The following is a 461,373-nucleotide window of genomic DNA, read 5'->3' as shown; positions in this document are numbered from 1 at the left end:
TAATGGTCAGGAGATTAAAAATTATAGTAAAATAAGAGCGAGCAAGTTGGATAGATGGTGGCTAATCTCATTATAAATGGGGTGATGCCTATGAAATATGGTTTGACTCCTAGAAAGGAGTAACATTGACTGATTATGAAATGTTAATGATTGTCATGACAATCATTGGCCTAGTATTAGTTAGTAAAAATGACCATAAAAAATAACCATCTCTAGCTTTGGCGAGTTGTAGATGGTTACTAAATAACTATCAAAGCCACCGTCTTTTTAACGGGCTCAGTTGGGCGATACACGTATGGTGTGTTGCCCTTTTTCTATCTATAAATTACCACAATATAAAAATATTATCAAATTCTATAGGTCGACAAAAGTAATAGTATGTAGAAAAATATAGTGAAATAAGAGCGAGTAAGTTGGATAGATGGTGGCTAACCTCAGTATAAAGTAAAGTGATGCTTATGAAAGTACCGCTAACAACTTTAGAAAGGAGACGCCTTTTGTGGTTTCAATTGTAGAAGCGCTACACTCAATGTTAGGTTTCGGTACGTTCATCGTTACCTTGTTAGGTTTCGGTACGTTCATCGTTACCTTGTTAGGTTTAGTTATTACAATTGTTAAATTAAGCCATAAAAAATAACCATCTCTAACTTTGACCGAGTTTGATGGTTATTTAATCATTTATTAAACGAGGTCACCGTCTTTTTAAGGGGCTCAGTTGGGCGATACACGTATGGTGTGTTGCCCTTTTTCTATCTATAAATAACCACAATATAAATATATTATCTAATTTTTATAAGTCGTCTCATTGTATTGGCTATTTATTATATATAACTAAATAAATCTAAAACATTTGTGTATATGGTATATTAAATATACGGATAATACAATATAATTAAAAAGTTAAGAAAAAACATTTTTCATAGTTTTTTAAAATAAAATGGGGCGATGTAAATAAAGAGGGGATCATTTTACAGATATGTTTTACCTGGAATCATTCTGATTATTATAGTGTCTATAATAATATTCATACCAAAAGTTAAATGGTATGAAGGAACTGAAAAAAACCGTTAATAATTGCCCATAGAGGTGCTAGTGGTTATGAACCTGAACATAGTTTCCCAGCGTATGATAAAGCAATTCATGAAATGAATATTGACTATTTGGAATTGGACCTACAAATAACTAAGGACGATAATTTAGTGGTTATGCATGATGAATCAATAGATAGGACTACAAATGGAAAAGGCAAGGTGGAAGACTATACAATTGAAGAACTAAAAAAAATGAAGTTAAAAGATAAGAAAGAGCGAAGTTTGGAGATTCCAACTTTTGATGAGGTTTTAGATCAATATGGTAACAATGTTAAATACTATATTGAGTTAAAAAATGCTAAAGATAATCCTAATATGGCACATATTACGGTAGAAAAATTAAAGAATAAAAGGTTGTTTAATTCTAAATACATAGTTATACAATCCTTCGATGATAGAGCTTTAAAAACAATTAAAAATGAGGATGAAAACATACCATTGGTTAAATTGATTTATGATAATGAATTAAACAAATTAGACGATAATATGTTAGAAAGTATAAGCAGTTATAGTTATGCAGTTGGAATTTCGCATAAAAAAATAGATCGTGAACTTATAGGAAGTATTGAAAATAATGCTATGCAAGTACACGCATTTACTGTGAACAATGAGAATGACTATAGATTTTTGAAACAAATAGGAGTGAAAGGATTTTTTACAAATTATGGAGATGATATTGTAAAGTAATAAATAATAATAGACGCTTTAATATGAGAGAAAGATATATTCCAATTATAATTTTCACTAAATTTAATACTTGAATGATTAGTATTTTAAAATAATTCCATTTAAAGTGTTGTGTATTACCATTTTATGTTATTTTGAGGTAGTAGTTTTTAAAATATTAATGAATACATAACAAACGATTTTTATACATATTTAAAAAATTAATGAATTATAAAAATAAGTAGGGATTATTTTTTATAAAAAATACTTTAGTAATCATTTATATTATATAATGAATACTAAATAATCTAAAAAGGGAATTAGGAATTGGAAAAATTGCTGTCTATCATTGTACCAGTGTACAACAAGGAATTATTTCTTAATGAATGTATAGAATCAATTGGGGCATTAAATATTGATGAAGATAAAATTGAAGCGATATTTATAGACGATTGTTCTAGCGATAACTCATTAAAAATAATTGAAGGATATAAAAATAAATACAGTTTTTTAAAACTCATTAAATTAGAAGAAAACACGGGTAGTCCTGCTGAACCTAGAAACGTGGGTATTAAAAATGCGAATGGGAAATACATAACTTTTCTTGATGCCGATGATTGGTTAGATTCAATTGGTTTGCCGATGTTGTTAAACCAAGCTGAAGAGAACAATGCCGATGTTGCGTTTGGACATAGTATTAAACATACGGATAAAGCGATTAGCAAATTAGGAAGATTCACTTCGTATAAAGTTGCAAATGATTTAGTGCCATATGAAATTAATAAGATATTTAGAGCAGTTGGGCCACCAGGGAAAGTTATTAAAAGAGATATCATTGTTGAGAATAAAATAGAGTTCAAGCATATGAAATTTGGTGAAGATAAATTGTTCTTTATCAATGCTATTTCTAAATGTAAAACAGCTTCTATGAATTCAACGCCTGTTTATCATGTGAATAGATATTCGTATAATCAATCACTTGTAGGTGAAACAAATATTATAGAAAAAACACATTTTAATTTATTGGTACTACAAGAAGTGTTGAAATTGGATATACCTAAGTCTGCAGAATTTCAATCATTGAGTCGACTTGTAGAGGTAGATTTCATTTCTAGATTATTTAATAATAGCAGATTTCTAAAAAGTGAAAATAAAGCCGTATTCTATAATCTATTTCAACAAATGATAGACACTTTAAATGAGCATGATAAAAATGTTGAAGATTATATCATTGGAGATAAATATAAAAACATTTATCAAATGCTTATAAATAAAGAATATGAAAAACTTTTTGACTTTATCGGCATGCTATTAAAAGGTGGAAAGGCAGATAGATATGTGAAAGATAATCAAATTCACTTTTTAATGCCGGAAACTATAAAAGATTATTTACCAATGAAAGAAGAGTTATTTGCTGTTTATGAAGGCACGCATCTTATTGGTAATGAATTAAGAGAAGTTATAAGAGTTTATAAAGCCCCAGAGACTACAATTGATCAAGTGTTACTTACTGAAATTAATTATGAGCTCAATGCAATCGAAGTTGAATTCTCTGGAGATGAGCATCGATTATACGTAAAAACTGAGGATTTAAGTAAGTGCGACTTTGACTTTAACATTAATTTAATTCACGATAAATATAAGAAGTATACGATTAACATGAATTTACCTAATGCAACGCAGACGCTCAAACTTAATAGACAAAATTTCAAGTCTGAATTTATTGTGAATGAAAAAAATCTAGAAAGACAGAAGCGCCTAATAAATATTTCACTTATAATCCAATAACGATTGGCATAGCGAAAAAGGTCAATTTATATAAAGATGTGGAGTTTGAAGAGCGCGCAGATGCTAATGTTGAAATAGGTGAGATAATAGAAATTAAAAACATTGGCTATACTAAAAAGAATACGCCAAGACTCATCACAGTTGATGGATTAGTACTAACAGCTAATCAAAAGTTTATTTATCGTGTTGCTACTAGTAACTCTAATCGATATATTTATGAGAAACCTGAAATAGTGATTATTACAAAAGAATGTAAGGAATATCAAAATAGGGACTTTAGTGGTGAAGCTTTGAAAGAGCTTAAGGTAAATGAAAAAGTAGCTATTCAGAAAGTAGTAGCTTCTTCAAAGGGTACGCCACGACTTAAAACAATGCACGGCACATTTATTACCGCAAATAGAAATTTTGTTAAAGAGGTTTAATTAAAAAAGAACTGTGACTTTATAGATATTGCAAGGAGATTCCAATTTTGGAGTCTCCTTTTTAATTTTTAACTTTATCGATGAAAATTACTTTGAAATTCGTTGCGTAAGATACTCATATATAAGTCTGTTTCATAATTTCCATTTATATAAGAACCTTCACGATCACTACCCTCAATTATAAAACCTGCATTTTTATAAGACTTTATAGCTCTATAATTATATGATAGGACTCTTAAGTAAACTTTATGCACTTCTAAGTGATTAAAGGCATATTCTAAAATTTGATGTGTTACTTGAGTGCCAATTCCTTTATTCCAAAAATTCGGGTTAAATATGCCTATTGCAAATTTTGCTTTATTATTTGTTTTATCTAAAGATAAACGAGCTTGTCCTATAAATAAAGCGTCATAGTCAATTACCCATTCATATGGGTTATTAATAATCCTCGAAATTAGTAATCTAGCACCAGATTTTTGCTTTTCTGTTTCTACATTCATATCAGAGCCATACATTCTCAAAAGCTCTTCATTAAAAGGGACTGAGAGATAATCTTCAATATCACTTGTTTGAGCATCCCTAAGATGTATATGGTTATTAATTTTAAGCACTGCTTTCATAATATTCCTCCCAATCTATTAAGATAGTCTGTTGAATTTATTAATATAAGCATACTACAAAGTAATTCTACTTATACATTAATCTTTAAAGTTTCTGATAAGATTAATGGTTTTCTAACATGGAATTAATAATACATTAATGTTATAAAGTGTTATTTAATTGTACAAAATACAATTGAGAATTCATAACTGTTTTAAACTAGCAATTAAATAACAGATAAAGCAATTTTATGATTAAGTAAGGAATATTAAACAATATAATTAAAGATTATCTTATATTATATATAACAAGCGATACACAAACTAAATGTTTTTATTAAGTATCGTTTTCAACATAATTTTCAGTCAGAGAAATCTTATTTTATAAGGAGTGTTTATAATGGAAGGTTTATTTGAAGCAATTAAAAATACAGTACAAGCTGGTATTGCAGGAGATGGCATCAAAATTGGAAGTGGCGTTTTAGACATCATTTCTAATGGAGCAGCATTAATTTCTCAAGCATTAGGGTTTTAATCTAAGTAGATTTCAAAAAAAAATACTTTAAAGGAGATAATCGATATGTCAGATTTATTTAACGCAATAAAAGAAACGGTACAAGCTGGTATTGCAGGAGACGGAGCTAAATTAGGGACAAGCATTGTAGATATCGTATCAAGCAGTGTAGGTCTATTAGGACAATTATTCGGATTCTAGTAAAAATAAATTATAAAACTTATAAACTGAGGAGAGATTTTTTATGACTAAATTAGCAGAAGCTATTGCAAATACTATACAAGCAGCACAATCAGGTAATGGTGTGGAATTAGGGACAAGCATTGTAGATATCGTATCAAGCGGCGCTGGATTATTAGGACAATTGTTTGGATTCTAATTATTAAAATAGAAAGCAGTGGTCAGGGTAACAACCTTGGCCATTTTTTTGTGTGTTCAAAATGTGTATACTGTTATTGTGTGAATATAAACAATAAGTGCATCCAATTATAATAATAAATATGTATAAAAAGAGGAGAAATAAAAATGAATTCTAAAAGCCTGCTCATAGATTTTGATGATACAATTGTAGATTTTCATGATGCAGAATCACATGCATTTTTCAAAATGACAGAAAGATATAAATTAATCGCTAATCATGACGATTTAAAAACATTTATGAAAGTGAATCAAGCGCATTGGGAAGCTTTTCAAATTAATAAATTAACGAAAGAAGAAGTTTTAAGCAAACGATTTGAAGTATATTTTGATTTACATGAAATGACTGTGGATGGTAAAGAAGCGGATCACATATTTAGAGATGAATTAGCGAAAGCACCAATAAAATTCTTTCCTGACACAGTTGAAACATTAAAGTATTTAAAACAAAATCATGATTTATATATTGTGACGAATGGTGTGTTAGAAACGCAAGAGCGCCGTATTGAGAAGGCTCAGTTTGGTCAATTATTTAAAGGTGTTTTTGTTTCAGAACAAACAGGTTACCAAAAACCAATGCCTGAATTTTTTGATTATGTATTTAAGGAAATCGGTGAAGACAAACGAGATAATGCCATAATTGTCGGAGATTCTATGACGTCAGATATATTAGGCGGCAAAAATGCCCAAATTGACACGTGTTGGTTTAATCCTAGAAATAAAATAAATGAAACTGATATCAAACCAGATTTTACAATAACATCACTCAATGAATTACTAATTTATATGGAATAAAAAAGGGAAAGAATACGAAATCAAATTGTATTTCAGATTTCTGCCCATACTCGGCTGACTAAAGAGGATTCCAAGAGTTGGAATGATCGTAAAAAAACTACGCGTATACATTAATGTATACGCGTAGTTTTTTTAAAGTTGAAAACAAATACATTGAGTGTCGGACTGCTGATGAAAATAAATAACTAAGACATATGTTTATCTTTCGTATTCTTGTTTATGGTGTCCAAACTAGAACATCATGTCCATCTTTGTTTACTGCATTTACGTCTTTGAATCCTTGTTTAATAAAGAATGCTTTAGATTGATTACGAGCGATTACTTTAATAGGAAGTCCTTGTTTTTTCGCGAAATTTAATAATTCTTTACCGTAACCGCGATTTTGAAAGTCGTTTAATACTTCTAATTTCCACAAAACGTTGTAATCGTCGAAATCAGGGAAGTAGACTTCTTCAACATCCCCTTTACGATACAATGCCATTCTTGCACCTAATCTATCACCAATTTGAATACCATAAAAAGGTGAATCTGAACTCGCATCTATCATTTCTCCACGTAATTCATCAACCATATACAAGTCTTTGTTGCCGAAGTTTCTAAAATCTTCGAATAATTCGTCTGTTTTATAATTTATATCGAGACGTTTCACGTTACTCATAGCGTCTTCCCCCTTTGTACTATTATATTTTATTATACCTTATTTCTAATGATATTTCACAAAAATGACGACGCGAAACATACTATTAAAGTGGTCTGTATACGATACTTATTTCAAATACATAAACACACTTTTTTTAAATTTTTCAAAAATCGTTTATTATAGTATATACATTGAATTAAAGAAGTAAAAAATACAGGTTATTTTAAGCCGTTAAATTGTCAATATAGTACATAAACTTTATACTGATTAGGAATAGAGTAACATAAGGAGAATTACGAATGGATTGTATGACTACGAAACTTAACGAAAAAGATCAATTTATTTCAAAAATTAAACAAAGTGATTCAACACTAGCTCAGTTCTATCATTTAGATGCAATGGATGAGAAGAACTATAAACACAGACTTCTTAGTGAAAATAATGGAAGAGAAGTTGCATTAGCAAAAGTGATTGAAAACTATATGAGTGATTTATCTTTGACTGAAGAACAAGAAAGTAATATTAAATTATTAAGTAATGGCGCAAAAGTAATTGTTGGTGGACAACAAGCAGGTTTATTTGGTGGACCTTTGTATACATTCCATAAAATATTTTCTATTATTACGCTAAGCCAAAAACTATCTAAAGATTATAATAAACATATTGTACCTGTGTTTTGGATTGCAGGGGAAGACCATGATTTTGACGAAGTAAATCATACTTATGCATACAATAATCAAGATGCTAAGTTACATAAAATCAAATATCATACAATGGAGCCACCTGAAGCAAGCGTCTCACATTATAATCCTGATAAAGCTCAACTCAAAGAAACTTTGAATCAATTTTTCCAACAACTGAATGAAACTGAACATTCACGACCTTTAATTGAAATGTGCCGTAATATTATTGATGCACATGATAGTTGGTCCGATATGTTTAAAGCATTACTACATGAAGTGTTTAAAACATATGGTTTATTAATGATAGATGCTAATGATCCTGAACTACGTCGGTTAGAGCAACCGTTGATTAGAAAGATTGTGGAAAATCATCTTGATGTTGATGCAGCCTTTAGGAAAACACAAACACAAACAACAAATAGTGGTTTAGAGCAAATGATTCAAACAGATACAAATGTGCATTTGTTTTTACACGAAGACAATATGAGACAATTACTAACATTCAAAGAGGGACAATTCTATTTGAATAAATCAGATAAGACAATGACGCCCCAAGAGGTTTTAAGTATAGTAGATTCTGAACCAGAAAGATTTTCAAATAATGTGGTAACAAGACCTGTAATGGAAGAATGGTTATTTAATACTGTTGCTTTTATTGGCGGACCAAGTGAAATAAAGTATTGGACTGAATTGAGTGATGTGTTTAGAACGTTGGATGTTTCAATGCCAATCGTCCTACCACGCTTGCGAATTACTTATATTAATCACAGAATTGAAAAATTATTAGCACAATATCAACTGGGTAAAAACCAAATTATCGAAAATGGAATTGAAGATGCAAAACAAAAATTTGTTAGAGCACAAGCATCTCAAGCATTTATTGATCAAATCGAATCAATGAAAGCACAACAAGAAACACTATATCAATCGTTAAAATCAGAAGTAAAAGGCAACAACGATAATACATTGTTATTAGAAAAAAACAATTCAATTCATCAAAAGCAATACGATTATTTGATAAATAGATATTTATTAAATATAGAACGAGAAAATGAAATTAGTATGAAACATTTCAAAGAATTAAGTGGCACACTTCATCCAATGGAAGGATTGCAAGAACGAATATGGAACCCTTTACAAATTATGAATGATTTTGGGATAAATGTGTTCAGTCCCTCCACTTATCCACCACTTTCTTACACTTTTGATCATATTATAATAAAACCTTAGAGGCAGTAAGGGTGCACCCGATTCATCATTATGATGAATCGGGTGTTTTTTTACGTTGAATAAGAAATTGTGGTGAAAATTGTATAATTAGTGGAGGATAGTGGTGAGATGTGGTAAATTATATATATAAGAAGGTGAGGTGATTATAAATGTTCATGGGAGAATACGAGCATCAGTTGGATACAAAGGGACGTATGATAGTGCCTTCCAAGTTTCGCTATGACTTAAATGAGCGTTTTATAATCACTCGAGGCCTTGACAAATGTTTGTTTGGCTATACTTTGGAAGAATGGCAAATTATCGAAGAGAAGATGAAGACATTACCAATGACTAAAAAGGACGCTCGTAAATTTATGCGTATGTTCTTCTCTGGAGCCGTAGAAGTAGAATTAGATAAACAAGGGCGTATTAACATTCCGCAAAATTTGCGACAATACGCCAACTTAAGTAAGGAATGTACAGTAATAGGTGTCTCAAATCGTATTGAAATTTGGGATAGAGGAACTTGGAACAGTTTCTATGAAGAATCTGAAGATAGTTTCGAAGATATTGCTGAAGACCTGATTGATTTTGATTTTTAATAGGAGGAGTTAAATTTGTTTCATCATGTCAGCGTTATGCTTAAAGAAACCATTGATTATTTAAATATTAAAGAAGATGGTGTCTATGTCGACTGTACATTAGGTGGCGCAGGGCATGCCCTCTATTTATTAAATCAATTGGGTGACGAAGGTAGGCTTATAGCAATCGACCAAGATAGAACAGCGATTGAAAATGCTAAAGAAGTTTTGAAAGAACACTTACATAAAGTGACCTTTGTCCATAGCAACTTTAGAAAATTAACTGAAATTTTAAATGATTTGAATATTGAAAAAGTAGATGGCATCTACTACGACTTAGGTGTGTCCAGTCCACAATTGGATGTACCTGAACGTGGGTTTAGTTATCATAACGATGCCAAATTAGACATGCGAATGGATCAAACACAATCGTTATCAGCTTATGAAGTTGTAAATGATTGGCAATTTGAAAAATTAGTCAGAATCTTTCATAGATATGGCGAAGAAAAATTTTCAAAACAAATTGCCCGACGTATAGAACAGAACAGAGAACAAAAGCCAATCGAAACAACGTTAGAACTCGTTGATGTAATAAAAGAAGGTATACCTGCAAAAGCTAGACGAAAAGGTGGTCATCCTGCAAAAAGGATTTTCCAAGCAATTAGAATCGCAGTGAATGATGAATTATCTTCATTCGAAGATTCGCTAGAACAAGCGATAGGTGCAGTGAAAATTGATGGTAGAATTTCAGTCATAACTTTCCATTCATTGGAAGATCGATTATGCAAACAAATGTTTCAAGAATATGAAAAAGGTCCAGATGTTCCACGGGGATTGCCAGTCATACCTGAAGCGTACACGCCTAAATTGAAACGCGTTAACCGTAAACCCATTACCGCTGCTGAAGAAGATCTAGATAATAATAACCGTGCGCGTAGTGCGAAGTTACGTGTTGCAGAAATATTGAAATAAGGAGTGAATGATGAGTGGCAGTAGAGAAGATTTATCAACCTTATAATGGATCAGAACAACAGGTTCCCGAATCACAGCCGAGGAAACAACCTAAAACGCAACCTAAAACCAAAACCGTAAAACGCAAAGTAGTAGTTCAACTTACAAAGTTTGAGAAAATGTTATACATAGGACTTATAACAGTAATTGCTTTAATAAGTATTTATATGCTATCTTTAAAAATGGATGCGTATGATACTCGAGGAAAAATTGCAGATTTAGATACTAAAATCGAACAACAATCAAGTGAAAACAGCGCAATAGAATCTGAAATTAAAAAGAACTCTTCATATGAACGCATTTACGATAAGGCAAAAGACGAAGGAATGAGCCTTAAGAACGACAATGTAAAGGTAGTGCGTAATAATGGCGAAGCGAAAAATTAGATTTAAAAAACCGAACTTTTTAATTAAACAAAGTAAAATAGGGGCAGTCCTACTCGTTCTCGGATTTGGACTGCTCTTTTTTACGTTGGTTTTAAGATACTCATATATTATGTTGACAGGTCACTCTTCCGGTGAAGATTTAATAATGAAGGCAAACGAAAAATATTTAGTCCAAAGCCAAGAGCAGCCTGAACGTGGAAAAATATATGACCGTAATGGAAAAGTACTAGCAGAAGACGTAGAAAGATATAAAGTCGTTGCCATTGTTGATAAAAAAGCGAGTGAAGGTAGCGAGAAACCGAAACATGTTAAAGACAAAAAAGAAACTGCAAAAAAATTAGCGACAGTGATAGACATGTCTGAAGAAGATATTGAAAAAAGATTGGATAACAAGAAAGCATTTCAAGTTGAATTTGGACAAAAAGGTTCTGATTTAACCTATCAAGAAAAAGAAAAGATAGAGAAAATGAACTTACCTGGAGTCACGCTTTATCCAGAAACTGAACGTTTCTATCCTAATGGTAACTTTGCATCACACCTTATTGGAATAGCACAAAAAGATGCTGATACGGGTGAATTAAATGGTGCTATGGGTGTTGAAAAGATATTCGATAGTTATTTATCAGGACAAAAAGGTGCATTATCTTATATTCATGATATTTGGGGCTATATTGCGCCGAATACTAAAAAAGAGAAAATACCACAACGCGGTGATGATGTCCATTTAACGATAGATTCCAATATTCAAGTCTTTGTTGAAGAAGCACTAGATGGAATGGTTGAGCATTATAAACCGAAAGATTTATTTGCTGTAGTCATGGATGCAGATACAGGCGAAATTCTCGCTTACAGTCAACGACCTACGTTCAATCCAGAAACTGGTGAAGATTTTGGTAAAAAGTGGGCGAATGATTTGTATCAAAATACGTATGAACCAGGTTCCACATTTAAAAACTTTGGTTTAGCAGCAGCAATTGAAGAAGGAGAATTTAAGCCAGATAAAAAATATACAGCAGAACCTAAAGAAGTCATGGGCTCAAAAATTTCCGACTGGAACAAAGTAGGTTGGGGAGAAATACCAATGTCACTTGGGTTCACATATTCTTCAAACACCTTAATGATGCATTTACAAGATTTAGTTGGTTCAGATAAGATGAAAGAATGGTATGAAAAATTTGGATTCGGTGAATCAACGAACGGCATGTTTGATGGTGAAGCTACTGGTGATATCGCATGGGATAATGAAGCACAGCAAAAAACATCTGCATTTGGTCAATCAACGACTGTAACACCAGTACAAATGTTACAAGCGCAATCAGCGTTCTATAATGAAGGTAATATGTTGAAACCATGGTTTATAGATAGTGTATCTAATCCTGTAAGTAATGATACTTTCTATAAAGGTGAAAAAGAAATCGCTGGTAAACCAATCAAAAAAGATACTGCTAAAAAAGTACGTACTGAAATGGATAAGGTTGTTAACAGCGAAAAGAGTAATGCTAAAAACTATAGAATCGATGGTTATGAAATAGAAGGTAAAACCGGTACAGCACAAGTAGCGGATCCAGATAATGGTGGATACGTAGAGGGTGAAAATCCATATTTCGTAAGCTTTATCGGTGATGCACCAAAAGATGACCCAGAAGTTGTCGTTTATGCTGGTATGAGTTTAGCTCAGAAAAATGACCAAGAAGCTTATGAAAGTGGTGTAAGTAAGGCTTTTAAACCAATTATGGAGAACACGTTGAAATATCTGAACGTCGGCGATAAAAATTCGAAAGACAAATCAGATGTGAAATACAGCAAAGTGCCTGACGTTGAAGGCCAAGAAACACAAAAAGCACAAGACAAAGTGAATAGTAAGTCTCTAGAACCTATCGTTATAGGTGACGGTGAGAAAATTACAAAACAATCTGTTACTGCAGATAAAGAAGTATTACCTAATAGTAGAGTGTTATTATTGACTGATGGCGATGTTACGATGCCAAACATGTCCGGCTGGACTAAAGAAGAAGTCGTTGCATTTGAAAAGCTTACGAATACAAAAGTAACTACTAAAGGTAGTGGATTTGTTTCTGAGCAATCGATAACAGAAGGTCAAAAGATAAGTAAAAAAGATAAGATAGAAGTAACGTTGTCTTCTGAAGAAATTAATGGAGAAACAGCTGATGACGAATCAAAATCTAAAGACAATGAAGAAAATAAAGAAGATAAAGAATAAATTTAATTAGCACAACTTCTGAATTCAATTTTAAATCATGTTAGAATATTTGTTTCATGATTATGAGGTGTTCACAAATAGTGGCTTGTCAGTATTTAGTAGCGTATGACGTTAATTAAATAACTGATAAAGCTACTTACCTCTATACATACTGTAGCCACTTAGCACTTAGAAATAATCCAATTAAATATATAAAGGAGCATAATATGGTTTATTTACTCGCAATTATCGCACTTTTAGTCACTTTTATATTAGTCCCAGTATTGATACCAACATTAAAAAGAATGAAATTTGGGCAAAGTATTAGGGAAGAGGGTCCGCAAAGTCATATGAAAAAAACAGGCACACCTACAATGGGTGGACTTACTTTCCTGATTAGTATCATTGTAACTTCGATACTCGCAACTATTTTTATGGAAAATCCAAATCCAATTATTTTACTATTATTTGTAACAATAGGGTTTGGTTTAATCGGATTCATAGATGATTACATCATTGTTGTGAAAAAGAACAATGAAGGGTTAACAAGTAAACAAAAATTCTTAGCACAGATTGCTATCGCAGTCATCTTCTTCATTTTGAGCCAAGCGTTTAATTTAACTGATTTTTCTACAGGAATACATATTCCATTTACGAATACAGAAATACCACTATCTATTGCATATGTAATATTCATTGTGTTTTGGCAAGTAGGTTTCTCAAATGCAGTGAATTTAACAGATGGTTTAGATGGATTAGCAACTGGTTTGTCTATAATTGGATTTGTTATGTATGCAATTATGGCTTATTTCCAAGGTGCTACCTCTATCAGCCTGTTCTGTATTATTATGATTTTTGCTTTAGTTGGGTTCTTACCATTCAATTTAAACCCAGCCAAAGTATTTATGGGAGATACAGGTAGCTTGGCGTTAGGTGGTATATTTGCCACAATTTCAATTATGTTAAATCAAGAATTATCACTCATTTTTATTGGTTTCGTGTTTGTTGCAGAAACTTTATCAGTAATTATTCAGGTTACATCTTTCAAATTAACAGGAAAACGAATTTTCAAAATGTCACCATTACATCATCATTTCGAATTAGTTGGTTGGAATGAGAAGAAAGTTGTTACGGTATTTTGGACAGTAGGCTTGATTTCAGGACTAATTGGCCTATGGATTGGAGTGAATTAAATTGCTGAAATATACAGGATTAGAAAATAAAAATGTATTAGTAATTGGATTAGCGAAAAGTGGTTATGAAGCAGCGAAGTTGTTAAGTAAGTTGGGCGCGAATGTCATAGTTAATGATGGCAAAGATTTAAGCCAAGATTCACATGCCAAAGATTTAGAAAATAGAGGGGTTAAAGTCATTGGTGGAGAACATCCATTGTCTTTACTTGATAGTAATCCTATTATAGTTAAAAATCCTGGAATACCCTACACTGTACCTTTACTTGAAGCAGCAGTAGAAAAAGGCTTGAAAATCTTAACAGAAGTTGAATTGAGTTATTTGATATCAGAAGCACCTATTATTGGTGTCACAGGTACCAATGGTAAAACTACAGTAACGTCATTAATTGGAGATATGTTTCAAAAAAGCAGAGTAACAGGTAAAGTATCAGGGAATATTGGATATGTTGCTTCTAAAGTAGCTCAAGAGGTTACAGCAAATGATTATTTAGTTACGGAACTATCTTCATTCCAACTACTTGGTATAGATCGATACAAGCCACATATTGCTATTATTACAAATATATATTCGGCACATCTTGATTACCATGAATCGTTAGAGAACTATCAAAATGCTAAAAAAGAAATTTATAAAAATCAAACAGAGGACGATTATTTAATTTGTAATTATCACCAACGTCATTTAATTGAATCGGAATCATTAAGTGCCAAAACCTATTATTTTTCTACACAACAAGAAGTTGATGGTATTTATGTAAAAGATGGTTTTATTGTGTTTCAAGGATTTAGAATTATTCATAAAGATGATTTAGTATTACCAGGTGAACATAATTTAGAAAATATACTTGCAGCGACGTTAGCTGCACTTTTAGCTGGTATATCAGTAAGAGCAATCATCGATAGTCTTACTACATTTTCTGGTATTGAACATAGATTACAATATGTGGGTTCAAATAAAACGAATAAATATTACAATGATTCAAAAGCAACCAATACACTTGCAACACAATTTGCACTAAATTCATTTGATCAATCAATTATTTGGTTATGTGGTGGTTTAGATCGTGGTAACGATTTTGATGAACTTATTCCTTATATGAAAAACGTCAAGGTGATGGTCGCATTTGGAGAAACACAAAGTAAATTTGTGAAACTAGGTGAAAGTCAGGGCAAATACGTAATAACAGCGACTGATGTACAAGACGCAGTCGATAAAATACAAGACGCTATAGAGCCAAATGACGTTGTACTTTTATCTCCAGCCTGTGCAAGTTGGGATCAATACAATACTTTTGAAGAGCGTGGAAATAAATTTATAAAAAGTTTCCAAGCGCACTTACCTTCTTTTTAAAGGGTGTGAAAATGAATGACTAATAAAGTAAGTGAATTTGACTCTGAATACTTAAAAGAAAAACGAGCAAAACGTCGAAAAAGACAAAAGCAAATTCAATATTCAGTATTTGGTGTATTGTTATTTATTATCATTTTGATTCTTATATATATGTTCACGCCTTTAAGTAAGATAAGTAGTGTGGAAATAAAAGGCAATGATAATGTTTCCAAAAGTGCAATCAATAAAGCAATTGACGTTAAAGACAACTCTAGAATGTACACATATAGCACTTCAAAAGCGACGGATAAATTAAAAGAAAACAAATTGATAAAAAGCGCGAAAATCACGAAACAAATGCCTAACAAATTAATGGTTGAGATCTCTGAAAATCAAATTGTTGGAATGACGAAAAAGAAAGATAATTACGTGCCTATTCTAGAAAATGGTACAGAATTGAAAAACTATGATGGTAATGCAACGGATGATGGACCCATTTTAGTAGGATTTGAAAAAGAGGAGAAAGAAAAAATTATTAATGAACTTGCAAAAATGCCAGCAAATGTAAGAGGTATGATTGCAGAAATTAAATATGATCCTCAAGAAAATTTACAAAATCAAATCAAATTATTCACATCTGATGATATCCAAATTCTTGGTAATCTCAATACGATTGCTAATAAAATGAAATATTATCCGCAAATGTCTCAATCGCTAGAACGTGATGAATCAGGCGAATTGAAAAAGTCAGGATATATTGATTTATCAGTAGGTGCATCATTTATTCCTTATAGTGGTGGTAACGAAACAAAATCAGCAAGTGACAAAAATGTAGACGAACAAACAACAGAAACAGATGCAGCAAAAGATGAGTTACAAAGTGCATTAAACAAAATAAATAAAGAATCAGATAAAAATAATTAAAAAATTTCGACAAATACATGTGTTTATAGTTCACAAGCATCAAAACGTATTGTAAACTGTTAATAGTGTGAACTTGAATAAGTTATTGTCAGGAGGTGCCTATCTATGGAAGAGCATTATTATGTAAGTATAGATATTGGTTCATCAAGCGTTAAAACGATAGTGGGCGAAAAATTTCACAATGGTATAAATGTGATAGGTACAGGACAGACCTACACAAGTGGGATTAAAAATGGTCTTATTGATGATTTCGATATCGCTAAACAAGCGGTAAAAGATACAATCAAAAAAGCCTCTATTGCTTCAGGTGTAGATATTAAAGAAGTGTTTTTAAAACTTCCAATAGTCGGAACTGAAGTATTTGATGAAGTAAATGAAATAGAATTTTATGAAGATACAGAATTGAATGGTACACATATTGAAAGTGTGCTTGAAGGTATTCGTGAAAAAAATGATGTGCCAGAAACTGAAATTATAAATGCATTCCCGATTAAATTTATTGTTGATGGGGAAAATGAAGTTTCAGATCCAAAAGAATTAATTGCTAGACATGGTTTGAAAGTAGAAGCTGGTGTTATTGCAATTCAAAAATCAATTTTAATCAATATGATTAAATGTGTTGAATCTTGTGGCGTAGATGTATTAGATGTGTATTCAGATGCGTATAACTATGGTTCAGTGCTATCAGCTACTGAAAAAGAGCTAGGTACATGTATCATCGATATCGGTGAAGATATTACACAACTTGCATTTTATGAACGTGGCGAGCTTGTTGATGCTGAGGCAATTGAGATGGCTGGTCGAGATATCACAGAAGATATTTCGCATGGCTTAAACACATCTTATGAAACAGCAGAAAAGATTAAACATCAATATGGTCACGCTTTCTTTGAATCTGCTTCTGATCATGACGTATTTAGTGTAGACCAAGTGGATAGTGAAGAAGAAGCTCAATTTACTCAAAAAGATTTAGCAGATATTATTGAAGCACGTGTTGAAGATATCTTCTTTAATGTTTTTGATATATTACAAGAGCTAGGACTTACTAAAGTTAACGGCGGTTTCGTTGTTACTGGTGGTTCGGCAAACCTATTAGGTGTTAAAGAATTACTACAAGATATGGTAAGTGAAAAAGTAAGAATTCATACACCGTCACAAATGGGCATTAGAAAACCTGAATTTTCTTCAGCAATTTCAACAATTTCTAGTAGCATTACTTTCGACGAATTGCTAGATTATGTTACAATTAGTAATCATGACCGTGAAGAATTCGAAGAAGAAGTCATCGAATCTGATGAAAGAGAACATAGCACAAAATCAAGCGGATTTGACTGGTTCAAGAAAAAATCAAACAAACAAGAAGAGCCACAAACGTCAGCTTCTGAAATGGAAGAACCAGAAGCACCTGAGGAATACGACGAAAAAGTAGACGTCAACCAAGATGAAGAACGTAAACCTCAGGACAAAGAAGAAGGTAAATTCAAAAAACTTATGAAATCTCTATTCGATTGATTGGCCATTAAAACTAGGAGGAAATATAAATGTTAGAATTTGAACAAGGATTTAATCATTTAGCGACGTTGAAAGTCATCGGTGTAGGGGGCGGCGGTAACAACGCTGTAAACCGTATGATTGACCATGGTATGAATAATGTTGAATTTATTTCAATCAATACGGATGGACAAGCTTTAAACCTGTCTAAAGCTGAAGCTAAAATCCAAATTGGTGAAAAATTAACACGTGGTTTAGGCGCTGGAGCTAACCCGGACATTGGTAAAAAAGCTGCAGAAGAGTCTCGTGAACAGATTGAAGATGCTATCCAAGGCGCAGATATGGTATTCGTAACTGCTGGTATGGGTGGCGGTACTGGTACTGGTGCTGCTCCAGTCGTAGCAAAAATTGCTAAAGAAATGGGAGCATTAACAGTAGGTGTCGTTACACGTCCATTTGGTTTTGAAGGTCGTAAGCGTCAAACACAAGCAGCAGCTGGTGTAGAATCAATGAAAGCAGCTGTAGATACATTAATCGTTATTCCTAATGACAGATTATTAGATATCGTTGATAAATCAACACCTATGATGGAAGCATTTAAAGAAGCCGACAACGTATTACGTCAAGGTGTTCAAGGTATTTCTGATTTAATCGCAGTATCAGGTGAAGTAAACCTTGACTTTGCAGATGTGAAAACAATCATGTCTAACCAAGGTTCAGCATTAATGGGAATTGGTGTTTCTTCTGGCGAAAACCGCGCAGTAGAAGCAGCTAAAAAGGCGATTTCGTCACCATTATTAGAAACTTCAATCGTTGGTGCACAGGGTGTACTTATGAATATCACTGGTGGAGAGTCACTATCACTTTTCGAAGCACAAGAATCAGCTGACATCGTACAAGATGCAGCAGACGAAGATGTAAATATGATTTTCGGTACTGTAATTAATCCAGAATTACAAGACGAAATTGTAGTTACAGTTATCGCTACTGGATTTGAAGATAAACCTTCATCACAAGCACGTAAAGCTTCAAATACTGGTTTCGGTACAAGCGCAACAAGTAGTAACAGTTCAAAAGAAGATTCATTTGCATCAAATACAGCAAATACTTCTCAACCATCAGAAAGTGCTAGTGAAGGCAGAAGTCATACTACAAATGAAGATGACATTCCAAGCTTTATCAGAAATAGAGAAGAAAGACGTTCAAGAAGAACTAGACGTTAATTTTCGAACTAGCTCGCCTTGTATACATAGGGCTTAAAGCTTAAAGTAGTCAATAATAAATACAATGATGTCATCAGGTCCAAAGATCTGATGACTTTTTTGAATTTTATTGCTATTTGTGAATATAACTTAATCATATATCTGTCTAAAATTTTAGAATAAATTATTGTCGCGGGTCTCCTATATGAAGTCATAGCGAGGAATTACAGTTTTAATTAATGGAGGGTCATAGTATGCATGATAAATTTATTAAAGATAATCATATATTGAAATATGAGGATAGCCATTTAAACAATGTAAAATTGGGTATAACAACAAGAGAAGAAGGTTTGAGTCCCTATCCTAAATCAGCTTTTAACATGGCTAGATATATTAATGATAATCCACAACACGTTACACAACATCAAGAAGAGCTTGCAGCTGTAATTCAATACCCGAGAGAACAATGGGTATTTCCTATACAAACGCATGAAAATAAAGTTGTAGAGGTGACAGCTAAAGATAAAGGCACGAATATTGATATTTTAACGGATGCTCTACATGGTGTAGATGCATTATATACGTATGAATCTGATATTCTGCTTACAATGTGCTACGCGGACTGTGTACCTATATATTTTTATAGTGAAAAACATCATTACATCGGTTTAGCACATGCTGGTTGGAGAGGAACTGTCGGTCAAATTGTGAATGAAGTCATTCGCCATATCAATTTTAATTTAAATGATTTGAATATCGTAATTGGACCTGCAACATCTACAACTTATGAAATTAATGATGATATTAAATCAAAATTTGAATCATTACCGATAGACATGAATGAATATATTGAGACAAGAGACAATGACAGACATGGCATTGATTTAAAACGCGCGAATGCTTTATTAATTGAAAATGCAGGTGTTCCTAAAGACAATATTTATATTACTAACTATGCGACATCTGACGATTTATCCTTATTTTTCTCATATAGAGTAGAGAAAGGGAATACTGGCCGCATGTTAGCATTTATCGGTCAATAATGAAGAGGTGTAGAGATTTGAACGTACAATATAATTTAGAACAAATTGAAAAACAATTAAAAACACACTGCGAAAAAGGTAATATTTCAACGTTGCCAAACGTGATTGCAGTGACAAAGTATGTTACAATAGACCGAGCTAATGATGCTTATCATGCGGGGATTAGACATTTTGGTGAGAATCGTTTAGAAGGATTTCAACTAAAAAAAGAAGCTTTACCTGACGACATAGTAATGCATTTTATTGGTTCATTGCAGACTAGAAAGGTAAAAGAAGTGATTAATGAAATTGATTACTTTCATGCATTAGATCGTCTTAAATTAGCAAAAGAAATTAACAAAAGGGCAGAACACAAAATAAAGTGTTTTGTTCAAGTAAATGTTTCAGGTGAAAAATCTAAACAAGGTGTTGCGTTGGAAGATGTGAATACTTTTATTGAAACATTGGAACAATATGAAAATTTAGAAGTAGTTGGTCTTATGACTATGGCTCCATTAACTGATGACGAGTCATATATAAAAAGCTTATTTCAATCATTAAGGAATAAAAGAGATGAGATTAAAGCGCTCAATTTAAATTATGCACCATGTACTGAGTTATCGATGGGAATGAGTAATGATTTCCACTTAGCTGCTGAAGAAGGTGCGTCATTTGTGAGAATTGGGACTAAACTTGTAGGAAAAGAGGAGTGAGCCCCGTGGCTTTAAAAGATTTATTTAGTGGATTTTTCGTGGTTGAAGAAGAAGATGACGAATTAGAAGCACCAGAAGAAGAACAAGGTAGACAACAAAACAAGCAACAAGCGCAGTCTCAAACGAATTTCAATGAATATAAAAATAATGAAAATACAGAGCGACAAAGATCCATACAATCCGTTCCCAAAAAGCAGTCATCAAGATTACAGCAATCCTCAGGTGAAAGGAAGTATCAAATGAATAACACTTCATCAAAAAATAATGCAAGGAACGTTGTGAATATGAATAATCAAGAACAAGATCAATTCGGTTTTACAGAAGAAAGTTCTAAAATGTGTTTATTTGAACCACGTGTTTTTTCAGATACTCAAGATATCGCAGACGAACTCAAAAATCGTCGCGCAACTTTAGTTAATTTACAGCGTATTGATAAAGTTTCTGCTAAACGTATTATCGACTTTTTAAGCGGTACAGTTTATGCAATCGGTGGAGACATTCAACGCGTAGGGTCAGATATATTCTTATGTACTCCAGATAATATTGAAGTCGCTGGTAGTATTACAGATCACATAGAAAATATGGAATACCAAGGTGAATAGAGGTAATAATAAATGGATATAGGTTTATTAGGAAGTATATTTAGTTTTATTTTATTCTTGGTTCAAATTTATTATTACGGAATGATTGTTTATTTCTTTATGTCATGGATACCTAATGCACGAGAAAATAAATTTGGTCAATTTTTAGCTAAAATTTATGAACCATTTTTAGAACAGTTCCGTAAAATTATTCCTCCAATTGGTATGATTGATATATCATCAATTGTAGCAATAATTGTACTTGTCTTATTCCGACAAGGTTTAGCAAGTATTTTTAATCTAATTTTGAGTAATTTAGCTTAAATAAATTTACGTTGAATAGAATTGAAGTTTACTTATAACTAATGTATAAAATAAATGAGAAGCACCTAACGTTGTATGACGCGAGGTGCTTTCTCTTGTATGTGGAGTGATTAACATCGATATTTACCAGCATTTTAGAAAAGAAGAACATGAATTAATAGATCAACTTATGGATAAGTGTAACCGTGCGAATGAGCAGTATGCGCCTATATTAACACCTTTTCTAGACCCACGTGGACAATATATTATGAGTGTTATAGTGGGTAGTTACGATGATTTAGAAGTCACATTCTTTGGTGGGCCATATGCAGAACGCAAAAGGGCTATTGTTGCACCTGATTATCTTATGCCAGAAGAAGAACTGTTTGAAATTGTATTGGTTGAAATAGACTATCCTCAAAAGTTTGTAACGCTACAACATCAACATATATTAGGAACAATTATGTCTTTAGGGATAGAAAGAGAGCAATTAGGAGATATTATTGTAGATGATTCAATTCAATTTACTTTGACAAAACAATTGGAATCTTATATTATGTTAGAACTAAATAGGATTAAGGGTGCTACAGTTAAACTTAATTCTATTCCTATAAAAGATATGATACAATCAAAAGAGCATTGGCAAACATATGAAGCTACTGTGAGTGGTTTGCGTTTAGATGTCATCTTAAAAGAAATGATTCGCAAATCCCGTACAATTGCTAAACAATTAATTGATAAAAAGCGTGTCAAGGTCAATCATACAATGATCGACGCTACAGATTTTCAACTTGATAGTGGTGACTTATTGTCAATCCAAGGTTATGGTAGAGCAATGATTACTGATATTGGTGGTAAAACAAAAAAAGATAAAGTAAGAATTTCGTACAAAACTTTATTCAAATAATGTTATACTTATATAACGTATAAACAAGTTAAATTAGATTTCTATCAATAAGAATGCATACAAATGATTATAAAAAAATAGAAAATATAGACATAAATCACTATTTCAGATATTTAAAGCAGTGCTAAAATAGTGTATTATAGAAGGAGGATAACGCATGCCTTTTACACCAAATGAAATAAAAAACAAAGACTTTACACGCGTAAAAACTGGTTTTGAACCAACTGAGGTTGAAAGCTATTTAGAACAACTAAGTAACGAAATTGAACGTTTAAAAGAAGATAAAAAGCAATTAGAGAAAGTCATTGAAGATAAAGATACAAATATACAGTCATATAAAGATGTTCATCAATCTGTAAGTGATGCTTTAATTCATGCGAAACAAGCTGGGGAAGAAACGAAATTAGCTGCAACTAAAGATGCTGAAGCAACAGTTTCTAAAGCACAAAGTGAGGCTAATAAAATTGTTAATGATGCGGTTGAAAAAGCACGTCGTCTCTCATTCCAAACTGAAGACATGAAACGACAATCAAAAATATTTAGATCACGTTTTCGCATGTTAGTTGAGGCTCAACTTGATTTACTAAAAAGTGAAGATTGGGATTATTTATTAAATTATGATCTTGATTCTGAACAAGTAACTCAAGAAAATATTAATCATTTACATGAAAATGATTTGACTGAAGAAGAAAAAGCGATGAAAGCGAAAGCAGAGGCAGATAGTACTGCAAAAGCAGATGCTCAGGCTACAAATACTGAAACAGATAAAAAATAGTAATTAATATAAATAACAGACGCGTAAACATCTTTTTGCATATCAAAGCGAGTTAGGGACAGTGAGAGCCTTTCATATGTAAGATGTTTATATCACTGTAATTTTAAAAAAATATATGAACAATGAGAGAACTCTAAGTTGAGTTAATCAGGGTGGTAACGCGGTATTAATCGTCCCTGTTAATTGAACTTAGGGTTCTTTTTATTGTACGGATGAATTGAATTTATTATGAAAATCGGAACAAGGAGTGTATAAAATGGATTATAAAGAAACGTTATTAATGCCAAAGACAGATTTCCCAATGCGCGGAGGGTTACCAAATAAAGAACCTAAGATCCAAGAAGAATGGGAAGCACAAAACATTTATCAAAAAGTGTTAGATAAAAATGAAGGGAATCCATCATACATTTTGCATGATGGCCCACCATACGCTAATGGTAATTTGCATATGGGACATGCACTGAATAAAATCTTAAAAGACATGATGATTAGATATAAATCAATGCGTGGGTTTTATGCACCTTACGTCCCAGGTTGGGATACGCATGGTTTACCTATTGAACAAGCACTAACTAAAAAAGGTGTTAAACGTAAAGAATTATCTATTGCTGAATTCAGAAAAAAATGTGAAGCATTTGCTTTAGAACAAATTGAAAATCAGAAAAAAGATTTTAAACGTTTAGGTGTTAAAGGTGATTTTGATAATCCATATATCACGTTAAAACCAGAATATGAAGCAGCACAAATTCGTTTATTTGGCGAAATGGCAGATAAAGGGTTAATTTACAAAGGCAAAAAACCTGTATATTGGTCACCATCAAGTGAATCTTCACTTGCAGAAGCAGAAATTGAATATCAAGATAAACGTTCAGCTTCTATCTATGTAGCGTTTGATGTTAAAGATGGTAAAGGCGTTGTAGATTCAGATGCGAAATTCATCATTTGGACAACAACACCATGGACATTACCTTCTAACGTGGCGATTACAGTACATCCTGATTTAACTTATGGTCAATATAATGTGAACGGTAAAAAATACATTATCGGTAAAGACTTAGCGAGTGATGTTGTTGAAGCATTAGGCTGGGATGAAAATACGCTTGAATTAGAAAAAGAATTTAAAGGTAGCGAATTAGAGTATGTGGAGACACAACATCCATTTGTTGACCGAGTTTCATTGGTTATCAATGGCTTACATGTTACTACTGATGCTGGTACAGGTTGTGTGCATACAGCACCTGGTCATGGTGAAGATGACTATGTCGTTGGTCAGAAGTACAAATTACCAGTAATTAGCCCAGTTGATGATAAAGGTGTCTTTACAGAAGAAGCTGGTCAATTTGAAGGTATGTTCTATGACAAAGCCAATAAAGCAATTACGGATGTGTTAAAAGAAAAAGATGCTTTATTAAATTTAGAGTTTATCACACATAGTTATCCTCATGATTGGCGTACGAAAAAACCTGTTATCTTCAGAGCAACGCCACAATGGTTTGCATCTATTGATAAAGTTCGTCAAGACATCTTAGATGCAATTGAAGTAACTGATTTTAAAGTAGATTGGGGTAAAACACGTATTTTCAATATGATCCGTGACCGTGGTGAATGGGTTATTTCACGTCAACGTGTCTGGGGTGTTCCTCTACCAGTATTTTATGCTGAAAATGGTGACATCATCATGACAAACGAAACTGTTAATCATGTTGCAGATTTATTTGAAGAATTTGGTTCTAATGTTTGGTTTGAACGTGATGCAAAAGACTTACTACCAGAAGGATTTACACATCCAAGTAGTCCAAACGGTGAATTTACTAAAGAAACAGATATTATGGATGTTTGGTTTGATTCTGGTTCATCTCACAGAGGCGTTTTAGAAGGGCGTCCTGAATTATCTTATCCAGCAGATTTATACATTGAAGGTAGTGACCAATACCGTGGTTGGTTTAACTCATCAATTACAACTTCTGTTGCGACAAGAGGTAAATCACCATATAAAATGCTCTTATCTCACGGCTTTGTTATGGACGGCTCAGGTAAAAAAATGAGTAAATCATTAGGTAACGTTATTGTGCCAGATCAAATTGTTAAACAAAAAGGTGCAGATATTGCACGACTTTGGGTAAGTAGTGTTGATTACTTAGCTGACGTTCGTATCTCAGATGAAATCTTAAAACAAACTTCTGATGTGTATCGTAAAATCAGAAATACATTAAGATTTATGTTAGGTAACGTGAATGATTATAATCCTGCTACTGATGCATTAGCTGAAGCAGATTTATTAGAAGTAGATAAATATTTATTAAATAGACTACGTGAATTTACAGCAAATACTTTAGATCATTATGATAACTATGATTACTTAGATATCTATCAAGAAGTTCAAAACTTTATTAACGTAGAATTAAGTAATTTCTATTTAGATTATGGTAAAGATATTTTATATATTGAAGAACGTGATTCTCATAAACGTCGTAGTATGCAAACAGTGTTATACCAAATTGTAGTGGATATGACGAAATTATTAGCACCAATCTTAGTGCATACTGCTGAAGAAGTTTGGTCTCATATTCCGCATGTTGAAGAAGAAAGTATTCACTTAACTCGTATGCCAGAACGCGCTGAAGTAGACCGTGAATTTTTAGATAGATGGAATACATTTATGGATTTACGTGATGATGTTAACCGTGCATTAGAAGTAGCACGTGGTGAAAAAGTAATTGGTAAATCATTAGAAGCAAAAGTTGTAATCGGTAGCAATGACAACTTTGATGCAACATCATTTTTACAACAATTCTCTGATTTACAGCAGTTATTTATTACTTCTCAAGCAGAAGTAGTGGAATCAGTTGAAAATGGTGTGGCTTATCAATATGGTGATATCCGTATTGAACACGCGCATGGTGAAAAATGTCAACGTTGTTGGAATTATAGTGAAGAACTAGGCTCAGTTGGCGAACTTGAAGACTTATGCCCACGTTGCCAAGAAGTCGTTAAAACACTCGTATAAAACGTAGTGTGATTAATTAGAAATAAAAATGAAATAATTAAATTAGGTTATATGTTTTGCCTCGCGCAAAGCATATAGCCTTTTTCATGTTTGAACTATTAAGATAATTATGAAGAAATGGATAAAAATAATACTATTGAATGAGCTTTTTTAATGTATAAAAATGGATTTCAAGTATACTGAATTTATTAGAGTTTTAGAAAGGTGTTATACATGTTCCATAGTCAAAGCGCGCATTTTGTAAATGGCATTACATTAAATGTTAGAGATAAAGATGAAATAAAACAATTTTATGAAAACATCATAGGTATGAATGTGGTAAATGAATCTTATTCAACAATCCAATATGAGATTGGTAATTTAAATCATTTTATGACTTTTAACCAGGTTATACAGGGCAGAGAGCCGTTACCTTCAGAAGCAGGATTATTTCACTTGGCAATCAAGTTACCTGCTAAGACAGACCTTGCAGATTTGCTCGTACAAATAAATGAGTCTGGTATTCCAGTACACGGTGGGGAGCATGATGTGACAACCTCATTATATTTAGAAGACCCTGAAGGTAATGGTTTAGAATTTTATGTTGATAATCCAATTGAAGACTGGTTATTTGAAGATGAAAAAGTAGTGCTTGAAACGCAACCGATTAACGTGCCTAATCTATTAGCGTATACATCAAATGAAAAATGGCAAGGTATACCTGATGAAAGTGTTATTGGTTATTTGAATTTAAAATCAATTGATTTAAGCAAAGTTAAGCAGTACTATAATAATTATTTCGGACTTGAAACATCATCATTAGAAACAGATGGCGCATTTTACTTATCCTCTAATGGTTATCATCAACATTTAGTGGTTAATAATTGGTTATCTAGCATTAAACGAATTGAAAATAATAGAACATATGGTTTAGCAATTATTGATTTTCATTACCCTGAGACTACGCACAAATTATTAACAGGACCAGATGGTATACAATTTCGATTTAATTATAATAAGGTCGTGTGATTAAATGAAAAAAAGACTTGGTACGATGTTTGCGATAAGTGCTATTATTACTGTTACTGCTGCATATGAAGGATTAGATAACCAAGATATGACTGAGCCAACAAATCATTTCTGGTCATTAGATCCAATGAAATATAATACGTATACTAAAGGACAATGCACGCACTACGTCTTTGAAAAAGTAAGAGAAGATGGAATGAAAATAGGGAAGAAATGGAACGACGCAAAGTATTGGGCATCGTATGCACAAAAAAGTGACTATAAAGTCAATCAATCACCCAAGGTAGGGAGCATTTTACAGACTACTGAAGGTGAGTATGGTCATGTAGCTTATATTGAACAACGAAATGACAATGGTTCATTAGAAGTTAGTGAAATGAATTATAACAAGCCTTTTGAAATATCAAACCGAATTATAACGAAAGACGAAGTTAAAGATTATAAATATATCCATCCAAAGAAAAACGCTAGTGTTTAAAACTAGTATTTACAGGTAGTACTTGTGCATGCTTTCCGCGGGCACAGCCTCAGCCTGTAGTCTTCGGCTAGTGCATTTCCCGCAGGAGTCAGCACAAGTCGTTACCTTGATTTAATATTAAAATAATATGAAATATGCTTTCAATAACTCATGTCTATGTTTTAATAGGAAGATTTATTTAATATATATTCATATAGTTTTTTATTTTGTGGCAGTTCTTTTGCATGCTTTCCGCGGCCACGGCCTTTAGTATTCAACTCATGTTGAACTATTCGACTAGGTGTCAACGTTTCAATACAATATTGTCACTACTTGAACATAAAATATTTCATCTACATTAACTATTAAAAATAGGCAACATGGTGCGCCATTTTATTGTTAACTGTAGATGATTTTTTAAATTACCTTATTGTATATGTGAATATTATTAGTGATTTAGTATTAATAATGTAACTTTTTTATCAGATATTCAAACTGTAACTTTTTTTATAAGTTTGATTAGGATATAATGAAAGATGTTGTAAAAGCGACTGAGATTAGAATAGGAGGTACAGACATGAAACGTCCGTACTATATTGGTATTTCTTTATTCATAACAATCGTTATATTAATATTAGATCAAATCACAAAATTTATTGTTGCTAGTTCAATGAAGGTTGGAGAAACATTTGAAGTTATTCCCAACTTTTTAAATATAACTTCTCACAGAAATGATGGTGCCGCTTGGGGTATTATGAGCGGGAAAATGGGCTTTTTCTATATTATTACAGTTATTATACTCGTAGTGCTCATTGTATTTTATATTAAAGAAGCAAAACACAGTTTGTTAATGCAAATCGCTATTAGTTTATTATTTGCAGGTGCTTTAGGTAACTTTATTGATCGCGTATTACACGGTGAAGTTGTTGACTTTATTGACACATATATATTTGGTTATAACTTTCCAATATTTAATGTAGCTGACTCTAGTTTGACGATAGGCGTTTTGTTAATTATTATCGCTTTGTTAACAGATATGAAGAACGAAGAATAGGAGAGATTTTGCATGACAATACATGAGTATAAGATAGAAAATAAAGATGACGCAGGCCAGCGTATCGACAAAGTATTACCTGAATTCAATTCAGATTGGTCACGTACACAGATTCAAGATTGGATAAAATTATCACTTGTAAAAGTAAATGATAAGCTAATTAAACCAAATTATAAGACGAAGTTAAACGACCATATTGTAGTAACTGAAAAAGAAATTGTAGAAGCAGACATCAATCCAGAAAATTTAAACTTAGATATATATTATGAAGACGATGATGTAGCAATCGTTTATAAACCTAAAGGTATTGTGGTGCATCCTTCAGCTGGGCATTCAACAGGGACACTTGTAAATGGTTTAATGTATCAAATGAAAAATTTATCTGGCATTAATGGTGAAGTACGTCCAGGTATTGTACATCGTATTGATAAAGATACATCTGGTCTATTAATGGTAGCCAAAAATGATATTGCACATCGTAGTTTAGTGAATCAATTAGTTAAGAAAACTGTGACACGTAAATACGTAGCGCTTGTTCATGGCAATATACCGCATGATTACGGTACGATAGAGGCACCAATTGGTAGAAATAAAAATGATCGTCAATCAATGGCCGTTGTTGATGATGGTAAAGAAGCAGTTACACATTTTAATGTATTAGAGCATTTTAATAATTATACTTTAGTAGAATGTGAATTAGAAACAGGGCGTACACACCAAATACGTGTACATATGAAGTATATTGGATTCCCGCTTGTAGGCGATCCGAAATATGGACCGAAGAAAACCTTGAATATTGGCGGGCAAGCGCTACATGCCGGTATCATTGGTTTTGAACACCCAGTGACGCAAGAATATATTGAAAAGTCTACACCACTTCCTGAGGATTTTGAACAATTATTAGCAGATATTCGTAAAAGTGACAGTTAACTAATAAAAGTAAATTTGAAATATAAAGTTTTGAAGGCTTAAATTTAATAAATAAGAACGAGCTACTAGAATTCTATATTAGAACCTAGTAGCTTTTTTATGAGGTTTGGACAAAATACATGTCATGTCCCGCTCCCAATCTATCATATGAGTGACGGGAAATAGCGTCAAATGATTATTTTGAATTTTATTTGACCGCTTGCAAGTGAATTATATTCATGGTAATATAGTGACAGTTTAATAGAGCGTCATATCGTCTTTAAATGAAAGTCCAGAGAGGCTTCGAAGACATGGATTTAATATAAGGTACATAAACATATTGTATGTTTGTGAAGACAAATGAACACTGTTGTAGCTGAAGTTTATCGCGCAATGGGAAACATAGTGGTTAACTCCCTGTGAAGAGAAAACATCTAAGTTAAGTGAAGATAAATCTCTTGTTTGTTTATGATACTTTATAACTAAACCTCATGTCTAAAAAGACATGAGGTTTTCTTTATATTAAATAAGATAAATATTTATCAAATTAAGGAAGGTGCCTAAAATGTCAGAACGAGTTATTATGGATGAAGCAGCGATTCAAAGAACGGTGACACGTATTGCACATGAAATTTTAGAATATAACAAAGGTACTGATAATTTAATATTGTTAGGTATTAAAACGCGCGGTGCATTTTTAGCACGACGTATTCAACAAAAAATTGAGCGCATAGAAGAGAAGCTTGTGCCAACTGGAACAATTGATATCACTCAATTTAGAGATGATTTAGAACAGACAATAAACGAAGCTGAAGAAAGCGCATATGAAATTGATGTTAATATTACAAATCAAGTTGTAATTATCATTGATGATGTTTTATATACAGGACGAACAGTCAGGGCCTCCTTAGACGCAGTGTTACAGTACGCTAGACCTAAGAAAATAGGTTTAGCTACACTAGTAGATCGAGGACATCGAGAATTACCGATACGTGCAGACTTTGTTGGTAAAAACATACCAACAGCAAGGGAAGAAGCTGTGGCAGTTTTTCTTGAAGAAATTGATGATAGAAATGCAGTAGTAATTGAATAGCACCTTTTAATTCAGTACGAGAGACTGAAAAAGGGAAGAGGATTTAAATTTTCAGCTACGATCTAACCATTAGATACGTAAGCAATTCATTTATAGTTGTCAAATGCACGATGTTGATAACATTCCTCTTCACATATACTTTGTTTTATTGCGAGTTATCTATAGTCATTAAATGTAAATGGCTATAATTCAACATAGCAATAATCAAGATATATACTTTTTAGTCTCTTTACATGAATTTAATGTAAAGAGATTTTTTATGAGAGGAAGCATAAAACATGGAAAATGAAACAATGTTTGAACGGACAGTTAAGCCAGTATTAGATGTGCAAGATAGACCTAAATTAGGACAATGGGCATTTCTAAGTACACAACATTTATTTGCGATGTTTGGCTCAACTGTACTCGTACCATTTTTAACAGGATTACCTATATCTTCAGCGTTATTAGCTTCTGGTGTTGGGACATTGTTATACATACTAATTACCAAAGCAAAGATACCAGCATACTTAGGATCGAGCTTTGCATTTATTACACCCATTATTACAGGACTTAATTCACATAGCTTAGGTGACATGTTGATGGCGTTATTCATGAGCGGTGTAATGTATGTACTCATCGGTTTAGCAATTAGATTAACTGGAACAGCATGGCTGATGTATTTATTGCCGCCGGTTGTTGTAGGACCAGTCATTATGGTTATAGGATTAAGTTTGGCACCTACAGCAGTTAATATGGCAATGTTTGAGAATTCCTCAGAGATGCAAGGCTATAATCTGAGTTATTTAGCAGTAGCAATGACCACGTTGATAGTAACAATCGTAGTGCAAGGGTACTTCAAAGGATTCTTATCCTTGATACCTGTATTAATTGGTATCGTCACAGGTTACATCCTTTCAGCATTTATGGGACTTGTCAATTTTGCTCCAATAGCGAAAGCAAAATGGTTACAATTTCCAGACGTGTACTTGCCATTTAAAGACTACACGCCATCCATTCACATGGGACTAATCATTGTCCTGATACCTATTGTCTTTGTGACTGTAAGTGAACACATCGGTCACCAAATGGTCATTAACAAAATTGTAGGACGTAACTTTTTTAAGGATCCAGGTTTAGATCGTTCGATTATTGGTGACGGTGTTTCTACCATGTTTGCAAGTTTGATTGGCGGGCCACCGAGCACAACTTATGGTGAAAATATTGGTGTTTTAGCCATCACAAAAATTTATAGTGTATACGTCATCGGTGGCGCAGCAGTTATCGCTATTATTTTAGGATTTGTTGGTAAATTTACAGCACTCGTCTCATCTATACCTACCCCAGTAATGGGTGGTGTATCTATACTACTTTTCGGTATTATCGCAGCAAGTGGTCTAAGAATGCTAGTCGAAAGTGAAGTTGATTTTGCAAGTAACCGTAACCTTGTTATTGCATCAGTTATCCTTGTAATTGGTATTGGTAATCTCGTCTTTAACTTAAATGGCGTCGGTATCAATATGCAAATAGAAGGCATGGCATTAGCAGCTTTAGCAGGCATTATACTCAATCTTATCTTACCTAAGGAAACACCAGCGAATAAATAAGCATTGATCATTATGAGGAGGCTAAAAAATTGGATAACTTATTGTCGATGGAACATCTAACTACAAATGAAATATATGAATTAGTCAAACGTGCGAGTGCAATAAAAAAAGGTGAACTAGAACCTCGACGTTATGAAGATAAATTTGTAGCAAATTTATTTTTTGAAAACTCAACACGTACGAAAAGTAGTTTCTTAGTAGCAGAACAAAAATTAGGACTGAAATTAATTGATTTTGAAACAAATACATCTTCTGTTCAAAAAGGGGAAACATTATATGACACGTGTAAAACTTTAGAACAAGTAGGTGCAGATGTTCTGGTAATAAGACATTCACAAACCACTTATTATGATGAATTAAAATCGCTTAACGTACCAATTATTAATGCAGGAGATGGCAGTGGGCAACACCCGACACAAAGCTTACTAGACATCATGACAATCTATGAAGAATATCAAACTTTTGAGGGCTTAAATATTTTGATTTGTGGTGATATTAAAAACTCTCGTGTCGCTCGAAGTAATTTTCAAAGTTTAACAGCACTGGGTGCTAACGTCATGTTTTCTAGCCCAGATGCTTGGAAAGATGATTCCTTAGATGCGCCGTATAAAGATATTGATACTGTAATAGATGAGGTAGATATAGTAATGTTATTAAGAGTACAACACGAAAGACATACAGACGAGAACACAACACAATTTGAAGTAAGTAACTATCATAATCAATACGGGTTAACGCAAGCGAGATATAATAGGCTAAAATCACAAGCAATCGTGATGCATCCAGCACCAGTAAATAGAGGTGTGGAAATAGAAGCTTCACTTGTAGAAGCATCAAAATCACGTATTTTCAAACAAATGGAAAATGGCATGTACTTACGCATGGCAGTTATAGATTATATTTTACAATCGAAAGGGGCAGAAACAAATGAAATTATTAACGAATGCTAAAATCTTAAAAAACGGTGAATTTGAAACGGTGTCTATCTTAGTTGAAGGACAACATATTAAACAAATAGCTACGCAAATTGAGGTAGATACAAATACTGAGATAATTGATGTTAAAGGACAGTTTGTTTCTCCAGGTTTAGTAGATGTGCATGTGCACTTACGTGAACCAGGTGGGGAGCATAAAGAAACAATAGCAACGGGTACGAAAGCAGCTGCTAGAGGTGGATTTACAACCGTCTGTCCAATGCCAAATACGCGTCCAGTGCCTGATTCAAAAGAAAATCTAAATCATTTAAATCAATTAATAGAAGATAATGCTGAAGTAAGAGTATTACCTTACGCAGCTATTACAGTGAGACAAGCTGGTAAAGAACATGTCGATTTTGAAACACTTGCTAACAACGGTGCATTTGCATTTACAGATGATGGTGTAGGTGTTCAACAAGCTAATATGATGTATGAGGCGATGCAAGCAGCAGCAAAAGTGAATAAAGCAGTCGTAGCACACTGTGAAGATAACAGTTTAATTTATGGTGGCGCAATGCATGAAGGACAACGCAGTAAAGCTTTAGGCATTCCTGGTATTCCAAATATTTGTGAAGCAGTACAAATTGCACGTGATGTGCTATTAGCAGAAGCGGCTGGCGCACATTATCATGTATGTCATGTATCTACGAAAGAGAGTGTCAGAGCAATTCGTGATGCTAAAAAAGCAGGGATACATGTGACAGCAGAAGTTACACCACATCATTTATTATTAACTGAAGATGATGTTCCAGGTGATGATGCGATTTATAAAATGAATCCTCCATTAAGAAGCAAAGAAGATAGAGAAGCACTGATTGAAGGCCTATTAGATGGTACGATAGACTGTATTGCAACAGACCATGCGCCACACGCTACAGAAGAAAAAGCACAGCCTATGACAAAAGCGCCATTTGGTATTGTTGGAAGCGAAACAGCTTTCCCATTATTGTATACGCATTTTGTAAAAAATGGTGATTGGTCGTTACAACAGTTAGTAGATTATTTAACGATTAAACCAGCTCAGACTTTCGAGTTACCTTATGGTACATTAGAAGAAGGCGGATTAGCAGATTTAACAATTATTAACCTAGATGAGGAAAGTGAAATAAAAGCAGAGGATTTTGCATCTAAAGGAAGTAATACGCCATTTATAGGTTATAAAGTATATGGTACGCCAGTATTAACAATGGTTGAAGGTGAAGTTAAATTTAAGGAGGAACAATAATGTTGAAGAAACGCTATCTAGTTTTAGAAGACGGTTCATATTACGAAGGCTATCCCCTTGGTTCTGACCAATTAACAGTAGGAGAAATTGTTTTTAATACTGCAATGACGGGTTATCAAGAAACAATATCGGACCCGTCATACACGGGTCAAATTATTACATTTACATATCCACTTATCGGAAATTATGGTATAAATCGAGATGACTTTGAATCACTTGTACCTACCCTAAATGGTGTAGTTGTTAAAGAAGCAAGTGATCATCCAAGCAATTTCAGAAAACAAAAGACATTACATGACGTATTAGTAGAATATGATATTCCAGGTATTTCAGGTGTTGATACGCGTAGTATTACCAGAAAAATCAGAAATTTCGGCGTGTTAAAAGCAGCTTATACTGATAATAAAGCTGAAATTGAATCATTAGTAGAACAGTTAAAAACGACTGAATTACCTAAAAATGAGGTGACAGAAGTATCAACGAAAACACCTTACGTTTCAACTGGTTATGATTTGAGTGTCGTATTAGTCGATTTTGGTAAAAAACAGAATATCGTTAGAGAATTGAATTTGCGTGGTTGTAATGTAACCGTCGTACCATATGATACTTCAGCTGAGGCAATTATGAGAATGACTCCAGATGGGGTAATGCTTTCTAACGGACCAGGAGACCCTGAAGAAGTAAAAATCGCAGTTGAAATGATTAAAGATATACTAGGACACGTTCCGTTCTTTGGTATATGTTTAGGACATCAACTTTTCGCCTTATCTCAAGGTGCCACATCATTCAAAATGAAATTTGGTCATAGAGGTGCCAATCATCCTGTAAAAGATCTCAAAACAGGAAAAATTGCAATAACGAGTCAAAACCACGGTTACGCAATCGATAAAGACTCATTAATTGATAGTGACTTAGAAATTACACATATTGCAATCAATGATGGAACGGTAGAAGGTTTAAAACATAAGTCATTACCAGCATTTTCAGTTCAATATCACCCTGAAGCATGTCCAGGACCATCTGATTCAAATTACTTATTTGATGAGTTTATCGATATGATGAATGATTTTAAAGCGAAGGAGCGAATGTCAAATGCCTAAACGTACAGATATAGAAACGATTTTAGTTATTGGATCCGGACCAATTATCATTGGTCAAGCTGCAGAATTTGATTATGCAGGAACACAAGCTTGTCTAGCATTAAAGGAAGAGGGCTACCGTGTAATATTAGTAAACTCTAATCCAGCAACAATTATGACTGACAAAGAAATTGCAGATAAAGTATATATTGAACCATTAACACATGATTTCATAGCTCGCATTATTCGTAAAGAACAGCCGGACGCATTATTACCTACATTAGGTGGACAAACAGGATTGAACATGGCCATTCAATTACATGATAGCGGTGAACTTGAAGCAAACAATGTACAACTTTTAGGCACTAAATTAGAATCTATTCAACAGGCAGAAGACAGAGAATTATTTAGATCATTAATGAATGAACTTGAGGTGCCTGTGCCTGAAAGTGATATTGTAAACACTGTAGAACAAGCGTTTATGTTTAAAGAAAAAGTTGGCTATCCACTCATCGTAAGACCAGCATTTACAATGGGAGGTACTGGCGGCGGTATTTGTCATAATGATGATGAATTCAAAGAAATTGTAGCGAATGGATTACATTATAGTCCAGCAACACAATGTTTAATTGAAAAATCAATTGCTGGTTTCAAGGAAATTGAATATGAAGTAATGCGTGACAAAAACGATAACGCTATCGTTGTGTGTAACATGGAAAATATTGATCCAGTTGGTATACATACAGGCGATTCGATTGTTGTGGCGCCGAGTCAAACATTGTCAGACATTGAATATCAGATGCTACGTGATGTGTCATTAAAAGTAATCCGTGCTTTAGGTATAGAAGGCGGCTGTAACGTGCAGTTAGCTTTAGATCCACACTCTATGGATTATTATATTATTGAAGTAAATCCACGTGTATCTCGTTCGTCGGCATTAGCCTCTAAAGCAACAGGTTATCCAATTGCTAAATTAGCAGCTAAAATCGCAGTTGGCTTATCGTTAGACGAAATGTTAAATCCAATTACAGGTACATCTTATGCTGCATTTGAGCCAACTTTAGATTATGTTATTTCGAAAATTCCACGTTTCCCATTTGATAAATTTGAAAAAGGTGAACGTGTTTTAGGAACTCAAATGAAAGCAACTGGCGAGGTTATGGCAATTGGTAGAACTTACGAAGAGTCATTACTGAAAGCAATTCGTTCCTTAGAGTATGGTGTACATCACCTTGGTTTACCAAACGGAGATTCTTATGATTTAGATTACATTAAAGCTCGTATCAATGATCAAGATGATGAACGTTTATTCTTTATAGGTGAAGCGATACGCCGTGGAACAACATTAGAAGAAATTCATGATATGACACAAATTGATTACTTCTTCTTAAATAAATTCCAACATATCATCAACATTGAGCATGATTTGAAGGCCAATAAAGGTGATATCGAATATCTGAAATTTGCCAAAGATTATGGCTTTAGTGATCGTGTCATTGCACACCGTTTTGATATGACCGAAGAAGAAGTTCATGATTTAAGAATAAAAAATGGTATAACGCCAGTTTATAAAATGGTAGACACTTGTGCGGCAGAATTCGAATCAGCAACGCCATATTATTATGGTACGTATGAATATGAAAACGAATCTATTGTTACAGACAAAGAAAAAATTCTTGTGCTCGGTTCAGGGCCAATTCGTATAGGACAAGGCGTAGAATTTGATTATGCAACAGTGCATGCGGTGTGGGCAATACAACGTGCAGGTTATGAAGCAATTATCATTAATAACAATCCAGAAACCGTATCAACAGACTTTTCAATTTCTGATAAATTATACTTTGAGCCATTAACAGAAGAAGACGTTATGAATATTATTGATTTAGAGCAGCCTAAAGGTGTAGTTGTACAATTTGGTGGCCAAACAGCAATCAACTTAGCAGATAAACTTGCTAAGCATGACGTTCAAATTTTAGGAACATCTTTAGAAAATCTAAATCGTGCTGAAGACCGTAAAGAATTTGAATCATTATTACACACGATTGATGTACCTCAGCCTCAAGGTAAAACAGCGACGTCTCCAAAAGAAGCATTAGAAAATGCGAGAAATATAGGTTATCCAGTTGTTGTAAGGCCTTCATATGTATTAGGTGGACGCGCGATGGAAATTGTGAATAGTGATGCAGAACTAGAAGATTACATGAACCAAGCGGTTAAAGCGAGTCCTGATCATCCAGTACTAGTAGATAGTTATTTGACAGGTAAAGAAATTGAAGTGGATGCGATATCTGATGGGGAAACTGTTATAATCCCTGGTATTATGGAGCATATCGAAAGAGCTGGTGTTCACTCAGGAGACTCTATAGCAGTCTATCCACCACAGACATTAACGCAAGAAGAAATGGTTACGTTAGAGGACTATACGATTAGGTTAGCTAAAGGATTAAATATTAAAGGATTAATTAATATCCAATTTGTTATTGCTCGTGATGGTGTCTTCGTCTTAGAAGTGAATCCACGTTCGAGCCGTACAGTACCATTTTTAAGTAAAATTACGAACATCCAAATGGCTCAGCTAGCGATGCGTGCGATTATGGGTGAAAAACTTGCAGATTTAGGTTATAAAGCAGGTATTCAGCCATATACTGAAGGTGTCTTTGTCAAAGCGCCAGTGTTTAGCTTTAATAAGTTGAAAAATGTTGATATTACGCTCGGACCTGAAATGAAATCAACAGGAGAAGTTATGGGTAAAGATACAACAATGGAAAAAGCCCTATTCAAAGGATTAACAGCCAGCGGTATGGAAGTAAAAGATCATGGTACTGTATTGATGACAGTGAGTGATAAAGATAAAGAAGAAGTAGTCAGTATCGCACATCGTTTAAATGAAGTAGGCTATAAAATTTTAGCAACAGAAGGTACTGCCAATAAATTAGCTGAGCATAATATACCAACAGAAATTGTCGGTAAAATTGGTAAAGAAAATGATTTATTAACGCGTATTCAACAAAGCGAAGTACAAATTGTAGTGAATACGATGACTAAAGGTAAGGAATTCGAACGTGATGGCTTCCAAATCAGACGTACATCAGTTGAGAATGGCGTGCCTTGTCTCACTTCATTAGACACAGCTGATGCACTAACGTCAGTGATTGAAAGCATGACATTTACCATGAAAAATATGTAATAGTTAAGTTTGCTATCAACTAAGATAAAATAATAGCGTGATTGCGCAACAATTTTTTTATCTTAGTTCATATAGTAGAAGTTTTTAAAATACGAGGTGTAGAACATATTATGAATAATTTACCAATTATTGCACTAGACTTTGATTCATCAGAAGCGGTGGATACATTCTTAGACCAATTTGATGAGCCACTTTTTGTAAAGGTAGGTATGGAACTTTTTTATCAAACTGGACCACAATTAATAGCGTCTATTAAAGCACGCGGACACGATATTTTTTTGGATTTAAAATTACATGATATCCCTAATACTGTGGGTAAGGCAATGGAAGGATTAAGTAAATTAAACGTTGATTTAGTCAACGTACATGCTGCTGGCGGAACTGAAATGATGACGCGCGCATTAGAAGGCTTAAAAAAACATAACCAAAATATTAAAATTGTGGCAGTTACGCAACTTACTTCAACTACAGAAACCATGTTAAGAAATGAACAAAATATTCAAAGTTCTATAGAAGATGCAGTGCTTAATTATGCGCATCTAGCCAAAACATCTGGTTTAGATGGTGTCGTATGTTCACCACTTGAATCGGCATTACTCACAGGGGAACTCGGCAAAAACTTTTTAAAAGTAACACCTGGTATTAGGCCAGCGAATACGCATTTGGACGATCAAAAAAGAATTACTACACCGGAAGAAGCAAAACAATTAGGCTCGACACATATTGTAGTAGGACGACCAATTACAAAAAGTAATAATCCGGTTGCAAGTTATCATAAAATTAAAGAAAGTTGGTTAAGTTAAAATGGCTAAAGCAATAGCAAAAGCACTATTAGATATTAAAGCAGTTTCACTTTCGCCAAACGACCCGTTTACATGGAGTTCAGGTATTAAATCACCTATATATTGCGATAACCGAGTGACATTAGGTCATCCTTCTGTTCGACGTAATATTAGAGATGGTTTAATTACATTAATTAAAAATAATTTTGCGGATGTCGAAATCGTTTCGGGCACTGCAACAGCTGGTATTCCACATGCTGCCTATGTTTCTGAAGCGCTAGATTTACCGATGAATTATGTGCGTTCTAAAAGTAAGAGCCATGGTAAACAAAACCAAATTGAAGGTGCATTGAGCAAAGGTAAAAAAGTGGTTGTCATTGAAGACTTAATTTCAACAGGAGGTTCTTCTATAACTGCTGTGGAGGCGTTAAAAGAGGCAGGAGCTGATGTTCTAGGCGTAGTAGCTATATTTACGTACGGTCTAAAAAAAGCGGATGAACAATTTAAAGCAGCCCAAATACCTTTCTTTACTTTAAGTAATTATAATGAATTAATTGAGGTAGCTAAAGAAAAGGGAGAAATTTCTGACATTGATATTGATACATTAGTTGAATGGAGAGACAACTTGTCTTAAAATATGAGTTGGAGGGGATATTATGACAGAAGACCCGAAAAAAGCATATAATCACTTTGCACATCTAAATGATTTTTTAAAAAAAGAAGACGATTATAGACATCCATCTCATTCAGACGATAAAAACGAATGGCTAGCTAACACATCTGAAGCAAATATATACAAGAAATCAAAGTCTAGTATTAAACAAAAAGGACACATTAAGTAAATCATAACATGTAATATGTATAGACGTATTTAAGACCATAATAAAGAGGAAGATCAAAATGAATTCCATTTTGACCTTCCTCTTTATATTAAATCATTTTGATATAGTAAACTTTTTGTTGGAATTTGTTAAATTAAAGTCATTTTTTACCGATAAAGACTATCAATATAGTACTTATTATATGTGCTGACCGTATTAAAACTAAATTGTGTAATTGTGTAGTATAGTTATTAGCGGATCATAAGTTTAATAATAATATAACCTACTAATAATACTAATGCTGCGATAAGTAATGGAATAATATAAAAAGACATGAAATACCTCCAATTAGATTTATATTTATTTTAACTGTAAATATGAAAAAGTAAAAGAAATAAAGATGATACAGTCATTCAATTAAAAAAAGAGTTGAATGTTATACATTTTTTGAAAGTAATGGGCTAAAAGCTTTACAAAAATTACAAAGTGGTGTGACTACTATTGTTGTGGTACATTTGCATTTATAATACGATGTATAACTTAGAATTACAATAATATATTTTCATGAGGCTGGGACATAAATATATGTCTTAGCCTCAATAGTTATATTGATTTTAGCTGACTGAATTGAAAAGACTACTCGTAATTGTTTGCCAAAGAGGTATAATTTTTGAAAATTTAAGGGGTGCTTAAATGAAAATGATGAAACAATTATTCCGTGATCATACTAAAAATGTCATTGTTTGTTTAATTGGCGCATTTGTCAGTGCAATTGCAGTAAATTGCTTTATCTTAGAATCTAATCTAGGGGATGGAGGCACAGTTGGTATATCTTTAGCGCTCAAATATGCTTTTGGTTGGTCGCCAGCTTTAACTTCTTTAATTATTAATACAATCGTTATTATTGTAGGTTGGAAATTTTTAAGTACCAGAACTGCTGTATATACTTTTATTGCAAATACGGCAATTTCTCTATTTTTAGATTTAACTGAAAATTTTAGTACAGGTATAGATAACTTTGTAATCAACGCTGCTTTTGGTGGTGTGTTTGTAGGCGTGGGCATCGGCTTGGTTATTGCAGCAGGTGGTGTCATTGGAGGAACTTCAGTTGTAGCTAAAATGCTGAATAAGTACTTTGATATAAAAACTTCACAAGGTATATTCTTATTAGATGGTTTAGTTGTCCTATCGTTCTTGTTTGTCTTACCGTTAGAAAATGTGTTGTTTACGATTATTATGATATTCATTACCGAACGTGCAACTGCATTTATAATTGAAGGATTTAATCCTAAAAAAGCTGTTACAATTATTTCAGATAAAAATGAAAATATTAGTGATAAAATTAACAGTTTTACAGGCAGAGGCTCAACCTTACTTAAAGGGAAAGGCGGTTTCGGTAAAAAAGAAACAAGTATGTTATATGTTGTAGTGCCACAATCCCAAGTCACGCGAGTCAAAAAATTGGTGAATGAAGAAGATGACAAAGCTTTCTTAGTTATACATGATGTACGTGACGTGCTAGGCAGTGGATTTATTAATTTAACATAAGCCAATATTTTAAACGATTGCAAATAAGAATTTGTAAATATTTTACAATTTATCATAGCGTTGTATATTCGATTTTTTACAATTTATCATTTATTCTAGTATTAAGAAGAATTAAGGAGGTTGGATAATGGCTATACCAAAAATAACTACATTTCTAATGTTCAATGGAGATGCAGAAGAAGCAATTAATTTATATGTTAATACATTTGAAGATGCTGAAATATTGGCATTGGTAAGATATAGTGAAAGTGATAAAGAACCAACAGGTGCTGTTCAACACGCTATTTTCAGGTTGAAAGATCAAGTGTTTATGGCAATTGATAACATGAATGGTGTCGATATAGAAATGAATCCAGCCGTATCATTATATGTCACTGTAGACAGTGCGTTAGAAATGGAACGCTTATTCAGTAATCTGAAAAGTGGTGGGGCTATTTTAATGCCTAAAACTCAGATGCCACCATTTAGAGAATTTGCTTGGATACAAGATAAATTTGGTGTTAATTTTCAATTAGCATTGCCAGAATAAACTTAAATTATAAAATGAAAAAAGCTAGGATATAATCGTTTTTGAAAAAGCAAACGACTTTATCCTAGCTTTTTTATTATGCGCTTTGATAATCCTAACGCTTATAATAAAAATTATTTTACTTTCATTTTTTGAATGTGATCATAATCTGGTGTAGCAAAAAGCGTTTTCTGATTATCATATGTTACAAAACCTGGTTTGGCACCTGAAGGTTTGTGTACATGCCTAATTTCTGTGTAATCTACTGGAATTTGTCCGGAATTACCAGCTTTGGAGAAATAACCAGATAACATGGCCGCTTCTTTAATCGTGTCTTCACTTGGTGCATCACTAAGTATCACAACATGTGAGCCTGGTATATCTTTCGTGTGGAACCAAAGATGATTTTTTGCCGCTTTTTTATTCGTTAAATAATCATTTTGTTTATTGTTTTTACCTACAAGAATTGTATCACCATCAGTTGAAACATATTCTTGTAATTGAATGGTTTGTTTCTTTTTCTTCTTATTTTGTTTGCGTTGTTTCATAAAGCCCTGTTCTGCAAGCTCATCACGGATATCATCAATCTCATCAATAGAGATATGTGCGAGTTGTTGTTCAATACTTTCAAAATAAGCAATATTCTCTTGAGTTAATTCAATTTGACGTAGTAACTCGTGTGCTCTTGTTTTTAACTTGTTATATTTTTTATAATAATTCTGCGCATTAACAGCAGGGGCTTTAGTTGGGTTAAGAGGAATCGTAATTTCTTCACCAGTATAATAATTAAGCGTTGTAATTTCTTTATCGCCTTGCTTAATTTGATAAATATTGGCTGTTATTAACTCACCATACAGTTGCTGTAATTCTTTTTCTTTTGTACCTTCTTGCTCATCAATTAGTTTACTTAATTTATTTTGATATTTATGAAGTTGTTGTTGTACAAATTTAACTAAATCATTCGCACGTTGTTTGACGCGTTCTCTCTCTCCACGTGCATCATAATAGCGATCAAGTAAATCATGCAGTGAATCATATTCTACAACATCATCATAAAATTGATTTAATTTCATAAAGTAAAAATCTTCTTTACCTGTTTCATGATTTTTATGGAAAACAGGTGTGGGCTCCCCCTTAGTTTCTTCAATTACTATATCAAATGCTTCAGGCAATGTTTGAGCAGTCATAAATTGTTTTCTGCTAACAATTTCATTAGTGATTAATGGACTAAAACCTTCTAAATGATCTAGTAATTGTCGTGCTATTTTTCCACTATTAAAATCTATATATTTTAATACAGTTTCTCCAGATATATCATATGGATTAATTTTGTTTTGCGCAGGTGGTGCTTCATATTGAAAACCAGGCATTACAGTACGATACTGATTTGTATTTGGTGTTAAATGCTTAAAGCCTTCAATAATCTTGCGCTGTTCATTTACTAAAATTAAATTACTGTGTTTACCCATAATTTCCAATATAATTGTACGATGTATTGTATCGCCAATTTCATCTTTGCTCTGTACATCTATTTCTACGCGTCTATCATTACCAATTTGTCTTACTGCTTTTATAAAGCCACCTTCAATATGTTTACGAAACACACGTGCAAACATAGGAGGATCAAATGGATTATCATATTTTTTATTAGTTAAATGCATTCTAGTAAAACTTGGATGGATAGAAAGTAGAAGTTGATGATTTTTACGATTTTGACGCACGACGACAAGAAGTGTGTCGTTTTCTGGTTGATTTATTTTGTGGATTCTACCACCTACAAGAAATTGTAGAGATTCCACCATTTTTTTAGTGAATAAACCATCATATGCCATTACTATCAGCCACCTTATTTTTAGTCATTCAACATATTGTAACATGGCGCAAAGATTAGGTCATGAGCAAAGTTTGTGTTGTGGGACGCTATACAATTGAATGTTTCTTATGGTATCATATGTTAATAATAGAAGATTAGCTTAGAGAGGTAGTAAGTCATGGATAATGAGAAAGGTTTATTGATTGTACTATCTGGACCTTCTGGTGTAGGAAAAGGGACAGTTAGAAAAAAAATATTTGATGATCCAGCCACATCTTATAAATATTCTATTTCAATGACCACACGTAGTAAACGTGAAGGTGAAGTAGATGGTGTTGATTATTTTTTCAAAGCAAAAGCAGAATTTGAGGAATTAATTAAACAAGATGAATTTATAGAATATGCTGAATACGTAGGAAATTACTATGGGACGCCTGTTCAATATGTTAAAGATACGATGGAGCAAGGCCATGACGTATTTTTAGAAATTGAAGTAGAAGGTGCGAAACAAGTGCGTAAGAAATTCCCAGATGCATTGTTTGTTTTTCTTGCCCCGCCAAGTTTAGATCATTTACGTGAACGATTAGTCGGTCGTGGTACGGAATCTGATGAAAAAATTCAAAGTCGTGTGAATGAAGCACGTAAAGAAGTCGAAATGATGAACTTGTATGACTATGTTGTAGTTAATGATGAAGTAGAGTTAGCTAAACAACGTATTCAATCTATTGTAGAAGCTGAGCATTTGAAGAGAGAACGTATTGAAGCGAAATATAGAAAAATGATATTGGAGGCAAAAAAATAATGTTATACCCACCATTAAACGAATTAACAGCAAAAGTTAATTCAAAATATTTAATTGCAACTACTGCTGCAAAACGTGCTCGTGAAATAGATGAAAATCCAGAATCAGCATTGTTAAGTAAATATGATGCAAAAAAACCTGTAGGTAAAGCGCTAGAAGAAATCGCTGGCGGAGATGTTTATCCGGACGGACTATATAAAATACCATCTAAGTAATTAAAAGTTAATCTTGAAACATATAAATAATAACTAGCACGCTGCTAGTTTAAAGTTTTTCAAAATGAGTCTGGGACATAAATGCGTGTCTCAGACTCATTTGTTAGATTGAACAGTAGTTGTTTGATATCTCATTGTACTTGTTTCAAGCTTTTAAAGTGCTATATCTTCATTTATGAAGAGAAAGTAGTGCGGATATAAGCGCTTCAGCTCTTGTGTTCTTTTTTAATAAGGCTTGCGGAGCGGGAATACGAAATCAAATTTTTGATTTCTATCCTGCTCCCTTTTTTTATTTAATTTAAAATTTTGTGTATAATGGTGATTAATCATTTATTTAAAGCATTCAATAACAAATTAACCTTTGTTTTATTTAAAAATATAAAGTTATAGTCCATTAAGAGGTCATATTTAAATTATTTGGAGGAGATTTGCAATGAAACGAATATTACTTGCTGTTACAGGTGGCATTGCTGCGTATAAAGCAATTGATTTAACAAGTAAATTAACGCAAGCAGACTATGACGTTAGAGTCATGCTTACAGATCATGCACAAGAGTTTGTGACTCCATTAGCTTTTCAAGCAATTGGTAGAAATCCAGTTTATACAAGTACTTTTTTAGAACAAAATCCGGAAGAAATTCAACATATCGCATTAGGTGATTGGGCAGACGCAATCGTAGTGGCACCAGCGACAGCAAATATCATTGCTAAACTTGCAAATGGTATTGCAGATGATATGGTAACGTCGACATTGCTCGCTACTGAAACTGCTAAATTTATTGCGCCAGCGATGAATGTGCATATGTATGAAAATAAGCGAACACAACACAATCTCGCTACACTGAGTTCAGATGGTTATTATTTTCTTGAACCTGGTGAGGGCTTTTTAGCATGTGGCTATGTAGCAAAAGGCCGTATGGAAGAACCTTTGCAAATTGTTGAAAGGTTAAACCAGTTTTTTAAACACAATGACCAAGCATCTTATTCGATAGACAGTCGATTTGAAGGTATGAATGCACTAATCACTGCTGGACCGACTGTCGAAGAGTTAGACCCAGTACGTTATTTATCTAACCGATCATCAGGAAAAATTGGTTATGCATTGGCAGAATCACTAACTAAGCGTGGGGCTAACGTCACACTCGTATCTGGACCTACACATCTAACACCTCCAGAAAATGTGAATGTTATTCAAATTCAGAGTGCTGAGGAAATGTTTGAAGCGGTGAAAACACACTTTGATGAACAAGATATCGTATTTAAAGCTGCAGCAGTATCAGATTATGCGCCTGCTGAAATGTTAGAGCACAAACTAAAAAAACAAGACGGTACATTATCTGTGACTTTTAAACGTACACCAGATATTTTGAAATATCTAGGTGAACACAAAACAAAGCAATTCTTAGTAGGCTTTGCAGCAGAAACACAAAATATTGAAACATATGCGCAGAAAAAACTGCAACATAAAAATGCAGATGTGATTATTGCTAATAACGTAGGAGATCGTTCAATAGGGTTTAGTTCAGATGATAATGACTATACGATGTACTTTAAAAATGGAAATCCTATGAGTTTAGGAAAACACAAAAAAGTCATATTAGCGGAGCATATCTTAGATAGTTTAGAAACAAGGTGGGAATAAAATGATAGCAAAAGTAATTGTTGATATACCTTCTAAAAGTGTGGACTTTACGTTCGATTATATAATTCCTACAAGACTACAATCTATGATACAAGTTGGTATGCGTGTCATTGTGCCTTTTGGACCAAGGACAATTCAAGGCTATATTATGGAAATAACAGAACAACCCGATGCAAATATAGATATAGCTAAGCTTAAAGAGATAAAAGAAATTCAAGATATTAAACCAGAATTAACTGAAGAACTTATTAAGTTAACAGATTGGTATAATAATTACTTTGTGACGAAGCGTATTTCTATGTTAGAAGTGATGTTACCAAGTGCAATTAAAGCTAAATATACAAAAGTTTTTTCAATTGAAAATGATGAAGCGATTCCGGAACAGTTACGTCTCCGTTTTGATAGTGAAGGTCATTATGCGTATAAAGAAGCTCAATATAATGATGATCTATCCGCCATCTCTCCTTTATTAAAGCAAGGTGATATTAGTGAAGTGACATTGCTTTCTCAAAGTCTCAGCAAAAAGAAACAACGTGCTGTGAGAGTGGTAGAAGGTTTTGAATATGATGCTGTATTGGGTTCTTTAGAAAAGTCTCAAAAGCAATATGATTTATATGCTTATTTAATTGATGAACGTCATCATACTGTACTACTGAAACAATTAGAAGCAATGAACTTTTCAAAATCAAGTATTGATACACTGATGCGCAAAGGCTTTGTGGAAAAATACGATGCAATCGTGGAACGTGATCCCTTTGAAACGCGTGTATTTGAACAAGATGAAAAGCAACAACTCACAGCTGATCAACAACAAGCGTTTGAAGCAATACTTAAAAATATTAAGGCACATGAACAGAGAACTTTTTTACTCCATGGTGTGACTGGTTCAGGAAAGACTGAAGTTTATTTGCAAACAATTGAGGAAGTGTTGCATTTAGATAGACAAGCTATGATGCTAGTGCCAGAAATTGCATTAACCCCACAAATGGTTTTAAGGTTTAAGCAACGATTTGGTGACGAAGTTGCCGTGCTCCACTCAGGTTTGTCGAAAGGTGAACGCTATGATGAATGGCAAAAAATCAGAGATGGTAAAGCTCGGGTAAGTGTTGGTGCACGGTCAAGCGTGTTTGCGCCATTTAAAAATTTAGGCATGATCATTATTGATGAAGAACATGAATCATCTTATAAACAAGAGGATTATCCTAGATATCATGCACGTGATATCGCAGAGTGGCGCAGTCAATATCATCAGTGCCCATTGATATTAGGGAGTGCCACACCAAGTTTAGAAACATACGCGCGCGCAGATAAGGGCGTTTATGAACTGTTATCTTTACCAAACAGAGTCAATCAACAGGCGTTGCCAGAAATTGAAATCGTTGATATGAGAGCTGAATTAAGTTCAGGTAATCGGTCTATGTTTTCCGAACAATTACGTGAAGCCATTCAAACTCGTTTAGATAAACAAGAACAGATTGTATTGTTTTTAAACCGTCGAGGCTATGCATCATTTATGTTATGCAGAGATTGTGGTCATGTACCACAATGTCCTAATTGTGATATCTCATTAACTTATCACAAGTCTTCGGATCAATTGAAGTGTCATTATTGTGGTCATCAAGAAACACCACCGAGCAAATGTCCTAATTGTGAAAGTGAACATATCAGACAAGTTGGTACTGGAACACAAAGAGTTGAGGAGTTATTACAAGAAGTGTTCCAGGAAGCACGCATTATACGAATGGATGTTGATACTACATCTCGTAAAGGTGCTCATGAAAAATTATTAAATGATTTTGGCTCAGGTAAAGGAGATATTTTATTAGGTACTCAAATGATTGCGAAAGGGTTAGATTTTCCTAACATCACACTCGTAGGTGTACTCAACGCGGATACAATGTTGAACCTTCCTGACTTCAGAGCAAGTGAACGTACTTACCAATTATTAACGCAAGTATCAGGTCGTGCAGGACGTCACGAAAAAGAAGGTCAAGTAATCATTCAAACTTATAACCCAGAACATTATGCGATTAAAGATGTTCAAGAAAATGATTATCCGGCTTTCTTTAACAAAGAGATGAATTATAGGAAAATAGGTAAATATCCTCCTTACTTCTTTTTAATTAATTTCACTATCTTACACAAAGATATGAAGAAAGTCATGGAAGCATCGAAACATATTCATAAAATTTTATTACAGCATTTATCGGATAAAGCATTAGTGTTAGGACCATCACCAGCAGCATTATCAAGGATAAATAATGAATATCGCTTTCAAATCTTAATTAAATATAAAAGTGAACCAGCGCTCCACGAAGCGCTTAAGTATTTAGATGATTATTATCATGACCAATATTTAAAAGACAAGCTATCGTTAAAAATTGATATTAATCCCCAAATGATGATGTAAGCAACTTAGTTAAATGTATTGTCTACAGTTGATCCAAAGTTTACAGAGATTTGTATAATTAAATAAACTACAAAAAAGGACAAATAGTTTAATTTGAGACGTTTTTAAAGTCTTAGTTAACTGTTTGTCCTTTTTACTGTTATATATTTGAATGATTGCTAACAATGTTGGTCAATATATTTGGCATTCGTCGATTTGCATCCTTGAAATATTATATTAGAGGAGTTTTGTGAGGAAAAAAGAGATTATTAATATTGCTAATGATTATAAATAGCATCTATGAAGGGGAATAAATACGCTAAAAACATAAGTATTACTAGAATAGCTATAAACCAGTTTTCTTTATCCAAACTTATTCATCCTTTGTAAAAGTATATAGTAACCATATTATAAAAGAATAACTAAAATCAATAACATAGGGTGAATGTAATTAAATCTTTAAGTTAAATTAACAATGTTATTAAAAGTGAATAGTGAGCTACTATTTATTATAAAGGTCTTTTTAACTTTTTGTTTTTAAAACTTTAAATGTCTATAACAATTATTATGTATGCAAATTCAATATATATAAAACATATCAAATTTAAAATTTGCATTTAATGATTTGTACAGTTATATTGAATAGTAACGAGTCCAATATAAATTGAAATCGAACTTATTTAAAATAAAGGTCTGAGATTTTAAAATCAACAATAAAATACATTGCTGAGTATTTTTCATCATCTAAATACAATATCTAAGGAGTTTTGTCTATGAGTTTAATGAATAAGAGAGAAGCTACAAGATTAAGCATAGTTGAATTATCAAATCGCATCGCATCTTTATATAATACGAAATTAAGTCCTGAATTAATTGAACGCATAGAAAGTAAGCAAACGAAATTAAAAAATGAAGACGCACAAATATTGGCTGAATTTTTTAATACAACCTCTGAAGATTTAATGTGAATCAAGCAGACTTCAAAAATTCATCCAAATAAGTGTGTAACAATAAAGTGTGCGCATCATCGCACCTGTTAAATATTGAGCTTAGCGTTATAAATTAAGATTTAAAATAAATAGACAAAATTTAAAATATTAGTGTATAGTGAGCCTATAAATCTCGGCATAGTACGAGTGAATAAAGGGGCGATGTTGCAATGGTATATAATGAATACAATCAACCAATTGGTGATATAATAAATGATTTTGAAACGCCTGGTTTTCCTGAAACAAAGTCATTAAAAGGACAATATAGTCGCTTGGAAAAATTGTCAACACAACATATCGATGATTTATTCAACCATTTTAGTGTAGAAGCAGATGCGCCGAATTGGACATATCTACCTGATGAACAAACTCAAGATTTCAATCAATTTAAAGCCTACATAAATAATAAAATTAAATCAAAAGATCCTTATTTCTTTTCAATTATTGACAACAAAACGGAAGAAGCGGTTGGTATTTTATCATTGTTAAGAATAAATCAAAAAAATGCATCTATTGAAGTGGGCCATATTCATTATTCAAATGTTTTAAAACAATCACGTATTGCAACTGAGGTTCAATATTTATTAGCAAAGTATGTATTTGAAACATTAGGTTATAGAAGATATGAATGGAAATGTGATGCTTTGAATCAACCTTCTATTAAGGCAGCCAAACGACTTGGATTTAAATATGAAGGCATTTTTAGAAATCATACAATTTATAAAAATAGAAGTCGAGATACATGTTGGTTATCTATGATAGATAGCGAATGGCATGAAAATAAAATAGAATTTGAAAAGTGGCTGAATCCTTATAATTTTGATGAGTTTGGCATACAGCTTACTAGTTTATCTATGAATTAAAAAAGAGAATTAATATTTATATAATTGAATTACATGTAAAACGAAGGAAATATTTTATTGTAAACTGATAAAATATTTCCTTTTTTTTGTTTGGAATTGTTAAGCTGTATGTAGTAATTAAAATGGATGAAATATATTTTCAAATTAAAGTATAAACGGCTAGTACGGTTATTTAAATTAGCTGTTACACAATGCATGATGCATTTTTGGTCAAAATAAGTTATAATGATATGATGAATTTTTGTGAGGAGAATTATGATGACAATTAAACAGCTTGTTACGAGTCAACACCCAATTCTAAAAAGATCAATACCTGATGTCACTTTATTTGACGCTCAATTAGCGGAGTTGTTACTCGATTTAGAAGATACAATGTATGATGTAGGTGCATCCGCTATATGTGCACCACAAATTGGTATATCGCAAAAAGTAGCGATTATAGATATGGAAGTAGATGGCTTGTTACAACTGATTAATCCTCAATTAATAAGCGAATCTAATGAGAAAGTTACAGATTTAGAAGGCTCTATTAGCATACCTAATGTATATGGTGAAGTGACAAGAAGCAAAATGATTGTTGTTAAAAGTAATGATAAAAATGGTAATGAGGTTGAAATGACCGCATATGATGATATTGCACGTATGATATTACATATGATTGACCATTTTGAAGGTAAGCTATTTACTGAGCGCGTAAGTAAAGTTTTAAGTGAAGCTGAAATGGAGGCGTATTTTGACAATGAGTAAAATTATATTTATGGGGACACCTGATTTTTCAACTAAAGTTTTAGAAATGCTAATTGCTGAACATGATGTAATTGCAGTTGTAACGCAACCAGATAGACCAGTTGGTAGAAAACGTACACTCACACCACCACCTGTAAAGAAAGTGGCAGTAGAACATGACATTGCGGTCTACCAGCCAGAAAAATTAGCGCAATCAGAAGATTTAAAAGTACTTATTGATTTAAATGCAGACCTAATCGTCACAGCAGCTTTTGGACAAATATTACCAGAATCATTATTAGCATCACCTAAACTGGGTGCGATTAATGTCCACGCATCATTGTTACCTAAATATAGAGGTGGCGCTCCAATTCATCAAGCAATTATTGATGGTGAAAAGGAAACAGGTATATCTATCATGTATATGGTTAAAAAATTAGATGCGGGTGATATTATATCTCAACGCGCTATCGAGATAGAACAGCAAGATGATGTAGGTACGATGCACGAGAAATTGAGTTTTTTAGGTGCAAACTTACTGAAAGAAACGTTGCCCTCTATAATAAATGGCACCAATGACAGTGTTGTTCAAAATGAAAGTGAAGCGACATTTGCCTCTAATATTAATCGTGAAGACGAGAAAATTGATTGGACACTATCAGCAGAACAGATATATAACCATATTCGCGGCTTGTCACCATGGCCTGTTGCTTATACGGTGATGGATGACGGAAATTTAAAAATATATGCATCTAGAATTGAAAAAGATAAAACGGGAGAACCAGGTACGATTATAGAAACAACTAAAAAAGCAATCATCGTCGCAACGGGCTCTAAAGATGCTATTGCTTTAACAGACATACAAGTTGCAGGTAAAAAACGAATGCTTGCTGCAAATTACTTAAGTGGAGTGCAAACGTCACTCGTTGGGAAGGTATTATTATGACAATAGACACGAATGTACGACAGTTAGCGTTTGAAACTTTACAAGACATCATTAATGACAAGGCTTATAGCAATATCATCATTAATGATGTTTTATCTAATAATGAATTAAATCGTGCAGATAAAGGATTATTTACTGAACTCGTTTATGGCACATTAAAAAGAAAATTTTCACTGGATTACCTACTAAAACCTTTCGTTCAAACAAAGCTCAAAGGTTGGGTAAGACAATTACTATGGATGAGTATTTATCAATATGTTTATTTAGACAAGGTTCCTGAACATGCGATTATTAACGAAGCAGTAGAAATTGCTAAACGTAAGGGTGGACCGCATAACGGTAACGTAGTGAATGGTATATTACGTAATATTATGCGCAGTGACTTGCCAGACTTCACTGAAATCACTGATGATAAAAAAAGAATCGCTATCGAATACAGTTTGCCAAAATGGTTAGTAGATCATTGGTCGACACACTTTGGTATTGAAAAAACTGAAGCAATCGCGGAATCATTTTTAACAAAAGTAGCGACAACTGTACGTGTGAATTTAACAAGGATTTCAATTGAAGATGTAATTAGAAGATTAGTTGAAGATGATTATATCGTAGAACAAGATAACGAAATTGATACGTGTTTGCACATCAGTGGCAAACCGATTATCGAATCACGTATGTTCAAAGATGGTTTAGTTTCTATCCAAGATAAAAGTTCTATGTTCGTTGCTGAATTAATGGGATTAAATGAGGGCGACGAAGTATTAGATGCATGTAGTGCGCCAGGTGGAAAAGCGTGCCATATTGCAGAAGTATTAAATGGCACAGGTCATATTGATGCAACTGATATCTATGAACATAAGATAGATTTGATAGATTTCAATATTAAAAAATTACGATTGTCTAACATTTCTGCTTTTGAACACGACGCTACTGAAAAATATGGTAAAGTGTATGATAAGATTTTAGTTGATGCACCATGTAGTGGCTTAGGTGTCCTAAGACACAAACCTGAAATTAAATATGAACAATCGCAACAATCGATTCAATCATTAGTCGAAATTCAATTGGAAATTTTAAATAATGTGAAAGATAATTTAAAACCAGGTGGCACGTTAATTTATTCTACATGCACAATTGAACAATTAGAAAATGAGAATGTAGTATATACATTTTTAAAAGATAATAAAGATTTTGAGTTTGACACATTTGAACACCCGATTACTGGAGAAAAAGTGAAAACGATGCAAGTACTACCTCAAGATTTCAACTCTGATGGCTTTTTCATTACTAGGATTAGAAGAAAGGAAAATTAAATTATGATTACTGAAGAAAAGAAGAAAAAGAATAAGTTTCTTCCCAATTTTGAAAAGCAGTCCATTTATTCAATTAGATATGACGAGATGCAAGATTGGTTGATACAAAATGGTCAGCAAAAATTCAGAGCGAAACAAATTTTTGAGTGGCTTTATGAAAAACGTGTAGATAGCATCGACGAAATGTTGAATTTATCTAAGGAACTTAGAGAAGTTTTAAAAGAAAGTTTTACAATGACAACTATGATGACAGTCGTTAAACAAGAGAGCCGAGACGGTACAATCAAATTTTTATTTGAACTACAAGATGGCTATACAATTGAAACAGTTCTTATGAGACATGAATATGGGAATTCAGTATGTGTTACGACACAAGTAGGTTGTCGTATTGGTTGTACGTTCTGTGCATCTACATTAGGTGGGTTGAAACGTAATCTAGAAGCGGGTGAAATAGTATCGCAAGTACTTACTGTTCAAAAAGCACTAGATGAATCAGAAGAACGCGTATCACAAATTGTTATCATGGGTATTGGTGAACCGTTTGAGAACTATGATGAAATGATGGATTTCTTAAAAATTGTCAATAACGATAATGGGTTGAATATTGGTGCCCGTCACATTACGGTATCAACTTCAGGTATTATTCCACGTATATATGATTTCGCAGATGAAGACATTCAAATTAATTTTGCTGTGAGTTTACACGGTGCAAATGATGAAATACGTTCTAGATTAATGCCTATTAACAGAGCATACAACGTTGAAAAATTAATGGAAGCTATTAATTATTATCAAGAAACAACAAATAGACGTATTACGTTTGAGTATGGATTGTTTGGTGGCGTTAATGATCAACTTGAACATGCTAGAGAATTAGCTCATTTAATTCAAAACTTAAATTGTCATGTTAATTTAATTCCTGTTAACCACGTACCAGAACGAAATTACGTTAAGACGCCTAAAGAAGACATATTTAAATTTGAAAAAGAATTAAAACGTTTAGGTATTAATGCAACAATTAGACGAGAACAAGGTGCAGATATAGATGCTGCGTGTGGTCAATTAAGAGCGAAGGAACGAAAAGTAGAAACGAGGTAGAGACATGCTAAAAGCACAATTTTTTACTGACACGGGTCAATATCGTGATAAGAATGAAGATGCAGGTGGCGTATTTTATAATCAAACAGAGCAACAGTTATTGGTGCTTTGTGATGGTATGGGTGGACATCTTGCAGGTGAAGTCGCGAGCCAATTTGTAACCAATGAACTGCAAAGTCGATTTGAAGAAGAAAATCTCATCGAGGCAGATCAAGCTGAAGATTGGTTGAGAACAACACTAAAAGCGATTAACCGTGAATTATATCAATTGTCAGTAGAAAATCCAAAATACCAAGGTATGGGTACGACTTGTGTTTGTGCATTAGTATTTGATAATTATGTAGTTGTTGCAAATATTGGAGATTCACGTGCGTATTTAGTGAATAGTAGAGATATTGAACAAATTACCAACGACCACTCATTCGTGAATCATCTTATGATGATCGGCCAAATTAGCGCTGAAGAAGCATTTACGCACCCACAACGCAATATTATTACGAAAGTGATGGGTACGGATAAATTAGTTACGCCAGATATTTTTGTGAAAAAAACGAATTTTTATGATTTTTTAATGTTGAATTCTGATGGTCTAACTGATTTTGTTCGTAATCATATGATTCAAGAAGTATTAATTCAAGATAATGAATTAGAAACACATGGACAAAATTTAATTAAACTTGCATTATCGCAAGATACGAATGATAATGTAAGTTTAATTTTGGCTGAGATTGAAGGTGATAAAGTATGATAGGCAAATTAATAAATGAACGCTATGAAGTGATTAAAAAACTTGGTGGCGGTGGTATGAGTACTGTCTATCTTGCTGAAGACTCGATACTCAACCGACAAGTTGCAATTAAAGCAATTAGAATTCCCTCGGGTGAAAAAGAAGAAACAATTAAACGTTTCGAGCGCGAAGTACATAACTTAACTCAACTTTCACACGACAATATTGTTAGTGTATTTGATGTCACAGAAAATGAAGAGAACTTCTTTTTAGTGATGGAATACATAAAAGGTCCAACATTATCAGAATACATTCAAGAAAATCGTCCATTAGATATTGAAACTGTGTTGAATTTCACTAGACAAATTATCGATGGTATCAAGCATGCGCATGATACTAAAATTGTTCACCGTGATATCAAACCTCAAAATATTTTGGTGGAAAAGGATAAAACTTTAAAAATATTAGATTTTGGTATAGCTAAAGCGTTAAGTGAAACAACAATGACCGAAACGAATCATGTGTTAGGTACAGTACAGTATCTATCCCCAGAACAAGCACGAGGAAAGTCTACAGATAATGGAACTGATATCTATTCCATCGGTGTAGTATTGTATGAAATGCTTGTTGGCAAGCCTCCATTTTCAGGAGAAACCGCAGTAAGTATTGCAATTAAGCATATACAAGACCCGATGCCCAATGTTACGGAGCATCGATCAGATGTGCCACAAGCTATAAGTAATGTTGTGCTAAAAGCAACTGAAAAAGATAGATCTGAACGTTATGAAACTGTTAAAGATATGCAAGAAGATCTTGATAGTGCATTGTCAAAAAGTAGAGAGTATGAAGCAAAATATCTGTCAGATGATGCGAACACTAAAACAGTGCCTATAAATAAAGAAGAAATTGCTAATCAAACACAATCAGAAAATCAACATAAAAATATTAAAGAAACGATGCAAATACCTATTGTGAATCAACAAAAATTCCAATCTAGTGAAGAGCATATATATGCAGTGCCAACGAAACAACGTTCAAAGAAAAAGAAGTTTTTCTACGCTATTGTAATTATTCTTTTATTATTTGGCTTATTTGGTTTTATGGCTATGGGAATGTTTGGGAGTAAGTATTTAGAGACGCCTGACTTATCTGGTAAAACTGAAAAAGAAGCAGAAACGATATTAAAAGATAATAAATTAGAACTTGGTGATATTTCTCGTGAGTATAGTGATAAATACTCTGAAAATAAAATCATTAAAACAACACCTAAAAAAAGTGAGCGTTTAGAACAGAATAGTAAGGTGGATATCGTTTTATCTAAAGGGCCTAAATTAGCAGAAATGCCTAGTCTTTATGGTATCCCTAAAGCAGAAGCGATGGATAAGTTGAAAGACTTAGGCATTAAAGACGCTAAAGTAAAACAAGCGTATACGAACCAAAATGTAGCTAAAGGATTAATCGAAGGACAAAATGTATCACCTGGCGATAAAGTTGAAGTGAATGATAGTAATATCGAATTAACTGAATCATTAGGTACAAAACAAGTTTATGTCGAAGATTATGAAAACAAATCCTTTAAAACAGCTAAATCAGAGTTAGAAGCTAAAGGCTTTAAAGTTGTGGTTAATGAAGAACAAGACGACGACAAAGTTAAGAAAGATCACGTTATCAACCAATCACCAAAAGGTAAAGAAGTTGATGAAGGTTCAACTATTGGATTCACAGTTTCTAAAGGAGCACCTGAGGAAAAAGATGAAGACAAAGACAAGGATAAAGAAGATTCGGATAAAGAAGATGAAGATAAGTCTAAAGATGATGAACTAGACAAAACGTATACAGAGACATATCAAGTACAGTATACGGGTGATGATGATGAGAGCCAAGAAGTCAAAGTTTATGTAAGAGATAAAGATGACGAAGGCGATTCACCTTCACAGACGTACAAGATAAAAGAAAATAAAACAGTAAAAATCCCAATGACAATTCAAAAAGGTGAGACAGCAGGATATACCATTCGAGTTGATGATAAGATTGTTGCTGATAAAGATATCCCCTATGATTTTTAGCAACACTTAACGAACAAAGAGAGTTTAGTGTTGCTTATGCAAGCCAAAGCTTGCGATCCGAACTGGCACTTAACGAACAAAGAGAGTTTAGTGTTGCTTATGCAAGCCAAAGCTTGCGATCCGAACTGGCACTTAACGAACAAAGAGAGTTTAGTGTTGCTTATGCAAGCCAAAGCTTGCGATCCGAACTGGCACTTAACGAATGAAGAGAGTTTAGTGTTGCTAATTTATCTTAGAGTCAAATAAACATAAGTGAACACCATTTCAACTGATATAAAGTCTGTTGAAATGGTGTTTTATTTTATAGGTTTTATTGTTTATATAAGAATAGTAAGATGGTTTATGCTGATTTTTATACGAAATAGTCTTAAATCATATTTAAATTAAAAAGGCTTTGCTATAATATATAAGATAATAGTTTTTAAAGAGAGGTGTCTAAGTGAAGACAGGACGCATTATAAAATCATTAAGTGGCGTTTATCGTGTAGATGTAGAAGGTGAAATGTACGATACGAAACCACGCGGTTTATTCAGAAAAAATAAATTTTCACCAATCGTTGGTGATGTAGTTGATTTCGAAGTTGAGAATATAACAGAAGGATATATTCAATACGTTCATGATAGAAAAAATGAATTAAAAAGGCCACTTGTTAGTAACGTGGATCATCTTATATTAGTAATGAGTGCAGTAGAACCTGATTTTTCAACGCAATTACTAGATAGGTTTTTAGTCATTGCGCATTCGTATCATATGCGCCCGCGTATTCTCATAACTAAAAGAGATTTAGCCTCAGTTGAAACGCAGCAAAAAGTTACACAATTGTTAAATATTTATGAAAATATGGGCTATAAAACACAATTCATTAGTATCGATGATGATATTGAACCTGTTTTTGCTGCTTGGGGGGAAGGACTTGTTGTATTAAGCGGCCAATCTGGTGTCGGTAAATCAACACTATTAAATAAATATTTTCCAGAACTGAATATTGAAACGCAACATATTTCAAAAGCACTTAACCGCGGTCGTCATACTACAACACATATAGAGCTTTTTGAACGAAGCCATGGTTATATAGCAGATACGCCTGGGTTTAGTGCGTTAGATTTTACACATATCCAAAAAGACGAATTAAAAAATTACTTTATGGAGATTAATGAATACGGCGAAAAGTGTAAATTTAGAGATTGTAATCATATTAATGAACCAAAATGTAATGTGAAAAATGAGTTGGAAAATGGAAACATTGCACAATTCAGATATGACCATTACTTACAACTCTTTAATGAAATTGCAAATAGAAAGGAAAGATATTAAATGGCAAAACTTTATCCATCATTATTATCAACTGATTTTTTAAAATTACAAGAAGAATTAACAGCATTAGAAGAAGCAGGTGTAGACGGTGTACACTTTGATGTTATGGATGGTCAATTCGTGCCAAATATTTCGATTGGTTTACCAATACTTGAAGCAGTGCGTAAAGGTACGCGACTGCCAATTGATGTTCATTTAATGATTGAAAAACCAGAAAAATATGTCGAATTATTTGCCGACTACGGGGCTGATATGATCTCAGTGCACGTAGAAGCAACACCACATATTCATAGAGTAATAGAACAAATAAAGAATAAAAATGTAAAAGCAGGTGTTGTAATCAATCCTGGCACACCCGTGGATGCAATCTTACCAGTGATAAAAATGGTGGATTTTGTATTAGTGATGACAGTGAATCCTGGTTTTGGGGGTCAATCATTTATTAGTGATACTGTTGTAAAATTAGATCAACTATCGAAAATCAAAGATGAATTGAACTTAGAATTTGAAATCGAAGTAGATGGTGGTATTAACAATGAGACTGTTGAAACTGTTATAAACCATGGTGCTACAATGTTAGTTGCGGGGTCATATTTCTTTAAACATGATGATTACAAAGAAGTAACGAAAACATTGAAAGGCTGAAGCTAATGAAAGTGAATTTATTGTGTGGCAATAGAAATTTGCCTGAAGGTTTATTAAAGACAGAAACAGATGCGCATTGGATTGGGGTTGATCGAGGAGCGTTACTTTTGATAGAAGCAGGGATAATACCTCGATTTGCTGTAGGTGATTTTGACTCAATTACAAGTGAGGAAAAAGCATTTGTTGAAAAACGAATTGACATTAATCCATTTAATTCGGAAAAAAATGATACAGACCTAGCTTTAGGTATTGATCAAGCAGTGACCAATGGTTATAAAGAGATTTGTGTTTATGGTGCTACAGGTGGTCGATTAGATCATTTTATGGGCGCGTTACAAATTTTAGAAAAACCAGAATATACAGAGCAAAATATTGTCATTAAACTTATTGATGTGAATAATGAAATTCAATTTTTAAAAACAGGGTCATATACGATTCAGAAAAACGACAACTACCGTTATATCTCATTTATTCCAGTCACTTATCCTACGGTCATCTCGTTAAATAATTTTAAATATAATCTTGAAGAGGAACAACTTAAACTAGGATCTACGCTTACGATTTCCAACGAGCTCAACCAAACAGAAGGTGATGTGAATATTACTGAAGGCAACGTATTAATGGTGAGAAGTAAAGACTAAAATCCAATAACATAATAACGCTTATGTTTATGAGTTAATTTAAATGAGCGCATAAAAAAAGACCATTCCTCCACATAAGGACTGGTCTTTTCGTGCATTATATTTATTAAACTCTAGTTACTTTACCAGATTTTAAAGCACGTGCAGAAACCCAAACTCTTTTTGGTTTTCCGTCTACAAGAATTCTAACTTTTTGAAGGTTAGCATTCCATCTTCTTTTAGAAGAATTTAAAGCGTGAGAACGATTGTTTCCAGTTGAAGCTTTACGACCTGTTACGAAACATTGTTTGCCCATGAAAGTACCTCCTTTAATAAATATAAATACACGCATCTACTACATACTTGAATAATGTACCACAAATAAAATTAGATGTAAATAAGAAGAATGAATTTTTCTATTTACATAGATTCTACTTTTGTTAAAATCAAATTATGGTATAATTATAAACTGTGGATAAATGTAAAAATTTGCTTAATTAGATAAATTATATTATTTGTTAATTTTATAGTTAATTAAACAACCATAAACTAGGAGGCCCAATTTAAATGACATTAGAAATCACAAATGATTATGGTAGTATAGACATTTCAAACGAAGTAATAGCTTCAGTTGTGGGTAGCAAAGCAGTAGAATGTTATGGGATTGTAGGAATGGCTTCTAGACAACAAGTAAGAGATGGAATTGCTGAAATATTAGGGCATGAAAATTATTCTAAAGGTATTGTTGTAAGAGAAGACAATGGCGTTATAGATGTTGATATGTATATCATTGTAAGTTATGGTACTAAGATATCTGAAGTAGCAAGCAATTTACAGTCAACAATAAAATATACATTAGAGCAAACATTAAAAGTAAAAGTAAATTCAATAAATATATTTGTACAAGGTGTTCGAGTTAATAATGGCACTAAGAACTAGGAGGACAATACGGAATGGTTAGCAAAATTAATGGTAAATTATTTGCCGAAATGATTATACAAGGGGCACAAAATTTATCAAATCATGCAGACTTGGTTGATTCATTAAATGTGTATCCAGTACCAGATGGAGATACAGGGACAAACATGAATTTAACGATGACATCTGGAAGAGAATCAGTAGAAGAAAACTTGTCGCAGCATATCGGTGAACTAGGAAAAACATATTCAAAAGGTTTGTTAATGGGCGCTAGAGGGAATTCTGGGGTCATCTTATCACAACTATTTAGAGGATTCAGTAAAAATTTAGAAGCGTATGATGAAATCAATGCACAACAATTAGCAGAAAGTTTCAAAGCTGGCGTAGAAACTGCATATAAAGCAATTATGAAGCCTGTGGAAGGTACGATATTAACCGTAGCTAGAGATGCTGCAGATGCTGCTATGCGCAAAGTAGAAGAAACTGAAGATTGTATCGAATTGATGACATATATTTTAGAAGAAGCAGAAATCTCACTAGAAAATACACCTAATTTATTGCCTGTATTAAAAGAAGTGGGCGTAGTAGATAGCGGTGGTAAAGGTTTAGTTGTCGTTTATGCTGGCTTCCTTAAAGCGTTAAAAGGTGAAACGGTAAGTGCTGAAACAGCCAAATTAGATAAAGATTCTTTAGTTAATGAAGAACATGATTTTCATGGTGTAATTAATACTGAAGATATCGTTTACGGTTATTGTACAGAAATGATGGTTCGTTTCGGTAAAAATAAAAAAGTATTTGACGAACAAACGTTTAGAGAAGATATGAGTACATATGGTGACTCATTATTAGTCATAAACGATGACGAAATCGTTAAAGTGCATGTACATAGTGAAAAACCAGGTGATGTGTTTAATTATGGTCAACAGTATGGAGAACTTATTAAATTAAAAGTAGAAAACATGCGTGAACAACACCGAGAAGTTGTAAAAAAAGAACAAGTAAGTCAAAGTGATGCTCAAACACCTGAAACAGTTGAAACAGCAGTTATTGCTATTTCAATGGGAGATGGTATATCTGAATTGTTCAAATCAATGGGTGCAACACATATGATTAGCGGTGGTCAAACAATGAATCCATCAACTGAAGATATTGTTAAAGTAATTGAGCAGTCACAATGTAAACGCGCAATTATTTTACCAAATAATAAAAATATTATGATGGCTAGCGAACAGGCTGCAGATATCGTAGGTGCTGAAGCTGTAGTTATCCCAACTAAATCAATACCACAAGGCATTGCTGCACTCTTTAATTATGATGAATCAGATGCTCTTGAAGTTAACAAAACACGTATGGTTGAATCACTTGAAGCAGTGACGTCAGGTTCAGTGACATATGCTGTAAGAGATACAAAAATTGATGGCGTTGAAATTAAAAAAGACGCATTTATGGGCTTAGTTGAAGATAAAATCGTTACGAGTAACGAAAATGAATTTGAAACTGTTAAAGGTTTATTGTCTGAAATGATTCAAGATGATAGTGAAATCATTACGATGATTGTCGGTGAAGATGCAAATGCATCATTGACTTCGGATATTGAAACTTGGCTTGAAACATCTTATCCAGAAATTGAATTAGATCAACATGATGGCCAACAACCTGTATATCAGTATCTTTTCTCTGTAGAATAAATATATTTATTGAACACTTGTATATAAGGATAGCTTCCATTTTAGGAAGCTATTTTAAGTTGTCGACAAGGTCTAAAAGCTTTGTTGGCAATTTTTTTATGCACGCTTTACGTTGATATAACTACACCTTCATTTTAAATTTCATCCTCGCTTGTCTAGGGCATGACCTCAGTTTATAGTCATTGACTCATACTGGATAATTCGCATTATGACAGGCTTCTTAGATGAAAAATTCAGAAATTAAAAAATATAGAGTTAGTCTACTAAGGATAAAATTTTTGATAGCAATTATTTTATCGTATGCAAAGATTTGTATAATTAAATTAAATGGAAACATTTTTATTTATTTAAACCTTCTACAACAATATTCTTGTTTTAAATAAGGATAATACAACCAGTATTGGTTTATAATGTCTAGCTTAATTGTTATAATGAGTTGCATGCATATAAATGTAAGCGCATTACATTAGAAACATTAAAAATAAGAGTGGGGTATAATTATGAAATATAAAACAGTTTTCGATATTATAGGACCTACAATGGTGGGGCCGTCTTCATCTCATACTGCTGGTGCAGTAAGAATTGGATTAGTAGCAAAAGATTTGTTTAATCAATTGCCAAAACAAGCTGATATCTATCTTTACGGTTCGTTTATGGAAACATACAAAGGACATGGTACAGATGTAGCACTTGTTGGTGGTTTACTAGGTTATGATACAGATGATGACCGTATACAAACAAGCTTAGAAACGGCTGAGCAAATGGGAATGAAAGTGAATTTTATAGAAATGGCTGAAGAAAGATCACATCCTAACACTGCTATTATTAATATGAGAGATGCTGATAAAGAAATTTCTGTTGAAGGTGTTTCTATAGGTGGCGGCAAAATAGAGGTAGTTGCGATTAATGGATTTAATATTGCGATTAGCGGTAATTATCCAGCACTGCTTGTTTTTCATAAAGATACTTTCGGCACAATTGGTCGTGTAGCAAATATTTTAGGTGATTCTAGTATTAATGTTGGTAGTATGCAAGTTTCTAGAAAAGAAAAGGGCGACCAAGCATTAATGACTTGTGAGTTAGATGAATCTGTGACAGATGAGATTATAGATAAAATTAAAAACGTCGAAGGTGTAGTGACAGTTTCACTCATGGGCGACGCCTAATGGAGGGTAACGCATGTTTAAAAGTGTGAAAGAACTAGTAGAAAAATGCGAAACAGAAAATAAAAAAATTCATGAAATCATGCTCGAGCAAGAAATGGAAGTTACTGGCTTATCTGAAGCTGATATTTATGCCGGTATGGATAAAAACTTACAAACGATGGAAAATGCACTTGATGAAGGTTTAGAAGGGGTAACTTCAACTACCGGATTAACTGGTGGAGATGCTGTGTTAATCAAAAATTATTTGAAGACAGGTAAATCATTATCTGGCCCAACTTTATTGGATGCAGTGAGTAAAGCAGTTGCGACAAACGAAGTCAACGCAGCAATGGGTAAAATTTGTGCAACTCCTACTGCCGGATCTGCAGGTGTAGTACCAGGCGTATTATTTGGACTCAAACCACGCCTTGAACCTACTAGAAAAGATATGCTGAACTTTTTACTTACCTCAGGAGCATTTGGTTTTGTAGTTGCCAACAATGCATCAATTTCAGGTGCGGCAGGCGGTTGTCAGGCAGAAGTTGGTTCTGCTGCAGCGATGGCAGCAGGTGCAACCGTGGAACTTGCTGGCGGAACACCACAACAATCGGCTGAAGCTTTTGCAATTTGTTTAAAGAATATGCTAGGTTTAGTATGTGACCCAGTAGCTGGCTTAGTCGAAGTGCCTTGCGTGAAGAGAAATGCTGCAGGCGCATCAAACGCAATTGTCTCTGCTGATATGGCTTTAGCAGGTGTAACTTCAAGAATCCCTACAGATGAAGTGATTGAGGCAATGTACAAGATCGGCCAAACAATGCCATCAGCATTGCGTGAAACTGGTCGTGGAGGTTTAGCTGGTACACCAACAGGTCAGCGTCTAAAACAAGAAATATTTGGTGATTAAAAATGTCAAAAGTCAATTTAATAGATAGTCCTTTTCCTTTATCACAGATAAAAGGACTGGGACCAAAAAGGTTGTCCGTATTAAATGAATTAAATATCCATACTGTTGAGGATTTAATTTTATATTTACCAACCCGTTACGAAGATAATACAGTAATTGACTTGAATACGGCCGAAGATCAAGCGATAGTGACAGTGGTAGGAGAAGTATATTCGACACCTACTGTCGCTTTTTTTGGTCGTAATAAATCTAAGTTAACCGTACATATCATGGTCAATAATATTGCTGTAAAATGCACTTTTTTCAACCAACCTTATTTAAAAAAGAAAATTGAATTGCATGGTACGGTTACGGTAAAAGGTAAATGGAATAGAAGTAAGCAAGAGATAAATGGCAATAGGATGTTCTTCAATCAACAAGAGTCTCAAAACTCACAATTTGAACCTGTTTATCGTGTTAAAGAAGGCATTAAACAAAAACCATTGAGAGATATGATTCGACAATCATTGGGAGAAGTCACAATACATGAATGGCTCTCTGATGAATTGAGACAAAAATATAAATTAGAGTCATTAGAGAATACGATTAAGGCGTTGCATTTTGCGACAGATAAGTCATCTTTGTTAAAAGCACGTAGAACGTATGCTTTTACAGAATTATTTATGTTTGAATTACGAATGCAATGGTTAAACCGCTTAGAAAAAACATCAGATGAAGCGATTGAAGTAGATTATGATATCAATTTAGTGAAATATTTCATTGATAGTCTTCCTTTTGAACTCACTGATGCGCAAAAACATAGTGTAAATGAAATATTCAGAGACTTGAAAGCACCAATAAGAATGCATCGTCTCTTACAAGGTGACGTAGGTTCAGGTAAAACTGTCGTAGCAGCAATCTGTATGTATGCACTGAAAACTGCGGGATTTCAATCAGCATTGATGGTGCCTACTGAAATATTAGCGGAACAGCATGCAGAAAGTTTAGTTGAAATTTTCGGTGAAAGGATGAATGTGGCGTTACTTACAGGTTCAGTGAAAGGTAAAAAGAGAAAGCTGTTGTTAGAACAACTACAAAATAATGAAATTGATTGTATTATCGGCACACACGCCTTAATACAAGATGATGTAGTATTTAATAATGTTGGTTTAGTGATTACAGATGAGCAACATCGTTTTGGTGTGAATCAACGTCAATTGTTGAGAGAAAAAGGTGCGATGACTAACGTCCTCTTCATGACTGCTACACCCATTCCACGAACATTAGCTATATCCGTTTTTGGAGAAATGGATGTGTCATCCATTAAACAATTACCAAAAGGCAGAAAGCCGATTATTACTTCATGGTCCAAACATGAAGCCTATGAAAGTGTACTCAATCAAATGACTTCGGAATTAAAAAAAGGTAGGCAGGCATATGTAATTTGTCCTCTAATTGAAAGTTCTGAACATTTAGAAGACGTACAGAACGTAATTGAGTTATATGAATCGCTACAGATATATTATGGTTCTGAAAAAGTAGGACTACTACATGGTAAGTTGCATTCAGAAGAAAAAGATAGAGTAATGCAGCAATTTAGTAATCACGAAATAGACGTTTTAGTATCAACTACCGTTGTAGAAGTAGGGGTTAACGTACCTAATGCAACGTTCATGATGATTTATGATGCTGATCGTTTCGGTTTATCTACATTACACCAATTAAGAGGGCGTGTAGGTAGAAGTGAAGAGCAAAGTTATTGTGTACTCATTGCTTCACCGAAAACAGAAACGGGTATTGAACGAATGAATATTATGACGCAAACGACAGATGGTTTTGAATTAAGTGAACGTGATTTAGAAATGAGGGGTCCAGGTGATTTCTTTGGTGTGAAACAAAGTGGTTTGCCTGACTTCTTAGTCGCAAATGTTGTTGAAGATTATAAAATGTTAGAAGTAGCAAGAGATGAAGCGGCTGAATTAATTCAGTCTGGTGTCTTTTTCGAATCACAATATCAAATGTTGAGAACATTTGTAGAAGAAAACTTATTATATATGAGTTTTGATTAATAAAGAAGGCACAAAATAATAAAACAAGTGCTATTATGAACTAATCCCAAATTGTGGGAATAAAATAAAAACACTTTCGTTGAATTCATACTAAAATGAATTTATACGAAAGTGTTTTATTTTGGTTATAGACTTTTAATGGTTGGTGAGTAAAGTAAATAATCTCTCAGCATTTATTGTTATATTGGCGGTAGATGACTGAACTGAAAATGCCTTTATACTAATTTTTTAAAGCACTACTACTTCATTTATGAAGATAAGAAGTGCTTATGCAACAGCTTCAGCTCTTGTATTCCATTTTCTAGGGGTCTTTGCTGGGCTGGTTCATACGATGAAACCTTGTTAGAAAAATTAGATTTCTGTCCGAGTCCGATACCCTAGGAAGGCACGCGCTTTTAAATCGGAAGATTTTAAATAGAAAAGCACTAATCCATTATAAACTAATAGATTAGTGCTATAAATTTGAGAATGGGATATTTATGTCCCAGCTCCCGCTGAAACGAGAATGTATAATGTTTGCTGGTGTTTTAATTAACACCTACGTCAGTCCAAGCTTTTTCAATTGCTTTAGATGTTTCGCTATTCGTACCATAAAGGTGGTTAGAAGCTTCTTTTAATGATGCTTTTGCATCAGAAAATTGGGCGTTTGGTGTTAAGTATTGTGTGAGTGCTAAATAATAAATTTGTTCAGCTTTTTCTTGGCCAATTGCATTAATTGTTAGGTATGCAGCTTTGTTAGGAATGCCACTATTGGTATGAACACCACCACTATCTTGGCTACCTTGTAAATATTGATCCATATGGGCAGGTTGGTTATACTGTTCTGGATTTTTTAAACTTCTTAATGCATCGCCATCTTTATTTGGTGTATATACATCTTCACCTAGTAACCAATCGTCTGAATCAACAAAATAACCAAAAACGTCAGAGAAAGATTCGTTTAATGCACCCGACTGATGACTATACTCTAAACCAGCAGTTCGTTCTGTTACTGCATGCGTGAGCTCATGGGCGACGATATCATTCGCACCTGACAATGCTTTAAACGTCTGGCCGTCTCCGTCACCATAAATCATATACTGACCGGTCCAAGCAGCGTTATTAAAGCTTTTGTCATAATGGACTACCGAATCAATGTCACCGCCGTTATTATCATAACTGTTTCTATCATGTTTATTTAGGAAATAGTTATAGACTTCTTTTGCGTAGTAATGAGCGTCTACACCAGCGCGCTGATCTTCTTTATTGAAATTATTGCTGTCATTTGTAATAGGTGAATAGGCATTTGTGGTCTCATTTGCAGTTTTAGTTTCTATAACTGCATCTTGAGAAGTATCGAGTAATGAATATGAACCATTTGCTTTTGTAACGCTTAAAGGTTGTTTTTCATCTCCATTAACGCCTGTTCCTTTACCTTCAGTTGTTGCATTTTTGATAACGTTTTGTTTTGTTAATATTTCACCAGTAGTAGCGTCAACTTGAATTTTCCAATGTGCTACTTTAGGGGAAATATAATTAAGTTCGATATCATAAACAAGTCTTTGTTTATCACTATTTATATCAAGGTTATTTTTACTGACTACAGGATAGCTTTTTATATTTTTTACATCAGACTTTGCTTTACCTATAGCTTCAAAAGCTTTATTTTCAGCGTTAGCAGAAGATAATTTAGCTTCATTCTCTACCTTTATGTATGGTTTATCTACATTACCATTTATTAATGTTATATTACCTTTATTATTGACATGTACTTTAATTGTTGTGCCTTCTGATGTAACGTCGTTTACCTTTGGTTTCAATGCGTAATGCGTGACACCAGTTTTATCTTGTTGCTTATCTATTACGTTGTATTGTTTGAAAGCTTCTTTATTTATAGTTTCTTGCTTGGTCTTGGATGATTGATTAACAAGAGATTGTGCATTATTTTGTAAAAATTGTTCTACATCTGCATTATTATTAATCGTAGGGGTATTTGATGATTCTAAACTTTCAGGTTTAATACTATTACTTTCTTGCGCATGAGCATAGCTTGTAGTAAAGGCTAATAATGAACATGACAGTAATGTAGTTGATAATACTTTTTTCATTAGATCCTCCTAAATAAATTATCCAATTAATGGAATAATTTTTGAAAAATAAATATAATACACCTTTAAAACAATTCAAATTATACATTTCAATTTTATTTAATTCAATATCTTAATAAATATTTATATAGAATGATTAGTGTTTGTATTTATTTTGATAATTAACCCCCTTGGAAATCGTTTTAAACGTTATAATATTTCTTATATTGATTATCTGACGTGAAAAACATCTAAGGAAGTATGTTTTTTGTTGAGCTAATGAAATAGAAAGTGTTATGATGTGTTAGGAATGTTTAAGACTTGGTACTAAAAATTAGGTGATTTAGGTGGTTAGAATAAAATGAAGTTAAAAAAACAAGAACGACGCGAAGCAATTAAAAAAGAAATTGAAAAAAACCCCTTTATTACAGATTTGGATTTGAGTACACTTTTTTCAGTGAGTATTCAAACTATTAGGTTAGATCGTACGTACTTAGATATTCCAGAACTAAGAAAACGAATTAAATCCGTAGCAAGAAAAAATTATGAAAGTATTCGATCCATTGATGGTAGTGAAATCATAGGCGATGTAATAAATGTTCAGCCTGATCAACTCGCAACTTCAATTATAGATATTGATGAAGATTCTGTATTTACTAGAAATAAAATTGCCAGAGGACATGTACTTTTTGCACAAGCGAATTCACTGTGTGTAGCGCTTATACATAAACCTGTTGTGTTAACTCAGGAAAGTAATGTAGCATTTTTAAAAACAGTGAAATTAAATGATACAGTACGAGCTGACGCACAAACGATTGAAATTACAAGTAAATATTATATGATAAAAGTAAATTCGTATGTCAAAGATACTTTGGTATTTAGAGGTACATTCAAAATGTATTATACAAGTGAGGATGAACAAGATGGTTAAAATAGCGATTGATATGATGGGTGGAGACGATGCACCTGAAATCGTTTTAGAAGCTGTTGAAAAAGCTGTGAATGATTTTAAAGATTTAGAAATAATTTTATTTGGTGATCAAACTAAATGCACACTCAAACATGGTCGTGTAGAAGTACGTCATTGTACAGAAGAAATTACGATGGACGATGAACCAGTTAGAGCGATTAAACGTAAAAAAGATAGTTCAATGGCACGTATGGCTGAAGCAGTTAAAGCTGGTGAAGCAGATGGTTGTGTATCTGCAGGAAATACAGGTGCATTGATGTCTGCTGGTTTGTTTATAGTAGGACGTATTAAGGGTGTTGAACGTCCCGCATTAGTCCTCACTTTGCCAACAATTTCTGGAAAAGGGTTTGTGTTTATGGATGTAGGTGCTAATGCAGACGCCAAGCCGGAACACTTATTACAATACGCCCAATTAGGCAATATTTATGCCCAAAAAATCAGGGGCGTTGAACAGCCTTCAGTAGGTTTGTTGAATATTGGTACAGAGGCAGCTAAAGGTAATACATTAACTAAAAAAGCATTTAGTTTGATGGACGAACAAAATGTCTTCAATTTCACAGGAAATGTAGAAGCAAAAGGCTTAATGGACGACGCAGCTGATGTTGTAGTTACAGACGGATATACTGGTAATATGATTCTTAAAAATTTAGAAGGTGTTGCAAAAGCGATGGGTAAAATGCTTAAAACAACGCTTCTAAGTAGTTTCAAGAATAAAATTGCCGCATTTGTATTACGTAAAGACTTAAATGGTTTAATGTCAAAAATGGATTATGCAGAATATGGTGGCTCGGTATTATTAGGATTGAATGGCATTGTAGTAAAAGCACATGGTAGTTCTAGTGCGAAAGCTTTTTATTCAGCAATCCGTCAAGCTAAAATAGCGGGAGAACAAAATATTGTGGAAACTATGAGAGAAACGGTGGGTAAAGTAAATGAGTAAAACTGCGATTATCTTCCCAGGCCAAGGATCACAAAAAGTCGGGATGGCAAATGATTTATTTAATCAAAATGATGCTGCAACAACGATTCTTAATCAAGCACAAGCACAAATGGATTTTGATATTTTAGAAACAATGTTTTCAGATGAAGAAAACAAATTAGGTCAAACAGAAAATACACAACCGGCGTTGCTCACACATAGCTCAGCTTTATTACAAGCACTTAATAATCTAAATGCTGATTATACAATGGGCCATAGTTTAGGTGAATATGTGAGTCTAGTAGCGAGTGGTGTATTGAAATTTGATGATGCAGTTCAAATTGTTCGTAAGCGTGGACAACTGATGGCCGTTGCTTTTCCTGATGGTGTTGGAAGTATGGCAGCAGTATTAGGTTTGGATTTTGATGATGTTAATGCAATATGTCAAAAACTTTCAACAGATGAAGAAATTATTGAACCAGCAAATATTAATTCTCCTGGACAAATCGTTGTCTCTGGACACAAAACATTAATAGATAAATTAGTGGCAGAAGGCAAATCATTAGGTGCGAAACGTGTCCTACCACTTGCTGTATCTGGCCCATTTCATTCATCTATGATGCAGGTGATCAAAGACGATTTTGCTGAGTATGTTGAACAATTTGACTGGAATGATGCACAATTCCCTGTAGTTCAAAATGTGCATGCAAAAGGTGAAACAGATGCCAATGTAATTAAGGATAATATGATTAAACAATTATATTCACCAGTACAATTCATTGATTCAACACAATGGTTAATTGATCAAGGTGTAGATCACTTTATTGAAATTGGTCCTGGTAAAGTACTTTCAGGTTTAATTAAAAAGATAAATAGAGATGTGAAAATAACTTCGATTCAAACTTTAGAAGATATGAAAGCGTGGAATGAAAATGACTAAAAGTGCATTAGTAACTGGTGCTTCGAGAGGTATAGGACGTAGTATAGCGATACAATTGGCAGAAGAAGGATACAATGTTGCTGTGAATTTTTCGGGAAACAAAGAAAAAGCGGATGCTGTTGTTGAAGAAATTAAAGCGATAGGCGTTGAAAGTTTTGCTATTCAAGCAAATGTTGCAAATGGTGATGAAGTAAAAGCAATGATTAAAGCGGTTGTTAGCGAATTTGGTTCTGTTGATGTCCTTGTTAATAACGCAGGTATTACGCGTGATAATTTACTTATGCGTATGAAAGAGCAAGAATGGGATGACGTAATTGATACAAACTTAAAAGGCGTTTTCAACTGTATTCAAAAAGTGACACCACAAATGCTAAGACAAAAGAGTGGTGCAATTATTAATTTATCAAGTGTTGTTGGAGCTATGGGTAACCCAGGGCAAGCAAACTATGTTGCGACTAAAGCTGGTGTAATTGGTTTAACGAAATCATCAGCACGTGAACTGGCTTCAAGAAACATCACAGTAAATGCTGTTGCACCAGGTTTTATTGTTTCTGATATGACTGATGCTTTAAGTGATGAGCTTAAAGCAAAAATGTTAGAACAAATCCCATTAGCTAAATTCGGGAAAGACCAAGATATTTCTCATACTGTAGCATTTTTAGCTTCAGACAAAGCGAAGTATATTACGGGTCAAACAATACATGTCAATGGTGGTATGTATATGTAAGTAAGTGCTACACAACATGACAAATCTTGTTTTATAAAACTTCTGAACTCATATAAGAGATTATGATATGGTATAAAGTATAGATTTAAAATGATTGTGTCACAACTTCATTACTACACTTTATTGTATAAGATCCATTTATATAATGTTTATACAGTACAATCAATTGAAATACTACTTGTATTTCAATTGATAAAGTGGGAAAATATATAAGTCTATAATAAGATTTTTTAAAGGAGGTGAATCGACGTGGAAAACTTCGACAAAGTAAAAGATATCATCGTTGACCGTTTAGGTGTTGACGCTGAAAAAGTAACTAAAGAGGCATCTTTCAAAGATGATTTAGGCGCTGACTCACTTGATATTGCTGAATTAGTTATGGAATTAGAAGACGAATTTGGTACTGAAATTCCTGATGAAGAAGCTGAAAAAATCAACACTGTTGGTGACGCAGTAAACTTTATTAATAGTATCGAAAAATAATAAAAAAAATATCTGAGTCGTTGAGATGACGGCTCAGATTTTTTATTGATTTTAAACAGAATTTATATTGTAAGATAATAGTGCTATAACGATTATCACTAGATATATAGATGGTAAATACAGTAGACAGTTTTTTCTTTAGTTTTATTGTATTTTCACGTAAAATATAAAGGTATTAGTACTTTATCATTAAATCTGAGGAGGGAATAGATTGACCAATTATAAAAAAATAGAAATGGTTAAAGCATTTGAAAAAAAATTTGCGCAGAAGATGCAAGAATTAGACTTGAATTTTAAACAAATAGAATTATATCAGCAAGCATTTTCGCATTCGAGTTTTATAAATGATTTTAATATGAATCGTTTAGAGCATAATGAACGATTAGAATTTTTAGGAGATGCGGTATTAGAATTGACGGTTTCACGTTATTTATTTGATAAATATCCAGAATTGCCAGAGGGTAATTTAACAAAAATGCGTGCAACAATTGTTTGTGAGCCTTCACTTGTAATATTTGCGAAAAAAATTCAAATCAATGAACTTATCTTGTTAGGTAAAGGCGAAGAGAAAACAGGTGGCAGAACTCGTCCTTCACTCGTATCAGATGCATTTGAAGCATTTGTAGGTGCGTTATATTTAGACCAAGGCTTAGAATCTGTGTGGAAATTTGCAGAACAAATTATTTTTCCGTATGTCGAAGATGAAGAACTTGATGGTGTTGTAGACTTTAAAACCCAATTTCAAGAATTTGTCCATAGACAAAATAAAGGTGACGTCACTTATCGTTTAATCAATGAAGAAGGACCAGCGCATCATCGTCTATTTACTTCTGAAGTGATATTAGAAAATGCTGCAGTAGCAGAAGGTAAAGGGAAGACTAAAAAAGAATCCGAACAAAAAGCAGCAGAAAGTGCATATAAATCAATGAAAAACAAAGCAAAATAACTTTGTTATAAAACAATATGATAAAAAATAAAGCATATATTGTTAAGACCTTCGCAATAGCAATGTAGTTAATAAAGAAATATATTAGCCTTCAGGTTAATGCATGAGTATTTCTAAACTGTGAAGCAGCAAGGAACACTTTAAAGGAGAATAGCATGGTATATTTGAAATCAATAGATGCCTTTGGGTTTAAATCGTTTGCGGAGCACACAAATGTACAATTTGATGAAGGTGTAACAGCAATTGTAGGCCCTAATGGCAGTGGGAAAAGTAACATAACAGATGCAATAAAATGGGTGTTAGGTGAACAATCAGCTAAATCACTACGTGGCGCTAAAATGGAAGATATTATTTTTTCAGGCGCAGAACATCGAAAAGCTCAAAATTATGCAGAAGTTAAATTGAAATTAGATAATAGCTCCGGCAAGTTACAATTAGACGCGACAGAAATCGTTGTAACACGTCGATTATACAGAAGTGGTGAAAGTGAGTATTATCTTAATAATGACCGTGCAAGATTAAAAGATATTATTGATTTGTTTCTAGACTCAGGTTTAGGAAAAGAAGCGTTTAGTATTATTTCGCAAGGTCGTGTAGATGAAATACTAAATGCTAAACCAGTGGATAGAAGACAAATACTAGAAGAATCTGCAGGAGTTTTAAAATATAAAAAACGCAAAGCTGCTTCTGTACAAAAGCTCGATCAAACAGAAGATAACCTTTCAAGAATACAAGATATTCTATATGATTTAGAAGGGCGAGTTGAACCATTAAGAGAAGAAGCGGCTATTGCTAAAGAATATAAACATCTTTCCAAAGAAATGGAAAGAAGTGATGTACTTGTAACGGTTTATGATATTGAACAATATAGTAAGAATATTCATGAACTTGATGATAATTTAAATAATTTAAAGAGTCATCAAGCTACAAAAGATGCAGAGAAAGTACAATATACACAAGCATTAAATAAATATAAATCTGAAAGACAACAACTAGATGAACATATTGAATCATTAAATTTTCAACTTGTTAAAGCGACAGAAGAAGTTGAAAAGTATGCAGGACAACTTAACGTGTTAGAAGAACGTAAGAAAAATCAATCACAAACAAACGCTCGTTTTGAAGAAGAACAAGAAAGTCTTAAAATACAAACAGAAACCTTAAAACAAGAAAAGATAGATGCACAAAATCAAATAGATAAATTAAAAAACCAACAAAAAGAGTTGAATGAAAAAATTCAATACTTTGAATCACAACTCTATGTCAGTGATGAACAACATGACGAAAAATTAGAAACAATCAAAGATGAATATTATCAACTCATGTCTGAACAATCTGATGTAAATAATGACATTCGCTTTTTAGAACATACCATCCAAGAAAATGAAACGAAACAATCACGTTTAGATAGTAGATTACTTGAAGCCTTTGAACAACTGAAGAAAATTCAAAGCGACATCAATGAAGCTGAAAAACAAACTGCGACGGCTCAAAAAGAATTGAAAAAATCTGAGCAACAGCTCAATAATTATGAAAAGAAATTAACACAACTTAAACAACAACAATCTGAGTACGAAGAAAAATTGCATCAAGCGTATAGATTTAACGATAAATTAAAATCCCGTATCGATAGTTTGGCCACGCAACAGGAAGAATATAGCTATTTCTTTAATGGTGTAAAACATATACTTAAGGCTAAAGACAATAAACTTTCAGGGATACGTGGAGCAGTTGCTGAAGTAATTCAAGTGCCATCCGATTTAACTAAAGCAATCGAAACTGCACTTGGTGCATCACTACAACATGTGATTGTAGATTCAGAAAAAGATGGTAGACAGGCAATTCAATATCTAAAACAAAACGGTTTGGGTAGAGCGACGTTTTTACCACTAAATGTAATTCAACCTCGCCAAATTGGTAATGAAATTATGAAAACTGCACAAAATAGTGAGGGTTTTATTAATATTGCTGCACAAGCAATTGAAGTAGATTCAGATTATCAAAATGTAGTTCAAAATTTACTTGGTAATACAATAATTGTAGATGAATTGAAAAATGCCAACGACTTAGCACGTAAAATCCGTTATCGTACGCGTATTGTGACTTTAGAAGGCGATATCGTGAACCCTGGTGGTTCAATGACGGGTGGCGGAGATCGTAAATCTAAAAGTATTTTAGCTCAAAAAGATGAACTGACAACGATGCGTGCCCAACTCGAAGATTATCAACAGCAAACATTAGCATTTGAAAAACAATTTCAAAATATTAAAAATGAGTCAGATCAACTGAGCGAAAAATATTTTGATACAAGTCAACATTATAATGCTATTAAACAAAGTGTTCATAATTATGAATTAGAACTAGACAGATTACGTAAAAGTGAAGCGCATTTAAAAGGCGAGCATGAAGAATTTGAATTTGAAAAAAATGATGGTTACCAAAGTGAAACAAGTAAACAAACACTTGATGATAAAAAGCAAAGATTATCTAAAATCAAAACACAGCTACAAAAATTAGAAGATGATATCAATCTTTATACAAAACTTTCTAAAGAAGGTAAAGAAAGTACAACGCAAATCCAGCAACAATTACATCAAAAGCAATCCGATTTGGCAGTTGTAAAAGAACGATTAAATACTCAGAAACAAACTGAGTCAAAAATAGCAAAACAACTCAATGATGTTATTGTGCAACATCAAAAATTAGAAGAACAAATTAAACTCTTTAATTCAGATGAAATGACAGGCGAAAAAGCATTTGAAACGATTCAATATAATATGGAACAAAGTAAAGCCGAGAAAGCAAAATTATCTCAAAACATAGAAGACGTTAAATCGCGTAGACTCGAATTGAATGATACAATTGAAGTGACAGATCAAAAACTTCAAGAAGCAAATCAAGATATTCTTTCTATAGAAAATCGTTATCAAGATATTAAATCCGAGCAGTCACGTTTAGATGTATTAATTAATTATGCGATTGATCATTTGAGCGAAGATTATCACATAACATATGAACGTGCGAGTGAATTATATGATTTAGATGAAGATATAGACGTTTTACGCAAAAAAGTAAAATTAACTAAAATGTCTATTGAAGAGTTAGGACCAGTTAATTTAAATGCGATTGAACAATTTGAAGAAATTAATACGCGTTTTACATTTTTAGATGAACAACGTGCTGACTTGAGAGCAGCGAAAACAACTTTAGAACAACTTATCGAAGAAATGGATCAAGAAGTGAAAGATCGTTTTAAAGAAACATTTCATGCCGTTCAAGGATATTTTTCAGATGTGTTTAAATCATTGTTTGGTGGGGGTCAAGCAGAACTACGCTTAACAGATGATGACTATCTATCTGCAGGTGTAGATATCATTGTGCAACCACCTGGTAAGAAGTTACAACATTTGTCACTACTTAGTGGTGGAGAACGTGCCTTGAGTGCTATAGCATTATTATTTGCGATTTTAAAAGTTCGCTCAGCGCCATTTGTTATCTTAGATGAAGTTGAAGCGGCACTTGATGAAGCAAACGTGATACGTTATGCACAATACTTAAAAAATCTATCAGACCAAACTCAATTTATTGTGATTACACACCGTAAAGGTACAATGGAATTCTCAGATCGCTTATATGGTGTAACAATGCAAGAATCTGGAGTTTCCAAACTAGTAAGTGTTAATTTAAATACGATTGATGAAGTGATTAAGGAGGAACAAACATGAGCTTTTTCAAACGATTAAAAGATAAATTTTCAGCACCTTCAGAAGAACAAAAGCAACAACTTGAAGAATTAGAACAACAAGACGCAGAACAACAAGGTGAAGCATCACAAGATAGAGAAACCGAAACTCAAGATAAACCAGCGAAAAAAGTTAAAAAATTAAAAGAAGCTGACTTTGATGATGATGGATTAATCTCTATTGAAGATTTTGAAGAAATTGAAGCGCAACAGCTCGGTGCCAAATTTAGAGCTGGTTTAGAAAAATCGCGTGAGAATTTCCAAGCACAACTTAATAATTTACTCGCACGTTATCGTAAAGTTGATGAAGAGTTCTTCGAAGCATTAGAAGAAATGTTAATTACTGCAGATGTTGGATTTAATACTGTGATGCAACTTGTAGAAGAATTACGTGAAGAAGCGCAACGTCGCAATATTACTGAAACAGAGGATTTACGTGAAGTTATTGTTGAGAAAATTGTAGAAATCTATCACCAAGATGATGATAACTCAGAAGTGATGAATATAGAAAATGAAGGATTAAATGTAATCCTTATGGTCGGAGTGAATGGTGTTGGTAAGACAACAACAATTGGTAAATTAGCGCATCGTTACCAAGCTGAAGGCAAAAAAGTAATGCTTGCTGCTGGAGATACATTCAGAGCTGGTGCAATTGAACAACTTAAAGTATGGGGCGAACGCGTTGGTGTTGAAGTGTTGAGCCAAAGAGAAGGTTCAGACCCAGCTGCAGTAATGTATGATGCAATTAACGCAGCTAAAAGTAAAGACGTAGATATTTTAATATGTGATACTGCTGGCCGTTTACAAAACAAATCCAATTTAATGAATGAATTAGAGAAAGTTAAACGAGTTATTGGACGTGCTGTACCAGAGGCACCTCATGAAGTTTTACTTTGTCTTGATGCAACGACAGGTCAAAATGCATTGTCACAAGCAAAATCATTTAAAGAGGTTACAAACGTTACAGGTATTGTATTAACAAAATTAGATGGTACTGCTAAAGGTGGTATCGTATTAGCGATTCGTAATGAACTTCATATCCCAGTTAAATACGTAGGTTTAGGTGAAAAATTAGATGATCTCCAACCATTCAATCCTGAGAGCTATGTGTATGGATTATTCGCTGATATGATTGAACAAAATGTCGAAGAAGCACCTGAGTCAAATCAGAGTGAAGCAGAAATTGAAGGTAATTCAGATGAGTCAAAATGATTTAATTAAAACGATACGTATGAATTATCTGTTTGACTTTTACCAATCATTACTAACAAATAAGCAAAGAAACTATTTAGAATTATTTTATTTACAAGATTATTCTTTAAGTGAGATTGCTGATACGTTTGATGTGAGTCGCCAAGCAGTGTATGATAATATAAGAAGAACTGGCGATTTAGTGGAAGATTATGAAGAAAAATTAGGATTATACCGGAATTTTGAACAAAGACAAAAATTATATGAACATATAAAACAGCACATAAATGATCCAGAAAAAATAAAACAATACATTCAAGCACTTGAAGATTTAGAATAAAAGTATATAAAGGAGGGTATTTGATATGGCATTTGAAGGATTATCCGATCGTCTACAAGGAACGATGCAAAAAATCCGAGGCAAAGGTAAAGTTACTGAAGCAGATATTAAATTGATGATGCGCGAAGTAAGATTAGCATTATTAGAAGCCGATGTTAACTTTAAAGTGGTAAAGGAATTTGTCAAAACTGTATCAGATAGAGCTTTAGGTTCAGATGTTATGAAGTCATTAACACCTGGACAACAAGTCATCAAAATTGTGCAAGAAGAACTTACCCAACTTATGGGAGGGGAAAATGCTACGATTAAAATGGCTAACAAGCCGCCAACTGTAGTGATGATGGTTGGTTTACAAGGTGCTGGTAAGACTACCACTGCTGGTAAATTAGCATTATTAATGCGTAAAAAATATAATAAAAAGCCATTATTGGTAGCGGCAGATATTTATCGTCCTGCGGCAATTGATCAATTACAAACAGTAGGTAAACAAATCGACATTCCAGTTTATAGTGAAGGCGATCAAGTTAAGCCACAACAAATCGTTGAAAATGCAATCGCACATGCAAAAGAAGCGCATTTAGATTTTGTTATTATTGATACTGCTGGTCGTTTACACGTTGATGAAGCATTAATGCAAGAATTAAGCGATGTAAAAGAAATTACGAAACCAGATGAAATTATGTTAGTTGTTGATGCGATGACAGGTCAAGATGCTGTGAATGTTGCAGAATCTTTTGATTCTCAATTAGAATTATCTGGCGTAACATTAACAAAATTAGACGGTGATACACGTGGTGGTGCTGCACTTTCAATCAGATCAGTTACTCAAAAACCGATTAAATTTGTAGGTATGAGTGAGAAACTAGATGGCTTAGAAGCATTCCATCCTGAACGTATGGCATCTCGTATATTAGGCATGGGAGATGTATTGAGTTTAATTGAAAAAGCACAAACAGATGTGGATGAAGATAAAGCAAAAGACTTAGAAAAGAAAATGCGTACATCTTCGTTTACATTGGAAGATTTCTTAGAACAATTAGACCAAGTTAAAAGTTTAGGACCTCTTGATGACATTATGAAAATGATTCCTGGCATGAACAAAATGAAAGGCATTGAAAATATGAATATGGACGATAAGCAAATTGATCATATTAAAGCCATCATTCAATCCATGACGCCTAATGAGCGTAACAAACCTGAAACTTTAAATGTTTCTCGTAAAAAACGTATTGCTAAAGGTTCAGGACGTTCAGTGCAAGAAATCAATAGATTAATGAAGCAATTCACTGATATGAAAAAAATGATGAAACAATTTTCCGGTGGCGGTAAAGGCAAAAAAGGCAAACGCAAACAAATGGAAAATATGATGAATGGCATGAACTTACCATTCTAAAATCATAAATTTTGTATAACTATAAATAATAAAAACCAAAACAACGATGCTTAGAGAAATCGTTGCATAGTGTCGACAAAGTCTATGACTTTGTTGGCATTTTTTTGTGCTTTCTTTCCTTAGTTAATAGTATCAGCCTGTATTCTTCGATTAATGCTTTTCCACAGGAGTCCGACTAACTCACTGCCACATTTCAAATAAAATGAATTTAATAAATCATTTATCGTTATTTATTAATGCAACTCATATAAAGGTAAAAGTAAATAAAAAACAAATATATAATAGAATTAGTGAAAATTGTGGTCTCAAACAATTGAAAGAAGATTTGAAGATACTAAAGATATGATATGAGAAAGTGTAGAAGAATAAAAAATCTATAAATACGACGCTGATTTGTCTTGCCATAAATCTTAAAAAGTAAGACTTATTAAAAAACCAAATGATGTAAGGTCATTTGGTTTGTCTTCGTTCTGTAATGATTCTTTGAAAAATTACCGTTCTGGTTTCTCGTCAATTATATTATTTGAAGAATGATTAAATTTTTTCTAATCCCAAATGATCACGGAAAGTATGACCATCATAAGTTGTTCTGTATAAATTTCTTTTTTGTAATTCTGGCACAATCAATGCTACGAAATCCTCTAAACTATTTGGAAAGACAGGCGGCATCAAATTAAAACCATCGGCTACACCACTTAGTAACCAGTACTCCATTTGATCTACGATATCTTCAGGAGTACCAATCAAGGTGAAATGCCCGCCACCAGCATTTAAGTAACCGAGTAGTTCTCTCACAGTTGGATGAGTATCACGAATGATTTCCAATATTGTTTCGTAACGGCCAACTGGTCCTGTAAAATCTTCTACAGGAAGCAAGGGTGGCACGGGTTCATCTAACTCCCAGTTTTGACAATCTTGTTGAATAAAGAAACTTAATTGTTTTAATGCGGTTTCCACCGGTAAGGCTTTGTCTAACTTTTCTTTCTTAGCATAGGCTTTTTCATAAGTTTCAGCGACATATGTAACTAGACCGGGAAAAATTTTGATATATCTACTATTGTTTTTTGATAATTGTAATTGTTGATCGAGCTTTTCTCGAAAAGCTTGTGCTTGTTTAAAGTTCCAGGATACTGAATACACTGCATCTGCATATTGAGTTGCTAAAGCAATACCTTGTGAAGATGCACCAGCTTGCATAGCTACTGGACGACCTTGTGGACTACTTGGCGTTGTTGATGGCCCTTTAACTTTGAAATGTTTACCATGATGATTAATAGCATTAATGTCATCATCATTAATAATTTTTTTATTCTTTCGATCATGTAAAAAATGTTTTTTATCCCAAGATGTGAATAACCGATTCATCACTTTTGCAAATTCAGCAGCAATTTCATAGCGTTCATTATGATCAGGGAGCATTTCCATACTGTGATTTAAAGCTTCTAAATCTGTCATAGAGGTGACAAGATTCCAACCTATACGTCCATTTGAAAGATGATCTAGACTGAGCAACTGTCTAGATGCGGTAAAAGGATTTGAGAATGTACTTGAAATTGTTGCGACAAGTCCAATATGTGTTGTCACATGAGCAATAGCCGATAAACTGACGATAGGATCGAACCAAAATGCCGGCATATCAGTAGAAGATTTCGCAGGAAAAGATTGATTGTCCGCGAAAAATACTGCGTCGAATAGTCCCTTTTCAGCAAGTTGAGCTAATTCCTGATAATAAGTAATTTCACCGATACGTGACACACTAGAGTTCGGCATTAACCACGCAGCTTGGTGATGACCACAAGCATATAATAAAACGCCAATATTAAGTTGTTTTTGATTTTTATCAGACATAGAAAGCACCTCCTAATTTTAATTTGTTAATTCATTGTTAAGCCACCATCAACTGTGAAATTTTGTCCTGTTATACCATTAGCTTGTTCAGAAGCTAAGTATGCAACCATGTTTGCAATGTCTTGTGGCGAAGTCACACGTTTAAGCGGTGTTGTTTGTGCAATCATGTCAAATACTTCACTCGTGGTTGTAGCACTTGCGTCAGTTGTTTTTAACAGGCCTCCTGACACGACATTAGCTCTAATACCAAATTTACCAAGCTCGGCAGCAATATTACGAGTAAAGCCAATTAATCCTGCTTTTGCAGTTGTATATTCATGATAAGGTACAACGGGATTTTGATATAAATTTGTTCCGATAGAAATAATAATTCCTTGCTGTCTTTCCAAGAATTGGGGCATGACACTTTGTGTTACATTGAAGGCAGCTTTTAAAGTGCCATCTATCTGTTGTTGATAATCATCCCATGCTAAATCTGTAAATGATTTTTGCTGTGTAGGATCAAACTTAAAACCTACTAATGCATTGTTAATCACGACATCAATTTTCCCGAAATATTGGGTAGCTTGTTCAATTAAGTGGTCAATATCATTTCTATTTGTGACATCAGCTTGAATGGCAATTGCATGGTCAGAGCCGATGTCAGAAACAAGATCTTCTGCTAACGATTTATTTTTGTAATAATTGATTATAATATTGTACCCTTGTTGCGATAATGTTTTTGCAATCGTTGCACCTAAGCCTCTACTACTACCAGTTACTAAAATAGTTTTATTCATAACTTTCACTCCTAAAATTTTAAAAAGTAAAATTAAAAAAATACACAACCCTCACTATAGAAAGTTGTGTATTAGAAATGATAGAATAGTAATATTGCAAAAAGGCAAGATTGCCCCTTGAATATAGGATATAAAATCTTTCACACTTTCCTCCGCTAGTTTCAGCTAGATCAGGTTCAAAGGGTTTGAGTTGTACTCATCTCAGTTAAAAACACCCCTAGTGCATGTGCTTATTTAATTTAATCTCAATGTATAGCTTTTAAATATAGATGTCAAGAGACTTAAAATAAGACAAGGCATATCATAGTGATGTAAAGTGCGTGAAAAGAGGAAATTGACAAAAGCGCGTTATTTAAAAGGTAATTGATGAGAAAAAATGATTTTTTAAAATTGGTAAAGGATAACCTCTTTACAAATATTAGAAGAACTGGTATCATTATTTCTTGTAGAAAATAAATACTTATGAAATTAAAAGGAGAGAATATAAATGGCAGTTAAAATTCGTTTAACACGTTTAGGCTCAAAAAGAAATCCATTCTATCGTATCGTAGTTGCAGATGCGCGTGCACCACGTGACGGGCGTATTATCGAACAAATCGGTACTTACAACCCTAACAATGTAAATGCAGCAGAAGTTAAAATCGACGAAGAATCAGCACTTAAATGGTTAAAAGACGGTGCTAAACCGACTGATACAGTTCACAATATCTTATCAAGAGAAGGTATTTTGAAAAAATTCGACGATCAAAAATAAGTTTTAAACTTATTAAACAAATATAGTGTTTGTAAGAGTACCGTTTTAGGTGCTCTTTTTTTAATGGAAAATATTATAATCAGTGCTTTAACATAGTTGAGAATAAGAAAATTTTCTATTGAGGAATGTATTACTATGTTAGATTTATACATGTTATAATAATTAAATAATACATAAAAATTACACAACACTTATAAGATACATTTATCGGAGGCACATATATGAAAGTTGAAGTTGGAAAAATTGTTAATACACATGGCATTAAAGGTGAAGTGAAAATAAAGTCTAATTCTGATTTTACAGATAAACGTTTTCAACCAGGAGGAATAGTTGAAATAGCACGTAAAGATAAAGCGCCACTTGAATTTAAAATTGCTTCATATCGTATGCATAAAGGACTGCATATGCTTACGTTTGAAGGTATCAATAACATTAATGATATCGAGTACCTAAAAGGTGAAACACTTTTACAAGAACGTGATCATGAAGAAATAGAACTTGGAGAACATGAATTTTATTATTCAGATATCATTGGCTGTACCGTTTTTAATGAAGATACTCCAATTGGTCGTGTGATTGAGATATTTGAAACAGGTGCAAACGATGTGTGGGTAGTCAAAGGCGACAAAGAATACCTCATTCCTTATATCGCGGATGTGGTCAAAGAGATTGATGTAGAAGGTAGACGTATTCAAATCACGCCTATGGAAGGATTATTAGATTAATGAGAATCGACTATTTAACATTATTTCCTGGCATGTTTGAAGGTGTTTTAAACCAATCTATTTTAAAACGAGCCCAAGAAAAAGATTTGCTACAAGTAAATACAGTGGATTTTAGACACTTTGCTGAAAACAAACATAATCAAGTGGATGACTACCCATTTGGAGGCGGTCAGGGAATGGTGTTAAAGCCGGAACCGATATTCAATGCAATGGATAGTATTGAGCGAACAGAAGACACAAGGGTCATTTTAATGTGTCCTCAAGGTCGTCCCTTTACTCAAGCAATTGCTAATGAACTCAGTCAGGCAGAGCACTTAGTATTTATTTGCGGGCATTATGAAGGCTACGATGAAAGAATCCGTGAACATTTAGTCACTGATGAAATTTCAATGGGGGACTATGTATTGACTGGTGGTGAGCTACCGGCGATGGTAATGACAGATGCGGTAGTTAGACTTTTACCTGGTGTTTTAGGTAATCAACAATCTCACATGGATGATTCCTTTCAAGATGGTTTATTAGAGTTTCCACAATATACACGACCACGTATATACAAAGATTTGAATGTACCAGACGTTTTATTATCAGGTAACCATGCCCACATTGATAACTGGCGTTATGAACAGAAAATTTTAAGAACATGGGAAAAACGTCCGGATTTATTAGAACAGTATCCGTTGACTAAAAAAGACCAAGAAATTATAGAAAGATATAAAAAGCAATTGAAAAAAGATTAGTAGTATGCTAATATATTTTAAGTGTGCGACACACGAAAATCACTATGGTCCGCTGCTATATTTTGTCTAGGCAAGAACATAGGTTGAAGGAGAGAAAAATAATGAGTAATCACAAATTAATCGAAGCAGTAACTCAATCGCAATTACGCACAGATATACCTTCATTCCGTCCAGGTGACACTTTAAAAGTTCACGTACGTATTGTTGAAGGTACTCGCGAACGTATCCAATTATTCGAAGGTGTAGTTATTAAACGCCGTGGTGGAGGAGTTTCAGAATCTTTCACTGTACGTAAAATATCTTCAGGTGTTGGTGTGGAACGTACATTCCCATTACACACTCCAAAAATCGAAAAAATTGAAGTTAAACGCCGTGGTAAAGTACGTCGTGCTAAATTATACTACCTACGTGAATTACGTGGTAAAGCTGCTAGAATTAAAGAAATTCGTTAATCAGCAAATTAGACATAAAAAAGCGATTCCCCAATGGGAGTCGCTTTTTTTGATGCATATATATATAATATAAGCTACATTAGGTTGTCTTGCTAGAAAAACAATTTTAGTCGAAGTTTCTAGCAAACCTAAGTAGCTCATTAAAGAGGTTGAGATAAAATACATGTTCTCAGCCTCAATTATTATATTGGCAGTGGCTGACTGAACTGAAAATGCGTTTATATCAAGCTTTTAAAGCACTACTACTTCATTTATGAAGACAAGTAGTTCTTATGCAAGAGCTAAAGCGCTTGTATTTCATTTTCTAGTCAGCTTTGCCGGGGTGAGACGACGAAATCTTGTTAGAAAAATTAGATTTCTGTCTTACTACCTTTAGCGTATAAGAAAATAACAGATTTAGCACTTTAATATTATGCTTAATTTTTTGGTTTAATCCATTTCGTGAATCCAATACTCAATATAATACCTAGAACACTTAAAACTACCAAGATAGTTGTATGTGGTGGCGTATACTTGAGTTCTATTTTTTCTTGCCCCTTTTCAACGGGGATTACGGTCATTATGCCATTGCCTTGTTTTACAGGGAGTGTTTTATCATTGGCATACGCCTTCATACCATCACGATATGCCATTGGTAAGACAAGATAGCCTTCGTCATTTTTGTCTTTTTTAATTGTATAACCAGAACGTTGCTCAGACACTTGTACATTATCTAACGCTTTAGATGCTTTATTTAAAGTTTCATAGTTTTCACCGTAAATGCCTTTAATATTAAAGCGATATTTACCTTGTGACAATTTAACTTGTAGTTTTTCATCTGCTTTTACACGCATTGTAACAGGCGTGACAAACCGACGATATTTATAAGTCAATTCATTACGACTTTGATTGTATTCGTTCACACCGACGTCATGTTGCTTGTCAGGGCTTAATAGTTCAACATCCATTTCTATATACATATCTTTGTATTTATTTGCAATGGAGGATGGTAGGGTGTAAGTTATGCCACCTTTGTCTTTTGTCACTGTAAGCTTTCCGTCTTTATCTCTATGCGCATTATTTAATGAGGTAGAGGTTTTGTCTAATAAATTTTCATTAGACTTAATTTGGCTGTTTGGTTTAGCATCTTTATCGTTGAACACGACACCTTGTAACATTGCTTGTTCTTTATCAAGCGGTGATTTAAGATCTTTCGAATCATACACCTTGTTGGTTATATGAGCACTTGGATATTTAATTTCGTTTGTTGAATGAATAAATGACTCTTTTTTTGAATGATGAATCGTATCTTTAGGTTCAAAACCGAAAGACATATTCGAATCATCTGGTCGACGTATACGATCATTAACGTTCCACAATGCCATTAAATTCGCTCTATTTGATAATAATCGATAAGTACTATTTTTATCAGTATGCATATTAATTTGTAATGTCTGATCATAATATTTTAATATGTCACCATCAAAAATACTTGAATATAAAGCAATACCATTAAAATGATAAATCATTGGTGAATTAAGACCATATTGCGACATATAATCAATTCTACTCAGTGGATCATCATTATGCCGTTGATTAATCTCGTCTATTTTCTTAGATAAAGCAGGACTTTTATATTTTGAAGCATGCATAGCTGATTTGGTTGATTCATAATTCCTTACATTATTGTAGTGATGATTAGAAAGAATCATACTTTGTTGAACAATAAATAATACTAATAATACTGCTAAAGGCCAACGTTTTTTTAGTAGAGACCTTTTAAATAAAAGTATCCCGATAAAAATCATAATAATGAGACAAGCGAGCATCCATGTCATTTTTTCTTTTTCAACTATAATTGTCATGATTGACATGAACAGCAAGGCGGGGGCACATGCTAAGATATATGGCTTGAGTTTTAATTCTGAAATGTGTTGAATAAACAATGCAATTAATCCTGCTGTGGCGAAAGCAAATATGTAAACCCATCTGCGTTCGGGTGTCGAAAAGCCATTAAACATACTATCAAAATAGGGTGTCAATGAACCAACCAACATAATCCAAATCATAATTGCAAAAAATCTATAATAATAATGTTTATATAACTTAAATGATAGCAATGCTACTATAGCGATAATCGAAACAGTGATATAAAACCCATTACTAAAAAAGTGTTTTTGTCGTGCAAAATCTGTAAACATATTTATTTTAAAATGTGGATTGCTTACTCGATCATTGTTGAAAAACGAAGTAACCCCGGTATAGAATCCCCAAATACTGACTAGTGTACTTAATACTATTGCTACAGGAATAATCCATAATTTTTGCTTGCGAGTGACGATATCACTCGGGTGGGGGAATACTAATCTATAAAAGTAATATGCAAATAGTACAAGCGATTCATAATAACTAAAATAGAAATTTGAAAATAAAGTTAGAGCTACAGCAAAAATAAATAACCCTATTTTCTTTTCTCTATAAAATCGTTCAATAGCCAATAAGGAGAGTGGAAGAAAAATAAGCAAGTCTCCGTAATATGACCAAGTAAAATTAAAATAAATTACTACTGTTGAGGCACCATATAACATAGAAGCCAAAAAAACAGCATGGCTATTAAATTTTATATATCTAAAATAGTAAAAGGCTAGTACGAACGTTACTACACCTTTTACAAAAGCAACAATCAGTTGGTTACTTGCCCAATACGTGATGTTACTTGGATTACTATTAAATAACACTTCTGATAGCCAGACAAAAATAAAATTAATCAAAGTAAATGGCGAAGTAGCATAATAATAAGCTAAATCTTTTACATAATCGCCACCTAACCCAAATGAATGATCATAAAAACTTTTGAATTGGCTAAAATGTTCATACAAATACATTTGAAATGGCATCATTTGTCTATAGCCATCACCACTCCCGCTAAAAACGAGCCCTTCAGTTAAATAACGAAAGATATATGGTGTGAATGTTAGTAAAGCAACGCCTATACCTAGCGCAACAATACAAATAAATCTTGTAACTTTGTGGGCCCAAAGTTTACGAAACATCGTCATACCTCATCTCTGACAAACTCCTTTTAAATATTAATTTAAATTGCGCTGTGTTTTTTTATTTATGTGAATGCACCAAGCTACACTCAAGATGATACTTATGACTGAAAGTGCGATCATAGTATACCAATATTGTGGTTTGTATTTAATTGTAATTTCACTGCTATCTTTATTTACAGGCACACCTGTCATCATATAATTTACTTTTAATGGTCTTACTTTTTTACCATCTACGTATGCAGTCATACCTTTTCTATAAGGAATATTAATAGAAGCAATACCTTTCTTATGGGGACCTAATATTACTTTAACGCCATTTTTGATATCTTGATAATGCCCCACATTGTTCTGTGTGCTATGTGCGGTTTCAAGCTTTTTATAATTTTCTCCATGTAAACTTTGTAATTCAAATTCATAATTACCACTAGGGCTAAGTGCAATGTTTATATCACCATTTTTATCTGGTTGTGTTCTATAAAGTTGTGTATCAACCCCAGTACGATAAGTAGAATTGTTGAATAACCGATTGTTCGAATAACCGTTTATATTTACAGAAAAATTACTATCAGGTTTGCCTCTTTTAACTTTTAGCGTCACGTAAAAATCTTTATATTGTGATCTAATGTTTTTTGGAACATGGATTTGTACTTGTCCCTGTTTATTATTGTTAGGAATATATATTTTTTTATCTGTTTTATGATTCATATTTTGATAGGTGATTTTGGTTTGATTTAATAAGTTTTCAGCTTTATCTGTGTATGTTTTACCCTCATTATTTAAAATTATTCCATCAATCATTGCATGTTCTCTATCTATAGGTTCTTTAAGTTCTTGTGCATCAAAGACTTGATCTGAAACACGCACGGATGGCAAGTTTAAAGTATTTTCATAGATTTGGTATTGTCCATCTTTTTTAACTTTTTTGAAATGTGCAGGCACGCTATTTTGGTAATCTTTTAACATTAAATAACGAACAGATAATAAACTATTAATGTTTTGTCTACCATTCGTTGATTGGTATCTACTTACAGATTCTTCTTTCATATTAATTTTCAAATCATCGTAATAATAATCAAGTATATTGTGGTCAAAAATACTTGAATAAAGACTCATTCCCTTAAAATGCTGATACATCGGTGTATTATCTTGCTCATTAACGCGCCAATCAATCCGCTCATCTTCAGATTTTTCTTTTTTCATATTAGTAACTAACTGCTGCTGAAGCGGTGTGTTAAAGAGACTGGCATTAACATAATAACTATTTGCGCGTTGAACATGATCATCAAAATAAATTTGATTGCGTATAAATACGATAGACACTAAAACAGAAAGTATCATAATAGACAATATAAAGAGATGCGTTAATTTCGTTCTTATTTTAGGTTCTTTAACGAAAAGTATGAGTAAACCAATCACACTAACTATAGGCATATACCATAGCCACGAAACAAACTTGTCATATTGCCAAGCACTTGCAAAGATAAACCCTAGAGCGACTATAGAGGATAATATATACGTTTTTAAAGGTAATGTTCGGAAATATTTTACATAAAATCCTATTAAAATGGCCGAATTAAAAGCAATGAGATAGTGCCAGCGTTTTTGTGGTGCTGAAAAGCCATTAAATAACTGATCTACAAAAGGTAGAAAGCTAGCACAAATTGAAATCAAAGTAAAAATTGCGAATAATTTGAAATAAAAATGCTTATATAATTTGAATGATAGCAATGCTTGAATCGTTAAGAAAAGTATGACGATTAAATAATTGTCATAAAATATATTTGTATTTTGGTTAAAAGGTTCAAATAAGTCTACATCTCCATCAAAAGGGATACGTCTATTATTAAAGTAACTTTGTATTGCTGGAAAAAAGAAAAACAAACTGCAACCTAGTGCAAATAATGCTGAAATGCATAATGTCATTAATGCGTTGAATCTAGTTACGAGATCATTCTTATGTTTGAAAACCATCCTAGACATAAAATATAAAAGACCTGTTATTAATTGATAATAAGCAAAATAAAAATTATTAATTAATGAAATGGTTACGATAATTATAAAGAAACCTGGTTTACCACTTTTTAAGAAGCGTTCGATTGACCATAGTAGTAACGGTAACCATATAAAATCGTCGCTAAAAAATGGCCAATAAACTGTGAACCTAAAATAAAGTGGTGACATTACAAAAATAAATGCTGATAATACGGCTATTTTGCGATTGTGTGAAACATATTGAACATAGATAAATGTTGCTATCATTGCTATAGAAGATTTAATTATAGAAACGACTAAGGCATTTGTCATCCAAAACATCACATCAGAGGTATCCATCGGTATGATTACTTTAAGTAAGACAATGATAATGACGTTCAAAATAAATATAATATTTGTCGAAAAGTAATAACTTAAGTCAGTAAAAAAGTCTCCGCCTAGACCAAAGTCAGAAGCATAAAACCAATTGCCATGACTCCAATTATCAAACAAATACATTTGAATTGGCACCATTTGTTCCATACCATCATTAGGCCCTGTAAATAAAACGCCATCATGGATAAATCTATAAATAACATAACTGTGTCCAATAACAGCTAGTAATAAGAATAAACATGTGTACAAAAATTTACGCTTCATAAACGACTCCTGTATATGTAATAAATATAATTCCATTGTAACGATATTTTATGAATTAAGATAAAAATAACTATTATTTATTTAGAAAAATATAATTCATTAAGTCTTAAGCGTTTTAAAAGTTAAAGAGGATAAATAAAAAATAAACGAATTTTAATCGTTTTTAGAGATCTAAACGTGGTGTCTAAAATAAATTGAAGTATATTACTAAATAATGTTGTAAAATTAAAGTTAATGAGATAATAATGACATTATTTTATTTATATCGTTATAGGTGACGTGTTATGATTTTAAAGTCAAAGAACAGAAGATGAAATTAAAGCACAAGTGTAAAATTAAAACTTTTAATTAAATAGAACGTAAATAGAGAAAGGTGATATATATATGGTAATTCAATGGTATCCAGGCCACATGGCTAAAGCAAAAAGAGAAGTATCCGAAGAGTTAAAGAAAGTAGATGTAGTGTTTGAACTTGTAGATGCACGTATCCCTTACAGTTCAAGAAATCCAATGATAGATGAAGTAATACAACAAAAACCACGTGTAGTCATTTTAAATAAAAAAGATATGGCAAATTTAAAAGAGCTAGTAAAATGGGAAAACTATTTTAAAGGGAAAGGTTTTTATCCTGTAGCTATTGATGCAAAACACGGCAAGGGTTTAAAACTCGTAGAGCAAGCAGCAATAAAAGCAACAACAGAGAAATTCGAAAAAGAAAAGCAAAAAGGATTAAAACCACGTGCTATTAGAGCGATGATTGTTGGTATTCCTAACGTTGGAAAATCAACATTAATTAATAAATTAGCAAATAAATCTGTCACTAAAACAGGTAATACGCCAGGCGTAACAAAACAACAACAATGGATTAAAGTAGGAAAATCATTACAATTGTTAGATACGCCAGGTATTTTATGGCCTAAATTTGAAGACCAATTAGTTGGAAAGAAATTAAGTATCACTGGAGCTATCAAAGATAGTATTGTGCATTTAGATGAAGTAGCAATTTATGGTTTAGAATTTATGAAAGCACACGACTACGAAGGGTTAAAAGAACATTACAAAGTCGATGTGCCAATCGATGCAGAGAACCTAGAGTGGTTTGATGCTATAGGGCGCCGTCGTGGATTATTAAGACGTGGTAATGAAGTTGATTATGAAGCGGTTATTGATCTAGTTATACATGAAGTGAGAAATGCCAGAATCGGCACTTACACTTTTGATATCGCTAGTGAAATGGACGTGTAAATATATTATGAGTCAAACCATTCAACAAATTAAATTATTGTTACAAGATATTCATTCGTTAGAAATTTTAAAAAATCATTCTGTTAATGACGATGATCGTAAAGGTGTACAAAACGCAATTGTTTCTAGAAGAAAACAATTGGAAAAAGTTCAAAAATTACTAGAAAATTATAAAGAGATGTCTCATTATGAAAATGAAATACTATCTGATGATGACAAAGCGTTAGTTTGTGGCATAGATGAGGTGGGAAGAGGGCCATTAGCTGGTCCTGTTGTTACTTGCGCAGTTATTTTAAATAAAGATCACCATTTCACAGGTTTAAATGACTCAAAACAACTCTCTGCAAAGAAAAGAAATATTTTGGAAGAACAATTGCTATCAAAAGTATATGCATATGCGTATGGTGTGGCAACAGTTGAGGAAATAGATCAAATTAATATTTATGAAGCAACTAAATTGGCAATGATAAGAGCAGTTGAGGCTTTATCTATTAAGCCTACACATTTACTGATAGATGCGATGACACTAGATGTAGATATTCCTCAAACATCCTTAGTTAAAGGAGATGCTAAAAGCGTATCTATAGCAGCAGCAAGTGTATTAGCCAAAGAACATAGAGATAGATATATGCGTGAACTTGCAGTTAAACACCCAGGTTACGGTTTCGAAAAAAATGTTGGGTATGGTACTCAACAACATTTAGATGGTATTAAGCAACACGGCATAATAAATGAACACAGAAAAACTTTTGAACCAATTAAATCACTTTCAAATTAATGGTAAAAAACAAAAGATTTAAATAACTGGGCTAAATGAGTTTACAACAGCGCTTACATTTCATATAATTAGTTATGAACTTAACCTAAGAAACAGGAGGATGGAGAATGAATATCCACGAGTATCAAGGTAAAGCATTATTTCGTACTATGGGCGTTGCTGTCCCAGAAGGACGCGTAGCGTTCACTGCTGACGAAGCGGTAGAAAAAGCAAAAGAATTAAATTCAAAAGTATATGTGGTAAAAGCACAGATTCACGCTGGGGGTAGAGGTAAAGCAGGTGGAGTTAAAATTGCTAAATCACTATCTGAAGTTGAAACTTACGCTAAAGAATTATTAGGTAAGACGCTTGTAACACATCAAACTGGTCCTGAAGGTAAAGAAATTAAACGCCTTTACATAGAAGAGGGCTGCGATATTCAAAAAGAATATTATGTTGGATTTGTAATTGATCGTGCGACTGACAGTGTTACTTTGATGGCATCAGAAGAAGGCGGAACTGAAATTGAAGAAGTTGCTGCTGAATCACCTGAAAAAATATTCAAAGAAACTATTGATCCTATTGTTGGTTTAGCACCATATCAAGCTAGAAGAATCGCTTTTAATATTAATATTCCAAAAGAATCAATTAATAAAGCAGCTAAATTTTTAGTTTCACTTTATAATGTTTTCATCGAAAAAGACTGTTCTATTGTAGAAATTAACCCATTAGTAACAACTAATGATGGTGATGTTTTAGCATTAGATGCAAAAGTTAACTTTGATGATAATGCATTATTTAAACATAAAGATATCCAAGAATTACGCGATTTAGAAGAAGAAGATCCAAAAGAAATCGAAGCTTCTAAGTACGATTTATCATATATTGCATTAGATGGAGATATCGGTTGTATGGTAAATGGTGCTGGTTTAGCTATGGCAACTATGGATACAATTAACCACTTTGGCGGCAACCCGGCAAACTTCCTAGATGTAGGGGGCGGTGCAACTAAAGAAAAAGTTACTGAAGCATTTAAAATCATTTTAGGTGATGACAACGTAAAAGGTATTTTTGTTAATATCTTTGGTGGAATCATGAAATGTGACATTATTGCTGAAGGTATCGTTGCTGCAGTTAAAGAAGTAGAACTTACTTTACCGCTTGTTGTACGTTTAGAAGGTACAAATGTTGAAAAAGGTAAAGAAATTCTTGAAGATTCTGGCTTAGCAATTGAATCAGCTGCAACTATGGCAGAAGGCGCACAAAAAATCGTAAAACTTGTTAAAGAAGCGTAGGAAAGGATGGGAGCACTAAGATGAGCGTATTTATTGATAAAAATACAAAAGTAATTGTACAAGGTATCACAGGGTCAACTGCCCTTTTCCATACAAAACAGATGCTTGAATATGGTACACAAATTGTTGCTGGGGTGACACCAGGTAAAGGCGGACAAGTAGTAGAAGGTGTACCAGTATTCAACACAGTTGAAGAAGCACAAAAAGAAACAGGTGCTACAGTATCTGTTATCTATGTACCTGCGCCATTCGCAGCAGATGCAATTTTAGAATGTATAGATGCAGAATTAGATTTAGCTATCTGTATTACAGAACATATTCCAGTAATTGATATGGTTAAAGTTAAACGTTACTCAGAAGGTAAAGAAACACGTGTTATTGGACCTAACTGTCCGGGTGTTATTACTGCTGATGAATCTAAAATTGGTATCATGCCAGGCTATATTCATAAAAAAGGTCACGTAGGTGTAGTATCTCGTTCAGGTACTTTAACTTATGAAGCTGTACACCAATTAACTGAAGAAGGTATTGGTCAAACAACAGCTGTAGGTATCGGTGGCGATCCAGTCAATGGTACAAACTTTATTGATGTGCTAAAAGCATTTAATGAAGATGATGAAACAAAAGCAGTAGTTATGATTGGTGAAATCGGTGGAACAGCAGAAGAAGAAGCTGCTGAATGGATTAAAGATAACATGACTAAACCTGTAGTAGGTTTCGTCGGAGGACAAACAGCCCCTCCAGGTAAACGTATGGGCCATGCCGGTGCGATTATTTCAGGTGGTAAAGGTACTGCTGAAGAAAAAGTTAAAACACTTAATAATTGTGGTGTTAAAACTGCAGATACACCATCAGAAATTGGTACAACATTAATTGATGCCGCTAAAGAAGCAGGCATCTATGAGCAATTATTAACTGTAAAACAATAATTGTATTGTAACAACCCAGCACAAATTCCGAAAATATGTCGGAGTTTGTGCTATTTTAAGTATTCAAACATTTTAGATAAAATAATACTTGCGGTTGATAGGGATAGATGTTCTTTTCTTATCAACCGTTTTTTGTTGTATAAAATTTTTATGATTTATAAAACTGAAAGATTCAATTTGTAGAAGAGATGTTTTATGTTGAATAATCTTAATTTTATAACACTTGTTATATCTACTTTTATAATAGAAGAAAAACGATTGGAAATTTGTAGAGCTTAGCTAAAAGTAATACGTGCATAAATTTTATTTTAGTCATTAAAATATAAGAAAATTCTAGTTTGAAGTGAATTTAAAATAGAGAATTACTCCTTAAAATCTTGTTACTTTTCACTAGAAAAAGATGTGGTTTTGTAATCTAAACCATTGCTGTTTTCCATTATAATTGAGGTGAAAAGGAGAATCATTATGAGAGAACACCAATATTTAAAACTACGTTTTTCAGGTTTAACGACCCACCAAATACATCAACTGTTAAGGTATAATTCTAATTTTTTAGACTATAATCAAGTGGAACAAAATCAACTACTCAAACAATTTTTAAGTACATTAAAAACAAAGAGAAAAATAGAAATTTATGAGCAATATCTAAATATAGAAGTTAAAAACATATTAACAATGTTACGACAAAGGAATTTAAAGTACATTTCAATAGAGCAGTCTTCATATCCCATATTACTTCGTGAAATCTATGAACCACCACTCATCCTTTTCTATAAAGGAAAGATATCTTTAATGCAATCTCCTCAAACTCTTGCTATTATAGGGTCAAGGCATGCGACAGAATATAGTCAAAAAGCGTTGAACCTTCTTTTTCCTTCATTAAAAAAAGAAAACTTAACTATAATCTCTGGCTTAGCTAAAGGCGCAGATAAAATGGCACACGAACTCGCTCTATCAATGAACATGTCTGCAATTGCAGTACTAGGTTTTGGCCATTTACAACATTATCCAAAAGAAACATTTGAAATTAGAAAACGATTAGAAATCGAAGGACTTGTAGTAAGTGAATACCTTCCTTTTCAGAGACCGCAAAAGCATCATTTTCCTGAGCGTAATAGAATAATAAGTGGATTGTCAAAAGGTATATTGATTACAGAATCTAAAGCAAATAGTGGAACATGTATTACAACAAATTTTGCCTTAGAACAAAATAGAGAAGTATACATACTACCAGGTTCTATCTTTAATCCGATGACTGAAGGGAATTTATTAAGTGCTCAAGAAGGAGCAAAAATTGTATTAAAAGCAAGTGATATATTAATAGATTATAATTGAAATTTATTTGAATCTAATGGACATTAAATGGAAGTTTATTAATGAAAGAAAAGGCATTTTATAATTATGAAATTACGATGACATTTGTTTTGTTTTTTTAGTCAATATTCTGAGAAATCCAGGTAACTTAAAATTAAAAACATTGACAAAAACAAAATAGACCGTTTATCATTTATCTTTGTAATTAGAAATGCAAGGGGGTAACTACTTTGACAGAAAATTTAGTCATAGTTGAATCGCCTGCAAAAGCTAAAACCATTGAAAAATATTTAGGTAAAAAATATAAAGTTATCGCATCTATGGGGCATGTTAGAGACTTGCCACGTAGCCAAATGGGCGTAGATGATGAAAATGATTTTGAGCCAAAATATATTACGATACGCGGCAAAGGTCCAGTTGTTAAAGAACTTAAAAAACATGCTAAGAAAGCAAAAAAAATATTCTTAGCGAGTGACCCTGACCGTGAAGGTGAGGCAATTGCTTGGCATTTGGCGAACATATTAAATTTAGAAGAATCAGTAGAAAATAGAGTAGTATTTAATGAAATAACAAAAGATGCCGTGAAAGATAGCTTTAAACATCCTAGAGGCATAGAAATGAATCTTGTTGACGCTCAGCAAGCGAGACGTATATTAGACCGTTTAGTTGGTTATAATATTTCACCAGTACTGTGGAAAAAAGTTAAAAAAGGTTTGTCGGCTGGACGTGTCCAATCTGTAGCACTTAGATTAGTTATTGATCGTGAAAATGAAATCAGAAACTTTAAACCTGAAGAATATTGGAAAATTGATGGTGAATTTAGATACAAGAAATCCAAATTCAATGCCAAATTCCTTCATTTAAAAAACAAGCCATTTAAGTTAACGAATAAAGATGATGTAGAAAAAATTACAGCACAGCTAGATGGAGATCAGTTTGAGGTAACGAAAGTAACGAAAAAAGAAAAAACACGTTATCCAGCTAATCCATTTACAACATCAACATTGCAACAAGAAGCTGCGCGTAAATTGAACTTCAAAGCCCGAAAAACAATGATGCTAGCGCAACAATTGTATGAAGGTATTGATTTGAAACGACAAGGTACAGTCGGTTTAATCACATATATGCGTACAGATTCAACAAGAGTATCTGATCAAGCTAAATCTGAAGCGAAAAGTTATATTGAAGAAACATATGGTAATAACTATTTGTCAAATCGTAAAGCTAAAGGACAACAAGGCGATCAAGATGCCCATGAAGCAATCAGACCATCTGGAACATTGCGTACACCAAATGAAATGAAAAATTATTTAACACGTGATCAACACAGATTATACAAATTAATTTGGGAACGTTTTGTAGCAAGTCAAATGGCCCCTGCGATTCTAGATACTGTTGCTATGGATTTAACACAAAATGATTTGAAATTCCGTGCGAACGGACAAACGATTAAGTTTAAAGGGTTCATGACATTATACATTGAAACTACAGACGACGATGAAGGCGGTAAAGAAAATAAATTACCTAAAATTGAAGAAGGCGAAATGGTTACAGCAACTAATATTGAACCTTCTCAACATTACACACAACCACCACCGCGTTATACTGAAGCGCGTTTAGTAAAAACAATGGAAGAATTGAAAATTGGACGACCATCTACGTATGCACCGACAATAGATACAATACAAAAGAGAAATTATGTAAAAAATGAAAGTAAGCGATTTGTTCCAACTGAACTAGGTGAAATCGTTCATGAACAAGTGAAGGATTATTTCCCTGAAATCATTGATGTCGACTTTACTGTAAACATGGAGACATTATTGGATAAAGTAGCTGATGGCGAAATTCCTTGGAAAAAAGTAATTCGTGATTTTTATAGTAGCTTTAGCCAAGATGTTGAACGTGCAGAAGAAGAAATGGAAAAAATTGAAATTAAAGATGAACCAGCTGGAGAAGATTGCGAACTATGTGGATCACCAATGGTAATTAAAATGGGACGCTATGGTAAATTCATGGCATGTTCTAACTTCCCAGACTGTCGTAACACGAAAGCAATTATCAAAACGATTGGCGTGACTTGTCCTAAATGTAAAGAGGGCGATGTCGTTGAACGCAAATCTAAAAAGAACCGTATTTTCTTCGGCTGTTCAAAATATCCTGAGTGTGACTTTGTTACATGGGATAAACCTGTAGGTCGTGATTGTCCTAAATGTGAACAATATCTTGTTGAGAAAAAACAAGGACGTAAAAGTCAGGTTATTTGTTCAAACTGTGATTATAAAGAAGAACTGCAAAAATAAACAATCATATCATTTATTAATTACTGCGTAATTCAAACGTACATTACGAATATTGTTAATAATTCTATAAGCAACTAACGACACATATTTATAATGTAGACGCATATATCTATAATTATGATATGATGTCGTAGTTGCTATTTTTAATGTATTGGAGGAAATTAAATGACTCAAACTGTCAATGTTATAGGGGCTGGTCTAGCCGGTTCAGAAGCAGCATATCAATTAGCTCAAAGAGGGATAAAAGTTAATTTAATAGAGATGAGGCCAGTGAAGCAAACACCAGCACATCATACTGATCAATTTGCAGAGTTAGTTTGTTCAAACTCATTACGTGGCAATGCATTAACAAATGCAGTTGGTGTTCTTAAGGAAGAGATGAGACGCCTTGATTCACTTATTATTAGTGCAGCAGATAAAGCAAGAGTACCTGCTGGTGGTGCCTTAGCAGTAGATCGACATGATTTTGCTGGTTACGTTACAGAAACTTTGAAAAATCATCCCAATGTAACAGTGTTAAATGAAGAAATTAACAGCATACCTGATGGTTACACTATCATTGCTACAGGTCCATTAACTACAGAAAAATTGGCTGCTGAAATTGTTGAAGCTACTGGTGAAGATCAATTGTATTTTTATGATGCCGCAGCTCCAATAATTGAAAAAGAAAGTATAGATATGAATAAGGTATATTTGAAATCTCGTTATGACAAAGGTGAAGCAGCATATCTGAACTGCCCAATGACTGAAGAAGAATTCAATATATTTTATGATGCATTAATGGAAGCAGAAGTTGCACCAGTAAATGAATTTGAGAAAGAAAAATACTTTGAAGGGTGTATGCCCTTTGAAGTTATGGCAGAACGTGGGCGTAAAACTTTATTGTTTGGACCTATGAAACCAGTAGGGCTAGAAGATCCTAAAACAGGTGAACGTCCATATGCAGTTGTACAATTGAGACAAGATGATGCTGCAGGTACATTATATAATCTTGTAGGTTTCCAAACACATTTAAAATGGGGGGCACAAAAAGACGTTATACGTTTAATCCCTGGTTTAGAAAATGTAGAAATCGTAAGATATGGTGTGATGCATCGAAATACATTTATTAACTCGCCAGATGTGTTGACAGAAAAGTATGAGTTGATAGGTAGAGAAGAAGTTCATTTTGCTGGTCAAATGACTGGCGTTGAAGGTTATGTTGAAAGTGCAGCAAGTGGTTTAGTAGCAGGCATCAACGTAGCTCATAAAATTAAAGATAGAGGCGGCGTAGTATTTCCAAGAGAAACAATGATTGGAAGTATGGCTTATTATATTTCTCATGCTAAAAACGAGAAAAATTTCCAACCAATGAATGCGAATTTTGGTTTACTGCCAACTTTAGAAAAACGTGTTAAAGATAAAAAATTACGTTACGAAAAACTTGCAGACCGCGCATTATCATATTTAGATAATTATAAGCAAACTTTATAAAATATTCGTGGATATAACCATTTTCTAAAAATTTTGTAAGTTTGACTCAATTTAATAGTTATTTTTCGCAGTCCCCTTCATCAATATGCTACAATTCATATTGATGGAGGGGTTTTTATTGGAAGAAATCCAACAGGCATATTTATTTATGTTAAAAGTTGAACGACAGTTTTCAGAGCATACTTTAAAGTCATACCACGATGATTTAGAACAGTTCAATGTATTTTTAAAACAAGAATATTTAGAACTATCTGCATTCGAATATAAAGATGCAAGAAACTATCTAAGTTATTTATATTCGAAAAACTTGAAAAGAACCTCAGTTTCTCGTAAAATTTCTACGCTGAGAAGTTTTTACGAATATTGGATGACACAAGATGAAAAAGTTATAAATCCATTTATTCAATTAGTGCATCCCAAGAAAGAACAATATTTACCACACTTTTTTTATGAAGAAGAAATGGAAGCTTTATTTGACACTGTTGAAAAAGACCCGAAAAAAGGTTTGAGAGATAGAGTGATTTTGGAACTTCTTTATGCAACAGGCATAAGGGTTTCGGAGTTAGTCCATATAAAAGAGTCTGATTTAGATATGAATTTACCTGGTGTGAAGGTGTTAGGTAAAGGTGGTAAAGAACGCTTTATTCCATTTGGAGAATTTTGCAAGCAAAGTATAGAACGATATTTAGAATTATTTAAACCTAAAATTAAAAATGATCATAATTATTTATTAGTAAATATGAACGGTGCGCCTATCACAGAGCGTGGCGTTCGTTATGTGTTAAACGATGTTGTAAAACGTACAGCTGGCGTAACGGATATTCACCCACATAAATTAAGACATACATTTGCAACACACATGCTTAATCAGGGTGCTGATTTACGTACCGTTCAATCATTGTTAGGTCATGTGAATTTATCAACTACAGGTCGTTACACACATGTTACAAATGAACAATTAAGAAAAGTATATTTAAACGCACATCCTCGTGCAAAAAAGGAGAATTAGATTATGAGTACATCTATTCACGCGACAACGATTTTTGCAGTGCAACATAACGGCCATTCAGCAATGGCAGGTGATGGACAAGTAACACTTGGTGAACAAGTGATTATGAAACAAACAGCACGAAAGGTTAGACGCTTATACAATGATAAAGTTTTAGCCGGATTTGCAGGAAGCGTTGCAGATGCATTTACATTATTCGAAAAATTCGAAACTAAATTACAACAATTCGGTGGTAATTTAGAAAGAGCCGCAGTTGAATTAGCTCAGGAATGGAGAGGTGACAAACAACTGCGTCAACTAGAAGCAATGCTAATCGTTATGGATGAGGATTCAATCCTTGTAGTAAGTGGTACAGGAGAAGTAATCGCACCAGACGATGCTTTAATAGCAATTGGTTCAGGAGGCAATTACGCATTGAGTGCAGGAAGAGCCTTGAAACGTCATGCCACAAATTTAACTGCAGAAGAAATGGCTTATGAAAGTTTAAAAGTTGCGTCTGATATTTGTGTATTTACAAATGATCAAATCGTAGTTGAAAAATTATAAAAATTGAAACTAAAAAAGCACAATGAAAAATAAAAATGTATAATCGTAAAAATTTAGGATATAGTAATAATAAATAAATTTACAAATAATTTTTAGAATAATTGAAATCAAAATTACGGAGGTAATTTATCTTATGGAAACGACTGGCATTAAATTAACACCAAAAGATATCGTTTCAAAATTGAATGAATACATTGTTGGGCAAGATGATGCAAAGCGCAAAGTAGCAATTGCATTAAGAAATAGATATAGACGAAGTCTTTTAGCTGAAGAAGCTAAACAAGAGATTGCACCCAAAAATATTTTGATGATCGGACCAACAGGTGTAGGTAAGACGGAAATAGCAAGAAGAATGGCTAAAGTTGTAGGTGCACCTTTTATAAAGGTCGAAGCAACTAAATTTACAGAAGTAGGCTACGTAGGTCGAGATGTTGAGAGCATGGTAAGAGATTTAGTTGACGTAGCTATTAGACTAGTTAAAGAACAAAAGAAAGCTTTAGTTGAAGAAGAAGCGAAACAAAAAGCAAATGAAAAATTAGTAAAACTTTTAGTACCTAGCATGAAGCAAAAAGCGAATAATACGAATAACGGTGGGAATAACCCTCTAGAATCACTATTTGGTGGTTCGATGCCAAACTTTGGTCAGAATAATGATGAAGAAGAGGATACACCTACAGAAGAAATCAAGACAAAGCGTTCTGAAATTAAACAACAATTGTTGAATGGTGAACTAGAAGAAGAAAAAGTAAGATTAAAAGTAGAACAAGACCCAGGTGCTATGGGCATGTTAGGCACAAATCAAAATGAACAAATGCAAGATATGATGAAACAACTCATGCCTAAGAAAAAAGTTGAACGAGAAGTTCCTGTACAAACAGCGCGTAAAATATTAACTGACCAATTTGCCGACGAACTGATTGATCAAGAATCAGCAAATCAACAAGCAATTGAACTTGCCGAGCAAATGGGTATTATATTTATTGATGAAATCGATAAAGTTGCAACAAATAATCAAAATTCAGGTCAAGATGTGTCTCGACAAGGCGTTCAGAGAGATATTTTACCAATACTTGAAGGTAGCATGGTACAAACGAAATATGGTACTGTTAACACTGAACATATGCTATTTATTGGTGCTGGAGCATTCCACGTTGCTAAACCAAGTGATTTAATTCCTGAGTTGCAAGGTCGTTTCCCAATTCGTGTTGAATTAGAAAGTCTTTCAGTAGAAGATTTTGTACGAATCTTGACTGAACCGAAATTATCACTTATCAAACAATATGAAGCGCTACTTCAAACAGAAGAAGTGACAGTCAACTTTACCGATGACTCGATTAAACGTCTGGCAGAAATTGCGTTCCAGGTAAACCAAGATACTGATAACATTGGCGCACGTCGTTTGCATACTATACTTGAAAAAATGCTTGAAGATTTATCATTTGAAGCACCAAGTATGCCCAATGCGGTTGTAGACATCACACCACAATATGTTGATGATAAGTTGAAATCAATTTCAACAAACAAAGATTTAAGTGCATTTATTTTATAATATAAATAAAAAGGAGAAGGAATATGAGCTTATTATCGAAAACTAGAGAATTAAATACACTTTTGCAAAAGCACAAAGGTATTGCCGTTGATTTTAAGGATGTAGCACAAACAATAAGTAGTGTAACAGTAACAAATGTATTTATTGTGTCTAGAAAAGGAAAGATTTTAGGGTCAAGCTTAAACGAATTGTTGAAAAATGATCGTATTATACAAATGCTTGAAAATAGACATATCCCTAAAGAATATACGGATAAACTAATGGATGTTAGAGAAACACAATCTAATATTGATATAGAAAACGTATTATCTGTGTTCCCACCAGAAAATAAAGATTTATTCAAAATTAGCCGAACTACAATTTTTCCAATTTTAGGTGGCGGTGAAAGATTAGGTACTTTAGTACTTGGACGTGTTCAAGAAGATTTCTCTGAGAATGATTTAGTTCTTGGTGAATATGCTGCCACAGTTATTGGTATGGAAATATTACGTGAAAAACATAGTGAAGTTGAACAAGAAGCAAGAGACAAAGCTTCTATTAGCATGGCAATTAATTCTTTATCATATTCTGAAAGTGAAGCAATCGAGCATATCTTTGAAGAATTAGGCGGTAAAGAAGGATTACTTATTGCATCAAAAGTTGCTGATAGAGTAGGTATCACACGTTCAGTTATTGTTAACGCTTTGCGTAAACTTGAAAGTGCTGGTGTTATTGAATCACGTTCTTTAGGAATGAAAGGTACATTTATTAAAGTGAAAAAAGAAAAATTCTTAGATGAGCTAGAAAGAATTAAATAATCGATACGTAAATTAATTTAAAAATATATCATCAAAAAGAGCGTCTAAATCATAAGACTTTTAGATGTTCTTTTAATGTGTGAAATAGTAATGTGAAAGTATTGCTTTATAAATACAAATATGATATATTTATTCACGGCTATGAAGCCAATACGCACACAAAAAGTGCAAGTATAAAGGGTGCGATATTTAGTTATCGTGTTTATATGAGCTTTTTGTGGAGGTAATAAACCAATAGGAGGATTTTAATTATGGCAGTAATTTCAATGAAACAATTACTAGAAGCAGGCGTTCACTTTGGTCACCAAACACGTCGTTGGAACCCAAAAATGAAAAGATACATTTTCACTGAAAGAAACGGTATTTACATTATCGATTTACAAAAAACAGTGAAAAAAGTAGAAGAAGCTTATAACTTCATTAAACAAGTATCAGAAGATGGCGGAAAAGTTTTATTCGTTGGTACGAAAAAACAAGCGCAAGACTCAGTGAAAGCTGAAGCAGAACGTGCGGGTCAATTCTATGTAAACCAAAGATGGTTAGGTGGAATCTTAACTAACTATAAAACAATTTCTAAACGTATCAAACGCATCTCTGAGATTGAAAAAATGGAAGAAGATGGCTTATTCGAAGTATTACCTAAAAAAGAAGTTGTAGAACTTAAAAAAGAATACGACCGTTTAATCAAATTCTTAGGCGGAATTCGTGATATGAAATCAATGCCTCAAGCATTATTTGTAGTTGACCCTCGTAAAGAGCGCAACGCAATTGCTGAAGCACGCAAATTACACATCCCTATCGTTGGTATTGTGGATACTAACTGTGATCCAGATGAAATTGATTACGTTATCCCAGCAAACGACGATGCTATTCGTGCCGTTAAATTATTAACTGGTAAAATGGCAGATGCGATCTTAGAAGGTCAACAAGGTGTATCTAATGAAGAAGTAGCAGCAGAACAAAATATTGATTTAAAAGAATCAAAAGAAGCTACTGAAGCAGGAACAACTGAAGAAAACACTTCTGTTGAATCAAACTAAGAATAATGTAAAATGGGTGATAAGATATTCAAGCTTATCACCCTTTTTTAAAAACAAATATATTAAAATTCATTAAATAATGGAGGAATATGAAATGGCAATTTCAGCTAAACTTGTAAAAGAATTACGTGAAAAAACTGGTGCAGGTATGATGGACTGTAAAAAAGCTTTAACAGAAACTGATGGTGACATCGACAAAGCTATTGATTACTTACGTGAAAACGGTATTGCAAAAGCTGCTAAAAAATCTGACCGTATTGCGGCAGAAGGTTTAGTTCATGTTGAAGAAAAAGGCAATGAAGCAGCAATTGTAGAAATTAATTCAGAAACTGACTTCGTAGCTCGTAACGAAGGTTTCCAAGAATTAGTGAAAGAAATTGCTAATCAAGTATTAGAAACAAAGGCTGAAACAGTAGAAGCCTTATTAGAAACTACATTAGCTGATGGTAAATCAGTAGACCAACGTGTTAAAGAATCTATCTCAACTATCGGAGAAAAATTAAGTATCCGTCGTTTTGCTATTAGAACAAAATCAGACAATGATGCTTTTGGTTCTTATTTACACATGGGCGGACGTATCGGTGTGTTAACTGTAGTTGAAGGTTCAACTGATGTCCAAGCAGCTAAAGACGTAGCTATGCACATTGCTGCAATCAACCCTAAATATGTTTCATCTGAACAAGTAAGCGAAGATGAAATCAATCACGAAAGAGAAGTTTTAAAACAACAAGCACTAAACGAAGGCAAACCAGAGAAAATTGTAGAAAAAATGGTTGAAGGTCGTTTACGTAAATATTTACAAGAAATTTGTGCAGTTGACCAAAACTTTGTAAAAGATCCTGATCAAACAGTTGAAGCTTTCTTGAAATCAAAAGGTGGAAAACTTGTTGACTTCTTACGTTATGAAGTAGGCGAAGGCATGGAGAAACGCGAAGAAAACTTTGCTGACGAAGTAAAAGGACAAATGAAATAATTTTTCATAGTTAAAACAAGAAAGAAGACACCTTTGTGCTCCGTATGAAAGATTTACTTTTGTATTGGAAGACCTATTGTGTCTTCTTTACTTGTATCAATTACATATTTTTACAATAGAGAGGATAAGACAATGGCTCAAACTTCTAAATACGATCGTGTTGTTTTAAAATTAAGTGGCGAAGCACTAGCAGGTAACGATGGATTTGGAATTAATCCAATTACGATTAAAAGTGTGGCTGAACAAGTAGCCGAAGTTGCAAAGATGGATTGCGAAATTGCAGTTATCGTTGGCGGAGGTAATATTTGGAGAGGTAAAACGGGTAGTGACCTAGGCATGGATCGTGGTACTGCTGATTATATGGGTATGTTAGCTACGGTAATGAATGCTTTAGCGCTACAAGATAGCCTTGAACAATTAGAATGTGACACACGCGTTTTAACTTCAATTGAAATGAAACAAGTTGCAGAACCATACATTCGTCGTCGTGCAATTAGACACTTAGAGAAAAAACGTGTAGTTATTTTTGCAGCGGGTATTGGTAATCCATACTTCTCAACTGATACTACAGCAGCTCTACGTGCGGCTGAAGTTGAAGCCGATGTTATCTTAATGGGTAAAAATAATGTGGATGGCGTTTACTCTGCTGATCCAAAAGTAGACGCTAATGCTATTAAGTATGAACATCTTACTCATATTCAAATGTTACAAGATGGTTTACAAGTAATGGATTCAACAGCATCTTCATTCTGTATGGATAATAACATTCCGTTGAATGTATTCTCAATTACTGAAGAAGGTAATATTAAACGTGCAGTAATGGGTGAAAAAATAGGAACAATAATAACAAAATAATTAGAGGTGTATGAGAATGAGCGACATTATTAATGATACGAAATCAAAAATGCAAAAATCTGTTGATAATCTTTCAAGAGAATTAGCTAATATTAGTGCCGGAAGAGCCAACTCCAATTTATTAAATGGCGTAAATGTTGATTACTATGGTGCTCCAACACCAGTTCAACAACTTGCTAGTATCAATGTGCCAGAAGCACGTTTATTAGTAATTGCACCATATGATAAATCATCTGTCGGTAATATTGAAAAAGCTATCAATGCTGCTAACTTAGGTGTGAATCCTTCAAGTGACGGAGAAGTTATACGTATTGTTATTCCAGCATTAACTGAAGATCGCCGTAAAGAGCTTGTAAAAGAAGTTAAGAAAATTGGCGAAGATGCGAAAGTAGCAGTTAGAAATGTTCGTCGTGATTCAAATGATGTACTTAAAAAACAAGAAAAAAATGGCGATATCACTGAAGATGATTTAAGATCACAAACAGATGATGTACAAAAATTAACTGACAACTCAATTAAAGAAATTGATAAATTATTAGAAGAAAAAGAAAAAGATATAATGTCAGTATAAACATGGTAATGATGATTATACTTCTATTCACTCATTAAGGTATATAATTACTTATAGTTAGAGCTTGAAGAAGAAGTATATCATTTATTTATCTGAACTGTATCAAATCAGACTTTGGTACAGTTTTTTTATTTGTTTATTCAATGCACCTATCTATTATGATAAAATGGTAGATAATTGCATCTAGAATCTAATTATAATAAACAGAGATGATCAAGCTCGGAGGAAATACCATGTTTAAAAAGTTAAAAAAGAAGAAAGAAAATCAGTATAAGCAATCCGATATAGATTTGGAAGTACATAATATACCCGAACATGTTGCTATAATTATGGATGGTAATGGTCGTTGGGCTAAACAAAGAAAATTGCCTAGAATAAAAGGTCACTACCAAGGTATGCAAACTGTTAAAAAAATTACTAAAGCAGCTAGTGATTTAGGAATTAAATATTTAACATTGTATACTTTCTCTACAGAAAATTGGACAAGACCTAAAAATGAAGTGAATTACATCATGAACTTGCCAGTTAACTTTTTAAGAACATTTCTACCAGAGTTGATAGAAAATAATGTTAAAGTAGAGACGATTGGTTTTATTGAGCATTTACCAACATCTACACTTAAAGCGATAGATAAAGCAAAAGAAGAAACAAAAAATAATACGGGCTTAAAATTGGTCTTTGCTATAAATTATGGCGGACGAGCCGAAATTGTCCACAGTGTGAAATCAATTTACGACAAATTGACTGCTGAAGGTTTAACAAGTGAAGCAATCACTGAAGAAATGATTAATGAGCATTTAATGACTCATTGCTACCCTGACCCAGATCTTTTGATTAGAACATCAGGAGAGCAACGTATTAGTAATTTCCTAATCTGGCAAGTATCTTACAGTGAATTTTTATTTAATGAAAAATTATGGCCAGATTTTGATAAAGAAGAATTAATAAACTGTATTAAAATTTATCAATCTCGTCAAAGGCGTTTTGGGGGATTATAAGTAGTTAGGAGAATAGTATGAAAGTTAGAACTTTGACGGCAATCATAGGACTTATCATTTTCCTCCCGGTCTTACTAAAGGGCGGAGTTATATTAATGCTGTTTTCGTATTTATTAGCGTTCATAGCATTGAAAGAATTGCTGAATATGAATATGATTAAGTTTTTATCGGTGCCAGGTATCATAAGTGCGTTAGGAATTTTAATTATTATGTTACCTCAAGGCGCGGGTAACTGGGTTAATGATTTACAATTAAAGTCATTAATAGCAATGAGTTTTATTTTATTAAGTTATACAGTGCTTTCTAAAAATAGATTTAGTTTTATGGACGCTGCATTTTGTCTAATGACGATTGCGTATGTTGGTATTGGTTTCATGTATCTTTATGAAACACGATCTGAAGGCTTACACTACATACTATTTGCATTTCTAATCGTATGGTCAACAGATACAGGGGCTTATATTTTTGGTCGCTTAATGGGCAAACATAAATTATGGCCTGTGATTAGTCCTAATAAAACAATAGAAGGTTTTGTTGGCGGATTGATTTGTAGTTTAATTATTCCACTTGTTATGATTATGTTTGTAGACTTTAATATTGCAACGTGGATATTATTAATTGTTACGATCATTTTAAGTATGTTTGGACAGCTTGGTGACCTTGTTGAATCAGGTTTCAAACGCCATTTTGGTGTGAAAGACTCTGGTCGTATTTTGCCTGGTCATGGTGGCATTTTAGATCGCTTTGACAGTTTTATGTTTGTATTGCCACTATTAAACATCTTGTTAATACAAGCTTAACTACAGATTCATAGTGATACTATACAATTATATAAACAAAAATAAGGAGTTAATGAGATAAAATAACTGAGTGCTTCAATGCAGTTATTTTATTTATTAACTCCTTTTCACAAGCAAAAATACTTTGTGTAATTACGACTGTACAATGATAAGAATAATGTAAGCGAGTGACTAGAAGACATATTAAAGTTACGTGTGTCACTCAGCATTGTTGTGTTATACTTTTATAATCTAAAGTAAGCAGTTAGTCATAAGAAAATGAATCATATGAATTAATATATGAAGTATGAGCAAGCAATTTATTTCGAAAATATGAGGTGTAGCAAAGTGAGTTTTCTAGTAACAATTATTTCATTTATAATCGTTTTTGGTGTCCTTGTCACAGTTCATGAGTACGGACATATGTTTTTTGCAAAACGCGCAGGCATTATGTGTCCGGAATTTGCAATTGGTATGGGGCCTAAAATATTTAGTTTCAGAAAAAATGAGACATTATATACGATTCGATTATTACCTGTCGGAGGTTACGTACGCATGGCTGGTGATGGTTTAGAAGAACCACCAGTTCAACCAGGTATGCATGTAAAAATAAAATTAAATGACAAAGATGAAATTACGCACATCATTTTAGATGATCAACACAAATTTCAACAAATTGAAGCAATAGAAGTAAAACAATGTGATTTTAAAGATGGCTTATTCATTGAAGGGGTAACATCATATAATCAAGAAAGACAACGCTATGCAATAGCTAAAACGTCTTACTTTGTAGAGAATGGTAGTTTAATTCAAATTGCACCTAGAGATCGTCAATTCACGTATAAAAAACCTTATCAAAAATTCTTGACTTTATTCGCAGGACCATTGTTTAATTTCTTACTTACATTAGTATTATTTATTGGTCTAGCATATTATCAAGGTACAGCAACAAATTCAGTTGATGAAGTTGTTAAAGATTCACCTGCTGAACAAGCAGGTCTTAAATCTGGGGACACGATTGTTAAAGTAGGAAACCATAATATTGATGGTAAAGATGATATTGATAAAGCAGTAAAAGAAATTAAAGATAACGAGACAAAATTAGTCGTCGAACGTGATGGCAACAAACAAACATTTGATATTAAACCTAAAAAGATTGAACAAAAAGTAACGAAAACACACTCAGAAACAAAATATTTATTAGGTTATAGTGCAACGACTGAACACACTATTTTCAAACCAATTGCAGCGGGTGTGGAACAAACACTTAGTGCAGGTAAAATTATTTTCACTGCAATTGTAAGTATGATTGCAAGCATTTTCACTGGAGAATTCTCATTTGATATGTTGAATGGTCCAGTAGGTATATATCATACTGTCGACTCTGTCGTTAAAACTGGTATAATTAACTTGATTTCATGGACTGCTTTGCTAAGCGTTAACTTAGGATTAATGAATTTACTACCAGTACCAGCGTTAGATGGTGGACGAATTTTATTTGTAATTTATGAAGCAATCTTTAGAAAACCAGTAAATAAAAAAGCAGAAACTACAATTATCGCCATTGGTGCCGTATTTGTATTAATCGTTATGGTATTAGTGACTTGGAACGATATTCAGCGTTATTTCTTATAAGAGGGAGAGAAGCATTTAAATGAAACAATCAAAAGTATTTATACCAACTATGAAAGAAGTGCCAGCTGGTGCTGAGGCATTAAGCCATCGACTATTATTAAAAGCAGGCTTAATCAAACAAAGTACAAGTGGAATTTACAGTTACTTACCAATTGCAGCGAGAGTATTAAATAATATTGAAGCTATCGTACGCGAAGAGATGGAGCGTATTGATGCGGTTGAAATATTAATGCCAGCATTGCAACCATCAGAATTATGGGAAGAATCAGGACGTTGGAGTGCATATGGTCCAGAACTTATGCGTTTACAAGATCGTAATGGCCGTCAATTTGCGCTTGGACCAACACATGAAGAAGTTGTGACTTCAATTGTTCGTGATGAATTGAAATCATATAAACAACTGCCAATGACACTTTTCCAAATACAATCTAAATTTAGAGATGAAAAGCGTCCACGTTTCGGTCTGTTACGTGGTAGAGAATTTATAATGAAAGATGCTTATTCTTTTCATGCTGATGAAGCGTCACTAGATGAAGCATATGAAGATATGTACCATGCATATGGTCGCATCTTTAATCGTGTAGGTATTAACGCGAGACCTGTTGTTGCTGATTCAGGTGCAATTGGTGGTAGTCATACACATGAATTTATGGCGTTAAGCGAAATCGGTGAAGACACGATTGTGTACAGTGAGCAAAGTGATTACGCTGCAAATATTGAAAAAGCTGAAGTGGTTTACCATCCTAATAAAAAACATGAAGATGTACAACCGTTAAAAAAAATTGAAACGCCAAATGTGCATACAGCACAAGATCTTGCGACATTTTTAAATAAACCATTAGACGAAATTACTAAATCTATGATATTTAATGTCGATGGTGAATTTATATTAGTATTAGTTCGAGGTCACCATGAAATTAATGATATTAAATTAAAAGCTTATTTTGGTACTGACAATGTGGAGCTAGCAACTGAAGATGAAATTATTAATATTTTAGGTGCAAAACCAGGTTCACTGGGTCCAGTTTTCGATAAAGACATTAAAATTTATGCAGATAATTTCATTCAAGATTTGAATAATATCGTCGTTGGTGCGAATGAAGATGGATATCACTTGTTAAACGCAAATGTCGATCGTGACTTTGAAGTAGAAGCCTATGGAGATTTTAGATTCATTTTAGAAGGTGAATTATTAGCAGATAGCTCAGACAAAGCGCACTTTGCAGAAGGTATTGAAGTAGGCCAAGTCTTTAAACTTGGAACAAAATACTCTGAATCAATGAACGCTACGTTCTTAAATGACCAAGGTAGAGCACAACCATTATTAATGGGATGTTATGGCATTGGTATTTCAAGAACATTAAGTGCAATTGTTGAACAAAATAACGATGAAAATGGTATTATTTGGCCAAAATCAGTCACACCATTTGAATTACATTTAATCACAATCAATCCTAAAAAAGATGACCAACGTGAATTAGCGGATCAATTATATACGCAATTAAAAGAAAATTATGATGTACTTTATGATGACCGTAAAGAACGTGCTGGTGTGAAATTTAATGATGCTGATTTAATCGGTTTACCAATACGTATTGTCGTAGGCAAAAATGCTGCAGAAGGCATTGTAGAAGTTAAACGTCGCGATACTGGTGACAGTGAAGATGTGCATATCGATAATTTAATCAATTATGTAAATGAATTATACACAAATTTATAATCTATAAGGGAATTGCTAGATGTTACTTATATAAAATCATAAGGCTGGCGCATAAATTCAACAATCTATATTTGTGAGTGTAAATTAAAAAATATACACTAGCTGTCTCATTTTTAGATATGTTTGACTCAAACTTTTAAAGAGGGGGCGGGAATACGAAATCAAATTTTAAAGTTTGATTTCTGTTCCGCTCCCATTTATTATTCACAAAAATATGAATTTAATTTATTAAGTTTAACTATTAGAATTTCACACATATCCGTTATAATATAGAGAATGGAATAATAATACATACACCGTCATTTAATGTAAGTAATTATATACAAGTAAAGCAGTGTAATTAATAGTAAGGTGGTTATCGTCATGGCAATGACAAATCAGGAAAAATTTAAAATCCTAGCTGACCAAATTAAAATAACAAACCATTTGGAACCAGAAATTTTGGAACAAAGTGAACTAACGCGTGTGGATGTTAAGACAACAGATCGTACATGGGTGTTTCAAATCACATTACCACACTTTCTATCAATAGAAGATTATTTGCTTTTTACAGGTGCAATTACAGAAGAGTTTAAATCAATTGCAAATGTAGAATGTAATATTACGATAAATAATAAATCAAATCAAGATGAATATGCGATAAAGTATTTTAATCATTGTATTGATCAAACACAACTTTCACCTAAAGTAAAAGGACAATTAAAGCAAAAACGCTTAATTATGTCGGGAGATGTTCTAAAAGTAACTTGTCAAAATGATGTCGAGAGAGATCATTTTGATAAAGCCTGTAATGGTAGCTTAGTTAAAGCTTTTCAACAGTGTGGATTCGATATTAGTAAGATAGTTTTTGAAACGGATAGCGTTGGAAACGAAGATGATTTAGCATCATTAGAAGCACATATTCAAGAAGAAGATGAAAAGAGTGCACGTGAAGCTACTGAAAAATTAGAAAAAATGAAAGCCGAGAAGGCAAAACAACAAGATAATAATGAAAGTTCGGTAACTAAGTGTCAAATTGGTAAACCAATCCCAATTGATAATATTAAACCTATAGATTCTATTATTGAAGAAGAATTCAAAGTAGCAGTTGAAGGTGTTATTTTTGATATTAACTTAAAAGAGTTGAAGAGCGGGCGACACATTGTAGAGTTGAAAGTAACTGACTATACAGATTCGCTCGTATTAAAAATGTTCACTCGTAAAAACAAAGATGATTTAGATAACTTTAAGGCATTGAGCGTCGGTAAATGGGTTCGCGCACAAGGACGCATAGAAGAAGATTCATTTGTTCGTGATTTAGTGATGATGATGTCAGATATTGAAGAAATTAAAAAAGCTACGAAACAAGATAAATCTGAAGAAAAACGAGTAGAATTCCATTTGCATACGGCAATGAGTCAAATGGATGGCATACCTAATATTTCAGCGTACGTAGATCAAGCAGCAAAGTGGGGTCATAAAGCTATTGCAGTGACTGACCATAATGGTGTACAAGCCTTTCCAGACGCACATGCGGCAGCTGAAAAAAATGGTATTAAAATGATTTACGGAATGGAAGGTATGTTAGTTGACGATGGTGTACCTATTGCATACAAACCTATGGACCGTGATTTGAAAACCGCAACATATGTTGTATTCGACGTTGAAACGACCGGTTTATCCAATCAATACGATAAAATTATCGAGCTCGCTGCAGTCAAAGTTAAAGACGGGGAAATCATTGATAAGTTTGAACGTTTTAGTAATCCACATGAACGTTTATCCGATGTTATTATTAATTTGACACATATTACGGATGATATGTTAGTTGATGCACCAGAGATAGAAGAAGTCCTTACAGAGTTTAAAGCATGGGTAGGGGACGCTATTTTCGTTGCTCATAACGCATCCTTTGATATGGGCTTTATAGATACTGGATATGAACATGTCGGTATTGGTGCGTCTACAAACGCTGTAATAGATACACTTGAATTATCAAGAACAATCAATACTGAATACGGTAAACATGGATTGAACTTCTTAGCCAAAAAATACGGCGTAGAGTTAACACAACACCATAGAGCAATTTATGATACGGAAGCAACGGCTTATATGTTTATTAAAATGCTTAAACAATTAGAAGAACTTGACGTTCATAATCACCAAGATATTAATACATCGTTATCAAATGAAGATGCATACAAACGTGCACGTCCGAACCACGTCACACTTATTGTTCAAAATCAACAAGGTCTTAAAAACTTATTCAAGATTGTAAGTGCGTCCTTAGTCCAATATTATTATAGAACACCTAGAATTCCACGTTCATTATTAGATGAATATCGTGAAGGTATTCTCGTTGGTTCTGCATGTGACGAAGGAGAAGTATTTACTGCAGTAATGCAAAAAGATCAGTCTCAAGTTGAACGTATAGCTCAATACTATGATTTCATAGAAATTCAACCGCCTGCTTTATACCAAGGCTTAATTGATAGAGAACTGATACGTGATAATGAAACATTATATGAAATATATAATCGTTTAATTCGTGCGGGTGAAGTCAACGATATTCCTGTTATAGCTACAGGAAATGCACACTATTTGAATGAACATGATTCGATTGCGCGTAAAATATTGATTGCTGCACAACCTGGTAATCCATTAAACCGTTCTACATTGCCAAAGGCGCATTTTAGAACTACAGACGAAATGTTAGACGAATTGCACTTCTTGGGTGAAGAAAAAGCCTATGAACTTGTCATTAAGAATACTAATGAGCTAGCAGATCGTATAGAGCGTGTTGTTCCAATTAAAGATGAGCTATATACACCAAGAATGGAAGGCGCAAATGAAGAAATTCGAGAAATGAGCTATTCTAATGCAAAAGACCTCTACGGTGATGATTTACCACAAGTTGTAATTGATCGTCTTGAAAAAGAATTAGAGAGTATTATAGGTAATGGCTTCTCTGTTATATACCTCATTTCACAACGACTTGTTAAAAAATCTTTAAATGACGGATATCTCGTTGGTTCACGTGGTTCTGTAGGATCAAGTTTTGTAGCAACTATGACAGAAATCACAGAAGTTAATCCATTGCCACCACATTACATTTGTCCAAAATGTAAAACGAGTGAATTCTTTGATGATGGCTCTGTTGGCTCTGGTTTTGATTTAGCAGATAAAAAATGTGAAACTTGTGGTAGCGACCTTATTAAAGAAGGTCAAGATATTCCTTTCGAAACATTCTTAGGCTTTAAAGGCGATAAGGTACCAGATATTGACTTGAACTTTAGTGGAGAATATCAACCGAATGCACATAATTATACAAAAGAATTATTTGGTGATGATAAAGTATTCCGTGCTGGAACAATTGGTACAGTCGCAGAGAAAACAGCTTTTGGTTATGTGAAGGGTTATTTAAATGACCAAGGTATCCATAAACGTGGCGCAGAAGTAGATAGACTTGTTAAAGGTTGTACAGGCGTTAAACGTACATCTGGACAACATCCAGGTGGTATTATTGTAGTACCTGATTATATGGATATATATGATTTCACACCTGTACAGTTCCCAGCGGACGATCAGTCTTCATCTTGGATGACAACGCATTTTGATTTCCACTCCATACATGATAACGTTCTAAAGTTAGATATACTTGGACACGATGATCCAACAATGATTCGTATGTTACAAGACTTATCAGGAATAGATCCCAAAACAATTCCAGTGGATGATAAAGAAACGATGGGCATCTTTAGTTCGCCTGAACCTTTAGGTGTTACACAAGAGGAAATTTTATGTAAAACTGGCACGTTTGGTGTACCAGAATTTGGTACTGGCTTTGTTAGACAAATGTTAGAAGACACAAAACCAACAACATTTTCAGAACTTGTTAGGATATCAGGATTATCACATGGTACAGATGTATGGTTAGGGAACGCTCAAGATTTAATACGTTCAGGTAAATGTGATTTAGCGAGTGTAATATGTTGTCGTGATGATATTATGGTTTATTTAATGTATAATGGTTTAGAGCCGTCACTTGCCTTTAAGACAATGGAATTTGTGCGTAAAGGTAAAGGGTTGACTGACGATATGGTCGAAGCAATGGTAGACAATGAAGTACCTGATTGGTATTTAGATTCATGTAGAAAAATAAAATACATGTTCCCTAAAGCCCATGCCGCAGCTTATGTGTTAATGGCGGTAAGAATTGCTTACTTTAAAGTACATTATCCACTATATTATTATGCAAGTTATTTCACAGTACGCGCATCTGACTTTGATTTAATTACAATGATTAAAGATAAAGAAAGTATTCGTAATACTGTTAATGATATGTACTCACGTTATATGGATTTAGCTAAAAAAGAAAAAGATACTTTAACAGTGCTTGAAATAATGAATGAAATGGCACAACGTGGTTTCCGTATGCAGCCAATCAGTTTAGAAAAAAGTAAATCATTTGAATTTATTATTGAAGGCGATACTTTGATTCCACCATTTATATCTGTTCCAGGTTTAGGTGAAAACGTTGCACAAAGAATTGTAGAAGCTCGTGAAGAAGGTCCATTTTTATCTAAAGAAGATTTAAATAAAAAAGCTGGTTTATCACAAAAAGTAATAGAATACTTAGATGAATTAGGTTCTTTACCTAATTTACCTGATAAAGCGCAATTATCAATTTTTGATATGTAATGAACAAAAAGCATGAATTAACTTGTCATTATAGGCTTTTTACAAATATAGTTATTTGTCTACCAAATAAACATATGATATAATAATAGTGCTTAAAAAATTAGACTCAGGCAGAAAGAGTGGGCATAATACCCGCTCTTTTCTATTTGCCAAAACAGGAGGTCAGCATGAGTAAAATAACTGAGCAAGTTGAAGCAATAATTCAACCTGTCCTTGACGACTTAAATTTTGAATTAGTAGAAGTTGAGTTTACAAAAGAAGGAAACGATCATTTTTTAAGAGTATCTATCGATAAAGAAGGTGGCGTAGATTTAAATGATTGTGCGCTTGCTTCTGAAAAAATAAGTGAAGTAATGGATTCAGAAGATCCTATCGAACAGATGTATTATTTAGATGTTGCCTCACCTGGTGCTGAAAGACCAATTAAAAAAGAAAAAGAATATCGCAACGCTGTGACTAAACCAGTATTTGTTTCTTTATATGCTCCAATCGAAGGCGCAAAAGAATGGTTAGGTATATTGCAATCAGTTGATGATGAAACAATAGTTATGGAAGTTAAAGAGAAATCAAGAACAAAACAAGTTGAAATACCAAGAAGTAAAATCGCTAAAGCACGTCATGCAGTAATTATATAACGTGACGAGGAGGATGATAAATCGTGTCAAGTAATGAATTATTATTAGCTACTGAGTACTTAGAAAAAGAAAAGAAAATTCCTAGAGAAGTATTAATTGATGCTATCGAAGCGGCATTAATTACTGCTTATAAAAAGAACTATGAAAGTGCAAGAAACGTTCGTGTTGAATTAAATATGGACGAAGGTACATTTAATGTTATCGCACGTAAAGAAGTGGTTGAAGAATCATTTGATAACAGAGAAGAAATCGACTTAAGTACGGCACTAGTAAAAAACCCTGCTTATGAAATTGGTGATATCTATGAAGAAGACGTAACACCAAGTGATTTCGGACGCGTAGGGGCGCAAGCAGCTAAACAAGCTGTTATGCAACGTTTACGTGATGCTGAACGTGAAATACTATATGATGAATTCATCGACAAAGAAGATGATATTGTTACTGGTCTTATTGACAGAGTAGATCATCGTTATGTATATGTGAATTTAGGGCGTACTGAAGCTGTATTGTCCGAAGCAGAAAGAAGCCCAAATGAAAGCTATATTCCAAATGAAAGAATAAGAGTGTATGTGAACAAAGTTGAACAAACTACAAAAGGACCACAAATATACGTTTCAAGAAGCCATCCAGGTCTATTAAAACGTTTATTTGAACAAGAAGTACCAGAAATCTTTGACGGTACAGTAGTAGTTAAATCTGTAGCTCGCGAAGCTGGCGATCGCTCAAAAATCAGTGTACACTCAGACAACCTTGACATCGATGCAGTAGGTGCTTGTGTAGGTTCTAAAGGTAGTCGTGTTGAAGCTGTTGTTGAAGAACTTGGCGGTGAGAAAATTGATATTGTGCAATGGGATGAAGATCCTAAAGTGTTTGTAAAAAATGCTTTAAGCCCGTCACAAGTATTACAAGTTATTGTTGATGAAGAAAATCAATCAACTGTAGTTGTAGTGCCAGATTATCAATTATCATTAGCTATAGGTAAACGCGGACAAAACGCCCGTTTAGCTGCTAAATTAACTGGTTGGAAAATTGATATTAAATCAGAAACAGATGCTAGAGAAGCAGGTGTCTACCCGACAGATGTTGAAGGCACAGAAGATCAACTTAATGATGTTGTTGACGAAGAGAATGTTGATTTGGAAGACACAGTCAATGAAGACTCTGAAACAGTAACTGAAGAAGAAGACGCTGAAAAATAACTTGGGGTGATAACTTTATGAAAAAGAAAAAAATTCCAATGCGTAAATGTATACTTTCAAATGAAATGTACCCTAAGAATGACATGATTAGAGTTGTAATTAATAAAGACGGACAAATTTTTGCTGATGCAACTGGCAAACAACAAGGCCGTGGCGCTTATGTATCTAAAAATGTTAAATTAGTAGAAGAAGCGCAACAAAAAGAAACATTAGAAAGATATTTCAAATCTGATGCTGAAACGTTAGAGCCTGTTTATAAAGAGATTATACGTCTTATTTATCGTGAAGAGATACCTAAATGACAAAAGAAAAAATCGTGAATTTTTTAGGTTTAGCAATGCGTGCAGGAAAAGTTAAAACAGGCGAATCAGTCATTATAAATGATTTGAAGAATAATAAATTAAAGCTCGTAATCATTGCAACAGATGCTTCTGACAACACAATGAAAGTGATGCAGAACAAATGTGAAAGTTACCATATATCATTACGTATATTTGGAACAAGAGCTGAATTAGGACAAGCTTTAGGTAAAGCAGAACGTGTAAACATTGGAATCACTGATCAAGGCTTTGCTAAAAAGTTATTGTCAATGATTGATGAATATCGTAAGGAGTGACTATATGAGTAAACAAAGAATTTACGAATACGCTAAAGATTTAAAATTAAAGAGTAGAGATATTATCGACGAATTGCAGAAGATGGACGTTGAGGTAACAAGTCATATGCAAACGTTAGAAGATAATCAAATTCACGCATTAGATAAAATTTACAAACCTGAAAAAGCAAAAGAAGCAGAGAAAAAACAACAAAAAACTGCTCAAAACAAGCAACAATCATCAAATAATAAAGGTAACCAAAACAACAAGAATAATCAAAATAATAAAGGTAACCAAAATAATAAATCAAACAACAATAAACCGAATAACAAAAAGAATAATAAAAAATCAAAACAAATCAAACAAGAAGAACCTAAAGAAATTCCAGAAAGAATCACTTATCAAGAAGGTATTACAGTAGGTGAACTTGCGGAGAAATTAAACGTAGAGTCTTCAGGTATTGTTAAAAAACTATTCTTACTTGGTATTATGGCTAATATTAATCAATCATTAGATGAAGAAACACTAGAGTTAATCGTTGATGATTACGGTGTTGAAGCTGAAAAAGAAATTGTTATTGATGAAGAAGATTTATCAATTTACTTCGATGATGAAACTGAAGATGAAGATGCTGTTGAACGTCCAGCAGTTGTTACAATCATGGGACACGTTGACCATGGTAAAACAACGTTACTAGATTCTATTCGTCATACAAAAGTAACAGCTGGAGAAGCTGGTGGTATTACACAACATATTGGTGCTTACCAAATTGAAAATGATGGTAAAAAAATTACATTCCTAGATACTCCAGGTCACGCAGCATTTACAACAATGCGCGCGCGTGGTGCACAAGTAACGGATATAACTATTTTAGTTGTAGCAGCTGATGATGGTGTTATGCCTCAAACAATTGAAGCAATCAATCATGCTAAAGAAGCAAATGTACCTACAATTGTTGCTGTTAACAAGATTGATAAACCGACATCAAATCCAGATCGTGTAATGCAAGAATTAACTGAATATGGTTTAGTACCTGAGGATTGGGGCGGCGATACAATCTTTGTTCCACTCTCAGCATTAAGTGGAGATGGCATTGATGATTTAATAGAAATGATTGTACTTACTTCTGAAGTACAAGAATTAAAAGCTAATCCAAGCAAAAAAGCTGTTGGTACAGTAATCGAAGCTGAATTAGATAAATCACGTGGACCATCAGCCTCATTATTAGTACAAAACGGTACACTTAACGTTGGTGACTCTTTAGTAGTTGGAAATACGTATGGTAGAATTCGTGCTATGGTCAATGACTTAGGTCAACGTATAAAAACTGCAGGACCATCTACACCAGTTGAAATTACTGGTATTCATGATGTGCCAAAAGCAGGCGATCGATTTGTTGTTTTCAAAGATGAAAAACAAGCAAGACGTATTGGTGAATCTCGCCATGAAGCGAACGTAATTCAACAACGTCATGAAAGTAAGAGTGTTTCATTAGATAACTTGTTTGAACAAATGAAACAAGGTGAAATGAAAGATTTAAATGTTATTATTAAAGGCGATGTGCAAGGTTCAGTAGAAGCGCTTGCTGCATCTCTAATGAAGATAGACGTTGAAGGCGTAAATGTACGTATCATTCACACTGCTGTGGGTGCAATCAACGAGTCTGACGTTACACTAGCTAACGCTTCAAATGGTATCATTATTGGCTTTAACGTTCGTCCTGATACAGGTGCGAAACGTGCTGCTGAAACTGAAGGCGTTGATATGCGTCTACACCGCGTTATTTATAGTGTTATAGAAGAAATTGAATTCGCAATGAAAGGTATGCTAGATCCAGAATTCGAAGAACAAATTATTGGACAAGCAGAAGTTCGTCAAACGTTCAAAGTTTCTAAAGTTGGTACAATCGCAGGTAGTTATGTTATTGATGGTAAAATCACGCGTAATGCTGGCGTTCGTGTCATTAGAGACAATATTGTACAATTTGAAGGTGAATTAGATACACTAAAACGTTTTAAAGATGATGCTAAAGAAGTTGCTAAAGGTTACGAATGTGGTATCACAGTTGAGAAATACAATGACTTAAAAGAAGGCGACATTATCGAAGCTTTCGAAATGGTTGAAATAAAAAGATAAGTAATTGGAGATTAATCCAATTTAATGACAAGAAAGCCTCCAATAATTTGGAGGCTTTTTATATTGACTTCAGATTTGTATATATGGCAGATAATTACTTCAATTTATAATTTTATGTTGAAAATATGAGTGGATTTTTTAATGTAATTATTAGAATTAAAGTGCTATCCAAAAGTGAAATATATAAGTATAATGATATTATTACATAAAAATCTAACAATTTAGTTTATGGATTAAAATATAACATGACTCAACTATACAACTTCAACTAGAAATAGAAATTTTAACACCTCGTAATAATGTAGCTTACTTTAAATATCAAATTAAAAAACGCCTTAACGAAACAATTTTCACAACAATTAAATCTTATATTAAAAGGGTAACATATGTTTTTCAACATCATATGTACTTGTTTGGTTGCGAATAAGTAAAAATATTGTAGTAAAATTTGGGGATAACTATTTTATTGACACTAGTTGTCTATGTACTTAATTACAATTAAATGAAATAGGAGGTTATAAATGATGAGTGAATATTTAAGGGAAATCAATGAATTTTGGCAAGAATATTTAAAGCAATATAACTCTATTTATGATCAAAATACTTTAGAACAAATTATAAAAAATGATGATACAACAGCATTTTTACATCCACAGGATTTAGCGTATTTTAAAGAACATTTTGGGAATAACTTTACTGAAATACCTAGATTTAAAAAAATGATAGACTTTGCAAATGGAAAAGTAATTATTGATAAAAATAGACAAAGAATTTTATTTGAAAATGCAGAAATAAACCCTGCTATAGCTAGACCATATTTTGGAAACCCTGATTTAGCAGATATTGTTATATTAAAAAAACAGCCCGAAAATGATTTTAAAATGTATGAACCCGATATACCAGAATCTGTAGTGATAGATTATCGCCAAAGAATATTATTGGATATACAAGGTAGATTAACATTTAATGGAGAGAAATTGTTTTTACCCTATATCGATAAACATAGATGGTTTATGAAATATTTATATAACGCTTCTTCGACTTTAAAACGTTTTAATATTGATCCAAACAGAGTTATGGTACTTAACTTTTTCCCTTATCAATCGGGTCATACTGCAGGAATACCAAAAGATTTTTTAACATTTAAACATGGCTTACCTTCTCAGCGAATGAGTTTTGATTTGTTGTTGAAACTTTTAAACGATGATAAGCATCGTATATATCTTGTTAGTGAGGAAGAACTATATATTTCGATTTTAAAGAACTTTGCTCATAGTTCTTTATGTGACTATCTAATTGATCATTTATTCGTACTTGCTTCAAAACAAAATCGGCATGTTACTTTATGCAATGTGCTAAGTTACCAAGAACACAAAATGCATTTAAGAAAAAAACAAGAATTGAGTAAAATAGAATACTACAATTGGAATAAAGAACAAAGAGAAAAACGAGAAAAAGGTAATTCAGATTTTTATAGAAAAATTAGCACAATGCAAAAAGATGTAGAACATCAACACTAAAATATAAATTATAAAAAAGCCTATATTCAGCATAGAAGATATCTAAGGCGAGTATAGGCTAATTTTAAATGTCATAGTTTTTAAATATAGTCTGGATATGTGTTTTGAATTCATCTACATAATATTGAGGTTCTATGATTGTAATATACTGTGGATATTCATATGCAATTTGTAGGCTTTCTTTTTTTGAAATAATAATATTAGCGATAGTTCCATAATCACTTTTACTTGTGTCAATAATAATGAACTGTCTTTGTATTTCGGACCAAAGAGGATCTTTAATAAGTATTTTTACAGCCTGAATATCTGAAAAAATAGCTTTATCAAACACTTCGTCAAGTTGATCGATATTTATAATTGATGACAAATTTAATATTTGTATCTTTCCTTGATACAAATAAGTAAACCAATATTTGTTTGAAAAATATCTAGTATATATAGGTATTACTTTTATAGTCAAATCATGACTTATATGTATTGCAACAAAGTTATTATTTTCAATTGCTAGTTGGAGTCTAAAAATTAACGTGGTTTTGCTCATCTCACGAGTCACTTTGAACTGACTTAAGAGTTTGTTAGACAATATTTTTTCAGCAAGATTAGAGTTTGCATTCAGCCCTCTAATGAGATTATAAGTATCTTCATGTATTATCGGTGTGAAATTTTTCAATCTAAAGAGCAAGTTAAGTAATCTATTATTTTTAAATTTATATCTGTCGATTCTTAAACAATGTTTTTCAAAGTTATTATCATATATTATTTCACCATCAAGGCCATGCCATTCATTATCTTCGTATAAAAAATTATTAATATCACTAAAATCTCGCTGTATGGAACGAACATTGACATTTAGTCGCTGGGCGAGTTCTTCTTTATTGAGTTTCTTTCCGTTTAAAAAGCGGGTATAAATATATAAAAGTCTTTCTGGTTTTTCCAATCATTTACAACTCCTAAAATAAATAAAATTAATTATTAAGTTGTCTTATAGTATAACATTATAGTTTATATAATGTGTGAAACTATATAAAAAATATTTATAGATAAAGGAAATGCATTTGTACGTCAGAAATTCCACTTAAAATAACAGTTGGGCATAATATTAAACACTTGAGAAATTTAAAATAGATTTATTGACTATTAATGAAAAAATGTTTCATAACATAACAGTTAGGAATTAAAATAATGCCTATGTGTCATAAAATGTTTATTTTTTGTTAATAATGTACAATATAAAGTGTACAGGACTCGAACAAAACTTTTGAAAATAGTAGTTACTGAAATAATAAATTTGTTTGACGTTATGAAATGAACTGTCATATAATCTTTAAGTAAGGAAACATTTCCCGGACAAATAAATCGTGTGAGGTGAATATAATGAATATGAGAGCTGAACGTGTTGGCGAACAGATGAAGCAAGAAATTATGGATATCGCTAATAACAAAGTCAAAGACCCAAGAATCGGATTTTTAACGATTACAGATGTGCAATTAACAAATGATTTATCAATTGCAACAATCTATTTAACAGTATTAGGTAATGAAAAACAAAAAGAAGATACTTTTAAAGGGTTAGAAAAGGCAAAAGGTTTTATTAAATCTGAACTAGGTTCAAGAATGAGATTACGAATTATTCCTGAATTGAATTTTGAATATGATGAATCAATTGATTACGGAAATAAAATTGAAAGAATGATTCAAGATTTACACAAAAAAGATTAATTATTATAACAAGCTGGAACAAAATCTTTTTAGATTTTATGTTTCAGCTTTTTTACATAACACAAAGTAAGCTGAGTCATGTTAATATGTAAGTAATGTAAAAAAAGAGCATTAAAGGTGGCGTGGAAATGTATAATGGTATTTTGCCTGTGTATAAAGAACGTGGTTTAACAAGCCACGATGTAGTATTTAAATTGAGGAAAATTTTAAAAACAAAAAAAGTTGGACATACTGGTACTTTAGACCCGGAAGTATCAGGCGTTTTACCTATATGTATTGGTGGTGCAACAAAAGTTAGTGATTACATCATGGATATGGGGAAATCTTATAAAGCGACTGTTACACTTGGAAGCAGTACAACTACTGAAGATCAAACTGGTGAAATCCTTGAGCAAACAACTATTGCTCAAGATGAAATTATAGCTCAGGACATTGATCAAATATTGAATCAATTTGAAGGAACGATTACTCAAATACCACCGATGTACTCATCAGTAAAAGTGAATGGGAAAAAATTATACGAATATGCAAGGAATAATGAAGAAGTAGAAAGACCAGAGCGACAAGTTAATATTATACAAATTAAACGCACATCAGAACTTCGCTTTGAAGACGAAAGTTGCCATTTCGATATTTTAGTTGAATGTGGCAAAGGAACATACATCAGAACTTTAGCGACAGATATTGGAAAAGCCTTAGCATTTCCAGCCCATATGTCAAAATTAACTAGAATCCAAAGTGGTGGGTTTGATTTAGAGGAGAGTCTCACACTCAATGACGTTGCAGAATTACATGAGCATGACACGTTACAAGAAAAGCTATTTCCTATAGAATATGGGTTAAAAGGTTTAAAACAAATTTTGATTTCAGATGAAATAGTAAAAAGCAAAATTTTAAACGGCCAAAAATTTTATAAAAAAGAATTCACAGAAGCAATAGATACGATAGTGGCATTAGTAGATGTTACAGACAATAAAGTCTTAGCAATTTATGCACCACATCCTGAAAAAAATGACGAAATTAAGCCTAAGAAGGTATTTAACTAAAGGAGAAATACGCATGAAAGTGATAGAAGTAGCTCATCCAATTCAAGAAGATCAATATATAACGGAAGACGTTGCCATGGCTTTTGGTTTTTTTGATGGCATGCATAAGGGACATGCGAAAGTATTTGATACTCTAGAGCAAAAAGCAAAATCATCCAATTTAAAAAAAGCTGTGATGACGTTTGATCCTCATCCTTCGGTAGTTCTAAATCCTGAACGGAAACGTACTGATTATTTAACACCAATACAAGATAAAGTTGAAATATTAGAGTCTTATGGCATAGATTATTGTATTGTTATTAACTTTTCTTCAAAATTTGCCAATGTACCCGCTGAAACTTTTATAGAAGAATATATTATAAAAAATAATGTAAAAGAAGTAATAGCTGGTTTTGATTTTACATTTGGTAAATTTGGAAAAGGTAATATGATGATATTAAATGAAATGACTGAATTTAATACGACAGTTGTAAGTAAACAAGAAATAGAATCCGAAAAAATTTCCACTACTGAAATTAGAAAATCGCTTAAAACAGGCGACTTGCAAAAGGCTAATGAAGAATTAGACTATCTCTACCGCATTAAAGGAACAGTAGTACAAGGTGAAAAACGTGGCAGAACAATTGGATTTCCAACAGCAAACGTTCAACCTAGTGGTGATTATGTATTGCCTAAAAATGGTGTTTACGCAGTCAGTATGGAAATCGGGGCAAATAAAAAAGTTTATAGAGGCGTGGCCAATGTGGGTGTAAAACCTACATTTCATGATCCTTCTAAAGCACAAGTAGTTATAGAAGTGAATTTATTTGATTTTAACGAAAATATTTACGGCGAGCGTGTCACTGTATTTTGGCATCATTATTTAAGACCAGAAATTAAATTTGATGGGATAGATCCTTTAGTAGAACAAATGAATAAAGATAAAGAAAAAGCAAAATACTTATTATCGGTTGATTTTGGGGACGAAATATCATATAATATTTAAGTCGAATGTGTTTTACACATTTAAGGCACCTTTATCTTGGCAGTCCGAGTCTCCAACGGTTCGCTCGGTTAAAGGCGCATAAAAATAAAAGGAGGAAATTGACTATGGCAATTTCACAAGAACGTAAAAATGAACTAATTAAAGAATATCGTACACACGAAGCGGATACTGGGTCACCAGAAGTACAAATCGCTGTGTTAACTGAAGAAATCACTACATTAAACGAACATTTACGTCAACACAAGAAAGATCACCATTCACGTCGTGGACTATTAAAAATGGTAGGTCGTCGTAGACATTTACTTAACTATTTACGTGACAAAGATGTACAACGTTACCGCGAATTAATTAAATCATTAGGTATCCGTCGTTAATTTTAATATGGATATTGATAGGGAAAGAACCTTTAGGGTCCTTTCCCTTTTTTATAATCTAGAAAGCATATTATTTAAAAAGTAATATACTAATATAAAATTTTTCTGAGAAATGATATGATATAACTAATAGATATATGAGAGGAGATTCGTAATGTCTCAAGAGAAAAAAGTTTTTAAAACTGAATGGGCAAATAGATCATTAACGATTGAAACAGGGCAACTTGCTAAACAAGCTAACGGTGCTGTGTTAGTTCGTTATGGTGATACAGTAGTATTATCTACTGCAGTAGCTTCAAAAGAACCACGCGATGTTGACTTTTTCCCATTAATGGTAAATTATGAAGAAAAAATGTATGCAGCAGGTAAAATTCCTGGTGGGTTTAAAAAACGTGAGGGACGTCCAAGTGACGAAGCAACATTAACTGCGCGCTTAATCGACAGACCAATTCGTCCACTTTTCCCTAAAGGATATAAGCATGATGTACAAATCATGAATACCGTATTAAGTGCTGATCCTGACTGTTCTCCAGAAATGGCAGCAATGATAGGTTCATCTATGGCACTTAGTGTCTCGGACATTCCATTCCAAGGGCCAATTGCTGGTGTAAACGTAGGTTATGTTGATGGTGAATACGTGATTAACCCAACTGTTGCACAGAAAGAAGTGTCGCGTCTTGACTTAGAAGTAGCTGGACACAAAGATGCTGTAAACATGGTTGAAGCAGGGGCAAGTGAAATTACTGAAAGTGAAATGCTTGAGGGAATCTTCTTTGGTCATAATGAAATACAACGTTTAGTTAATTTCCAGCAAGAAATTGTTGATCACATCCAACCAGTGAAAAAACCATTCACACCCGTTGAACAAGACGAAAAGCTTGAAGACAAAGTGAAACAGCTTACTGAAGCCAATGGTTTAAAAGAAGCTGTATTAACGTTTGACAAACAACAACGTGATATCAATCTTGACACATTAAAAGAAAAAGTCGTTGCAGAATTTATTGATGAAGAAGATGCTAATAATGCTGAACTAATTAAAGATGTTCATGGCATTTTAAATAGTTTAGTAAAAGAAGAAGTAAGAAGATTAATCGCTGAAGAAAAAATCAGACCTGATGGCCGTAAATCAAATGAAATTCGTCCACTAGAATCAGAAGTTGGCGTCTTGCCACGAGTACATGGTTCTGGTTTGTTTACACGAGGTCAAACACAAGCACTATCTGTGTTAACATTAGGTTCAATGAGTGAATATCAAATTCTTGATGGTCTTGGTGAGGAACAACAAAAACGTTTCATGCACCATTACAATTTCCCTAATTATTCAGTTGGTGAGACAGGTCCAGTTCGTTCACCAGGACGTCGTGAAATTGGACACGGTGCTTTAGGTGAACGTGCATTGAGTCATGTGATTCCAGATACTAAAGATTTCCCTTATACTGTAAGAATTGTGAGTGAAGTATTAGAATCAAATGGTTCATCTTCACAAGCGTCAATTTGTGGTTCTACGTTAGCTCTAATGGATGCAGGTGTTCCTATTAAAGCTCCAGTAGCAGGTATTGCTATGGGATTAGTAACACGTGATGATAGTTATACTATTTTAACGGATATTCAAGGTATGGAAGATGCTTTAGGTGACATGGACTTTAAAGTAGCAGGTACGCCTGAAGGCATCACTGCAATACAAATGGATATTAAAATTGATGGTCTAACAAAAGAGATTATTAGAGAAGCTTTAGATCAAGCACGAGAAGGTCGTTTAGCTATTTTAGATCATATGTTACAAACAATTGATACAACACGCAGTGAGTTAAGTGCATTTGCACCTAAAGTCGTTACGATGACAATCAAACCTGAAAAAATCAGAGATGTTATTGGTCCTGGTGGTAAGAAAATCAATGAAATCATTGATCAAACAGGTGTGAAACTTGATATTGAACAAGATGGTACAATCTTTATAGGTGCTGTTGATAAAGATGCAATCGCCGAAGCGCGTAGTATCATAGAAGACATTACACGTGAAGCTGAAGTTGGCCAAGTATATGAAGGCAAAGTAAAACGTATCGAAAAATACGGTGCATTTGTTGAATTATTCCCTGGTAAAGATGCTTTAGTTCATATTTCACAAATTGCAAATGAACGTATTGATAAAGTAGAAGATGTATTGAAAATTGGAGATACATTTAAAATAAAAGTAACAGAAATTGATAAACAAGGTCGCGTGAATGCGTCTCATAAAGTACTTTTATCAAATTAATATAAAATAAAAAATCGAATTTTATTAGAAACTAGTAAATGATATGAATCGCGTTACGATAGAATGTTTCCTGTTCTATTTTAATCGGTTTTCATATTAGAGTATACTGGTTTCTTTTTTTATTTAATTCCAATGCAAATAGTAGTTAGAATCATTCCATGAATAATGGAATACATAAGTTTATAAGACTAAAGTTTAATTTTTGGTAAATTCATAGTGTCTATTGTAGTAAAAGCGTGAATATGAAAATATTGAAGATTTATAAGTAATTGTTTATTTATTGATATCAATCCCGAACTATTTATAGTAATTACTTTAATAGTGTACATAAAGCCTATTTTAACTTATAATATACTATGAGTTTATATATGGACGGGAATTTAAATAGGAGGTAACATTTTGAGTTTAATAAAGAAAAAAAATAAAAATATTCGTATAATTCCACTTGGCGGAGTTGGAGAAATTGCGAAAAATATGTATGTCGTTGAAGTAGACGATGAAATGTTTATGTTAGATGCAGGACTGATGTTCCCAGAAGATGAAATGCTAGGTGTTGACATTGTAATTCCTGACATTCAATATGTGATTGAGAATAAAGATAAATTAAAAGGTATATTTTTAACGCACGGGCACGAACACGCTATCGGAGCTGTCACATATGTATTAGAACAAGTAGATGCGCCTGTGTATGGTTCTAAACTGACAATTGCGTTAATTAAAGAAAATATGAAAGCACGTAATGTTAATAAAAAAGTAAGATATTATACAGTGAATAATGAATCAGTTATGCGTTTTAAAGGAGTAAACATTACATTTTTCAATACAACGCATAGTATTCCAGACAGTTTAGGCGTATGTATTCATACATCATATGGTGCTATCGTTTATACAGGCGAATTTAAATTTGATCAAAGTCTACAAGGTCATTACGCACCAGACTTGAAAAAAATGACTGAAATAGGTGAAGCGGGTGTGTTTGCGCTTATCAGTGATTCGACTGAGGCAGAAAAAACAGGTTATAATACACCAGAAAATGTAATTGAATCACATATGTATGATGCATTTACTAAAGTAAAAGGCAGATTGATTGTTTCTTGTTACGCATCGAACTTTATCCGCATTCAGCAAGTATTGAATTTGGCTCAGAGGTTGAATAGAAAAGTTTCTTTCCTAGGCCGTTCATTAGAGAGTTCATTTAATATTGCTAGAAAGATGGGCTATTTTGATATTTCTAAGGACTTATTAATTCCAATTAATGAAGTTGAAAATTATCCTAAAAATGAAGTTATTATTATTGCAACTGGTATGCAAGGTGAACCAGTAGAAGCATTAAGTCAAATGGCTCAAAAGAAACATAAAATAATGAATATTGAACAAGGGGATTCTGTTTTCCTAGCAATTACTGCTTCTGCAAGTATGGAAGTTATCGTTGGTAACACGCTAAATGAATTAGCGCGTGCTGGTGCAGAAATCTTACCTAGTAGTAAAAAAATACACACTTCAAGTCATGGTTGCATGGAAGAATTGAAGATGATGATTAATATTATGAAACCAGAATACTTTATACCAGTAAATGGTGAGTTTAAAATGCAAATTGCTCATGCAAAATTAGCGAATGAATCAGGTGTACAACCTGAGAAAATCTTCCTTGTGGAAAAAGGTGATGTCGTTAACTATGATGGTGACGAAATGATTTTAAATGAAAAAGTAAATTTTGGTAATGTACTTATCGATGGTATAGGTGTTGGAGACGTAGGAAATATCGTTCTGAGAGATCGTCATTTATTAGCAGAAGATGGTATCTTTATTGCGGTCGTAACACTTGATCCGAAAAATAGACGAATTGCAGCCGGACCAGAAATTCAATCTAGAGGTTTCGTTTATGTTAGAGAAAGTGAAGCTTTATTAAATGAAGCTGAAGAAAAAGTACGTGAAATCGTTGAACTAGGACTACAAGAGAAACGAATTGAATGGTCTGAAATCAAACAAAGTATGCGTGATCAAATTAGCAAATTATTATTTGAAAACACGAAACGTCGTCCAATGATCATTCCAGTTATTTCTGAAATTTAATAGTTTCCATACTAAACAAAGAGGTTAAGACAAACGCTTAGGTAAACATATTTAAAAGTAGATTGCAGTTGATTGTTATATCTTAAATATGACATGCAAGCAACCTTTAAATCCACTCAAAGCGAATATTGTCTTACCTCTTTTGTGTTATTATAGAATACAAATAAACTTTTATTATACAATCATACTTATATAATAAAAGCTAAATACATATTATTTACGATAAATAAAAGTGATTCACATAAGAATCAATGGGTATATAATTAAAATGAAATTGAAATCAGAGCTAGAAAAGTAGGTGTGGAACGTGGCACAAACAAAAAAGAGAACTACAACTAAGAGAAAACCAACAAATACAAGAAAGAAAACAACAAATAAAAAGAAAAAACAAAGCGACAGTCCTATAAGATATGTTTTTGCTATTATCATCTTTGTATTAATTGTACTAGGCGCGTTTCAGCTTGGTATTATTGGAACAATGATAGATAGTTTCTTGAATTATTTATTTGGTAATAGCCGTTACTTAACTTATATATTACTATTTATAGGTACAATATTTATTACTTATTATAAAGCTTTACCAAAGACAAGACGTACAGTTGGTGCTTTTATATTACAATTAGCACTACTATTGGTGACGCAAATCTTTTTTTACTTTACTAATAATGCACAAGCTCAACGGGAACCAGTATTGTCATTTGTCTATAAGGCTTATGAACAGACAAACTTTCCTGATTTTGGTGGAGGATTAATAGGATATTACTTATTAACTTTATTCACGCCTTTAATTTCTATTATTGGTATTATTATTGTGACAATTTTATTGATGGCTTCAAGTGCAATTTTACTTTTAAAACAAAGTCATCGTGATGTGTCGAAAATCGTATTTGAAAAGATGAAAGTTAAAGGTCAAGATGCTTCAGTAAACTTAAAAGAAAAAAGAAAACAAAATAGAATTAAGAAAGATGCTAAAGCGCGTGTGAAAGCAGAGAAAAAAGCTGAATTACAAGCACAACAAGCTGCTACTCAGGATAAAGCCAATAATGAAGTTAAAGATGTAAGTGATTTACCTGAAGTTTCAAATTTAACTGCAGAACAGCAACAATCCATACCTATATATGGACATGGTGATAACGATGATGATAGCGCTCAACTTACAGAAAATAAAAAATATAAACGTAGCCAACGTAATCTAAATCAAGAAGACGCCAATGGACAAATATCATCACAACAAAGTTCTAAAGAGGAGCAAGCTTCATTAGATCAGTTGATAGATGAATCTGAACAACCATTAGATGAAGATGGTGCAAATTCCATATCTGAAGCAGGTGAAGTTGAAAACGAAGCATATACAATACCGCCGCTTTCTTTGCTTAATCAACCTGCCAAGCAAAAAGCTACATCTAAGACAGAAGTACAAAAAAAGGGACAGTTACTAGAAACAACACTCAAAAACTTTGGTGTGAATGCAAGGGTGACTCAAATAAAAATTGGTCCAGCAGTCACGCAATATGAAATACAACCTGCGCAAGGTGTGAAAGTAAGTAAAATCGTTAATTTACATAATGATATTGCTTTAGCACTTGCTGCGAAAGATATCCGTATAGAAGCGCCAATACCTGGACGTTCAGCTGTCGGTATAGAAGTGCCGAATGACAAGGTCTCGCTTGTTTCATTAAAAGAAGTATTAGATGAGAAGTTTCCTGCTAAAAACAAATTAGAAGTTGGATTAGGTAGAGACATTTCGGGTGATCCAATTACAGTTGAATTAAATAAAATGCCTCACTTACTCGTAGCAGGTTCAACTGGTAGTGGTAAGTCAGTTTGTATTAACGGTATTATTACAAGTATTTTACTTAATGCTAAGCCACATGAAGTAAAACTTATGTTAATTGATCCAAAAATGGTAGAGTTGAATGTATATAATGGTATACCTCATTTGCTTATACCTGTTGTGACAAATCCACATAAAGCATCACAAGCACTAGAAAAAGTAGTTGCTGAAATGGAAAGACGTTACGATCTATTCCAACATTCTTCAACTAGAAACATTGAAGGCTACAACGAAGCAATTAAACGACAAAATAAGGAACTAGAAGAGAAAAAATCTGAGTTACCGTATATAGTGGTGATTGTTGATGAATTAGCAGATCTAATGATGGTTGCAGGTAAAGATGTGGAAAATGCAATCCAACGTATTACTCAAATGGCACGTGCAGCAGGTATTCATTTAATTATTGCAACGCAACGCCCATCTGTAGATGTTATAACTGGTATAATCAAAAATAATATTCCATCAAGAATCGCTTTCGCTGTGAGTTCACAAATTGACTCTAGAACGATTATAGATAGTGGCGGTGCAGACAAGTTACTAGGTAAAGGTGATATGTTATATGTTGCAAATGGTGGTTCTACGAGAACACGTGTGCAAGGTGCATTTTTAAGCGATCAAGAGGTACAAGATATTGTTAATTATGTTGTTGAACAACAAAAAGCGAACTATGTTAAAGAAATGGAACCAGATGCACCAGTTGAAAAATCAGAAATGAAGAGTGAAGATTCACTTTATGATGAAGCATATATATTTATAATTGAACAACAAAAAGCAAGTACATCCTTGTTACAAAGACAGTTTAGAATTGGCTATAATCGAGCTTCAAGATTGATGGATGATTTAGAACGGAATCAAGTTATTGGACCACAAAAAGGTAGCAAACCTAGACAGATACTTGTGGATTTAGATAGTGATGAGGTGTAAATATGGAACTTACTTCTGTGTATAAAGTTAAAGAGTGGATGATTCAACAAATTAAAGAAGGTAAATTGAGTCCTGGAGAGTCATTGCCAAGTAATTTAGCAGTGGCTAGAACACTAAATGTTAAAACAGATGACGTTTACGATGCTGTGGATGAATTGATTACAGAGCAAGTATTATCTAATAATTTAGAGGAAGGTGCGAGTGTTAAATCACTGCACCCATTCTTCTATCCTTTAGGTGAACTTGTAAGTATTAGTCAAATGATAGAGCAACAAGGCTTTAACGCTAGAACAGAATTTATAAGCTTAGATGAAAAACCGGCTACTTCATTGGATGCATTAAGATTAAATATTCCTAATAAAGCTTCTGTGACCATTATAGAGCGTGTGAGACTGGCAGATCGACAACCAGTAGTATATTGTTTAGATAAAGTGCCTGCTGATGATTTAACGTGTGCCCAGTATCAAAACAGTGATGAATCTTTATTAAATGCGATTGAAGCTTATGCTAATAAAAAAGTTGCCTATGCAAATACAGAAATTGAGGCCATAAGTTATGAACCTCATATCTCGGATGTGCTAGATGCATCACCGCATGAAGGGCTCATGCTTTTGAAATTAATACATTATGATAATGATGATAATCCAATACTTTATTCTTTTAATTATTTCAAAAGTAGTTTAGTAAAATTTAAAACGGTTAGAAATAGAATATAAAAACAAAATTATGAAAGCGAGGCATGACAATTTGAAAATAGATAAACAGCAAAATGACTTGCATATAAAAGTAATGCCAACAACAAAATTTAAAACAACCACAATCACATTGAAATTTATGGCGCCATTAGATAGCGAAACAATGACAGCACGTTCACTATTGAGCAAAGTACTCATTCGTGCGACAAAACAATGGCCAACGGATAAAGCATTTAACCAACACTTATCACAATTATATGGTGCATACGTTAACAGTTTTATTTCGAAATTCAAAGACAAGCATGTAATTACAATATCTTTAGAAATCGTAAATGAACGTTATTTAAAAGATCAAACACCATTATTTGAAAAGGGTTTGGATCTACTAAAAGAAATGATTTGGAACCCGTTAATTACAGATGGTGAATTTGATGAAACTTTTGTTGCACAAGAAAAATCGTTATTAACAAAAAAATTAGATGCTATAGTTGATAATAAATCACAAATTGCATTTTTAAACTTACTGAAAAATATGTTTGGAGACCAACCTTATCGCCATATAGCGTCAGGGCAAGTAGAATACATATCAGGCATAACACCTAAAAATTTATATCATACATATCAATCTATGCTAAAAGATGACTACTGCGCGGTTTATGTAGTAGGTAACGTAGATGAGCAAGCAGTGAAATCACAAATTCAATCATATTTTGATCTTAAACCTTTTCAATTTGAATTATCACATGCAGTGCCGAAGCCAAAATCACATCATTTACCACAAGAAATTATTGAAACAGATATAGTGGATCAAGCCAAACTAAATATGGGATATAAATTCCCAGCACAATATGGAGATTCACAATACTTTGCTATGGTCGTGTTAAATGTCATGTTTGGTGGAGATCCTTCCTCTGTATTATTTAATGAAGTACGTGAGAAGCAAAGTTTAGCTTATTCGATACACTCTCAAATGGATGCTAAAAATGGTTTTATGTTTGTACTTAGTGGCGTTTCAGCAGATAAATATGAAATAGCTAAAGATACAATAATAGCTGAATTTGAAAAATTTCAACATGGTGAGTTTGATGACGATAAATTAGAGCTAGCGAAAAAAGTGATTATTTCACAACGTCAAGAATCTCATGATAGACCGAAAAGTATTATTGAAATATTAAATAATAATATATTACTTGAAGAAGATATGTCAGAAACTAGTTTTATTGAAGGTATACAAAATGTATCTAGAACAGATATTCAGCAATTAGCACAAGAAACAATATTAGATACGATTTACATTTTGACGAAAGGAGGTAATGACTGATGAATGAAAAATATTATAAACAAATAGACGAAAAAGTTTATGAAGCGGAGTTAAATAATGGTCTCAAGTTATTTATTATTCCGAAAAAAGGATTTCAAAAAACCTTCGTAACTTATACAACACAATTTGGTTCATTAGATAATAAATTTAAACCACATGGTAGTGATACATATGTCACAGTTCCAGATGGCGTGGCACACTTTTTAGAACATAAATTATTTGAAAATGAAGAAGAAGACTTATTTACTGCTTTTGCAGAAGACAATGCTCAAGTTAACGCATTTACGAGCTTTGATCGAACAAGCTATCTATTCAGTGCTACTGACAATGTAGACCGCAATATCAAACGCTTATTAACAATGGTAGAAACGCCTTATTTTACTAAAGAGACGGTTGATAAAGAAAAAGGAATCATTGAAGAAGAAATTAAAATGTATCAAGAACAACCTGGTTATAAATTAATGTTCAATACATTAAAGGCTATGTATGAAATACATCCGATTCGTGTAGATATTGCAGGCAGTGTTGAAAGCATTTATGAAATAACTAAAGATGACTTATATCTATGTTACGAAACATTCTATCATCCATCGAACATGGTGTTATTTGTTGTAGGTGATGTAGATGCAGAGCACATTTATGAAGTCATTGCTGAGCACGAAGATAAAAGAGATAAAGTGAATCAACCACAAATTGTCAGAGATGCTTTAAATGAAAAAAGTGAAGTTAATGAATTCAATGTAACAGAATCTATGAAACTTCAATCCCCAAGGTTAATGCTTGGTTTTAAAAACGAAACTTTAAAAAATGAACCTAACGAAGCCTATGTTAAACGTGATTTAGAAATGACACTATTTTATGAAATGGTGTTTGGTGAAGAGACAGATTTTTATCAAACGTTGCTCAATCAAGATTTAATAGATGAAACATTTGGTTATCAATTTGTTTTAGAACCAACCTATAGCTTTTCAGTTATCACGAGTGCAACGCAATATCCTGATAAATTGAAAGCACTATTATTAGAGGAATTAGAAAACACACAAGGTAAACTAAGTGATGCAGAGGCCTTTAACTTATTAAAAAAACAATTTATTGGAGAATTTATCTCAGGTTTAAATTCACCAGAGTATATTGCTAACCAATACACAAAACTTTATTTTGAAGGCGTAAGTTTATTCGACTTATTAGACATTGTTGAGAGTATCACTTTAGATAGCGTGAACGAAACAGCAAATACATGTTTAAATCTAACGCAAGTTGTAGATAGTCGTTTGGAGATGAAATAAAATGAAAGCTTTGGTCATGGGTGGATCTGGTACAATAGGTTCTGCAATTGTCGATCGTTTATTAACGGATGGGTATGAAGTCATCGTACACTATAATAAATCAAACATAGAAACTCTAACAAAACACTATGAACAGAAGTCAGTACAATTTGTAAAATGTGATTTAACTCAGTGTAATGAATTAGACAAAGCTTTTGCTTTCATAAAAAATTTGGATTGTTTAATTTATGCTAGTGGTTCAGCTTTATATGGACAACTACAGGATATGACAGACGAAATGATCGATTCGAGTTATCAAATACATGTGCGTCAATTTATAAGAACAAGTAGATATTTTGCAGATCAATTAAGACAAAGTACAAATGGTAGAATCATCGTTATCTCATCTATATGGGGTGAAACTGGCGCCAGTATGGAGACTGTTTATTCAGCTATGAAAGGTGCTCAAATTAGTTTTGTTAAAGCGCTTAGCCAAGAGTTAGCTATGACGAATGTCACGGTTAATGCTATCGCACCCGGGTTTGTCAGTGGAAACATGACTCAAGTTTGGACAGCAGATGAACTTAGCGAGATAACAAAAGAACTGCCACAACAAAGATTGATTGCACCTGAAGAGGTTGCACATACGTGTAGTTATTTATGCCACCCATTAGCTAAGAGTATTACTGGAACGATACAAAAAGTAAACGGAGCATGGTATTTATAAATTTTAATATTGTGTAAAAAAATAAGCCAACTATGAAACATTCAATGATATAATAACAATACAATAAATCACAGGATTTAAAAAAGTGATGTTAATAGATGTTTCTTGAGCACCAATCTATTATAAAATAACCGTTGTTTTTAAACTAAGGGGTGTTTATTTCATGACAGTAGCTACTAAAAAAGAATGGTATTTAGAATATGAGATAACGTTGAACAGATCAGGTTTATTGGGCGATGTATCTAGTTTGTTAGGTATGATGGGCATCAATATTGTAACAATCAATGGTGTTGATGAAGGTCGTAGAGGTTTACTCATTAAGTCTGATAACTTAGAAAAAGTAAGTAGATTTGAAAATATTGTCACTGAAATTGATGATATTTCTATTACTAAATTACGTAAACCTGAACTTCGTGATCGATTGGCAGTGAGACATGGCAGGTACATAGAGCAAGATGCCGATGATAAAAAGACATTTCGTTTTGAAAGAGAAGACTTAGGTTTGCTCGTTGATTTTATGGCAGAATTATTTAAAGAAGAAGGTCATAAGCTAATAGGAATTAGGGGTATGCCTAGGGTAGGAAAGACAGAATCTATTGTTGCTGGCAGTGTCTGTGCGCATAAACGTTGGTTGTTCATCAGTTCTACATTAATCAAACAAACAGTGCGTAGCTCATTAATTAAAGGTGAGTACGATACTAATCATGTTTATATCATTGACGGAGCAGTAACAGCAAGAGAATCTAATGTAAAACACCAAGAATTAGTAGAAGAAGTTATGAGTTTGCCTTCAATCAAGGTGGTTGAACATCCTGACTTGTTTGTTGAAACAAGTGACTATGAGATGAGCGATTTCGATTATATTATTGAATTAAGAGAAAATAAGAACCAAGAAATTCATTACGAAGAAATGAAGAAACAAACTGTTAAAAGTAAAAACAACTTAGATTTTGGTAACGATGAATTTGGTGGCGGTTTTGGTTTCTTTGAATAAAAAAATGAGTAGTTATCAAGGAGGACTAACATCGTGAACACAGTTGGTCAAACTTTAAAGGGACGTCGAGAACGTTTAGGTATGACTTTAAATGAATTAGAAACACGCACACAGATAAAACGTCAAACTTTGACTTTGATAGAAAATAACGATTTTGAATCATTAAATAAGGTTGATTATGCAGAAGGTTTTATTAAAAAATATGCAAAAGCCGTTAATATTGATTCTGTACAGTTAATTAAAGCACATAGAGACGAAATTCCAAATAATGACGAAAGCATGCAAGAGACGATTGAAGCTTTTTCTAAAGAAAATAAGCCGACATATCGTAGTAAGAATAAAGAGCCGCTGCAAGTAGCTGTTATAGTAAGTGTTGTTATTATCATTTCAGCACTATTATGGATTTTAGCTGTTTTAGTATTATAATCGGTTAATATATAGCAACGATTAAGTTATAAAAAAGAAAAGAGGACTTTTTATGAATATACCGAATTGGATAACTGTTTTTAGAGTTATACTAATTCCAATATTTCTTCTATTTGCACTGATAGATTTTGGATTTGGCAACATTTCATTTATCGGTGGTAATGAAATTAGAATTGAATTATTAATTAGTGGTGTTATTTTTATTATCGCGTCGTTAAGTGATTTTGTTGATGGCTATTTAGCAAGAAAATGGGAGCTTGTAACAAATATGGGGAAATTCTTGGACCCATTAGCTGATAAATTACTCGTTTCAAGTGCTTTAATCGCACTTGTGCAAATTGATTTAACAAATTCAATCGTTGCGATTATTATCATTGCACGTGAGTTCGCTGTAACAGGATTACGTTTATTACAAATTGAGCAAGGTTTTGTAAGTGCTGCAGGGCAATTAGGTAAGATTAAAACTGCTGTTACGATGGTTGCTATTGTTTGGATTCTCCTAGGTGATCCTTTAGCAACTTGGATTGGTTTTGAATTAGGACAAGTGCTGTTATACATCGGTGTATTCTTCACAGTGTTATCTGGAATTGAATACTTCTATAAAGGTAGAGATGTATTTAAAGCAAAATAATTGAGGTTAGTTCCAATACATTTACTACTCCCATACTTATCAATAAAATTAAGTACTATGATATAGCAAAACAGTCCAAAGCGATAAAATTTGGGCTGTTTTTATGTTATTTTATCAAATAACATAAAAATTGATTTGTTAAGATTTACGAAGTTTTTAAAAAGACATAAAAATCTAATCTTTAGTTTTTTAAGGAATTAAGATTTATAATTAAGTTTATCGTAAAACATTTTTTCGCTCGCTTTTAAGTGAGTAAAAAGTATAGACTAAAGTAAATTATGTAACTTAGTGTTGAGGAGGAGAAGTTGTGAAGATATCTATCATTGCGGTGGGCTCAGAATTATTGTTGGGGCAAATAGCTAATACCAATGGTCAATATTTATCAAAATTGCTAAATGGTGTAGGTCACAGTGTGGTAGAGCATACTGTAATCGGTGATAATCCAGAACGATTAGAAAGAGTCATAAAAGCATCATTTAATCATTATGATACTGTTATACTAACAGGTGGTTTAGGTCCAACTAAAGATGACTTAACGAAACATACGGTTGCTAAGGTATTAGGTCGAGAATTAGTAATTGATAAACATGCTTTGAATTACATTGAACAATTCTTCGAAGAACAGAATATTGAAATGACTCCAAATAACCGCCAACAAGCGTTAGTTATAGAAGGTTCACATGTATTAGAAAATAAAGTCGGCATGGCGCCAGGTATGTTAGTAAATCAAGATGAAAGACGTATTGTATTGTTACCAGGGCCACCAAGAGAAATGCAACCTATGGCTAAAAACGAACTTTTGCCATTCTTTTTCAATGATGAAAGTACTATATTCTCAGAATTATTGCGTTTTGCAGGCATCGGCGAATCTAAAGTAGAAACAGTATTAATGGATTTAATAGATGGACAAACAAATCCTACGATTGCGCCATTGGCTGGAACGCACGAAGTTAATATTAGATTAACGGCAAATGGAGATACGCAACGTGAATGCGAGCAACTTATCGCTCCTATTAAAGCAGAAATTTTATCACGTATTGGTGAATATTATTATGGTTCTGATGATATATTACTGGAACAATCTTTGATGGGTCAAATACGCCAATCATTTGCTATATATGATGCTGTTACAGATGGAGAATTATATTCCAGACTGCAGAATTTTAATACATCACAATTGCTTCAAGGAATGTTACCACATCATACACAATTTATAGATGAACGTGATACAATTGAAACTCAACTTTCTGTCTCTGCCAATATCGTTAAAGATTTGTATCAAACAGAAGTTGGTATTTCAATAATGAAGCATAAGGATACAATTTATTTAGGCATTTTAGAAAATGAGAGACTTGGAATTCAGTCCTTTAAAATGACGCAAAGAAGAAATTCAATAAAAAGCAGAACTCAAAATTTTGTACTAATACGATTACTAAATTGGTTTAAATAAGCATTTAAAGTCTACAAAAATTTAAAAACATAGTACGTGTGTTCTGTTTTTGTTGTAACTTCCCTCTATATAAGCGAACAAATATTCGCAAAACGCTTGCAGAATTATTTAAATCAAGGTATAGTAGGATTAAGATATTTTACAGAGATTAATCTCAATTAGGAGGTCCAACATTGGATAACGATCGTCAAAAAGCTTTAGATACAGTAATTAAAAATATGGAAAAATCATTTGGTAAAGGCGCAGTTATGAAATTAGGCGATAATAAAGCCCAAAGAGTGTCTAGCGTTTCAAGTGGTTCAGTTACTTTGGATAATGCTTTAGGTGTAGGTGGCTACCCTAAAGGAAGAATTATAGAAATATATGGACCAGAAAGTTCTGGTAAAACTACAGTAGCATTACATGCTATTGCAGAAGTACAAAAAACTGGTGGGATTGCGGCGTTTATTGATGCTGAACATGCGTTAGATCCTGTCTATGCAGAAGCTTTAGGTGTAGATATTCAAAATCTATATTTATCTCAACCTGACCATGGGGAACAAGGATTGGAAATTGCCGAAGCATTCGTTAGAAGTGGTGCTGTTGACATCGTAGTTGTTGACTCCGTTGCTGCGTTAACTCCAAAAGCTGAAATTGAAGGTGAAATGGGAGATACACATGTTGGTTTACAAGCGCGTTTAATGTCACAAGCATTGCGTAAACTTTCAGGCGCTATTTCTAAATCAAAAACAACAGCAGTATTTATTAACCAAATTCGCGAAAAAGTAGGCGTGATGTTCGGTAATCCTGAAGTAACACCGGGTGGACGTGCATTGAAATTCTATAGTTCTGTACGTTTAGAAGTACGTCGTGCTGAACAATTAAAACAAGGCCAAGATATTGTTGGTAATAGAACGAAAATTAAAGTTGTTAAAAATAAAGTAGCACCGCCATTCAGAGTTGCAGAAGTGGATATGATGTATGGTAAAGGTATCTCTAAAGAAGGAGAACTTATTGACTTAGGTGTTGAAAATGAAATTGTAGATAAATCAGGTGCTTGGTATTCATACAATGGAGATCGTATGGGACAAGGTAAAGAAAATGTTAAATTATATCTGAAAGAAAACCCTGAAATCAAAGAAGATATTAATCGTAGATTGCGTGAAGCTCTAGGCATTATCGATGGTGATGTTAAAGAAGACGAAAGTGAAAAACAAACTACGCTTCTTGAAGATGAATAGTGTTATCTAAAATTAATTAAATATTTACTATAAAATAAGCGTATATGTAAAAATATGCGCTTATTTTTTTACATTAATATATGAATTTTAAAATATAATATGACAAATATTTTGCTATATAAGCTTTATAATATAAGTGACAACAATAATTATAGTGGAAATAGTGTAAAAGAGGAGACTCAAATATTGAATTAATGTGTCAGAAACCTTGACACTTCTTAGTTTAAAACCGTACAATTACATTGTATGATTCTTATATAACTTGATATAATCATATTGAAATTGATATACAGAGCAAAATCCTAGATAAAAAGGGGGTGTTTGTGTGAGTTTATTAGACCTCCTACTCATTTTGCTAGGTATTATTCTCGGAGTTGTTGTAGGGTACATTGTAGCCCGTAATCTATTGCATCAAAAGCAATTACAAGCAAGACAAACTGCAGAAGATATTATTGAACAAGGTAATAAAGAAGCAGAGAATACTAAGAAGGAAAAGCTCCTAGAAGCTAAAGAAGAAAACCAAATCTTAAAAGAACAAAGTGAAAACGAACTGCGTGAAAGACGCGGTGATCTTCAAAAGCAAGAAGCTCGACTTCTGCAAAAAGAAGAAAACTTAGAGCGAAAATCTGATTTATTAGAAAAAAAAGATGAGATTTTAGAGCAAAAAGAGTCTAAACTTGAAGAACGACAACAACAAGTAGATGCAAAAGAGAGTAGTGTTCAAACATTAATAAATAAGCATGAACAAGAATTAGAACGCATCTCTGGTCTCTCTCAAGAAGAAGCAGCACAAGAGCAACTTCAAAGAGTTGAAGATGAATTGTCACAAGATATTGCAATACTTGTTAAGGAAAAAGAGAAAGAAGCAAAAGAAGCAGTCGATAAAAATGCAAAAGAATTGTTAGCAACTACTGTTCAAAGATTAGCAGCAGAACATACTTCTGAATCTACAGTATCAGTTGTTAATTTACCAAACGACGAAATGAAAGGTCGAATCATTGGTAGAGAAGGAAGAAATATCCGTACATTAGAAACATTAACGGGTATTGACTTAATTATAGATGATACGCCAGAAGCGGTTATCCTCTCTGGTTTTGACCCAATCAGACGTGAAATTGCAAGAACTGCATTAGTAAATCTTGTTTCAGATGGACGCATCCATCCTGGACGAATAGAAGATATGGTAGACAAAGCTCGTAAAGAAGTAGACGATATTATTCGAGATGCAGGGGAACAAGCTACATTTGAAATAAATGTGCATAATATGCATCCAGATTTAGTTAAAATCTTAGGTCGTTTACAATATCGTACAAGCTATGGACAAAATGTATTGAAACATTCTATCGAAGTTGCACACTTAAGTGGTATGTTAGCGGCTGAATTAGGTGAAGATGTTACATTAGCTAAACGTGCTGGTCTACTTCATGATGTTGGTAAAGCAATCGATCATGAAGTTGAAGGTAGCCATGTTGAAATAGGTGTAGAATTAGCAAAAAAATATGCTGAAAATGAAACAGTAATTAACGCAATTCATTCCCACCATGGTGATGTTGAACCAACTTCAATTATTTCTATATTGGTAGCAGCAGCAGATGCATTATCAGCTGCGAGACCAGGTGCTCGTAAAGAGACTTTAGAAAATTATATTAGAAGATTGGAAAGATTAGAAACACTATCTGAAAATTATGATGGTGTCGAAAAGGCGTTTGCAATTCAAGCAGGTAGAGAAATTCGAGTTATTGTATCACCAGATACTATCGACGACTTAAAATCACATCGCTTAGCAAGAGATATAAAAAGCCAAATTGAAGACGAACTTCAATATCCTGGTCATATAAAAGTGACAGTTGTTCGTGAGACTAGAGCAATTGAATATGCAAAATAAATGTTAGTCATTGAATGTCTAACTAGAGACTGCCAACAAAGTCATAGGACTTGTTGGCAGTTTTTTGATGATTCGTATCATTTACTGTTTTATGATGTTATTTAAATAGTAAAAGAACTTCAAAGTCTCAAATAACAAAAAAGAGCCTTTAACTATAAAGTTAAAAGACTCTTTATCGATATATTGAAGTAAACTTCATTATACTAAGCAATTTATATGTTTATTTGTTTAATTCCAAATCTGCAACTTTAACTTCTTTGATAATTTCAGCTGTGTCATAGCAATTTGTAGCGATATTTGCATATCTTTCTGCTAAACGGTAAGCATTGATATATAGCTCTAGACTATCTTTTGCTATATCTTCTGCATCTTCACTTTTTGATGGGTTTGCTGTAACAACTAGATCAGCAAAATGTTGTGGATCGATATTAATTGACATGTATTACTTCCAACTCCTATATTGTGGATTAAAATAATTACTATAATGAGTTATACCCCCATTACAAAATATAAAACTTAAAAATTAAAGGAATATTTACTAAAGAGCCTTTTCAATGTAAATCATTTACATTAAACTAACATTAAGAGAGGATGAACAAGTAAATGAGAATATTATTTATTGGAGATATCGTAGGTAAAGTAGGTAGAGAAGCAATTAACACGTACTTGCCTAAGCTTAAACAAACGCATCGTCCTACAGTTACAATCGTAAATGCGGAAAATGCCGCACATGGTAAAGGATTAACTGAAAAGATATATAAAGAATTATTAAGAGAAGGCGTAGATTTCATGACTATGGGGAACCATACTTACGGACAACGTCAAATTTATGATTTTATAGAAAGTGCTAAGCGTATGGTTCGACCAGCAAATTTTCCAGATGAAGCGCCAGGTGTAGGTATGCGCATTATTCAAATTAACGATCTTAAATTGGCGATTATCAACCTACAAGGTCGTGCATTTATGCAAGACATAGATGATCCATTCAAAAAAGCAGATGAATTAATTGCTGAAGCACAAAAAGAGACAGATTATATATTTGTAGATTTTCATGCGGAAACAACTTCTGAAAAAAATGCAATGGGTTGGTATTTAGATAATAGAGTGAGTGCTGTAGTAGGTACACATACACATATTCAAACTTCTGATGAAAGAATATTGCCAGGTGGTACAGGTTATATTACAGATGTAGGTATGACTGGATTTTACGATGGTATACTTGGAATCAATAGAGGAGAAGTTATCACACGCTTTATTACTAGCTTACCACAAAGACATGTAGTGCCGGATGAAGGACGTAGTGTCTTGTCTGGTGTTATAATAGATATTAATAAAGATGGTAAAGCAACGCATATTGAACGCGTACTTATCAACGATGATCATCCATTTTAATTATCGTCCGTTAGTATGAATTTTAAAATAAACCACTCTTTACATAGTAATAGGGTGGTTTATTTTGATATGATTGATTATGAATTATTATAACCATTAGGAGGCAAGATGGTATGAAATCACAAGTATCATGGAAAGTTGGCGGCCAGCAAGGTGAAGGTATTGAATCAACGGGGGAAATCTTTGCTACTGCGATGAACCGTAAAGGATACTATTTATATGGATATCGTCATTTTTCAAGTAGAATAATGGGCGGACATACGAATAATAAAATAAGAGTCTCAACATCACCTGTACATGCGATAAGTGATGATTTAGATATATTAATCGCTTTTGATCAAGAAACAATAGAAGTTAACCATCATGAAATGAGAACAGATAGTATTATTATTGCAGACAGCAAGGCAAAACCAGAAAAACCTGAAGGTTGTCGTGCGCAACTCATAGTTTTACCATTTACGGCAACAGCAAAAGAATTAGGCACTGCCTTAATGAAAAATATGGTTGCTATTGGTGCTACATGTGCAGTAATGAAATTAGATATTTCAGCTTTTGAAACGCTTATTACTAATATGTTTACTAGAAAAGGCGAGAAAGTTGTCGAAATGAATATAGAGGCATTAAATGAAGGTTATCGTTTAATGATGGAGCAACTTAATGATGTTGAAGGTGACTTTGTTTTAGAAGAAACAGATGGAACACCACATCTATATATGATTGGTAATGATGCAATCGGCTTAGGCGCTTTATCAGCTGGATCAAGATTTATGGCAGCATATCCTATTACGCCTGCTTCAGAAATTATGGAGTATATGATTGATAATCTACCAAAAGTAGGCGGCACAGTTGTACAAACTGAAGATGAAATTGCTGCGGCAAACATGGCTATTGGATCAAATTATGCTGGCGTACGTGCTTTTACAGCTAGTGCTGGACCTGGACTTTCATTAATGATGGAAGCGATTGGTCTATCCGGTATGACAGAAACACCATTTGTAGTGATTAATACTCAACGTGGCGGGCCTTCTACAGGATTGCCTACCAAGCAAGAACAATCTGATTTAATGCAGATGATTTACGGTACACATGGGGATATCCCTAAAATCGTAGTTGCACCTACAGATGCAGCAGATGCATTTTATCTAACAATTGAAGCATTTAATTTAGCAGAAATGTATCAGTGTCCAGTGATTATTTTAAGTGATTTACAATTGTCATTAGGCAAACAAACTGTTGAAAAATTAGATTATAACAAAATAGAAATTAACCGTGGCGAAACAATCCAATCTGATATAGAACGAGAAGAAGATGACAAAGCGTATTTCAAACGTTATGCATTGACTGAGAGTGGCGTATCACCTAGACCTATTCCAGGTGTTAAAGGCGGTATACACCATGTAACAGGTGTAGAGCATAACGAAGAAGGTAAGACGAGTGAAGCGGCAGATAATAGACAACAACAAATGGATAAACGTATGCGTAAAACTGAGCATTTACTGATTAAAGACCCAGTAGAGGCAGATGAACAACATGATGAAGCAGACATCTTATATTTAGGTTTCATTTCTACTAAAGGCGCAATTCAAGAAGGTAAAGATAGACTAGAAGCGCAAGGCTTAAAAGTAAATCATTTACAAATTAGACAATTGCATCCTTTTCCTAAAGAAACACTTCAAAAAGCCATTGATAAAGCATCAAAAGTTGTAGTAGTAGAACACAATTACCAAGGACAACTTGCAAGCATCTTGAAAATGAATGTTACATTAGGTGATAAATTAGTGAACCAAACAAAATACGATGGTACGCCATTCTTGCCACATGAAATTGAAACAAAAGGACTTGAGATTGCCAAAGATTTAAAGGAGCTGGTATAAATGGCAACGTTTAAAGATTTTAGAAATAATGTTAAGCCCAATTGGTGCCCAGGTTGTGGAGATTTTTCAGTCCAAGCAGCGATTCAAAAAGCAGCAGCCAATATTGGTTTGGAACCTGAAGAAGTAGCAATCATTACTGGTATCGGCTGTTCAGGTCGTTTATCTGGCTATGTGAATTCTTATGGTGTACATGGTATACATGGTCGTTCATTGCCATTAGCACAAGGCGTGAAAATGGCGAACAAAGACTTGACTGTTATTGCTTCCGGAGGAGATGGTGACGGTTATGCAATAGGTATGGGCCATACCGTTCATGCATTGCGTAGGAATATGAACATGACATATATTGTAATGGATAACCAAATATATGGACTGACTAAAGGTCAAACATCACCTTCATCAGCGCCAGGTTTTGTTACAAAATCAACACCAAAAGGAAATATCGAGCAAAATGTTAAACCATTAGAGCTCGCGTTATCTTCTGGGGCAACATTTGTAGCACAAGGTTTCTCAAGTGATATAAAAGGACTTACAAAAATGCTTGAAGATGCTATTAACCACGATGGTTTTTCATTTGTGAACGTCTTTTCACCATGTGTCACATATAATAAAGTGAATACTTATGATTGGTTTAAAGAAAACCTTACAAGCATTGATGATATAGAAGGTTTTGATGTTACAGATAAAAGTAAAGCAACACAAAAAGTTTTAGAGTATGATTCGCTAATTAAAGGCATTGTTTATCAAGATACTGAAACACCTTCATATGAATCTCAAATTGAAGAAATGGAAGATACGCCATTAGCTGAAAGAGATATTCATATTGATGAAACGCAATTCAATGAATTAACAAAACAATTTGTTTAAATTGAAAGTATAGATAATACTAATATAGTAAAAATAATTAAATGATAGCATATAAGCTGATTACATACGGAGATGGATTGAGACACATTCAACACCGTATAGTATCAGCTTTTTTAGTAAATGAAGGAATAACATATTCTGATTTATAGTATTATAGAAACTAAATAGGGCTTTATACTTTGGAGGGAATACGATGATAGACCAATTTAATTCAATGACTGAACTTATGTTACATACAAGTGAAGGAGAAGATTGGGAAATTCATACGCGGCAAACAGCTCAGCCAATGATTATTACGGCAGTCCATGGTGGGGCGATTGAACGTGGAACAACTGAACTTGCTCAATCTATAAGCGAACGCGGTAACTATGATTTTTATACTTTTAAAGGGGTACGCCACAATAAAAATCACGAACTACATGTGACATCAAGACATTTCGATGAGCCCAAACTTTTACAAATGATCAATGACAATAGACATGCGATTTCTGTTCACGGTTGTATGGGTGATAAACCAGAAGTATATATTGGTGGAAGAGATCAAGCACTGATAAATTATATTAAACAATATTTATCTGAAATTAATATCATCGTTAAAGATGCGCCAACTCATATTTCTGGACTTCACGATGATAATTTTGTTAATTGTTGTCAACACAAAGCTGGCGTTCAGCTAGAATTAACTGCGCGTCTAAGAAAAAATTTCTTTATTAACAAAAGATATAATCTTTATGATAGGGAAAATCGAGATAATTGGTCTCCATTAATGACTAATTTTACGCAAGCAATTATTGACGCTGTAAACCATTATCAACATGAGCCCAATTAACCATTTATGATGTCATTCTGACCAACATTATAATTAATATTTGCAAAACAAAACATAATGAGATATTATAGATATATGATATCGATAATAGGAAGTTGATAAACAAATGAAATGTTCTAAGGCAACAGATTATGCATTACACGCTTTATTATTTATGATAAAAAGTAACGGTGATTCAAAAAAAATACCTGTACAAGACTTAGCAGCTGCATTGAAAGTTTCTACTACTTATTTATCTAAAATTTTAACACGACTTGTAAAAGCTGGGATAATTTCAGCAAATAGTGGTGCTAAAGGTGGCTATCAATTAAAAAATGGATGGCAAGAGGTTTCAATATATGAAATTATTGTAACTATTGATGGCAAACAAAGCTTACTAGAAGATAGTTTTAACCATGGTGAAGGTTGTTCTATTAAACAAATCATGGATGAAGCGGAACGTAGTTTAATAAATAATTTAGAACAAAAAAAATTAAAGGACTTAGCTTAATACTAAGTCCTTATATTATTCAATCAATTATAGATATTAAGAGTCTTTAAAAGATGTAAAGGAGTGGAGTAAATGGATTATGAAATCATAGTTATTGGTGGCGGTCCTGCTGGTTTAAGCGCAGCATTGAATTTTGGAAGAGGCATGATGCATACATTGGTTATTGATGAGGATAAACCACGAAATCGAGTGACATCAGAATCACATGGTTATTTAACGCAAGATGGTATTTCACCAACTGAATTCAAACAAAAAGCAAAACAAGATATTGCTAAATACAAAGATGTATCATTTTTAGCAGAACGTGTTTTAGATATTAAGCAAAACGATGACGGATTTGAAGTTTTTACCCCAGGACAATCATTTACAGCAAGACAAGTGTTACTCGCAACAGGTTTAAGAGAACGAGGACCAGATATACCTAGTTTCAATGAATTTTATGGACAATCAATATTTTATTGTCCATGGTGTGATGGCTATGAAATGCGTCACCGTAAATTGGCTATCATTTATACAGTTGAGATGATGGCACATATGGTTAAATTATTAAGTAACTTTTCAAAAGATCTTATCGTTTTTACAAATGGTGAAAGTGTTACAACCGAAGATAAAGCATGGCTTAAAGCTAAAAACATTGATATATATACCGATTTCATTGCTGATTTAAATGGTGAAAATGGTCAATTGACTCATATTACATTAGCAAATGATGAAAAAGTTGAAGTTGAAGGTGGATTTAGCCAAATGCAATGGGATACTCATTTTGATTTCTTGAAAAATTTGAGTTTAGAGCGTGATGAAAATGAAAAATTTGAAGTCAATGCATTTGGTGAAACTTCAATTAAGCATTTTTATATTGCAGGAGAAACGAAAGATAATTTCGCTGGCCAAATTATAGATGCAGCGGCCAATGGCGGTATGGTTGCTAAAATGATAATGATGACACAAATCAATGAAGATTTTTAAAATATATCTTATGAGATAAATGATTAACGCTTTATATCTATGCCTTGAACATCTTATTTGATAAACTAAAAGATAAATAAAACATATAAGGGGCTGAAGTGATATGCATGATACGTTAATGAGTGTCCAAATTATTCCGAAAACTGCTAATGGTGAAGATGTTATACCTTATGTTGATGAAGCAATAAAAATAATTGATGATTCTGGTTTGGCTTATAGAGTTGGACCACTAGAAACGACAGTACAAGGTGAGATGAATGAATGTTTGATCTTGATTCAAAAGTTAAATGAGCGTATGGTCGAATTGGAGATACCGAGTACGATTAGTCAGGTTAAGTTTTATCATGTTCCTGAAGGTATTACAATCGAGACACTTACTGGAAAATATGACGAAATTTAAAAAATATAGAATAAAGAAAAGCGATTCAACATATCAAGATGTTGAATCGTTTTTGCTTATTGGGAAAGACTTTTGCACTTTGGGGCTAAATTTAATATAATGAAGTAATGATTATGGATAAAGTTATAGAACTTTGAACGACTAGGTTGAAATACCAAAAAATAAAACATATTTTAAAACATGTGTTCATAGTTTATATGATATAGAAAGGATTTTGTAGAGTGAATGAAGAGCAAAGAAAAAGTACTTCTATAGATATTTTAGCCGAACGAGATAAGAAGACTAAAGATTATAGCAAGTATTTTGAGCATGTCTATCAACCACCAAGTTTAAAGGAAGCACGTAAACGTGGTAAAGAAGAAGTGAACTATAACCGTGATTTCCACATAGATGAAAAATTCCGCAATATGGGTCAAGGGAAGACCTTCTTAATTAAAACATATGGTTGTCAAATGAACGCGCATGATACAGAAGTCATGGCTGGTATTTTAGGCGCTTTAGGTTATACTGCTACAGAAGATATTAATCATGCTGATGTGATTTTAATTAACACATGTGCAATACGTGAAAATGCAGAGAGTAAAGTGTTTAGTGAAATTGGTAATTTAAAACACTTAAAACGAGAAAAGCCAGAAACAGTTATCGGTGTATGTGGTTGTATGTCACAAGAAGAATCAGTTGTTAACAAAATTCTTAAATCATACCAGAACGTTGATATTATTTTCGGAACACATAATATTCATCGTTTACCAGAAATTTTAGAAGAAGCTTATTTATCTAAAGCGATGGTAGTAGAAGTATGGTCAAAAGAAGGAGACGTTATTGAAAACCTTCCTAAAGTAAGAAAAGGTAATATTAAAGCTTGGGTAAATATTATGTATGGCTGTGATAAATTCTGTACATATTGTATTGTGCCTTTTACAAGAGGTAAAGAGCGTAGTAGACGTCCAGAAGATATCATTGCTGAAGTGAGAGATTTAGCACGCCAAGGTTATCAAGAAATTACGTTGCTGGGTCAAAACGTTAATGCTTATGGTAAAGATATAGAGGGCTTAGAATATGGTTTGGGTGATTTATTAGAAGATATTACACAAATTGATATACCAAGAGTGAGATTTACTACAAGTCATCCTTGGGACTTTACGGATCGTATGATTGAAGTTATTGCAAACGGGGGCAATATTGTACCGCACGTACATTTACCAGTTCAATCAGGTAACAACGCAGTATTAAAAATTATGGGGCGTAAATATACACGTGAAAGCTATTTAGATTTAGTAAATAGAATTAAAACGAAGATACCTAACGTGGCATTGACTACAGATATTATTGTAGGTTATCCAAATGAAACTGAAGCACAATTTGAAGAAACTTTAACATTGTATGACGAAGTTGAATTTGAACATGCATATACTTATATTTATTCACAAAGAGATGGTACACCAGCAGCGAAGATGAAAGATAATGTGCCTTTAGAAGTGAAGAAAGATAGATTACAACAATTAAATAAAAAAGTGGCTTATTATTCAGAACAAGCTATGAAGCAATATGAAGGCAAAGTAATCCAAGTATTGTGTGAAGGTGCCAGTAAGAAGGATAATGCTGTGTTAGCGGGTTATACTTCTAAAAATAAACTTGTTAACTTCAAAGCGCCTAAAGAAATGATAGGCAGAATTGTTGATGTACAAGTTGACGAAGCGAAGCAATTTTCATTAAACGGTACATTTTTACGTGCGAGTGAAAAAGCAGTGGTGACTCAATAATGTATGAAAAAGATGACATATTAGCTGAAGCAAATCGCATTAGTGAACGAATCAAATCATTGGATACAGTTAAAGATTATCACACTGTTGAACAACAAATTCATTACAATAAAAATATTGAACAACGCATGAAAGATTTAAAAAAAACACAAAAGCAATCCGTAAATTTACAAAATTACGGCAAAACAGAAGCTTTAAAACAATCTGAAGGTAAAATACAAGGTATTGAACAAGATATTAATGTGCTACCTATAGTGGAAGAATTCAGAGAATCGCAAACTGAAGCTAACGATTTATTACAAATGATGATAAGTACAATGTCTGATCGTTTGAATCAACATGAGCAAAATGAGGACTAGCAAGTAATGTACTTTCAGGAAAGGAATGAACCGAATGAAGTCAATTAAGACGAAAAGGTTAACATTAACCGCAATATTCATCGCTATCAATGTCGTGTTGAGTAGTATTATTGTCATTCCGTTAGGCCCGATTAAAGCAGCACCTATTCAACATTTAATTAATGTACTATGTGCCGTGTTTGTTGGCCCTTGGTTTGGACTAGCTCAAGCATTTATTTCTTCTGTATTACGTATGATTTTTGGTACTGGTAGCTTCTTCGCCTTTCCTGGAAGTATGGTAGGTGTACTACTCGCAAGTGGTTTTTACCATTACCGTAAGCATATCTTTATGGCTGCGGTAGGGGAAGTGATAGGGACAGGTATTATTGGTAGTATAGTTTGTATTCCATTAGCCTGGATACTTGGCTTTTCTAACTTTGCTATTAAACCGCTAATGTTAGCATTTATCGTTTCAAGCATTATTGGTGCTATCATCAGTTATATATTATTAATGATATTGAAAAGAAAAGGTATATTAAAACGCTTCTTATAAGCTATATAAGATTTACGATACGAGATTAAGACTCAAATAATTAATCATGAAGTTTTTGGATGGATAACGAAACAAGTTATGACATGCTAATATTCTTGATTACTTATAGAGACTTGGTCTCGTTTTTATGAATAAAGACTTATGACTACTTTACTTTTACAATCTTGATAACATTAAAGGTATTTTATGTTTTATAATTTTTTAAGCGGTATTGTTTTGGAGTTAGTCCAATAGAACGTTTAAAAACTTTAATAAAGTAGCTTTGATCTGAAAAGCTGAGCTGATGAGCTATTTCAGAAATGGATAAACTTGAGTTATCTAGCCATAATTTAGCTTCTTCTAGTTTTTTCTCTGTAATATAGGCACTTATCGTAATACCAACTTCTTTCTTGAATAAATGAGATAAATATTTTGAACTTAAATTTACATGCTTTGCTAATATATCTAAAGTTAAAAGTTGATATAAATGGTTATAAATATATTGTTGCACTAAATTAATGGGCTGTGAATATTTATCACTGTTTAATTTTTTTACTTGATTAGCAAATTCTATAAATATATTCTACTGATTTTAATAAGTCAATTTCCTTTTCTACCTCTATCTTTTGGATGAGTATATCACTCATTGAGTAAGCTACTTCATAGTGTAATCCACCTTCGATTGCTGATCTACTCGCTATGGCTACTGCAGAAATAGCTAAATTTTTATCATTACGAGTAAGATTATCAGGCATAACTACCCCAACTTTTTCTAAATCAATTGTATTTTTAAAAATATTTTTTATAATATCAATATTTCCTTGTTTTATATATTCATTAAATTTATTTTCTAATAAAATATCATGATGTAATTGTTCATTAAGACGTTTAATTGAAAGCTCGAAATCAATATCATTTTCTAAGATTAACGTATTAAGTGATTGTTCTTTAATAGCTAATGGAGATAGTTGTTTGTTAAATAACAGAAAATAAACCAGTTGCCCCATATTAATGAGGTCATTTTTTTTATAGATAGGGATGGAGTTAAAATAAATTCTTAAATTCTTTTTTAAATAAAGTGTCACTTTATAACGCTTTATATAATCATAAAAAAGACTGTTAGTCACTTCTTCTAACACACAAGGCCCTATAGTTAAGTCAAAGTATGTTGTTCGTAAACATAAAAAACATTCTATATCATTAAGTGATTTGATGAAGGGTATTTCAAAAATAGATTCATTTTCAGTAAATAGTTCTTGATAAAGTCCATCTGTGGGAAGAAAAGGGTTTTCCCGATTTACAAACTTAAATTCTTTAATAGTGATATTTGCCTTGCTTATTGAAATATTCATACCAGTATTTTCTTGTATCATTTTACAAATATAATCAAGTTCATCTTTTTTTTCATATTTCATAAAGCTTCCTCCCTTATTGATAGAAAATATACTATTTTTATGGAAAAAGTGCAATTAAATCTTTTGGGAAAAGAATAGAATAAGAGATATAAGAAAAGATTTATTTATTACGCTGTTTGTAAATAAAAGGAGTGACGCTACTGTGGATATAGTAAGAAAAAAATTAAGTGAAGATAAAAAAGAAAATGCTATAAATAGTATGAAGTTATTAACTAAACTTCCTGGGCCTGTATTAGAATATTTGATTAGATTCAATCTTAAAACTTTTAGAAAAGCTATGGAAAATCAAGATCAAAAACTATTAAATTACAGTCAACCAATTTATAAAGAAACGTATAAAATTTACGGTTGGAAAAATTTAATTTCATTAAATATATATCGAAATGATAGCAACGCGGATGGCAAGAAACCGCTACTTTATTTTATTCATGGTGGTGCATTTATTGGTGGTTCTTCCTATGTAAATGATAATTTCATGAGAGCACTTGCTGATAGAACAGGTTACGTTATTGCGAGTGTAGATTATACTTTATCACCTGAAGCTAAATATCCAGAAGGGTTAAACGATTGCTATAAGGGCTTAAACTATTTATTGAAATACGCGAGTGATTTTGATATTGATACAACTCAAATTAGCATAGCGGGGGATAGTGCAGGCGGTAATTTAGCAGCGGCATTAATATTAAAATTAGCAAAAGAACAGATTAAAATCCAAAACCAAATTTTATATTATCCTTTGACAGATTTAGTTTCTTTAGACAAACCCAGCTATAAACAACAAGGTGCAGCTTTTCAAGGCATGAAAAAACTAATTTTCGTATGTCAACGTTTATATTTAAAGAACAAAAAGGACAAACACTTACCTTATGTATCACCATTAAGAGCAAATATACCACCTGAAATGCCTAATACTTTAATTATGGTAGCTGAAAATGATGGGCTAAAAAGTGATGGTATAGAATACGCTGAGTTATTAGAAAAATCTGGGCATAAAGTATCATGCCTATTATATGAAAATGCTTATCACGCATTCATAAATAATCTTGGATATTCACCTGAAGCTGATGATGCACTTGAAGAAACAATTCATTTTGTGACAAACTAAACAAGAAAATTTTGACAAGTAAACAATTTATTTGGAGCGACGCAAATTTCGTAATACTTATTTTAAGGGAGAAATGTCTTATGAAAAACAATGAAATAATTAAAAATTTATCGTTAGTAGAAAAAATTAAAATTGTAACTGGTCATGCATTTTGGTATACGCATGACCTAGAAGATAAAGGATTAAATGCACTACTACTAACTGATGGTCCTTCTGGGGTAAGAAAGCAAGAAGAGGGAGCTGATGCTTTAGGCTTAAATCAAAGCATAAAAACTATTAGTTTTCCAAGTTTAGCACTAATTGCTAGTTCATTTGATAAAAATTTGCTACGTCAATATGGTGAATATTTAGGACAAATCGCAAAAAGTGAAAAAGTTAATGTGTTGTTAGGTCCTGGTATAAATATTAAAAGAAACCCTTTGGCTGGTAGGAATTTTGAATACATGTCTGAAGATCCTTTAGTAGCTGGTAAGCTTGCAACAGCTTATATTAATGGTTTACAGTCTCAGGGTATTGGGTCAAGTGTAAAACACTTTGCCGCTAATAATAGAGAGAATCAACGATTTACCAATTCTTCTAATATAGATGAACGAACACTGAGAGAAATTTATCTTAGTGCATTTGAAACAGTTGTAAAATATGCTCAACCAGCTACGATTATGAGTTCTTATAATGCTATTAACCATGTTCCCGTTTCTGAGAATAAATGGCTACTTACAGATGTGCTGAGAAATGAATGGGGATATCAAGGTGTCGTTGTCTCTGACTGGTCGGCGGTGAAACATCGTTCCAATTCATTAAAAGCAGGGCTGAATTTAGAAATGCCTGGTAAGGGACAAAGCACATTGACTGAAGTAACAAATGCTGTAAAAAATGGCGAATTGGACGAGCATATACTAGATATCTCAGTGGATCGTGTTTTAACGTTAATTAAACAACATCAAATCAAAGATGAAGCGCAGTCTTATGACAAAGCGAGTTACCATGATTTCTCAAGAGTACTAGCAAGTAAAAGTATTATTTTATTAAAAAATGAAAACAATAACCTACCAATAAATTCATCATCTTTAGGCTTGATTGGTGAACTTGCAGCTAAACCAAGAATTCAAGGTGGCGGTTCTTCTAAAGTTAATCCATATAACATTGTAACACCGTTGGAAGCTTTTAATAAACATCAAGTTGAATATGCTCAGGGTTATTACATTAGTAATCATGAAGTAAATCAAAAGCTTCAACAAGAAGCAGTAAAAGTAGCGCAACAAAACGACCAAGTAATATTATTTTTAGGCTATCCTGAAAGTTATGAAACTGAAGGATTCGATAAAAATGCTTTAGCATTACCAGACAATCAATTAACATTATTAGATGCAGTAACGAGAGAGAATCAAAATGTAACTGTTGTTTTACAAAATGGTGGGACAGTACTTATGCCTTGGGCACATAAAGTGAAATCTATTGTAGAAACCTATTTATCAGGTGAAGCAGTAGGAGAAGCAATCAAAGATGTCTTAACTGGTAAACAAAATCCAGCAGGTAAATTAACAGAAACTGTTCCAAAACGACTTGAAGACGTTCCCTCGTATTTAATATTTAATCAAAGTAAAGCAGAAGAAGATTACAGAGAAGGCATATATGTAGGTTATAGATATTACGATACAAAACATATCAAAACGCAATTTCCATTTGGCCATGGTTTAAGTTATACAACCTTTGAGTATTCTAATATCAAAATTGCTCCTCAAGAAAAGAGCTTGAAAATTAATCTGGATATCAAAAATACTGGGAAAATATTTGGGGAAGAAGTTATACAAGTTTATATTGGAAATCGTGCAAGTGATATAGATATGCCACTCAAAGAACTTAGAGATTTTGAACGTATTGCTTTAGATGCAAACGAAGCAAAAATAATTACATTTGATATACCTTATAAAGCTTTGCGCTGGTTTAATAATAATACAAGACAGTGGCAAATAGATGATGGAGAGTACGTAGTATATGTAGGTTCTTCAATTGAAGATATCAGATTAGAGCAATCAATTACTTTAGATATAACTAATCAAACAAAATCGTATTGGATTCATGAAGATACTTATGTATATGAATTAGTGTTAAAAAAAAATGAAATCAAACAATCACTGAAACAATATCAATTAGATGAACTCATAGGTAAGGTGACAGAAGATCCAGAACTTGCGCCACTTTTTGAAAATTTACCATTACGTTCACTTATAATGCTCGATATGGATATAGCGACAGTACATGACTTTATCAATGCCGCAAATGAAGAATTAAAGCATAAATAATTATATGTAAATTGATTGTTATAAAATGCAGCGCAATTTAATTTATTTAGTATTTTTATACTATACGATGTTGCAATATGATTATTAGGATTTGTAGTATAAATACAAAACCCCTCACTGTGCCAGTAGTGAGGGGTTTTGTTCGTGTGGCTTTATCATTACATTTGCATAGACAATATACATATAACATATACGCATCAATATAGTTTGAATACTTAAAATTAAGTTTTTTCTAAAAACGCTTATAAAAGCGTTTGATAATAATTAAGCTTTAAAGCTATGATTGAATAAATAGGCGTAATATCTAAAGTTATGTTAAAATTTAAGAGTTAAATTAACTAATTAAGTTAAAGAAAATTAAATGGATAGCGATAACATAAATGCTAATTTTTACTAAATAGATAAATGTAAAAACATTGATATAATGCAACTTACATATTCAAAATTAAGTATAATCCAAATTGATAATTTAAAAGTAAGAAACTAATAGAAGGATTGTGAAATATCAAAATGACTAACCAAACTCCTATGATGCAACAGTATTTAAAAATAAAATCACAATATCAAGATTGTCTATTATTTTTTAGATTGGGCGATTTTTATGAAATGTTTTTTGATGATGCGAAAGAGGCGTCAAGAGTATTAGAAATCACTTTGACGAAAAGGGATGCAAAAAAAACGAACCCAATACCGATGTGTGGTGTACCTTATCATGCAGCAGATGGCTATATTGAAACATTGATTAGCAATGGATATAAAGTAGCTATATGTGAACAAATGGAAGATCCAAGACAGACTAAAGGTATGGTTCGTCGTGAAGTTGTTAGAATTGTTACTCCTGGAACGGTAATGGATAAAGGTGGCGTTGATGAAAAACAAAACAACTATATATTGAGTTTTGTGAAAGATAGTGCCGCTTATGCATTAAGTTATTGTGATGTTTCAACTGGAGAGTTGAAAGTTACACATTTCGAAGATGAAGCGACGCTAATGAATGAAATTACAACTATTAATCCTAATGAAATCGTCGTAAACGAGAATATTGGTGATGATTTAAAACGACAAATCAGTTTAACAACTGAAACGATAACGGTATTATCGGAAATTTCAGATGCACAATATAATGTAAATACTATGAAAGAACACAACTTGTTTAATGCGACACAATTGTTGTTAGATTATATATATCACACACAGAAAAGAGATTTATCCCATATTGAAGCAGTTGTTAAATATGAAGCGGTAGACTTTATGAAAATGGATTTTTACGCTAAACGAAATTTAGAATTAACAGAAAGCATTCGTTTAAAAACTAAAAAAGGAACATTGCTCTGGTTAATGGATGAGACTAAGACGCCAATGGGTGCCAGACGATTAAAACAGTGGATTGATAGACCACTTATCCATAAAGCACATATAGAATCTCGTTTAGATACAGTAGAACAGTTTCTTAATCATTTCATCGAAAGAGATACATTAAGAAATCATTTGAATCAAGTTTATGATATTGAACGCTTAGTAGGCCGTGTAAGTTATGGTAACGTCAATGCACGTGATTTAATTCAGTTGAAACATTCTATTTCAGAAATCCCAAATATTAAAAATCTACTTAATGATTTTGATGAACAGATGACTGCACAATTTAAAGCGCTAGAGCCTTTAGAAGAATTACTTGGCTTACTAGAAGAAAGTTTAAAAGAAGAACCACCAATCTCTGTAAAAGAAGGTGGCCTTTTTAAAACTGGTTTTAATAGTGAGTTAGACGAGTATTTAGAGGCATCTAAAAATGGAAAGTCATGGCTAGCTGAATTACAGGCAAAAGAACGCCAACGTACTGGCATTAAATCGTTAAAGATTAGTTTTAATAAAGTGTTTGGTTACTTTATTGAAATTACTAGAGCGAACTTACAAGGTTTCGACCCAACAGCATTTGGATATCATCGTAAGCAAACATTATCTAATGCAGAACGTTTTATCACAGATGAATTGAAAGAAAAAGAAGACATTATTCTTGGTGCTGAAGATAAAGCAATCGAATTAGAATATCAATTGTTTGTTCAACTAAGAGAAAAAATTAAAACCTATACAGAACGTTTACAAAAACAAGCAAAAGTTATATCAGAACTTGATTGTTTACAAAGTTTTGCAGAAATTGCACAAAAATATAACTATGCACGTCCAACTTTTAGCGAAGACAAAACACTACAATTAACCAATTCGCGTCATCCGGTTGTCGAACGCGTGATGGACCATAATGATTATGTGCCAAATGATTGTGAATTAGATCAAGATACATTTGTCTATTTAATAACTGGGCCTAATATGTCTGGTAAATCCACATATATGCGCCAAGTAGCCATAATTAGTATCATGGCTCAAATGGGAGCATACGTCCCTTGTGAATCGGCAACGCTCCCAGTCTTTGACCAGATATTTACAAGAATAGGCGCCGCAGATGATCTTGTATCAGGTAAAAGTACATTTATGGTTGAAATGTTAGAAGCGCAAAAAGCACTCGCACATGCGACAGAAAATAGTTTGATTATTTTTGATGAAATTGGGAGAGGTACTTCGACCTACGATGGATTAGCACTTGCACAATCAATGATAGAATACGTTGCGAATACGTCTCATGCTAAGACACTATTTTCTACCCATTATCATGAGTTAACAACTTTAGATCAGTCTTTATCTTGTTTGAAAAATGTGCATGTAGCAGCAAACGAATACAAAGGTGAACTTATCTTCTTGCATAAGGTTAAAGATGGTGCAGTAGATGATAGTTATGGTATTCAAGTAGCTAAATTAGCACATCTACCTGACGAAGTAATTTCACGTGCGCAAGTCATATTAGATGCGTTTGAACAGACTGACAAACAAGAAAACCAAGTCGTAGTTAACAAACTTGAAGTAGACTCAAGTATTCAAGATGCACAATACTCAAATGTAGTAGAACCAGTTGCAACATATCCTGAGCAATCGGAATATGCAAAACAGGATGATAAAAAAAATCAATTTGAACAAACAGCATTTGAACTATTTGATGCGCCGGTCGAGCAATCTGAAATAGAAAATGAAATTAAGACGTTGAATTTATCTAATATGACACCGATAGAAGCATTAATTAAATTAAGTGAATTACAAAAACAATTGAAATAGAGGTGAAGTCAAATGGGTAAGATTAAAGAGTTGCAAACATCATTAGCGAATAAGATTGCTGCTGGGGAAGTTGTTGAACGTCCAGGTTCAGTAGTCAAAGAGTTATTAGAAAATGCCATTGACGCCCAAGCGACTGAAATCAATATCGAAGTTGAACAATCTGGCGTAGCATCTATTCGTGTCGTTGACAATGGTACGGGTATTCATATAGAAGATTTAGGTCTCGTCTTTCATCGACATGCAACAAGTAAACTAGATGCAGACGATGACTTGTTTCATATTCGCACACTTGGATTCCGTGGAGAAGCGTTAGCAAGTATCTCTTCTGTGTCCAAAGTGACACTGAAAACATGTACAGATAATCAAGAAGGCCAAGAGATTTATGTGGAAAATGGTGAAATTCTTAATCAAAAACCTGCAAAAGCGAAACAAGGTACTGATATATTAGTTGAATCGTTATTTTATAATACACCAGCGCGCTTAAAATATATTAAAAGTTTATATACTGAATTAGGTAAAATTACAGATATCGTAAATCGTATGGCGATGAGTCATCCAGATATCCGTATTTCACTTATTTCGGATGGTAGAACGATTCTAAAAACAAATGGTTCAGGACGTACAAATGAAGTTATGGCAGAAATATATGGGATGAAAGTGGCTAAAGATTTAGTACACATTACGGGTGAAACAAGCGACTATCGCTTAGAAGGCTATGTTGCTAAACCAGAACATTCCCGAAGTAATAAACATTATATATCTATTTTCATTAATGGTAGATATATCAAAAACTTTTTAATAAACAAAGCAATTTTAGAAGGCTATCATACACTGTTAATGGTTGGCAGATTTCCAATTTGTTATATTAATATTGAAATGGATCCGATACTGGTCGACGTCAATGTGCATCCAACTAAATTAGAGGTACGTTTATCTAAAGAAGATCAGTTGTTTGAACTGATCGTAGAAAAAATACGAGAAGCTTTTAAAGATCGTATTTTAATACCACAAAATGATATGAATAAATTGACGCAGAAAAATAAAGTGCTGGATAAATTTGAACAACAGAAAATTGATTTTGAGAAACGCAAACAGCAAAGAGATGCTACACATTCAACGAATTTGAATTTTGACCTTGATGATAATCAGCCCAATGAAACAAAACAATCTAATCAATCCTTAGATAATACACTCTCAAGTCCGAATACCACTCCAGACGATTCCTATTCAGTGCAAGAATCGAATTATGATTATGCTAAGACGCAAAGAGATGTGTTGAATGATATGGAAGAACAAGATATTACTGATACATTAGCACCTTCTGAAGATGTAGCAGAAGCATCAGATATTAAAGGAAGTATCAGTAGCAATCCTTCACAGCGTATACCTTATATGGAAGTCGTAGGTCAAGTGCATGGCACATATATTATTGCGCAAAATGAGAACGGTATGTTTATGATTGATCAACATGCTGCACAGGAACGAATTAAATACGAATATTTTAGAGAAAAAATAGGCGATGTCTCTAATGAAATACAAAATTTATTAATTCCTTTAACTTTTCACTTCTCAAAAGACGAGTTGATGATTATCAATCAGCACGTAGAAGAATTAGATAAAGTAGGCGTGCATTTAGAACCGTTTGGTGGTAATGATTATATTGTTGATAGTTATCCAGTGTGGTTTCCTGCTGCTGAAGCGGAAGAAATTATTAAAGATATGATTGAGTATGTCTTAGAGCATAAAAAAGTGAATGTTAAAAAAATACGTGAAGAAGCTGCTATTATGATGAGTTGTAAGAAATCAATTAAAGCAAATCACTATTTAAAAAATAATGAAATGGCAGATTTAGTAAATCAATTGAGAGAAACAGAAGATCCGTTTACATGTCCACATGGCAGACCGATAATCATTAATTTTTCAAATTATGAATTAGAACGCTTATTTAAGCGTATTATATAGGAGGTTAGTGGATGAAGCCATATATTTTACCGGCTATTCGCTCAATGAAAGATTTAGAAAAACTGATACAAACAGATTATAAAGAATGTGTGTTATTAGATACGCATATAGGTCATATCAAAAGCATTATGGAATTGATGAAGAAGAATAATATAGAAGTGTATATGCATATCGATTTAATTAGAGGTATGAGTCACGATGAATTTGCTTGTGAATTTATCATTCAAAACTATCATCCCAAAGGTATCGTATCAACAAAAACGAAAGTTATAAACAAAGCCAAAGCGTTGAATACGACTACTGTTTTTCGTGTGTTTATTCTAGATAGTCATGCACTAACTAGAAGTATTGAGCTTATAAAACGTGTTGAACCTGACTTTGTTGAAGTGTTGCCTGGTATAGCTACAAAGGCAATAAAAATCATTAATGAAGAGACAAATACGTCTGTGATTGCTGGTGGTTTGATTAATGATGTTGAGGAAGTTGATGTTGCGGTGGAAAATGGTGCGAAATATATCACTACAAGCGATAGGGATTTATGGTAATACAACTAAAGCAGTTAAATTAACAGTCGTTCTAATAAAGAATAAAGATTAAATGGCATTGACTATAATGTAATTGTCTTACTAGAATTAGCTATTTTAGAAACGCATTAAATCATTTTATTAATGTATAATCATTTCTAAAGCTTATAGCTAATTCTTTTTTTATACCATTTTTTAATGAATAGTATTAATTTATATAAATTAAAATCTTGGGGAGAGATTTAATGATAAAACCAAGAAAATTATTAAGAGACGACACTGTTGCAATTGTATCTTTATCTTCTGGTTTAGCCGGAGAAGATTCGATTTTATGGCGAACTAAACAAGGAATCGAACGACTGGAATCCGTATTTGGTTTGCATGTGAAAGTCATGCCCAATGCACTCAAAGGTATTAAATATGTACGTGAACACCCTGAACTGCGTGCTTCTGATTTAAATGAAGCATTACAAGATAGTGATGTAAAAGCGATTATAAGTTGTATTGGTGGTGAAGATGCCATTAGAATATTACCTTATGTAGATTTTCAAGCAATTTACGATAACCCAAAAATTTTCTCGGGTTACTCTGATTCAACGACTGTCCACATGATGTTTTATAAAATGGGTATTGTTAGTTTTTATGGACAAGCCTTATTAACAGATTTTGCGGAGAATATAGCAATGGATAGCTATACAATTAAAGATATTGAAAAATGTTGGTTCAATAGTTCAGCGATTGGCGAACGATTGCCTACGCCTTATACAAGACCAACAGGATTAGAATGGAAAGTAGAAAATAAAAATATTGCTAGGACTAAACGAGATAACCAAAGTTATGAAGTTATAAATGGAGCCGATATTGTGAGTGGCCATTTAATCGGAGGTAATTTAGAAACGTTTGTGAGTTTGATAGATACTTCCATATTTCCGGAATTAGAGCAATTTAATCATGCGATACTTTTTTTGGAAACTTCAGAAGATACACCATCTCCTTTAGAATTTTCAAAAATGTTTAACCAATTATTACAAATAGGTGTGTTAGATAAAGTTGAAGGCATTGTTTTTGGTAAACCATTTAATCAAATATATTATGAAGCGTATAAAAATGAAATATTAAAAATTATTAAAAAAAGTAAAAATCCAAACGTTCCAATTTTATATAATTTGTCATTTGGACACAATGAGCCCAAGCACAGCATGCCTTATGGCTTATCAGCAAAAATAAATTGTTATACTCAGCAATTCGAAATTAAAGAAAGCGCTGTTATTGATTTTTAAATTGTGGCAATTTTTTTACAAAAAGGATTGACAACGCTTTCAATAGAGGTGTAAGATAAACACAAGTTAATAATTAGAACAGAGATGGGAGATTTCTACAGTCATTAAACCAGTGTATTAACGCTGGACATAATTGTAGGAATCTCTTTGTCTTTTTTTAGGAGGAGTCTCTATGAGTGTATATTTTGCTGAATTATTGGGAACAGCAATATTAGTATTATTTGGGGGTGGCGTTGTTGCCAACGTTAATTTAAAACGAAGCAATGGTAACGGTGCTGATTGGATTGTAATTGCCACAGGTTGGGGACTTGCTGTAACTATGGGTGTTTATGCTACAGGTGAAATATCTGGTGCGCATTTAAATCCGGCCGTTACATTAGCGTTCGCAATGGACGGTGCATTAAGCTGGGGTATGGTTCCAGGATACATCATTTGTCAAATACTTGGTGGTATCATCGGTGGTACTTTAGTTTGGTTAATGTACTTAGCGCAATGGAAAGCAACTGAAGACAAAGATACAAAATTAGCTGTGTTTTCTACAGCACCAGCAATAAAAAATTACTTTGCCAACTTCTTAAGTGAAATTATTGGTACTGCTGCTTTAACAATGGGCTTGTTATTCATTGGGATGAATAAAATTGCTGATGGTTTAAATCCACTAATTGTTGGTAGTTTAATCGTTGCTATCGGCTTAAGTTTAGGTGGTCCAACTGGATATGCCATTAATCCTGCTCGTGATTTAGGTCCACGTATTGCACATGCTATTTTACCAATTGCTGGAAAAGGTAACTCAAATTGGGGTTATGCAATTGTTCCAGTTTTAGGACCTATTACAGGTGGTATGATGGGTGCGGTTATTTATAGATTATTCTATAAAGGTGCTTTTGATATGATGTCTGTTGTATCAATAGTGTTGCTAATCGTAACAATTGCGCTTGGAATCGCTTTAAATAAAGCAAAAAGTGCAAAAGGTATCGAATCAATTTATTAAATAAGTTTTAACTGTCCTGTTTATACGTTAAAATATAAACAGGTCTTATATTATAAAAAAATAAATAATATGAATATGTTTGTTGGATTATTAAAATAGAATGTATATAAATATGTTGTTGGGAATTATTCATTTTACATACATTATTGTTCATCCTACAAACATAATATAAGGGAGATTATCATTATGAAAAAATATATTTTGTCAATTGACCAAGGTACAACAAGTTCAAGAGCAATTCTTTTTGATCAAGATGGAAAAATCCAAGGTGTAGCACAACGTGAATTCAAACAATATTTTCCTAAATCAGGTTGGGTAGAGCATGATGCAAATGAAATTTGGACATCTGTTTTAGCAGTTATTGCTGAAGTGTTAAATGAAGAGAATATTGGCGCAGATCAAATCGCGAGTATCGGTATTACAAATCAACGTGAAACAGCAGTAGTATGGGATAAACATACGTCTCGCCCAGTATATCATGCAATTGTATGGCAATCTCGTCAAACACAAAGTATTTGTCAGAACTTAAAAGACCAAGGCTTAGAAAGTAAATTCCGTGAAAAAACAGGTCTTTTATTAGATCCTTATTTTGCAGGTACAAAAGTAAAATGGATACTTGATAATGTAGAAGGTACTAGAGAAAAAGCTGAAAATGGCGATTTATTATTCGGAACAATAGATTCATGGTTAGTATGGAAATTATCAGGTGGAAAAGCACATATCACAGATTATACAAATGCAAGTCGTACATTAATTTACAATATTCATGATTTGGAATGGGATCAAGAATTATTAGATATTTTAGAAATTCCAAATTCAATGCTCCCTGAAGTAAAATCTTCAAGTGAGGTTTATGCTAATACTGTAGATTATCATTTCTTCGGCAAAGAAGTGCCGATTTCTGGTATCGCTGGTGACCAACAAGCAGCATTATTCGGTCAAGCATGTTTCGAACGTGGTGATGCGAAAAACACTTATGGTACTGGCGGATTTATGTTAATGAATACAGGAGAAGAGGCAGTTACTTCTAAAAGTGGTTTATTAACGACTATTGCATATGGTATCGATGGTAAAGTCAACTATGCACTTGAAGGATCTATCTTTGTTTCAGGCTCTGCAATTCAATGGTTAAGAGATGGATTAAGAATGATTAATTCAGCACCACAATCAGAAAATTATGCAGAACGTGTTGAATCAACAGAAGGTGTTTATGTTGTGCCAGCATTTGTTGGTCTTGGTACACCGTACTGGGATGCAGAAGCACGAGGTGCTATTTTCGGACTTACACGCGGTACTGAAAAAGAACATTTCATCCGAGCTACTTTAGAATCATTATGTTATCAAACACGTGACGTATTAGAAGCTATGGAAAAAGATTCAGGTATCAAAGTAAATAATTTACGTGTTGATGGTGGCGCAGTTAAAAATAATTTCATCATGCAATTCCAATCTGATATCTTAAATATTGGTGTTGAACGTCCAGAAATTAGTGAAACAACAGCATTAGGTGCAGCATACTTAGCTGGACTTGCAGTTGGATTCTGGGATAGTAAAGATGAAATTGCTAACCGTTGGAAGTTAGATAAGCAATTCAATCCAGATATGGTAGAACAAGAAAGAGAAAAACATTACAAAGGCTGGAAGAAAGCTGTAGAAGCTACTCAAGTCTTTAAATTAGACGATGAGTAAAAAAATTAGACTTAAAAGTGTTATCTATGCTACAATACGGGTAAGTTAATAATATCGAGATGAGAAATGAGAGATTCAATTCGTACAATTATATATGTATGGGATGAGTCTCTCTTTTTTTAATACTTTAGGAGGCGCTGGATTTTATGAGTTTATCAACTTTAAAAAGAGAACAGATTAAGAAAGAATTGAAAAATGACGCTTATGACGTTGTGATTATCGGTGGCGGAATTACCGGAGCTGGGATTGCTTTAGATGCTAGTAACAGAGGTATGAAAGTCGCTTTAGTAGAGATGCAAGACTTTGCACAAGGTACAAGCTCACGTTCTACTAAATTAGTACATGGTGGCTTACGTTATTTAAAACAATTACAAGTAGGCGTGGTTGCAGAAACTGGTCGCGAACGTGCGATTGTTTATGAAAATGGTCCACATGTAACGACACCAGAACGTATGCTGTTACCATTGCATAAAGGTGGATCTATGGGTAAATTCACTACATCGATTGGTTTAGGCGTTTATGATAGATTAGCAGGTGTTAAAAAAGCTGAACGTAAAACAATGTTAAATGCAAAAGAAACACTTGCAAAAGAACCACTTGTTAAGAAAGCTGGTCTTAAAGCTGGTGGCTCTTATGTTGAATACCGTACAGATGATGCACGATTAACTATTGAAGTAATGAAACGTGCTGAAGAAAAAGGCGCTACTATCATTAACCATACAAAATCTGTTCATTTCACATATGACTCAAATGAAACAGTTAATGGTATTCAAGTAGAAGACCAAATTAGCAATGAAACTTACCCAATTAAAGCTAAAAAAGTTATCAATGCAAGTGGTCCATGGGTAGATGAAGTACGTAGTGGCGATTATGCACGTAATAATAAAGAATTACGTTTAACAAAAGGTGTCCATGTTGTAATTGATCAATCTAAATTCCCACTAGGTCAAGCTGTATACTTTGATACAGAAAACGATGGCCGTATGATTTTTGCTATTCCACGTGAAGGTAAAGCATATGTTGGTACTACAGATACATTTTATGACAATGTTAAGACATCACCATTAGTTAACCAAGAAGATAGAGATTATTTAATTGAAGCAATTAACTATATGTTCCCTGATGTTAATGTATCTGATGAAGATATCGAATCATCATGGGCTGGTGTAAGACCACTTATTTTAGAAGAAGGTAAAGATCCTTCAGAAATTTCTCGTAAAGACGAAGTTTGGGAAGGTAAATCTGGTTTATTAACAATTGCAGGTGGTAAATTAACTGGTTACCGTCATATGGCAGTAGAAATTGTTGATTTATTAGCAAAACGCTTAAAATCAGAATATAAACTTACTTTTGATAAAGCGGCAACAAAACACTTAACAATCTCTGGTGGCGATGTAGGCGGCAGTAAAAACTTTGATAAATATATTGAACAAAAAGTTGAAGATGCAAAAGCTTATCAAATCGACGAAGCGACTGCACGTCACTTTGTATCTAAATATGGTTCAAACGCTGAAGAGTTATTCAAAATTGCACAAACTGCGCAATATCAAGAAACTGGTTTACCGTTAGATATCTACACAGAATTAATTTATTCAATTCAAAATGAAATGGTTCACCGTCCAACTGATTTCTTTATCCGTCGTACAGGTAAATTATATTTCAAAATTGATGATGTATTAAATTATAAAGAACAAGTAATCGATGTAATGGCTGAATTATTAGGCTATACAAATATTCAAAAAGAATTATATACAAAAGAATTAGAAACTGCGATTAAAGAAGCACAAACAGGTAATAACCAACCAGCAGTTAAAGCGTAAATATTAAAACTGGCGACAAGGTCTTAGGACTTTGTCGCCAGTTTCAGAGTGTCGACAAAGTCTCCGACTTTGTTGGCACTTTTTTGTGCACGCTTTCCGCGGGTACAGCCTCAGCCTGTAGTCTTCGGCTAGTGCTTTTCCCGCAGGAGTCGGCACAAATTACTGCCATTTTTTAAACAAAAATAATATAATATATTCAAATTAAATAATGGTGGTGTTTGTAATGTTGAATAAATCAACCGATAAAAGAGATCAATATGAAATGATTTCAATATCGGAATTAGTTCCTAGTAATCACTTATTACGTAGAGTAGATAATATATTGGATTTAAATTTCATTTATGAACTTGTCGAAGACAAATATTGTCTTGATAATGGAAGACCATCAATTGACCTTGTAATTTTAGTGAAGATATTACTTATTCAAAGATTAATTGGAATAAAATCAATGAGACAAAAGATAAAAGAAATAGAAACGAACGTAGCTTACCGTTGGTATTTAGGTTATAGCTTTTTAGATAAAGTACTTCATTTCGGTACATTTAGTAAAAACTATACACGTCGTTTTCATGATACAGATTTATATGAACAAATATTTGAAAGAATTCTTAAAATCGCAATAAAAAATAATTTAATAGATCATTCATCTTTATTCATTGATTCAACCCACATAAAAGCAAAAGCAAATAAAAATAAATATATAACTGAATTAGTGAAAAAAGAAAGATTCTCTTCATTTCCAAGAAGAATTAGATAATGAAATTAATGAACAAAGATTATCTCAAGGAAAAAAGCCTATAAAAAAGAAAAAGAAGGAGGAATACAAAAGTAAAAAAAGTAAGTACGCCTGAGCCGGACTCTGGTTACTATGATAATTATATTTGTCCTAACGATGAAACATTAATATTTAAACGAACAATGCCAACAGGTCACAGATTGTATATATCCAATCCTAACAAATGTCGTCATTGTCCTTTGTTAAATCAATGTACAGAGAGTAAAGATGCGACCAAACAAATAAGACGACACGTATGGCAAAATGATTTAGATATAATTGAAGATTTGAGATTTGTTGATACTATAAAAACTCAATATAAATTGCGAAGCCAAACAATTGAAAGAAGATTTGGAGATGCAAAAGAGCAGCATGGTATGAGATGGACACGATATAGAGGTATCAAAAAAGTTTCCATGGATACCACGCTGATTAGTGCTGACATGAATCTTAAGAAAATGGCAATGTGGCTTATAAAACGGCCAGAAATGGTCTCAAAGACCACTTTTTGTTTTTAAAATTAAGTTATATTTATAAAAAAATAAACCAAATGCCTTTACAGCAAATGGTTTGTCTACCTCAATATATCTTCGTGTTACTTTATCTCATAATATGTACAGATATCTTTTTCATTGAAGGTGGTAGATAAATCTAAAAAGTAAGGGCTTTGCCACTTTTGTGTTTTTAGCGCAGTCTTATTCAAATTGGATTCCCAATTCGGATAAACACGCATTGCCATTTTTCCTTTGTGTTTAGTAGATGTTATTATGCCGTTTGCTAACAAGATATCTTTCGGGAAAATAAATTGTCCTGTACGGGCACCATCAATAATATTAATAATCAAGTAATCTTTAGAATTCTCGCAATTAAAAGGGATATTTTTAGCTATTTCATTTTTTTGCCACATTGCAACGAAATAACCAGTTTTTTTAGGTGTCTTCTTAGCTAAACGACTTTTAAAAGTGTGATGAGTTAAGCTAAAATTAAAACCTTCATACTCACGATTCCATTTTTCAATTTCAAAATTAACTGGGAAAAGTCATTTACCATTTCATCTATTTTATTTATTAACTTTTTAGAAGCATATTCTTCAAACATAATAATAAACCAACCTTTGCTAAATTATATTTGTGTTTTTGTTTTCAGAAGCAAATTATACAAAAAGCCAATTACTGTGTTGAGAGCATTAATATACCTAAGATAACTATAAAAATATAAATCCATTTTTCAAAATGATTATGGTGTGTCTTTTTCGATAAATACTTACCTAATAAAACTGCAACAACCAATATAGGTAAAGTAGCTAAGAATAATCGAATAGTTTGGCCCGTCCAAATACCGCCTAATAATTGACCCACGACAACAAAGATAGCTGTTAATAGAAAATGAGCTTGAATTGTACTTTTAAAGTCTTTAATATGCCATTGACTTAGCGTTCCGAAAATAACAATTGGTACACCATGAGAATTATAAACACTGCCTAACACACCTGAAACAAGTCCTGCCAAACCCTCCCATAGAGAAGATTTAAGTTTGATTTTAGAATGGTGGGTGAGAAAAACGGTTTTGATAAAAGCATAAATACCATAAAGAATTAGAAAAATAGCTAATAGTAATTGGATTTTCCCAGTATCAAAATGATGGAGTATCCATATGCCTACAGGTATGCCGATTAAACTGCCTGACATCATGACTGCCAAAGTTCTATATTTAATGTGCTTCATTTCAGAAAAAATATTAAATAAAGCTACAGTTAGACCAGCGATACCAACTAAAGATATTGCTGTTTTTATGTCTAAACCTATTAAAGCTAATAAAGGCATGCTTATTAAAGCTTCTCCAAAGCCAAAGTATGTACGTACTAAAGCACCTAAGAATATAGCTAATAAAATAAAAATAAAAATTGTTATATCCATTAGATGTCCTCCTCGATGAATTGTTGTCTGTGTTACATTTTATGTTGAGTACAAATAACTCGATACTTATTACTTACTGATTCAAAATGTAGCTAAACCAATTGCTATAAGAGCATTTGATATTAAAAAATATTTTTCTTTGAGCCAAACTGTGTTCATTAATTGCTTTATTTAATAATTATTAGAAATGAAGAAAAAGGTTTGTATGCATTTGTCTCCATATAGTTTAACTAATAAACTATCAACAAAGTTATTGATATAGTCGACAACCTGACTTAATACTTGATATTGAGTATAACATTTTTAAAATAGAATTATATTAGTGTTTCGAATAATAATCACGTTTTTATTAAGTAAAACATTTTCTTGAGTTTTTATAAAATCAATGTTTTTTAATATATCGTTGTCTAGTGGTTAACGTTTTGCATTCTATTTGATAACATTGAATTTTGAGGGTATATTGTATAGTATAAGAAGTTTGAAATGATGCATGATTTGGGGGCTATCACATGAGTCAAAAGGAATTTAAGATTACTGTTGAAGATGGCACAATGTTAGAAGTGAAATTAGATAAAGCCAAGCATGAAACAATTGGTGTTGTACATTTGCTTCATGGTATGGCAGAACATATGGGAAGATATGATGAACTTGTTGAATCGTTTAATCAACAAGGATATGATGTATTACGCCATAACCATAGAGGTCATGGGAAAGAAATAAAGGAAAAAGAACGTGGACATATAGATGATATATCGCAAGTTGCGGATGATACATATGAAATTGCGCAGACAATGTGTACACACTACACGAACATCCCATATATTATGATAGGTCATTCTATGGGTTCTATTATAGCCCGTATATTTGCTCAAAAATATCCTGATGCAGCGCAAGGTTTAATTCTTAGTGGCACAGCCCAATATCCAAAGTATTTAGGTCTACCTATTGCTGTGTTAATGAAAATCATTACTTTAATATTAGGAAAGCGACGTCGATTGAAGTGGGTTAATCGATTAATGTATAAATCATTTAATAAAGATATTAAAAATCAAAAAACTTCAAGCGATTGGTTATCTAGCGATGCTCGAGAAGTTGCTAAATTTATCAAAGATCCAAATACTGGTTTTTTAGTTTCCAATCAACTCATATGCCAAACAATAAAACACGTGTTAGGCACAAGCCGTGTAAAAAACATCGAAAAAATGAACACAGAACTTCCTGTATTGCTCATATCAGGGAAAGATGATCCGTTAAGTGGCAAAGGTAAAGGTATTAGAAAACTAGGGAAATTATATAAACGCTGTGGCGTGAAACATGTAACCGTACATTTATACAAAAATAAACGTCATGAAGTTTTATTCGATACAGATTCTGATATTACATGGAATAACATGTATGAATGGATTGAAAAGCAAATTTTAAAAAAGATAAATAACAATAGTAAATAAAGAGAGTTGATATACACGTGCATAACGATAAACCTTTTTTAATCGTACTTGTAGGTCCGACTGCTGTAGGAAAGACAGAATTCAGCATTGAATTAGCGAAAAAATTTAATGGTGAAATTATCAGTGGCGATTCAATGCAAGTATATAAACATATGGATATAGGTACAGCAAAGATAACGCCAGATGAAATGTCAGGTGTGCCACATCATATGATAGATATATTAGAGCCAGATGAAACATTTTCTGCGTTTGATTTTAAAAATAGAGCGCAGCAATTAATAACTGAGATTACTGATAGAGGATGTGTGCCTATAATTGCTGGAGGCACGGGCTTATATATCCAGTCTTTGATACACGATTATGCGTTTGAAGATGAAACAATCACAGACGAAGAAAGTGAAGTAGTAGACAAAAAGTTAGCAGAATTAGATCAGCTATCAAATGCAGCGTTACATCAGTATTTATCATCATTTGATAGTGAGTCTGCAGAAGATATTCATCCCAATAATAGAAAAAGAGTGCGCAGAGCAATTCAATATTATTTAAAAACAAAAAAACTTTTAAGTTCTCGAAAGAAAGTTCAACAATATACAGAAAATTATGATACATTATTATTAGGGATAGAAATGTCGCGTGACATATTATATCAAAGGATAAATAAACGCGTAGATATAATGTTGGAACGTGGTTTACTTGATGAAGTGAAACAACTCGTAGATGCGGGATATGAATCATGTCAAAGTATGCAGGCTATAGGCTATAAAGAAATGTTGCCTGTAGTGAAGTGCGGTACAAATAAAAATGACGCAATAGATAAATTAAAGCAACATTCTCGAAACTATGCAAAGCGACAGATGACTTGGTTCAAAAATAAGCTAGACGTAGTATGGTTAGATAAAGAGAAAATGTCACTTTCATCGATGTTAGATGAAGTTTCAGTCCAAATAAAGAAAAGGAGTATAGAACATGAAGACAACAGAAAACATCCAAGATAAATTCCTAGGACAATTTAAGACTGATCAAACAAAAGTGATTGTGTTTTTAATGAATGGTTTTCAAATGAAAGGTGTTATTGAGGATTATGATAAGTATGTAGTATGCTTATTATCTCAAGGTAAACAGCATTTTATTTATAAACATGCTATTAGTACTTTCACAATTGATGATGCACCTCAAACATCATAATTAGAAAATATATAATTAAAAGTTAAAAACTAAATAAGCTACACTAGATTAATTGATATCTAGTGTAGCTTATATTTGTTTATAGATATTGTAATGTTTAATATTGTTTCAGAAAATCATAGAATTTTCAAATTATAATAATGCTTCAATTTCTGATTCGATTTGATTAGGTTTTTTCTGTGGAGAAAAGCGTTTTACAACTTTACCATCTTTATCTACTAGGAATTTAGTGAAGTTCCATTTGATTTTTTCATTGAAGACACCATTTTGTTCTTTAGTTAAAAATTCAAATAGTGGGTGTTGATTTTCACCTTTGACATCAACTTTTTCATGCATTGGGAAGGTAACACCGTAGTTAATTTTACAGTTTTGTGTAGCTTCTTCACCAGTGCCAGGCTCTTGACCTCCAAATTGATTACAAGGGAAACCTAATACTATAAAATTTTGATCTTTATATTTATCATATAAACTTTGAAGTCCTTCGAACTGTGGTGTGAAACCACATTCACTAGCCGTGTTAACAATTAACATGGGTTGTCCTTGGTACGTATCTAATTTGTACGATTCTCCATTTGGTTTCTGAACTTCTATGTCATATATAGTCATTTTAATTCACCTCTTATAAGTAATCTAACATAAATTGGCGCTGTAGTCTTTATATATACACTATGATAGAATAGCTAAGAAAAGAGGTGCATGTTATGACCCAACAACAAACTTATAATACAAAAAAAGAATTAGAAACAGCTATTTTAGTTGGAGTACATGCTCAAAATGATGACGAATTTGATTTTGAGTCGACAATGGAAGAATTAGCATCATTGTCAGAAACGTGTCAACTAAACGTTCAAGAACAGTTTACTCAAAACAGAACACATTTTGATAGAAAATATTATGTTGGTAAAGGGAAATTAGAAGATATTCGAGCGTATATTGAATATCATGATATCGATGTCGTTGTTGCTAATGATGAATTAACAACAGCACAATCAAAAGCGCTAAATGGAAATTTAAATGTGAAAATTATCGACAGAACGCAATTAATATTAGAGATTTTTGCATTAAGAGCAAGCAGTAAAGATGGTAAATTACAAGTTGAATTAGCGCAACTTGATTATTTAATGCCTAGATTGCAAGGACATGGACGTAGTTTGTCACGTTTAGGTGGCGGTATTGGGACAAGAGGCCCTGGTGAAACGAAACTAGAAATGGACCGTCGTCATATTAGAACGAGAATGAACGAAATTAAGCACCAATTAGAAACAGTGGTTGAACATCGTGAACGTTATCGTAATAAACGTGAACAGAACCATGTTTTCCAAGTTGCACTCATAGGTTATACGAACGCAGGTAAATCATCTTGGTTTAACATGCTTGCCAATGAAACAACATATGAAAAGAATTTATTATTCGCAACACTTGATCCTAAAACACGACAAATCCAGATAAATGATGGGTTTAACTTAATTATTTCTGATACAGTTGGTTTTATTCAAAAGCTACCAACGACATTAATTGCAGCTTTTAAATCAACGCTTGAAGAAGCAAAAAATGCGGATCTATTATTACATGTCGTTGATAGTAGTCATCCTGAGTATAGAGCACAATATGATACTGTGAATGGAATTGTTGCAGATTTAGATATGGCACAAATTCCGCAAGCAATTATATTTAATAAAAAAGATTTGCATGAAGGTGCGACGCCGACAACGAATAAGCCATCGGTATTTGTTTCTAGTCGGGATGAAACAGATATAGACAAAGTAAAACAATTACTATTTGATCAAGTCAAAAAAATACTCACATATTATGAAGAAACCATTCCAAGTGCGAATGCGGATAGATTATACTTTCTCAAACAGCATACACTTGTGTCAGAATTAATATTTAATGAAGATGATGCAACTTACGAAATTAAAGGATATAAAAAAGAATAGAAGGAAGTAATGATTAATGGAAGATATGAAACAGCTGATTGCTAATACAGAAGAAACATTAGCACCATATTTTAGAAACATTGAGGCAACAGCATATGTTAATCAGGAAAAAGTATTAGATGCATTTCATGCGGTAAGAGCAACTGAAAATGATTTACAAGGCACTACTGGTTATGGCTATAATGATTTTGGTAGAGACCATTTAGAAGAAATTTATGCCCATGTTTTTAAAGCAGAAGATGCTATTGTCAGACCACAAATTATTTCAGGTACTCACGCAATAACGATTGCTTTACAAAGCACATTAAAGTATGGTGATGAGCTGTTATATATAACAGGAAATCCTTATGATACTTTATTAGAGGTTATTGGCATAAATGGAAATGGTATTGAAAGTTTGAAAGAATATGGCGTGAGTTATAATAAAGTTGATTTAAAAGAAGATGATATAGATATAGAAGAAGTAATGAATCAAATCAAACCACAAACTAAAGTTATTGCAATTCAACGTTCTAAAGGGTATGACCAACGACCATCGCTTAATTTAGAAGTAATTGAGAGTGCAATTCAAACAATAAAAGCCCAGTATCCAGACGTGATTATTTTTGTAGATAATTGTTATGGTGAATTCGTTGAAACGTATGAACCAATAGAATGTGGTGCGGATTTAATTGCTGGATCATTAATTAAAAATCCAGGTGGTGGCTTAGCTAAAATTGGTGGTTATATTGCTGGCAAAGAATCCTTGGTTGCGAGATGTGGATACCGTTTAACTGCACCTGGTATAGGTAAAGAAGCGGGCGCTTCTCTTAACTCATTACAAGAAATGTACCAAGGCTTTTTCTTAGCACCTCATGTCGTTAGCCAAAGTTTAAAAGGTGCATTATTTACAAGTCTTTTATTAGAAAAAATGAACATGCGTACAAAACCAAGATACGATGTTCCTAGAACCGATCTTATACAAACGGTTGAATTCGATACTAAAGAGCAAATGATTCAATTTTGCCAAAGTATTCAACAAGCTTCACCGATCAATGCGCACTTTAAGCCAGAACCTGCTTCTATGCCAGGCTATGAAGATGATGTTATTATGGCTGCTGGTACATTTATCCAGGGTTCGTCTATTGAATTATCAGCTGATGGTCCAATTCGCCCCCCTTATGAAGCCTATGTACAAGGTGGCTTAACCTACGAACATGTGAAATTGGCAGTAACAAGAGCTGCAGCAAATCTTAAATCACAGCAACTGATATAAAAAGAAGTTGAAATCCATGTATTCTATCAAACACACATTTTGAAGTAATATACTTGTTAATGATGTGAATTTTGATAAAATATATGGATTTTTTTTGAACAAATTAAAGGAATTTTCTAAAAATTAATATGATTCACGAGTGTTGATAAGACATACGCTAGTGATACCAAGGGTTCAAAGGATATGTAAGGAAACCTTACATATTTTTGAAATTATTGAAAAATTGTGCTAAATTTAGAACAAGTTCAAAAATAGAGGTGAGGGAATTGAAGTCAAACGATACATTAAGACGCAATATGCCTGTATTCTCTATCAGTGTTGTAACTAAATTGAGCGAATTAACCGCAAGGCAAATTCGCTACTATGAAACACATGAACTGATTAAACCACAACGTTCAGAAGGCAATAAGAGGCTCTTTTCATTAAATGATTTGGAACGACTTTTAGAAATTAAAAAACTGATTGAAAAAGGATTTAATATCAAGGGTATTAAGCAAATTCTTAATGAAGAGCAAAGTCATCTTTCTGATGATGAACAAGAAACAAGAAAACAAATGATAGTTGAAGCTACCCAGAAACCACAGCGAGAAGCAATACCGATAAATCGTGGTGACTTATCACGTTTTATCAAATAATATTAACGGGGGACATTTACAATGCCAAAACGTACATTTACTAAAGAAGACATTCATAAGTTTGCTAAAGAAGAAAACGTAAGATATTTACGCTTACAATTTACTGACATTTTAGGCGTAATTAAAAACGTAGAAGTACCAGTAAGCCAACTAGAAAAAGTATTAGATAATGAAATGATGTTTGATGGTTCTTCAATTGAAGGTTTTGTTCGAATTGAAGAGTCAGATATGTATTTATACCCAGATTTAGATACATGGGTTATCTTCCCATGGACGGCAGGACAAGGAAAAGTTGCACGACTTATCTGTGATGTTTATAAAACAGATCATACACCATTTGAAGGTGACCCACGTTCAAACTTAAAACGTGTCTTAGAAAATATGAGAGAATTAGGATTCACAGATTTGAATTTAGGGCCTGAGCCAGAATTCTTCTTATTTAAATTAGATGAAAAAGGTGAACCAACATTAGAATTAAATGATAATGGTGGATACTTTGACCTTGCACCAACAGATTTAGGTGAAAATTGTCGTCGTGATATTGTATTAGAACTTGAGGACATGGGCTTTGATATTGAAGCGAGTCACCATGAAGTCGCACCAGGTCAACACGAAATAGATTTTAAATATGCAGATGCAATTACAGCTTGTGATAACATTCAAACATTTAAACTTGTTGTAAAAACAATTGCACGTCAACATAATCTACATGCGACGTTCATGCCGAAACCTTTATTCGGTGTTAATGGTAGTGGAATGCACTTTAACATGTCATTATTCAAAGGCAAAGAGAACGCATTCTATGATCCAGATGGCGATATGCAAATGACGAAAGATGCTTATCATTTCATAGCAGGTACTTTAAAAAACGCACGTGGTTTCACAGCTGTATGTAATCCTTTAGTAAACTCATACAAACGTTTAGTTCCAGGTTATGAAGCACCATGTTATATCGCTTGGAGTGGTAAAAACCGTTCACCATTAATCCGTGTACCAACTTCTCGTGGATTATCTACACGCGTTGAAGTACGTTCAGTAGATCCAGCTGCCAATCCATATTTAGCATTAGCAGCACTTTTAGAAGCAGGTTTAGATGGTATTAAAAATAAACTAGAAGTACCAGAACCAGTTAACCAAAACATTTATGAAATGAATCGTGAAGAACGTGAAGCTGTTGGTATCGAAGATTTACCTTCAACTTTATACACTGCTGTTAAAGCAATGAAAAATAACGCACCAATTAAAGAAGCTTTAGGCAATCATATTTATAATCAATTTATTAACTCTAAATCAATTGAGTGGGATTATTATAGAACACAAGTTTCTGAATGGGAAAGAGAACAATACCTTAAAGAATACTAGGTGCTAAGCAAGAGGGATAATATTAGTAATATCAACAACTCGGGTCATTCTGAATGAATGATTTCGGGTTGTTTTTTGTATGAAAAAGGCGCAAAAATCTCTATAATTTAAATATCCTACCAAATAAATTAAGGAGAGATTATGCGCCTATGAATCATTTTATATCAAACACACTTGGAATTGAAGACCCAAATATTATCTTTGAAAATAAGATTGAAGAAATTGAACATAAAGGACAAATATGTAAGTACTTTTATGCAAAAGTTTCATATACTAATGATTGTTATGAAAGTTGTGGTGCACTTAATGCTCGTTTTTGGTACTTTCATCGTTAACTTTTGTTTATCTAGGGTATTGTTAAAATATATTAAGGTGAAAATTGTGTGAATAGATGAAGAGGAGACTAAAAGATGGAGTTAAGTCCTTATTTGCAATTAAATGGAAATGCTAGAGAAGCAATTGAGTTTTATGAAAATACTTTTGGAGCTAAGAATTTAGGGATTATGACATACGGGGATCTTCCGGAGGACCCAGGTTTTTCACTTCCTGAAAATACAAAAGATTTAATTTCTCACTCAGCGTTGGAAATAGAGAATTCGAAAATTATGATTGTAGATACGTTGCCAGGTTATCCGTCTCAAGAGGGTAATATAGTTATAATCTGTATTACTTTAAATAATAAAAATAAAGCAAGCCAAATTTTTGAAACTTTAGGAAAAGAAGGTCAAATTGAAATGCCATTATCTGAAACAGGTTTTAGTCCGGCATTTGGAGTAGTTAAAGATAAATTTGGGGTAAGATTTCAAATTTATACCGAAGTGAACGAATGATTTTTGTGAATTTAAAAGAATATGCTATGCTAAATTATTTTTATTAAAAAACAGGTTCAAATCGCTCAACCTATTGTGTGATTTGAACCTGTTTGTTTGTTGAGATAATATAATTGCAATGATACGACTATATTATCCGAATATCGCGTGCACGAAAGGTAATAAATATAATGTTAATAAAGTAAGACATATTCCAAAGTATATAATAAATGCACGCGCTTCTTTTGATTTGAAGAAAATAATCACCTCAATCATTATAAACTGAAACTTAATTTTAAGATAAAAAGATTATAAGAGTCAACAAAGAGCATTTAAATCCACGTTAATATTTGATGCTATTGTATTATTAATTGTATGTATGATGTATAAGTAGTAATATGTAACTAATAAATATTATTTATCTTGATAAGGGGATGGTTAGATGAACAAGATTAAACTAAGTACATTGAGAGCGGCATCATTAAAAGAATTAGAGAGTAGTATTAATGCATTTTTAGAAGAAGATGAAGTTGCAGGTTATCAGTTACTAAATGCTACAGTGCGAGAAGTTGAGGAACGCACATACTCATCGAATGAAGAAGAGTTTAATGCTATACTGACATTCGTAAAATATGATTAAAATAAAAAGTCGTGTATGAAGTTATAAAACTTTTTACACGATTTTTTTATTTAATGAAAGCAACGTATAGAGTAATGAAACTAATTAAAAAGCTTTAAAAGGAATTAATGCAACTATAATATAATTATGTAAACTAAAAAACACGTTTCATCCTTTCTCATCCTATAGTTAATACGTATTCAAATGATACATAAAAAAACTGCCTGCATTTTGATATGCGGCAGTAAAGATTATTTCTTTTTATATTTCGTTACGATTGTTTGGATAACAAAAACAATGAACCCAATAAGGATACCTAAACAAACCGCTACGACTGCTGATACCATTAATGGTAATTGAAATTGATTTTGTAATATGAGCCCCACAATCACTGCAATAATCACTGCGATGATTGTAATCATATTCTCTTTAAATATACTCAATTTGTTCACTCCTATCTAATGTATTATAGCACGAGTTTATCAATGATATGAAATAAAATATTATTATTCGTCATTATATTTATGTTGGATATTATAACAGAATTTTGTCATTTGAATTAAAGTATAAAATATTGTGGACTACGCTAACTTGACGACTTAATTGATTTTCTATATGATAATTTGGACAATTCAAAAGAAGTAGGTGCAACTGTGAAATCGACTAAAAAAATAACAATATTAGTTGTTAGTATGATTGTGTTAGGTGTACTTGCATTTCAATTTATAAATGAAACAGGGCCTTTTCAAAATAATGGATCAAAATCAGAATCTGGACCTAAAGAAACTGAAGAAGTGCACATTGAACGTGTTGTTGATGGTGATACTTTGGTTGCCAAAAATGACAATAATAAAGAACTGAAGGTTAGACTTATCGGAGTGGATACACCAGAAACAGTTAAACCTGATACACCAGTTCAACCATATGGTAAAGAAGCTTCAGGTTATTCTAAAGCACAATTAACGAACAAAGACGTTTTTTTGGAATATGATGAAGAGCAAGAAGATCAATATGGAAGAACATTAGCTTATTTATGGTTAGATAAGGATACAATGTTTAATGAAGAGTTAATAAAAAAAGGTTTGGCTAGAGAAAAATATTATGCACCTAATGGTAAATACAGAGATATATTTGAAAAAGCTGAACAACAAGCAAAAAATAACAATGAGAATATTTGGAGTTAAAGTAATTAACTGAACATTGTTGTACAAAGTATGCACATAAATGCTAAAAGAAATTATGTGACTTTGTGCACAAAATAAAAGGTAGCTTCCCATTTTAGGAAGCTACCTTTTATTTTTGCTACTATTCTTTCTAGTAATATCGATTTTGAAATGACATTTGTTCTAATTCGATTAATGCATATAATTGACTAATTTATTATATTGTTCTTCAGTTAATGATTCGTTAGAAGATGCTAGTGTTTCACCAATGACTTCTTTTAAAGATGATTTTGAAGAGACGGTTTCTGCGTAATTTCCTCTAATTGCTGGTCCATCTATGATATTCACACTACCATCTGTAAAATAAACAAGGCCTATACTCTTGATTTGACGTTTGAGATGTTCATTTATTTTATCTTCTAATACTTTGGCATTTTGCGAAGATTGTTCATATGGATCATAATTATAAAATTCAAAAATCACTGAATTATTTTTGATACGTTCTATAAATGTATAATTTGTTTTTCGCGTTGTTTGAAATTGTGAATGGTATTGATTCGCAATGTAGCGACCGACAGTTTGATTTACTGTGTCGTCATTATTAGATAAAGTTTCTAAGTTAGAGTCAGCATTAAAATGGTAGAACGTTTTTTGTTTCCAATTTTTAACATTAATGTTGAAGAGCCCTTTATCAGTTATGATGATATAATCGAATGTTCTTGCATATTCAAATAACGGATGTTTTACCGCAAGATTACTCGTAGCAATGATGTCATAAAACTTAATCTGAGCATCTGTTTTGTATTGTGATAAAATTTCATTTAAAACTTGTTTGGCTTTTCTTAATCCATGATGATATGTATCGTTATTTGCGTCAATATCTAACATCTGATTTTTTAAATGTGTGTTTTCACTCGTAACCATACTGATTTTATTAACTAATTGATTCTTAGAATATATTTCAGTATCAAGCTTATGTTTCATAAGGTGATGATTTATAAATACAATAATAATTAATAGAACAATTATTATGAGTAAAATAGAAATTAAAAACATGTGTACCATCCTAATCTTAATTTAATTTTTAACAAGGTTTATTTTACGCCTTTCTTTAAAGTAGTACAAATTGTATTTATTAAATTGTTATAAAAAATACAATAAAATAATTATTAATAATTATTGTTACGATCAATTCTATAATAAAAGTTAACAAAACGAACGTTTGAACAATGATTTATAGTTTTATTTATGACCATAAATAGATATAATAAATTATGCGCAATATAAATAGTGTAGATGGAGGACGACAATTTGAGTGCAATTAAAAGTTATCTCGAACAAATTACTGAGAAAATCAATGAAAATGAAATTATTGCATTTGATAATCATCCTGCTGCTTATAAAATAATTGATCAATTATTTTATAATGGGATTAAAATCTCAGTGATTAGTTATTCTACGGATATTATTAAATATGTAGCTAAATATACAAACTTTAACATTATATTATCAAATGGCGTGGTAAGTAGTGAATATCATATTATAATAGGCACAGATGTTGCTCAAACATTTTCAAAATATCGTATTAGTCGGTATTTTGCTGCAATGCCTTATATGGCAGATAATTCATTGTACCAGACTATACCTGAAGTAGCTGAAATTCAAATTGCACTAAAACAAAGTGCTGATCAGTTTTTGGTTATAAATAGACCTGAATTTCTAAATACCAGATTAGCACATGATTTTATACATATAGGAGACTTTTAAAATTAAATGTGTTTTATTTCACATTTTCATGTTTTATACATTGAAAAACGCTTCTACAAATTATATAATGAATATTATTGGAAACGCTTACTTTGAATAGGAGGTGCTCATTTGCCAGATACTAAAAATAAAAATATTAAACAAATTGTAGAGACGTTAAACGAAAATGTAGCTAGTTTATTTAAATATAATGGTGAAGTTGCTAAACAATTATTTTTGCATGATGAATTTAATTTAAATGGAAAGGTAGATATCAGTGTTGAAAGGAAATTTTTAGGGGAAGTTTTAAAATATATACCAAAAACATTTAAATCTGTGCTTTATGATGGCACATCCTCAACGTCAGATTTCACGAAAATTGATTTTCCTAAAGTGACACATGCCAATATCTTTGATAATGAAGAAATCATCATGACGATTATTGTTTATGATGTAGAAGATGAAGATTGGATGTTTAGATGGAATCATAATATCAGGATGCCTGAGAAACATATTTATTTCCATTCAATCAAATGGGATGTAGATTATGTTAAACCAGAGATTGTCTTGATGTATGAATTGTTAGATCCTATCGATTATCATCAAATTCCTAATTACAGGAGCGTTATTGATTCATTAAGTTATTATCAATTTGTTATTTTACGCTTAGTTGTAGGAGATGAACGTATTAACCAAGCATTAATTTCAGAAAAGAAAGCAATATAAAATCCTTCAAATCAGAATGTCAGTCTTTTAACTTAAGAACCATTTGATTTGAAGGATTTTTATTATCTAATATTTATGAATAAAGCATGTTATATCTTTAAACATTGACCATTATAGCAGTATTCATATGTTGATTTAACCGCTTTTTCTGCATCTGATACATCTATGCCGAACATGATTGATATTTCCGAAGCACCTTGGTTCATCATTTTTAAATTTATATTAGCCTCAGCAAGCGCATGCGTTATTGTATTGGCTGTGCCGATAATTCTATGCATGCCTTCTCCTACAATCATGAGTACAGCTAAATCGTGCTCTACACTCAACTCATCAACATCACAACGTTCGCGAATATCGTTCAAGACTTGTTCTTCTCGATGTTGAATTTCTTTTGAACGCATAATGATACTGATACTGTCTATACCTGAAGGCATATGATCGAATGAAATCTCATAATCTTCAAGTACACCTAATATTTTACGTGTAAAACCTACTTGTCTATTCATTAAATATTTTTTGATGTTCAGTACTGTGAAATCTTTGTCACAACTAATACCACTGATAACATTATTAGAGTTGATTTCTCTATCATGACGAATATATGTCCCTATATCATTGGGTCTGTTCGTATTTTTAATAACGACAGGAATTCTATCTTTATGCAATGGCTGCAATGCTTCATCATGGAACACACCAAAGCCGGCGTATGAAAGTTCACGCATTTCTCTATAAGTAATTTCATCAATCACTTCAGGATCTTTTACTATAGAAGGATTGGCTCTAAAAATACCAGATACATCTGTGAAGTTTTCATATATATCTGCTCTAACGCCTCTAGCGACAATTGCTCCAGTAATATCAGATCCGCCACGAGGAAATGTAACGATGTAATTTTGTCTTGAAAGACCAAAGAAACCTGGGATGATTAATTTTTCATCATATTCTCTTAATTTATATAACGCTTCATAAGATTGATCTAAGATTTGGGCATTTTGAGGTAAATCTGTAACAGTTATGCCAGCATCTCCGGGCGAAATATAACGGGTAGGGATACCTTGGCTGTTATTATACTCAGCGATCAATTGAGCATTAAAATTTTCTCCACAAGATAATAATGCATCTAACAAACGAGAAGGTTTGTCTTTTAATGTAGTAATGTAAGACTCTAGAGTTTGATCAATCGTAGATAGTAATGTATCACTCATATGTAATTCATGAATAATATCGGCATAACGCTGAATGATTTCTTCTTTTTTAGAAATATAGTCTAAATGATCGATTACTTTTTCGTATAGACGAATTAATAAGTCAGTTGTTTTCACATCTTCTTTATGTCGTTTACCTGGTGCAGAAACAATAGTGATCTTTCTATCTTCATCCGAATTGATAATATTTAATACTTTTTTAATTTGTTCTGCGTTGGAAACAGAACTTCCTCCAAATTTTGAAACTTTCATAGTGACATACAACCTTTCTAAAAAATCAGAAAATTTTGTTTAGTTTTTATCACGAGAGTGATAGGATAGATATACGATTTAGATTTTCAAGCTTTACAAAAATAATGAATGAATTTATACTATACCATATTCAAGTATTTTTCAACTGTACAATTGTATTTTTTAGAAGAACAATCGGAGGAATGAATTTATGAAGGAATTAAATGTAGCCCTGCTCGGTTTAGGTACTGTAGGTTCAGGTGTAGTAAAAATTATTGAAGAGAATAGAGAACAAATTAAAGAAACAATGAACAAAGATATTAATATTAGACATATCTTGGTACGCGACAAGAGTCGTTCAAGACCTATAAATGTTTCGAAGTATCATTTGACGGAAGATATTGATGAAATATTAAAGGATGCTTCAATTGATATCGTCGTAGAAGTCATGGGTGGTATTGAACCAACAGTAGATTGGTTGAAAAGTGCTTTAAGCGAGAAAAAACATGTTATTACAGCAAATAAGGATTTATTGGCAGTTCACTTGAATGTATTAGAAGAATTAGCGCAAAAAAATGATGTAGCTTTAAAATATGAAGCTAGTGTTGCAGGCGGTATACCAATCGTCAATGCGATAAATAACGGTTTGAATGCAAATAATATCAGTAAATTCATGGGTATTTTAAATGGAACATCAAACTTTATTTTAAGTAAAATGACTCAAGAAGAAACATCATTTAAAGATGCTTTAGATGAAGCACAAAGATTAGGTTTTGCAGAAGCAGACCCTACTGATGATGTGGAAGGTATCGATGCAGCAAGAAAAGTAGTAATCACGTCTTATTTATCATTTAATCAAGTTATCAATTTAGCTGATGTAGATAGACATGGTATTAGTGACGTTGAACTTTCAGATATTAAAGTAGCCGATGAATTAGGCTATAAAATCAAATTAATTGGTAAAGGTACATATGAAAATAGCCAAGTACAAGCTTCTGTTGCGCCAACACTAATTAATAAGGCACATCAATTAGCTTCAGTTGAAGATGAATTCAATGCAATTTATGTTATTGGTGATGCTGTCGGTGAAACGATGTTCTATGGTAAAGGTGCGGGTAGTTTAGCTACAGGTAGTGCTGTAGTAAGTGACTTATTAAATGTCACATTAAATTTCGAAACGAATTTGCATACATTACCACCACACTTTGAATTGAAAACTGCAGAAACAAAAGAAATGATGGATGACGATGATACAATTTCTCTTAAAGATAAAGAAAGTTATTACTTAGTAGTCCAAACAGATGGTGAAGAAATAAACAAAGTTGAAACTCAAATTAAAAGTAAATTACCTTTCCATAAATCATTATCAGTATCAGAGCGCGATGCACATACTGTAGGTATAGTCATTGTGGGTATTGATGAAGCACCAGAGACCTCTATTACAGAGTCAGGTTATATTGTTAAGAAAATTTATCCAGTAGAAGGGGTTTAATATTTATGAAAAGATGGCAAGGATTAGTTGAAGAATTTAAAACATATTTACCAGTAAATGAAGAGACACCACAGTTAACATTAAACGAAGGTCATACTCCATTAATATACTGTGAGAACATGTCAGAAATGCTTGGTATTGAATTACATGTGAAGTATGAAGGTGCAAACCCAACAGGTTCGTTTAAAGATAGAGGCATGGTTATGGCTATGGCTAAAGCAAAAGAAGAAGGCAAAAAGATAGTGATTTGTGCCTCTACAGGTAATACATCAGCATCAGCTGCAGCATACGCTGCACGTGCTGGTTTAAAAGCAATCGTAGTAATACCTGAAGGGAAAATTGCTTTAGGCAAATTATCTCAAGCAGTTATGTATGGTGCTGAAATTGTTTCAATAGAAGGCAATTTCGATGAAGCTTTAGAGATTGTTCAGGAAGTTGCTGAAAACGGTGAAATTGCACTTGTAAATTCAGTGAATCCATACCGTATTGAAGGTCAAAAAACAGGTGCCTTTGAAGTAATTCAACAATTAGACGGTGTTGCACCTGATATTCTATCTATACCAGTAGGTAATGCTGGAAATATTTCAGCTTATTGGAAAGGTTTTAAAGAATATCACGACAAACATGATACGCAATTACCTAACATGTATGGATTCCAAGCTGAAGGTGCTTCACCAATTGTACAAAATAAAGTAGTAAAGGATCCTGATACAGTTGCAACAGCAATTAGAATAGGAAACCCTGCAAGTTGGGATAAAGCGACAAATGCATTGAATGAATCTAATGGATTAGTCGACAGTGTGACTGATGAAGAAATCTTAGAAGCATATCAACTTATGGCACGAAAAGAAGGCGTCTTTAGTGAACCTGCAAGTAATGCTTCAATCGCGGGATTAATTAAACTACACCGTTCTGGAAAATTACCAAAAGATAAAAAAGTAGTGGCCGTATTAACAGGTAATGGCTTAAAAGATCCTGATACTGCAATTTCTTTATTAGATAACCCTATTAAACCTTTACCGAATGATAGAAAGAGTATTCTAGACTACATCAAAGGAGCACTATAGCATGAGCGATAGGTTTTATTTAAAAATTCCGGCATCTACTGCAAATTTAGGTGTCGGTTTTGATTCTATAGGAATGGCTTTAAATAAATTTTTATATTTAGATGTGAAAGTAAGTGAAAGTAATGTTTGGACATTTAACCATATTGGGCCCAATGTTGAAGGATTACCAACTGATAACAGTCACTATATTTATCAAGTTGCTCAAAAGGTTGCGCGTAAATATAACGTTATGTTACCCAACCTAGAGATAGAAATGAGAAGTGAAATTCCATTGGCGAGAGGATTAGGCTCTTCAGCGTCTGCTTTGGTTGGTGCGCTTTATATTGCTAATTATTTTGGTGACATAGAGCTGTCTAAGTATGAATTGCTTCAACTTGCTACAGAATTTGAAGGACATCCTGATAACGTAGCACCGACGATATATGGTGGTTTAGTACTCGGATATTATAATCCAGATACAAAAGTTACAGATGTGTCTTATATTGATACACCTAAGGTAGATATCATTATCACAATTCCGTCGTATGAATTGAAGACAACTGACTCAAGAAATGCATTACCTGATACTTTTTCACACAAAAAGGCGGTTCAAAACAGTGCAATAAGTAATACAATGATTAGTGCACTCATACAGCACAATTATGAACTCGCTGGCAAGATGATGGAGCAAGATGGCTTCCATGAACCATATAGACAGCATTTAATACCTGAATTCCAATCGATTAAAGCGATTGCTAAACAATACCAAGCTTATGCGACAGTAATAAGTGGTGCAGGGCCTACGGTATTAAATTTAATCGCACCTGAACGAAGTGGGGAGCTAGTAAGGGAATTGAAGCATGAATTTGAAAATTGCCGATCTGAACTTGTTACAATCAACGAATCTGGTGTAGAATCTAAAGTATTGTACCAACATCTTTAATTTGGTGTAGTATAGATTGAAGATGTTGAAAGGAGATAGGCAACATGAGTAAATATAAAGTTATAGTAATGGATATGGACGATACTTTGATGAATGCTGAAAATAAAGTCAGCCCTGAAACAGAATCTTATTTAATTGAGATACAAAAACAAGGGTATAAAGTTATTTTAGCTTCAGGTCGTCCAACTGAAGGTATGCTACCCACTGCGAAATTATTAGAGTTAGATCAACATAATAGTTATGTGATTAGTTATAATGGTGGTCAAACAATCAATGTTCGTGATGAAGCGGTTGAAGTGAGCCGTGCAATAACAAAAGAAAATTTTGATTTAATTGTAGATTTTTGTAGAAAACATGAGTTGTTTGTATTAACTTATCAAGATGGTCACATCATTTATGAAGGTGAACACGAATATATGAACATTGAATCAGAACTTACTGGTTTACCAATGAAACATGTAGATGATATGAAGGCGTATATTCAAACAGATGTGCCTAAAATTATGGGTGTTGATTATGTTTCTAAGGTTTCAGCTATTAACACTGAATTAGATGGTAGTTTCAATGATGCTGTTGATGTTACAACGAGCAAACCTTATTTTTTAGAATTCATGACTAAAGACGTCTCTAAAGGAAATGCAATTATTGCTCTATGTAAGAAATTGGACATAGATATAGCGCAAGTTATCGCATTTGGTGATAGTTCTAACGATATATCAATGCTTGAAGTTGTAGGCTATGCAGTAGCCATGGACAATGCAAATGATGCTGTGAAAGCTGTAGCTGATGAAATTACTTTAAGTAATATTGATAATGGTATTCCACACACTTTACAAAAAATAATAAAATAGAAATAGGCTTGGATTTAAGTCCAGTTTATATTCGTGGTATTTAAAAATCACCAATTCATCGGCATATTAAGCCGTTGAATTGGTGATTTGTTTTATGAATAGAGCATTAAGTATGTTTTTGTATTTATTTTGCTGTATGTGTCCATTCATTTTTACCACGATGTCGTTTAACATGTGCGTATACTTGGTCGGCTGCATAATCTAAATTTGTGTAGACCGTAATAGAAAATGCAGATTGATTTTCTTCGAAATCTTCCTCGAGAAATAAATCTTTAAGATGGTTAAAAAGACTTTCCATTTGTGAATGGTCTAAACTACTATACTCCCTTAATGTGCGTTTTATTAAGCGGTTATGTCTATCTTCAAGTGATTGCACAACAATAACGAAGCGTTCCTCAGTTTCTAAAATATCGTCAAATAAATTCGTTTGTCCAATCATAGTTTCCACCTCTAAGTTACGTTTATTATTATAATTTATTATACTATATTTTCCCTTCAACTGAAAATATCAATGCTTTATAGATTTGAAATTGTATTGAATTAAATAAACGCTATTTATTATAAAAGAAAAAGCATTGATCCAAGAAACAAATAATTGCTTCTGTGTATCAATGCTGAAACGTTAACTATAATCGTGGCTCTTTAAATCCAATTCTTCAAGTTTAACAATTTTAGTTTTGTTGAAATACTTATGTGCAAAGTAGATAATAGCTAAAATAATCATAGGGAAAATATTTCGGAATAATGCTCCAAAATCACCAGCTATAACTGCGCCAAATGAATTTCCCACAAATAAGAATAGTAAGGCAAGAATTACAATGATAGGTCCTAATGGATAAAATGGTGCTTTATAAGGAAGTACATCATCAGGATTTTTATTTTGTTTTTTAATTGCTGACCGTAATCTTATTTGTGATAAAATACTGGATCCCCAAATTACAATGACTAAAGAACCAATGATATTAAGTAATGTGAAAATAATATCTGATTTAAATTGAGCGATAATAATTATTGCTAATACAATGATAAAAGTAGTGAAAAGTGCAGCCATCGGTAATTTTGTAGTTTTATTTAATTTACCTAAGAATCTTGGTGCCTGCCTATCTTCAGCCATTGAGAATAGCATACGACTCGTTGTATAGATACCAGAATTCGCTGCAGATAATAATGCAGTTAAAATTACAGCATTAATTACAGATGCTGCAAATGCAATACCTACACGGTCAAATACAATTGTAAATGGACTTTGTGCTACTGATTCACTTTGGTTCAATAACATTGGATCAGTATAAGGAATAATTGCTGATATGACAGCTATTGATAATACATAGAATAATAAAATTCTCCAAAATACTTGTTTAATTGCTTTAGGCATTGATCGATGTGGATTCGATGATTCTCCAGCTGTTACAGCAACAACTTCAGTACCACCAACAGAGAAACCTGCGACCAGTAATACGCCTAAAAAGCCTGAAAATCCACCCACAAACGGTGCTTCTCCGCTTGTGAAATTGCTTAAGCCATATGTTTTACCGCCTAAGATACCAACAATAGTTAATACCCCAATTACGATGAATACAACAATTGTTATTACTTTGATTAGAGATAACCAAAATTCTGTTTCACCAAAAGCTTTAACTGAAAAAATGTTCAGTAAAAAGAGTAAGCATAAAAAGATAATACTCCACGTCATTGGTGAAAAGAATTGAAATACATCCCAATAATAAAGTACGCTTGCAGATATAATAATATCAACACTCGTTACGAGTAACCATATTGCCCAATATAACCAACCCATCGTAAAGCCTAATGAACTATCCACGAAACGGGTAGAGTATGAACTGAATGATCCCGAAACAGGATAAAACGTGGCTAATTCACCGATAGACGACATTAAGAAATATAGCATTACGCCAATAATCAAGTAAGCCAATATTGCGCCGCCTGGACCAGCTTGAGATATAACATTCCCAGTTGCTACAAATAACCCGGTACCGATGGCGCCACCAATTGCTATCATTGAAATATGTCGAGAGTTAAGACCACGATTCATATTATTTTGTGCCATAAAAAATCTCCTATAATCTATTGAATTTTATATATACAATCCATTTTAATGCTTTTAAGTGATACAAGCAATGCCTTTTGTGACTTAAAATTCATAAAATATTTAAATATTTAGAAAACTTTCACATATTTCAATGAGACTTTGTTGCTTTTAAAGTTATATTACATTAAAATAAGTGCTAGATAATAATTATTATTATTTAGAAAATCGAGGGGGAATTTTTATGAGTAATGATAAAAAATTGACAAGTCTTTTTGGTGCGCCAGTCTCGGACAGAGAAAATAGTATGACGGCAGGACCTAGAGGGCCATTATTAATGCAAGATTGGTACTTTTTAGAGCAAATGGCTCATTTTGATAGAGAAGTTATTCCTGAACGACGTATGCATGCGAAAGGTTCTGGCGCATTTGGTACGTTCACAGTTACAAATGATATTACAAAGTATACTTCTGCAAGTATTTTTTCAGAAGTTGGAAAACAAACAGAAATGTTTGCACGTTTTTCTACAGTAGCTGGGGAACGTGGGGCAGCAGACGCTGAACGTGATATCCGTGGATTTGCTTTGAAATTTTATACGGATGAAGGTAACTGGGATTTAGTAGGTAATAACACACCAGTATTCTTCTTTAGAGATCCTAAATTATTTGCGAGTCTTAATCACGCAGTAAAACGTGATCCAAGAACGAATATGCGTAGTTCACAAAACAATTGGGATTTTTGGACTTCGTTACCTGAAGCATTGCATCAAGTAACAATCTTGATGTCAGATCGAGGGATTCCAAAAGGTTTTAGAAATATGCACGGCTTTGGTTCTCATACTTATTCAATGTACAATGACAAGGGTGAACGTGTATGGGTGAAATTCCATCACAGAACTCAACAAGGCATTGAAAACTTACAACCTGAGGAAGCAGCAAATGTTATTGCTAACGATAGAGAATCATCACAACGTGATTTATTCGAAGCAATTGAAAATAAAGATTATCCAAAATGGAAATTATATATTCAAGTGATGACTGAAGAGCAAGCAAGAAATCATAAAGATAATCCGTTTGATTTAACTAAAGTCTGGTATAAAGGTGATTATCCACTAATTGAAGTTGGTGAATGGGAACTTAACCGTAACCCTGATAACTACTTCCAAGATGTTGAACAAGCTGCATTTGCGCCAACAAACATTGTTCCAGGATTAGATTTTTCACCGGATAAAATGTTACAAGGTCGTTTATTCTCATATGGTGATACACAAAGATATCGTTTAGGTGCTAACCATTGGCAAATTCCAGTAAACCAACCTAAAGGTGTAGGTGTTGAAAATATTTGTCCATTCAGTAGAGATGGTCAAATGAGAATTTTAGATAATAATCAAGGCGGTGGCACACACTATTATCCAAATAGTGATGGTTCTTTTGAGGATCAACCACAATTTAAAAAACCTGGATTACCAATTGAAGGCGAAGCATATGAATATGATTATAGACAAGATGATGATAATTACTTCGAACAACCAGGTCGCTTATTTAGATTACAATCTAAAGAGCAACAAGAGCGTATATTTGTAAATACTGCAAACGAAATGCAAGGTACTACATTAGAAGTTCAACATCGTCATATCCGTCATTGTTACAAAGCTGACAGTGAATATGGTAAAGGTGTGGCAAATGCATTAGGCATTGATATCAATGATGTAGACTTAGAAGTAGCAGACTAAGTTAATATGATGGGTATTAACTTTTAAGATTTTTAAAACTTTCAAGCAGAATTTATAATTAAAGGTAGCTTCCAATATAATGGAAGCTACCTTTTTATGTTATCTCGTTTTAATACCTAAAAAGTTTTGAGAATAAAAATGAAGTTTACCACAATTATTGCACATTAGTGCAATTAATGGAGTTGCATCATTTCCTAATGAAGCTGTTAATAAGGGTGCGAAATAATGACCATTTAAAATTTCGATTTTAGGATGTTCACAATTACAAATACTTTTGTTTTTCGTTTTTGTCGTTATTGAATTAATGATATGACTTTTCTGCTCGTCTGACATGTGGCGATTTTCCATAAAATTCTCCTCCAATAATAGATGCTTATACTATTATAAGATGTTTCACGGTTGATTAGAAGACTGTGCAAAAATTTAAAAGTGACAATTAAGTTGTAAAATGTTAATTAACACTTATTAATGAAAAATAAGATTTGAAAGTTATAAAATGCGTAGCAAAAGGGTTTATTTACTTGTGATAATCTAATGAAATTTAAAGTTTTAAATTAAAATGAAGGCCTCTTTATTATGAAAAGCCTTAAATAATAGAATAGACAAAAAGATACTCTCAATAAAAATACTTAAAAAAATAAACCAAATGCTTTTATAGCAATTGGTTTATCTAAGTTCTTAGATGTCTCCATTATGGAAACACCTTTATCTCTGGAACCTAACAAATAATTTAAGTTCAGTATTACTTTTAAATATGTCGTATTCAAAAGATAAGGTCTAACATCATATTATTTTGTTTCACGATGTAACGTATATTTATTTAATCTTGGGCAGAACTTTTTAAGTTCTATACGCTCAGGATTATTACGTTTATTTTTAGTAGTAATATAGTTACGCTCGCCAGACTCAGTACAAGCCAATGTAATATTTACGCGCAAAGTTAACACCTCTTTCTTAACAGGAATGATTACGCTTTAAAATTCTACCATATAAATTATGCAATTTCAATTACTTTTCTATAAATATAAATATCTAATAATGAAGAAACAAATGATGTCATTCAAAAAAATGCAATAAAAATTTGAATATGGAACTTTCTGTTTGATTAATGAAAAGGATGTGTTATGATTTAAAACGAAATCATTACGATTTAAAAGGAGAGATACATTATGGCAAAAAAATCAAAAATAGCAAAAGAACAAAAAAGAGAACGCTTAGTCGCTCAGTATTATGAATTACGTCAAGAATTAAAAGCTAAAGGAGATTATGAAGCTTTAAGAAAATTACCGAGAGATGCATCACCGACAAGATTGACACGTCGTTGTAAGGTTACTGGAAGACCCAGAGGTGTTTATAGAAAATTTGAAATGTCTAGAATTGCTTTTCGTGAATATGCGCATAAAGGACAAATTCCAGGGGTTAAAAAATCAAGTTGGTAAATACGACCCAAGTTCGTTTACATTTGTAGTAAAACAATGTATATTATCAATTGGTTAAGATAAATCAAAAAGTTATTGTTCGGAATTTGCTGTAAATATATGTATTTTCCTTGTACAATATTTGAAATCATCATGAAAATCTTACGATTGTATTATTGTTTTATTAAAAATGTTAGGGGTTTGTTAAATTATGAAAATTTTTGATTATGAAGATATCCAATTGATACCAAATAAATGTATTGTTGATAGTCGCTCTGAATGTGATACAACTGTCAAATTTGGTTCAAGAAACTTTAAGTTGCCTGTAGTACCAGCAAATATGCAAACAGTTATGAATGAAGAATTAGCAGAATGGTTTGCGGAAAATAATTATTTTTATATTATGCATAGATTTGATGAAGAAGCTCGTATTCCTTTTACTAAAAAGATGCAAGATAAAGGTTGGTTCGCTTCTATTTCTGTAGGAGTAAAAGAACGTGAATTCGGTTTTGTTGAAAAATTGGCAGCAGAAAATATAATCCCTGACTATATTACAATTGATATTGCACATGGTCATTCAGATTCAGTCATTAATATGATTAAACATATAAAAGCACATATTCCAGAGACATTTGTAATTGCTGGTAATGTGGGTACACCTGAAGGCGTTCGTGAACTTGAAAATGCAGGCGCGGATGCAACGAAAGTAGGTATAGGGCCTGGTCGAGTTTGTATTACTAAAATTAAAACTGGTTTTGGTACTGGCGGCTGGCAGTTATCGGCACTCAACCATTGTAGTAAAGCAGCACGCAAACCAATCATTGCTGATGGTGGTATCAGAACGCATGGAGATATCGCTAAATCAATTCGCTTTGGGGCATCAATGGTAATGGTGGGCTCATTATTTGCAGCTCATGAAGAATCTCCTGGCGAAACTGTTGAATTAGATGGTAAAATGTATAAAGAATATTTTGGTAGTGCTTCTGAATTCCAAAAAGGCGAACACAAAAATGTTGAAGGTAAAAAAATGTTTGTTGAACACAAAGGTTCTTTACTTAATACTCTAATAGAAATGCAACAAGATTTACAAAGTTCAATTTCGTATTCAGGTGGCAAAGATTTGAAATCATTAAGAAAAGTGGATTATGTAATCGTTAGAAACTCTATTTTTAATGGTGATAGAGATTAGTTTTATAGTGGGTGTATAAAATCAGAAAAATTTTATTATATATAGTTGTTTTTTTAATAATAGTATTAGTCGTTCCAATCCAAGAAACTACACCTCTGACATCATTACAACAACAATTTAAATCAAAAGTGGACGGTTGGACATCAGAACAATCTACATCTGATGATGCGCTAAAAGTTCCAAGTGAACAAGAATTTGCTGTAAATAATATTCAAATGAATATGACTAAGGATGAAGTTGACAAAAAGTTAGGAGACGCACAACGTGTGACTTCTAATGAGTATGGCACAAATTGGCATACTTACTATTCTGGTGATTATAGATCATTTGTGATGGTGAGTTACATTGATGATAAAGTAAACGCACTTTATAGTAATCAGAATGTAATTTCATCAAAATCAAAAATTAAATATGGAACACCGAAAGAAGTCGTTAGAGATAGATTAGGTGAACCTATTACTGAAAAAGAAAAAGGTCATGTAAAATTTGATGTGCAAGATGATGAATTTGACAATTTTCATGATGATCAAATTTATACAACAGCTTTTTATGACAAACATGAAAACAATAACTTAACTGCACTTCTACAAGTTAGCGAAAAAATGGAAAACCGCTTACAACAACAATATGCTGCACCATCAGAAGGATTGGCACAAAGTTTCGAATTACAAAACTTTGATTTAGTAAACGCTGAGAGAGTCCAACGTGATTTAGCATCGTTAAATTATTCGGCTAGTATATCTGATACTGCGAGAAAACATAGTATAGATATGGCAGAGCATGACTATTTTAATCATGATAATTTATCAGGCGAATCACCGTTCGACAGATTAGAAGCAGACGGTCATGATTTTAATGCAGCAGGTGAAAATCTAGCTTATGGTCAAACAAGTAGCATTTATGCACACCAAGGTTTAATGAATTCATTAGGACATAGAAAGAACATACTAAAAAAAGAATTCAAAACATTAGGTGTAGGTGTGGACTTTAATGAGGAAAGACAACCTTATTGGACTGAAAATTACAGTGGATAGTGTTTATTGATTGTTATAAGAGGGTATCTTACTATTTGTGAGGATGAATAAGTTATGACAACAAATAAAAAAGATAAAACAGAAGATATACTTGAAAAAGTAAAAGAAGTCTTAGATAAAAAAGACAAAAAATAAGAGGTTGAGCTCATAGCTCAACCTCTTATTTTTGTGAGAGTGTTTTTAAAGGGTTAAATTTATAATTACATTTCTCTAAATAGTCCTACAACTTTACCTAATACAGTTACATGTTCTAAATAGATAGGGTCCATTGTACTATTCTCAGGTTGCAAGCGATAACGTGTCTTTTCTTTATAGAATCGTTTAACAGTAGCTTCATTATCTTCAGTCATAGCAACGATAATATCACCATTTTCAGCGATTGTCTGGCTTCTAACGATTACTTTATCGCCATCTAAGATACCTGCTTCAACCATACTGTCACCAACTACATTGAGAATGAAAATATCACTATTATGAGTTGAAGTGAAGTGTTCGGGTAATGGGAAATACTCCTCAACGTTCTCTACAGCAGTAATAGGTATGCCAGCTGTTACTTTACCGATTACAGGAACGTGGATAGTTTCTTCCATATTTAAAGTATCACCTAATTGTTCTGATACAATTTCAATTGCCCGAGGTTTAGTAGGATCCCTTTTTATATAACCCTTTTCTTCTAACCTTGATAAATGACCGTGAACTGTAGAACTTGATGCTAATCCAACGGCTTCACCAATCTCTCTTACACTTGGCGGATATCCTTTTGAATGAACTGTTTGTTTTATATATTCGAAAATTTCACTTTGTCGCTTTGTTAACTCTCTCATAGTAGGCACTCCCTAGATTAATTTGTTTTTATTATAGCATGCATATATATATATTACAAACGTTTGTTCGTTTCTTGTTGACTCGGAACACGTGTTCTGTTAAGGTATAAATACAAACAAACGTTCTAGGAGTGACTATTAATGATAAAAATATATAAACACCAAATAAAAGCATATATAACAGTGTTATTTGTTACGATGTTATTAAGCGCATTATTTATTATAAGTGCGCATAACAACGCAGAATCAGAACAGACGTACGAAATGACCGATCATCAATTAACGAGTGAACCGGTACAAAGCGAACAATATAACGTGAAAACTGAAGGTAATAGCGAACACGAACACCAACCGGTTATAGCAGCAGTTAAATAACGATCTAAATAGAAGTGATTTGGGAAAGCAAGCATGTTAATAGTAAATAGGGATAAAGTGAGCGAAACGATTTAGTTTCGCTCGCTTTTTTGTTATATTTTTTCTAGATTATAAATTACGGAGGTTTACTATGGCTAACAAGGGTGGCGTAGATTTAGAACGTATTAATGAATTAGCAAAGAAGAAAAAGGAACAAGGACTAACTCAAACTGAAGCTAAAGAACAATCTAAGTTGCGCAAAGCTTATTTAGATGAATTTAGAGGCAAGTTCAAACAACAAATTGAAAGTACGAGAGTTATTGATTCAGAAGGAAATGATGTTACACCTAAGAAAGTGAAAAAAATATTAGATTCTAAAGATAAAGAAGATAAAAACTAAATCAATTTTTTGTTAAATAGAAGAAAAGTAATGTATAATGATATTGAATCTTGCTAGAAGAAAGGAAGTCATATTAGATGAATATAGAAAAAGATCAATTAGCGATAGATACGATTAGAGCGTTAAGTATCGACGCTATTGAAAAAGCAAACTCAGGTCACCCTGGATTACCAATGGGCGCTGCTCCTATGGCCTATACTTTATGGACGCGTCATTTAAACTTTAACCCCCAATCAAAAGATTTCTTTGATAGAGATCGCTTTGTATTATCTGCGGGGCATGGTTCTGCGTTATTATACAGTTTATTACATGTTTCAGGTAGTTTAGAATTAGAAGAACTTAAACAATTTAGACAATGGGATTCTAAAACGCCTGGTCATCCTGAATTTAGACATACGGATGGCATTGAAGTAACAACAGGTCCACTTGGACAAGGTTTCGCTATGTCAGTTGGTATGGCAATGGCAGAAAAACACTTAGCTGGCAAGTTTAATAAAGATGATGCACAAGTTGTAGATCATTATACTTATGTACTTGCTTCTGATGGTGACTTAATGGAAGGTATTTCACATGAAGCTGCTTCATTAGCAGGTCATAGTCAATTAGATAAGCTTATTGTTTTATATGATTCTAATGATATTTCTTTAGATGGTGATTTAGATAAAGCATTTTCTGAAGATGTAAAAGGTCGTTTTGAAGCATACGGTTGGAAACATATTTTAGTTGAAGACGGTAATGATATCGAAGCAATTGATAAAGCAATTGAAGAAGCGAAATCTAATGATGTACCTACAATAATCGAAGTTAAAACAATTATTGGTTATGGTGCACCAAACAAACAAGCTTCTCATGGCGTGCACGGTGCACCATTAGGTGAAGACGAAAGAAAATTAGCTTTCGAAAATTATGGTCTAGACCCTGAAAAACGTTTCAATGTGCCTGAAGAAGTATATGAAATTTTCCAACAAAGTATGCTAAAACGTGCTAACGAAAAAGAAGAAGCATGGAATAAACTTGTTGAAGAGTATAGCAGTAAGTACTCAGAGTTAGCTGAGGAATTCAAACTAGCTATTAGCGGTAAATTACCAGTAAATTATAAAGATGAATTACCACACTTTGAAGCTGGTCATAGCGGTGCTTCTCGTGCTGATTCAGGTGAAGTGATACAAGCATTAAGTAAAACAGTACCTTCATTCTTTGGTGGGTCAGCTGACTTAGCTGGTTCTAACAAATCAAATGTGAAAGATGCAGCTGATTTTGACAAAGATACACCAGAAGGCAAAAACATTTGGTTTGGTGTGCGTGAATTCGCAATGGGAGCTGCAGTAAATGGTATGGCCGCACATGGAGGATTACATCCATACGGTGCAACATTCTTCGTATTCAGTGACTATTTAAAACCAGCTCTTCGTTTATCATCAATCATGGGCTTAAATTCAACATTCATCTTTACGCATGATTCAATTGCTGTTGGTGAAGATGGTCCAACACATGAACCAATCGAACAATTAGCTGGTTTACGTGCGATTCCTAATATGAATGTGATTCGTCCTGCAGATGGTAACGAAACACGTGTAGCTTGGGAAGTAGCACTAGAATCAGAAAGTACACCGACATCATTAGTATTAACACGTCAAAACCTTACAACAATGGACTTACCAAAAGAGACAGTTGAAGAGGGCGTACGTAAAGGTGCTTATGTAGTATTTGAATCTGATAAAGAAGCAGAATTCTTATTATTAGCAACTGGATCAGAAGTTAATCTTGCTGTAGATGCAGCAAAAGATTTAGAAGCACAAGGTAAAGGCGTTCGTGTTGTATCAATGCCTAACTGGAATGCATTCGATCAACAATCTGCTGAGTATAAAGAATCAGTACTACCATCATCAATTACAAAACGTGTAGCTATTGAAATGGCTTCACCACTTGGTTGGCATAAATATGTCGGCACGCAAGGCAAAGTCATCGCAATTGATGGATTTGGTGCAAGTGCGCCTGGTGATTTAGTAATTGAAAAATATGGTTTCACTAAAGAAAACGTATTGAATCAAATACAAACATTCTAATTAATATAATTAATTATTTAAATTGTTGGTATGAGAGCGAAAGTTCTCATACCAATTTTTATTATTAGATATAAAGCATAGCTTATATTTACAAATTGATTTTGTAATTGATATAATACATAAGGTTGAAAAAATATATTAATTGAGTTGCTCTTGAAAAGGAGCACCAATTTTAGTAAAATTCATTAGGATAGGAAAGTGGGTGAAAAAATGGCAACTTGGTTAGCAATTTTATTAATCGTGTTAGCACTAATTCTAGGACTAGTCGGTGGATTTTTCCTTGCAAGAAAATATATGATGGATTATCTTAAAAAGAACCCACCAATTAACGAAGAGATGCTACGTATGATGATGATGCAAATGGGTCAAAAACCATCTCAAAAGAAAATAAATCAAATGATGACAATGATGAACAAGAACCAACAGGACCAATTGAAAAAGTCCAAATAATGCATAATGACGGGGTTTACAGCACTTTTAAAAGTGTTAGTAAACCCCGTCATTTTTGATATTGGCAACAAATTGGCAACAAAACTACAAACTGTCATTATATGCGTTAGTCAATATTGATTGTAATTCCTTTTCAGTGTTCGGATATAAGTGTCCGTATGTGTTCGCAGTAGTCGTAATATCTGAATGTCCTAGATGTTTAGATACTGTGTATAGTTGTACATTGTTATTAATTAATAGTGTTGCGTGTGAATGTCGTAAGTTGTGTACTCTAATTGGTTTCACACTTGCTTTATCAATACCAATCTTAAATTGTTTGTTAACATTTGAAAGTGCCATTGGTTTTGCTATCGTTCTAACTGTAAAAATAAAATCGTCCTCATTAACGTATTTAAACTTATCAATCTGAAATTGTTCCAATTCCCTTAATTGTTCGATTACGTGGCTAGGAATCGTTATAGTACGTTCTGACGGTGTAGTTTTAACGGTAGTGATTGTTGTATCATTCCACGAGTTATTTATTTCTATTTCTTCATTTTCAAAATCAACATCGCAATATCGTAAGGCTAATATTTCGCCTTTACGAGCGCCGGACCAAAACAAGACCATGAAAAGCGTTTTATATACTACGTTGTCTACTACATTTATAAAGTGATTAAATTCATCAATAGTCCAATATTCTTGTTTGCGACGTTCTTCATGTTTTGGAAGTGATACAACCTTTACAACGTTACGTGATAAGTTGTAGAAGTTAACAGCAAAGTTAAATATAGCAGACAAATTGCGTCGCACATTGCCTAACATTGAATTACTATAATTATCGAAAATGGTTTGGTAAAAGTCATCAATATGTTTTGGTTTGATATTTTTAATGGGTGTTGTTTTAAAGTGTGGTATTAGAATGTGATTTATCAAATTATTCTGATTATAAATTGTGGTTTCTTTTTTACGTCCTTTTGAGTAACGCATAAACCTTTCGGCTATTTCACGAAATGTATATTGTTCTTCAATTTCGGTATCATATGTTTCTAAAAAACGTTGTTGGGCAAGCAGGGCATCTTTCTTTTTAGTAAAACCTCTTTTTTTCTTGTGTATTTTTTCACCATGTACATTTTCGACACGTACAGAATAAAACCATTTCTTGGTATTAGGGTCTTTATGTACAGTCATTTGCAAATCTCATTCCATCACTGCAATAATAATTACAAAGATTAATTAAACGTTGTCTAGCTATATCGTGTCGAACACCAAAATAGCGCATCAATTCATTTTCAGTAAACAGCTCATTACTTTCTATTTCAATTTGTGGCATTCTAAACAAAAGACTAAATTTATTTGCCTCATTTTCTTGTTTTCTATTAAACATATCGTTCATGTTTCGTTGGTCTGTTTCGTGCAACATATAATGACCTAATTCATGCGTAAAATCTTCCCACATTTTACGGCTACTATTGGTCTTAATATATATTACCTTGTAACCTTTTACGTTCATATTACAGCTCATAAAATCATTGTATACAACGACTATATCAAAATAATCGGATATGCTTTCAATAGTTAATTCTACATCATTCGTAATTAGTTCATTCGTTAAATCATTTACAGTATCATCAATTAGCATAAATAATCCCCTTAAATTAAGTTGTCATTTTTAATTTTTTAGTTAAAAGAAATAATAATCAATTGTCTTTATTTTCCCTTTCAATACTTCTTGATATTAAATAATCGGCTTGGTCCTCTAAAGATTGTATAATCCTTGTTTTTTCTTCACTTGATAAATCATCAAAAGCCTTTTTATCTTTAAACATAATGGCTTGATAATTTCTTTTGTCTACTTCAACATCTCCCAATATATCGTTAGTTGTACAATCAAGCGCATGTGCTAAATTTAAAAGTTGCTTATTGTTAGGGGAACTATACCCACGTTCTAAATTTGAAATAACTTGTTTAGTTTGTCCCGTTTTATCAGCTAAATCTTGTTGCGTCATACCTTTTTGTTTCCTTAAAAACTTTATGTTTTTACTATAATCTTCCATTTTCTAATCTCCTTTGTTTTTTTGATATTTAGCAATCATAAAATCGGCTTGTTCATGCAATGCAGTTAAAATTTTTTCTCTGTCCTCTGGTGCTAAACTATCAAAAGCCTCTTTATCTCTAAACATTAAATGTTCATCATCATTGTTTGTTCTTGGTTTATCTAAGTAACCGGCTTTAACCATTAAATATTCATAATCTAATCCGTACCCGTCTGCAAACTGCCTTAAAATTTTAGGAATCGGAACAGGTCTTTTGCCTCTTTCTAATTGGGATATGAAAGAATGAGAAATCCCAGTTTTAATAGACGCTTTTTGCAAAGAATACCCTTTATCTTTACGAGTTTTCAATAATAATTCGCTCAATTCTTCAACTGTTTTTTCATTGTTACTCATTAATAGACCTCCACACATTTTATAATTCACTTCATACGTTATTATATATGAAAAAGTAACGTATTTCGATACAAAATTTAAGGAAGTATAAAAAAACTGTTTACAAAGTATAAAAAATATTATACATTATATACACAAAGTTATTGAAGTTAACAAAAATTTATACTTTGTATACAGGAGGTCCCAATGAAAATAAAAGCTAGACGTAAAGCTATAAATATAGCGTTGGCTAACAAAGAAACAAATTTAAAAAAAGTATCAAATGAAATTGGTATGTCGCCTACAAATTTATATAACATTGCAGGAGAAAAGCCAACATTAAAAGGTGCTTTGAAGTTGTCGAAGTATTTAGGAGGTCAGTTAGAAGATTACTTTGAGGTATATATAGGGGAGGAACAGCAATGACAAAGAAAAGATTGAAGGTATCAAATGCGAGAGATAGAGAAGGTTATTCACAACAGCAAACGGCAGACAAATTAAACATTTCGATACAATCATACAATGCAAAAGAAAACGGCAAACGTGATTTTTCATCAATAGAAATGAAAATTTTAGCAACGCTTTTCAACAAGACTTTAGATGATTTGTTTTGGGAGGAAGGCGAACATGAAAATATTAAAAGAGTTGTTTAATGTAACATTAGTTTTTACAGGAATTGCATTAACTTTACTTTTTAGTCACTTTACATCGTATTTTGTAAATGACGGTACATGGCTTACATTCCTTTACTTCTTTATCTTTATGGGTATAGCGATTGGAATTAAATAAATAGGAAAGTATTACGTTCAAAATTTTTTATAAAATAGTAACGTAATATGTTGTCTAGTAACGTATTTAAAAGTAGGAGGGATAATAAATGAACGATTTAATCAGACAAATTTATGATTTAGCAGAATTTGACGCAATGCACGACGAGGACGAAAAAGAAAATGTTTTCGGATATTTAGAAGAAAGTGCACATGACGAAATGAGAGAAGAAAGAAATGTATAACCATAAAAAAACGTCCGGTTGTCAGCCGAACGCCAAAATATAAAAAATGTATTCAAAAAAGAGTATATGCTTATTGAAAAGCATAAGTACATGATAACAAGGAGGATAAGCATTTGTCATTACCTATGAATAAATTGAAGTCAATTAACACTAAAAACATGAGCGATGAAGAATGGAAGCAATTACGAACGCATTCAATTGGTGGTTCTGATTGTGGCACTATACTAGGCATGAACAATTACGAAAGCCCATTTACTTTATGGCAAAAGAAATTGTGGGCAGACGATTACGAAGAAGATATAAGCGATAAAATTCAAATTAAATTTGGTAACTACAATGAACAATTTGTAGCGAAACTATTTGAAGAAAAAACAGGGAAGAAATTACGCAAGCATAATAAAATGATGTATCACAAAGATTATGACTTTATTAGTGCAAACGTTGATAGAGTAGTAATTGGCGAAAATGCTTTGTTAGAATGTAAAACAACAAGTGAGTTTCTAAAGGATAAATGGAAAGATGGAAACGTGCCGGCAAGCTACATGGCACAATGTTATCACTACATGGCAGTAACAGGCGTAGACGTTGTATATATAGCCGTATTGTTTGGTAATAGTGAGTTTCATTATGAAACAATTGAACGTGATGAAGAAATCATAAACGATATTATAAATGCCGAAGTTGAGTTTTGGAATGAATACATCGTTAAAGGCCAACGACCACCGGCAGACGATAGCGAAGTTACTTCAAAAGCATTAAATAACTTTTGGAAAGAAACAAAAAATGATGTCGTAAACTTTGACGAAGAAAAAACAGCATTGTTCAAAGGAATTTTAGCAATCAAAGAACAACAAAAGGAATTAGACAAACAATTAAAAGGGCATCAAAACCAACTCAAAGAGTTATTAGGCGAAAACGAGTTTGGCGAAGTATCAGACTACAAAGCAAGTTGGAAGAAACAAAACCGAGAATCATTTGATGCAAAACGATTCAAAGAAGAAAATCCGGAATTATACGAGCAATACAAGAAATCAAGTACAACACGTACTTTGAACGTTAAAAAACTGAAAGTTAGTAACGGATAAAGATACAAAGTAACGCTATATTGAATGAGTAAGGCGCACATTAAACAAAATTAAGTTTTATGAATAAATCTACTTAAAATAAATAATAGCCCGTATACACGTTGTACGGGCAAATATGGAGGAATATAAACATGGCTACACAAAATCAATTTAAAAACCAATTAACACAAAAGAAAGACGGCAACAACCAACCGCAACAAAAGGCAGTAGGACCAAAACAACAAATTAGTAATTTGTTAGACCAAATGGCACCCCAAATACAAAAAGCATTACCAAAACACATGAACGCAAACAGAATGGCACGTATAGCAATGACAGCAGTATCAAGTACACCGAAATTATTAGAGTGTGACCCTAAATCACTAATCGGGGCGTTGATGCAAGCATCACAAATAGGATTAGAACCAAATACAAATTTAGGACAAGCATATTTAATTCCATACGGTAAAGAAGTACAATTGCAAGTTTCATATTTAGGCATGATTGAACTAGCAAACCGCAGTAAGCAATATAAGGCAATTTACGCCCATGAAGTGTACCAAGAAGATTACTTTGAATATCAGTATGGATTACAAAAAGATTTAGTACACAAGCCGGCAGACAATCCACAAAGCGAACCAATTGGATATTATGCAGTTTATCACTTGTTAAATGGTGGCTATGATTTCGCATATTGGAGTAGAGCAAAAGTAGACCAACACGCAAACCAATTTTCTAAAGCAGTACAAAAAGGTTGGCAAAGTCCATGGAAAACAAATTTTAACGCAATGGCTAAAAAGACAGTATTAAAAGATTTATTGAAATTTGCGCCTAAATCAATCGAAATGAATGACGCAGTATCAAGTGATAGTAAAGCACAACAATTAGATGACGACGGAAATATCATTGACGTTACAAACTACTCACAAGTTAATGACGAACCGGAACAACTACAGGAGGGCAAATAATTTATGCGTAGTAACAAAGGTACATTCATTTATAAAGGTTTTAAATTTAACAAAAACATTGAATTAACTGGTAAGGGCGTAGCTTTAATGCTTACGCCGTTATCAGAAAATGAAATTATATACCAAGAAATGATTGAAAGTGAACACGAATTAGAATTTGTAACGGGCGAATCGTTAAGATACTTAGATGATTGGATAGAAACGCATACAACAGAACATGAAAGAGTTTTTGCCAAGTTAATTTATTGGCATTAACTTTTCACAACTAAAAAGTAACATAATCCGTTACAAGTAAATCGATTTCTGTTACACTGTATTTATCAGTTAATCACGGGAGGAAAAACAATGATATTAAAAAGAAAAGTTGTTTTGAAAAGTATTGATTTTAGAATTTTGTTGTTACAAAAAGAATTAACATTTACTGAATTAGGTAAACGTTGTGGCATTACACAGAATTATATTTCGATGATAGTAGGACACCGAAGAAGTCCGGCACCAGCAGTAGCACAAAAGATTTGCGATAACTTAGGTGTGGAATTTGATGATATTTTCGAAATTAGGGACGTAACAGCCGGTAGTATGAGTAAGTAAAAACAAGCATGTTAAAAATTAACATTAGTCCATGTTAAAAATTAACATTGGTACATGTCAAAAATTAACATTGGTACATGTTAAAAATTAACACGTAATATAGATTAATTATAACTAGATTAATTATAACTAGATTAACTATAACGACAACAGTAAATCGTCGTGGTTTTTGGGAGGTTAAGAGTTGGAATTAAATAACCAAGTCAATAATAAAATAATTGACGAAACAGAAAAGTACGAAAGATATTACGTTAAAGCATTTAACGATTTAATACTTTCAAGTCTTACTGGTAATGAATTAAAGATATATCTTTATTTAAGAATGTATGCCGGAAAAAAAGACAAAGCATTTCCAAGCATTATAAGAATTGCTAAAGAAATAAACATGGCAACTAGAACAATAAATACTAATTTACAGTCATTATGTAAAAAGAAATATTTGTATATAGAGAAACAAAAGACAGCTAAAGGCTTTCACAATATTTATCACATATTAGACCCTTACTATAGCGAGCATAGAAACTTTGAAACGAAAAAACAAAGTAATGTAGCGCCTATATCTAGCAAGAATGACAAACAATTCAAGCAAAAAGAACAACCGACATCATCGTTTGATTTTTACCAAGAAAATGGTTTTGGAATGTTACAACCATTTATAGCCGACCAAATAGGGGCGTGGTTAGATGACTTCAAAGAAAACGGCGATGAAATAGTTATCGAGGCTATGAAAGTATCATTGATGAATAATAAGACTAATTGGAACTATGCAAACGGAATATTAAAAGCGTGGTATCAAAAAGGTATTAAGAGCGTTGAAGATATTCAAGCGCTAGAAAATCAAAGAACTAAACAAAGTAATGGCACCGACGGACAATTAAGAGGGCAAGCGTTGAAAGATGCAATGCAAGACCCGGATTATTGGGATTAGGAGGTAAACAAATGCAAAAATTAATAAGCCCAAAACTTAAAGAACAACTAAAGCAGTACGAGGCTACAAACGTCACACATGATTTATATTGTGAACGTTGTGGGCATAAATACGATTTACACAAGTTTGAAAGTGGTTATACAGTAAAAGACGGTTGCGAGTGTGAAAGTATCAGACAAGCAAAAGAAACAAACGAAAGACGCAAAAGGGAACATGAGCAACGTAAAGTTGACGCAATGTTTAACCAATCACAGATTAACCCGTCAATCAAACAAGCTACAGTGAATAACTACCAACCACAAACGCAAGAACAGAAAAAAGCGAAAGAGGTAGCCATTGAATACGTTAAAACCTTTTCGTTAGATAATCCTAAATCGTTAATATTGCATGGTTCTGTTGGCACAGGTAAATCACATTTAGCATTTGCAATAACTAAAGCACTAAAAAATCAAGGTTACAAAGTAGCATTTATGCACATACCTAAATTAATGAATCGAATTAAATCAACTTATAAACGTGACGCAACGGAAACAATCGAGGATATTATAAAGCAATTAACCAAATTAGATTTATTGGTTCTTGATGATGTAGGTGTAGACGACAGCGCACACGCAATAAGCAAGCTATCGGATATCGTTGATAATAGAACAGGGTTAAACAACATATTCACAACAAACTATACTAACAAGCAACTAAACGATGATTTGAATTGGCAACGTGTTTATTCACGAATGAAGTTTAATGCTAAACGATTAAATGTATTAGGCGATGATTACAGGGAGGGCGACGCATGGTAACGTTAATTAAAGATATACAAGAGGTTTTAAATTGTAGTGAGATATACGCACAAAAGATTGTAGAGTACGCAGACGGCGACGATGACAAGTTAAATTATCAAATCGACAGACAGTTATACAAACAACGAAATAATCAAGCGATTTTGGAAGTTAAACCACAAGAAGAAAATAGAGGTATCAAATTAAAGCAAAATCATAATCCTTTAGATTATATCCCAAAACATAAATACGCTTGATATTTGGACTGTGAGGTACTTTAAAATAGAAATTAGTAACGGATTACGATATAAAGTAAAAATATAGGAGGTTCAAGACTATGAATGAATTAAAAGTTTTAGAACAGAAAGATATATTAGGTAATGATTTTATGATTTATGGAACAGCAGAAGAACCGTTGTTCTTAGCGAAAGATATAGCAGAATGGATAGACTACAGTAAAACAAGTCAAGGCTATTACAACGTGTCTAAAATGCTTATGACAATTGATGAAGATGAAAAAACGACTATTACAAATAGTAATAGTGGCGGTAGTAAAGCCTTTTTAACAGAACAAGGAGTTTATGAAGTATTAATGCAATCACAAAAAAAGATTGCAAAAGTATTTAAGAAACAAGTTAAAGAGATTTTAAAAGAAATTAGAAAAACCGGAAGTTACCAACCACCAATGACAGCTAACGAACAATTGACGTTAACAATGCAAGCACAAATGGAAACGAAAGAACAAGTTGATTACTTGCAAGATGAAGTACAAGACTTAAAAGAAAACCAAAGGCTAGATACAGGCGAATATAATCAAATCAGTATTTCGGTATCTAACAGGGTTAAATACATCAAATCGGCGTATAACTTTTCAAATGCAAACGAGGTTAACAAAGAGTTATACAAGGATATCAACGGTCAAATTAAGCGTATGACAGGTATCGTTACTAGAACGCAATTAAAACAAAAACACTTTAACGATGTGCTGGATATGATTTTAAATTGGTACCCGTCACAATCGACAGTATTTTTAATCAAGCAATCAATTAATGACGATAACGAACAACAAGCTATGTAGGAGGATAAAAAGTGAATAAATTATTATACGATTTAGAAAGTGATTTAATTTTAGACAAACTAGACGAGAGTATAGACGGTCTGAAATTCTTGTTAGAAAATTGGAAAGTTGAAAATGTGCACGAAACTGAAAAGACAATTTCAAAAACCTTAGATTTAAAAGTTAAAGATTTAAAAAAACAAGAAACTTATTTCAGAATCAACAAACTTTTACTTTATAGTCTATTCGTTAATGACGAAAGATTTAATTCGAATTATAAAAATATTGAACGACTAAATAAAAATGATGTATTAAATTTACTTTCGAAAATTTACCAAGAAACAGACAAAAAAATAGAAATGCTTAAAACATTAATAATGTTTAAAAGCTTTATGAAATTGGAGGAATTAAAAAATGATTAATTCGGTAACGTTAAGTGGTCGCTTAGCAAAAGAAGTTAAATATCAAGTAACAACAAGTGGTGTACAGGTAGCAAGGTTTACGCTTGCAGTACAAAGAAGTTTTAAAGACAAAAACGGCGAGTATCAAGCTGATTTTATAAATGTTATAGGTTTTAAAGGTACGGCGCAAATTGCGAATGACCGTTTGAACAAAGGCGATTTATGTAATATTCATGGACGTATGCAAACAAGACAATTCGAAAACAAAGAAGGTCAAATGGTGTATTTAACAGAAGTAGTTACAGACAACATTCAGTTAATCAATACAGGTAGAAATAACCAAGAATCACAACAGCAAAACAACTTTAACAATCAACAACCACAACAACAGCGAGGACAAGCGCAAAATAATTGGCAACAGCAAAACAACCAAGCAGAAGGTAATCAACAACAAGGAAACCCTTTTGCTAATGCTAATGGTCCAATTGATATACAAGATGACGATTTACCGTTCTAAATTAAAAATACAAAATATATAAAATGAAATAAAAGGAGTAAGAACAATGAACATAGACTTAGTAAAGGAATTAACGGAAGAACAAAAAGCACTAATGAAACATAACAGCGTAACAAACAAGATGTTTAACAAACGAATTAATCAAGGTTGGTCACTAGAAGAAACAATATCATTACCAAGAACTTTCAAAATGGCAAACGACGGATTAATTTATAAGCAACTGAATGTTAAAGGTAATTTATACCACCTTTCAAGTGAACAGTATTTGCATTTAGTAGAAATTGGCGTTGATTTAAACCGAATTTATACACGCATTGCGAAAGGGGAGCCTTTTGAAGTTGCGATAAAAAGAAAAGTAAGTGAGAACATAGAAGATTTTGAAGAACGATTGTTTATCGAAGAATATAACGAAAATAAAAAACAGAATGTAACCAAAGCAAAAGAGTTAAGAAATGATACTAAACAAGACAAAGCTCAAAAAGTAAAATTTAGTAAGTATTGGAAAGTCACATATAACCAAATGATGAAACAATTCTAGGAGGTCAACAAATGAGTTTACAAGTTGAAACAATAAGTGGATATACGGACAACATGGCAGACTTTGAAAATTTGTTAAATGATTTTATAAGTAGTCATTCGATAATCTATCCAATCGACTATAAAAGCGTTAGTCCACAAAATGACGCACCACAGATAATAGCGCTAGTCACATATGAAACGAATAACGAGCAATGGCAAGATATTTTTAATCAAGTTAAAGACTATGATTATAACGAATTGTTAACAGCCGTATTAAAATTAAGCAACGTAAATTTTTCAACAGACACGATAGGTAATATAGTCACACGATATACAGACCCAACGGAATCAATTACAAGTGATTTGGCAAAGTTACACGATGTACAAATCGAATTTGATAAAGATTTAGACGGGGAGGTATAACATTGAAATTTTACCTTTACGACCATTCAAGAAACAAAGTAGCGACAGTTATAAAAGTAAATGCTATTGATTTCCATTTGAAAGGACACACAGGCACGAATATAAGCTACAAAGATGAAATGTTAACCGAACATCAACTGGAAGAATTCAAACGAAATTTCGACGTTGTAAGCGAATATGAATTAGGACAAATAAGTTTAGATGATTTATTGCAATATTGAGTAACGTAATAAGTTTCTTTGTAACGTTAGGAGGTTTATATGTACTTAAAAACACATGAGCTGATACAAGAACAAGAAGTTTGGTTTGTTAAGAAAGGTCATTCGCAATCACATTTTGGGGTTGTGGACGACCTAATATATAACGACGGCGACTGTACGGCAGTAATTAGAATTGGAAGAATCAAAGTAGAAATTAACGACAACTTTATTATCTTTGATAACAATTTAAAAAGCGTAGAGGGGTAATAAAATGATTGAAAAAGTTTGTAATAAAGATAAAGCATTGGAAGTAGGTATAAACGACGTAGCATATATAGAGTTTTTCAAACGTGAAACAGGAAACATTGATATGTTCTTAGGCAAAGACAGAAACAGCAACACACGAGCAATTGAAGGTTTTTTCATTGGCGATTATGAAATTGAATACAATCGTGAGGTACCAAAAGTAGAAGATTATAAACAAAATGAAATAGAACAATTAGATTTATTTAGTTTTATGTAAGGAGGTTTAGACATGGCATACAAACCAAAACGTGAATACGTGATTTATAAAGGCGATGAAGTAATTTGTGGGGGTACAGCAAAAGAAGTAATGGAAAAGTTGAATATTAAATCAAGTACATTATAAAGGGTCGAAAAATAGACAATGGCAACCCGTTCGAAATAGTTAATGGCAAAAAGTACCAAATCAATAAAGGCGACAAGTTAGCTCAATTGGTTATTGTTCCGATATGGACGCCGGAATTACAGAAAGTAGATGAATTTAGCAATGAAACAGCAAGAGGGCAAAACGGTTTCGGGTCAACAGGAATCTAAAGATATATACGAAAAAGTAAAAGAGGTGCTAGGTAAATGACAGGTGTTATAAAAAGACAATTAGACGAAATACAAGACAAAGACGCATTTATTAAATGGTTGGTTAATATGCACTTTGTACAATCTTTAAAGCTAGAAACTGAATCACATGGCAATGTAGCAGAAATTGAAAGACAGCAAGTTAAAAGTAAGGCAGACGAGTTATTAAAGGAGTCTAAAGATGATTAACAAAGCGAGAAAAAACCGATAGAAATTGAGTTTGTAGAGTACACAAACAGTACAAACATTGTCGATTTATACGATTGGTCTAACGACCAAATCGAATTAGTTTTTGAAAATGATACATTACAAAAGCATTTGTATGTAAATACACTAGAAGGCGACATGTTAGTTAATGCAGGCGATTATATCATTAAGGGGATTAATGGCGAAGTTTACCCATGTAAGCCGGATATATTCCACAAAACATATGAAGTGGTTTGATTAGGGGGCAACAATGAAATATTTAGTTAAGAAAACAGAACACGATACAGGCGAAGTATTTGCAGATGCGAAGAAAGTAAAAGAGAATGAAAGTTATATGATTGTCGAGGCTGAAAATTCAGTAGAATTAAAAGCTAAATTGGATATGCAACAATTTGGAAATAATATAAAATATTATGCAGATAAGTTGAATGAAGTTTCAAAAAGAATGAAAAGAGGAGGGTAAACATGTTAAACGTTTTGATTTACGTTGTGGGCGCTATAGCATTTGCTTTCTTGTTGTACCAAACAATCAAATTTGCACAAGAACTTAGGGCAACATATAAAAAGGGTTATATAAAAGTAGTAGTAACGTTCACAATTGCATTAGTTTGCGTATGGTTGCTTTATATTGGCGCTATGATGTGCCTTATAATGGATAATTAGATTAAGGATAAAGAGGGATTGTAATTATGGAAAAAAATAAGTATCAAATTATACAAGGGCTATGTAAATATAAAGGTATCACAATTGCATATTTAGAAAGAGAATTAGGTTTATCAAACGGACAGATTAAGCGTTGGAAAGATAGTGCCCCTAGCGTTGATAACGTCTGAAAAGTTGCTGAATATTTTAATGTGTCTATTGAATATCTTATAGGTAAAGAAAATAATAACGATAACTATATACTACCAAGCATGACTGATGATATGTTTGAAGTAGTAGGGAAAATGCAAGATATGACAAAGGAACAACAAAAGCAAGTGAGAGATATTGTTAATGTATTAGACAGAAAATAAAGGAATAGATAACTATTCCTTTTCATTTTGTTCAAGTTTAATTTCGTGTTTGTTTTTAGCCTCAACAAGCACCCAAGCAATAATAAAATGTAAAACGTGAATGAGAATTAAAAATTTAATTGGTATAACACCTTGGTAAACAATTGAGTACATGGAATAACCACCATCAATACCGAAAGCTATTCTTTCATTCCATTTTATAGCGTAATCGAATAATGGAGTATAATCTTTAATTACTTCTTTGTTAGATGTATTTATTTTATAGGTGTCGCTTGTTGTATCTAACCTAATTTTTGAAATGGATACACTATCAATTACAGATTGTTGTATTGTTTTTGAAAAGTTGTATTGTTGAAAGACTTGGTTTGAAAGTTGTTGTATATCATTTTTACTTATAATATCACTTACTTTAGGCGCTAATTTCATAGGCTTTACCAACGATTCTATGTCGATAGTACTAGCGATTTTGAAATTTCCAAGTAATTCTTCTTTATCCATTTGTAATGCTTTTTTTCGTTGCTGATTCAATTCTCTAAAGTCTATGCCTTTAGTTTTTTTTACCAAATCTTTAATATCTTCCGAACTAAATATCATTTGTGAGTTGTTTTTGCTATTCAAAATAATATCCCCTTTATATTAATATATTTCTACCTAATTTATACCATAAACACATGACATTTAAATAACAAAATAAAAGGAGTGAAGATAAATTGAATAATAATCTTAGTGAAAACGAAAATAAGGTAATAAACATTATTGTAGCAATCGTAATGGTTGCCCTAGCATTATTTATAGTATCGGTTTTGGGTGCCGGTGCATATTGGTTATGGGATATGCTATTATGAAATTAATATTAACTGTTTAAATATCACGAATATTTATTGTCTATAAAACTAAAAAAAGCACACATACTATATAAGAAGGATATAGAGGTCATTTAACCTAAAATTGCATAACAAGTAGATGTTGCCAATTATTCTTTATATTACGGCTTATGTGTTGCTGGTATATCCATTGATTAATAGTGTGATTACAACACAAAAAGGCATTGAACATAAAGACGAAAAAGAAATAGCATTTGGAATATTTTTATTTGCAGTTACTTTAATTATTTATATGGTCGTCACAATGTATTTGTTAATTGACACAACGGTGTTCTAACAAGTATTTTTTATTAGACTTGAGTAACGTAATACGTTAGTATATTGAATAGGTCGCTCAAACCTAACTTTTATATTTATTCAAATTTAATACTCCCACTTAGCAGTTTAACAACGGTTTGCATATAGACAGACCGTTGTTTTTTATTTGTAATAAATAACGTTATACGTTATATTAAATATACGCTTATATTATTCCTTGTACTTTTTACTTACATTAATACCAATAAGAACGGTTTATGTATAAATCAACGCAATACTATATTATGTGTTACTAAACAACGTCAATAAAAGGCGTTGTTTTTTTATTGCATTTGAGTTGAAAAATAACGCAATACGTTATAATATATATTTATAGATTATTTCATCTATACCTTTCTTAGTATTTTTTAGTTTGAGTTTTTCGTATATTTGTTTCCTTATATTTTTAAAGTTTTTGTTTTACTTTTAATTACAGACGTAATTTAAAGCTATGTTTACAAACTCCTTTATTTATTAAGTATGAACTTTTAACCATTGATTAATTTCAATGGTTTTTTTGTTTATATACCATGAAATATACTTTTAGAACTGGTATAATAAATATACAAGTAACATAATACGTTATAAATGTGAAAGAGGGATAGCATGAAAAAATTCATTTTAAAATTAACACGTGCATTTCTGGTTATATCTATTTGGGAATGTTCGAAAACGATATATCAATTTACTAAAGGTTATATGAATTACAAACCAAAAGCACACGTTAAAGATACTTACGAAAGACCGGACAGTTATTTATTTAAAGTTAAGTAACGGATTAAGAAACACGTACTTTGGAGGCGTTACAATGCACATCAACTATGAGAATTTAAACTTCCAAGATGAACACATAAGTGAAGAATCAAACGATAGATATTTCATGTACTCAATACCCGGCGAGCCTAGTTTGGTAATGATAAATGAAAATGACGAGATTATAGGCGGTTGGGAAGTTAAGAACTTAAATATTGTGCCAATACATGTTGGTACACCGTCGTTTCATAATTTGACTGATTTATTACAAAGAAAAGAAGTAATCATAAATGACTAATACAATATACAAGAATAGAGGGGCTTTCTTAGAAAAAGTAATAGAGAAGTCCAACAACCAATATTTAGAACGTGGTTTAGCATTGATAGACAAGATACCAACACCAATGAGTGGTAACACACGAAAGAATACATTTCGCTATACAAAGAAAAGTACAGTTGATTTTACAGGTGTAACACAAGGTCAATTTGTTTCATTTGATGCTAAACAATGTAATACACCTAGATTTGATTTTAGTAGATTACAAGAGCATCAAGAAAGCTATTTAAAGAACGCACATAAGCAAAAAGGCTTAGCGTTTATATTAATACTATTCACTAAAGAAAACGAACTGTATAAGCTAACAATAAGCGAATACGAGTATTTAAAAGAAAACATGGAACGGAAATCAATTCCGTTAAATTGGTTTAGAGAAAATAAAACACAAATTAAAAGCAAAAACGGTATTTATTACGATTATCTAAATATCGCATAACAAATGAAAAGTGGGTGCTATATTGATATACGAACCAAAGCAAGTTATTAATATGCTTAAAACATACAATGATGATGTTCACACATTGCATTGTTTAGTAGAAGAATATAACGACAGCATGGAACCGGGCGCCGGTGCAATGGCATACGGTACTGATGCAACAATGCCAAAGGGTAATGGTGTTAGCGACCCAACATTTAGAAAAGCTAAACAATTAATGAAAAACAATAATGTGATTCATAATTTAGAACAGAAAATAGCGTTTATAGACAATAACGCATACAAGCTACACAAAGACCAACATATCATTGTATTTGCTTTGAGAATACAAGGGCATACTTGCCAATACATCGCCGGTACATTAAGGGTACAACGTACTAGAGTACAAAACATTATTAACGAGATAGCTCAAGTTATGTGTAAATCAGATGAAGAATATAAGCAGTATAAAGAAAAGCATGATATTGCTTAATAATAAGTGACGTAAATTACACATTATGCACATGTGGTAGTTATTTAAAACAGGTGGTAAAATCAATTAAGAACATCTACAAGTGGTGTTCTAAATGTTTTTCTTTGTTTGCTTTTTTCTTTTTGTTTATTTTGTTTAAAACGTCACTTTTAATTAAGTGGCGTTTATTTTTTACCGTATTTTAATTAAGGAGGTGGAACAATGGCAAGACGTGTAAGAATTGAAGATTGGTTAAAAGAAGAAAATTTAATACGTGTACAAGGTTGGGCGAGGGACGGACTAACAATGGAACAGATAGCCCATAACATAGGAATAGTTAAGTCAACATTGTACAAATGGATTGAAAAGAGCAAAGACTTTTCGGACGCCTTAAAAGTAAGTAGAGATAGTGCAGACAGGCAAGTAGAGAACGCTTTGTTTAAAAACGCACTAGGCTTTAAATATATAGAACAACAGTTAACAGATACAGGCGAAGTAGTAGATGTAGAGAAATACGCAAAGCCTAATACAACAGCACAAATATTTTGGCTTAAAAACCGTAAGCAAGAAGTATGGCGAGAGAAACAAAATATTGAACACGCCGGTGGCATAGAACAGAAAGTTGATTTATCGGGATTAAGCGATAAAGATATAGAAAAATTAGCGAATATGAGTGATGAAGAATGACGATGACAGCAGAACAAAAGAAGTTAATTATACGAGAGGCAAGACGTGAAAGCGCAAGGCGTAGTTATCGCAGTTATGTTAAATCGGCGCATCATGGAAACTTTGAACATTACGCACACACTGATTTAATATGTGATTATTTGCAACGTATAGCAGACGGCGAGCAAATGCACTTAATGATTGAAATGCCACCCCGTCATGGTAAATCAATGACTGTTACCGAAACGTTTCCGTCGTACTTCTTAATGAAAAACCCTACAAAAAGAGTTATTACATCGGCTTATTCCGAAGGTTTAGCCCGTAAATTTGGTAGATTAAACCGTAACAAGTTTGAAGAATTTTCGAGTGATTTATTTAATCTTGGTTTATCGGCTGATAACAACAGTACAACCGATTGGGGTTTAGCAGATTACAACGGTGGCATGATTGCTACAGGTATTGGCGGTAGTATTACCGGACAAGGTGCCGACTTAATGATAATTGATGACCCTATTAAAAACTCAAAAGAGGCACAAAGTAAAACAATACGTGAGAACATTTGGGACGAATGGGAAAGCACTTTATCTACACGTTTACACGACGGCGCAAGCGTTATAGTTATTATGACCCGTTGGCACCAAGATGATTTTATAGGGCGTTTATTAGAGCAATCGCCTTATAATTGGAACCGTTTAAGGTTGCCGGCAATTGCAGAAGATGACGACGATTTATTAAATCGTGAAGTAGGCGAACCATTATGTAGAGAATTAGGCTTTGATGAAGAATGGGCAGACCTTAAAAAACGTGAGGTAGGTTCGAGAACGTGGGCATCATTATATCAACAAAGACCGTCGCCGGCACAAGGTACCATATTCAAACGTGAATGGGTACAATACTATGATAGAGTGCCACCACAACATGATGATATGTTAGTAAGTTGGGACTTTACCTTTAAAGATAGTGAATCAAGCGACTATGCAGTCGGGCAAGTGTGGATTAAGAAGGGTGCAGACTTTTATTTAATCGACCAAATACGGGCAAAAATGGACTTTACACAAAGCGTTAGAGCAGTAGAAAGCATGAAGAATAAATATCCTAAATGTAGAAAGATATTGATTGAGGATAAGGCAAATGGTCCGGCAATCATTACAACATTAAAACAAAAGATTAGTGGCATCATACCTATCACACCAAGAGAAAGTAAGGTAGCAAGGGCATACGCCGTAACGCCATTCTTTGAGGCGGGTAATGTATTTGTTGGTAAGAAGGTTCCTAGTGTTGATGATTTCATTGATGAACTAACAATGTTTGATAACGCAGTACATGACGATACCATAGATGCTATGACACAAGCGTTAAACTACTTTGCATCTAAACCAACGGCTAGTGTGATAACGGGTAACGCATGGTAATATATAACGTATTAGGTTAATAGATAACCTAAATAGAATTAAGGAGGTACACAATGCAATTTAGAAATCAAGATAACACATGGGTTAAGTTTGATAAAGAAGTCATTAAACAAGTACATGACGATATGTATTACTACAGGGGGTTATACGAGGGTAGACACCACGAGTTGTTTCCACGTGCAATTAACCTAATCGAACAAGGCGAGATTATCGACGTGTACAGCACACAAAATGAAGTAGCATCAAAGAACGTTCGCACACCTTACCTAATGATTAACATTAGTCGTGTGATAGTTGATTTACCTAGTATGCTTGTAGCACGTACACTTAACGGAATTAAGACCAATTACCCAAGTGATAGTTTAGCCCAAGACGATATGTTAAACAACACACAACAAGCTACAGTAAGCACACAAGGACAACAACAAGAACAGTTTATTGAACAAACAGAAACAAACGACTTTAACGGTCAAACAACAGACAAGCAACAGGAAGTTATAGACCAAATTAAAAAGAATAGTAATATCAATCACACTATGAATCTAAACCAATTACAAATTGACGGTGGAATCGTAGCCGTACCAATGATTAAGAACGGCAAAATAGCAATTGATATTAAAGAACGTAACGTTTACTTTCCACATGATGACGGATTAGGCGTTGATTTGGTATATGAGTTGGAACCAACACAACAAGAAGAAGAAAAAGGTTTTAGATATGTACACGTTTACACTGAAAGAGAAAGTGAAGATGCTATTGAAACGCTAGATAGATTATATAAATCTAACGATGAAAACAATCTTGTGTTAGTTGAAGAACCGGAATTAATCCAAGAGAAACTACAAATTGATTTAGCAGACGCACACAAAGTGTTTAGTGGACGACAAAGAACGTTTGTAAGTTACCTAGCGAACGACCCAACGTTTACGAATAAACTAGGCAATTCGGCTTTACGTGGTATATCCGGTAAGCAAGAAGAAATAAATTGGACGGTAACACGTACAGCGCAAACATTCGAGCGTAACGGAAAGCCTAGAATATCTATACCAAAAGGAACAATGGAACAGCTTAAAGCAATTGCGCAAGAAAAATACGACGATGAAAACAAGATAGACCACAGGGACTTAGAAGTAACTGAAATAGATGAAAACGGTCAATCAATGCAAATACACCAAATCGACACAAGTAAGATTGGCGATATGGATTATGTAAAAGATATTATTCGTATGATGTTAGCAGAAACGCAAACGTCCGAAAGCGCTATTGAGTTAGTTAAACAACAAAGCGGTGGCACGCAATCCGGCATTGCTAAATTCTATGACTTAATGTTATCTGTAATCAAATCCGAAAAGATTCGTGATGAATATGTAGAGTTTCTACAAAATGCCTTTGAATCGGCGTTATGGTTTGCAAACGATAAAGACAATGAAATCATTATCGAAAGACCTAATATCATTGTTAAAGATATGTTACCAAAACCACAAGAAGAAGTTAGCACCGAGAACATAGCGAAATATAACGCCGGTGTACAATCATTAGAAGAAACAATAAGACGTATCAATCCGGAAAAATCGGAAGAATGGGTACGAGAAGAAATTGAACGTATACAAAGCAATCAGACGCAAAGTGATAGCATGAGTTTAGATTTAGGTAATCAAACGCTACAAAACTTCATGAATAATCGTGATGACAACGGCAACCCACTTGATGAAATGGGTAATCCTATTGAACAAAATACAAATACATCAACATTGAATGAGTAGGTGTTATAAATGGCATTAACACCGGAACAGGTTAAGAAGTTATCACAGTTTTTACAGAATCAAATTAAAGAATTAGTAAGTGGTGTTAACATCGAAAGCGATAAGGACACACAACGCATGTATATGGCTATAGAAAAGTTATTTGATAACATAGGGTCAAGCGTACAACAAGAAGTGCCACAAACGATATACGAGCAATACGCAAATGGTTTATCTAACGCACAACAACAATTAATCGATGTAGGATTAATTACAAGTAACGGCGCATTTAATGTGCAAAATGCAATTGCCCAAGAGTTTGTTCATACAGACGCTATAACATCAATCGTCACTGATACTATGCAAGACTTAGCAAGTGCATTTAGGACAGCTAAACAATATTCTAAAAAGAATGTGGACGTTGCAGTAAAAGATGTACAAGAAGAAATAGCAAAAGGTTTAATGGTTGGCATGACTAATAAGCAGATGTCACAAAGAGTTGCTAGAAAGTTTGGCGAACAGGGTATGACTTCATTCGTTACAGTAGACGGCAAACATTTGCCATTGGACTTTTACGCCGAAACAGTAGTAAGAACAAAAACACAAACGGCATATAATCATAGTCATTTAAACAGGTATGCCGAAGATGATATAAAACATGTAACTGTAACGGGGAACATTCCAACATGCGGGGAATGTGTAAGATATAGAGGGCATGTATTCGCTACTGAACGTGGCGACCAATTCCCATATATCAATTTATATACAACGTTTCCTAAACACCCTAATTGTCAATGTAACTTTAGACCGTACATCATAGACTTTAAAAGTGACGATGAAGTTAAAAGAGATTTGGAACATTCAAAAACATTTGATGAATCTACAGACAATCGAACACAGGCAGAAAAGGAACGATACAACACAGACCAAAAGGCAAAGGCTAAAGCAAGACGTAATAGCCTTTCGTATAACAAGATGCGTAACCGTTTAGGTAGTGACGGACCGCAGACGTTCCAAGAATACCTACAGGTTAAGACGAATGACAAACCTAAATATCATGAATGGGTAGCGCAGATGAAAAAAGTCTATGACCCTAACAAAACATCAGATGAAACACAAAGCGCACAGGAAGAACACACAAGCGCAAACAATGTATCTGATACAAATATTCAAGATGATAATAAACAAGCCGAAAACGATACTCAAAATGCAACACAAGATAATAATTCATTTGAACCTATCGAAACATTAGACGAATTAATAGATTTAGTGCCAACTTTATCAGAAACAATTGATAATACATTTGGAACTAATTTTGCAGATGCACCAAAAAATGAACTTAAATTTGAACTTGATGATTTTGATAAAGAAAACAAAATACCGTTCGACAGAAAATCACAGGAAGTTATTTCCGAAATGTTTGGATATAATGAGTTGCCACAGTTAATTACACAAGATGAATTTGATAAATTAGACGAAAGTAATAAATTAATGCGTGGGCTTGCTGATTTTGGCGATACATCGGCAAGTGAATTAATAGAACAATACAAGACCGGCGAACATTATATAGGTCGTGGAATATTTGGGCATGGTACTTATACAGCAGTAATGACCGAAGAAAATAAAGAAGTTGTTTTATCACGTTACGCTAAAGACAACGCAAGCAATATAATGAATATGAAAATTAACGATGATGCTAACGTAATAAATAAAAAAGATTTGAACAAGATTAAAAAAGAATGGGAAATGGATATTAAATTATCCGATTTAGATAATAATACAAAAGATTTATTAAAAGGTATTACAAGAAATTCTTCAAACTTAGCCGTTATGTTAGGCTATGACGTGTTGTTTATTGAAGGGCAACAATATTATGTATTATTAAATCGTGGGAAAGTGAGTGTTGTAAATGACTAGAGAAACACAAACGTTTTGGTTAGACAAAATATTAGCGTTAGCAATTGAACGTTATAACACAGCGCAATCATTTGATAACAAACAAAGTTTTGATGATGTAGTCGAGGCATACGCAGACAATGACCCGTTAGAACATATATTTATGTTAATGCCTAATGATTTATATAAATATGTAGATGATGCCGACAAAGATATAGCGAATGAATACAATAAAAACACAGAAGATTACACACCATATATGAATTAAATACAGTGGCACAAGTGACGTATATAACATGGTTTGCTATAAAGTAACGTTATACGATACAATGTAACTTGCAACGAAAGTTGTAGTCATTATATATCCCTCATGTATTTGGCGAACATAAATTTTGAAGGTACACATCAATAAAAGGTGTGTGCCTTTTTTGTTTACCTTATACGTGATTCGTAGGCGTTACGTTACAACGCTAATCCTAATCGGTGTCGCACACCGTAGAAAAAAACGTAAGGAGGAATTGTAAATGAGTTTTACAAGAGAAGAATTAAGAGGCATCGGAATTGACGATGATAAGATTGAAGGTGTCATGTCACTACATGGGCAAGAAATACAAAGTTTTAAAGATAAAGTAAGTCAAAAAGATTCTAAACTTAAAGAGTTACAAACTACTGTTGATTCTTACAAAGAGGACAACGAACAAAAAGATAATGAATTAAAAGACTTACAAGAGAAAGCAAAAAACGGCGATGACTTGCAACAAACTATTAGTGACTTACGACAAGCGAATCAAGAAAAAGAAGAACAACGCCAAAAAGAAGTTAAAGAATTAAACTTCAATCACAGTTTAGAAAATAAATTACGTGATGTTGGCGCACGTAACATTAAGGCGGTTAGGGCATTACTTGAATCAGATAACCTTAAATTCAACGATGAAGATAACGAGGTTATAGGATTACAAGACCAACTAGAAAAATTACGTGAATCAGATTCTTATTTATTCGTTGAAACTTCAAATACCGATGACCCGGCTCAAAGCTCACAACAGCAACAAGCCCAATCACAATCAAACAGTTATAACCCCGGTACTAAACAAGGCAATAACGGTTTCAATAACAGTGACGAGGCAATCGGGAAAAGTAATGCACAAAGATTATTAGGTAAGGAGGAATAACCAATGAATTTAAAACCAAAAACATACAAAACATTTGGTAAATCAGTTGAGTTTTTACGTGACGGCAAGAACGTTGAATATACTGTAGGTAATCCTACTTTAGACGGTTCAACATTCACAGAAGTAACAGAAGTGCCAAATGGTACGGCTATTTTCCGTAATGAAGAAACAGGTTTATTTGAACTTGTAACAGGAAGTACACCGGCAACAATGAAAGGTGCAGTATTAACAGCGAACGATGTAACAGTAGAGCCTAACGAAAACGAAATCGTTAGTGCAGTACGCAAAGCATCAGTTATTGAGGCACGTTGTAAAGGTGTTACAGATAACTTTAAACAAGCGTCACAAGGTCGCTTAGTATTCGATATTTAAGATTATTTACATCATAAGGAGGATTATTAATGGTATTAGAAGATAAACGCTTACAACAACCGAGTTTAAAATCGTTTGTTAAAGAGGCTGATAAATTACGTTCACAAGATACGCCGAATCAGTACCCTTTAGCGAGCGCATACCCAGTTGAAGAAGTAGAAGAAATTGAAAATGTTTACAACATTGTAGAGCAACAAATTAATGCGTCGGCATCAATTACAGGTTTTAATGCAGGCGCACCAATTAGAAACAAAGGGCAAGGCAAACAAGCAATTGCAAGCCTTACTAAAATTCAAAACGCTAATTTCTTAGATGAAATTGAAATGTATCATTACAGAAACCCACGTAATGACGCAGAACGTCAAAAAATCGTTGACGGTGTGTTAATTGATACTAACGAATTATCAGTATCAGTTGATGACACAGTAGAGTATATCCGTTCTCAAATGGCTTACAATGGTCGTGTAGACTATGCAGACCCAATGACGCAAACACGTTTAACTTTCGACTTAGACCGTCCGGAAGGAAACAACATTACAGTAGCGAACGAATGGGGAACGGAACAAGGCGCACCAATTACAGATTTACAAAACGCCGTTAAGCAATTCCAAAAAACTAATGGTCGTAAGAAACCGGAAGTTATTAACATGAACTCAACAACTTACAACAAGTTAGTTAGTTCCGGACAAATCAAAACAGAATTATTTAACGACACAAACAGCCCACGCATTGTTAAAGATGACGACGTTATAGCGTTATTCAATTCTGTTAAGTTGCCACCAATCGTTATTGATGACACAGAAACGGCGATTGAAAATGAAGTTGGCGAAATTGAAACGCACGAACACTTAGCAGACGACAAAGTAGTATTACGTTCATCTGTATTAGGTTCTACTATGAGTGGACCAAGTGTTGAAAACAATTTCGAAAAAGGCAAATTTGTTATTACTGTAATTGACAAAGACCCAGTAACAGAAAAAACAATTGTAGGACAAGTTGTTATGCCAGTTACTAAAAACGTTAACGGTACAGTTTACTTAGATGTAGCGCCAACAAGTGGTGGAACTACAGACGGTGGAAGTACAGGCGACGAAACAACAGCATAATTAATTAGAGGTGTTTTATGATGAAGAAATGTAGAGTTATACAAGGCTCAATATCACATCATAAATCATTAGTTAGCACAGGCGATTATATTAATCTAAACGATGATGAATATAGTCGCCTTAATCATTTGGTGGAGGTTGTCGAAGAATCAGACGATGAAACACCGAGTGATAAAAATAGTGTTGACTATGAATCAATGACAGTTAAAGAGCTACAGCAACTAGCAAAAGATAATAATATCGAAGTTGGTCGTAAGGCTAAAAAATCAGATTATATTAATGCTTTAAAAGAATTAGAATCGTGAGGTGTAAGGTATGGAAATAAACGAACAAGAAGTTAAAAGTTATTTATTAAAACTACCCACACCGGATTATTTCGACGACTTAACAGAAGATGCACTTACAAAGCATATATTTAGCGCACAGGAACAAATTAACGATTTCCTAACCAACTATCCTAATGTAGATTTATCAAAGCGTATGATAGCCCTACAGACTTTATACAACGTTGAATCAGAGTATGAAGGCATAGCGATGTTGAAAAGACAGGGAATCACTGATTATACTGTCAAAGATGTGAAAGCCGTATTAGAACAAGACGAAATATTAAGCCCTAACGTTGTTTCTATTATTGAAAAGGAACACGAGAAAAACGGTACACCGAAAACAACAATGCGAGTAGGTAGGTTAATATGATTCCACCAATGCGACAAAGCGTTACAATGTCTGTACCAATACTTGATGAAAACGGTAATGAAAGTTACAACGATTACGGACAGCCGTTAACTGATACATCAACATTCAAATGTCGTGTTAATGAACACGCTGAATTACAAAGAAGTAAAACCTTTGTATATGATGACGCAGTAGACGAAGTAGACGTAATGCACAATGTACCGGTTCAAACAGGTGTTCAAGTTGAGTACACGACAAGACGTGGAACAGTTAAGACGGGTACCGTTAAAAGTTATACGGAAACTACTAATTTATCGGCAAGTAGAACTTATTTTAGAACGTTGATTATCAATGGCAAATAAACATTTTGGTATCAATAACCAAGATACACAAAGTTTTATTGCCAAGATGAAAACGGCTGATAAAGAATTAGTTACCAATATGATTAAAAAGGCAAATAGAGTAGGCTACCAAGTTGAGGCAGATGCGAAAGCATTGGCACCAAGAGATACGGGGCAGTTAGAACAATCAATAAGAAGTACCGGCGCAAAATATGCAAACGGTCAATTATCATTATCTGTTGGTTCGCCGTTAGTTTATGCGTTGCGTAGACACGAAGAACCGGCAAGAAAAGGCATATACAATAAATACGCTAGGGGCGTTACTTATACCGATTATTATTACAACGGACGGGGCGAGTTAACACGTGCTAAACCTAACGTAGGTAGTTTTGAACCGGGTAGAAAATACTTAACCAATGCAAAACTACTTAATCAAAATAGGTGGCGCACTCAATTGGCTAACGTCGTTACTGAAACTTATGGAGGTTAAACATGATAGAACAAGCGATAATGAATTATTTAAAATCGAACATACAAACAGATATGTTAATTTCTATGAATTTCACTACACGTAACGATAATACGATTGTTGTTTATAGCGACCCCGGAGAACCGCCGAGCATGTATGAAGGTCAATTGATAAGACCACGTTATCAAATAATCGTTAAGTCGTCTGATTTTGCTAAAGCAAATGATGTAGCAATAGAGATTTACGAGGCATTACACCAACATAGGTATGACACTATGACAGTTAGTTATAAGACACGTGAAATTGATTACAATGTGTTTTCAATAGACGGGTTGCACCTACCGGCAAGGTTGGGTGTAGATGAAGATAACATCATGTCATATAGTTTAAATTTTGAAACACAAATCAAGAAAGCAAGCGAGCGCAAAAAATAGCGTTCGCTTTTTTAATGCAAATTAGGAGGCAAAAGGAATGACACAACAAAAAGTATTTCCATTCGCTGATAAAGGCGACCATATTAAATTAAACTTACAGCACTTTGCACAGGCTACACGTCGTGGCGATGATGAAATTATATTCGGTATTTCGGATATTATCATTGGCGAAGGCGACGATATTATTAAATTCGACGGTAAAAACGGCGATAAAGATAGTTACTTACAAGCCGAAGGTGGTTCAGTATCATTTGAACCAGAACTTGAAGATGTGGTAATTGCCGATTACGGTAACAGCCCATACGACCAACGTTCAACAGGTTATAACGTAACAGTAAGTATTGTGTCGGCACAACAGACAATTGATATGCTATTACTTGCCATTGCCGGTACTGATACTGTAGACGAAAACGGTAAAATTACAGGTGTAGCAGATGCACCATTAGGCGCATCAAACCGTAAGAACGCTAAACCGGTACGCATTCATAGACGTGCAGACGGCGACAATCACGACAACGATATTAACATTTACAAAGCCGGCGCAAACGATGAAGTAGAAATTTCAAGCGCAAACGAACAAGGTTCACTTGAAATCTCAATGAGTGCATACCCACGTGATAACGCAAACCCTAGCCGTAAAGGTAATTATTTCTTTACAGGTGCAGTTGACCCTAACGGTATCTTGCCTAAATGGGACGCATTATTAAATGGCGACAGCTCAAACACAGATAACACATTAGTTTCAAGCATTGCATTTAATAGCGAATCACAAACGTTAGCAGTTGACGAAACAGTAACATTACAACCAACAGTACAACCGGCGGGCGCAGTAGATAAATCATTAACTTACGCATCAAGCGATGAATCAATCGCAACTGTAGATAACGCCGGTGTAGTTACAGCAGTAGCAACAGGCGAGGCGACAATTACAGCAACAGCAAACGACGGTAGCGACGTGACGGCAACAGTAACAGTTACAGTTTCATAATAGTTTCAAGAGTTATAAGGTAGTCAAATTGGCTACCTTTTTTATTTTTCAAAAACAATATTTTAAGCAAAACAAACAATTATCGGAGGAATTTTAAATGACTAAAGTAAATATTCAATTATTCGACCAAGACAAACAAGGTAACTTACACGAAACAGACCAATCAAAAGCAGTAGAAATTAAAGCGATTAGACCCGGACAATTAGGCGCAATCGCAAAAGTTGTTAATGCTATCCAAAAAGATTTACAAGATAACAAAGAATTTCAAGATACAGTGATTAAACTATTCGGTCAATACACAGAAGGCTTTGATATTGAAGATTTAATTCGTAGTGAAGATTTTAATGTTTTCGATGTTTTATCGGCGTTTGGTTTCTTAATCGAAACAGTACCGGAAAGAACAATTGAATTGACGAGCGTCGCAAGTGGTATTGATAGCGCTTATTTAGAAGTGCAAGAAATGGATACGTTCTTTGAAGTTATTGAGGCAGTAGTAGAAGTTAACGATATTGAAAAAATTATCAAACGTGTTAAATCACTTATGGATAAAGTGGGAAAGGCACTGAACTTCAACAAGGAAACAAAACAAACAACAAGCAAGAAACAATAACAGTCGAAGATAGTTTAGTATATACGCTTAGTCCAATCGTTGGTGGTCGTGAACAAGTCATAGACGCACCGGCGGTTGATTTACTAGGTTATTTATTGATTCACTTTGAAACCTTAGAGCAAGAGGCAAACACAGAAAAACAACGCTTGTATCTTAACCACTTATCACGTATGCACGCAAACCCACAAGACAAGAACCAAGCAAAAGCAAATAAAAAATTCATGAAGAACATTGAACCCGGTCAAGATACATCGACTGGAAGTAAAACAGCACGTTCAAATGAAGAATTAGAGTGGGATAATATCGACAAGTTAAAACGAATCGAAAATTCATAGCGTTATACAACAAGTGGTAAGAAAGGAGGGAAAAAGTGAATGGCTGAAATGGATAAAGTTAATGTAAAGTTTAATGCTGATGTAACGAAGTTTACAAGAGCCGTAGACCGCATGGAAAACAAGATGCGAGAGTTTGACAATAAGACAACATCAACTGAAAAGAACGTTAATAAACGTTTTGATATGATGAACACATCGGTTTCTAAAGTTGATAAATCAATGGCTGAAATGGGCGATGACGTAGATTTAAGCAATATTAAATCAGAGTTAAACAGTGCTAAAAAGGAATTTAAAGACACTGGTAGCGTATCGCAAAAAACCTTTACTAATTTACAGAAATCAATATCTAATGTTGATACATCTGAAATGACAAACAAGACAGGTAAAGCATTTAACACATTATCAAAAGACGTTGGCAAACTTGATACACAGCTCACAGAGATTGACAAAATTAATTTCGGTAAGTCATTGGGCGATGATTTCAAAACAGTTGGATATAGTTTTAAAGACTTACAAAGTAAATTAAATAGCACTGAATTATCGTTATTTAGAATGCAAAAGAAAATGAATGAAAGTGATTTCAAATCATATTCAAAAAGTATGCACGAAATCAACGCAACATTGCACCAAGCCGAAAAGGAATTTAAACAGTTTGGTAACGTATCATACGAAACGACGCAACAGTTAAACAAGAACATCAAAAGCATTTCATTTTCACAGCTACCGGGCAAGGCAAAAATTGCGTTTAATTCAATCCGTAACGAAATGACTTCACTAAACAAAGATATTAAGTTTATGAACGATAAATTTAGTACAACAACACGTGTTGTTAATAGTGTTGGTGGAACTGTCAAACGTACATTTGGTGGTATGAGAAACGATTTTTCAAAAACGTTTAAGACGATAAATAAAATCGGTAATACCTTGCGTAACGTTGGCGAAGTTGCTAGTGGCGTATTTAAAGGTTTAATGATTTCAAGTTTTACAGCAATCATACCCGTTGCCGGCGCAGTTGTTTCGAGTGTTATGGCTATTGGTTCATCATTAACAGCCGTAGTCGGTGGTGCCGTCGGTCTTGCCGGTGCATTTGGTATAGCCGGTGCCGGCGCAATGACAATGGTTGGCATGTCAAAACGTGCATTAGCAATGCTTGATGAAGGATTGTTAAAAGCAACAGCAGAAACAAGAAAATATCAAGATGCGTTAGCCGGTATCAAAACCCAATTTGATAATTTGGTTAGAGGTAATCAAGCACAAATATTTAATACTATGACTAACGGTATTAAGACAGCAAATTTTGCCCTAGACCAACTCACACCGGCTATAAATGAAATTGCGAGCATTACATCAAAAGCATCAAACAAGTTGCTAGAATGGGCGCAGAATAGCAAGAACGCCCAAAACATGTTTAGTATCTTAAACAAGATAGGACCGCAAGTATTTAAAAACATTTTAAATGCTATAGGTAGTTTTGGCGACGGCGCAGTAGCCTTATTTAATAAACTTAATCCATTGTTCACATGGGCATCACAAGGCTTTGAGAACATGGCACGTAGTTTCCAAAAATGGGCTAACAGTACATCAACGGCAAACGGCATTAAAGACTTTATCAGTTATACAAAAACAAACCTACCGATTTTAGGTAGCATATTTGGGAATGTATTTCATGGCATAATCAATTTATTCAAAGCATTTAGCAGTGAAACAGGTTGGGTGTTAAATGGCTTAGATAGTATGACTAATAAGTTTAAAAATTGGTCGGCTACATTAAGTCAAAATAAATCGTTCCAAAATTTCCTTGCTTATATAAGAGAAAACGCCCCAATGGTAGGGCAGTTAATCGGTAACATTGTTGATGTGTTTGTACGCTTTGTACAAGCAGTATCGCCAATAGGTGCAACAGTGTTAAATATTGCAGTTAAAGTAAGTAAGATGATAGCCGAGTTTATGAAAGCCCACCCACAAATAACAAAATTTGTAGCATCGGCGGTAGCCTTATCCGGAATCATTAAAGCCGTTGGTATAGGTATTGGGGTTTTATTCCCAATTATCAGACGTTTAGCAATGGTATTGAAAATACTACCACCAATCATGAAGGCAGTAGGTTTAGCAATACGTTTCATGGGTGGACCGGTAACAATCATTATCGGAATCATTACAGCGCTTGTTGGTGTGTTCATTCATTTATGGAAAACCAACGAAGGGTTTAGAAATGCGGTAATAGGAATATGGAACTCAATTAAATATTGGGCGGTAACGATTTTTACAGCCGTTAAAAATTTTCTAGTCTTTATATGGACGAACGCAAAAAACCTTGTAATGAAAGTTATTCAATTGTGGTGGCAAAACCTTAAAGCGAATTTCCTATTTTGGAAATCTACAATCACAATGATTTTTAATGGCATCAAGAACTTTTTCGTTTGGATATGGAATATTATTAAAACGCAAGTCATTGCAAGAGTTGTGCAAATGTATAACCAAGTTAAGACGTGGTTTAATCAACTTTGGAACAGCATTAAAACAATTTTTACAACGGTTAGAAATTGGCTTTTTTCTGTATGGCTATCCATTTATTCAAAAGTAAGTTATTATGCAAGGTTAATTTGGACTGGTGTAAAAAACTACTTCACTAACTTATGGAATAATATTGTTTCTATTTTCACAACCGTTAAAACGTGGTTAGTTAATACGTGGAATTTCATTTATGGAAAAGTAACAGATTTCGCAAAATGGATATGGACAGGTGTTAAAAACTACTTCACGTGGTTATGGAATAGTATTAAATCAATATTCACGACTGTTAAGAACTGGTTAGTCAGTACGTGGAACTTTATTTATAGCAAAATTTCAAACTTTGCAAGATTAGTTTGGTCGAAGGTCAAGCAATACTTCACATGGCTTTGGGATAGTATTAAATCAATTTTCACAAGCGTTAAAAATTGGCTAGTTAGTACGTGGAATTATCTTTATAGAAAAATAAGTAATTTCGCTAGATTAATTTGGTCTAAAGTGAAAAATTACTTTACTTGGTTATGGGATAGTATTAAATCTATCTTTACAACGGTTAAAAGTTGGTTAGTAAGCACTTGGAATTATCTTTATAGTAAAATTTCAAGTTTTGCTAGGAAAATTTGGACGAGTGTTAAAAATTATTTCACTTGGTTGTGGGATAGCATTAAATCAATTTTTACAACAGTTAAAAACTGGTTAACATCAACTTGGAATTATATTTCTGATAAAGTAATTTCATTTGCCCGTACTATTTGGAACAAAGTGAAAAGCGCTTTTAATTCCTTATGGCGTTCTATCAAATCAATTTTCACATCTGTTAAAAATTTCTTATATGATACTTGGCGAAAAATCAGAGATACAGTAGTAGATTTAGCAAAAAAATTATTCAACGGTGTTAAAGATTATTTCACAGATTTGTGGAATACATCTAAACGCATTTTTAACAACGTGTTTGATTTCCTTTCGGATATTTGGGACACAATCAGAAATACAGTTGTCGATACTGTAGCTGATTTATGGGACCGAGTAGAATCAACGTTTAACAATATGAAAAATGGTTTATCAAATATTATTGATAAAATCAAAGGTTTCATAGATGATATGGTCGATTCAATTAAGGACGGATTAAATAAATTAATTGACGGTATTAATTGGGTTGGCGATAAATTAGGTATTGATAAAGAGATACCACATTTAAGCACTGGTACAACACACAATCAACAAGTTAATAGAAAAGTTAAAACATCAAGTGACGGTGCATTAAAAGAAGGTACATTTGCTACAGTTGGCGACAAAGGTAAAGGTAATGGACCGGGTGGTTATCGTAACGAAATGATTAAATACCCAAATGGTAAAATATCATTTACGCCAAATAGAGATACCAACACTTACTTGCCTAAAGGTTCAACAGTTTATAGTGGTAAACAAACACACGCACTATTAAACCAAAGTCCAACCAACAGTACGCTAGGTGGCGACGCAAACCCACGCTTAAACGGTGGTACTGTCGGCAACGCATTTAGTTGGGCGGGCGATAAATTAGGTCAAGGCTATAATTGGACTAAAGACAAAGTAGGTAAAGGCGCAGACTGGTTAAAAGATAGCGTCGGCGATGTTATGGATTGGGTCAAGAAACCCGGTAAATTACTTGATAAAGCGCTTGAAGGATTTGGCGTTGATTTTGGGGATTATTCCGGTATCGTTGGCGACTATGCTAGAGGTGGATTAAAACGCCTTAAAAAAGGTGCAGAAGAAAAAATTAAAGGTTGGTTTGCACAAGTAACAGCCGGCAACAGTAGTTTCTTAGACTTTTCGCCGGGTAATCTTAATTTCCCATATAGTCCAAACGGTAGAGCGCCCGGTTATCCGTTTGACAGTCCACACATGGGCATTGATTTAAACTATATCTATGAGAAAGTTTATTCAACAATCAGTGGACTAGCAAGAGCAATACCGCAAGACGGTAGCGGTTTTGGTAATCACGTATCTATTAAAAATGGTAATGGTTTAGAAGCTATTTACGGACACCTAAGCGATTTTGCATTTGACGGAACGAAACAAGTTAAAGCCGGCGACAAACTAGGTACATCGGGCGATACGGGGCGTTCATCGGGACCACATCTTCATTACGAAATGAGGCAAGACGGCAAACCATTTGACCCGTTACCATGGTTGAAATCACATGTTGGTGGTTCCGGCGGTAACTGGGACGTTAAAGGCGCATTGAAAAAAGCCGGTTTACCAACTTCAAAAGATTATGTGAGTGCATGGCAAAGACAAATACAAACCGAAAGTGGAGGCGACGCTAAAGCTATCGGTGGCACAGACGGTTTATTAGACGGGCAAGCTAAAGGACTTGTACAAGTTAAGCCCGGTACATTTAACGCCTTTAAACTACCCGGTCATGACAACATCATGAACGGTACGGATAACCTAATTGCCGGTATGCGTTACGCAAGTGCTAAATACGGTTCATCATTACTTGATGTAATCGGTCATGGGCATGGTTATGCTAGTGGTGGAATTGTTGATAGTCCCGAAATCGCATGGCTTGCCGAAGGTGGTTTCAGTGAATCAATAATAAGTCACGACCCTTCAAACAAAGTTAAATCACAAGCTATTTGGAAGGAAACAGGCGACAAGCTAGGTTTCAGTACCGAAGGCGAAACATTACAACGTATTATGCAACTTATTGAAGAAAGCAACGAAACGAACGAAACAATCGAATTAAATACACGTAACAGCGGTAACAATCCAATTTATCTTAATAATAAGAAAGTTGGTAAACAAGTTGCCGAGCCGGTTAAAAATGAAATTGAAAACATCGAAAGAAGAAACAAACGCTTTAATCGTAGATAGAAAGGAGGTTGCTAATGAGTAATTTCTCATTTAATGGTATCGAAAAAGATTACTGTTATTATACCGACTATAAAACGAGTTGGGGGCAAGATAGAGAAATTAACACTACTGATGTAAACGGACGGTCCGGGACCGTCCTAACATCTGTTAGAGATAAAGTTAGAAAAATCGAAGTTAATTTATTAATTGATAGTTTGGAAGTTGGAGAAAGTTTGGAACACGTCGCCGAAGATTTGGCAGATTGGTTAACAACCGACGAACCAAAACCGATACAATTCGCTAGAGAACCCGACAGAATATATTACGGGATATTAGAAGGCGCAATTGATAAAGATTATTTTGTTAATTTTGGTAAAGCTACAGTTAATTTTCTTTGCATCGACCCTTATAAATACGCTAGTACAAGAACAAAACAAACAGCTATATCAGACCAAGCAACGTTATATAATGCCGGTAATAAAGACGCACCAATTGAGATACAAGCAAGAGCGTTAGAACCTAGCAGTCACTTTATGATTGCAAAAGGATATAACGGCGATAGCGACGAATTTTTTATGGTTGGCGATGATGATGTAGATAAACCGTTAGATAATTACAGCCCACCCGTATTAACCACTGAAATGCGAGATATGAGAGATTGGATTGAATTAGGTAGTGGCAGTATTAACGATAATTATTTAGGCGGTACTACTGGTGGCGAATTACAAAGTTCATCAACAAACGAGAGTATATATCTAAATGTAGATACGTTAGAAAACAACGGTTGGAATGGTGCCGGTCTAAAAAAATCATTTTCAAAAAGCGTTCAAGACTTTAGAGCAACGGTTAAAATTCTTGTTAATAACACGAAAAAAGGAACAGCTAGATTTTCGCAATTTGTTTATGATGTAGATAATAGATTATTGGCATCAATCGGATATGTTAAGAAAAGTGAATCAAGAAGAACAGGAACAATTATTGTTACTTTATTTAATCAAAGTGGCGAACAAGTGAAAATATATGATTTTGATAACGACCCATATATACAAAGTCTTGATAGTTTTGTTATTTATATCGCCTTAACTAGAAAAGGTAATGAGTTTACGGTTAAAAGTTGGAAGTACGACGAAACACCATATCCAAAAAGATTAGTACCGATTGCAGTTAATGAAAAGACTTTTACTGATTCCGGAAATTTTTACCAACGTAAAGTAGCAAGCACAACACTTTATGAGGCGAGGTATCAAAATACCGACTTTGCTAACATTTATATTTTAGGAACGTACAACAGGGAATTATTAGAGAAACCCGAAGGCGCTAGAGATATGATAATTCAAAAAGGCGACGACATTAGAGTAGACACAGAAAATAATATTGTAGTCATTAATGAAGAACCTATGTTACAAGAAAAAACCTTTGCAAGTGATTTCTTTAATATCGAAAGTGGGACAAACGAATTAATCATTTTACCCGAAGATACTTTTGATACGTCGATATTTTGGCGAGATAGATATTTATAAAAGAATGGAGGTGTTTAATTGATTCATCTATTAAATTTTAAAGGCGAAATCATAGATTTTATTTCAGAAGATGACGGGGCATTATTTGAGGCGGTTCATGACAGGCAACAAAAAGATAAAAAAGAAACATTTGATTTTACTATTCTTTCAAGCCGAGCCGAAAAGTTTAGAGAACGTAACCGAGTAATTACCAAAGATAGTAACGGTCAATACAGGGAATTTATTATTACTGGTATTTCGGACGATATGGACGGTTTGACAGATATACAAACCAACGCATCATATCTTGAAGATATTGGCACAGCTAAACCATTTGTGCCGGGTAAACTTGAAAATATGACAACTTCACAGGCGCTTTATGAGGCGTTACGTGATACAGGTTGGGAAGTAGCACCCGATACAGAATACAACGGCTTAAAAACAACAACATGGACGGAACACAAACCCCCTTACGATGTAGCATTACAGCTTGAAACTACTTATGATATGGAATTAGATTTTTATATCGAACTAGGTTCAAATAAAGTTGAACATCGTTACGCCATATTGAAACAACCGAAACGATTATTTAAAGGTAAAGAAATTGTTTTTGGTAAAGATTTAACAGGTTTATCAAGAGAAATTGATTTCACTGAAATTAAAACGGCTTTAATGGTTGTAGGTCCCGAAGATAACGACGGAAACACAACCGAGGTTATCGTTACAGACGACCAAGCACAAGAACAATTTGGATTACCTCAACGTTATATATGGGACGTATACAAACCGGAATCACAAGACAGCGATATAACAGAAAGTCGATTAAAAGCGTTAGGCGAAAACGAATTAGATAAAATCAAAACAGCAAGTGTTACCTATGAAATTTCATCGTTAGATATTGATTATTTACATCAACATGAATCAACATCAATTGGCGATACAATTAGAGTTAAGGACACAGACTTTAACCCACCGTTATATTTAGAGGCGGAAGTTATCGGCGAAGAATACGACTTGCTAGGAAAAGAAAGTGTTTATTCATTTGGTAAAGTTATCAGATATAACGAAGAAGATTTGACACAATTCTTTAGACAACGCTTACAAGAAATAAGAGAAAAATTAAATGATGATATTACAAACCTTAATACCCAACTACAAGAAACGGCAGAATATACAGAAAAATATTACGAACAAAAGATTGTTAAACAGCCCGAACCACCCACAAACCCCGTTGACGACATGTTATGGTACGACACAAGCAATCCGGACGTTGCAGTATTAAGAAGATACAGAAACGGCGAATGGCACAACCAAACAGCAAGTGACGTACAACAATTAGGTGGTATGACAAGGGAAGAAACAATTTACAATGAATTAGTAAGCACATTTGAAGATTTGCAGTTACAACACTCAATGCTACAAACTGATGTATACGACGTTATTAATAGTCAATATTTAGTTGATACCGAATTAAAAGAACAAGTACAAACAGATTTAGATAGCGTTAGCGTTGTATTTAATCAAATCAAAACTAATTTAGATAGCATGGATAAAGATACGGCTACAATCGGTAAATTGATTGATACACAAGCAATGTTCCAAAACTATAGGGAAAACCTACAGAAACTAAATGATAGCGTACAAAACGCTAAAATAAGCATTGACGAGCGTATAAAATTATTACAACAACAATACACCGAAGAAAAATTTAACGATGCAATGACGGAAGTAGCAAATACACTACCCAATGGGGAATGGAACAGTGAAACAGGTCAATTGTTAGCAGATATACCAAATCAAGACCAACTAACAGATTTAAAAACAACCGTTAATGCTTATGTAGACGGCGAAATAAAAACGCTTAACGATAATTTAGTAGATAAGATTAACACCGATATTACAGCAACAAAAGAAGAATTAAGCGCAAGTGTTTCAAGTGTTCAAGAACAAGTGGACGGCTTAGAAATAGGCGCACGAAACTTATTAGTAAGTTATGCAGACCAATATAACGGTTTGGTTAAATCATATATTGAAAGCACACAAGGTTTTGAGTTTTCCGATTGGGGCGACAACCTTTATTCAAGTGAATATATTAATCAGAAATTGAAACCGGAAGAAAAATATACCATTTCATACGATGTTGAAGTTATCGGATTAACAGACGTAGACCAACAGTTAGAACCTACAATGTTATCTACTGGATTAATTCTTTTTGATAGAGCGACAAATGATTATGTAATGCGTTCAAGAAAAGAAATGCCACGTGAAATAGGTTATACCGAACATATTTCAGAAACATTTGAAATGAAAACCGGCGATTATGCTTTAATAGGTTATTCTAATTTGTTTAGAGGTAGCGTAATTGTTGATGATACAACGAACAATGATACAAAAGACACCACAGAAACCACACAGCCTACCACAGACGAACAAAACACAACAACAGACACAAACACAACCGAAACGACAACAGACGATACAACAAGCACTCAAGAGCCTACACAAGATACAACAACAACAGACGGCACAACGACAGATACAACGACGGACGGCACGACAGACGGCACGACAGACGGCACGACAGACGATACAACGACAGATACAACACAAACTGTCGAAGTATCAGAAAGTGACACAATTAGAATTACTAATTTAAAAATTGAAAAAGGCACAGTGGCTACAGATTACACACCGGCGCCCGAAGATTTTAAAAATGATATTAGTAGTATTGGTGCATCTGTTGTAGAACAAGATACAGAAATTAAATTAATGAAAGATAATATTAATTTAAAAGCCGATAAAACAACAGTTACACAACAGCTTGGCGAAGTTGAATCAAAAGTGCAAGACAACACAGCGCAATTAGGCATACAAGCTGATGAAATCAACAGCAAAGTATCAGAAAGCAAATATACAGCAGACCAAGAAAACGTGGTAAGTCGTTTGGATAGCGCCGAAACAGAACGCCAACAATTAAGTAATGAAATCAATGATAGAGTAACGTTAACCGAATATCAGAACCTTAACATTGGTACACGTAACTTAATGTTAAACACTAATGAACGTGATGATTTTATAGGTGTAGAAGATACAGAACTTCACATTGAATATGAAATTACTAGACCATTAACCGTAGGCGATGAATACACACTGTCTTATGAAATTTATGATTTGTCCGGAGAACCGATAAATCGTGTTAGTTATTTACCATATGCCCCAGAAGGCGAAAGAAAAGATGTATCGGTTGTAGATAATAAAGTAATTGCAACATTTACAGCGAAAGCAAAAAGCGAAAAGATGTATCTTTACAAAGGGCTTGCCGGAATGACAGACCCAACAAAAGACTTTGTTATTAAAAATGCAATGTTAGTTGAAGGTAATAAAGCCGGCGATTACGCCGAGGCACCGGAACAAGCCGATACACGATTGAACGAAATGGAAACATCAATAACGCAAAACGGAAAACAGATACAAGACCGAGTTAGTTTAACCGAGTTTAACGAAAGTAATAAAACATTATCACAAGTGGTTTCAACACTCACACAAGACACCACAAACGGTTTAACATATACGTTTGATGAAAACGGTAAGATAACAAGTTTTAACGTTGGTAATGACGGTGTGACAATCAAAGGCGATAGCGTAGATATTACAGTAAACAAAGACTTTCAAGTAATTGCGCAAGATGTAGATAACAAAGTAGACCAAGACAACATTATTAACCGTTTAAACTTATCGCCCGAAGGTTTAGATATTGACGTTAATAATTTAGGTATTAGAGGTGGCGACAGCAACGAATACTTAAATTTAAAAAACGACACTATCGAATTACATGGTACTTATACAAGAACGTGGCAAAATTCAACAGATACCAACAATGTGTTTACTAGATTTAAAGACGGTCATTTAAGGTTTAGAAATAACGATTTTGACCGTTCTATTTATATTTCAGATTTTGGTATTTCAACATATCTTGACGGCGACCCACGAAACGCATCTGGAACATTAGAATTTTTTGATTACACTTACGATAGCGATACAAGAGGTGTTACATTGCAATCCGGTTTAGGTGTTGTGGCATTAAGAGCTGATTCAAACCGAATGGTTATTGAGGCAGACGACACAGTAAACATTGGTAGTAATAAATACTCTGTATACCTTAGACCATATTCAAATTCGCGTGTTGGCGTAAACGAATTTCAATTTTACGTTAAGCTTAATCCGACAGCTGACGCAACAGACGGCGTAATAAAATACGGTAACATAACAGGTTCCGGCACCAAAATGGGTTCCGGTATCAGATTTAGTAAAAGCCAACCAGTTGTGTACGCCACTAATGATAATGGCGACATGGGAAGTGGTTATTTTTACGCTGAAGGTTTACAAGGCGATTGGATTACTAAAAACACTAATTTATATGCTTGTGTACATGGAGAATTACGAGTTACCGGCATCAAGGGTTATAACGGTGGCAATCCTGAATATCAAGATATTAGATTTAAAAATTGGTATGCTACTTCATCTGAAAAATACAAATATGACATTCAAAAATGGGATTATGAAGTATTAGATGTGATTAAGAATGATTTACAATTGTATTCATTTAAACGTGAAGAAGAAAGAGGTAGCGATTACGTACGTAACCATAGAGGTGTAGTTATTGAACGTGAAACACCTATAGAATGGGTACACAGGGACGGCGTAGATAATTACGAAATGTTATCATGGTCTTTAAAGGCAATCCAAGAATTAGCCCAAGCAAAAGATGAACAAGACGAAAAAATAAAAGAACAAAGTAGAATTATTGAAGAACAAGAAAAAAGAATGGACGACCAAGAAGAACGGTTGAAAAAATTGGAGGAATTAATAAATGCAAAATAATCAAAATGAACAACACAAACCTAATTCAGACTACATGGTTAATTACCTAGTAGATGAAAACGCAAGATTAACGAAAGAAAACGCAATGTTAAAAGCGATTATCCAAGAGCAAAACGAAAAATTTAAAGAGTTAAGCGAATCACAAGAAGTTAGCGATTAAATCGTTAGCTTCTTTTTATTATAAAAATTTTTATTAGGAGTGAATTATTATGCTAGAACGTAAAGAACAATCATTTTATTTGGTGGAAGTAGATAAAGAAACGGGCAAAGAATATCCAATGCAAAAAGTATATAACGGTAGCGCCTTTTCACGTACGACAAATACATTTAATGCTTATAAATTCGATACTGTAGACAAAGTGAAATCGGCTTGTCAATTACAAAACAGCATGAACGAAATGTTTGGAGAACCGAGCGTTGTTTATTACGCAGAAGAAAATATAACACGTACTTTATTTAATGAAACAGGAGAGAATATTGATAACGACACTACAGAAAGTACATCGACACAATAATTTAAATTAACATCATAGATTAGAAAGGGGTTGTGTTTAGGTGTGCAACTTGAAAGCGACCAACTAAAAGAAGTTAAGAACAGAATTTCAACTTTAGAAACAGAAATTGAAGATTTAAAGGCGAAATATTGGACGATAGACGACAAAATCGACAGTTTAACCAAAAAACAAGAAGAAAGTCACAGCTCATTATTTGAAACAAACAACCAACAAAATGATTTGCTAAATAAAATCTATTACCAATCACAAGCACAAACAGAACAGGCTCAAAAGAACGAGGCACGTTCTATAGACCTTCAAAAATGGTTGTTAGGTGCATTGTGGGGGCTTGTGGCATTAGTTATTATATTCGTTATTACTTCAAGTTTAAACGCTCTATTTATGTAGTAAAGGGAGGTGTTAAGCATGTTTTTAGATTGGGGTTCTTGTATATTATATGGCGTACATTGTGGTCTAGTATTACTTGGCATTTAACTAATCATAAAGGTTATTACCTATAAAGGTAGTGACCTTTTTTAAATTTTATCTAATTTGACGGAGGTTTTATAAATGGAACAAATCATAACTTTTGCAACAATCATTTCAGTGTTAACAATTGGAATCATACAAGGCGTTAAACAAACCGGTGCAATACCTAAAAATATTATACCGTTAATATCAATCATGATAGGTGGTCTAATCGGTGGTATATCGGTATTCATTCCGGAAATCTTTTCTGAATTATCAGTTGGCGCACGTATTTTAGGTGGTGTTATTAGTGGTCTAATGGCTACTGGATTATGGGAAACAGGTAAACAACGCAGTGGTAATACAAAAGACAACCACCAAAAACAAGGTGGGGGCAATATTAAATAATTAATGATTAATCGGCTATTCATTTAGTCGGTTTTTATATATAAAAATTTAATGGAGGTTTTATAAATGGCACAAGAAAAATGGAATGGCGTTCCGGTACGTTATGACTGGTTGCCAATTGGAACAAGACGTAGCGGACAACCTTTAACTACAGGTAAACCAAAATTCGCAGTAGCACACGATACAGGCAATAAAGATACAACAGCACAAAACAATATAGATTATTACAAGAACTCATACAATATAGATTGGTCTATCGTGGCAAGCGCTCATATATTTGTAGATGATAAAGAATGTGTAGTGTGCATACCGGTTACCGAGAAAGCATGGCATGTACTATATGGCGCAAGTGCTGATAATCAAATGTACGGTGTAGACGCTAACGACGGGGCTTTCGGTGTCGAAGGTTCATATTTCACAGATAAATCACGTTCTCAAAAATCATTAGACAATTTAGCACGTGTCGTAGCTTATCTATGTAACTATTGGAATATAGATTACAAAACAGAATTACCGGGACACCAAGATATTCAAGTAGGTAAAGTAGACCCCGGCAACCTATTGGAACATGCCGGTTATGGTCGTGACGTTAGTAATTTAGATAAAATTATCGCTGAATATATTAATGGCGTAGATGAAGAAAGTGACAGTGAACCTTCAAAAGAATTATCAGAAACAACGAAAGAAAAACCAACAGAAAGCCCACATACTAACGTAGACTACAAAGAGGCTATAGAGTATATGCACAGCCTCAAAGGTCAATTTGTTGATTTTGATAAACGATTTGCCTTTCAATGTATGGACTTAATCGTAGACTATGCAGACCATGTAACAAACGGCTACAGAATATGGGGTAATGCAAAAGATTTAACATGGGTTGCTTTACCTAAAGGGTGGAAACTTGTTGAAAACACACCGGATTATGTGCCACCTATCGGTACTATTGCAGTATTTACCGAGGGCATTTATAAAAAATGGGGTCATACTGGTTTAGTTTGGGACAACAGCGGAGGCACTGAATCATTTGTTATCTTAGAACAAAACTATGACACGTTAGCAAATAGCCCGGCAATGTTAAGAACAGATAATTACGACGGATTAACACACTTCATTGTTCCCGATTTCGTAGATGAAGATGTAGACTTAACAGACATTACGCCGGAACCAATAAAAGAAGTTAAGAAAGGTACAACGCTTAAAGTGGGCAATGTACCACCTAAAAAATTAACTTGGTCTAACCAACCATACTTTAGAGCAACGGTAGACAGCGAAGGTGTTTCAATCTGTAGACCGAACCACAATAATGTAATGGTTCCTACTAATGAACAATACAACGCCGGTTATGAGGACTTATATATATATGAAATTCGTGACGGTTGGGCAAGAGTTTATTCACCGGATAACGACGGTTTCGTTTGGTATGAAAGGTTACGCATAAACAAAGTATATAAACCGGCTGGTGGTAATGAGCTACACGATAATTTAAGTGCATATGATAACGTATTAGGGGATTTAGCGATTGGTTCAATTCCACCAAGCAACTTAAATTGGTCTGATAGTGCTTACTTTAGAGGTCGTGTTGATAGTTACGGCGCTACTATTACTAAACGCACAGGTAATGAGAATAATTACGATTGGAACTTAACAAATGAAAGTTACAGTGCCGATTACGACCAATTTTATATATTTGAGATATTAGAAGGTTGGGCAAGAGTTTATTCATCTTCAAACAACGGTTGGGTATGGTATGAACGCTTGCGAGTTGTAGAAATATTTTAATTATGATAAAACATAGTTAGAGAGTTTGTAAGGCGTTATTACAAAGTAAGTTTGATGTTAAGCGACAAGTAAATTTATTTTGCTTGTCGCTTTTTACTACATTTGATTTTTAAAATAAACTTAATGATGATAATATAATATTTGTGTTGATATTCTGTTTTTAAGATAGTTTGGTAGTTCTCCAGACTGGAAACGTGGGTAGGTTTTCTTGGACCTACCCACGTTTTTAATTTAGTTTGATAATAGAAATATATAAAAAGGGGCAAACGCTTATGCGTTTTGCCCCTTTTTTTGATTTACACTAATTTAATTTCTAGGTCTTTTATTGTATTTTAATTTTCGTATTCTTCTTCAGTTAAAGCTTTAACGTCATTTTCTCCCAAAAATAAAAATAACTCGCCGGTATCTATATCAATTTCTACTTCAATATCTAAATTTTTATCAATTAATTTATTGAGGCTAGTTTTAAAAGTGACCTCATCTTCTTCCTCATCATCTTCCGAATATTCAAGACTATACATATAATTAAAATGTTCTTCCACTTCTTTTTTATCTATAATTCCTTTTTCATATATATATTCAAGTATATTAGAGAATGCTAGTTTTTCATTTTCATTTTCTTTTTTAATAATAGCTATTAAGTAATCAATTAAGTTCCTTGATAGTTCTTCTTCCAGAGGATAATAATTACTTATATCTTCCACGAACAAATTATGTATCCTTTCGTTTGATAATTCATCAATAAAAATTAATTGGTTATAAATTTCTAACATCTCATAATAAGAATAAGAAGTTAACTTGCGTTTTAATCTATCCTTCTCAAAATTACCTTCTAAATCATAATAAAAATAGGAAGAGGACTTTAAATCTTCAAAAGTTTCGTTTATATTAATAGAATAAGATAAATGATAATATAATATTGCATTTTCACTATCGCTTTTTTGTCTAAAATAGTAGTTACCTAACGCTTCATATGTTCTCTGTAAATCATAATTGTAAGGGTTGAGTTCGTATAAACGTTTAATTTCGTAGTTATAGATAGCTATAACCTTATCTTCTGAAGAACTACTTATATAATTTTTAGCTATTTTATGCGCAAGTGGTAGACTTATATCGTTGTTTTCAAAATGTGGTATGTACTTTGTTTCATGTAATAACTGATTGCCTTTTTCTGTAGCAGTGTATACTAAAGGTAACTCGAAAACTTCGTTTGACGCTTTTATGTTATCTATGTTGTCAATTATACGAGAAACAAGTTCATTCTTATTACCAGCTACTTTTAACCCAGCGTTCTTTAGTAGTTCTGATAATTTTGTGTTCTTAATTTTATTAAGATTAATTTCTAAAGTATTATCTTTTACTAGAATTTTCTTATCAATTAGTTTATCTATCGACTTTTGAATATCAATGTTATTATCCTCTAAATACGACGAATAATAAGGTCCTTCGTCAACCGTTCGGGTAACAATTTTATGTAAAATTAGTAAATCGTTTGCATTTAAATTCATAAAATTTTAAACTCCTTTTTTAATTTCATTCATTATAAGATATTATAATGAAAATTTATTCATAAAAAAAGAAAAGTTTCGATATTCATATATTATCATAGGTGTATCATAGTTATAATTACATATGTACAGAGCTTTTTATTGAAATGAAAATTCTTCAAGGGAGGGTGTAATTATCTTAAAAAAGTTTTAGCTTTTTTGTTTATAGCTATATATATAGTTGGGGTTCTATCACTAATATATGTACTCAATAAGCAAAATGAATACGTACCACCTTCTTATTTACAAAATTCCATTTATGACACTAATAATGAAATTAAGCTTAATGGTATAGGATACAAAGTAAAAAATATAGAAATAACAAAAGAAAGTGTGTCTGATATAAATTTGAACGAGCGGAGTAAAAAATATTTAAACATTAACATTAGGGTATCGAATTATAGTAAGGAAGAATATCTTTTAGATACCAAACAATTTAATGTAAGTAACGATGTTGAAAATGTATTTCCCAAAATACAACCAGCCAACTTATCAAACGAAATAAATAATGATTATTTAAAACTAACTTCGATTGGTATTGTAAAAGAAAATAATGTAAGAGATTTTAAGTTAGTATTTAAAATTAATGAAGAAACCGCAAATGCAAAAAGATTATTTTTTAATATAAGCTCTAAAATGAACTCAAATAACACAATTTCTTTCGACCTCTCAAATAATAAAGAAGAAATATAAAAAATATATTTCTTTTTTATTTTATAACGTAAAAACTTTTAGTATATATCTATAGAATAAAAATATTGCTAATATTTGTGGCTAAATAATTATTTAAAATCAGAGAATTCCAAATAGGAAAAGAGAAAATTAATGTTGCTATAAAACTAAAAAATAAAAGTAAACTGTTAATTATACGGTCTCCATGTATAATAGAAAAAATATTTATTAACATTATAATAATTAGGAGTAGCATTCCATTATAAAAATAAAGTTCCCCATTAAGTACTTTGTTAAATGATAGAATTGGAATGAAATAAGCAAAAAGTGTTAACAAAGCAGAAATTAAAGTCATATAGTGTTTGATATTAAACACCTCAATTCAATATATTTATGTTAATTTATATATTATCAAAATAAAGAAGATAAAGTATATACTTTCAGTTAATTAAAATCGTAAAATGTTTTGTCAAAGGTATTTAAAATAATAATAATTTATGTTAATTTAAGACTAGTCGTTGTTCTCCAAACATTGACTAAACAGCTCAATCAATATTATAGATTAATCCTATTTGCTTATGATTCTATAATTATTTATTAAGGGAATGAGACAGTGTTAACTGTCTCATTTTTAATTTTTAAATCTTATTAATAACGTATTCTTTCCATTATATAGTAAAAACAAGGAACGACTTTAAAAGGGGTGTAAGTGGTGTTTGTGATAGGTGGTATATTGTCGCAAATTGGTATTAGTTTAGTTGTGGCAATTATAGTTACTTTGATAATGTTGTTTGTCGTTATGTATGCAGTTGCGCCGTTAATGGCAATAGAAAACAATATTATGCAAATTATAGCCGGTATTATATTTTTTGGATTACCAACAGCAACTTTTATAATTGTTTTCTTTTTATCTTTAGGTACTGATTATTCGTAACGGATAACGTTATTTTAATCAAAAAAGAGAATGTTTGTTCTTTTATCTAGTTAATCATACGAACGCATAAAAGCGATAGGTTAAATACCTAGTGGCAACAGATTGGCAACAAAACTTTTAAAATAAGTTTTAAAAGCCCGTCATTACGCCATTCAAAGATTTTAAATATTTAAACTTAAAGTGTTGATTTTAAAGTATTTGTTAATGTTCGGGTCAAATGATGACGATGATGAACAAAAATCAACAAGACCAAATGAAAAAAACAAAATAATGTTTTATAAAAGGTTCGAGCCAATAAGTGAATTGGTTTGAACCTTTATTTTTTAGCAATAAGGTTAATGTATTAAATACTTAGACATATTAAATATTTTTCAAAGTGAAGGATAGTATTATAAAAGTTTTTAAGTCGCAAACTCTAGAGTATTCAATGAGTAAAATGTAAGTATTATATTTCAAATATTCAGAAAATATTTGATTGTGATATGATTTTTGTTATAATTGTATATATATAAGGGAGGTATCGATAAGTGAAGGATGCTTATGACATGGAAGACAGAGAAGTATTAGATCGTCTAGCTAATATGCACATTAACTTTCCGAACGATGAAGCTTTTAAGAAATATCATAATGCAATGCAAACTCATGATATGAATTATCTTAGATATACACTAAATGATGCATTATCAGCATGTGTTAATTCGCATGTGTAATAGAGCAAAAATGATAGAATTAACCTTTACCAAGGTTCATTCACATTGTCGACAAAGTCTTAACGACTTTGTTGGCATTTTTTATGGTGTATGTTTTATATTTTTTTGTTTCACAAAGCTTTAGTCATAGCACTTCACTTTTCCCAAGAATAAAAAAGGAACAATAGTATAAATTTATATTCTTCGCATATATGTTAGTATAAGAAATTTATTATTTGTAGAAGGAAAAGATATAGATAGTTGTTAATTACTTAATTTAAAAATGCTAATATATACTATGTAATGTTAGAAACGATAAAATAGTTGAAAACGAATTAAAAATGCTGATTAATATTTTGTTAAGTGATATACTATCGAAAGTAAATATCATCTTATAGAAATTTAAAGAAGGTGTAAGTGTGTTATATTTAGTAATTTCTATAATTTTCGCTTTTATAATGGGACTAGGTGCTATCTTTGTGCGAATGAAAGCGCAAAATTTTCCAGTTAATGAAAAGAAAATTATATTACCCCCATTTTTTATGGCAACAGGTGCTTTAATGTATGTTGTTCCATATTTTAGATTAACTGGTCTTGAAATTGTAGAATGTATTATTTTAGGCATAGCGTTTTCTACAATTTTAATATGGACATCTAAATTTGAAACTCAGGGCAGTGAAATATATATGAAGCGCTCTAAAGCTTTTCCTATCATTCTTATTTCACTACTGTTAATACGTACATTACTTAAAATATTTATTAGCAATAAAATAGATCCAGGAGAAATTGGTGGCATGTTTTTCTTACTTGGTTTTTCTATGATTGTTCCTTGGCGCTTAGCAATGTTATATAAATATAAAAAGCTTAAAAGCACATTAATTCAATAGTTTGGAGAGGCTGGGGCATACATACATGTCTCAGCCTCAATTGTTTTATTAGCAGTAGTTGAAGAAAAGGAGAAACGGTTTAATACCATTATGTTTATACTTGTCTTAGTGGTAAAAATATTATATTATATAAATACGAACAAACGTTCTATTAGAGGTGTAAAAATGAAAGTAATACATACAGCCGATTGGCATTTAGGCAGAATTTTAAATGGTAAATCATTATTAGAAGACCAAGCATATATTTTAAATCGTTTTATAGAAGCGATGGACAATGAACAACCGGATGTCATAGTAATTGCAGGTGATTTATATGATACGAGTTATCCGAATAAAGATGCCATCCAATTATTAGAAAGTACAATTGATACTTTGAATCTAGAGATGGGCATTCCGATCATTATGATAAGCGGTAATCATGATAGTAAAGAACGATTGAACTATGGTTCCAAGTGGTTTGAAAAGTCAAATTTATATATACGTACAAAACTTGAAGACATAAATATACCTATTTCAATTGGAAATGTAGATTTTTATACGTTACCGTTTGCAACAATTAATGAAACTCAACACTTTTTAAAAGATAATACGATAGAAACTTACCAACAAGCTTTAAGTAAATCTATTGAATATATGAGTAATAATATAAATAAGAATAATACCAATATTCTTATCGGTCACTTAACTGTTCAAGGTGGTGTGCGTTCAGAATCAGAGAGACCTTTATCTATAGGGACAGTCGAATCTGTAGAAGCTGACTCGTTTCAACAGTTTGATAGAGTTATGCTGGGTCATCTACACCATCCGTTTAGCATAGATTCTGATTTTATAAGCTATAGTGGGTCAATACTTCAGTATTCTTTTTCTGAAGTGAATCAACCTAAAGGATATAGAATCATTGAAATTAAGGAAGATACAATCAAAGAGAAGTTCATACCGATTGCGCCTTTAAGACAATTAGAAGTTATAGAAGGCGATTACGAAGATGCGATACAAGAAAAATTAAAGGTAAAGGGTAAAGATAATTATTTACATTTCAAATTAAAGCATATGTCTCATGTCAGTGATCCAATGGTACATTTAAAACAAATTTATCCTAATACATTAGCACTTACAAACCAGACTTTTGATTTTAGCGCACATATTCATCAAGATAACTATGAAATTCAAAAATTAGATGATGAAACGATAATTGATAAATTCTATAAAAATATTACTGATGAAGAACTAACACAAACTCAAAGAAAAACTGTAGCTAAGGTGTTAAATGATTTACTAGAAGGAGGGTCTGAATAAATGAGACCTTTAACATTAAATTTAAATAATTTCGGACCTTTCTTAAAAGAAGTGATAGATTTTAATAACGTAAAAGATAATCAACTTTTTTTAATCAGTGGTAAAACTGGATCAGGTAAGACAATGGTTTTTGACGCAATTGTGTATGCGCTTTTTGGTGAAGCGTCTACTAAAGATAGAAAAGAGAGTGATTTAAGGAGTCATTTTGCAGATAGTAAGACCCCTATGACTGTAGAATTTGAATTTAAGCTAAGAGATCATATTTTTAAAATTGTGAGACAAGGCGCATTTATTAAAGAAGGTAATAAAAATAAAACACTAGGCCAGTTAGCCATATACCAATACGAAGACGATGAGTATAATCTCAGAGAGAGTAAAATAAATACGGGTAATCAATTTATCAGAGATTTATTAGGCGTAAACGCTGAGCAATTCAGACAACTTTTCATATTACCTCAAGGTGAATTTAAGCGATTTTTACTATCTAAAAGCTCAGAGAAGCAAGAAATTTTAAGAACACTTTTTAATAGTCAGCGTTTTGAAGAAATACAGAAACACTTGAGTAACGATGTAAAAGAAGTTAGAGAACAAATTGAAAAGAGATTCAATATATTAGAAAATAATTGGCATGACATTGAAACATTTGATGATGAAATATTAACTGAATATAAAACAATCAATGCTAGACAAACAAATCGAATTATGGAAGTATTACCTGAATTTAAAGAAAAAGCACGAAAAATACAACAGGAAATAAAAGAAAAAAAGAGTAAATATAAAGCTGAAGTGACTTCGGCAGAAAATAATTTAAATCATAATTTAAAACTTGAAGAAGCATTAACTCAGCTTGAAGAGAAACAACAGCAATATGAACAGTTACTTTTAAACGATGACGAAATCAAGAAGAAAATAAAACTATTAAATGAAATTTATGAAGTAAGACCGTTAGCCAATTTGCTAGAGTCTAAAGAAACGCTATCTTTAAAAAAAGAAAAATCAATAAAAGATATCGAAGAAAAACAAAATTCGATTAATACACTCAAAGATAAGGCACATGAAAATAAAAAACAACTCGAAAAACATTTACAGACTTCGGATATATTAGAAGGTTTTAGAAAGTATGTAGAAAAATGTAAGTTGTTTTATGATAAAGCAAGTAAATATCGAGAGGCATATCATCAACGTGAAACAATAAATAAAGCTTACGAAACACTTGAAGAAAAGGTTAAAACACAAAAGCAACTACTGGATGATCTCGCTAAGAAGTTAAACCATCGTAAGAGTGATTATAAAAAAGTCGAATTGCTTAATTCACAAATTTTCAATTTAAATAATGAAATCAAAGAGTTAAAACAGAATGAACTCAAAAAAATTGAATTTGAAAGCTTGCAAAACAGAAAAAAACAGAAGTTAAGAGATATAGAAAAATTTCACTTGCAGCTTCAACAATTAGATGACAAATATTCTAAAATAGACAAAACAAATATAGATTTAAACAATAAAAAGGATATTATTGCAAAAGTTCAATCAGCATTAAATTCAGGTGATATATGTCCAGTTTGTGGAAATGAAGTACATTCAATTGAGCAACATTTAGACTTTGATGAACTTACGGAAAGACATCAAGCGTTAACTGCAATAGAAGAACAACATAAAAATATAAAAGAGAAAAAGATAAAATGTGAAAGTGAATTGAACTATTTGAATGAACAAATAGAAAAATTTTCTCAAGAAGAGCTTAATAATACGAATTATCATGAACTTGAAAAGCGTATTGATCATAAATATGTTGAAAAAGAGAACTTAGAAAAAGAAAATGAAGAGATTAATCAATTAAAAGAGCAATTACAAAAAAACGAACAAAGTTATCATACGCTTGAATTAGATATGAAAAATAAGCAACATACTTTAAGAGAAAATGACATTGCTATAAATGACTTCGAATATAACACCGAATTTGATAATGTTGCTAAGTTTGTGAAAGTTTATGAAAGTAATTTAGAAAAGATAAAAGAATATGACGATGTTTGTTATAAATTAGAACAAAATATTCTAAATAGTAACCAACAACTGTCTATTGAAAAAAATAGTAAAGCATATATAGAATCAAGCCTAAAAGAATTAAAAAATGAATTGGAAAATATGAATCTGAAGATAGATGAGGAAATGGATAGAATTGGCTTCACAAAATTTGAGCAGGTGAAAGCAACGATAGTTAAAATAGCAGATAAAGATAAAATTGAAGCGGAGATTAATACTTACAATAAAGAGAAACAATCTTTGGAATTAGTTATTTCGCAACTCAGTGAGGAAACTAAAAATAAAAAACTCCAAGATAGCCAACATTTAAAAGAAATTCATCAACAAAAACAACAAGTATTAGACGAGATAGCTACGGAATTAAGCCAACACGAATATAAGATTGATTTTAATCAGAAGAAAATCAATGAAATTAATACAATTATAGAAAAATTAGAAAAGGAATTGAAAGCACAGCAAGAAGTGTTTCAATTAGCGGAAATCTTGTCAGGTAAAAATGATCAAAAGTTAACTTTAGAAAACTATGTATTAATTTACTACTTGGAACGAATTCTTGCTCAAGCCAATCAACGTTTAGCATTGATGACAGGGCAACGCTATCAATTAACAAGAAGAGAACAAATATCACAGGGTTACAGTGGACTTGAAATAGACGTCTTTGATTCGCATTCGAATCAATCTCGACATATTTCATCACTATCTGGTGGAGAAACTTTCCAAGCATCATTAGCCTTAGCATTAGGACTTAGTGAAGTAGTTCAACAAGAATCTGGAGGAATTGCTTTAGATTCAATGTTTGTAGATGAAGGATTCGGAACATTAGATCAAGAAACATTAGAAACAGCGTTAGATACATTACTGAGTTTGAAATCTACAGGGAGAATGGTAGGTATTATTTCTCACGTAAGTGAACTTAAGCAAAGAATACCGTTAATACTTGAAGTTAGTACAGAGCAATATCAAAGTACAACACAATTTAAAAGGCAATAATTAAACAAACCAACCGATTGATTATATAACAATTGGTTGGTTTGTTTATATCATTTTTTATTGAAACACTTATTTTATAATAAAAAGCTAAATTAAGTTTACAGTTTTAAGATTATACGCAAAAATAGGCATAAAAAATACCAACGGAATCGATAGATTTTGTTGGTATTTAAAAGCAATAAACATCAAATGTCTAAGGCTAGTTTAATTAATTTTTTTCACGTAGTAAATCGCGAATTTCTGTTAGTAATACAGTGTTTTCTTCGACTTCGTCTTCTTCAGGTTTCATTAATGTATTTGCAATTTTAACAAATATGAACAATGCAAAAGCGATGATAATGAAATCTATGATTGATTGTACGAACATACCATATTCGATACCCATAAACGTCCAACTTTTTGCAAAGTCAACAGTTCCGAAAATCAAACCAATTAGAGGCATGATAATGTATGCAACTAGTGCTGTAACAATTTTGTTGAAAGCTGCACCCATAACTACAGCTACTGCTAAATCTAAGACATTACCTTTTAATGCAAATTCTTTAAATTCCTTTAACATTATATAACACCTCTTAATTAAATATAAATTTTATTATACAATAAGTTTTAAATAAAGAGAATAGTTTTTTTAACTAAATTTGATATTAACACGGGGGTTTGTTATTCTAAGACATGGCGAAAGATAAAAATAGAATTTATTGTAATTTTTCTATTTAGGTTTTTTAAAAATTAAATAAGATGAGAAAGGGAGTTATTATTTATGAATTCTTCTAACAACCAACCTAGCGGTAAGAAGATATCTCCAGTTTTTATCTATAGTGGGATTATCGTAGCGATTGTAGTACTTATTGGTGCATTTCTACCAGAACAGTTTGACACTGTTACGAATACAATCAAACTATGGATAACGGACAAACTTGGATGGTATTATTTAATACTTACAACGCTCATTGTTTTCTTCTGTGTTTTCCTAATATTTAGTCCTATTGGTAAACTGAAACTAGGTAAACCAAATGACAAGCCAGAATTTAATACGATTTCATGGTTTGCAATGTTATTTAGTGCTGGTATGGGGATTGGGCTTGTATTCTATGGTGCGGCTGAACCAATGGCTAACTTTGCTGCCCCACCAACTGCAGATCCAAAAACAACTGAAGCGTATACTGAAGGTTTACGCGCAACATTCTTCCACTGGGGATTCCACGCATGGGCAATTTATGGCGTAGTAGCATTAGCGCTTGCTTATGCTCAATTTAGAAAAGGTGAACCAGGACTTATTTCTAGAACTTTACGTCCTATCTTAGGTGATAAAGTAGAAGGTCCTATCGGGACAATGATTGATGTATTAGCAGTATTTGCTACTGTTGTAGGTGTGGCCGTATCACTTGGTATGGGTGCATTACAAATCAATGGCGGTTTGAATTACTTATTTGGCGTCCCAACTAATATATGGATACAAGGACTTATCATATTAGTTGTAACAATATTATTCCTGATCAGTGCTTGGTCTGGATTAAGTAAAGGTATCCAATATTTAAGTAACCTAAATATTAGTTTAGGTTTAATATTGATGGTAGCTGTACTAATTATTGGGCCAACGGTATTAATTTTAAATATGATGACAAGTTCAACAGGTAGTCTATTGAATACATTCCTATTTAATTCATTTGATACAGCAGCTTTAAACCCTCAAAAAAATGAATGGATGTCTAGTTGGACACTTTACTATTGGGGCTGGTGGTTAAGCTGGAGTCCATTCGTAGGTATATTTATTGCACGTGTATCTAAAGGACGTTCTATCCGCGAATTTATCGCAGGTGTGCTCTTAGTACCTGCATTAGTAAGTTTCGTTTGGTTCAGTGTATTTGGTGTACTAGGTATTGAAACTGGTAAGAAAAATCCTGAAATATTCGACATGACTGTAGAAACACAACTCTTTGCTGTATTTAACGAAATACCTATGGGCATTATATTATCAATAATTGCATTGGTATTAATTGCTTCATTCTTTATTACATCAGCTGACTCAGCGACATTTGTATTAGGAATGCAAACAACATATGGTTCATTAAATCCTTCGAATTACGTTAAAGTCACTTGGGGTATTGCACAGTCATTAATTGCTTTCGTATTATTATTTGCTGGTGGTGGTGATGGCGCACAAGCGCTGAATGCGATTCAGAGTGCCGCCATTATAAGTGCCTTACCGTTCTCCTTTGTAGTTATAATGATGATGGTTTCATTCTACAAAGATGCGAACAAAGAGCGTAAGTTCTTAGGCTTAACATTGGCACCTAACAAACATAGATTGCAAGATTATGTACAACATCAAGAAGACGATTATGAAGATGACATTATTGAAAGACGTAAACCATTAAGAGACAATGAAAAAAACGAAAAATAATGTGAAAAAACTGGGGAATCCTAATGGATCCTCAGTTTTTTTTGTGCGCAAAAAGATTAAGTATGGGGTATGAGCAGCTAATGTTAAAGTATTTAATATAAATAAAAAATATAAGTAAATAGAACTATGTAAAATAGTAAAAAGAAATGTATATATAATTAAATATAGCTGATAATGATTCTCAATTGATAACATTAACTTATTACACAATCACAGAGAGATAAGTTATACTTATACATGCTGATTGAAAAATCAAATCTAAATTATATAGTTTTCTAGTCTTATGTAGTTGTTTTAAGTTGCATTTAATTATACAATTCAGATAACGGCATATAATCAATATAAATTTCAAGGGGGATTTTTATGGCTTCTAATATCAAACAACAAGCGAAAAAATCGTTTGAGCTTAACGGAAAATCATATACGTTTTATGATTTAAACACGTTAGAAGAACAAGGTTTAACGAAAGTATCAAAATTACCGTACTCAATAAGAGTATTACTAGAGTCTGTTTTAAGACAAGAAGATGGCTTTGTAATCACGGATGAACACATCAAAGCATTATCTGATTTCACTAAAGGCACAGAAGGCGAAGTACCATTTAAACCTTCACGTGTTATTCTACAAGATTTCACAGGGGTTCCTGCTGTTGTAGACTTAGCATCATTACGTAAAGCAATGAATGATGTAGGTGGAGATTTGGATAAAATCAATCCAGAAGTACCAGTAGATTTAGTTATTGACCACTCGGTTCAGGTTGATAGTTATGCAAATCCAGATGCATTAGAACGTAATATGAAATTAGAGTTTGAAAGAAACTACGAACGTTATCAATTTTTAAATTGGGCTACTAAAGCATTTAACAACTACAGTGCAGTGCCACCAGCAACTGGTATCGTTCACCAAGTTAACTTAGAGTATTTAGCAAATGTTGTTCATGCTCGTGAAGTAGATGGTGAAACAGTAGCATTTCCTGACACATTAGTTGGCACCGACTCACATACGACAATGATTAATGGTCTTGGTGTATTAGGTTGGGGCGTAGGTGGTATCGAAGCTGAAGCCGGAATGCTTGGTCAACCTTCATACTTCCCAATACCTGAAGTAATTGGTGTTAGATTATCTAACTCATTACCACAAGGTGCAACAGCAACAGATTTAGCTTTACGAGTGACTCAAGAGTTACGTAAACAAGGCGTAGTTGGCAAGTTTGTGGAATTCTTTGGTCCAGGTGTACAACATTTACCATTAGCAGACCGTGCAACAATCGCAAATATGGCTCCAGAATATGGTGCGACTTGTGGTTTCTTCCCAGTCGATGAAGAAGCATTAAAATATATGCGCTTAACAGGTCGTTCTGAGGATCAAATCCAACTTGTAAAAAAATATTTACAAGAAAACAGCATGTTCTTCACCGTAGAAGAAGAACCAGAATATACTCAAGTTGTTGAATTAGATTTATCAACTGTTGAAGCTTCATTAGCAGGACCAAAACGTCCTCAAGATTTAATTGCCTTAAGTGATATGAAATCTGAATTCCAAAAATCAGTTACTGCACCAGCAGGTAACCAAGGGCACGGATTTGATGAAAGCGAATTTGATAAAACTGTTGATATTGAATTTAAAGACGGTTCAAGTACAAAAATGAAAACTGGTGACTTAGCTATTGCTGCGATTACATCATGTACAAACACTTCTAACCCATATGTAATGTTAGGTGCTGGACTTGTTGCTAAAAAAGCAGTTGAAAAAGGTTTAGAAGTTCCAGAATATGTTAAAACTTCATTAGCGCCTGGTTCAAAAGTTGTAACAGGTTATTTAAATGATTCAGGATTAAATGATTATCTTGATAAACTTGGATTCAATCTTGTAGGTTATGGTTGTACAACTTGTATTGGTAACTCTGGTCCATTACTAGAAGAAATTGAAAAAGCTATAGCAGAAGAAGATTTATTAGTTACATCTGTATTATCAGGTAACCGTAACTTTGAAGGACGTATCCATCCTTTAGTTAAAGGTAACTACTTAGCTTCACCACAATTAGTTGTTGCTTATGCTTTAGCAGGTACAGTAAATATCGATTTACAAAATGAACCTCTAGGGAAAGGCAAAGATGGCGAAGATGTATATCTAAAAGACATTTGGCCTACAATTAAAGAAGTTTCTGATACTGTAGATAATGTCGTTACACCTGAATTGTTCAAAGAAGAATATGCAACGGTATTCAACAATAATGAAATGTGGAACGAAATCGATGTTACAGATAAACCATTATATGACTTCGATTCTGAATCTACTTACATTCAAAACCCTTCATTCTTCCAAGGCTTATCTAAAGAGCCAGGAACAATTGAATCACTTAAGAACTTACGTGTTATGGGTAAATTTGGAGATTCAGTAACAACTGACCATATTTCGCCAGCAGGTGCTATTGGTAAAGACACACCAGCAGGTAAATACTTATTGGATCACGATGTTCCAATTCGTCAATTTAACTCATATGGTTCACGTCGTGGTAACCATGAAGTTATGGTCCGTGGTACTTTTGCTAATATTCGTATTAAAAACGAATTGGCTCCAGGTACAGAAGGCGGGTTCACAACATATTGGCCAACAGGTGAACAAATGCCAATATACGATGCAGCAATGAAATATAAAGAAGATGGCACTGGTTTAGTAGTATTAGCAGGTAATGACTACGGCATGGGTTCTTCACGTGACTGGGCAGCTAAAGGTACAAATCTATTAGGTGTTAAAACAGTTATTGCTCAAAGTTACGAACGTATTCACCGTTCAAACTTAGTTATGATGGGTGTATTACCTTTACAATTTAAAGACGGAGAGTCTTCAGAAAGTTTAGGCATCGATGGAACTGAAGTTATTTCAGTTGATATTGATGAAAATGTTAAACCTCATGATTTAGTTAAAGTGCAAGCTAAAAAAGAAAATGGTAAAGTCATTGAATTTGAAGCAGTTGCACGTTTTGATTCCAATGTGGAAATGGATTATTACCGTCATGGTGGTATCTTACAACTTGTACTAAGAAAAAAATTAGCTAGTAATTAATAACTTAAAGATTACACAGTAACTGTCTGATATATAAATTCACTTGTTTTAAGTTCTTATTCAAGAGCTTAAGCACTTGTATTTCTTTATCTAATCAGTCTTGTGGGGGTGGGAAAATGAGATCAAACGTTGATTTCTGTCCTGCTCCCTTTTTTATGTTAATATTTAATGTGTAATAATTGACTATGTGTATTTGAAAAGAGGACGTAAAATGATTTACAGTATGACAAAAATAGAATCACGTTATCAAGAGACTGACCAAATGGGAGTGATTTATCATGGTAATTATCCTACTTGGTTCGAAGTCGCACGTACAGATTATATCTCTAAATTAGGCTTCAGTTATAAAGACATGGAAGATGCGGGTATTATCTCACCTGTAACAGATATAGACATTAAATATATTAAATCTATCACTTATCCAGAAAAGGTAACAATTAAGACTTGGGTAGATAAATATTCTAGGTTGAGATATGTCTATCGTTATGAAATTTTTAATGAAGTAGGCGAGCTAGCGACTACAGGGTCTACTACTTTAACCTGTATTAAAAAAGAAGACTTTAAGCCTATTAGACTAGACAAGTATTTCCCAGAGTGGCACACAGCTTATCTAGATATTGATCAAAGAAATAAAGCAGGCGAAACGTTAGAGCTTGTATAAGGTATTTAGTTTAATAACGTTTTGGGTTAAGTATTAATGAAATGATATATGACAAGACAAATAAAAAAGGATGATTTCTATAGTATTTAATAGAAATCATCCTTTTTCTTATTTAACTTTAATGCTTTATCTCGAAACCTTGTTTAATTATACTAATAGTAAATCATTTGAATCTAATAGTTTCAATACAATTGTGTAAGCAATATTATATAGAAGAAAGATAATAATCAACACTATTGTACATTAACTTATGTTCAAAATAATTTAACTATATATTATTTTGTAGTGTATGAAATCTCGTCAACGCTATCATTTATATCGATGAATAAATTATCATCTTTGAAATACCATAAATCTTTTTCAGCGATTACAACGTCTAAACCTTCGTAATTGTTTTCGTAACCAATTTCAACTTCATCTTTTTTGTCTACGCTAAAGGCAGGGCTAAATCCTTGTTTTAACTGGAATTCTCCACCATAACGAACGAAAAATTGTAAGACTTTGTCACCTTCGGGTAATTCAAGTTCCTCTTTAAACCAAGACACTGCATTATTTGAAAGTTCTATTTCCATAATAAAAGTCTCCTTTCGGTTCACAAGTGCTTAACTTATGATAGTTAGTCACTAATCTAAAAAATTAGTATTATATACATTACCCGTTTTGAGTAATACTAAAGATATTATAGCATAAATTATTAGAAAATTATTTAAAAACAATTTAGACAAATGTGAAATAGCGAAAATCTATGTTAAAGCGCTACATTAGTAGTATAATAGAAGTAATGATGTTTTAAAGTGATCGGAGAAATTACTTCTTCGTATGTGGATGTTAGGGGTCTTAAGCTAAAAATAAAAAGCTGGAGACAATGATGTCCTCTAGCTTTTTTTAATTACTTGATTGTTTACATAGTGACTTGTGTAATAGTTACATCCATTTTATTTTAGGTTCTTCACCTTTGAATATTCTTACAATATTAGAACGGTGTCTAATGATTAGTAATACAACCACACCGATGCTGACGATAACCAAGATGATGTCTCGAATGAGTACAGCACCAATAAGACAACAGATTGACGCAATAATACTTGAAAGCGAAACATATTTTGTTAACTTCAATATTATAAAGAAAATAGCTGCTAATATAATTAATAAGATAGGATTCATACCGAGTATAACGCCAGCACTTGTAGCAACGGCTTTACCGCCTTTGAATCCAAGGTAAACTGGATATACATGACCTAAAATTGCGAAAGCACCAACGATTAATCCATTTGTGAAAAATGAACTAATAGGACCTTCTGCACTGACAGGTAACCATAGTGGGAAGAAGACAACAATGAAACCTTTAAATATGTCTAAGAAAGTAACTAGGAATCCTGCTGGTTTACCTAATACTCTAAAGCTATTTGTCGCGCCAGTGTTGCCACTACCAAATTGTCTGATATCTTTTTTATAAAATAATTTCCCTATTACATAGCCACTTGGAAATGCACCAATGAGGTAACTTAGTATCAACATGATTATAATCATCATCATATATAATCCACATCCTTTAATGACATTAAAATTATTTTACCATATAAGACCATAATAAGACGAATAAAAATTTTCATATAGAAATGAATTATTTTTTGAAAATTGATTTGGTGCTTGCAATTTATCCAGATTTATATAAGAATAACTAATGTATAGTTTTAAAAACGAACGTATGTTTGTAGGAGGGCGAAACGATTGGCAATGAATAAACAAAATAACTATTCGGATGATTCCATTCAGGTTCTTGAGGGGTTAGAGGCCGTAAGAAAAAGACCTGGTATGTATATTGGTTCTACCGATAAACGTGGATTACATCATCTAGTGTATGAAGTTGTCGATAATTCCGTCGATGAAGTATTAAACGGTTTTGGTAGTGAAATTATAGTAACTATCAATAAAGATGAAAGTATTACTATAGAAGATAATGGACGAGGCATGCCCACAGGTATCCACACATCAGGGAAGCCTACAGTTCAAGTCATTTTCACGGTACTTCACGCAGGCGGTAAGTTTGGACAAGGGGGATATAAGACTTCAGGTGGTTTACACGGCGTAGGTGCATCAGTTGTCAATGCGCTAAGTGAATGGTTAGAGGTTGAAATCTATAGAGATGGTACGATATATACCCAAAGTTTTAAAAATGGTGGTAAACCATCATCAGGACTTGAAAAACATGGTAAAACAAAAAGAACAGGTACGAAAGTAACGTTTAAACCGGATCCTGAAATTTTCAAAGCAGCAACTTCATTTAATTACGATATGTTAAGTGAAAGATTGCAAGAGTCGGCTTTTTTACTTAAAAGCCTAAAAATCACGCTTAGAGATTTAAGAACTGGTAAAGAACGTGAAGATGTTTACCACTATGAAGATGGCATCAAAGAATTTGTGAGTTATGTTAACGAAGGCAAAGAAGTATTACACGAAGTCGCTAATTTTTCAGGTGAAGCGAATAAAATTGAAGTAGAAGTAGCATTTCAATACAACGATCAATATTCAGAAGGTATCTTGAGTTTCGTTAATAATGTACGTACTAAAGATGGCGGCACGCATGAAGTTGGTTTTAAATCAGCTATGACTCGTGTGTTTAATGACTATGCACGACGTATTAACGAATTAAAAGAGAAAGACAAGAATCTAGATGGTAATGATATAAGAGAAGGACTTACAGCAATTATATCATTACGTATTCCGGAAGAATTACTTCAATTCGAGGGCCAAACCAAGTCTAAATTGGGTACTCCAGAAGCTAGAAGTGCAGTTGATTCTGTTGTGTCTGACAAATTGCCGTATTATTTAGAAGAAAAAGGGCAATTATCTAAATCTCTAGTGAAAAAAGCACTGAAAGCTCAACAAGCGAGAGAAGCAGCACGTAAAGCAAGAGAAGATGCACGCTCAGGCAAGAAAAACAAACGTAAAGATACATTGCTTTCAGGGAAGTTAACACCTGCACAAAGTAAAAATACTGAGAAGAAAGAAATATACCTAGTAGAGGGTGACTCAGCAGGCGGTTCTGCTAAATTAGGAAGAGATCGTAAGTATCAAGCTATATTACCGCTAAGAGGTAAAGTAATAAACACAGAGAAAGCTAAACTTGATGATATATTCAAAAATGAAGAAATCAACACAATTATCCATACAATTGGTGCAGGTGTCGGTAATGAATTTAAGATTGAAGATAGCAATTATAATAGAATCATTATCATGACAGATGCTGATACCGATGGCGCACATATCCAAGTATTGTTATTAACATTCTTCTTTAAGTATATGAAACCTTTAGTAGAAGCTGGAAGAGTATTTATTGCGCTACCTCCTTTATACAAATTAGAAAAAGGTAAAGGTGCTTCGAGAAAAATTGAGTATGCTTGGACTGACGAAGAATTAGAGCAATTACAAGATAAATTAGGTAAAGGCTTTACATTACAACGTTATAAAGGTCTGGGTGAAATGAACGCTGATCAATTGTGGGAAACAACAATGAATCCTGAAACGCGAACATTAATTAGAGTACAAATTGAAGATGAATTGCGTTCTTCTAAACGTGTTACAACGTTAATGGGTGATAAAGTAGCACCACGACGTGAATGGATTGAAAAAAATGTTGAATTTGGCTTACAACAAGAACAAAGTATTTTGGATAATAATGAAATTCAAATTCTAGAACAGGAAAACCCCGATGAGGAGGAAATAAATTGAGTGAAATAATTCAAGATTTATCGCTAGAAGATGTTATTGGCGATCGATTCGGTAGGTACAGTAAATACATCATTCAAGAGCGTGCATTGCCAGACGTTCGTGATGGGCTCAAACCTGTTCAAAGACGTATTTTATATGCAATGTATTCAAGTGGAAATACGTATGATAGAAATTTCCGTAAAAGTGCTAAAACTGTCGGTGATGTCATTGGACAATATCATCCACATGGTGATTCCTCTGTATACGACGCAATGGTTCGACTGAGTCAAGAATGGAAATTACGCCATGTATTAATCGAAATGCAAGGGAACAATGGTAGTATTGATAATGATCCGGCTGCAGCTATGCGTTATACGGAAGCTAAATTAAGTCGTATGTCAGAGGAATTATTAAGAGATATTAATAAAGAAACAGTGCCATTTATGCCGAACTATGATGACACGACAATGGAGCCTATGGTATTACCAGCAAGGTTACCTCATTTATTGATTAATGGTAGTACCGGTATATCTGCAGGTTATGCAACAGATATACCACCGCATAACTTGGCAGAAGTAATACAAGCAACGCTTAAATATATTGACAATCCTGATATTACAGTGAGCCAGTTGATGAAATATATTAAAGGACCAGATTTTCCTACTGGTGGTATTATCCAAGGTATTGACGGTATCAAGAAAGCTTATGAAACAGGTAAAGGTAAAATTATTGTCCGTTCTAAAGTAGAATTAGAAGAACTAAGAAATGGCAGAAAAGAGCTTATCGTTACCGAAGTACCATATGAAGTGAATAAAAGTTCACTAGTTAAAAAAATGGATGAGTTACGTGCAGATAAAAAAGTAGACGGTATTGTTGAAGTACGTGATGAAACAGACCGAACTGGTTTACGTATAGCAATTGAATTGAAGAAAGACGTAAATAGTGAAGCGGTGGCGAACTTCTTATACAAAAATACTGATTTACAAGTTGCATATAACTTTAATATGGTTGCGATTAGTGATGGACGTCCTATACTTATGGGTATACGTCAATTTATTGACAGCTATATCAATCACCAAATTGATGTTGTGACGAAACGTACGCGCTATGAATTAAACCATGCTGAAAGTAGAATGCATATTGTAGAAGGTTTAATGAAGGCACTCTCTATTTTGGATGAGGTCATAAAACTCATTAGAAGTTCTAAAAACAAAAAAGATGCTAAAAATAATTTAGTAGCGGAATATGATTTTAGTGATGCTCAGGCTGAAGCAATTGTGACGTTGCAATTGTATCGACTTACAAATACAGATATTGTTGAACTTCAAAATGAACATGATGAATTGAAAAAGACTATCGAAGCTTTAAGAAATATCTTAGATAATCATGATGCCTTATTAAATGTTATTAAAGAAGAGTTAACTGAAATAAGAAATCGCTATAAACAAAAACGTTTGTCTTCAATTGAAGCGGAAATTACAGAAATCAAAATTGACAAAGAAGTTATGATACCAAGTGAAACTGTAATCATGAGTGTCACAAAACATGGTTATATCAAACGTACTTCTTTACGTAGTTTTAACGCAAGTGGCGCTGAAGAAGTTGGTGTCAAAGAAGGCGACGAGTTGTTGAAATATCAAGAAGTTAATACTTTAGATACAGCACTTGTATTTACTAATAAAGGACGTTACTTGTATATTCCAGTGCATAAATTATCAGAGATCAAATGGAAAGATTTAGGTCAACACGTATCGCAAATCGTACCTATTGATGAAGGTGAACATGTTATAGATGTCTTTTGTGAACGTGACTTTAAACCTGAAGCATTTTATGTTCTTGCTACACGTGATGGCATGATTAAGAAAAGTAATGTTTCTATGTTCAAAACTTCACGCTTTAATAAACCATTAGTATCAATGAAGTTAAAAACGGATGATGAAATTATTAATGTCATGCGCATAGAAGAGCCACAACTGATTACAGTACTTACACATAAAGGTATGTCATTAACATATAGTAGTGATGAACTTTCTGATACTGGTTTAAGAGCAGCTGGCGTTAAATCTATTAACTTAAAAGATGAAGATTATGCAGTGCTTACACAATTGATTTCTGAAAAGGATTCAATTCTAATGGCTACGCAAAGAGGTTCATTAAAACGTATAGGATTTAAAGTATTGCAAACAGCAAAACGTGCACAACGTGGACTTACATTGTTGAAGGAACTTAAGAAAGCACCACATCGTATTGTAGCTGCCGAAGTTGTCCAACCAGGACAAAAGCAATATACAATCTATTCAAATAAACAACAAGAAACTGGCGATATTAAAGATATTCATTTATCAGAACAATATACGAACGGTAGTTTTATAGTAGATATTAATGACTTTGGCGAAGTAGAAAGTTTAGTTGTTAAATAATATAAATTGAAAAAACTGTTAGTAAATACAACTATATAGTGATAAAATACCTTTTAGGTGCAATAAAAAATAAAACCAAGAGATTTATAGTGGAGCAAGACATGATAGTGCAAGGCTTTTAGCTTAACACTGTTAAACTTTCGCTCACTTTCATGTGCACATATGCATTTTGATTATTAATATGTACATGAAATAACTATAAATCTCTTGATTTTGCTATAAAATTCAAATTATATAGATGAGAGGGATTAAATTGAGTAATTTTGATAGTTTAATTCCAGATTGGTTCAAAACTTTTGTTCAAGTCGGGAATGATTTAATCTGGTCGCAATACCTAATTGGGCTACTAATAACAGCAGGTTTATACTTTACTATTAGTTCTAAATTTGTTCAATTAAGATGGATTCCAGAAATGTTTCGTGCCATTGGCGAAAAACCCGAAACACTAGATAGTGGTAAGAAAGGTATCTCACCATTCCAAGCTTTTGCAATAAGCGCGGGATCTCGTGTCGGTACTGGTAATATCGCAGGTGTGGCTACTGCAATTGTTTTAGGTGGACCAGGCGCTGTGTTCTGGATGTGGGTTATCGCTTTGATTGGTGCGGCAAGTGCTTTTATAGAAGCTACTTTAGCACAGGTATATAAAGTGCCTGATGAAGATGGGGGTTTCCGTGGGGGACCAGCTTATTACATAACTAAAGGTTTAAATCAAAAATGGCTAGGTATTTTATTTGCCATATTAATTACAGTGACATTTGCATTTGTGTTTAATACTGTGCAATCTAATACAATCGCTGAATCATTAAAAACACAATATAGCATAAGCCCTGTTGTAACCGGTATTATTTTAGCAGTACTAACAGGTATTATTATTTTTGGTGGTGTCCGTAGTATTGCTAAAATATCATCAGTCATCGTACCATTTATGGCAGTCATATATATTGGTCTCGTATTTGTTATTCTGATTATCAATTATGATCAAATTATTCCGATGATTACTACGATTGTTACGAGCGCCTTTGGATTTGAACAGGCGACTGGTGGTGCAGTTGGTGCAGCAATTTTACAAGGTATTAAACGTGGTTTGTTCTCCAATGAAGCAGGTATGGGTTCTGCGCCTAATGCTGCCGCAACAGCAGCGGTTCCTCACCCTGTAAAACAAGGTTTAATTCAATCGTTAGGTGTATTCTTTGATACAATGCTTGTTTGTACAGCAACTGCGATTATGATTTTATTGTATACAGGATTAGAATTTGGTGAAAATGCAGCTCAAGGCGTTGCAGTAACACAATCTGCACTTAATGAACATTTAGGTAGTGCTGGTGGTATTTTCTTAACAGTAGCAATATCATTATTTGCCTTTTCATCTGTAGTAGGAAACTATTACTATGGACAATCGAATATTGAATTTTTATCAAAAAACAAAACATTATTATTTATTTTTAGATGTTTAGTTGTTGTACTTGTATTTGTGGGTGCAGTAATTAAAACGGAAACCGTTTGGGGTACAGCCGATGTATTTATGGGCTTAATGGCGATCGTCAACTTAGTGGCAATTATAGGATTATCTAATATTGCGTTTGCAGTTATGAATGATTACCAACGTCAACGTAAAGCAGGCAAAAAACCTATCTTTAAACCAGAAGAATTAGAAATTAATTTATTTGGCATTGAAAGCTGGGGCATGAAAAAGAAATAATGATATAAAGTGAGTAACTATGTATTTTCTATAAAATGAAAATACATAGTTTTTTTATGTAATAATACTATAAAATTAATAGAAAAGCGCTTTACTACTTTCATTTTTCTATTTTTCACTATATAATGCTTATTGACATAATAAGAAGGATGAGTGACATGAGTTCTTACCTTATTACAAAGGTTTTAAATAACAATGTAATTATTTGTACTAATGAAATGCAAGAATATGTATTAATTGCAAAAGGCATTGGTTTTAATAAAAAGATTGGAATGACATTACATGAAAACCAATCCATTGAAAAATTATATATATTAGATCAAAAATCACAACAAGATCATTATAAAACATTGGTTGAATTAGCTGATGATAACTTGATACAAGCCGTGATCGACGCAGTAAATATTATTACCAATTCGGTAATGAAAATAGATAATCAAAAATTGGTTGTATCGTTAACAGATCACATTATTTTTGCTTATAAGCGTATGAAACAAAACCAATTAATTAATAATCCATTCGTAATGGAAACAAAGCAATTATATGGTGAGGCATATGAAATAGCAGAAAAAGTAATTGAACGATTAAACCATGTTTTAGAAGTGAATTTTCCAGAAGATGAGATTGGTTTTATCGCATTACATATTGCTTCTAATACTGATACAGTGTCCATACGTGAGATGGAAACGATAAATGAATTAATTAATAAAAGTATCTTTATTTTAGAGCATGATTTGAAACATACAATAGATAAAGAAACAGTTCAATATCAACGGTTTATTAGACACATTCAATTTTTAATCAGAAGATTAAATAAAGGAGAAGTATTACAAAAAACAAGTGCGTTTGAAGAATTATTAAAAACGCAGTATCCTTTGTGTTTTAATATCGCCTTGAAAATAATGAAAATGTTGCAACAAGAACTGAATGTTACTGTATATGAGGCAGAGGTCATTTATTTAACATTACATGTTTATCATTTTATGGTTGATAAGCCGTCAGATCAAACATAATTTAATTAATTACGAAATCGAACAATGATATAAACTTATGTATCAAACTTATTATATGACCCGGTTAATACTGCTAATAACACCTAGTCATTTCAAATGACTAGGTGTTATTTTTAAAACTCACAAACTAAATTAAAGAATTTTGTTATTTTAATTTATAATTTAGATAAAAAGTAATTTTACTTTTTAAAAAGGTTGAACTGTAAAGAGTGTTTAGACAATATTAAATAACATATAATAATGTATTAAGATTTAAAATTTCAGCGCCAACAAGGTTTACAGCTTATGATGAACATTATAGACTTAGTCTTCAGGTTAATTATGAGTAGGGGGCTACAGTTACGTGAAGTATTATGATGAAGTGCCTATTATAAGAGCAGTAGCGGCTATGTTAGTTGTAGCAATTCATACAGTCAATAGTATTGGTTATTCAGCTTCAACAGGCGAATTTACTTCTGACGCTTTAGGATATATCAATCAAATGGCAAGATTAGGGACGCCTATATTTGCTGTTATTAGTGCTTTTTTATTGACTATATCAGTTATTAATAGAGGATTTAGTTTAAATTACTTTATGAAATCTAGATTTAGTAAAATCTTTATCCCTTACATAATTTGGACGATTTTTTATTTGTTATATAGAGAATATTTTTTACATAACCTTGAGGACGACGGTAAGTTAATTAACTATTTCGTTTATGGTAAAGCTAATTTTCATTTATACTTTATTTTGACTGTCATTCAATTTTATTTTCTTTTTCCATTTGTGCATAAATTTAAAAAAGGTTGGCCAATCATATCGGTTTTCATTTTAGCGACCATTGTCAACGCTGTTTGGATCATCATTCAGCCAATTTCATTGGGTGGCGGAGGTGTCGAACGCTTTGTTAATGATAAACTGTTTATTTTGAATTGGATTTCATTCTTTATGCTAGGTATTGTATATGCTAAATATTATAATGAAATAAAAGAATTGATATTTAAGTATAAGACGCTGCTTTCTATAATTATTGCAATATTATTTATAGATTTACTTATCAGTATTGATTTAGAAAATCTCAATAGTTCAATCACAATTTCGAACATCATTTATATTCCTTTCTTTATCGTTTTTCTTAATTACATGTATGAGCATGTTAAGAAAAATAAAGTTGTATTAAATACGTTAACTGTAATTGGTAACTATTCAATGGGGATTTACTTAGTCCATTATGTTGCCATACAGTTTGTGAAAAGATTACCAATTGTAGAGAACATAGCACCACAAAGTAAATTGGTGAGCGTCTTTATTGCAGCAGTTGCACTATCAGTATTATTAGTATACTTAATTGGCAAATTACCTTATGGCAATTATATCGTTCCGATTCCCAAAAAGAAAACTAATAAAAATAAAGTTATTACCGAAGAACCAGTTCGTGAAAATGAACCTACTTTAAATTAATAATTTAGTGCTTTCGCATTATTGTAGAATCTATTAACGTCTAGGCAAACCAAGCAAATCATCATGTTTGGTTTGTTCTTTTTTATTAAAAGATGGAGTAGTACAAAAATAATGAAAGTAATGTTGTCTTTTATTTATGTGTATAATTTCTCGAAAAGATTCTTACAATATATAATGTGGTAAAATATATGTTTGGAAGATGACGAATGTGTTAATATTAATATTAGCAAATAAATCGACAACACATTAACATATTTTACGTTCGTAGTTTTGTACTACATTTTGTATCATTTTAATGTGAAATTATAATTTAGAATCAAATTAAGGTATGGTGAGTATATGTCGAATGAAGAAAATATAAAGCAAGAAAAAAAGAGTGGAAAAGATAAATTGAAACTGAGTTTTCCAGAAACCCGCTTCATGAAGTTTTTAGGCGGTAAAGATTTACTTTTTGGTTTGTTGATTTTAATATTAGTAGGTTTCTCAATTTTTATATTTGATCAAGTTTCTTACATTTTCAAACCATTTATTATCGTATTTAATACGCTTGCAGCACCTATCATTGTTTCAATTATTCTCTATTATTTATTTAACCCGGTAGTTAATTTAATGGAACGATATAATATTCCAAGAGTTTGGGGCGTTATCATTTTATTCCTACTCATCGTTGGTGTAATATCATTGGCAATTAATCTACTTATCCCAGTGATTGGGTCTCAATTCAAAAGTTTTGGTAATAATTTCCCATACTATGTCGATAAAGTGAATCAATTTATTGATAGTCTTACTAAATTTTCTGTGATATCTAATTTCTATACGCAGATTCAAGATCAACTTGATACTTTAGCCAAAAAATTACCAAGTATGGTTTCTGATTATTTTAATGGTTTTGGATCTAAAGTTAAGAATTTTGCTGAAGCATTAGTCAATGTTGGTGTAGTAATTGCAACAACACCATTTGTATTATTCTTTATGTTAAAAGATGGTTATCGTTTTAAAGATTTTTCTACAAAATTAATGCCACCAAAATTCAGAAAAGATTTTCATGATTTATTAGACAAAATGAGTGTTCAAGTAGGTTCTTATATCCAAGGACAAATTGTTGTTTCGTTCTGTATTGGAATTCTATTATTTATTGGTTATAGTATTATCGGATTAGATTATAGTTTAATCTTAGCATCTATTGCAGCTGTAACGAGTGTAGTACCTTATATTGGTCCTACGATTGCTATTTCACCTGCAATTATCATTGCATTAATTACTTCGCCAATTATGTTATTGAAATTAATTGTCGTCTGGACGGCTGTACAATTTATTGAAGGGCACTTTATTTCACCGAATGTAATGGGTAAAACACTGAAAATACATCCACTAACAATTATTTTCATCTTGTTAAGTGCGGGTAACTTACTCGGTGTAGTTGGTGTTATTTTAGGTATACCAGCTTACGCTATTTTGAAAGTGCTTATTTCACACTTATATTCTATGTATAAACGTAGATATAATAAATATTATGGTCAAGATGCAGGTGAGTATCAAACTTCATCAGAAGAAGAAATTCGTTAATATTAACGTATCTTCAATTAGATTGCACAGTAGCTATCGGATATCTAAATGAAGTTGTTTCAGTCCTTGTATTACTTTTTCGGGTCAGTCTTATAGAGCGGTGATAGGAAATCAGTTTTTGATTTCTTATTCCCGCTCTTTTTTTATACGAAAACAAGTTTTAGTATTATTTTAGTCTAGTGTGTTTCGTATAAATGATTTAAATGAAAGCCACCTAACAATTATGTTATATAGATGTCATTAAAAATTTATTTATTATATTTTAGTGTTGTGCTATATTTTTTATGACACAATAGAAACACTGAAAAGAGAAGTGAAAATATGTCTAAGGAATTAAGAATTAAATTATTTTCTATATTAAAAATAGTATTTGCAGTTACATTATTTATTTTTGTTGTTTTCACATTATATAAAGAACTCTCACATATTAATCTTAAAGAAACAGTAAAATCATTTGGGGATATTAATAGAGTATGGTTAGTGGCTTTATTCTTAAGTGGTGGTTTATCTATTATTGTATTATCGCTTTATGACGTCCTCTTAGTAAAAACGTTAAAGTTGAAACTCTCTTTATTGAAAACGATTCGTATTGGTTATATTGTAAATGCACTTAATGCTGTCGTAGGATTTGGAGGTTTTATTGGTGCAAGTGTACGTTTCTTATTGTACAAGAATGCAACTGATGATAAAAAGGCGTTAGTGCATACAATCTCTATTGTTTTAATATCAATGTTAACAGGACTTAGTTTACTGTCTATCCTTGTAGTGATTCAAGTATTTGACGTGACGCATATATTCAGTCCTTTTCCGTGGATTCGTTGGTTATTGTATATTGTGGCGCTATTTTTACCAATATTTATTATAATAACTTATATAAAACCAGTTAAACAATCACATAAATTACTTGGTGTTTATTGCACAGTTGTTTCTGGTGTTGAATGGATGATAGCTTCATTTGTATTATATATGGCTTTAGTCATTGTAGGCATCCACATATCATTTATGACATTTATTGGTATTTTTATTATTGCGTCATTATCAGGTTTGATTAGTTTTATCCCTGGTGGATTTGGAACATTTGATTTAGTCGTCTTATTAGGTTTGAAAAGCTTAAATGTACCGGAAGAAGAAATTGTTTTAGCATTATTACTCTATCGTTTTGCTTATTATTTATTCCCAGTGTTAATCGCATTGATTCTTTCTACATTTGAATTCAAGAGTACTGCAAAACGCTATTGGGAAGATTCAAAGCTTATGTTACCAGTGAAAGATATGACATCACTTGTAGCATCGTATCAAAAAGATATTATTGTAAGAGTACCGTCGTTTGCAATTGCGGTATTACTGATGTATACAAGCTTAATATCTTTTTTAAATAACATGACGATTATATATGATGGTTTATATGATCCTAATCATTATATTTATTACATTATCGTATCAGTGCATACATCGGCATGTTTACTTTTATTATTAAATATAATAGGTGTATATCATCTATCTAAACGTGCTATTTTATTTTCAATGATTTCGATTAGTTTAATATTTATTGTTACAGCCTATACTTATGCTTCTTTTATACTACTGAGTTGGCTTGCAGTTATGTTTGTCCTACTATTGGTATTTTATAGACGCTCGAATACAATTAAAAGACCATTTAGATATACAAGGTTATGGTTAAGTGTCGCTGTCGGTTCACTTATATTGTATACTAATCATATTGTTATAGATGGTACATTCTATACATTAGATATTTATCATTTGGAAATGGATAGTTCAATATTAAGGTATTATTTCTGGTTTACGATTTTACTCGTTGCTATTATTGTGTGTGTAATCGTCTGGTGGTTTGAGTATCGTTATAGAGTAAAGAATAGAAGTAATAATATTGCAATGTGCGAAGCAATCATAGCGCAATATGGCGGTAACTATTTAAGTCATTTAATATACAGTGGAGACAAGTATTATTTTATCAATGAAAAAGAAGATGCCTTTATTATGTATCGTTATAAATACAGTGCATATATTGTATTAGGTGACCCAGTAGGCAATCCAGAATCATTTCATGAATTATTAGAGACGTTTTACCGTGAAGCGCAATACTTAGGATACGATGTGATTTTTTATCAAGTAAGTGATAAATATATGTCACTTTACCATGATTTTGGCAATCAATTTTTCAAGTTAGGTGAAGAAGCGGTTATAGATTTAACTACATTTACTACATCAGGTAAAAAGAAACGTGGCTTACGTGCAACATTAAATAAGTTTGATGATTTTAATCTAACTTTTGAAGTGTTAGAACCATCGTTTTCACCCGAATTACTTGCGGAGTTGAAAAACATTAGTGACGATTGGCTAGCAGAAAGAAATGAAATGCATTTTTCTGTAGGTAGCTTTAATGAGCATTATTTATCGCAAGCACCTATAGCGGTCATTAAAGATAAAAATGAAGCTATCATCGCATTTTGTACCTTTATGCCTACGTATTACAAAGCAACACTTTCTGTAGATTTAATTCGTTGGAAGCCAGATAGTAAGTTACCTTTAATGGATGGCTTATATTTGAATATGTTGTTATGGGCAAAGGCGCATAATTATGAGCACTTTAACATGGGTATGGCTACATTATCTAATGTAGGGCAAGTGCCGTTCTCATTTTATGGAGAGAGAATCGCAGGTAGAGTGTTTGAACATTTTAATGGTTTGTATAGATTTCAAGGTCTCAGAAGATACAAAGAGAAATTTAATCCTATTTGGGAACCGAGATTTTTAGTTTATAGAAAACATCATTCATTATGGCTTAGTATGTTAAAAGTGATGCGTGTAATTAGAAAACATAAATAAGAAGGAATAAATATAAAAGCAACCAACACACGTTTTATGTGTTGGTTGCTTTTTTAAGGAGTTTAAAAGTGTTTAATGGTTTCTATAGTTAATATCTGGAGAAGTTATTAACTACTTTAAATAAACTAACTGGTAGAACTGTTCTAAATATCATTTGACTCTAACTATATATGAATTTCTCGTTACCCCTTTGTTAAGGTATAATCATAATATATCATCATCAGAAAACGCTTTCAATGATAGAAAGTAAGCTTATTCAAATAAAAAATGACATTTTATCTACATAATTTCTTTTTAAAATTTAATTGTATTATTACTACTCGCTAAGAGTGGAATGCTTGCTAAAAATAAGATTGCATTATAATTATTTAATATTAAAAATAGATTCAATCAGTTCATCATTTGTAGTAAGATATAAAATAAATTAAAAATATTGGGGCGTATTAAAATGAAGAAAATCATAATTAGTATTATCTTAGCCTTATTAGTCATTGCATTAATTGTTGCTGGCACGTTTTTATACCAATCCCTTAATTCTGATTATAAAGGGACAAAACAAGTTTCTCAGAGTAACGAGCACAATAAAGAAAAAAGTAACGGTCATACGCCGAAAATAGATGTGTTAGCGCAGCAATTTAGCACAGATTTCATGAATAGTGATACAAGACATGGTTATTATAAAGTATCAAAGGGCATGCACAAAGATAAAATAGAAGCTGAATTTGGTAAAAGTGAGCAAACAATTGATATAGCCGGTGTGAAAGTTGTTAAATACGGTAACATCGGGGTCTACTACACTAATCATAAAGTGAGCCGCTTCTTTATCATACCGGAAGACGTGAATGTACAACAATTTAGACAAGTACATGGTACAAGAACAATAAACTACGAAAAAAATACAATGATTTATGATGATAATCCTAATAATAAATTTTCGGTAAAAGTTTATGTAGGTCAAAATGGTGAAATTAAAGGGATAGAAAGTATTGATCAAGTAACCGGTAATCGTTAAAAAGTACAATGTGGTAATTTTGTTATTTAATAGACTAGATCAATAGTCTTAGTATTGAACGACATTACATATAATTTGATAAAGGCATTGATATGTAAGAGCGGTATTCTAAAGTTAAAAGAATACCGTTTTTTATTTAAAAAAACTGCAAATATCTCTACAGAAAATTAATCTAATAAATAGAACATATGATTGTTCTATTAAATTATAAAAAGGTGTGGTAATATGAAAGCGGTTACACAAATTGAGGTGATTGCATTGGCAACTATAAAAGAAGTAGCTCAATTGGCAGGATGCTCAGTAGCAACTGTCTCTAGAGCAATCAATAATAATGGTTACGTAAAAGCACAAACAAGAGCACAAATTGAAAGTGCGATTAGCGAGCTGAATTATCAACCGAATGAAGCGGCACGTACGCTATATAAGCGAAAATCTAAAATGATAGGATTATTGCTTCCAGATATTAGTAATCCGTTTTTCACACTTATTGCTCGTGGAGTAGAAGATGTCGCTTTAGCACACGGTTACCAAGTATTGATAGGTAATAGCGACAACGATATTGATAAAGCGAAAAATTATCTTTCTACATTTGTAGCACACAATTGTACGGGTATGATTTCAACAGCACTAAATGAAAATGTAATTGAAAATACACTTCATTCATATGGTATTCCATTTGTATTTGTTGATCGTATTCATGATGGCAATAAAGGGATTTCAACAAATCATTTTGAAGGTGGTCAACTCCAAGCTCAATTAATCATTGAAGGACAGGCACAGCACGTATTAATCGTACATTCTGATTTAAACGTATCTGCATTCCAATCACGCGTGAATGGTGTAGAAACAGTACTCAACCAACATAATGTGTCATATTGCCGTTGTGAAGAAGACCAAATAGATGACGAAGCACAATTTATTAAACAAATACGCCAAAATCATATCGATAGCATTATATGTAGTAATGATTTAATTGCGATTAAAATATTGGGTGTGATTCAACAACATGGATTTAAAGTGCCGAAAGAGATACAACTTGTTGGCTATGATGACATACCATTTGCAAAAATGACATTTCCTCAAATTACAACAATAGACCAATCGGCATACCGTATAGGTGAGCTTGCTGTATCGAAACTACTCAATTTATATGAGGAGGGAGGCGAGCATCACGTTGATCAAGTAGCAATTACAGTGAAGCGAAGGGAAAGTACGAGATTTTAATGCGCAACATGTAACGGGTTACATAAAATTTTAGGAGTGATTGAATGTATAAGACAGGTATATTAAATAGTGAAATTTCAAAATTGTTAAGTGATTTAGGGCATACAGATCAAATTATCATTGCAGATTGTGGACTTCCAGTTCCAGAAGGTGTGAAAAAGATTGATCTAGCATTGGAATTTGGAAAGCCTTCTTTTATAGAAGTGTTTAATCTTATAAAAAAACATATGGAAATCGAGCAAATGACATTAGCTGAAGAAATGATAACGCAAAACACGACATTATATCAGACATTATCAGCTGAAAATATTGAAATTAAAACGACATCACATGAGCAATTCAAAGTCCAAAGTAAAACAGTTAAAGCCATCATTCGCACAGGCGAAGCTAAACCATTTGCTAATGTCGTACTAACAAGCGGTGTTTTATTTTAAGGGGTGAATAAGATGATAAAGATGGAACAAATATATAAATCATTTGGGCAAAATGACGTATTAAGAGGCGTGGATTTTGAAATCGGTGATGGTGAGATACATGCCTTAATGGGAGAAAATGGTGCTGGAAAGAGTACGTTGATGAAAATACTCACTGGTGTATATAAGTCGGATAGTGGGTCTGTTGAAGAAAACGGTGAAGCGATTCAATTTAAAAATACCAAAGACGCGGAACTTAATGGTGTGTCGTTCATACAACAAGAGTTAAATATATGGCCTAATTTAACGGTATTAGAAAATTTATTTCTCGGTAAAGAGGAAACAAAGTTCTTAGGTATTGTTGATAATAAAGCGATGAAAAAACAGGCAAATGCTATTTTCAATAAGTTAAATATTAATATCGACTTAATAAAGAAGCGGGTGCTTTATCTGTAGGTATGCAACAGATGTTAGAAATTAGTAAAGCTTTAATGCAAGATTCAAAAGTCATTATTATGGATGAGCCTACTGCAGCATTAACAAATAACGAGATTGATATTTTGTTTGAACAAATTCGAAAACTAAAAAGTGAAGGCGTGTCATTTGTCTATATCTCTCATAGAATGGAAGAAATTTTCAGTATTTCAGATCGTATTACAGTAATGCGAGACGGACGTTCTATTTTAACTTCTGCAACTGCAGATACAACAAATGCGAATATTGTTAAGGCAATGATTGGTAGAGACTTAGATAATCAATACCCAGATAGACATTACACACAAGATGAGGAAGTTGTTCTTTCTGTTAAAAATCTCAGTTCAACTGAACATAAATTGAATGATATTCACTTTAATCTACATAAAGGTGAAATTTTAGGTTTTAGCGGATTGATGGGTGCAGGACGTTCTGAAATTATGCGTGTATTGTTCGGTTTAGATAAAGGGCATATGCAAGTAACGCTCAATAATAAACAATTACAGATAAATAATCCTAATCAATCTATCAAACAAGGCTTAGCATTTATCACAGAGAACAGAAAAGAAGAAGGTTTGGTGCTGCAAGATTCAATATTAGAAAATATCTCATTACCAGCGTTGAAAAGTTTTTCGAAATCCGGCTTTTTAACACGAAGTTCTATGGAGCAATATGCAAAACAAATGATTCAACGCTTGAATATTAAAGGTAAGAAAAATGATGCTTGTGTGGATTTATCAGGTGGTAACCAGCAAAAAGTTGTGATTGCCAAATGGATAGCGACTGCGCCACATGTTCTCATATTAGACGAGCCTACGCGTGGTATTGATGTAGGTGCGAAAAGAGAGATTTATCAATTGATGAATGAATTGACCGAACGAGGCATGTCTATCATTATGATTTCATCAGAATTACCTGAAATCATAGGTATGAGTGATAGAGTGGCCGTTGTGCATGAAGGAAATATTGCAGGCGTGTTAGAGAAAGCATCATTAACAGAAGAACGTATTATGACATTAGCTACTGGAGGGGAAGTACATGACACAGTCTAAATTATCAATTTCATATTTAGAAAAAATAATTCCATTTATTGGGTTAATCTTACTAGTTATTATCATTAGTGCATTAAACAGTGCATTTTTAGAACCATCCAACTTATTTAATTTACTGAGACAAGTATCGATTAATGGACTCATTGCATTTGGTATGACATTTGTTATTTTAACGGGCGGTATTGATTTGTCGGTTGGTTCTACATTGGCGTTATCAAGTGCAATGGTAGCAATTTTAATGGTATCAGGTGTAGATTCAATAATTGCCCTATTACTTGGATGTATCTTTGGTGCAGTTCTAGGGGCAGTTAATGGTTTGTTAATTACTTTAGGTAAGATGGCACCATTTATCGCAACGTTGGCTACTATGACCGTCTTTAGGGGCTTAACACTCGTAATTACGGATGGTAACCCGATTACAAACTTAAATGGGAGCTATGCATTCCAATTATTTGGTCGTGGTTACTTTTTAGGCATACCTGTTCCGGCAGTCACAATGTTTGTTACGTTTATCATTTTATATATTTTGCTACATAAAACAGTATTTGGTAGACAAACTTATGCTATGGGAGGTAATGAGAAGGCAGCATTTATTTCTGGTATTAAAGTAAATAAATTAAAAATCATGATTTATAGTTTAGCTGGCTTAATGTCGGCAATGGCAGGTGCAATATTAACATCACGTTTAAACTCTGCTCAACCAACAGCAGGGATGTCATATGAGCTAGATGCGATTGCAGCCGTTGTACTGGGTGGTACATCACTTACGGGTGGTAAGGGACGCATACTCGGTACATTAATCGGTGTACTTATTATCGGTGTGTTAAACAATGGTTTGAACTTATTAGGAGTTTCATCATTCTATCAACAGGTTGTTAAAGGTGTAGTGATTATCATAGCTGTATTAATTGATAGAAAGAATAAATAGTGTGGGAGGTTAACAAGATGAAAAAAATATTAATCAGTGCAATTGCTATTTTATTATTTTTAACAGGATGTTCACTTGAGTCTCCTTTGGAAAATAATGATGGTGGTAAGTCAGATAAGAAAAAATCTGATATTGTCATCGGTGTAAGTATCTCCACGTTAAACAACCCATTCTTTGTGAAAATTAAAGATGGTATTGAAGACGAGGCAAAAAAACAAGGTGTTAAAGTGAAGTTTGCAGATGCGCAAGATGATGCAGCAAAACAAGCAAACGATATTGATGATTTAATACAACAAAATGTAGATTATCTTATTGTGAATCCTACAGACTCAGATGCAATTTCTGGTAGTATACAAATAGCGAATGATCAGAATATACCAGTAGTAACCTTAGATAGAGAAGTTGCTAAAGGGGAAGTCGCTTCATTTATTGCGTCAGATAACGTTAAAGGTGGAGAAATGGCTGCAAACCTCATCGTTGATAAATTTGGAGAAGGTACTAAAGTTGCAGAGTTAGAAGGTATACCTGGGGCAAGTGCTACAAGAGAACGTGGTAAAGGGTTCCATAACGTAGCAGATGACTCACTTGACGTGGTATCCAAACAAAGTGCGAAATTTAATAGAACAGAAGGATTGAACGTAACTCAAAATATTATTCAAGCACATCCAGATATTAAAGCCATCTTTGCACAAAATGATGAAATGGCATTAGGCGCAATAGAAGCGGTTGGCAGCAAAGATATTAAAGTTATTGGTTTCGATGGTAATGAAGATGCAATTAAATCAGTAGACAAAGGTAAGTTATATGCTACGGTCGCGCAACAACCTGATTTGATGGGTGAAGAAAGTTTGAAAACAGTAATAGATTTACACAATGGTAAGGAAATAGAGAAGAAGAATAAGATTCCATTAGAAATGAAAAAACAAGAGTAGTAGCTAAAAATAGCTTGAAACGCTATAGCAGATTAATAAGTGAGTATGATCATATAGTATAAGAAGGCCGGATGCATAGAAGATATGCTCCGGCTTTTATGATTGATTTGTTATTGCTTATAATTTTGACGTTCATTTTGTTCTTCGGCATAACGTTCTGGATTTTTTTTATAAAATTCTTGATGTTCTGCTTCAGCTTTATAAAACTTAGAAGCGGGCAAGATTTGAGTTGCAATTGCTTTGTCTCTATTAATCGTGTGTTTTAATTTTTCGATATACGTTTCAGCTACTTCCTTTTGATTGTCATTAGAATAAAAAATAGCTGTCTTATACTGTGAACCTCTATCTTGGAATTGTCCGCCGTCATCAGTTGGATCTATTACAGAAAAGAAAATTTCTAATAATTTATTATATGAAAACAATGCGACATCATATTCGATTTCGACGGTTTCATAATGCCCAGTGTTGCCAGTCTTGACTTGTTCATATGACGGGTTATCAACTGTACCTCCCATATAACCAGAGGTTACTTGTTCAATACCTTCATACGTGTCAAAAGGCTTGACCATACACCAAAAGCAACCTCCGGCGAAGTATGCTTTGTTTATATTCATGCTTAACATCCTTTCTGTATTAGACCTTAGTACCATATATTAAGATATTACTTGATTTTTATACTCTTTTTATATAACTTTAATATATGTTAATTATAGTACATAGAAGTGCAATTTTGAAGATATAAGGTTGATACTAATGAATAAGGACAAAAAAAGAAGTACATCAGATGCGAACGAAGAAACAACACAAGCCCCTTTACGAAGGGTGAAAAAGAAGCGGATTAGAAAGCTTCCCTTCATTATTTTAATTATCATTATCCTATTGGCGATAGTGATTGGTTATGCAATTCATGGTTATAATTCAGGTATTGATTATGCTAAAGACCATGGTAAAACACTGAAAGAGCATAAATTTAATGGTGCTCAAAAAAATGATGGTAAGATTACAGTCATGGTGTTAGGTGCAGATAAGGAGCAAGGCGGTATCTCCAGAACAGACTCTATTATGATTGCTCAATATGATTTTGTGCATAAAAAGTTGAAAATGATGTCTGTCATGCGTGATATCTATGCGGATATTCCTGGAAATGGGCAACATAAGATTAACTCTGCATATTCTATAGGCGGTCCAGAATTAATGAGAAAAACGCTGAAGAAAAACTTAGGTGTAGATCCTGAGTATTACGCTATTTTAGACTTTACTGGTTTTGAAAAAATGATTGATGAACTAGAACCTAACGGTGTACCTATAGATGTTGAAAAAGATATGTCAAAAAATATAGGTGTATCACTGAAAGAAGGTCACCATCGATTAAATGGTAAAGAGCTTTTAGGTTATGCTAGATTTAGACATGATGCTGAAGGGGACTTTGGTCGTGTCCGTAGACAACAACAAGTGATGCAAGCACTTAAAGGAGAACTTGCAAGTATCGATACACTTCCTAAATTGCCGCGTGTTGCTGGTATTTTAAGAGGTTACTTGAATACGAACATGCCAGACTCTGCAATTATGCAAGCAGGTTTAAACTTTGGTATTCGAGGCGATAAAAATGTTGATTCTCTAACGTTACCTGTCGAAGGAAGTTACCAAGATATTCAAACATTTGGTGATGGTAGTGCATTAGAAATCGATAAAGCGAAAAATAAAGAAGAAGTTCAGAAGTTTTTAAACGAATAATATAAGGAAGTTACCATATGTGGTAATGACAAAACAAAAGGTAGACAGTCATTTTTATGATGTCTACCTTTTTTGTCATTAAAATTTTTGTTTGGGGTTGTCTATAAGTATAAATTTAGCATAGATAATTTATTGGTCGGATTTTCTAACGCCAGCAACACCATAGTGTGATGCTTTCATTTCTTCAATAACAACTTGTATTGCTTCTTTATTAGCGCCTGTAGTTTTTTCTACAGCTTGTGTTACCTCAGAGACTAAATCTTTAAGTTGATCATCTGAACGACCTTCTAATAATTTTACATTAACGATTGGCATATGTATTTCCTCCTATAACAGTTTGAACTTATTATATCATGAAAATTCTCAAAATTCTAAAAACAATTAAAACAGAACAATTGTTTTTATTAGTATTGAATGAGAACACTTGTTCGTATATAATAGAATTAATTGAGGGAGGTATTTGATATGTATGATTATAATCTAGTGGAAGAAAGAGATGTATTGTGTATAGACCAAAAGAGTTTTTTTGCAAGTGTGTCTTGTATTCAAAAAGGATTAGATCCATTGAAGGAGAAATTAGCCGTTGTTGCCGATACGAAGAGACAAGGATCAGTTGTTTTAGCTGCTACAGGACCTTTAAAAGCACTAGGTATTAAAACTGGGTCAAGACTGTTCGAAATACCACATAGAAGCGACATATATATTATTAATCCGAGTATGAGAAAATATTTGGAAGTGTCCGTAGCAATATCAAAAATTGCATTACGTTATGTAGCGCCAGAAGATCTACATCAATATAGTATTGATGAGTTTTTTATGGATGTTACGGATAGCTATCACCGTTTTAGTACTACGATTCATTCTTTTTGTGAAAAACTGCAATGTGAGATCGAAGAAGAAACAGGAATTAACTGTTCTATTGGTGTTGGCTCAAATATGCTTTTAAGTAAAATCGCAATGGACGTAGAAGCGAAACATTCTTCTAGTTTAATTGCAGAGTGGCGTTACCAAGATGTCCCGAATAAACTTTGGCCTATTCAGCCGTTAAGTGAATTTTGGGGAATTAGTAGGAAAACAGAAGCAAAATTGAATAAACGAGGTATTTTTACTATAGGTGATTTAGCCAATTATCCTTATCAATATTTAAAGAGAGATTTAGGGATTGTAGGCGTTGATTTACATTTACATGCGAATGGCATAGACCAAAGTAGAGTAAGAGATAAATATAAAGTAATGAATCCGTCGATTTGTAAGAGTCAAATACTGATGCGCGATTATCATTATGAAGAAGCTAAAGTTGTCATGCGTGAGTTGATCGAAGATGTTGCTAGTCGTGTTAGGGCAAGAAATCAATTAGCAAAAACCATTCACTTTTCATTTGGTTATAGTGATGAAGGTAGCGTTAATAAACAATACACCTTACCGGATCCGACGAATTTGGAAGAGCAAATTTATAAAGTCGTTGAACATTTCGCAGATAAATTATGTGATCATACTATGTTATTTAGAACTGTAAGTGTTTCATTAACGAAATTTATAGATGAAAAAGACAGACAGTTAAACTTGTTTATAGATGAATATGAAAGAAAAAGAAATGAAAAATTAGCAAAAACCATTGATGCCTTATATCAGAAATTTGGTCGAGGCATCGTATCTAAAGCTGTATCTTATACTGATGCAGGTACAAAACATGGTCGCCTAGGACTCATGGCAGGTCATAAGATGTAAAAAAGTGCTTAGCATATTAGATAACAAAGTGTTTAAACCTATTGATAAAATTATTCGACGTAAAGCATTGATTTGTACGCGATCTTCTCAATCACAGCATCAGCCTATAGTCTTCGGCTCGTGCTTTTTTCGCAAGATTCAGCTCAAATCACTATCATTATTAAATAATAGTTAGGAATTAATAATGTTAAATATAAAAATAAGCCAAACGTCTTTATTAGCGTTTGGCTTATTAATTAAATCAGGCTATATAAGTATCAAAATCGCTCAGTGCTTCAGCACCTTTCTTGCGATCTTCTGGGTTTTTAAAACTAATACGTAACGCACCATAAATATCTTCACGCACTTCTAAAATTCTTAGGTTGCTTATAGAAATATTATGTAAACTCAAGATATTTGTAACTTTGCTTATCATACCCGATTTATCCGGAATATCCACATATAGATCATACTCAATAGATAGCGCGCCTTGTGATTTAAGGGGAAGTTCATCACGATATATTTTAGCATCGTTATAAAAATCATATAAGTCATCAGAGCTATCACGCTCGATGAGAGCAATAACATCTTCCATTTGTGTTTTCCATTCGTTTAAAATAGTTAAGATTGTGTTTTTATTTTCAATCGTAATGTCTCGCCACATAACAGGGCTACCACTCGCAATTCTTGTGATATCCCTAAAGCCACCAGCTGCAAGTGTTTTTACAAGGTTAGATTCATCAGCATGATTGGCATTTAAATGTACCAAGCTCGAAGCAATGATGTGGGGGACATGACTTACGACACCTGTCACGAAATCATGCTCTTTTGGAGTTATAGAAATAAACTTCGCATCTGTAGTTTTTAATAAACTTTGGATTTCTTCAAAAGCCATGTCATTAGCTGATTCATTATGAACGAGTATATAAAATGCATTTTCAAATAAATGTTTTTTAGCATTTAACACACCTGACTTATGACTACCCACCATAGGGTGTCCACCAATCAGATGGATATCGTGAGATAAAAGAAGTTGTTCATATTGTTGAATGGTTGACTTTGTACTGCCAGTATCTGTAATAATCACATTCTTTTTCATATGATAGTTTGGTAATTCTTGTAAGTATTTTATCGTTTGTTGTACCGGTGTTGCGTAAATGATGATATCTGCACTTTCAACGCTCGATTTATAATCTGTCGATTGAAAATCAATAATACCTATAGATAAAGCTTTATCTAATTGAGAGGTATCTGCATCATAAGCTGTGATTTCTATATCATCATGATAATATCTTAAATTACTCGCTAGACTTCCGCCAATAAGACCTAAGCCAACGAAAAGTATTTGTTTCATTGTGCGAATCACCTCTATCAAAATTTTCAGAATAGTAACATTGTAAAGCAGCAAATGTTATTTCGCAATATGCATAAACTCTGAAAATGAAGATTTAACTTACTAAGCAAGTTATAATTTAATGAATTGATATATACTTTGTATGATGAAAAGGTATGAGATAATTCAATAAAGATTTATGTATGAAAGAATAAAAACAAAATAAAAAGCATTTAAATTATATAGGAGTGGTGAAATTGAATATACAAAATATTTTGATTGCTGGTCAATATGAATCTGCTTTTCAGCAATATTTGATGCATTTAGAAAAGTATCATTTGCGTTTTCAATCGATTGATATGATTTCAGAAGGTGATATGGAGTGGGCAGATGCTTATGTAGGCTTTGCGCCTAGTAAAGTATTTCATCCTGCTAAGGTAAGTTGGGTCCATGCGTTTAATGCCGGTGTAAATAATTTTTTGGCAATAGAGGGTTGGAAGACATCAAATACGGTGTTAACTAGAACTGTGAGTGACTTTGGAGAAAAAATGAGTGAATATTGTTTGAGTTATATATTAAAAGACTTGCAACATCACAAATTATTCCAATCCCAACAAAAAGATAAACTCTGGTCATGCGAAACACCTGTTGCCTTGAAAGATCAAACAATAACGATATTCGGTACTGGTGAAACTGGAAAAGTAATAGCAAAAGTTTTATCGTCATTTGGCACAACTGTATATGGTGTTTCAAGTAGTGGCGAAAATAAAAAGTACTTTAAACAAGTAAATACGTTAGGAACATCTAAACCATTGATTGAACAATCGGATTATATTATTAGTACCTTACCGTTAACACAACAAACTGAAAAACTATTTAATGAACAAATCTTTAGATATTTAAATAATGCTTATTTTATAAATGTTGGTAGAGGGCAGGCTGTTGATACAAACCAACTTATAAAGGCACTAGATTCTGGAAAAGTCAGACATGCAGTATTAGATGTCTTTGAGTCAGAACCATTACCCAAATCATCAGAGTTATGGCACAGGGAAGATGTTACGATAACGCCACATATTTCAGCTTTAACAGATTTAGATGATGCTATTTCATGCTTCTGTAACACATTAGAGCATATAGAAAGAGATGAAACATTATCCAATCAAGTAGACTTCAATAGAGGTTATTAAATTGTAATAAAAATATAAGTTATTTGTGTTTTAATGTACAAAGTATGATTTTTTTACTGGATCTTGATCGCAATAAAATTTCATATTAAAAGCAAATGAGTCTTTTATGAATCAAGACTCATTTTTTAATATTCTTATAAAGGTGATTTTTAACCAAGCTATAACCGAGATAAATGATTACCCAAGTTAGAATAGCTAAATAGACAAATATAATTATAATATTTACGTCACTGTTCCCATTAAACCAATTTATCAAAATCACTATGCTTCTTATAAACAAAGCCCACATAATTATATTTAAAATTAATTTTTTTAATATAATTCAGCCACCTTATTATGAAATGTAATTTGTTACAATATTTTATAATGAATTCCATATACTGTAAATCAATTTTAAAATTTTTTTATACTATTTGTATAAAATTATAAAGTTTTGCGTTTAGCATTACTGTCATCAAATAGGAATTTCTATTCAGAATATTACCAATTTTAGAAAATAACAGTTAAACTAAAGATATACATATAAGGAGGGGATAGTATGACGGAATCCATTTTTACGACAATTCAAGCATTAACGAATATTAATAGTCCTTCAGGGCATGCAGAAAAGGCAGTTAAATACGTTAAAGATGAAGTTGAAAAGTTAGGTTATACGACTCATATTACTAACAAAGGCGCGTTGATTATTACTGTAGAAGGCGAGAATAATCAAGACCATAAATGTATTACAGCCCATGTGGATACATTAGGTGCGATGGTAAAAGAAATTAAGGAAGACGGTCGCTTAGCATTAGATTTAATTGGTGGCTTTAGTTATAACGCAATAGAAGGGGAATATTGCGAAATTGAAACTTCTGCAGGACAAACTTACACAGGGACAATATGTCTACATGAAACAAGCGTACATGTATATCGTAATAATGATAATGAGCCTAGAAACATAGACCATATGGAAGTAAGACTAGATGAAAAGGTAAATACAAAAGCAGATACAGAACAATTAGGTATCGAGGTAGGTGATTTTATAAGTTTTGATCCTAGAACACAAATCACATCTTCGGGTTTTATAAAATCACGTCATTTAGATGACAAAGCAAGTGTTGCCATGATTATAGAGTTTTTAAAAGCAGTTAAAAAAGAAAATCTCAAATTACCGCATACGATTCAATTTTACATTTCTAATAATGAAGAAATAGGCTATGGTGCCAATGCTTCAATCTCATCAAATATTGTTGAATTTATTGCATTTGATATGGGTGCTTTAGGGGACGGTCAAGCTTCAGATGAATATACTGTTTCTATCTGCGCTAAAGATGCATCAGGCCCATATCATAAAGCATTACGTGAGCAACTCGTAAATCTATGTAAAACAAATAAAATCCCTTACAAAGTTGATATTTATCCATATTATGGTTCTGATGCTTCAGCAGCATTAAAAGCAGGTGCAGATATAAAACATGGCTTATTCGGTGCAGGTATCGAATCATCACATGCACTAGAACGTACGCATATTGATTCATTAAAAGCGACACAAGCATTGTTACATGCTTATTGTTTAGCACCGATTCAATTATAAATATATTGAACCCTAGATTATCTATTTAATTTTGCAATGCCCCTATATATGATGTTATAATATATTTAACAAGAGTTTCGTGCATTGAATGCACCAACCCCCTCGCTACCACTAATAGCGAGGGGGTTTTTTTGGTGTGGTTAATGTCGTCTTTTACTTGTCATTACGATTACGTAACCAATACGCAAATAAGGTAACGATGCAACCACTAATTACTGTGACAGTGGTATGAACAAGAGCTTCGATCATTAATATGCACCTCCTCTCTACGTCATATTGACGCCTGAGAGATAGACGACACTAATATTATATAATTTATAATATTAAAAATATATTCTATTATATTTTTGTTGATTAAGCATCGTATTCATAGATAATAAACCATTGATTTTCACATAAAATATCATAAAATAGTAATGGAAATTCAGCGGATTCCATGTACAAAGATGATAAGCTATGCTAAAAATAAGCTTGAATGTAACTTTTGTTTTTATGAAAAGGAGATACAGAATGAAAAAAACAGTAATCTTAAACCTTTTGTTTTTAATATTATTCATCATTTTTGCTTTAGCATTTTTCACTAACTTTTTTGGAAGTGGGGCGATATATGTCATTATTATTATGCCTATTTTAATGCTAGTCATTGGGGGTTATGTATTCAAAACCAACTTCAAAAAGTATAACCAAAATGATTTCAACAATAATCATCGCTTAAAGTAAAATAATAATTAATATAAATTCAAATGTTGACAAATTAAAAATATCCTTGTAGCATACTAGGTAATTACTTTTCGCAACTTAGGTTGCCATTTGAAAGATAACGTAGCATATATGACATGTAGCAAGCAGAAAGCTAATGGTTAATGGAAATTAGCACTACATATAATGTGAATTGGGCTTTTAGATGTAATTAAAAATTATAATATTTAAAGTGAACAAATAATTTGTTAACTAAGGTGGCACCACGGTAACGCGTCCTTACAGATATGCGTTAGTGTGGTGTTTTTTATATACAAAAAAATAAGAAAGCAAAATGAAGTAAGTAATGTAAAGGTAACAAGCAGAAAGTTAGTGGTTGATGGAAACTAACACCTACATATACTGAAATTGGGTTTTGTTGGATAACAAATGAATAAATCAATGAGAGAGTAGATTAAAGCAAGTATATATCTACTAATTTAGGTGGTACCGCGCGTCAGCGTCCTTAACAATGTTTAAGGATGCTGATTTTTTTATGAGGAGGAAAATAAAATGAAAGTGCAATATCAAAGATTAAATGCAGAAGTAACACCAGAAGCGTTAGCAAGATTGAGAGAAAATAAAATCGTATTAGAGAGTTCAGAACAATCGAAACTAAAAGGGCGTTATTCTATAGTGATTTTCGATACTTACGGTTCAATCACGTTAGATAATGAAATAATGACTGTATGTACACCAGAAGAAAACAGAATAGAACATGAGCAACCTTATAAAAAAATGAAAGATTTAATTGATCAATATAAAGCAGAAATTGAAGACGAAGCATTAGCGTTATTACCTTTTATTTCTGGATTTGTAGGGTCATGTAGTTTTGATTTAGTAAGACATGAATTTCCAGTACTAAAACAAATCAATCTTGAAGATCATCCACAACATGATGCTAAGTTTCATATGGTTGAAGATGCATATATATTTGACCATTACAAAGAGCATTTATACGTTATTGCAACAAACTTATTTTCAAAAGAAAATGACGAGGAATTAAAAGCACGTGTGGCAAAACGTGTAGAAGAATTAAAACAAATTACGATTTATCCTTCTGAGCTTGAACATATAGCTACAGAAAAAGAGATCAAATCAAATATTGCACCTGAACAATTTATTAATACAATTAGTAAAATGAAGTCACTTATTCAACAAGGTGATATGTTCCAAGTTGTACCATCTATCGTTTATAGTTACGAACATCATTTTGATCAACAATTACAAGCCATGTCTTATCAGCTTTATCAAAATTTAAAGCGTCAAAATCCAAGTCCATATATGTATTACTTGAATATGGATCAGCCGATTGTCGTTGGTAGTTCACCGGAAAGCTTTGTAAAAGTAAAAGGACAAACAGTAGTGACTAATCCAATTGCTGGAACGATAAAACGAGGTGCTACTGAAGCAGAGGACCAAGCAAACGAAGCAAGTTTAAAAAACGATGAAAAAGAATTAAGCGAACACAGTATGCTTGTTGATTTGGGTAGAAATGATATCCATCGTGTAAGTGAAACAGGGACTTCGATAATCGGTAAATTAATGACAATTGAACGTTACGAACATGTGATGCATATCGTTAGTGAAGTTACTGGAAAGCTTAAAGACAATTATTCACCGATGACAGTGATTGCGAGTTTATTACCCACAGGTACTGTATCAGGCGCACCTAAGCTAAGAGCGATTCAACGTATCTATGAAGTACAACCACAAAAACGTGGCGTTTACAGTGGCGGTATTGGTTATATTAATTGTAACCACGACTTAGATTTCGCATTAGCGATTCGTACAATGATGATTGATGACACGAACATTAATGTGGAAGCAGGGTGTGGTGTGGTTTATGATTCAATTCCAGAAAAAGAACTTGAAGAAACAAAATTAAAAGCTAAAAGCTTATTGGAGGTTTCACCATGATACTTATAGTTGATAATTATGATTCATTTACTTATAACTTAGTAGATATGATTGCAGAGAAAGAAGAAGTGATGATTAAATATCCGGATGATCCATCTATCTATAATCTGGACATCGACGGAGTAATCATTTCACCAGGTCCTGGCCATCCATTAGATACAGACGATTTAATGCAAATCATTGATCATTATAAAAATAAACCGATTTTAGGCGTTTGCTTAGGGTCGCAAGCTTTGACTTGTTATCATGGTGGCGATGTTATCCAATGTGATTATATAAAACATGGTAAAAAAGACCAAATGCGTATCACAAAAGAAACATTGTTATACACTGATATTCCAGAATATTCAGAAATTATGCGGTACCATTCATTGATGAGTAATCCTCAAACATTACCTGAAACATTAACAATAACGGCACAAACAGAAGATTGCATACAGTCATTTGAACACACACAATTGTTACATTATGGGATTCAATATCACCCCGAGTCATTTGCTACGGCACATGGTAAACAAATTATTAATAACTTTTTAAACATAATGAAGGAGGTAACAGAAGATGGAGCTACAAACACAGTTAAAACAATATAAACCACTCAACCAAACACAAATGAATGAATTTATAGAATTACTTATTTCTAAAAATCTAGAAGACAGCGTAAAAATCGAGTTACTCGAAACGTTTTCTGAAAAAGAAACTACACAAGAGGAGTTAACTTATATATCAAATAGTTTAATCCATTCTATGTATCGTGAACAACCGTACTATCCTAATGCTATGTGTGTTTGTGGCACAGGTGGAGATAAATCAAATAGTTTTAATATCTCAACAACTGTATCTTTTGTTATCGCTAGTGCAAGTGTACCCGTCATTAAACATGGTAATAAGAGTGTCACTTCATCATCTGGAAGCACGGATTTGTTAAATGCAATGGCTATTAAGTCAAGCACTGTTGAAGATACACCAAAACAATTAGACGACAATGGATTGGTCTTTTTAAATGCTACTGAAACATATCCGATAATGAAAAATATTCAACCTATCAGAAAAGGTATCAGCAATCCAACAATATTTAATATTACTGGTCCAATCATTAATCCTTTTAAATTAGATTATCAAGTCATGGGTGTTTACGAAACATCAAAATTAGAAAAAATTGCACAAACCTTAGCAGATTTAGGACGTAAAAAAGCCATCGTTGTATACGGTGCAAATGGCATGGATGAAGCTACATTATCTGGCGACAATATTATTTATGAAGTAACAGCAAATGAAGAAATTAAACAATATACGCTGAATGCAACAGATGTAGGTTTAGATTATGCGCCAAACGAAGCACTTGTTGGAGGTACACCACAAGACAACTTAGAAATCACGAAGCATATATTAAATGGAACAGATCATAGTGCTAAGAGAGATGTTGTTATCTTGAACGCAGGCATCGCACTCTATGTAGCAGAAAAAGCTGAAACAATAGAAGCTGGTGTGAAAGCAGCACAAGCATTAATCGAAAGTGGTAAAGCTTTAGCGCAATATAATAAAATGGGAGGCAAAACGTATGACTATATTGGATGAGATTGTAACATATAAAAGAGGTTTACTAGAGCAAGGCTATTATGAAGATAAGTTATCAACACTAGAAGCAGTGGATATTTCACATAAAAAAACATTCCAATCACAATTAGACGATTCAAATCAACTTGGGGTGATTGCTGAAATTAAATCTAAAAGTCCAACACTTGATGGATTACCAGCAAGAGACTTAGCCCAACAAGTGAAAGATTATGAAGCGCATGGCGCGAATGCAGTTTCTATATTAACTGATGAACACTATTTTGGTGGTAGCTATGAACGTTTACAAGCATTGACAACAGAAACATCATTACCAGTATTGTGTAAAGATTTTGTAGTAGATCCTATTCAAATTGATGTTGCTAAAAAAGCAGGCGCTTCGATAATATTACTTATCGTTAACGTTTTAACTGACCCAGAATTAAGAGAACTATATCAATATGCTACATCGCAAAATTTAGAAGTGCTCGTAGAAGTTCATGATAAAGAAGAATTGGCACGTGCATATAAATTAGATCCGAAAATTATCGGCGTGAATAATAGAGATTTAAAGCGTTTCATTACAGATGTCTTGCATACAAATGAGATTTTAGAAGATAAAAAAACAGGTTATTACTATATTTCAGAGAGTGGTATCAAAGATGAGCAAGATGTTCAAAATATCGTTGATTCGGGTATAGATGGTTTATTAATTGGTGAATCATTAATGAAATGTGATGACTTAAGTCAATTCTTACCAGGTCTAAAATTAGACAAGGTACAACGATGAAGTTAAAGTTTTGTGGCTTCCGCACATTAGCCGATGTAAACAAAGCAAAAGACTTAAATATTGATGCAATGGGGTTTATTCATTTTCCAAAGAGTAAAAGGTATGTTGATATTCCAACCATTAAACAATTGACTGAAGTTATACCTGACGATAAAGAAAAAGTAGTCATCGTTGTTAATCCAGATTATGACACGATTACCAATTTGATAACGCAGACGCAGATTTCAACAATTCAACTCCATGGTAATGAACCGTTAGAAACTGTACATTTTATTAAAAAAAGTAATCCTAACATTAAAGTTATCAAAGCCTTACCCGCAACAGACCAACAAACATTAACGACAGCTATTGATTATTATAAAGATAATGTAGATATGTTTATTATTGATACACCATCGAAGTCTTATGGTGGTACAGGTAAAGTATATGATTGGGAAATGTTAAAAACACTCAACGATGTTAACTATTTAATCGCAGGTGGTATGAATTACGACAATATACAAGCTGTAACATCTTTAGATTTAGCACATCAAGGCTATGATATCGCTAGTGGCATAGAAACAAATAATGAAAAAGATATGGAAAAAATGGCAGCAATTATTAAACTCGTAAAAGGAGCAAATTAATTATGAATAAAAATATAGAAACAGAAGCAGATGAATTTGGTTTCTTCGGTGCTTATGGTGGTCAATACGTACCAGAAACGTTAATGCCAGCAATTCAAGAATTGAAACAAGCTTATCAAGAAGCCAAAGCAGACCCTAAATTTCAAGAAGAATTAGATGGTTACCTTAAAGACTATGTTGGTCGTGAAACACCATTGACATATGCTGATTCATATACAGAAGCCCTTGGTGGCGCCAAAATTTATTTAAAACGTGAAGATTTAAATCACACTGGTGCGCATAAAATAAACAATGCATTAGGCCAAGCACTATTAGCCAAAAGAATGGGTAAAAATAAACTTGTTGCTGAAACAGGCGCGGGTCAACATGGTGTTGCGAGTGCGACGGTTGCTGCATTATTTGATATGGAACTGGTAGTATTTATGGGTGAAGAAGATATTAAAAGACAATCGTTAAACGTATTTAGAATGGAATTATTAGGTGCGAAAGTTGAATCTGTAACTGATGGTCAAGGGACGCTATCAGACGCTGTTAATAAAGCATTACAATACTGGGTAAGTCATGTAGATGATACGCATTATTTATTAGGTTCAGCTTTAGGACCAGATCCATTTCCAACTATTGTAAGAGATTTACAAAAAATCATCGGTACAGAAATCAAAGCACAAATTCAAGAAAAAGAAGGGCGTTTACCAGATGCAGTTGTAGCTTGTGTTGGTGGTGGATCTAATGCCATTGGTACATTCTACCCATTCGTTCAAGATGATGTGAAATTATATGGCGTAGAAGCTGCAGGTGAAGGTTATGATACAGATAGACATGCACTAGCGATTAACAAAGGTAAAGAAGGCGTATTACACGGTACTAAAATGTATCTCATTCAAGATGAAAATGGTCAAATTCAACAAGCACATTCCATATCTGCAGGTTTAGATTATCCTGGTGTTGGACCAGAACATTCGTATTATCACGATATAGGTAGAGTGAAGTTTGCAACTGTAAGTGATAAACAAGCGATGGATGCTTTAGTTAGATTTACAAAAGCTGAAGGTATTATTCCAGCTATAGAAAGTGCACACGCATTAAGCTATGTAGAAACGTTAGCACCAACGATGGGCAAAGATGAAATTCTTGTTGTTACAGTTTCGGGACGTGGCGATAAGGATATGGAAACGATTAGAAATTATATGAAAGAAGGCGGTGATTCTAATGCGTAAACTATTCATTCCATATATTATGGGTAATAAATCTTTTATTGAAAATCTTAAAACCGTCAGTGATGCAGGCGCTGATATTGTTGAAGTAGGTGTGCCATTTTCAGACCCAGTGGCTGATGGACCAGTCATTATGGACGCTGGTAGCAAAGCTATAGAAGAAGGCGTCAATATTCAGTATATTTTAGATCAACTTACTGAACATCGTGACTCAATATCAAGTAAATATGTATTAATGACTTATTATAATATTATAAATTTTTATGGAGAAGATGCATTTTTTAAAGCTTGTGAAAAAGCAGGTGTCTACGGTTTAATCATTCCTGATTTGCCACATGAACTTGTGCAACAATTAAAAGAACGTCATCCTGACAGAAAAGTGAATATTATTTCACTCATTGCTATGACGACATCTGAAGAACGTAGTAATCAAATCGCTCAAGATGCGGAAGGATTTATTTATACAGTAACAATGAACGCGACAACAGGAGAAAATGGTAAGTTCCATCCTGAACTTAAAGATAGAATTAAACATATAAAATCAATGTCCAATGTGCCTGTCGTTGCAGGATTTGGTATTCGTACACCAGAACATGTATCAGATATCATAGAAGCTTCTGATGGTGTGGTTATAGGGAGTGAAATTGTTAAACGATTAGCACGAGATCCAAAAGCAGACACAGTCAACTATTTTAATTCTATTAGAAGTGCGCTCGATAGAAAAAGTGAATAAAGCATTGTGTGTGTAATACGTTGGAATTATGGGTACGTTATTAAGAGAGAATACATTTTTGAAGTGTGTAGCATGTAATTTAAAGTGATGCAATTTCATAGAATTAAATATAGCTATTCTCTTATTTTTAAAAAGAGGTGACATAATTTGAGTAAAAAAGTCTTGTTTATCATAACAAGTGTAAACCAATTTGAAGATGGTACACCAACAGGATTATGGTTAGAAGAAGCAAGTGAACCTTATAATATATTAACAGCAGCAAACACTAATGTAGATATCGCTACAATAAATGGCGGGGAAGTCCCATTAGATCCCAATTCCACACAGAATGGTGAGCTTAATAAATATAAAGCATTTGTTGAGCAAACGAAATCAGCATCAAGTATAGAAGATATAGATGTGAGTCAATATGACGCTGTATATTTACCAGGAGGTCACGGCACTGTATTTGATTTTGCCCATAATCAGAAGTTAGCTTCAGTACTTGCTGACTTTAAAGCAGATGATAAAATCATTGCATCTGTATGTCACGGACCGAGTGCTTTTGTCGGTGCTAAAGATAAGAAAGGTAACTTCCTAGTGAAGGGTGTGACGTTAACTGCATTTACAGATGAAGAAGAACGTGCGATGGGCTTTGAGGACAAAGTACCTTTCTTAACTCAGTCAGAATTAGAAAACCAAGGTGCTCAATTTGTAACTCAAGACAACTTCACTGAACACGTAGAAACAGATAACCAATTTATTACTGGTCAAAATCCACAATCAAGCGTAGCAATAGGTGAAACATTACGAGATGCTTTAAATTAGAACATAGTATGATAGATAGGGAGTGGGACAGATATACATGTTCCACTCCTAACTATAAAGAAAACTGGAAAACTTATTAAGTTTTCCAGTTTTTGTTGTTATAACTATGGGCAAATGTGTTTAATTGCTTATTCTTTGTTAAAATAAAAGTAGTGATATAATAAGTCATACATAAAGTTCATGTATAATGAATTTATATATGCTATTGATTTAGTTTTATAAATGGTTATTGTATAATAATCAAGATTGAAGTTTAAACTCAAATAAAAAAAGAATTATAAACAAATAGGAGTATACAAAATGAAATTTACGAATTTAACTGCTAAAGAGTTCGGTACATTTACAGATAATATGCCAAATAGTCATTTCACACAAATGGTAGGAAACTACGAATTGAAAATTGCAGAAAGTACAGAAACACACTTAGTTGGTATTAAAAACAATGAAAACGAAGTCATTGCAGCATGTTTACTTACTGCAGTACCAGTAATGAAGTTTTATAAATATTTTTATACAAACAGAGGACCTGTTATAGATTTTGAAAATAAAGAACTTGTTCATTACTTCTTTAATGAATTAACTAAATATGTTAAAAAACATAAAGGTTTACATTTAAGAGTTGATCCTTATTTAGCTTATCAATATCGTAACCATGACGGAGAAGTGTTAGAAAATGCTGGTCATGACTGGTTTTTCGACAAAATGAAACAATTAGGATACAAACATCAAGGATTTTTAACTGGTTTTGATCCAATTCTTCAAATTAGATACCATTCAGTATTAGATTTAGCAGGTAAAACAGCTAAAGATGTACTTAACGGTATGGATAGTCTACGTAAACGTAATACAAAAAAAGTTCAGAAGAATGGTGTTAAAGTAAGATTCTTAGAAGAAGACGAATTACCAATCTTCCGCTCGTTTATGGAAGATACATCTGAATCAAAAGAATTTGATGATAGGGAAGATAGCTTTTATTATAATAGATTGAGATATTATAAGAATCGTATCTTGGTTCCATTAGCTTATATGGATTTCGATGAGTATATCGAAGAATTAAAAGCAGAGCGTGATGTCTTAAGTAAAGATATTAACAAAGCGATTAAAGATATAGAAAAGCGACCTGAAAATAAAAAGGCTTATAATAAACGAGATAATTTAGAACAACAGCTTATTGCAAATCAACAAAAAATAGAAGAAGCGCAATCATTACAGGCTGAACACGGTAATGAATTACCAATTTCTGCAGCTTACTTTATTATTAATCCCTATGAAGTGGTTTATTATGCAGGTGGTACTTCAAATGAATTTAGACACTTTGCTGGTAGTTATGCGATACAGTGGAAGATGATTAATTACGCTATTGACAATAATATAGATAGATATAACTTCTACGGTATCAGTGGTAATTTCACAGAAGATGCGGAAGATGCAGGCGTAGTGAAATTCAAAAAAGGATTTAATGCCGAAGTCGTAGAATACGTTGGAGATTTTGTAAAACCTATTAATAAGCCAATGTACAAAATTTATACGACATTAAAAAAACTAAAAGATATTAAGAAGTAGATATAAATTATAGAAGGGAACTAAGCTAGAATGAAATTTACAGAGTTAACCGTCAAAGAGTATGACAATTTTGTACAAAACCCGGCATTAGAGAGTCATTACTTTCAAGTAAAAGAAAATATTGCAACAAGAGAAGAAGATGGATTTCAAGTTGTACTATTAGGCTTAAAAGATGACGACAATCAGGTTATTGCTGCTAGTCTTTTCTCTAAAATTCCTACAATGGGAAGCTATGTTTATTATTCTAATCGTGGTCCAGTTATGGATTACAATGATTTAGGTTTAGTAGATTTCTATTTACGTGAATTAGATCATTATCTTCAACACCATAATTGTTTATATGTCAAAATGGACCCGTACTGGATCTATAAAATATACGATAAAGATATCAATCCATTGCCAGAACCAGATAAGAATGACGCATTAGTCAACTTATTTAAATCTCATGGGTATACACATCACGGCTTTACGACTGAATATGATACATCTAGCCAAGTAAGATGGATGGGTGTATTGAACTTAGATGGACAAACACCAGCTTCTCTAAAAAAACAATTTGATAGCCAAAGAAAACGTAATATCAATAAAGCAATCAATTTTGGTGTTAAAGTTAGGTTGTTAAATAGAGATGAATTCGGTCTTTTCTTAGATCTTTATCGAGAAACTGAAAAGCGTGCTGGCTTCGTATCTAAAACAGATGAATATTTCTATAATTTTATTGATAACTATGGTGATAAAGCTTTAATACCTTTAGCATATATAGACTTAAATGAATATATTGAAAATACACAAGAGAGTATTAATGATAAAGAATCACGTAGAGATCAAATCATGCAGAATGAAAATAAAACAGATAAACAGTTGAAGAAAATTACAGAACTGGATAAACAAATAGAGCATGATAAAAAAGAGTTAATGCATGCAAGTGAATTAAGATTAACAGATGGTGCTATATTAAATTTAGCTGCTGGTGTTTATTTTGCAAATGCATATGAAGTAAACTACTTCTCTGGTGGTTCATCAGAAAAATATAATCAATATATGGGACCTTATATGATGCATTGGTACATGTTGAACTATTGTTTTGACAATGGTTATGGTCGCTACAATTTCTATGGTTTATCAGGCGATTTCACTGAAAATAGTGAAGATTACGGCGTATATCGCTTTAAACGTGGATTTAATGTGCAAATTGAAGAATTAATCGGCGATTTTTATAAACCAATTAAGAAAACAAAATATTGGTTATTTAATACGTTGAATAATGTTAGAAAAAAAGTTAAAAAATAGCATAAAAAAAGAAAGCATTCTGGTATGTAAGCCCTAATCAGTATGCTTTCTTTCGTTCTGAAGTTAGTTATACTAGGATGGCAATTCCAATATAACAATGAACTAAATGTGGATTAGTCTGAGATGTTAATTCTTGTTGTTCTCCACAATTTTTAGTATAGCATAGGATTTCAGCAATGCAATAACCTTACATTATAATAATTTTATAGTAAAATTTATTTTTATAACATATTTAAAGTAATATATATAATTGTTATGAAAATGTGAGAAGCGCACTACAAGACGACTTGTAGTGCGCTTTCTAGCGTGATTTTTCAAAATACGCCCTATTTAATTATTTATAAGTTACGGATCATTAAGATAATGCTTTAATGATATAAGTTATACCAATAATAAAGAATACCGAACTCATGAAGATAGCAACTAAAATTGCCGCCATAAGTGGATTGAACAGTAAAATAATACCGAAAACAACCGTAATAATGTTCAAAATAACCGATACAATATGAAAACCTTTATTTGATTTTTCAAGTGGCGTTACCGTAAACATATTAAATAACGCATTAATAATAAACCAAATAGCAAATAAATAAACAATAAATGTCGTACTTGTAACGATATTAAATAAAATCAATAACCCTAAAATAATATTAATTACACCAAGTACAAGTACTATGGTTGAGGCATTTTTATCTGTTTTTTTCATTACACGACGAACGAAAATTTCTAAAAAACCGTTAATAATAAATAGTAGACCTATGAGCCATGTAATAGCAAATAAGTTTTCTTCAGGAAAACTTAAAATAAACACGCCAATAATTAGAAAAATGACGCCAATCACTAAACTCGACCATTTGATTCGGGAACGTTCCTGCATAAATTTCACTCCTAAATGATTATCTAAATAGTATATACCCAAATGACAAAAAAGAACACGTTTTTTATAGGTGCCTATATTTATGTTATGTAACCCTATAAGTATTTGGTTGAAATAAAAAACCTTTTTTCTAAGGATTGCTATAAAAATCAAGGATAAGCCAAAATAATAGCAAAATTAAAGCATAAAGTATTATTTAATCTTAAAATTATAAAGTCATTAAAAACAAGGCGCTGAGAAGTCGATTTCTGAGCTTTTAAATATGAGTTTGTTGGTCTATATCCATCCGAATACACGTAACATTGTGAGTTTAGATCATTATATATAGCATAGCAATAACCAAAATAAATTTCCAAGATCTACACAGCCAAAGCTAAATATGTTTAGATATATACATATAACGAATAATATCACCATATAATTGATTGTAGGTAGTTTAAGAGTTAGTATATGACACAATTATGACTAGACATTAAATGAGATACGTAAATGTTTAATGATATAACGTAGTATATGTATGAAAAAGCTAAACTAGGATTAATAAGCATAAATGCTAAATACATAATAACTTAGTAAAAATAACTATATAGATATGTAATTTTTAAAATTTACTTTTTAGTTTACATAATATATATTATAGGAAGTTACTATAATTTGATAGGAAATACCCTGATTGTTAATTCACTACCTATTATGTTATATATATGCTTGTTAAAGGAATCATTCTTTTAAGTACTTTGATGTAATTTCTTCTTGTCATCATGGATGTATTACATTATTTATGCTATCAAATTATCGACTTTACTATATTGGTTTAAACCTCATATATGGTATATGCTGTGGTTTGAATTTTGATATAACATTTTACTAAATCACATTTTAAAACTTCGCTTGAATTACTTAAACATGCTATTAAATTATCAGCTTGAATTTAAAGATGAAATTAAAAAATGAACTGTAACTTAAATTATAGCTACAGTTCATTTTTTAATTTTGTTTATAATTTTCTAATTCATCTTTTGGAATGCCACCGCGTTTGCGTATTTCTTTTCTAGCTTTCTTTTCGCGGCGTTTACGTCTCCAGTTACGTGTCATGTACCATATTACAAAGCTTAGGATTAAACTTAATATCGTCATAAACGCAGCAAAACCTAATAAAGGTTCATATGTAATATCTTGGAAATTTGGTATTAAAAATGCAGCTATTGCTAATACTACTAACGTTAAGATTGGTGCAGTAAACCATTTATTTAAGACAAGATTGCAAAATACTGTTACTAATATGACAGCAACTATAGTAATCCATAAAAAATTAGGCATATCAAAAATAGTCATTTATTCCACTCCTTTTTATTTAATATTTATACTTTACTTGCATTATATATATCATACTATATTTTCTATATAAATACATTCAGTCTTGAGCAGTATAATTTTATATTAAATTAATATAAAATACGTGTCAATCCAATTTGGTTTACTGTTCCCCACTTTTAATATAGATAAACTTTCGGTTATCATTTATGCGGGTCATTCATGTATAATTAATTATGAATACAATATAAATGTAGAGGAGTAGATTATATGGCTGAAACACTACCATTTAGAAATAATGTTCCAATTGAAGAAACATGGGACGTAACTGACTTATTTAGTTCTGATGATGCATTTTATAACACACTGAATGATACATTGGAACAAGCTAAGGCATTTAATCAACAATATGCAGAGCAATTAATTGAAGTGAATATTGTTGAAGATGCACTGGATGCATATTCTGAACTACTAATTCAATTAGATAGAATGGCAAATTATGCTGAGTTAAGATTGAGTGTTGATACAGCTAATGAACATGCACAGACATTAAGCGCAAAATTGTCTACATCTTATGGAAAAATCGCTAGTGAACTTTCATTTGTAGTTTCAGAAATATTAGAGCTATCTGATCAAACACTTGAACAACTTATTCAAACATCGAAGTATCCCCATTTTTTAACGAAATTAAAAGCGAATAAGGCACATCAATTAACTCCAGAAGTTGAAAAAGTATTAGCAAGTTTGTCCCCTACTTTTGAGAGCGCGTTTGAACTTTATGGAACTACAAAAATGTTGGATATTGAATTTGAACCATTTGAATATAATCAACAAACATATCCTTTAGATTATGCTACTTTTGAGAATGAATATGAAGATAACCCAAATGAAGCATTTAGAAGAATAAGCTTCAATCATTTTAGTAATGCATTAAGTAAGTATCAGCATACGACAGCAGCGACATATAATATGCAAGTGCAACAAGAGAAAATCGAAGCAGATTTAAGAGGATATGATTCTGTTATTGATTATTTGCTACAAGAGCAAGAAGTGACGCGAGACATGTTTAACAGACAAATTGATGTGATTATGAGTGATTTAGCACCTATTATGCAAAAATATGCGAAATTAGTTAAACGTGTCCATGGCTTAGATGTAATGCATTTTGAAGATTTAAAAGTTTCTATTGATCCAAACTACGAGCCAGAAATTTCAATTGAAGATTCTAAACAATATATTTATGGTGCTTTAAATGTACTTGGTGAAGATTATTTAGAAATGGTGGAAGCTGCTTATAAAGAGAGATGGATAGATTTTGCGCAAAACAAAGGTAAAGAAACAGGTGCTTATTGTGCGAGTCCCTATGCTTCACACTCATATGTTTTTATATCATGGACTGGTAAAATGACTGAAACTTTCGTGTTAGCGCATGAATTAGGTCATGCGGGCCACTTTACATTAGCACAAGCGCATCAAAATTATTTAGAATCAGAAGCTTCGATGTATTTTGTAGAAGCACCTTCTACTATGAATGAAATGCTTATGGCGAACTACTTATTTAAAAATAGTAATGATGCTAAATTTAAACGTTGGGTAACAGGTTCTATTATTTCAAGAACATATTACCATAATATGGTTACACATTTACTTGAAGCTGCTTTCCAACGTGAAGTTTACAATAAAGTCGATCAAGGAGAATCATTGACTGCACCAGTACTTAATGACATTATGCTTGATGTCTATAGTCAATTCTTTGGAGACAGCGTGAAACTTACGGAAGGTACAGAGCTAACTTGGATGAGACAACCACACTATTATATGGGATTATACTCTTACACGTATTCAGCTGGCTTAACGATTGGTACAGTGATGTCTCAACGCATTCAAAATGAAGGACAACCAGCTGTTGATGCTTGGTTAGATACCTTAAAAGCTGGAGGTAGTAAATCACCGGTAGATTTAGCTGAAATTGCAGGTATTGATATCCGAACTGAACAACCATTAAAATCAACAATTGGCTATATTGGCAAACTTGTTGATGAATTAGAAACACTGACTGAGGAACTTGAAAATAAATAGTATTTTATAAAATTAAAAAGCACAATGGCAATTTTGAAGATCATCTACTTTCATTTATTTGAAAGCGAGTTATCTTTGTAAAGCCATTGTGCTTTTATTATGTGGAACATTTTTATTTATTATAGGATTCATAACGTTCACCTGTAATAAAGAAATAAATGTTTTCTGCTATATTGCAAATGTGATCTCCAATACGTTCTAAATGTCTTGCAGCTAAATGTGCTTGACCTGCAACGAAAGGATCGTTATCTATTAAATAAGTTGTGTTTACAATATTTTTATAGATATCATCAATATCTTTATCGCGATCAATGATTTCTTTTATTAAGGTAATATCATTATCATTAACTGCATCATCTAAGTCTTTTAACATTAAGAGTGCAAGTTTGCCCATAGTGTTAAGTCTCGTCAGTACATACTCGTCAATAATTTTTGCACGTAATCTAATTTTCGCTATACTTGCTGCATTGTCGCCTATACGTTCAAAATCAGTAGCAATTTTTAAAGCAGCCATCATTAAACGTAAATCAGTAGCAATCGGCTGTTGCTTAGTGATAAGCAGGACTACTTTTTCATTAATTGCAGTTTCTTGCTCATTGATTTCTTTATCCTTAGCTATTGTTTGTCTAGCATAATTACGATCTTCTTCACTTAACGACGTTAGTCCAAATTCTATATTACGATATACATAAAGACCAAGTCGACGTAGATCTTTAATAAGTCCGTCTAGTTGGCCTTCATATTTATGTCTAATTGTTGCCATAGATTAACCGAAGCGACCTGAGATATAATCTTCAGTTTGCTTATCTGCAGGATTGGAGAAGATCTTATCAGTGTCGTCGTATTCATTAACATAGCCGTTAAGGAAGAAAGCAGTTTTATCAGAAACACGAGCAGCTTGTTGCATATTATGTGTAACAATGATGATTGAATATTGTTCTTTAAGCTCTTGAACAAGTTCTTCAATTTTTAATGTTGATATTGGATCTAAAGCTGACGTTGGCTCATCCATCAATATAACATCTGGTTCAATAGCTAACGTACGAGCAATACAAACACGTTGTTGTTGTCCACCAGATAAACTATAAGCATTTTTGTCTAAGTCATCTTTTAATTCATCCCAAATTGCAGCGCCACGTAGAGATTTTTCAACAATTTCATCTAAGACTTTTTTGTTTTTAATACCATGGATTTTAGGACCATAAGTGATATTGTCATAAATTGATTTAGGGAATGGATTTGGTTGTTGGAATACCATACCTACATTTGTTCTCAATTTTTCAACTGAATATTTATTATCGAAAATATTTTTATCACGATACATTATTTTACCAGCAGTTTTAACAGATGGCACAAGTTCAACCATACGATTTAATGCTTTAATATATGTTGATTTACCACAACCTGAAGGTCCAATAATTGCTGTTACGTTATTTTCTAAAATATCTAAATTAATATTTTTTAAAGCATGATTTTCTCCATACCATAAATCAAGATTTTTAGTTGAATAGACAATTTTCTTTTGGTTATCTGGAATTTTATTCTCTGAATGATTTGGCTCAATAGTTGCTATTGGTGAGTCATTACGGTCAGTATGTGATTTTAATGTATCGTTCGTATCGTTATTATCTATAATTTGTTTATTCATAATTAAAACTCCTTTTTATAGACTAGATGCTAAGATTTTACTGAAATCCTAGCATATTCCCATTTACTAGCCTTATTTAAATAGTATTTCTTGTATCTTAAGTTTAGTATTTTTTACTATATTTATTTCTTAAGAATATCGCTATTGCATTCATTAATAGTAATATAACGAGTAATACGATAATTCCTGCCGATGCAACGTTTTGGAATTCTTCCTGTGGTAATTTTGTCCAGCTATAAATTGACATTGGTAACGCTTGGAATTGATCGAATATTGTAGATGGTAGCTGTAATAAAATCGTTGGTATACCAATTAAAATTAATGGTGCTGTCTCACCTAATGCACGAGATAGTGCTAAGATGAAACCTGTCAAAATACCAGGAATCGCCGCTGGTAACACAACACGGCGTATTGTTTGCCATTTGTTGGCACCTAGTCCGTATGAAGCTTCCTTTACAGAACTAGGTACAGATCTGATTGCTTCTTGGCTAGCTACAATGATTACCGGTAAGATAAGTAACGACATTGTTAATGCAGCCGCTAAAACAGAGTTGCCGAGTGCAATTGAATCGATACCCATACCTCTTACAAAAATTGTAAGACCGAGTAAACCAAACACGACTGAAGGTACACCAGCTAAGTTTGAGATACTCACTTTAATAAAGTTTGTAAGTGCATTTTCTTTAGCATATTCTTCTAAATATATTGCAGTACCAACACCTAAAGTAATTGTTATCGGGATAATAGTAACCATTAACCATATAGTACCGATAAAGGCACCTTTAATTCCTGCCATAGAAGGCGTTGATGATGAGAAATTAGTGAAAAATGATGGAGTTAAGTGTCCAGCACCTTTTATAAGTGTATCAATGAGTAATGCCGCTAATACAAGCAGACCAACCATTGTACAGGCAAAGAAAGCCCATTTATTAACTTTATTTGTCGTTAACCTTCCAGAGAGTTTCTTTTCAACTGTTTGTTGGTCTACGAGCACGTTTTTGTTTGTTTCAGTCATATTAATACTCCTCTCTGAAACGTTTCGTAATCCATTGAGAAATCAAATTCATTGCTAATGTGAATAAGAATAAAGTGAATCCTACTGCATATATACTATAGTAAGTATCAGTACCAAATGTTGCATCACCTGTAGCTACTTGAACGATATAACCAGTCATTGTTTGAATGGACCCTGTTATATCAAGTGATGCACTCGGTGTACTACCTGCAGCAAGAGATACGATCATAGTTTCGCCAATTGCACGTGAAATCGCTAATACAATTGATGCCATAATACCTGAAGTTGCAGCTGGTAAAATAACTTTAGTTGCTACTTCAAATTTTGTAGCACCTAAACCTAGTGCACCTTCACGCATTTTGTTTGGTACAGATGACATTGCATCTTCACTCATACTTGATATTAATGGAATAATCATTACACCAACTACAAGACCTGGACTAATAGAGTTGAAACTGCCTATGTCTGGAAAGATTCCACGTATTAACGGTGTAACAAATGTTAGAGCAAAGAAACCGAATACGATTGTTGGAATACCAGATAATATTTCTAATATTGGTTTGATAATACTTTTAGCACGTGGCGAAGCATATTCACTTAAGTAAAGAGCTGCACCCAGACCTAATGGCACTGCTACGATTGTAGCTATTACAGTTATTTTCAACGTACCTAATATTAATGGCCAAATTCCAAATTTAGGATCAGATGAGAATGGTGTCCATTCCATCGAAAAGAGAAATTCTGTAATAGGAATACGTGTGAAAAACGTAATGGTTTCTGTTAATAATGTGACTACAATACCGATTGTCGCTAATATAGAAAAAATTGCTATTGTACCTAAAATAATTGGAACAATTTTATCGCTTGCACCTTTTTTATTGGCATTGTTTTTTTCTATCATTTCGCTTACGGAGCGGTTTTTATTCGCCATGTAAATTTCCTTCCTTCATATAGACTCCGAAATTTATAAAAAAAGGTTGGGATGTTTAGAAATAGAGAAACAAAGTGGACGTTATTCCCATCGCCACTTTGTTTTCTAATACAGAATCCCGACCTTTAAGATTTACAGCTATGTGTTATTTATCTTCTTCTTTGTCTTTGCTTTCTTTACCAGTAATCTCTTTTAATTCATCTAGTTGTTTTTGGTAATCTTTTTCTGGTAGAGCTACAAATCCTGCTTCTTCAGCTGATTTACCTTTGTCTTCAAAGATAAATTTCATGAAATCTTGGAATCCTTCATTTTCTTTTAGTTTTTTCTCGTTTGTATAAATGAACAGTGGTCTACTTAAAGCATATGAGCCATCTTGAATTGATTCTTTAGTTGGTTTAGTAACTTCACCACTATCATCTTTAATTTCAACGGCTTTTAATTTATCTTTATTTTCTTCAAAGAAATTATAACCGAAGTAACCAATACCTTGTTCATTTTTTTGAACTGATTGAACGATTACGTTTGTATCAGCGTTTTTCTCTGCTTTGATATCTCCGTCATCCATAACTTCTTCAGTGAAGAAATCATACGTACCATGTGATTGGTCTGGAGAAAATGATTTAATTTCTTTATCTGGCCATTCAGGATTAACATCTTTCCATGATTTTGCTTCGCCAGAATAAATATCTTTCAATTGATCTTTAGTTAATTCGTTTACAAAATCGTTTTCTTTATTAACTGCAATTGTTACGCCATCTTTTGCAACTTCAAATTCATTATATTTAATACCTTTATTTTCTAATTTTTTCTTCTCTTCATCTTTTATTGGTCTAGATGCGTTTGAAAAATCAGTATTCCCTGAAATGAATTTTTCGAATCCGCCACCAGTACCAGATGTACCAGATGAAACTGTAACATCGGAATTTTCTTTAGCAAATTTTTCGTTTAATTTTTCAATGATTGGACCTACTGTTGATGAACCGTCGCCTTTAACTTCGCCTTCGCCGCCACCAGAACCAGCATTTCCGCCGCCACAAGCGCCTAATAAAAGTGAAGAGCCAATAACTGTAGTTCCAAATACTTGCCATTTTTTCATTGAAACATCCTCCTAATAAATAAATAACCCTTAAAAGTTATATGTATTTCTTACAGTTCCTATATTACACACAATTTATTAAATACAAATATAGATATTGTAAATCTTTCGTTAAGTTATGAGAGCTTCTATTTACAAAGTTTATAAATGGTATGAAATAATATAGGAATGACTTGTAAATGTTGATAATACAACGTTTTGTTCAAAGCATATATTACAAATAGCTATGAAATTGTAATAAAAAAAAAGAAAAAATCCTGAAATCACTATATAAAAATAGTGGTTTCAGGATTTTTTTGTTGAGAATTGTATTTTGAAGTCCAATTCATTTTATAAATTGTTATTATTATTGTTATAAAACAGGTTAGATAAAAACATCACTCTATAATAGAAGGAATTACTTTTCTATTCTTTCCCAACCTTTTTTAGTTAAAGCGATTTTACCAGAGTCTATCGTGATAATTTTGTTTTTATATAAGTGCCCGATTGCTCTTTTGAACGAACCTTTACTCATATTAAAAATTTCTTTAATAGCTTCGGGACTCGATTTGTCTGAGAAAGGTAATTCCCCATCGTACTCTACGAGTAAGTCAAAAATATTTTGACCATCATTATCAAGTCTTTCGTGTGCAAGTGGTAAAAATGAACCGTTCAATTCACCTTTATCGTTTTGACCAATGATACGGACTTTTACATTTTCACCGAGACGTGGTTCCTCTTTACGTTCTGTTTCATGAACGAATATTTTATAACCCTCTTTTGATAGTAAGAAACTACCTATGCGTAATAAACGATATGGTCTTGCTTCGATGATTTTATTTTTCAATTCATTATCGAAAACAGACTTATATGTTTGTTCTACTATTGTTTCTGTTGCTAAACGTGCGAACATATTGTTATCTCTATCAATACGTAACGTAACGAATAACTCATCACCTTGTACTGGCCAAACTGATTTAACTTTTGGTAAATCTTCCCAAGGTATTAATACTTCTCTTGGTAAACCTACATCGACATGTGCACCATCGCGATCAACTTTTAATACTTTTACAAAGTCGTATTTATCAGTCGTTACGTCAGGCATATTTTGTGTAGCAAATAATGCACCTGATCTATTTGGGTAAATAAAGAAACTATATTCTTCCCCTATATTTAATTCATCTTCATCTTTTACTTCGGATTGATTGAGTTTAACTTCTTCTCCGTTTGGTCCTTTTAACTTATATGTTGAACCTTCTATTCCAACAACTTCAAGAAATTCTATAGAACCTACAATATCTTTTTCATCTTGGGCCATACTTTTCTCCTTCGTACATACAGATTTATTCTTACTTATTATAACATGCTATGAAGAAACTAGCATCACTACATCGAGAATGGTCGAAACAAGTTGATAAGTGTGTTATAATTTGTCCGGTAGATTAACGAAAAGGATAACGAAAAGGAGTAAATGCATGTTACAAGTTACTGATGTAAGTTTACGATTTGGTGATCGTAAGCTATTTGAAGATGTAAATATTAAATTTACAGATGGCAATTGTTATGGATTAATAGGAGCTAATGGCGCAGGTAAATCAACGTTCTTAAAGATTTTATCGGGTGAATTAGACGCTCAAACTGGTCATGTTTCTATGGGGAAAGACGAACGTTTAGCAGTTTTAAAACAAGATCACTTTGCATTTGAAGATGAACGTGTAATTGATGTTGTTGTTAAAGGACACGAACGTTTATATGAAGTAATGAAAGAAAAAGATGAAATCTATATGAAACCAGACTTCAGTGATGAAGATGGTATTAGAGCTGCAGAACTAGAAGGCGAATTTGCTGAAATGGACGGCTGGAATGCTGAAGCAGATGCGGGTACCCTACTTTCTGGACTAGGTATCAAAGCAGACCTACAAGATAAAACAATGTCTGAATTAGAAAACAATCAAAAAGTTAAAGTGTTATTAGCACAAAGTCTTTTTGGTAAACCTGACGTATTATTACTAGATGAGCCTACCAATGGTTTAGATATCCCTGCAATAAGCTGGTTAGAAGATTTCTTAATTAATTTTGAAAACACAGTTATTGTTGTGTCTCATGATAGACACTTTTTAAATAATGTTTGTACGCATATTGCTGACTTAGATTATGGCAAAATTAAATTGTTTGTTGGTAACTATGATTTCTGGTACCAATCAAGTCAACTTGCTATGAAAATGGCTCAAGATCAAAACAAGAAAAAAGAAGAAAAAGTTAAAGAATTACAAGATTTCGTGGCACGTTTCTCTGCAAACGCCTCTAAATCAAAACAAGCAACAAGTCGTAAGAAACAATTAGAAAAAATCGAGATTGATGATATTCAACCTTCTTCTCGTCGTTATCCTTTTGTGAAATTCACACCTGAACGTGAAATTGGTAATGATTTATTACATGTCGACAATGTTTCTAAAACAATCGACGGCGTAAAGATATTAGATAATATTTCATTCTCTATGGATCCTAACGATAAAGCTGTATTAGTTGGTGATAGTGAATTTGCTAAATCAACATTACTTAAAATCTTAGCTGGTGAAATGGAACCAGATGAAGGTACAGTAAGATGGGGCGTAACAACTTCTCAAAGTTTCTTACCTAAAGATAACTCATTCTACTTCGATGGTGTAGATACAAACTTAGTTGACTGGTTACGTCAATACGCACCTGAAGATGAACAAACAGAGACATTTTTACGTGGCTTCCTAGGACGTATGCTATTTAGCGGTGAAGAAGTTAAGAAAAAAGCGAGTGTCTTATCTGGTGGAGAGAAAGTACGTTGTATGCTAAGTAAAATGATGTTATCAAGTTCTAACGTGTTATTACTGGATGAACCTACAAACCATTTAGACTTAGAAAGTATTACTGCAGTCAATGATGGCTTGAAATCATTCAAAGGTTCTATTATCTTTACATCTTATGACTTTGAATTCATCAATACGATTGCAAACCGTGTCATTGATTTAAATCCAACTGGTGGTCTTTCTAAAGAAACGACTTATAGAGCCTATTTAGAAGAAACTGGTGTATTAAAATAATAACCATGTGTTATTGATTTAAATATAACACAATAAATAAGCGGAGGCTGAGACGACGTAATCTTGTTAGAACAATTAGATTCCTGTCTTACTCCCCTCTTAAAATATAGGCACCCCAATACTATAAAGGTATTAGGGGTGTCTTTTTCATGTTCTTTTATCTTTATATGAGTTAAATCTATGAAATTGGTTGGTTGAATCATTTTATTGTTATTTAAAATTGTAGTGATTTGAGCTAACTACTTACAAATTAATAAAGCACTAGACGAAGACCTTAAGTTAAGGATGTCCCCCACTTTGTTCATCTTATTTAGGATGAAACGCCCCATTGTTTGGGCTAATTACTTTCAAAATGAATTTTTGAATTATATAATCATAATTAATTCAAATGAACGGAGGAGTTATTTCAATGGAAAATTTAAATATGATTGATGGACAACTTTTACCACAAATCGGTTTCGGTACATATAAATTAAATGGTGCGCAAGGCGTACATGCAATCGTTAATGCGTTAAATCAAGGATACAGAATCTTAGATACAGCCTATAACTATGAAAATGAAGGTACAGTGGGTAAAGCAATTGAACGAAGTCATGTTTCAAGAGATCAAATCATTGTCACTTCAAAATTACCAGGTCGTTATCAAGACTATGATGCAGCATTAACAGCTATACAAGAATCTATTTATCGATTAAATGTCGATTATATTGATTTATATTTAATTCATTGGCCAAACCCAAGACATAATAAATATGTTGAAGCTTGGCAAGCGATGATTGATGCTCAAAAAGCGGGACTGATTAAATCTATTGGTGTTTGTAATTTCTTACCAGAACACATTGAAAAATTAGAAAAAGAAACAGGTGTTTTACCTACTGTGAATCAGATTGAACTACACCCCTACTTTAATCAACAAGATATGGTTGAGTATAATGCTACAAAAGGTATTATTACAGAAGCGTGGAGTCCATTAGGTCGTGCATCTGAAGTAATAAAAGATAAAGATATCTCTGTAATTGCCGAAAAATATAATAAAACAATACCTCAAATTATATTAAGATGGCACGTTCAATTAGGTGTAGTACCAATTCCAAAATCTACTTCTATAACGAGACAAATTCAGAATCTAAATGTTTTTGATTTTAACTTAGAAGTTGAAGACGTAGAAAAGATAAACAACTTATCTCAAAAAGATGGTAGATTAAAAGGTCAAGACCCTGCAACATATGAAGAATTTTAAAATTGAAAATATCGGAAAATGATTCTCACTAAACAATTTTAATTATATTTACACTTATAACGTAAAATGTATAAATATAATGTTGTATTTTTCAGTAAATTTAAAAAACTTCATAAAAGCGGTTTACAGTACATATAAGCATATGTATAATATGAATCATCAACAAACAAAAATTAAATATGGTTTTGATGAGGCGCATCAATCATTAGTAAATATTAGAAGAACCTGCCTGCTAGCAGCTAATTTTGAAAGGGTGAGATGCCGAAATAGTTATAATAGCAGCTTATAACACGTTGGACTTTATGGTTAAGAGCTAAGAGTCTGTCATTATTGTAAGATAATGGAGTGCATCACTTGTATATAAATTATAGAACAAGTTCGCATCCCGAACTTGTTCTTTTTTTAATACTGTGATTCTCCCCTATTGATTGAGGAGGATATAGAATTGAACAGAAGTGTTTTGAAATTTGGAGGTTCTTCAGTAAGTGATTTTACCAAAATAAAAAATATAGCGGAAATGTTGAAAATAAGAGTTGATCAAGGTGAACAGCTTATTGTTGTTGTTAGTGCCATGGGCAAGACAACAGATGAGCTTATGGCTAATGTCTCTGCATTAACTACCAACCCTAAAGATCAAGAACTTGCACTATTATTAACTACGGGTGAACAACAGACAGTTTCTTACTTATCTATGGTTTTAAATGATATCGGTGTAAACGCCAAAGCGATGACCGGATATCAAGCGGGTATTAAGACAATTGGACATCATTTAAAAAGTCGAATAGCAGAAATTAATCCTGATACATTCGAAATCGCATTTACAGAAAATGATGTTTTGGTAGTTGCTGGTTTCCAAGGCATAAATGAATCGCTTGAAGTGACGACGTTAGGTCGAGGTGGTTCAGATACTACTGCTGTTGCCTTAGCAGCAAGTAACGACACGGCATGTGAGATTTATACCGATGTCGATGGTGTCTATGCTACTGACCCAAGATTATATAAAGAAGCAAAACGACTTGAATACGTTTCTTATGAAGAAATGATGGAGATGAGCGCATTAGGTGCAGGTGTGTTAGAAACAAGAAGCGTCGAATTAGCAAACAACTATAATATTCCGCTTTATTTGGGAAGAACTTTATCAAATGTGAAAGGAACATGGATTATGTCACAAGCAGAATTATTAGAAAAAAAAGCAGTTACAGGTGTGGCGTTAGATACACATATGATGCACGTTACAATTAGTTATCCCTTACCAGATAATAGATTACTTACTGAGCTTTTTACTCAATTGGAAGAAGGTTCAGTAAATGTTGATATGATTTCTCAGATTATTAACTTGGAAGGATTACAAATGTCCTTTACTATTAAAGATACAGATGCTTTTCAGATTTCAACAATATTAGAAACTTTAAAAGAACAATTTAATGCATTAGACTTCAAGATTAATGAAGAATACGTTAAAATCTCTTTAATTGGCTCTGGTATGCGTGATATTTCTGGTGTAGCATCAAAAGCATTCATTACTTTAATTGAAAACGATATTTCTTTTTATCAAACTACAACATCAGAAATAAGCATTTCATGTGTAATAGATGCTGAGAATGGCGAACGAGCTGTTCGAGCCCTTTATCAAGCTTTTGATATCTGAATTTTCGGAATATAATTAATATTTATTAAAATAATAAAAATGGAGTGTATGGTATATGACAAAATTAGCATTGGCAGGCGCAACAGGATTAGTAGGAAGAAAAATGTTAGAAACAATAGATCGCAAAGGCGTTGAATTTGATGAGTTAGTGTTGTTCTCTTCGGCTCGCTCAGCAGGTGAAAATATTGAATTTCAAGGTAAAAACTACACTGTTAGAGAATTGACGGAAGACGCAGCTAAGGAATCATTTGATTATGTATTAATGAGTGCTGGCGGTAGCACAAGTGAACACTTCTCCCCTATTTTTGAACAAGCGGGTGCAATTGTCATTGATAATTCAAGTCAATGGAGAATGACTGAAGGTGTAGACTTAATCGTTCCAGAGGTCAACGAGCCTGTATTAGATAGAAAAATTATTGCAAATCCAAATTGCTCAACAATACAATCAGTCGTACCACTTAAACCATTACAAGAACAATTTGGCTTGAAACGTGTTGCATATACGACATACCAAGCGGTTTCAGGTTCTGGGGTAAAAGGTAAACAAGATTTAACAGAAGGAGCAAATGGTAAAGCGCCTGAAGCATATCCACACCCTATTTATAATAATGTGTTACCCCATATAGATACTTTCCTTGAAGATGGGTATACAAAAGAAGAACAAAAAATGATAGACGAGACACGTAAAATCTTAAAAGATGATGAATTAAAAGTTACAGCTACTTGTGTACGTGTGCCAGTCCAAGACAGTCACAGTGTTCACATGAGTGTAACGTTAGAAAAAGAAGCTACAGTGAGTGCAATCCAAGAATTATTTGAAAATGATGACCGTGTGGTACTTGAAGATGATCCACAAAATAATGTATATCCATTAGCGATTAATTCTACTGACAGAGATGAAATCTTTGTAGGACGTATTCGCCGTGATGAAACATTAGATAATACATTCCACGTATGGTGTACTTCTGACAACTTATTGAAAGGTGCGGCATTGAATGCAGTGCAAATACTTGAACAAGTTATGAGTTTGAAAGGAGTAAAATAATATGGGACATATTTTTGAAGGCGTAGGTGTCGCTTTAACAACACCTTTTACACACAATGAAGTAGATTATGATGCACTTAGAAGACATTTGAAATATTTAATTGAAAATGATGTGAAATCGATTGTTGTAAATGGTACTACAGCTGAAAATCCAGCATTAACTGATGGCGAAAAAGATCAAATACTAGAAGCAGTCGTAAATTATGTAGATGGACGCATTCCTGTAATTGCTGGAACAGGTACGAATAATACACAAAAATCAATTCAAGCTTCAGTTCGTGCTAAAGAAATGGGTGCAGATGCAATTATGCTGATCACGCCCTACTACAATAAGACGAATCAACGTGGTTTAATTGCTCATTTTACGAAAATAGCAGATGCAATTAAATTACCAGTCGTGTTATACAATGTGCCTTCTCGTACAAATATGACTATAGAACCAGATACAGTTGAAACATTAAGCAAGAATGAATATATTATTGCATTAAAAGATGCGACCAACGATTTTGAATATTTAGAAGAAGTAAAAAAACGTATCAATTTAAATGACTTTGCGCTTTATAGTGGTAATGATGACAATGTAGTTGACTATTTTAATAAAGATGGACATGGCGTTATCTCAGTAGTTGCTAACGTGATTCCAAAATCTTTTCAAGCGTTATACGATGCAAAACAAAATGGAGAAGATATTGAAAAACAATTCCAACCAATTCAAACATTGTTAGATGCATTAGCAGTGGATGTGAACCCTATTCCAGTGAAGGCACTCACAGCGGTAGAAGGTTTCGGAAATTATGAGGTGCGTTTACCACTTGTACCTTTAGAAGATGAAGACCGTAAAACGTTAGAAAATGCGTACGAACAATTTAAAGCAGGTGACAAAGCATGAAGATAGTATTAATAGGCTATGGTGCGATGAATCAACGTGTCGCAAGATTAGCTGAATCAAAAGGACATGAAATAATTGGTATTATTGTACGAGATGCTACCAAGGATTACCCGTACCCTACATTTGAACGTATTGCAGATGCTAAAGAAGCAGATGTTGCAATAGATTTCTCTAACCCAGAACTGTTATTACCATTATTGGATGAAGAGTTTAATTTACCATTAGTAATAGCAACGACTGGTGAAAAAGAAGAAATAATCAATAAACTTCAAGCGTTAAGTAATCAAATGCCAGTATTTTTCAGTGCGAATATGAGTTATGGTGTGCATGCTTTAACAAAAATTTTAGAAGCGGCAGTACCCCTATTACAAGATTTTGACATTGAACTTACGGAAGCACATCATAATAAAAAAGTGGATGCGCCAAGTGGTACATTAGTAAAATTATATGATGTGATTGATGACTTGCGACAAAAATCTACACCAGTCTATGATAGACATGAGCATACTGAAAAACGCACACAAGATGAAATCGGTATCCATTCCATTCGTGGTGGCACGATTGTAGGAGAACATGACGTGCTATTTGCTGGTACTGATGAGACAATAGAGATTACGCATCGAGCACAGTCAAAAGATATTTTTGCAAATGGTGCAATTGGTGCAGCAGAAAAATTAATCAATAAGGCAAATGACTATTATACATTTGATAACCTATAAAAACTAAGGAGCGTATTAAATTATGGTACAACATTTAACGGCAGAAGAAATTATTAAATATATTAGTGATGCAAAGAAATCTACACCCTTAAAGGTTTATATTAATGGGAATTTTGAAAATGTAACCTTCCCTGATAGTTTCAAAGTGTTTGGTTCACCTGATTCAAAAGTTGTTTTCTGTGAAGCGGATGAATGGAAAACATTCTACGAAGCGAATCAATCTAGCATTGAAACAATAGAAGTTGAAATGGATCGTCGTAATTCGGCTATTCCATTAAAAGATTTAACTAACACAAATGCACGTATTGAACCAGGCGCTTTCATTCGTGAACAAGCTATTATTGAAGATGGCGCAGTGATTATGATGGGCGCAACAATTAATATTGGTGCTGTAGTTGGTGAAGGTACAATGGTAGATATGAATGCAACACTTGGCGGCCGTGCAACTACTGGTAAAAATGTACATGTTGGTGCAGGCTCAGTATTAGCTGGTGTCATTGAACCACCTAGTGCTTCACCAGTAGTAATCGAAGATGATGTACTTATTGGTGCGAATGCAGTTATTCTTGAAGGTGTTCGTGTCGGTAAAGGCTCTATTGTGGCTGCAGGTGCAATTGTAACGCAAGACGTGCCAGCTGGATCAGTTGTTGCAGGTACACCTGCTAAAGTGATTAAACAGACAAGTGAAGTTGAAGATTCAAAACGTGAAATCGTTTCAGCTTTAAGAAAATTGAATGACTAAAGCTGAAATTTCATGCAATTTCCACTTTTACTAAGTTAGTTATTGTTCCAAATAAATAAGGACTATACTTCTTAGTACGAACATCTATAAATATTAATGTAGGAGGTTTAAGACGAGACAAGATGTAATTAATGATGGCGTTTATAACTTTTAAAAAGTTGCTATCCATTATACATTGATAAATCCGTCTTACCTCCTCATTTTTTTAATATTATATTTTTCGCTTTTTTATACATATAAATAAAGGACTTTAGAATAAAGTCTGAAGTTAATTAATAAAACTAAAAGGATTTGATTTTAAATGAATGAATTAGAATTCGTAACAACACATAGACGTCATTTGCATCAAAACCCAGAGTTAAGTCTACATGAATATGAGACTACTACCTATATTGCTGCTTTCTTAGATGAATTAGGAATCAGTTATGAACGCCCTCTTGATACAGGATTAGTTGCTTATCTACCTGGGAACGGCGAGCATACGATAGCTTATCGTGCAGATATTGATGCATTACCTATTTTCGAAGAAAACGATGTAGCTTACAAAAGTTTAACAGATAATGTGATGCATGCTTGCGGACATGATGGGCACACTACTGCGTTAATGCTGTTTGTTAAACGATGTAAAGCGATGGCTGACCAAGGAACGTTACCGCAAAGTATTGTTTTTATATTTCAACCTGCTGAAGAAACAGGTGGCGGTGCAAATCGATTAATTCGTGCTGGTGCCTTTAAAAATTATGATATTGAAGCCGTGTTTGGTATTCATGTTATGCCCTTTGAAAATGAAGGCAAAGTTGTTATTCGAGATGAAGAAATAACGGCAAGTGCTACGGAATATAGATTTTATTTAAATGGCCTTTCAAGTCATGTTGCAGATAAAGAACAAGGACATTCTTGTGGAGAAGCATTACAGCATGTATTAAGCCAAGTGGGACAAATTCAACAATATCATTTGAACGGTTTAAAACGAAATATTGTCCATATGGGTCATTTTGAAGCTGGAGAAGCGATTAATACTGTCCCTAGTCATGGTTATTTAGAAGGTACAATCAGAACATATGATGTTCATGACTTAGAAATCGTAAAACAACAAATGGCCAAAATTGCTGAAAGTGTAAGCTTATTATTTAATGTAGAATGTGAAGTTAAGTTTGAAGAAGGTTACCCGCCTACTTATAATGATCCATTACTACGTAAACATGTTGAACATGGATTAGATAATGCAGATTTTGAAATTATAGATAAACCTACGCCTTATTTATTTGGTGAAGATTTCAGTTTTTATAGTCAACTTGCACCGAGTTATTTTGTATTTGTCGGTGTACGTGATGAAGCGAAGGGTTATGTGACTGGCTTACATACTGCTCATTTAAATTTTAATGAATATATGCTCATACGTATTGCAGATTATTATGAACAACTTCTAAAATCCTACAGCGAGGTGCGTGTACAATGACAGCCATTTGGTCAGTAGACACAGAGAAATTTTATGAAAATGCAGTAAATGTAGCGCAAGACAACCAGCTCATGGCAGTAGTTAAAAATAATGCTTATCATTACGGTTTAGAATTTGCTGTTCAACAATTCAAAAAAGTTGGTATTCAAACTTTTAGTACAACTTCTTTAAGGGAAGCAATTCGAATTCGTAAACTTGCGCCCGATGCTACGATATTTTTAATGAATGCAGTTTATGAATTCGATAAATTACGTGCTTATCATATTCAGATGACTTTACCTTCTCTAGATTTCTATTATGAACATGTAGAAGATTTATATGATATTCAAGTTCATTTAGAATATGAAAATTTATTACATCGTTCAGGATTAAAATCAATTGCAGAAATGAGAGAAGTCCTTATACATCATGCGCAAAATAAAAATGAACAGCGTATGATAATAACTGGCCTATGGACACACTTTGGATATGCAGACGAATTTGATGTTCCGGATTATGAAATTGAGCGAAAAGCATGGTTAGATCTTGTAGATACGTTATTAACTGACGGTTATCAGTTTGATCTAATTCATGCGCAAAATAGTGCGAGTTACTATCGAGAAGATGGTGTTTTCCCCCATCATACACATGCGCGTGTTGGCATTGCATTGTACGGTTCAAGACCCTATAGTGATGTAGAGGAAACAGAAATTAAACAATCATTAACTGTGAAAGGTAATGTCATTCAAGTACGTGAAGTTAATCAGGGAGATTACTGTGGGTATAGTTTTGCTTATGAAGCTACGCAAGATGAAACAAGATTAGCAGTCGTAGATGTTGGTTATGGCGATGGTATACTTAAATCAAGAGCACAACATGAAGCATTGATTAACGGTAAACGCTACCCTATACGTGCGTTAATGATGAGTCATATGTTTGTGGAAGTAGATAGCAATGTTCGTGCACAAGATGAAGTGATACTATATAATAACGATATACGCGTAGATGAGTTCACATTTAAGGGTGTGGGCGCAAATTCTGAACAATTAAGCGCGATGAATCATGACTCACTAATAAAGGAGTATAGATAAATTATGGTAGTAGAATACAATGATAAAGGAGAGCTTACAATTGGAGGTACAAGCCTCAAAACGATAGCACAAAGTTTTGGGACGCCTACAATTGTTTATGATGAAACTCAAATTAGAACGCAAATGAGACGTTTTCACGAAGCTTTTCAAAAGAGCGAATTAAACTATAATATTTCATATGCTTCTAAAGCATTTACTTGTTTACAAATGGTTAAATTAGTAGAAGAAGAAGGACTCGAATTAGATGTAGTATCTGAAGGTGAATTATACACAGCACTAGCTGCTGGTTTTGATGCGCAACACATACATTTTCATGGTAATAATAAGACAAAACGTGAAATCCAATATGCCTTAGAAAGTAAAGTGGGTTATATCGTTATTGACTCTTTAGAAGAAATTGATCTTATTAACCGTTATGCAAGTGAAGAAGTGAATGTAGTGTTAAGGTTAAATCCTGGAGTTGAAGCACATACACATGAGTTTATTCAAACTGGACAAGAAGATAGTAAATTTGGCTTGTCTATCAAACATGGTTTGGCGATTGAAGGTGTCAAAAAAGTTAAAGATGCTAAGCGCTTAAATCTTAAAGGTGTTCACTTCCATGTTGGTTCTCAAATTGAAGGTGCTGAAGCTATGATTGAAACTACTAAATTAGTTGTTCAATGGCTGAAAGAAAATGATATTCAAATAGAATTAATCAATTTAGGTGGCGGCTTTAGTATTAAGTACGTTGAAGGCGATGTGAGCTTCCCTATCGAAGATGGTATTGCAGAAATAACTGAAGCAATTAAAACGATAGCACAAGAAGCTGATTACCCTATTCCAGAAATTGGTATTGAACCTGGACGTTCAATTGTTGGTGAAGCAGGGATTACTTTATATGAAGTAGGTACAATTAAAGATATCCCTAATGTAAATAAATATGTGTCTATCGATGGTGGCATGAGTGATCATATTCGTACCTCTCTCTATGATGCGAAATATGAAGCTCTACTGGTCAATCGAAATGATCCAAAGGATGAAACTGTAACGCTGGCAGGTAAATTATGTGAATCTGGAGATATTATTATCAAAGATGCACAATTGCCAAGTACAGTTAAACGTGGCGATTATTTAGCTATTTTATCAACTGGTGCTTATCATTATTCAATGGCATCAAATTATAACCAAATGCAGAAACCGTCCGTATTTTTCTTAAAAGATGGTAAGGCAAGAGAAGTTATTAAACGTCAATCATTGCGTCAATTAATCATTAATGATACAAAATAAATGATTATATAAGAAAAAAGGTTGTTAGCTATTCCCTACTGGGCATGTTAACAACCTTTTTTATGTTTTTTAAATGGTGTTTTAAGCGTTTTAAACAAACAATATAAAGTTCTGGATTATTTGGTCATGATTATAATTGAAAGCTCTTTAAATGCCTGTATTGAATGAATATATGTATATTGAAGACATTAAGAACCTCTAACCTTAAAAGTAATCTTGGAAAATATTAGAAATTTACATGTTAAGCGCATGCATTAAGGCGCCCTAACATGTTGAAAATGTAACCTTAAAAGCATGCGCTTAACATGTCTTGCGCATGCATTAAGAAAGACTAACTCGATTTCATCGACAGAAATAAAGGTTTACATGCTTGTCGCATGCATTAAGGCGCCCTAACATATTGAAAATGTAAAGGCGCCTATATAAAAAAAAGAACCTTTGACAAGGTTCTTTTTTACATAAAGTCAATATAGCAATCTATATTATAGTTTAGCAACGTTTGCAGCTTGAGGACCGCGGTCGCCTTCAACTACTTCAAATTCAACTGATTGACCTTCTTCTAATGATTTGTATCCTTCTTGGTTAATTGCTGAGAAGTGTACGAACACGTCGTTTTCTCCTTCAACTTCGATAAAACCAAAACCTTTTTCGGCGTTAAACCATTTTACTGTACCTTGTTTCATAACTGTGAAACCTCCAAGACTAATATTCATTCAATATGCGTTATTCGCATATTACAAAAAATACAATTTCACAGTTTAAGTCTGTTAGTACAATATTCTTTGCAATATGGAATAAAACTATTGCTTGACTAATAGTATAAAGCAATTTAAATAAAATTGCAATACAAATCTGAATAAACTGTTTATTCAACAATAGGTAATTTATAATATACTTCATTATTATTTAAAACAATAAAACTATAGAATATTTGTAAATCTTCATCGCAATCTTCACAAAACCCTAAATCGCAATTATTATAAAACGCATGAATATTATATTTACCAACTAAATAATTATCATAATCTTTTTTACATTTTAAAATGATTGATTGGTATTGGCTTAACATCTCGTTATATGTCTCAAAATTATGTTGTTCTACGATATGATCAGTCCAGTCACTAAATAACCACCAGCCTTCATAATCGGCCCGAATTTTTGCAACTGTCCACATTTTCTTTCACCCTTTCATAGTCAGCTCAAAAATATTTTCAAAACATTTAAATATCGTGTTCAAAATTTTAAGCTTAATAGAACAAGTTGATTATACTTATGTATGGTCTTCATACATTCGCTCTAAATAAAATCCCCCACGTTTATAAATAGATATGAATAGAACTAGTTATATACTTTATATAATTTAATTAGAGTCGCACAATTTGTCTATGAGTAATATTTTAACTAGATAATATACAAAATCAAGTTATCTGACTCATACTTTTGGCCTATATACATCAGTTGCTCAAACGTAAATATTAGTTTTGTGGCCTAAAATTTCGTATAATACTAATAAGAGGTGATAATATGCAGTGCAAACATGTTAAAGTATTTGGAATGGTGCAAGGTGTAGGTTTCCGATACTATACACAGAAGATAGCTAGAAAGTATAATATTGTGGGCACAGTTGAGAATATTGATGATTATGTTGATATTTATGCGCAAGGAAATGAAAAAGCATTAACTTCGTTTTTAAATGCGGTTATAGACGGTGCGTCACCTGCCTCGCATGTTGAAGATTATACTATAGAAGAATTAAATATTGATGAAACATTAAAGGATTTTAAAACTATATAAAGGAAGATGAAGTTTGAGATATACTATTTCACGTATTTTTGGGACAATTATAGCTTTTCCAGTAGCAGTTATCGCATGGTTTACTAGTGTTTTTGCTCTAGATATTTATGTTATATTTGATTTTCTTATTTCTGCGGTAACGTTTTTGGCAATTTACTTCCCTACTCAACGTTTAACTTCTAGAAAATATTTAAATGAAATTGGTCTGTCACGTCGTGATTATCATTTTGTAAATAGCCAGTTAAACAATGCACAAGATAAGATTAGAAGAATTTTGAAAACATTTGTAAATGTGAGATCTATTAAAGATTTTAAACAAGTGAATGAAATATACCGAATTTCTCGTGCAATTTATTTTGCAGTGAAACAACAACCGGGTTCATTTTTCAAAGTAGAAGGTTTCTTCTATTCACATATTGATAATGCATTGAATTTAATTGAAGCATATACAAGATTATCTAAGTCACCTAAAAAATCTAAAGAAGAAAAACAAAAATTAGAACAAACAAGAATTACTTTAGACGAAGTGAAAAGAACTTTAGTTGCTGACTTGAAGAGAATTAATAACGAAGACTATAGCCAGTTAGATATAGAGATGGAATTAAACAAAATGGAACAGAAAAGAAATAAATAACATAGAATTAAGAATGGAGAGAAATTGAATGGCTAAAGAACAAGATTTTTTAAGTTCACACCCATTGGACAAATATATTGATGAACAGTCAGCTAATCAAAATGAAATAATCAATAATAAAACACAATATACTCAAGAGGAACAACAAAAAATCGATAAGTTGAGTGAACAAATAAAGCCAATGGATAATGATGGTTTACTGAATTATGGTACACAAGCGCAATCAAATATGTCGCAGTTCTCACACCGTATTTTAAATGAAGTTAACACTACAGATGTTGGGCCTGTCGGTGAATCTCTGAATGGTTTAATGAGTAAATTAAAATCAGTTAATCCTGAAGAACTTAATCCAGAAAATCAATCTAAGTTGAAACGCATATTTAAACGCACGAAAGCATCTGTTAATGAAATATTTTCGAAAATGCAGTCTGTAGGTTCTCAGATTGATCGCATTTCTATTGAGTTAGATAAGCATAAAAATAACTTAAAAAAAGATATAGACATGTTAGATGAATTATACAATATGAATAAAGATTATTTTGAAGAATTATCTTTATATATTGAAGCAGCTAAAAAGAAACAGCATGCCCTACAACAGACTGAAGTGCCTAAACTTAGAACACAAGCAAAAGCGACAGGTAATCAAATGGATGTGCAAGCCGCATCTGATATGGAACAATTTATAGATCGTTTAGATAAACGTATTTACGATTTGCAGTTATCAAGACAAATTGCAATTCAAACAGCGCCTCAAATACGTATGATTCAAAATGTAAACCAAGCTCTTGCTGAAAAAATTCAAAGTTCAATTTTAACGAGTATACCGTTATGGAAAAACCAAATGTCTATTGCGTTAACATTGATGAGACAACGTAATGCTGTATCTGCTCAAAAGGCCGTTACAGATACTACGAATGACTTACTATTAAAAAACTCTGAATTATTAAAACAAAATGCATTAGAAACAGCTACTGAAAATGAACGTGGTGTCGTTGATATCGAGACACTAAAAACAACACAAAATGATATTATCGAAACAATTGAACAGACACTTCAAATACAAGAAGAAGGCCGTACTAAACGTAAGCAAGCAGAAACAGAATTAAATCAACTTGAATCAGAATTACAAAATCAATTGTTAGATATGAAAGATAATAAATAAGATTTTTATTAACAAAAAAAGTAGATGGAATTGGGCCAGAAAATCAAAATTAGATTTCTTACCCATGCCCATCTACTTTTTCTATATGCATTAAAAAATACCATTCTATTAGTTTAAACCAATAGAATGGTATTTTAATTTTGAGATTAGAGATTTTATTCTAATCTCCCTATTTAATGCTTATTATCTTCTGTATGTTGAGTTGTTGATTTTTTAATTAAATTATCTGTATCGTCAACTGTGTCTGTAGATTGAGTCGTTACTATATTTTGTTCAACAGCAAGTTTGTGAGCAATTTTCGGTGCTGTCCAAACGACAGGGAGCATTATAATCGATATAGGTACTGCCGTTACGATTATAAAGGACTGTATTGCGCTAATACTACCCTCGCCAATATTAATAAGAATAATTGAGATTACACCCATAATGGCAACCCAGAATAATCTGATGATTTTAGGTGGATCTCCCTCGCCGGTAACTGACATAGAAATTGAATATGACATTGTATCGGCAGTTGTTATCACAAATATAAGCGTCAAAATGAGTAAAGCTATAACTAATACGTTGCCTAAAGGTAATTGTGTAGCAATTGAGATAACTGCTGCAGGTAAACCATTTTCAGATAAAGGATCGCTAATTGAACCGTTATTTTTAGATTCATAAAACAAGCCACTTCCACCTAGAATAGAAAACCAAAAGTGAGAAACCACAGCTGCTACGACTGAAACAAGTATGAAAATCTCTCTAATCGTACGCCCTTTTGATACACGAGCAACTAACATAGCCATCAAAGGACCATAGCCTATGAACCAACCAAAGAAGAAAAGCATCCATGCGCCAGCCCATTGATTATCACCTCTAAAGGTACTGATTTCTAAGAAATTAGTGATGTATGTTCCGTAAGAAGAAATAAATGTATCAATAATAAAGCTACCAGGGCCTATTAATAATATAAAGACGGCAAGCGCTATTGCTAACCATATATTTAGTTTGCTAAGAAACTGTATACCTTTATCTATCCCTGTAGTTGCAGATATAGATACAATGACCATAAGTCCTGCAACAGATAAGACTTGAGTAATAATGTTATCTGGAATACCAAAAATACTATGTAACCAGTAACTAAATTGAAAACCGAAAAATCCAATTGTTCCAATTGTTCCAGCTACTGCTCCTAAAATACAAAAGACATCTATCATTGAGCCTGTCTTTGTATGTTCAATCTTTTCACCAAATACTGGGTATAAAATTGTTCTTGGACGCATTTTCATCCCTTTATTATAATGTGCATACATGATTATAATGCCACTTACAGCACCGTAAACCGCCCATGCTGTAAAGCCCCATGATGTGAAACTTTGGGCCATTGCTGCGGGTATAGCTGCTGTACTACTATCTTTGATACTTGAATCCATAGTTGGTGGCACATCAATAAAATAATACATAGGTTCAGCAGCAGCCCAAAATATAGCTCCTGCGCCTAATCCTGATGTAATCACAATTGCTGCCCATCTGAAGTAACTCATTTCAGGTTTAGAAGCATTTCCGAGTCTCACACGGCCATACTTTGAAAAAGCTAAAACAGCACCTACTGCAAATGTTGCTAGCAATAAAACTTGCCAAAATGCACCAAAATATGAAATTGAAAGTTCAAATCCTTTTTGCACGAAATCCGAAGTTGCTGTAGTAAATAGTGATGACATAATTACAAATAATACAAGTACGCCACCGCTAATAAGAAACACTGGCCAATCTAGTTTATCTTTCCAATAAGAAAATTTAATGTTATTCTACTCCTCTTTTTAGGTTCTCTCTATTTTTCTTTATATTAAGTCTTTTATAATAAATAGTTAGCTTTTTCAATACTTATTGAAATGCTTTCGAATATCATTGAATATTGTTTTAGAATTCAAGATTATAAGTATGAAAATGAAATCTCACGCTATAGCAAATGGTGTTTTTGTGAATATGAATACATGTATTTACCATCTTTAATAAAAATATGTAAGTCTATTTATGATAGTGACAAGAGACTTACTATCGTCACTGACGAAACACTTGAAGTTAAGATTATAGCCCACTTCTTCTTAGTAATCAATTGGACTTTGCAAAATTGTTATAATTTTTAAGATTAAATAATTATATATTAATCATGCACTTGGAAAATTCACCATCTTAAAAAATGATTTTTTGAATTAAATTAAGGTTCCCAACACCAAAATAAGAGTTTTACACATAAAAAATCCCTTCAAAGTAGTCACTTAAAAAGTGATTACTTTGAAGGGATTGATCATTACAAAAATGTTGCATTTAAATATTGAGCAGTATTTACTTAAATGAACTTTTTAATCTTTTTCGTAAACGATAGGCTTTTGATTTTTAACCATGCTAGCTACAATATAACCTATAATTGTAGTTACTATAGCAATTGGGAACCATTCTAATGAATAGTCTTTTAAAGGTAAGCTATCAATAAAGCTCATTTTTATCCAGCCTTGTGTGTGTACTACACTTAATATTGAAACAATAGAAACAATCGCAACTGGAATTTGTTGTGCAATTGGCTTAGTTGGTACAAAACGTGCAATCAATATCAGCAATACTGAAGTGATTGCTACTGGATATACAATGCTAAGTACTGGTACAGACATTGAAATTACTGAATTTAGACCTTGGTTTGCTAATATAAAACTAATTAGAGTAAAACCAATTACATACACTTTATAAGAAATTTTCGGTAAAATTCTATGGAAATATTCTGACACTGAAACGATTAAACCACATGCAGTAGTTAAACACGCAAGTGCAACAATAATGCCTAATAAATATTTACCAAAAGTTCCAAAACCTACATCTGCCATTGTAGTTAATAAGTATGTGCCTATGTTTTGATCTTTTGCTGTTAAACTAGCAATTTTTTCTTGTGATACATCCATGTGATTCCCTATAAAACCTAGAGAAATATAGATGAACATTAAGGCAATTGCAGCGATTAGACCAGCTAGCAATGTTTGTTTGAATATCTTATTCGCGTTTGTAACGCCTGTCGCTTTTACAGCATTAACTACAATCATTGAAAAGGCAATTGCTGCAATTGCGTCCATCGTCAAGTAACCATTCGTAAAACCTTGTGAAAATCCAGCAAAGCCAGAAGTAAACGCTTCGGTAGATTGACTTGGAGCATTACCACCAAAATCTACAAATCCTTTAATGATCATTGCTAAAATAGTAACAAGTAGTAATGGTGTTAACAATGAGCCGATACGATTAATCATTTTACTAGGGTTGATGCATAAATATAATACAATTAAGAAATAAATAACTGTAAATATAAATAATGCTAAACTACTATTTGTTTGTGCAATCGGTGTAACAGTCATCTCAAATGATGTTGATGCTGTACGTGGAATTGCAAATAACGGACCTATTGTTAAGTATATAATTACTAAGAATACTACTGAAAACTTCGGTGAAATTTTATTTAATGAACCGATGTAGCCTTGTTTATCTAACGCTCCCACGACAACGCCTAACAACGGTAATCCGATTCCAGTTAATGCAAATGCTAAAATGGATGGCCAGAAATATTCCCCACTATCTAAACCTAAATTAGGTGGGAATATAAGGTTGCCAGCGCCAAAGAACATTGCAAACAATGTGAAACCTATAATCCATGTATTTTTATTCATATGACGTTCTCCTTTTAATCCAATAAAATAATATTACCTATTTTATCACGTTTAATTAGATGCCGTCTATATAAATTTCAGAATATTTAAATATATAGCGATTTATTTATAAAAATTAGTCTAGCTAAAATGATTTTAATAAAAGTTTTTTCAATAATGGTGACAAATGACTTGGCAAATTTTCTACACCTTCTACAAAGATTGCATACTGACCATAAATATTATGAAGCGTTTGTTCAATGTCTTCTGTAATAGGTTCCTGACTTAAAAATACATTGAATACTTCAATTCCCATTTTTCTAGCGGTTTCAACAGCTTCATAAGTGTCTAAAATACCATCTTGACTATAATTATATGCTGAAGGTTCACCATCTGAAAATACAATTAGAAAGCGTTGGTTATGCGAACGATGCATTAATCGTTCACTCCCTATTCTAATTGCTACGCCATCTCTATTATCATCTTGAGGCTCTAATGCCATAATTCTAGGTCCATCTTTTTCTAAGGTTGAGCGGTCGTATGAAATGATTTCGTCAATAATATTAGGTTGATTTGCATCATCAGCATCGAACGCGTCTTCGTTAAATGCAAGTATCTCATGTTTAACATTTAATGATTTTAAAGTTTCATGGAATAGAACAACACCCTTGATGGTTTCTTCCATCTTATCTTGCATACTTGCAGATGCATCAACTAACAATGTAAAAGTAGCATCAAAGGATTGACTTAAATCTTGTTTCTTATAAAATAACTTATATTGATCATCAATAAACCAATTAAGTAGATTTTTCTGTAATCTTCCTTTAGTTAAATTACGACGTTCATCTTGATATTCTCTATCAATTGTTTTCTTAATAATTTGAATTAAATCTTTTGTTTCAAACTGAACCTCAGATTCAACATTATGATAATCATTGATATATTGTGGTTTAATGTCTGGAATATTCCATTTAATCTCTACATTTTGATTGATACCTTTGAGTGCGAACGCTTGATTATGACCGACAGAACCACCTTCGTCATCTTCAACATTATCAGTAGATCCTTTGCCCTTTTTTGTTTGCATATCAGTCATATCATCGCTCGCATCGCCTTCACGTGCGGTGTCATTATCTCCCATGACATCACTATTTTCACCTTCATGCAATTCCATTTCTAAATAAGCGCCACCTTCAGACGCACTATCTTGATTATTAGATTCCATTTCTTCACTTACAACTTCTTCATCGTTTTGTTCATCAGACTGTCCATCTGAGTTACTTGCATCAGTTCTCGTTAAATCCTCAAAATTAAGTTCTTGTATTGCTTCATAAACTTTTTTCGGTAAATGATAATATTCATTCAACATATCTTCTTTTAAAATACCATCAATTTGATACATGATACGTTCTGCTAAATACATGTTATCTTCAGACGTTTCATTATAGAAGAAATTCGGTAAATATTGATACATATGATTTAAAACATCATCAATTTGAGGGTGTATTTGTGGTACATCATAAAAGTTTTCTGTTAAAAAAGATGCTTCTAAATATAAAAAAAGTAAGTCTGTAAAGGTTGTTTTAGTTTTATAAACTTTGATTTGCGTCTGAGTATAGTTCAATCTGACTTCATTACGCATTTGAATTATAGGTTTTGTAGATGGACGTAATTGTACTATGGTATTTAATACACGTTTGTCTTCTAATAATTTGAAAAGTTGTTGGAAGAATTTAGGATGTTGAAACTCACGATTATGAATGACTTCATTAACAATCTTTTCATCCATCATTTGATAGCCATAAGTAGCAAGTAATACATCTGATTTTAATCCAGTGGATTCTATTTCTTTGCTTCTATGTGACCAAAATGAACTTGTAATTAGCGTATGGTTGATAGGATCATAATATGGAAATTTTTGAATCTTAACATGTGCTTGTTCATTTTTCATTAAAAGACGAGCTAAATCTTGTAGCATCATGACTTGCTTTGCATCAAGCTGTTCGTCATTAAATTTTATAAAACGATCACTCATGGTTATCCCTCACTAAAAGTTTAATTCTACTGCGTTTTTAATTGCTTGTTGTTCACGTTCATCTTCTAATTTATCTATAATCGTACGTTGTATCGCACGTTCTATTGGCATGATGGTTGCTAAATCACTCAAATCGATTAGTGCTCGAATACTTGCTGCTTCTTCAGAAATTTGACCTTGTTTTGTCATTGTTCTCAAATCTTCATTGAATTTTATAATGCTTTGGATAACAGCATCGTCTTTTAACTGACTTTGATTTTTAATAACGTCACTTAAAATATCACCATCAATATAATCTACTTCAATAACAACGAAACGGTTTTTTAATGCTTCATTCATAGGTAATGTACCAATGTATCCTACGTTTATTGCTGCAATAACATTAAAACCTGGTGCCGCACTTACAACTTCCCCGGTAAATGGATTTGTTAATTTTCTACGATAGTCTAATACACCATTTAGTATTGGAAGCGTTTCTGGTTTCGCCATATTAATCTCATCAATATAAAGAATATTTCCTTCTTTCATAGCTTGTATGACAGGTCCGTCTATAAAGACAATTTCCTGTGATCCATTTTCATTTGTTTGTATTGTTTTAAATCCTAATAAACTTTCTGCATCTAAATCGACGGAACAGTTAATTTGGTGCATCGGTCTATTTAAAGTTTCACTTAATGTTTCAGCGAGTTTCGTTTTACCAGAACCTGTTGGTCCTTTTAACAGTATATTTTTATTTAATTGCATTAATGATTTGGCATCATTAAAAACAGTTTCATCTCTATTAATATATTGTGCGTTTGTCATTTTTAAATGTCTCCTTTGGCATTTACATGTTTGTCTGATAATTGTTAAAAACCATTAAAAATAGACTGGGACAAGAATACATTATCATATTTTGCCCTAGTCTATTTTTAATAAGAAAATATATAAACTCACAATCTATTGTGAGTAATTGTTCGTTGCTTTCATGGTTCAATACGATATATTTAAAATATTATACTTCTTTAAAATACTCTTTATAATATCCGCCAACTAGACCAGAGTTATCGATGATTTGGTAATATTCTTCGGTTTCATTAATAACGTCATATTGCTTTCCTACTGTTAGCATATCAGATACCGTGAATTTTTTCGCTTCCGCATGTTCAACTTCGACTTTTTTAATAGGTGTATTTGTTTTCCAAGTTTCATGTAACATAATTATAAAAACCTCTCTTTATTGTTTTATTTCTAAAGTTAAAATAAATGTGATGCCGCTTTTTTCACTAATTCTTAAAGACCGTTCACCATCTTGATCTAATGTTTGATAAGGAATCCCAATGACTTCAAGTTGTTGTAATGCATTTTGAAAATGTGCTTTTGATTCAGTAGCAAATTCAATTTGTTCAACTATACCATGTTCAGGCATTTTAACTTCATCTTTTGCAGCATAGATATGTAGTTCGCCACCTAGCCCACCGTCTCCAATACGAAATACTTGTACTTTATAATCGGCATCGTCTGTTGGTACGTATTCAGCAAAATGTATGAGTCCAAAAACTTTAGTTAAAATAGATTGCGTTAATATGAGTTCATTAACTTTCAATATGACAGGTCCTAAACCTTGAATTTGGTGTAACGGATTTACAGTACTTTCAAATGATGGCATACCTAATGGTGCTCCAGTATTATGTTCGTTTGAGTAAATATTAAAAGTTTGATCATTTTGGTCTTTAAAATCAAAATATTTATGACCATTTAAATCGGTAATTCCACCATGGTTAATGTGATGATTATCTAATACTGATTTATACTCATCCAGACCTTCATCACTTGGTACGCGCAAACCAATATTATCTATATGATTATTATTGTTAATATAGTTAGGTATTTCTACGAAATGTATACGTGTACCAGAATTAAGTTCAGCATCTCCAAAACGTAGCGCTTGCCCTTTGTTTGTCACATTGAGTCCGAGTATATCTTTAAATAAAGTTTTAGTTTTTTCTAAATCATTTGTCCCTGTAGTAACACTTCTAAGACCATTCATTATATTAACCCCTCTATTCATATCTTTTCAACTAATTATAACTTACTTTAAGTATTATTTGTATGATGAGTAATGGTTTTACAAAATTATAACGATTATACATTGGACGAATTGAGAAAATGTATTAAAATGTATCTATATCGTGATTTATTATTGTTCATGACAAATTTGAAAATAGATTTATTGAATTAGAAGGAGGTTTTAAAATGTTAACAGTATGGGTTGTATTTGGTATCACTGTGCTTATAGCAGTGTATTCTGGAATTACTTTCTTTTCAAATATAAATAATAAAGCAAAGCAAAAAAATGCCAATGCTAAAAGTGTTAAGAAAAATAATATCTATGGCGTAGTTTTCTTAGTATTTTTAATTCTAGCTATTATTGAGCTTTTTGTGTATATAGCTTAATAAATTTACATTTTTTAAGACATGTAAATTTAATCGAGATTATTGGAGTTAAAATTTAAAATAACATGTAGTTGTTATACTTGAATAATAAAGCCATACTAAAATTTAAAAGGTCTGGGATAAAATTATCTCATGCTCTATTAGGAAGCCCAAATCAATTAGAAAAACTGATAGATTTGGGCTTTCTATTTAAATTTTAACGATAGTAAAGCGTCTACTTGTTTTCGTATAACTAAACCCTTTTTGAATTAACAACATTTACTTATTTTATTGCCTATTGAAAAAATATTTGATCATGAGAAAAACTACTACTATATAAATTAAAGAATGAATGTATAACGTTATAAAGTCTAGGTTAAATATATGAATAGAATCTTTATTTAAAAGATATAAAATACTGCTTATGGGTGGAAGAGTCCATAATATCCATTGCAAAAATGAAAATTGTTCTATTAATAAATCCTTGGTAAGTGTAACAATTATGATAAGTATTGTAAGAAGCCAATTAAAGTTTTTACTGGCAATTTTTGTATTTGTTACAAAAGAACCTAATAATATCCCAAATAAACCCATTAATATATGTGTGATTAAACCTATGGAAATTAAATTTAATGTAACATCTTTATTAAAAACTTGGATTAATAATGGATAGGATAGTGAAAGTAGTATTAATAAACAGCTAACTAGAAAAAGATATAAAACTTTAAGTTTTAAATAATTGTTTTTAGATCTTAATTGGATATATAAAATATAGCGTTCGTTAATAGTATCGTGCTTGAAATTAATAATTGTAAGCCAAGTCATTATAAGAAATAGTACAATTGATGTGGAACCATAACTAGATAATACAGGGACATCTTTATAGATATAGATGCTTATTAGACATAATAAGTAAATAAAAATAGGTGGTATAAAAATATAAGATTTTAAAAACTTTAAATTTTCATATTTTAAAAAAGTAAGTAGCATATTATAAGTCCTTTACTTCTATAATTTCATAATTATAATTTATTAAATTTTGTATAACTAAGTTAGATTTTGATTTATATACTTGTATCGCTAACTTATTGTCGCTAATTTTTATTGTAGAAACTATAGAATCTTCATTATTTGCCATAATTAAGTTGTTGTGATTTTGTTTATGGCTTTGCACGATAATTAATTTCTGCGTATCTTGCTTAGAGATGGATTTAAATGTGTAATCATCTAAATTGAGTATATGAGTGACTACAGTATTTTCAAAATTGTAATCATGCGCTGTTAAAATAATTGTTTTCGTTTTAACTAATTGTTTTAAATGATTTATAAATCGTTTTTCTGATTTATTATCTAGACCTGAAAATGGTTCGTCGAAAATTAAAATGTCAGCATCCGCTAATAGACATTGTATAATATTAACTTTTTGTAATGTTCCTTTAGATAAACGATGCAACTTCAAATCTTGAAATTCAGTTAAATAAAATAAATCCAAATACTTTTGCAGTATAGTATGTACTTGTTTTTTATTAATTTGATTATTTGAGTTAATTATGAATAATAAAAATTGTTTTACTGTTACTTTAATGTTTTTAGGAAATGTATCCGGGGCATAGCTAATTTTAGAATCAGTATAAATATTGCCGTTACTTGGTAACTGTAATTTGGAAATAAGTTTTAATGTTAAGCTTTTACCCACTCCATTTATTCCTTTTACTAAAGTTATGGAATTTTTGGGGATTTTAAAAGACAAATCATTAATGATTAGATTTTGGTTAAGCATTTTTGATACGTTTTTAGCTTCAATCGCTATGTGCACTGAAAATCATTCCTTTTTCTATAAAAGTTTATTATTTACCTTTGCCATAAATGAGCTGTACGACACCACTTTGATAAGTATGTGTTTTTAGCAATGACAAATTCAATCTCTGACTCATATTTTCAAATAATGGTTTTCCAGAACCTAACACTACAGGGTGAATAGATAAACGATACTCATCAATTAAATTGTTATCTATAAATGGGGTGATAATACTAGACTCACCATATAACCAGATGTCCTTTGTATGGGCTAATTTGATTTGTTCTACTGCCTTGATAATTTCAGGATTATTAATGAATTCAGTTGTTGTTTGATCGGAATATGTTGACGTGTAAATACATATTTCCTTTTGCTATGAATATTGTCCCACATCAACTGGTCTCCATTGATATTGTCATCTGCGTGCGGTTGGAACGTTCCCCATAAGTCATAGCTTTTTCTACCATAAATAATAGCGTCTATTTGGTTTAAAAATGCATTGAAATTCATTTCTGGATCCATGATGCACCAATCAATTTCACCATTGGCCCCTTCTATAAATCCATCTAAAGTTACAGCAAGATCTAATGTAATTTTGCTATTATTGTTCATAAAAGGCACCTTCGTTCATTAAGATATATTATTATATATTTATTGTAATGAAGCTTAAATAAAAAAACAATCATTCTATATTCCAAGCAAACATGTACTTTTAAAATCAAAAATGTTCGAATAAAAAGGAGCAAGGTAAGAAATCAAATTTTGGTTTCTTACCCTGCTCCCACATTGCTGAGTTAATACAGATCACTACAGTGAAATATATTATTTACATTTATAAAAATAACATGTTGTATTTATGTCCCTTGCGCTGAATAGATCTTTAAGGTAGTGAAAATTTAATCACTGGCAAATGTTACGGTATGATTTGATTCAGAAGACATTTGAATTGCATCTATCATAGCTATGGATGCGAGTGCATCATCAGCATGTACATAATTTTGCGTATCGTAATGTATGCAGTCATAAAATTGATTAATCAGTTTACCATGACTTGGTCCATAATAAGATTTTGTTTTAGGTGCTTTAGCATCTTCTATAACTTGTATTTTATAACCGTCTTCATTTACGCGTGTCAGAATATTATCCTTAATTGTGAATTTTTCATTTTCAAAGATGACTTGAAGCTCAACACTAGAATTTCCAATATTGGCATTTGTAGCGAAAAACATGCCATTTGCTTTATTTTCAAATTCTATATGTGCTGCTGCGGTATCCTCTACTTCAATATCGTAATCTAATAGTTGTGAGACATTGCCTTTAATAGACGAGATTTTGCCGCAAAGTAATTGCATTAAATCAAGTGTGTGAATGGCTTGATTGATTAACACGCCACCACCAGCAGTGTCCATATTACCGCGCCAAGGTTTCTCTGTATAATAAGCTTCAGGTCTAAACCAAGTTACGAGACCTTTTACGCCAATGATGTTGCCATGTTTACCACTTTCGACGATTTGTTGTAGTGTTTGAAAGGTGTCGTTATAGCGATTCTGAAAGCAAATACCAATTTTTATTTCTGGGTATTTACGTTCTAATTTCACTAATTCAAGTCCTTCTTTGGCATTAATTGCGAGTGGTTTTTCTTGAAGCACATGAACGCCTTTTTCGACACAAGTCGTTGTCGCTGATAAGTGTAAATAGTGAGGTAAACAAATATGAACACAATCTAACACCTCTGCGTCTAACATTTCATTTAAATCTTTATAAAAATGAGCATGAGGCACTTTATTTTTAAATAATTCATTTTCATCACAAACTGCTACTAATTGAGCTTCTGGATTATCATCAATCGCTTGAATATGTACTTGAGCGATATCACCTAGTCCAACAATTCCAATTTTAAGCATATGACCATCTCCGTTTATTTATGCTTTTATGAGTTAATTTATTGTTCTAATTGAATTTTTTCTTGTAATGCATTTTTAAATTCTGTTGGATCTACTGGTAGTGATACCTCTTTGCTTAACCAACTTGAAAGATAAATGGCATTTACGAAGTTAACACCATTAATACCGTCACTGCCTGGAGCAATCAATGGTGTATCATCGATAATATTAGCTGCAAAGTTTTCTAATACGCTGATGTGTTGTTGACCCCACACACTTTCAAATTCAAATGTTTCTTGATCATAGATATCGTCAAAACCATTACCAGTGAAAATTTTGGCAGCATCTTCCCACGACATATTACGATTCATATCTGTTTCAGAATCTTTTAGGCGAGTCAGTGTAATTTTTTTACTATCTTCTACTAATATTTTACCTTTATCGCCAGTGATTTCTAAACGGTCTGTTCCGATAATGTCATGTGTACATGTAATGAATACACCTGTTGCTCCGTTGCCATAATCTAATATAGTTGTTACATCATCATCGACGTTTAATTCTCTTTGGTAACCATATTTGACATTTGAAAATACTTTTTCAGGTAAGCCACATAACCACTGGAGTAGATCGATTTGGTGTGGCGCTTGGTTTACTAAAACACCACCACCTTCTCCATCCCAAGTTGCTCTCCAAGAACTTTGATCATAATATGCTTGTGGACGCCACCATGTAGTGATAATCCAATTTGTACGACGAATTTGACCAATTTCACCATCATCAATTAATGCTTTAACTTTTTGATATAAAGGGTTAGTTCTTTGATTAAAGAAAATACCAAATGTTAATTCAGGTTTAGAAGCTGCTAAATCACTAATTTCTTTAACTTTTTCAGCATAGATATCTGCAGGTTTTTCTAAAAGTGCGTGAATATCTCTAGACAATGCTTCTTTGCCTATTTCTGTATGGAGGTAATGAGGCACTGTCGTAACGACTGCATCTACATCACCACTTTCTAACATATCAATATAGTTGTCGTAGAAAGGTACATCAGGATACTTTTCAGCACTTAACGCTTTTTTCTCTGGATCAATGTCACATATTGCACCGATTTCTAGTTTATCTACTTCTCCGCTATGAATAAAACCTGCATAAGTGCCACCTTGTGCACCTAAACCAATAATTCCTAAACGAACTTTTTCCATTATGCATTCTCCTCTTGTTCAATATTAGATAGTATTTTAAGTAAAGCTTCATATTGCATTTTATATCCTTCAGCACCATCTTTAGCTACTGTGTTTTGGATTGTCTCTGTGGAATGTTCAAGTTCTAAATCTTTAAGTGAATCAAACACAACGAGATGAGGTTCTAGTGTTAAAAAACCTTCGTAGCCGCGGTCGATTGCTTGTTTAAGTATCGATTCAATTTGACCATCACCCGTGCCACATAAGACATTGACGCTATCTTCATAAACAGCATCTTTAATATGAATATATTCAATATGTGGAGTCAATAATTTATAACATGCTTGTGGATCCTCGTCACATTGAACAAAATTTGCGAAATCAAAGATTGCCTTAAAATGTTCTGAACCGACTTCATTTAAAATAACATTGCAACGTCGAGCAATATCCCCAAAGATATCTTTTTCATTTTCATGAAGTAATATCACATTATATTGTTCAGCAATTTTGGCAAATTGCTTTAATTTAGCAATGACTTCTTTTTCATAATCATCAAAATTATCTTCTTTTGGTATATAAAAACTAAATATTCTAATGTATTTACAATCTAAAGCATTTGATATTTGACATAATGTATTTAATGTTTCTAATTGTGCTTCAAAAGCGGCATCATCATTAATATAAATTTTACCGATTGGAGATCCAATGGATGAAACACCAATGTTCCATTTTTCCAACCTTGGTAAGACATCTTTTTGTATGCTTTCAACTGAGTATTTGCTAATATTTTCACCATCAACACCGCGCAGTGAGATATAGCGCATACCTAATTCACTGACAGTTTTTAACTGGGTATCTAATTCTGATGATATTTCATCAGAAAATCCTGATATTGCGATATTTTTCATTATAAAAATACCTCCATTTTTAATAAATATGACTTAACTTTTATAAAATAATTAATTGAAATCGCTTACATAATTTTACTTTAAAAAGCACCTATCAAGTTGTAAATAGACGATTAATTTAAATTAGAGCCATGTTTTATAACCTAAATCAATTAAGTAGTCACGACTTGTGATTAAGCAATCATATGGATCGGCACCGTACAATTCATCTTGCTCAACAAAGAAATATTCACTGCCACTTTCAAGGCCAGCTTCTATGATATCTCGTAAAGGTAAAGTACCTTCACCAAGTTCAGCAAATTGTGTAATCATATGTAGCATATAATATACCTTCTCAACGCCTTCTCCAGGGTATTGGTTCCAGTCAATTTCTCCAATGCGGTAATCTTTTAAGTGAATGGCACGAATACGGTTTGCGTATGTTGGTATGAATTTAGCTGGGTCTATACCAGCGCGCCAAATCCAATGTATATCTAACTCAAAGCCTAAATGTTCAGTATTATCACGCATTAAATCTAACATGAGCTCTCCATTATAACGAACGAATTCTATGTTATGCGCATGATAGTAAAGATCGATGCCATGTTCTTTTAAGCGTTTAGCATATTCCTCACAGATTTCGGCAAATTTAAGAGCACTTTCTTTAGAACCCATATAATTCATAGGAAGCATGCCAATACGTAAAATTGTACAATCTACAGCTTTACAATCTGCTACAATTTTATCAAAATCATTTTGTAATGTATCACCTGGGTATTTTTGTTCTTCAGAAATATCTTCAACCCCGCAAGACATTGCTGCGATATTCATGCCAAAATCTTTAATTGCACGTTGCATTTCAGTAATGTTCTGTTCTGTCATTTCTATTTGAGATACTTCAACAGCATGGTAGCCAAGCTCATTTACTTTATTTAAAACGTTGTATATTCCATCTTCAGCTACCTTATCTTTAAGCATCATCATTTGAACTCCAATTTGTGGTTCAGTCATATAAATCATCCTTTCAATTTAATATTGCTTTAGTGTTATAATTTAATTATATATTGAGTGAAAATTAACAACATTGTAAATAAAGGGAAAAAGATTGTTTTTTGAGTGGGAGGTAATTTAATGAAAGATAATGGGGATATTAAGTTTAAATTTGATTCTATCTCGCTACCTTTTGATGGAGAGTATGCAGCATGGCACAGGATAAGTGATGGTCACTTTGGCAATGAATTACATTATCACGACCATTATGAAATATTTTTCTCACTATCAGGTAATATGCTATATACCATTGAAGGTAGAAAATATCAGCTAGACGTAGGTTCTTTATTGCTCATTACGCCATATGAGTTTCATCAATTAAATGAACAAATGGATGGGCATGCCGAACGTATTGGATTAAGGTTTGATGCACATTTATTAGAATATTTGTCTACAGATAAATGTGATTTAAGTGCATGCTTTGACACAAAATCACCAAACTTTAAAAATTTACTACAATTGTCTGAATCACAAAAAAGAGAACTATATTATTTGCTTCAGGGTTTAATTAATGAACAAAATAGTCAGAAATTCGGGAAGAAATTAGCAGAAGAAGCATTGCTCACTCAATTTTTTATACTTTTAAATAGAGTGTCTATTGCTAATGAACAGGTATCAGTGCTAGATGATCCGGAATCGGAGTTAGTAAGACAAGTATTAGATTACATGGAGTTACATTATGCAGATCCTATTTCATTAGAAGATCTGGAAAAGAAATTCTATGTTAGTCGCTATAAAATTACTCAACATTTTACTCGCCTTGTAGGTTACCCACCTTATCGTTATTTATTACAGAAACGATTACAAAATGCGCAACGTATGTTGAAAAATGGAGAAAGTCCACAACAAGTTGCCAACCTATGTGGTTTTAGCGATTATTCTAACTTTTATCGAAAATTCAAAACGTCTTATGGATGCAGCCCACGTGATTATTACCAAAAACACGCCAAAAATTAAATGCCTATATAGTAGAGAAATGCCATTACTTTAAAATTGTCTCAGCTAGTGAGTCTATAGTGATGGCTTTTTTAATGGAAAGACCGATTAAAAAAAGTACTTAATATGATAAAAATGCATCTATGCTTTTAAAGATACAAAAATTAAGTTTATACTCTAGCAATGTGTAACGGTTAGTAATCATTATTTGAATAATCAAAAGTAAAATATAATAAGCTAGTTATTGAAATAGAATAATGAACTGTGATCATAAGAATAAATAGAAATATCGTAACTACTATAGATTTCAAACATGAAATCTGCTGTTTTACGTGTTTAAAACCCAGAATATTTAAATTAATAAATAGTCACACTAACACTGCTATCATAAGGTTTATAGTTTTTATACAATGTCTTTACTACCTCCCCTCTTTAATGAAACGTTATAACGTGTATAATGACGTTATAACGTTTTATGATTTAAAATGAAGTTTCCTTACGTTAGATTATAAAAATAAAGGCGGGAAAATCTATGAAAGAAATTAATGATATTATTGCTGAAAACCTTAAGTTGTATAGAAAACAAAATGGTTATTCATTAGAATATTTATCCACTTTGACTGAAGTAAGTAAAACGATGCTTGGACAAATTGAACGTAAAGAATCTATTCCATCGATTACAACATTATGGAAAATTGCCAACGGTTTAAAAGTTTCATTCTCTGAACTTACACAAGAAAATATTGAAAATATTAGAAAGATATTTGCGAATGAGTTGAAGCCATTAACTTCAGAAGATAATAAATATAAAGTATATCCATTTTTTAAGTTTGATATTGAGAAAAAGTTTGAAAGTCATATGGTTATTATAGAGCCTGATGGTCTTATGAAAGATTCGCCGCATGGTTCTGGTTCTATAGAGTACATAACGGTTTATGAAGGTACACTAACGCTTAAATTGGATGGAGACAACTATACGGTTCACAAAGATGAATCTATTAAATTTAACGCTAATATCTTCCATTTTTACTCAAATGAAAATAATTCATCAGTTCGATTTAATATGATTGTGCATTATTAATTTCTTTGCAGAAATATTTAACTGTTTTCAGGTTGTAATAAAAATATAAGTAACTGCATACTAATCGCTCACATTGTAATTTAAGTGCAATTTTGAGTTGATGTCTTATTTTGTGATCAAATATACCTTTTTAGTTATTGTTGTTGTATATGTCCTTTTAAATGAGCATATTTTTATAATTCCATGTATCTGTTAAGCATAGTCAAAGACATAACTCGGTTTTCTAATACTATCTATTTTTATTAAATTCATGGTTAAACTTAATAGCATTGTTGATTTTAAACGTTGCCATAATTAGTTTTAGTATTTTTCTTCTAAGACAACGCTCAAAGGTTTCCGGTTATATGTGTTTAACGTGTGACTTGATATTATTAATTATCGTATTTGCTTTTGGATTAGTTTTGGGGGCGTGAATACGAAGTCGAATTTTGATTTCATGTTCACGCCCTTATTTGGATTTTAGAGTAATTAAAATTTTAAAAACAAAAAATACAACGACGCTTAGCGCCGTTGTATTGGGATTAATAAACTATTTTGTGTTGTGGATTAAGATTCTAATAATAAATCTTCAGGGTTTTCAATTAAATCTTTAATCATTTTTAAGAATCCTACTGCTTCTTTACCATCAATGATTCTGTGATCATAGCTTAATGCAATGTACATCATTGGACGGTTTTCAATTGTATCTGCATCGACAGCAATTGGACGTGTAATAATTGAGTGCATACCTAAAATAGCAGCTTGGCTACCATTGATGATTGGTGTAGACATCATTGAACCAAAGATACCGCCATTAGTAATTGTGAATGAACCATTTACCATATCGTCTAGGCCGAGTTTTTTATCGCGTGCTTTTTTAGCTAAATTACCAATTTCTTCTTCGATTTCAGCAAAGTTTTTCTTGTCACAATCTCTAACGAAAGGAACAAGTAAACCATCGTCAGTAGATACTGCCACACCGATATCATAGAATTGTTTAGTAATCATATCGTCGCCGTCTATCTCAGCATTCACACCTGGGAATTTTTTCAGCGCTGCAACAGCTGCTTTTGTAAAGAATGACATGAAGCCGAGTTTAGTACCATCATGGTCTTTAATGAATTGTTCTTTTTTACGTTTACGTAAATTCATTACGTTAGTCATATCAATTTCGTTAAACGTAGTTAACATAGCTGTATTATTAGAAACTTCTAATAATTTCTTAGCAGCTGTTTTCTTACGACGAGACATTTTTTCTCTCACTACTGGTTTTGATGGATTTTGTTGTGCTGGTTTTTTCGCTTCTTCTTTAGCGGCTGGTGCTTCTTGTTTTGAGCTTGCTTGATTTTGACTTTGATCAACATGTTCTTTTCTTACAACATCATTTGATTGCGCTGCTACTTCAGATAAGTCGATACCTTTTTCACGAGCATATTTACGTGCTGACGGTGTTGCATTAACACGTTGCCCATTGTCTTGATCTTTTTCTTCTGATTTATCATTTTGTGTTTCAGATTGTTGTGGTTGAGCTTTTTCTGATGATGAATCGTCTTTAGCATCATCTTGTTTAGCTGGTGCTTCTGAAGCGTTGTTTCCGCTACCTTCTCCAACGACAGCGATAGATTGGCCTACTTCAACTGTATCGCCTTCGTTTGCAAGTAATTCTTGAAGAACACCTGCTTCTTCTGAAACAACTTCAACGTTTACTTTATCTGTTTCTAGTTCAACGATAGCTTCACCTTTATCTACGTTATCGCCTACTTGTTTTAACCATTCTGCAATGGTACCTTCTGTTATGGATTCTGCTAATTCTGGAACTTTTACCTCTGGCATGCTTGACTTCCCCCTAGTTAATTTTTGTACTTTGTTCGAGTATCATATTTTGAACGAGTTTGTGAATTTCACCATCACCTTCAGCTGGTGCCGAACGTTGTATACGACCATGATAACTTAAATCGTATTTATCTGTAGTTAATTCTTTTAGATATGGATAAACAAATGACCATGCACCTTGGTTCTTAGGTTCTTCTTGTACCCAAGCTACGTTTTCTAAATTCGGCAATTCATTTAATAATGCTTCGATTTCTGTTACAGGGAATGGGTAAAGTCTTTCAACTGCAACAACTAATATAGAATCATTTGGATTTTTAGCCAAATACTCTTTTAAATCAATAAACATTTTTCCTGAAGCTAAAATAACTTTTCTTACAGCGTCTTTTTGATGTTCTTCTGGTAAAATCGCTTCAAATTTGCCCGTAGTAAATTTACTAATAGGATCTGCTACAGTTTTATTACGTAATAAGCTTTTCGGTGACATTACTACTAAAGGTCTCATAGATTCTGTACCTAATGTAGCAGCTTGGGCACGTAATAAATGGAAATAATTACTTGAACTAGATAAATTAACGATTGTCGCATTATTTTCTCCTGCAAGTTGCAAGAATCTTTCTAAACGTGCAGATGAATGTTCTGGTCCTTGTCCTTCAAATGAATGAGGTAACAATAATGTTAAAGCAGAACGTTCGCCCCATTTAGCTCTTGAACTAAATAAGAAGTTATCAAAAATCATTTGAGACATATTTGAAAAATCACCATATTGCGCTTCCCAAATTGTCATACATGATTTATTTTGAACGTTATAACCATATTCAAAGCCAACTACCGCAGCTTCTGATAATGGTGAATTCCTCACTTCAAACGTCGCTTTTTGATCAGGCACATGATGTAACGGTGTATACTTCTCACCAGTCTCTGGGTCATGTAATACTGCGTGACGATGACTGAAAGTACCACGTTCACTATCTTGACCTGTTAAGCGTATTGGATTGCCGTTTTGAGTGATCGTCGCAAAAGCTAATTGTTCTGCTTGAGCCCAGTCAACTAATCCATCTTCTTTTTCAAACGGCTCTCTACGTTTCTCTAATACTTTATTAAGTTTCTTCAATACATTGAAATTTGAAGGATACGTAAGCATCGCATCATTAATTTCTTTTAGATGTTCAAAACTTAATTCTGTATCTTGACTTTGAATTGGCTCTGCCAAATCGTCTGGTTTTTGCATATTTGGATTATCCATTTTATCATTTTTATCGATTTTGTCATGAGCTGCTCGTAATGATTTTTGTACTTCATCCATAATATTATTCATTTGATCTTCTGTAATAATATTCTCATCAACGAGTTGTCTTCCGTATAAAAGTTCAACGGAGTCATGCTTACGTATTTCATGATATTGTAGTGGGTTTGTGATTGATGGTTCATCCATTTCATTATGACCATATCGACGGTAACCAACTAAGTCAATAACAACATCTTTATGGAATTCTTTTCTGAAAGCCATAGCAATTTCAATTGCTTCAATTGTTGCTTCAACGTTGTCTGCATTAACATGCATAATTGGCACATCATATCCTTTTGCAACATCTGAAGAATATGTTGTAGAACGACCTTCTTCAGGTTCTGTTGTAAAGCCGATACGGTTATTTGTAATAACGTGGAGTGTACCGCCAGTAGAATAACCATCAAGACTACCTAAGTTCATTGCTTCAAAATTGATACCTTGACCAGGATAAGCTGCATCACCATGAATTAATATTGGCATTGATTTTTCGAATTCAGTTGTTACTGCACCAGGTTTATCTGTATAGTCTTGTGTTGCACGTGTTTTACCTAAAACAACAGGCGCTACGATTTCTAAATGACTTGGGTTATTAGCTAATGAAATACGTTGTTCACTACCATATGAACGCGTTGTTTTCACTCCACCAAGGTGATATTTAACATCGCCAGACCATCCAGAAGTTAATTTTAAGCTTCCGTCTTCTGGTAAAAACTTCATTGGATCTGTGTGCATAAATTCAGAAATCATCATTTCATATGGCTTTTCTAAAACATGTGTGAGTACGTTTAATCTCCCACGGTGAGCCATACCAATTTGAATGTTTTGAATACCCTCGTCACTCGCAAGTTTTAAAGTTTGCTGTAACATTGGGACTAATGTGTCTACACCTTCAATTGAAAAACGCTTTGCGCCTACAAAGTTTTTGTGTAGATATTTTTCAAAACCTTCAACATGTGCTAAATTTTTAAAAAGTTCGATTTTTTGATTGTCATTTAAAGTTGCTTTGTACGGTGTTTCAATTCTGCGTTTTAACCATACACGTTCTCTATTATTGTTGATATGCGTGTACTCAAAGGCGATTGGTCCTTTGTAACGTTTTTCCATACGTACAATAGCTTCATAAGCATTGTCATAAATATCTTTGAAATGCTCTGATACAATACCTGCAGAAATAGATTCAAGTGTTTCTTTGTCTAAATTAAAATCTTCAAAGTTTAACTTTGGAACATTTTCTCTTACAGGTCTATTGACTGGATAAATATCTGCTGATAAATGCCCATATTGGCGGATATTATCTATTAAGCGCATAACACGTTTGATTGTGCTATCACCTTTAGTCACATTACTTTGACCTTCCTTATTTGTTACGATGTTAGCTTCACCGTTTTTAATTGTACTAAATAGGACTTGCAAATCTTCTGGGACTGAAGTCGGATCATTTAGATATACGTCATATAAATCTAAAACATATCCAAGATTTGCCCCGAAATTTACAGGTGCCTCGGAAACCTGTCTTTCGTTGCTCATATTACACCCTCCACAAAATAGTTGAAACGCTTACAAATCAATAATAGCATTAAACAAGCGCAAATTAAAGTACCAATAGCCTACTTATATGAAAAAACAGAACCTAAATGAAATAGATTCTGTTACTTTTGTAATATATATAATAATGTAACGTAGGTTTTGCTAAATTTAAAGTTTTTAAATGCTAGATTTTACGTGTTAAAAAGTGATTTTAAAAGTTGTATATTTACCTATTTCACTTTCAACTTGAATGGTGCCATGATTCAATTCAATTATTTTTTTAGCAATAGATAGACCAAGTCCATTTCCACCTAATTTACGAGATCGTGATTTATCGACTCTATAAAAACGGTCAAAGATAAATTCGATGTCTTCTTTAGGAATACCAACACCATGGTCTGTTATCTCAATAGAAATTTGTTTATTTCTCAGATTGGTTTGAATATGAATATGTTTGTTATGTTGATCATATTTCATAGCGTTATCAATGAAAATAATTAGTATTTGCTCTAATTGATAACGATTAATTTTAATATTAAGTGGTTTAGGAAAAGCTTCAAATTCAAATTTATAGTCCTGATGTAATTGTTTTAATGATTTTATGCGAGAAGTAATTTCCTGATTGATATCTACATTTTCGATTTCTCCATCACGACTATTATTATTATCTTTTGTGAGTAAGAGAAGTTCTTCTACTAATTTTGTAATCCTCATCATTTCTTCTAGGGAAATGTCTAAAGATTCTTCGAGTATTGCTGCATCTTTTTTTCCCCAACGTTGAATTAAATTTAAATGACCTTGGATAATTTGCAATGGCGTACGTAATTCGTGAGAAGCGTCTTCCACGAATTGTCTTTGTTGATTAAAAGATTCTTCCAATTGGAACATCATTTCGTTAAACGTAACGATTAAATTATCTGTTTCTTCATAGTTTGTATTTAATTCTACTTTTTCTTGGAAACCATCTCTACGTATTTGTTGCATTTTGTTAGACATCAATATTAATGGCTTTGTAATTTGTGATGAGAAAAAGTAACTAACAATGGCAGTGATAAACGTTGCAATGATGCCGAAAATAAGCGCAATAAAATATAAAGAGTTTACGAGTGTATTATAGTCTTCTAATGAATGGACAATGACACTATATCCTTTGAAACTTTGAGAATCGATACGTTGCGTTATAGTCAAGTATTCTGTATTATGGTGATTTTTAATGGACGCTTGATTTGCATCTTTAGTCGCAAAATTGGGCGTGTAGCCTATCGTATTATCATTTGAAGTTTCCATTAATTTGTTGCCGTGGTCATTGTATAGTATCACTTTCTGAAAGTTGCCTAAAGAAGCATTTAAATCTAAGGGTGTTATATCTTCAATTTGTTTAGTTTCAAAAAGATTTACAATATCTGACGAACTACGTTCTGCCTCAGTAAATTCATTGTGGCGTAAACTATTACTCAAGAAGAATATAATAATTAAACTAAAAATAAATATCGTTGAAAACGTTATTGTTGTTGTTATCATCATCCATTTTGTTTTTAATTTTCTTTGCTTCATTGTCTAACCACATAGCCGACGCCACGAACTGTTTCGATGTATTTATCTTTACCATAGGGTTTGAGTTTGTTTCTTAAATAACGAATATAAACATCTACAACGTTCGTTTCAACTTCAGTATCATATCCCCAGACATCAGTAATAATTTGTTCTCTTTGTAAAACATGATTTTTATTAACAGCAAGTAAATATAATAAATCATATTCTGTTTTCGTTAAATCTAATGATTCCCCCTCTACAGTGACCTTAAAAGCATCCTTGTCTATAATGATACCTTTGATATCGATGACATTCTTTTGTGGCTGTCTACGAAGCATAGCACGTATTCTAGCTAGTAATTCTTCTATATCAAATGGTTTAACAATATAATCGTCAGCGCCATAATCTAAACCTGCGACTTTATCATATGTATCACTTTTTGCAGTAATAATAATAATTGGTGTTGTTTGTTTTTGACGAATTTGACGGCAAATTTCTAAGCCATTGATATTTGGTAGCATCAAATCCAAGAGTATAAGGTCGTAATTATTGGATAATGCTTTTTCTAAACCAGGACGTCCATCGTATTCTATATCTACAGTGTAATCTTCGTGTTCAAGTTCAAGTTCTATAAAGCGAGCAAGATTTTGTTCATCTTCTACTATTAATATTTTTGTCATAAGTTGCACCTCAAATTATATTTTAAATGAAAATACATCATGTAGGAAGTTATTACTAATAATTGTATAATATTTGTTGCTTTTATACGAGAAATATTCAAACTAATAAATCATATAATATAGCGCTATGTTAACCTTTTAAAGGATATTGAATTTTGATATATAAGAAATTATAAAAAATACCCAATTCTAATTGACAATAATTCTCAGTGTTGTATAATGTAATTGAAAATGATTATCAATTCCAAACTTAAGACATTCCCCCCCACACGAATTTCGATCTTATTGGATTGATCATTTTCAGAAATATCCCCTTTTATATGCCCGTAAAAGACTAACGTTGCGAGACAACGTGAATATAAAGACCGGTTTTACTTTGTAAAATCGGTTTTTATAATAAATTTTGACACAAAAGCAACAAGTTAAGTTATATATCGAGTTGCTAAGAATTTAGGCAAGCCAAACGTTAATATTGACGTTTGGCTTGTTTTTTGCGATTAAATTAAGACAAGATCTTTACAGAATCATAAATAAATAGCTGCCGAAAAGTCACTAACTTTTCGGCAGCTATTTATAGAATCGGGCATAAATACATGTCTCAGCCTCAATCATTATATTGACAGTGGCTGACTAATTTGAAAGTATGCTTATAGCAAGCTTTTAAAGTACTACTACTTCGTTTATGAAGACAAGTAGTTATTATACAAGCGCTTCAGCTCTTGTATTTCATTTTTTAGTCAGCTGTGCTGTGGGGTGCGACGACAAGAAACTTGTTAGAAACGATAGATTTCTGTCTCATTCCCTGTCTTATTGTTAATAACTATCAATAAACACTAGACTTGTAGTTTATGTCTTAAAATAAGCGTTGGTAGTACGACACAGAACGCGCCACCAATTACACCAGCAATGATATCAGTTGGATAGTGTACACCAAGGTATACACGAGATGATGATATTAGGATGATAAATAATGCAGATAATCCTATCATAAATGCTCTAGATTTACCTTGTAGTACTCTATTAGCGATATACATTGTACTACCAAAGAATGTGGCGGAGCCCATAGCATGACCACTTGGGAAACTAAACCCAGAAATATCGATGAGTCTTAGCAATGTTGGACGTTCTCTATCAAAGAGGTTTTTTAGCAAAGGGTTTAAAGTGCCAGATAAACTCATTGCAATAGCAAAAAATAAAGCTTCAATATTTAATCGTTTTAGCATTAAATAAGCAATTAATAATAGTGATAAACAGACCATCGCCCATACTTCACCAATCTTAGTAACGCCTAAGAAGAAAGTAGTCGTAATAAAACTTTCAGAAGAATAGATAAATTCATATACTTCATTATCAATCCATTTTCCTAATCTAGATTCATGAAAAAATGCAATGATGCCAAATATTAAAGTGAAAATGATTAGTAATGATATTCGTTTCCATCGACTCATTGCATATGACCTCCCATTAGTTTAGTGCGTCATTAATAATTTTGTTGAATAAATCTTGACGCGTATAGCTTTCTTTATATGTTTGCATTTGTTTAACTATTGATTCACGGTTAGCTTCAATTTCACTGAGCTGTGTTATTAATTGTGTTTCAGTTAACGTATCTTCTGGTAATGTTTTACCAAAACCTTTAGATTCAAAATTCTTAGCGTTATCAATTTGATCACCACGAGACTGATCTAAACCAAGTGGAATTAATAGCATAGGAATTCTAAGTGCTAAAAATTCATAAATCGCATTTGAGCCAGCACGACTAATAACTGTATCAGTAATTGCTAATAAGTCTGTTAAATCATCTTTCACAAATTCAAATTGAGTATACTCCTCTTTATTTGAATATTGTTTTTCTAACAATCCTTTACCAGTTAAATGTACAACTTGATAGTTTTCATTAAGTGCATCTAAATTTTGTCGTATGATTTCATTTAATTTTTTACTACCTAGACTGCCTCCCATAACGAGCAATACTTTTTTATTCTTAGTAAATTTAGTAAGTTGATAACCTCGGTTTTTATCACCAGTTTTCAAATCTTCACGTACTGTTGCACCAACGAAATCTGCTTTATCTTTAGGAAGATACTGTAATGTATCTTCAAAAGTAGTATAGATTTTCTTAGCAAATTTGAGTGAAATCTTGTTAGCTAAGCCAGGAGTTAAATCTGATTCATGAATTATTGTAGGAATTTTTAAAGATTTTGCAGCCATAACTACTGGGACCGATACAAAACCACCTTTTGAAAATAATAAATCAGGTTTTTCTTTCTTTAATACTTTTCTCGCATCTAATATACCTTTTAGTACTTTGAATACGTCTTTTATATTATCCCAAGAAATATAACGTCTTAATTTACCACTAGAAATTGAATAATATTTGATTTCAGGTAATTGAGATTCAATCATCTCGCGTTCAATCCCTTTTTTTGAACCAATGTAAAAGGCTTCATAACCTTCTTCTAAGGCAGTGGGTATTAAACTTAAATTGACTGAGACATGTCCAACAGTGCCTCCCCCAGTAAATGCGATTTTAGTCATATTATAACCTCTATTCTTCTAATTTTTTATAATAGGCATAAAAGGGTTCTCCTTTATTAAAAGGAGGATAATCAATTTCTGCCTCGCCTACTTTTTTAAAACCAAATTTATTAAACAGAACTTGTGCACGCTTGTTTAATGCAAATGTATCTGTCACCAAAACGTGAATATCATGGTCGAGTGCAAGTTTAACCGCAAAGTTAAACAACTGAGTAGCAGCCCCTTTATAAGTTGCTGATCCAGCAAGTCTGTGGATTACATATGCATCACTTCTGTCAATTGGCCATTCTAATTCATCATACCACTCTGATTGTTGTTGGTCGACAACTATAAAAGCATAAATTATAGAATTTTCTTCTAGTACATAAAGTGTTCCTTTTTGTATATCATCTTTAAACTGCTGTTCCAAAGGATATTGTTCATCCCACTGATTATTATTATCTTGTTTCATGATTGCTTTAGCTTCTTTTACAATTTTTAGCACACTTGATAAATCATTTTTGTTGGCAATTCTAATCATAGAAATAGTACCTCACTATAGTTAATTTAATTTTTTAAGAAGTTTTTGTAAAACAGTGTCTTCTTTATTGGCTTTGTTGACAAGCGCTTGAGTGAACTTTTCATTTGTTTTTTTGTCGAATGTGCCATTTACTTCCAAATTATTTTCTTTTTGGAATGATTCAATAGCAGTTTGCAAAGCATTATCAAATTCATTAGAGTTATTATTTACTTTATGGCCCAATGCAGATAATCCTACCTTCATTGTTTTAACATTTTTATCGCTATCCCCTAACTCATATGTTTTATCATTAGGTATAACATTTAAAGTTTGATATTCTGGTTCACTAATTTTCACATCTGGCTTAATTCCCTTGCCATGAATGTAGTGTGAATTTGGTGTTAGCCATTTCATATTGGTAAATTTTAATAATGATCCGTCATCGAATTCATTTGTTGTTTGAACAACACCTTTACCAAATGTTTTAGAACCATAAACCTTGGCTTTGTCATAGTCTTTCATAGCGCCTGTAAACACTTCGGAAGCACTTGCAGAACCTTTATTAACAAGAATTGATACTTCCATGTCTTTTGCTTCTTTTAACGCGTCATTAGAAGCTGTTATTTCTTCTTTGTGATCGCCTTTTTGAAGTTGTACGACAGTTTCACCTTTATCAATAAAAATATTAGCCATTTTAATTGCTTCATCTAATAAACCACCTGGGTTATTTCTTAAGTCTAAAACAATTTTGCGCACGCCGTCTTTATGTGCTTTGATAATCGCAGATTTTAATTCACCTGCAGTACTATCTTGGAATTTGTTGATAGTAAAAACGCCAATGTCATTTTGTTTTTCATATTCAACGCTTTTCACGTGTATTTTATCACGCTTAATTGTAATATCATGGGCTTGATTAGCTCTTTCAATTGTTAGAGTAACATTCGTTCCTTTTTTGCCACGTACTTTTTTTACGATGGCTTCCAATGGTTGCCCTTTAATAGATTTACCATCAACTTTAGTCACAACATCTTTAGGTTGTATACCTGCTTTTTCAGCTGGTGAATCTTTCATTGGACTTGTAATTTCAATTTTATTACCTTTCTTTTGCATTTCTGCGCCGATGCCTACAAAGTCTCCAGAAACATCTTCATTAAAAGATTTTGTTTCTTTTTTAGTCATATAATCAGAATACGGGTCATCTAATTCTTTTACCATTCCATTAATAGCAGCTTCAGATAATTTTTCGGAATCTGTTTCTTTATAGTATTCATCATTTAAAGTTTTATAAACTTCTTGGACCTTTTGCATTTCTGTTCGTTGATCACTATTTAATCCGCTTTTCCAATTACTAACGCCAATTGTTGCAAATACTGCAATGAGTGCTGTGATAATCACAGTAACTATTATTAATAAAATAAAATGACTGCGTTTGAAATTTAAAAATTTAGATTTATTTTGGTGATTATTATTGTTATTACTGTCGTTGTTATTTTCCTCATATATGTCATTATGATCTGACATTTAATCACTTCCTACTACATATGTAAAAATTACTGTTAAAGTTCAGCTAAAATAAAAAAGCTGGGATTGAACCATATTCGATTAATCCCAGCTACTTATATGATACTATAATATTTTAATATATTTGAATCTATTTACACAAATATTAAGTGATTTAAAATTTTAGCCATTCTGTATATTCTTCATATAAATCATCGAACACAGCCATTGAAATGGGATAATTACCTTGTGTCTCTATATAATCAGATATATTATGAAAATCTTTCTCTTGCCTTGGAAAAGATAAATCATCAAAAATTTCTTCTGCTAATTCACCTTTTTCATTTTTACGACCTCTTGCCGTTAGCACAAATTGATAAAATGAATGATCTTTCATTAGTTCATTGTCACATCAACGATTTTTGTTTCGCCTTTAATAATAGAATTTACATCCTCAATATTAAGAGATGATGTATTATCAGAATTTGTGATAATGATTGGTGATATTACAGATTTCGCATTTTCTTTAATATAATCTAAGTCAAAACGTAATAATGGATCTCCAACGCTTACTGCATCTCCACTTTCGACTAAAACTTCAAATCCCTTACCATCCAATTGAACTGTGTCTAAACCGATATGAACGAGTAATTCTAAACCATTATCAGCTTTTAAACCAATAGCATGTTTAGTAGGAAATACATTATCTACTTTTCCGTCGATTGGTGATACGACTTCGCCTTCTGTTGGGTTTACTCCAAAACCTTCGCCCATCATTTTTTGTGCGAAAACTGGATCTGGAATATCTTCGATTTTTACATATTCCCCTGTAATTGGCGCATAAATAACGCTATCCTTATTGACTTCTTTACCTTTGCCGAATAATTTTTTAAACATATCTTGTTCGCTCCTTATTTTTCAAAATGTGATATTAAATCTTCATAGCCTAATTCTTCAAGCTTTTCGAAAGGAATAAATTGAACTGCCGCGGAATTAATACAATATCTTAAACCGCCACTTTCTTTCGGTCCATCATTAAATACATGACCTAGATGACTATTTGCATCTTCTGAGCGTACTTCTGTACGTACCATGCCGAAAGTTTTGTCTACAAGTTCAACTACTTCTTCATCATCTAGAGCTTTAGAAAAACTAGGCCAACCACAATCTGATTCAAATTTTTCTTCTGAGGTGAATAAAGGTTTTCCTGAAATTTTATCGACATAAATGCCTTTTTCATAATGGTTCCAGTACTCATTTTGGAATGGAGGTTCTGTTCCATTTTCTTGAGTGACTAGGTATTCCATTTCATTTAAACTATCTTTACTTTTTTTAATCATTTTGTTCCCCCCAATGTTTTTCTATAAATGCTTTACGTCCTGATCCGCGTTGATATTGCTCATAATGCAGTGGATTTTTCTTATAATAATCTTGGTGTTGTGATTCAGCAGGATAAAAGTTTTTATAAGGTTTAATGGGTGTAATTACAGGATTATTAAAAATAGCCTGTTCATTTAATTGCTGTATTTTTGCCTCTGCAGCTTTCTTTTGTTCTTCATTGTGATAAAAAATGGCCGGTTCGTAGTGTTCACCACGATCAAAAAATTGGCCACCATTATCAGTTGGGTCAAATGTTTTGAAATAAACATCTAAAATATTTTCGAAGGAAGTGATTTCAGAGTTATATGTGATTTGTACTGCTTCTACATGACCAGTTTGGTTCGTGCTTACACTTTCGTAAGTAGGATTATCCAAATGGCCACCACTATAACCAGAAACAACATTTTCGATACCTGGATAAGAAGTAAAAGGTTTAACTAAACACCAGAAACAACCGCCAGCTAATGTCGCATAAGCCATAATATACCTCCTATATCTATTTTGTCATAAAGTTACCATTATTTTAAGAGATATGCTATCAAATTGTTTATAAATAATATAAATACTGTAAATTTTCTTAATAATAGTAACTACGTATATGAATCAAGATTATATTAAGATCTTAAAACAATTAAACCAATTGCACCTTGACCTGCATGTGTTGAAATAACAGGTGTTGTTACATTAGTATCAAAATGATTGAAATTAAATTCTTCAGAAAATTGCTTTTTAACCTTATCTACAAATTCGATGACATTGGCATGAGCAATACCAATAGATTTTATATTCTTATCACCTATAAAGTGACTTATTTCTTTCTTTAAAAATTGAACACTTGCATTTTGCGTACGTGAATTGTGTAACATTTCAAGTTTTCCATCAACAATTGTACCGATTGGCTTAATTTTCATCATATTCCCAATTAAACCTTTTGTTTTACTAATACGTCCACCCTTAATAAGTTGATTAAGTTGGCCTATAACGACATAAAGTTTAATGTTTTTTTGCAATTCATTCAATTTTTCAATAATTTTTTCAGTTGGAATACCTTCATTATTCCAATCTACAACGTGCTGAATTTGATAACCTAAACCAAAAGAAATTGATTTAGAGTCTATAACAGTTACATTGCTATCAGTAATTTGACTGGCTTGTAGCGCAGTTTGATAAGTACCACTTAATCCTGAAGTGATATGAATACTAATGATTTCAGAACCATCAGCACCTAATTCATCATACATCTCAATGAATTTGCCAATAGCTGGTTGACTTGTTTTAACATCTGCATCATCCTGTATTTTTTGTATATATGCTTCAGAAGTGATATCTACTTGATCTACATATGATTTTCCATCAATTGTTAAGTTAAGTGGTACAACATGGATATCATTTTCAACCAAATAGTCATTTGATAAGTCTGAAGTTGAATCGGTTACAATTTTCTTTTTAATCATAATGTCCTCCTATGAATTTTTCTTACGAATTAAATGTAAAAAAGTATGAGGAATTGTATTTTTTTCGTCTAATTCCCCTTTAACTGATGATTCGACTTCCCAGTCTTCGAATGTATAAGGTGGGAAAAATGTATCCCCATTAAATTTATCTTCAATCACTGTGATATACATATCGTCAACTTTATCAATCATTTCTTCAAATAATGATTGGCCACCAAATACGAAAATATGGCCAGGTAAATCAAATATATCCTCCATAGAATGAATGACATCAACGCCCTCATGTTGAAATGATTTATTTCTAGTTAATACAACGTTTCGCCTGTTAGGAAGTGGTTTTCCTATAGAGTCAAACGTTGCGCGCCCCATCACAAGTGTATGGTTAGTGCTTAATTTTTTTACATGCTTAAGATCATTCGGTAAATGCCAAGGTAATGTGTTATCTACGCCGATAACACGTTGTTGGTCATGCGCCACAAGTATTGAAAGTGTCATAAATTTCCTCCTTAATGCTAATATAACAAGATTTTAACTTTACTTTTTAATATTCATTATATATTAAGATATTAATCAATTTTAATCGTTTTGTAGATTACACTGCTATTGGTGCTTTTATTGCTGGATGAGAGTCATAATCTATAATTTCCAGATCTTCGTAATTGATATCGAAAATAGAAGCATCACTATTGATTTTTAATTGAGGTGGTTCAAAACCATCACGTGATAATTGTGTTTCTATAGCGTCAATATGATTAGCGTAAATATGTGCATCACCAAATGTATGCACAAATTCTCCCACCTCTAGTCCGCATTCCTTAGCAATTAAATGCGTTAATAAGCTATAACTAGCAATATTAAAAGGGACGCCTAGAAATATATCTGCGCTTCTTTGATAAAGCTGACAACTTAATTTACCCTCATGTACATAGAATTGAAACATCGTATGACATGGTGGTAATGCCATGGTATCTATTTCAGTTGGATTCCAAGCTGACACAATATGACGTCGAGAATTTGGATTGTTTTTGATTTGTTCTATAACAGTCTTAAGTTGATCGAAATGGTTACCATCTTTATCTTCCCAGTCGCGCCATTGTTTACCATATACATTTCCTAAGTCACCAAATTTTTGGGCAAATGCATCATCGTTTAAAATCTGTTGTTTGAACTGTTGCATTTGTTCCTTATATATTTTATTAAATGATTCATCTGCTTGTGCTCTATGTCCAAAATCGGTCATATCTGGTCCTTTATAATCTGATGATTTTACATAATTTTCAAACGCCCATTCATTCCAAATGTTGTTATTATATTGGAGTAAATATTTAATGTTCGTATCACCTTTAATAAACCACAATAACTCCGTGGCAATTAATTTGAAGGATACTTTTTTAGTTGTTAATAAAGGAAACCCTTTCGAGAGATCAAATCTTAATTGATGTCCGAATTTTGAAATTGTACCTGTATTTGTGCGATCATTTTTTTGTTTACCGATGTCTAAAATTTCTTCGCATAGATTGTGATATGATTGATCAAAACTATTAAGCATAACAACCACACTCCTTTCTATTATTTATATTTATCTTATTGGAAATCACTAACAATTAAAAGAGTTTACTATTAATAGTGTAAAAAATAAGTCATTTTATACAAAGTATACATTATTTCTTTGAGAACGTTTAAAATGTAGCATTATTTTTAAATTTAAAAAACCAACTTACCATATCTTAAATAATAAGTAAGATATAATAGGTTGGTTTAAAGTAACGTTTATCCAGATTCAAACACTATTACCATTTAATATAAAATAACAGATTATATTAAATTAAGTAACTAGCAATATTCATCGAAAGCATCTTTGATATCCATACAAATATCTTGAATATCTCTACCTTCAATATGTTCACGAGGAATAAAATGTTTTAATTCTTGACCTTTAAATAAAGCGTATGATGGACTTGATGGTACTTGCTGAATAAATGATCTCATTTCTTCAGTAGCTTCTTTGTCTTGTCCTGCAAAAACTGTGACTTTATTACTAGGTTTTTTATCATTTTGTTCAACTACAGTCACTGCTGCAGGTCTTGCTAACCCAGCTGCGCAACCACATGTAGAGTTAATAACTACAAAAGTTGTGTCATCTGCTGCGACATTGTTCATATAATTAGAAACTGCTTCAGCAGATTCTAAACTTTCAAAATCATGTTCTGTTAATTCACTACGCATTTGAGTAGATAATTCATTCATATAAGCATCATATGCATTCATTGATAACACTCCTAAAATTTATCTTTTAATTCATTTTTATCAGTAATTACTTGTTTCTGTTAGCAATTTGTTTCCAAACAGATCCTAAAGCTTCGTCACCATTTTCTATTCTAGAAATTGCCATCTCTATTTGTAATTTGACTTCGTATGCAGGGTCATCTGCATGTGCTCTTAATGATTCGAGTTGTTCAGGACCACCTTCGTCAAAGATAAACATTGCTGCTCTCCATCTTACAATCTTTTGCGAATCATTTAACGCTTTTTCCATTTCTGGCAGCGCTTGTTTAAAACCTAAATCGCTTAAACAATCTCCTGCTGTACGTCTTACAGCAGGACTTTTGTCATTTAAACCTTTAAACAAATAAGGTAATACAGCTTTGTCTTCCACCATTCCAAGTAGTACGATAGCTTCACGTCTCAAGGGTATTTTTTGCTCATCACTCACTGCTTCACCTAATAATGGAAAATCTTGTACAGTTGGTGTTGGAAAGGATTTTAACATTCTTAATCGTTCTTTCCAATCATCAGCAGCTTGGTAAGCTTCAAGGGAAACATGTTGATATTGCTTTTCTGGAACAACAATATTTGTAGCTAATGCTTCTTGCACAAGTGTTTTTAATCGTTCCTCAGGATAAATAGCAGTGATTTCTTCAAATACTTCAGACATAATCTCATCTAAATCACCATAGCGCACACCTAAATCATCCCATTTACGAAGAAAGACGATATTATCATTATCTTTTTGTGCAGCTAGCATGCTGTCGATATAAACTTCTGGTAATTGTTTGCGTTTTTCTTCAGAGCTTGTAGTAAGTTTAATTTGATAAGGAATGCCTTTAAATTTTAATACTTCAGCCTTAACCTCTCCGTAATGCTCATCTGGTAAAGGTTCATTTATTTCTTCTTGGTCTTCATTTAACGTTGCAGTTACATTAGGTAAAACATCTTCCCAATCAAATTTTGGCTTTTTGTCCACTGCTAAAAAGTCCATGACATGGAATATAGACTTAACGCCTTCGATTGCTAATACATCATTAATAAAATGAGGTTGTCCCTCGGCAACTGCAGTATACGTATTTGATTTATTATCTTCTCTTTTCTCACTCAAGACAATTTTCATTGTATTTGGACTTGGTGTAGGTTCAACACGAACAATTTCCATCAAGGAACCTCCTTGTTATATTTATATTCTTTCTAACGTAGCTAATATATTCGGTAATACATCATCCCACTCAACATTAGCTTGTTTATCAACTGAAATAAAATCCATAGCTTGGAATATAGATTTTACGCCTTCTACTTCTAATACTGCATTAATAAATTCAGGCTGTCCTTCTTTTACTTTAGTATACGTATTGGGTTTTGTGTCTCCACCTTCAACGCTATATACAAATTTCATTGTATTTGGATTTGGTGTTGCTTCTACATTTAAAATTTCCATTATAAATCCTCCTTATTGTAATTCATTTCCTATTTGTTTGATTTGTTTTCCAATTGAACACTCATTTATACAAAAGTGATGTGCTTGGGTTTTTCCTTCAGTCTTTCTGATATGGTTTTTAAGTAAGCATTCTTTGCAGTAGGTGTTCATTAAATGATCTATCGCATCAATTGCTTCTTTTTCAGAATAAGTTAGAATAAACTTCACTCTCCTGTGTTTCTGTAAATAAAAGTATTTAATTATATTAAGATTTGACGCTTGAAGGTATTATATCATTTGTAACTACGATTGTTTAATATTAAATTTGCAATTAAGATTAATCTAGAAATAAGGTGTATTAATTTTTAAAGTATACTTGCAATTTTTAATTTTTCTGATAAGATTATGCAGTTGTTAAATATGCGGTTTCTAAACACCCGCATCATCAAAATTTAGGAGGAATTTAAATTGTTTAACGAAGTTTTTGGTGTGTTAACGTTTTTAATCACATTTTTATTATTAGTCGCAATGTATCGTTTTTTTGGAAAACAAGGATTAATTGCTTGGATTGCAATTGGTACAATTATTGCTAATATACAAGTAATAAAAACAGTAGATATTTTTACTATTTCTGCAACGTTAGGTAATGTAATGTTTGCATCGATATATTTAGCTACTGACATTTTGAATGAAATATATGGTAGAAAAATTGCAAAGCGTGCGGTTTGGTTAGGTTTTAGTTCAACTTTAGTCATGATTATTGTCATGCAACTATCGTTACACTTCACCCCATCTCCCGTGGACACGACTCAAGGTGCATTAGATACAATATTTAATCTTGTACCTAGAATAGCGTTAGGTTCTGTTATTGCATATATCATTGGACAGCACTTAGATGTATTGCTGTTTTCATTGATTAAAAAGGTATTCAGTTCAGATAGTACATTTATTATTAGAGCATATGGAAGTACGATAATTAGTAATATTATAGATACAGCATTATTCGTAGCTATTGCGTTTTTAGGGACAATGCCAAATGAAGCAGTTTTTGAAATTTTTATAACAACTTACTTGTTGAAAATAATTTCTACAATATTTAACGTGCCATTCGGTTACTGGGCAAAATCTATGTATCGAAAAGGTAAAATACAAAATTTAGATGAAGGTTACTAAAAAACTCTGAAATTGGTTATATACCAATTTCAGAGTTTTTTTGATTTAAAATAGTGATGATTTGTTCTTTTAAAATTTCAAATGTTTCATAACCATCGCTAGCTAGAAAGTGCCCTTTGTGTGGAATATGAATTGTTTGAGTTCCTAAAGATTTAGATAATCTATCTGTTGCGCTAATACTAACAACAGGGTCATAATCACTACCGATAGTAATAATATGTTGAGCATTAATACGATCAAGTTGAACGTTACTTTGATTGATATAATAATCTAATTCTGGTAAATTCTCTAATGTTTCATTAAAGCCTGAAACTAAAAACAACCCTTTAATATGCGGGTATTGAGAAAGTTGAGATAAATAATTAAGTACGGTTATTACTCCAAGGCTATGAGCGACAATAAGCGTTTCAGAATTCAATTTATGTGCCATACTATTGTGTAATGCTTTGTACCACTGATCTATATCTGGATGATTTGAATTTGGTAAATGTATGACTTCAACTTTATAATCAGAAGCTTTCATTTTAGTAGCTAACCATTGAAACCAATGACTATGAGTATGTGCTTGGTAACCATGTATAATAAACATATTTTTCAAAGTATCAGACCTCTCTTGCTTAACTCCGACTATTTAAGTATAAATTCAATATATATCTAGGATACGAAAAATATATTGAATTTCCAACTGATATGGTTAGTGCTTATATAGTATAAATGAAATAGTTTTGATAAGATAAGATTAACTTAAATAATGTGGGTGAATTTATGGCGAAAATATATTTTGATGCAGCTACTGCCGGTAATCCAGGTGAAAGTGCTTGTGCAGTTGTCATAGTAACAGACAACGAAAGAATTCAGTATGATACTAGTTTGGGTGTAATGGATAATCATAGTGCTGAATGGGCCTCGTTGGTGTTTGCCTTAGAAAGTGCTGTGAAACACAAAGTGACGACGGCGATAGTTTATACGGATTCAAAATTAATTGAAGATAGTTTGAATAAGGGACGCGTAAAAAATGATAAATTCAAACCTTATTATCGTGAAATGTTAAAATTAGAACAACAGTTTGATTTACTTTTTGTAAGGTGGATTCCTAGAAATCAAAATAAGGAAGCAAATCATCATGCTAAAAATGCACTGTATAAAATCACTAAAAATAAAAAAGGCAAATAATATAAAAAGTGGCTGCTAGCTTTCCGAATGGATTGCTGACAACCACTTTTTTATTTGTATGCTTAACTGAAATGAGTAGATAAGTATTTTCCTGATACGTATAACTCATGTTCGTTACAGATATTTAATATCTTAGTGATATCTGTACCAAATTTCATATCTTGTAATAATGTTGTTGTATCTAAAGGCACTTCAGTGTGAATTTTAGCTAAAGACTTGGAAACCTTTAAGTTTTGCATATCATTATTTATTTTATTCTGTTGACCAGGTGTCAATTCATCTATTGCGTCAACGACAGATTCTACAGAACCATAATTTTGAATAAGTTTAATTGCCGTTTTTTCTCCTATGCCTTTTACGCCGGAATAACCATCTGCGCTATCTCCCATAAAGGCTTTTACATCAATAAGTTGTAACGGATTCAATCCATATTCACTTTGGAATCTATCAAGCGTGTAGCGATTATAAATGCTGAACCCCTTTTTAGTTAACCAAATTTCTACATTGGGATTGATACATTGTAGTATGTCTTTATCACCAGTTACTACATAAACTTGATTTTCATCAGAATATTGATGTGCTAACGTTCCAATAACATCATCAGCTTCATAGTTCTGAACGCCAATATTAACAAAACCAAATTGATTGGAAACCTCTTTCACATAATCAAATTGAGGGATAAGTTCTTCAGGTGGTGCTGGTCTATTTTGTTTATAACCATCAAACATATCATTTCTGAAAGTGGATTTCCCCATATCCCAGCATACAGCTACATGTGTTGGCTGTATGTCATTGATTGCGCTAAACACGTGACGCACAAATCCTTGTATGCCATTTGTAGGTGTACCTGAAGAATTGCGCATAAATTGTTTGTGAAGACTTGTAGCATAAAAATGGCGGAATAATAAAGCCATGCCATCTATTAGTAATATTTTATTAGACATTTTGTGTACCTCTTTCTTGTTTACAATAGCACTTTTAATTGTGCGTTCGTTTCTTGCAATTGTTGAATCAATGCATCATCGATTTCAAATGATAATAATTCTTTGATTTGACGATGAATATCACTTTCAAATTGCTTGAATTTTGTTTCAGCATTCTCGTTCATAACTAAGACGATTTCATTGAGTGCTTTTCTAAGATTAGCGATACAAGGGCCAAGTAACTTGATTGTTTCTTGAGTAATTTGTTCTTGTAACTCACCTTGTGTCTTAGGTTGCAGGATATTCTTTTTAGAAAGTGATTTAGGTAATGCATCAACCATATGACTTAACTCAACTTTTAAATAAGGTTCATCTAATTCAATATTGTTTTTATCAAATTTTGGTTCAATAAACACATGCAATTGTTCAAGTTTTTGCTTTAACGGTGCAATTTCATTATGCAATTGTTCGTGGAAATATTTTTTGACGCGTTCAACAAGTAAGGATTGCTCCAAGTACAAGCGTTGATGAATTTGATCTAAATAAATTTTTGTAGATAGACGTTTTTCTTCGTTGAAATTACTATTTTTTGTCATTTGTCCATTATAAATAGATTTTACTTCATCTTGTAATTGTAATTTCAAGCGTTCGTTTAAGTGATAGATTTGGTCTTCTACCTCATTTGAAGCACGTTGTTCTGCAGTTTGTAATATGTTATAACTCAACACTGTTGATTGTTCATAATTTTTTAATTTTTGTTTACGTTGTTCAATTTGAGCTTTGTTGTTCTTTGTTTCTTCAATCATTTGTTCAAACGCTTCGGAAATGTGTGTGAGTTGTTTTAACATTTGTTGTTGAAGTATATATTTAGATTCAACTTGAGTAAAGTGTTGAATACTCTCTTGTAATTTATCTATTCCTTTATCGCCAGACTTAAGTGCTTCTCTACTGGAAACAGCAAAAATGTCTGAATCCATGTTAACTTGAGTTAAAGCATCACCAACATATTCTATCACAGCATTTAAATCTTCATCAGTTTCTGCTAAGTCAGTAGCATTAATAATCATTTTGAAAGCTTGATTTTCATTTAATTGATTCATTTCTTTCATATGTTCAATAAAGCGTTTGTCATTGTTTGTAAACGAATGATTAAAATAACTGACATATAAGATTAAATCTGAAGATGTTAGTATTTTCTCAGTTTCATTTGTATGACGTTGATTATTGGAATGTAATCCTAGGGAATCAACGATGATTTTATCTTTTAACCAATCGATTGGTAGTTTAAGGTGTACTGTGTTTACAAACGTTGCATACTCATCTTCTGCACTCCATTTTTTAATATCATTTTGTGGAATAGTGTGTGTTTGACCTTCTTCTAACATGTGTTTATACATACTGTAATGTTTTTCAACTGCGTTCACAAAAGCCAATTGATTTTTTTCAAAAGTTGCTTTGATTTTATCTGTATTTTTACTTAAAAACGTTTCAATACTATCAAATGCTTTATTTTCAATTTCGAAAACTTGATTTAACTCGTCTAAAAGTTGTTCAGATGATTTAAGTGTAATCTGACTTTCATGTCCATAAGTTAATTCAGTCATTGCTGCAGTGGTTGGATTAGGTGAACTGACTAAGTGCGAACCACCTAATAAGGCATTAATCAAACTACTCTTACCTGCACTAAATGTACCAAAGACCCCTATTTTCACAACTTTATTTTCTAATCTCGTTAATGTATCATCAATGTCTTTTTTTGTTTGTTCGAATAAAGGTATATCTTGAATTAATTCAAGTGCATTTTTGATGTTTTGCGTATTGTCTTGGTTATCGTAATGTTTCTCAATTGTGTTTCTTTTACTCATCTTGACAGTATCAGTATTGTCTTGTGCTGTGTATTTGATTTCTGTTCGGTCTATTAATTTATCTAAAGAGTCATCCATATGAATGTAATAATGCATATAGTTTTGTGTTTCCAGAGACTCTCTCAAATTACGCATTTCCATAAATTTCAAATAATCATTATAATCGTCTTCTTGTTCTGTACCGATATCATTTGCTTGTGAATGTTTAATGGCCTTTTTAAATAATGGTTCAGATTCTTTTGCAATAAATTTTTTAAGTGAAGCCATCAAATCATCTGCAAATGTTAAAACGTATTGATTACTAATTGTTATTTGCATTTGATATAAATCAGTTATGAGTTCTGGGTGTATTGTATAATGTTGATTAAGAATGTCGTCATTTACCTCTGAAGAATTTATAAAACGTGTTAAAAATGACATGTCTTCTCTTAGTGGTTGTCTGACTTCTTGATTTACTTTGTCTTGGAGTTGTTCTACAACTGCTGTTAATCTCTTTTGTTGTTCTTCTAATGTTTTTTGTTTTTTATTAAATAAACCACCGACTTTAAAGTCTTTCGTACGACTTTCTAAATAAATTTTGATTTTTTCTCTAGTATCATGCGTCATGATATATGCATTATCTAAAATATCTTTACGTTTTTGCTTTAAAAAGTCATATAATTCATCAGGGTTATTTAATAACTTGGCTTCTTCACTGACCTCTTGGTTTTGTTGGAAATTGAGATAAGCTTGGTCAAAATCCGCTTCGAAAATATCAAGTTGATCTAAAATATCTTGAATTTCATATTGAACATAAGACAATTGTTCATCAGTAATAAATTTAACAATTCGTTCCACATAATCCTCGATAGATTCTCTATGGGTGTCTTTTTCAATTAAATAATTAGAAAGCGTGTCAATTTCATTATATTCATGATCATATTTTGAGACATAAAATATTTGATCTAATTCGATTTCCCACTCAGCGATTGATTTCTCTACACGATCTTTAAATGTCTCGAAAGTAATTTCTTCTTCGCTATGTTTGTCTATTTGATTAATTACAAATACCACTGGCACATTTGCTGCATTTAACTGTTTCATAAATTGGAAATTTAAAGCTGACTGCACATGGTTGTAATCTACTGTATAAAAAAGTACATTACTCGTATACATAAATTCCTCTGTACTTGATTGGTGTGTTGCAACATTAGAGTCTACACCAGGTGTATCTTGTAACGTGAAACCTTTTTTGAATTTATCTGATGGGAATTTTATTTCTACAGATTCTACATCTATGTTTTCACGATTCATTTGTTTAACTTCATCGTAATTATTTAATAATGTATATTGTTGATTACTTAAGTTTGCGATAATTCCTGGTTCGTCTGACACAGAAACAATAGCCGTATTACTTGTTGTTGGTACAGGCGAACTTGGCAAAATACTTTCTTCTAAGAGTAAGTTAATTAAAGTAGATTTACCTGCTGAGAAGTGGCCTACAAAAGTTGCAGTGTATTGTTCTAAGTATACCTTTTTAATAACTTGATTGATGATGTGGACAAGACGTCCATTATTTGATTTTTCAACTTCTTTTTTTAGTTTATATAAAATATCGAGTTGCTCAGTATTAGACATTATATGTATCCCCTTTGATTACTTGTATGTAATTAATCTTATTGTATAACAAATTATTGTTTGTCTAAAGGTAGTAAGTGAAATTAAATTTCTTTTAATTCCGTATTAATGATAATTTGTCTTAATGTTACGTTATGTACGTAGTGTATTCTAATCACTTAGCATGATTATAGAAATGTGTTGTTATGATATAAAACAATCGTAATAAAAAAGTCACTCCAAACAAATTTGGAATGACACCAGCATAAGGTAGTTTATGATGAACTAATCTATATATACGCTTCAGTATTGATAGTCTGTCTATTGTTTTACTCAGTCTTTAAATACCTACTTATTATTAACTCCCTTTAGGTTTATTGTAATCAGTATTTGGCTTATTGATACCTATGTTTTCTTTTAAATAAAGACTTGGATCTTTAGCGATTTTAACAACGACAGCTGCTACACTTTTTCTAGATACTTCTGTACCTTTGAATGATTCGTTTTTTTGAGTAATTTCATAATCAATTTCATTTGTATGTGTTAACCATGCTGGTCTAAAAATAGTATAGTCTAGCCCTGAACTTTCAATAATATCAGCTGCTGCTTTATAAACAGGTAATCTATCACCTATTTGTTCTTGAACCCATTCCCCAAACTCTCCTGGGACCTCATTATATATACCTAAAGATGTTACGAAGACTAAACGTTTCACATCATTTGTTTGCATTGCTTTTACAATAGTTGCTGCTTCTTTATCAAGGTCTCCTGATAAACTAGCTAAGACGATATCTACATCGTCCATTGCACTATTAACATCGTCAAAGTTAGTAGCGTCACCTTCTCGCACACGAATTCTATCTGATGCAAAGTCAGGTAACCTATTCGCATCTCTTAAAAATAATCTTAAGGTATAGGATGTGTTTTCTAAAAAAGAATTAATAGCTGCTTTAGAAACTGCACCATTTGCCCCTAGAATTAATACTCTTGTCATCCAATCACTCCAATATTATATTATTGTTTTTAATAACTTTGCTATTTAATCAAAAATATTACTTCGTTTCTTTTCATTACTAAGACTGAAGTAGACTTATTACATATAATCTGTTTAAACTCACAGTACTATAGTTAACCTCTTTACCCTCATATTAAACTTAAAACATACTTGATTACAATCTGAGTGCTTAATTGATTACTATAATGTATTGATGATTAATCACCATAGCTATATTAGCGATATGCATTTTTGTACATATAATGTGTGGAATTGTAAAATCTCTAGATATGTTAAGGGAGTGGGACAGAGATTTAATATTTCTAATAAAATTTCGTCGTATGTGTCAGCCCGACACAGGTGACAGTAAAATGTAATACAATCGTTGGAACGCTTGAATAAGAACTACTTGATTACAATAAATGAAGTAGTATTTCTTTAATAGTTTGATATAAGCGCATTTTCAATTCAGTCAGCCACTGACAATATAAAAAATGAGACTGAGACATGTGATATGTCCCAGTCTCTCAACATCTAGAGATCTAATTGTAATGATAAGCTTAAATTGTTAACGAATTACAGGGTTTTTATCTTTCTTAATTTTAAAGTATTGAGAAATGCTATAGACAATAATACCAATCCATATAAATATGAACGTTACTAACTGGTCAATATTAAATGGTTCTTTAAATAAGAATATCCCTAATACAAACATCAATGTTGGAGCGATGTATTGAATGAAGCCGGTTAATGACAATGGGATTCTACGGGCACCTGCTGAAAACAATATTAGCGGAATCGCTGTAATCGCCCCTGAAAATAATAGCCAAAATGATGAACTATTAACTCCTAGAGAAGAACTTCCTTGTTGCCATATATACCATAGATATATAAAGCCTGCTGGAGCAGTAGCAATACATTCTATAGTGATACTGCTAATGGCATCTATCGGTACTAGTTTTTTAATTAACCCGTATAAACCAAACGAACTTGCTAATAATAGCGAAATACCTGGGAATACACCCATTTTTAATGTCATATAGAGCACACCTATAACTGCTAATGCAATTGCGATCCACTCTAATTTATTAAAACGTTCTTTCAAGAATATGAGTGCAAATATAATACTTACGAGTGGATTAATATAATATCCTAAGCTAGTTTGCAGTACGTGACCATTTGCTACAGCCCATATGAATGTGCCCCAGTTAATTGTAATTACATAACCTGCTGCAATAATAGCAATGAGTTGAATTGGGTTTGTAAAGAGTTGATGAACATCTCGTTTAAAGGGTTCAGTATTTTTAGTGAACACTACAACAAATAGCATAAATATCATCGAAAGCACAATTCTATATGCTAAAATTTCAAATGCGCCTAATTCTCTAATTAAATCCCAATATATGGGTAGAACACCCCATAAAATATATGCACCAAAAGCAAATACGATTCCCTTTTTAAATTCAGTGTTCAAAAGATGCACCTCTTTCTACTTTTCACTCTATTAAATTTTTAATTTTGAGGTTTTCTCTTACCCCAATACTGATAATACGTACATTCAATATATCCATTAAATAACTTTCTACGCTTAGTTGCCTTCTGGTTAACTAAATGTTCAAATTCTGTACTACTTGTCAAAATATAAGTTGATAGATGAGGATGTTGTTGCATTAGTTCACCTATATAGCGATACATAACTTCTACTTCATCACGGTCCCCAATACGTTCACCATATGGCGGGTTGCCTATAAGTGCGATTGGCTCATCTGTATCTATTGTAAGTGTATTAACATCTTTCACGCTAAATTGAATAATATCAGCTAATCCCACTTCTTCAGCGTTTCTGCGTGCAATATCTATCATTTCTGGATCGATATCCGAAGCATAAATTTCAAGTTTTCTATCGTAATTAGCTTGTTGGTCTGCTTCGTCTCTCATTTCATCATATAAATTGTCAGGCATCATGTCCCATTTTTCAGAAACAAAATCGCGATTAAATCCAGGAGCAATGTTTTGCGCGATTAAGCAAGCTTCTATCGCTATTGTGCCTGAACCACAGAATGGATCTATTAACGGCGTGTCACCTGTCCAATTCGCTAAACGAATTAAGCTTGCTGCTAGTGTTTCTTTGATTGGTGCTTCACCTTGAGCTAAACGGTAACCACGTTTATTCAACCCTGAACCAGAAGTGTCTATTGTAAGGAGTGCATTATCTTTTAATATTGAAACTTCTACTGGGTATTTTGCACCTGTTTCATTTAACCAACCACGTTCTTGGTACGCACGTCTTAAACGTTCAACAATTGCTTTTTTTACAATTGCTTGGCAATCAGGCACACTAAACAACGTTGATTTCACACTACGGCCTTGTACTGGGAAATTACCATCTTGTTCAACGATTGTCTCCCATGGTAAGGCCTTTGTTTTTTCAAATAACTCATCAAATGTAGTGGCTTTAAATTGACCTACTACAATTTTAATTCTGTCGGCTGTACGTAACCATAAATTACACTTAACAATTGCAGATTCGTCACCTTCAAAAAATATTCTGCCATTTTCGACAGTTGTTTCATAACCTAATTCTTGAACTTCTTTCGCCACAACTGCTTCTAATCCCATAGGACATACGGCTAATAATTGATACATTAGTTTGCTCCTTCTTAAATAAAGATTTACTTATATTTTATCAAAAAAATTTTTAAATAGATATGACATTGTACTAAGTTCTAATGCAACTCAGTTTAATGAATACCTTCTATAACTTTAGAAATTAAAAAAGCTCTCCTATGTGGGAGAGCTTGGGTCTAGTGATGATATTTCTGTAAGCCATGTTTTGTACCGTTGTACTGCAATCGTGTACTAGATACACTCGTACGCTGGTGGTAACCATCTGTCTACATGCTTTTAAAAGCATGTCCTATTTATACGTTGAATTCCGTTAAATAAGTGCTCCTACCTAATTTGGATTGCTCACTCGAGGGGTTTACCGCGTTCCACCTTTTATATTTCTATAAAAGCTACGTCACTGTGGCACTTTCAAACTATTTTAACCGTATCTATAAGACTTAGGTTATTTCATTGCCATCAATTTAATGCCTTGACTTATTTTTTCATCAAGCACGAACACTACAATCATCTCAGATTGTGTGAGCATGGACTTTCCTCTATATTGCTATAGCGATCACCCAAAACACCATCTTTGAAAGTATACCATGCTTTAGACGGCTAAACAAATAAAATAAACCAAGTTTTGAATGAAATCAAAACTTGGTTTTATGTAGATGAAGCTATATCTACGATTTGCACACACTATAATTATTCATTAGCGTGTTATTTTCCAAATACCGCTTTTTCTAAGTTAGAAATTCTTTTTAGAATATCAACATTATTATTGTTATTGTTGTTATTACTCTTAGTTGCAGCATTACTATTGGAAGAGAAATTCTTATTTTCTTGTGGTCTTGACGTCGCTACACGTAATCTAAGTTCTTCAAGTTCTTTTTTTAATTTGTTATTTTCTTCGGAAAGCTTAACAACTTCACTATCTAAGTCTGACATTTTTTGATAATCCGCTATGATGTCGTCTAAGAAGGCATCGACTTCTTCCCTTCTATAACCACGTGTCATAGTTTTTTCAAAATCTTTTTCATAAATATCCTTTGCTGATAATTTCAATGAAATATCTGCCATTTTTTCCCACCTCATTCGAAACTTTGTTCTTGAGACCACTGTAAATCATTGATGAACTCAGTTAATTCATCGAACGTCACAATGTCACAAGTATAATTTGTTTTTTCCATAAAATCAAATAACATTTGCTTGAAGAATTTTGGACTTGCTTCTTGCTCCTCATCATATATTAATAATGTTTGATCTGTATGATCTAACATGAACTGATCTGTCTGTTTAAATTGATGAGGTCCTTCGTATGGTGAATGAAACACACTATCTACAAAATCAGCCTTTTGCGTGATATTTTGATATTTAGCTTGATTTTGTTCGTTCCATCTATCGCTGTGACCATAAAATGGTGTAATAATACCTAATTTAAGTTCTGGATATGTTGCCTTCAAATCAAGTACTACTTCTGCTGTCCATAACTCTATACCCATCTGTCCTTGTATTAATACCCATTCTAAGCCTTCTTCAATCAATTGGTTTAATTTATGTGCTATAAATTTTTTTAAATAGGAAACTTCTGGAGCATCATCTTTGAAAATATTAAGTTCATAAGATTTATAGCCTGTGACATAAACTGTTTTTATCATAGATACAACTCACTTCTTTGAATATAGCTTAAATCATATTGAACAGCCTTTATTTTTTCTGTGAACAACTTTCGGCTTGAGCGTTTAAAGTGGCACTCCACAGATAATTCTTCGATATTAGAAACTAATAAATCAAATTTTTGTTTGTTCATATATTGCAAGCGAAGTATTTGAGTTTCATATTGAATAAAGGATGTGAGTAATTCATCAATATTGTTCGTGAATGGGACGACAACAGAATAAAAATCATAATCTTCGCCAGATGCTTTTACGGATTCATATTTATCTTGCATAAGCTGTACATCATCTAATAATTGCGTAATTAACTGTTGCATGAAGTTTCCTCCTACACAATAAATTTACCATAAAAGATAATGTGAGTCATTTCTAAAGCGTCGTCTTACATTTATGTTATAATAGCGCCTTAATTAGTTCCAAATATTGTTTAATTATGCAAAGCACGTTAAAATGTACTTGATGTATTTGTAAATACATTGGTTCATATTTCAAGGTTTGGAAAAATTTGCCAAAGTCGGGTATAATGGAAAAAGTTTTTGATTTCCAAACTAAAGTGGTGAAAAACAATGAATTACCCTAATGGGAAACCATTTAATAGAAATAAGTCTCAAGTCGGACGAACTCATAAGGGTCAAACGGGTAAAATAGACTATGGTGGCAGAGGTATGACGCTTGAAAATGATATCGAACTGTCGAACACATACTATTTGAACCATGGAATGGCGGTTATACATAAAAAACCAACGCCTGTTCAAATCGTAAATGTTCATTATCCTATGAGAAGTAAGGCTGTAATTAATGAGGCTTATTTCCGAACGCCGTCTACAACTGATTATAATGGTATTTATAATGGACATTACCTTGACTTTGAAGCGAAAGAAACGAAAAATAAGACTTCTTTCCCATTGAGTAATATGCATGAACACCAAGTTTCACATATGGCGTCTTGTTTCAAACAAAATGGGATAGTATTTTTATTAATTCGATTTAAAACGCTTGATGAAGTATATCTCCTTCCCTATTCTAAGTTTAAATATTTTTGGGAAAGACATACGAATAACATTAAAAAGTCGGTAACGGTTGAAGAAGTAAGAAAAAATGGTTACTATATTCCTTATCAGTATCAACCACGATTGAATTACCTCAAAGCTGTTGATAAGTTGATATTAGATGAAAGTGAGGACCGCGTATGACGGAGAAAAAAAGGACTTCCCAATCTAACAAGAAAGGCAAGTCCGATCAAAAAAAGAATAGGAATATTAAACGAACGATAATCAAGATAATTGGCTTTCTTATCATTGCGTTCATTGTCTTAGCGTTAATAGGTATCTTGTTATTTGCTTATTATGCTTGGAAAGCTCCAGCGTTTACTGAGTCAAAATTACAAGATCCAATCCCAGCTAAGATTTATGATAAAGATGGAGAATTGGTGAAAACAATTGATAACGGACAACGACGTGAACATGTTGAATTAGATGAAGTGCCTAAAGGAATGAAGGATGCTGTATTAGCTACAGAAGATAATCGCTTCTACAGTCATGGTGCACTAGACTATAAACGTCTGTTCGGCGCTGTTGCCAAAAATATTACTGGTGGATTTGGTTCGCAAGGTGCATCGACTTTAACACAACAAGTTGTTAAACGATCATTCTTGACAGATAAAAAATCTATTGCACGTAAGGCACAAGAAGCGTACTTATCATACAGATTAGAACAAGAGTACAGTAAAGATGAAATATTCGAAATGTACTTGAACAAGATTTATTATTCTGATGGTGTTTATGGTGTGAAAGCGGCAGCTAAGTATTACTTTGATAAAGAATTGAAAGATTTGACTTTAACTGAAGAAGCATATCTTGCCGGTTTACCACAAGTACCAAATACGTATAATGTTTATGATAATCCTGAAGAAGCGGAATCACGTAAAAACACTGTGCTTTATCTCATGGAATATCATGATAGGATTTCCAAAGAAGAGAAAGAAAAAGCACAAGATACTAAAATACAAGATACACTTGTTCAACGAACTAATGAAGAGCGACAAGTAAGTAAAGATGATTCTAAAAAAGAATATGATTCATATATTAACTTTGTAAAATCAGAACTTATGAATAATAAAGAGTTTAAAGATGAAGATTTAGGATCTGTATTAAATAGTGGTATTAAGATCCATACAAATATGGACAAAGACGTTCAAGAAACATTGCAAGACCGTATTAATAATGGTAGCTACTATAAAAATGAGGATCAACAAGTTGGTTCATCTATTGTAGATAGTGAAACTGGCGAACTTGTTGCAATATCTGGTGGTCGAGATTATAAAGACGTCGTTGATAGAAACTTAGCAACAGACGCACACCCTACCGGATCGTCATTAAAACCATTCTTATCTTATGGCCCAGCAATTGAAAACATGTCTTGGGCAACTGACCATGCTATGAAAGATGAAGAGGAATACCAAGTTGATGGTGTTACATTCAGAAACTATGACATGGAAAGTCACGGAACGGTTAAACTTTATGATGCATTACGTCAAAGTTTCAACATCCCTGCCTTAAAAGCTTGGCAATCAACGAAAGAAAATGCTGGAAATGATGCACCGAAGGAATTCGCTGAAAAAGTAGGATTAGAATATGAAGGAGATATTGGACCTTCTGAAGTACTAGGTGGTTCTGCATCTGAGTTCTCACCTACACAATTAGCATCAGCATTTGCATCAATTGCAAATGGTGGCGAGTACAACAATGCGCATTCAATTGAAAAAGTTGAAAAACAAGATGGCGAAGTCATTGAATATGACCATACAAGCAAAAAAGCTATGAAAGATTCTACTGCTTATATGCTAGCTGAAGTGCTAAAAGGTACATTTGAAGCTTATGGTTCTGCATATGGACACGACATCTCTGGAGTAAACATAGGCGCTAAAACAGGTACAGGTACGTATGGACAACAAACTTACCAACAATATAATTTACCTGATGATGCTGCTAAAGATGTTTGGGTTAATGGTTTCACGCCTAAATACAGTATGTCTGTATGGATGGGATTCAATGAAGTTAAACAAGGTGGAACTAACTCCTTTGTAGGAAGTGATGAACAAGAATATCCTCAATTCCTATTAGAAGATGTAATGTCTACTATTTCACCACGTGATGGTGAAGACTTTACGAAACCAGACTCTGTTAGCGGAGACAGTAAAGATAATTTATCAGTTAAAGGTGAGTCTGATGACAATACAACTGATAAAGATCCTAAAGGTCAAGGCAATAACAGCGATTCAGACAGTGACTCAGATAATGATTCAGACAGTAATAGTTCAAGTAATAACAATACTGGTAGCACAAATACCAATAATACAAGTGGTACAAATACTACCAATGCAAACGGTACAAATACTACCAATGCAAATAGAAGTGGCACAGCTACTTCAAATAGTACACAATAACAAGACTTCAATTTTAAAAGACCCGGTTTCCATATTAATTGGAAATCGGGTCTTTGTTTTTAGTTAAAGTACATTTATACATATTAATTCATCAAAATAAATACAATAATGAATTAAAAACAGCGTAATTCTTCTAACTTTGAGAGCTTACATTGTTTTTATTGTTTTAATGTTTGTTTTTTAGACGAATTTGATAAGATGCGTTCATTTTAATAAGTTCTGATTTTAATGTTTTCATTTGGCTGTAACCCATAAAATGATATTTACGTGCTATCATATAATGATACCTTTCTTCGAAATTCATTGGAACGACAGCATATTCATTTAAGTATTTAAAATCAATAATTTCAATACCATTAATTTGTTGAAAGTAAAGTTGAATCAGATTAAAGTATTGATCTAACAATCGTTTTGCTTCTGGTGATTTTAGTTTTTTTACTTTCGCATATGAATCCAATTCCAGTTCTAACTTTGTAAAATCTTCTTTTGTAATCATTTTGTTCATGCCTCTTTCAAACTTGCCTTATAGCGCTTTTGACCTTCTCTACAATCTTCGAATAATGGGCAAACATCGCATTTCGGTTTACGTGCTAAGCAATGATAGCGACCGAAAAATATGAGTTGATGATGTGTTTTGTTCCATCTTTCTCTAGGAACTACTGTACACAATTTATCCTCTACTTGACGTACATTATCTTTCCATCGACATATACCTAAACGTTTTGAGATACGTTCTACATGTGTATCTACAGCTAATGAAGGTTCTCCAAAAGCTACGCTCATAACAACGTTGGCCGTTTTTCTACCCACACCTGCTAAGCTTTCTAACTCAGCGTGTGTTTGAGGAATCTTACCATCAAATTTATCTAAAAGCGATTGACTTAATTTTTGAATATTTTTGGCTTTATTTCTATATAAACCAATAGTACGTATATCATTTTCTAGTTCTGAAATATCCACACTTAAATAATCTTCTGGTGTTTTATATTTTTCAAATAAAGGTTTCGTAAGTTTATTTACAGAAATATCAGTTGTTTGTGCAGATAAGAGTACAGCAATTGTAAGTTCAAATGCATTGTCATGTACAAGTTCACATTCAGCATTTGGAAACATTTCAGCTATGACATCAACCATTTCAAGTGCTTTTTTATTACTTACCATTTGGATTCTCCCCATTCAGCCAATCAAATTTAGGGACCTTACTAACTGTATGTTTCATTTTAGGTTGGTTAAATTGGCGGCTAATTTTTTTCGAATCTTCAATCGTTTTTACATTATTCTTTTTCCAATTTAGTAAAATACGATCGATATATTTAAAACTCATTTTATTTTGGCTCTCTGCTTCGTTTAAAGCAGCTTGAATGACACTTAAATCATGTTTATCTATATCTAACCATTGATTTAATGTTTCTATCTCATATGGAGATAAAGGTCTGCCAAACGCTTGTTCTATTTTTTGAAATAATGTATTGAACTCTAGCTCAGATTCATGTTCGACTTGTTTTACATTCATTTGTTGCATAATTTCACTTAACCTATCATAGAATTGGTCAAGGTTCATATATTCAGTGAACTTGCCTTCTTCATCCTTATTAACATTAAGTTCTAGTAAATCATGCTGTATTAAAGTTTGAATGATTGAAGTGATTTCTCTTGAATCTAATGCAGATCCTTGCTGTAAAGTTTCAATTGAAGGTTGCTTATTAGATGTTTCAGAGGCATGTAATAATTTGATTAAAATCACTAACTCTGTTTCATTTAAGCCTAATTTATTGTAATGATCAAGTAGTTCTTTTCGAATTACAATAGGTCTCGTTTTTAATTGTTCTCTATCCAAATTAACCCCTCCCATCTTTGATATTGTTATAAAAACGTCCAGCCATTATTTGTGGACTGGACGCTGTTTGTGAATCTTATTATCTTATTTAAAATATTATGGATATAATCGATTAAGTAAGCGTGGGAATGGTGCTGTTTCACGAACGTGATCCACACCGGATAACCAAGCCACAGTTCTTTCTAAGCCTAAACCAAAACCACTATGAGGTACGCTACCATAACGACGTAAATCTAAATAATAGCTATAACTTTCAGCGTCTAAGCCATATTCATTAATACGTTGCTCTAGTAAGTCAAGGTCATTTATACGTTCAGACCCACCTATAATTTCACCATAACCTTCAGGTGCAATTAAATCTGCACATAGTACAGTATCTTCATTTTCTGGATTCGGTTGCATATAAAAAGGTTTAATTTTTGTTGGATAGTTAGTGATAAACACTGGTAAATCATAATGATTAGCGATAGCCGTTTCATGAGGAGAACCGAAATCTTCGCCCCATTCTATATCGTCAAAACCTTGTTCTTTTAAGAATACTACAGCATTATCGTATGTAATACGTGGGAATGGTGTAGTTACTTTTTCAAGTTTAGATGTATCACGTTCTAATACATTAAGTTCAAGTTTACAATTTGTCAATACAGATTGAATCACATATGTCACATATTGTTCTTGAACTTCTAAACTTTGTACATGTTCACAAAAAGCCATTTCAGGTTCAATCATCCAGAATTCAATTAAATGACGACGTGTTTTAGATTTTTCAGCACGGAATGTTGGACCAAACGAGAACACTCTACCGTGAGCCATTGCAGCAGCTTCCATATAAAGCTGTCCACTTTGTGATAAGAACGCGTCTTCATCAAAGTATTTTGTATGGAATAGCTCACTTGTGCCTTCAGGTGCACTTGCTGTTAAAATAGGTGGATCAATTTTTGTGAAACCATTGTCATTAAAGAATGCATAAGTTGCACGAATAATCTCGTTTCTAATTTTCATTACAGCATGTTGTTTTTTAGAACGTAACCACAAATGACGATGGTCCATTAAAAATTCTGTACCATGGCTTTTAGGTGTAATTGGGTAATCATGAGCTTCTGAGATTACTTCTATTGATTTCACTTGCATTTCATAACCAATATCTGAGCGATTATCTTCAGAAATAACGCCAGTAATATAAATAGATGATTCTTGTGTTAATTCTTTAGCTAATTTAAATGTTTCCTCAGTTACTTCTGCTTTTGCTACGACGCCTTGCATAAAGCCTGTACCATCTCTTAATTGTAGGAATGCTATTTTCCCACTTGAACGTTTATTAGTTAACCAAGCGCCAATAGTAACTTCTTGGTTAAGATATTGTTTAGCTTCTTTAATCGTTGTCTTCATAGCCAGTCTCCTAATAATATTGTAGTCTTCTTTTCTTTATCCTTATATATTTTAACAAAATAGATGTATAAGTTCTAGTTGTGGGTGCTGAGTTTATTGATTACGTTTGTCCTCTTTTTTTAATTTCTTGAGTATGCTTGAAAATTGTTTGATATCACCTTTATTTTGACGGTAACTCTCTAACGATTGTTCAAAAAATTGTTTGTAATTACTACGAATTAAGCGATCATCAAAGGATACGATAATGCCTTTATCATTTTCACTACGTATCAATCTACCGAGGCCCTGTCTGAAACGCGTTACAGCATCAGGTAATACATAATCTTTGAATGTAGAAGTAAACTCAGATTCCATTAACCAATATTTTGTATTGTTTTGATTCATAAAAGGTAACTTAGCAATCATGACGCATTTTATGCCATTAGATTGAAAGTCAAAGCCTTCAAAAAATGTATCTGTGCCAAGTAAGATTGCTTTATTAAAACTATTAAATTGTTGAACAATCTTATAGTTTTGATTTTGCTGTTGTGTCAAAACGACATAGTCTTCAAATTCCGGCAATTCATTTAATAACTCTTGAACCATATGCATCATTTTATAACTTGTAAATAGTATTAAACATTTAGACTCTACAATGTTAATATACTCAATCACGTAATTAACGATAGAACTCACATAATCATCAATACTTTTATAATTATATGAAGCAACATCATTAGGTATGAATACGGTAGTTTGGTTTGGTGACATTACCTTCGAATCAATCTCATACGTGTTAAAGACGATATCTTTATTAAACCAATGTTTGAAATTTTCAAATGAATGGTTAAACGTTAATGTGCCTGAAATAAATGTAAGTGATTTAAATTTATCTAATACTTGTGTCGTTAATATTTCTTTAACATCATAGTCTTTGACATTAAGTCTAATTGTTGATTTTTGATTTATATTTTTAATTGATAAATAACTTGTGTGGTTATTTTTTAAACTGTGCTCAATTTCTTTAAAACGATCATTAATATAAAGTATTTGTTTGCGCACAGACTTGATTGTTTTGTGACTCATACCATTGAAGAATTCTAAAGTCATATTGAGTTTATGAATAATTGAATGTAAATCGTTCAAAATTGGTGCAACGTCAAAATGATAGACAAAATGGAGCTTGTGAACTTCATCGTCATGCACTTCAGAACTTTGAATGATTTCAAAAATAGTAGTGAATAATTGTTCATTTAAATCATGTATCTCATTGACTGTTGTTTTTAGCCCGAAAACATCTATAGGCGGTATGTCTAATTTTTCAAGTATTCTTTGTTGTTCTAAATGATCGATAGATTTAAGCAACTTATCATTTTCTGTCTTACCAATTAAGCCGAGTTGATATTTGATATCAGAATAACTCAATTCATTGGTTACTTGGCTTAAAGCATAGTCAGGCAAGCGATGTGCTTCGTCGATAATACAATCATCAAATAATTGATAAATAGAATTATCATGTGCAGCATGTATTAAATGGGCATGATTTGTAATACCAATTTGAATATTTTGTGCATTTCGTTTAATGAAGTTGAAGTAATGTATATCATTTCGAACAGGTACATAAGTCTCTAGCTTTTGTTCGAAATACATTTTTTGTCCGCCCTTTAAGTCTAGTTCTTGAATATCACCTGTGTCTGTTTCGGTAATCCAAATTAATAATTGCATTTTTAATATACCGACTTCATAATTACTGGCTTCTTCTTTCAAGATTTGGCTGATTAAACCTAATGAAATATAATCACGTTTACTTTTTATTAAAGTAGCATTTATTTTGAAATCTAAAGCTTGTTTAAGCGCAGGTATATCTTTTTCCAATAATTGGTTTTGTAATAATTTAGTATTAGTTGAAATCATTACGTGTTTACCAGTTTCAATGTTATACATTAAAGAAGCGAGTAAATACGCAAATGACTTGCCACTTCCAAGTGGTGCTTCAATCATTGCTTTTTCACTATTCATTAATTGTTCTAAAATAATCTCTGAAAGATATAATTGTTGTGGTCGATAGGTCAAATTAAGTTCCTTAGTAATCAAGGTATATAAATCTTTCAAAGTGCCATCAAAATCTACTGTTGGTGCTTTGAAATCTTTTTGTTTTTTATAAATAATTTGTTCGAATTGGTCATAAACATCCTCTAGTGGCTTATCTTTATGATTACGGACCATCTCAAATAAAATATCATGTAAATCATATTTTAAATTCTTACTTAAATAATATAGTTGTTTCAAAGTATCTAAAGGCAACATTTCGAATTTCTCAAATGCGAGTATCATAAGTTGCGCTGTTGTAGCAGCATCTTCGTCAGCACGGTGTGCATTGTTTAGAACAATGCCATGTGCTTCTGCTAACTCACTTAACTGGTAACTTTTATCTGTTGGAAACGCGACTTTAAATAATTCTAACGTATCCATTACTTTTTTGGGACGATAGTTGATATCACAATTTTTAAAAGATTTTTTTATAAAGTTCAAATCAAAAGCAACATTGTGTGCCACGAAGATACAACCATCAATTTGTTTATAAATATCTTCAGCTATTTCATGGAAATATGGTGCTTGATTTAACATTGCTTCTTCTATTGATGTTAATGCTTGTATAAAAGGAGGAATTTCTAAATCTGTTTTAATCATTGAATGGTACGTGCCGATTATTTTATTTTCACGAACAAAAGTAATACCTATTTGAATGATTTCATCATAGTCTAATTGGTTTCCTGTTGTTTCTAAATCCATAACGGCGTAACACGGTTTTGTCATTCTCATTCCTCCTTTCAACGAGGTTAAAATTCTATATCTGCACTGATTAAACGATGTTGATTGTTTTCTTCATCCAATACAAGTAAAAAACCATCTTCATCAATATCAAGCGCTTCTCCGTGGAATTGTCTACCATTCTCGGTAAATCTTAATGTTTTATTCCAAATATTCGAGGCTGCTATGTATTCGTCTCGAATAGTTAAAAATGGTTCTGTAAGAAATTGTTTATATCGATATTCAATATGACTTACAAGCGATTGTAAAAAATAGTAGCGGTTAATTTTTTCGTCAGCATGAATGCGGACACTTGTAGCTTTTTGTTGTAGTTCATTACTAAAATCTTCTTGTAAATGGTTCATATTAATACCAATGCCGCAAATAACCGCTTCAATACCATCACTATTCGCAACCATTTCTGTCAAAAAGCCACAAACTTTTTGTTTATTTATATAAATATCATTTGGCCATTTAATGGTAACCGGATCGATACTAAACTGTTGTATCGCATCTCTTATGCCTAGAGCCATAAATAAATTAAATTTTGTTATCATTTCAAAAGGTACATCAGGTCTTAAAACAATCGACATCCACAAGCCCTTTCCTTTGGAAGAGGACCAAGGCCTATTGAATCGGCCTTTACCTTGTGTTTGTTCGTCACTTAAAATAAGAAAGGTGTTTGTATTACCTACTAATTTTTGTTTAGCCAGTAATTGAGTTGAATTAATACTTTCCAATATTTCAACATGATCAAATACATTTTGTGCTTTTAGCATTGGTAATACAATGCCACTATACCATTTATCAGGTAATTGGATTAAGCGATGCCCTTTATGATTCACTGATTCAACCTGACACCCTTCTAATTTAAGTTGATCTATTACTTTTTTTACAGCTGTACGTGAAATGCTTAATTGTTCTGCTATAAATTGACCCGATATGTAATCAGGTTGGTGCTGATATAACATTTGAACAACATCTTTACTATACTTGGACATGTGTTTTCACCCACTTTAGCAGTTCTGGTTTAAAGTTTTTGACCTCACCTGATATTATGGCACATTCAACTTGACGTAATATGGGTTTAAGCCATGCACCACTTGGTTTATCTAATACTTGTAATATATCTTTACCATTTATATCCATTTCTTTTCTTGATGAAATCGGTAACTTTTGGCTAATTTCATTGATGGAAGCAGCATTAAAAATCAATGGAGATACCTTTATAATATTATTACTATTGAGCATACGTTCATAACTTAGTACTTGTAGTATATCTTCTTTTCCGAAATCATAAACAAATAACTTCAAACTTTGTTTGCTGTGGATTTCTGGCATTTGTTGTAACATGCGTTCGAGTCTAATGATATATTTTTTTTCATTGTTGCTAATTTTCAAATCTGATAGCTGTGTGTCAACATCGGGTTGTTGTGCTTTTAAGAATGCAATTAACATTGATAATGATATTGATTCTTCTAATATGAATTTTGATAAGTCAAAACGTTTAAAAAATGGTATATAATTAAATGCATTAAAGTACTTTAAATTATTGAAACTTTGGGCCACATATTGACCTAATGTTAATTTTTTAAGTTCAATTACGATACGTTCAATAGATAAATGCGCAATATCTGCTATATGGGCATGCATACCATTAAATGTAGCTTTCTCCAACGTAAACCCAAGTTGTGATTGAAAGCGCAAACCTCTAATAATACGTAATGCATCTTCGTTAAATCGTTCTGCTGGATCTCCAACTGTCTTGATTAATCGCTGTTCTATATCTTTTAGTCCATCAAAGTAATCATGGATTTGATAATTCACATCCATAGCAATGGCATTCATTGTAAAATCTCTTCGTTTTACGTCTTCGTATAAGTCTCTTACAAAAAAGACTTCATTAGGTCTACGATGATCATCATACTCACCTTCAGCACGAAAAGTTGTCACTTCATATTGATCGCCATTATAGACGACATTAATCGTACCATGTTCCCTACCAATAGGAATGGTCTTATCAAATACTGCTTCAATTTCATCTGGTGTGGCACTAGTCGTAATATCAATATCATGAATTGATTTTTGCATTAAGTAATCTCTAACTGCCCCACCAACATAAAATGCTTGGTACTGATGTTTTTGTAAAGTTTCTAAAATTGGCTTTGCCGCTTCGAATAATGTTTTAGTCATTGTTACCCTCTAACATTTTTTTGTAGTAATACTCATATTGATCTGCAATTAAGTCAGACGAAAAGCGTTCTGAGACATCTGCTAGCATTTGTGTTTGCATTGTTTTATAAAGCTTTGCATCTGTGAGTAATTTTAAGGCATACTCACTTGCGCTTGTACTATCACCTACATCAACTAAAAAACCAGTATCTTCATGTTTAATGACTTCTTTAATTCCACCAGCCGTAGATCCAATTGGCACTACTCCGGATTTCATTGCTTCAAGTAGTGTTAGACCAAAACTTTCTTTTTCACTTAGTAGTAAGACTAAGTCTGAAATTTGATAAAATTCACTAACCCAATTTTGTTTTCCTAAAAAAAGAACTTCATCTTCAATATTTAGATCACGTGCTTTTTGTTTCATATCCATTAATTCTGGACCATCGCCTAATAATAATAATTTTGACGGCATAGATTTATGTACTTTTGCAAATGTATCGATAATTGTATCAATACGTTTTACACTTCTGAAGTTTGAAACATGAATTAAAACTTTCTCTTCTGGTTTAATTCCATAACAAGCTTTTAATCGTTCATCTTCTTCAGTTTGTACATCAGGTTTTGTTGGAAATTCATTTTCCCGAACAAAATTATATATTGGAATAATTTCTTTATCTGTTTCAATGATATCATTAGTTTGTTTTGCGAGTGACTGGCTTACACTCGTCACAATATCGCTTTCTTCTATACCAAATTTAATTGCGTTTTTTAAAGAATGGTCATAACCTAGTACAGTTATATCAGTCCCATGCAATGTAGTCATAATTTTAATGTCTTTTTTGGACATGTGTTTTGCTAAAATACCACAAACTGCATGAGGGACTGCATAGTGCATATGTAACAAATCTAAATCATACTCATTGATAACCTCAGCAATTTTAGTACTTAAAGTTATGTCATAAGGAGCATACTGAAAAACAGCATACTGATTGACTTCAACTTGGTGAAACGTGATATTTGGTAATGGCTTGCGTATTCTAAAAGGTATATTAGATGTAATAAAATGGATGTCATGCCCACGTTCAGCAAGTTTTATGCCTAATTCAGTGGCGATGATTCCAGAACCACCCATAGATGGGTAACAAGTAATGCCTATTTTCATAAGGTGGGACACCCTTTCTATTTCAAATTAAATTATTTTCGTTCAAAACGATCTTTATCACGTGTATTAAATTTTTTCATTGTTTCATCAAAGCTTTCTGTCATGTCAATATCTAAAGAATTGGCAATACATAATAAAACGAATAAATTATCACCTAGTTCTGCTTTAATTGTATTTTCGTCTTCTGTCTCTTTTTTCTTTTTCTCACCATGGTAGTGATTAATCTCTCTTGCCAGTTCACCAACTTCTTCAGTTAATCGCGCAAGATTAGCTAAGGGAGAGAAATACCCTGTTTTAAATTGACCAATATAGTCATCCACTTCAGTTTGCATATTTTTCATAGTCTTCATCATATACGCCTCACATTCTAACGGTTTCTTATATAGTATAGACTAATTTTAGGCTTCATGCATTATTCCTGCAATAGTTAACCGTTATATTATTTACTATTTGACTATAATCGTTTTAATTTGTTTATTTCATTATTGCACGTAATTAAGTAGTAACCACTTCTTTTTAAAAGTGAGTAAATTAATATTTTTGCTTAGATGTGTTTTTTTGGTGAGATTTAAATCCGAAATAATAAGAATGTCAGTTTAAACAAAAATGGAAGCAAGACAGAAATCTAATTTTTCTAATAAGATTTCGTCGTCCCACTCCTGCAAAGATGACTAAAAAAATAAGGTTGAGACATAATTATATGTCTCAACCTTATTTATATTATTATTCACTTGATCTAGCAATAAGAATAAATCTTGCAAGCTCTGCTAATGCAACTGCAGTTGAAGCAACATAAGTCATTGCCGCTGCTGTAAGTACTTTTTTAGCATGGCGGTGTTCTTTTTCATTAACAATGTCTAAGCTTTTTATTTGTTTCATAGCTCTACTACTTGCGTTAAATTCAACTGGTAGTGTAACAATTGAGAATAATACTGCAAGAGACATGAATGCAATTCCAATCCATAATGCTGTAGAACCTAAAGTACTTTGCATAGTAGTTAAAATAATACCTGCAAATACTGCTAAGTAACCAACTGAACTACCTACGTTAGCTAGTGGGACTAAAGATGTTCTGAATCTTAAGAAGAAATAACCTTCTGCGTGTTGTATCGCATGACCAACTTCGTGGGCTGCAATTGCTGTACCAGCAACTGAAGGTCTACTGAAGTTAGCTGGTGATAACACAAGAACTTTTTTTCTAGGGTCGTAATGATCTGTTAAGAACCCTTTTCCTTCAACGACATCAACATCATAAATGCCGTTTGCATGAAGTATTTCTATAGCAACTTCTTGACCTGTCTTACCACTTGTCGATCTTACTTGTGAATATTTTTCATAATTAGACTTAACTTTGTGCTGCGCCCATAAAGGCAATACCATTAGAATAACAAAGTATATAATCATATAGATAAAAGACAAAAATCCTCACTCCTTTATAAACATTTTACTGTGAACGTTAATGATGGTCAAATATTTTATCCTTTTTAAATCGAGTTAAATTTAAATATAGCACTAAAGGTATGACACTTAACCAAAACGCGAGGTAAGCAATACCTTCAACATGGTTAGCAATGAAATCATAGTAAGGATATTGCATAAATACATAATCAATAATGTCATTATGGAATACCCATATCACAGCAATAGTAAAAGCAAGAATAGTAATTTTAAATCTTGGGTAAAAGAAAAATGCCTCTATAGCCATAATACCGTGAGAAAATATAAGCATACAGCCAATAATTGTAACTGAGTCGTATTGTATAAACATAATGATGTTCATAATAACTGCCCATACACCATATTTTATCAGCGATACAAAAGCTAAAGCTTCAATAATTGGTAAGTTCTTACCTGCGATAAGTCCGATTAATGCAATACATAAAAATAATGAAGCAGTTGGACTGTCTGGCACAAACGGTATGAACTGCCAACTCGATACACTCAGTTGATTACCATACCATATATAACCATATATCGTGCCTAATAAATTACAAATAAGCAGAAAGTAAAGTACACCTTTATTATAAATGAGTAAATGCCATAAAGATTTTATATTCATAAGGTCAATCCTTCATTGTTTTATTTACATTTCTTAACTCAAAAGTATTAAGGATTTGAGTTAATTGATAAAACAGTGCTTTATCATGCAATTGTAAACTTAAATCAATATTATCTTGTAAATGCGTGATAATAGAGGACTCGCTTTGCTTTGATAGCGGGATACTATAGATGTCTTGCATATACATAGCATAGTATGGTGAATGTAACAATTGCATTAATAATAATTCATCTAAACGAGTCTCTCGAGATTGTGCTTTGCTAAAATGCAGTTTGATATCAAAAGACACAGCATCATTTGCTATATAATTGAAGATTTCGTCACTATTAATCAACTGCTGGTTTTTAAGTGTAAACCTGATTCCTTGTTGCTCAGTATCTTCCATAGCAATTTCCAAAATATGATGATCGGAAATGAGTTTATCCACAAAATGAATTTGTTGTAGTAACTCAGGTGAAGACTTAATTAAGTTTAATACCCACACACTAATCCTAGATTTAAACTGATATTGAAAAAGCAGATATTCAATGAAATTAGCTTTCACTTGTTGTAGGGTATTACTCATCTTACTCACCTTCCTTGACTAGAAAGATAATAATCTTTCTGCTTCATCATGCCATGTTTCATTGCTTGGATCTAATTCCAGTAATTGATTTAGCATTGTTTTTGCTTGTTCAATTTGTCCGATTTCAACTAGATAGAAATAATAATCACTTAGAAACGCAGATTGCGTGTGCAATATTGGATATGCTAATTCAAAGAAATGTTGTGCTTCTTTGTCACGTTCCTCTTGTCCTAACGCAAATGCTAAATGCCACATAAATACGGGATCTAAATCTTCTTCATCAACATATTTCAATAATGCTATAAGTGCCTCGTAGTCTTCTTCTTGTCTATATAAATCACTTAGGATTAAAAGTGGTTCTTGGTAAGCATTATCAACTTCTAAGGCTTGCAATAATAATTGTACACCTTCATTAGCATCGCCATGTTCAATTGCTATACTGCCTGTTGATACCATCAACTCTTTATAAAATTGACTTAATCTCAAGCCTTCTTTACCAATTTCAATGGCTTCTGCATGGTTATGTTCATTTTCATAAAGTTGTTGCAGATAAAAATAGCCTTGTAAGAAGTCAGGATCTTTAGATAATAGTGTTTGAACTAAATTAATTGCTTCTTGAGAGAGCTCATTTTTTTCATAAGCAATCGCTTTTTTAAAGTAATCTTCAGAAACCATTTCTTCTTCATTGATTTCATCGAACATTTTAATCGCATCACTGTAGTTTCCACTTTGCAAACTACAATCTGCTAAGCGAGAAAATAAATTTGTGCCATTCACTTGATATTCGCCTGTTTCAAGCACAGTTTCGTATTCAGAAACTGCACGTAAGTATTGTCCGTCAAAATACAATAATTCAGCAAGTGCATAGTGTATAATTGGATCATTTGGTTCTATATCTATGGCGTCGACTAATTTATCTATCGCAACTTCTAACATATTTAATTGTTGATATAAATCAGCTTCTAACATTAAACGTTCAGTTGATAATTCAACTTGGTTTAAATATTCTAAAGCTTCATCAGTTTGATTCTCAGCCATTAAACCTTCGATGAAGTAGATAAGTAGTTCACTTTCATCAGGATATTTATGGTATAACGTACGGAATACTTCGAGCCCTTGAGGCATTAAACCGTAATTATATAACGTTTCACCAAGTATAAAAAGTGCATCGTCCTTTGGAGAACTTAATGCTTCATTCACACGAGTGTCTAAGTTATCTAATTTTTGTAAGTTGATATCGTCTATGAGTTTATAGATATCTTCCATACTTTTATCCCTCTTTTTCTAATTGTTTTAACTTCGTTAAGAAACCTGGGAAAGAAACATTTACAGCATCGAATTGATTAATAGTTAACGATTCATCTGTTAATAATGATGAAATAGCAAGCATCATACCTATACGATGATCAGTAAAACTATCGACTGTTGCTGTTTGCTCCAAAGTTGAAGGATGTATAATCATACCATCGCTTGTTGGTTGTAACATAAATCCTAATAAATTTAGCATATTCGCAGTCGTATCAATACGATTTGTTTCTTTAACTTTCAATTCTTCTGCATCTTTTACAATACTTGTACCTTCAGCTTGTGAACATAGTAATGCTACAATTGGAATTTCGTCAATTGCTCTTGGCACTAAATCTCCATCAATTTGGAGTGGTTTCATATCAGGTGAATATTGTATGCGGATTGAAGCAGTTGGTTCTGGACCATCTGTTTGATTGAATAGCGTAATGTTCCCTTCCATTTGTTTCACGATATCTATAATACCTGAACGTGTTGGGTTTATGCCAACATTGTGAATTGTAATATCACTGTCTTTTGTTATCAAGCCCGCCACTATAAAGTATGCTGCTGAAGAAATATCACCTGGCACATGAAAATCTACGGATTGAATATGTTCGATTCCTCGTTTTGGCATTTCTATCGTTTTCCCATCAGTAGTAATAGGAATATGGAAATGTTGGAACATCGTTTCTGTATGATTGCGTGTTGTACCTAATTCTTTAACAGTTGTCGGCTCTTCTGCAAACAAACTGGCGAATAAAATTGCACTTTTCACTTGTGCACTCGCAACTTCCATTTGATAAGACATGCCGTTAATTTGTGCAGGTTTAATGATTAGCGGTGTGTAATTATTATCGACGCCTGTTATATTAGCGTTCATTAAGCTTAAAGGTTTCATAATTCTGTCCATCGGTCTTTTACCAATAGATTCATCACCTGAAATAACAGTTTCGATGCCTAAACCACTTAACAGACCAGCCACCAAACGTGTCGTTGTACCAGAATTACCTGTATAAAGTACTTGATGAGGCGTTTTGAAGTGGTTATACCCAGGAGAATTAATTTCTATTTTATCTTCGCCAACAGTAATTTCAACACCTAATTGTTGGAAAATTTCCACTGTATTCAGGCAATCTTCACCAAGAAGTGGTTTATATATTGTAGAGATGCCAGATGCAAGAGAACCTAACATAATGGCTCTATGTGTCATAGATTTATCTCCTGGTACTTCTATTTCACCAATCAATGGTCCGTTAATATCAATTGTTTTACTGTTTGTCAAAAAATCCACCTACTTTTTAAAATATGTTAGGAAATCTGTGAATGCATGTAGAAGTGTTGGCTTATCTATGTGTTTTACTACAGGATTGCCAATGCCATCCAATAATACCATTTGAATCCCTTGTTGATCATTTTTCTTATCTTTTAACATGAGTTGATATAAAGTTTCAAACTCAAATTCATTAATGATATCTAATGGGTAATTTAATGAGACTAAATAATTAAAATAATGAGATATATCAAAATCTCTATTTAAGACTTTATTAGCAACAATAAATTGATAAATAATACCTATCATCACTGCATGGCCATGAGGAATTTTAAAGTTGTATTCAACTGCATGTCCAAATGTGTGACCTAAATTTAAAAATTTACGGACATTGGATTCTTTTTCATCTTTGACGATAATATTTAATTTCGTTTGGATACCTTTAAATAAATAATATTCAATTTCATTTAATGAAGCGAGTGCTGGCTGATCAGAGTATTGTGTTTCAATATTTTGTACAGCTTCCATGTCACTCAATAAGGCATGTTTATAAACTTCTGCATACCCACTTAAAATTTCTCCATAGGGTAAAGTTGTTAGAAAGTTCAAATCATAAATAACGGCATTAGGTCTATAAAAAGCGCCTATTAAATTCTTACCATGTTTAGAATTAATACCTACCTTGCCTCCTACACTTGAATCATGTGCAAGAATAGTCGTTGGTACTTGAATAAAATCTACACCTCTTAATAAGGTTGCAGCAAGGAATCCTGTAAAATCGCCAGTAGCGCCACCGCCAACTGCGATTAAACAAGTATCACGTGTTAATTGTTTACTGAGTAATACTTCAATCGTTTCTTCATAAAAGGCTAACGATTTTGTCGTTTCACCAGAAGGAATGATAAGTTTATGTGCGCCATATTCAGAACTGATAAAATCTATCTTTTCATTCCAATTATTATTTACCGTTTCATCAACTACCAACACAACATCTTTATAATCATTTATATATTGATGTAATTGATCTAATGCATGGTGTTCTACAATAATTGGATAGTTATTGGATGTATAAGTAGTTTCTAATTTCATATGCTCACCTAGTTACTTCATAAATTTTAAATTGCTACTTAGTATTCTATATTTAATAAACGACGCTCATCTATTTGTGATTTTAACTGTTCTATATGATTACTTTGAAATTCTTCAAGTAATGCTTTTGCAATTTCAAATGCTACAACATTCTCGACTACAACACTTGCTGCGGGTACAGCACAGCTGTCAGAACGCTCAATAGATGCTTTAAATGATTCTTTTGTATTAATATCAACGGAGTTTAGTGGTTTGTAAAGTGTTGGGATTGGTTTCATTACACCATTAACTACGATAGGCATACCATTAGACATACCACCTTCGAATCCACCTAAATGATTTGACCCTCTGTAGTAACCATTTGTAGTATCATACAAGATTTCATCTTGAATTTCACTGCCTGGTTTTTCAGCTGCTTTGAACCCTTCACCAAAGCTTACCCCTTTAAATGCATTAATACTTACAACGCCTTGGGCAATTCTACCATCAAGTTTACGATCGTAATGTACATAACTACCAATACCTACTGGTAAGCCTTCGACAATTGTTTGAACTACACCGCCGATTGTATCGCCTGCTTTTTTAGCTGAGTCAATTTTAACGCGAATTTCTTGAGCTATCTCATCATTTACAACACGAACATCATTTTTATCAATATTAGCTTTAATCGTTTCAAGATCATATTCGATATCATCTTTGATACCACCAATTTCAACCACTCTACTATAAAAGTTAATATCTAATTGTTTTAATAAAATTTTAGAAACTGCACCTACTGCAACACGTGCAGCAGTTTCTCTTGCTGAAGAACGTTCTAACACGTTTCTTAAATCTCTATGATTGTATTTCATACCACCAATTAAATCAGCGTGGCCAGGGCGTGGTTTAGTAATTACACGTTTCATATTGTCTTGATCTTCTTCACTTATTGGATCAGCACCCATGATTTTCTTCCAATGTGTAAAGTCATCATTTGTAACAATCAATGTGATTGGACTACCTAAAGTATAGCCATTACGCACTCCTGAAACAATTTCAACTGCATCCTTTTCAATTTGCATACGACGACCTCTGCCGTATCCACCTTGTCGTTTAAACATTTCTTCATTAATATCTGCTACGTTGATTTCTAGATTTGCTGGTACACCTTCAATAATTACAGTTAACTGTGGTCCATGTGATTCACCAGAAGTTAAATATCTCATACTTTTCCCACTCCGTTCCTTTAGTACTTTAAATTATAATATTCTCTATATCTTATCACATTCAATTGTTCAAATTAACAGAAAAATTTACAAATATTGAATCTTATGAAAACTTCCATGTTTTAAGTGTAACATTTGAATATTTTTTATAGTAATAACTTTAGATTTTATATAGAAATATTAACATTTTCCAATATTATCTATTAAATAGGGGGAAAAGAAAGCAAAGGTTAAATTTGATTTTTTACTCTCCATCTACAACATTTTATCCACTATACTAAGTATATTGTATAAATAAATGTTAAGCATAAAATAAAAAAGCTAACTGAATTTTTCAGTTAGCTTTTTTATTATAATAATTCATTTCATAAAGCCTATGATTTATTGAAGTTAACGTTATTCGTATAACCATGCTTCACGTGATCCAGTATAATCACTTAATTCTTCAGCTTTAAACCAAAGGTTAATTTCTTTTTTAGCTGATTCTACCGAGTCTGAACCATGAATAATGTTTCTACCTACAGTTAAACCTAAGTCTCCTCTAATAGTGCCTGGTGTAGCTTCAGATGGATTAGTTTTACCAATAATATGACGCGAAATATTTACTGCATCTTCACCTTCAACTACCATAGCGAAAACTGGTGCAGAAGTGATGAAGTCAATCAATTTGTTATAGAACGGTTTATCTGTGTGTTCTGCATAATGTTCTTCTGCAAGTGACTGTGGTACAGTCATAAATTTACCGCCTACAAGCTTTAGTCCTTTACGTTCAATACGAGAAATGATTTCTCCTACCAAATTGCGTTGTACCGCGTCTGGTTTGATCATTAGAAATGTTCTTTCCATAATGTGTGAATCCCCCTGTTTGTTATGTATCAATTGTACAGTAATTATGTACATGACTATGTATCAATAAAATATTATGTTTTGAGATACATTAATATATTAACAGGTAATTAAAGCGCTTTCAATGCTTTTCATATAATTATAAATTTCTTTTCCCCACTTTTTTAATTAATTTCTTAAATAAAGGTTTAGCAGCTTCGCTTTCCAATTGATCAAGTAGGTTTAATGCTTTTTCTAAATATTTATCACTGATTACTTGTGATTCTTTTATAACGTCAGATGATTGAATGCGTTGGATACAATAGTCAAACGTCTCTTGATCTGTATCTGGAGTAAGTTGTTGTATTTGCGCTTTAAACTCTGGGTGCTTTCTCATTTCTAATAATACAGGTAAAGTGATATGACCATTCATTAAATCACTACCAACTGGTTTCCCTAATTTTTTTTCTGTACTTGTAAAATCGAGGATATCGTCAACAATTTGAAAACTCATGCCAATATAATGACCAATCATTTTTAAATTATGAACTGTTTTCAAATCAGCACCAGAAGCAATCGCACCTACTTCCGTAGATAATTGTATCAGTAATGCTGTTTTGCGATTAATTCTGCGCAAATAACTCGTGATTGTTTGATAACCATTAAATTGATCTTGAAATTGAAATAGCTCCCCCATACATACTTCAACGATGGCATTTGAAATCACCGAATGAATACGGTTATCTTCAATGCTTGAAATATGTTCAAGCGCTGATGCAAGTAAAAAGTTACCGGCAAGAATAGCAGTATTTTGATCCCACTTTTTAGCTATAGTCAAGCTTCCTCGACGTTTATCACTCTTATCTACGACATCATCGTGAACTAAAGTTGCCATATGAATTAATTCAAGCGCAACAGCTACACGATAAACATCCTCATTCATTTCTTTACCAAACTGGCTACTTAAAATTACAAAGGCAGGTCTAACGCGTTTACCACCTGAAGAAAACAAATGATAAGAAGCATCTTCTAGTACTTTATCATTGCTTATAAGAGATTGTTCTAATCGCTTTTCGATTTTCTTTATTTCACTATTCATGTTTAACTTTGACACGTTAATCACCTTTGGTTGATTCATTTTTATTTATAGCCAAGGTGCATCGCTGCAACGCCACCTGTAAAGCTACGTATTTTTATATTACTGAAACCTGCTTGAGTAAACAGACGTTTTAACTTTTCTTTATCTGGAAAATCAAAAGTAGATTGTTGTAACCATTCATACTCATCTTTGGATTTTGCAAAAATTTTACCGAAAATAGGCATTATAAATTTAAAATAGAGTTTATAACCTTGTTTGAATACTGGTGTTGTAGGTTGGCTAGTTTCTAAACAGACAACCATACCACCTGGCTTAAGCACTCTGTATAATTCTTTAAGTGTAGCTAAATAGTCAGGTACATTACGTAAACCAAACCCAATCGTTACATAATCAAATTCATTGTCTTCAAATGGTAGATTCATTGCATCGCCATGTACAAGTTGTATATTATGCATATCTTGTGTTTTACCTTTGCCGACTTCGAGCATGTTTTCACTGAAATCTACACCAATGACTTCGCCTGTGGGTCCTACAGCCTTACTGAGTGAGATAGACCAATCAGCAGTACCACAACATACGTCTAAAGCTTTACTACCAGGTTTAACGTTCATTTCTTTCATAACCCGTTTTCTCCAAGTCTTATGTTGCTCAAAGCTAATAATATTATTTAGGCGATCGTATTTGCCAGAAATATTTTGAAAAACGTCATGTACTTGTTCTTTTTTTGCTTTATTATCTGCCATAGTTAATTACCTCTTTTTTGAATGTATTTCAGTCTTTATTTCACCTAAAAATGTAAGTAATTCATCTTTAGAAAATTTACTTAAATAAGAAGGATGTTTTTTAGCTAAGTTCGCTAATAATTTGTCATTGAGTGATTCAAGATTGGCATCAGGAGCAAAATGTTGAATTGTAATACGTGGAAATAGGTTTTCAACTTTTAATATATATTGACTGATGTTCTCTTTAGTAAGTGCATCGTGATGTATTGACGACTTCATTTCATTCACTGCAACGATTGCTGCACTTATTTCTTTTTGATAAGTTGGAGCGTTTAACTTTGCTAATAATGTATAAAAATGTGCGCTCAATAAGTCACCAATTAAAATAGACTTTTTAGACGATAACGTTGTAGAAACTTCGTCTAAATGACGCATCGCAGTATCTATTGTGAGGCAAGCCAATCTAGCTTCTTCAGGAATATCATATGAATCGAGAATTTGCGCTAAGTTTTCATCAATAGCTATAGATTCATAATAATGTATACCTTTAAGTCTATGTACAATTTGTTTTTCTAATATGCTTAATGTCGTTTCCATGTTCACACCTCACGTTATTATCCATATACATATTAACATTATATAGAGAAAAATAAAATCAACGATAGTTATAGTGGTAAATATTTATGTATGAAGTATTTGTATAAATACATTTTTAGAGTGATGAAACGATTAATCTTTTGACTTATGTATGTATAATTTAATTTATATTAAGCGCTGTGACAATTATAATATTTAATTTATTTCATCGTTATATCGAATGATATCATATTAAGTATAAATAAATGCAAATTGTTTAACGTTTTTAGATTAAAAGTGTATAAAAAAGAAAAAGCCCCTTATAAAAGGGCTTTAGTTTTAGTAAAGAATTATTTAACTGCGTCTTTTAATGCTTTACCAGCTTTGAATGCTGGAACTTTGCTTGCAGGGATATCAATTTCTTTACCTGTTTGTGGGTTACGGCCTTTACGAGCAGCACGTTCGCGTACTTCGAAGTTACCGAATCCAATTAATTGTACTTTTTCACCTTTAGAAAGTGATGATTGAATTGATTCGAATACTGCATCTACAGCTAAACCAGCCTCTTTTTTAGTTAAATCAGCTTGCTCTGCAACAGCATTGATTAAATCTGTCTTGTTCATTATGAATTCACCTCCCCTAGGGTTTATAATGATACTTAATATCATTATGGTATGACTTTAACACAACGAATACTGCAACTGCAATGATTTATGCGCAGAAAACGTTGAAATAATAGGATTTTAACAACAAATTGCTATATATTTGTTAAAAAGTGTAATAATGCTTCATTATTCTGATTTTTTTCCACGGCCCATAAGATCTTTAACACTCTCATCTACAGGTCTGTTTTCAAATAATACACTGTAAAGTGCATTCGTTATTGGCATGTCAACATCTTGCGCTTTTGCTAAATGATAAACTGATTTTGTGGTGTACACACCTTCGACAACCATATCCATCTCATCTAACGCTGTGTCTAATGATTTTCCTTCACCCAATTTAAAGCCTAAAGTGTAGTTTCTAGAATGCGTAGATGTACATGTAACGATTAAGTCACCAATGCCCCCCAAACCTAAGAAAGTAATAGGATCAGCACCTAGTTTTTCACCTAAACGGCTAATTTCAGCTAAACCTCTTGTCATGAGTGCTGCTTTAGCATTATCACCAAAGCCCATACCTGAAATTACACCGCTTGCTACAGCGATGATATTTTTTAAGGCGCCACCTAATTCAACGCCTACAAGATCATCATTTGTGTAAACACGTAAATAGTCATTCATGAATAAGTCTTGTGTTAATTTACTTACTTCAGGTGACTTAGAAGATGCAGCAACTGTCGTTGGTTGTTTAATTACAACTTCTTCTGCGTGGCTTGGACCTGATAATACACCGATACCTGCGTTATGTTCTGCTGAAATAGAATCTTCTAGCATTTCAGAGACACGTTTATAAGTATCATTTTCTATTCCTTTTGCTACATGTATAAATGTTTTTGGAGTTGATAAAAGTGAATCAATTTCGCTTGCTACTGTTCTCATAGCTTTTGTAGGCAATGCCATTAAAAAGACTTCAGAAAAATTTATAGCATCTTTAATATCTAATGTTGCTTTGATTGAATCATTAATCTTAGCTGTTTTTAAATATTTACTATTGATGTGTTGTTCATTAATTTCATTGATTGTTTGTTCATTTTTACCCCACATCAATACTTGGTGTCCATTTTCAGCTAAAACATTTGCCAAAGCTGTACCGAAACTTCCTGTACCAAAGACTGTTACTTTAGACATGAATATCTCCTCCGATAATTAATTTCTCTTTCTAGGTATAATATGCACAGGTGTACCTTCAAAACCGAATGCTGCTCTGATTTGATTTTCCAAATAACGTTTATAAGAAAAGTGCATTAATTCTACATCATTTACAAAAACAATAAAGGTTGGTGGTTCAATCGCTACTTGCGTAGTATAGAAAACGTTCAATCTACGACCTTTATCAGTCGGAGTTGGGTTCATAGAAATAGCGTCAGTGATTACTTCATTTAAAGTTGAGCTCTTCACGCGTTTTTTATGGTTTTCGCTGGCTTGTGTAATATATGGGAATAACGTTCTAAGTCTTTGACTTTCTTTTGCAGAAACAAATGCAACTTCAGCGTAATCTAAGAATTGGAATTCTTTACGAACCTCATCTTTGAATTTTTTCATAGTATTCGTTTCTTTATCAACTGTATCCCATTTATTTACTACGATTACAATAGCTTTACCTTCTTCATGAGCATATCCTGCCACGCGTTTATCTTGTTCTATAATGCCTTGATCAGCATCAATAACAACTAAAATAACATTTGAGCGTTCGATGGCTTTTAGGGCACGTAATACAGAATATTTTTCAGTATTTTCATATACTTTACCTTTTTTACGCATACCCGCTGTATCAATTAGGACATAGTCTTGGTCGTCATAAGTATATTGAGTATCGACCGCATCACGTGTTGTTCCTGCTATGTTTGAAACGATAACACGTTCTTCACCTAGTATTGCATTGACTAAGCTAGATTTACCAACATTTGGACGTCCGATAATAGATAAGCGAATCGTATCGTCATCATATGGATCGGGTTCTTCTTCTTTAAAGTGTTTGACAACTTCATCTAAAAGATCACCTAGACCTAAACCATGCGAACCAGAAATTGGATAAGGATCGCCAAAGCCAAGCGCATAGAAATCATAGATTTCATTTCTCATTTCTGGATTATCTACTTTATTTACTGCTAAAACAACTGGTTTTTTTGATTTATACAACATTTGAGCAACAACTTGATCACTTTGTGTTAAACCTTCACGTACGTTAACCATAAAAATAATGACATCAGATTCATCAATTGCAACTTCTGCTTGTGCTCTTATTTGTGTTTGGAATGGTGCGTCACCAATTTCAATACCACCTGTGTCGATGACGTTAAAATCATGTGTTAACCATTCGCCTGATGAATAAATTCTGTCTCGAGTCACACCGGGTGTATCTTCTACGATAGATACACGCTCACCTACGACTCTATTGAAAATTGTAGATTTGCCTACATTGGGCCTGCCTACAATTGCTACTATAGGTTTAGTCATAACTAACTTCCTCTCTTTTTTAATCTCTATAATTCTATCATAAGGGGAAAGCAAATCAAAAGAAATATTTAATCTGTACTAATATTATTAGGTTAGTTTTAAAAAATTGTTTTTAGAGATTACATAAAAATAAATCTTGTCCTAAATAGATGTTAGGACAAGATTTAAAATTGGTGTTCAATTTATACGTTAAAACTTGAAGTCTTTTAATTTATCTCCGAAAACATCACCAAAAGTAGGGTTGTCATCATCGTCAGAACCACTTTCCAAGTATGATTTCGTAGTGGCACTATCACTTTCAACTACATTTTCCGCTTCTAATGTTGCTTTAATAGATAACGAAATACGTTCTTTTTCTACGTCGACACCTAGTACTTTGACACCTACGACTTCTCCAGGCTCTAATACTTCGCTTGGTGAACCGATGTGAGTATGTCTTATTTCAGAAATGTGTACTAAACCTTGAACGCCTGGTTTAATTTCAACAAAGGCACCGAAGTTAGTTAGTCTAACAACAGTTCCTTCGATGACATCACCTTCGTTAAACTCACCTTTTATTGATTCAAATGGACTTGGTAAAGTATCTTTAATTGATAATGAAATGCGCTCTGAATCTCTATCAACTGATTTTACTTTTACGTTAACTGTATCTCCAATAGATACTACGTCTTCTGGAGATTTAACGTGTTCATGAGATAATTCAGAAACGTGAACAAGTCCGTCTACGCCGCCGATATCTACAAAAGCTCCAAAGTTAGTTAAGCGTGCAACTTTACCTTCGATAACATCGCCTTCATTAAGTGAATTTAATAAATCGTCTTTTTTCTCTGCATTTTCTAATGCCTCTACAGCTTTACGACTAAGAATGACACGATTATTAGCAGGATCTAGTTCTTCCACTTTTAGTTTAAGAACTTGTCCTTCGAAATCAGAGAAATCTTCAATGAAGTCTGTTGAAATTAATGAAGCTGGAACAAACCCTCTTTGACCAACATCGACTACTAAACCACCTTTTACTACTTCAGTGACTTTAGCTTCAATCGTTTTATTGTTGTCTAATTGTTCTTGTAGAAATTCATATGATTTTTCTGTTTCAAGTTGACGTTTAGAAAGAATATAAGCACCTGTCTCATTTTCTTCGTCATACTCTACTTTTGTAACATATGCACCAATTTCATCACCAACTTTGACAGCATCACCTGGATTGTCTATATGATGCGTAGAAAGTTGACTAATAGGGATAATACCATTAAATTTAGCACCGTTAATGTTTACAATTACTTGTTTTTCATCAATTTCTTGAATCTCACCAGTAACTGTATCCCCTTCTTTAATCTCTTTGATCATTGATTCGTTGAATTCTTCAGTCATCTTGTCTGCCTCCTTATTACACTACATAATTATAACATCTTATAAACTGACAGAATTGTCAAGAAATTCCCCTTTATTATAGGAATTCAAATTCTATTTGTTAAAAAGTTGTAAAATCAGGGTTTATAGCTAACTAAAGCTTTGAAATTTTTACCTAAAATTTACATTTATTTATATATGCAGATCTAATTGATATAAAAATGTACCTTATTTATATACCCTACATTAGTTATTATATAACCTTTTTACACAATTTAAAAAGAAACGGCACTATAATACGCTGTATTTATAAAAAAACTATTATTTTATTTAATTTCAGTAACTAATGATAAAATTTCTTCAGTTACTTTTTCAATACTTTTACCAGTTGTATCTACCGTAATTGCATCATCCGCTTTTTTCAAAGGTGAAATTTCACGTGTCATGTCATAATTATCTCGATCCGCAATTTCTTGCTTTAATTGTTCTACATTAGAGTCGATGCCTCTTTGTTCATTATCTTTTTGTCTACGCATTGCACGTTCTTCAACAGAGGCAATCATATAAACTTTTAAATCTGCATCTGGCAATACAACTGTTCCGATATCTCTACCATCCATAACAATGCCCTTTTGAGCTGCTAATTCTTGTTGCTTTTTAACTGCAAAAGTACGCACAGCTTCTTTAGATGCTACAAAGGAAACATTGTTTGTTACATTATTTTCTCTTAAAAAATCAGTAACATCATAGTTATCTAAAATGACTCTCTGACCTTTTTCTTCATCATATGTTAATGATAATTCAGATGAATCTATCAATTGCGAGAAGTCTTCAGTCTTGTTTTGTTGTAAATATTTATAAGTTATAGCTCGATACATTGCGCCAGTATCTACATAAATCATAGATAATTGTGCAGCAACGCGTTTAGCTATTGTACTTTTCCCTGCTGCAGCAGGTCCATCAAGTGCGATATTAATTAATTTCATTTTAGTAAACCTTCCTTGTTGTTTTATGTATAATATTTTATCATAAATATGTAAGTTATAAATAGGAGGAATGCCCATATGAAAAAACTTCTTCTCATACATACTGGTGGGACGATTAGCATGTCACAAGATGAAACTAATAAAGTAGTAACAAATTCAGACAATCCAATATCCAACCATCAAGACATTATTAAACAATATGCTGATGTAACAGAAATTACGCCATTTAACGTTCCATCCCCACATATGAATATAAAGTATGTAGAAACATTAAAGCATATTATTGAAGATGCTAATAGGGATGAAAATTATGATGGGTTTGTTATTACACATGGTACAGATACGTTAGAAGAAACGGCATACTTATTAGATCTTACTATAAATGTTTCAAAACCGATAACAATTACGGGTGCTATGCGTTCTTCAAATGAAATTGGCTCAGATGGTTTATATAATTTTATCTCAGCTATTAGAGTGGCTTCAAGTGATAATGCAGCAGATATGGGTGTTATGGTTGTATTTAACGATGAAATTCATACTGCACGAAATGTGACTAAAACGCACACCTCCAATACGAATACATTCCAGAGTCCTAATCATGGGCCATTGGGCGTAGTGACAAAAAATAGTGTTCAATTCCACCATAAACCATACGAACATTTAGTTTTAAATGATATTAACCATGATTTAAACATTCCTTTAGTAAAGGCTTATATGGGTATGAATAATGATGTATTAAACTTTTATAGTGAGCATCAAGTTGATGGTATTATTATCGAAGGTCTAGGACAAGGCAACCTTCCACCTACTTGTTTGGAAGGCCTAGAAAAGTGTTTAGATAAAGAGATACCAGTTGTGCTTGTCTCACGCTCATTTAATGGTATTGTTGGCCCAATTTATGCCTATGAAGGTGGCGGTGCTACCTTAGCTGAAAAAGGCGTTGTTTTTTCAAATGGATTAAATGGACCGAAAGCAAGACTTAAACTTTTAGTAGGTTTAAGTAACCAATTAAACGCTAAGCAGTTAAAAAAATATTTCGAATCACAGTTATAATGATTTTAAAAAAGAAATGATGGTTTCTACTTTATTAAACGTAGAAACCATCATTTTTTAATTGATTTTGCAGAGCTGGGCATGAGACAAAAATGTCATTAGAAAAATTTAATTTCTGTCTTACGCTCTAGTTTATTATATTATTATGATTCAAGTGGTGTTTGTTTTTTAGATAAAATACTTTGAGTGATAATACCGCCGTGGTATTTGCCGTTTTCTATAAATATTGTATTTGCATCATTGCCTGCCGCAATGACACCAGCGATATAGCAATTTTCGACATTTGTTTCATAAGTTTCTCTATTATAAACTGGTGCAGTACCAAACTCATTACTATTGATATCTATACCAATTGATTGTAGGAAATCATAGTCTGGATGATAACCAATCATAGCAAAGACATAATCATTAGGAATTTCAATTGTTTGATTTCCTTGCTCATAAAATACACTATCTTCTGTTATTTTAGTAACATTTGAATTAAATGCCATGTTAATTTTTTCATGACGTACTAAAGATTCAAAATTTGGTAGAATCCAAGGTTTAATTGCTTTTGGATAATCTTCTCCGCGATAAATAACTGTTACGTTTGCTCCAGCCTTTTCTAACTCTAGAGCAGCATCTACAGCTGAGTTTTTACCTCCGACAATTACAACATTTTGGTCAAAGTAAGGATGTGCTTCTTTAAAATAATGCATTACTTTTGGAAGCTCAGCTCCATCTACTTCAAGATGATTATGATGACCATAATAGCCAGTTGCTACAGTAAGGAATCTACATTGGTAGACATCTTTAGTTGTTGTAATCGTAAAACGGTTATTAATTTTTTTCACTGTGAGGACTTCTTCGAAAGCGTTAACTCGCAATTGATGATGCTTAACCACTGCTCTGTAATATACTAGAGCTTGATTTCTGTGTGGTTTGCTTTCTTCAACAATAAATGGAATATCCCCAATACTTAATTTATCACTTGATGAAAAGAAAGTTTGATGCGTTGGATAATTATAGATTGCATCTACAACATTTCCTTTTTCAATAACTAAAGTATCAATACCTTTTTTCTTTTGTTCAATAGCAGCACTTAATCCGCAAGGACCGCCACCAATAATTATACTTTCAACTGTTTGCATAGTTTATTTGTCCTCCTTATACCACCAATATATTATACCAGTAGTTTAGAAAAAACCAAATGATAGAAATCGAATATTCTTGCACAAATTATATTGACGCTTTATTAAACTTAAAGATTAAATACAAAAACGACCAAACTCACTAATTTAAAGAGTTTGGTCGTTTAATAGGTTTTTACTTATAACATGATGAACTATTGTGGAATAACAAGACGTTGTCCATTATGGATTTCATTTCCTTGTAGATTATTGGCTTGTCTGATTTTTTCAACGTTTTCTGGAGAACCACTACCATAATATTGAATAGCAATTCTATATAGGTTTTGACCATTGACTACATGTGATTGTTGGCCAGAGTTACTATTTGCTTGTTCGCTATCTTGGTTGTTAGTTGCTTGTGATTGATCTGAAGATGAATTGCTTTGAGCGTTAGATTGATCACTTTGTTGATCTTGACCGCTCTCACTGTTTTGGTCGCTTTGACCTTGACTGTCTTGCGTACTATTTGTTGCATCTTGTGAACCGTTGCTAGCTGAATCAGAATTAGCATCGTTACTTGGTTGATCAGAATTAGCATCACTGTTTGCTTGGTCAGCGTTTTCGCTATCAGAATTGACAGAATCTGAACCACTATTGCTGTCTTCTGAGTTTGAAGATGAGTCATCTTTGTCTTCATCTTTATTGGATTTATCATTTTCTGATTTTTTATCTTTATCTTTTTCAGAATCAGACTTACTATCTTTATTATCAGCTACTTTTTTGTCATCGCTATTTTTGTCACCTTCGTCATCGCCAGTTAAAGCCATGCCACCGAAAATAGCAATTGCAGCTAATATTAATATCGCAGCCAATATTGGTAATAATTTACCTAATAAACCGCCTTTTTTCTTTTTCTTATTATCGTCGTCATTGTTATCACCATTATTACCATTGCCACCATTAGCATTACCGCCGTTGCCATTGCCACCGCCTGCTTTAGAATGTGCCGCTGCGGCAGCACCTGTTCCGGCAGCAGCAGCGCCACCAGCTATAGCAGCGCCTTTTTTCTTAGAACCATTTTTTTCTTTGTTCTTTTCATCTTTATCTTGTGCTTCGTTTTCGCTGTGATTATCTTTATTGTCTTTGTTGCCTTTGTGCTTGCCAGCAGCATAAGCACCTGCACCAGTTGCAGCGGCACCTCCAGCTACAGCAGCACCTTTTTTCTTAGAGCCATCTTTATCTTGCTCTTTTTTATCTTGATCTTCTATATCTTGTTCATTTTTATTCTGCTCGGTTGCTTTATTGTTATTATCTTGGTTATGTTCATCTTTGTTATCGCTATGCTTTCCAGCAGCATAAGCACCTGCACCGGTTGCGGCAGCGGCACCTCCAGCTACAGCAGCACCCTTTTTCTTAGAACTATTGTTATCATTTTCTGAATGCGAAGCATCATCTGATTTGTCTGCTCGTTCGTTATCAGAGTTGTTGATATTTTGTTCATTATCATTTAAGTCATTTTCTGCTGAATCTTTATTATCATTGTGCTTGCCAGCAGCATAAGCACCTGCACCAGTTGCAGCAGCGCCACCAGCTACAGCAGCACCTTTCTTATTAGATTCATTATCTTTTTGTGATTCAACGCTTTCGTTGGAATCATTTTGGTTTCCTTTGTTATTTTGATTGTTCTTAGATTCAAGGTTTAAATCATTATTCTTCGAAGGATCTTTTGTTGAGTTATTATTATCATAATCTGCTTCTGATGCGTTATTATCTTGTAGTGATTGATTATCGCCTTGAACTTCACCTTTATCTTGTTCAGGCTGATTATTTGGATTCTGATTTGTTGCTGTGTCACGTCTGCGCTGTCTTCTTTGAGCGTTTCTAGGAGGGAATTGTTCGTCTGTCTTATCAGAAACTTCCTCTTTTACGTTGTCAACTGAACCGTTAACGGAATCCTTTGCATTATCTTGATGTTCTTTTGGATCAATGGATTGACGATTTTTTTCAAAATCATCTTTAAAATTGTTGTTAGACAAATTCATCATCCTTCCTTGTTTTAATTTAAGTATATACTGTTATACCCTAAAAATAAGTAAATATGTATAACTTTTTATGCAAAAAATTACTATTAAGCTAGTATATATGTAGTATTATAGCTTGTTTGAAAAAGTGAAGTAAAGTATTTGTCTATTATTTAAACAAATTTTGTATTTTTTCATTAAAATCCATTTTTCTTTTTACTTTTTTTCTATTAATTAAATTAATTACATTTAAATCAGAATCATTATCACAGCATTGATCAGGTCTTTTACTTAACGTTTCACCAAAGAATTCCATCATATAAGTGCGTCGGCATTGGTCTAGGTTTTTGTATCCTAGCATACGTATATAACCTTGGCGTTTTCGCTGATAGGTCCTGTCGAATATCGTACGTAACTCAGCAAATGAGTAATAGCTATTTAAAATTTCTAATATTTCAAATTTGTCCGGAGTTACAAAGGCACCTGTTTCAAAGGCATCTATGTCATTAGTGGTCATCATATCCGTAAATAATAGTGTTTCTAGTAAAAAACTATCATCAGGTTGAAATAAACTAATTGCTTGACTGTCTGCCCCATCACGACCCGCGCGACCAATTTCTTGCATGTAGTTTGATGGACTTGTCGATAGGTGGTAATGAAAAATAGAACGTATATCTTTTTTATTAATGCCCATACCAAATGCACTGGTTGCCACGATGATAGGTATTTCATTATTTAAAAATTGATGCTGAACTGTGTGCCGTTCTTGATAAGATAAATCTCCATGATATATTCCTGTTAAAAAACCATAATTATATATTTCTTTTGCTAAAGTTAAGCACACTTTTTTAGAAGAAACGTAAATAATTGTAGGTCCTGAATTTTCTAATGCTGGTAGTAACCATTTTAATTTGGCTTCATCATCTTTGAAATTTTTATGTGCTAAAGAAATATTGTCTCTGTTCATACTCGTTTTAATAACATGAAAAGACTTTTTTAACATATTGTTTAAGTCATAAGTTAAGTAATTCGGTGCAGTTGCTGTAAGAGCAAGCACGGTTGCTGTCGGAAAACGGGAGATAATTTTACCTATAAGTGCATAGTGAGGTCTGAAATCATATCCCCATTCAGATAAGCAATGTGCTTCATCTAATACGACCATGCCAATATCCAAATTTTTAATAAGTTTAAAATTTTGGGGTTGGAGTATAAATTCTGGACTTAAATAGATAAAACGACTTTTTGTTAGTGCTTCAATGTTTCTTTTTCTCTCATTTTCATCCATACCTGAATGAATACAACAAACATGATGTTCACCGTGTAATTTGAGTTGCATGACTTGATCATCCATCAAAGAAATGAGGGGTGAAATGATGAGTGTCGGTTGTTGACGTATGTAGGTTGGTAATTGATAACAAAGACTTTTACCACTTCCTGTAGGTAAAATACCTAATGTATCTTCATTGTTCAATACACTTTCTATAATCTCTTGTTGGCCAGGTTTAAAATCCTCAAACCCGAACCACTTTTTTAGCTCATGTTGCAACATTGATTTCACCTCTCTCAATTCCAACGATAATCAATTTCAATTCAAAATAGCTGAGGTCCGGAAATATTTCTTTATAATTGCGTAGCCTCTCACTACGATGTGAAATGTAGTAAGTCATGAAATCAGTATAAGTTAAATGTGTTAAATAATCTTCATAATTCGATATGTAGCCTTTTATAAATAGTTCTAAAATATGATCATCTATCGTATTAGGTTTAACATTTTGTTGTGCAGCCAGTTGTTCGAAGTTTAATCCATTTTGTAAACCTAAGTAAGTTTGCTCTGTTTTATTTAATAATGATGGTAGCACAATGAGTTTGTTTAACAGTGGATAGTTAGACTCGTGCTCAATCTCGTACATTGATGTGACCAAATCTGTAAATTCTAATTCAAATAAGTGTTCTTGTGGTATGTCTTCTATTAAACTGATTTGTTGTCGTGTATACATACTTTCTTCAAAACCTTGTAGGTAATAGTGAATATATATTGTATTATTTTTATTCAGTATAGATTGGAATAATGTTGTAAGTTCTGCAATGAATTGTTCTTGTAATTGATTGCTTATAATTTCTTTATATACAAATTTAACTTGTTGGTGTACAGTACTATGTTGAGTAATAGGTACGAATTGATAGACCTTATGTTGTGTGTTAGATAAGGTCTGAGTTAACAATTGTATGGCTTTAAATGTATTGGTTAAACTATCAAACGTATGTCTCGGATGATTAACGATATTTTGATAGCTATTATGTTGATCATTAAAGTGATTGAAGTATCGCTCAAACGACTGATATTTCAAGTTAGGCATGCTGTGATATAATGATAAGAGTTGTTGACTACAGGCATCAAAAAAAGTTTGATGTGACTTTTTCCCTGTGATAATATTAAATATACTTTTTTCAGTTTTGTAATTGTGTGCGTGTGTTTGTGCAAATTGGATTATATTATACATGTTTACTCCCTCATTTTATAAAACGAAAACATTTGAAAAAACTTAGTACAGTGACTACAATAATAATTGTGCTATTAGTGTAGCATTTTTGTCAAAGGAGGCGAAGAAATTGGCTAAATATACAATTGTTGATATGGATACATGCATTGCATGTGGTGCTTGTGGTGCCGCTGCCCCTGATATATATGACTATGATGATGAAGGTATTGCCTATGTGATACTAGATGACAACAAAGGTACAGCAGAGGTGCCGGAAGAATTATATGAGGATATGGAAGATGCGTTAGATGGTTGTCCTACTGATTCAATTAAAATTGAAGAAGAATCATTTGATGGAGATGCATTAAAGTTTGAATAAAAGCAAGGTTAGTTCCATAAAAGTAAGTATGCGGTTTATACTTAATAATATATAATAAGCATTTGCCTGAAAACAGTGATTACTATCTATAATTACTAATGGCTATGTTTAAGGTTAGCGTGTTCTCAGTGCATGGAACATGCTAATTTTTATGTCTAAGATGGTTCTGAATTATTAATGATTAATTTAAAAACAGGGTGATTTCTGTATTACTTCAATAGAAATCACCCTGTTTTTATTTATCTGAGTATTAATCTCCAGATATTTTTAAATTTATTTTGGTAATACATTTTTTAAACGTTTAAATAAAACAATGAACACTATAGAAATAATAGCGCCTTTAATAATGTTGAATGGAATAACGCCAGATACAATAACAATCTTAACGTTTTCAACAACATCAGATAAATTCATAATCATGCCATATAAAGGTAACAACACAAAGTAGTTTAAGATACTTAAAATAATTGTCATCACAATAGTTGCTACAGTAAAACCTATGATTTGTGATTTAAGGTTATATTTGTTTTTAGTGACATAATAAGCTGTCAGTAAAAAACTGGATGCTGCTAAAAAGTTAGCAACTGGACCAACTGGATCTCCAAGATTGAATAAAAAGTTTAATAAATTTTTTATAAATTCTACAATAATACCAGCGAGCGGTCCGAGTGTGAATGTAGCTAATAATGCAGGTACATCACTAAAGTCTAAAGTTAAATAAGGCGGTAAAAATGGTATTGGAAATTTTATAAACATCAATATAAAAGAAACCGCACTTAACATACTTATCGTAATAAGTCGTTTTGTTTGTTGTTGCATATTAAATTATCTCCTTCCATTCATCTTTTATCGAATAGGAGGATTTAATAGCACAACAAATAACCCTCCATCTTCTCCCATCCAGACTTTACTGTCGGCTCTAGATTTTCACTAGATCAGCCATTTATTTAAATGAAAATAAATGGGTCGCAGGCTTGAATTACTGCCGGTTGGGAATTGCACCCTACCCCGAAGATGAATATCTTAAATTTTTATACATATATCATAGCTTATTACTCAGGTAAAAACAATACTATTGCTCTAAATATGATAAAAAGGGAGTGAAAGCGACTGAATTATAGGAAATATACACTTTTCAGTAAGTTTGTAAGCATAATTGATAATAAAGACCGACGAAATAACAATAATGATTTCGTCGGTCTTTATATTATTGTTTAATTTAAACAGTAATACTCAAGTAAGTTCTATAACATCTCATTATCAGTTAACTTTGGTAATTTGATAATAAAGGTTGTTCCTTGACCTAGTTTACTTTTAACGTCAATACTGCCTCCATGTTCATCTACAATCATTCGACATATAAATAAACCTAGACCTGTACCTTGTTTACCTCGTTTACGTGAGGAATCAACTTTATAAAAACGTTCGAACACTTGTTGTAGATGTTCTGGCGCAATACCAGAGCCCGTGTCAGTAATATATAATATATTTTCTGTTTCTGACTCTCCATAACTGATAGTGATGGCATCTCCTGTTTCGGTATACCTTGTTGCATTGTCTATCAAATTAGTTAAGACTTGTTCAATTCGATCTAAATCATAATACCACAACTGTTCGTGCGTATTTGGATTTAAATTGATGCTTAAACCTAAACTTTCTGCATGACTATGGTATTTTTGTTGCATTTTATTTAGTAATGTATCAATAGGCTGAACAGATTTTTCTACTGATAGACCCTCAGCATCCATACGTGCAACACTGAGTAGCTCATTTACGAGTCTATTTAAGCGTTTAGTTTCATCTAGTACAATAGAAAGTGATTCATGTATCTCATCAGGCTCTGTGACGATTCCATCCACAATAGACTCAGTGTACCCTTGTAATAATGAAATAGGCGTACGTAATTCATGTGAAACATTAGCAATAAAATCTTTTTTCATTTGATCTATGTTATGTTCGTTTGTCATATCACGAATAATAGCGACAATACCACTACGACCATCTGGCTGAATTTGATCAATATAACTCGTTATTATTACTAAATAACGTGTGTTTATTTCATATTCTTCAAATTGTGTTTGCTTGTTTTTGAAAGTACGTTCATTTTGTTTATCAAGCTTTTTCAGTTCATGTTCATCCAGTATTTGAAGTGTGTTTTGAGCCATCTTATTAGAAATTATAATTTCTTTTTTATCATTGTATCCTAATACACCTTCAATCATAGAATTGATTAGGCTATCACGAATATTTTTAGAAGATGACAAGGCATCTATATGTTGTTGAATTTCAGAACTCATCGTATTAAACGTACGAGATAATTCACCAATTTCATCACGTGTATTGACAGGTACGACTTGCGCATAATCTCCTTTAGAAACTTTCAAGGCCTGTGTCCGTAAATTTCGTAACGGTTTTGTTATACGAGATGATAAGAAAAAGGCAAAAACGGTTGTAATAGCTAAGAAGATAATAGCTATAATTAAAATAATAACTGTAATTACGTTATTGGTTTCTTCAACAGTTTTTAAATCTTGATAGATAAATACGCCACTGTAGTTATTATTTTGATTATTATCTTGTTCAGTCAAGTTTTTAGCAGGATAACCAATTAACACATAAGTTCGCTGTTGCCCATTGATTTTAACAGTAACGTGTTCCGAAATTTGTTTTCCCTTATCAAACACTTGGTTATAATCTTTATTGTTTTTAATTTCTTTAAACATCTTGTCTTTAATTTTATCTTTATGTTGGCTCACCATATGCTTATCATTCATAATAATAAGTCCATCTGGATTTTCTATCAATTTACGACTGTATTCAATAGCTGTAGCTTTGTCATCAGCGCTTTCCACCAATTGACTGATACGCTGTGCATCTTTGAGTAATGAATCTTCAGTTTCTTGCGTAAAATAGGACTGAATAAATGTTATGAGTGCAGCACTTAGTAAAATTAAAACTGTCGTTACTATTAAAATAATAGTTAACCACAGTTTTATCACTACGTTATTTAGCCGATTCATCATTGGACTTAACCTCGAATTTATAACCGACGCCCCAAACAGTTTGAATCATTTGAGCTGCCGCATCAGATACTCGATTTAACTTTTCTCTTAAACGTTTAACGTGAGTATCTACAGTACGCAAGTCACCGTAGAATTCATAATGCCATACTTCTTTTAGAAGTTGTTCACGATCAAAGACTTTGTTAGGTGTTTTAGCTAGAAATATTAACAGTTCGTATTCTTTTGGTGTTAAATTAACTTGGTTATTATCTGCTAATACTCTGTGTGCATCGTTGTCAATGACAAGATGGTCAAATTCAATTAAATCACGCGCATGAGGTTCACTTTGTTCTGTGTGCGCTACTTGTGTACGTCTTAACAACGCTTTGACACGTAATACCACTTCACGAGGAGAAAATGGTTTCACGATATAATCGTCTGCACCAGATTCGAATCCTTCTACCCTATTTGTTTCTTCACCTTTAGCAGTCAACATAATAATTGGTGTTTCTTTGTGTTCTCTGAGACGTGAGGCTACAGTGATACCATCCATCTCTGGAAGCATAAGGTCTAATAAAATACATGAATAATCATGTTCCATCGCCATTTTATACGCTTCATTACCATCACTTGCTTCATGTATCTCAAAAGATTCTCTTTCAAGGTATAATTTTAATAATCTTCTGATTCGATCTTCATCATCTACGATAAGTATTTCATTTGACATACGTATGTACCTCCCACACTGCTAACTTTCAATTTAATCACATTATATCATACGTTTAGCAGGAAAAGTGATTACGAAGGAAAAGATTGTGAAACTTTTCTCATAGTTTGAATCAAGCTAAACGTAATAACAATTATTTACCGTGTTCTGCAAGTTGACGCATCACTTTTACTTCATGAGGTGTTAAGACTCTGCCCTCACCTGCATTAAGCCCTTTAAGATTAAGTGGTCCAACTTCAATACGTTGTAATTTTGTAACTTCGTGACCAAAGTGTTCAAACATGCGACGGACTTGTCTATTGCGTCCTTCTGTAATTGTAATTTCAACAAGTGTTGAATTTTTATCTTTGTCTTGGTTTTTTACTTTTACAGTAGCTGGTTGTGTATGACCATCTTCCAGTTCAACACCATGTTCTAAAGCTTTAACTTCTTCACGCATTAAATAGCCTTTCAGTTTAACAACATATTTTTTCTTAATTTTATAACTCGGATGTGTCATTAAATTAGTGAATTCGCCGTCGTTAGTTAATAAAAGTAAACCTGACGTATCATAGTCTAAACGACCCACTGGATAAATTCTTGTTTTAATTTGTTTAAAGTAATCTGTAACCACTTTTCTACCTCTATCATCAGATACACTAGTGATAACTTGTGCTGGTTTATAAAATAAAATATATAGTTTATCTTGTTGTTCTAATTTAATACCCTCAACTTCAATCGTATCAGAAGGTTTAACTTTCGTACCTAATTCTGTTACAACTGAGCCATTGACTAACACTTTGCCCTCTGTGATTAATGTTTCAGCTTTTCTACGTGAGGTGTGACCACTGTTTGCAATACGTTTTTGTAATCTTTCTGTCTCTTTATTCATTATTTTCTCCTTTTTGATTTACTAAATTACTGAAGAAAGCTTCTATTTCTTCATCTTCCTCATCAGTTGTTGGTAAATCATCTAAATGTTCAATGCCAAATACGTTTAAAAATAGTTCTGTAGTATAGAGTTGTTGACTTCTGGAATCCGCTTCGTCTTTAGCTTCTATTAGTCCTCGAGCGATTAAAGTTTTAACAGCACCGTCAGAATTTATACCTCTAATCATCTCGATATCGCTTCGTGATAAAGGTTGATTGTAGGCAATAATAGACAATGATTCCATTGCTGCTTGAGATAATTTCATTTTTGATTTTTGTTCTATTAATTTTTCAATATAATTTGCTGCATCCTTTTTTGTTGTAAGTACATAAGTTTGACCAAAATGTTGAATTTCTAAGCCATCTGATATGTATTCAGAAACGAGTTGTGACAATTGTGTTTGGTCTATGTCTAAAATTTCGAGTAATTGTTTTTCATCTAAACCTTCGTCACCTGCTGTATAAAGTAATGCTTCTAGTATACCTTTATCGTTCAATGCCATAGTTTACACCTCTTATAATATTGATATCGTCGAAATTTTTGAGTTGTTCTATATTTACAATGCCCGATTTAGACATTTCAAGTATTGCTAGAAAATGTGTGACTACCATTTCAACAGGTTCTGTAAAATTAAACAAACTAAAAAAATTAAACGAATCATGTTGTTGTAAACGCGCATTAACTTGAGAAGTTGCTTGTTGAATCGTAAATGTTTCTTTACGGATATCTACAGTTTTTGGTGTATTGAATTCAACGCGATTTTTAACTTTTTGATAAGCGATGATTAAATCTGTTAAATCAATTGTGTTATTTGAATCCCAAGTTTCATTAGATTCTAGGTGTGTTAAATCAGTTGGATGCTTTGAAAAGTAAAAAGCACGCTCAGATTTTTTTTCGTTTAGAATCTCAGTATATTCTTTATAATTTTGATATTCAATTAATCGTCCCACTAGGTCTTCACGTGGATCCTCTTCTAATTCGTCGGATTCTTCTGTTTGAGGCAACAGCATTTTACTTTTAATCATAAGTAGTTCAGAGGCCATAACCAAATATTCACTAGCGACATTAATCTCTAATTGATTCATCGCATGTATATATTGCATATATTGTTCTGTTAATTCTTTCATGGGAATATCATAAATATCAATTTCAATTTTTTGAATGAGATGCAATAATAAATCTAAGGGACCATTAAAAGCATCTAGTTTTACTTCATACATAGTATCTACCTCATATAGCAAGTTATGTGCGTATTTCACTAAAATATTATAGCATGTTTAATGAAAACATTTAAATTTGGAGCGGTTTTAATTATGGAAAATGCATTGCAAGATTTTTATTATCAATTTCATACGGAACAACATTATTTTTTGTGTCACGACATTTTAGAAGAAGCTTGGAAACAAAATCCGCAATTCAGTAAAGATGATGCGATTGTAAGTTTGATTTTGTTAGCAACCGGTTGCTATCATTATCGCAGACAAAACAATGTTGGCGCGTTACGTTCTTTTAAAAAAGCATTAAGTGTTATAGAACAAAGTGAACAATCCATTGATTTAGGTATCTATACAGATAGATATATAAAAATTATTTTAGAATTAATTCAGTCTGTGGCTAATGCTAAGCAATTTGTGCCTATTCAATTACCAATAACCAAAGAAATGGAACAGGATATTTTAAAAAAATACCCTGATTTTGTCAAAATGCCACATGTGATAGAAGATAGTTATATTGTAAATCATCATTTAGAAAGAGATCGTTCAGAAGTTGACAAAGCGCGACAACAGGCACTTGATATACGCCATGCAAACAAAGAATAAATTTAAGTCAAATGAATAAAACAAGTCCTATTAAAATGATGGCGCAAACAAAAAAACACAAGCTAGCTATTCAACGAATAAACTGGTTTGTGTTTATGCACGTGGATGAAATTCATTATACATTTTGCGAATTTGTGATTTTGAAACATGTGTGTAAAGTTGTGTTGTCGAAATATCAGAATGACCTAACATTTCTTGTACAGCACGTAAGTCAGCACCATTTTCAAGTAAATGTGTAGCAAACGAATGTCTTAATGTATGTGGTGTCAACGTTTTATTGATATTCGCTTTTACACCATTTTGTTTAATCATTTTCCAAATAGCTTGTCTGGATAAAGGTTTACCATGCATATTTAAAAACAATACATTTGTCACAGTACGCTTCAATAATTGAGGGCGCGTTGTATCTAAATATGTATTTAAATATTCTATAACTGCATCACCTAATGGGATAATGCGTTCTTTGTTCCCTTTACCAAATACTTTGACGAAGCCCATGATTAAATTGATATCTTCAAGTTCTATATGTATAAGTTCAGAAACGCGCATGCCTGTAGCATATAATAATTCTAACATTGTACGATCTCTATAACCGTTAATTTTTGATAAGTTCGGAGTCTCTAGCAAAGCAAGTACTTCATCTATTTCTAAGACATCCGGTAATTTCCTATCATATTTTGGTGTTTCAATTAATACAGTTGGATCTTTTGCAGCATATTTCTCTCGTAATGCGAATTGATGAAAACTTCGTACTGTAGATATGAAACGTGCCAATGATTTTGCTGAAGCACCCTCGTCGTGTAAATAACCAAGACATTGGTTAATTAATTGTCTATCTACAAAATCTATATGTCCTATTTTTTGTTCTTCTAAAAATGTGGCATATTTTTTTAAATCTCTTCTATATGCGCCAATTGTATTCGAACTCAACCCTTTTTCTAGTTGGATAAATCTCAAATATTCTTCAATTATAGTATCCAATGGTACCACCTCTATTTATTAAATAGTGTATGATGTTGAGCTTATTTGCCTAGAGCTTGACAATCTGAGCATACACCATGGAATGTTAAGCGATGGTCTGAAATTCTAAAGTTAAAATCTTGCTCTACTTTTTCTTCCACTTGAGGCAATAAATCTTCTTCGATTTCCTCTACTTTACCGCATTCCATACAAACAAGATGATGGTGGAAATGTTTAGCGCCTTCTTTACGTAAATCAAAACGGGCAACACCATCACCAAAATTAATTTTATCCACAACTTTTAATTCTGCTAATAATTCTAGCGTCCGATAGACAGTCGCAAGTCCTATTTCAGGTGCTTTATCTTTAACTTTTAAATAAACGTCTTCAGCGCTTAAATGATCTTTCTCATTTTCAATTAAAACTCTTAAAGTTGCTTCGCGCTGCGGAGTTAATTTATAAGATGATTGTTGTAATTGTTGCTTCACGCGATTTAATCGTTCTTCCACGGAAGCCTCACTCCCCTACTAATAATTATAATCATTTCAATTTACATAATGATTTATATATATAAAATACCAATAATTGATAAAATACGCAAGTTTGTAGGCGAGTTATTTATAATGATTATAATTAAGTAATAGATATTGTAAAGCAATAATCGTTTTAGCATCTTCGATTTCTTTGTTTTGGAGCATGACTGTTATTTCTTCAATATTATATGTTTCGATTTCAATAAATTCATCATCATCTAAATTCATTTCACCTATTTTAAGGTCTTTGGCAAGATAAATAGAAATCTTTTCATTAGAGAAACCAGGAGAACCATACATTTCAGTAATCAATTCCAAATTTTCGGCAATATAGCCCGTTTCTTCTTCTAATTCTCTTTTGGCAGCCGATTCTCTTTCTTCATTAATTTCTAATTTACCAGCTGGTATTTCTAATAATGTTTTTTCAGCAGGTTTGCGATACTGTCTGACGAGAATAACTTGATTATCTGGATTTATTGCACATACTGCAACTGCCCCATTATGGTAGACCAATTCACGTTTTGACGTTTGTCCATCGGGTAATTCTATATCATGGACTTCTAAATCAATAATTGCGCCTTTGTAAATGGACTCTTTATGTAATGTTTTCTCGAATAGATTCATTATAATCACGTTCCTTTTATTTGAATTAGGTTATTGTTAAGATTAACAAGATAGTGTTTCAGGCGATAGCGAAAGCGATAAAAGCGATATTTATAGAAAGCTAAGTGCTAATATTTCATTTATATCTAAAGTTTTTGCGCAATGTAATAAAGTAATTCATAACAACTTACTTTATTACATCTATGCCCTATCATTAAGTGTATCGAAAGGAGAAACGACATGCAAAAAAACATTTTAAAAAGTGGTATCGAAATCTCAGAATTAGGTTTAGGTTGTATGAGTTTAGGCACTGATTATAAAAAAGCAGAACCAATTATAGAACGTGCGATTGAACAAGGCATCACATATTTTGATACGGCTGATATTTATGATAAAGGTGTAAACGAAGATATTGTTGGAAAAGCCTTGAAAAAATATCAAAATAGAGATGATATTGTGATTGGCACAAAAGTGGGTAATCATTTAGCTGATGATGGTACTACATTTTGGGATCCTTCTAAAAACTATATCAAAGATGCTGTGAAGGACTCATTACAAAGATTAGGATTAGATCACTTAGATTTATATCAATTACATGGTGGCACAATCGACGATCCACTAGATGAAACAATTAGTGCATTTGATGAATTGAAAAAAGAAGGTATTGTGCGTGCGTATGGCATATCGTCAATTCGACCTAATGTGATCGATTATTATTTAAAACACAGCGATATCGAAACTTTAATGTCTCAATTTAACTTAATTGATAATAGACCAGAAGTATTATTAGATGATGTGCATGCTAAAAAGGTTAAAGTACTTGCGCGTGGTCCTGTTTTTAAAGGATTGTTAACTACTAATAGTAATCAAGCGTTAGATTCAAAATTTGCAGAAGGTATATTTGATTACACTTACCAAGAGTTAGGTGAAACGATAGCTTCTATTAAAGAAATCGAAAATAATTTAACTAGTTTAACATTTAACTATCTTACGTCACATGATGCTCTAGGATCTATTATTATGGGAGCTAGCAGTGTTGATCAATTAGATGAAAATGTGAAGAATTACGAATTATCAAAAGAAATAAGTTTAGAAAAATTAAAAGCTGCACGTAATCGTGTTAAGAATTTGGAATATACACAACATTTAAAATAATAAATCACAACACTAAAAAGAGTTAGTTTGATACTTGTGAAAGTAGATGTCATGTTCTTCATCTATTATCGTTAAAGTACAGCTAACTCTTTTTATATTGTCATTTAAGTTCATAATAGATAAATAGAATAGTAGTAATTAAGCTTTATTTTTAAACAACATAGTGTAATGTTTTTCGATAAAGCGTGGTGCAAGTTGATACAGTTTTAACATAAAATGCATCCATTTAGGTTCGTTAATTTCTGTTTTGTTCGTGAGCATCCCTTTTACGACTTGCTGAGCCAATTTATCTGAATCTAGCATGATACTTTTATATTTTTGTGCAAATGCTAAAGATGGATCTGCCTTTTCATGAAATGGTGTAGCAATGGGACCAGTATTTACAGTTAAGACATGATAGTTGGGCTTTTCAATGCGAAGTGCATTCAAGACTTGGTTAAAAGCTGCTTTACTTGCCCCGTAATGTGCAGCATAAGCTTGTGTTAAAAAAGCAGACTGGCTGCCAATACCAACGATAGATGGATGAGTGCTTAGAAATGGTTGTATTGCAGTCATAAGTATATTGAAGTTCGTTATATTTAAAGTATACGTTTCTAACATTTCATCAATACTATGTTGTTCTATTGATTTAAAATAACCTAACCCAGATGAATAAATTAAACCATCGATTGATTGGTCTTGAAAATGATGCTTAAGCTTTAGAATTTGAGCTTGTGATTGTAAGTCGCATTGTATGATTGATAAATGTTCTGTACCATATTGCGCAATAATATCATCTAATTTTTGTGGATTACGTACGATTACTGTCACAAACACTCTTTTTTTTAATAGTATTTTTAATATTGCTTTACCTAAACCACTCGTTCCTCCAGTTAAAATATAATGTTTGCCAATCATAATTATCCCTACCCTTTGTCAATGTACAGTTAGTATAATTGAAATGGCTATGGTATGTCATGTATATAATATAAATATTAGTTATATTATAAATCTATGTTAATATAGAAACATAAAAACTAAGAGGAAGTGAAATATTTACATGAAACTAGTATTTTATGGTGCTGGTAACATGGCTCATGCCATTTTTACAGGTATCGTTAATTCAAAAGTGATTGATTCTAACAATATTTATTTAACAAATCGTTCTAACGAAGTTGCACTTAAAGATTATGCAGAAAAATTAGGTGTGAATTATAGTTATGATGATGAAGCATTATTAAAAGATGCTGATTATGTATTTTTAGGTACAAAACCTTATGATTTTGATGTGTTATCTGAGCGTATTAGACCTAATGTAACAGAAAATAATAAATTCATTTCTATTATGGCTGGTTTACCAATAAGCTATATTCGCGAAAAAATTGGTGCTGATAATCCAATTGCTCGTATTATGCCAAATACAAATGCGCATGTAGGTCATTCTGTAACAGGTATTAGTTTTTCTAATAATTTTGGACCAAAATCTAAAGAAGAAGTTGATGATTTAATCAATGCATTTGGTTCAGCAATAGAAGTTTCTGAAGATAACTTGCATCAAGTTACTGCGATTACAGGAAGCGGTCCAGCCTTTTTATATCACGTATTCGAACAATATGTTACTGCGGGCACGCAACTAGGTTTAGAGAAATCTCAAGTCGAAGAATCTATCCGTAATTTAATTATAGGCACAAGTAAAATGATTGAACGATCTGAATTGAGTATGGAACAATTGAGAAAAAATATAACTTCTAAAGGTGGCACTACCCAAGCAGGCTTAAATGCGTTATCAGAACATGATATTGAAGGTGTGTTCGAAGATTGTTTACGCGCTGCTGTTAATAGAAGTATTGAATTATCAAGTCAAGATGACGATTAGTTAAATTAAAGTATAAATACAAGTGCTATTTTAACTCATTTATAAATATAAAATAATAACACTAATTCATTGTATGTTGCATATGAATTAGTGTTATTTTAATTTCGTAATATTTCATCACTTTATTTTACAACTAAACTCGTGGAAAGCGTGCACAAAACATGGAGTAACATAATGTCAATCTATATTAAATGCACTGTTGATATCTTGAAAGCGCAAGTTCCTAAATTAAGAACTTACGCTTTCGTTATATATCTATATTACTATTTTAAATTAGCTGTAATTAAAATGACCATGAATCAAAATCGTTAACAAACATGAATGGCGGTGTTGTGTCTCGTGATTTTAATGACTGACTGATCGTTTCTACTTCTTCTTTTGTATAGCGATTACTTATGTGTGTAATTAAACTATATTCAACTTGAGCTTCATCAATTAAATCAAATACATCGTCAATATGACTGTGGTGATAATTGTTTGCTAACATTTTATCTCCTTCTATATAAGTACTTTCATGTACCATTACTGTTGCATCTTGAGCAATTAACAACTCATTTTTACAAGGCATCGTGTCGCCAAATATAGCGATAACAGGACCTTTAACAGCATCGCCTTTAAATTGATTAGAATCATAAATTAATCCATTATGTTCAAAAGTTTCATTAATTTTAATATCTTGATACTTAGGTCCCGGTTCCAAACCAATATCCTTTAAGGCTTGAACATCAATTTTCCCCGGGGTATAAGGCGCTTCAATTCTGTAGCCATAAGATGTAATCCCATGATTTAATAGATGTGCGTTCACATTAAAACCGTTGTGATGGTAGTTTAATTGTTCTTCAATTTCTATGTATGTGATTGGATAATTTAATCTGGATTCAGATAGTTGTAAGGCCGTCTCTATAAATTGTTGAATACCCTTTGGTCCAACTACAGTGAGTGGCTTACCTTCTCCACCCTGAAATGAACGACTCGTTAGTAGTCCGGGCAAACCAAATATATGATCCCCGTGCATATGTGTAATAAAAATATGATCAACTTTACCCAATTTGATTGAATGATGCAGTATTTGATGTTGAGTCCCTTCACCCACATCAAATAACCAAACATTATTTGAGTATGGTTCTAAATTTAATGCAATTGCTTGGGTGTTTCTTTCTTTGGTTGGTAGACCTGCACTCGTGCCAAAAAATGTGATTTCCATGCATATGCCTCCTCTTCTTGTTCACATTTTATCATACAAAAGAATAAAAAATATATTAAAATTAAATACTTCCGAGCAAAATTGTAGGAACAATACTGAATATTGGTCTATAATAAATAGAGATTTATAAAAAGAATTGAGGTTTTGATCTTGAACACTAGAAACAAAGATATTCCATGCTTAATAACAATTTTTGGAGCAACTGGTGATCTTAGTCACAGAAAATTATTTCCATCATTATTCCATTTGTATCAACAAGAAAACTTAAATGAACAAGTTGCAATCATTGGGATAGGTAGAAGAGACTTAACAAACGATGATTTCCGTAGTCAAGTGAAATCATCAATTCAAGAACATGTTAAAGATACAAAACATCTTGATAAATTTATGGAACATGTGTTTTATCATAAACATGATGTCAGTGATGAAGCAAGTTATCAATCATTACTAGAAGTGAGTAATAAATTAGATACTGAGTTCCAACTTCAAGGTAATAGATTATTCTACCTTGCTATGGCTCCTAATTTCTTTGGTGTGATTTCTGATTATTTGAAATCATCTGGATTAACCGACACTACTGGTTTCAAACGTTTAGTTATCGAAAAACCATTCGGCACAGATTTAGAGTCAGCAGAGCAACTTAATGAACAATTACGTCGTTCTTTTAAAGAAGAAGAAATTTATCGTATTGACCATTACTTAGGTAAAGACATGGTACAAAATATAGAAGTACTTCGTTTCGCAAATGCGATGTTCGAACCTTTATGGAATAATAAGTACATTTCTAACATTCAAGTAACATCTTCAGAAGTATTAGGTGTTGAAGATAGAGGTGGTTACTATGAATCAAGTGGTGCTTTAAAAGATATGGTTCAAAACCATATGTTACAAATGGTTGCATTATTAGCAATGGAAGCACCAATTAGTTTACACAGTGAAGATATACGAGCTGAGAAAGTTAAAGCGCTCAAATCATTGCGTAAATTAGAATCAGAAGAAGTTCGTCAAAACTTTGTTCGCGGTCAATATGACGAAGGTACAATTGATGGTCAAAAAGTAAAACGTTACAGAGATGAAGAACGTGTTGCTGAAGATTCCACAACCCCTACTTTCGTTTCAGGTAAATTGACTGTCGATAACTTTAGATGGGCTGGCGTGCCATTTTATATTAGAACAGGTAAACGAATGAAGAGTAAAACGATTCAAGTCGTTGTAGAGTTTAAAGAAGTTCCTATGAATTTATATTATGAAACAGATAAAAAATTAGATTCAAATTTACTTGTCATCAACATCCAACCTAATGAAGGTGTATCATTACATTTAAATGCGAAGAAAAATGTTCAGGGGATTGAAACAGAACCTGTTCAATTATCTTATGCAATGAGTGCACAAGATAAAATGAATACTGTCGATGCGTATGAGAATTTATTATTTGATTGTCTAAATGGTGATGCTACTAACTTTACCCATTGGGAAGAGTTAAAATCTACTTGGAAATTTGTAGATGCAATACAAGAAGAATGGAACCAAAATGAACCTGAATTCCCTAACTATGAAGCGGGATCAAACGGTCCATTAGAAAGTGAATTACTCTTAAGTAGAGATGGTTTCCATTGGTGGGACGATATTCATTAAGATGTTTATCTTTCTATAACATAAGGCAACAGCACAAGTGTAAAACATCACTTGTGTTGTTGCTTTTTTCTTAACCTTTTTTTGTGTTATGATTTAATCTATTGAGTAAATTACATAAATTTTACAACTTTACTTATTTACATTTTACTCTATTCAATATTTTTGAGATGTAAGTATAAGTGAAATGATGTAGAATATAATTAATTAGGTAAACAATGCTAACGTTTTCCAACAATAAATTTAAAAGCAATGATGACGAATGAGTCATTTGAAAATTAGGAGTGAAAGTTTTGGACGTTATCAAGCAAATACAACAGGCAATTGTTTTTATAGAAGATCATTTGCTAGAGCCTTTTCATTTGCAAGAACTCAGTGATTACGTTGGTCTTTCACCTTATCATCTTGATCAATCATTTAAAATGATTGTTGGTCAGTCTCCAAGTGAATATGCGAGGTCACGTAGAATGACTTTAGCAGCAAAAGAGATTATTAGTGGTTCAAGTCGTTTAGTGGATGTAGCTAAAAAATACAATTATAGTGATACAAACGCCTTCGCCAATGATTTCAGTGATTTTCATGGGGTATCACCCATACAAGTTAATACCAAACGCGAAGAACTTAAAATGCAACCAAGACTTTATATAAAACTGACAACAACAGAAACTGCACCTTATAATTACAGATTAGAAGATACGCAAGGCTTGTCATTAGTGGGTTACAATCAATTTTTAGATGCAGATGAATTAGAAAATCCATATAAAGTGCCTGATTTTTTAGAAGATTTATTAGTCGATGGAAAAATAAAAGAGCTTGAACGTTATAATGATGTAAGTCCACATGAGTTATTCGTAGTTAACTGTCCACTAGATCAAGGCATGGAAATATTTGTGGGTGTACCAAGTGAAAGATACCCTGCTCACTTAGAAAGCCGTTTCTTACCTGAAAGACAATATGCTAAATTTAACTTACAAGGTGATTTAGACTATGTCATTAACGAAGCTTGGTATTACATCGAAACAAGTCTTCAAATGACCTTGCCATATGAGCATAATAGCTTGTATGTGGAAGTTTATCCCTTGGAATTATCTTTTGACGATGCTGTGACTAAAGTTCAGCTATGGATGCCTGTAGATCAAGAACAATATCATGACAACGAACTATAAAAACCTCTGACATAATTTGAATTCAAAATAATTCAAATATCGTTAGAGGTTTTTTGTAGGCTTAAATATAATAATTTTTTATAAAGCTATTACAAAAGCTTCAAATGGACGTAATGCATTTAAATTCAATTTGTTGTCTTTGTAATTATGCAATTCAATATTATTTTCATTTATCGTTTCATTGAATTTCAATGTGGCAGACTTATCAGTTAAGTTTCCTACTACAAGTACACGTTTCCCATCTAATTCTCTAATATAAGCAAATACATGTTCATTTTCAGCATCTATCAGATTGAACGTACCATACGTAAAAATATCATGTGATTTTTTCAGTTGTATAAGAGATTTGTAAAAATTCAATATTGAATTTGAATCCTGTTGCTGTGATGATACATTAATTTCAGTGTAATTAGGGTTAACTGGGAACCAAGGCTCATGTTCAGAAAAACCACCGTTTATACCGTTAGTCCATTGCATTGGTGTACGAGAATTATCTCTATTTTCCATTTTATGCTTGTTTAATAGTTCGGTTAAATCGCCACCTTGAGCCTTAACAATATTATATTCATTCACTACTGCAACATCGTTAAATGTTTCCACACTTTCAAATGGATAATTTGTCATACCGATTTCTTGTCCTTGATATATGAACGGTGTGCCTTGCTGTAAGAAATATACAACCGCATGACTTGTAGCTGAATCATACCAAAATCTTTCATCATCCCCCCATGTAGATACACGTCTAGGTTGATCATGATTTTCTATAAACAATGCATTCCAGCCTATATCTTCAAGTTTTTTTTGCCATCTATTTAACACATCTTTATATGCTTTAACATCAAATTTAATATCGCCCGTATTCCATAAACCTAAGTGTTCAAATTGGAAAATCATATTAAACTTACCTTTGTCTTCACCGACCCATTCATCAGCATTGTCAGGATTCACACCATTTGCTTCACCTACTGTCATAATATCATAATGACTTAAGGATTCATTCTTCATTTCTTGTAACCAATCATGTATGCCAGGTCGGTTCATATCTACGTCAAATGCGGGTGCATATGTTTTGCCTTCAGGAACTGGTAAATCCCCAGCTTCGAATGTTTTCTTAATATGGGTAATTGCATCCACTCTGAAGCCATCAATCCCTTTTTCAAACCACCAGTTCATCATGTTAAAAACAGCTGCTTTAACGTCTTTATTCTCCCAATTTAAATCAGGTTGTTTTTTACTAAATAAATGGAAATAGTATTGACCAGTTGCTTTATCATATTCCCATGTAGAACCATTAAATATACTTTCCCAATTATTAGGTTCAGATCCATCAGCTTTTGGATCCTTCCAGATATACCAGTCTCGTTTTGGATTATCTTTACTAGATTTAGATTCTATAAACCATGGATGTTCATCCGATGTATGGTTGACTACTAAATCTAAAATGAGCTTCATACCGCGTTGGTGTACACCATCTAACAATTGATCGAAATCTTCCATCGTTCCGAATTCATCCATGATATCTTGATAATCACTAATATCATAACCATTATCATCATTTGGTGATTTATACATCGGACTTAACCAGATGATATCGATACCTAAATCTTGTATATAATCTAGTTTTTCAATAACCCCTTGTAAATCACCAATGCCATCGTTATTTGAATCGTTAAAGCTTCTAGGATAAACTTGATAAGCTACTGCCTCTTTCCACCACTGTTTATTCATATTATTGCTCCTTTTTTAAATATTGAGTTGATACCCTTTTGATAATATCTGTTGGAATAACTTTGTTAAAATCGACAATATGTTCTCCGCTAATTAATTGAATGATTGCGTCGCCTGCTGATTCACCTAATAAGTCAGGATGAATATTGACTGCAGTTTGTGGTGGCGCTGCAAATTCAGTTAAGTATGAATCATTGAAGGTTGCTGTTTGTAAATCTGTTGGTACACGAATTTGTAATTCATACAATACGCTAAGAACAATATGGTTGAGCATCGTATCTGATGTAATAATGACTGAAGGTAGTTCGTTATGTGTGAGTAAATGATGAAAGTATGATTTTATGCTTTGGTAATTCATATCAAAATATTCAATAAGGCCTTTTTGTGTATGTTGTTTAAGAACATTGGTAAATCCTTCGATTCGATCTTTAACAACTTCATAATTTCCACGTTCAGCTAAAAATAAGAACTTAGTATGCCCTAGACTTACGAGATAGCGTGTTAATTGCTCAGATGCTTCAACATTATTGTTATCTATATGAATGATTTGTTTATCTAATAAAGGTTTCCCCACCACGACGTATGGCATACTTTGTTGAGTGAGTATCTGTTCTATCACATCGTTTTCTTTTGAGTATAATAAAATAAACCCATCTACTGCATGATAAGAAATCATGTGACTTACTTCTAATTCTATATTTTCGTATTGTTCATTTGTGGTTGATATTGTTGCATAACCATGTGCTTTGCATGATTTATATATACCTGAAAGGACATCTATGATAAATGGATTTTGTCTTGTTTCATTACGTCCGCTTTTTTGAATGATACCTATTGTTTTAGATTTTTTTGTAACTAAGGTCCTAGCTGCATGATTTGGTTGGTAGCCTAGTTCTTTCATCACCGACAATACTTTTCCTCTAGTGGTATCACTTATACGATTGTTACCACTGATGACACGTGAAACTGTCGATGGAGCTACATTTGCTGCTTTCGCAACATCCTTTATAGTTATCAAGATTAAGTCATCCTTTGCTAATGTGTATAAGTAAAGCGTTTTCAAGTCTATAATTATAATGATAAGTAAGTATAAAAGGAAAGTCAAAGGATTTGTGCAAACGATTGCACATAATTGGTGTTTTTTGTAATTATGGATTAAATTTTTTTAGAAATTACATTAATTGCTAACTCAATGTAATAGTAAGCCTGATATTGAAAATCTGCATAAAAAAACTACTAGTAAAGTCCGTAGACTTTGCTAGTAGTTTCAAACGCGAAGTAGCTTCACGTCTTTTATAATGTTATATGAAGATGTGAATTAGTCTTCAATCCATTGTGTATGGAATACGCCTTCACGGTCTTTACGTTCGTAAGTATGCGCACCAAAATAATCACGCTGAGCTTGAATTAAGTTAGCTGGTAAGTCTTCTGAACGATAACTATCATAATAGTTAATACTTGCAGAGAAACCTGGTGTTGGAACACCATTTTGTACACCAGTAGCTACAACATCACGTAATGCATCTTGATAGTTTGTTACGATATCTTTGAAGTATGGATCTAATAATAGATTTTGTAATTCTGTATCATTATCATATGCTTCTTTAATTTTTTGTAAGAATTGTGCACGAATAATACAACCTTCACGCCAAATCATAGCAAGCTCTCCAAGTTTTAAATTCCATTCATTGTCATCACTAGCTTTTCTCATTTGAGCAAAGCCTTGTGCGTATGAACAAATTTTACTCATATATAGTGCTTTACGGATTTTTTCAAGAAATTCTTCTTTGTTTCCTTCAAATTTAGTACTTGGTCCATTTAATTGTTTCGAAGCATTCACACGTTCTTCTTTAATTGAAGAAATAAAGCGTGCAAATACTGATTCAGTAATAATTGTTAATGGAATACCTAATTCTAAAGCGTTAATAGAAGTCCATTTACCTGTACCTTTTTGGCCAGCAGTATCCATGATTTTTTCAACTAATGGACCATTACCATCATCATCTAATTTAGTGAAGATGTCACCAGTGATTTCAATCAAGTAACTTGAAAGTTCACCAGCATTCCAGTCTTTGAATGTTTGTGAAATTTCTTCATGTGACATACCAAGTAAGTCTTTCATCATTGCGTAACTTTCAGCAATTAATTGCATATCTGCATATTCAATACCATTGTGTACCATTTTAACGTAGTGACCGGCACCATTAGGTCCAATATAAGCTACACATGCAGCGCCATCTTCAGCTTTAGCAGAGATTGCTTCTACAATGTCTTTAACTTTATCAAATGCTTCTTGTTGTCCACCAGGCATTAATGAAGGACCAGTAAGCGCACCAACTTCACCACCAGAAACGCCCATTCCGATGAAGTTAACACCACTTTCAGCTAGTGCTTTATTACGTCTGATTGTATCTTGATAATTAGTGTTACCACCATCGATTAAAATATCATCATTATCTAGTAATGGTAATAAGCTATCGATTGTTGCATCTGTTGCTGGTCCTGCCTTCACCATTAATAAAATCTTACGGGGTTTTTCTAGAGAATTCACAAACTCCTCTATAGAGTACGTCGGATGTATATTTTTACCTTCAGATTCTGTTACCATTTCATCTGTTTTAGAAGATGAACGGTTAAAAACTGAAACGCTATATCCTCGTGATTCAATATTCCAAGCAAGGTTTTTACCCATTACGGCTAAACCTACTACACCAATTTGTTGTGTCATTTAACTAACCTCTCTTATTAAAGTTTTCTCATATATTGTATCACAAAGCATCACTCATATTCACTTAATCAGTTTTCAGATTTTTGAGTAGTTATTTCAACTATTTTTATAAGCTGTTCTGCTAGAAGATTTAAAGCATTAATTGACATACGTTCTTCAGTTGTATGTATGTGTTCGTAACCTACACCTAAGATGACAGTAGGTATACCCAATTGATTAATTATATTACCATCAGATCCCCCGCCAGCCATAACTGTGTTCGGTGTTAATCCTAATGCAATTGCGCTGGCTTTAGCTACGTTAGTAACAATGGCATCTTGTGAAATTTTAAAGCCAGGATAACTATTAATAATTTCAACTGTAGCTGAGCAACCATATTTTTCTGCTGTTTCTTCAAAAACAGATTTCATATGAGCTACTTGAGCATTTATACTTTCGTCTGAATGTGATCGAGCTTCAGCCATAAGTGTTACTTTGTCAGCTATAATGTTTGTTGCAGACCCGCCTTCAAAACGTCCTATATTAGCTGTCGTATATTCATCTATTTGACCTAATTTCATCGCACTTATAGCTTTAGCGGCAATACTAATCGCGCTTACACCCTTGTTAGGTACACTCGCGTGAGCCTTTTTGCCATGAATTGTAGTATTGATTTTCATTTGTGTGGGAGCATTGATAACAGTTGTTCCTACGTCTACACTTGCATCGATAGCATAGCCGTATTTAGCATCGAGTAAAGATGTATCTAATGCTTTTGCCCCTTCCAGACCAGATTCTTCCGAAACAGTAAGTACAAATTGAATCTTACCATGTGCTATGTCTTGTTCAGTTAATATGTAAATTAATTCTAAAATAGTAGCTAATCCAGCTTTATCATCAGCACCTAAAATCGTAGTTCCATCTGAATAGATATAACCATCATCTTTAACTATTGGCTTTACATTAATCCCCGGCACAACTGTATCCATATGACTTGTGAAATAGATATTATCTATATTGTCATCATTTGTCGTTGCTTCTAATGTGCAAATTAAATTATTTGCTCCCAAATTTTCAAGTTGCCCAGCATTGTCTTCATCTACCTTTAACCCTAAGTTTGCAAATTTAGATTTGAGTAACTGTTGAATTTCAATCTCATTCCCACTCTCAGAATCAATTTGCACTAATTCCAAAAAAGTAGCTAGGAGTCGTTGTTTATTTATCATTTGAAAATCCCCATTCCATTTTTTATATACTTTATGTTTAAGTGTAACGAAATGTGTCCGTAAGCAAAACTAATATGTTTCAATTCTAGAGGATTCATATGATATAATATTATTATAAAATAGTTTAAAATTGAATATGTTGTAATTGAATTATATTGATATTTACAGTGTGCTTTATCTATTTTTTAATTCCATATTCTAGATTTGGAGGAATCATCTGTGAGTAACAACAAAGTTTTAAGAGTTATTATTATAGTTATGTTAGTAGCTATTATACTTGCACTGGTATTGACAAGCGTTGTTCCATTAGTGAATTAATCATAATGGATTTTGAAAGTATCACTTTTTAACTAAACTTTATTTTATTATTTAAAGCGATAAATCACTAATATATGCATAGTCGAAGAATACAGTTACAAAAATGAATAAAAGCCATACAAAATCCTTAAATTATAAGAATTTTGTATGGCTTTTATATTTAGGTTGTTGTGATTTTAGAATCATTATGTAATCTTAATGATCCAAATTGTGATTTTAATAATAAATATGATTCAAGTTCATTTAAAAGTTGTAATAGGTTTGCACGCGTTCGAAAAGCTTCATGTGATGTAGGTAAGTCTAATTCATTTAATTCTATTCGAATTTCATATAACGAATGCAATCTTAACGCAGTATAATCATTACTATTTACATTTGTTCCTACTTCAGCAAATAAATTAGATATTTTGGATAATAAGCAATCTTTGGTTTCAATATTTTGAAGGATTAGAGCCATTCTTCGTAATAGTTCTAACTGTTCTTCCCGCATATCAAAATAATGATAATAAGAATTTTCATTTCTAACATAGTGATTCTTAACATCTCTAAATGCGATTGATTTAGCTTTGCGAATTGTAACTTTTAACTTTTCAAAAGATATATCTAAGCTGGGATTTGGATTTTTACAAGCTTTACTGAACATTTGAAAAATTTCAGTAAATTGATTTTCAATCTGTTGTTTATATTGTTTTAAATTACTATCTAAGCTTGGCATAATAACGTTCATTAAGAATGCGATGCCGAGCCCAACAATTAATAAGATAATTTCATTGAAAAATAAATCCATGTCAATCGTTTTAGCATTGAAAACATGAAGTAAGATAACACAACTTGTAACAACACCTTCTTGAACTTTAAATACAACAGTTAAAGGAATAAAAAGAAGTACAATAATACCTAAAACAATTGCGTTTTGTCCTAATAAATAAAAAACAATAGAGCCAAGTGCAAGTATCATAAGACAAGATACAAAACGAGATACAATTGCTTGTAGTGAATGAACCTTTGTATGTTTAATACAAAGAACCACTAAAATGGCACTAGATGCAAAATTATCTAAACCGATTAATTTTGCAATAATAATACCTAGTGCCATTCCAATTGCAGTCTTTATCGTTCTAAATCCGATGCGGTATGGATTCAAACGTGTCATGTGTTAGTCCCTCTATTTTTCGTCACAATAAGTGTCGAATGTGTTTTGTAATTGAGTGATGACATCCATTACGTCATGACCTTCAATTTGGTGACGTTCTACCATTTGAGCAATTTTACCATCTTTGATTAATGCAAATGATGGACTTGATGGTGCATAACCTTCAAAATAATCTCTTGCTTGTTGTGTTGCTTCTTTGTCTTGACCAGCGAATACAGTTACAAGGCGGTCAGGAGTTTTATCGTAATGTAGAGCATGTGTTGCTGCTGGTCTAGCGATACCTCCAGCACAACCACATACTGAGTTAACCATCACAAGTGTCGTTCCTTCTTGCTGTAATACTTTATCTACTTCTTCTGGAGATGTTAATTGCTCATATCCAGCTTGTTCTATTTCATTTCTTGCTTGATTAACAACATCAGTCATATATAAATCAAAATTTAAATCCATATTAACGTCACCTTTCATTTCTGAATTATTACTTTTATTCTACTAATATATGCGCAATACTTCAACATGTGTGATTATTATATATAATAATATTGCTTAAATTCATAAAAATTATATCGTGAACAGTTGATAAAACATATGTTAATTCAGCAAATTAAATGAAAAATGAGTGTGAAACTTTAGTCTCACACTCATTCTACAGAGTTAAATATATTAATATATGCTTGTATGTTCAATTGAATATTGTTCAATACGTGTTTTTACAAAATTCATGAATCTACCTGCTTGAAGGCCATCTAAAATACGATGATCAATCGATAGACATAAATTAACCATATTGCGAATTGCAATCATATCATCAATTACGACAGGTTTTTTAATAATAGATTCAATCTGCAATATTGCTGCTTGAGGATGGTTGATGATACCCATAGATGAAACAGAACCAAATGTGCCTGTATTATTCACAGTAAACGTACCACCTTGCATATCGTCAGAGCGTAATTTTTTGTTACGCGCTTTATTAGCAAGCTCATTAATTTCACGGGCAATACCTTTAATTGATTTCTCGTCTGCATTTTTAATTACAGGAACATATAATTTGTCTTCATCTGCGACAGCTATAGAAATATTTATATCTTTATGCATAACAATTTCTGAATCTGACCAGCTACTATTTAACAGTGGGTACGCTTTTAAGCCTTCTGCAACAGCTTTTACGAAAAATGCAAAGAAAGTTAAATTATATCCTTCGCTATCTTTGAAGCTTTGCTTATGATAATTACGTGTTTTCACTAAATTTGAAGCGTCCGATTCTACCATCATCCATGCATGTGGTATTTCATTAACACTATTTACCATGTTTTGAGCGATTTGCTTACGAACGCCATTAACTGGAATTGATGATCCTGGAGAAGGTTCATTGTAATACGCTTGTTTTGTAACTTTAGGTGAATCTTTAGGTGCTACAACTGTTGAAGGCGTTTTGTTTGTACCTTTTTTAATTACTTTTTCAATATCTTTTTTCGTAACTCGACCTTCAAACCCAGTACCAATCACTTCAGATAACTCGATTTGATTTTCTGAAGCAAGTTTAAATACCACTGGTGAAAAGCGACCATTGTTTTTAGGTTTATTTTCATTTGAAGTATTATTCACATTATCATCTATGTCATTTGAAGCAACATCTTGAGCTTCATTAGATTCTGTTGCTTGATGTGTAATTGGGTTGTTCGTTTTCTGAGATTCATCACCTATATCAACAAGACATATGACTTCATTTACTGCTACTGTTGCGCCTTCTTCTACTATAATTTCTTTAATTGTTCCAGAAAATGAAGACGGCACTTCTGCTGTCACTTTATCAGTGATGACTTCGCATAATGGATCATATTCTTCAACTGTGTCTCCTACAGATACAAGCCATTGTTCTATTGTTCCTTCATGCACACTTTCACCGAGTTTAGGCATTTTAATTTCCATGATTGTGCCTCCTTAAAATTCTGCAAGTTCTCGCATTTTAATTTTTATCTTATCTGGATTGATCATAAACTCGTCTTCAAGAGTTGGTGCAAATGGCATTGATGGAACGTCTGGTCCAGCAAGTCTCATTATAGGTGCATCTAAATCAAATAAACAGTTTTCAGATATAATCGCAGATACTTCAGAAATAATACTACCTTCCAAGTTATCTTCTGTGACTAATAATACTTTACCAGTCAATTTAGCACGTTCAATAATTGTTTCTTTATCTAAAGGATAAACTGTTCGCAAGTCAACAACTTCTACATTAATTCCATCTTCAGATAACATATCTGCTGCTTGAATACAGTAATTTACACATAAGCCATAAGTGAACACAGTAATATCATCGCCCTCACGTTTAACATCCGCTTTACCTATAGGTACAGTATAATAGTCTTCTGGTACTTCTTCTTTTAGTAAGCGATATGCCTTTTTATGTTCAAAGAAGAGCACTGGATCATTCGTCTCAATTGATGACAATAGTAAACCTTTTGCATCATAAGGTGTAGAAGGAATAACAATAGTCAAACCAGGTGTCGATGCAAATATCGCTTCAACACTTTGCGAATGATAAAGCGCACCATGAATTCCCCCACCAAACGGCGCACGAATTGTAATCGGACATTGCCAATCGTTATTGGAACGGTATCTCATCTTAGCAGCTTCACTAATGATTTGGTTTGTAGCTGGTAAAATATAATCAGCAAACTGAATTTCAGCAACAGGACGTTTACCTAACATTGCAGCACCTATACTTGTACCAACTATATTAGATTCTGCTAATGGTGTGTCTAATACACGCGCTTCACCATATTTTTCTTGTAATCCTAAAGTGACGCCAAATACGCCACCTTTTTTGCCAACATCCTCTCCTAATACGAAAACGTCGTTATCTTTTTCCATTGATTGGTCTAGCCCTTGTTGGATGGCTTCTAAATAGAATAATTTAGCCATTGTTTGAGCCTCCTTCTTCATAAACATGCGTATAAGTTTCTTCTGCTGATGGATAAGGTGCTTGCTCAGCTTCTTTAGTTGCTTGATTGACTATTTCTTTATGTTCTTTCTCTAAATCATCTAACCAGTCTTCATCAATAAAACCTTCTTCAAGTAAAAATGCTTTAAATTTAAGGTTACAATCTAAAGATTTAAGTTCATCACGCTCTTCTTTTGGACGATACTTATCATCATCATCAGATGAATGAGCAGTCATTCTTGTACACATAGCTTCAATAAGTGTTGACCCGCCACCATTTAAAGCGCGTTCTCTAGCTTCTTTCATTACTTTATACATAGCTATTGGATCATTTCCATCCACATGCTCACCATGTATTCCATAGCCAATAGCACGGTCAGAAAGTTTTTCAGCACCATATTGAAGTGAATCAGGAACTGAAATCGCGTATTTATTATTTTCGATTACACAAATAAACGGTAATTTATGTACTCCTGCAAAGTTCAAACCTTCGTGAAAATCACCTTGGTTTGAACTGCCTTCACCGACAGTTGTCATTGCTATGTTCGGTTTCTTATCCATTTTCAAGGATAAAGCAGCACCAACAGCGTGTAAAATTTGAGTTCCTACTGGAGAACCTTGAGAAAGCATGCCTATGTCACTTTGACCAAAATGAGAAGGCATTTGTTTTCCACCCGAGTTGATATCATCACGTTTACCAAAAGCAGCTAACATAGAATTTAGTGGTGTCATACCTAAATAAGTTACAAGTGCTAAATCTCTATAATAAGGTGACGAAATATCACCTTTTTGCATAGCGTAAGCCATACCTATTTGTGTTGCTTCTTGTCCTTGGCAGCTAATGACAAAGGGGATTTTGCCTGCACGATTTAGTAGCCACATACGTTCATCTATTTTACGACCTAAGTCCATCCATTTGTACATTGCTTGTAGGTCTTCTTTTTCTAAGCCTACTGATTTATAATCAAACATTTTATTGCCTCCTTATTAAACGTGAATCGAGCTATTCTCAACTTTTAATCCTAATTCCATTAGTACTTCAGAAAGAGAAGGATGTGCATGGGTTGTTAAACCAAGTTCTAATGTTGAACCATTCATAAATTGGAATAAAGATACTTCATTTATCAGTTCTGTAACATGAGGTCCAATCATATTCAGTCCTAATACAGTATCATTTTCTTGATCGATTACGACTTCACAAAAACCACTTTGATTTCCTGTTTCTTCAATTACCGCTTTACCAATTGCTTTAAACGGCACTTTTACGGCACGTGCTTTAATATTTTCTGCTTTGGCTTGTTCTATATTTTTGCCAATACTCGCTACTTCAGGTTTACTATAAACACATCTTGGCATTTTTAGATAATCTACCGGTAGTGGCGATGATTCAAACATATGTTCGATAGCGGTGATCCCTTCTTTTGAACCCACGTGTGCAAGTTGCAATTTACCAATACAATCACCAGCAGCGTAAATATGCTTATCTTCAGTTTGTTGATATTCATTGACGGTGATATGGTTTTTATCAGTCAGCTTGATTTTAGTATTGTTTAGTCCGATATCATCAGTATTCGGTTTACGACCTATCGAAACAAGAGCCTTATCGAATGTAATTGATGCATCATTCAGTGTTATTGTAATTTTATTTTCATCAATTATAATATTTTCTTCACCTAGTTGCGTATTTTCATAAAACATTACGCCGCGCTCAGTTAATTCTTGTTTTAATACTTTTGCTACTGATTTACTTTCAGTTGGTAGAATACGTTCTCCAGCTTCAATCACTGATACATCGACACCAAAATCTACAAGTAATGAGGCAAATTCTAAACCAATTACACCACCTCCAACAATTGCGATAGAACTTGGTAGATGCTCAAGATTTAAAATATCGTCACTAGATAGGACGATATTATGATCAAATGGCAAAAATGGTAGTTCCATTGGTTGAGAACCAGTACAAATCAACACGTTATTATTAGGGATTAACTCTGACTCACCATCTTCAAATTCTACTGAAACAGTACCACTTTGTGGTGAAAATATTGAAGGTCCTAATAAACGACCCGTACCATTAAATACATCTATTTTATTATGGTCCATTAAATGTTTCACACCGTTAAATATTTGATTTACGACTTCATGTTTACGTTCCTGAACGCGTGAAAAGTTCAATTTAAAATCGTTTATATCAACGCCAAATTCACTTGAATTTTTAACTGTATGCATAACTTCTGCTGATTTTAAAAGTGCTTTTGTCGGGATACATCCTTTATGTAAACAAGTGCCTCCAAGTAATGACTTTTCTACAAGTGCAACTTTTTTGCCAAGTTGAGATGCTCGGATTGCCGAGACATAACCGGCTGTACCTCCGCCTAATATTACTAAATCATATTTTTCTACTGACATGCTTGCACTCCTAACTATAAACTTTAGCACTTTCTATACCTTCTAAAACAAGCGATGTGCGAGTCGCTAAAGCATCCATTTCTTTTTCACCGGGATAAATTGTTACTGGTGCTATCCAATCGTCATAAGATTGAATTAAGGATGTTAGTGTTTTATTATAACTCAGTCCTCCAGTAAGGATGACTTGATCAACGTTTCCTTTAAAAACGATTGCGCGTTCGCCAATCGCCTTCGCGACTTGATATGCTAAAGCATCAAACGCTAGTTTTACATCATTATCTGATTCATATTTAAGTGATAACACTTTTAAATCATTTGTATTAAACATATTAATAAATCCACCTTTTTTGCTCAAAAAGTGATTCATTTCTTGCGGTGTAAAATTGCGTTTATAGCCATATTCATATAACAAATCATTTGGTATCGAACCTGCACGTTCAGGACTAAAAGGACCTTCGCCTAGCAAGCCTTCATTCACATCAACGACAAGACCCTGTTTATGTGCCCCAACAGTTATACCACCACCCATATGCGCAACAATAACGTTAACATGTTTATATGTTCTATTGGATGTATTTGCATATAAGCTTGCAACAGCTTTTTGGTTTAATGCATGAAAAATACACCTTCGTTTTATATCTTTAATACCTGTAACTCTAGCAATATCCATTAATTCATCTACAACTACAGGATCAATTGTAAAAACAGGTATTTGAAGATCTTGACTTAATTCATAACCGATAACACCACTTAAATTAGATGCATGGTTACCGTATTTAAATGTTCGAAGATCATTATACATCGTTTCGTTAATTGTATAGACACCGCCACGTATAGGTTTTAATAATCCTCCTCTACACGCAATTCCATCAAAGTCGCTAAAATTTACGTCAGCTACTTTTTTCACAAAATGTTCAATTTCAAATCGTCGATGTTTGATTTGCTCTATCAGATTTAAGGAAGTAATTTCAAAATCATGCCGTATTGTTTCGTTATAATTGCAATACGCATCTGTGTAAATAGCAACCTTAGAAGATGTGCTTCCTAAATTAAGCACTAAAATTTGAGACATTGCCTCACCTTCTTTATTGAAAATAAAATAGAAAGTATTAACTCTATCTGCTAAGAGAACATAGTTTATTTATTATTATGCAACGGCTAGTTTACAAGATTCAAATTTGAAATAAGTAGTCAATATTGAAAAGTCATCGCACATAAAAGGATTATATTAAACTATTTATAATATCCACTTATATTTTACATCAAATAGACAAAATATAAAATTAATAACCTATTTTTAATCGCAACAAGTAAAATGAGGCTTTCATAGCAAGGTTAATTTAAAACTTTTAGGGCTAACAACAATGAATCGAGTTTATTTTGTTTATTATCAGCTCTAGAAGTAAGTACAATTGGGAATTTTGCGCCTAAAACTAGACTTGCTACACGTGCATCAGCAAAGTATGTGAATGATTTGTATAACGCGTTGCCAACATCAATATGTGATACAAGTAATGCATCTACGTCACCAGCTACAGTAGACTTAATATTTTTCTTAATAACACTTTCCATGCTTATCGCGTTATCAAAAGCTAGCGGACCGTCAACAATTAAATAATCATCCCAATCTCTATTAAAAATATTTTTGATTTTTTTAGAATCTGTAGAAGATGATATTTTTCTTGTAACTTTTTCGACAGATGATAATAAACCTACTTTAAACTGTTCATAACCTAATGCCTTACTAAATAGCGATAAATTTTTAATGATTTTTCTTTTTTCTTCTACTGAAGGTGAAATGTTTAAAGCAACATCACTCATCATTAATGTTTTATGATAATTCGGTATATCGAAACATGCGACATGACTTAGAAAACCATGATTTTCTATGAAATTTTTATTACTTAAAACAAAAGATAATAATGAGGAAGACGTTAAATTACCTTTCATTAATATCGAAACTTTTCCGCGTGATAAATCTTGTGCACATTGTTTAAATAATTCATTTTCATCTTCAAATGTATAAATGTGAATTCTGTTTAATAATCGTGCATCTATATTAAAAGATCTTATGATTTCAGTTAAATCATGTGTATCATATAAGAACACTTCTATATCTGTTAAAGTTAGTGCTTCTGTCACGACTGAGAGCATCTTTTCATCATTTGCATATAAAATGGCTATATTACCCTTTAAAGTTGTAGTCGGATTAATTAAATGTTGATATTGCATGAAAACCAACACCTTTCCATATAAGTAAAGTAGTATTTATACGTTCGCATTATTAATCATTAAGATGATTTTGTTCTATCATTTCCTTAGCATTTTGACGCGTAAGCTCAGTAACACTAGCTCCGGAAATCATTCTTGCTACTTCATCAATACGTTCTTCACCGGATAATTCTTTAACATGAGTAGTAGTTCTATCATCTTTAGAAGTTTTACTAATAAATAAATGTTGATCACTCATTGTAGCTACTTGTGGTAAATGAGAAATGCAGATTACTTGTATGTGTTGTGCTAGGTCTTTCATTTTCTGAGCCATTTTTTGTGCTGCTTGACCTGAAACACCAGAATCTACTTCATCAAATAAAATAGCTGTTTGACCTCTTGTTTTTACAAAGATTGTTTTGAGCGCCAGCATAATTCTAGATAATTCTCCTCCAGAAGCGATTTTATTTAAGCTTTTAAGCGGTTCACCTTTATTAGGACTAATTAAAAATTCTACAAATTCAATGCCTTCACGGTTAGGTGCAACTAAAGGTTTAAAGGAAATTTCTAAGTTCGCGTCCTTCATTTGTAAGTTTTGAATTTCATCCACAATATTGTCTCGCAGCGACTGAGCTACAACACGACGTTCTTGAGATAATTTTTTACCTAATCTGAAAACTTTATCATAAAGTGATTCTATTTCTTCACGTAATTGTGACGTACTCTCTTCGTAATTCTCAATTTTGTTGATTTCATCGTCCAATTTATCTTGATAGACAATGAGTTCACTAATATCTTTACCATATTTACGTTTCAAGCTATTTAATACGTTCATTCTAGCTTCTAGTTCATTAAGATATTGTTCGTCAAATTCAGTATTTGTGAGTTCATCATATAGCTGATGTTTCGCATCATCTAAGGTGTAATAAAATTGATCTACATCTTCTTTAAGTCGATCATATTTATCAGGCAAGATATCACTAATTGACTGAAGTTGATTACTTAACTCATACAAACGATCGGTAATTGCATGTTCATCAGTTAATGTTAGATGTGCATTGTTTAGAGCTAAGCTTAAATTTTCAGAGTTTTGAATGCGTTTAATGTCTGTTTCAAGTTGTGAAACTTCTCCATCAGTTAATTGTGCTTCCTGTAATTCCTCATATTGAAATTTAAGTAAATCTAGTCGCTGAAGTAGTGCTTGATCTGCAGTTTCCAAATCTTCAAGCTCTTTCTTTTTAGCTCTATATTGATCAAAAGTAGATACATAATCATCAAGCAAAGGTTTATATGTATCCTCTGCATAATTATCTAATAATTGTAAATGATATTTTTGCTTTAATAATGATTGCGTTTCATGTTGACCATGTATATCTAACAATTCTTGCATTATTTTTCGCAAGTCTTGTAGTGTAACAATTTGATTATTAACTCTACACATACTTTTTCCAGAACTAAAGATTTCTCTTTTAACTAATAAAAAATCTTCGTCTATATCAATTGATAAATCACGTAAAATGGAAATAGCTTCTTTACTTTCATCGATGTCAAAGATACCTTCAATAATTGATTTCTTTTCACCATGCCTTACATAATTTGAAGAAGCACGCATGCCAATGAGTTGACCAATTGCATCAATGATGATAGATTTTCCTGCGCCTGTTTCACCACTTAATACTGTTAAGCCCTCACCAAAATGCACTTCTAATTCATCAATGATTGCAAATTGCTTAATAGATAAAGTTTGTAGCATCCTTATATCACTTCCTTATACTTATAATAAATTAAAGATGCGTGTCTTAATTTTTTCGCTCGCAGAATCATCTCTACAGATAATTAAACAAGTATCATCACCACAAATAGTCCCTAAAACTTCTTCCCAGTCAATTTGGTCTAAAATTGCACCGATTGATTGAGCATTACCAGGTAATGTTTTTAGAACTAGTAAATTGCCTGTTCCATCAATGTTTACAAAAGAATCCATTAAATATCGACCTAATTTTTCTAAAGGATGATATTTTCGATCATTTGGCAAACTATAGACATATTGTCCTGCAGGCGTCGGTACCTTTATAAGTTGTAATTCTTTAATGTCTCTTGAAACTGTTGCTTGAGTTACATTCAATTCGTACTCATTTAAACGCTTTACCAATTCATCTTGTGTTTCTATCTTTTCATTTGAAATAATTTCTCGTATCTTTATATGTCTCACTGATTTTTTAGCCATGTATAGCACCTCTATAAACGAATATTTATACATTTATTTTACCACAAGCATGTGAATTCTACTACTAAAGTTAATTCGAAATATCGTTAAATATATTACGTTAATTATGCTATATATCAGTAAAATGACACTATAAAGCATACATATAATTGTTGTGAAAATTTAGTATATTATGTAAAAAAATTATTGAATTGATGAATAATTATTGAATAATATATATTTAATCAATAAAAAATCACACTACATATACGTAGCATGATTTCTTGAGCAGTTAATTGTTTTCTTCTACTGAGCAATATTTAAAGGTAGAAAACGTTATAAATAATTATCTAAAGTGTCGTATTATGATTCACGATTATTAAATAATTCAATAATACTTTCAAGATCTTGAGTATTATATGATTCTGGCAATTCATTTAAGCACTGATATGCAGCATCAGCGTGAAATTTCAACTTCTCTTCTGCGCCAGTTTGACCTAATAAAGATACGTAAGTACTTTTATCATTTTCAATATCACTACCTACTGCTTTGCCTAATTTTGTTTCGTCGCCATAGATATCCAGTAAATCATCTTTAATTTGAAACATTAAACCTAAATGTTCACTGTATGTTTCTAACAGATATGCCACAGCTTGCTCTGGTTCTGCAATATCTACTGCAGCCATAACCGCAAACTTAAGTAACTCACCAGTCTTAGCTTTATGAATTTTTTCGAGTGTATTTAAATCTATAGATGAGCCTTCACTTTGCATGTCTAATGCTTGACCACCTACCATACCTAAGTGCCCACTCGCATAAGATAAACGTTTAACCAGTTTGATTTTAACTGTATCAGTTAGACTAGTGTCATTGGTAATGATTTCAAAGGCTTTGGTAAGTAGCGCATCTCCAGCAAGTATCGCTTTCCATTCGCCAAAAACTTTATGATTTGTAGGTTTTCCTCTACGATAATCATCATTGTCTAACGGTGGCAAATCATCGTGAATTAATGAATATGTGTGAACTATTTCTAAACCTAAGGCAGATGATAATCCGGATTTATATTCATTTGATAACATATCTAAAGTTAATAATAATAAGACAGGTCTTATTCGTTTACCGCCTGCTTCTAAAGAATAACGCATACTTTCTTCAATATTAGTGTTGAGTGAAGACTCTGGAACAGTTGTAGATAACTTTTGATTAATTTCTTCTATTAAATTATTCATCTTGTTATTCGCCATCGTTATCAATCGTCTCCTCATTTTCAACATTTTCATCAGTCATGAGCTCATTAACTTTCTTTTCAGCATCTTTCAATGTTTCATCACAAGTGGCAGATAATTTCATACCACGTTGATATAAATTTAATGATTCTTCTAATGAAACATTTTCATTATCAAGTTTTTGAACGATGCCTTCGAGTTCTTTCATCATTTCTTCAAAACTTTGTGAATTACTATTACTCATCTTTACACCTTACTTTCTTAACTTGTGCATCAACAACGCCATCTTTCATCGTTAATACAATGTTATCATTTTCAGCTAAGTCATTCGTACTCGTTATTACATCATCATCTTTATTCACAATTGTATAGCCACGTAACATTGTGTTTGTTGGACTGAGATTATTTAAGCTTTCTAGTTTACTAGTAAGTTTATTTTGTTGATTGGTAATAAAATTATTCATGACTTTATTTAAATCTATGCGCTTTTGATTATTTGTTAATTGTTCTCTATTAATATTTTGTTTGAAATTCTTCAAGTTAAATTTATTAGTTAATAGTTGTAATTGTTGCTGTTCATTTTTAATTCTCAAATTCATTGATAGGCTTAACTGCTTTTCTAAGTCATCACGTTTTTGAATTTGTTGGTCATATAACAAAGTTGGTGTTTGAAATTTGTAATATGAAGATACATGTTCTAAGTGTTTTCTTTGTTGTTGCATATGTTGTTTGATAAAACGGGTGAGTGAAAGGTTCGTTTGCTTTAAATATTGACGTAATTCATATTGATCTGGTGTAGCCATTACTGCTGCTTGTGTTGGTGTAGCAGCACGCACATCAGCTACGAAGTCACTTAATGTAAAATCAGTTTCATGTCCAACAGCGGATATGATTGGTGTTTCACAAAAATATATTGCTTTCACAACATCTTCTTCGTTAAAGTTCCATAAATCTTCTATAGAACCACCACCACGACCTATGATAATTGTATCAACATTTAATTGATCAGCCTGTTGTATCTTTTCGACTATATCATTTTTAGCTTGTTCACCTTGTACTAAAGTATTAATTTGAACTTGTTCAGCTAGTGGATATCGACTATTTATCGTTGTATGAATATCTCTAATTGCCGCTCCAGTACCTGCAGTTAACACTGCTATTTTTTGGGGGAATTTAGGGATTAACTTTTTATGATTTTGATCAAAAAAACCATCTTTAGTTAATTTCTTTTTCAATTGTTCTAATTTTTGATATAAATTACCTACCCCGTCAATATGCATTTTATTAACATAGATTTGATAATTCCCTCTACGCTCATAAACAGAAACGCGCGCTTCTAATAGTACTTCATCACCTTCTTTAGGATCGAAATCAATTTTAGAAGCATTGCCTTTAAACATCATTGCACTAATGACACTGTTTTTATCTTTGACATTGAAATAAAGATGACCACTGCTATGCTTTTTAAAGTTAGACAGTTCCCCTTTAATCAATACAGATTGTAAATGTGGGTCTTGGTCAAATTTGTATTTAATATATTTAGTTAATGCGGAAACACTTAAATAGTCTGCCATTTTATATCACTCTTTTATTCAATATTGCTCAATACACCATTGATAAATTTATAATGATCATCATCGCTGAATTGTTTCGCTAACTCGACAGCTTCATTTATAATTACTTTTTGTGGCGTTGAACTATGTAACAATTCAAAAGTAGACATTCTTAAGATAATGCGATCTGTTTTCAATAAACGGTCTAGTGTCCAATCTTTTAAATGTGGTTGGATTTTTTCATCTAAAATCGTTTCATGATCTTTTACTCCAGTTACTAACCAGTTGATAAAATCGAATTCTAAGTCTGGGTTTTCATCTTTAATAAAACTAATTGCTTCTTCAATTGTTAATTCGCTATTTTTCATTTCAAGTTGAAAAAGAGTTTGAAAGGCTTGTGTTCTGGATTCTTTTCGACTCATTATAAACTCCTTCAAGCATTGTATTTTTATAAATCATTTGAGAAACGTAATAACAAATACATTAAAATATTCGTTATTACATATCTACAAAATGTATTTAAAGTAAATTTGCTTATATAATTTTAATTGGTTGGTTCAATATGTGTAATATGAACATTGATTTGGCTAGGTTCAATTGTAGTCATCGTTGTTACAGAATTAAAAATAGTACTTTGGATTGTTTTCGCTGTTTCTGAAATATTGATACCGTAAGACAATGAACAATATATATCAATATAGATACCATCTTCTCTTGTATCAACTTTAACACCTTTGCTCAGTTGCTTTCTAGTGAATTTTTCAATACTACTATCCTTTAATTCTTTAAAATGACCTTGTATACCTTTTATTTCAGCTGTTGCAATACTTGCAATAACTGTTAATACCTCAGGTGCAATTTCTATTTTTCCTAAATTGGAATGTGAGGTTTCTGATACTTTGACCATTTCACATACCTCCTATTTAGTTTGATCATCCATGATATTATATTTTTCAAGAAACTTAGTATTAAACTCTCCGCTTTTGAAAATGTCATTATTTAACAAACGAATATGGAATGGAATCGTAGTATCTATACCTAAAACGAGATACTCGCTTAAAGCGCGTATACCTGTCATAATCGTTTCTTCTCTAGTTGGCTCATGTACAATGAGCTTAGCAACCATAGAATCATAATATGGTGGAATCGTATAATTAGTATAACATGCTGATTCAATTCTAACGCCGAAGCCACCTGGTGCTAAATATTGAGTGATTTGACCTGGTGAAGGCATGAAGTTTTTATATGGGTTTTCAGCATTGATACGAAATTCCATTGCATGACCTTCTATTTTGATATCTTTTTGTTTGAATGGCAATTTTTCGCCTCTCGCAACTTTCAATTGTAATTTAACTAAATCTACACCTGTAACCATTTCTGTTACTGGGTGCTCAACTTGGATTCGTGTATTCATTTCCATGAAGTAAAAATCATTAGAATCCAAATCATATATAAATTCAATTGTACCTGCATTTTCATAATTAACAGCTTTTGCTGCTCTGACTGCAGCATTACCCATTTCTTGACGTTTTTCTTCAGATAAAATTGGAGATGGTGCTTCTTCCACAAGTTTTTGCATTCTACGTTGTATTGTACAATCGCGTTCACCTAAATGGACAACATTACCAAAACTATCACCCATGATTTGAATCTCTATATGTCTGAAATTCTCAATAAATTTCTCGAGATAAAGTCCACCATTACCGAATGCAGTTTCCGCTTCTTGTTGTGTCATTTTAAAGCCAGTTTCCAATTCTTTTTCATCACGAGCCACACGGATACCTTTACCACCACCGCCAGCAGTTGCTTTAATAATAACTGGGTAACCGATATTATCAGCAATGCCTTTTGCATCGTTGATATCCTTTACAAGACCTTCGCTACCTGGGACAACAGGTACTTCCGCGCGTTTCATTTCTTCCTTAGCAACGTCTTTAATACCCATCTTTTGGATAGATTCGTAACTTGGACCAATAAATTTCAGTTGGCAGGCTTCGCATAGTTCAGCGAAATCACCATTTTCCGCTAAAAATCCGTAGCCAGGATGTATACCCTCACAACCTGTTGATGTTGCGATAGATAAAATGTTTGGGATATTTAAATAAGAATCTTTAGATTGTGTTGGGCCAACGCAATATGCTTCATCAGCAATTTGAGTATGTAAAGCGTCTTTATCTCCTTCAGAGTAAATAGCCACAGTTTGTAATCCTAAATCGTGACATGCACGAATGATTCTTACCGCAATCTCTCCTCTATTTGCAATTAATATTTTATTCATTATTTCACCTTGAATAACGGTTGGCCATACTCTACCATTTGACCGTCTTCTACTAGAATTTCAGCAATTTCTCCAGTTACTTCAGCTTGTATTTCATTAAACAATTTCATTGCTTCTAATATACACACTGTTGATTCGTTTGTAACTGAATCTCCAACTTGTACATATGCACTTTCTTCAGGTGATGGTGATTTATAAAATGTTCCTACCATTGGTGCGTTAATTGTTTGTAAGTTGTCTTCCACTGCGTTTGTATTTACTTCCTCTGAACTTTGCGTGCTTACAGGAGCTGACATTACACCTTGTTGCGGTGAAACTTGTTGCATTGGTTGTTGTGAAATTTGAGGTGTAATGATTTCAGTTTCTTTTTCTTTTTTTAAATTAACAACGTTGCCTTTATCTTCTATATTGATTTCAGTCAAGCTAGATTGATCAAGAATTTCTATTAATTCTTTAATTTCTTTAAAATTCATAAGTACTGACTCCTTCAGATTGTTTTCATTTACCTAGTTTATTTTACTTTAGTGAAATGTTCAATTCAAGCATATACATGCTTTCAATAATAAAGTGTTTATCCTTTATGTAGTTGTATATAGATATAATTTAATGAGAATTCTATTTATTATAACGTTTTTTTAATGGAATGGGGCTATGTTATTGTAATTAATTGATATAAAGTTTAATTTTTTTGAATAACACTACTATAACAGTCGTTTGTTTAATATAAAATAAAAAAAATAAAATAACCTTTCCAACGCTTCGTGAATTGGAAAGGTTATTAATAGGTATGAGATAAACCAAAAAATAATAACTATGATTATTTTTATAAGTATTAACCTCTTGAAATATAGCTACCGTCGCCTGTGTTAATTATAAGTGTGTCGCCTTCATTTACAAATAACGGCACATTTAATGTGTAACCAGTTTCTACTGTAGCTGACTTAGTTGCTCCGTTAGCAGTATCACCTTTTATACCAGGTTCTGTTTCTGTTACTGTAAGTTCAACAGTTTTTGGTAATTCAACGCCAAGTGTTTCACTTTCGTAAGTTTGAATTTGAACTTCCATATTAGCTTTCAAGAAATTCAATTCATTTTCTAAATAATCGGCTGCTAATTCTGTTTGTTCAAAAGTTTGATTATCCATGAAAACATGTGTATCACCATCTGCATATAAATATTGCATGCGGTGATTTTCAATCATAGCAGTTTCGACTTTTTCGCCGCCTCTGAATGTTTTCTCTTGAATAGCACCAGTTCTTAAATTACGTAATTTTGAACGCACAAATGCAGATCCTTTACCTGGTTTTACGTGTTGGAAATCTAATACTTTCCATATACCATTATCTACTGCAATTGTTAAGCCTGTCTTAAAATCATTAACCGAAATCATTCAGTTTCCTCCTCAATTATAAGGTCTTCTATAAAATAATAAGGTTTTTAGCGCATTTAGTAAAGCATTCACAACCATTTTCTGTAATTAAAACGTCATCTTCAATGCGAACGCCACCTAATCCGTCTAAATAAATACCAGGTTCAATTGTAACACAGTTATTTACCTCTAATTTAGCTTCTGATTTTCTAGATAAATTGGGCCCTTCGTGTACATCTAACCCTATACCATGTCCCAGTGAATGGCCAAACGCTTCTCCATATCCTTGTTCAGTAATATAATCCCTAGCAATAGCATCTAAAGCTTTGCCTGTAATACCTTGTTTAGCAGCTTCAATACCTTTAATATTAGCTTCTAAGACAACATTGTATATTTCTTTGAGTTTAGGATCTGGTTCACCTATAGCAAATGTACGTGTAATATCAGATGAGTAGCCTTTATAATATGCACCGAAATCTAAAGTAATCAGTTCGCCTTGATTAATAACTTTTTCACTTGCGACACCATGTGGTAATGCACCTCTGGCTCCTGAGGCAACAATTGTATCAAACGAAGTACCTTCTGAGCCAAGTTCTAACATTTTACTTTCTAATTTGGCTTTTAATTGCTGTTCAGTCATACCTGCTTTTGCAACAGTTAAGATGTACTCATATGTCTCATCAACAATTTCAGCAGCTTTTTGAATAAGTTTAATTTCACTATCATCTTTTACTTCTCTGATTTTTTCAATTAGACCAGAAACGCTGATTAAGCTGATGTAGGATTTACTTAATTGTAAATATGTATCATAGCTGACTAAATCACCTTCAAAGCCTACATTCTGGACGTTTAACTTTTCTAATTGTGCTTTTACTTCTTCTATGAGACCACCTTTTTGTTTAATGATCTCAAATTGAGTCGCTTGGGATGTTGCTTGCTCTATGTACCTAAAATCTGTAATTAATAAGTTTTTATCTTTTGTAATAACGAGCGCGCCGCTCGTACCTGTAAATCCTGATAAATACCTTCTATTAAAATCGGTTAATACAACAATTGCTTCCAAATGTTTTGTTTCTAAGGCAGAATTCAGTTTATCTATTCTAGTCATCTGTCTTCCTCCTATTCAATAAATTTGTACATTTTCTTTTTATACATTAAAATGATAGCATAATTATTATATGAATATATAGTTTTTGAATTAGGAGAGAGTTATGAAGAAAAAAATTGTAGCTATATTAAGTGCTTCATGTTTACTAGTAGGTTGTGGTAGTCAAAATTTAGGTCCTTTAGAAGAAAAGACCACACAACTCCGTGATGAAAATCATAAATTAAAAAGTAATATTCAAGAATTAAAACAAACTATCGACAAAGAAAAAACAAACGTCGCCTCACTAAAGAAAGACAAAGAAAACATTAAACAGGCTAAAAGTAATAAAACGAAAGTAACAAATTTAAAAGCATCATCTAAATATTATCAAAATATAGCAAAAGCAATTGATCAATATAATGATATTGAAAGTGATGTATCAAAAAATAAAAATGATAAAAAGGTTCTTAGCAAGTTGACTGACATAACGAATAAAATCGATTCTGCACACACTACATATGAAAATGATATTGATAAAGATAAAATGAGTGATGAAGATAAGAGTAAAAAGAAAAACATCACTAAATTAAATAAAGACCTTAGCTCAGCAATGAATGATATTAGAGATGGTTATAGTGAGAAAGATAAGAAAAAACTTAAAAAAGGACAAAAAGCCCTATCAACCATTAGTATTGATAATAAACAGAGTTAACAACTAAATAGGAGTGTTATAAATTGAAACGAGCAATTTTTTATATTATAATCGCAATCGCAGCAATTGGGTTAATTCTCAATTTAGATGCGTTTATATTCAGTTTTGTTAGTATGGCAATTAGTTTTGCTGTATTTGCAGGGATTATATATGCGATATATTACTTCTTCTTTTTAACAGAAGATCAACGAAAGTATAAACGCGCACAAAGAAAATATAAAAGACGCAATAGAAAAAAATAATTTTATTGTGCTATCTTACTCTTAAAACTTTTATTTAAATCTATCTAACTTTATATGTATAAAAAATGTGAGGATGCAGTCGTTAAAGACTGTATCTTCACATTTTTTGAGTGTAAATATATTATTTACGATAGTTCCATTCGTCAGCTTTATATTTTTCAATGAGTACATTTACTTCTTCTTGTTGTTTATGTGTTAGGTTTAGTGGTTTAAAATCAATATTCAATCCTTTCTTAAAACCTATCTCAAAAGCCTCTTCCATTTCGGGTATTGTAATATGTCGGTCTGAAATATCATTAATCGCCACTGCTTTTTCTAGAAAAGATTGTTTCATTTTATCTTTTAAACGCTCGTTTTTAAAAATGAACATATCGAATAAATCATCAATGTCGACGTCTTGCAACAAGGAACCATGTTGTAAAATGACTCCTTTTTGACGTATCTGCGCACTACCCGCTATTTTACGTCCTTCTACAACTAACTCATACCAACTTGGAGCATCAAAACATACAGCGCTTCTTGGTTGTTTTAATTTCTCACGTTCTTCCTTTGAACGAGGAATTGAAAAGGATGCTTCGAAGCCTAAAGCTTGAAATCCCTCTAACAAACCTTCAGATATCACTCTGTATGCTTCTGTTACGGTCGAGGGCATCTCCGGATGAGATTCTGGTACTATAACACTATATGTAAGTTCTTTATCATGTAACACGCCTCTGCCACCTGTTTGACGTCTGACTAAACCATATCCTTTTTCTTGTACTTTTTCTATATCTATTTCTTTAGTCAGTCTTTGGAAATAACCGACAGATAATGTTGCTGGATTCCACGTGTAAAATCTTATAACTGGATCAATTTCTCCTCTAGAAACAAAATTAAGCAGCGCTTCGTCCATTGCCATATTGAAATATGGATCGTTACTTCCTGTATTTATAAAATTCCAAGATTCAGTCACACTAAAAACCCCAATCAATAAATTAAATTGTTTTAATCCTCATTTTATGTTATCGTTTGCAATAATTGTCTAAGTTTGTCAGCATTATCCAATAAATTAAATAAAAAATTTTGATAAATTGTGCTAACAGTCTTATAATATATAATATCGGTTAATTAGGGAGGATGCAAGATGAGTAATTTTTGGTTTATAGCGTTAGCAGCATTAATAATAATCATCGCTTACATGCTAATCAATTATCTTCTTAACAAGAGAGCAGTCACAGAATTAAACCAAAATGAATTTCATAATGGTTTGCGTAAAGCTCAAGTTATTGATGTAAGAGAAAAAGTGGATTATGATTACGGGCACATTAACGGTGCACGTAACATTCCAATCACAATGTTTAAGCAAAGATATCAGGGATTGAGAACAGATCAACCTATTTATCTATGTGATGCAAATGGCATTGCAAGTTATCGTGCTGCTAGAACATTAAAGAAGAATGGTTATACAGATATCTACATGTTAAAAGGTGGATATAAAAAATGGACTGGAAAAATTAAGTCGAAAAAATAAATGTATAAATAAGTATTGCGTTTATAAAACTTGATGTGCATTAGCTTAACTCTACATAATCATTTTTATAGCGGATTATTGACCTTATTGGGTGAATAATCCGCTATTTTTAATATATATATAAATGTATCAAAAAAATTTAGTCGTCGTTTCTTTACTGGATTTATTACTTTTTAAAATGACTATGATTATTTGATATAAGATACTTTGTAATGAAAAGATTTTGATTAATCATAAGAATTTAATATAAAAAAATACTACTCCAATTATAATTTTAACGGAGTAGTATTTATATTATGGAAATAATAATGCATTACTCAGACGTTCTATTCTTTTTCTGAGCGTAAATTTTCAAATTTCAATACTGGATGGCGTGCAGCTTTCGTTTCATCCAATCTATCTATAATTGTAGTGTGTGGCGCTTCCAAGACTTTGTCTGGATCTTCTTTAGCTTCATTAGCTATTTCTATCATTTTATCACAGAAATAATCTAGAGTTTCTTTTGACTCAGTTTCTGTCGGTTCAATCATCATACCTTCATCCACGTTAAGTGGGAAATAAATTGTAGGTGGATGAACACCGAAGTCTAACAAACGTTTAGCCATATCTAATGTACGCACACCGTGTTCTTTTTGTTTAGAACCACTTAACACAAATTCATGTTTACAATATTGTTCATATGGTATTTCAAAGTGGTCTTTTAATCGAGCCTTAATATAGTTAGCATTTAACACAGCAGCTTCTGAAACTTCTTCAAGACCTTTATTACCCATCGTACGAATGTAAGTATATGCTCTTAAATAGATTCCAAAGTTACCGTAGAACGGTTTAACGCGACCGATTGAGTTTTCAATATCATTATCATATTTATATTCGTTATCTTCTTTGATAACCATAGGTTTTGGTAAGAAACTAGCAAGTTCTTTCTTAACACCTACTGGACCTGAACCTGGTCCACCCCCACCGTGAGGGCCTGTGAATGTTTTGTGTAAGTTTAAGTGTACAGCGTCAAATCCCATATCCCCCGGTCTTACTTTATCCATAATTGCATTTAAATTTGCACCATCGTAGTATAATAAGCCGCCTGCTTCATGAACGATATTTCTGATATCCATAATATTCTTTTCAAAAATCCCCAAAGTATTAGGGTTAGTTAGCATAATTGCTGCTGTTTTTTCATTAACTAAGCGTTTCAAATCATCAATGTCAACTTCGCCGCGCTCATTTGATTTCACAGTAACTGCTTTGAAACCTGCAAATGCTGCTGAAGCTGGATTGGTACCGTGAGCTGAGTCAGGAACAATAACTTCGTCACGGTGTCCTTCGCCATTTTTTTGATGATAGGCTTTGAAAATCATTAATGCAGTCCATTCACCATGTGCACCAGCAGCTGGTTGTAATGTAACTTCATCCATACCTGTAATCTCTTTTAACTCTTCTTGCAGACTATGAATAATTTCTAATGAGCCTTGAACTTGTGATTCATCTTGTAATGGATGTGATTCTGCAAATCCTGGTATTCTTGCAATTTTTTCATTTATTTTAGGATTATATTTCATCGTACATGAACCTAATGGATAAAATCCTGAATCAACGCCAAAGTTTTTGTTTGAGAGTTCGGTATAATGGCGAACCAAATCTAATTCTGCAACTTCTGGTAATTCTGCTTTGTTTTTTCTGATGAATTTATCATCTAGTAATTTATCTACAGCACCATTATCAATTTCTTTCTGTGGTAACGAGTATGCATAACGATCCTTTTTAGAACGTTCAAAAATTAGTGGACTAGATTTACTTACTACCATTTAATTCACCTGCTTTCTTAACAAATGTGTCTATTTCATCTTTCATTCTTAATTCTGTTACTGCAATTAACATATGATTATTAAAGTCTTCAGAAGCTTCACTTAAGTCAAATCCTCCGATAATTCCTTCTTCAATTAGAGCATCATTAACTTCTTTTACTGATTTGTCGAATTTAACTACAAATTCATTAAAAGATGTACCGTTAGCAACTTCAAAACCAGCTTGTTTGAATTGATCTTTAGCATAGTTAGCATTTTCAAAGTTTCGTACCGCGATATCATAAATACCTTGTTTACCTAAAGCTGACATACAAATTGAGGACGCCAAAGCATTTAATGCTTGGTTTGAACATATATTTGATGTCGCTTTATCACGACGAATATGTTGTTCACGTGCTTGTAAAGTTAATACAAAACCACGATTGCCATCTCCATCTTCGGTTTGTCCTACCAAACGACCAGGTATTTTTCTCATTAATTTTTTAGTTGTTGCGAAGAACCCACAATGAGGCCCACCAAATTGAGCAGGTATACCAAATGGTTGTGTATCTCCGACAACAATGTCTGCTCCGAAACTACCTGGAGGAGTTAATAAACCTAATGCAAGCGGGTTTGCGTATACAATCATTAAAGCCTTTTTGTCTTCAATAAATGAATTGATTTTTTCTAAATCTTCAACAGAACCATAGAAGTTTGGATATTGTACAGCAACTGCTGCTGTATCATCGTCAATTGCTGCTTCAAGCTTGTCTAAATCTGTAATCGTACCATCTAAATCAACTTCAACGATTTCAAATTCTTCACGTGTTTTAACATAAGTTCTTAATACCTGTAAAGCTTGATAATGTAGCCCTTTTGATACAACAACTTTGTTTTTACGTGTTTGATTGAAAGCTAAAATACATGCTTCTGCAAAACTTGTAATACCATCATACATTGACGAGTTTGCTATATCCATATCCGTTAATTCACAAATTAACGTTTGAAATTCGAAAATCGCTTGTAATTCACCTTGAGAAATTTCTGGTTGATAAGGTGTATAGGCAGTATAAAATTCTGAACGTGAAATCATTGAATCAACAACAGCTGGAGCATAGTGATCATATACCCCTGCACCTAAAAATGATGAATGCGTTTCTTTAGTGATGTTTTTGTTTGCAATTCTGCTTAATCGCTTACTTAATGTTGTTTCTGATTCAGCATCAGGTATAGCTAATTCTCTTCCCAGTAAGATATCTTTTGGAACGTCTCCAAAAAGTTCTTCAATAGAATTGGCTCCAATAGTATCTAACATTTCCTTTTTATCTTGCTCTGTTAATGGAATATAATGATGACTCATAGTAACACCCCTTTGAATTATTTAGTAATTTGGTTTTTCTTAACAATTTTAGCTTTAAGTTGTCTTTTTCTAACTTGTACAATTACTTCTTTACCCATTTCAAAAGCATCGCGATTGATTAAAGCTAACCCAATTGATTTACCACTCAATGGAGACTGTGTACCAGAAGTGATTTCACCAATTTCATGGCCATCTAAATCATAGACTGTGTAACCAGTTCTTGGAATACCTTTGTCTATCATTTCTAAACCAACAGTTCTGCGTTTAGAACCATTTTCTTTTTGGTCTTTGAGTACGCTTTTACCAATAAAGTCAGCTTTAATCAATGGTTTTGCAGCAAATGCAATACCAGCTTCATATGGTGTTATAGACTCAGTCAAATCTTGACCATGCAGTGGCAGTCCAGCTTCAAGTCTTAATGTATCTCTTGCACCTAGTCCACAAGGTTGTACATTAAATTCAAGAATTTTTTCCCATAAGTAAGGTGTATCTTCTGCATTACAATAAATTTCAAATCCATCTTCACCTGTATAACCTGACTGTGAAAGGATTACATTCTTTCCAAAGAATTCAACGTTTTGTTTAAAATCAAAAGGCTTCATTTCTGCTACGTCAACGTTAACATGTTGTTTAACTAAATCACGTGCTTTCGGACCTTGAACTGCTAATTGACCATAATCATTTGAAGCATTAATTAATTCTGCATCAAAATTTTTGGCATGTTCCTTCATCCATTCAAAATCTTTATCTGTATTTCCAGCATTTACTACTAATAAATAAACTTTTTCATCTAATTTGTAAGTAATTAAATCATCAATAATTCCACCATTTTCATTACATAGCGCAGTATATTGAGCTTTAGTAGTAGTTAAGTTTTCAATATCATTTGAAAGAAGATATTGTACTAATTCATCTGCTTCAGAACCTTTAATAATAATTTCTCCCATATGGCTTACATCAAACAAGCCAATGTCAGTTCTTACGGCATTATGTTCTTCTTTTATACTTGAAAACTGAACTGGCATTGCCCAGCCACCAAATTCCACAATTTTAGCCCCACTATCAACAAAATTTTGATAAAGCGGTGTATGTTTAAGTTCGTTAGACATGAAGAAACCTCCTAAAAATTTTATAAAAAAAAACAGAGTAGACTAAGCTACCCTGTTTATGATACTCCAGGAATGCGTCACAGTATTATCCTTTTGCCTGAGAGTTTCGTTGAACTTGCACCTTCGGCGATGGTCTAATGTTATATATAATATAACCTACCATTCTCTCTAATACTGGTCATTCGCATGTTAGCTCTTTCATGATTTCTTTGTGTAAATCTGAAAGAGCATTACTACTATTTACTTTTTTGAATGCGATTTCATTATATCTTGAAACCCTAGATGAATACAAGCTTTTTAAATCAAAAAGTGATTTATTATTAGCATTCGGTCTATTATTATCATTCTTAATTCTATTGTAAACAATTGTCAAATCACAATCTAACCAGATAATTTTAGTTTGTTGCTTTAACAAGGCATATGACTTCTCGCCTTCTATAATGCCACCACCAGTAGAAATGATATCAAAACGATCAATACACTCTGTTAAATATTTATATTCTAGTGATCGAAAACCACTTTCACCTAGTTGCTCAAAAATATCAGGGATTGTATTGTTCTCTTGTTGAACGATATAGGCATCTAAATCGACATAAGAGAGGTGATTAGCTTTAGCAAGATATTTACCTAAAGTTGTTTTGCCAGTCCCCATAAATCCTATAAGAATAATTGGCTCTAAAATGTTATTTTTCAAAAATATCTTCCTTTTTTATAAATAAGTTGATTTGTTTTTCGTAATAAGATTCAATATTATCTAACGTTTTTAGCTGAGCGCTAAATTGGAACGTGTAGTTTGTTATTAAAGATAAATATAGCACAAATATGACCATCACAAAAGGATATATATAGCCAGATATATTAAAATTGAATTTGTTTTTCAAATGTCTTATCCTTATCAAAAATTTTTAAGTTAACAAGTAAAGATTTATTTTTTAGAATTCGAAATTTTATAGCCTTTACGTTATTAAGTAATGTGATATTTCCCTTCCCATTAATAGACTTAACAATTTTATTATTTTTAAAGCTATAAGATATAAGTTTATTTTTGTCTTTAATAGAAAGTTGAGTTCCTTTAGATTTATCTATCATTATATCCCCCTTGTTATTCATTAAATCTTGCGTTAAATCTCTCGCAAAAAATTCACTTTCTATATTTAGATGATCATTTGCTAGAACACTTAAAGCTGTAGTTGATTTGAATAATGAAGGAATTATAGTTAGTAACAATACAGTTATCATTAATGCAAAAAGCACTTCGATATAAGTGAAAGCTTTAATCTTTTTTATAATAGCAAATTCCATTTTTTGTTTCCCTTTTTATTATACAAATTTTATTTTCTTTAAGAGTTAAACTATATTCATCCAAAATCAAACCTTTTTTCAATTCAGGTTCACTGTAATTATGCAATGAAAGTAATAGGATTCTTTTCATTTCAATTTCTGATAACTTTTCTTTTGTAGCTTGATTTAATTGTAATAACATTGGTAAAAACACTAAACAGATAGTAGTGATGATTGAGAAAGAAATAATAGCGTCTAAAAATAAAGAAGCCGTGACATTATATTTTTTCAAATCTCATCCTTCCTTTTTCAATGTGGAAAATGATTTTATATAGTCGACCGTTTGTAGATAGGTAAAGTGTTCCGAATTTATTAGTATCACCATTTTTATCAAAAGTTAAATAATTTATATTTGTTCTCGGATGAATATAAGTATTTTTAGTTAATTTTATATGAGGATTTTCATGTTGGGGTTCTCTAACAATAATTTTCGAGGAAAAAGTATTGAATATTAAAGTAATTGGTTTATTATCTTTAATTGCTTTCGATTTTAAAAAATTAAATTGCATAATTAAATTAGTCATAGAATGATTATTTGATTGGAGTGCGGAATTATTTATAGAGATATATCTTGCTTGTAAAAATAATAATAAACTTATTATACCTAAAACCATTAACATTTCTATATAAGTAAAAGCTTTATTAGTTAGCAACCGCTTCACCATTATTTATTGAAATTGTTGAACCAGTTTTACATCGCTTTTGACTTTCGTTAATATATCCTTATGAGACGAGTTCATCGATTGATGTTGGCTTTTTATTATATTTTAATGAATAAGCTTCAATTTGACTGTCTATCATTTTTATTTGAGCTTCACAACCAGCAGTTTGTATATGTGATGATTGTTTTGCAATGTTAGGTATGATTAAAATAAGCAATAAACTTATGATTAATAAAACAAGCAACATTTCTATAAGTGTAAATGCTTCTTTATTAAATAGTTTTTTTAAGTTTTTCAAAAAATTCATAGGCTCCTTTCCTTTTCATTTAATTGTTTGCATTAAATCAAACATTGGTAACATAATAACGAGATATAAAGATACGATGAGAAAAGCTAATAATGTGAAAATACAAGGTTGAATGAATTTTATGAGGAGTTGTAAATAACGTTCTATTTGTGCAATGACTATCTCACTATATAACTTCAATTCTATTTCAACTCTACCTTTTTTCTCGCCTTCTTCTATAAATTCTGTTAATTCTTTTTCAAAACATGCGATGTTAGTTAAAATTTCACTGAGTGTTAATCCATTTTGTGTTCCAAGTGTTATGCGATCAGCTAAAAAATTTAGATATTTATCATTGCGTTGTTCAGCATAAATTTGCACTATTTTTTGCAAATTCACTCCATTTTTATAAAATAAAGAGAATTCAGAAGCAATTCGATACGTTTTATAAAGTTTGAAAAATTTACGTATGATAGGCAATGCTAAAACAAGCTTATGTTTATGCTGTATTGATAAAGTATTGTAATAAAGGATAAATGCTATTGTAGTAATGAACAGTAATATAATAAGGTAAGATATGAAAGTAGGAAAACAGAGAATACATGTTGATAAAAATTGTTGTAAAGTCGATATTTGGACATCCATATTGTTATATAAATTTTGAAATTCTGGAATAATCGTATGATTTAAAACGATCAACATAGTTATGAATACCGTTAATAATAATAATGGATATTGAAGTGTTTTTAATAAGGCTTTTTTAGCATTATAATTTCTCAATAAATAATCA

General features: G+C 32.7%; 437 protein-coding genes, 1 other RNA gene, 7 pseudogenes and 4 riboswitches (1 of these 449 cut by a window edge). Of the genes and pseudogenes, 284 read left to right on the top strand and 161 right to left on the bottom strand.

Annotated elements, in window-relative coordinates:
* The first annotated feature begins 499 nt into the window (after positions 1-499).
* From SOJ_RS14430 to SOJ_RS14730, 4 genes are all read left to right on the top strand, one after another.
* Positions 500-637: a putative holin-like toxin gene (locus SOJ_RS14430; RefSeq protein WP_002507953.1), complete on the top strand. Its 138-nt coding sequence runs from the start codon at positions 500-502 to the stop codon at positions 635-637.
* Between the two features lie 433 nt (positions 638-1,070).
* Positions 1,071-1,778, top strand: coding sequence for a glycerophosphodiester phosphodiesterase (locus SOJ_RS09895; RefSeq protein ID WP_080588301.1), 708 nt, complete (start codon positions 1,071-1,073; stop codon positions 1,776-1,778).
* A 306-nt stretch (positions 1,779-2,084) separates the two neighbouring features.
* Entirely contained in the window at positions 2,085-3,545 is a 1,461-nt protein-coding gene (locus tag SOJ_RS09890) for a glycosyltransferase family 2 protein (protein ID WP_232246087.1), read from the top strand.
* A gap of 38 nt (positions 3,546-3,583) precedes the next feature.
* The gene (locus SOJ_RS14730; protein ID WP_002507949.1) at positions 3,584-3,967 is read left to right on the top strand and encodes a DUF5776 domain-containing protein; all 384 of its coding nucleotides are present in this window, start codon (positions 3,584-3,586) and stop codon (positions 3,965-3,967) included.
* A gap of 74 nt (positions 3,968-4,041) precedes the next feature.
* Here the strand turns inward: SOJ_RS14730 and SOJ_RS09885 are convergent, their stop codons facing one another.
* Positions 4,042-4,587, bottom strand: a complete 546-nt coding sequence (locus SOJ_RS09885; protein WP_002507948.1) for a GNAT family N-acetyltransferase — start codon at positions 4,585-4,587, stop codon at positions 4,042-4,044.
* Positions 4,588-4,966: 379 nt separating this feature from the next.
* Here SOJ_RS09885 and SOJ_RS09880 point away from each other — a divergent pair, with 379 nt between their 5' ends.
* The 4 genes from SOJ_RS09880 (at position 4,967) to SOJ_RS09865 (ending at position 6,292) form a co-directional block, all read left to right on the top strand.
* The gene (locus SOJ_RS09880) at positions 4,967-5,101 is read left to right on the top strand and encodes a beta-class phenol-soluble modulin (protein ID WP_002507947.1); all 135 of its coding nucleotides are present in this window, start codon (positions 4,967-4,969) and stop codon (positions 5,099-5,101) included.
* Between the two features lie 45 nt (positions 5,102-5,146).
* A complete protein-coding gene (locus SOJ_RS09875; RefSeq protein ID WP_002507946.1) occupies positions 5,147-5,281 on the top strand; it encodes a beta-class phenol-soluble modulin in 135 nt (44 codons plus the stop codon).
* Between the two features lie 43 nt (positions 5,282-5,324).
* Positions 5,325-5,459, top strand: a complete 135-nt coding sequence (locus SOJ_RS14215) for a beta-class phenol-soluble modulin (RefSeq protein WP_002507945.1) — start codon at positions 5,325-5,327, stop codon at positions 5,457-5,459.
* Positions 5,460-5,605: 146 nt separating this feature from the next.
* Positions 5,606-6,292, top strand: a complete 687-nt coding sequence (locus SOJ_RS09865; protein WP_002507944.1) for a YjjG family noncanonical pyrimidine nucleotidase — start codon at positions 5,606-5,608, stop codon at positions 6,290-6,292.
* Between the two features lie 217 nt (positions 6,293-6,509).
* On the opposite strand, the gene SOJ_RS09860 is transcribed toward SOJ_RS09865, so the two are convergent.
* Entirely contained in the window at positions 6,510-6,950 is a 441-nt protein-coding gene (locus tag SOJ_RS09860; RefSeq protein WP_002507943.1) for an N-acetyltransferase, read from the bottom strand.
* 281 nt (positions 6,951-7,231) lie between these two features.
* On the opposite strand from SOJ_RS09860, the gene bshC reads away from it, so the two are divergent.
* From bshC to SOJ_RS09700, 32 genes are all read left to right on the top strand, one after another.
* A complete protein-coding gene (bshC, locus tag SOJ_RS09855) occupies positions 7,232-8,845 on the top strand; it encodes a bacillithiol biosynthesis cysteine-adding enzyme BshC (RefSeq protein WP_002507942.1) in 1,614 nt (537 codons plus the stop codon).
* Positions 8,846-8,994: 149 nt separating this feature from the next.
* The gene (gene mraZ, locus SOJ_RS09850; RefSeq protein ID WP_002507941.1) at positions 8,995-9,426 is read left to right on the top strand and encodes a division/cell wall cluster transcriptional repressor MraZ; all 432 of its coding nucleotides are present in this window, start codon (positions 8,995-8,997) and stop codon (positions 9,424-9,426) included.
* Between the two features lie 15 nt (positions 9,427-9,441).
* Positions 9,442-10,377, top strand: a complete 936-nt coding sequence (gene rsmH, locus SOJ_RS09845) for a 16S rRNA (cytosine(1402)-N(4))-methyltransferase RsmH (RefSeq protein WP_002507940.1) — start codon at positions 9,442-9,444, stop codon at positions 10,375-10,377.
* A gap of 14 nt (positions 10,378-10,391) precedes the next feature.
* The gene (gene ftsL, locus SOJ_RS09840; protein WP_002507939.1) at positions 10,392-10,802 is read left to right on the top strand and encodes a cell division protein FtsL; all 411 of its coding nucleotides are present in this window, start codon (positions 10,392-10,394) and stop codon (positions 10,800-10,802) included.
* Positions 10,783-13,023: a penicillin-binding protein gene (locus SOJ_RS09835; RefSeq protein ID WP_002512287.1), complete on the top strand. Its 2,241-nt coding sequence runs from the start codon at positions 10,783-10,785 to the stop codon at positions 13,021-13,023. Before ftsL ends, SOJ_RS09835 begins: the two co-directional genes overlap by 20 nt.
* A gap of 206 nt (positions 13,024-13,229) precedes the next feature.
* Positions 13,230-14,195: a phospho-N-acetylmuramoyl-pentapeptide-transferase gene (mraY, locus tag SOJ_RS09830; protein ID WP_002507937.1), complete on the top strand. Its 966-nt coding sequence runs from the start codon at positions 13,230-13,232 to the stop codon at positions 14,193-14,195.
* A gap of 1 nt (position 14,196) precedes the next feature.
* On the top strand, positions 14,197-15,546 hold the full coding sequence (gene murD, locus SOJ_RS09825) for a UDP-N-acetylmuramoyl-L-alanine--D-glutamate ligase (RefSeq protein ID WP_002507936.1): 1,350 nt from the start codon (positions 14,197-14,199) through the stop codon (positions 15,544-15,546).
* A 15-nt stretch (positions 15,547-15,561) separates the two neighbouring features.
* Positions 15,562-16,449 carry a cell division protein FtsQ/DivIB gene (locus SOJ_RS09820; protein WP_002507935.1) on the top strand — a complete coding sequence of 296 codons (888 nt, stop codon included), beginning with the start codon at positions 15,562-15,564 and terminating at the stop codon, positions 16,447-16,449.
* A gap of 105 nt (positions 16,450-16,554) precedes the next feature.
* Positions 16,555-17,961, top strand: coding sequence for a cell division protein FtsA (gene ftsA / locus SOJ_RS09815; protein WP_002507934.1), 1,407 nt, complete (start codon positions 16,555-16,557; stop codon positions 17,959-17,961).
* Between the two features lie 29 nt (positions 17,962-17,990).
* Complete coding sequence (gene ftsZ / locus SOJ_RS09810; RefSeq protein WP_002507933.1) at positions 17,991-19,163, top strand: cell division protein FtsZ; 1,173 nt, start codon at positions 17,991-17,993, stop codon at positions 19,161-19,163.
* A gap of 233 nt (positions 19,164-19,396) precedes the next feature.
* The gene (gene pgeF / locus SOJ_RS09805) at positions 19,397-20,185 is read left to right on the top strand and encodes a peptidoglycan editing factor PgeF (protein ID WP_002507932.1); all 789 of its coding nucleotides are present in this window, start codon (positions 19,397-19,399) and stop codon (positions 20,183-20,185) included.
* 17 nt (positions 20,186-20,202) lie between these two features.
* A complete protein-coding gene (locus SOJ_RS09800) occupies positions 20,203-20,877 on the top strand; it encodes a YggS family pyridoxal phosphate-dependent enzyme (RefSeq protein WP_002507931.1) in 675 nt (224 codons plus the stop codon).
* A gap of 5 nt (positions 20,878-20,882) precedes the next feature.
* Positions 20,883-21,479: a cell division protein SepF gene (locus tag SOJ_RS09795; RefSeq protein ID WP_002507930.1), complete on the top strand. Its 597-nt coding sequence runs from the start codon at positions 20,883-20,885 to the stop codon at positions 21,477-21,479.
* 12 nt (positions 21,480-21,491) lie between these two features.
* Positions 21,492-21,782, top strand: coding sequence for a YggT family protein (locus SOJ_RS09790; protein ID WP_002507929.1), 291 nt, complete (start codon positions 21,492-21,494; stop codon positions 21,780-21,782).
* A gap of 106 nt (positions 21,783-21,888) precedes the next feature.
* Positions 21,889-22,668, top strand: a complete 780-nt coding sequence (locus SOJ_RS09785; protein ID WP_002507928.1) for a YlmH family RNA-binding protein — start codon at positions 21,889-21,891, stop codon at positions 22,666-22,668.
* Between the two features lie 157 nt (positions 22,669-22,825).
* Positions 22,826-23,443 carry a DivIVA domain-containing protein gene (locus SOJ_RS09780; RefSeq protein ID WP_002507927.1) on the top strand — a complete coding sequence of 206 codons (618 nt, stop codon included), beginning with the start codon at positions 22,826-22,828 and terminating at the stop codon, positions 23,441-23,443.
* A gap of 256 nt (positions 23,444-23,699) precedes the next feature.
* Entirely contained in the window at positions 23,700-26,450 is a 2,751-nt protein-coding gene (gene ileS, locus SOJ_RS09775; protein ID WP_002507926.1) for an isoleucine--tRNA ligase, read from the top strand.
* Between the two features lie 213 nt (positions 26,451-26,663).
* Positions 26,664-27,458, top strand: coding sequence for a VOC family protein (locus tag SOJ_RS09770; protein WP_002507925.1), 795 nt, complete (start codon positions 26,664-26,666; stop codon positions 27,456-27,458).
* A 4-nt stretch (positions 27,459-27,462) separates the two neighbouring features.
* Entirely contained in the window at positions 27,463-27,936 is a 474-nt protein-coding gene (locus tag SOJ_RS09765) for a CHAP domain-containing protein (RefSeq protein WP_002507924.1), read from the top strand.
* A 556-nt stretch (positions 27,937-28,492) separates the two neighbouring features.
* On the top strand, positions 28,493-28,969 hold the full coding sequence (gene lspA / locus SOJ_RS09760; RefSeq protein ID WP_002507923.1) for a signal peptidase II: 477 nt from the start codon (positions 28,493-28,495) through the stop codon (positions 28,967-28,969).
* Positions 28,970-28,981: 12 nt separating this feature from the next.
* Positions 28,982-29,899 carry an RluA family pseudouridine synthase gene (locus SOJ_RS09755; RefSeq protein ID WP_002507922.1) on the top strand — a complete coding sequence of 306 codons (918 nt, stop codon included), beginning with the start codon at positions 28,982-28,984 and terminating at the stop codon, positions 29,897-29,899.
* Between the two features lie 544 nt (positions 29,900-30,443).
* Positions 30,444-30,971, top strand: coding sequence for a bifunctional pyr operon transcriptional regulator/uracil phosphoribosyltransferase PyrR (pyrR, locus tag SOJ_RS09750; RefSeq protein ID WP_002507921.1), 528 nt, complete (start codon positions 30,444-30,446; stop codon positions 30,969-30,971).
* 278 nt (positions 30,972-31,249) lie between these two features.
* Positions 31,250-32,557 carry a uracil-xanthine permease family protein gene (locus tag SOJ_RS09745; protein WP_002507920.1) on the top strand — a complete coding sequence of 436 codons (1,308 nt, stop codon included), beginning with the start codon at positions 31,250-31,252 and terminating at the stop codon, positions 32,555-32,557.
* Positions 32,558-32,586: 29 nt separating this feature from the next.
* Positions 32,587-33,507: an aspartate carbamoyltransferase catalytic subunit gene (locus SOJ_RS09740; RefSeq protein ID WP_002507919.1), complete on the top strand. Its 921-nt coding sequence runs from the start codon at positions 32,587-32,589 to the stop codon at positions 33,505-33,507.
* Positions 33,485-34,759, top strand: coding sequence for a dihydroorotase (locus SOJ_RS09735; RefSeq protein ID WP_002507918.1), 1,275 nt, complete (start codon positions 33,485-33,487; stop codon positions 34,757-34,759). Before SOJ_RS09740 ends, SOJ_RS09735 begins: the two co-directional genes overlap by 23 nt.
* Complete coding sequence (locus SOJ_RS09730) at positions 34,759-35,859, top strand: carbamoyl phosphate synthase small subunit (protein ID WP_002507917.1); 1,101 nt, start codon at positions 34,759-34,761, stop codon at positions 35,857-35,859. The genes SOJ_RS09735 and SOJ_RS09730 overlap by 1 nt, the downstream gene beginning before the upstream one ends.
* Positions 35,852-39,025: a carbamoyl-phosphate synthase large subunit gene (gene carB, locus SOJ_RS09725; RefSeq protein WP_002507916.1), complete on the top strand. Its 3,174-nt coding sequence runs from the start codon at positions 35,852-35,854 to the stop codon at positions 39,023-39,025. Before SOJ_RS09730 ends, carB begins: the two co-directional genes overlap by 8 nt.
* Before the next feature lie 110 nt (positions 39,026-39,135).
* Positions 39,136-39,828 (top strand): orotidine-5'-phosphate decarboxylase, encoded by a 693-nt coding sequence (gene pyrF / locus SOJ_RS09720; protein WP_002507915.1) that lies wholly within the window; start codon positions 39,136-39,138, stop codon positions 39,826-39,828.
* A gap of 1 nt (position 39,829) precedes the next feature.
* Positions 39,830-40,441, top strand: coding sequence for an orotate phosphoribosyltransferase (gene pyrE, locus SOJ_RS09715; protein WP_002507914.1), 612 nt, complete (start codon positions 39,830-39,832; stop codon positions 40,439-40,441).
* 22 nt (positions 40,442-40,463) lie between these two features.
* Positions 40,464-40,649 (top strand): hypothetical protein, encoded by a 186-nt coding sequence (locus SOJ_RS09710; protein WP_002507913.1) that lies wholly within the window; start codon positions 40,464-40,466, stop codon positions 40,647-40,649.
* Positions 40,650-41,321: 672 nt separating this feature from the next.
* A complete protein-coding gene (locus SOJ_RS09705; RefSeq protein ID WP_002507912.1) occupies positions 41,322-42,176 on the top strand; it encodes a YitT family protein in 855 nt (284 codons plus the stop codon).
* A 127-nt stretch (positions 42,177-42,303) separates the two neighbouring features.
* On the top strand, positions 42,304-42,705 hold the full coding sequence (locus SOJ_RS09700) for a VOC family protein (protein ID WP_002507911.1): 402 nt from the start codon (positions 42,304-42,306) through the stop codon (positions 42,703-42,705).
* Between the two features lie 113 nt (positions 42,706-42,818).
* Here SOJ_RS09700 and SOJ_RS09695 read toward each other — a convergent pair whose 3' ends face one another.
* Entirely contained in the window at positions 42,819-44,516 is a 1,698-nt protein-coding gene (locus tag SOJ_RS09695; protein WP_002507910.1) for an Rqc2 family fibronectin-binding protein, read from the bottom strand.
* Between the two features lie 159 nt (positions 44,517-44,675).
* On the opposite strand from SOJ_RS09695, the gene gmk reads away from it, so the two are divergent.
* The 15 genes from gmk (at position 44,676) to SOJ_RS09615 (ending at position 60,871) form a co-directional block, all read left to right on the top strand.
* Entirely contained in the window at positions 44,676-45,299 is a 624-nt protein-coding gene (gene gmk / locus SOJ_RS09690) for a guanylate kinase (protein ID WP_002507909.1), read from the top strand.
* On the top strand, positions 45,299-45,514 hold the full coding sequence (gene rpoZ / locus SOJ_RS09685; RefSeq protein ID WP_002507908.1) for a DNA-directed RNA polymerase subunit omega: 216 nt from the start codon (positions 45,299-45,301) through the stop codon (positions 45,512-45,514). The genes gmk and rpoZ overlap by 1 nt, the downstream gene beginning before the upstream one ends.
* Positions 45,515-45,947: 433 nt before the next feature.
* Positions 45,948-47,156 (top strand): bifunctional phosphopantothenoylcysteine decarboxylase/phosphopantothenate--cysteine ligase CoaBC, encoded by a 1,209-nt coding sequence (gene coaBC / locus SOJ_RS09680; protein WP_002507907.1) that lies wholly within the window; start codon positions 45,948-45,950, stop codon positions 47,154-47,156.
* Position 47,157: 1 nt separating this feature from the next.
* The gene (gene priA / locus SOJ_RS09675) at positions 47,158-49,566 is read left to right on the top strand and encodes a primosomal protein N' (protein WP_002507906.1); all 2,409 of its coding nucleotides are present in this window, start codon (positions 47,158-47,160) and stop codon (positions 49,564-49,566) included.
* Positions 49,567-50,318: 752 nt separating this feature from the next.
* Positions 50,319-50,513 carry a hypothetical protein gene (locus SOJ_RS09670; RefSeq protein WP_002507905.1) on the top strand — a complete coding sequence of 65 codons (195 nt, stop codon included), beginning with the start codon at positions 50,319-50,321 and terminating at the stop codon, positions 50,511-50,513.
* 191 nt (positions 50,514-50,704) lie between these two features.
* Entirely contained in the window at positions 50,705-51,397 is a 693-nt protein-coding gene (locus SOJ_RS09665) for a GNAT family N-acetyltransferase (RefSeq protein ID WP_002507904.1), read from the top strand.
* Positions 51,398-51,655: 258 nt separating this feature from the next.
* Positions 51,656-52,144 (top strand): peptide deformylase, encoded by a 489-nt coding sequence (locus tag SOJ_RS09660; RefSeq protein ID WP_002507903.1) that lies wholly within the window; start codon positions 51,656-51,658, stop codon positions 52,142-52,144.
* On the top strand, positions 52,137-53,069 hold the full coding sequence (fmt, locus tag SOJ_RS09655; protein ID WP_037539583.1) for a methionyl-tRNA formyltransferase: 933 nt from the start codon (positions 52,137-52,139) through the stop codon (positions 53,067-53,069). Before SOJ_RS09660 ends, fmt begins: the two co-directional genes overlap by 8 nt.
* Positions 53,070-53,071: 2 nt before the next feature.
* Positions 53,072-54,379: a 16S rRNA (cytosine(967)-C(5))-methyltransferase RsmB gene (gene rsmB, locus SOJ_RS09650; protein WP_232246093.1), complete on the top strand. Its 1,308-nt coding sequence runs from the start codon at positions 53,072-53,074 to the stop codon at positions 54,377-54,379.
* A 3-nt stretch (positions 54,380-54,382) separates the two neighbouring features.
* Positions 54,383-55,477: a 23S rRNA (adenine(2503)-C(2))-methyltransferase RlmN gene (gene rlmN / locus SOJ_RS09645; protein ID WP_002507900.1), complete on the top strand. Its 1,095-nt coding sequence runs from the start codon at positions 54,383-54,385 to the stop codon at positions 55,475-55,477.
* A 4-nt stretch (positions 55,478-55,481) separates the two neighbouring features.
* Positions 55,482-56,225, top strand: coding sequence for a Stp1/IreP family PP2C-type Ser/Thr phosphatase (locus SOJ_RS09640; RefSeq protein ID WP_002507899.1), 744 nt, complete (start codon positions 55,482-55,484; stop codon positions 56,223-56,225).
* A complete protein-coding gene (gene pknB, locus SOJ_RS09635) occupies positions 56,222-58,270 on the top strand; it encodes a Stk1 family PASTA domain-containing Ser/Thr kinase (RefSeq protein ID WP_002507898.1) in 2,049 nt (682 codons plus the stop codon). Before SOJ_RS09640 ends, pknB begins: the two co-directional genes overlap by 4 nt.
* A 439-nt stretch (positions 58,271-58,709) precedes the next feature.
* A complete protein-coding gene (rsgA, locus tag SOJ_RS09625) occupies positions 58,710-59,585 on the top strand; it encodes a ribosome small subunit-dependent GTPase A (protein ID WP_002507897.1) in 876 nt (291 codons plus the stop codon).
* Positions 59,586-60,230 carry a ribulose-phosphate 3-epimerase gene (gene rpe, locus SOJ_RS09620; protein WP_002507896.1) on the top strand — a complete coding sequence of 215 codons (645 nt, stop codon included), beginning with the start codon at positions 59,586-59,588 and terminating at the stop codon, positions 60,228-60,230.
* Between the two features lie 5 nt (positions 60,231-60,235).
* A complete protein-coding gene (locus SOJ_RS09615; protein WP_002507895.1) occupies positions 60,236-60,871 on the top strand; it encodes a thiamine diphosphokinase in 636 nt (211 codons plus the stop codon).
* Positions 60,872-60,977: 106 nt separating this feature from the next.
* Here SOJ_RS09615 and rpmB read toward each other — a convergent pair whose 3' ends face one another.
* On the bottom strand, positions 60,978-61,166 hold the full coding sequence (gene rpmB, locus SOJ_RS09610; protein WP_002507894.1) for a 50S ribosomal protein L28: 189 nt from the start codon (positions 61,164-61,166) through the stop codon (positions 60,978-60,980).
* Between the two features lie 251 nt (positions 61,167-61,417).
* Here rpmB and SOJ_RS09605 point away from each other — a divergent pair, with 251 nt between their 5' ends.
* The 5 genes from SOJ_RS09605 (at position 61,418) to recG (ending at position 67,553) form a co-directional block, all read left to right on the top strand.
* Positions 61,418-61,789 (top strand): Asp23/Gls24 family envelope stress response protein, encoded by a 372-nt coding sequence (locus SOJ_RS09605; protein ID WP_002507893.1) that lies wholly within the window; start codon positions 61,418-61,420, stop codon positions 61,787-61,789.
* Positions 61,790-61,803: 14 nt separating this feature from the next.
* Entirely contained in the window at positions 61,804-63,456 is a 1,653-nt protein-coding gene (fakA, locus tag SOJ_RS09600) for a fatty acid kinase catalytic subunit FakA (protein ID WP_002507892.1), read from the top strand.
* Positions 63,457-63,956: 500 nt separating this feature from the next.
* Positions 63,957-64,622 carry an L-serine ammonia-lyase, iron-sulfur-dependent subunit beta gene (gene sdaAB, locus SOJ_RS09595; RefSeq protein ID WP_002507891.1) on the top strand — a complete coding sequence of 222 codons (666 nt, stop codon included), beginning with the start codon at positions 63,957-63,959 and terminating at the stop codon, positions 64,620-64,622.
* 13 nt (positions 64,623-64,635) lie between these two features.
* Complete coding sequence (sdaAA, locus tag SOJ_RS09590) at positions 64,636-65,505, top strand: L-serine ammonia-lyase, iron-sulfur-dependent, subunit alpha (protein ID WP_002507890.1); 870 nt, start codon at positions 64,636-64,638, stop codon at positions 65,503-65,505.
* 2 nt (positions 65,506-65,507) lie between these two features.
* Complete coding sequence (recG, locus tag SOJ_RS09585) at positions 65,508-67,553, top strand: ATP-dependent DNA helicase RecG (RefSeq protein ID WP_002507889.1); 2,046 nt, start codon at positions 65,508-65,510, stop codon at positions 67,551-67,553.
* Positions 67,554-68,080: 527 nt separating this feature from the next.
* On the opposite strand, the gene SOJ_RS09580 is transcribed toward recG, so the two are convergent.
* A complete protein-coding gene (locus tag SOJ_RS09580) occupies positions 68,081-69,640 on the bottom strand; it encodes a M4 family metallopeptidase (RefSeq protein WP_002507888.1) in 1,560 nt (519 codons plus the stop codon).
* Positions 69,641-69,980: 340 nt separating this feature from the next.
* On the opposite strand from SOJ_RS09580, the gene fapR reads away from it, so the two are divergent.
* From fapR to ffh, 10 genes are all read left to right on the top strand, one after another.
* A complete protein-coding gene (gene fapR / locus SOJ_RS09575; RefSeq protein WP_002507887.1) occupies positions 69,981-70,550 on the top strand; it encodes a transcription factor FapR in 570 nt (189 codons plus the stop codon).
* Positions 70,543-71,529, top strand: coding sequence for a phosphate acyltransferase PlsX (plsX, locus tag SOJ_RS09570; RefSeq protein WP_002507886.1), 987 nt, complete (start codon positions 70,543-70,545; stop codon positions 71,527-71,529). The genes fapR and plsX overlap by 8 nt, the downstream gene beginning before the upstream one ends.
* Positions 71,522-72,448: an ACP S-malonyltransferase gene (gene fabD, locus SOJ_RS09565; protein WP_002507885.1), complete on the top strand. Its 927-nt coding sequence runs from the start codon at positions 71,522-71,524 to the stop codon at positions 72,446-72,448. The genes plsX and fabD overlap by 8 nt, the downstream gene beginning before the upstream one ends.
* A complete protein-coding gene (gene fabG / locus SOJ_RS09560) occupies positions 72,441-73,175 on the top strand; it encodes a 3-oxoacyl-[acyl-carrier-protein] reductase (protein WP_002507884.1) in 735 nt (244 codons plus the stop codon). The genes fabD and fabG overlap by 8 nt, the downstream gene beginning before the upstream one ends.
* Before the next feature lie 249 nt (positions 73,176-73,424).
* Positions 73,425-73,658 (top strand): acyl carrier protein, encoded by a 234-nt coding sequence (locus tag SOJ_RS09555; RefSeq protein WP_002507883.1) that lies wholly within the window; start codon positions 73,425-73,427, stop codon positions 73,656-73,658.
* A 235-nt stretch (positions 73,659-73,893) separates the two neighbouring features.
* Positions 73,894-74,604, top strand: coding sequence for a ribonuclease III (gene rnc, locus SOJ_RS09550; RefSeq protein ID WP_370736906.1), 711 nt, complete (start codon positions 73,894-73,896; stop codon positions 74,602-74,604).
* A gap of 155 nt (positions 74,605-74,759) precedes the next feature.
* Positions 74,760-78,329 (top strand): chromosome segregation protein SMC, encoded by a 3,570-nt coding sequence (gene smc, locus SOJ_RS09545; RefSeq protein WP_002507881.1) that lies wholly within the window; start codon positions 74,760-74,762, stop codon positions 78,327-78,329.
* Complete coding sequence (ftsY, locus tag SOJ_RS09540; RefSeq protein WP_002507880.1) at positions 78,326-79,558, top strand: signal recognition particle-docking protein FtsY; 1,233 nt, start codon at positions 78,326-78,328, stop codon at positions 79,556-79,558. The genes smc and ftsY overlap by 4 nt, the downstream gene beginning before the upstream one ends.
* Complete coding sequence (locus SOJ_RS09535) at positions 79,545-79,877, top strand: putative DNA-binding protein (protein ID WP_002507879.1); 333 nt, start codon at positions 79,545-79,547, stop codon at positions 79,875-79,877. The genes ftsY and SOJ_RS09535 overlap by 14 nt, the downstream gene beginning before the upstream one ends.
* Positions 79,878-79,902: 25 nt before the next feature.
* On the top strand, positions 79,903-81,270 hold the full coding sequence (gene ffh, locus SOJ_RS09530; RefSeq protein ID WP_002507878.1) for a signal recognition particle protein: 1,368 nt from the start codon (positions 79,903-79,905) through the stop codon (positions 81,268-81,270).
* 534 nt (positions 81,271-81,804) lie between these two features.
* On the opposite strand, the gene SOJ_RS09525 is transcribed toward ffh, so the two are convergent.
* Positions 81,805-83,118: an LLM class flavin-dependent oxidoreductase gene (locus SOJ_RS09525; protein ID WP_002507877.1), complete on the bottom strand. Its 1,314-nt coding sequence runs from the start codon at positions 83,116-83,118 to the stop codon at positions 81,805-81,807.
* A 26-nt stretch (positions 83,119-83,144) separates the two neighbouring features.
* Positions 83,145-83,897, bottom strand: coding sequence for a 3-oxoacyl-ACP reductase (locus tag SOJ_RS09520; protein WP_002507876.1), 753 nt, complete (start codon positions 83,895-83,897; stop codon positions 83,145-83,147).
* Between the two features lie 130 nt (positions 83,898-84,027).
* Positions 84,028-84,126: riboswitch (TPP riboswitch) on the bottom strand.
* 258 nt (positions 84,127-84,384) lie between these two features.
* Between SOJ_RS09520 and rpsP the strand changes: the two genes are divergently transcribed.
* The 4 genes from rpsP to rplS all read left to right on the top strand — a co-directional run bounded on the left by rpsP (position 84,385) and on the right by rplS (position 86,565).
* On the top strand, positions 84,385-84,651 hold the full coding sequence (gene rpsP, locus SOJ_RS09515; protein WP_002507875.1) for a 30S ribosomal protein S16: 267 nt from the start codon (positions 84,385-84,387) through the stop codon (positions 84,649-84,651).
* Between the two features lie 221 nt (positions 84,652-84,872).
* Complete coding sequence (rimM, locus tag SOJ_RS09510) at positions 84,873-85,376, top strand: ribosome maturation factor RimM (protein ID WP_002507874.1); 504 nt, start codon at positions 84,873-84,875, stop codon at positions 85,374-85,376.
* Positions 85,376-86,113, top strand: coding sequence for a tRNA (guanosine(37)-N1)-methyltransferase TrmD (gene trmD / locus SOJ_RS09505; protein WP_002507873.1), 738 nt, complete (start codon positions 85,376-85,378; stop codon positions 86,111-86,113). Before rimM ends, trmD begins: the two co-directional genes overlap by 1 nt.
* A gap of 101 nt (positions 86,114-86,214) precedes the next feature.
* The gene (gene rplS, locus SOJ_RS09500; RefSeq protein ID WP_002507872.1) at positions 86,215-86,565 is read left to right on the top strand and encodes a 50S ribosomal protein L19; all 351 of its coding nucleotides are present in this window, start codon (positions 86,215-86,217) and stop codon (positions 86,563-86,565) included.
* 416 nt (positions 86,566-86,981) lie between these two features.
* Here rplS and SOJ_RS09495 read toward each other — a convergent pair whose 3' ends face one another.
* Both SOJ_RS09495 and SOJ_RS09490 read right to left on the bottom strand, forming a co-directional pair.
* The gene (locus tag SOJ_RS09495) at positions 86,982-89,597 is read right to left on the bottom strand and encodes a YfhO family protein (protein ID WP_002507871.1); all 2,616 of its coding nucleotides are present in this window, start codon (positions 89,595-89,597) and stop codon (positions 86,982-86,984) included.
* Between the two features lie 36 nt (positions 89,598-89,633).
* Positions 89,634-92,231: a YfhO family protein gene (locus SOJ_RS09490; RefSeq protein ID WP_002507870.1), complete on the bottom strand. Its 2,598-nt coding sequence runs from the start codon at positions 92,229-92,231 to the stop codon at positions 89,634-89,636.
* Positions 92,232-92,615: 384 nt separating this feature from the next.
* Between SOJ_RS09490 and ylqF the strand changes: the two genes are divergently transcribed.
* The 26 genes from ylqF (at position 92,616) to SOJ_RS09360 (ending at position 124,782) form a co-directional block, all read left to right on the top strand.
* Positions 92,616-93,476, top strand: coding sequence for a ribosome biogenesis GTPase YlqF (gene ylqF / locus SOJ_RS09485; RefSeq protein ID WP_002507869.1), 861 nt, complete (start codon positions 92,616-92,618; stop codon positions 93,474-93,476).
* Between the two features lie 7 nt (positions 93,477-93,483).
* On the top strand, positions 93,484-94,254 hold the full coding sequence (locus SOJ_RS09480; RefSeq protein ID WP_002507868.1) for a ribonuclease HII: 771 nt from the start codon (positions 93,484-93,486) through the stop codon (positions 94,252-94,254).
* A 107-nt stretch (positions 94,255-94,361) separates the two neighbouring features.
* Positions 94,362-95,528 carry an ADP-forming succinate--CoA ligase subunit beta gene (gene sucC, locus SOJ_RS09475; RefSeq protein WP_002507867.1) on the top strand — a complete coding sequence of 389 codons (1,167 nt, stop codon included), beginning with the start codon at positions 94,362-94,364 and terminating at the stop codon, positions 95,526-95,528.
* A gap of 20 nt (positions 95,529-95,548) precedes the next feature.
* Entirely contained in the window at positions 95,549-96,457 is a 909-nt protein-coding gene (gene sucD / locus SOJ_RS09470) for a succinate--CoA ligase subunit alpha (RefSeq protein WP_002507866.1), read from the top strand.
* Positions 96,458-96,922: 465 nt separating this feature from the next.
* On the top strand, positions 96,923-97,792 hold the full coding sequence (gene dprA, locus SOJ_RS09465) for a DNA-processing protein DprA (protein ID WP_002507865.1): 870 nt from the start codon (positions 96,923-96,925) through the stop codon (positions 97,790-97,792).
* A 209-nt stretch (positions 97,793-98,001) separates the two neighbouring features.
* Positions 98,002-100,071 (top strand): type I DNA topoisomerase, encoded by a 2,070-nt coding sequence (gene topA, locus SOJ_RS09460; protein WP_002507864.1) that lies wholly within the window; start codon positions 98,002-98,004, stop codon positions 100,069-100,071.
* Positions 100,072-100,236: 165 nt separating this feature from the next.
* Positions 100,237-101,544, top strand: a complete 1,308-nt coding sequence (gene trmFO / locus SOJ_RS09455; protein ID WP_002507863.1) for an FADH(2)-oxidizing methylenetetrahydrofolate--tRNA-(uracil(54)-C(5))-methyltransferase TrmFO — start codon at positions 100,237-100,239, stop codon at positions 101,542-101,544.
* A 118-nt stretch (positions 101,545-101,662) separates the two neighbouring features.
* Positions 101,663-102,553: a tyrosine recombinase XerC gene (gene xerC, locus SOJ_RS09450; protein ID WP_002507862.1), complete on the top strand. Its 891-nt coding sequence runs from the start codon at positions 101,663-101,665 to the stop codon at positions 102,551-102,553.
* Between the two features lie 3 nt (positions 102,554-102,556).
* Positions 102,557-103,099, top strand: a complete 543-nt coding sequence (hslV, locus tag SOJ_RS09445) for an ATP-dependent protease subunit HslV (RefSeq protein ID WP_002507861.1) — start codon at positions 102,557-102,559, stop codon at positions 103,097-103,099.
* 133 nt (positions 103,100-103,232) lie between these two features.
* Entirely contained in the window at positions 103,233-104,648 is a 1,416-nt protein-coding gene (hslU, locus tag SOJ_RS09440) for an ATP-dependent protease ATPase subunit HslU (protein WP_002507860.1), read from the top strand.
* A gap of 23 nt (positions 104,649-104,671) precedes the next feature.
* A complete protein-coding gene (gene codY, locus SOJ_RS09435; RefSeq protein WP_002507859.1) occupies positions 104,672-105,445 on the top strand; it encodes a GTP-sensing pleiotropic transcriptional regulator CodY in 774 nt (257 codons plus the stop codon).
* A 251-nt stretch (positions 105,446-105,696) separates the two neighbouring features.
* Entirely contained in the window at positions 105,697-106,485 is a 789-nt protein-coding gene (rpsB, locus tag SOJ_RS09430; RefSeq protein ID WP_002507858.1) for a 30S ribosomal protein S2, read from the top strand.
* Between the two features lie 94 nt (positions 106,486-106,579).
* Entirely contained in the window at positions 106,580-107,458 is an 879-nt protein-coding gene (gene tsf, locus SOJ_RS09425; protein WP_002507857.1) for a translation elongation factor Ts, read from the top strand.
* Positions 107,459-107,590: 132 nt separating this feature from the next.
* Positions 107,591-108,313, top strand: a complete 723-nt coding sequence (gene pyrH, locus SOJ_RS09420; RefSeq protein ID WP_002507856.1) for a UMP kinase — start codon at positions 107,591-107,593, stop codon at positions 108,311-108,313.
* A 16-nt stretch (positions 108,314-108,329) separates the two neighbouring features.
* Complete coding sequence (gene frr, locus SOJ_RS09415) at positions 108,330-108,884, top strand: ribosome recycling factor (RefSeq protein ID WP_002507855.1); 555 nt, start codon at positions 108,330-108,332, stop codon at positions 108,882-108,884.
* A gap of 233 nt (positions 108,885-109,117) precedes the next feature.
* The gene (locus SOJ_RS09410; protein ID WP_002507854.1) at positions 109,118-109,882 is read left to right on the top strand and encodes an isoprenyl transferase; all 765 of its coding nucleotides are present in this window, start codon (positions 109,118-109,120) and stop codon (positions 109,880-109,882) included.
* A gap of 17 nt (positions 109,883-109,899) precedes the next feature.
* Positions 109,900-110,682 (top strand): phosphatidate cytidylyltransferase, encoded by a 783-nt coding sequence (locus SOJ_RS09405; protein WP_002507853.1) that lies wholly within the window; start codon positions 109,900-109,902, stop codon positions 110,680-110,682.
* A 327-nt stretch (positions 110,683-111,009) separates the two neighbouring features.
* Positions 111,010-112,296, top strand: coding sequence for an RIP metalloprotease RseP (gene rseP / locus SOJ_RS09400; RefSeq protein WP_002507852.1), 1,287 nt, complete (start codon positions 111,010-111,012; stop codon positions 112,294-112,296).
* Positions 112,297-112,315: 19 nt separating this feature from the next.
* Entirely contained in the window at positions 112,316-114,016 is a 1,701-nt protein-coding gene (locus SOJ_RS09395; protein ID WP_002507851.1) for a proline--tRNA ligase, read from the top strand.
* Positions 114,017-114,379: 363 nt separating this feature from the next.
* The gene (locus SOJ_RS09390; protein WP_002507850.1) at positions 114,380-118,696 is read left to right on the top strand and encodes a PolC-type DNA polymerase III; all 4,317 of its coding nucleotides are present in this window, start codon (positions 114,380-114,382) and stop codon (positions 118,694-118,696) included.
* A 167-nt stretch (positions 118,697-118,863) separates the two neighbouring features.
* Entirely contained in the window at positions 118,864-119,331 is a 468-nt protein-coding gene (gene rimP, locus SOJ_RS09385) for a ribosome maturation factor RimP (RefSeq protein ID WP_002507849.1), read from the top strand.
* 23 nt (positions 119,332-119,354) lie between these two features.
* Positions 119,355-120,530: a transcription termination factor NusA gene (nusA, locus tag SOJ_RS09380; RefSeq protein WP_002507848.1), complete on the top strand. Its 1,176-nt coding sequence runs from the start codon at positions 119,355-119,357 to the stop codon at positions 120,528-120,530.
* Positions 120,531-120,547: 17 nt separating this feature from the next.
* Complete coding sequence (rnpM, locus tag SOJ_RS09375; protein WP_002507847.1) at positions 120,548-120,832, top strand: RNase P modulator RnpM; 285 nt, start codon at positions 120,548-120,550, stop codon at positions 120,830-120,832.
* Positions 120,829-121,146 (top strand): L7Ae/L30e/S12e/Gadd45 family ribosomal protein, encoded by a 318-nt coding sequence (locus SOJ_RS09370; protein ID WP_002507846.1) that lies wholly within the window; start codon positions 120,829-120,831, stop codon positions 121,144-121,146. The genes rnpM and SOJ_RS09370 overlap by 4 nt, the downstream gene beginning before the upstream one ends.
* 4 nt (positions 121,147-121,150) lie before the next feature.
* Positions 121,151-123,262: a translation initiation factor IF-2 gene (gene infB, locus SOJ_RS09365; protein ID WP_002507845.1), complete on the top strand. Its 2,112-nt coding sequence runs from the start codon at positions 121,151-121,153 to the stop codon at positions 123,260-123,262.
* 524 nt (positions 123,263-123,786) lie between these two features.
* Positions 123,787-124,782: a hypothetical protein gene (locus tag SOJ_RS09360; protein WP_230456621.1), complete on the top strand. Its 996-nt coding sequence runs from the start codon at positions 123,787-123,789 to the stop codon at positions 124,780-124,782.
* Positions 124,783-124,846: 64 nt separating this feature from the next.
* On the opposite strand, the gene SOJ_RS09355 is transcribed toward SOJ_RS09360, so the two are convergent.
* Complete coding sequence (locus SOJ_RS09355; protein WP_002507843.1) at positions 124,847-125,719, bottom strand: HTH domain-containing protein; 873 nt, start codon at positions 125,717-125,719, stop codon at positions 124,847-124,849.
* Positions 125,720-126,153: 434 nt separating this feature from the next.
* Here SOJ_RS09355 and rbfA point away from each other — a divergent pair, with 434 nt between their 5' ends.
* The 18 genes and pseudogenes from rbfA to rny all read left to right on the top strand — a co-directional run bounded on the left by rbfA (position 126,154) and on the right by rny (position 146,605).
* On the top strand, positions 126,154-126,501 hold the full coding sequence (gene rbfA / locus SOJ_RS09350) for a 30S ribosome-binding factor RbfA (RefSeq protein WP_031265894.1): 348 nt from the start codon (positions 126,154-126,156) through the stop codon (positions 126,499-126,501).
* A 128-nt stretch (positions 126,502-126,629) separates the two neighbouring features.
* Complete coding sequence (truB, locus tag SOJ_RS09345; RefSeq protein ID WP_002507841.1) at positions 126,630-127,547, top strand: tRNA pseudouridine(55) synthase TruB; 918 nt, start codon at positions 126,630-126,632, stop codon at positions 127,545-127,547.
* A gap of 13 nt (positions 127,548-127,560) precedes the next feature.
* Complete coding sequence (gene ribF / locus SOJ_RS09340) at positions 127,561-128,532, top strand: riboflavin biosynthesis protein RibF (RefSeq protein WP_002507840.1); 972 nt, start codon at positions 127,561-127,563, stop codon at positions 128,530-128,532.
* Between the two features lie 104 nt (positions 128,533-128,636).
* Positions 128,637-128,906, top strand: a complete 270-nt coding sequence (rpsO, locus tag SOJ_RS09335; protein WP_002507839.1) for a 30S ribosomal protein S15 — start codon at positions 128,637-128,639, stop codon at positions 128,904-128,906.
* Positions 128,907-129,060: 154 nt separating this feature from the next.
* Positions 129,061-131,160 carry a polyribonucleotide nucleotidyltransferase gene (gene pnp, locus SOJ_RS09330; protein ID WP_002507838.1) on the top strand — a complete coding sequence of 700 codons (2,100 nt, stop codon included), beginning with the start codon at positions 129,061-129,063 and terminating at the stop codon, positions 131,158-131,160.
* 399 nt (positions 131,161-131,559) lie between these two features.
* Positions 131,560-133,233, top strand: a complete 1,674-nt coding sequence (rnjB, locus tag SOJ_RS09325; protein ID WP_002507837.1) for a ribonuclease J2 — start codon at positions 131,560-131,562, stop codon at positions 133,231-133,233.
* Positions 133,234-133,540: 307 nt separating this feature from the next.
* Positions 133,541-134,366 (top strand): annotated as a pseudogene (locus SOJ_RS14880) (DNA translocase FtsK 4TM domain-containing protein); the annotation flags it as partial.
* Between the two features lie 179 nt (positions 134,367-134,545).
* Positions 134,546-135,991 (top strand): annotated as a pseudogene (locus SOJ_RS14875) (DNA translocase FtsK); the annotation flags it as partial.
* 2 nt (positions 135,992-135,993) lie between these two features.
* Positions 135,994-136,707, top strand: a complete 714-nt coding sequence (locus SOJ_RS09315; protein ID WP_002507835.1) for a GntR family transcriptional regulator — start codon at positions 135,994-135,996, stop codon at positions 136,705-136,707.
* Between the two features lie 10 nt (positions 136,708-136,717).
* Positions 136,718-138,007, top strand: coding sequence for an EF-P 5-aminopentanol modification-associated protein YfmF (yfmF, locus tag SOJ_RS09310; RefSeq protein ID WP_002507834.1), 1,290 nt, complete (start codon positions 136,718-136,720; stop codon positions 138,005-138,007).
* Positions 138,007-139,293, top strand: coding sequence for an EF-P 5-aminopentanol modification-associated protein YfmH (gene yfmH, locus SOJ_RS09305; protein WP_002507833.1), 1,287 nt, complete (start codon positions 138,007-138,009; stop codon positions 139,291-139,293). Before yfmF ends, yfmH begins: the two co-directional genes overlap by 1 nt.
* Position 139,294: 1 nt before the next feature.
* A complete protein-coding gene (gene ymfI / locus SOJ_RS09300; protein WP_002507832.1) occupies positions 139,295-139,999 on the top strand; it encodes an elongation factor P 5-aminopentanone reductase in 705 nt (234 codons plus the stop codon).
* 163 nt (positions 140,000-140,162) lie between these two features.
* The gene (locus SOJ_RS09295; protein WP_002507831.1) at positions 140,163-140,993 is read left to right on the top strand and encodes a YmfK family protein; all 831 of its coding nucleotides are present in this window, start codon (positions 140,163-140,165) and stop codon (positions 140,991-140,993) included.
* Positions 140,994-141,026: 33 nt separating this feature from the next.
* Positions 141,027-141,419 carry a helix-turn-helix domain-containing protein gene (locus SOJ_RS09290; protein WP_002507830.1) on the top strand — a complete coding sequence of 131 codons (393 nt, stop codon included), beginning with the start codon at positions 141,027-141,029 and terminating at the stop codon, positions 141,417-141,419.
* A 52-nt stretch (positions 141,420-141,471) separates the two neighbouring features.
* On the top strand, positions 141,472-142,050 hold the full coding sequence (gene pgsA, locus SOJ_RS09285) for a CDP-diacylglycerol--glycerol-3-phosphate 3-phosphatidyltransferase (RefSeq protein ID WP_002507829.1): 579 nt from the start codon (positions 141,472-141,474) through the stop codon (positions 142,048-142,050).
* Positions 142,051-142,357: 307 nt separating this feature from the next.
* Positions 142,358-143,500 (top strand): CinA family nicotinamide mononucleotide deamidase-related protein, encoded by a 1,143-nt coding sequence (locus SOJ_RS09280; RefSeq protein WP_002507828.1) that lies wholly within the window; start codon positions 142,358-142,360, stop codon positions 143,498-143,500.
* A gap of 173 nt (positions 143,501-143,673) precedes the next feature.
* Positions 143,674-144,720, top strand: coding sequence for a recombinase RecA (recA, locus tag SOJ_RS09275; RefSeq protein WP_002507827.1), 1,047 nt, complete (start codon positions 143,674-143,676; stop codon positions 144,718-144,720).
* A 325-nt stretch (positions 144,721-145,045) separates the two neighbouring features.
* Positions 145,046-146,605 carry a ribonuclease Y gene (gene rny / locus SOJ_RS09270; RefSeq protein WP_002507826.1) on the top strand — a complete coding sequence of 520 codons (1,560 nt, stop codon included), beginning with the start codon at positions 145,046-145,048 and terminating at the stop codon, positions 146,603-146,605.
* Between the two features lie 220 nt (positions 146,606-146,825).
* Here the strand turns inward: rny and SOJ_RS09265 are convergent, their stop codons facing one another.
* Positions 146,826-147,044 carry a hypothetical protein gene (locus tag SOJ_RS09265; protein WP_002507825.1) on the bottom strand — a complete coding sequence of 73 codons (219 nt, stop codon included), beginning with the start codon at positions 147,042-147,044 and terminating at the stop codon, positions 146,826-146,828.
* 164 nt (positions 147,045-147,208) lie between these two features.
* Here SOJ_RS09265 and SOJ_RS09260 point away from each other — a divergent pair, with 164 nt between their 5' ends.
* The 10 genes from SOJ_RS09260 to thiW all read left to right on the top strand — a co-directional run bounded on the left by SOJ_RS09260 (position 147,209) and on the right by thiW (position 156,077).
* Positions 147,209-147,997 carry a TIGR00282 family metallophosphoesterase gene (locus tag SOJ_RS09260; RefSeq protein WP_002507824.1) on the top strand — a complete coding sequence of 263 codons (789 nt, stop codon included), beginning with the start codon at positions 147,209-147,211 and terminating at the stop codon, positions 147,995-147,997.
* A gap of 113 nt (positions 147,998-148,110) precedes the next feature.
* Complete coding sequence (locus SOJ_RS09255) at positions 148,111-149,871, top strand: 2-oxoacid:acceptor oxidoreductase subunit alpha (protein ID WP_002507823.1); 1,761 nt, start codon at positions 148,111-148,113, stop codon at positions 149,869-149,871.
* Positions 149,872-150,738: a 2-oxoacid:ferredoxin oxidoreductase subunit beta gene (locus SOJ_RS09250; protein WP_002507822.1), complete on the top strand. Its 867-nt coding sequence runs from the start codon at positions 149,872-149,874 to the stop codon at positions 150,736-150,738.
* 193 nt (positions 150,739-150,931) lie between these two features.
* Positions 150,932-151,567 (top strand): poly-gamma-glutamate hydrolase family protein, encoded by a 636-nt coding sequence (locus SOJ_RS09245; protein WP_002507821.1) that lies wholly within the window; start codon positions 150,932-150,934, stop codon positions 151,565-151,567.
* Between the two features lie 106 nt (positions 151,568-151,673).
* Positions 151,674-152,057 (top strand): RrF2 family transcriptional regulator, encoded by a 384-nt coding sequence (locus SOJ_RS09240; protein ID WP_002507820.1) that lies wholly within the window; start codon positions 151,674-151,676, stop codon positions 152,055-152,057.
* 72 nt (positions 152,058-152,129) lie between these two features.
* Entirely contained in the window at positions 152,130-153,023 is an 894-nt protein-coding gene (locus SOJ_RS09235) for an NAD(P)/FAD-dependent oxidoreductase (RefSeq protein ID WP_002507819.1), read from the top strand.
* Between the two features lie 103 nt (positions 153,024-153,126).
* Positions 153,127-153,423, top strand: a complete 297-nt coding sequence (locus SOJ_RS09230; protein ID WP_002507818.1) for a thiamine-binding protein — start codon at positions 153,127-153,129, stop codon at positions 153,421-153,423.
* Between the two features lie 221 nt (positions 153,424-153,644).
* Complete coding sequence (gene miaB, locus SOJ_RS09225; RefSeq protein WP_002507817.1) at positions 153,645-155,186, top strand: tRNA (N6-isopentenyl adenosine(37)-C2)-methylthiotransferase MiaB; 1,542 nt, start codon at positions 153,645-153,647, stop codon at positions 155,184-155,186.
* The gene (locus SOJ_RS09220) at positions 155,186-155,545 is read left to right on the top strand and encodes a RicAFT regulatory complex protein RicA family protein (protein ID WP_002507816.1); all 360 of its coding nucleotides are present in this window, start codon (positions 155,186-155,188) and stop codon (positions 155,543-155,545) included. Before miaB ends, SOJ_RS09220 begins: the two co-directional genes overlap by 1 nt.
* 34 nt (positions 155,546-155,579) lie before the next feature.
* Positions 155,580-156,077, top strand: coding sequence for an energy coupling factor transporter S component ThiW (gene thiW / locus SOJ_RS09215; RefSeq protein ID WP_002507815.1), 498 nt, complete (start codon positions 155,580-155,582; stop codon positions 156,075-156,077).
* Between the two features lie 184 nt (positions 156,078-156,261).
* On the opposite strand, the gene SOJ_RS09210 is transcribed toward thiW, so the two are convergent.
* Both SOJ_RS09210 and SOJ_RS09205 read right to left on the bottom strand, forming a co-directional pair.
* A complete protein-coding gene (locus SOJ_RS09210; protein ID WP_002507814.1) occupies positions 156,262-156,567 on the bottom strand; it encodes a helix-turn-helix transcriptional regulator in 306 nt (101 codons plus the stop codon).
* Positions 156,568-156,616: 49 nt separating this feature from the next.
* Positions 156,617-157,471, bottom strand: coding sequence for a hypothetical protein (locus tag SOJ_RS09205; RefSeq protein WP_002507813.1), 855 nt, complete (start codon positions 157,469-157,471; stop codon positions 156,617-156,619).
* A 142-nt stretch (positions 157,472-157,613) separates the two neighbouring features.
* Here SOJ_RS09205 and SOJ_RS09200 point away from each other — a divergent pair, with 142 nt between their 5' ends.
* The 10 genes and pseudogenes from SOJ_RS09200 to SOJ_RS14870 all read left to right on the top strand — a co-directional run bounded on the left by SOJ_RS09200 (position 157,614) and on the right by SOJ_RS14870 (position 173,597).
* The gene (locus SOJ_RS09200; RefSeq protein ID WP_002507812.1) at positions 157,614-158,576 is read left to right on the top strand and encodes an alpha/beta hydrolase; all 963 of its coding nucleotides are present in this window, start codon (positions 157,614-157,616) and stop codon (positions 158,574-158,576) included.
* Positions 158,577-158,656: 80 nt separating this feature from the next.
* Positions 158,657-160,879, top strand: coding sequence for a beta-glucosidase (locus SOJ_RS09195; protein ID WP_002507811.1), 2,223 nt, complete (start codon positions 158,657-158,659; stop codon positions 160,877-160,879).
* A gap of 510 nt (positions 160,880-161,389) precedes the next feature.
* On the top strand, positions 161,390-164,038 hold the full coding sequence (gene mutS, locus SOJ_RS09190) for a DNA mismatch repair protein MutS (protein WP_002507810.1): 2,649 nt from the start codon (positions 161,390-161,392) through the stop codon (positions 164,036-164,038).
* 12 nt (positions 164,039-164,050) lie between these two features.
* Positions 164,051-166,000, top strand: coding sequence for a DNA mismatch repair endonuclease MutL (mutL, locus tag SOJ_RS09185; RefSeq protein WP_002507809.1), 1,950 nt, complete (start codon positions 164,051-164,053; stop codon positions 165,998-166,000).
* 11 nt (positions 166,001-166,011) lie between these two features.
* Complete coding sequence (locus SOJ_RS09180) at positions 166,012-166,545, top strand: glycerol-3-phosphate responsive antiterminator (protein ID WP_002507808.1); 534 nt, start codon at positions 166,012-166,014, stop codon at positions 166,543-166,545.
* A 224-nt stretch (positions 166,546-166,769) separates the two neighbouring features.
* The gene (locus SOJ_RS09175; RefSeq protein WP_002507807.1) at positions 166,770-167,804 is read left to right on the top strand and encodes a S66 family peptidase; all 1,035 of its coding nucleotides are present in this window, start codon (positions 166,770-166,772) and stop codon (positions 167,802-167,804) included.
* A gap of 172 nt (positions 167,805-167,976) precedes the next feature.
* Positions 167,977-168,795 carry an MIP/aquaporin family protein gene (locus tag SOJ_RS09170; RefSeq protein WP_002507806.1) on the top strand — a complete coding sequence of 273 codons (819 nt, stop codon included), beginning with the start codon at positions 167,977-167,979 and terminating at the stop codon, positions 168,793-168,795.
* Positions 168,796-168,981: 186 nt separating this feature from the next.
* A complete protein-coding gene (glpK, locus tag SOJ_RS09165; protein ID WP_002507805.1) occupies positions 168,982-170,484 on the top strand; it encodes a glycerol kinase GlpK in 1,503 nt (500 codons plus the stop codon).
* Between the two features lie 146 nt (positions 170,485-170,630).
* Positions 170,631-172,304 carry a glycerol-3-phosphate dehydrogenase/oxidase gene (locus tag SOJ_RS09160; RefSeq protein WP_002507804.1) on the top strand — a complete coding sequence of 558 codons (1,674 nt, stop codon included), beginning with the start codon at positions 170,631-170,633 and terminating at the stop codon, positions 172,302-172,304.
* A 223-nt stretch (positions 172,305-172,527) separates the two neighbouring features.
* Positions 172,528-173,597: pseudogene (locus SOJ_RS14870) on the top strand (transposase).
* A gap of 77 nt (positions 173,598-173,674) precedes the next feature.
* Here the strand turns inward: SOJ_RS14870 and SOJ_RS09150 are convergent.
* Entirely contained in the window at positions 173,675-174,097 is a 423-nt protein-coding gene (locus SOJ_RS09150) for a MepB family protein (protein ID WP_080588303.1), read from the bottom strand.
* Between the two features lie 151 nt (positions 174,098-174,248).
* Positions 174,249-174,995 (bottom strand): sulfite exporter TauE/SafE family protein, encoded by a 747-nt coding sequence (locus SOJ_RS09145; protein WP_002507799.1) that lies wholly within the window; start codon positions 174,993-174,995, stop codon positions 174,249-174,251.
* Between the two features lie 509 nt (positions 174,996-175,504).
* Here SOJ_RS09145 and SOJ_RS09140 point away from each other — a divergent pair.
* The 3 genes from SOJ_RS09140 to hfq are packed head-to-tail and all read left to right on the top strand — an operon-like array spanning position 175,505 to position 177,628.
* Positions 175,505-176,443, top strand: a complete 939-nt coding sequence (locus SOJ_RS09140; protein ID WP_002507798.1) for an alpha/beta hydrolase — start codon at positions 175,505-175,507, stop codon at positions 176,441-176,443.
* Between the two features lie 17 nt (positions 176,444-176,460).
* Positions 176,461-177,438, top strand: a complete 978-nt coding sequence (miaA, locus tag SOJ_RS09135) for a tRNA (adenosine(37)-N6)-dimethylallyltransferase MiaA (RefSeq protein WP_002507797.1) — start codon at positions 176,461-176,463, stop codon at positions 177,436-177,438.
* Positions 177,410-177,628: an RNA chaperone Hfq gene (gene hfq / locus SOJ_RS09130; protein WP_002507796.1), complete on the top strand. Its 219-nt coding sequence runs from the start codon at positions 177,410-177,412 to the stop codon at positions 177,626-177,628. The genes miaA and hfq overlap by 29 nt, the downstream gene beginning before the upstream one ends.
* Positions 177,629-177,760: 132 nt before the next feature.
* On the opposite strand, the gene SOJ_RS09125 is transcribed toward hfq, so the two are convergent.
* The gene (locus SOJ_RS09125; protein ID WP_002507795.1) at positions 177,761-178,234 is read right to left on the bottom strand and encodes a glutathione peroxidase; all 474 of its coding nucleotides are present in this window, start codon (positions 178,232-178,234) and stop codon (positions 177,761-177,763) included.
* Between the two features lie 95 nt (positions 178,235-178,329).
* Here SOJ_RS09125 and hflX point away from each other — a divergent pair, with 95 nt between their 5' ends.
* From hflX to SOJ_RS09090, 6 genes are all read left to right on the top strand, one after another.
* Entirely contained in the window at positions 178,330-179,565 is a 1,236-nt protein-coding gene (gene hflX / locus SOJ_RS09120; protein ID WP_002507794.1) for a GTPase HflX, read from the top strand.
* 16 nt (positions 179,566-179,581) lie between these two features.
* Complete coding sequence (locus SOJ_RS09115) at positions 179,582-180,820, top strand: methionine gamma-lyase family protein (RefSeq protein ID WP_002507793.1); 1,239 nt, start codon at positions 179,582-179,584, stop codon at positions 180,818-180,820.
* Positions 180,821-181,086: 266 nt separating this feature from the next.
* Complete coding sequence (locus SOJ_RS09110; protein ID WP_002507792.1) at positions 181,087-181,455, top strand: MerR family transcriptional regulator; 369 nt, start codon at positions 181,087-181,089, stop codon at positions 181,453-181,455.
* A 21-nt stretch (positions 181,456-181,476) separates the two neighbouring features.
* Positions 181,477-182,817, top strand: coding sequence for a type I glutamate--ammonia ligase (gene glnA / locus SOJ_RS09105; RefSeq protein WP_002507791.1), 1,341 nt, complete (start codon positions 181,477-181,479; stop codon positions 182,815-182,817).
* Positions 182,818-183,227: 410 nt separating this feature from the next.
* A complete protein-coding gene (locus SOJ_RS09095; protein WP_002507789.1) occupies positions 183,228-183,647 on the top strand; it encodes a VOC family protein in 420 nt (139 codons plus the stop codon).
* Between the two features lie 421 nt (positions 183,648-184,068).
* Entirely contained in the window at positions 184,069-184,266 is a 198-nt protein-coding gene (locus tag SOJ_RS09090; protein ID WP_002507788.1) for a hypothetical protein, read from the top strand.
* A gap of 230 nt (positions 184,267-184,496) precedes the next feature.
* Here SOJ_RS09090 and SOJ_RS09085 read toward each other — a convergent pair whose 3' ends face one another.
* Positions 184,497-184,688, bottom strand: coding sequence for a hypothetical protein (locus tag SOJ_RS09085; protein WP_002507787.1), 192 nt, complete (start codon positions 184,686-184,688; stop codon positions 184,497-184,499).
* Positions 184,689-184,898: 210 nt separating this feature from the next.
* On the opposite strand from SOJ_RS09085, the gene nucI reads away from it, so the two are divergent.
* Positions 184,899-185,429, top strand: coding sequence for a thermonuclease NucI (nucI, locus tag SOJ_RS09080; RefSeq protein WP_002512324.1), 531 nt, complete (start codon positions 184,899-184,901; stop codon positions 185,427-185,429).
* Positions 185,430-185,600: 171 nt separating this feature from the next.
* Here nucI and SOJ_RS09075 read toward each other — a convergent pair whose 3' ends face one another.
* Positions 185,601-186,464: a hypothetical protein gene (locus SOJ_RS09075; RefSeq protein ID WP_002507785.1), complete on the bottom strand. Its 864-nt coding sequence runs from the start codon at positions 186,462-186,464 to the stop codon at positions 185,601-185,603.
* A 255-nt stretch (positions 186,465-186,719) separates the two neighbouring features.
* On the opposite strand from SOJ_RS09075, the gene SOJ_RS09070 reads away from it, so the two are divergent.
* Both SOJ_RS09070 and SOJ_RS09065 read left to right on the top strand, forming a co-directional pair.
* Entirely contained in the window at positions 186,720-187,175 is a 456-nt protein-coding gene (locus SOJ_RS09070; protein WP_002507784.1) for a hypothetical protein, read from the top strand.
* Positions 187,176-187,286: 111 nt separating this feature from the next.
* Positions 187,287-187,880 (top strand): hypothetical protein, encoded by a 594-nt coding sequence (locus SOJ_RS09065; protein ID WP_002507783.1) that lies wholly within the window; start codon positions 187,287-187,289, stop codon positions 187,878-187,880.
* Between the two features lie 89 nt (positions 187,881-187,969).
* Here the strand turns inward: SOJ_RS09065 and SOJ_RS09060 are convergent, their stop codons facing one another.
* On the bottom strand, positions 187,970-189,337 hold the full coding sequence (locus SOJ_RS09060) for an aspartate kinase (RefSeq protein ID WP_002507782.1): 1,368 nt from the start codon (positions 189,335-189,337) through the stop codon (positions 187,970-187,972).
* A 190-nt stretch (positions 189,338-189,527) separates the two neighbouring features.
* Between SOJ_RS09060 and SOJ_RS09055 the strand changes: the two genes are divergently transcribed.
* The 4 genes from SOJ_RS09055 to SOJ_RS09040 are packed head-to-tail and all read left to right on the top strand — an operon-like array spanning position 189,528 to position 193,648.
* Entirely contained in the window at positions 189,528-190,808 is a 1,281-nt protein-coding gene (locus SOJ_RS09055; RefSeq protein ID WP_002507781.1) for a homoserine dehydrogenase, read from the top strand.
* Positions 190,809-190,813: 5 nt separating this feature from the next.
* On the top strand, positions 190,814-191,875 hold the full coding sequence (thrC, locus tag SOJ_RS09050; protein ID WP_002507780.1) for a threonine synthase: 1,062 nt from the start codon (positions 190,814-190,816) through the stop codon (positions 191,873-191,875).
* Between the two features lies 1 nt (position 191,876).
* Complete coding sequence (gene thrB, locus SOJ_RS09045) at positions 191,877-192,797, top strand: homoserine kinase (protein ID WP_002507779.1); 921 nt, start codon at positions 191,877-191,879, stop codon at positions 192,795-192,797.
* 44 nt (positions 192,798-192,841) lie between these two features.
* Positions 192,842-193,648 (top strand): Cof-type HAD-IIB family hydrolase, encoded by an 807-nt coding sequence (locus SOJ_RS09040; RefSeq protein WP_002507778.1) that lies wholly within the window; start codon positions 192,842-192,844, stop codon positions 193,646-193,648.
* A 124-nt stretch (positions 193,649-193,772) separates the two neighbouring features.
* Here the strand turns inward: SOJ_RS09040 and SOJ_RS09035 are convergent, their stop codons facing one another.
* Complete coding sequence (locus SOJ_RS09035; protein WP_002507777.1) at positions 193,773-194,087, bottom strand: hypothetical protein; 315 nt, start codon at positions 194,085-194,087, stop codon at positions 193,773-193,775.
* Positions 194,088-194,270: 183 nt separating this feature from the next.
* Entirely contained in the window at positions 194,271-195,716 is a 1,446-nt protein-coding gene (locus SOJ_RS09030; protein WP_002507776.1) for an amino acid permease, read from the bottom strand.
* Positions 195,717-195,939: 223 nt separating this feature from the next.
* Between SOJ_RS09030 and SOJ_RS09025 the strand changes: the two genes are divergently transcribed.
* Positions 195,940-197,427: a catalase gene (locus SOJ_RS09025; protein ID WP_002507775.1), complete on the top strand. Its 1,488-nt coding sequence runs from the start codon at positions 195,940-195,942 to the stop codon at positions 197,425-197,427.
* Between the two features lie 99 nt (positions 197,428-197,526).
* On the opposite strand, the gene SOJ_RS09020 is transcribed toward SOJ_RS09025, so the two are convergent.
* Both SOJ_RS09020 and rpmG read right to left on the bottom strand, forming a co-directional pair.
* Positions 197,527-197,775: a hypothetical protein gene (locus SOJ_RS09020; RefSeq protein ID WP_002507774.1), complete on the bottom strand. Its 249-nt coding sequence runs from the start codon at positions 197,773-197,775 to the stop codon at positions 197,527-197,529.
* A gap of 440 nt (positions 197,776-198,215) precedes the next feature.
* Positions 198,216-198,365: a 50S ribosomal protein L33 gene (rpmG, locus tag SOJ_RS09015; RefSeq protein WP_002507773.1), complete on the bottom strand. Its 150-nt coding sequence runs from the start codon at positions 198,363-198,365 to the stop codon at positions 198,216-198,218.
* Positions 198,366-198,596: 231 nt separating this feature from the next.
* On the opposite strand from rpmG, the gene rpsN reads away from it, so the two are divergent.
* From rpsN to SOJ_RS09000, 3 genes are all read left to right on the top strand, one after another.
* Positions 198,597-198,866: a 30S ribosomal protein S14 gene (gene rpsN / locus SOJ_RS09010; RefSeq protein WP_002507772.1), complete on the top strand. Its 270-nt coding sequence runs from the start codon at positions 198,597-198,599 to the stop codon at positions 198,864-198,866.
* Positions 198,867-199,056: 190 nt separating this feature from the next.
* On the top strand, positions 199,057-200,034 hold the full coding sequence (gene guaC, locus SOJ_RS09005; RefSeq protein WP_002507771.1) for a GMP reductase: 978 nt from the start codon (positions 199,057-199,059) through the stop codon (positions 200,032-200,034).
* 11 nt (positions 200,035-200,045) lie between these two features.
* The gene (locus SOJ_RS09000) at positions 200,046-201,068 is read left to right on the top strand and encodes a CAP-associated domain-containing protein (protein ID WP_002507770.1); all 1,023 of its coding nucleotides are present in this window, start codon (positions 200,046-200,048) and stop codon (positions 201,066-201,068) included.
* A 200-nt stretch (positions 201,069-201,268) separates the two neighbouring features.
* On the opposite strand, the gene lexA is transcribed toward SOJ_RS09000, so the two are convergent.
* Positions 201,269-201,892: a transcriptional repressor LexA gene (gene lexA, locus SOJ_RS08995; protein ID WP_002507769.1), complete on the bottom strand. Its 624-nt coding sequence runs from the start codon at positions 201,890-201,892 to the stop codon at positions 201,269-201,271.
* Between the two features lie 141 nt (positions 201,893-202,033).
* On the opposite strand from lexA, the gene sosA reads away from it, so the two are divergent.
* The 4 genes from sosA (at position 202,034) to SOJ_RS08975 (ending at position 205,162) form a co-directional block, all read left to right on the top strand.
* Complete coding sequence (gene sosA / locus SOJ_RS08990) at positions 202,034-202,267, top strand: DNA damage-induced cell division inhibitor SosA (protein ID WP_002507768.1); 234 nt, start codon at positions 202,034-202,036, stop codon at positions 202,265-202,267.
* 130 nt (positions 202,268-202,397) lie between these two features.
* Positions 202,398-202,646, top strand: coding sequence for a DUF896 domain-containing protein (locus tag SOJ_RS08985; protein ID WP_002507767.1), 249 nt, complete (start codon positions 202,398-202,400; stop codon positions 202,644-202,646).
* 77 nt (positions 202,647-202,723) lie between these two features.
* Entirely contained in the window at positions 202,724-204,712 is a 1,989-nt protein-coding gene (gene tkt, locus SOJ_RS08980) for a transketolase (protein ID WP_002507766.1), read from the top strand.
* A 210-nt stretch (positions 204,713-204,922) separates the two neighbouring features.
* Entirely contained in the window at positions 204,923-205,162 is a 240-nt protein-coding gene (locus SOJ_RS08975) for a YneF family protein (protein ID WP_002507765.1), read from the top strand.
* An 84-nt stretch (positions 205,163-205,246) separates the two neighbouring features.
* Here the strand turns inward: SOJ_RS08975 and SOJ_RS08970 are convergent, their stop codons facing one another.
* The 4 genes from SOJ_RS08970 to SOJ_RS08955 are packed head-to-tail and all read right to left on the bottom strand — an operon-like array spanning position 205,247 to position 207,591.
* Positions 205,247-206,332 carry a tyrosine-type recombinase/integrase gene (locus SOJ_RS08970; RefSeq protein WP_002507764.1) on the bottom strand — a complete coding sequence of 362 codons (1,086 nt, stop codon included), beginning with the start codon at positions 206,330-206,332 and terminating at the stop codon, positions 205,247-205,249.
* Entirely contained in the window at positions 206,319-206,783 is a 465-nt protein-coding gene (locus SOJ_RS08965) for an ImmA/IrrE family metallo-endopeptidase (RefSeq protein WP_002507763.1), read from the bottom strand. Before SOJ_RS08965 ends, SOJ_RS08970 begins: the two co-directional genes overlap by 14 nt.
* 58 nt (positions 206,784-206,841) lie before the next feature.
* Positions 206,842-207,198, bottom strand: a complete 357-nt coding sequence (locus tag SOJ_RS08960; protein ID WP_002507762.1) for a helix-turn-helix domain-containing protein — start codon at positions 207,196-207,198, stop codon at positions 206,842-206,844.
* 3 nt (positions 207,199-207,201) lie between these two features.
* Positions 207,202-207,591 (bottom strand): helix-turn-helix domain-containing protein, encoded by a 390-nt coding sequence (locus SOJ_RS08955; protein ID WP_002507761.1) that lies wholly within the window; start codon positions 207,589-207,591, stop codon positions 207,202-207,204.
* A gap of 186 nt (positions 207,592-207,777) precedes the next feature.
* On the opposite strand from SOJ_RS08955, the gene SOJ_RS08950 reads away from it, so the two are divergent.
* The 24 genes and pseudogenes from SOJ_RS08950 to SOJ_RS14405 all read left to right on the top strand — a co-directional run bounded on the left by SOJ_RS08950 (position 207,778) and on the right by SOJ_RS14405 (position 218,125).
* Positions 207,778-207,996, top strand: a complete 219-nt coding sequence (locus tag SOJ_RS08950) for a hypothetical protein (RefSeq protein ID WP_002507760.1) — start codon at positions 207,778-207,780, stop codon at positions 207,994-207,996.
* Positions 207,993-208,223, top strand: a complete 231-nt coding sequence (locus SOJ_RS08945; RefSeq protein WP_002507759.1) for a helix-turn-helix transcriptional regulator — start codon at positions 207,993-207,995, stop codon at positions 208,221-208,223. Before SOJ_RS08950 ends, SOJ_RS08945 begins: the two co-directional genes overlap by 4 nt.
* A gap of 224 nt (positions 208,224-208,447) precedes the next feature.
* Positions 208,448-208,582 carry a hypothetical protein gene (locus SOJ_RS14800; protein WP_002507757.1) on the top strand — a complete coding sequence of 45 codons (135 nt, stop codon included), beginning with the start codon at positions 208,448-208,450 and terminating at the stop codon, positions 208,580-208,582.
* 113 nt (positions 208,583-208,695) lie between these two features.
* Positions 208,696-209,667, top strand: a complete 972-nt coding sequence (locus SOJ_RS08940) for a YqaJ viral recombinase family nuclease (RefSeq protein ID WP_002507756.1) — start codon at positions 208,696-208,698, stop codon at positions 209,665-209,667.
* Between the two features lie 131 nt (positions 209,668-209,798).
* Positions 209,799-210,614, top strand: coding sequence for a recombinase RecT (locus SOJ_RS08935; protein ID WP_002507755.1), 816 nt, complete (start codon positions 209,799-209,801; stop codon positions 210,612-210,614).
* Between the two features lie 3 nt (positions 210,615-210,617).
* On the top strand, positions 210,618-210,869 hold the full coding sequence (locus tag SOJ_RS08930) for a hypothetical protein (RefSeq protein WP_002507754.1): 252 nt from the start codon (positions 210,618-210,620) through the stop codon (positions 210,867-210,869).
* A 90-nt stretch (positions 210,870-210,959) separates the two neighbouring features.
* Positions 210,960-211,205 (top strand): helix-turn-helix domain-containing protein, encoded by a 246-nt coding sequence (locus SOJ_RS08925; protein WP_002507753.1) that lies wholly within the window; start codon positions 210,960-210,962, stop codon positions 211,203-211,205.
* A 184-nt stretch (positions 211,206-211,389) separates the two neighbouring features.
* The gene (locus tag SOJ_RS14090; protein WP_002507752.1) at positions 211,390-212,133 is read left to right on the top strand and encodes a DnaD domain protein; all 744 of its coding nucleotides are present in this window, start codon (positions 211,390-211,392) and stop codon (positions 212,131-212,133) included.
* Between the two features lie 11 nt (positions 212,134-212,144).
* Positions 212,145-212,930 (top strand): AFG1/ZapE family ATPase, encoded by a 786-nt coding sequence (gene zapE / locus SOJ_RS08915; protein ID WP_002507751.1) that lies wholly within the window; start codon positions 212,145-212,147, stop codon positions 212,928-212,930.
* A complete protein-coding gene (locus SOJ_RS08910) occupies positions 212,924-213,166 on the top strand; it encodes a hypothetical protein (protein ID WP_002507750.1) in 243 nt (80 codons plus the stop codon). The genes zapE and SOJ_RS08910 overlap by 7 nt, the downstream gene beginning before the upstream one ends.
* An 80-nt stretch (positions 213,167-213,246) precedes the next feature.
* Positions 213,247-213,987 (top strand): ORF6C domain-containing protein, encoded by a 741-nt coding sequence (locus SOJ_RS08905; protein ID WP_002507749.1) that lies wholly within the window; start codon positions 213,247-213,249, stop codon positions 213,985-213,987.
* Between the two features lie 11 nt (positions 213,988-213,998).
* Positions 213,999-214,388, top strand: coding sequence for a hypothetical protein (locus SOJ_RS08900; protein WP_002507748.1), 390 nt, complete (start codon positions 213,999-214,001; stop codon positions 214,386-214,388).
* On the top strand, positions 214,381-214,884 hold the full coding sequence (ssb, locus tag SOJ_RS08895; RefSeq protein WP_002507747.1) for a single-stranded DNA-binding protein: 504 nt from the start codon (positions 214,381-214,383) through the stop codon (positions 214,882-214,884). The genes SOJ_RS08900 and ssb overlap by 8 nt, the downstream gene beginning before the upstream one ends.
* A gap of 46 nt (positions 214,885-214,930) precedes the next feature.
* Positions 214,931-215,422, top strand: a complete 492-nt coding sequence (locus SOJ_RS08890) for a hypothetical protein (protein WP_002507746.1) — start codon at positions 214,931-214,933, stop codon at positions 215,420-215,422.
* Positions 215,423-215,433: 11 nt separating this feature from the next.
* Positions 215,434-215,826 (top strand): hypothetical protein, encoded by a 393-nt coding sequence (locus tag SOJ_RS08885; protein WP_002507745.1) that lies wholly within the window; start codon positions 215,434-215,436, stop codon positions 215,824-215,826.
* 2 nt (positions 215,827-215,828) lie between these two features.
* Entirely contained in the window at positions 215,829-216,047 is a 219-nt protein-coding gene (locus tag SOJ_RS08880; protein WP_002507744.1) for a hypothetical protein, read from the top strand.
* A 39-nt stretch (positions 216,048-216,086) separates the two neighbouring features.
* Complete coding sequence (locus SOJ_RS08875) at positions 216,087-216,293, top strand: hypothetical protein (RefSeq protein ID WP_002507743.1); 207 nt, start codon at positions 216,087-216,089, stop codon at positions 216,291-216,293.
* A 4-nt stretch (positions 216,294-216,297) separates the two neighbouring features.
* Positions 216,298-216,549, top strand: a complete 252-nt coding sequence (locus SOJ_RS08870) for a hypothetical protein (protein WP_002507742.1) — start codon at positions 216,298-216,300, stop codon at positions 216,547-216,549.
* A 179-nt stretch (positions 216,550-216,728) separates the two neighbouring features.
* Positions 216,729-216,863, top strand: a pseudogene (locus tag SOJ_RS14210) (dUTP pyrophosphatase); the annotation flags it as partial.
* A 36-nt stretch (positions 216,864-216,899) separates the two neighbouring features.
* Positions 216,900-217,091 carry a hypothetical protein gene (locus SOJ_RS08865; protein WP_002507740.1) on the top strand — a complete coding sequence of 64 codons (192 nt, stop codon included), beginning with the start codon at positions 216,900-216,902 and terminating at the stop codon, positions 217,089-217,091.
* A gap of 268 nt (positions 217,092-217,359) precedes the next feature.
* A complete protein-coding gene (locus SOJ_RS08855) occupies positions 217,360-217,572 on the top strand; it encodes a DUF1381 domain-containing protein (protein ID WP_002507738.1) in 213 nt (70 codons plus the stop codon).
* Positions 217,573-217,574: 2 nt separating this feature from the next.
* Positions 217,575-217,772, top strand: a complete 198-nt coding sequence (locus tag SOJ_RS08850) for a hypothetical protein (protein WP_002507737.1) — start codon at positions 217,575-217,577, stop codon at positions 217,770-217,772.
* Between the two features lie 26 nt (positions 217,773-217,798).
* A complete protein-coding gene (locus SOJ_RS14410; protein WP_002507736.1) occupies positions 217,799-217,942 on the top strand; it encodes a hypothetical protein in 144 nt (47 codons plus the stop codon).
* 21 nt (positions 217,943-217,963) lie between these two features.
* A complete protein-coding gene (locus SOJ_RS14405; protein ID WP_002507735.1) occupies positions 217,964-218,125 on the top strand; it encodes a hypothetical protein in 162 nt (53 codons plus the stop codon).
* A gap of 12 nt (positions 218,126-218,137) precedes the next feature.
* On the opposite strand, the gene SOJ_RS08840 is transcribed toward SOJ_RS14405, so the two are convergent.
* Positions 218,138-218,743: a hypothetical protein gene (locus SOJ_RS08840; RefSeq protein ID WP_002507734.1), complete on the bottom strand. Its 606-nt coding sequence runs from the start codon at positions 218,741-218,743 to the stop codon at positions 218,138-218,140.
* Between the two features lie 396 nt (positions 218,744-219,139).
* On the opposite strand from SOJ_RS08840, the gene SOJ_RS14725 reads away from it, so the two are divergent.
* From SOJ_RS14725 to SOJ_RS08705, 29 genes are all read left to right on the top strand, one after another.
* Positions 219,140-219,286 (top strand): hypothetical protein, encoded by a 147-nt coding sequence (locus SOJ_RS14725; RefSeq protein ID WP_238536965.1) that lies wholly within the window; start codon positions 219,140-219,142, stop codon positions 219,284-219,286.
* Between the two features lie 626 nt (positions 219,287-219,912).
* The gene (locus tag SOJ_RS14580; RefSeq protein WP_002507731.1) at positions 219,913-220,080 is read left to right on the top strand and encodes a hypothetical protein; all 168 of its coding nucleotides are present in this window, start codon (positions 219,913-219,915) and stop codon (positions 220,078-220,080) included.
* Between the two features lie 34 nt (positions 220,081-220,114).
* Positions 220,115-220,357, top strand: a complete 243-nt coding sequence (locus SOJ_RS08830) for a hypothetical protein (protein WP_002507730.1) — start codon at positions 220,115-220,117, stop codon at positions 220,355-220,357.
* Positions 220,350-220,832 carry a Holliday junction resolvase RecU gene (locus tag SOJ_RS08825; protein WP_002507729.1) on the top strand — a complete coding sequence of 161 codons (483 nt, stop codon included), beginning with the start codon at positions 220,350-220,352 and terminating at the stop codon, positions 220,830-220,832. Before SOJ_RS08830 ends, SOJ_RS08825 begins: the two co-directional genes overlap by 8 nt.
* Before the next feature lie 22 nt (positions 220,833-220,854).
* Positions 220,855-221,304, top strand: coding sequence for a hypothetical protein (locus tag SOJ_RS08820; protein ID WP_002507728.1), 450 nt, complete (start codon positions 220,855-220,857; stop codon positions 221,302-221,304).
* A 201-nt stretch (positions 221,305-221,505) separates the two neighbouring features.
* Complete coding sequence (locus SOJ_RS08815; protein ID WP_002507727.1) at positions 221,506-221,970, top strand: hypothetical protein; 465 nt, start codon at positions 221,506-221,508, stop codon at positions 221,968-221,970.
* A complete protein-coding gene (terL, locus tag SOJ_RS08810) occupies positions 221,967-223,361 on the top strand; it encodes a phage terminase large subunit (protein ID WP_002507726.1) in 1,395 nt (464 codons plus the stop codon). The genes SOJ_RS08815 and terL overlap by 4 nt, the downstream gene beginning before the upstream one ends.
* A 53-nt stretch (positions 223,362-223,414) precedes the next feature.
* A complete protein-coding gene (locus SOJ_RS08805; RefSeq protein ID WP_002507725.1) occupies positions 223,415-225,124 on the top strand; it encodes a hypothetical protein in 1,710 nt (569 codons plus the stop codon).
* Positions 225,125-225,133: 9 nt separating this feature from the next.
* A complete protein-coding gene (locus SOJ_RS08800) occupies positions 225,134-227,020 on the top strand; it encodes a phage minor capsid protein (RefSeq protein ID WP_002507724.1) in 1,887 nt (628 codons plus the stop codon).
* Positions 227,013-227,267 (top strand): hypothetical protein, encoded by a 255-nt coding sequence (locus tag SOJ_RS08795; RefSeq protein WP_002507723.1) that lies wholly within the window; start codon positions 227,013-227,015, stop codon positions 227,265-227,267. The genes SOJ_RS08800 and SOJ_RS08795 overlap by 8 nt, the downstream gene beginning before the upstream one ends.
* A 256-nt stretch (positions 227,268-227,523) precedes the next feature.
* Positions 227,524-228,171, top strand: coding sequence for a phage scaffolding protein (locus tag SOJ_RS08790; protein ID WP_002507722.1), 648 nt, complete (start codon positions 227,524-227,526; stop codon positions 228,169-228,171).
* A gap of 3 nt (positions 228,172-228,174) precedes the next feature.
* Positions 228,175-228,543, top strand: coding sequence for a hypothetical protein (locus SOJ_RS08785; protein ID WP_002507721.1), 369 nt, complete (start codon positions 228,175-228,177; stop codon positions 228,541-228,543).
* Positions 228,544-228,572: 29 nt separating this feature from the next.
* On the top strand, positions 228,573-229,649 hold the full coding sequence (locus SOJ_RS08780) for a major capsid protein (RefSeq protein ID WP_002507720.1): 1,077 nt from the start codon (positions 228,573-228,575) through the stop codon (positions 229,647-229,649).
* Positions 229,650-229,669: 20 nt separating this feature from the next.
* Positions 229,670-229,954, top strand: a complete 285-nt coding sequence (locus SOJ_RS08775; RefSeq protein ID WP_002507719.1) for a Rho termination factor N-terminal domain-containing protein — start codon at positions 229,670-229,672, stop codon at positions 229,952-229,954.
* A 10-nt stretch (positions 229,955-229,964) separates the two neighbouring features.
* The gene (locus SOJ_RS08770; protein WP_002507718.1) at positions 229,965-230,345 is read left to right on the top strand and encodes a hypothetical protein; all 381 of its coding nucleotides are present in this window, start codon (positions 229,965-229,967) and stop codon (positions 230,343-230,345) included.
* Positions 230,342-230,686, top strand: a complete 345-nt coding sequence (locus SOJ_RS08765; protein WP_002507717.1) for a hypothetical protein — start codon at positions 230,342-230,344, stop codon at positions 230,684-230,686. The genes SOJ_RS08770 and SOJ_RS08765 overlap by 4 nt, the downstream gene beginning before the upstream one ends.
* Positions 230,676-231,155: an HK97 gp10 family phage protein gene (locus SOJ_RS08760; protein WP_002507716.1), complete on the top strand. Its 480-nt coding sequence runs from the start codon at positions 230,676-230,678 to the stop codon at positions 231,153-231,155. Before SOJ_RS08765 ends, SOJ_RS08760 begins: the two co-directional genes overlap by 11 nt.
* 2 nt (positions 231,156-231,157) lie before the next feature.
* On the top strand, positions 231,158-231,568 hold the full coding sequence (locus SOJ_RS08755; RefSeq protein WP_002507715.1) for a minor capsid protein: 411 nt from the start codon (positions 231,158-231,160) through the stop codon (positions 231,566-231,568).
* A 37-nt stretch (positions 231,569-231,605) separates the two neighbouring features.
* The gene (locus SOJ_RS08750; protein ID WP_002507714.1) at positions 231,606-232,556 is read left to right on the top strand and encodes an Ig-like domain-containing protein; all 951 of its coding nucleotides are present in this window, start codon (positions 231,606-231,608) and stop codon (positions 232,554-232,556) included.
* 97 nt (positions 232,557-232,653) lie between these two features.
* Positions 232,654-233,166 (top strand): hypothetical protein, encoded by a 513-nt coding sequence (locus SOJ_RS08745; protein WP_002507713.1) that lies wholly within the window; start codon positions 232,654-232,656, stop codon positions 233,164-233,166.
* 95 nt (positions 233,167-233,261) lie between these two features.
* Positions 233,262-233,501 carry a hypothetical protein gene (locus SOJ_RS08740; protein WP_002507712.1) on the top strand — a complete coding sequence of 80 codons (240 nt, stop codon included), beginning with the start codon at positions 233,262-233,264 and terminating at the stop codon, positions 233,499-233,501.
* A gap of 39 nt (positions 233,502-233,540) precedes the next feature.
* Entirely contained in the window at positions 233,541-238,871 is a 5,331-nt protein-coding gene (locus SOJ_RS08735) for a peptidoglycan DD-metalloendopeptidase family protein (protein WP_002507711.1), read from the top strand.
* Between the two features lie 14 nt (positions 238,872-238,885).
* Positions 238,886-240,370, top strand: a complete 1,485-nt coding sequence (locus SOJ_RS08730) for a distal tail protein Dit (RefSeq protein WP_002507710.1) — start codon at positions 238,886-238,888, stop codon at positions 240,368-240,370.
* Positions 240,371-240,388: 18 nt separating this feature from the next.
* On the top strand, positions 240,389-245,230 hold the full coding sequence (locus tag SOJ_RS08725) for a phage tail spike protein (RefSeq protein WP_002507709.1): 4,842 nt from the start codon (positions 240,389-240,391) through the stop codon (positions 245,228-245,230).
* Positions 245,220-245,390: a hypothetical protein gene (locus SOJ_RS14575; RefSeq protein ID WP_002507708.1), complete on the top strand. Its 171-nt coding sequence runs from the start codon at positions 245,220-245,222 to the stop codon at positions 245,388-245,390. The genes SOJ_RS08725 and SOJ_RS14575 overlap by 11 nt, the downstream gene beginning before the upstream one ends.
* Positions 245,391-245,439: 49 nt before the next feature.
* Positions 245,440-245,745, top strand: a complete 306-nt coding sequence (locus tag SOJ_RS08720; RefSeq protein WP_002507707.1) for a hypothetical protein — start codon at positions 245,440-245,442, stop codon at positions 245,743-245,745.
* Between the two features lie 42 nt (positions 245,746-245,787).
* Entirely contained in the window at positions 245,788-246,132 is a 345-nt protein-coding gene (locus SOJ_RS08715) for a hypothetical protein (protein WP_002507706.1), read from the top strand.
* A gap of 162 nt (positions 246,133-246,294) precedes the next feature.
* Positions 246,295-246,600: a holin gene (locus tag SOJ_RS08710; protein WP_002507705.1), complete on the top strand. Its 306-nt coding sequence runs from the start codon at positions 246,295-246,297 to the stop codon at positions 246,598-246,600.
* 66 nt (positions 246,601-246,666) lie between these two features.
* Complete coding sequence (locus tag SOJ_RS08705) at positions 246,667-248,379, top strand: peptidoglycan recognition protein family protein (protein ID WP_002507704.1); 1,713 nt, start codon at positions 246,667-246,669, stop codon at positions 248,377-248,379.
* Between the two features lie 332 nt (positions 248,380-248,711).
* On the opposite strand, the gene SOJ_RS08700 is transcribed toward SOJ_RS08705, so the two are convergent.
* On the bottom strand, positions 248,712-249,887 hold the full coding sequence (locus SOJ_RS08700; protein ID WP_002507703.1) for an SAP domain-containing protein: 1,176 nt from the start codon (positions 249,885-249,887) through the stop codon (positions 248,712-248,714).
* A gap of 198 nt (positions 249,888-250,085) precedes the next feature.
* Here SOJ_RS08700 and SOJ_RS08695 point away from each other — a divergent pair, with 198 nt between their 5' ends.
* The 6 genes from SOJ_RS08695 to sbcC all read left to right on the top strand — a co-directional run bounded on the left by SOJ_RS08695 (position 250,086) and on the right by sbcC (position 257,434).
* The gene (locus SOJ_RS08695; RefSeq protein ID WP_002507702.1) at positions 250,086-250,619 is read left to right on the top strand and encodes a hypothetical protein; all 534 of its coding nucleotides are present in this window, start codon (positions 250,086-250,088) and stop codon (positions 250,617-250,619) included.
* Positions 250,620-251,310: 691 nt separating this feature from the next.
* Positions 251,311-251,532: a hypothetical protein gene (locus tag SOJ_RS08690; RefSeq protein ID WP_037539535.1), complete on the top strand. Its 222-nt coding sequence runs from the start codon at positions 251,311-251,313 to the stop codon at positions 251,530-251,532.
* Positions 251,533-252,059: 527 nt separating this feature from the next.
* Entirely contained in the window at positions 252,060-252,242 is a 183-nt protein-coding gene (locus SOJ_RS08685; RefSeq protein WP_002507700.1) for a hypothetical protein, read from the top strand.
* Between the two features lie 398 nt (positions 252,243-252,640).
* Positions 252,641-253,108, top strand: coding sequence for a CcdC family protein (locus SOJ_RS08680; RefSeq protein WP_002507699.1), 468 nt, complete (start codon positions 252,641-252,643; stop codon positions 253,106-253,108).
* A gap of 165 nt (positions 253,109-253,273) precedes the next feature.
* Complete coding sequence (gene sbcD / locus SOJ_RS08675) at positions 253,274-254,404, top strand: exonuclease subunit SbcD (protein ID WP_002507698.1); 1,131 nt, start codon at positions 253,274-253,276, stop codon at positions 254,402-254,404.
* Positions 254,405-257,434: an exonuclease subunit SbcC gene (gene sbcC / locus SOJ_RS08670; RefSeq protein ID WP_002507697.1), complete on the top strand. Its 3,030-nt coding sequence runs from the start codon at positions 254,405-254,407 to the stop codon at positions 257,432-257,434.
* Between the two features lie 208 nt (positions 257,435-257,642).
* Here sbcC and mscL read toward each other — a convergent pair whose 3' ends face one another.
* Positions 257,643-257,993 (bottom strand): large conductance mechanosensitive channel protein MscL, encoded by a 351-nt coding sequence (gene mscL / locus SOJ_RS08665; RefSeq protein ID WP_002507696.1) that lies wholly within the window; start codon positions 257,991-257,993, stop codon positions 257,643-257,645.
* A 201-nt stretch (positions 257,994-258,194) separates the two neighbouring features.
* On the opposite strand from mscL, the gene SOJ_RS08660 reads away from it, so the two are divergent.
* The 3 genes from SOJ_RS08660 (at position 258,195) to menI (ending at position 263,565) form a co-directional block, all read left to right on the top strand.
* Positions 258,195-259,838, top strand: coding sequence for a glycine betaine uptake BCCT transporter (locus SOJ_RS08660; protein WP_002507695.1), 1,644 nt, complete (start codon positions 258,195-258,197; stop codon positions 259,836-259,838).
* A gap of 363 nt (positions 259,839-260,201) precedes the next feature.
* Entirely contained in the window at positions 260,202-262,904 is a 2,703-nt protein-coding gene (gene acnA, locus SOJ_RS08655) for an aconitate hydratase AcnA (protein ID WP_002507694.1), read from the top strand.
* Between the two features lie 211 nt (positions 262,905-263,115).
* Positions 263,116-263,565 carry a 1,4-dihydroxy-2-naphthoyl-CoA hydrolase MenI gene (gene menI, locus SOJ_RS08650; protein WP_002507693.1) on the top strand — a complete coding sequence of 150 codons (450 nt, stop codon included), beginning with the start codon at positions 263,116-263,118 and terminating at the stop codon, positions 263,563-263,565.
* A gap of 275 nt (positions 263,566-263,840) precedes the next feature.
* Here the strand turns inward: menI and SOJ_RS08645 are convergent, their stop codons facing one another.
* On the bottom strand, positions 263,841-264,137 hold the full coding sequence (locus SOJ_RS08645; RefSeq protein WP_002507692.1) for a HesB/YadR/YfhF family protein: 297 nt from the start codon (positions 264,135-264,137) through the stop codon (positions 263,841-263,843).
* 352 nt (positions 264,138-264,489) lie between these two features.
* Positions 264,490-265,098: a glycerol-3-phosphate 1-O-acyltransferase PlsY gene (gene plsY / locus SOJ_RS08640; protein ID WP_031265905.1), complete on the bottom strand. Its 609-nt coding sequence runs from the start codon at positions 265,096-265,098 to the stop codon at positions 264,490-264,492.
* A 204-nt stretch (positions 265,099-265,302) separates the two neighbouring features.
* On the opposite strand from plsY, the gene parE reads away from it, so the two are divergent.
* The 13 genes and pseudogenes from parE to SOJ_RS08575 all read left to right on the top strand — a co-directional run bounded on the left by parE (position 265,303) and on the right by SOJ_RS08575 (position 284,297).
* Complete coding sequence (parE, locus tag SOJ_RS08635) at positions 265,303-267,297, top strand: DNA topoisomerase IV subunit B (RefSeq protein ID WP_103170024.1); 1,995 nt, start codon at positions 265,303-265,305, stop codon at positions 267,295-267,297.
* A complete protein-coding gene (parC, locus tag SOJ_RS08630; RefSeq protein WP_002507689.1) occupies positions 267,294-269,696 on the top strand; it encodes a DNA topoisomerase IV subunit A in 2,403 nt (800 codons plus the stop codon). The genes parE and parC overlap by 4 nt, the downstream gene beginning before the upstream one ends.
* A gap of 253 nt (positions 269,697-269,949) precedes the next feature.
* Positions 269,950-271,395, top strand: coding sequence for an alanine/glycine:cation symporter family protein (locus SOJ_RS08625; protein WP_002507688.1), 1,446 nt, complete (start codon positions 269,950-269,952; stop codon positions 271,393-271,395).
* Positions 271,396-271,553: 158 nt separating this feature from the next.
* Positions 271,554-272,408 (top strand): glucose PTS transporter transcription antiterminator GlcT, encoded by an 855-nt coding sequence (gene glcT / locus SOJ_RS08620; protein ID WP_002507687.1) that lies wholly within the window; start codon positions 271,554-271,556, stop codon positions 272,406-272,408.
* Between the two features lie 343 nt (positions 272,409-272,751).
* Complete coding sequence (locus SOJ_RS08615; protein WP_002507686.1) at positions 272,752-273,849, top strand: acyltransferase family protein; 1,098 nt, start codon at positions 272,752-272,754, stop codon at positions 273,847-273,849.
* A gap of 339 nt (positions 273,850-274,188) precedes the next feature.
* Positions 274,189-275,415, top strand: a complete 1,227-nt coding sequence (locus SOJ_RS08610; protein WP_002507685.1) for an AI-2E family transporter — start codon at positions 274,189-274,191, stop codon at positions 275,413-275,415.
* 321 nt (positions 275,416-275,736) lie between these two features.
* On the top strand, positions 275,737-278,262 hold the full coding sequence (gene mprF / locus SOJ_RS08605) for a bifunctional lysylphosphatidylglycerol flippase/synthetase MprF (protein WP_002507684.1): 2,526 nt from the start codon (positions 275,737-275,739) through the stop codon (positions 278,260-278,262).
* A gap of 448 nt (positions 278,263-278,710) precedes the next feature.
* On the top strand, positions 278,711-279,274 hold the full coding sequence (locus tag SOJ_RS08600) for a hypothetical protein (RefSeq protein WP_002507683.1): 564 nt from the start codon (positions 278,711-278,713) through the stop codon (positions 279,272-279,274).
* A 225-nt stretch (positions 279,275-279,499) separates the two neighbouring features.
* A complete protein-coding gene (locus SOJ_RS08595; RefSeq protein ID WP_002507682.1) occupies positions 279,500-280,498 on the top strand; it encodes a LacI family DNA-binding transcriptional regulator in 999 nt (332 codons plus the stop codon).
* Between the two features lie 44 nt (positions 280,499-280,542).
* Complete coding sequence (rbsD, locus tag SOJ_RS08590; protein ID WP_002507681.1) at positions 280,543-280,932, top strand: D-ribose pyranase; 390 nt, start codon at positions 280,543-280,545, stop codon at positions 280,930-280,932.
* A 12-nt stretch (positions 280,933-280,944) separates the two neighbouring features.
* Positions 280,945-282,437 (top strand): annotated as a pseudogene (locus SOJ_RS08585) (sugar ABC transporter ATP-binding protein).
* Positions 282,424-283,365 (top strand): ABC transporter permease, encoded by a 942-nt coding sequence (locus SOJ_RS08580; protein ID WP_002507678.1) that lies wholly within the window; start codon positions 282,424-282,426, stop codon positions 283,363-283,365. The pseudogene SOJ_RS08585 and the gene SOJ_RS08580 overlap by 14 nt, the downstream one beginning before the upstream one ends.
* A 17-nt stretch (positions 283,366-283,382) precedes the next feature.
* Positions 283,383-284,297 (top strand): D-ribose ABC transporter substrate-binding protein, encoded by a 915-nt coding sequence (locus tag SOJ_RS08575; RefSeq protein ID WP_002507677.1) that lies wholly within the window; start codon positions 283,383-283,385, stop codon positions 284,295-284,297.
* Positions 284,298-284,407: 110 nt separating this feature from the next.
* Here the strand turns inward: SOJ_RS08575 and msrA (SOJ_RS08570) are convergent, their stop codons facing one another.
* Positions 284,408-284,911, bottom strand: a complete 504-nt coding sequence (msrA, locus tag SOJ_RS08570) for a peptide-methionine (S)-S-oxide reductase MsrA (protein WP_002512388.1) — start codon at positions 284,909-284,911, stop codon at positions 284,408-284,410.
* A gap of 139 nt (positions 284,912-285,050) precedes the next feature.
* On the opposite strand from msrA (SOJ_RS08570), the gene SOJ_RS08565 reads away from it, so the two are divergent.
* Positions 285,051-286,031: an LCP family protein gene (locus tag SOJ_RS08565; protein WP_002507675.1), complete on the top strand. Its 981-nt coding sequence runs from the start codon at positions 285,051-285,053 to the stop codon at positions 286,029-286,031.
* 129 nt (positions 286,032-286,160) lie between these two features.
* Here the strand turns inward: SOJ_RS08565 and SOJ_RS08560 are convergent, their stop codons facing one another.
* Positions 286,161-286,346, bottom strand: coding sequence for a 2-hydroxymuconate tautomerase (locus SOJ_RS08560; protein WP_002507674.1), 186 nt, complete (start codon positions 286,344-286,346; stop codon positions 286,161-286,163).
* 150 nt (positions 286,347-286,496) lie between these two features.
* Between SOJ_RS08560 and SOJ_RS08555 the strand changes: the two genes are divergently transcribed.
* Positions 286,497-287,759 carry a Y-family DNA polymerase gene (locus tag SOJ_RS08555; protein WP_002507673.1) on the top strand — a complete coding sequence of 421 codons (1,263 nt, stop codon included), beginning with the start codon at positions 286,497-286,499 and terminating at the stop codon, positions 287,757-287,759.
* Between the two features lie 241 nt (positions 287,760-288,000).
* Here SOJ_RS08555 and SOJ_RS08550 read toward each other — a convergent pair whose 3' ends face one another.
* Positions 288,001-289,092 carry a prephenate dehydrogenase gene (locus SOJ_RS08550; protein ID WP_002507672.1) on the bottom strand — a complete coding sequence of 364 codons (1,092 nt, stop codon included), beginning with the start codon at positions 289,090-289,092 and terminating at the stop codon, positions 288,001-288,003.
* Between the two features lie 236 nt (positions 289,093-289,328).
* Between SOJ_RS08550 and SOJ_RS08545 the strand changes: the two genes are divergently transcribed.
* Both SOJ_RS08545 and SOJ_RS08540 read left to right on the top strand, forming a co-directional pair.
* Positions 289,329-290,261 (top strand): D-2-hydroxyacid dehydrogenase, encoded by a 933-nt coding sequence (locus SOJ_RS08545; protein ID WP_002507671.1) that lies wholly within the window; start codon positions 289,329-289,331, stop codon positions 290,259-290,261.
* A gap of 538 nt (positions 290,262-290,799) precedes the next feature.
* The gene (locus SOJ_RS08540; protein WP_002507670.1) at positions 290,800-291,837 is read left to right on the top strand and encodes a M42 family metallopeptidase; all 1,038 of its coding nucleotides are present in this window, start codon (positions 290,800-290,802) and stop codon (positions 291,835-291,837) included.
* Between the two features lie 153 nt (positions 291,838-291,990).
* Here SOJ_RS08540 and SOJ_RS14400 read toward each other — a convergent pair whose 3' ends face one another.
* A complete protein-coding gene (locus SOJ_RS14400; RefSeq protein ID WP_002512389.1) occupies positions 291,991-292,086 on the bottom strand; it encodes a type I toxin-antitoxin system Fst family toxin in 96 nt (31 codons plus the stop codon).
* A gap of 261 nt (positions 292,087-292,347) precedes the next feature.
* Between SOJ_RS14400 and SOJ_RS08535 the strand changes: the two genes are divergently transcribed.
* The 11 genes from SOJ_RS08535 to SOJ_RS08485 all read left to right on the top strand — a co-directional run bounded on the left by SOJ_RS08535 (position 292,348) and on the right by SOJ_RS08485 (position 303,072).
* A complete protein-coding gene (locus SOJ_RS08535; protein WP_002507669.1) occupies positions 292,348-292,557 on the top strand; it encodes a hypothetical protein in 210 nt (69 codons plus the stop codon).
* A gap of 531 nt (positions 292,558-293,088) precedes the next feature.
* Positions 293,089-294,495, top strand: coding sequence for an anthranilate synthase component I (locus tag SOJ_RS08530; RefSeq protein ID WP_002507668.1), 1,407 nt, complete (start codon positions 293,089-293,091; stop codon positions 294,493-294,495).
* Entirely contained in the window at positions 294,492-295,088 is a 597-nt protein-coding gene (locus SOJ_RS08525; RefSeq protein ID WP_002507667.1) for an anthranilate synthase component II, read from the top strand. Before SOJ_RS08530 ends, SOJ_RS08525 begins: the two co-directional genes overlap by 4 nt.
* Positions 295,057-296,073 (top strand): anthranilate phosphoribosyltransferase, encoded by a 1,017-nt coding sequence (gene trpD / locus SOJ_RS08520; RefSeq protein ID WP_002507666.1) that lies wholly within the window; start codon positions 295,057-295,059, stop codon positions 296,071-296,073. The genes SOJ_RS08525 and trpD overlap by 32 nt, the downstream gene beginning before the upstream one ends.
* Positions 296,057-296,839 (top strand): indole-3-glycerol phosphate synthase TrpC, encoded by a 783-nt coding sequence (trpC, locus tag SOJ_RS08515; RefSeq protein ID WP_002507665.1) that lies wholly within the window; start codon positions 296,057-296,059, stop codon positions 296,837-296,839. Before trpD ends, trpC begins: the two co-directional genes overlap by 17 nt.
* Positions 296,836-297,465, top strand: a complete 630-nt coding sequence (locus SOJ_RS08510) for a phosphoribosylanthranilate isomerase (RefSeq protein ID WP_002507664.1) — start codon at positions 296,836-296,838, stop codon at positions 297,463-297,465. Before trpC ends, SOJ_RS08510 begins: the two co-directional genes overlap by 4 nt.
* Positions 297,466-297,467: 2 nt before the next feature.
* A complete protein-coding gene (gene trpB, locus SOJ_RS08505; protein WP_002507663.1) occupies positions 297,468-298,682 on the top strand; it encodes a tryptophan synthase subunit beta in 1,215 nt (404 codons plus the stop codon).
* Positions 298,675-299,412, top strand: coding sequence for a tryptophan synthase subunit alpha (gene trpA, locus SOJ_RS08500; protein ID WP_002507662.1), 738 nt, complete (start codon positions 298,675-298,677; stop codon positions 299,410-299,412). The genes trpB and trpA overlap by 8 nt, the downstream gene beginning before the upstream one ends.
* Before the next feature lie 147 nt (positions 299,413-299,559).
* A complete protein-coding gene (locus tag SOJ_RS08495; RefSeq protein ID WP_002507661.1) occupies positions 299,560-300,219 on the top strand; it encodes a type 1 glutamine amidotransferase domain-containing protein in 660 nt (219 codons plus the stop codon).
* 300 nt (positions 300,220-300,519) lie between these two features.
* Positions 300,520-301,782: an aminoacyltransferase gene (locus tag SOJ_RS08490; RefSeq protein ID WP_002507660.1), complete on the top strand. Its 1,263-nt coding sequence runs from the start codon at positions 300,520-300,522 to the stop codon at positions 301,780-301,782.
* Between the two features lie 30 nt (positions 301,783-301,812).
* Positions 301,813-303,072 (top strand): aminoacyltransferase, encoded by a 1,260-nt coding sequence (locus SOJ_RS08485; protein WP_002507659.1) that lies wholly within the window; start codon positions 301,813-301,815, stop codon positions 303,070-303,072.
* A gap of 355 nt (positions 303,073-303,427) precedes the next feature.
* Here SOJ_RS08485 and SOJ_RS08480 read toward each other — a convergent pair whose 3' ends face one another.
* Positions 303,428-303,949 (bottom strand): HdeD family acid-resistance protein, encoded by a 522-nt coding sequence (locus tag SOJ_RS08480; RefSeq protein WP_002507658.1) that lies wholly within the window; start codon positions 303,947-303,949, stop codon positions 303,428-303,430.
* A 987-nt stretch (positions 303,950-304,936) separates the two neighbouring features.
* On the bottom strand, positions 304,937-305,284 hold the full coding sequence (locus SOJ_RS08475; protein WP_002507657.1) for a hypothetical protein: 348 nt from the start codon (positions 305,282-305,284) through the stop codon (positions 304,937-304,939).
* Between the two features lie 249 nt (positions 305,285-305,533).
* Between SOJ_RS08475 and pepF the strand changes: the two genes are divergently transcribed.
* The gene (gene pepF, locus SOJ_RS08470; protein WP_002507656.1) at positions 305,534-307,342 is read left to right on the top strand and encodes an oligoendopeptidase F; all 1,809 of its coding nucleotides are present in this window, start codon (positions 305,534-305,536) and stop codon (positions 307,340-307,342) included.
* 112 nt (positions 307,343-307,454) lie between these two features.
* On the opposite strand, the gene phoU is transcribed toward pepF, so the two are convergent.
* The 6 genes from phoU to SOJ_RS08440 all read right to left on the bottom strand — a co-directional run bounded on the left by phoU (position 307,455) and on the right by SOJ_RS08440 (position 313,329).
* Positions 307,455-308,105: a phosphate signaling complex protein PhoU gene (phoU, locus tag SOJ_RS08465; protein WP_002507655.1), complete on the bottom strand. Its 651-nt coding sequence runs from the start codon at positions 308,103-308,105 to the stop codon at positions 307,455-307,457.
* Positions 308,106-308,108: 3 nt separating this feature from the next.
* Entirely contained in the window at positions 308,109-308,990 is an 882-nt protein-coding gene (gene pstB, locus SOJ_RS08460; RefSeq protein ID WP_002507654.1) for a phosphate ABC transporter ATP-binding protein PstB, read from the bottom strand.
* Between the two features lie 103 nt (positions 308,991-309,093).
* On the bottom strand, positions 309,094-310,005 hold the full coding sequence (pstA, locus tag SOJ_RS08455) for a phosphate ABC transporter permease PstA (protein ID WP_002507653.1): 912 nt from the start codon (positions 310,003-310,005) through the stop codon (positions 309,094-309,096).
* A gap of 1 nt (position 310,006) precedes the next feature.
* A complete protein-coding gene (gene pstC / locus SOJ_RS08450) occupies positions 310,007-310,936 on the bottom strand; it encodes a phosphate ABC transporter permease subunit PstC (RefSeq protein ID WP_002507652.1) in 930 nt (309 codons plus the stop codon).
* A 145-nt stretch (positions 310,937-311,081) separates the two neighbouring features.
* Positions 311,082-312,032, bottom strand: a complete 951-nt coding sequence (locus tag SOJ_RS08445; RefSeq protein WP_002507651.1) for a PstS family phosphate ABC transporter substrate-binding protein — start codon at positions 312,030-312,032, stop codon at positions 311,082-311,084.
* Between the two features lie 397 nt (positions 312,033-312,429).
* Complete coding sequence (locus SOJ_RS08440) at positions 312,430-313,329, bottom strand: CvfB family protein (protein ID WP_002507650.1); 900 nt, start codon at positions 313,327-313,329, stop codon at positions 312,430-312,432.
* 157 nt (positions 313,330-313,486) lie between these two features.
* Here SOJ_RS08440 and SOJ_RS08435 point away from each other — a divergent pair, with 157 nt between their 5' ends.
* The 10 genes from SOJ_RS08435 to lysA all read left to right on the top strand — a co-directional run bounded on the left by SOJ_RS08435 (position 313,487) and on the right by lysA (position 325,169).
* Positions 313,487-315,088: an ABC-F family ATP-binding cassette domain-containing protein gene (locus tag SOJ_RS08435; protein ID WP_002507649.1), complete on the top strand. Its 1,602-nt coding sequence runs from the start codon at positions 313,487-313,489 to the stop codon at positions 315,086-315,088.
* A gap of 409 nt (positions 315,089-315,497) precedes the next feature.
* Positions 315,498-316,328 (top strand): aldo/keto reductase, encoded by an 831-nt coding sequence (locus SOJ_RS08430; protein WP_002507648.1) that lies wholly within the window; start codon positions 315,498-315,500, stop codon positions 316,326-316,328.
* Positions 316,329-316,508: 180 nt separating this feature from the next.
* A riboswitch (Lysine riboswitch) is annotated at positions 316,509-316,687 on the top strand.
* A gap of 86 nt (positions 316,688-316,773) precedes the next feature.
* Positions 316,774-317,976 carry an aspartate kinase gene (locus SOJ_RS08425; RefSeq protein WP_002507647.1) on the top strand — a complete coding sequence of 401 codons (1,203 nt, stop codon included), beginning with the start codon at positions 316,774-316,776 and terminating at the stop codon, positions 317,974-317,976.
* A 55-nt stretch (positions 317,977-318,031) separates the two neighbouring features.
* Positions 318,032-319,021, top strand: coding sequence for an aspartate-semialdehyde dehydrogenase (locus tag SOJ_RS08420; RefSeq protein ID WP_002507646.1), 990 nt, complete (start codon positions 318,032-318,034; stop codon positions 319,019-319,021).
* A gap of 1 nt (position 319,022) precedes the next feature.
* Positions 319,023-319,910 carry a 4-hydroxy-tetrahydrodipicolinate synthase gene (dapA, locus tag SOJ_RS08415; protein ID WP_002507645.1) on the top strand — a complete coding sequence of 296 codons (888 nt, stop codon included), beginning with the start codon at positions 319,023-319,025 and terminating at the stop codon, positions 319,908-319,910.
* The gene (gene dapB / locus SOJ_RS08410; RefSeq protein WP_002507644.1) at positions 319,907-320,629 is read left to right on the top strand and encodes a 4-hydroxy-tetrahydrodipicolinate reductase; all 723 of its coding nucleotides are present in this window, start codon (positions 319,907-319,909) and stop codon (positions 320,627-320,629) included. Before dapA ends, dapB begins: the two co-directional genes overlap by 4 nt.
* Positions 320,630-320,651: 22 nt before the next feature.
* Entirely contained in the window at positions 320,652-321,371 is a 720-nt protein-coding gene (dapD, locus tag SOJ_RS08405) for a 2,3,4,5-tetrahydropyridine-2,6-dicarboxylate N-acetyltransferase (RefSeq protein WP_002507643.1), read from the top strand.
* 301 nt (positions 321,372-321,672) lie between these two features.
* Entirely contained in the window at positions 321,673-322,830 is a 1,158-nt protein-coding gene (locus SOJ_RS08400) for a M20 metallopeptidase family protein (RefSeq protein WP_002507642.1), read from the top strand.
* The gene (locus SOJ_RS08395; RefSeq protein ID WP_002507641.1) at positions 322,827-323,900 is read left to right on the top strand and encodes an alanine racemase; all 1,074 of its coding nucleotides are present in this window, start codon (positions 322,827-322,829) and stop codon (positions 323,898-323,900) included. The genes SOJ_RS08400 and SOJ_RS08395 overlap by 4 nt, the downstream gene beginning before the upstream one ends.
* A 3-nt stretch (positions 323,901-323,903) precedes the next feature.
* Complete coding sequence (lysA, locus tag SOJ_RS08390; protein WP_002507640.1) at positions 323,904-325,169, top strand: diaminopimelate decarboxylase; 1,266 nt, start codon at positions 323,904-323,906, stop codon at positions 325,167-325,169.
* Between the two features lie 482 nt (positions 325,170-325,651).
* On the opposite strand, the gene cspA is transcribed toward lysA, so the two are convergent.
* Both cspA and msaA read right to left on the bottom strand, forming a co-directional pair.
* Positions 325,652-325,852: a cold shock protein CspA gene (gene cspA / locus SOJ_RS08385; RefSeq protein WP_002507639.1), complete on the bottom strand. Its 201-nt coding sequence runs from the start codon at positions 325,850-325,852 to the stop codon at positions 325,652-325,654.
* Positions 325,853-326,034: 182 nt separating this feature from the next.
* On the bottom strand, positions 326,035-326,343 hold the full coding sequence (gene msaA / locus SOJ_RS08380) for a regulatory protein MsaA (protein WP_002507638.1): 309 nt from the start codon (positions 326,341-326,343) through the stop codon (positions 326,035-326,037).
* A gap of 350 nt (positions 326,344-326,693) precedes the next feature.
* On the opposite strand from msaA, the gene SOJ_RS08375 reads away from it, so the two are divergent.
* The 3 genes from SOJ_RS08375 to SOJ_RS08365 are packed head-to-tail and all read left to right on the top strand — an operon-like array spanning position 326,694 to position 328,759.
* Positions 326,694-326,963: an acylphosphatase gene (locus SOJ_RS08375; protein WP_002507637.1), complete on the top strand. Its 270-nt coding sequence runs from the start codon at positions 326,694-326,696 to the stop codon at positions 326,961-326,963.
* A gap of 13 nt (positions 326,964-326,976) precedes the next feature.
* Entirely contained in the window at positions 326,977-327,597 is a 621-nt protein-coding gene (locus tag SOJ_RS08370; protein WP_002507636.1) for a 5-bromo-4-chloroindolyl phosphate hydrolysis family protein, read from the top strand.
* 28 nt (positions 327,598-327,625) lie between these two features.
* Complete coding sequence (locus SOJ_RS08365; protein WP_002507635.1) at positions 327,626-328,759, top strand: toxic anion resistance protein; 1,134 nt, start codon at positions 327,626-327,628, stop codon at positions 328,757-328,759.
* 173 nt (positions 328,760-328,932) lie between these two features.
* Here SOJ_RS08365 and SOJ_RS08360 read toward each other — a convergent pair whose 3' ends face one another.
* The 6 genes from SOJ_RS08360 to SOJ_RS08335 form a co-directional block, all read right to left on the bottom strand.
* Positions 328,933-330,543 carry a BCCT family transporter gene (locus SOJ_RS08360; RefSeq protein WP_176722570.1) on the bottom strand — a complete coding sequence of 537 codons (1,611 nt, stop codon included), beginning with the start codon at positions 330,541-330,543 and terminating at the stop codon, positions 328,933-328,935.
* Between the two features lie 561 nt (positions 330,544-331,104).
* A complete protein-coding gene (gene brnQ3 / locus SOJ_RS08355) occupies positions 331,105-332,448 on the bottom strand; it encodes a branched-chain amino acid-like transporter carrier protein BrnQ3 (RefSeq protein WP_002507633.1) in 1,344 nt (447 codons plus the stop codon).
* 124 nt (positions 332,449-332,572) lie between these two features.
* On the bottom strand, positions 332,573-334,462 hold the full coding sequence (locus tag SOJ_RS08350) for a vWA domain-containing protein (RefSeq protein WP_002507632.1): 1,890 nt from the start codon (positions 334,460-334,462) through the stop codon (positions 332,573-332,575).
* 12 nt (positions 334,463-334,474) lie between these two features.
* A complete protein-coding gene (locus SOJ_RS08345; RefSeq protein ID WP_002507631.1) occupies positions 334,475-335,266 on the bottom strand; it encodes an ATP-binding protein in 792 nt (263 codons plus the stop codon).
* Positions 335,267-335,456: 190 nt separating this feature from the next.
* Positions 335,457-335,660 (bottom strand): DUF6501 family protein, encoded by a 204-nt coding sequence (locus tag SOJ_RS08340; protein ID WP_002507630.1) that lies wholly within the window; start codon positions 335,658-335,660, stop codon positions 335,457-335,459.
* An 18-nt stretch (positions 335,661-335,678) separates the two neighbouring features.
* Positions 335,679-336,491, bottom strand: coding sequence for a VOC family protein (locus tag SOJ_RS08335; protein WP_002507629.1), 813 nt, complete (start codon positions 336,489-336,491; stop codon positions 335,679-335,681).
* 206 nt (positions 336,492-336,697) lie between these two features.
* Here SOJ_RS08335 and SOJ_RS08330 point away from each other — a divergent pair, with 206 nt between their 5' ends.
* Entirely contained in the window at positions 336,698-336,898 is a 201-nt protein-coding gene (locus tag SOJ_RS08330) for a hypothetical protein (protein ID WP_002507627.1), read from the top strand.
* Positions 336,899-337,868: 970 nt separating this feature from the next.
* Here the strand turns inward: SOJ_RS08330 and SOJ_RS08320 are convergent.
* From SOJ_RS08320 to SOJ_RS08295, 6 genes and pseudogenes are all read right to left on the bottom strand, one after another.
* A complete protein-coding gene (locus SOJ_RS08320) occupies positions 337,869-338,657 on the bottom strand; it encodes an ATP-binding cassette domain-containing protein (protein ID WP_256092314.1) in 789 nt (262 codons plus the stop codon).
* Positions 338,658-338,724: 67 nt separating this feature from the next.
* A pseudogene (locus SOJ_RS08315) lies at positions 338,725-339,287 on the bottom strand (dihydrofolate reductase family protein).
* Positions 339,288-339,571: 284 nt separating this feature from the next.
* On the bottom strand, positions 339,572-340,579 hold the full coding sequence (locus tag SOJ_RS08310) for a Gfo/Idh/MocA family protein (protein ID WP_002507622.1): 1,008 nt from the start codon (positions 340,577-340,579) through the stop codon (positions 339,572-339,574).
* Between the two features lie 38 nt (positions 340,580-340,617).
* The gene (locus SOJ_RS08305) at positions 340,618-341,760 is read right to left on the bottom strand and encodes a Gfo/Idh/MocA family protein (protein ID WP_002507621.1); all 1,143 of its coding nucleotides are present in this window, start codon (positions 341,758-341,760) and stop codon (positions 340,618-340,620) included.
* Complete coding sequence (locus tag SOJ_RS08300; RefSeq protein ID WP_002507620.1) at positions 341,760-342,647, bottom strand: sugar phosphate isomerase/epimerase family protein; 888 nt, start codon at positions 342,645-342,647, stop codon at positions 341,760-341,762. Before SOJ_RS08300 ends, SOJ_RS08305 begins: the two co-directional genes overlap by 1 nt.
* Positions 342,648-342,770: 123 nt before the next feature.
* Positions 342,771-343,637, bottom strand: a complete 867-nt coding sequence (locus tag SOJ_RS08295; protein WP_002507619.1) for a sugar phosphate isomerase/epimerase family protein — start codon at positions 343,635-343,637, stop codon at positions 342,771-342,773.
* Between the two features lie 120 nt (positions 343,638-343,757).
* Here SOJ_RS08295 and SOJ_RS08290 point away from each other — a divergent pair, with 120 nt between their 5' ends.
* Both SOJ_RS08290 and SOJ_RS08285 read left to right on the top strand, forming a co-directional pair.
* A complete protein-coding gene (locus SOJ_RS08290; RefSeq protein WP_002507618.1) occupies positions 343,758-344,633 on the top strand; it encodes an AraC family transcriptional regulator in 876 nt (291 codons plus the stop codon).
* Between the two features lie 511 nt (positions 344,634-345,144).
* The gene (locus tag SOJ_RS08285; RefSeq protein WP_002507617.1) at positions 345,145-345,693 is read left to right on the top strand and encodes a helix-turn-helix domain-containing protein; all 549 of its coding nucleotides are present in this window, start codon (positions 345,145-345,147) and stop codon (positions 345,691-345,693) included.
* Positions 345,694-346,239: 546 nt separating this feature from the next.
* Here SOJ_RS08285 and sucB read toward each other — a convergent pair.
* The 19 genes from sucB to SOJ_RS08190 form a co-directional block, all read right to left on the bottom strand.
* Positions 346,240-347,505 carry a dihydrolipoyllysine-residue succinyltransferase gene (gene sucB, locus SOJ_RS08280; protein WP_002507616.1) on the bottom strand — a complete coding sequence of 422 codons (1,266 nt, stop codon included), beginning with the start codon at positions 347,503-347,505 and terminating at the stop codon, positions 346,240-346,242.
* A gap of 13 nt (positions 347,506-347,518) precedes the next feature.
* Positions 347,519-350,320: a 2-oxoglutarate dehydrogenase E1 component gene (locus SOJ_RS08275; RefSeq protein ID WP_002507615.1), complete on the bottom strand. Its 2,802-nt coding sequence runs from the start codon at positions 350,318-350,320 to the stop codon at positions 347,519-347,521.
* A gap of 198 nt (positions 350,321-350,518) precedes the next feature.
* Entirely contained in the window at positions 350,519-351,874 is a 1,356-nt protein-coding gene (locus SOJ_RS08270) for a HAMP domain-containing sensor histidine kinase (RefSeq protein ID WP_002507614.1), read from the bottom strand.
* A complete protein-coding gene (locus SOJ_RS08265; protein ID WP_002507613.1) occupies positions 351,871-352,533 on the bottom strand; it encodes a response regulator transcription factor in 663 nt (220 codons plus the stop codon). The genes SOJ_RS08270 and SOJ_RS08265 overlap by 4 nt, the downstream gene beginning before the upstream one ends.
* Positions 352,534-353,366: 833 nt before the next feature.
* A complete protein-coding gene (locus tag SOJ_RS08260; RefSeq protein WP_002507612.1) occupies positions 353,367-353,981 on the bottom strand; it encodes a phosphatase PAP2 family protein in 615 nt (204 codons plus the stop codon).
* Positions 353,982-353,997: 16 nt separating this feature from the next.
* Positions 353,998-355,071: an undecaprenyldiphospho-muramoylpentapeptide beta-N-acetylglucosaminyltransferase gene (locus SOJ_RS08255; RefSeq protein WP_002507611.1), complete on the bottom strand. Its 1,074-nt coding sequence runs from the start codon at positions 355,069-355,071 to the stop codon at positions 353,998-354,000.
* A 10-nt stretch (positions 355,072-355,081) separates the two neighbouring features.
* Positions 355,082-355,591: a GNAT family N-acetyltransferase gene (locus SOJ_RS08250; protein WP_002507610.1), complete on the bottom strand. Its 510-nt coding sequence runs from the start codon at positions 355,589-355,591 to the stop codon at positions 355,082-355,084.
* A gap of 21 nt (positions 355,592-355,612) precedes the next feature.
* Positions 355,613-357,091 (bottom strand): S41 family peptidase, encoded by a 1,479-nt coding sequence (locus tag SOJ_RS08245; protein ID WP_002507609.1) that lies wholly within the window; start codon positions 357,089-357,091, stop codon positions 355,613-355,615.
* Between the two features lie 154 nt (positions 357,092-357,245).
* On the bottom strand, positions 357,246-357,467 hold the full coding sequence (locus tag SOJ_RS08240) for a YozE family protein (RefSeq protein WP_002507608.1): 222 nt from the start codon (positions 357,465-357,467) through the stop codon (positions 357,246-357,248).
* Entirely contained in the window at positions 357,467-357,967 is a 501-nt protein-coding gene (locus SOJ_RS08235) for a PTS sugar transporter subunit IIA (protein WP_002507607.1), read from the bottom strand. Before SOJ_RS08235 ends, SOJ_RS08240 begins: the two co-directional genes overlap by 1 nt.
* A 14-nt stretch (positions 357,968-357,981) precedes the next feature.
* Positions 357,982-358,410 (bottom strand): peptide-methionine (R)-S-oxide reductase MsrB, encoded by a 429-nt coding sequence (msrB, locus tag SOJ_RS08230; RefSeq protein ID WP_002507606.1) that lies wholly within the window; start codon positions 358,408-358,410, stop codon positions 357,982-357,984.
* Positions 358,403-358,930: a peptide-methionine (S)-S-oxide reductase MsrA gene (msrA, locus tag SOJ_RS08225; protein WP_002507605.1), complete on the bottom strand. Its 528-nt coding sequence runs from the start codon at positions 358,928-358,930 to the stop codon at positions 358,403-358,405. The genes msrB and msrA (SOJ_RS08225) overlap by 8 nt, the downstream gene beginning before the upstream one ends.
* A 134-nt stretch (positions 358,931-359,064) precedes the next feature.
* Entirely contained in the window at positions 359,065-359,904 is an 840-nt protein-coding gene (locus SOJ_RS08220; protein ID WP_002507604.1) for a DegV family protein, read from the bottom strand.
* 9 nt (positions 359,905-359,913) lie between these two features.
* Positions 359,914-360,399, bottom strand: coding sequence for a dihydrofolate reductase (locus SOJ_RS08215; protein WP_002507603.1), 486 nt, complete (start codon positions 360,397-360,399; stop codon positions 359,914-359,916).
* Positions 360,400-360,496: 97 nt separating this feature from the next.
* Entirely contained in the window at positions 360,497-361,453 is a 957-nt protein-coding gene (locus SOJ_RS08210; protein ID WP_002507602.1) for a thymidylate synthase, read from the bottom strand.
* A 284-nt stretch (positions 361,454-361,737) separates the two neighbouring features.
* Entirely contained in the window at positions 361,738-362,172 is a 435-nt protein-coding gene (gene brxA, locus SOJ_RS08205; RefSeq protein WP_002507601.1) for a bacilliredoxin BrxA, read from the bottom strand.
* Positions 362,173-362,218: 46 nt separating this feature from the next.
* Entirely contained in the window at positions 362,219-363,334 is a 1,116-nt protein-coding gene (locus SOJ_RS08200) for a conserved virulence factor C family protein (protein ID WP_002507600.1), read from the bottom strand.
* A gap of 21 nt (positions 363,335-363,355) precedes the next feature.
* On the bottom strand, positions 363,356-363,613 hold the full coding sequence (locus SOJ_RS08195) for a NifU N-terminal domain-containing protein (RefSeq protein WP_002507599.1): 258 nt from the start codon (positions 363,611-363,613) through the stop codon (positions 363,356-363,358).
* Between the two features lie 12 nt (positions 363,614-363,625).
* Positions 363,626-363,820 carry a zinc-finger domain-containing protein gene (locus tag SOJ_RS08190; protein ID WP_021339191.1) on the bottom strand — a complete coding sequence of 65 codons (195 nt, stop codon included), beginning with the start codon at positions 363,818-363,820 and terminating at the stop codon, positions 363,626-363,628.
* Between the two features lie 240 nt (positions 363,821-364,060).
* Between SOJ_RS08190 and SOJ_RS08185 the strand changes: the two genes are divergently transcribed.
* On the top strand, positions 364,061-364,765 hold the full coding sequence (locus SOJ_RS08185) for a queuosine precursor transporter (protein ID WP_002507598.1): 705 nt from the start codon (positions 364,061-364,063) through the stop codon (positions 364,763-364,765).
* A gap of 16 nt (positions 364,766-364,781) precedes the next feature.
* On the opposite strand, the gene SOJ_RS08180 is transcribed toward SOJ_RS08185, so the two are convergent.
* Positions 364,782-365,363 (bottom strand): RBBP9/YdeN family alpha/beta hydrolase, encoded by a 582-nt coding sequence (locus SOJ_RS08180; protein ID WP_002507597.1) that lies wholly within the window; start codon positions 365,361-365,363, stop codon positions 364,782-364,784.
* Between the two features lie 167 nt (positions 365,364-365,530).
* Here SOJ_RS08180 and SOJ_RS08175 point away from each other — a divergent pair, with 167 nt between their 5' ends.
* Positions 365,531-365,938, top strand: a complete 408-nt coding sequence (locus tag SOJ_RS08175; RefSeq protein WP_002507596.1) for a ribonuclease HI family protein — start codon at positions 365,531-365,533, stop codon at positions 365,936-365,938.
* A 62-nt stretch (positions 365,939-366,000) separates the two neighbouring features.
* Here SOJ_RS08175 and SOJ_RS08170 read toward each other — a convergent pair whose 3' ends face one another.
* The 9 genes from SOJ_RS08170 to SOJ_RS08135 all read right to left on the bottom strand — a co-directional run bounded on the left by SOJ_RS08170 (position 366,001) and on the right by SOJ_RS08135 (position 375,919).
* Positions 366,001-366,882 (bottom strand): 5'-3' exonuclease, encoded by an 882-nt coding sequence (locus tag SOJ_RS08170; protein WP_002507595.1) that lies wholly within the window; start codon positions 366,880-366,882, stop codon positions 366,001-366,003.
* Between the two features lie 20 nt (positions 366,883-366,902).
* Entirely contained in the window at positions 366,903-370,343 is a 3,441-nt protein-coding gene (locus SOJ_RS08165; RefSeq protein ID WP_002507594.1) for a dynamin family protein, read from the bottom strand.
* 337 nt (positions 370,344-370,680) lie between these two features.
* The gene (locus SOJ_RS08160) at positions 370,681-371,316 is read right to left on the bottom strand and encodes an SDR family oxidoreductase (protein ID WP_002507593.1); all 636 of its coding nucleotides are present in this window, start codon (positions 371,314-371,316) and stop codon (positions 370,681-370,683) included.
* Between the two features lie 568 nt (positions 371,317-371,884).
* Positions 371,885-372,790, bottom strand: a complete 906-nt coding sequence (gene rarD, locus SOJ_RS08155) for an EamA family transporter RarD (RefSeq protein ID WP_002507592.1) — start codon at positions 372,788-372,790, stop codon at positions 371,885-371,887.
* 38 nt (positions 372,791-372,828) lie between these two features.
* Complete coding sequence (locus SOJ_RS08150; protein ID WP_002507591.1) at positions 372,829-373,962, bottom strand: THUMP domain-containing class I SAM-dependent RNA methyltransferase; 1,134 nt, start codon at positions 373,960-373,962, stop codon at positions 372,829-372,831.
* Positions 373,963-374,133: 171 nt separating this feature from the next.
* Positions 374,134-374,509, bottom strand: an RNA gene (rnpB, locus tag SOJ_RS14200) — RNase P RNA component class B.
* Positions 374,510-374,646: 137 nt separating this feature from the next.
* Complete coding sequence (gene gpsB / locus SOJ_RS08145) at positions 374,647-375,006, bottom strand: cell division regulator GpsB (protein WP_002507590.1); 360 nt, start codon at positions 375,004-375,006, stop codon at positions 374,647-374,649.
* Between the two features lie 11 nt (positions 375,007-375,017).
* A complete protein-coding gene (locus SOJ_RS08140) occupies positions 375,018-375,584 on the bottom strand; it encodes a DUF1273 domain-containing protein (protein ID WP_002507589.1) in 567 nt (188 codons plus the stop codon).
* The gene (locus tag SOJ_RS08135) at positions 375,581-375,919 is read right to left on the bottom strand and encodes a DUF1798 family protein (RefSeq protein WP_002507588.1); all 339 of its coding nucleotides are present in this window, start codon (positions 375,917-375,919) and stop codon (positions 375,581-375,583) included. Before SOJ_RS08135 ends, SOJ_RS08140 begins: the two co-directional genes overlap by 4 nt.
* Before the next feature lie 249 nt (positions 375,920-376,168).
* Here SOJ_RS08135 and recU point away from each other — a divergent pair, with 249 nt between their 5' ends.
* Together recU and SOJ_RS08125 are read left to right on the top strand one after the other, a co-directional pair.
* The gene (gene recU / locus SOJ_RS08130) at positions 376,169-376,795 is read left to right on the top strand and encodes a Holliday junction resolvase RecU (RefSeq protein WP_002507587.1); all 627 of its coding nucleotides are present in this window, start codon (positions 376,169-376,171) and stop codon (positions 376,793-376,795) included.
* On the top strand, positions 376,792-379,047 hold the full coding sequence (locus SOJ_RS08125; RefSeq protein WP_037539524.1) for a transglycosylase domain-containing protein: 2,256 nt from the start codon (positions 376,792-376,794) through the stop codon (positions 379,045-379,047). Before recU ends, SOJ_RS08125 begins: the two co-directional genes overlap by 4 nt.
* A gap of 166 nt (positions 379,048-379,213) precedes the next feature.
* Here the strand turns inward: SOJ_RS08125 and SOJ_RS08120 are convergent, their stop codons facing one another.
* From SOJ_RS08120 to cmk, 25 genes are all read right to left on the bottom strand, one after another.
* Positions 379,214-379,543: a YpoC family protein gene (locus SOJ_RS08120; protein ID WP_002507585.1), complete on the bottom strand. Its 330-nt coding sequence runs from the start codon at positions 379,541-379,543 to the stop codon at positions 379,214-379,216.
* Positions 379,544-379,548: 5 nt separating this feature from the next.
* Positions 379,549-380,208, bottom strand: a complete 660-nt coding sequence (gene nth, locus SOJ_RS08115) for an endonuclease III (RefSeq protein ID WP_002507584.1) — start codon at positions 380,206-380,208, stop codon at positions 379,549-379,551.
* Positions 380,198-380,884 (bottom strand): DnaD domain-containing protein, encoded by a 687-nt coding sequence (locus SOJ_RS08110; RefSeq protein ID WP_002507583.1) that lies wholly within the window; start codon positions 380,882-380,884, stop codon positions 380,198-380,200. The genes nth and SOJ_RS08110 overlap by 11 nt, the downstream gene beginning before the upstream one ends.
* Before the next feature lie 96 nt (positions 380,885-380,980).
* Positions 380,981-382,273: an asparagine--tRNA ligase gene (asnS, locus tag SOJ_RS08105; protein ID WP_002507582.1), complete on the bottom strand. Its 1,293-nt coding sequence runs from the start codon at positions 382,271-382,273 to the stop codon at positions 380,981-380,983.
* A 93-nt stretch (positions 382,274-382,366) separates the two neighbouring features.
* A complete protein-coding gene (locus SOJ_RS08100) occupies positions 382,367-385,069 on the bottom strand; it encodes a helicase C-terminal domain-containing protein (protein ID WP_002507581.1) in 2,703 nt (900 codons plus the stop codon).
* Positions 385,070-385,092: 23 nt separating this feature from the next.
* A complete protein-coding gene (locus SOJ_RS08095) occupies positions 385,093-386,064 on the bottom strand; it encodes a biotin--[acetyl-CoA-carboxylase] ligase (protein ID WP_002507580.1) in 972 nt (323 codons plus the stop codon).
* Positions 386,051-387,256 (bottom strand): CCA tRNA nucleotidyltransferase, encoded by a 1,206-nt coding sequence (locus SOJ_RS08090; protein WP_002507579.1) that lies wholly within the window; start codon positions 387,254-387,256, stop codon positions 386,051-386,053. Before SOJ_RS08090 ends, SOJ_RS08095 begins: the two co-directional genes overlap by 14 nt.
* Positions 387,249-388,397 (bottom strand): N-acetyl-alpha-D-glucosaminyl L-malate synthase BshA, encoded by a 1,149-nt coding sequence (bshA, locus tag SOJ_RS08085; protein ID WP_002507578.1) that lies wholly within the window; start codon positions 388,395-388,397, stop codon positions 387,249-387,251. The genes SOJ_RS08090 and bshA overlap by 8 nt, the downstream gene beginning before the upstream one ends.
* Before the next feature lie 32 nt (positions 388,398-388,429).
* The gene (locus SOJ_RS08080; protein ID WP_002512428.1) at positions 388,430-388,747 is read right to left on the bottom strand and encodes a nucleotide pyrophosphohydrolase; all 318 of its coding nucleotides are present in this window, start codon (positions 388,745-388,747) and stop codon (positions 388,430-388,432) included.
* A gap of 373 nt (positions 388,748-389,120) precedes the next feature.
* Positions 389,121-389,816: a zinc metallopeptidase gene (locus SOJ_RS08075; RefSeq protein ID WP_002512429.1), complete on the bottom strand. Its 696-nt coding sequence runs from the start codon at positions 389,814-389,816 to the stop codon at positions 389,121-389,123.
* A gap of 37 nt (positions 389,817-389,853) precedes the next feature.
* Positions 389,854-390,456, bottom strand: a complete 603-nt coding sequence (locus tag SOJ_RS08070) for a DUF1405 domain-containing protein (RefSeq protein WP_002507575.1) — start codon at positions 390,454-390,456, stop codon at positions 389,854-389,856.
* A 4-nt stretch (positions 390,457-390,460) separates the two neighbouring features.
* Positions 390,461-391,021 (bottom strand): YpiB family protein, encoded by a 561-nt coding sequence (locus tag SOJ_RS08065; protein ID WP_002507574.1) that lies wholly within the window; start codon positions 391,019-391,021, stop codon positions 390,461-390,463.
* 18 nt (positions 391,022-391,039) lie between these two features.
* Positions 391,040-392,287, bottom strand: a complete 1,248-nt coding sequence (locus tag SOJ_RS08060) for a tetratricopeptide repeat protein (RefSeq protein ID WP_002507573.1) — start codon at positions 392,285-392,287, stop codon at positions 391,040-391,042.
* A 4-nt stretch (positions 392,288-392,291) separates the two neighbouring features.
* On the bottom strand, positions 392,292-393,590 hold the full coding sequence (aroA, locus tag SOJ_RS08055; protein ID WP_002507572.1) for a 3-phosphoshikimate 1-carboxyvinyltransferase: 1,299 nt from the start codon (positions 393,588-393,590) through the stop codon (positions 392,292-392,294).
* A gap of 9 nt (positions 393,591-393,599) precedes the next feature.
* Complete coding sequence (gene aroB / locus SOJ_RS08050; protein WP_002507571.1) at positions 393,600-394,667, bottom strand: 3-dehydroquinate synthase; 1,068 nt, start codon at positions 394,665-394,667, stop codon at positions 393,600-393,602.
* Between the two features lie 38 nt (positions 394,668-394,705).
* Entirely contained in the window at positions 394,706-395,872 is a 1,167-nt protein-coding gene (gene aroC / locus SOJ_RS08045; RefSeq protein ID WP_002507570.1) for a chorismate synthase, read from the bottom strand.
* A 396-nt stretch (positions 395,873-396,268) separates the two neighbouring features.
* Positions 396,269-396,718: a nucleoside-diphosphate kinase gene (gene ndk, locus SOJ_RS08040; protein ID WP_002507569.1), complete on the bottom strand. Its 450-nt coding sequence runs from the start codon at positions 396,716-396,718 to the stop codon at positions 396,269-396,271.
* A 139-nt stretch (positions 396,719-396,857) separates the two neighbouring features.
* Positions 396,858-397,811, bottom strand: coding sequence for a polyprenyl synthetase family protein (locus SOJ_RS08035; RefSeq protein ID WP_176722569.1), 954 nt, complete (start codon positions 397,809-397,811; stop codon positions 396,858-396,860).
* A gap of 26 nt (positions 397,812-397,837) precedes the next feature.
* Positions 397,838-398,539 (bottom strand): demethylmenaquinone methyltransferase, encoded by a 702-nt coding sequence (locus tag SOJ_RS08030; protein ID WP_002507567.1) that lies wholly within the window; start codon positions 398,537-398,539, stop codon positions 397,838-397,840.
* Positions 398,540-398,545: 6 nt separating this feature from the next.
* A complete protein-coding gene (locus SOJ_RS08025; protein ID WP_002507566.1) occupies positions 398,546-399,115 on the bottom strand; it encodes a hypothetical protein in 570 nt (189 codons plus the stop codon).
* A gap of 329 nt (positions 399,116-399,444) precedes the next feature.
* Entirely contained in the window at positions 399,445-399,717 is a 273-nt protein-coding gene (locus SOJ_RS08020) for an HU family DNA-binding protein (RefSeq protein WP_002483248.1), read from the bottom strand.
* A gap of 168 nt (positions 399,718-399,885) precedes the next feature.
* Positions 399,886-400,884 carry an NAD(P)H-dependent glycerol-3-phosphate dehydrogenase gene (locus tag SOJ_RS08015; protein ID WP_002507565.1) on the bottom strand — a complete coding sequence of 333 codons (999 nt, stop codon included), beginning with the start codon at positions 400,882-400,884 and terminating at the stop codon, positions 399,886-399,888.
* Positions 400,885-400,902: 18 nt separating this feature from the next.
* Positions 400,903-402,213: a ribosome biogenesis GTPase Der gene (gene der, locus SOJ_RS08010; RefSeq protein WP_002507564.1), complete on the bottom strand. Its 1,311-nt coding sequence runs from the start codon at positions 402,211-402,213 to the stop codon at positions 400,903-400,905.
* 189 nt (positions 402,214-402,402) lie between these two features.
* Complete coding sequence (gene rpsA / locus SOJ_RS08005) at positions 402,403-403,584, bottom strand: 30S ribosomal protein S1 (protein WP_002507563.1); 1,182 nt, start codon at positions 403,582-403,584, stop codon at positions 402,403-402,405.
* A gap of 305 nt (positions 403,585-403,889) precedes the next feature.
* On the bottom strand, positions 403,890-404,549 hold the full coding sequence (cmk, locus tag SOJ_RS08000) for a (d)CMP kinase (protein ID WP_002507562.1): 660 nt from the start codon (positions 404,547-404,549) through the stop codon (positions 403,890-403,892).
* A 78-nt stretch (positions 404,550-404,627) separates the two neighbouring features.
* Between cmk and SOJ_RS07995 the strand changes: the two genes are divergently transcribed.
* Complete coding sequence (locus SOJ_RS07995) at positions 404,628-405,602, top strand: asparaginase (protein ID WP_002507561.1); 975 nt, start codon at positions 404,628-404,630, stop codon at positions 405,600-405,602.
* A 143-nt stretch (positions 405,603-405,745) separates the two neighbouring features.
* Here the strand turns inward: SOJ_RS07995 and ypdA are convergent, their stop codons facing one another.
* The 4 genes from ypdA to SOJ_RS07975 form a co-directional block, all read right to left on the bottom strand.
* Complete coding sequence (gene ypdA / locus SOJ_RS07990) at positions 405,746-406,732, bottom strand: bacillithiol disulfide reductase YpdA (RefSeq protein ID WP_002507560.1); 987 nt, start codon at positions 406,730-406,732, stop codon at positions 405,746-405,748.
* A gap of 194 nt (positions 406,733-406,926) precedes the next feature.
* The gene (gene ebpS / locus SOJ_RS07985) at positions 406,927-408,753 is read right to left on the bottom strand and encodes an elastin-binding protein EbpS (RefSeq protein WP_002507559.1); all 1,827 of its coding nucleotides are present in this window, start codon (positions 408,751-408,753) and stop codon (positions 406,927-406,929) included.
* A gap of 148 nt (positions 408,754-408,901) precedes the next feature.
* Complete coding sequence (locus SOJ_RS07980; protein ID WP_002507558.1) at positions 408,902-410,281, bottom strand: RecQ family ATP-dependent DNA helicase; 1,380 nt, start codon at positions 410,279-410,281, stop codon at positions 408,902-408,904.
* Complete coding sequence (locus tag SOJ_RS07975; protein ID WP_002507557.1) at positions 410,268-411,233, bottom strand: helix-turn-helix domain-containing protein; 966 nt, start codon at positions 411,231-411,233, stop codon at positions 410,268-410,270. Before SOJ_RS07975 ends, SOJ_RS07980 begins: the two co-directional genes overlap by 14 nt.
* Before the next feature lie 109 nt (positions 411,234-411,342).
* On the opposite strand from SOJ_RS07975, the gene SOJ_RS07970 reads away from it, so the two are divergent.
* Positions 411,343-411,591 carry a ferredoxin gene (locus tag SOJ_RS07970; RefSeq protein ID WP_002507556.1) on the top strand — a complete coding sequence of 83 codons (249 nt, stop codon included), beginning with the start codon at positions 411,343-411,345 and terminating at the stop codon, positions 411,589-411,591.
* Between the two features lie 273 nt (positions 411,592-411,864).
* Here SOJ_RS07970 and SOJ_RS07965 read toward each other — a convergent pair whose 3' ends face one another.
* The 6 genes from SOJ_RS07965 to SOJ_RS07940 form a co-directional block, all read right to left on the bottom strand.
* Positions 411,865-412,410 carry an ECF transporter S component gene (locus SOJ_RS07965; protein ID WP_002507555.1) on the bottom strand — a complete coding sequence of 182 codons (546 nt, stop codon included), beginning with the start codon at positions 412,408-412,410 and terminating at the stop codon, positions 411,865-411,867.
* Positions 412,411-412,475: 65 nt separating this feature from the next.
* A riboswitch (FMN riboswitch) is annotated at positions 412,476-412,611 on the bottom strand.
* 224 nt (positions 412,612-412,835) lie between these two features.
* The gene (locus SOJ_RS07960; protein ID WP_037539570.1) at positions 412,836-414,611 is read right to left on the bottom strand and encodes an ATP-binding protein; all 1,776 of its coding nucleotides are present in this window, start codon (positions 414,609-414,611) and stop codon (positions 412,836-412,838) included.
* Positions 414,595-415,320, bottom strand: a complete 726-nt coding sequence (locus SOJ_RS07955; RefSeq protein WP_002507553.1) for a response regulator transcription factor — start codon at positions 415,318-415,320, stop codon at positions 414,595-414,597. Before SOJ_RS07955 ends, SOJ_RS07960 begins: the two co-directional genes overlap by 17 nt.
* A 133-nt stretch (positions 415,321-415,453) precedes the next feature.
* Complete coding sequence (locus SOJ_RS07950; RefSeq protein WP_002507552.1) at positions 415,454-416,191, bottom strand: pseudouridine synthase; 738 nt, start codon at positions 416,189-416,191, stop codon at positions 415,454-415,456.
* Positions 416,184-416,726, bottom strand: a complete 543-nt coding sequence (gene scpB, locus SOJ_RS07945; protein ID WP_031265982.1) for an SMC-Scp complex subunit ScpB — start codon at positions 416,724-416,726, stop codon at positions 416,184-416,186. Before scpB ends, SOJ_RS07950 begins: the two co-directional genes overlap by 8 nt.
* A complete protein-coding gene (locus SOJ_RS07940; RefSeq protein WP_002507550.1) occupies positions 416,716-417,450 on the bottom strand; it encodes a segregation and condensation protein A in 735 nt (244 codons plus the stop codon). The genes scpB and SOJ_RS07940 overlap by 11 nt, the downstream gene beginning before the upstream one ends.
* A 93-nt stretch (positions 417,451-417,543) precedes the next feature.
* Here SOJ_RS07940 and SOJ_RS07935 point away from each other — a divergent pair, with 93 nt between their 5' ends.
* On the top strand, positions 417,544-418,050 hold the full coding sequence (locus SOJ_RS07935; protein ID WP_002507549.1) for a DUF309 domain-containing protein: 507 nt from the start codon (positions 417,544-417,546) through the stop codon (positions 418,048-418,050).
* A gap of 93 nt (positions 418,051-418,143) precedes the next feature.
* On the opposite strand, the gene xerD is transcribed toward SOJ_RS07935, so the two are convergent.
* From xerD to SOJ_RS07920, 3 genes are all read right to left on the bottom strand, one after another.
* Complete coding sequence (xerD, locus tag SOJ_RS07930) at positions 418,144-419,031, bottom strand: site-specific tyrosine recombinase XerD (protein WP_002507548.1); 888 nt, start codon at positions 419,029-419,031, stop codon at positions 418,144-418,146.
* 41 nt (positions 419,032-419,072) lie between these two features.
* The gene (fur, locus tag SOJ_RS07925) at positions 419,073-419,519 is read right to left on the bottom strand and encodes a ferric iron uptake transcriptional regulator (RefSeq protein WP_002507547.1); all 447 of its coding nucleotides are present in this window, start codon (positions 419,517-419,519) and stop codon (positions 419,073-419,075) included.
* A gap of 105 nt (positions 419,520-419,624) precedes the next feature.
* On the bottom strand, positions 419,625-420,167 hold the full coding sequence (locus SOJ_RS07920) for an NUDIX hydrolase (RefSeq protein ID WP_002507546.1): 543 nt from the start codon (positions 420,165-420,167) through the stop codon (positions 419,625-419,627).
* A gap of 219 nt (positions 420,168-420,386) precedes the next feature.
* Between SOJ_RS07920 and SOJ_RS07915 the strand changes: the two genes are divergently transcribed.
* Positions 420,387-421,301 carry an aldo/keto reductase gene (locus SOJ_RS07915; RefSeq protein WP_002507545.1) on the top strand — a complete coding sequence of 305 codons (915 nt, stop codon included), beginning with the start codon at positions 420,387-420,389 and terminating at the stop codon, positions 421,299-421,301.
* A 138-nt stretch (positions 421,302-421,439) separates the two neighbouring features.
* On the opposite strand, the gene SOJ_RS07910 is transcribed toward SOJ_RS07915, so the two are convergent.
* The gene (locus SOJ_RS07910) at positions 421,440-422,198 is read right to left on the bottom strand and encodes an SDR family NAD(P)-dependent oxidoreductase (RefSeq protein WP_002507544.1); all 759 of its coding nucleotides are present in this window, start codon (positions 422,196-422,198) and stop codon (positions 421,440-421,442) included.
* Positions 422,199-422,340: 142 nt separating this feature from the next.
* Between SOJ_RS07910 and proC the strand changes: the two genes are divergently transcribed.
* Positions 422,341-423,156, top strand: a complete 816-nt coding sequence (gene proC / locus SOJ_RS07905; RefSeq protein WP_002507543.1) for a pyrroline-5-carboxylate reductase — start codon at positions 422,341-422,343, stop codon at positions 423,154-423,156.
* Between the two features lie 283 nt (positions 423,157-423,439).
* Here proC and rnz read toward each other — a convergent pair whose 3' ends face one another.
* Positions 423,440-424,360 carry a ribonuclease Z gene (gene rnz / locus SOJ_RS07900; RefSeq protein WP_002507542.1) on the bottom strand — a complete coding sequence of 307 codons (921 nt, stop codon included), beginning with the start codon at positions 424,358-424,360 and terminating at the stop codon, positions 423,440-423,442.
* A gap of 150 nt (positions 424,361-424,510) precedes the next feature.
* On the opposite strand from rnz, the gene zwf reads away from it, so the two are divergent.
* Both zwf and SOJ_RS07890 read left to right on the top strand, forming a co-directional pair.
* Positions 424,511-425,995 (top strand): glucose-6-phosphate dehydrogenase, encoded by a 1,485-nt coding sequence (gene zwf / locus SOJ_RS07895; protein WP_002507541.1) that lies wholly within the window; start codon positions 424,511-424,513, stop codon positions 425,993-425,995.
* A gap of 290 nt (positions 425,996-426,285) precedes the next feature.
* Positions 426,286-427,158, top strand: a complete 873-nt coding sequence (locus SOJ_RS07890) for an AraC family transcriptional regulator (RefSeq protein WP_002507540.1) — start codon at positions 426,286-426,288, stop codon at positions 427,156-427,158.
* A 78-nt stretch (positions 427,159-427,236) separates the two neighbouring features.
* Here the strand turns inward: SOJ_RS07890 and SOJ_RS07885 are convergent, their stop codons facing one another.
* The 4 genes from SOJ_RS07885 to SOJ_RS07870 all read right to left on the bottom strand — a co-directional run bounded on the left by SOJ_RS07885 (position 427,237) and on the right by SOJ_RS07870 (position 432,819).
* Positions 427,237-428,886, bottom strand: a complete 1,650-nt coding sequence (locus SOJ_RS07885) for a glycoside hydrolase family 13 protein (RefSeq protein WP_002507539.1) — start codon at positions 428,884-428,886, stop codon at positions 427,237-427,239.
* Position 428,887: 1 nt separating this feature from the next.
* Positions 428,888-429,904, bottom strand: a complete 1,017-nt coding sequence (locus tag SOJ_RS07880; protein ID WP_002507538.1) for a LacI family DNA-binding transcriptional regulator — start codon at positions 429,902-429,904, stop codon at positions 428,888-428,890.
* A gap of 300 nt (positions 429,905-430,204) precedes the next feature.
* Positions 430,205-431,614: an NADP-dependent phosphogluconate dehydrogenase gene (gndA, locus tag SOJ_RS07875; protein ID WP_002507537.1), complete on the bottom strand. Its 1,410-nt coding sequence runs from the start codon at positions 431,612-431,614 to the stop codon at positions 430,205-430,207.
* Between the two features lie 68 nt (positions 431,615-431,682).
* Entirely contained in the window at positions 431,683-432,819 is a 1,137-nt protein-coding gene (locus SOJ_RS07870) for a M20/M25/M40 family metallo-hydrolase (RefSeq protein WP_002507536.1), read from the bottom strand.
* 219 nt (positions 432,820-433,038) lie between these two features.
* On the opposite strand from SOJ_RS07870, the gene prli42 reads away from it, so the two are divergent.
* A complete protein-coding gene (prli42, locus tag SOJ_RS14395; RefSeq protein WP_002512439.1) occupies positions 433,039-433,137 on the top strand; it encodes a stressosome-associated protein Prli42 in 99 nt (32 codons plus the stop codon).
* Positions 433,138-433,297: 160 nt separating this feature from the next.
* Here the strand turns inward: prli42 and SOJ_RS07865 are convergent, their stop codons facing one another.
* The 19 genes from SOJ_RS07865 to SOJ_RS07775 form a co-directional block, all read right to left on the bottom strand.
* Complete coding sequence (locus SOJ_RS07865) at positions 433,298-434,290, bottom strand: aromatic acid exporter family protein (RefSeq protein WP_002507535.1); 993 nt, start codon at positions 434,288-434,290, stop codon at positions 433,298-433,300.
* 12 nt (positions 434,291-434,302) lie between these two features.
* Positions 434,303-434,740 carry a bacilliredoxin BrxB gene (brxB, locus tag SOJ_RS07860; protein ID WP_002507534.1) on the bottom strand — a complete coding sequence of 146 codons (438 nt, stop codon included), beginning with the start codon at positions 434,738-434,740 and terminating at the stop codon, positions 434,303-434,305.
* 213 nt (positions 434,741-434,953) lie between these two features.
* A complete protein-coding gene (locus SOJ_RS07855) occupies positions 434,954-436,222 on the bottom strand; it encodes a dihydrolipoamide acetyltransferase family protein (protein WP_002507533.1) in 1,269 nt (422 codons plus the stop codon).
* Positions 436,223-436,234: 12 nt separating this feature from the next.
* Positions 436,235-437,218, bottom strand: a complete 984-nt coding sequence (locus tag SOJ_RS07850) for an alpha-ketoacid dehydrogenase subunit beta (protein ID WP_002507532.1) — start codon at positions 437,216-437,218, stop codon at positions 436,235-436,237.
* Positions 437,211-438,209: a thiamine pyrophosphate-dependent dehydrogenase E1 component subunit alpha gene (locus SOJ_RS07845; RefSeq protein ID WP_002507531.1), complete on the bottom strand. Its 999-nt coding sequence runs from the start codon at positions 438,207-438,209 to the stop codon at positions 437,211-437,213. Before SOJ_RS07845 ends, SOJ_RS07850 begins: the two co-directional genes overlap by 8 nt.
* 15 nt (positions 438,210-438,224) lie before the next feature.
* Positions 438,225-439,646, bottom strand: coding sequence for a dihydrolipoyl dehydrogenase (gene lpdA, locus SOJ_RS07840; RefSeq protein WP_002507530.1), 1,422 nt, complete (start codon positions 439,644-439,646; stop codon positions 438,225-438,227).
* Positions 439,647-439,656: 10 nt separating this feature from the next.
* Positions 439,657-440,718, bottom strand: coding sequence for a butyrate kinase (gene buk / locus SOJ_RS07835; RefSeq protein ID WP_002507529.1), 1,062 nt, complete (start codon positions 440,716-440,718; stop codon positions 439,657-439,659).
* A 263-nt stretch (positions 440,719-440,981) separates the two neighbouring features.
* Positions 440,982-441,878 carry a phosphate acyltransferase gene (locus SOJ_RS07830; protein ID WP_002507528.1) on the bottom strand — a complete coding sequence of 299 codons (897 nt, stop codon included), beginning with the start codon at positions 441,876-441,878 and terminating at the stop codon, positions 440,982-440,984.
* Positions 441,879-441,930: 52 nt separating this feature from the next.
* Positions 441,931-443,610, bottom strand: coding sequence for a DNA repair protein RecN (recN, locus tag SOJ_RS07825; RefSeq protein WP_002507527.1), 1,680 nt, complete (start codon positions 443,608-443,610; stop codon positions 441,931-441,933).
* A 21-nt stretch (positions 443,611-443,631) separates the two neighbouring features.
* Entirely contained in the window at positions 443,632-444,084 is a 453-nt protein-coding gene (gene ahrC, locus SOJ_RS07820) for a transcriptional regulator AhrC/ArgR (protein ID WP_002507526.1), read from the bottom strand.
* Positions 444,085-444,426: 342 nt separating this feature from the next.
* A complete protein-coding gene (locus SOJ_RS07815; protein ID WP_002507525.1) occupies positions 444,427-445,308 on the bottom strand; it encodes a polyprenyl synthetase family protein in 882 nt (293 codons plus the stop codon).
* Complete coding sequence (locus SOJ_RS07810; RefSeq protein ID WP_002507524.1) at positions 445,298-445,534, bottom strand: exodeoxyribonuclease VII small subunit; 237 nt, start codon at positions 445,532-445,534, stop codon at positions 445,298-445,300. The genes SOJ_RS07815 and SOJ_RS07810 overlap by 11 nt, the downstream gene beginning before the upstream one ends.
* A complete protein-coding gene (gene xseA / locus SOJ_RS07805) occupies positions 445,527-446,864 on the bottom strand; it encodes an exodeoxyribonuclease VII large subunit (protein WP_002507523.1) in 1,338 nt (445 codons plus the stop codon). The genes SOJ_RS07810 and xseA overlap by 8 nt, the downstream gene beginning before the upstream one ends.
* 14 nt (positions 446,865-446,878) lie before the next feature.
* Positions 446,879-447,265: a transcription antitermination factor NusB gene (gene nusB / locus SOJ_RS07800; protein ID WP_002507522.1), complete on the bottom strand. Its 387-nt coding sequence runs from the start codon at positions 447,263-447,265 to the stop codon at positions 446,879-446,881.
* 122 nt (positions 447,266-447,387) lie between these two features.
* The gene (locus tag SOJ_RS07795) at positions 447,388-447,750 is read right to left on the bottom strand and encodes an Asp23/Gls24 family envelope stress response protein (RefSeq protein ID WP_002507521.1); all 363 of its coding nucleotides are present in this window, start codon (positions 447,748-447,750) and stop codon (positions 447,388-447,390) included.
* A 12-nt stretch (positions 447,751-447,762) separates the two neighbouring features.
* A complete protein-coding gene (gene accC, locus SOJ_RS07790) occupies positions 447,763-449,121 on the bottom strand; it encodes an acetyl-CoA carboxylase biotin carboxylase subunit (protein ID WP_002507520.1) in 1,359 nt (452 codons plus the stop codon).
* Positions 449,121-449,594, bottom strand: a complete 474-nt coding sequence (gene accB, locus SOJ_RS07785) for an acetyl-CoA carboxylase biotin carboxyl carrier protein (RefSeq protein ID WP_002507519.1) — start codon at positions 449,592-449,594, stop codon at positions 449,121-449,123. Before accB ends, accC begins: the two co-directional genes overlap by 1 nt.
* Positions 449,595-449,953: 359 nt before the next feature.
* Positions 449,954-450,511 carry an elongation factor P gene (gene efp, locus SOJ_RS07780; protein WP_002507518.1) on the bottom strand — a complete coding sequence of 186 codons (558 nt, stop codon included), beginning with the start codon at positions 450,509-450,511 and terminating at the stop codon, positions 449,954-449,956.
* Positions 450,512-450,539: 28 nt separating this feature from the next.
* Positions 450,540-451,598: a M24 family metallopeptidase gene (locus SOJ_RS07775; protein WP_002507517.1), complete on the bottom strand. Its 1,059-nt coding sequence runs from the start codon at positions 451,596-451,598 to the stop codon at positions 450,540-450,542.
* A 103-nt stretch (positions 451,599-451,701) separates the two neighbouring features.
* On the opposite strand from SOJ_RS07775, the gene SOJ_RS07770 reads away from it, so the two are divergent.
* Both SOJ_RS07770 and SOJ_RS07765 read left to right on the top strand, forming a co-directional pair.
* The gene (locus SOJ_RS07770) at positions 451,702-452,289 is read left to right on the top strand and encodes a hypothetical protein (RefSeq protein ID WP_002507516.1); all 588 of its coding nucleotides are present in this window, start codon (positions 451,702-451,704) and stop codon (positions 452,287-452,289) included.
* 23 nt (positions 452,290-452,312) lie between these two features.
* The gene (locus SOJ_RS07765) at positions 452,313-452,531 is read left to right on the top strand and encodes an SA1362 family protein (RefSeq protein ID WP_002507515.1); all 219 of its coding nucleotides are present in this window, start codon (positions 452,313-452,315) and stop codon (positions 452,529-452,531) included.
* Between the two features lie 121 nt (positions 452,532-452,652).
* On the opposite strand, the gene SOJ_RS07760 is transcribed toward SOJ_RS07765, so the two are convergent.
* A complete protein-coding gene (locus SOJ_RS07760; RefSeq protein WP_002507514.1) occupies positions 452,653-453,483 on the bottom strand; it encodes a lipoate--protein ligase family protein in 831 nt (276 codons plus the stop codon).
* A gap of 171 nt (positions 453,484-453,654) precedes the next feature.
* Here SOJ_RS07760 and SOJ_RS07755 point away from each other — a divergent pair, with 171 nt between their 5' ends.
* Positions 453,655-454,041: a rhodanese-like domain-containing protein gene (locus SOJ_RS07755; protein ID WP_002507513.1), complete on the top strand. Its 387-nt coding sequence runs from the start codon at positions 453,655-453,657 to the stop codon at positions 454,039-454,041.
* Between the two features lie 326 nt (positions 454,042-454,367).
* Here SOJ_RS07755 and gcvPB read toward each other — a convergent pair whose 3' ends face one another.
* From gcvPB to comGB, 9 genes and pseudogenes are all read right to left on the bottom strand, one after another.
* The gene (gene gcvPB / locus SOJ_RS07750; protein ID WP_002507512.1) at positions 454,368-455,846 is read right to left on the bottom strand and encodes an aminomethyl-transferring glycine dehydrogenase subunit GcvPB; all 1,479 of its coding nucleotides are present in this window, start codon (positions 455,844-455,846) and stop codon (positions 454,368-454,370) included.
* Positions 455,833-457,185: an aminomethyl-transferring glycine dehydrogenase subunit GcvPA gene (gene gcvPA, locus SOJ_RS07745; RefSeq protein WP_002507511.1), complete on the bottom strand. Its 1,353-nt coding sequence runs from the start codon at positions 457,183-457,185 to the stop codon at positions 455,833-455,835. Before gcvPA ends, gcvPB begins: the two co-directional genes overlap by 14 nt.
* Positions 457,186-457,202: 17 nt before the next feature.
* Positions 457,203-458,294: a glycine cleavage system aminomethyltransferase GcvT gene (gene gcvT / locus SOJ_RS07740; protein WP_002507510.1), complete on the bottom strand. Its 1,092-nt coding sequence runs from the start codon at positions 458,292-458,294 to the stop codon at positions 457,203-457,205.
* Between the two features lie 75 nt (positions 458,295-458,369).
* Positions 458,370-458,476: riboswitch (glycine riboswitch) on the bottom strand.
* Positions 458,473-458,946: a shikimate kinase gene (locus SOJ_RS07735; RefSeq protein ID WP_230456625.1), complete on the bottom strand. Its 474-nt coding sequence runs from the start codon at positions 458,944-458,946 to the stop codon at positions 458,473-458,475. It overlaps the preceding riboswitch by 4 nt.
* A 206-nt stretch (positions 458,947-459,152) precedes the next feature.
* The gene (comGF, locus tag SOJ_RS07725) at positions 459,153-459,596 is read right to left on the bottom strand and encodes a competence type IV pilus minor pilin ComGF (RefSeq protein ID WP_002507508.1); all 444 of its coding nucleotides are present in this window, start codon (positions 459,594-459,596) and stop codon (positions 459,153-459,155) included.
* Positions 459,568-459,867 carry a hypothetical protein gene (locus SOJ_RS07720; protein ID WP_002507507.1) on the bottom strand — a complete coding sequence of 100 codons (300 nt, stop codon included), beginning with the start codon at positions 459,865-459,867 and terminating at the stop codon, positions 459,568-459,570. Before SOJ_RS07720 ends, comGF begins: the two co-directional genes overlap by 29 nt.
* Positions 459,854-460,297, bottom strand: coding sequence for a competence type IV pilus minor pilin ComGD (gene comGD / locus SOJ_RS07715; RefSeq protein ID WP_238536966.1), 444 nt, complete (start codon positions 460,295-460,297; stop codon positions 459,854-459,856). The genes SOJ_RS07720 and comGD overlap by 14 nt, the downstream gene beginning before the upstream one ends.
* A pseudogene (comGC, locus tag SOJ_RS07710) lies at positions 460,278-460,604 on the bottom strand (competence type IV pilus major pilin ComGC). Before comGC ends, comGD begins: the two are co-directional and overlap by 20 nt.
* Positions 460,605-460,619: 15 nt before the next feature.
* On the bottom strand, positions 460,620-461,373 hold the 3' portion of the coding sequence (gene comGB, locus SOJ_RS07705) for a competence type IV pilus assembly protein ComGB (RefSeq protein WP_002507504.1). It continues 314 nt past the right edge of the window; only the last 754 of its 1,068 coding nucleotides appear in the window; its start codon lies beyond the right edge, outside the window; its stop codon occupies positions 460,620-460,622.

The sequence above is a fragment of the Staphylococcus sp. OJ82 genome, from assembly GCF_000294465.1.
GTDB classification, from domain to species: Bacteria; Bacillota; Bacilli; order Staphylococcales; family Staphylococcaceae; genus Staphylococcus; species Staphylococcus equorum.
This window is presented reverse-complemented; position numbering and strand designations above follow the sequence as displayed.

What these genes read in the sequence shown, in the direction of transcription:
- SOJ_RS08660 (WP_002507695.1), top strand. Translation starts at nt 258,195, where the DNA reads ATGAATTCTTCTAACAACCAACCTAGCGGTAAGAAGATATCTCCAGTT.
- aroB (WP_002507571.1), bottom strand. Translation starts at nt 394,667, where the DNA reads ATGAAATTAGAAACTACTTATACATCCAATAACTATCCAATTATTGTA.
- SOJ_RS08930 (WP_002507754.1), top strand. Translation starts at nt 210,618, where the DNA reads ATGCGTAGTAACAAAGGTACATTCATTTATAAAGGTTTTAAATTTAAC.
- ftsY (WP_002507880.1), top strand. Translation starts at nt 78,326, where the DNA reads ATGAGCTTTTTCAAACGATTAAAAGATAAATTTTCAGCACCTTCAGAA.
- SOJ_RS08235 (WP_002507607.1), bottom strand. Translation starts at nt 357,967, where the DNA reads ATGTTTAAAAAATTATTCGGCAAAGGTAAAGAAGTCAATAAGGATAGC.
- fmt (WP_037539583.1), top strand. Translation starts at nt 52,137, where the DNA reads ATGAGTAAAATTATATTTATGGGGACACCTGATTTTTCAACTAAAGTT.
- trmFO (WP_002507863.1), top strand. Translation starts at nt 100,237, where the DNA reads ATGACTCAAACTGTCAATGTTATAGGGGCTGGTCTAGCCGGTTCAGAA.
- SOJ_RS08430 (WP_002507648.1), top strand. Translation starts at nt 315,498, where the DNA reads ATGGAAAATTTAAATATGATTGATGGACAACTTTTACCACAAATCGGT.
- SOJ_RS09250 (WP_002507822.1), top strand. Translation starts at nt 149,872, where the DNA reads ATGGCAACGTTTAAAGATTTTAGAAATAATGTTAAGCCCAATTGGTGC.
- ftsA (WP_002507934.1), top strand. Translation starts at nt 16,555, where the DNA reads ATGGAAGAGCATTATTATGTAAGTATAGATATTGGTTCATCAAGCGTT.
- SOJ_RS09670 (WP_002507905.1), top strand. Translation starts at nt 50,319, where the DNA reads ATGAGTTTAATGAATAAGAGAGAAGCTACAAGATTAAGCATAGTTGAA.
- SOJ_RS09180 (WP_002507808.1), top strand. Translation starts at nt 166,012, where the DNA reads ATGAAGCCATATATTTTACCGGCTATTCGCTCAATGAAAGATTTAGAA.
- SOJ_RS08800 (WP_002507724.1), top strand. Translation starts at nt 225,134, where the DNA reads ATGGCATTAACACCGGAACAGGTTAAGAAGTTATCACAGTTTTTACAG.
- SOJ_RS08925 (WP_002507753.1), top strand. Translation starts at nt 210,960, where the DNA reads ATGATATTAAAAAGAAAAGTTGTTTTGAAAAGTATTGATTTTAGAATT.
- SOJ_RS07915 (WP_002507545.1), top strand. Translation starts at nt 420,387, where the DNA reads ATGCAAAAAAACATTTTAAAAAGTGGTATCGAAATCTCAGAATTAGGT.
- SOJ_RS08855 (WP_002507738.1), top strand. Translation starts at nt 217,360, where the DNA reads ATGAAATATTTAGTTAAGAAAACAGAACACGATACAGGCGAAGTATTT.
- frr (WP_002507855.1), top strand. Translation starts at nt 108,330, where the DNA reads ATGAGCGACATTATTAATGATACGAAATCAAAAATGCAAAAATCTGTT.
- SOJ_RS08200 (WP_002507600.1), bottom strand. Translation starts at nt 363,334, where the DNA reads ATGGAAATTGTTCGTGTTGAACCTACACCAAGTCCAAATACAATGAAA.
- SOJ_RS08265 (WP_002507613.1), bottom strand. Translation starts at nt 352,533, where the DNA reads ATGACAAAAATATTAATAGTAGAAGATGAACAAAATCTTGCTCGCTTT.
- mscL (WP_002507696.1), bottom strand. Translation starts at nt 257,993, where the DNA reads ATGTTAAAGGAATTTAAAGAATTTGCATTAAAAGGTAATGTCTTAGAT.
- SOJ_RS09790 (WP_002507929.1), top strand. Translation starts at nt 21,492, where the DNA reads ATGGATATAGGTTTATTAGGAAGTATATTTAGTTTTATTTTATTCTTG.
- SOJ_RS08270 (WP_002507614.1), bottom strand. Translation starts at nt 351,874, where the DNA reads ATGAAGCAAAGAAAATTAAAAACAAAATGGATGATGATAACAACAACA.
- SOJ_RS08490 (WP_002507660.1), top strand. Translation starts at nt 300,520, where the DNA reads ATGAAATTTACGAATTTAACTGCTAAAGAGTTCGGTACATTTACAGAT.
- SOJ_RS08555 (WP_002507673.1), top strand. Translation starts at nt 286,497, where the DNA reads ATGTATGATTATAATCTAGTGGAAGAAAGAGATGTATTGTGTATAGAC.
- SOJ_RS08475 (WP_002507657.1), bottom strand. Translation starts at nt 305,284, where the DNA reads ATGACTATTTTTGATATGCCTAATTTTTTATGGATTACTATAGTTGCT.
- SOJ_RS08080 (WP_002512428.1), bottom strand. Translation starts at nt 388,747, where the DNA reads ATGAAGACTATGAAAAATATGCAAACTGAAGTGGATGACTATATTGGT.
- SOJ_RS09665 (WP_002507904.1), top strand. Translation starts at nt 50,705, where the DNA reads ATGGTATATAATGAATACAATCAACCAATTGGTGATATAATAAATGAT.
- SOJ_RS07865 (WP_002507535.1), bottom strand. Translation starts at nt 434,290, where the DNA reads ATGACACGTTTGAATCCATACCGCATCGGATTTAGAACGATAAAGACT.
- buk (WP_002507529.1), bottom strand. Translation starts at nt 440,718, where the DNA reads ATGTCTCAAATTTTAGTGCTTAATTTAGGAAGCACATCTTCTAAGGTT.
- SOJ_RS08705 (WP_002507704.1), top strand. Translation starts at nt 246,667, where the DNA reads ATGGCACAAGAAAAATGGAATGGCGTTCCGGTACGTTATGACTGGTTG.
- SOJ_RS08765 (WP_002507717.1), top strand. Translation starts at nt 230,342, where the DNA reads ATGATTCCACCAATGCGACAAAGCGTTACAATGTCTGTACCAATACTT.
- SOJ_RS09040 (WP_002507778.1), top strand. Translation starts at nt 192,842, where the DNA reads ATGAGTAAATATAAAGTTATAGTAATGGATATGGACGATACTTTGATG.
- SOJ_RS07995 (WP_002507561.1), top strand. Translation starts at nt 404,628, where the DNA reads ATGAAAAAACTTCTTCTCATACATACTGGTGGGACGATTAGCATGTCA.
- gcvT (WP_002507510.1), bottom strand. Translation starts at nt 458,294, where the DNA reads ATGTCTAACGAACTTAAACATACACCGCTTTATCAAAATTTTGTTGAT.
- efp (WP_002507518.1), bottom strand. Translation starts at nt 450,511, where the DNA reads ATGATTTCGGTTAATGATTTTAAGACAGGCTTAACAATTGCAGTAGAT.
- bshC (WP_002507942.1), top strand. Translation starts at nt 7,232, where the DNA reads ATGGATTGTATGACTACGAAACTTAACGAAAAAGATCAATTTATTTCA.
- SOJ_RS08540 (WP_002507670.1), top strand. Translation starts at nt 290,800, where the DNA reads ATGACGGAATCCATTTTTACGACAATTCAAGCATTAACGAATATTAAT.
- rnpM (WP_002507847.1), top strand. Translation starts at nt 120,548, where the DNA reads ATGAAAAAGAAAAAAATTCCAATGCGTAAATGTATACTTTCAAATGAA.
- mprF (WP_002507684.1), top strand. Translation starts at nt 275,737, where the DNA reads ATGTCTAAGGAATTAAGAATTAAATTATTTTCTATATTAAAAATAGTA.
- accB (WP_002507519.1), bottom strand. Translation starts at nt 449,594, where the DNA reads ATGAATTTTAAAGAAATTAAAGAATTAATAGAAATTCTTGATCAATCT.
- sdaAA (WP_002507890.1), top strand. Translation starts at nt 64,636, where the DNA reads ATGTTTAAAAGTGTGAAAGAACTAGTAGAAAAATGCGAAACAGAAAAT.
- SOJ_RS09115 (WP_002507793.1), top strand. Translation starts at nt 179,582, where the DNA reads ATGGAAGATATGAAACAGCTGATTGCTAATACAGAAGAAACATTAGCA.
- SOJ_RS08575 (WP_002507677.1), top strand. Translation starts at nt 283,383, where the DNA reads ATGAAAAAAATATTAATCAGTGCAATTGCTATTTTATTATTTTTAACA.
- SOJ_RS09370 (WP_002507846.1), top strand. Translation starts at nt 120,829, where the DNA reads ATGACAAAAGAAAAAATCGTGAATTTTTTAGGTTTAGCAATGCGTGCA.
- SOJ_RS09780 (WP_002507927.1), top strand. Translation starts at nt 22,826, where the DNA reads ATGCCTTTTACACCAAATGAAATAAAAAACAAAGACTTTACACGCGTA.
- SOJ_RS08850 (WP_002507737.1), top strand. Translation starts at nt 217,575, where the DNA reads ATGTTAAACGTTTTGATTTACGTTGTGGGCGCTATAGCATTTGCTTTC.
- pstB (WP_002507654.1), bottom strand. Translation starts at nt 308,990, where the DNA reads ATGAATAAACAAATTATAGATAATAACGATACGAACGATACATTAAAA.
- SOJ_RS08875 (WP_002507743.1), top strand. Translation starts at nt 216,087, where the DNA reads ATGTACTTAAAAACACATGAGCTGATACAAGAACAAGAAGTTTGGTTT.
- SOJ_RS09410 (WP_002507854.1), top strand. Translation starts at nt 109,118, where the DNA reads ATGTTTAAAAAGTTAAAAAAGAAGAAAGAAAATCAGTATAAGCAATCC.
- SOJ_RS08095 (WP_002507580.1), bottom strand. Translation starts at nt 386,064, where the DNA reads ATGTCCAAGTATAGTAAAGATGTTGTTCAAATGTTATATCAGCACCAA.
- SOJ_RS08240 (WP_002507608.1), bottom strand. Translation starts at nt 357,467, where the DNA reads ATGAAAGATCATTCATTTTATCAATTTGTGCTAACGGCAAGAGGTCGT.
- SOJ_RS09490 (WP_002507870.1), bottom strand. Translation starts at nt 92,231, where the DNA reads ATGAAGCGTAAATTTTTGTACACATGTTTATTCTTATTACTAGCTGTT.
- ribF (WP_002507840.1), top strand. Translation starts at nt 127,561, where the DNA reads ATGAAAGTGATAGAAGTAGCTCATCCAATTCAAGAAGATCAATATATA.
- SOJ_RS14800 (WP_002507757.1), top strand. Translation starts at nt 208,448, where the DNA reads ATGAACGATTTAATCAGACAAATTTATGATTTAGCAGAATTTGACGCA.
- lexA (WP_002507769.1), bottom strand. Translation starts at nt 201,892, where the DNA reads ATGAGAGAGTTAACAAAGCGACAAAGTGAAATTTTCGAATATATAAAA.
- SOJ_RS09230 (WP_002507818.1), top strand. Translation starts at nt 153,127, where the DNA reads ATGCATGATACGTTAATGAGTGTCCAAATTATTCCGAAAACTGCTAAT.
- SOJ_RS08295 (WP_002507619.1), bottom strand. Translation starts at nt 343,637, where the DNA reads ATGACTGAACCACAAATTGGAGTTCAAATGATGATGCTTAAAGATAAG.
- SOJ_RS08125 (WP_037539524.1), top strand. Translation starts at nt 376,792, where the DNA reads ATGACGGAGAAAAAAAGGACTTCCCAATCTAACAAGAAAGGCAAGTCC.
- rpsN (WP_002507772.1), top strand. Translation starts at nt 198,597, where the DNA reads ATGGCAAAAAAATCAAAAATAGCAAAAGAACAAAAAAGAGAACGCTTA.
- yfmH (WP_002507833.1), top strand. Translation starts at nt 138,007, where the DNA reads ATGAATGAAAAATATTATAAACAAATAGACGAAAAAGTTTATGAAGCG.
- SOJ_RS09360 (WP_230456621.1), top strand. Translation starts at nt 123,787, where the DNA reads ATGAGTGAATATTTAAGGGAAATCAATGAATTTTGGCAAGAATATTTA.
- SOJ_RS09770 (WP_002507925.1), top strand. Translation starts at nt 26,664, where the DNA reads ATGTTCCATAGTCAAAGCGCGCATTTTGTAAATGGCATTACATTAAAT.
- sucD (WP_002507866.1), top strand. Translation starts at nt 95,549, where the DNA reads ATGAGCGTATTTATTGATAAAAATACAAAAGTAATTGTACAAGGTATC.
- SOJ_RS08350 (WP_002507632.1), bottom strand. Translation starts at nt 334,462, where the DNA reads ATGAGTGATCGTTTTATAAAATTTAATGACGAACAGCTTGATGCAAAG.
- SOJ_RS08865 (WP_002507740.1), top strand. Translation starts at nt 216,900, where the DNA reads ATGACAGGTGTTATAAAAAGACAATTAGACGAAATACAAGACAAAGAC.
- pstA (WP_002507653.1), bottom strand. Translation starts at nt 310,005, where the DNA reads ATGACTGAAACAAACAAAAACGTGCTCGTAGACCAACAAACAGTTGAA.
- pyrH (WP_002507856.1), top strand. Translation starts at nt 107,591, where the DNA reads ATGGCTCAAACTTCTAAATACGATCGTGTTGTTTTAAAATTAAGTGGC.
- SOJ_RS08100 (WP_002507581.1), bottom strand. Translation starts at nt 385,069, where the DNA reads ATGACAAAACCGTGTTACGCCGTTATGGATTTAGAAACAACAGGAAAC.
- SOJ_RS08135 (WP_002507588.1), bottom strand. Translation starts at nt 375,919, where the DNA reads ATGCAACAGTTAATTACGCAATTATTAGATGATGTACAGCTTATGCAA.
- sdaAB (WP_002507891.1), top strand. Translation starts at nt 63,957, where the DNA reads ATGAAATATAAAACAGTTTTCGATATTATAGGACCTACAATGGTGGGG.
- SOJ_RS08790 (WP_002507722.1), top strand. Translation starts at nt 227,524, where the DNA reads ATGAGTTTTACAAGAGAAGAATTAAGAGGCATCGGAATTGACGATGAT.
- rbsD (WP_002507681.1), top strand. Translation starts at nt 280,543, where the DNA reads ATGTATAAGACAGGTATATTAAATAGTGAAATTTCAAAATTGTTAAGT.
- SOJ_RS08780 (WP_002507720.1), top strand. Translation starts at nt 228,573, where the DNA reads ATGGTATTAGAAGATAAACGCTTACAACAACCGAGTTTAAAATCGTTT.
- SOJ_RS08595 (WP_002507682.1), top strand. Translation starts at nt 279,500, where the DNA reads ATGAAAGCGGTTACACAAATTGAGGTGATTGCATTGGCAACTATAAAA.
- SOJ_RS09240 (WP_002507820.1), top strand. Translation starts at nt 151,674, where the DNA reads ATGAAATGTTCTAAGGCAACAGATTATGCATTACACGCTTTATTATTT.
- gcvPA (WP_002507511.1), bottom strand. Translation starts at nt 457,185, where the DNA reads ATGAGTCATCATTATATTCCATTAACAGAGCAAGATAAAAAGGAAATG.
- SOJ_RS07795 (WP_002507521.1), bottom strand. Translation starts at nt 447,750, where the DNA reads ATGGTCAAAGTATCAGAAACCTCACATTCCAATTTAGGAAAAATAGAA.
- rlmN (WP_002507900.1), top strand. Translation starts at nt 54,383, where the DNA reads ATGATTACTGAAGAAAAGAAGAAAAAGAATAAGTTTCTTCCCAATTTT.
- SOJ_RS07815 (WP_002507525.1), bottom strand. Translation starts at nt 445,308, where the DNA reads ATGGCGAATAACAAGATGAATAATTTAATAGAAGAAATTAATCAAAAG.
- SOJ_RS09220 (WP_002507816.1), top strand. Translation starts at nt 155,186, where the DNA reads ATGTATGAAAAAGATGACATATTAGCTGAAGCAAATCGCATTAGTGAA.
- SOJ_RS08310 (WP_002507622.1), bottom strand. Translation starts at nt 340,579, where the DNA reads ATGCTTAAAATTGGAATTGTTGGACTAGGTGATATCGCTCAAGTACAT.
- SOJ_RS09260 (WP_002507824.1), top strand. Translation starts at nt 147,209, where the DNA reads ATGAGAATATTATTTATTGGAGATATCGTAGGTAAAGTAGGTAGAGAA.
- fapR (WP_002507887.1), top strand. Translation starts at nt 69,981, where the DNA reads ATGAAGTTAAAAAAACAAGAACGACGCGAAGCAATTAAAAAAGAAATT.
- SOJ_RS08830 (WP_002507730.1), top strand. Translation starts at nt 220,115, where the DNA reads ATGCACATCAACTATGAGAATTTAAACTTCCAAGATGAACACATAAGT.
- recU (WP_002507587.1), top strand. Translation starts at nt 376,169, where the DNA reads ATGAATTACCCTAATGGGAAACCATTTAATAGAAATAAGTCTCAAGTC.
- der (WP_002507564.1), bottom strand. Translation starts at nt 402,213, where the DNA reads ATGACTAAACCTATAGTAGCAATTGTAGGCAGGCCCAATGTAGGCAAA.
- gmk (WP_002507909.1), top strand. Translation starts at nt 44,676, where the DNA reads ATGGATAATGAGAAAGGTTTATTGATTGTACTATCTGGACCTTCTGGT.
- SOJ_RS08395 (WP_002507641.1), top strand. Translation starts at nt 322,827, where the DNA reads ATGACAGCCATTTGGTCAGTAGACACAGAGAAATTTTATGAAAATGCA.
- pknB (WP_002507898.1), top strand. Translation starts at nt 56,222, where the DNA reads ATGATAGGCAAATTAATAAATGAACGCTATGAAGTGATTAAAAAACTT.
- SOJ_RS09640 (WP_002507899.1), top strand. Translation starts at nt 55,482, where the DNA reads ATGCTAAAAGCACAATTTTTTACTGACACGGGTCAATATCGTGATAAG.
- rimM (WP_002507874.1), top strand. Translation starts at nt 84,873, where the DNA reads ATGAAAGTTGAAGTTGGAAAAATTGTTAATACACATGGCATTAAAGGT.
- SOJ_RS08285 (WP_002507617.1), top strand. Translation starts at nt 345,145, where the DNA reads ATGAAAGAAATTAATGATATTATTGCTGAAAACCTTAAGTTGTATAGA.
- tkt (WP_002507766.1), top strand. Translation starts at nt 202,724, where the DNA reads ATGAATATAGAAAAAGATCAATTAGCGATAGATACGATTAGAGCGTTA.
- SOJ_RS08645 (WP_002507692.1), bottom strand. Translation starts at nt 264,137, where the DNA reads ATGGAAATAGAACTTTCAAATAATGCAGTGTCTTGGTTTAAAGAGGAA.
- SOJ_RS09095 (WP_002507789.1), top strand. Translation starts at nt 183,228, where the DNA reads ATGGAGTTAAGTCCTTATTTGCAATTAAATGGAAATGCTAGAGAAGCA.
- glpK (WP_002507805.1), top strand. Translation starts at nt 168,982, where the DNA reads ATGAAAAAATATATTTTGTCAATTGACCAAGGTACAACAAGTTCAAGA.
- SOJ_RS08345 (WP_002507631.1), bottom strand. Translation starts at nt 335,266, where the DNA reads ATGACAAACGCACAATATATTAATAGAGATGAAACTGTTTTTAATGAT.
- rnc (WP_370736906.1), top strand. Translation starts at nt 73,894, where the DNA reads ATGGTTAAAGCATTTGAAAAAAAATTTGCGCAGAAGATGCAAGAATTA.
- SOJ_RS08760 (WP_002507716.1), top strand. Translation starts at nt 230,676, where the DNA reads ATGGCAAATAAACATTTTGGTATCAATAACCAAGATACACAAAGTTTT.
- infB (WP_002507845.1), top strand. Translation starts at nt 121,151, where the DNA reads ATGAGTAAACAAAGAATTTACGAATACGCTAAAGATTTAAAATTAAAG.
- SOJ_RS09175 (WP_002507807.1), top strand. Translation starts at nt 166,770, where the DNA reads ATGATAAAACCAAGAAAATTATTAAGAGACGACACTGTTGCAATTGTA.
- SOJ_RS08150 (WP_002507591.1), bottom strand. Translation starts at nt 373,962, where the DNA reads ATGTATCAATTATTAGCCGTATGTCCTATGGGATTAGAAGCAGTTGTG.
- pyrF (WP_002507915.1), top strand. Translation starts at nt 39,136, where the DNA reads ATGAATAATTTACCAATTATTGCACTAGACTTTGATTCATCAGAAGCG.
- SOJ_RS07830 (WP_002507528.1), bottom strand. Translation starts at nt 441,878, where the DNA reads ATGCAATATCAACATTTAATTAATCCGACTACAACTTTAAAGGGTAAT.
- SOJ_RS08735 (WP_002507711.1), top strand. Translation starts at nt 233,541, where the DNA reads ATGGCTGAAATGGATAAAGTTAATGTAAAGTTTAATGCTGATGTAACG.
- mutL (WP_002507809.1), top strand. Translation starts at nt 164,051, where the DNA reads ATGGGTAAGATTAAAGAGTTGCAAACATCATTAGCGAATAAGATTGCT.
- dapD (WP_002507643.1), top strand. Translation starts at nt 320,652, where the DNA reads ATGGTACAACATTTAACGGCAGAAGAAATTATTAAATATATTAGTGAT.
- SOJ_RS07920 (WP_002507546.1), bottom strand. Translation starts at nt 420,167, where the DNA reads ATGAATCTATTCGAGAAAACATTACATAAAGAGTCCATTTACAAAGGC.
- SOJ_RS08120 (WP_002507585.1), bottom strand. Translation starts at nt 379,543, where the DNA reads ATGATTACAAAAGAAGATTTTACAAAGTTAGAACTGGAATTGGATTCA.
- trpC (WP_002507665.1), top strand. Translation starts at nt 296,057, where the DNA reads ATGACTATATTGGATGAGATTGTAACATATAAAAGAGGTTTACTAGAG.
- SOJ_RS08170 (WP_002507595.1), bottom strand. Translation starts at nt 366,882, where the DNA reads ATGTCTAATAAAATATTACTAATAGATGGCATGGCTTTATTATTCCGC.
- SOJ_RS09395 (WP_002507851.1), top strand. Translation starts at nt 112,316, where the DNA reads ATGAAACAATCAAAAGTATTTATACCAACTATGAAAGAAGTGCCAGCT.
- SOJ_RS08985 (WP_002507767.1), top strand. Translation starts at nt 202,398, where the DNA reads ATGGCTAACAAGGGTGGCGTAGATTTAGAACGTATTAATGAATTAGCA.
- SOJ_RS08335 (WP_002507629.1), bottom strand. Translation starts at nt 336,491, where the DNA reads ATGAATGGTCTTAGAAGTGTTACTACAGGGACAAATGATTTAGAAAAA.
- acnA (WP_002507694.1), top strand. Translation starts at nt 260,202, where the DNA reads ATGGCTTCTAATATCAAACAACAAGCGAAAAAATCGTTTGAGCTTAAC.
- SOJ_RS09880 (WP_002507947.1), top strand. Translation starts at nt 4,967, where the DNA reads ATGGAAGGTTTATTTGAAGCAATTAAAAATACAGTACAAGCTGGTATT.
- cspA (WP_002507639.1), bottom strand. Translation starts at nt 325,852, where the DNA reads ATGAAACAAGGTACAGTAAAATGGTTTAACGCCGAAAAAGGTTTTGGT.
- SOJ_RS09170 (WP_002507806.1), top strand. Translation starts at nt 167,977, where the DNA reads ATGAGTGTATATTTTGCTGAATTATTGGGAACAGCAATATTAGTATTA.
- fabD (WP_002507885.1), top strand. Translation starts at nt 71,522, where the DNA reads ATGAGTAAAACTGCGATTATCTTCCCAGGCCAAGGATCACAAAAAGTC.
- rimP (WP_002507849.1), top strand. Translation starts at nt 118,864, where the DNA reads ATGAGTAAAATAACTGAGCAAGTTGAAGCAATAATTCAACCTGTCCTT.
- mraY (WP_002507937.1), top strand. Translation starts at nt 13,230, where the DNA reads ATGGTTTATTTACTCGCAATTATCGCACTTTTAGTCACTTTTATATTA.
- ileS (WP_002507926.1), top strand. Translation starts at nt 23,700, where the DNA reads ATGGATTATAAAGAAACGTTATTAATGCCAAAGACAGATTTCCCAATG.
- SOJ_RS07845 (WP_002507531.1), bottom strand. Translation starts at nt 438,209, where the DNA reads ATGTTTGATTATAAATCAGTAGGCTTAGAAAAAGAAGACCTACAAGCA.
- phoU (WP_002507655.1), bottom strand. Translation starts at nt 308,105, where the DNA reads ATGGCAACAATTAGACATAAATATGAAGGCCAACTAGACGGACTTATT.
- pyrE (WP_002507914.1), top strand. Translation starts at nt 39,830, where the DNA reads ATGGCTAAAGCAATAGCAAAAGCACTATTAGATATTAAAGCAGTTTCA.
- SOJ_RS09885 (WP_002507948.1), bottom strand. Translation starts at nt 4,587, where the DNA reads ATGAAAGCAGTGCTTAAAATTAATAACCATATACATCTTAGGGATGCT.
- mutS (WP_002507810.1), top strand. Translation starts at nt 161,390, where the DNA reads ATGACTAACCAAACTCCTATGATGCAACAGTATTTAAAAATAAAATCA.
- SOJ_RS08025 (WP_002507566.1), bottom strand. Translation starts at nt 399,115, where the DNA reads ATGGAAACGACATTAAGCATATTAGAAAAACAAATTGTACATAGACTT.
- SOJ_RS07885 (WP_002507539.1), bottom strand. Translation starts at nt 428,886, where the DNA reads ATGAATAAACAGTGGTGGAAAGAGGCAGTAGCTTATCAAGTTTATCCT.
- SOJ_RS08260 (WP_002507612.1), bottom strand. Translation starts at nt 353,981, where the DNA reads ATGAGTCGATGGAAACGAATATCATTACTAATCATTTTCACTTTAATA.
- SOJ_RS09860 (WP_002507943.1), bottom strand. Translation starts at nt 6,950, where the DNA reads ATGAGTAACGTGAAACGTCTCGATATAAATTATAAAACAGACGAATTA.
- lpdA (WP_002507530.1), bottom strand. Translation starts at nt 439,646, where the DNA reads ATGTCAGTAGAAAAATATGATTTAGTAATATTAGGCGGAGGTACAGCC.
- pyrR (WP_002507921.1), top strand. Translation starts at nt 30,444, where the DNA reads ATGTCAGAACGAGTTATTATGGATGAAGCAGCGATTCAAAGAACGGTG.
- gpsB (WP_002507590.1), bottom strand. Translation starts at nt 375,006, where the DNA reads ATGGCAGATATTTCATTGAAATTATCAGCAAAGGATATTTATGAAAAA.
- ypdA (WP_002507560.1), bottom strand. Translation starts at nt 406,732, where the DNA reads ATGCAAACAGTTGAAAGTATAATTATTGGTGGCGGTCCTTGCGGATTA.
- SOJ_RS07755 (WP_002507513.1), top strand. Translation starts at nt 453,655, where the DNA reads ATGAGTAATTTTTGGTTTATAGCGTTAGCAGCATTAATAATAATCATC.
- SOJ_RS09405 (WP_002507853.1), top strand. Translation starts at nt 109,900, where the DNA reads ATGAAAGTTAGAACTTTGACGGCAATCATAGGACTTATCATTTTCCTC.
- SOJ_RS08015 (WP_002507565.1), bottom strand. Translation starts at nt 400,884, where the DNA reads ATGTCTAAAGTAACAGTCTTTGGTACAGGAAGTTTCGGTACAGCTTTG.
- SOJ_RS08195 (WP_002507599.1), bottom strand. Translation starts at nt 363,613, where the DNA reads ATGGAAATTTTAAATGTAGAAGCAACACCAAATCCAAATACAATGAAA.
- SOJ_RS08255 (WP_002507611.1), bottom strand. Translation starts at nt 355,071, where the DNA reads ATGACTAAAATCGCATTTACTGGGGGAGGCACTGTTGGACATGTCTCA.
- SOJ_RS09075 (WP_002507785.1), bottom strand. Translation starts at nt 186,464, where the DNA reads ATGTTTTTAATTTCTATTTTACTCATAATAATTGTTCTATTAATTATT.
- SOJ_RS07770 (WP_002507516.1), top strand. Translation starts at nt 451,702, where the DNA reads ATGAAGAAAAAAATTGTAGCTATATTAAGTGCTTCATGTTTACTAGTA.
- hflX (WP_002507794.1), top strand. Translation starts at nt 178,330, where the DNA reads ATGACCCAACAACAAACTTATAATACAAAAAAAGAATTAGAAACAGCT.
- brnQ3 (WP_002507633.1), bottom strand. Translation starts at nt 332,448, where the DNA reads ATGAATAAAAATACATGGATTATAGGTTTCACATTGTTTGCAATGTTC.
- msrA (WP_002512388.1), bottom strand. Translation starts at nt 284,911, where the DNA reads ATGAATATAAACAAAGCATACTTCGCCGGAGGTTGCTTTTGGTGTATG.
- terL (WP_002507726.1), top strand. Translation starts at nt 221,967, where the DNA reads ATGACGATGACAGCAGAACAAAAGAAGTTAATTATACGAGAGGCAAGA.
- SOJ_RS08970 (WP_002507764.1), bottom strand. Translation starts at nt 206,332, where the DNA reads ATGACTGTACATAAAGACCCTAATACCAAGAAATGGTTTTATTCTGTA.
- ebpS (WP_002507559.1), bottom strand. Translation starts at nt 408,753, where the DNA reads ATGAATTTGTCTAACAACAATTTTAAAGATGATTTTGAAAAAAATCGT.
- SOJ_RS08030 (WP_002507567.1), bottom strand. Translation starts at nt 398,539, where the DNA reads ATGGCAGATAATAAAGCAAAAAAAGAACAAGTACATGACGTTTTTCAA.
- SOJ_RS09140 (WP_002507798.1), top strand. Translation starts at nt 175,505, where the DNA reads ATGAGTCAAAAGGAATTTAAGATTACTGTTGAAGATGGCACAATGTTA.
- comGF (WP_002507508.1), bottom strand. Translation starts at nt 459,596, where the DNA reads ATGGAATTTGCTATTATAAAAAAGATTAAAGCTTTCACTTATATCGAA.
- ffh (WP_002507878.1), top strand. Translation starts at nt 79,903, where the DNA reads ATGGCATTTGAAGGATTATCCGATCGTCTACAAGGAACGATGCAAAAA.
- SOJ_RS08935 (WP_002507755.1), top strand. Translation starts at nt 209,799, where the DNA reads ATGGCTACACAAAATCAATTTAAAAACCAATTAACACAAAAGAAAGAC.
- SOJ_RS09255 (WP_002507823.1), top strand. Translation starts at nt 148,111, where the DNA reads ATGAAATCACAAGTATCATGGAAAGTTGGCGGCCAGCAAGGTGAAGGT.
- SOJ_RS08480 (WP_002507658.1), bottom strand. Translation starts at nt 303,949, where the DNA reads ATGCAGGAACGTTCCCGAATCAAATGGTCGAGTTTAGTGATTGGCGTC.
- SOJ_RS08510 (WP_002507664.1), top strand. Translation starts at nt 296,836, where the DNA reads ATGAAGTTAAAGTTTTGTGGCTTCCGCACATTAGCCGATGTAAACAAA.
- truB (WP_002507841.1), top strand. Translation starts at nt 126,630, where the DNA reads ATGTATAATGGTATTTTGCCTGTGTATAAAGAACGTGGTTTAACAAGC.
- SOJ_RS08945 (WP_002507759.1), top strand. Translation starts at nt 207,993, where the DNA reads ATGACAAAGAAAAGATTGAAGGTATCAAATGCGAGAGATAGAGAAGGT.
- SOJ_RS14410 (WP_002507736.1), top strand. Translation starts at nt 217,799, where the DNA reads ATGGAAAAAAATAAGTATCAAATTATACAAGGGCTATGTAAATATAAA.
- SOJ_RS09245 (WP_002507821.1), top strand. Translation starts at nt 150,932, where the DNA reads ATGATAGACCAATTTAATTCAATGACTGAACTTATGTTACATACAAGT.
- SOJ_RS08400 (WP_002507642.1), top strand. Translation starts at nt 321,673, where the DNA reads ATGAATGAATTAGAATTCGTAACAACACATAGACGTCATTTGCATCAA.
- SOJ_RS08795 (WP_002507723.1), top strand. Translation starts at nt 227,013, where the DNA reads ATGACTAGAGAAACACAAACGTTTTGGTTAGACAAAATATTAGCGTTA.
- SOJ_RS09705 (WP_002507912.1), top strand. Translation starts at nt 41,322, where the DNA reads ATGAAAATGATGAAACAATTATTCCGTGATCATACTAAAAATGTCATT.
- cmk (WP_002507562.1), bottom strand. Translation starts at nt 404,549, where the DNA reads ATGAAATTAATTAATATCGCACTTGATGGACCTGCTGCAGCAGGGAAA.
- SOJ_RS08305 (WP_002507621.1), bottom strand. Translation starts at nt 341,760, where the DNA reads ATGGAAAAAGTTCGTTTAGGAATTATTGGTTTAGGTGCACAAGGTGGC.
- SOJ_RS09615 (WP_002507895.1), top strand. Translation starts at nt 60,236, where the DNA reads ATGAAAGTGAATTTATTGTGTGGCAATAGAAATTTGCCTGAAGGTTTA.
- SOJ_RS07855 (WP_002507533.1), bottom strand. Translation starts at nt 436,222, where the DNA reads ATGGAAATTAAAATGCCTAAACTCGGTGAAAGTGTGCATGAAGGAACA.
- ftsZ (WP_002507933.1), top strand. Translation starts at nt 17,991, where the DNA reads ATGTTAGAATTTGAACAAGGATTTAATCATTTAGCGACGTTGAAAGTC.
- ndk (WP_002507569.1), bottom strand. Translation starts at nt 396,718, where the DNA reads ATGGAAAGAACATTTCTAATGATCAAACCAGACGCGGTACAACGCAAT.
- trpB (WP_002507663.1), top strand. Translation starts at nt 297,468, where the DNA reads ATGAATAAAAATATAGAAACAGAAGCAGATGAATTTGGTTTCTTCGGT.
- ylqF (WP_002507869.1), top strand. Translation starts at nt 92,616, where the DNA reads ATGGTAATTCAATGGTATCCAGGCCACATGGCTAAAGCAAAAAGAGAA.
- SOJ_RS14215 (WP_002507945.1), top strand. Translation starts at nt 5,325, where the DNA reads ATGACTAAATTAGCAGAAGCTATTGCAAATACTATACAAGCAGCACAA.
- plsY (WP_031265905.1), bottom strand. Translation starts at nt 265,098, where the DNA reads ATGATGATTATAATCATGTTGATACTAAGTTACCTCATTGGTGCATTT.
- SOJ_RS08065 (WP_002507574.1), bottom strand. Translation starts at nt 391,021, where the DNA reads ATGAGTAATACCCTACAACAAGTGAAAGCTAATTTCATTGAATATCTG.
- rpmB (WP_002507894.1), bottom strand. Translation starts at nt 61,166, where the DNA reads ATGGGCAAACAATGTTTCGTAACAGGTCGTAAAGCTTCAACTGGAAAC.
- asnS (WP_002507582.1), bottom strand. Translation starts at nt 382,273, where the DNA reads ATGAAGACAACGATTAAAGAAGCTAAACAATATCTTAACCAAGAAGTT.
- SOJ_RS07950 (WP_002507552.1), bottom strand. Translation starts at nt 416,191, where the DNA reads ATGAATAAAGAGACAGAAAGATTACAAAAACGTATTGCAAACAGTGGT.
- guaC (WP_002507771.1), top strand. Translation starts at nt 199,057, where the DNA reads ATGAAAATTTTTGATTATGAAGATATCCAATTGATACCAAATAAATGT.
- trpD (WP_002507666.1), top strand. Translation starts at nt 295,057, where the DNA reads ATGGAGCTACAAACACAGTTAAAACAATATAAACCACTCAACCAAACA.
- dapA (WP_002507645.1), top strand. Translation starts at nt 319,023, where the DNA reads ATGGGACATATTTTTGAAGGCGTAGGTGTCGCTTTAACAACACCTTTT.
- hslU (WP_002507860.1), top strand. Translation starts at nt 103,233, where the DNA reads ATGGAAACGACTGGCATTAAATTAACACCAAAAGATATCGTTTCAAAA.
- rpsA (WP_002507563.1), bottom strand. Translation starts at nt 403,584, where the DNA reads ATGACTGAAGAATTCAACGAATCAATGATCAAAGAGATTAAAGAAGGG.
- SOJ_RS08965 (WP_002507763.1), bottom strand. Translation starts at nt 206,783, where the DNA reads ATGCTAATTGATGATACTGTAAATGATTTAACGAATGAACTAATTACG.
- SOJ_RS08785 (WP_002507721.1), top strand. Translation starts at nt 228,175, where the DNA reads ATGAATTTAAAACCAAAAACATACAAAACATTTGGTAAATCAGTTGAG.
- priA (WP_002507906.1), top strand. Translation starts at nt 47,158, where the DNA reads ATGATAGCAAAAGTAATTGTTGATATACCTTCTAAAAGTGTGGACTTT.
- SOJ_RS07975 (WP_002507557.1), bottom strand. Translation starts at nt 411,233, where the DNA reads ATGTATAATATAATCCAATTTGCACAAACACACGCACACAATTACAAA.
- SOJ_RS07870 (WP_002507536.1), bottom strand. Translation starts at nt 432,819, where the DNA reads ATGATAAATAAACAACGACTCCTAGCTACTTTTTTGGAATTAGTGCAA.
- SOJ_RS08340 (WP_002507630.1), bottom strand. Translation starts at nt 335,660, where the DNA reads ATGTTACATGAAACTTGGAAAACAAATACACCTATTAAAAAAGTCGAA.
- SOJ_RS08435 (WP_002507649.1), top strand. Translation starts at nt 313,487, where the DNA reads ATGTTACAAGTTACTGATGTAAGTTTACGATTTGGTGATCGTAAGCTA.
- SOJ_RS08245 (WP_002507609.1), bottom strand. Translation starts at nt 357,091, where the DNA reads ATGTCAGATCATAATGACATATATGAGGAAAATAACAACGACAGTAAT.
- SOJ_RS09090 (WP_002507788.1), top strand. Translation starts at nt 184,069, where the DNA reads ATGAACAAGATTAAACTAAGTACATTGAGAGCGGCATCATTAAAAGAA.
- rpsP (WP_002507875.1), top strand. Translation starts at nt 84,385, where the DNA reads ATGGCAGTTAAAATTCGTTTAACACGTTTAGGCTCAAAAAGAAATCCA.
- ymfI (WP_002507832.1), top strand. Translation starts at nt 139,295, where the DNA reads ATGAAAGCTTTGGTCATGGGTGGATCTGGTACAATAGGTTCTGCAATT.
- SOJ_RS08550 (WP_002507672.1), bottom strand. Translation starts at nt 289,092, where the DNA reads ATGAAACAAATACTTTTCGTTGGCTTAGGTCTTATTGGCGGAAGTCTA.
- xseA (WP_002507523.1), bottom strand. Translation starts at nt 446,864, where the DNA reads ATGGCAGACTATTTAAGTGTTTCCGCATTAACTAAATATATTAAATAC.
- bshA (WP_002507578.1), bottom strand. Translation starts at nt 388,397, where the DNA reads ATGAAAATAGGCATTACTTGTTACCCATCTATGGGTGGTTCTGGAATC.
- SOJ_RS09875 (WP_002507946.1), top strand. Translation starts at nt 5,147, where the DNA reads ATGTCAGATTTATTTAACGCAATAAAAGAAACGGTACAAGCTGGTATT.
- SOJ_RS09820 (WP_002507935.1), top strand. Translation starts at nt 15,562, where the DNA reads ATGACTAATAAAGTAAGTGAATTTGACTCTGAATACTTAAAAGAAAAA.
- SOJ_RS08565 (WP_002507675.1), top strand. Translation starts at nt 285,051, where the DNA reads ATGAATAAGGACAAAAAAAGAAGTACATCAGATGCGAACGAAGAAACA.
- SOJ_RS09730 (WP_002507917.1), top strand. Translation starts at nt 34,759, where the DNA reads ATGTTGAAGAAACGCTATCTAGTTTTAGAAGACGGTTCATATTACGAA.
- SOJ_RS09535 (WP_002507879.1), top strand. Translation starts at nt 79,545, where the DNA reads ATGAGTCAAAATGATTTAATTAAAACGATACGTATGAATTATCTGTTT.
- SOJ_RS08485 (WP_002507659.1), top strand. Translation starts at nt 301,813, where the DNA reads ATGAAATTTACAGAGTTAACCGTCAAAGAGTATGACAATTTTGTACAA.
- SOJ_RS08775 (WP_002507719.1), top strand. Translation starts at nt 229,670, where the DNA reads ATGAAGAAATGTAGAGTTATACAAGGCTCAATATCACATCATAAATCA.
- SOJ_RS09205 (WP_002507813.1), bottom strand. Translation starts at nt 157,471, where the DNA reads ATGAAATATGAAAAAAAAGATGAACTTGATTATATTTGTAAAATGATA.
- SOJ_RS09195 (WP_002507811.1), top strand. Translation starts at nt 158,657, where the DNA reads ATGAAAAACAATGAAATAATTAAAAATTTATCGTTAGTAGAAAAAATT.
- SOJ_RS08750 (WP_002507714.1), top strand. Translation starts at nt 231,606, where the DNA reads ATGACACAACAAAAAGTATTTCCATTCGCTGATAAAGGCGACCATATT.
- SOJ_RS08365 (WP_002507635.1), top strand. Translation starts at nt 327,626, where the DNA reads ATGGCTAAAGAACAAGATTTTTTAAGTTCACACCCATTGGACAAATAT.
- SOJ_RS08420 (WP_002507646.1), top strand. Translation starts at nt 318,032, where the DNA reads ATGACAAAATTAGCATTGGCAGGCGCAACAGGATTAGTAGGAAGAAAA.
- SOJ_RS08020 (WP_002483248.1), bottom strand. Translation starts at nt 399,717, where the DNA reads ATGAACAAGACAGATTTAATCAATGCTGTTGCAGAGCAAGCTGATTTA.
- SOJ_RS07850 (WP_002507532.1), bottom strand. Translation starts at nt 437,218, where the DNA reads ATGGCTAAATTATTCTATTTAGAAGCCATCCAACAAGGGCTAGACCAA.
- SOJ_RS07735 (WP_230456625.1), bottom strand. Translation starts at nt 458,946, where the DNA reads ATGGGGACTGGCAAAACAACTTTAGGTAAATATCTTGCTAAAGCTAAT.
- yfmF (WP_002507834.1), top strand. Translation starts at nt 136,718, where the DNA reads ATGAAAGCGAGGCATGACAATTTGAAAATAGATAAACAGCAAAATGAC.
- SOJ_RS09265 (WP_002507825.1), bottom strand. Translation starts at nt 147,044, where the DNA reads ATGTCAATTAATATCGATCCACAACATTTTGCTGATCTAGTTGTTACA.
- SOJ_RS08755 (WP_002507715.1), top strand. Translation starts at nt 231,158, where the DNA reads ATGATAGAACAAGCGATAATGAATTATTTAAAATCGAACATACAAACA.
- SOJ_RS08375 (WP_002507637.1), top strand. Translation starts at nt 326,694, where the DNA reads ATGCAGTGCAAACATGTTAAAGTATTTGGAATGGTGCAAGGTGTAGGT.
- sosA (WP_002507768.1), top strand. Translation starts at nt 202,034, where the DNA reads ATGATAAAAATATATAAACACCAAATAAAAGCATATATAACAGTGTTA.
- SOJ_RS08910 (WP_002507750.1), top strand. Translation starts at nt 212,924, where the DNA reads ATGGTAACGTTAATTAAAGATATACAAGAGGTTTTAAATTGTAGTGAG.
- SOJ_RS08160 (WP_002507593.1), bottom strand. Translation starts at nt 371,316, where the DNA reads ATGACAAGAGTATTAATTCTAGGGGCAAATGGTGCAGTTTCTAAAGCA.
- rplS (WP_002507872.1), top strand. Translation starts at nt 86,215, where the DNA reads ATGAGTAATCACAAATTAATCGAAGCAGTAACTCAATCGCAATTACGC.
- sucC (WP_002507867.1), top strand. Translation starts at nt 94,362, where the DNA reads ATGAATATCCACGAGTATCAAGGTAAAGCATTATTTCGTACTATGGGC.
- SOJ_RS09390 (WP_002507850.1), top strand. Translation starts at nt 114,380, where the DNA reads ATGGCAATGACAAATCAGGAAAAATTTAAAATCCTAGCTGACCAAATT.
- coaBC (WP_002507907.1), top strand. Translation starts at nt 45,948, where the DNA reads ATGAAACGAATATTACTTGCTGTTACAGGTGGCATTGCTGCGTATAAA.
- msaA (WP_002507638.1), bottom strand. Translation starts at nt 326,343, where the DNA reads ATGTGGACAGTTGCAAAAATTCGGGCCGATTATGAAGGCTGGTGGTTA.
- sucB (WP_002507616.1), bottom strand. Translation starts at nt 347,505, where the DNA reads ATGCCAGAGGTAAAAGTTCCAGAATTAGCAGAATCCATAACAGAAGGT.
- SOJ_RS09295 (WP_002507831.1), top strand. Translation starts at nt 140,163, where the DNA reads ATGACAGTAGCTACTAAAAAAGAATGGTATTTAGAATATGAGATAACG.
- hslV (WP_002507861.1), top strand. Translation starts at nt 102,557, where the DNA reads ATGAGTACATCTATTCACGCGACAACGATTTTTGCAGTGCAACATAAC.
- plsX (WP_002507886.1), top strand. Translation starts at nt 70,543, where the DNA reads ATGGTTAAAATAGCGATTGATATGATGGGTGGAGACGATGCACCTGAA.
- SOJ_RS08890 (WP_002507746.1), top strand. Translation starts at nt 214,931, where the DNA reads ATGAACATAGACTTAGTAAAGGAATTAACGGAAGAACAAAAAGCACTA.
- SOJ_RS08530 (WP_002507668.1), top strand. Translation starts at nt 293,089, where the DNA reads ATGAAAGTGCAATATCAAAGATTAAATGCAGAAGTAACACCAGAAGCG.
- thrC (WP_002507780.1), top strand. Translation starts at nt 190,814, where the DNA reads ATGAAAAGATGGCAAGGATTAGTTGAAGAATTTAAAACATATTTACCA.
- rpsO (WP_002507839.1), top strand. Translation starts at nt 128,637, where the DNA reads ATGGCAATTTCACAAGAACGTAAAAATGAACTAATTAAAGAATATCGT.
- ssb (WP_002507747.1), top strand. Translation starts at nt 214,381, where the DNA reads ATGATTAATTCGGTAACGTTAAGTGGTCGCTTAGCAAAAGAAGTTAAA.
- nth (WP_002507584.1), bottom strand. Translation starts at nt 380,208, where the DNA reads ATGGTAAGTAATAAAAAAGCACTTGAAATGGTTGATGTCATAGCTGAA.
- thrB (WP_002507779.1), top strand. Translation starts at nt 191,877, where the DNA reads ATGAGCGATAGGTTTTATTTAAAAATTCCGGCATCTACTGCAAATTTA.
- brxB (WP_002507534.1), bottom strand. Translation starts at nt 434,740, where the DNA reads ATGGATTTAAATTTTGATTTATATATGACTGATGTTGTTAATCAAGCA.
- SOJ_RS08730 (WP_002507710.1), top strand. Translation starts at nt 238,886, where the DNA reads ATGAGTAATTTCTCATTTAATGGTATCGAAAAAGATTACTGTTATTAT.
- msrB (WP_002507606.1), bottom strand. Translation starts at nt 358,410, where the DNA reads ATGATTAAAAAAAGTAAAGATAGTTTAAATGAAATGGAATACCTAGTC.
- SOJ_RS09700 (WP_002507911.1), top strand. Translation starts at nt 42,304, where the DNA reads ATGGCTATACCAAAAATAACTACATTTCTAATGTTCAATGGAGATGCA.
- pgeF (WP_002507932.1), top strand. Translation starts at nt 19,397, where the DNA reads ATGCATGATAAATTTATTAAAGATAATCATATATTGAAATATGAGGAT.
- menI (WP_002507693.1), top strand. Translation starts at nt 263,116, where the DNA reads ATGATTTACAGTATGACAAAAATAGAATCACGTTATCAAGAGACTGAC.
- SOJ_RS07965 (WP_002507555.1), bottom strand. Translation starts at nt 412,410, where the DNA reads ATGCAACAACAAACAAAACGACTTATTACGATAAGTATGTTAAGTGCG.
- SOJ_RS08770 (WP_002507718.1), top strand. Translation starts at nt 229,965, where the DNA reads ATGGAAATAAACGAACAAGAAGTTAAAAGTTATTTATTAAAACTACCC.
- SOJ_RS08440 (WP_002507650.1), bottom strand. Translation starts at nt 313,329, where the DNA reads ATGGCCCAAGATGAAAAAGATATTGTAGGTTCTATAGAATTTCTTGAA.
- SOJ_RS08060 (WP_002507573.1), bottom strand. Translation starts at nt 392,287, where the DNA reads ATGGAAGATATCTATAAACTCATAGACGATATCAACTTACAAAAATTA.
- SOJ_RS08825 (WP_002507729.1), top strand. Translation starts at nt 220,350, where the DNA reads ATGACTAATACAATATACAAGAATAGAGGGGCTTTCTTAGAAAAAGTA.
- pstC (WP_002507652.1), bottom strand. Translation starts at nt 310,936, where the DNA reads ATGGCGAATAAAAACCGCTCCGTAAGCGAAATGATAGAAAAAAACAAT.
- SOJ_RS08300 (WP_002507620.1), bottom strand. Translation starts at nt 342,647, where the DNA reads ATGAAAAATATCGCAATATCAGGATTTTCTGATGAAATATCATCAGAA.
- pnp (WP_002507838.1), top strand. Translation starts at nt 129,061, where the DNA reads ATGTCTCAAGAGAAAAAAGTTTTTAAAACTGAATGGGCAAATAGATCA.
- SOJ_RS07960 (WP_037539570.1), bottom strand. Translation starts at nt 414,611, where the DNA reads ATGAATCGGCTAAATAACGTAGTGATAAAACTGTGGTTAACTATTATT.
- aroC (WP_002507570.1), bottom strand. Translation starts at nt 395,872, where the DNA reads ATGAGATATTTAACTTCTGGTGAATCACATGGACCACAGTTAACTGTA.
- sbcC (WP_002507697.1), top strand. Translation starts at nt 254,405, where the DNA reads ATGAGACCTTTAACATTAAATTTAAATAATTTCGGACCTTTCTTAAAA.
- thiW (WP_002507815.1), top strand. Translation starts at nt 155,580, where the DNA reads ATGAAGTCAATTAAGACGAAAAGGTTAACATTAACCGCAATATTCATC.
- SOJ_RS09745 (WP_002507920.1), top strand. Translation starts at nt 31,250, where the DNA reads ATGGAAAATGAAACAATGTTTGAACGGACAGTTAAGCCAGTATTAGAT.
- SOJ_RS08090 (WP_002507579.1), bottom strand. Translation starts at nt 387,256, where the DNA reads ATGACTAAAACATTATTCGAAGCGGCAAAGCCAATTTTAGAAACTTTA.
- hfq (WP_002507796.1), top strand. Translation starts at nt 177,410, where the DNA reads ATGAAGACAACAGAAAACATCCAAGATAAATTCCTAGGACAATTTAAG.
- proC (WP_002507543.1), top strand. Translation starts at nt 422,341, where the DNA reads ATGAAACTAGTATTTTATGGTGCTGGTAACATGGCTCATGCCATTTTT.
- SOJ_RS09055 (WP_002507781.1), top strand. Translation starts at nt 189,528, where the DNA reads ATGAAGGAATTAAATGTAGCCCTGCTCGGTTTAGGTACTGTAGGTTCA.
- dapB (WP_002507644.1), top strand. Translation starts at nt 319,907, where the DNA reads ATGAAGATAGTATTAATAGGCTATGGTGCGATGAATCAACGTGTCGCA.
- SOJ_RS09755 (WP_002507922.1), top strand. Translation starts at nt 28,982, where the DNA reads ATGACAATACATGAGTATAAGATAGAAAATAAAGATGACGCAGGCCAG.
- rpe (WP_002507896.1), top strand. Translation starts at nt 59,586, where the DNA reads ATGGCAAAACTTTATCCATCATTATTATCAACTGATTTTTTAAAATTA.
- SOJ_RS09765 (WP_002507924.1), top strand. Translation starts at nt 27,463, where the DNA reads ATGAAAAAAAGACTTGGTACGATGTTTGCGATAAGTGCTATTATTACT.
- SOJ_RS09125 (WP_002507795.1), bottom strand. Translation starts at nt 178,234, where the DNA reads ATGACTATATATGACATAGAAGTTCAGAAACCAAATGGAGAATCGTAC.
- fakA (WP_002507892.1), top strand. Translation starts at nt 61,804, where the DNA reads ATGGTTAGCAAAATTAATGGTAAATTATTTGCCGAAATGATTATACAA.
- SOJ_RS08905 (WP_002507749.1), top strand. Translation starts at nt 213,247, where the DNA reads ATGAATGAATTAAAAGTTTTAGAACAGAAAGATATATTAGGTAATGAT.
- SOJ_RS08700 (WP_002507703.1), bottom strand. Translation starts at nt 249,887, where the DNA reads ATGAATTTAAATGCAAACGATTTACTAATTTTACATAAAATTGTTACC.
- SOJ_RS08955 (WP_002507761.1), bottom strand. Translation starts at nt 207,591, where the DNA reads ATGAGTAACAATGAAAAAACAGTTGAAGAATTGAGCGAATTATTATTG.
- gcvPB (WP_002507512.1), bottom strand. Translation starts at nt 455,846, where the DNA reads ATGGTAGTAAGTAAATCTAGTCCACTAATTTTTGAACGTTCTAAAAAG.
- SOJ_RS08815 (WP_002507727.1), top strand. Translation starts at nt 221,506, where the DNA reads ATGGCAAGACGTGTAAGAATTGAAGATTGGTTAAAAGAAGAAAATTTA.
- SOJ_RS09235 (WP_002507819.1), top strand. Translation starts at nt 152,130, where the DNA reads ATGGATTATGAAATCATAGTTATTGGTGGCGGTCCTGCTGGTTTAAGC.
- glnA (WP_002507791.1), top strand. Translation starts at nt 181,477, where the DNA reads ATGCCAAAACGTACATTTACTAAAGAAGACATTCATAAGTTTGCTAAA.
- SOJ_RS09660 (WP_002507903.1), top strand. Translation starts at nt 51,656, where the DNA reads ATGACAATTAAACAGCTTGTTACGAGTCAACACCCAATTCTAAAAAGA.
- SOJ_RS08330 (WP_002507627.1), top strand. Translation starts at nt 336,698, where the DNA reads ATGTTAACAGTATGGGTTGTATTTGGTATCACTGTGCTTATAGCAGTG.
- SOJ_RS14575 (WP_002507708.1), top strand. Translation starts at nt 245,220, where the DNA reads ATGCAAAATAATCAAAATGAACAACACAAACCTAATTCAGACTACATG.
- SOJ_RS09315 (WP_002507835.1), top strand. Translation starts at nt 135,994, where the DNA reads ATGGAACTTACTTCTGTGTATAAAGTTAAAGAGTGGATGATTCAACAA.
- zapE (WP_002507751.1), top strand. Translation starts at nt 212,145, where the DNA reads ATGCAAAAATTAATAAGCCCAAAACTTAAAGAACAACTAAAGCAGTAC.
- SOJ_RS09035 (WP_002507777.1), bottom strand. Translation starts at nt 194,087, where the DNA reads ATGATTGGACAAACGAATTTATTTGACGATATTTTAGAAACTGAGGAA.
- SOJ_RS08975 (WP_002507765.1), top strand. Translation starts at nt 204,923, where the DNA reads ATGGCAACTTGGTTAGCAATTTTATTAATCGTGTTAGCACTAATTCTA.
- SOJ_RS09520 (WP_002507876.1), bottom strand. Translation starts at nt 83,897, where the DNA reads ATGAATAAAACTATTTTAGTAACTGGTAGTAGTAGAGGCTTAGGTGCA.
- pepF (WP_002507656.1), top strand. Translation starts at nt 305,534, where the DNA reads ATGGCTGAAACACTACCATTTAGAAATAATGTTCCAATTGAAGAAACA.
- SOJ_RS08535 (WP_002507669.1), top strand. Translation starts at nt 292,348, where the DNA reads ATGAAAAAAACAGTAATCTTAAACCTTTTGTTTTTAATATTATTCATC.
- SOJ_RS07980 (WP_002507558.1), bottom strand. Translation starts at nt 410,281, where the DNA reads ATGTTGCAACATGAGCTAAAAAAGTGGTTCGGGTTTGAGGATTTTAAA.
- recG (WP_002507889.1), top strand. Translation starts at nt 65,508, where the DNA reads ATGTCAAAAGTCAATTTAATAGATAGTCCTTTTCCTTTATCACAGATA.
- SOJ_RS08610 (WP_002507685.1), top strand. Translation starts at nt 274,189, where the DNA reads ATGTCGAATGAAGAAAATATAAAGCAAGAAAAAAAGAGTGGAAAAGAT.
- SOJ_RS07955 (WP_002507553.1), bottom strand. Translation starts at nt 415,320, where the DNA reads ATGTCAAATGAAATACTTATCGTAGATGATGAAGATCGAATCAGAAGA.
- rpoZ (WP_002507908.1), top strand. Translation starts at nt 45,299, where the DNA reads ATGTTATACCCACCATTAAACGAATTAACAGCAAAAGTTAATTCAAAA.
- SOJ_RS08290 (WP_002507618.1), top strand. Translation starts at nt 343,758, where the DNA reads ATGAAAGATAATGGGGATATTAAGTTTAAATTTGATTCTATCTCGCTA.
- SOJ_RS09710 (WP_002507913.1), top strand. Translation starts at nt 40,464, where the DNA reads ATGACAGAAGACCCGAAAAAAGCATATAATCACTTTGCACATCTAAAT.
- gndA (WP_002507537.1), bottom strand. Translation starts at nt 431,614, where the DNA reads ATGACACAACAAATTGGTGTAGTAGGTTTAGCCGTAATGGGTAAAAAC.
- pgsA (WP_002507829.1), top strand. Translation starts at nt 141,472, where the DNA reads ATGAATATACCGAATTGGATAACTGTTTTTAGAGTTATACTAATTCCA.
- SOJ_RS08215 (WP_002507603.1), bottom strand. Translation starts at nt 360,399, where the DNA reads ATGACACTTTCAATACTTGTGGCGCATGACCAACAACGTGTTATCGGC.
- SOJ_RS08220 (WP_002507604.1), bottom strand. Translation starts at nt 359,904, where the DNA reads ATGATTAAAAAGAAAATTGTAACCGATTCAACTTCAGACTTATCAAAT.
- carB (WP_002507916.1), top strand. Translation starts at nt 35,852, where the DNA reads ATGCCTAAACGTACAGATATAGAAACGATTTTAGTTATTGGATCCGGA.
- lspA (WP_002507923.1), top strand. Translation starts at nt 28,493, where the DNA reads ATGAAACGTCCGTACTATATTGGTATTTCTTTATTCATAACAATCGTT.
- SOJ_RS08805 (WP_002507725.1), top strand. Translation starts at nt 223,415, where the DNA reads ATGCAATTTAGAAATCAAGATAACACATGGGTTAAGTTTGATAAAGAA.
- SOJ_RS09865 (WP_002507944.1), top strand. Translation starts at nt 5,606, where the DNA reads ATGAATTCTAAAAGCCTGCTCATAGATTTTGATGATACAATTGTAGAT.
- SOJ_RS08950 (WP_002507760.1), top strand. Translation starts at nt 207,778, where the DNA reads ATGAAAATAAAAGCTAGACGTAAAGCTATAAATATAGCGTTGGCTAAC.
- SOJ_RS09020 (WP_002507774.1), bottom strand. Translation starts at nt 197,775, where the DNA reads ATGGAAAATCGCCACATGTCAGACGAGCAGAAAAGTCATATCATTAAT.
- recN (WP_002507527.1), bottom strand. Translation starts at nt 443,610, where the DNA reads ATGCTACAAACTTTATCTATTAAGCAATTTGCAATCATTGATGAATTA.
- lysA (WP_002507640.1), top strand. Translation starts at nt 323,904, where the DNA reads ATGGTAGTAGAATACAATGATAAAGGAGAGCTTACAATTGGAGGTACA.
- SOJ_RS07940 (WP_002507550.1), bottom strand. Translation starts at nt 417,450, where the DNA reads ATGTATGAAGTAAAACTAGATGCTTTTAATGGTCCCTTAGATTTATTA.
- SOJ_RS09160 (WP_002507804.1), top strand. Translation starts at nt 170,631, where the DNA reads ATGAGTTTATCAACTTTAAAAAGAGAACAGATTAAGAAAGAATTGAAA.
- glcT (WP_002507687.1), top strand. Translation starts at nt 271,554, where the DNA reads ATGAGTTCTTACCTTATTACAAAGGTTTTAAATAACAATGTAATTATT.
- SOJ_RS14580 (WP_002507731.1), top strand. Translation starts at nt 219,913, where the DNA reads ATGAAAAAATTCATTTTAAAATTAACACGTGCATTTCTGGTTATATCT.
- SOJ_RS08580 (WP_002507678.1), top strand. Translation starts at nt 282,424, where the DNA reads ATGACACAGTCTAAATTATCAATTTCATATTTAGAAAAAATAATTCCA.
- SOJ_RS08165 (WP_002507594.1), bottom strand. Translation starts at nt 370,343, where the DNA reads ATGTCTAATACTGAGCAACTCGATATTTTATATAAACTAAAAAAAGAA.
- SOJ_RS14400 (WP_002512389.1), bottom strand. Translation starts at nt 292,086, where the DNA reads ATGATCGAAGCTCTTGTTCATACCACTGTCACAGTAATTAGTGGTTGC.
- brxA (WP_002507601.1), bottom strand. Translation starts at nt 362,172, where the DNA reads ATGAATGCATATGATGCTTATATGAATGAATTATCTACTCAAATGCGT.
- rnz (WP_002507542.1), bottom strand. Translation starts at nt 424,360, where the DNA reads ATGGAAATCACATTTTTTGGCACGAGTGCAGGTCTACCAACCAAAGAA.
- trmD (WP_002507873.1), top strand. Translation starts at nt 85,376, where the DNA reads ATGAGAATCGACTATTTAACATTATTTCCTGGCATGTTTGAAGGTGTT.
- SOJ_RS08710 (WP_002507705.1), top strand. Translation starts at nt 246,295, where the DNA reads ATGGAACAAATCATAACTTTTGCAACAATCATTTCAGTGTTAACAATT.
- SOJ_RS08140 (WP_002507589.1), bottom strand. Translation starts at nt 375,584, where the DNA reads ATGATAAAAACAGTTTATGTCACAGGCTATAAATCTTATGAACTTAAT.
- SOJ_RS09495 (WP_002507871.1), bottom strand. Translation starts at nt 89,597, where the DNA reads ATGTTTCGTAAACTTTGGGCCCACAAAGTTACAAGATTTATTTGTATT.
- SOJ_RS07810 (WP_002507524.1), bottom strand. Translation starts at nt 445,534, where the DNA reads ATGAGTAATAGTAATTCACAAAGTTTTGAAGAAATGATGAAAGAACTC.
- SOJ_RS08720 (WP_002507707.1), top strand. Translation starts at nt 245,440, where the DNA reads ATGCTAGAACGTAAAGAACAATCATTTTATTTGGTGGAAGTAGATAAA.
- msrA (WP_002507605.1), bottom strand. Translation starts at nt 358,930, where the DNA reads ATGGCTTATGCGACATTAGCTGGCGGTTGTTTCTGGTGTTTAGTTAAA.
- SOJ_RS09480 (WP_002507868.1), top strand. Translation starts at nt 93,484, where the DNA reads ATGAGTCAAACCATTCAACAAATTAAATTATTGTTACAAGATATTCAT.
- SOJ_RS07910 (WP_002507544.1), bottom strand. Translation starts at nt 422,198, where the DNA reads ATGATTGGCAAACATTATATTTTAACTGGAGGAACGAGTGGTTTAGGT.
- SOJ_RS09580 (WP_002507888.1), bottom strand. Translation starts at nt 69,640, where the DNA reads ATGAAAAAAGTATTATCAACTACATTACTGTCATGTTCATTATTAGCC.
- ahrC (WP_002507526.1), bottom strand. Translation starts at nt 444,084, where the DNA reads ATGGCTAAAAAATCAGTGAGACATATAAAGATACGAGAAATTATTTCA.
- SOJ_RS08445 (WP_002507651.1), bottom strand. Translation starts at nt 312,032, where the DNA reads ATGAAAAAATGGCAAGTATTTGGAACTACAGTTATTGGCTCTTCACTT.
- SOJ_RS08320 (WP_256092314.1), bottom strand. Translation starts at nt 338,657, where the DNA reads ATGCTTAACCAAAATCTAATCATTAATGATTTGTCTTTTAAAATCCCC.
- SOJ_RS08175 (WP_002507596.1), top strand. Translation starts at nt 365,531, where the DNA reads ATGGCGAAAATATATTTTGATGCAGCTACTGCCGGTAATCCAGGTGAA.
- SOJ_RS08960 (WP_002507762.1), bottom strand. Translation starts at nt 207,198, where the DNA reads ATGGAAGATTATAGTAAAAACATAAAGTTTTTAAGGAAACAAAAAGGT.
- rpsB (WP_002507858.1), top strand. Translation starts at nt 105,697, where the DNA reads ATGGCAGTAATTTCAATGAAACAATTACTAGAAGCAGGCGTTCACTTT.
- SOJ_RS09695 (WP_002507910.1), bottom strand. Translation starts at nt 44,516, where the DNA reads ATGGCATATGATGGTTTATTCACTAAAAAAATGGTGGAATCTCTACAA.
- SOJ_RS09030 (WP_002507776.1), bottom strand. Translation starts at nt 195,716, where the DNA reads ATGGCACAAAATAATATGAATCGTGGTCTTAACTCTCGACATATTTCA.
- dprA (WP_002507865.1), top strand. Translation starts at nt 96,923, where the DNA reads ATGAGAGAACACCAATATTTAAAACTACGTTTTTCAGGTTTAACGACC.
- mraZ (WP_002507941.1), top strand. Translation starts at nt 8,995, where the DNA reads ATGTTCATGGGAGAATACGAGCATCAGTTGGATACAAAGGGACGTATG.
- SOJ_RS08070 (WP_002507575.1), bottom strand. Translation starts at nt 390,456, where the DNA reads ATGAATATAAAATCTTTATGGCATTTACTCATTTATAATAAAGGTGTA.
- SOJ_RS09835 (WP_002512287.1), top strand. Translation starts at nt 10,783, where the DNA reads ATGGCGAAGCGAAAAATTAGATTTAAAAAACCGAACTTTTTAATTAAA.
- SOJ_RS08745 (WP_002507713.1), top strand. Translation starts at nt 232,654, where the DNA reads ATGACTAAAGTAAATATTCAATTATTCGACCAAGACAAACAAGGTAAC.
- accC (WP_002507520.1), bottom strand. Translation starts at nt 449,121, where the DNA reads ATGAATAAAATATTAATTGCAAATAGAGGAGAGATTGCGGTAAGAATC.
- SOJ_RS08275 (WP_002507615.1), bottom strand. Translation starts at nt 350,320, where the DNA reads ATGAGCAACGAAAGACAGGTTTCCGAGGCACCTGTAAATTTCGGGGCA.
- SOJ_RS08525 (WP_002507667.1), top strand. Translation starts at nt 294,492, where the DNA reads ATGATACTTATAGTTGATAATTATGATTCATTTACTTATAACTTAGTA.
- SOJ_RS09525 (WP_002507877.1), bottom strand. Translation starts at nt 83,118, where the DNA reads ATGTCTGATAAAAATCAAAAACAACTTAATATTGGCGTTTTATTATAT.
- SOJ_RS07935 (WP_002507549.1), top strand. Translation starts at nt 417,544, where the DNA reads ATGGAAAATGCATTGCAAGATTTTTATTATCAATTTCATACGGAACAA.
- smc (WP_002507881.1), top strand. Translation starts at nt 74,760, where the DNA reads ATGGTATATTTGAAATCAATAGATGCCTTTGGGTTTAAATCGTTTGCG.
- trpA (WP_002507662.1), top strand. Translation starts at nt 298,675, where the DNA reads ATGCGTAAACTATTCATTCCATATATTATGGGTAATAAATCTTTTATT.
- codY (WP_002507859.1), top strand. Translation starts at nt 104,672, where the DNA reads ATGAGCTTATTATCGAAAACTAGAGAATTAAATACACTTTTGCAAAAG.
- fabG (WP_002507884.1), top strand. Translation starts at nt 72,441, where the DNA reads ATGACTAAAAGTGCATTAGTAACTGGTGCTTCGAGAGGTATAGGACGT.
- SOJ_RS07775 (WP_002507517.1), bottom strand. Translation starts at nt 451,598, where the DNA reads ATGACTAGAATAGATAAACTGAATTCTGCCTTAGAAACAAAACATTTG.
- SOJ_RS08210 (WP_002507602.1), bottom strand. Translation starts at nt 361,453, where the DNA reads ATGCTTAATAGTTTTGATCAATCATATCACAATCTATGCGAAGAAATT.
- nusB (WP_002507522.1), bottom strand. Translation starts at nt 447,265, where the DNA reads ATGAGTCGAAAAGAATCCAGAACACAAGCCTTTCAAACTCTTTTTCAA.
- SOJ_RS08885 (WP_002507745.1), top strand. Translation starts at nt 215,434, where the DNA reads ATGAGTTTACAAGTTGAAACAATAAGTGGATATACGGACAACATGGCA.
- SOJ_RS09605 (WP_002507893.1), top strand. Translation starts at nt 61,418, where the DNA reads ATGACATTAGAAATCACAAATGATTATGGTAGTATAGACATTTCAAAC.
- SOJ_RS09060 (WP_002507782.1), bottom strand. Translation starts at nt 189,337, where the DNA reads ATGAAAGTTTCAAAATTTGGAGGAAGTTCTGTTTCCAACGCAGAACAA.
- SOJ_RS08870 (WP_002507742.1), top strand. Translation starts at nt 216,298, where the DNA reads ATGATTGAAAAAGTTTGTAATAAAGATAAAGCATTGGAAGTAGGTATA.
- SOJ_RS08560 (WP_002507674.1), bottom strand. Translation starts at nt 286,346, where the DNA reads ATGCCAATCGTTAATGTAAAATTATTAGAAGGTCGTTCAGATGATCAA.
- sbcD (WP_002507698.1), top strand. Translation starts at nt 253,274, where the DNA reads ATGAAAGTAATACATACAGCCGATTGGCATTTAGGCAGAATTTTAAAT.
- SOJ_RS09145 (WP_002507799.1), bottom strand. Translation starts at nt 174,995, where the DNA reads ATGGATATAACAATTTTTATTTTTATTTTATTAGCTATATTCTTAGGT.
- SOJ_RS08250 (WP_002507610.1), bottom strand. Translation starts at nt 355,591, where the DNA reads ATGATTAGAATTGCCAACAAAAATGATTTATCAAGTGTGCTAAAAATT.
- SOJ_RS08600 (WP_002507683.1), top strand. Translation starts at nt 278,711, where the DNA reads ATGAAGAAAATCATAATTAGTATTATCTTAGCCTTATTAGTCATTGCA.
- SOJ_RS09735 (WP_002507918.1), top strand. Translation starts at nt 33,485, where the DNA reads ATGAAATTATTAACGAATGCTAAAATCTTAAAAAACGGTGAATTTGAA.
- SOJ_RS09025 (WP_002507775.1), top strand. Translation starts at nt 195,940, where the DNA reads ATGAGTAATGATAAAAAATTGACAAGTCTTTTTGGTGCGCCAGTCTCG.
- parE (WP_103170024.1), top strand. Translation starts at nt 265,303, where the DNA reads ATGAATAAACAAAATAACTATTCGGATGATTCCATTCAGGTTCTTGAG.
- tsf (WP_002507857.1), top strand. Translation starts at nt 106,580, where the DNA reads ATGGCAATTTCAGCTAAACTTGTAAAAGAATTACGTGAAAAAACTGGT.